The following is a 409,412-nucleotide window of genomic DNA, read 5'->3' on the forward strand; positions in this document are numbered from 1 at the left end:
ACTTCAGTGCCGAATCTAGACCATAACAAACACATTCACGGCTAAAGCCATTCCTACGAGATGCGTATCTCAGTCGTCAGATATTAGATGTCAGTTGATCTACCGGGTTGTTAGGTAACTGAGTCTCCCTCAGCAACAAACCCCGTAGGAGGCACTTCAGTGCCGAATTCAGACCTTAACAACTACATTCATAGCTAAAGCCATTCCTACGAGATGCGTATCTCAGACGTCAGATATTAGATGTCAGTTGATCTACCGGGTTGTTAGGTAACTGAGTCACCCTCAGCAACAAACCCCGTAGGAGGTACTTCAGTGCCGAATCTAGACCATAACAAACACATTCATGGCTAAAGCTATTCCTACAAGTACACTTTACCTAGAGCCTAGAGCCTAGAGCCTAGAGCCTAAAACCTAGAGCAGAGGGAGACGCAGTACAAAACAACCCCACCGCGCGGCTGATCGCTGATAGCTCTGTGTTTATGTTGGGTTTCGCTTCGCTCTACCCAACCTACGCAATATTTCCAAACTTTACTCTTGCAACTTTCCCCTTGCTAACTCGCTAACTCACCACTCCCGTTTATAACACTCATTCCCCTTGTCTTTGCTCTGCTTTGGCAAGCTGAATGTATTTTGTTTCGACTAGTTGTGACAGGGGAACAAGCTCGAAGCCTTGTTGTTGTAGTTTTGGGAGTGCTTGCTGGAGAAATGCAACAGTTTCTGGGTAGGGGTGGGCGATGGCGATTGCGTAGTTGAAGTGCTCAGCTTTGGTTTTTAGTTCTTCAAGTTGATGTTGTAGCTGGCTTTGGGTGATATTGTTATCAAGAAATACATGGCGAGATACATTAGCCACACCATAGAGGTTAGCAACGGTTTGTGCTTCACTTTGGCTCGTTGTACGGCTGTCTAAGAAGTACAAACCACGTTTCTTTAAAACTTCCATCGTCCATTTCATTGGCTCTGTAAGCTGTGTTAGCTCAGATCCCATGTGGTTATTGACTCCTTTTACTTGTGGTAAAGAGGCTAACGCATGGCCAAGGGTTGTTTGTAACTCTGACTTAGTCATGGTATCCGTAAGTGCACCAGGACCTAGCGCCTTAGTTTTATCAAGCGCTTGCATTGGTACATGTAAAAGTAATTCTTTATGAGTTTTACTGGCACGTTCAGCAAATATTTGTGAATAGGGAGTATGGGGCAAGATAGAAAAAGTCACTTGCCCTGGTAAGTTTAATATTTCAAGATCGCGCTGATGATTGCCTATATCATCGATTACTATAGCTATTTGCTTTGCTTGGCAAAATAGCGGTAGGCAACATACTGCGAGTAATAAGCCTGTTTTTAGATTCACTTTTTGTAATTATTATATCCGTTGTGAGCATTTACTTACTGCATAATAACGAGTTGCTTTGCTGTAAGTTGCTTTTTATCTTGTCTATCTAGAAGTGAGCTAAAAAGCGCCAATTCTTGGATGTTTTTTATTATAACGCCTTGGTCAATTTCTGAAAGCATTGTTTGATTAATACTCACATCGGGGGTGATCCCTTTCCCATCGATAGATTGACCCGAAGGTGTGTAATAACGTGCGGTAGTCAGTTTTAATGCAGTATTACCGTTACCTAATGGTATCAACGATTGCACTGAGCCTTTACCAAATGAGGTTTCGCCAATTAACACCGCCCGTTGATTATCTCTCAGTGCTGCTGCAAGTATTTCAGCCGCAGAGGCTGAGTTTTCGTTAATCAGAACAGCAATAGGCGCGCCACTTAGTATGTCGCCCTTGTGAGCTTGGTACTTCTGATTAGCTTCATTGAAGCGACCTTTGGTTGATACTATGGTGCCGTTATCTAAAAACAGATCGGCGACTTCAACGGCCCCTTGCAATGTACCGCCGGGGTTATCGCGTAAATCAATGATTAATCCTGAAAGAGGGAAGCTATTGGTGATTTGCATTTTCGCAATTTCGCGAGCAACATCATGCAATGTGTGATTGTTAAATGCGTTGATACTGATAAGCGCAACGCCTGTATCTGCTAAATGGCCACGCACACTTTCTAGGTTAATTTGCTGGCGCTTAATAGAGAAGTTTAACTCGGTTTCTTTCTCTCTTTTAACAGCAACATCAACAGCGCTTTGGCCGCTTTGACGAATTAATTTGGCTACTTCTTCGATGCTTTTGTCCAAAATAGGCTGTTGATTGATCGCTATGACTTCATCATTCACTTGAAGGCCTGCAAGCGCTGCCGGTGAATTATTTATAGTATTCACAATATATACACGACCCTCTTCTACTTTTACCTCTATACCGAGCCCGGTGTATCTACCATTTGTACTACTGAAAATAGCATCGAGCTCCGTTTCATCCAGATACTTTGAGTATGGGTCAAGGCGTGAAAATAACGCTTCAACTTGTAAGTTGTCCGGTTGGGTTACAAATGAGTTTTGCAACTTAAGATCATCAACATAGTAGGTGTGAATATTAAACAGGATTTCGTTTAATTGCTGATGCTGTAGTGACTTTAACGAGGGTTTTGCAATAGCTTGAAACGATTGCAGCATCAGCCATAGCAAGCCGACAAGTAATATAAAAGACAGCTGAGTGACATACTTAGCTGGGGATAAATGCGCTTTGTAAGAGTAAGTTGTGTTTAGCATCAGCTGCTCCTCATTGGGTGCAGCTATTTAATCAATTAAATGCGTCTGCACCATTTTACAGGATTTACTGCGCGTCCTTTGTGGCGTATTTCAAAGTATAGACCAGGATCGGGTTGTCCGCCGCTTTGACCGACTAAAGCTATCGTTTCGCCTTCTCTAACAAGGTCGCCAACATCGCGAAGCAGCGTTTGAGCGTGGCCATACAAGCTCATGAAGCCATCGCCATGATCAATAGCGATAACCCAACCAAAGCCATTGAGCCAGTCAGCGTAAACGACTTGGCCGTTCTGGACACTTTTAACATTACTGCCTTCTTTTGCACTGATCAGCACGCCTTTCCAATCTAGGTTGCCGTGTTTACGTTGCCCAAAACGATGGCGCAAATCACCTTTGGTTGGCCAGTCGAGTTTACCTTTACTACTTTGTAAGCCGAGTAACTCAACTTTTTCGTTTCGCTCTTGTTCAAGCTCTTCGATGGCGGTAATTAGGGTTTGCTCATTTTCTTTTAAGTAATCAATTGAGCTCTTTGTTTCTTTTAACGCTGACTGGAGTTTATTAAGGTTAGTTTTACGTTCTTGTTGTGCATTGACTAAAGCTTGCTGACGTCTATTTTGTTCGTCGTATAGGGCTAGTAGGCGTTGTTTGGTTTTCTCAAGTTCAGCTTGATTATCCGCAATTTCTTGCTGTAGTGCTTTGAGCTCTTCGATTTGTTCGATTCGCGCTTTATTGAGGTAATTGTAATAACTTAGTGTGCGCTCAATTTTGGCCGTGTCTTGCTGGCTAAGCAGCATCTTTGAGTAGTCGTGGCTACCCGCCATGTAGGCACTTTTTAGTTGTGCAGCTAATAAGGTCTGTCGCTGTGCTTGCTGCTCTTTAAGTTGTTCAGCTTTAGCTTGTTGTTCGCGTTGTTGTTGTTCGTTTTCTTTAACTGACTGTGCTGCCAAATTTAATGCTTTGGCATTTTTAGCGATGTCGAGTTCATGAGCGCGAAGATCTTTGCGCATCTGGGCAATAGACTTGCGTTGACCTTTAAGTTCAGCCTCTGTTTTTTGTAAAGCTGATTGAATATCAGATAAGTCTTTTTTGGTTTGATCTTCATTAGCAACAACTGATGTTGCTGCTAATGAAGTCAGTATTAAACCAGTTTTAATGAAGTGGTTAATACGTTTGATCATAGCTTATTTCAGCGTCATGATTGGTTTGCCAGTCATTTCACTTGGCTGCTCTAAGCCGAGTAGGTGAAGCATGGTTGGTGCTACATCACTTAACGTTTTACCATCATGCGGTGTCGCATCGCGGCCAACATAAATAAATGGCACTGGCTCACTTGTGTGTGCTGTATGTGCTTGCCCTGTAGCCGGGTTAGCCATTTGTTCGGCATTACCATGATCGGCTGTGATCAGCGCTTCACCGCCATGTTCCTCAAGTGCAGCAATCACTCGACCAATACAGTGGTCAACTGCCTCACATGCTTTCACTGCAGCTTCGAATACACCTGAGTGACCTACCATGTCTCCGTTAGGGTAGTTACAGATGATGGCATCGTATTTACCGCTAGCGATTGCTTCAACAAGTTTATCGGTTAGCATTTCTGAGTTCATTTCTGGTTGCAGATCATATGTTGCAACTTGAGGTGAAGGGATAAGTTCGCGCGTTTCACCAACAAATTCATCTTCACGTCCACCACTAAAGAAAAAGGTCACGTGTGCGTATTTTTCTGTTTCAGAAATACGTAGCTGTGTTTTACCTTGTTTCTCTAACCATTCGCCTAATACATTTGTTAGAGGTTCTGGTGCAAACGCAATCGGTGCTTTGATGTCTGCTGCATACTCAGTCATCATTACAAATGCGCTTAACTGTGGTGATTTTTTCTTATCAAAACCACTGAAGTCAGCATCAACAAAGGCACGAGTCATTTCACGTGCTCGGTCTGCTCTAAAGTTAGCAAAGATAACAGTGTCGCCGTCATTGATCTCGGCTGCTGTTTGGCCTTCTGGTATTACTGTTGTTGCAGCAACAAATTCATCATTCTCGTCACGTGCATAAGCAGCTTCTAGTGCGGTTACACCATCTGTGTAGCTATATTCAGCAATGCCACTTACCATAACGTCATAAGCAAGCTCGACACGATTCCAACGATTATCGCGGTCCATTGCATAATAACGACCAACAAGCGTTGCTAAACGGCCACAGCCAAGTTCAGCAAATACAGCTTCGATACGCTCAATTGAGGCTTTTGCACTGCGTGGTGGCGTGTCTCGACCGTCTAAGAAACCATGGAAGTAAACTTCTTTTGCACCGCGCTTAGCAGCTAGTTCGATCGTCGCAACAATGTGGTCTTCGTGACTATGAACGCCACCTGGGCTTAAAAGGCCCATGATATGCACGGCTTTGCCTGCATTTACTGCTTTGTCGATATTATCAACAAGTGCTGGGTTGCTATCGAACTCACCATCATCAATGGCTTTAGTGATACGCGTGAAATCTTGATAAACGATACGGCCAGCACCTAAATTTACGTGGCCTACTTCAGAGTTACCCATTTGTCCTGCAGGTAAACCAACATCAAGTCCCGAACCTGAAATTAATGTATGTGGACGCGTTGCCCAAAGGTTGTCGAGTACTGGGGTATTAGCAGCAAGTATGGCGTTACTTTCTGTGTCTTCACGGTATCCCCAACCGTCTAAGATCATTAATACCAATGGTTTTTTATGCTCTGTCATTATAGCTCCTGAAGATTGGCACTTATATATCACTAGCATACCGTGTTTTATGGTTTTGATCAGCTATCAATATGTCATATTAAAATATTTCACGCCCTAGCATTTTCAATTCAAGCACGTATACTTGCGTGGCAAATTTTAATTAACCCATGGCTATGCGCTGTGGTACCTAATTTCTTAGTGGAAAACGCATGGATCAATATATTGAATTTATCTCAAATCATCCGGTTCTGAGTATTATCTGGCTAGCATTAGTTGCAATGCTGATCAGCAGTTGGTTTAAAAGTAAATTTTCGGCTATTCGTCAAATCAACCCACAGCAACTTACCTTGCTAATTAATCGTGAAGATGGTCAAGTGGTTGATATGCGTGCACAAAAAGAGTTTAACTCTGGCCGTATTGCTGGTGCAACTCACTTAAATCCAGAAAAAGCAAAACAATCTGATTTTTCAAGCCTTGAAAAGTTTAAGAGTAAACCCATTATACTAGTATGTACCACGGGCATGACTGCCTCAGGTATCGCAACTGCAATGCATAAAGCAGGTTTTGAGCGTGTTTATGTATTAGCGGGCGGCATGGGTGCTTGGCAATCAGCTAGCTTACCTACAACAACCGGTCGTTAATCAACACTGCTAACAGCCCGATAGAGGAATTATTATGAGTAATGTTGTTCTTTACACAAAAGCATATTGTCCATACTGCCAACGCGCTTTGGCTTTATTAGACAGCAAAGGTGTAGACTACACGAATATCGATATTGGTGTTCACCCTGAGCGTCGTGATGAAATGATCGACAAAGCAAATGGTGGTTACACAGTTCCGCAAATTTTCATTAATGATGAACATATCGGCGGTTGTGACGACATGATGGCAATTGAAGCGCAAGGCCTTTTAGACGCAAAGCTTAACGCTTAATAAATTAAATTATAAAAACGAATACAAGTTAGGAATTACAATGAACGAAGAAATCCAAAACGCAGCAGCAGAACAACAAGCAGGCGCTCAATTCTCAATCCAACGCATTTACACTAAAGATGTTTCTTTTGAGACGCCTAATTCACCTGCTATTTTCCAAAAAGAGTGGACACCAGAAGTTAAACTTGACTTAGATACTCGTTCTAACAAATTAGAAGAAGGTGTTTTTGAAGTTGTTCTTGCGTTAACCGTAACGGCTTCAATCGGTGAAGAAACTGCATTCCTTTGTGAAATCCAACAAGCAGGTATCTTCACTATCGGTGAAGTAGAAGAAATTCAACTTGCGCACATGTTAGGTGCTTTCTGCCCGAACGTACTTTTCCCTTACGCTCGTGAAGCTGTATCAAACCTAGTTAACCGTGGTACTTTCCCACAATTAAACTTAGCGCCAGTTAACTTTGACGCACTATTTGCTCAATACATGCAACAACGTGCTGCTCAAGACCAACAGGCAACTGCAGACGCATAAGCTATGAGTACAGCACAATCAGCTGTTACAGTATTAGGGGCGGGGTCTTATGGCACCGCCCTTGCTATTTGCTTTGCCAGAAATGGCCACCCAGTTACTTTGTGGGGCCGCAATAGCGATGACGTTGCCACGCTTGCAGCTGAGCGAAAGAATCAACGTTATGTTCCTGATGTTAGCTTTCCTGATACGCTTCAACTAGAAGCTGATTTAGAAACGGCAGTTAAAGCAAGCAAGATCATTCTTGTTGTTGTGCCAAGTCATGCTTTTGCTGGCACACTTGAAAAAATTAAACCTTGGTTGTTAGAAGGCGCCGAAGTTGCGTGGGCGACAAAGGGTTTAGAACCTAATACTGGCCGTTTACTGCAAGAAGTAGCAGTGCAAGAGTTAGGGGATGATATTCCACTGGCTGTGCTTTCTGGGCCTACTTTTGCCAAAGAAATGGCAATGGGTTTACCAACCGCTATTTCAGTATCGTCGACCTCGAAAGATTTCGCTAAGCAGCTGGCTGATCTTTTACACTGTGGTCGTTCATTTAGGGTGTATAACAATGATGATTTCATTGGTATACAGCTTGGTGGTGCAGTTAAAAATGTTATTGCGATTGGCGCAGGCATGTCTGACGGTTTTGGCTTTGGCGCTAACGCTCGTACAGCGTTGATCACACGCGGTTTAGCTGAGCTGTGTCGTTTAGGTTGTGCATTGGGTGCTCGTTCAGATACCTTCATGGGTATGGCTGGCCTCGGTGACTTGATCTTAACCTGTACAGATAACCAATCTCGTAACCGTCGTTTTGGCCTTGCTCTTGGTAAAGGTGAAGGCGTAGAAGCCGCGATTGAATCTATTGGTCAGGTTGTCGAAGGCTATAGAAATACTAAAGAAGTGTATTTACTTGCTGAGCGTACTGGTATTGAAATGCCAATAACGGAGCAAATTTACAAAGTGCTTTATGAAAATAAAGATGTAAAAGAAGCTGCGATGGCACTACTTGGCCGTGAGCAAAAATCTGAATAATTTAGATTGTGCACTGTTAAATAAAAAACGCGATTTATTAATCGCGTTTTTTATTTAATGTACAGTTGCAACCACTAGCTAGACTGCTGCTTTTCTAGCGTATCATTAATAAATTCGCTGACTTGCTCAGCTTTTAGTGGTTTACAGTAATAATAACCTTGTTGAAAATGACAGCCCATAATATGCAGCATGTAGGCTTGCTCTTCAGTTTCTACTCCTTCAGCTACCACATTAATATCCAAATATTTAGCTAGCCGCACTATGGTGGCGGTGATGTTGCGATCTTGCTCATTCTTATCGATATCTTTTACGAAGGACTTGTCAATTTTTAGCGTATCGATCGGAAAACGCTTTAAGTAACTGAGTGATGAATGACCCGTACCAAAGTCATCCAGCGCGATGTGCACACCAATTGATTTAATGCGCTTCATTTGCTGCTCTGCAAATTCAGGGTTATCCATCATGGCGCTTTCTGTGATCTCAAGTTCTAAGCAATGTGCCGGCACGTCAAATTTTGCTAAGTTGTCGATGAGTGTTTCAATAAGACTACTTTGCTGAAAGTGTAAGGCTGAAATATTAATTGCGACATTACCAAACGAAATACTTTGTTTGCGCCACTGTGCCAATTGATTAAGCAGCTGCTCCATTAGTAACTGGGTCAGCGGAATAATGGCACCATTTTGTTCGGCTAGCGGAATGAACTCATCGGGGTTAATCACACTGCCATCTTCTTGAGGCCAGCGAACTAGAGCTTCAAAGCCGTATAGCTGATTATGCTGGGCATCAAACTTAGGCTGAAAATAAAGCTCAAACTCATTGTTGGTAATAGCTCTGAATAAAGCGCTTTCTTTGGTTAACTCGGTTGGGTCGAGGGTATGACGGTCTTTATCAAAAAATTGATATGTATTACGACCCATTTTTTTTGCATGATTCAAAGCACTATTTGCACTGCGCATTAAGTTTTCGCAGTTGTAGGCGTTGTCTGGGTAGATAGCAAGACCACAGCAAGCTGATAGCGAGGTCTCAAAACCATCTAACATAAAAGGGGTTTTAAACTGCTGAAGCACGATGTCAGCGGTTTTTTTGGCGAAGAACACCGTTTTGCCAGAATAAAGATAGGGCGGAACGAGTACCGCAAATTCATCTGCACCGAGTCTTGCAATGGTAAAGCCTGAATTTAGTGAGTCAGTTAAACGACAGGCCACTTCTTTTAGTAGTACATCACCAATTGTGTGACCGAGCGAATCGTTAATCTTTTTGAAATTGTCTATGTCGATAAAGATGATCAACAGGCTAGGGTAAGTGTCGTTACAGGCTTTAATTGCTTTTTCAAGTGACTCTATAAAAATAGCGCGGTTTGATAATCCCGTGACACTGTCTTTGGTGGTGAGCTTGAGCATAGTTCGCTCATTATTCTTACGTGCAGTGACATCAGAAAACATGCCAACGTAACGTACAGAGCTTTTTGCAAAGCGTGGTGTGGTTACTTTTGTTATACATAAATCAATGGCGTAAGGTTGCCCATCTTTGCGTAAATTCCAAATTTCGCCAGACCAATAACCGTCGTTACTTAGCTCTTGTTGAATGATTTCTTCAAGTTGTTTATCGCGACCAGCTTGCGTTAATGCTTTGAATTTTTTGCCAAGTACGTCGGCTTTTTTATACCCCGATATTTCACTAAATGCGTTATTGATTTCGATAATCCGAAACTGTTCATTGGTGACCCAAATACCATCTTTAGATTGAGAAAGTAGGGCATCCATCAGCGTCATCTTTTGGTTTCTTTGATAATAGATAACCGCACCAATGAGGATGACAATTGCTAAAAGGAGCAGCAGTAACAGGGGCGTTGTATTGGGGGCTTGCGAGGTAGAGGAATTCTGCACAGCAGCAGAAGCAGCACTAGAAAAGTACTGCATCAGCAAAATAATACTGTATACTCGGGCGAAAAAGCGCATTAAAATCCATCTTTAGGAACAAACTCACCTATTTAGGTTAGTCCATAAAAAATGGTCGTGCTAAACAATTAGTAAATATTTATTACAAGCGCTTTTTCAATGAGTTATTGGCCGTTCACAAACCCCAGCTGACGCCAAGATTCATAAACAAATACAGCAACTGAGTTAGATAAGTTCATACTACGGCTGTCTTTTTGCATTGGAATGCGTACACGTTGTTCTTTCGGCAACGATTGAATGAGTTCATCAGGTAAGCCACGTGTTTCAGGGCCAAACACTAAACAATCGCCGGGTTGGTATTGTGCTTGATGATGAAATTGACTGCCCTTGGTGGTGCAAGCATAGACTTTTTTCGGTTGGCATTTTTCAAGATATGCTTCAAACGAGGCATGGCGCTGTACATGGCTAAACTCATGATAATCAAGACCTGCACGTTTTACGCGTTTATCATCCCACTCAAAACCAAGTGGTTCAATTAGGTGTAACGCATAACCTGTGTTTGCGCATAAGCGAATGATATTACCCGTGTTTGGTGGAATTTCTGGTTGGTACAACACAATATCAAGCATGTGAATCTCATTTAAAAGGATTTTATCTGCTGCTGAGTATACACGAACTAGAATTAAAAGATGATATACTCAACACAGTTACTCACTAAAGGTAAGTTGTTGTGCAGCATCGTAGTTATGAGTTTTGGGTTAAAATAGCCAGCCTAGTCACCATTGTTATGGTGAGTTTAATGATTGCGGCAAAAAGCTGGGCATGGCTTGCATCTGGCTCGGCGTCAATGCTGGGTTCATTGACTGATTCGTTAATGGATATCACCGCATCGCTGATGAGTTTTTTAGTGCTTGGCTATGCACTGCGTCCTGCTGATGACGACCATCGCTTTGGTCACGGAAAAGCTGAAGCGTTAGCTGGGCTTGCACAGGCCGCTTTTATAGCAGGCTCAGGTTGTTTCTTAGCGTTTCATGGGATTGAGCGCTTATTTAATCCGGTAACCTTAAAGCATTCTGATCTTGGTATTTGGGTTAGTATCTTTGCTATTGTTTGTACGCTCGTGGTGGTCTTTGTACAAACTAAGGTGATCAACCACACCGAATCAATCGCCATTAAAGCTGACTCGATTCACTATAAAGGCGATCTAATCTTAAATTTGGCCGTACTACTGGCAATTGTGTTAGCGAAGTACGGTGTCGCTTATGCCGATCCATTGTTTGCTATAGGTGTGGCTGTTTATTTACTTTATAACAGCTGGGATATTGCCCGCGAAAGTGCTGATCACTTAATGGATAAAGAGCTTCCTGATGAAGAGAAACAACAAATACTGGCCATTGTGAATAGTCATCAAGACGTATTTGGTGCCCATGATATTCGTACTCGCCAGGGTGGTAAAATTAAGTTTATTCAGATGCATTTAGAGTTAGAAGATTCTCTATCTTTGATAAGAGCCCATCAAGTTGCAGATGAAGTAGAAGCATTAATTCAAACGCATTTTGATTGTGAAATGGATGTTCTGATGCACCTAGACCCACTTTCTGTGGTTAAGAAAACACGTCAAAGTTCTGCACAAAATTGATAAAAATCGCTGAGTACTGCTTTTCTAATTTCGTCGCGTTCACACAATAACTCGTGGCGAGCGCCCGCATAGGTTTTCAGTTGTGCTTTTTGCCTATGGCTAAGTGCAAATTGTGCAGCGTTATCGACTACAGTATCTTGCTCGGCGCTGGCGATAAATAAAGGAATATCGACTTTTTTATCGACTAAAGAAGCAATAAAATCAAATGATGCATTAAGCCAACCATAGGTTACGCCACCTAGCTGTAAATCGTGTTCTGCTGCATACAGCTCTCTAAACAATTTATAACGAATTTCACTACTGGTTAGCTCATTGGCTGCAAAGTCGACTGGTAAATAATCGCGTTGGCCAAATGCGTAGCTGCGGCCGAGACCAAGTAAGGATGCAATTTTAGCAGCCAGTTTTGCTACAGGTTTAGGTGTCCCTTTGGTATAGATATCAAACATCGGCGCTGATAAAAAAGCCCCTGCAAATTGATGTTGATAACGCGACAGGTAATCATAGGCAATGGCACTGCCCATTGAGTGACCAAGCAAAATCTGCTTTCCCTGCCAGTGCTGTTGCACCACTTTTTCTATAAATACAGCAAAGTCATCAGCGTAATCAGTAAAGCGGTTTACATAGCCCTTATGAGCGTTTTTTAAATGACGATAAGAGCGACCTTGCCCCTGGTGATCAACACTAAAAACAGCAAAGCCATTTTGATATAGCTCCCATAGCAACTCTTTGTATTTAATCAGAGACTCAATTCGGCCACTACTGATGACGATAGCCGTTTTTGCTTGCTGAGGGATCGCATAGCCGTAAAAAAGCTTACCATGAGCAGTGCTCAGAAAGTCTTGCTGTAATTGCTCAGAGAAAAACTGATTAATATTAGGTAGGTTACTGACAAGACTTACTTCGCTACTGTAAAACATTTACTCACTCTTAAAAGGTAGACGGATGTTTACGCACAATCCGCCATGTTCTTGGTTTTCAAGTGTTAGTGTACCATCATGTGCAGAGATAGCATTCTTTGCAATCGCAAGACCTAAGCCCGTGCCCCCGGTGTTTCTATCACGAGCATGCTCTTGGCGAAAAAAAGGTTCACAGAGCCTTGCAAGATTTGCCTCATCAACGCCTTTACCATCGTCACAAACGGTGATGTAAATAGCGTCTGATTCAACTAGGCCTATTGAGATTGAATGTTCAGCGTATTTAATGGCATTACGTAGTACATTCTCAAGCGCGCTGGCAATTAAGGTTTCGTCACACTTCAAATCGGCTGTTAGTGTACCATTTATAATAAGTTCTTTATTACTTTGCTTAGCTTCAAATTGAGCATCGTTGAGTACATGATCAACAATCACTTGTAAAGATTGTGTGCTTAACGCCAGAGTCTGGCTTTTGGCTTCTAAACGTGAAACTTGAAGGACATCGGCAATCATTTTATCGAGCTGATTAGCCTCTTTTTCAATACGCTCTAAATAAGCGTGTTGAGCGTCATCGGCTTGCATTTGTGCAAGGCCTGTTGCCATTTTTAAGCGCGTTAATGGTGAGCGTAGTTCATGGGAAATATCTGCTAGTAATCGTTTTTGAGCGCTAATAAGCTGCTCAAGTTGTACTGCCATAGTATTAAAGTCACGACCAAGTACACCTAACTCATCTTGACGCGTAGGAGATACATCGGCACGGGCAGTTAAGTCACCATGAGCCAGTTTTTTTGCAGTTTCTTTTAAACTATTAATGGGAGCTATTAAGTTACGACTAAAGAAGAAACTCAGCATTAATGAGGCGATTAAAGCAATAAGTAGCTTTAGCCAAATTGGCATTAGCCATAAGCTGACAAAAAACGGCTTTTTACGTTTTTCATCAATCTCATAAAGATAAAACTTACCCTCTGGCACATTCAAAACGACAGGTCCATAAGCTTGGTATTCGTCGGTAAAAATAATTTGTGGGCGCATATATTTGGTGAAGTTAAGCAAGCTTAAATCAATCTCTTTGGATACTGGTTGGCTGAGCATTTCAACGCCATGCACCTCACCATTCAAGTACAGCAACTTATGTTTAGATAAGCGTGGGTGTGACAGTACATCTTGCGTTGAGCCACCGTGTTTAGCAACAATACGCTCAATACTTTTAGCAGTGTACTCTAGGTTCTTAAGCATGGGTCCTCGCAGCTCATCATTACCCACGTTACTCGTTAGTTGGCTTAAAAATACCAATATTGTGATAGTGGCGATAACGGTGACCCAAAACCAAGCAAATATTTTTAAAAATAAATAGTGGCGGGGATGCTTCAACCAGCTTGGAGTTTGCATATTATTCGCCTTGTATTAATACATAACCACTGCCACGCATGGTTTTGATTCGTTCATTACTAACGTGTTCTGCAATCTTTTTACGGATGTTGCTGACATGCATATCGATTGAACGGTCAAAAGGGGCAAGGCGTCTACCAAGGACTTGCTCACTTATTTGTTCTTTGCTGATCACTTCACCAGCATGTTGTACTAGCATGGCAAGGATCTCATACTCAGTGCCGGTTAGACTTAGTACATTGTCTTTAACAGAAGCTTCTCGCGTGGCAAAATTAACATTGATGCTGTTGACACTCAATGAGCTGGCTTGTTGGCTCGATAAGCTATTGATATGTTCGATGCGACGGGTAATTGCTTTAACGCGAGCTAGCAGTTCTCTGTGGTTAAATGGCTTAGGAATATAATCATCTGCGCCTAGCTCTAAACCAAAGATACGATCAAAGTCTTCGCCTTTCGCGGTTAGCATGATCACTGGGGTAAGCTTATGTTGTCTTAACTGCTTTAGCACCTCAAAGCCATCCATAGAGGGTAGCATCACATCGAGCAATATAAGCTCGTAGTTATGCTTTATAGCTTGTTTTAGGCCTTCAGCGCCATCATGAACACACTCTACTGTAAAACCTTGTGCTGATAAGTACTCGCTGAGTAATTCGCACAATCCTGTATCGTCGTCGATCATTAATAGTTTCATTCTGACACCTAGCTATTTATTTCTTTAAGGTTATTTTACTCAGTAAATTGTGTAAAAGTGAATCTTTACACAACCTTTACACTGGTTTGCGTTCCTTTGCATTGAATTAGTTATAGTTAACCCATCAGTCGGAAACGACAACAGAGCACAACCCAACAAAAGGTAATGATTATGACTATTTCAAATAAGCTTTCTAAATTCGTACTTGTTTGTGGTTTAGCAGCAGCCAGTGTAGGTGCTACTTCAGCAATGGCGAAAGGTGACTTCAACCGTGGTATGAATCCACAGGCTCGTTTTTTACTTTCTGAGCGTGGTATTGATAAATTACAACTTACCGAAGATCAGCAAACGCAACTTAAAGCGATTTTTGCCGAGCAGAAAACACAATTTGAAGCACTGCGTGGCGATAAAGATGCAATGAAAGCCGCTCGTGCAGCACATAAAGAAAAGATGGATGCATTATTAACAGCGAAAACATTCGATGAAAATGCAGCATTAGAACTGATTAAAGCGCGTCAAGAAAAGGGCGAACAGTTTGCAATGCTAAAAATGAAATCTGACCATGCGATTTGGCAGGTTTTAAATGCAGAACAGCGCGAAAGTTATCAAGAGATTAAAAAGCACCTTCGTAAAAAAGGTCACAAAAAGGGCCACCATGGTCCACGTGGCGAGCAAGGAGATGAAAGCTCAGAAGGTTAAAAGCGAATTGGTATTACTATTAAAAAATGCGGCAAATGCCGCATTTTTTATTGTTCCGCTTTATTCATTTGAAGAATGAATCATCGTTTTTTGCCAGCATCGCTTCGATATCCTCAATCATATCTTGGCTCAAATCATTAGCATTGCTAATTGGGCTAGAAATTTTATTGTTTTCAAACGACCACTCGCCTAAATCTATCAGCTGGCAGCGTTTTGAGCAAAATGGACGATGCGGACTTTGCTCTGACCATTCAACTTTGGCTTTGCATGTTGGGCAGTTTACAACTGTTGGCATGGAATAACTCTCAAATAAGCACTTTTGTCAGATCTTACTGAACAGCTGGCTGATAATCCAGTCACGAATTTGTATTAGAAACTCGTTACTCGGTTTATTTCTGCCAGTGAAGTAACACCATCAGCGGCTTTCTTCAGGCCAGATAAACGCAGGTTATTAAAACCTGAACGAAGTGATACTTCAGCGATTTCGAGTGAGTTACCACCACGCATGATAATTTGTGCTATTTCAGGGGTAATCTGCATGACTTCGTAAATACCCACTCGACCTTTATAGCCTTCAGTACAGCTATCACAACCTTTTGGTGCAAACAGTTGTATCTCGCTAAGCTTGTCTTTATCAAAGCCTTGGCGAATAAGTTCTTCATCAGGTAGTTTTTCTGGCGTTTTACACTTAGGACAAAGTCGTCTTGCAAGACGCTGCGCAATAATAAGACTGATTGAACTTGCTACGTTGTAAGCAGGCACACCCATATTTAAAAGACGGGTAAGAGTTTCTGGCGCTGAGTTGGTATGCAGGGTTGATAAAACTAAGTGACCCGTTTGCGCCGCTTTAATTGCTATTTCAGCGGTTTCAAGGTCACGGATCTCACCCACCATAACCACATCAGGATCTTGTCGTAAGAAAGCCTTTAATGCATTGGCAAAGGTCATATCTGCCTTTGGATTAATTTGTACTTGGTTAATCCCTTCAAGGTTGATCTCTACTGGATCCTCGGCAGTACTGATATTACGCTCTGGCTGGTTAAGAATATTTAAACCCGTATAAAGTGATACCGTTTTACCAGAGCCCGTTGGACCGGTTACTAAGATCATGCCTTGCGGTTGATCAAGTGCATCCATGTAAAGCTTTTTCTGCTCTGGCTCATAGCCAAGTACATCGATACCAAGCATAGCACTTGATGAGTCGAGAATACGCATTACGATTTTCTCGCCCCAAAGGGTAGGCAAGGTACTTACACGGAAGTCGATACTTTTACGTTCAGTGATTTTAAGCTTAATACGGCCGTCTTGAGGTTTTCGCTTTTCTGCTATATCAAGTCGTGACATAACCTTGATACGCGCTGATAAGCGGCTCGCTAAGCTATTCGGTGGACTTGCCATTTCATGCAAAATACCATCGATACGAAAACGTACACGGTAACGATGTTCATAAGGCTCAAAGTGTAGATCTGATGCACCTTTTTTTATCGCATCCATCAAAATTTTATTGATGTAGACAATAATAGGGGCATCGTCTTTGTCTTCATCTTTGCTGGCTAAATCGCGAGGGGCTTCTGTTTCAAGCTCACCAAGTTCTTTAAACTCATCTTCACTTAAATGTAAGCCACCTGCGGCATCAAGTAATTGCTCGATTTTGTTTTCAAGTTGCGTGTAATCAACAACGACCACTTCACATGAAAGGCCCGTACTAAATTCAAAGTTTTCAAAGGCACCGTAGTCGGTTGGATCTGAGGCGGCAATGTAAAGCTTACGGCCTTTTTTAACGAGAGGTAGAATGTGGTGCTCACGAATGAGTTTGTCTTTAACAAGTTCTTCGCTAATGTTCGCAACGTCAAAGTCTTTGATGTCAAAATAAGGCACACGAAAAAGATCTGTACATTGCTCTGCGAGCTCATGTCCAGCCATTCCACATGTTTTAGAAATAAGCTCTGCAGTAGAGTTATATTCGCGCTGCTTTGATTTTACGGTCTCTGCATCAATGCGACCGAGTGTAATAAATTTTCGAAGTAGCGGTGAGTTTATATTCATTGCGCACCTAGATTGATCCTTTATTGCCACAATCTAACAGAAAAAGTAAGGCTATTACATCAGTCTTGTCTGATTTTAGGAAAATTGCAAAATAAATTCACCTAAAACTCAGTTGTTTAGAATGGGGTTTGGTACTTTTGTATTGGTTTTTATGGGTTCTAATTTATGAGAATCTATAAATAAAATCAATACCCTAGTGAGAGTGCATTAGGTACTTTTTGTGTAGCTTTTGCACATCAGCTTTTACTTCTTCAAGAGGGCGGTTGTTATCCAAAATATCACCCGCTTTTTGTTGTTTATCAGCTCTGCTCATTTGTGAGGCTATGATTTGCTTGGCTAATTCATCAGATACGTTATCTCGGGCTGTTGTTCTTGTTATTTGTACATCAACAGGAACATCAATTAGTAAGGTATGATTGCAGTATTTTTCTAAGCCGTTTTCAAAAAGTAAGGGAGCAACTAATATGACATAGTGGCTGGTGGCCAGCTTTAATTGGCTCAGCATTGTTTCTCGAATAAGTGGGTGCAATAAGTTATTAAGCCATTGCTTTTGTGATTCATCAGCAAAGATAATTGCTCTTAGTTTTGCGCGATCAAGTGTGCCGTTACTCGTGAGTATCTCATCACCAAAATGTTCAGTAATTTTTTTAAGGCCAAGTGAACCAGGCTCGACGACTTCTCTGGCGACAATATCGGCATCAACCACCTGAATGCCAAACTCTTCAAACATGGCGCTTACCGCACTTTTACCTGAACCAATACCGCCAGTTAGCCCTAAAACCCAGTTTGCCATAATTAGTAACCTAAATAGTTAAAGTAATAGCTTTGAATTTGCTCACCCCAAAGTAAGGTTAGCCATCCAGCGATGGCAAGGTAGGGCCCAAATGGGATTGGCGTAGTTTTGTCTTTACCTTGAATGATGATTTGTGCAATGCCGATGATGGCACCTACGACACTTGATAACAGCACGATAGTTAAAATATCTTGCCAGCCAAGTAGTGCACCAAATACGGCTAAAAGTTTAAAGTCGCCATAACCCATGCCTTCTTTACCCGTAGCAAGCTTAAACAACCAGTAAACACTCCATAAACTCAGGTAGCCAACCGCAGCGCCGATAATTGCATCGCTCGGCGCAATAGTAATATCCATAGTGGCCGCAATTAGCGCCAGCCAAACGAGTGGCAGGGTGAGTTGGTCGGGCAGTAACATATGATCTATATCGATAAAGGTTAAAGCGACTAAAACCCAAGTAATCAATATATAAAGAAGAGCAAGCGTTGTTGGTCCAAAAACAGCAGCGACAACTAAACTTAAAACTGCTGTAAGCATTTCAACAATAGGGTAGCGCACAGATATCGGTGTCTGACAATTTGCACAGCGACCTTTTAGCAGTAGCCAACTTATCACAGGAATATTTTGCCAAGCTTTAATCGGTGCTTTGCATTTAGGGCAAGTTGAATTAGGTTTTACTAAATTAAAGGGAGCTTGTTCTGTTTGCTGTTTTGAATTGAGCTCATCGGACAATACAATACGGCACTCAGTTTGCCATTCTCTTTTCATCATCAGTGGCAATCGATAAATCACCACATTCAAAAAGCTACCAATACACAGGCTAACTAAGCCGACGGTCAAAAAATAAAACCACTGCTGACTTTGCATCGCAGTGGTTATATCAAGAAAAAAGTTTTCCATTAAAATACCTAACTTCTGGCCATTTAAAGGCCGATTTTATTTCGCTGTGTTGAACTATTCTTATTATTTTTTTTGTGTTGAAGCTATCAATCAGCGTTTAAAGTTATACTTACAACTTACAACTTACAACTTACAACTTACAACTTACAACTTACAACTATGTTTAAATCACCGAACCTAATTGGAATATAGGCAAGTACATAGCAACAATTAAACCACCGACAAGCACACCTAAAACAGCCATAATTAGAGGCTCAAGTAAGCTAGATAAACCATCTACGGCATCATCGACTTCTTGCTCATATATCGTTGCCACTTTAGCAAGCATGCCATCAAGTGAGCCCGACTCTTCACCTATGGCCACCATTTGTACGACCATATCAGGGAAGATTTTAGCGTTTTTCATCGCCCAGTTCATTAAGTTACCTGAACTTACCTCGGCTTTTATCTCTAAAATTGCATAACGATACACTGCATTACCTGAAGCGCCCGCGGCAGAATCAAGTGCATCAACTAAGGGCACACCAGCAGCAAAAGTAGTTGATAAAGTGCGAGCATAGCGCGCAACCGCTGCTTTATTCAAAATCATACCAATAACAGGCAGTTTTAATATCGCTCTATCGTTGGCATCTCTGAGTTTTTTACTCTTAAGGAGGGCTTCTTTATATGCAAAACCAGTTGCGATAACAGTAATAAGAATTATCCACCAATATTCCTGCATAAACTCAGAAATACCAATCACCATCAAAGTAAATGCAGGTAACTCAGCACCAAAGCCATTAAAAATATCTTGAAATTGTGGTACTACAAATATAAGAAGAATAGATGTCACAATAACTGCAACAACCAAAACAGCAATCGGATAAAACATAGCTTTTTTAATTTTTGATTTTAAAGCCTCTGCTTTTTCTTTATAAAGTGCAACACGGTCAAAAATTTTATCAAGGGCACCTGACTGCTCACCTGAGGCCACTAAGTCGCAATATAAATCATCAAAATAGCGAGGGTGCTTTCTTAGGCTTTGTGATAAGGGCATGCCAGATTTAACATCATCACCAATACTTTCCATTAGTTTAGCGACACTTTTATTTTTTGCACCTGATCCGATCATTTCTATTGATTGAATTAGTGGCACACCAGCCAATAGCATAGTTGCTATTTGGCGGGTTATTAAAGCAATATCTTTAGGTGTTATTTTTTGAACTCTTGAGCCAAATAGGGGTTTCGCTTTACGTTTGACTTTAGAGGGAGTAATACCTTGCTTTCTGAGTTGTGCTTTGACTAAAGCAATGCTTTGACCTGACAGTTCACCTTCAAGCTTTTTACCTCGAGAGTTAACACCTATCCACTGAAAGGTATCTAAGCTTTGATTGTTTTGTTGTTTAGTCATTAGAAGTCCTAAAAAGAAAAATTGCAATACTCTATGGAAAACTGACCATGCGCCCAATAATTTGGCCCCAAGAAGCTATTATCTTTACATTTATAGGTTATAAAAGCAGAAGCTAAGTATATTATCAGTGTTGATGTAAGTATAATCTTCAACCAATAACTACTGGTAAAAAAAATATCACTTCTAGAACCCGCATTTTCCGAGTTACTAATCAGTACGCCAAGAAATATTAGCATAAATGTTTGTGGAATAGGCATAACAATCACACCGGAAAAAAAAGAAAGAGTGAGCATACTTAAAAGTGCAAGTAGGCAAGTTTCGTGTTCTGGCGAAATTTCACCATCTTTATTTTTTTTTATATTTTTGTAAATTACTCTTAATACAAATCCCACTATGGTAAATGCAGGAATGGCCCCTAATTCATACACCAATTGAAGAATGCTATTGTGAGGATGTCGAACACCAAAGTTATAATTTATATAGCTACCGATGCCATTACCTAAAAAAAGTTCCTTTATACTCAAGTTTCTTAATAAATTTAACCAGATTTCGATGCGAGAAGAGCTTGATGTTCTAAACGTATAACCTATTGTTTGATTTGATTCTATAAAAAGACTGTACAGGAAGAATAGTATTAATGCTGATAGTGTGGCTTTTAATATAATCTTAAAATTATCTCGGTTAATTATTTTTAGGTTAATACCTAATAAGGTTGTTATCATACAAGATATAATGGCACCTCTTGCACCTGTTATGAATAAGAATGTGATATTTAACAATAGAATGATAAAGGCTATTCTAGAAAGCTTGTTGTTGTTTAAATAATATATTAGTACAGGAAAAGATAGAACTTGGAATTGGTTGAAAAATCTAATGTTATTAAATCCATAAATAATGTCATCAGCTTTAACAGTATTATCAAAAAATGCGTATATGGATAAATTTAGAATAGAACATGAAATTATTAATAAGTTTAAAAATAATATACTTAACAAGGTTGTTTTTAAATTTTTTTTTATCTTATAACCTAAGATTATAAAGCTAAAGAGAAGGATATAATGCAATAAATATAAAAGAGTTTCAATGGTAAAATTATTAATTGATAGAATGGCGAAAGTTAAGAGAAATGTTGTAAGATAAAGGTTGTTTTTGGACAGCTTTAAAGGGCTGAAGATAAAGATTGTAGTTATGGTGAATAAAAAAAATATTTGAATAATTCGCTTAGAGTCGTACAAAGCTGGGGAATGTAACGAAAATAAGAATATACTTAAAGAAAATAATGCAGGAGTTAAACTTAACAGCTCAATAGAGTTGTCAGGGGCTTTGTGAAAGCCCCTGTATTTAAAACTAGCTACCACGGCAGTTAGAAGGTAGGTACTTAGCATCTACAGTGCCAGCGTTACAGGTCCATTTTATAGAACCAGTGCCCGCAACACTTGGTGTAAATACAACAGTTTTTCCACTTTCAACTTTATCGTTGTAAGTCACAGTGATTACTCCGTCATCAACTTCTACACTTGTAACCGCATTACCTGTGATTGTTGTAGAAACAGGCATTCCTGCAGCAGCATTATCAGCAGGCCAACCTGCTTCAGAAACATAATACTCAGTAACAGCTGCTTTTGCTGATGCACCAAGTGTAATACCTTCACTGACGTGTGCACGTTTTGTGTAGTCTTGATAAGCAGGCAGTGCTACCGCTGCCAAGATACCGATGATTGCAACTACAATCATTAATTCAATTAGGGTGAAACCCTGTTGCTTTTGTTGTGTCATTTGTTCCTCTCCTAAAGGATATGATGATTTAGTAAGTTTAGCTGTAACTTAAGCGTTGTAAAACCATTGCTTAATTTACAGGATAAATCTTACAGTTTTACTTAAAACAACTTTTATTAACGCTTAAATGTTAACAAAGTAGTAAAAACCTTACTGGTTAAGCGTGTATAAATTTACTTTAGCATCAATAAATGTTTTTGGAAGCTATTTTCCTGTTCAGTAAGCAGTTTTTCAGAACTTTCCTACCTTTGTTTGATGTAAAATAAGCTTAGTTACACATATTTGTACTATTTATAGACACCGCATCCTTGCAGGAACTTATTGAATTGATTGCAATCTTGTGTAGGTTCAGGACGTGCGTATACAAAATAGTCAAAAGCGCTAAAAAGATATTGATTTTTTGTTATCTGTTCAGGCTTTTTACGTATTTAATGCTTTTTTTATTTTCTTGTCAACGAATTAGGTAAAACATTAAATACGTATAAAAGAATTTTTAGCCGTTAAATCGCATTGAAAGATCGATTGATTGTAAATTTTTTGTAAGTGCGCCACTTGAAATAAAGTCAACACCGGCCTGTGAATAGGCTTTTAAAGTTTCAAGTGTCATGTTGCCTGATACTTCAAGCTTTGCTCGCTTATCTGTAAGCACAACTGCTTGTTGAATTTGCTCTACAGTAAAGTTATCGAGCATGATGATATCAGCTCCCGCAGTGATCGCTTGTTCAAGTTCATCAAGTGATTCTACTTCTACTTCAACTGGCTTGGCTGGGTGGTTTACTTTAGCTTGAGCGACAGCTTTATCAATACCCCCGCAGGCAGCAATGTGGTTTTCTTTAATTAGGAACGCATCAAAAAGGCCGATGCGATGATTCGCGCCGCCGCCACATTTTACAGCGTATTTTTGTAGCGCACGTAAACCTGGAATTGTTTTACGCGTGTCGAGTAGCTGCGTAGTCGTGCCCTCAAGTTCTTTTACATAATGAGCTGTTGTTGTTGCTGTACCAGAAAGGGTTTGTACAAAGTTAAGAGCTGTGCGCTCTGCAGTTAAAATAGCACGAGCTGAGCCAGATGCTGTAAAAAGTGTGCTATTTGCAGCTACTTTGTCACCGTCATTTACGACTACGTTAACTTCAACTGAAGGATCAACTTGCTTAAATACTTCTAAAATAATGTCTTTACCACAAAATACACAGTCTTCACGAGTAATTACCTTAGCATTAGCTAGCTCATTTTCTGGAATTAGTTGCGCGGTAATATCACCGTCATTTGCGCTTTGGTAATCTAAATCTTCATCGAGGGCGAGTTTTACCAGTTGGCTAATTAAAGTGTGAGGGACTGACATGTCGAAAGCTCATTGTTTATTAATAAATTGGCGAAATTTTACTATGTTTAACCCCTTAATAGAAGACAAAGATCGGTCATAGTAAAGTATCCTTACTCTTACTTTAAGTGATTGAATCAAAGCAACTAGACCCTGAGATTTTAACCCTTTACACTATTTAACTTTATTGTCATCGTTAGTTTTTAATATGTATATAAATGAATTGGGCCAATTAAACAATGTGTTACAAAGGCCCTGTACACATTACGATGAGCGCCCTGAGGGCGAGGTGTCATTACTAGTTATTCATAATATTTCATTGCCAGCAGGGCAGTTTGCAACGCCTTATGTTGATGATTTATTTATGGGGGCGATTGATTGTGCAGCGCACGAAAGCTTTACTGATTTAAAAGGCTTAAGAGTCTCTGCGCATTGCTTTATTCGTCGCACCGGTGAAGTTATTCAGTACGTGCCTTTTGAGAAACGGGCTTGGCACGCCGGTATCTCAACGTTTGAAGGCAGAGAGCGCTGTAATGATTTTAGCGTGGGCATTGAGCTAGAAGGTACCGACACCTTGGCGTATACCCAAGCCCAGTATAATGCATTACACTTAGTGACTAAGGCGTTGATGGCAAAGTACCCTGAGATAAACCGTTCGCGCATTGTTGGCCATTGTGATATCGCACCGGGCAGAAAAACTGATCCTGGAGCGAGTTTTGATTGGCAATACTATTTTGATTTAGTGTTTTAGTTAAAGGATATAGGTAAAAGCATGATCTTAATTTCAATAATTATTGCTTTGGTAATTGAGCGTTTAGGGGCTCGAGCTAACTACTGGCAAATCGGTTTTTATGCCAATACCTATCTTAAGCACTCGCAAAAACAACTCTCAGAAAAAGGCTTATTTAATTCGCCAATTGGTTTTTTGATTTGGTTAATGTTGCCTGTCGTGGCTGTTGCATTAATTTATCAACTATCCGAATTTATTATCTGGCAACTGGCTGTGAATGTTGCTGTACTGCTGGTTTGTTTTGGCTGTGCTAAGCAACGTGCTTTATATAAGTCTTACTTAAATGCGTTAACCCGCAACGACCAAGAGGCTGCAACCCTATTTGCGTTACAAATGGGCCAAAAGAAGACTGAAGATGATCCTCATGGTGAAACTTTTGGCCAAACTTTAGCTTGGTTAAATTTTCGCTTTTATTGTGCAGTTATTTTTTGGTTTGTGGTCTTAGGTGTCCCTGGCGCGGTGCTTTATGCGCTAGTTCGAACTTTTGCTGACAAAGTAAGGGATGATCACAGTGTTGCCTATGCTAAGCGTTTTAAACTAGTACATAGCTTATTGTTCTGGCTCGATTGGTTACCAGCTCGGGTTGCAAGCTTTGGTTATTTAGTGATTGGTAACTTTAATAAAGGTACCAGTTGTTGGCTGAAGTATGTGCTCGACTTTTCGGTGAGTAACCGAAAAGTAGTTACGCAAACTGCACTTGCCGCTGAGCAAATTGAGCAGCAACATTTTGGCTGTACTTATGAAGCCACCTGTATGATGAAACTTGTAAAAAGAAATGTATTGTTCTTTTTAGTGATCATCGCAGCACTTACTTTATTTGGTGGCTTGGCGTAGCTTGTAAAGTTAGCAAGTTACGAGATGTAGGACTGGCTTTAGCCGGGAATGTGTTTGAGTTAGCAAGTTACAAGAGTAAAGCTTGTTGTATAACTTTATTCATTAATCGCTCTACTAATGCACTTTCGATTGAGTTTTAATTTTTCAGCACTGAAGTGCATCCTACTTCGAATATTTTTCAGCATTCAATTCAACGATGCGGGGTAAACCCGCTGCTACAAAGCAACTCAATTCAACTAACATCTAATACCTGACCACTAAAAGCTCTGTCGTTTAATCTGGTCTGACCATTTCTTTTTTATTGTTTTTTCCTTCAGAAAAAGCCACTTTAATCCATACTGTTTAATCTTTAGTCGAATTACGTTAGGGTGTAACTAGGCGCTGAACGTAGTGAAATTGACAGAAATACGGGTTTTTGATAACGTATGCGACAAATTTGGTATGACCAATTTACCTTTTTGGTCAAAGCACAAGGCTAAATACCCGATATTTATGGGGTTAGCGCATAACAATGCGGACGTTGATAAATGTCTTTAAAGATTAAAGCAGCAAAATTATCTGATGTAATTTTACAACAACTTGAGAATATGATTCTTGAGGGGTCGTTAGCGCCAGGCGAAAAGCTGCCTCCAGAACGTGAATTAGCGAAACAATTTGAAGTATCGCGACCTTCACTGCGTGAGGCGATTCAAAAGCTAGAAGCCAAGGGGTTAGTAACGCGTCGCCAAGGAGGCGGAACGTTCGTAAAAAATCAGCTTGAAGAGGGGCTCACTGATCCGCTTTTTGATTTGATTAGTAAGCATCCAGAGTCACAATTTGATTTACTCGAATTTCGTCATGCCCTTGAAGGAATTGCAGCATATTATGCAGCTATGCGCGGCACGACGAATGATTTCAAAAAAGTAAAACAAAGCTTTGACAACATTGCGCTCGTTAATGACGACATTGTGCAAAAAGCAAAAGCAATAAATGCATTTCATTTTAGTGTGGCAGAAGCGTCTCATAACGTTGTATTGCTACATTTAGTGCGTGGTATGCAGGCCTTGCTAGAGCAAAATGTATTACAGAATTTAACTGTACTGTTAAAAAAACCACAGATCAGCCAGCAGCTCGCAGAACATAGACGACTGTTGATGGATGCGGTTATTGAAGGAAACCCAGAGCAAGCACGTCTTGCTAGTAATGCTCACTTAGCCTTTATCGAAGAAGCCTTACTTGAGGCTGGCAAAGAGCATTCGCGGATTGAACGTAGTTTAAGACGCACCAAACAACATTAAGCAAGTGATTAGCTAAGTTTAGTTAACTACTTAACTTTAAGATTTATTAAAATAATTAGTATTTTAAACATAAGGAAACCTCCATATGTCTGAAGTCAATAAAATTGACGTAGACGCGCTAGAAACACAAGAGTGGTTACAAGCCCTTGAGTCTGTTGTGCGTGAAGAAGGTGTTGAACGTGCTCAATTCTTACTTGAGCAAGTGTTAGAGCAAGCCCGTTTAGACGGTGTTGATATGCCTACTGGCACAACCACTAACTACGTTAATACCATTCCGGTAGATCAAGAACCTGCTTACCCAGGTGACGTAAACATTGAACGTCGTATTCGTTCAATCATCCGTTGGAATGCGATCATGATCGTATTACGTGCGTCGAAAAAAGATCTAGACTTAGGCGGCCATATGGCGTCTTACCAGTCTTCAGCGGCATTCTATGAAGTATGTTTTAACCACTTCTTCAAAGCACCAAACGATGTTGATGGCGGTGATTTAGTTTATTACCAAGGCCACATTTCACCAGGTATCTATGCACGTGCATTTGTTGAAGGTCGTTTAACTGCTGAGCAACTTGATAACTTCCGTCAAGAAGTTGATGGTAAAGGTCTTCCTTCATACCCACACCCTAAATTAATGCCTGAATTCTGGCAGTTCCCTACGGTATCTATGGGTCTTGGTCCAATTGCCTCAATCTACCAAGCTCGTTTCTTAAAATACCTAGACGGTCGTGGCTTAAAAGACACTAAAAACCAACGCGTGTACGCTTTCTTAGGCGACGGTGAGATGGATGAGCCAGAATCACGTGGTGCAATCTCTTTCGCTGCGCGTGAGAAGCTAGATAACCTATGTTACCTAATCAACTGTAATCTACAGCGTTTAGATGGCCCAGTAATGGGTAACGGTAAGATCATTCAAGAGCTTGAAGGCCTATTCAAAGGCGCAGGCTGGAACGTGATTAAAGTTGTATGGGGTAGTGGTTGGGATATCCTACTTGCTAAAGATACAACAGGTAAATTACTGCAGTTAATGAACGAAACGATTGACGGTGATTACCAAACTTATAAAGCAAAAGATGGTGCATACGTTCGTGAACACTTCTTTGGTCGTTACCCAGAAACAGCTGCGCTTGTTGCTGATATGACTGATGAAGAGATCTTCGCACTTAAGCGTGGTGGTCATGAGCCTTCAAAACTTTACGCTGCATTCAAAAAAGCGGAAGAAACCAAAGACCGTCCAACTGTAATCCTTGCTAAAACTGTAAAAGGTTACGGCATGGGTGAAGCGGCTGAAGGTAAAAACATTGCACACCAAGTTAAGAAAATGGACATGACTCACGTAGCACACCTACGTTCTCGTCTAGGTTTACAAGATCTTGTCTCTGATGACCAATTAGCTGATCTCCCATACTTAACGCTTGAAGAAGGTTCAGAAGAGCACAAGTACCTTCACGCTCGCCGTGAAGCACTACAAGGTTACACGCCTAAGCGTATTCCTAACTTCTCTGAAAAATTAGTATTACCAGAAGTTGACGCGTTCAAGCCGTTACTTGAAGAGCAAAAACGTGACATCTCTACAACAATGGGCTTTGTTCGTGCACTTAACGTGTTACTAAAAGACAAAGGCATTGGTAAAAACATCGTGCCTATCATCGCCGATGAAGCGCGTACATTTGGTATGGAAGGTTTATTCCGTCAAATCGGTATTTATAACCCTCATGGTCAAAACTATACGCCGCAAGACCGCGACATCGTTTCTTACTATAAAGAAGCAACTTCAGGTCAGGTATTACAAGAAGGTATCAACGAGTTAGGTGCAATGTCATCATGGGTTGCTGCTGCAACATCATACAGCACTAACGATTTACCAATGATCCCATTCTACATCTACTACTCAATGTTTGGTTTCCAACGTGTAGGTGATATGGCGTGGATGGCTGGTGACCAGCAAGCACGTGGTTTCTTACTAGGCGCTACGGCAGGTCGTACTACACTAAACGGTGAAGGTTTACAGCACGAAGATGGTCACAGCCACATTCTTGCTAACACAGTGCCTAACTGTATTTCTTATGACCCGACATTCGCTTATGAAGTAGCGGTAATCATGCAAGACGGTATTCGTCGCATGTACGGTGAAGACCAAGAAAACGTGTTCTACTACCTAACGCTAATGAACGAAAACTACCATCAACCAGCAATGCCAGAAGGCGCTGAAGACGGTATTCGTAAAGGTATCTACAAACTTGAAACTGTTGCTGGCGAGAAAGCGAAAGTACAGTTACTTGGTTCAGGTACTATCATGATGGAAGTGCGTAAAGCGGCACAAATCCTAAGCGAAGAGTATGGCATTGGTTCAGATGTATTCTCTGTAACATCATTCAACGAGTTAACACGTGACGGTCAAGATGTTGAACGTTTCAACATGCTTAACCCTGAAGCAGAGCAAAAGACTGCTTACATCACAAATGCATTAACAGATGCAGTGACTGTTGCTGCAACAGACTACATGAAGAACTACGCAGAACAAGTTCGTTCATTTGTTCCAAGCAGCAACTATAAAGTGTTGGGTACTGATGGTTATGGTCGTTCTGATAGCCGTGAAAACTTACGTCGTCACTTCGAAGTTAATGCGGGCTATGTTGTGGTTGCAACATTATCTGAGCTTGCTAAACGTGGTGAAGTTGAGAAGTCAGTGGTTGTTGAAGCAATCAAGAAATTCGACATCGACACAAACAAAGTTAACCCGCTATACGCATAAGAGGTTCCAATGAGTATTGAAATTAAAGTACCAGATATCGGTGGCGATGACGTTGAAGTAACCGAAATCCTTGTTAGCGTTGGTGATAAGGTTGAGGTTGACCAATCGTTATTAACGGTTGAAGGCGACAAAGCATCAATGGAAGTACCTGCTGCACAAGCAGGTACGGTTAAAGAAATTAAAGTAGCTGAAGGTGATACGGTAACGACGGGTTCACTTATCATGATCTTCGAAGGTGAAGAACAAGCTGCTGCGCCAGCACAAGCGAAAGAAGAAGCACCTGCTCCAGCAGCTGCATCTTCAGCTTCTGCTACACAGGAAGTGACTGTACCAGATATCGGCGATGATGAAGTTGAAGTAACTGAAATCATGGTTGCGGTAGGTGACACGGTTGAAGAAGAGCAATCTTTATTAAGCGTTGAAGGCGATAAAGCATCAATGGAAGTACCTGCACCATTTGCTGGTACTGTTAAAGAGATCAAAATCGCGACTGGCGATAAAGTGAAAACGGGCTCTTTAATCTTCGTTTTTGAAACAGCATCAAGCGGCTCTGAAGCACCTGCAACAGAAGCAGCGCCAGCTGAAGCGGCTCCGGCAGCAACGGCATCTGGTACTAAAGAAGTAAACGTGCCTGATATCGGTGGTGATGAAGTTGAAGTAACCGAAGTGATGGTTGCTGTTGGCGATAAGGTTGAAGAAGATCAATCAATCTTAAACGTTGAAGGCGATAAAGCATCAATGGAAGTACCTGCACCATTTGCCGGTACAGTTAAAGAAATCAAAGTAGCAGCTGGCGATAAAGTATCAACTGGCTCACTTATTTTTGTATTTGAAGTAGCCGGTAGTGCACCAGCTGCAGCGGCGCCAGCTCCTGCAAAAGCTGAAGCCGCGCCTGCAACAGCAGCAAAAGCGCCTGCGGCTGAAAAGCCTGCGTCAGCACCTGCAAGCAACGAAGGTTTTGCAGATAACAAAGCCTATGCACATGCATCGCCAGTTGTACGTCGTTTAGCGCGTGAATTTGGTATTAATCTAGCGAACGTAAAAGGCACGGGTCGTAAGAATCGTGTTGTGAAAGAAGACGTACAAAACTACGTGAAAGACCTTGTGAAGAAAGTTGAGTCAGGTCAACTTTCTGCAGGTAAAGGGAATGCCGGTGGCGGCGAGCTAGGTCTTATTCCTTGGCCTAAGGTTGATTTTGCTAAGTTTGGTGAAATCGAAGAGAAAAAACTTTCTCGTATTCAAAAGCTATCTGGCGCTAACTTGCACCGTAACTGGGTGCAAATCCCGCATGTTACACAGTTTGACGAAGCTGATATCACAAGCCTTGAAGTATTCCGTAAAGAGCAAAATGCGCTTGCTGAGAAGAAAAAGTTGGGTGTTAAAATCACGCCACTTGTGTTTGTGATGAAAGCAGCGGCGAAAGCACTTGCTGAATTCCCAACGTTTAACTCTTCACTGTCTGAAGATGGCGAAAGCTTAATCTTGAAGAAGTACATCAATATCGGTGTTGCTGTTGATACGCCAAACGGTTTGGTTGTTCCAGTATTCAAAGATGTAGATAAGAAAGGCATCATTGAGCTTTCTCGTGAGTTAATGGAAATTTCTGCGAAAGCACGTGACGGCAAGCTAACGTCATCAGATATGCAAGGCGGTTGTTTCACAATCTCAAGCCTTGGTGGTATCGGTGGTACAGCGTTCACGCCAATTGTGAATGCGCCTGAAGTTGCTATCTTAGGTGTATCTAAGTCAGAAATGAAACCTAAGTGGAATGGCAAAGAGTTTGAACCTAAATTAATGGTTCCATTATCAATGTCATACGACCATAGGGTTATTGACGGTGCCCTAGCAGCACGCTTTACTGTGACGCTAGCAAGCTACATGAGCGATATTCGTCAACTAGTGATGTAATCGTCTCGTAAATTATAAGAATCAAATCCCAGCAAGGTGTTTTTTGCTGGGATTTTTACCATTGGCAATGATACAATCTTTGCCATAGAACAATCTTGGTATAGATATCTGCTCTCCCTTTCTGCCTTGCAGAAACATGGCAGTTAAACATAGGGGCAGTGTCCCGTTCAAACATTTAAGGTAATAGCATGAGCAACGAATTAAAAACTCAAGTTGTTGTACTAGGCGGTGGTCCTGGTGGTTATTCTGCGGCTTTCCGTGCTGCTGACTTGGGCTTAGAAGTAACATTGGTAGAATCTCGCAACACATTGGGCGGTGTATGTCTAAATGTGGGTTGTATTCCTTCAAAAGCACTTTTACACGTAGCTAAAGTGATCGATGACGCTGCAGAAATGTCATCTCACGGCGTTACTTTTGGCAAGCCTGAAATCGACCTAGACAAAATCCGTTCTTGGAAAGAGTCTGTAATCGGTCAATTAACTGGCGGCCTAGACGGCATGGCTAAAATGCGTAAAGTGAAAGTTGTTAACGGTTACGGTAAATTCACAGGCAGCAACACAATTGCTGTTGAAGGTACTGACGGTACAACAACAATCACTTTTGACAATGCTATTATTGCAGCAGGTTCTCAACCTGTTAACTTACCTTTCATCCCTGAAGATGACCGTGTAATTGACTCAACAGGTGCACTAGAGCTTAAAGACGTTCCTGAGAAACTACTTGTTTTAGGTGGTGGTATCATCGGTCTTGAGATGGGTACTGTATACCGTGCGCTAGGTTCTGAAATTGACGTAGTTGAGTTTGCTGATCAATTAGTTCCAGCAGCTGATAAAGACGTTATCAAAATCTACCAACGTTACGTTAAAGACAAGTTCAACGTAATGCTTTCTACTAAAGTTGTTGGTGTTGAAGCGAAAGAAGACGGTCTATACGTTTCATTCGAAGGTAAAAATGCACCAGCTGACGCAGTACGTTACGACAAAGTACTTGTTGCAGTAGGTCGTACACCTAACGGTAAGCTTGTTGACGCTGATAAAGCAGGCGTTAATGTTGATGAGCGTGGTTTCATCAATGTTGATAAGCAGCTTAAAACAAACGTTGGTCACATCTTCGCTATCGGTGATATCGTTGGTCAACCAATGCTTGCACATAAAGCGGTTCACGAAGGTCATGTTGCTGCAGAAGTTATCTCTGGTCAGAAACACTTCTTCGATCCTAAGTGCATCCCTTCAATCGCATACACAGATCCAGAAATCGCATGGGTTGGTGTAACTGAGAAAGAAGCTAAAGAGCAAGGCTTAAGCATCGAAACTGCTGTATTCCCTTGGGCTGCTTCTGGTCGTGCAATCGCTTCAGCACGTACTGAAGGCCAAACTAAGCTAATCTTCGATAAAGACTCAGGTCGTGTTATCGGTGGTGCTATGGTTGGTATCAACGCAGGTGAAATGCTAGGTGAAATCGGCTTAGCAGTTGAAATGGGCGCAGACGGTGAAGACCTAGCGTTAACTATTCACGCTCACCCAACATTAAACGAATCAATCGGTCTAGCTGCTGAAATCTTCGAAGGTTCAATCACTGACCTTCCAAACAAAAAAGCAGTTAAAAAGAAGTAAGTTCTTTTGACTAATCGTTTTAAAAACCCAGCTTTGGCTGGGTTTTTTGTTTTTAACAACAAACCATCAGATTTCACTCGTTCCTTGTAGCTTGTAGCTTGTAGCTTAAAACTTAGATTAATATCTATTCCCTATATTTTTAGCTACAATACGCGCCGTTTAATTTTCTGGTAAATACAGTGGTTACTATCTCAAATAATTCCGTGTTAGTGCTTCGCACTCAACAAATGGCTGAGTCTCGTCGTGAATTTAAAGCGCGAGGAGCAAAACTAACACGTTGTGAGCGATGTTTATTAGCCGAGCACTATTGTATTTGTGAAGGCGTTGAGCAGGCAAAGTGCGATGCCGCAGTCTGTTTACTTATGTATCACAATGAGAGTTTTAAGCCGTCAAATACTGGCCGTTTAATTGCTGAAATCGTGCCAGAAAACTATGCCTTTAAATGGGATCGAACGAATCCTGATGATGCCTTACTAAGCTTGTTGGCAGATCCTCAGTATCAACCTATGGTTATTTTCCCTGCCAGCGATGTTGACGACGAAGAGCGGGTGATCACCGAGGTAACTCCTGTTGAAGGTAAGCGTCCGTTGTTTATCTTCTTAGATGGTACTTGGCGCGAAGCAAAGAAAATGATCCGTAAAAGTCCTTATCTGGATAATTTACCTGTGCTTTCAATCACACCTGAAAAACTTTCGGATTATCGATTACGTGTAGCTCCACACGAACATCAACTTGGCACCGCTGAGGTGGCTATTATGGTACTTGCGCTTGCGGGTGAGAAAGACGCTACTCAAAAGCTAGAACAGCATTTTATTAAGTTCAGAGATGCCTACCTACTAGGTAAGCGAAATAAGGGGCGACCGGAGTAATAGTACCAATCCGCAATAATACTTAATCATTTTGAGGGATTAAACCTGTCGCTACCTGCGTTAAAAATTACTGATTTAGAACAACTAAATAACGAAATTTTTGCCTTGTTATCGACGAGGTTTTATTGCCTCAAAATAGACCACTTAATTAAGCGAATTGGTATAACTCTTTACTAAATTGTAGGCAAAAGAAAAGCGCGTACTATCACTAGTCGCGCTTGCGGAATCTTCTTAATTTTTTGCATCCTGCAATTGAATCTAATCAACTCCCTAAACTTTGCCAATCCATGCGATTACACTTTACTTATTGGTTCTGTGCAATATAAGGCAATCCAGCCTTGTTTCCTTTTTAGTCCTTTACATCCTTGCTGGTAATTACTTTACCATTCCCTTACGTGCCATCCTAACACTATCCCTTTACTTGCAAATCCATTGCGATGCCCTAACGGCCTGTCCTTTATTCCACTTTTTGAACTTCCTGTATAACAACGTCCTGCTGTTATGCCATTCCACATCATCCTGATGTTGTCCGTAGGTTGTCACTCCATTGCGTTACTCTTCCTGAGCCTGTCCTTGATTCCTTATTCTCCTAATGAACCTTATTCCGCGGTTTTATGAGTAATGCTTCCTTATCCATCTACTCATTAAGCTTCTTGCTTAGTTGATGTAAGTAATTATAGAGAAATAGGAAGCGCTGAGTAGGTCAAAATCTTGTTTAAACTGCTGGTTATTTTATTGTCATTTAAACTAAGTTGTTTTATTTCAGCTGGTTATGGGTTTTTGTGCAGTGTTTGCTGGTGCTTTTTACTCAATAACTGCCATGCGGGTGAGATATTTCTTACATGTAAATTCCCAAATGGCAGCTTGGTTAGTTTATTTATGAGTTTAAACGGGTGCACTTTGCCCTAACTCTAGGTAAAATATTTTGATAATTGTTATTATTTAGGTGTAATAAAATGAAAAAAACAGCCTTTGTATTACTTAGCGCATTTTTAACTGCGCCAGCATTTGCTGCTGATGTAGTAAATATTTACTCGTTTCGCCAACCGTTCTTAATTCAACCTATTTTGGACGATTTCACCAAGCAAACAGGCATTAAAACTAATGTGGTATTTGCAAAAAAAGGGCTGATTGAGCGTGTTAAGCGCGAAGGTAAACACAGTAAGGCTGATTTAGTATTAACTTCAAATTTTAGTGCACTTATTCAACTAGAAGATTTAGGTTTAACGCAGTCAATCAATAGTGATGTGGTAAACGCGAATGTGCCAAGCACCTTTCGCGATGCAGATGGTCAGTGGATAGCACTTACTAAACGCGTACGTAATGTTTACTCTTCAAAAGAGCGCGTTGGTGCACTTGCAGAGCTAACTTACGAAGATTTAGCGGACCCAAAATACAAAGGTAAAATCTGTACTCGCTCTGGCAAACATCCATACAATTTAGGTTTAGTTGCTTCTATGGTCGCTCACCATGGCGAAGCAAAAACTAAGCAATGGCTTGAGGGGGTTAAAGCCAATTTAGCACGTAAGCCGCAAGGGAATGACAGAGCGCAAGTCAAAGCAGTAAAAGAAGGTTTATGTGATCTGGCGTTAGGTAACAGCTACTATTTTGGTAAAATGATGCAAGATGAGCAGCAAAAATCATGGGCTGAAGCGGTTTATATTAACTTTCCTAACCAAACAAACCGAGGTTCTCATATCAATGTATCGGGCGTTGTTATGACCCGTTATGCTAAAAACCCTGAAAATGCCTTGAAACTGATTGAGTATATGACCGACAATAAGGCGCAAAATATGTATGCTTCAGTGAATATGGAATACCCTGTAAAGCAAGGGGTTGCATTATCTGAGATGGTTGCATCATGGGGTGAGTTTAAAGAAGACAGTCTTCCTCTTGATGAGATAAGCAAATATCGCCCTGTGGCACTGAAGCTGATTGATGAAGTAAAGTTTGATTTATAACGAGAACATTCCTCGTTACACAATTTTATAAAAGCTGTTTTTTAACAGCTTTTATTTTATCTGGTATTAATCCACTTATGCATGTGAAGTTTTCGCTGTCGCGTTGGCAGCTTACAGCCTGGCTTATTGGCCTGTTGCTTGTTACGCCATTAGGCTTTTTGTTATTTGAATCTCTGCAAGGGGATTCAGATGTATTTCAGCACCTTTTCGATACGGTGCTGTGGGATTATACCCGTAATACGCTAATTCTCATTGCAGGGGTAGGGCTGTTAAGCTGTATAATTGCATTGCCGCTAGCTTGGTTAACTGCATACTGTGACTTTCCCGGGCGTAAGCAATTTGAATGGGCGTTAATGCTGCCTTTAGCAATGCCAACTTATCTTATCGCCTACGTGTATACCGACTTACTTGATTACGCAGGGCCTGTACAGATCGCACTCAGAGACTGGTTTGGTTGGCAATCACCAGACGATTACTGGTTTTTTGATATTCGTACATTGACTGGGGCTATTTTTATGATTGCCTTGGTACTCTATCCTTACTTATACCTAATTTTTAAAACTGCACTCAGAGAGCAGTCTTTTAAACTAGTACAAGCTAGTCAGCTGATGGGTTTATCGCCATTACAGAGTTTTTTGCGCGTTAGTCTGCCTCTTGGTCGTGGGGCGATTGTGGCAGGGGTTACATTGATCAGTATGGAAGCTATGGCTGATTTTGCTACTGTTAACTACTTTGCTGTGAGCACACTGACGACCGCTGTTTACGATACATGGCTTGGCTATTACTCATTAACTGCTGCGGCGAAAATCTCAGGTATCATGTTACTGATTTTGTTTTTAACCATCATGGTTGAACGCTTTAGTCGTCGCAATCAAGCCGTGTATGAACGTCAGTCAAGCGTAAACAGCGCAACCTTGTATCGCTTAAAAGGCGGTGCGGCGTGGGCTGCAAGCTTTGCTTGTACAGTTGTGCTGGTATTGGCTTTTATCCTACCGGTTGGGGTGTTAGTTAAATACGCCATTGTCTATGCAGATGAAGCATGGAATGGGGCATTTTTTAATTACGCTTGGCAAAGTTTTAAAGTGGCTGTTGTGGTGAGCATTGCAACTATCCTATTGAGCTTATTGGTATTGTTTTATCAGCGCATTGCTAAACAAGCTTACCCTTTGCTCCCAGGGCGTTTAGCAAGTACTGGCTACGCCTTACCTGGTACTGTGTTAGCGATTGCCGTATTACTGCCATTAACACAGCTGGATGATGCATTAAATAATTGGCTTGAGCCTTTTGGTTTATCACCGGGGTTACTTTTAAGTGGCACTTTATTTGCGATGATCTTTGCTTACGTTGTGCGTTTTTATGCGATTGCACATGGCGCACTTGAAAGCAGTTTTTTACGTATTAGCCCATCACTTGATATGGCCAGCCAATCAATGGGCAAAGGGCCCTTACAAACACTTTGGCGAGTACATTTACCGCTATTAAAACGCGGCATTCTAACAGCTGGCTTATTAGTGTTTATTGAGTGTATGAAAGAATTACCGGCCGCTTTATTACTTAGGCCTTTTAATTTTGAAACGCTGGCCACCCATGTTTTTCAATATGTTAGTGATGAGCAATTGGAGCTTGCGTCAATTTCGGCCTTGTTTATCGTGTTAGTTGGGTTAATCCCTTTGTATTTCGTTAATCGTTCGATGGAGCAAAATCACTCATGAGTCATTTGATAATTAAAGACTTAGCTTATCAGTACAATGCGACTCAGGTGTTGAGTGAACTAAACCTCAATGTTGAACAAGATGAAATCGTCTGTTTGCTTGGCGCAAGTGGCTGCGGCAAAACCACAACCTTAAAGGCAATTGCCGGGATTTTACAGCCTGAGCAAGGCTATATGAGTATTGATTCAAAAGTGGTTAACGATAGTGGGCTATTTGTTGCACCGGAAAAACGTAATATTGGCATGATGTTCCAAGACTATGCGCTATTTCCTCATTTAACGGTGAGCGACAACATTGCGTTTGGCCTTAGCAACATGAGCAAAGCACAAAAGCGAGAGCGTGTAGATGAAATGCTTAGCCTTGTTAAACTCGATGGTTGTGCACAGCGATACCCGCATCAGCTTTCAGGTGGCCAGCAGCAACGAGTGGCAATAGCCCGTGCACTTGCTTACAAACCAAGTTTATTATTACTTGATGAGCCATTTTCGAATATTGATACACAAGTACGTTTTGAGCTTATCGCCGATATACGCCGCATTATTAAAGCTCAGCAGGTTTCTGCGGTATTTGTTACCCACTCAAAGGAAGAAGCTTTCGCATTTGCTGACACGCTTGCTGTTATGCATGGTGGAAAAATCGCCCAACAGGGCTCTCCGGAGCAGTTATTTAGTCAACCTAACTCAAAGGTGGTTGCAGAGTTTCTTGGTACGGGCATATACTTAACGGCAAAAGTATTAACGCCAACTGAATACGAAACGGCGTTTGGTGTGGTTCAGTCATTGACGGCAAGCAATACTAATTGCCAGCAAGGTCAAGTGTATATAAGACCGCACCATATTCAGTTGTGTGAAGCTGCGCACAGTGACGCAAACAGTTTAACTATCTTGCAAAGACGTTTTATCGGCACGCGTTATGTGTACCGTATCAATATTGCAGGTCAAGAGTGTGAAGTTGCCGCAGAGCAAGATCGCGTGTTAGCTGTTGAGCAGCCTGTAAAAATAAAAATAATGCCGCACACAGTCAATTTTTTTCATGATTAGTGATAAATAACAATCTTGAATCCTTGGCTTTGTGCAAATAACGAGAAGCTAAGGATTCACTATGGCGCAAGCGCAATCTGGGATTTGTGCTGAAGCAAACTTACATGGTTTGCACCTGTTTTTTAATGTTTACGATGGCCATGATGAGTCATTACGTAAAAAACTAAAACGCGTCAGCGTCATTCAAGATGAGTTTGCTGATCAGTTCTCAGAAGCCATGCTGTCGTGCGTGGTTGCCCTTGGTGCTCAGTATTGGCCGCATATCTTACCCGAGTTTATTCCTAGTCAATTGCAAAGCTTTCCGAATGTAACTCACAGTGATCATGTGATTAGTGCCCAGCCATTTGATTTGTTTGTACAAATTCGCTCAGACCGCGAAGATGTCAATCATCTATTTGCTCTGCAAATCCTAAAATTATTAACACCGGATGTTGAGCTGGTGGAGCAGGTTCGTAATTTTCGATTTTTAGACGGGCGTGATTTTAACGGCTTTATCTATGCGGGTGATACGCCGCATGGTCGCCAAAAGCGTAGTACAGCACTTATCGATAAACCGGGTCACTTTGAAGACCAAGGCAGTTATATCCATGTTCAGCGCTTTGTGCATGATTTGAGTGTCTGGCAGCATTTATCGTTATCTGAGCAAGAGCAAATCATGGGGCGCACGCGTTTAGATAACACCTTGATTGTGCCTGCTGTAGAAACCAGTCATGCGGTTCGTAGTGAATTAAAAGATGATCATGGCCAGCCACTATTGCTAAACCAAAGCATGCCATTTGGTGATGTGCATAAGCAGGGAATTTTAATGGTTTCGTGTGCTGCGCAAGGGGATGCGTTTGAACAGGTATTAAAGAGTCGCTTAGGGCAGGGCGATTGCTATGATCATTGGCTCGATTTTACTCAAGCCGATATGGGTTCTGCGTTTTTCGCCCCGTCAGTAAACTTCTTAAAGCAGCTTTAAACGGTATCGAATAAAGTGCGCACGCGCTCAAGCGTCACATCGATTTCAGAAATCTTCGCAGGGGCGATAAAAATAGTGTCGTCACCTGCAATCGTACCTAGTACACCATCTGCTTTACCGAGTGAATCAAGTAAACGAGCAATTAATTGTGCTGCGCCTGGACTGGTGCGAATAATGATCATCATTTCGTTATGCATAATATCAATAACAAGTTGGCGAAGCGGGCTTTTCGCTGTTGGCACACCCATTTCAGCTGGTAAACAATACACCATTTCTTGTTTTGCATTGCGAGTACGTACCGCACCGAACTTGCTTAACATGCGAGAGACTTTACTTTGGCTAATATTATCAAAGCCTTGCTCTTTTAATGCTTCGACAATCTCACCTTGTGAGCCGAAGTTTTCTTCTTTTAATAGCGCTTTAAACGCTTTGATCAGTGCTTCTTGTTTGTCTTGTGGTTGCATGTTGCCGTTTCTTTATTCATAAAATGTAGGGTAATTCTACACAACTCTGCATATTTATGCAGTATTAGTTTACAAAGTCGTCCAAAATGCTGTGTCTTTACAGCCAAGTTTACAACTATGGTCGAAATTATACGCGAAATAAGCAGGATAAATTTGTTTTTAGTCGCTAATTTCATTATCTTTAGGGCCACAAATATTTCCTACCTCAAATTACGGAGAATTCCAATGAAAGTTGCTGTTTTAGGCGCAGCTGGCGGTATCGGCCAAGCATTGTCTTTATTATTAAAAACAAGTTTACCTGCAGGTTCTGAATTATCGTTATACGATGTTGCCCCTGTTGTTCCTGGTGTAGCGGTTGATCTTTCTCACATTCCAACAGACGTTAAAGTTGAAGGCTTTGGTGCTGACAGCCTAGACGCAGCATTAGCTGGTTGTGATATCGTTCTTATCCCAGCGGGTATGCCACGTAAGCCAGGCATGGACCGTGCGGACCTTTTCAACGTAAACGCAGGTATCATCAAAACATTAGCTGAAGGCATCGTTAGAAACTGTCCTAAAGCGTTAGTGGGTATCATCACTAACCCAGTTAACGGCACTGTGCCAATCGTTGCTGAAGTATTCAAAAAAGCAGGTACTTACGATGCAGGCCGTGTATTCGGTATCACAACACTTGACGTGATCCGTTCAGAAGCATTTGTTGCTGAACTTAAAGGTTTAAGCGCAACTGACGTTAAAGTTCCAGTGATCGGTGGTCACTCAGGTACTACAATCCTTCCTCTTCTTTCTCAAGTTGAAGGTGTTACTTTCACTGACGAAGAAGTTGCAGCATTAACTCCACGTATCCAAAACGCAGGTACTGAAGTTGTTAACGCTAAAGCGGGTGGCGGTTCAGCGACTCTTTCAATGGGTGCTGCAGCAGCACGCTTCTGTATGTCTTTAGTTAAAGGCTTACAAGGTGAAGAAGTTGTTGATTACGCATACGTTGCAGTTGAAAACGGTGATGCAGCCTACTTCGCACACCCAGTTCGTTTAGGTAAAAACGGCGTTGAAGAAATCCTTTCTTACGGTGAGTTAAGTGCATTCGAAGAGCAAGCTAAAAACGACATGCTAGCTACTCTTAACAAAGACATCCAAGAAGGTGTTGATTTCATCAACGGTTAATTCCGACAGATGATAGGCGGTTTTTTAAATCGCCGAAAACAAAAAAGCCTGCATATGCAGGCTTTTTTAATGGCTCGAATAAATAGCGTTTAATGATCGCGGGCAACGGCGATGCGTGCCAAACTCTCTAATGCTTGTTTGTACGGTGTGTCTGGTAAGAAAGCAATGCAAGCAATCGCTTTGTCAGCTTCTTGCTCAGCTTTTTGCATTGCAAACTCAAGCGCTTTAGTATCAGCTAATGCTGCTAGAATGCTCTCTAAGTGATCCATACCATTGCCAAGCTCAATAGCGTCTCTAATTAGCTTCACTTGCTCTGGGGTGCCTTTTTGCATTGCGTAGATAAGCGGTAGGGTAGGTTTACCTTCAGCTAAATCATCGCCAATGTTTTTACCAAGTTGCTCAGCATCGGCGTTGTAATCAAGTACATCATCCACTAATTGAAATGCCGTGCCAAGATGCATACCGTATAAGTTTAATGCTTCAAGGGTTTGCTCATCTTGCTCGGTAATAATTGCAGCAAGGCCAGTTGCAGCTTCGAACAATTTTGCCGTTTTGCTGTAAATAACCTGCATGTAGCTTTGTTCTGTCGTGTCTGGGTCATTACAGTTCATTAGCTGTAATACTTCGCCTTCAGCGATGACATTCGTTGCATCAGCTAGAATTTGCATAATTGGCATTTTACCTAGGCCAACCATCAACTGAAATGAACGTGTATAGATAAAGTCACCCACCAAAACGCTCGCTGCATTACCAAATTCAGCATTGGCTGTTGGTGTACCACGGCGTAAATGTGACTCGTCGACAACGTCGTCATGCAATAAGGTCGCGGTATGAATAAACTCGATGATAGTAGCAAGCGTAATATGGTCTTTGCCCTCATAACCGAGTGCTTTTGCCGCTAAAATGGCCAACATAGGTCGAACGCGCTTACCACCGCTGTTTACTATGTATAAACCGAGTTGGTTAACCAATGCGACATCTGAGCGCATTTGGGCGTGTATAAGTTGATTGACGTCATCCATTTCATTTTCGATTAACGTCTGGATAGCTTTTATATCCATTGATCTCCGAGCCAATATTTATGGGTATACGGGGCTGATTGTACAACAAAAAAAGCGCTTGCTCGATATTTTGTGATGATTCATTAAAAAAACACTGTAAAGTTTTTTATTTCAGATCAATTTTGCTGACATAAATTTATAACCTTGATTAATAAGTGATCAGCTTTTTGAATTCACAAAGTCTGTATTATTGGCGTAATTTAATTGTCATGAGATCGTAAAAACCGCTTGGCATGTGGTGTTTTTAGGATAGAATAGGGGAAAATATTGAATTGCTCTCAATGCAGCTATTTTTTATTCATTTTATCGAAAAAGAGGCTTGCTAGTTTTTGCACATTAGCGTAAACTTCGCGCCCTATTGAAGAATATTTTAGTTGCGTCGATTTGAGGGCGCACAGACGGAGTTAATTATGTACGCGGTTTTCCAAAGTGGTGGTAAACAGCACCGTGTGACTGAAGGTCAAACAATTCGTCTTGAGAAATTAGACGTTGAAACTGGTGCAGCAGTTGAATTTGATTCAGTACTTTTAGTTGCTGATGGTGAGAAAATCGAGATCGGTGTACCGTTCGTAAACGGTGGTAAAGTAACAGCTGAGGTTGTTTCACACGGTCGCGGTGAGAAAGTTAAGATCGTTAAATTTAGACGTCGTAAGCATTCTCGTAAGCAAATGGGCCATCGTCAATGGTTCACTGAAGTTAAAATCACTGGCATTAGCGCTTAATTTAGAGGTACTGAGAAATGGCACATAAAAAAGCAGCTGGTAGTACTCGTAACGGTCGCGATTCAGAAAGCAAACGCCTAGGTGTTAAGCGTTTTGGTGGCGAATCAGTTCTAGCGGGTAGCATCATTGTTCGTCAACGTGGTACTAAGTTCCACGCTGGTGCAAACGTAGGTATCGGTAAAGACCACACTATCTTCGCAAAAGCAGATGGTAAAGTTCAATTCGAACAGAAAGGTCCTTTAAACCGTAAATACGTAAATATCGTAGCTGAGTAATCATCTCGATATTTGAAAAACCCCGCCTTTGCGGGGTTTTTTGTTTTGAGGCGCATACTAATGCGCATAAATATATACCTAAGCTAAGCCTGCAATCAGAAGGGCTTAGGTATATAATAGAGTTATTAACAAGCCAATCTTAAAGTGAGTAATCATGAAGTTTGTAGATGAAGTAGAAATTCGTTGTGACGCGGGTGATGGCGGCAGCGGTGTCGTATCTTTCCGACGTGAAAAATATGTACCAGACGGCGGTCCTGATGGCGGCGATGGCGGCGATGGCGGCAGCGTTTATCTACAAGCCGATGAAAACTTAAATACCTTAATTGACTATCAATTTGAGCGTTTTCATAAAGCAGAGCGCGGTACAAATGGCCAAAGCCGTAACATGACAGGTAAAAAGGGCGCTGATTTGACGCTTAAAGTACCTGTAGGTACGCGTATCACTGACGTTGATACAGAAGAGTCACTAGGTGATTTAACTAAACATGGTCAAAAAATTGTAGTTGCGAAAGGTGGTTTCCATGGCTTGGGAAATGCACGTTTTAAATCAAGTACTAACCGTGCACCACGTCAAAAGACACTAGGTACACCTGGTGAAGTTCGCAGCTTACGCCTTGAGTTAATGCTACTTGCTGATGTTGGCTTGCTGGGTTTACCTAATGCTGGTAAATCAACATTTATCCGTAGTGTTTCGGCGGCAAAACCAAAAGTGGCTGATTACCCATTTACAACGCTTATTCCTAACCTTGGTGTAGTACGCCCTGATGCGAATAAATCATTTGTTATTGCAGATATTCCTGGTCTGATTGAAGGCGCTTCAGAAGGTGCGGGTCTGGGTATTCGCTTCTTAAAGCACTTAGAACGTTGTCGTGTATTACTGCATATTATTGATATTATGCCAGTTGATGGTACTAACCCAGTTGATAATGCCTTTGCGATTATTAACGAGCTACACCAGTACAGCCCCAAACTTGCTGAAAAGCCGCGTTGGTTAGTATTTAACAAAATCGACTTATTGCCAGAAGATGAAGCCGAAGCCCTGTGTAATGAAATTGCCGAAGAGCTAGGTGAAGAGGTTAATGTTTACCGTATTTCTGCTGCAAACAAGCAAAATACCCAAGCATTGTGTCATGACATTATGGCGCTGCTTGATAGTATGCCGAAAGAGAAATTCGCTGAAGAAGAGAAAGAAGAAGTTGAATTTAAGTGGGATACTTACCATCAGAAAGCAACATCTCAAGATGATGATGATTGGGATGACGACTGGGATGATGATGACTACGATGTAGAAGTTATCTACCAACGATAAAATTTTAAACTGAAAAGGAGCCATGCGCTCCTTTTTTATTAATAAGAAAAAAGTATTAAGGTTTAGTGTGAAAATTTCAATGATTGCTGCTATGGCAAATAACCGAGTAATAGGCCAAGACAACCAGATGCCATGGCATTTACCCGCCGATCTACAGCACTTTAAAAAAGTAACTATGGCAAAGCCTGTGATCATGGGCCGTAAGACGTTTGAATCCATTGGTCGCCCTTTACCTGGACGTCAAAATATTATTATCACGCGCAACGCTGATTACACAGCAGAAGGGATTGAGGTGGTTACTTCACCAGAGGCTGCGCTGGCATTGGTTGCTGAAGTTGAAGAAGTTATGATTATAGGTGGCGGAAATATCTACGAACAATTTCTATCTCTGGCAGATCGACTATACTTAACATTCATCGATCTTGAAGTAAGCGGTGATACGCAGTTCCCAGATTACGAAAGTGTTGCTAATTGGACAGTTGTCGAGCAAGAACAGCATCAGCCTGATAACAAAAACCCTTACTCGTATACGTTTGTAACCCTGTACAAAAATTCGTAACATTATTGCGGTAAAATTAATTAGTTGGTACAATATTACACAATCTTGGTAAGAAGAAAGTATTACATAAGGGCAAAATATGATGAAGTTACCAAATATGTTACTTGCAGCGGCTGTTGTTTCAGCGTCAGTTGCGTATACAGCACCAGCAAAAGCTGATGATCAATTAGCGGTTTCAATCTGTGAGTATATTGCAGCAGATGATAAAAACCGTTTACGTGATAAGCTTAAGAGCTCACGTGTTAAAATCCGTAACATCTTTGATGCTGTACAGTGTAATGGTAATAACATGCTTCGTCATGCAATCGAAAGCGGCGCAGCAGATACAGGTGAATACATCGTTAAGAACCTATCTAAAAGTTCTTTAGAAGACGGTGCAGACATCGCATGGGCTGAAGCAAACGGCCACGGTGGTTCACCACTAATCGCTGTTATTAAAGACCGCGCAGGTCTTTAATTTAAAAGCCAATAGAATTTAAGAAACCGCACTCGTTGCGGTTTTTTTATGCCTGAAAAACGCTTCGCTAAATTAATTCCTACTCGCTGTAATACGTAATTATTTGCTATTAAAAAATGCGCCTATTTGGGAGGGGAGGCAGGCTAATATTAAGTGTAGTCAGCTCACAAGATAGGCGAATTGATATGAATACATACAAAAAAGCCGTGTTTTTTTTCACAAACACGGCTTCTATCTTTGTTAACTCGTAACTCGTAACTCGTAACTCGTAACTCGTTTACAGCTTCTTAAACTTTAAACGCATCGACCGATAAACGTAGTTCTTCTGCTAACTTAGCAACTTCTGAACTTGAAATATTGGTTTGGTTTGCGCCCTCAGCTGTTTGCTCTGCAATTGCCACAATCGACTCTAAGCGTTCGCTAATTTCTTGTGATACTTGTTGCTGTTCGTGAGCGGCTGTTGAGATCTCTTCACTTACATTATGAGCTTGTGCAACGGCTGCAGTGATTGAATCAAGGGCTGTGTTGGCAAGGTCTGACTGCTCAACACACGACTCAGCTTGTTGCTTACCTTTCGACATCGCCGATACAGCAGCCTCAGCGCCAACCTGAAGTGATTCAATCATAGCTTGGATCTCTTGGGTCGACTCTTGAGTCTTGCTTGCTAAAGAGCGAACCTCGTCAGCTACAACAGCGAAGCCTCGGCCTTGTTCGCCAGCACGTGCAGCTTCAATTGCAGCATTAAGCGCAAGTAGGTTAGTTTGCTCTGCAATGCCACGAATAACATCTAAGATACCGCCAATTGATGCGCTGTCTTTGTGTAGTTGATTGATAACTTGTGATGCATCATCAACTTCACGGGCAAGTTGTTCAATGGTTGCTTTATTTTGTGAAGAAATACCTTTAACACGGTCTGCTTCTTTATCCGCGTTTTTAATTTCACTCAGCGCTTGTTGAGCACTGCTGCTTACCGCTTGTGATGTACTGCTCATTTCAGTGGTTGCAGTTGCAGCTTGTTCAACTTGTGCTTGTTGATTACGAATCGCCTGGCTTGACTCTTCAGTGATTGCTGAAGTTTCCTCAGAAGCCGCAGCAAGCTGTGTAGAGCGAGAAATAATACCTTGAATAAGCGTACGCAAACTTTCGATGAGTGTATTACAGCTTCGTGATAACTCACCAAACTCATCTTTAGCTGAATCATCTAGGCGTTGAGTCATGTCACCACTAGCAACAATATCAAGAATTCGATTAACTTCAGATAGAGGTTTAGTAATACGGTTAACTGTAATCGCTGCTACTGCAATAGCAATTAAAGTCGCGATAACCATGGCAATCCAAGTCCAAATAGTCGCCGTTGATACATTACCGCTTACATCTTGCTGTAAGTCAAAGGCAAGGACAGTTGCTTGATCAACCAGCTCTTTAAGTTGTTTCAGGGCTTCGGTCGTTGATTTTTCTGCATTGGCTAGTTCAGATTCAGTTTGTGCAATTGCATCAATTAGGCGTTTTTTATTTGCAGATAAACTGTTGTTGCCGCGCACGTTATTGGCAAGGCTTTCAAAATAACCATTTAGGTCATTATATAAGTCAGCATTATTATCAATGATAGCTGGGCGAATAAGGCCAAGGCTTCGTTCAACTTCTTCCAAATAGTAAACTTGCTCGTTTTTAACAATATCTAACGTGTTAAGGGTTTTAACCGTTAACATATCAGTACTATTAGTGACGACTGACTGGAAGTTGTTTTCCATGTTGTTGGCAGCTTGATAAGCACGTGAGTGGTTTTCTTCAAGGCCATCAATATCAATGATATCTAGCACAACTGAGTTAGCATCTTCGGCGCTGATCTCGATACTTTCAAGCTGCGTGCGTAGCGTTTTATTCAGTTCTAGCTGAGTTTGTTTATCTGCGAAAAGGTTATCAACAGATTTAGCAAAACGTTTATAAGTTTGTTCAACTTCTTGGCTGCTTTGTTTCAGTTTAGGATCGTTACTCACTATCTGCTGTAGCTCTTGGTAAGAGCTATCGTAACGCTTTTTCTGTTCAGTAAAATTCTTGCGAAGAGCCGCTAACTCATCTTGTGATGTGGTGTAAAAGCTGGCTTGTGCCGATTTACTCATCAAAATGAATTCAACCTGCAACTCATAACTTTTATCGAGAGCCGGTAATGACAGCTGATTAACTCGCTGCGTTGATTGATCAATGTTGGTAATTCTGATCAACGAGTTACCACCAATAAATAGCAGGAGTAACGTAATAACAATAAAGCCACCCCAAATACGCTGTCTAACGGTCAAGTTCATATGTAATTCCAGAAAATAGTACTAATCAACACTTATCGGCAAGGTTGCCAATTAGTTAAGTATTTAAATTTAATTAGCTTTAAATTAAATTAACTTTAATTGTTATAAATCTAACAGATGTTCAGCTATTTTTCAGTTTATTTAGATAAAAGAGTGGGATTTTTCGACAAAACAGCCTTTTTGGCTGAGTTCCATGAGTGTCATAGCACCTCCCCATACACAGCCGGTGTCGAGAGCGTGAATATTTTTAGCTTTAACTTTACCTTCTAAAGCAGCCCAATGACCAAATGTGATCTGTTGCTTGAGCTTACTAATATTCGGATGCTCGAACCAAGGGATTATTGAGCTATCTTCACTAATGCTGGTTTTGTTACTGAAATCGAGTTCACCAAGCAAATTAACAAAGCGCATGCGCGTGAAGTAATTAACGATATAACGAAATTTAGCCTCGTTAGGTAATGTTGATTGCCATGCTAATGGATGAGGGTCATACATATTGGCAAAGTAATGGCTTGCATCAGCACCTTGATAGCAACGCTCTGCAAAGCGAGCACGCTTTAGTGCTTTTTTTATCGACCAATTAGGGTTTAAGCCAGCATGGCTTATGAGCATGTCATAGCGTTCAAGCCATAAGGCTAATGGTTGCTGTTGCAAAAAGTGAATATATTCAGCGCGTTTTGGGCTATCAAAAACATCAGCAAGTTTATCTTTTGGGTTTGCTGGTTTATTTAGATAATGACAAGCAATAAGGTGTAAATCATGATTACCAAGGGTAATACTGACACTGCCTTGCATTGTATAAAGGTGCTCGAGGCAGGCGAGTGAATCAGGGCCTCGAGCGACAATATCGCCGACTAAGTAGAGATGATCTTGGCTTGGGTTAAAATCGACACGTTTTAAAAGCGTATCAAATTCACTATAACAGCCCTGTAAGTCACCAATTGCGTAGTCAGCCATTGTTACCTAGTGCAAAATGTTTGGACGGGCTAAACGAAACACCTCGATTGGTGCTTCAAATTCAGTACCAAACTCGTTGCGCATGGTGTAGTGGCCTTGCATTGTCCCTACAGGGGTATCAAGTACCGCACCGCTGGTGTATTTGTAACTTTCACCAGGGGCAATGGTCGGTGTTTCACCAACAACGCCTTCACCTTGTACTTCCACTTCTTTGCCATTGGCATCGGTAATTAACCAGTAACGACTCAAAAGCTTAGCACTACATAAACTGTGGTTTTTTATGGTGATTGAGTAAGCAAAAACGTATTTATCTTGTTCAGGCTCTGATTGACCTTCTACATAGAAGGTCTCAACCGACACCTTAATTGGAGAACCTAAATTACTGCTTGTTGTCATAAATCCAATTAGCTATATCAATAAATTGTTGTAAAGACAGGCTTTCTGCACGAAGAGTGATATCTATACCGATACCTGTTAGCTCTTCAGCTGTAAGCAAGTTAGCTAAGCTGTTACGCAGTGTCTTACGGCGTTGATTAAACGCTTCTAAACATACTGTATTTAAAAGTTTAGTGCTTTTAGCTGTGCGTTGCTCTGGCTTTTTCGGGATCAAGCGAATAACCGCTGAATCAACTTTAGGAGCTGGCTTAAAACACTCTGGTGGCACATCAATTACTGGCATTGCGTGGCAGTAATATTGTGTCATTACACTTAAACGGCCAAACGCTTTACTGCCTGGGCCTGCTACCATACGCTTGACCACTTCTTTTTGTAGCATAAAGTGCATATGCTCAACGTTATCTGCGAACTCAAATAAATGGAATAGCAGTGGGGTCGATACGTTATAAGGTAAGTTACCAAAAATCTTTAATTTTTCGTCAGACTTGATCAGAGTGCTAAAATCAAACTTCATTGCATCGCCTTGATGCACCGTTAATTTTGGCCCTAAGAATGGGTGGCTTGTTAAACGTTCTGCTAAGTCTTTATCTAGCTCAACAACAGTTAGGTGGCCACTTAAATCAGCGACTGGCTCAGTGATTGCACCAAGACCCGGGCCGATTTCTACTAAATTGTCTTCAGGTTTAGGATCGATAGCCGTGACGATTTTGTCGATGATCATGTCATCGTTTAAAAAGTTTTGACCAAAACGCTTACGTGCGCGGTGTCCTAAATGTACTTTATCTGTCATTGATTCTGTGCTTTTTCATGGGCGAGCTTAATTGCTTCGCGGATCGCTAATTCAAAACTACCTACATCAGCAGTACCCGTGCCGGCTAAATCGAGCGCCGTACCATGGTCTACTGAGGTGCGAATAAATGGCAGGCCAAGGGTGATGTTGACCGAATTGCCGAAACCTTTGTATTTTAGCACAGGTAATCCCTGATCGTGATACATTGCTAGCACTGCATCTGCTTGCGAAAGGTATTTATCTTGAAAAAGGGTATCAGCAGGCAATGGTCCAATTAAGTTCATGCCTTGGTTATTTAACAGCTCTAACGTTGGCGCTATGGTATCAATTTCTTCAGTGCCTAAATGACCATCTTCGCCAGCATGTGGATTGAGGCCACAGACGAGGATACGTGGTTTTTCAATACCAAACTTAGTTTGCAAGTCATGGTTTAAAATAGTGGCAACTTTACTTAAACGCTCAACGGTGATTGCGCGCGATACGTAAGCAAGCGGTATGTGCGTCGTGACAAGTGCTACGCGCAAGCCTTCGGTTGCTAACAACATCACGACATCAGCAGTATTCGATTGCTGTGCAAAATACTCAGTGTGACCGCTGAATGAGATACCTGCTTTGTTGATAATTCCTTTATGTACTGGGCCTGTAACAACTGCGGCAAAGGTACCGTCCATATTTTTTTCACTGGCGATACGCAATGTATCGAGTACATATTGACCATTGGCGTCATTTAGTACACCTACTTCAACGTCTGTGCCTAAATCTACTTGGTGTAAGTAAACACTGCCAGCAGGCGCAATACTAGGCGTTTGGCTATCATCAAAGTCAATTAAGTTAATGTCTAAGCCAAGCAACTTGGCGCGCTGTTTTAACAGCGCACCATCAGCAATCACCACCAGTTGGGCATCCCACTGGTGCTGCGCTAACTTGATAAGTAAATCAGGGCCAATACCGGCTGGCTCACCTGGGGTAATTGCAATTCTAATGGTCATAATTTTTATTCTGTTGGGAAAATGTCAACGTGTGCTTGCTCACGCATTTCTTGCTGCCAGTTGAAACTTTCTTCTTTAAATTTACGATTAAACAGTAGTTGGTGAGCGCGGTTACGCTTAGCTTGCTCTGTTTTATCTGCTACACGCTTGTCAAGTAGCTGTACAATGTGCCAACCAAACTGTGTTCTGAACGGCTCGCTGATTTCATTTTTTTCTAGCGAAAGCAGAGTATTTTTGAACTCTGGTACATAAGTACTTGGGTCTGTCCAATCGTACTCACCGCCTTTTAATGCAGAACCTGGGTCTTCAGAGTACTCTTTAGCAAGCTCAGCAAAGTCAGCTTTACCTTCTCGAAGGTCTTTTGCAAAGCCTTTAAGCATGTCACGAGCTTTTTCTTCGCTTAAAATAATTGATGGTTTAACTAAGATATGACGCGAACGAACTTCAGTAGTTTCAACTACTTGACGGCCACGAACATCTTGTACTTTAATAATGTGGAAACCAGCGCCAGAGCGAAGCGGGCCAACGATATCATCTTTTTTATGACCTTTTACCGCTTCAGCGAATAGTGATGGCATTTCGTTAATGCTCATCCAACCAAGCTGACCACCTTCAAGTGCTTTTGAACCACTAGAAGATGAAATAGCGATACGTTTAAATTCTTTGCCTTCTTTTAAAAATTCGATAACTTTGTCCGCACGCGTTTTAGCACTGGTGATTTCATCCGGTGTTGCATCACTTGGAATATCAATCAGGATGTGACCAATATCGTACTCTTCGGCACTTTTACCTTGAGTTTCCATAATTTTTAAAAGGTTATCGATTTCTTGCGGGCTGATATAGATGCGACGGTCAACGTTCGCACGCATAACTTGTTGCGTGGTGATCTCTTTACGAATTTCTTCACGGTATGCTGGGTAGCTCTCGCCTGCAGCTTCAATTGTACGGCGTAAATCAGCGATTGAACCACCTTGCTCGCGCGCCATGTTTTCTAGCGTTTGGTCTAACTGAGAATCAGAGATTTCTAAGCCCATGCGTTCAGCAAGTTGCATCATCAGAGTTTGGTTAACTAAACGTTCAATTGCTTGAATGCGAAGCGTGTCATCAGAAGGTAATTCTTGACCTTGCTCTGCAGCTTGAGTTTTTACTCGGTTGATTATGGTATCTACTTCACTTTGTAAAATAACACCTTGGTTAACTACACCAACGACTTTGTCGATTTCGACAGGTTTTGCGAAAACGCTTTGGCAAAGGCCAACTGTTAATAATGCAGATGCAAATAATTTTTTTAAATTCATACTTTTTCTAATACTCTTGCTAATAGTACTGCGGTACTAGTTATTAAGAAAATACGGTCTACGATAGCCAAAAATACCTTGTTGTAATAATTTTTGTGCATCATAACGGCTTTTACTTCCAAGCCCTTTTAATACGATATTGAAGCCAATACTGGTATCAAAGGTTGCTTGCTCTTGACCAATCGCCTGGTTTAAATCAGTTTCGATTTGACGACGGCCTGTGATTTGAAACGCCCAACAGCACGATTCATACTGAAGACCGCTGAAAACCTCAATACTACGACCACTTTCTAAATCGCGGTGATAGCTGCCAACAAACTGCCAATCTTGCGATAGCGGAATGCTGGTAAATAGACCAACTTGCTCGATTGTATTGCCTGAGACATCATTTGCATAGCGATGGTTCAATTGCACGAGCTGTTTATCGTCACCTTTATAATCTAAGGTGATATTTGATTGAATAATTTCTTTACCATCAGTGTCGTATTGAATACCACCTGATAAATACCAGCGACGGTGCCAATGTAACATGGTTTGCGCTGCGAACAAGGCATTGTAGTTAGTATCAACATTAATACCTTGTGATGTAGGTTTAGCATCATCACTTAAATAGAATATTTGGCCAGCGCTGAAATTAAATACTTCTTCGTTTTCACTGCTAAACAGGCGAGTTGTCGCACCTAACGTAAATTGGTTCGCAGTGGCAATGCGGTCGATGCTTGAGAATCGACGGTCTCTAAATAAACCAAAAAAGTCGTCTTGTAATTTTGTTGTATCGTAAAGGCCAATGTTTGATTGGTCTTTATTAGGGGTGTACAAGTACTGAATTTGTGGTTCAAGTGTTTGAATACCATCTTTAAAGAAAAACGCAGTATCACGCTCAAAATTTAATTGGCTGTATAATCGCACTTTTGGCAGGGTACGGGTGACTTTTTCGTCGTAGTCGGTACCTGTTAAATCACCATGCTGATTATATTCTGTATGCAGTAAACTGAATTCAGATAAAAACGACCAGGCATATTCTTGATAACCAAAACTTGCTTTCGGTTCTATGTGAACACGGCTTGCTTCATCAATGACGGCATCATCATTCGTGAAGTAGCTAAGCTCACCATCTAAGGTTAAATCAACGCCATAAAAGTTATAGGCATCAGTTTGCGAAAAGCTAATTTGTGGCAGCGCCGCGTATGATTCGCGGTGATCACCAAGCACTTCAAAACTTTGCAACTTGATATTAGTACGCCAAGTGTCACCTAAGTGGGTGAGTGAACCTGTGCGGTATAACTGAGTGTCTGTACGGGTCGCATAACCAGAATTTAAATCGGTTAAGTAGTTATCATCACTAACGTTAGTAATATCGATATTACCGCGCCAGTTCTCACCAAAGTAGCTTTGCTGCTGCCAATGGAATAGATAACGCGAGTCAACATTTGGCTCTTCATCATCTTTATCTAAGTATTCAACGGCAATGAGACCGTTGTTTTGCTCAGTTAAATAACGAAACTCACCAATCATTTGTAAGCCGCGCTTCGACATATAGCGAGGCGTAATGGTGGCGTCGTAATTAGGTGCAATATTCCAATAATACGGAGTGATAGTTTCAATACCGTAGCGACCAGAACTTGAGAAATTAGGTGTTAATAAACCTGATTTACGGCGGTCATCTAACGGAAACGTAAAATAGGGAATATAAAGCACGGGCGTATCAAATACTCGTAATACGGTATTGTGGGTTTCGCCCCAGCCATCTTCACTTGATAAGTCAATTTCGTCAGCTTCGATTGCCCACACCGGTGTTTCGCCGGGGCAGGTAGTAAAGCTTGCGTTCATCAGGTTTAGGCCAGACTCGTTGACTGTTAGTTTTTCTGCGCCACCATGACCAAGTTGGTCGGTGAGCTTATAATCAGCACCAAGCAAGCTTAATTCAGAATTATTTAAATCCGCATTGAGCCCAGAGCTATTAATTTGGCTTACTTTATCGCGATAAACGATAGGGCCGGTTGCATTAAGTAACCCACGTTGTTTGTCAATCAGTGCACTTTGTGCGGACAAATTCATCGTTAGGGTGTTAATATCTACATTACCGGTAAATTCTGCGCTTTGGGTACCCAATAGTTCAATATCATCGGATTTGATATCGATCATATTAAGTTCAAGGCCAGGGAGCGGTTGCCAAGCTCTGGTTTGCATTGAAGTGCCACAAAAATTGTGTGTCAGTTCAGTTTCGGCGAACGATGGTGCGCTAAGTACGCTTAGCATCATTATGCCCCAGGTTTTGCTCATTTAATGACCTTAATGCTCTTTGGTTGGATATAAGCTAGACATAATAAAGGAAAACAATGGCAAATACAGTAATTGACTTAGTGAAAAATAGATATCTTACTAAATGAATCGTTATAAAAGTTTACAGCAGTTTTTAAATCCTCACTTTAAAGAGGATGAATATCAATTAGCCGCCATCACTGGGGATGCGAGTTTTCGCCGTTATTTCCGTGTAAATACAGGTGATCAAAGCTATATTGTCATGGACTCAGATCCAGACAAACTAGATAACACACCTTATATAGAACTTAACAAAGTATTTTCTCAGCATGGGTTTAAATTACCAAAAATTCTTCAGGCAGATGAAAAGCAAGGCTTCTTCTTGCTGAGTGATTTAGGCAATACTCATTTGGCTGATTTACTGGGCGACGAAGACCGCACTTTACACTACAAACATCTAATAAAGTTAAGTGCACAGTGGGCGCAAATCCCGCCTGCCCAATATATGAAAGTATTTGATGGCGATTTTTTACAATTTGAGCTAAGCATTTTTAGAGATTGGTTAGTCGATAACTTTATTGGTGAGCAACTCTCTGCTGATGAGCAGCAAATGTGGCAACAAGCCTGTGAGTTATTAATTAATAATGCGCTTGAGCAACCAATTGTTACGGTGCACCGAGACTTCCATAGCCGCAATATTATGCGCACAGGGCAGCAATGGGCAATCATCGATTATCAAGATGCCGTACAAGGGCCGGTGTGTTATGACCTTGTTTCGTTATTAAGGGATTGCTATTTCAAGCTACCAGAGCAAGAACTCGACTACCTTTTACATTACGCTTATGACGAATTTAGCGAGCAGCAGCTATTGCAAGACACCTCATTTGCGATGTTTAAACGTTGGTTTGACTTAACCGGCGTGCAGCGTCACTTAAAAGCTGCGGGCATATTTTGCCGCTTAAAATTACGTGACGGTAAGTCTGGCTATTTGAATAATGTGCTGCCAACCCTTACATACATCAGTAATGTCAGTAAAGAATACCCAGAGTTAACAGCCCTTGGTCAGTGGATAGAGCAGACAATTATTCCACAGACCAAGCAGCGTTTAACGAAAGAGTCGAAATGAAAGCAATGATCCTAGCGGCAGGGCGTGGTAAACGCATGATGCCGCTAACCGAAACGCAACCAAAGCCGATGCTAAAGATTAACGGCAAGCCACTATTAGAGCATCACATTAATAACTTACGTCAAGCCGGGGTTACCGATATTGTTATTAACCTTGCCTGGCAGGGCGACAAAATAACAGAGTATTTCGGTGATGGTTCGCAGTTTGGTGTATCGATCACTTACAGCCAAGAGCAGGCTGGGGGGCTTGAAACCGCTGGTGGTATCATTCAAGCATTGCCGTTATTGGGTGAGCAATTTATTGTCATCAATGGTGATGTGTTTACTGATTACGATGTGACTTCGTTAATGCAGTTGCACCTGCAAGTCGGTGAGGCGCATATTGTCCTTGTTGAAAATCCTGCGCATAATCCTGATGGTGATTTTGCGCTGAGTCATCTAAGCCATGATAGTCAAAAGTATACTTTTTCCGGTATAAGTCGTTATCATGCTGATTTCTTTAAAGGTCTCAGCACTGGTGTTCGTCCACTTGGGCCTATTTTGCGAGAAAAGCTCAGTGAGCATCAGGTTTCGACTGAACTTTATTTAGGTCAATGGGATGACATTGGCACACCTGCCAGACTCGACGAAATCAATCAGCGTTTCGCTTTGTAATAACAACAGAGGTTTGCCAGATTATGTGGGGAAAAGTACTCGGTTTTTGTTTTGGCTTTATGTTTGGCAAGTTTATAGGAGCCTTACTGGGCCTATACCTAGGCCATATGTTCGATCGCAGCTTAAAACAAGATTTTGATAAAGCCGGTGGTTTCTCTGGTTTGTTTAAAGGCGATGATATTAACGAACGCCAAGCACTTTTCTTTTCTAGCTGTTTTGCAGTGATGGGGCATATTGCCAAATCAAATGGCCGTGTTAGTGAAACGCATATTCGTGCTGCCAGTGTCTTTATGGACGAAATGGGGCTCTCAGGCGATGAGCGTCGCGAAGCACAAGATGCCTTTCGAAGCGGTAAAGAAGCTGACTTTTCACTAAAAGAAACGGTTCATGACTTTAAAGAGCGCTTTGCTCGACGTCATGACCTATTGCAACTATTCCTTGAAATACAAATTCAAATGGCCTTTTCTGATGGTCACCTTGCAGAGCAAGAAAAGCAGCTTTTGCAAGAGGTGAGCAAGCAGTTAGGTATATCGCGTACTCAGTTTGCAATTTTATTAAAACGCTACCAAGCCGAATTTGCATTTCGCCAGCAACAGCAACGTTTTTATGAACAGCAGCGTCAACAAAGCCAGCAAAATCGTAGCACCCATAGAGAAGAACGTGGTCATCGTGTGCCACCTAATAATGCTATGAATCGCGCCCAAGCATTAGCGCTTTTAGGCTTAAACAGTGATGCATCGGCACGAGATATAAAAGTAGCTTATCGAAAACTCATGGCTCAACATCACCCCGATAAGCTGGTATCACAAGGTCTACCAAAACATATGATGGAAGTTGCAGTAAAGAAAAGCCAAGATATTCAAGCGGCTTACGAGTATTTAAAAAAGGCGGCGTAAAAAGCCGTCTACTTCTTTGAGCAGCCGCTGATGCTGCTCAGGCTCTGAAGGAACACCAAATAACTCTCTTTGTCGGTAGTCATATTTAGCGTGTTTTCTTACCCAGCGTTTTCTGTCTTTTACACTTTGCAGTGTGTCAGGGTTACCCTCACTATAAAAAATATCCAGTAACGGTGGGCTGATAGTCGAAAGCGTGGCATTGAGATGCTGGTTTCGAACACTGTTAGGTAAATAACTTCCTAGGCTAATAAATGCGTTTAATTCGTTATTTGGAAAGCTAGCATAATGCTCAATCAATAGCCCCGCACTGGCACCTTGAGCTACTACAATAATGTTGCCGCCTTCGTCCATTGCACTGTTATACAAGGCATTGAATCTGGCAATTAGCTTTAATTTATAATCATCAAGCACGGCTTCACTAATATTAGGTTCACCTGTAACAAAGTGAGGCGCTTGTTGTGTTTCGGCTAGTGGAGCAGGAACTGCTTGCTCATCACTTTGTGTCGTAGATTCAGTTTTAGAGCTTTCTGATGGCTTAGGCGTTGCCATATCAGCAGGGTGCCAATCAATGTCAGGCATGGTCATGGCAAGGGTTGCATAGCCAATTTCGTTTAACTGCTTACGCAAAAAGTTAATACCGGCATTATTAGTGGGTAGGTGCTGCCAATCAGGAATAATGAGCACAATCCCGCGTTGGCTTGCTGCCATCGATTGACGATATAAGCTAATGAACTCATCTTCACCGGCAAGCAGAGTACGTACTTCATCACTTGGTAAAAAGCGTTGAATATCGTTAGTAACCAAACTTGACCAAGGGGTCGGTTTAATAAAATCGGCAGCATTCACATTGCCCATCAACGCAAAACAGGCTGCGTAAGCTAAGCGATGTGCGGGTTTTAAATTCATGCCGATATTACCTGAGTCTTTAATTAAATCAGTGATTAATTAACTATCGGCAGTCTTTATTAAATATTTAGCGAATTGTCTTAAAACTCAGGAGCAGCTTCAAAAATCAGTGTTTCGCCGCTGACTGGGTGAGCTAAAGTTAGCATTTCGGCATGCAGTTGTAAGCGAGGAGCCATGGCAAATGCCTCGGGATGCGCATACAACTTATCGCCTAAAATAGGGTGACCTAATGACAGCATGTGCACACGTAGTTGGTGAGAACGCCCAGTGATAGGGGTCAGCTCGACACGAGTTGAACTCTGTTCACGCTCAAGTACTTTAAAGTGGGTCAATGACGGTTTGCCATTGTCGTGATCAACCATTTGCTTTGGGCGGTTCGGCCAATCACAAATAAGTGGCAAATCTACCGATCCTGTTTGTTGATCAAGCTTACCAAATACACGAGCAATGTAGCGTTTCGCGGTTTTTCTATCTTGAAATTGAATACTTAAATTACGATGCGCTTCTTTGTGCATGGCTAAGCAAATAATGCCAGAGGTTGCCATATCTAAGCGATGAACAATTTTCGCAGTTGGAAATACACGATTAACGCGTGAAATAAGACAATCGGCGTGTTTCGGATCTTTTCCCGGCACAGTAAGTAAACCACTTGGTTTATTCACAATAAGTAAATCATCGTCTTGATAAACAATACTTAAATAAGGTGTCATTGGGGGATTATAATTGAGTAACACAGCCAGCCTCGATGATATGCAAGGGCGCTATTTTAAAGGAGTATGAGCGCATACACAATGCTAGTGCAGGTTTTCGAGTATATGCTAACGAGTCGGACTCTCTTTATTTCGGCTTGTTGTAGTTAGCATAAAAAACGCGATGTGAAAGCACATCGCGTTTTTTGCAGACGTATAAAAATCTTAATCTTTACTACTTATGATAGCTTAAGCACGTTTCCACTTCGTTCTTCGAGCCTAAGATCACCGCAACACGTTGGTGAATTGCATCGGGTTGAATGTCCATGATGCGCTCAGTGCCTGTTGAGGCAATACCGCCAGCCTGTTCAATTAACATTGCCATTGGGTTTGCTTCGTATAGTAAACGTAATTTGTTCGGTTTATTTGGATCTTTCGTGTCGGTTGGGTAAGTAAAAATACCACCACGACATAATACACGGTGCACATCACCGACCATTGCAGCAATCCAGCGCATGTTAAAGTTACGACCACGTGGGCCTGTGTCACCAGCAATTAGGTCATTGATGTAATTTTGCATCGCTGGTTGCCAATGACGTTGGTTTGAAGCATTGATTGCAAATTCGCTCGTTTCTTCAGGTACGCTTGCAAAATCTTGCGTTAATAAGAAGGTACCGTGCGTTTTATCTAAGGTGAAAAAGCGTGTGCCTTTGCCGGTTGTTAACGCCAGCACGGTAGATGGGCCATATAATACATAACCCGCTGCAACTTGGTTTTTACCCGGTTGCATAAAAATACTAGGATCAGCCGGATCAGCCCCTTCAGGCGCCGCCATAATTGAGAAAATCGTACCAACGAGTGAGTTGATATCAGTATTTGATGAGCCATCAAGTGGGTCGAATGCAACAATGTAGTTGGCATCTGGATTACCCGCAACGGTGAAGTCTTCTTCTTCAGAGGCAATGGCTTTTACGTAGCCCGATTCTAATAAAATATCTTTTAAAAGTTGGTTAGTTAGAACATCGAGTTTTTTCTGTGTTTCACCCTGAATGTTTTCGTCTAGGGTTGAGCCTAATACGCCAGATAGGGCGCCTTGACCAACACGAAATGAAATTTCTTTACATGCCGCAAGTACCGTTCTGATCAATGAGATCAGTTCACGAGGGCAACCATCTTCTAACAATACCGGTGGGAGTCTACGCATTCTATTTTCCTGATAACGTTGTAGCCAGACATTTTTAGTGTGAGAGAGAATGTCTTAGCAAGCGCTGAATTTCGTCTTAAATAGCTGATTTTTATAAACGGTACTTTATACTGCTTAATACCTATACAGTATTTAAAACGCGAATAACAAAGATAAGATTATGCAAAAAATACCATTACTACGATATCTGCTCTTAGCTGTGCTACTTACTATGATAACTCAAGCACACGCAGCAATTAAGTCTATAAATGATTTTACTGAAAAAATGACTCATTTTTCAGGCTATTTTTCATTTTACTACGACACAGAAAACGGCAAATTGTATCTTGAGGTGGATAAACTCGAGCAACAATTTTTACTACAACAAAGCCTACCTTACGGTGTTGGTTCAAATGATATTGGCTTAGATCGCGGTCAGTTAGGTGACACACATTTAGTACAGTTTGAGCGTTTTGGCGATAAGGTGATGCTAAGAGCTATCAATACTTATTACCGCGCTAATACTAATAACCTTGCGGAACAACAAAGTATTAAAGAGGCATTCGCATCGAGTATTTTAGCGGGTTTTAGCGTTGTAGCTCAGTCAGACACTGCGGTACTCGTGGATTACACCCCTTATTTATTAAGCGATGTTCATGGTGTAAGCCGTCGTTTATTGGCAACCGGGCAGGGAGGCTTTAACTTAGATAGCAACCGCAGTGCGGTATATTTAGCGCGCTCAAAAGCGTTTGAAAAAAATACTGAATTAGAAGCCGTGCTTACTTTTCAAGGTAATAACCCAGGAGAGTATGTACGCCAAGTGAGTGCAGACCCTTACGCACTGACAGTACATATGCATCACTCATTAATTGAATTACCTGATGATAATTACACCCCGCGCAAGTTCCACCCGCAAGCAGGTTTTTGGAGCATTGAGCACAAAGATTATGCGGCAGCGCTGGGCGAGTCTATGTATGTGCGTTACATCCCGCGTCATCGTTTAGCGAAAAAAGATCCGAGCTTGCCAATCAGCGAGCCCGTTGAGCCGATTGTTTATTACTTAGATCCGGGCGTACCCGAGCCAGTTAAAACAGCGTTACTTGATGGGGCTAAATGGTGGAATGATGCCTTTAATGAAGCAGGTTATAAGAACGCATTTATCGTTAAAGTGCTCCCTGATGATGCCGACCCTATGGATATTCGCTACAACGTAATTCAATGGGTGCACCGTGCAACACGTGGTTGGTCATATGGAAGCTCAGTGATTGACCCTCGAACTGGCGAAATTATCAAAGGCCATGTGACACTGGGTTCACTTCGCGTACGTCAAGATATCCTAATTGCAGAAGCATTAGCAGCTCCCTATTTTGAAGGCAATGAAGTGGCTAAGCGTTTACAAGCCATGGCACTTGATCGTATTCGTCAATTAAGCGCTCATGAAGTAGGGCATACTTTAGGTATTTCGCATAACTTTGCAGCGTCAGTGGCAGACAGAGCCTCTGTAATGGATTATCCACACCCACTACTGAGCTTTGATGAGCAAGGTAAATTAGATGTAAGCCGAGGCTATGCTGCTGGTATGGGTGTGTGGGACACCCAAGTTATTAAATATGGTTATAGTGATTTCACTAATCAAGATGAAGCACAGCAATTGGCCGCAATTTTAGCTGAAAACAAAAGCAAAGGGCTGGAATTTATTTCAGACAGTGATGCCCGCGCTCAAGGTGGTGCTCACCCAACAGGGCATTTATGGGATAACGGCAGTTCACCAAGTGATGAGCTAATGCGTGTACTTGATGTTCGTAAACAAGCACTGACGAGCTTTGGTATCGAAAACATCAAAACAGGCACTGCTTTATCGCAATTAGAAGAAATGCTGGTGCCGCTTTATTTGTTCCATCGCTATCAAGTTGAAGCGGCGGTTAAATTAATTGCCGGTGTAAATTACGAATACGAAGTACGCGATGGCTCACAACCAAAAGGGGCGCAGGTTGTTACAAAGCAAACACAACAAGCAGCAGCCGATGCAGTGCTTGCGACACTAAAAGCTGAGAACCTTGTTTTACCTGAGTTGGTATTAGCACTTATTCCACCAAAAGCATATGGTGAATCAAAATCACGGGAGAGCATTGTTGGCCGCACAGGCCTCACGCTTGATGCGATGGCACTGCCAGAGGTTGCTGCAGCACATACCTTGAGCCTACTTTTTAATAGCCAACGCATTAACCGTTTAGCGCAGCAGCAAGCACGAAGCGATGCATTTTATGGTTTAGATGCGCTATTAGCACAAACTTATCAGCAAGTTTTCGAGCAAAAAATTGCTTCAGGTATGGCTGGTAAAATTAGTCAACGTGTGCAGCTTTTAACGGCGAAACAGTTTGCTGATTTAGTGGCAAGCAATGAGGTGGCACCCGAAGTACAAGCTCAGTTACGTTACTACTTAGCTAAACTTGCAAAGAGTTACCAGCAAGAATCAATGCTAGGCAGTGCATCCGTTGGTAACAGTGCATTTAAGCAATATTTAAGCGAGCAAATCAGTCACTTTTTAGAAAGCGGTGAATGGCCTGCAAACTTTAAAGTGTTGCCAATGCCACCGGGCTCACCAATTTAATCCACCTTTCTTTTAAGACGCCTAGCATAGCTAGGCGTTTTACTTGCATAAAATTGGATATTTGCTAATCTAGCGGCCTTCCTTTTTTGTCTTTTTGAGGTGTATATGGCGTTCTTTTCTCGCTCGTTGTTAGCAGCGGCCATTACATTCTCTAGCTTTTCCAGCTACGCAACCCTAGAAAAAAAACAATGCGATGTAGAGCTAAGCCATGGCTTGATCATCACTGATGATGTCATTCGTATTGTTGATAAAGGTCAAACTCGCGTACAGATCAACAACGATAACCAATTGTTTATACGAGGTTATTGGGTTGATTTAAGCCCTGAAGAAAGCAAAGTTGTGGAGCAGTTCAGTCGAGGCATTAGGCAAACCGTCCCTGAACTTGTTGACCTGGCGACCGATGGTGTAAACCTTGGTTTAAGTGCCATCGAGCAAGTTGTTGAGGGTATGTCAGACAAAGAGCCTGAAGTGCTAAAAACTCAGCTGCAATATGTTGAGCGTGCACTGATGGATAAATTTAAGCGTGGTGATGACTTTTTCTTTATTGCCCCGCAGTCGCTGTCGAAAATCGATGACTTTTTTACCAAAGAAATCAGCCAAAAAATTCACTCTGCAGTCCACGGTTCACTTGGCGCTATTTTAGTTTCGCTAGGCGATGCTTTTAAATCGCGCGAAGGTAACATCGAAGACCGTATCAATGATATGGGGCAGCGTATGGATATCATCTCAAAAGAAATTGATAAATCACTGCAAAAGAAAGCAGAGCAATTAGAGATGAAGGCCTCAGAGTACTGTGAGTGCTTGAACTCGTTAGATGTCACCGAATCACGATTACAACAAATGGTGCCGGGGATGGCCGATTTTGATTTGGTACAAATAAAGTCTTAATACGAATTTAAAACGAGAAAGCCCAGCAGTTGCTGGGCTTTTTCGTTTTTACTTGTTTGAATTAGCTAAACTTAGCGGTTTCAGTTTCTAAATCGCTAGTAAGGCCTTTGATCAAATCGGTTGCAGTATGAGCCTGATTAGATACATTAGCCGTTTGTGAAGCCGTGTCGGAGATAGTTACGATGCGCTTGGCGGTGTCTTCACCAGCATCAAGCTGTTCTTTTGCAGCAATGGCTATTTGATGGCTCATTTGTGCAATTGCGCTGAGTGAGCTGGCAACCCGTTTTAGTTCTTCATTGGCTTTAGTCGACTTTTCAACGGTTTGTTCGCTGGTACTAATACTAAGCGAAACAGATGATTTGGCATCTTGGGTTGCAGCCTGCAGTTTGCCAATCATATTGCGGATTTCTTCAGTGCTGGTTTGTGTGCGCTGGGCAAGCCCGCGAACTTCATCAGCGACTACAGCAAAGCCTCGTCCTTGCTCACCTGCACGGGCAGCTTCTATCGCCGCGTTAAGCGCAAGTAAGTTCGTTTGTTCGGCAATACCTTGAATAACGGTAAGTACATTTGCGATGTTATTTACTTCATCATCAAGTACTTGAATGTTATTACCAGCGCTGTCAATTTGCTGCTCTAAAAGCGCGATGGTATCAGCAGCCTCGCTGGTTAAGTGGCTAGCACTTTGACCTTGCTGCTCAGCTTCTTGCACTGAGTAAGCCGCTTGCTCAGCATGTTCTACAACGGTTTGTGCTGAGGCTGTTAACTCGGTGATAGCAGAAGCAACCATTTGTGTTTCTTCGTTTAGGCTACGAGTCAGTTTATCGAGCTCAACAGAGCGATATTCGTTATCGACACTTTGGTTTTTTAAGCTATCTGTAACACCTTTAATGCCGCCAACAACGCCACGTAAACCTTGCTGCATGTAATGCATGGCAGCAATAATGCTCTCAGGTGGAGCATCTTGGCGAATATGTGAGTTTAAGTTGCCGCGAGAGACGTTTTTAACAATACCAATTACTTCGTCAATTTCGCCGCCCAAGGCATTGGTGAGCGATGAGCCAAAGCGAGCAATGGCAAAAGTTAGCGCAATGGCTATAAGCATAGATAAGCCCAGCAACCACTTTGCAGTATTCCAATAACGTTCATCAACTTCTTTGGCGCTAATGCCTGTACCAACATACCAGCCAAACAGCGGTGTTTTTTGCACGACAGAAGTTAGATCAACGGTTTCCCCATTACGCACCGAATCCCAGTGATAGGTGATGATTTTATTGGTTGTGTTGCCTACTAGCTTTTCGACCATACGGCCGATGCTGTTGCCGCTGGCATCTTTAAAGTCGTTAAAGCTGGTGCCGTGCAGTTCAGGGTCGTGCGGCGTGGCGACAAAATCTAAGTTGTTGTCGACGACATACACATATTCTGAGTCGTGGTATTTATTTTCTCGAAGTACCTGAATAGCGAGTTTTTTTGCCTGTGCTTCTTCGAGTTGATTGTTTTTAACCATCAACTCAAATTGCTCAACAATATTAGTGGTGCTCTTCATGAGCTGGTTGATACGCGCGATGTTGTCGCTTTCGCTGGCATGGCGTAAAGATTGTAAGCCGAGTAACGCTATCGCAGATAACGCAATAAACATAGCAATAGCAAATAAGGTGATTTTTGTTTTTAAAGCTAATCCTGATAACACAGTCAGCCTCCTTTATTATTTCCCCTGTTAACTTCTACCACGTTTATCTGGTTTTATTAAGGAAAAATGACAGCGTTATCATGATTTTTACTCAAGTACCTATTTAGAGCTTCAGTTCGGCTTCTGTTAGGGCACGATATTCACCGCTTGCAAGGTTTTCATCAAGGGTGATATCAGCTATTTTTTCACGATGTAATTCAACAACTTTATTACCTACAGCCGCAAGCATTCGCTTAACTTGATGGTATTTACCTTCGCAAATTGAAAGACGTAAGCTGTAGCTTGCAAGTTTTTCAACAATCGCAGGGCGAGTGAGCTCTTTTTCGTTGTGCAATTGCACCCCTTGCTCTAACGCTGCAATCGCTTCATCATCAATAGTGTCTTGAATTTCAACTAAATATGTTTTGAATTTGTTGTGCTTTGGTGCTGTAATTTTATGTGACCAGTCGCCATCATTGGTGATGATCACTAACCCTGTGGTATCGATATCTAAGCGACCAGCAACATGAAAGTCGCTCATATTTGGTTCATCAAGTAAATCAAATACCGTTGGGTGAAGGTCATCTTTGTTGGCACATACATAGCCCGCAGGCTTATTAAGCATGTAGTAGCGCTTACCTAAAAATACCAGAGGCTCGCCTTGCCAGCGCACGTCGTCATCTTGGTTGACAGAATAGTCAAATGAGGTGATCACCTCGCCATTAACGGTGGCGTATTTACGTTTGATACCTGCTTTGGTTTTACTGCGAGGTAACTCGGCAATATGGCTGATAAATTTATCTAAACGGCATGGAAATTTCATTGGGATCACATTTTTAGTCGGCTACAATGGCGGCGAGTATAGCGGATACTAGTTACCTATGACAGTACAGCAAGGACAAATATTACAGTATTACCAAGCGCAAATAGCCAAAGGTGATTTGCAAGAAGACCATGCCCAGCGCACAGCGATTAATGCTCTTGATAAACTAGCCACCGAACTGGCTGCACCAAGCCATTGGTGGCAAAGCGCAAAGCCAGTAAAAGGGGTTTATTTATATGGCCCTGTAGGGCGTGGTAAATCCATGTTAATGGACGTGTTTTTTAAGCTTGTTAATATTGACGCTAAGCAGCGTTTGCACTTTCACCATTTTATGAAGCAAGTGCATGAGCGCTTAACTCAGCTGCAAGGGCAGAAAAACCCGCTGACGGTGATTGCTAAGGAGTGGGCAGAGCACATTCGCTTGATTTGTTTTGATGAGTTTTTTGTGTCTGATATTGGCGATGCCATGATCTTAGGTGGCTTGTTCAACGCCTTGTTTGAGCAGCAAGTAGTGTTGGTGGCGACCTCAAATTGCCAACCGGAGCAGTTGTATCGCAATGGTTTACAGCGAGCACGATTTTTACCGACAATCGATTTATTAAATGAGCATTGCCATATTTTGAGTGTCGAAGGCGACAAAGATCATCGTTTTCGCTTTGGCAAACAAACCGAACACTACTTTATTGATAACAAAGAGGCGCTAACAGAGCGCTTTTTAAAGCAAGAGCAAGCGGTACAAAAACAAACAACGATAGAAGTTTGCCATCGCGAGCTTAGCTGTATCTTGCTCGCTCAAGACGCCATTATGTTTGATTTTATGGCGCTTTGCTCAGGACCTAGGAGCACCGCGGATTATATTTATTTGGCTGAGCGTTTTCAGCGCGTTTATTTAGTCAACGTGCCGGTCATGGGGCGCGGAGCCACGGGCAAACAAATTGTGCATGGTATTGAAGATAGCTATCAGCGAGAAAAGCAGGATTTACAAGAACACTTTTTAGATGATGAAGCACGGCGCTTTATTGCTTTGGTTGATGAGTTTTATGATCGCAGCCGGTTGCTGGTGATTTCGGCTGAAATGGGTATTAGCGATTTATATCAAGGCCAAAAGCTGGCATTTGAGTATGCGCGTACCGAGTCTCGATTAGTTGAGATGCAAAACTGGTAGAATTCGAAAAGATAAAAGGCGCATTAAAAATGCGCCTTTGTTGTCAGCCTAGCTGGGGATCTTCATATGTGCTTAAAAGCTATATTGAGCACCTACATACACGTAGCGACCTGCACCACCGCCGTATGCGCTATAGTAATTACCGCGTCCTGAAGGGTAGAAATCCCCTTTATTATCGAACACGTTATTTACACCACCGAATACGCGCAGTTGGCTCTGCTCACTCAGTGACATGGTGTAAGACGCTGAAATGCTGTGTTTTAAGAACGAGCCATAATCTTGGTAGGCAAGTTTCTCTGGATTACTGATACAGGTATCTTCACCAGCCTCACAGCGGGCATCATTTTCGGCAATATACTCTTGGTAATCCTCTTCAAGACTTTGGCTTGCAATGAATGAGCCTAAGTAATTAGTGCGCCAGCGAATACGTAAGTTGTCGTTACGCCATGTTACTGACATTGAAGCTTTATCTTTGCTGCTACCGTAACCTGCGTAGTGGCTAGTCACTAAGCTGCCATCAAGCCCTTCATAGGTTTGTGAGTTTTCGATTACATGGTTGTAATCTAGTTTAAACGATAACTGACCTAGGTTATCTAAATCGAGTTTGTACTGTGCAACTATATCGTAACCGCGAGCAGTTAGCTCATCGAGGTTATATTGACGTTGTAAGATTTTAATAATATTACCTTCGCTGTTGCGGGTAATGTCATTACAAAATACGTTGTCTTCGCCCCATGCAGCTTCAGAGTTGTAGCACTCACGCATGATGTTTTCATTACTGATCTGCGAAATCGCATCAACAATGGCAATATCGTAGTAATCAACGGCAAGATTAAAGTTTTCTAAAAATGCTGGAGCGACGGTGATACCAAAGGTGTAAGTATCTGCGGTTTCCTCCTTTAGATTTTCGTTACCAGTCCCCGGTGAGTAGCTGTTGTTCTCATCGCTAAATTCAAAGTCTGGATCAGCAGCAAGTTGCGCAGCTAACGTCGGCTCTTTGCGGCAGTTATCGTGACCTGGTTTGGTTGATGTTGCCGTTAAACCGTCACAAATATCATCATAGCTGTCGTAATCGCCACGCGGTGGTGACATAAGCTCTGTGATTGTTGGCGCACGTTGAGCTCGGGCGTAGTTTGCTCTAAATGCATAGCCTTCGACTGGCTCCCAAAATACGCCTAGCTTGTAGCTGGCAACGGTATCCACATTATCCATGCTGTAATTTGCTAAACGTAATGAGGTTTCTGCGCTTAGGCTTTTTGCTAAAGGGGCATCTTTTAACAGCGGGATTGCAAGTTCTGCAAAGGCTTCATAGACTTCAACTTCACCATAAAAATTTGGTACATAGTTAAAGGTAATGCCGCCGCCTTTCATATCGTCGCTGGTTGAAAGGTCCTGACTATCTTTACGGTATTCACCACCAAATACAGCAGATACGGAGCCAGCTGGTAATTCAAATAAGTCACCTGTGATGTAGCCAACCACGCCATATTGTTTTATTTCAGTATCAATAATTGGGTTGGTGCGGATCCAAGCAGCCATTTCCTCGGTGACAGAGCCTTCACCAAATAGGTTAATTGGTACACAGCCCTCTGCGCGAGCTGCTTCATCAATACATTGAATGGTGCCATCTGCTAACTGTTCAGCTTGCAAAGCTTGATTAAGTTTTACGGTATTTAACTCATTGCTACGAACTTGGTGCTGGGTGAAACGACCATAACTTGCTGATAGATCCCAGTCCCACTCGCCGTTAAATAGGGTGCCTTGAAGACCTGCCCAGCTACGAATCGTTTTACGGGTATTATCTGTACTGATATTACCCACTTCACTGAAGCGGCGATCCCAATAAATGCGATTTTTATATGGGTTAGCATCAAGGATTTCTTGTGGCACATACGGGTTGTCGATTGGGATATAACCCGGTGCCACATCTGCAAGGGGCTCGCCAGTGGTAGGGTCGTAACGTGGTACATAGGCACCTTCGTATTCATCTTCAGGTGACTTATCGTTAAACGAACCGCTTTCACTGTATTGTACTTGTGCGTAGAACATTACATCGTCAGTTAAGTCGTAATCGATTTTCACTGCCGCTGACACGTTATCGCTTGGAACATCAAGCATCACGTATTGATTTGAATTCACACCGTAAATTTCTTCGTTGTCTTTCCAATCATCACGTAGAGTTTGACCGTCATACCAAAACTGAGTGTCGTTGTTACTATTTTCTAAGAACACACCGCCCGGAATACCGTCGCTCTTACTCACCCAATCAGCTTGTGTGATATCGCGCATACACTGATAACCATCTTTAGTCAGCATTTGGTTACACATCTGCTCATCATCATAGCGATAAGCGTCTTCTACTTGCGCGCGTTTACGGTCGTAATAGCTCATACCGAAATCACGGTCCCAGTTGGCACTGAAGTAAGCATAACCACGTTCGTCAGCAAACGAGCTGCCGTAGTTTAAATCAAGGGTAAACTCTTTACCGCCGCCATCGGTGGTTTCACCTGTGTTCGCTTTAAAATCAAAGCCTTCTTTTTTTGATTGGGTGATGATATTCACTACACCTGCTACAGCATCGGCACCATAGGTTGCAGATGCGCCACCACTGATTATTTCAACGCGCTCAACCATGCCGCTCGGAATGGTATTTAAACTTACATAGTTGCCGCTATAGCTATTAGAAACAACACGACGACCATCAATCAGTGTGAGGGTACGGTTTGCGCCTAAATCTCGAAGTTGAACCGTCGATAAACCGGTCGCTGAAACACTTGATTGGCTGGTGGTATTACCTATGCTCTCGCTAAGAGCAGGCATGTTATCAACCAAAATATCAGATAAGTTGGTTAAACCTGTATCGGCAATGGCTTCACGGTCCATTGTGACCAGCGGTGTCGGAATTGAAAAGCTATCGCGTTTAATACGTGAACCCGTTACAACGATTTTTTCCGGCTCTTCAGTTTGTTCATTGGCTGTTGGGGTGGTGTTGGCAGTGCGGGCAATCTCAGCCTCATTGGCAAATGCATGTTGGCTAAAACCACTGGCAACAGCAAGTGCAATAGCACAAGGTTTGGTTAGTAGATTTCTCACAGGCGTTCCTAGTTGTTTTATTTTTAGTTTTTGGAACCAGAGTGATGCTCTTTTAAGGGCAGTTAAAATATACAGTGAGCAGCACTCTGGTTGGTCGGTATTGACGTGAAAATATTTATAGAAATGTGAACTTAACTACAATATTAGGTGGCTCGTTTATGTCTCTATTTTACATCTATTGAATATCTATTCTTTATAAATCAGTTGTTTGCATGGTTGGTGTTGTTAACTGTTTTGCAACGTTAAAGCTGGTGAAAGGGCCATTTTTAAGATAAATTGTTAGGGCTTTATACTGCTGTACTTCTAAAATGGGGTTTTATTTAGAGTTAATGGAAACATTTAATCGCGCTTATCAGCTGGGCTCATGCATTGTTAACCCGCTCGAAAATAAACTGATCTGTAATGGCAGTGAACAGCTTTTGCAGCCTAAGTTTATTGAGCTGTTAGCTTGCTTAGTGGCGCGATACCCCGAACCAATCACCCGTGAAGAGCTCATCAATCATGTATGGGAAGGCAATTTTTACGTGGGTGAAAAAGCCCTAACAAATGCAATTTGGCATTTACGAAAAGCATTCAAAGAACTCGATCCAGAACAAACTTACATAGAGACATTACGTAAAACGGGTTATCGCGTTTTGTTAAAGCCCGAGCCAATAGACGCAGCGGATAAAGAAAACCCTATAGGCTTTAGTGTAACAGGGGCGCAAATTCGCCAGCTGTTTGTGGCTTTGTGTGTCATTAGCTTGGTGGTGATGTATTGGTTGTTCTCTTCGCCTGCTAAGCAAACAAATACAAGCTTTGTGCTACCGCTTAATAGCATCGAAAGCGTGACGGCAAGCCCCGGTCGTGAGATTTATCCTTCAATTTCTAATGACCAACACTATTTGGTGTATTCATGGCGACAGCTTGGTAAACAAAATAATCTATATTTACGGGATTTACATTTTCCTGAGCACCCAGCAAAGCAATTAACAGACTCACCGTTTACCGAAGGACGCTCAGTGTTTAGCCCCGATGCCAATACTTTGTACTATTACCGCACGGCCTCTGATGTTTGTGAAATTGTAAAACTGTCTTTGATAAACGCCACTAGTGTCGTGCTAGGGCAGTGCAGTAATAACTATGCGCCTGATCTTGATATCAGTAGTGATGGTAAAACCTTAGCCTACATTGCTGATCACACTAGCGAGTCTGGTGACTATGTCACTCGTATCAAACTGCTTGATTTACAGGCAAAACAAACAAAAGAAACCGTTATTCCTTGTAATGATGATTGCGGCACTGTATATGAGTCTGTGTCGTTTTCGCCTGATGCACAGCGAGTTGTGGTTACACGTAATGTTAAAAACAATCAAAAAGCGCTGTTTTTAATTGATGTAAAAACAGGACAAAGCCAACGCTTAACTCATGACTTTGTTGATATTCATGGTGTGGATTGGCATCCATCTAAGGAGCAACTGGCGTTTAGTGCTGTTGAGGGTGGTAAACGTTATGGTTATTTCTACGATATTAATAATCAGACCCTAATCAACACGCAAATTGCTGGCATGAGCTCACCTAATTACAGTAGCGATGGCAGTGTTTATTATCATCAGTGGGATTTAGATAAGGTGATCACGCGGCTGAAAATCGACGAACAAGTGGCCAATTCGCCGTTTTCTATGTTGTCGACCAATTTTAGCTCGCTATTCCCTGAATATAATCAGCAGCAAAATAAACTGCTGTATGTGTCGAATGAATCGGGCAGTTCACAGCTTTGGATTGTTAACCCCGATAGCAGCTCGCGAAAGCAGCTTACTGACTTTGCTCATAACACCGGGGAAATTCGTGATCCAACTTGGTCAGCCGATGGACGCTATATTTTGTTTTCATTGTATGACAATGGCAGCACCCGCTTATATTTTTATGATTTCAAAGTAGAGCAAAGCCAACAAATCAAACTGCCATTTAGTCATGCAGTTAAACCCAAATTTAGCGCGGATAGCCAGCATATTTTGGTGTCTGATGGAGACTATCTTTACCGTTATGACTTAACAGGTAAAAGCCTCGGCAAAGCAATTGAGGTGCCAGCGCAGTATGGCGTAGAAACACAAACGGGCGATTTTTTATTTACTAATTCCCGCCATGCTATTTGGATTAAACATCATGATACGGGTGTTGAAGAAATGCTGGTGAATGATATTAAATTAGCGCGCAGTTATGCCTGGTTGCTGGTGGCAAAGAACGCGTACCATGAGGGGCGTATTTATTATTATAAAGAGCGCCTAGGTGATTACCGGATTAGCTACTACGACTTAGCAAGTAAGCAGCATCATGATTTAATTGCCTTACCTGAGCGAGCTTATAGTCGCTCATCGGGTCTGACCTACATACCCAATGAGCGTTGGCTAGTTTACACTGCGTACTTATCGCCTGAGATAGAAATCAAGCGCTTACCGGCAGCCTATTTGCCAAAGTAATTAACACTTACGGTAAATATCAGCATCCATATCGTAAATATTAACGCTTAGGCTATACGAGCGGCGACAATATGTTTTTAAGCAACTTAGCAATTGCTCACTGAGCATTTGCTTTTGCTCTATGGTTCTGCCTGCCATGATTGATGCGCCGATGTGGATAAAGCCATCTTTACCTTCTCCTAATTCGTAATGCTGATAAGCAATTGCACGAGTCTTTATGGTCGAAAGTTCAAATAAGCCAGAGTCAAACGCAGCTTTATGGACTTTTTCAACTAACACTTGTGGCAGAATTGGTAAGTCTTCTGAGTGTTCTATAACAATGTGCGGCATGGGGTCTTCCTTAAAAGCGGTAACTAAAACCGATGTTTGTTTGAAATTGGTTTAACACATCACCATCAAAGTGCCATAGACATTGATTGTCTTCTGAGGTTGGCAATGTGCACGATACGTTACTTGCATTATTTACAATAGTTGCCAGCCAGCGAGTTTCAACATAAACCCGGGCTTGTTCGGTAATTAAATAATCTGCGCCGGCATAAAGGCCTGAGGTAAAAAACGTATCGGAGTCGGCAAAGTCAGTACTGACATGATTTGCGCCAATTTGGGCACCCACAAAACCAACTACACGGTCAGCTAATGGCACTTCTACAGCACTTTGAAAGAGCAGGTATTGCATCTCGACTTGATTTTTGGTTTGGTCTTTCATATCTAGTTCGGTTGCTGAATAAAAGAACCCATAGCGAGCATTATCAATGGTTCTATCTAGGCTGACTGTAAAATGGCTGTCATCCTCAAGCTCAATTTTTAGGTTTTCTTCGGTTTGCACCGAGTTAGTAAAGTTTTTGCCGAAACCAGCGCTAATAGAGTAGCCAGCGTGAGCGGTACTACTTAAGAACATTAAACACAGTAAACCAAGCGATTTTTTCATTGTTTAGGTGCTCGTTGTTGAAGATATTTTGAGATAGTATTGAAACATAGCAAGCAAATCGTTGTAAACGGACAACTATCGCTTTTTAATAAGGAACACTAGGATGAAGTTACTAAAATTAGCGGCACTTACTGCGCCATTGATTTTGTTGAGCGGTTGCTCGGATGACGCTGCTTCGGTGAGTTTAGGATTATTCACGACCAAAGATATTAAAGTGGTATCACAACAAGATCCGCTTATAAGCGGTGTTACTTGCCACATCAGCCATATTGAAGCGAATCTTGATTTTGCTGATCCATCTGATATGTCTATTGCATGTCGTCAAACTGGCCCCATTACCGCTGAACAATTACAGCAAATTGACCGTAGTAAATCGGGCGAAGTGGTTTTTAAGTCATCGAAAAGTATTTTGTTTAAATCGTTAAAAGTACGTCGTATTTATGATGCGCCAACACGTACTCTTTTATATTTGTCTTATTCAACGAAAGAGTCGAGCGGCAGCCATCATCATGCTTTATCAACTGTGCCTCTTTACAATACGGATGCATGGCAATGGGCACAATCACAAGAGTAATTTATGTTAGCGTTATTTAAGTCAGCTCCAGTTGTTGATGAGCAAGAGCAGCAGTGGTTAATCGATACCTTTTTATGGGCAGTTGAGCACTTTGATAGTGAATATTTTTTAAAACACACACAAATCATTTTACCTAACGGGCAGTTCTTTCCGGATAGGGTGTCGAGCGTCAGTGAAATGGCTGAAAAGGTATTTAGTCGGGTTGTTGAGTATGCGGGTATGCAGGCGTGGCCAATTAACTTAGTTGCGCCATCTGGGCTTACACCGCAGGTGTTTCCGCATTTTGAGTTTCAAGACAGTTTACGCGGTAGCGAGGCAAGTTTAATTGTACCGGCAAATCATCCGGTGAATATCTCGTTTAACCCGAACCAAATCAATCAACCACAAGATTTAGTGGCAAGTTTTGCTGGTACCTTAGCGACTATTTTGATTCACCATGTGGGTGTCTTACCGCCCGGCGGTAAAGAGTACTTACCGCAAGCGAGCGATGCATTGGCATGCTATTTAGGCTTTGGGGTAATGATGAGTAATACGGTGTATCAATTTAAAGGAGGCTGCGGCTGCGGTTATAACCCTTATGCCAATCGCCAAGCGGCGCTGACTGAGCCACAAACGCTATTTATGCATGCGCTAGTTACGCATTTTAAAGGGGATAATCAGTCGAAGAAGTTTTTAAAACCCCATTTACGCAGCCAATATAAAAAAGCGCAAAAGCAAATTAAAGCATTGGTGAGTGACAGTGCAAATCCGTTGTTATTGGCATTAGATGAACAAGCAGTAGGGTGATATTGAGTGCAGTATTTAGATGAGTTTTTATTGATAGCCATTGCTCACTTTTTTGCAGTAGCAAGCCCAGGCCCTGATTTTGCAATTGTACTCAAGCAAAGTATTCAACAGGGTCGTAAAAATGCGCTGTGGACCAGTGCCGGTGTTGGTGCGGCTATTCTTTTGCATATTGCTTATTGTGTATTAGGTGTGGCGTTAATTTTATCGCAGTCGCCTAGCTTATTTATGGCTTTAAAATACCTTGCAGGGGCTTATTTGGCATACTTGGGTGTGCAAGCTTTACGAAGCGCAAAACCTAGCGATAGTAAACAGCAAACCCTTGCCCCTGCTGAGCCTGAATCTGTGTATAAAGCATTTCGACGCGGTTTTTTTACCAATGCCCTTAATCCCAAAGCAACACTGTTTTTTATGTCGTTGTTTACTCTTGTAATAAGCCCTGAAACACCTGTTGTAGTGCAGGCTGGTTATGGCGTGTATATGGCAATGGCGACTTGGCTGTGGTTTTCATTTTTATCATTGGTGTTATCAAAAGCATCAGTGCGAGCATTTTTCTTAAAAAGCGGATACTGGTTTGATAGAGGCATTGGCGTGATCTTAATTGCCTTAGCTATTCGCGTTGTTGTGTGAGGTAAGTATGGCGCTATATAACTTTTCATTTGGTTCTAATATGTCATCGAGCAGATTGCTGGCAAGGTTGCCTGAAGCAAAGCGGGTAGGCACAGCTATTTTAAAAGGCTATGAGCTGACGTTTGATATGGTAAGTACCGACGGCTCTGCAAAGTGTAGCGTGCGCAAAACAGATCAGGCAGATGCCTTAGTGTATGGCGTGGTGTATCAGTTAAACGAAGCTGAAAAGTCGATTCTAGATGACATTGAAGGGCCGCGTTATGACTGTGTGGATATTACAGTTGAACTCATTGATGGCGAGCAACTTGCTGCCCATTGTTATATTGCTAACACCTTAGATGAGTCTTTACTGCCATTCGACTGGTATCTTCAGCATGTTCATCGCGGAGCGCTTGAAGCAGGTGTACCAAATCATTACAGTGAAGCAATACTCGCAAGACCAAGTTGCGATGATCCAGATAAAACCCGAGCAGCGAGAGAGTTCGCTATTCACAACAATAAAAATCACCAAGGGACATTATGACATTTCGTAAATTAGCCGTTGCCGCGGCGCTGTTATCAAGCTGTTCGTTTTACAGTTATGCTGATATCGATAGTAAGAAAATTGAAAAAGTAATCGAAACTTCAATGGCACGTTTTGATGTGCCGGGTATGGCAGTGGCGATTGTTGAAAATGATAAAGTCGTATTAGCTAAAGGCTTTGGTATCGCAAACCTTGATACGGGTAAAAAAGTAAATAAAGACACCTTATTCGGTATCGCGTCAAACACCAAAGCATTCACCGCAGCAGCGTTAGCTAAATTAATTGATGAAGGTAAGCTGAGTTGGGATGACAAAGTGATTGATCATCTACCAGAGTTTCGTCTTTATGACCCTTATGTCACGCGTGAAATGACCATTCGCGATTTACTAAGCCACCGTAGCGGTTTGGGGTTAGGACAAGGCGACTTAATGATTTGGCCTGATACTGACAAATCAATTGAGGAAATCATCGCAGGTCTAAAATACTTAAAACCAGCGAGTAGCTTTCGCAGTAAATACGCGTATAACAACTTAATGTTTGTAACAGCCGGTGAGGTAGTAGCCCGTGTTTCAGGCATGAGCTGGAATGATTACATCGAGAAGAATATTCTTCAGCCACTTGATATGAAAAACTCACGTGCAGGTTTTTCACGTATTCCTAGTAGCAATAAAAACTGGGCGACAGGTCATATTCCAATGGATGGCCAACTTCATCCATTTTTTGTGAACTACCTTGAAGATTTTCGTGGCGCTGGTGCGATTGCATCAAGCGTGAGCGACATGAGCCAATGGCTACGCACGCAGCTTGCTCATGGCAAAATGCCAAATGGCCAGCAGTTATTCACTGAAAAGCAGCAGCAACAAATGTGGCATCCGCACATTACCTCAATGGCATCAAAAAGTGCTTATGAAGCTTACCACCAACAATTTAGAGGTTATGGTTTAGGTTGGAGCATTGAAGATTTCCACGGCATTAAAAAGCTAGGCCACGGTGGTGGTATCTTAGGTATGGTGTCTCAAGTGACTTTAGTACCTGAGAAAAACCTTGGTATTGTTATTCTGAGTAACCAGCAAGCATTCAGCGCGCTCTCTGCAGTGACCTATGAAGTGCTCGAAGATGCATTAGATCTTGAAGATAAAGACTGGGTTGAAGATCTTGCTAAAAAGCACTTTGAAGGTAAAAAAGAAGCTTACGCAAACGCAAAACCAGAAACACCTGCGGATTATCAACCAAAATTGCCGAACATCAACTACACAGGCACGCTGCACGATAACTGGTATGGTGATGTGGTTATTGAAGAGTTAAATGGCCAGCTACGTATTGATTTTACACATACAAAGCGTTTGAAAGGTCAGCTTGAGCATTACACAGGCAATACGTTCATTGTTAAGTGGGATGAAAAGTTACTTGAAGCCGATGCTTACATTGAGTTTCAAATGAGCCCTGATAACCGAGTGAGTAGTGCGAAAATGCGCGCTGTCTCAACGGCGGTCACAGACTTTAGTTTTGACTTTAGAAATTTAGATTTACGCGCTAAAAAGTAAACCAAAGTCGCAAAGCCACCGTTAGGTGGCTTTGTTATACTGGGGAAAAATAATTCAAGGAGCGTATTATGAGAACGGCAGTTATCTCACATCCATTTTGTCGTAAACATAAAATGATTGAGGATCACCCCGAATGCCCCGCGCGTTTAGATGTGATCACCGACCGCTTGCTAGCAAGTGGTGTTGATGTGGCAATTACTCACTTACAAGCTCCTAAAGCCAGCCGCGACGATTTTTTACGTGCTCATGATGAATCTTTGGTTAGTCATGTAGAGCAAACAATTCCCGCTGAAGGGCTTGCTGAATTAGACGGCGACACATGGCTGTGCCCAGATTCAATGAAAGCGATTGAACGAGCCGTTGGCGCTGGATTACTCGCCGTTGATGAAATCCTTGATGATAAGCTGGATGCCGCGTTTTGTTCTGTTAGACCACCAGGACATCATGCAAACCGCAGTACCTCTGCAGGATTTTGCGTTTTTAATAACCTAGCCATTGCCGTGAAGTACGCGCAAAGCAAAGGTGTAAAACGCATCGCTATTTTGGACTTTGATGTACACCATGGCAACGGCACACAAGATATCTTTTTAGATGATGACACTGTGTTGTTTTGCTCTTTGTTTCAACACCCGTTTTACCCAAATACCGCCGTTGAAAATAACGCGACGTTAGTGAACTCACCGCTGCCAATTGCCAGTGATGGTAATGACTTAAAAGCTGTTTATCTTGAGCAGTGGTTGCCAAAACTCAATGAATTTAAACCTGAACTATTGTTTATTAGCGCCGGGTTTGATGCTCATCTTGAAGATGACATGGCAAGCTTGAAGTTTGTTGAAGACGATTACGCATGGCTAACCACACAGCTAGCAGAGTTTTGTCAGCAACAAGATTGCAAGGGGATTATCTCTTATCTTGAAGGGGGCTATGCTTTATCAGCCCTTGGTCGCAGTGCCGTTGCGCACATTAAAGCGCTGGTGGATGCCCCTTAATCTACCAGCATCGCAAAGGCTTGCGGTGGTGCAAGCCGAGTAACCTTACTTAAGCAGCACACTCCTTCTTGTGCTAGATATTCTGTCACTCTATTCGCAAGTTCAACGTCACTTAACGCTTTCACGCTTTCTCCCTGCAAGTTGACATACTGCCCTGTTGTTAAAAGCAAGATAGCTTCTTGCTGCTGCTCTTCACTCAAACCATATACAAAGCTTTCTATATCGGCTTCATCTTCTACTAATGCTATTTCATGAGCAGAAAAGATAATCTTAGGAAATGATGAGTGCATTTATTGTCCTGTGTCAAAGTTGCCAAGGTTGAAATGATTATAATTGCCAATTCATGTAAGAACTAGGAAAGTCGACTTATGAATCAACCAAGACGACATCAAAAGGTCAGTGATGTCTTTTCGCAAAAGCTGGTATCGTGTCCTGCGCATACGCCTTTGGTCGATGCGGTGAGGTTGATGCATGTTCACAATGTGACGGCGATTTTTATCAAGCATGAGCAATCCGTGGTTGGGATTTGGACGGAAGCTGATTGTTTGAAAATTGACATCAGTAGCCCGCTTTATAAAAACCTAGCCATTCACGAGGTCATGTCAGCGCCTGTTATTACGGTGCCAAATCAATGCTCAGTCAGTGATGCAACCTTGCGTTTTCAACAGCATGGCATTCGCCATTTATTGGTGATGGATAGCGAGAACCAGCCTGCAGGTATGTTAAACCTTTCAGATATTGTGCATAACCAAGGTTTGGACCACTACCTACAATTTCGGCCTATTCATGAGCAGTATCGCACTGACCTAAAGATAGTTGATGCGCAAACACCGATAGAAGAGGTTGTGCAACTGATGCGGGCAGGCCGCCTTGATAGTGTACTGGTTTATAACCAAGAGCTTGAACTGCACGGTATTATTACTCAGCGTGATATTGTTGAGCTGATCATTCAAACCGAGTGGCTAAATCCTTGTTGGCAATATGCTAGCTACCCGCTCATTGAAATTGATTGTGAAAGCAGTTTATTTGATGCGTATCGCACTATGACAGAGCGTAATGTGCGTCATTTGGTGGTCAGAGATGATGAAATTTGCGGGGTGATTTCATTTGCTGATTTGATCACTGAGATTGAATCAGCTTATTGCTGCGAACTTGAGCGGGCAATTGAGCAGCGTGATATTGCTTTGCAAAAGTCACAACGTAACTTGTTTTTGGCAAATAAAATTATTGATGCTTCACTCGATGGCATCATGCTAACCCGTAAAGACGGCACGATTATTCAAGTTAACCCTGCTTTTACTAAACTGACCGGCTTTGCCGAGCATGAAGTAATTGGTAAGCGCCCCAATATTTTAAGCTCTACAAAACATAGTCGCTCGTTTTATCAAAAAATGTGGCATGCCATTGAATACGAAGGGGTCTGGCAAGGAGAGATCTGCAATTGCAAAAAAGATGGTGAAGAGTATGTTGAGTGGCTCACCATTATTCAAATAAAAGATCCTAACTTTGATGAAGTACTTTATGCGGCAATTTTTAGCGATATTACAGAGCGCAAACGTGCAGAAGAAAAAATTGCCCAGCTCGCCTATTACGATGAGCTAACAGGCCTGCCTAATCGCCGCTTATTTCATGACAGACTCTCAATTGCTCTTAGCACCGCCAAGCGAAACCACGATCTATTAGCGGTGATGTTTATCGACTTAGACCGCTTCAAAGAGGTGAACGACAGCTTAGGGCATGACGCTGGTGATAACTTATTGCAGCAAGTGGCAGAGCGTATTTTATCAATTCTACCTGAAGGGGATACTCTTGCACGCTTAGGTGGCGATGAGTTTGTTCTTCTATGCGAAGTAAATCGGGTTGAAACACTTCTAAACTTTGCCGAGCAAGTCTTGCAGCAAGTGAGTATGCCGCTTGCTATTAACGAGCACGTGGTTGCGATTACAGCCTCTATTGGCGCGGCGGTTTACCCTGATGATGGCGTAGATAGCGCTACACTGCTTAAGCATGCTGATATTGCTATGTACCGTGCTAAGGAGGTGGGCCGTAATTCATTTCAATTATTCAAACCGGCGATGAATGCACGCTCTTTAGAGCGATTGGCTATGATGAGCCGATTACAAAGCGCCATCGAAAGCGATGAGTTTGAGCTTTATTTCCAACCTAAGCAGCAATTAAATTCAGGCAAAATTTTAGGAGTAGAGGCACTGTTACGTTGGCATGAGCCAAACCTTGGAGTGATTTCACCTGCTAAGTTTATCCCTCTTGCTGAAGAGCTAGGCCTAATTGTGAAACTTGATTTATGGGTCATCGAGCAGGCCTGTAAAGAGTTAGAAAAATGGCAGCAACAAGGCATTGAAGCAGGGCGCTTAGCAATTAATATTTCGGCTAATCACTTACGTCAGGGGCAACTAGCATCAAATGTTGAGCGCTTACTTGAGCGTTACAATGTAGACCCACACAAGCTTGAAGTAGAGCTAACTGAAAGCTGTTTTATCAGCCACTTTAGTGAGGCTAAGCAAGAGCTACTCGCGCTTAAAAAACTAGGTGTGCATATTACGTTAGATGACTTTGGAACGGGCTATTCGGCTTTAAGTTACTTAACCAAACTGCCAATTGATACGTTAAAAATAGATGCCAGCTTTATCGCAAAAGTGCCCGATGAATACGGCAATAGTGAAATTGTCACGGCGATTATTAGCCTGGCAAAAAGCTTGAGTATCCATGTTGTCGCAGAAGGGGTAGAGAAGGTAGAGCAGTTAAATTACTTACGTTCACTTAACTGCGATACCATTCAAGGCTATTACTTTTGCCGTCCAATAGCGAAGCAGCAATGGTATGACTTTTATCTTAATACCGAAACAAGTGCTTAAGCTAGGCTAATTTCGTAAGAAGTAAACTTACGAATATTAATGACGCCAGTATCAAAAATTAAGTACTGGCCCTTAATGCCTTTTAAAATACCTGATACTTCTGGTGCTTTATCAAAATTAAAAGAGCTGATTTTGCTTGGGTATTCACTTACTGGGTAGTCTAGCTCAACCACCTCTTCATCGAGCTTTTCAATGGCTGTTGCGCCAAATAGCTCTGCAAGCTCACTCAGCTTAGCATCAATTTGTGGGATCAACTCTCTGGCAGCGGCTTTTAAATCAATCGCTTCAGATTGGCCTTTTAGCATGTTTCGCCAATTGGTTTTATCAGCAATAAACTCGGCTAAGGCAACCTCAACTAAACCCGATTGAAGACGGGTTTGTACTTTGAAGATAGGTAAAGCTTGCGTCGCACCTTGGTCAATCCAGCGTGTAGGAATTTGAGTATGGCGGGTAATACCTACTTTTAGGCCTGAAGTGTTGGCTAAATACACGTAATGCGGGATCATGCAGTTTTCTTCACCCCACTGTGGCTCACGACAGGTGCCCTTATCAAAATGGCACGTTTCAGGTTTCATGATACACATGTCACAGCTAGCCAGTTTACGCATACAAACAAAACAGTGACCTTGAGAGTAGCTTTTCTTGGTTTTCTTACCACAGTTACAGCAAAAAATATTGCCGGTGAAAGTCAGCGTGAGCGGCTTACCAATATAGTCATTTAATGAAACTAGCTCATCACCGATAGGTAATTGATATTCGACAGGAGAGGTCAGTGTCGACTTTAATTTTCTGATCGTACCTTGCATCTTTACATGGCCCCTAAAGATGTTAAAAAAGGCAGTGTAACACGGCCTATTTAAATTGTGAGGCAATAAAGCTTAGATACTCATTAATCGGCACCGCTTTGCTGTAATAATAGCCTTGCCCTTGATCTGCGCCCATCTTGATCAGCATTTTTTCTGTTTCTTGGTCTTCAATGCCTTCGATGGTGATATTCATATCAAGGTTATGGGCCATATCAATGGCCGTTTTTACTACCACTTGGTTGGTGGTGTTATTCACTAAATCCAGAATAAAGCTCTTATCGACTTTAATCGTGCTAAATGAATAATTTACCAAGTAGTTTAACGACGAGTAACCAGTACCAAAATCATCGAGTACCACCTTGCTACCGAGTTTATTAAGTTCGCTGATAAAGCTAACCATTTCATCATGGTTTTTTATAAGCGCAAACTCAGTTAACTCAAACTTTAACTGACTCGCAGTAATGCCATGTTTTAAAATGGTGTTTTCGACCTTTTCGACAAGCTTAGGGATCGCGAGATTCTTGGCACTTAAATTAACGCTAATGGTATGGTCGCGATAGCCTTGTCGATTAAGCTGGGCAGCGGCTAGGCAAGCCTGATCAATCACCCATAAGCTCAACTCGTTAATTAAACCAGTACGTTCAGCCAATAAAATGAGTTGCTCAATATCCAGGTATTTCCCTGCTGTAGGCCAGCGTAACAATGCCTCTGCGCCACAGATAGCACCGCTGCGTAAATTGATAATGGGCTGTAAGTAAATGGCTAAGGTATTGCTTCGCATTGCTTGTTGTAACTCGGCGGCAAGGCTGACATCCATATCGATATGCGGTGTGTTAAAGTCGATGTTTTGCTGCTTTTGTGACAGACCTAAGTAGCCACGTTGTAGCCAAATATCAAAGCCATCATCACTCACCGGTTCGGTAATGCTATGGCGGTAGTAAAGCTGCAGGTCTAAGCCTGCCACTTTATATTGCTTAGGCAGCTGTTTGCATAAGTTGCTAAGTTCTTGGTGTAGCTCTGCTTGTGATTGAATTTTGGTAGAAATAAAAGCCAGTACACCATTGCCTAAGTCAGCTATTTTTGGACTGTTATCTAACGCCGATTCTAAATTAATAAATTGCCTATTCTTATTAATTTGGTGCTCTAGCGATTGGGCAACAGTGATAATTATTTGGCTGCTTTGGCTTGGCTTTAGAATACTCATTAGGGCATTAAATTGCTCGATTTTCACTAAGCAAAGGTTAGCAAGTCTTTGCTCCGAGGTAATTGCCATATAGGCTTGTTTGAGCATTGCTTGGTTAAGTAGCTCAGTCTGTTGAGTATGGGTTGCATGATACAGCGCTTTTTCACGTTGATAACGAACGCGGTCTGCCAGCGCCATTGCCATGAGCACAATCTCACAGAGAATGGCGACTAAAAATATGTGCCTCACGGCAAAGCTGTAGGGAATAAAGCCTGTAAGTTCTAACGGCTGAATGGCTGCGCCTACAATCAGTGGCACCCACGACATGACATAAAACTTTGCCCACCGAAAACCGCTCACCAACTTTTTGTAAATCATGCAAATACATAAAATGTATAACGGCACCATGATGGCAAAAAAGATTTTTGAAGAATGGTATTCCAGCATAAAAAAGCTGATAAGACTGAGACTAAACAGCAGGGCTAAAAAGCTGATACTGAGCTTGTATAGGCGACAATTATCTTTATGGTAGCGTAAGAACATGGTGCAGAACGCGACGGTGAAAAATGCAATCGCATAGTTACTGAAGACCACTTGCTCATTAAAAAAGATTTGCCACGATAACGGCCATAAATAAAAACCAAAGCCGAGCACTGAGCCCATAAGTAGCAGTGCTGAGATGATGTAGCCTATATAAATAAGGTAGACGCGGTCACGGATCCCTAAAAATAATACCAAGTTATACAGAGCTGCCATGATCAGCACACCAATGAAGATCCCCCAAATTCCTGATTGCGAACGTAGTAGGTCTTGAAACTCTTTTTCACCATAAATATTAATAGGTGTTTTGCTAATCCCAACTGTATCTATTTTTATAATGAGGGATGTTTGTTCATAGCCCTGCATTGTAAGCATGCTGTGCGGTGTACTGTACTGAAACAAACTAAGACCAGATACTTTATCACCCAACTCGGTTGTATCTATAAGCTGCCCCTTATCATCAACATGATAAACGCTAAGGTAATCAACCATAGGGTTATCAAAGTGAATTGCCAGCTCCACAGGTTTTGCTTGGCGGTTTTCTAAATCAAGCTTTAACCAATAATCTTGCGCCGCTAAATCCCATTCAACATCTTTAAAAGGGCGATGTTTAAGCTTGTCTGGCTCTGCTAAAAACTGCTCGAGAGTCAGCGCTTTACTGGTATCAATTCGATACGCCGTATTACTGTAGATGGGGGCTGTTTTATCTATGGTGTAGCGGGTAGGGCTGGCTAAATGTGCAGCTAGGGTAGCAATGATAAAAAACAAAATTGTCAGAATAAGAAATGAAACAAAGTTATATTTCAGTGCTTTATTATTCAAAATTAGTTCTTTATCTAGGTAAATGTTCTTAACAGTGTAGCATTAAAAAAGCGCAGATAAACTGCGCTTTTTTCAGAATTAGACTGGTTTGACCTTAATTCTGTTCGCGAGCAATAGCACGGTAAGCGATATCAGTACGATATTCCATGCCTTCCCAGCTGATTTGATCAACCAGTTTATAAGCACGTTGCTGCGCTTCAGTTACTGTGTTGCCAAGTGCCGTAGCACACAGTACACGACCGCCAGCTGTTACTACGTTGTCGCCGTCTTGCTTAGTCCCTGCGTGGAATACTTTCTCACCTTCAGGGTAAGTAACTTGCAAGCCATTGATAGTGTCACCTTTCGGGTAGCTATCTGGGTAGCCTTTAGCTGCTAATACAACACCGACTGCTGCACGTGGGTCGAACTCGATTGCTGTTTTATCTAGTTCTTCACGGTTAGCCGCTTCGATAAGTTCAACAAGATCAGACTTAAGACGAAGCATCATAGGTTGTGTTTCAGGGTCGCCAAAACGACAGTTGTATTCGATTACTTTTGGCGTGCCATCAGCGGTGATCATTAAACCTGCGTATAAGAAACCAGTGTAAGGGTGGCCTTCTTTTGCCATGCCTTCAACCGTTGGGTAGATCACTTCGTTCATAATACGTTGGTGAATTTCATCAGTCACTACTGGTGCCGGTGAGTATGCACCCATGCCGCCAGTGTTTGGACCTTGGTCACCATTGTAAGCGCGTTTGTGGTCTTGGCTGGTTGCAAATGGCAGTACGTTCTTGCCATCAACCATCACGATGAAAGAAGCTTCTTCACCTTCTAAGAACTCTTCGATAACTACACGGCTACCCGCTTCACCGAAGCTGTTGCCTGCAAGCATATCGCGGATAGCTTCTTCAGCTTCAAGCTCTGTCATCGCAACGATAACGCCTTTACCAGCTGCTAAGCCATCAGCTTTAACAACAATTGGCGCACCTTTTTCTTTTAGGTAAGCCAGTGCAGGGTCGATTTGTTCAAACGTTTGGTAATCAGCTGTTGGAATGTCGTGACGTGCTAAGAAGTCTTTAGTGAATGACTTCGAGCCTTCTAGCTGTGCAGCACCTGCTGTTGGGCCAAAGATAGCTAGACCGTTTTCACGGAATGTATCAACTACACCTAAAACAAGCGGTACTTCTGGACCAACAATGGTTAATTCAACGTTGTTTTCTTTAGCAAAAGTAACTAAACCTGCTAGGTCTTCAACATTGATAGCAACGTTTTCTAGTTTTGGCTCAAGTGCAGTACCTGCGTTACCTGGTGCGACGAAAACGGTGTTTACTTTAGTATTTTGTGCAGCCTTAAACGCAAGAGCGTGTTCGCGGCCGCCACTGCCGATGACAAGTACATTCATGGCGTATAATCCTATTTATAGCGGTTTTTTAAACTTCAGCGTCATACGATCACTTTCACCAATTGCTTTATACTTCGCGGCATCTTGCTCGCCTAAACGAAGGCTTGGTGGTAGTGTCCACACCCCTTTAGGGTGATCTGCTGTATCAAGTGGGTTTGCATTAATGTCACTGCTTGCCACCAGTTCAAAGCCAGCTTGCTTTGCAATATCAACTACATAGCTTTGCTTCATATAACCTGATGATTTCTGATCTTCATCACTGCGCGCTTCAGGTAGGCGGTGTTCAACCACACCTAAAGTGCCGCCAGGTTTAAGTGCTTTATAAAATGCTTTAAACGCACTTAACGCGCCTTCTTTATCTTTACCCATGTACCAGTTGTGTACATTTCTAAATGTTAAGACAAGATCTGCGCTACCCGCTGGTGCAATATCAAGATGCGTCACTGGCGCAAACTCAGTCAGTTTTACTTCACTGAAGCGTGCGTCATCGCTCATCTTTTTCTTAAAACCAGCTAATGAACGTTGGTAATAACCCACGTCAGAATCAGCAGGGAAATGTGCCGCGTAGTAAACACCATGGCCTTTAACAGCCGGTGCAAGGATTTCACTGTACCAACCACCGCCCGGTGCAATTTCAACAACGGTCATGCTTGGCTTGAAGCCAAAGAACTCAAGTGTCTCAACTGGATGGCGATATTGATCACGTGCGCTATTTTTAGCATCACGTTCGCTTGATTGCACGGCTTGTGTAAGCGCTGATTCATGGCCATGGCTTAAAGCCTGTGCTGATGTCAGTGCGAGGCCTGCAACAAGTAACGACTTAACGGCAAATTTCATCATCTGTTCCTTCATTATATGGGTAATTATTATTATTAATCAGAATACGTGAATTTGTGGCAAACAAAAAGGGTTAAGCTATTTGCTTAACCCTTTATGTGATTAGTGGCGGAAATGGCGCATACCTGTAAATACCATTGCCATACCAGCTTCGTCAGCTGCAGCGATAACTTCTTCATCGCGCATTGAACCACCTGGTTGAATAACAGCGGTGATGCCAGCTTCTGCAGCTGCATCAATACCGTCACGGAATGGGAAGAATGCATCCGATGCCATAACTGAACCTTTTACTTCAAGGTTTTCGTCAGCGGCTTTGATACCTGCAATTTTAGCTGAGTAAACGCGGCTCATTTGACCTGCGCCTACACCAATCGTCATACCATCACGTGCATAAACAATCGCGTTAGACTTAACGAATTTAGCTACTTTCCAGCAGAATAATAAATCTTTTAATTCTTGCTCAGTTGGTTGACGCTTAGATACAACTTTAAGGTCGCCTTGCGTTACCATGCCTAGGTCGCGGTCTTGAACTAGAATACCGCCATTAACACGCTTGATGTCGTGACCTGTTGCATTACCCGTCCATTCACCACATTCTAATAAACGAACGTTTTGCTTAGCAGATACGATTTGTGCAGCTGCTTCAGATACTTTAGGTGCAATGATAACTTCAACGAATTGACGAGAAACAATTGCTTCAGCTGTGTCTGCATCAAGCTCTTTGTTGAATGCGATGATGCCACCAAATGCTGATGTAGGGTCAGTTTTGAATGCACGATCATAGGCTTCAAGAATGTTGTCACCAATTGACACACCACAAGGGTTCGCATGTTTTACGATAACACACGCTGGTACGTCGAATTCTTTTACACACTCTAATGCTGCGTCAGTGTCAGCAATGTTGTTGTAAGAAAGAGCTTTACCTTGCAGTTGAACCGCAGTCGCAACAGATGCTTCAGTTAAGTCGTTTTCAACATAAAAAGCAGCGTCTTGGTGTGAGTTCTCACCGTAGCGCATATCTTGCTTTTTAGTGAACTGCATGTTGATAGTGCGTGGGAATTTAGTCTCTTCAGCAGCTTCTTCTGTGTAGTCAGGAACCATTTTGCCGAAGTAGTTTGCAATCATGCCATCGTACTGAGCTGTGTGCTCGTAAGCTGCGATAGCTAGATCAAAACGTGTTTTATACGTTGTTGAGCCGTTGTTGCTTTGCATTTCGCTGATTACACGGTCGTAATCTTTTGCATTTACCACGATAGTCACGTCTTTATGGTTTTTCGCCGCAGCGCGAACCATAGTTGGGCCACCGATATCAATGTTTTCAATCGCATCTTCTAGGCTGCAGTCTTCTTTCGCAACAGTGTTTGCGAAGGGGTATAAGTTAACTACAACGATATCGATAGCAGAGATGTTATTCTCGCTCATTACGTCTTCATCTTGACCGCGACGCGCTAGGATGCCGCCGTGAATTTTTGGATGAAGTGTTTTTACGCGACCATCCATGATCTCAGGGTGACCAGTATGGTCAGATACTTCAGTGACTTTGATGCCGTTATCAGCAAGTAATTTGCAAGTACCGCCAGTTGATAAAATATCCACGCCTTGTGCTTCAAGAGCGCGAGCAAATTCAACGATACCGGTTTTATCTGACACACTTAATAGTGCGCGACGAATTGGACGATGTGTATCCATTGTAGTTTTGATTACCTCAATGTTTGAGCTAGCTTAGAAAGGCGGTATTTTAACTGAATATGCTTTAAAAAACGACGTTTAAAGCGTGAGGATTTTGCATAGTTTTTAACAGCTATAAAAAAAGCACCTTAAGGTGCTTTTTTCAATAACTTATTACCAGTTACTATGAAGCTGTAAGCAATTATAACGATAGCTCGTTAGAATGATTACGGATTCAATATAACGGGTATTAGTTCATGCCGTATTTTTTAAGCTTTTTACGTAAAGTACCACGGTTGATACCTAGTAAGATTGCAGCACGAGTTTGGTTACCACGTGTGTACGTCATTACTTCTTCAAGTAATGGTGCTTCTAGCTCAGAAAGAACAAGGTCGTACACGTCTTGTACGTCTTGACCATTAAGTTGCTTTAAGTAGTGATGAACAGCTTTTTTCACTGCATCACGCAACGGCTGTGGTTTCTCGTGTGACTGTACATGAGGGTTTGTGATAAATGGAGAAGTCACGTTTTGTTCGAACATCGTTATATGTCTCTTTCTTTCTTAGTTAGCTGCTAGTGTTTTAAAGTATTCTTCTAATGCGTCGACTTGTGCCTGTGGGTTATCTAACGCATTAAATACTCGCCTAAACTGACCGTCACTGTCATGGGTTTGCAAATACCAAGATACATGCTTTCGAGCGATACGCGCTCCCATTGGCTCCCCGTAAAACTGATGAAGATTGTCTAAATGCTCCATCAAAATGCTACGCACCTCTGCAATTTCAGGTGCTGGCAAATGTTCTCCAGTTCGCAAATAGTGGTCTATCTCCCTAAAAATCCAAGGGCGACCTTGGGCGGCTCGACCAATCATAATGGCATCTGCACCCGTATAATCCAAAACCTGCTTTGCTTTTTCTGGTGAAGTAATATCACCATTGGCAACTACAGGGATAGACACTGAACGTTTTATTTCCCTAATCGTGGCGTATTCTGCTTCACCTTTATACATACATGCGCGCGTTCGCCCATGTACCGCCAGTGAGGCAATGCCATAACGTTCAGCAATTCTCGCAATCTCGACACCATTACGGTTATCCTGATCCCATCCAGTACGGATTTTTAAAGTGACAGGGACATCAACAGCGTTTACAACGGCATCGAGTATCTCTTGTACTAATTCAGGAAACTGTAATAAGGCAGAGCCTGCGAGTTTCTTATTCACTTTTTTAGCAGGGCACCCCATATTAATATCTATGATCTGTGCACCATTGCTGACATTGAATTGTGCTGCCTGCGCCATAAGGTCAGGATCGGCTCCGGCGATTTGCACCGAGCGAATTCCCGACTCACCGCTGTGATCCATACGGTTCATCGATTTTTCGGTTTTCCATACTTTCGGGTTTGACGAGAGCATTTCAGAAACAGCTAGGCCTGCACCTAAGCGACGGCAAAGTTGTCTAAATGGTCTGTCTGTAATGCCTGCCATTGGCGCGACAATTACGTTGTTCTCAAGTTGGTATGAACCGATACGCACGTTATTCAATAGGCCTCTTTTCAAGGGGCGCTAAGTTTACGGTTTTTTTTGCAAAAATCAAAGGCTATAAATTGAACAAAAGTGACTTTTTTTTGCCCTTTTTGTATTGACATTTGATAACAGTTTGACGGAAAGGTTGATTTGTTTGATATTTGAACAAAAATATTTTTGCTGTTTGAAAAGTGAGAATCTACTAACTGTAAAAATAAGGTAAAGCCTGTTAAATACTGGCTTTACCTATTAGATTAGAGTAAATACTCTTTAGCTGTTAAGCGTGCTTAGTACCACTGACTCGGGTCCATTCACCTTCAACTGCAATCTCATCAAGCGCTAAAAATGGCGCATAAACGTCGGCTACAGACTGAGCTTGTTCTTCTAAAATACCCGACATGGCAATTTTACCATTCGGTTTTAAAAGACCTAAGATCACTTCATGTAGTTCGCGAAGCGGTTGCGCAAGAATATTCGCCACGACAATATCAGCCGTAAACTCAGGCTGATCTTCTGGTAAATAGACTTCTAGTTTATCTGCAACGCCATTACGCTGCGCGTTATCTCGGCTAGCTTCAAGAGCTTGAGGATCAATATCGATACCAATCATACGCTCAGCGCCTAGTTTGATCGCTGCTATTCCTAAAATACCCGAGCCACAACCAAAGTCGACCACGGTTTTACCTGTTAAATCTTGGCTTTCGAGCCATTTTAAACAAAGTGCAGTCGTTGCATGGGTACCGGTGCCAAAAGCAAGGCCCGGATCAAGCAATACATTAACAGCATTAGGATCGGGAATATCACGCCAGCTTGGGCAGATCCATAAGCGCTCACCGAATTGAATTGGGTGGAAGTTATCCATCCATTCACGTTCCCAATCTTTATCTTCTAGCTGTTCAATTTTATAAACAAGCTGATCGGCAAGTGTTGCTTCAGCTTTAAGTGTCTCTACAACGCTGTCCATATCGTGGTTTGCGTCATAAAGGCCAATCACAGTGGTATCAGCCCATAGTTGAACAGTACCAAGCTTTGGCTCATAAATTGGGGTATCTTTGGCGTCAACATAGGTTACTGACGCACTGCCAGTGTCCATTAATAAGTCGCTGATTAATTCTGCGTTGTCAGCGTTTGCATTGATGCGAATTTGGATCCAAGCCATGAATATCTCTCGAATAGAAAAAAGGCCGCAACAGCGGCCTTTTAGTTAATAACGCGATACTAAATTACTTAGCATCTAAGAAGCTTTTCAGTAAGTCAGAACGAGAAGGGTGACGTAATTTACGTAACGCTTTCGCTTCGATTTGACGAATACGCTCACGTGTTACGTCAAACTGTTTACCTACTTCTTCTAATGTATGGTCAGTGTTCATATCGATACCGAAACGCATACGTAATACTTTAGCTTCACGGGCTGTTAAGCCTGCTAATACGTCGTTTGTAGCGCCACGTAATGATTCCATTGTTGCAGAATCAATAGGTGAGTCGATAGTGGTATCTTCAATGAAGTCACCTAAGTGCGAATCTTCATCATCACCGATTGGTGTTTCCATTGAAATTGGCTCTTTTGCGATTTTAAGTACCTTACGGATCTTGTCTTCAGGCATTAACATACGCTCAGCTAATTCTTCTGGGCTCGGCTCACGACCCATCTCTTGTAGCATTTGACGAGAGATACGGTTTAACTTGTTGATCGTCTCAATCATGTGCACAGGAATACGGATGGTACGTGCTTGGTCAGCAATCGAACGCGTGATTGCTTGACGGATCCACCATGTCGCATAAGTTGAGAACTTATAACCACGGCGGTATTCGAACTTATCAACCGCTTTCATTAGACCAATGTTACCCTCTTGGATAAGGTCTAAGAATTGTAAACCACGGTTGGTGTATTTTTTCGCAATCGAAATTACAAGACGTAAGTTCGCTTCAACCATTTCTTTTTTCGCACGACGAGCTTTCGCTTCACCGATACTCATACGACGGTTGATGTCTTTAATACGCTCGATGCTAAGACCTGTGCTTTCTTCAATTGCACATAACTTATTAATACAACGAATGATCTCTGGCTTAACTTCTTCAAGTGCTACTGAGTATTTCTCGTTTGCAGCAATTTCAAGGTCAATCCAGCTTGAATCTGTTTCGTTGTTAGCAAAATGCTTGATGAAGTTCTTTTTCGGTAACTTCGCAATTTGTACAGCTTGCTTCATGATGATACGTTCTTGAACGCGAACGCGGTCCATCATATCGCGCATGTTGTTTACCATGCGGTCAAACTGTTTTGGCACTAATTTAAATGTTTTAAATAGTTCGCCGATTTCTGCAATAGCTGCTAGTGAATCAGGGTGTGAGCGACCTTTCTCTTCGAATGTATCACGTGCTTTATTATAAAGGTTACGTAAGTTTTCAAAGTGAATGCGGGCTTCTTCAGGATCAGGGCCTGTATCGCCGTCGCCATCACCGTCACTATCATCATCGCCATCTTCATCTTCGTCTTCGTCATCAGCTTCGTCGTCTTCGTCGTCAAGCTGTTCTTCGTTTAACTCTGAACCGATATGAGTAGCAGAAATTTGTGATTCGTCTTCATTATTAGGATCAAAGAAACCTGAAATAATGTCGCTTAAGCGCATTTCTTCAGCTTCAAATTTGTCCCATTGCTCTAGTAGATAAGTGATTGCTTCTGGGTATTCAGCAACAGAAATCTGTACTTGGTTAATACCTTCCTCAATACGTTTAGCGATTACGATTTCGCCTTCACGTGTAAGAAGTTCAACAGTACCCATTTCACGCATATACATACGGACAGGGTCAGTTGTTCGACCGATCTCTTTTTCTACAGTCGCAAGTGCAGCGGCCGCGGCTTCTGCTGCGTCTTCGTCTGTCGTTGTTTCTTGCATCATTAATTCATCAGCATCAGGTGCGCTTTCGCTTACCTGGATACCCATGTCATTAATCATGCTAATGATATCTTCTACCTGATCTGAGTCGATAATGTCTTGTGGAAGGTGATCATTAACTTCTGCAAAAGTTAAATAACCTTGCTCTTTACCTTTTTGAATCAGAAGCTTTAATTGTGACTGAGGAGTTGGATCCATAGAGATTTATTCTTCCACTCTGAAAGTTGATACAACAGGCGCCAGCTCGCTTATTAATTAAGCGACACGAAAACTAACTAGACGCAGTGAATAGCACAGTATAACAGCATTATTCAATTCTGACTAGCTGTTGCTGCCTTTTAACGCTTGTGTCAGTAAGTGGCATTCTAGCCTTTCTTCGCTGCTTAAGCCTTGGGTTTTGTCTTTTATTAATAGGGTCTCTAGTCGATAATTTAAACACTGGTCTTCAATAAATTTAAAAGTATTTTTAAAAACCGTCTCTAAACGATCGTCATTTATTTGGTGCTGCCAAGTTGCTAACTTCACTAGCGCGTCATATTCAGCGCCACCCCTAAATGACTCTAAAATTTGTGCGGTGGTGACACCTTCACGCTCTAGGGCTAAATGCTGAATGCGTAAAAATAATTCAATACCCGCGATTTTCATTTCTGCTAATTCTGGCATATAGGCTATGCTGGTCGCCAAATTAGGGTGTTGCAATAAAATCCCAATGGCTTGGCGCATCGGTGTGATTTTAAATTTTCGTTCAATAGCATGTTGCTGTTTTGGCGATTTAACGCGGTTATTTAATTGCTCCCGCGTACGACCAATTAAACGGCCAAGATGTTCCAAAATATTTTCTTGGTAAAAATCACTGGGGATTTTTTCAATTAGCGGTAGGGCATCACTGAGTAGTTTTGCTTTACCTGCATCTTGAGTGAGATCAACCTCTTGGCTGAGCTTATTAAACAGCACCTTGGTAAAATCATCTGCTTCATTTAATCTTGCTTCAAAAGCGTCTTTACCTTCTTTTTGTACTAGCGAATCAGGGTCTTCACCGTCTGGTAAAAAAACGAACTTCAATGATTTACCATCTGCAAGATAAGGAAGCGCATTCTCAAGCGCTCGCCATGCTGCATCACGACCAGCGCGGTCACCATCGTAACAACAAATCACTTTATCTGTGGTTCTAAATAACGTGTGCATATGCTCTGCAGTGGTGGCTGTGCCAAGGGCTGCGACAGCATATTCAATGCCTTGCTCGGCTAGAGCAACGACATCCATGTAGCCTTCAACAATTAAAATATGGTCGAGCTTTTTGTGAGCTTGCTTTGCTTCGTATAATCCATAGAGCTCAAAGCCTTTGTGGAAGATACGGGTTTCTGGTGAGTTAAGGTACTTAGGACCTTGATCCGCCTGCATAACTCGGCCACCAAACGCAATAACTCGACCACGTTTATCGCGAATAGGGAACATGAGTCGGTCACGGAAAAAGTCAAATTGACGACCTGGCGATTTTTCAGACGCAAGCTTTAGCTCAATGAGCTGCTCTTTTTGATCTTTATTGCGGCCAAGTTGCTGGCATAGCGCTTCCCATTCGCTCGGGGCATAGCCAATCATGAACTTTTTCGCTGTTTCTCCGCTTAAGCCACGACCTTTGATATAGTCGATAACCGTTTTCGAGTTGGCATGATGCTTTAATTGATGCTGATAAAAGCGTGCTGCGTGTAACATTAAATCGTAATCAGAGCGCTTTTGTTCGGCTGTACGTTGTGGGCCTGAGCTGCCCCCTTTTTCACGAGGTACGTCTAAATTGAGCATACTCGCTAACTCTTCAATGGCATCAACGAATTCTAATTTGTCGTATTCCATAACAAATGAAATTGCATTGCCATTGGCACCACAACCAAAGCAGTGGTAAAACTGTTTATCTTGAGAAACGGTAAAAGAGGGTGACTTTTCGTTGTGGAATGGGCAACAGGCTTGGTAGTCTTTACCTGCTTTTTTTAGGCCAACTCTCGAATCAATTAACTCAACAATATCTGTGCGGGCGAGTAAATCATCAATAAACTGTCGAGGGATCTTTCCGGCCATAGCTGTTGTTTTTTCCTGCGCTATCTTTGCGTTCTAAAATAAGATTTGAACACAATTACTGTGTTTATGAAAGACTAAAAGCAAGAAACCGAGCACTAGGCTCGGTTTGCTTGAATCATACATCTGTATGTGGGGGTTAGGCAGTTAATCGTTGCTTGATTAAGCCAGAAATCTTACCTAAATCGGCACGACCTTCAGCTTTGCTTTTGATAACTCCCATTACCTTACCCATGTCTTGCATACCCGCTGCATTTGTATCAGCAATAGCCGAGTCAATAAGAGCAATGATTTCTTCTTCACTCAGTTGTTGAGGTAAGAATTCTTCAAGTGCTTTAATCTCATTGGCTTCAATTTCAGCTAAATCTTCACGACCCGCATCAATGTACTGGGTGTAAGAATCGCGACGTTGTTTTACAAGCTTCACTAGAACAGCGGTAATACCGTCATCATCAAGTGTAATTTGCTCGTCAATTTCACGTTGCTTGATTGCTGCAAGTACCATGCGGATTGGCTTAAGACGTTCTTTGTCTTTTGCCTTCATCGCATCTTTTTGCGCATCTTTTAGCGTTAATAAAAGGCTCATTTATACAAGACCAAATACTGATTAGTATAATTTAACGCGACGTGCGTTATCGCGAGAAAGCTTCTTCATGTGACGCTTTACTGCAGCAGCTTTTTTACGCTTACGCTCAGCTGTTGGTTTTTCATAGTGTTCGCGACGACGAACTTCTGAAAGGATACCTGCTTTTTCACATGAACGCTTGAAGCGACGAAGTGCTACGTCAAACGGTTCGTTCTCTCTTACTTTAATTACTGGCATTAAAAATTCACCTACCTAAATAATGAGCGTTGCTCAAGTTGATCAAATAACGATCAAGTGGTTCAAAAATGGTGCGGTATTGTAATCCGAAGCAACACCACATGTAAAGGATAATATTAACAGAAACTACGTTTGCAAAACAGTGTTAATTTACCTCTCGCTGATATAAGCGGCAAATCACTTGTCCGGCGGTTTTTTCTTTTAAAAGCATCCAGTTATCTGGAATGTCAAGGCTGTTTAATTCGCTTTCGACTTCAACATATATTAGCGCTTGGGCAGTTAACCAGTTATTTTCTTCGAGTAAAAAACAAGTTTTTTCAGCTAAGTTTTGTCGAAATGGCGGGTCAACAAAAACCAAATCAAATTGCTCGTTTTGCGCATTATTAGCTAATAGAGAAAGGCTATTATCTTGTTTAATCACTGCATTATCTAATTTAAGCGTGCTAATGTTTTCTTTTAGCTGAATAGCGGCACCTTTATCGAGCTCAAAAAAGGTAGCGCGTTGAGCAAAGCGAGATAAAGCTTCAAACCCTAAGCCGCCAGAACCGGCAAAGCAGTCAAGAACAGCTGCGCCTCGGGTATCTTGCATTAGCCAGTTAAACACCGTTTCTTTAATGCGATCTGTGGTTGGACGTAACCCTTGCACATCTTTTACAGGGAGTTTCCTACCTCGAAATTGTCCGCTAATGATACGAATAAAGCCATTTGCTGATTTATTGTTCGTTGCTTTCACTTGGCGGTTAGCTGTTGATTTTTTTCTCATTTAACTCACTAATCATTGGTAACTGACCCCTAGCTCAGATAATATTGTATGCAATAGCTAGCGTGTCATTTTTCTACTGCGCTAAAAGTGATAGTATTGCGACCTTAGCGATAGATGGTACCTGTTTATGTTTGGCTAAAATGCTGAACTGTCACCAAACTATTATTCATGTAAGTTTATCAGATTTTTATAAGTGGTTATTAGCAAGTATGGCAAAAAAAAGTAAATTCCTGTCTTGGTTTGGTTTTGGCAAATCAGATAAGCAACAAGCAGAGCAAGCAGCAAAAGAGGCTGATAACCAGAAGCAAATAGAAGAACAACAGCGAATTGAAGCCGAAAAGGCAGAAGCTGAACGTTTAGAACAAGAACGCATTGCTGCAGAAAAGTTAGAAGCAGAACGTTTAGAGCAAGAGCGTATTGCTGCAGAAAAGGCAGAAGCTGAACGTGTAGAGCAAGAGCGTATCGCTGCAGAAAAGTTAGAAGCAGAACGTTTAGAGCAAGAGCGTATCACTGCAGAAAAGGCAGAAGCTGAACGTGTAGAGCAAGAGCGTATCACTGCAGAAAAGCTAGAAGCTGAACGTTTAGAACAAGAACGTATCGCTGCAGAAAAGGCTGAGGCGGAACGTATAGAACAAGAACGCATTGCGGCAGAAAAGGCAGAAGCGGAGCGTTTAGAGCAAGAACGCATTGCTGCAGAAAAAGCAGAAGCTGAGCGTTTAGCTCAAGAGCAGCAAGCGGCAGAACAACAACGTCAAGAACAACAAGCTCGTCTTGCTGAGCAAGAAGCAGCAATGAAATTAGAGCAAGAACGTGCTGCAGCAGAACAGGCGCAGCGTGAAGCCGAGCAAATTGCTGCAGAAAAGGCAGAGGCAGAGCGTTTAGAACAAGAACGCATTGCGGCAGAAAAGGCAGAAGCTGAACGTCTAGAGCAAGAACGCATTGTTGCAGAAAAGGCAGAATCGGAACGTTTAGAGCAAGAACGTATCGCGGCAGAAAAGGCAGAAGCTGAACGTGTAGAGCAAGAGCGTATCGCGGCAGAGAAAGCACAAGCGGAACGTTTAGAGCAAGAACGCATTGCGGCAGAAAAAGCAGAAGCTGAGCGTTTAGAACAAGAGCGTATTGCGGCAGAGAAAGCAGAAGCGGAACGTTTAGAACAAGAACGCATTGCGGCAGAAAAAGCAGAAGCTGAGCGTTTAGAACAAGAGCGTATCGCTGCTGAAAAAGCAGAAGCGGAACGTTTAGAACAAGAGCGCATTGCTGCTGAAAAAGCACAAGCGGAGCGCTTAGAGCAAGAACGTATCGCGGCAGAGAAAGCAGAAGCGGAACGTTTAGAGCAAGAGCGTATCGCGGCAGAAAAAGCGGAAGCGGAACGTTTAGAGCAAGAGAAAGCTGCTCAAGCAGCTGCTGAAAAACCTAAGAAAGAAGGTTTCTTTGCACGTCTTAAAAAAGGTCTATTAAAAACTCGCGTTAATATCGGTTCTGGTTTTGCGTCTATATTTAGCGGTAAGAAAATTGACGATGAGTTATTTGAAGAACTAGAAACACAATTACTGACAGCCGATTTAGGTGTTGATACAACAATGAAGTTGATTGATAACCTAACCGATGCAGCCGATCGTAAGCAGTTAAAAGATGGCGATGCTTTATACGAGTTAATGAAGCAAGAAATGGCAAGTATGCTTAAAACCGCTGAGCAGCCGTTGGTTGTAAGCGGTGAGAAAAAGCCATTTGTTATCTTAATGGTGGGTGTAAATGGTGTAGGTAAAACCACCACGATTGGTAAATTAGCGAAGCAGTTCCAAAACGAAGGTAAGTCAGTGATGCTTGCTGCGGGTGATACCTTCCGTGCTGCAGCGGTTGAACAGCTGCAAGTATGGGGTGAGCGTAATAGCATTCCTGTGATTGCTCAACATACAGGTGCAGACAGTGCGTCAGTGGTTTTTGATGCATTTCAGGCGGCAAAAGCCCGTAATGTTGACGTGTTAATCGCCGATACAGCAGGGCGCTTGCAAAATAAAGATAACCTAATGCAAGAGCTTGAAAAAATTGCCCGTGTAATGAAGAAAATTGACCCAGATGCACCGCATGAAGTTATGTTAACTATTGATGCAGGTACAGGTCAAAACGCAATTAGCCAAGTTAAATTATTTAATGAATGTGTTGGTTTAACGGGCATTACTTTATCTAAACTAGATGGTACCGCTAAAGGTGGTGTGATTTTCGCCGTTGCAGATAAATTTAATATCCCAATTCGTTACATTGGTGTTGGTGAAGGTATTGATGATTTACGTACCTTTAATAGTAGTGACTTTATTGATGCACTATTTAGCCAAGACGAGGATGACGCATAATTAACTAAAGGGAGCTTGCTCCCTTTTTCGCTGCAAGATGATTGATAACTAAAATGATAAATTTTCAGCAAGTCAGTAAAACATACCCAGGCGGCCATCGTGCCCTTGAAAAAGTCAGCTTTCATATCAAGCCTGGCGAACTGGCCTTTTTAACCGGGCACAGTGGTGCAGGTAAAAGTACCCTATTGAAGCTTATTAGCTTGATGGAGCGCCCATCGGCAGGGCAGGTGCTTATTAATGGTGTTGATTTGAATGCGGTTAAATCACGCCAGATCCCTTATGTGCGCCGCGACATTGGTATCATCTTTCAGAATCACCGCTTACTAGAACGTTACTCTGTGTTTGATAATGTTGCCTTACCTTTAATTATTGAAGGCACGCACCACAAGCAAATAGCTAAACGTGTTCACGGTGCGCTTGATAAAGTTGGGTTACTTGATAAAGCGAAGTGTAATCCAGCAACCTTATCAGGTGGTGAGCAGCAGCGTGTTGGTATTGCTCGTGCTATCGTCAATTCACCGCCAATTCTATTAGCTGATGAGCCAACCGGTAACTTAGACCCTGAGCTTTCAATGGACATATTACGTTTATTCGAAGACTTTAATAATCATGGCACAACCGTACTGATTGCAACCCATGACATTGGCTTAATTGCGCGTATGCGTTATCGCAGCCTAACACTGAAAGATGGCCGTATGATTGACGATCCGTTAGCTGAGGGGGCACTATGAGTTTATTGTTTAAAAGCCGCAACAGCCAAAACGAACGTCAGAAAAAGTCATTTTTAGCAGCGCCTTATTTCTTCTTTATTAATCTTATTCGTCAAGGTGTGCATAGCTTAGGTGAAATGTGGCGAACACCTCTTGCTTCATTGATGACCATTGCCGTATTAGGATTAAGCTTAACGCTGCCAGCGACACTTTATTTAGTGGTTAAAAATGTCTCGCAAGTAAGCACTGGCTTTGAAGATGCTGCAGAGATTTCGTTGTTCGTAAAAGAAACTATGAGCGAGCAACAAACACAAACCTTGGTTAAGCGTTTAGCACTCTACCCTGAAGTAGATAAAGTGGAGTTTGTTTCAAAGGGCGACGCCCTCACTGAATTTAAACAAGTATCAGGATTTGGCCAAGCACTTGAATATTTAGATGCGAACCCGTTACCAGATGTTGTTATTGTTACACCGACAGCACGATACCGTCAGCCAAATACGGCAAAACAATTACTGCAAAAGCTTGAAGCCGAAAGAGAAGTTGATTTTGGTAAACTCGATATTGCTTGGCTTGAGCGATTAAATGCACTTTTAAGTTTATTAAAAGAAAGCGTGATCACCATTGCTCTACTATTATTAACCTCCGTCACCCTGATCATTGGTAATACTATCCGCTTATCAATCATGGATAAGAAAGATGAAATTCAAGTGATGAAGTTAGTAGGGGCGACAAACACCTTTATTCATGCGCCATTTTTATGGACAGGGATTTGGTACGGTATTATTGGCGGTTTGTTCTCTTTTATTTGTGTTGCATTAATGATGTGGTGGCTTGGTGCTGCTGTAAGTGATGTTGCGGGTGTTTATGAAACCAGCTTTGACTTAATTGGTTTAACACTCTCAGAGTTTGGCATTTTAGTCGCGCTTGCAACAGGCTTAGGATTTGTTGGTTCTTACCTATCAGTTAACCGCTACATAAAAGAAATTGAACCCGATAAAGTGTAATACCAATCGACTTAAGTATTTAACCAATCTAGCGAGCTAAATAAAGCGCTAACTGCGTTATAAATTTTTCATGTAGAACTACTATATGTCAAAATATATGCCTTGTTATCACTTCATTTATCTGTCGCTATAATTGGTCAGTAACTTAACACGATTGGTATGAATTTTTTGTTACACTGCTCTTTTAGCGATAAATAGTAGTCGCTGTTAATTTATCAAAATATCACTCCAAGCTAGAATTCATCGCTTATTCAGCGTGTTAGCGTAGACTAAAAATAGATACAAAAACCACTTGATTTGAACTTTAAAAAAGTTTTTAATTGAAGTTAGCACTCTCGCTTAAAGAGTGCTAAGATGGTTTCAAATGTTTATCACTGAGGTGAAAAATGAGTAAAGATTTATACGCAATGGCACTTACTGCAGGTCAACAGAGCGCAAGTATGGACGGCTACCTTCAAGCGGTTAGCACTATTCCTATGCTTGATGCAGAGAAAGAAAAGCAGTTGGCGACACGTCTTCAGGAAGAAGGTGATCTTGAAGCTGCGAAGCAACTCATTATGTCGCATCTACGCTTTGTTGCTCATATTGCGAAAAGCTATTCAGGTTATGGCTTACCGCAAGCTGATTTAATTCAGGAAGGTAACATTGGTCTGATGAAAGCGGTAAAACGTTTCGACCCAAGTGTAGGTGTTCGCTTAGTTTCATTCGCAGTACACTGGATCAAAGCCGAAATTCATGAATACGTACTTAAAAACTGGCGTATCGTGAAAGTTGCAACAACAAAAGCGCAACGTAAATTATTCTTCAACCTACGTAAAAACAAAAAGCGTTTAGGTTGGTTTAACCAAGCAGAGGTTAGCACCGTTGCTAATGAGCTAGGTGTAAGTGAAAAAGAAGTACGTGAGATGGAATCACGTATGAGTGGTCAAGATATGGGCTTTGACTTAACGGGCGACGACAATGACGACGCACCGACAAGCACATACTCGCCAGTACAGTATTTAACAGATGGCAGTGCTGACCTTGCTGATGATATCGAAGAACAGCAATGGCAAGAACAGTCTCATGCACGTTTATTCAGCGCGTTAAAAACCCTTGATGAGCGCTCACAAGACATCGTAAGTGCGCGTTGGTTAGCTGACGACAAAGCAACACTGCAAGAGCTTGCTGAAAAGTATAACGTTTCTGCAGAGCGTGTTCGCCAGCTAGAAAAAACAGCGATGAAAAAGCTGCAATCAGCAATGAGCTAATAGCAATCGCTATAGCAAACCATCTTTAGTAGACTACAAAGCCTCGCAAATGCGGGGCTTTTTGTTTTAAAGGACGCGGTATGTCACAGATTGATTATCAACAAGTATTAGATGAAATCACAAGAGAAGTTCAACCATTACTGAGCCAAGGTAAGGTTGCTGATTATATTCCTGCGCTTGCAGAGGTTGAGCCAAACCAGTTCGCTATTGCGATTCATACAGTGGATGGGCAAACCTATTGTGCGGGTGATTGTGGTGCGCGATTCACGATTCAATCTGTGTCTAAGGTAATGACCTTAACCTTAGCACTTCAACGTTATGGTGATGAGCTGTGGCAACGAGTTGGTAAAGAGCCTTCAGGCACTGCTTTTAACTCTCTTACACAGCTTGAATTTGAACAAGGCATACCACGCAACCCGTTTATCAATGCTGGTGCGATTGTTACCTGTGATGCTTTATGTAGCCGTTTATCTGCACCGATGCATTCAATGCTTGAGTCATTTCGTCAGTTATCAGGGAATGCTCAGGTTGTTATTGATAAGAAAGTGGCAAATTCTGAGTATGAGTTTCGTCATCGTAATGCCGCGATGGCGCATCTAATGAAGTCATTCGGCAACTTTAATAATGAAGTGGATGATGTGTTATGGGCCTATTTTAACTTCTGTGCTATTGAACTGAACTGTTTAGAATTAGCAAAAGCTTACAATTACCTTGCTAATCAAGGCAAAGATGCCAACGGCAATAAAGTGTTGAGTGCAAGACAAAATAAACAACTAAACTCGTTATTGTTTACCAGTGGTTTATACGATGCTGCAGGGGATTTTGGCTACCGTGTTGGCATGCCGGGTAAGTCAGGGGTGTCGGGTACCATATTAGCTGTGCTACCGAATCAATTTACTGTGGCTGTTTGGGCACCAAGACTTAACTCGTATGGTAATTCAGTGGCTGGGATAGCGGCCCTTGAGCGTTTATCCCAGAAACTGGATATTTCGATTTTTTAGTGGAGATTACTGATCCCAGTAAACTTGCTCTAAACAATCTTCACGTTCAGGTAAACCACGCGATAAACGTGGCGAATGCTGAACAAGTACTTCATAACTTGCACGGTTAGCGTATTTACTAATTTGTGCAAGCGATGAATACGTCATAGCAGGCTGCTGATGTTTCGCTGAGTTTGCCACATTAAGTTTGTGATAAACGTTTGCTGATAAGTCATGCAGTACCGCAGCTAGCGCACAGTCGCCCGCACCATTGGTATTTTTAATGCTGTCTGGACCACCCATAAACGGTGCGGTGTGGCTGTATGCACGAATTGGGTGTTGGCAGTCCTCTTTACGCATTGCGCGCGAAAATTCATAACGGTTAAAGTCAGCAATAGCGCCTGGCAAGAGCGGGTACTCTGTCTCACGTTTGAAAGATTCGTCTACGTAACCGGCCATAAACAAGCCTTTTTCGCCGGCCGTACAAATAACTAAATCAGTCCAGTCTAGTGCTTTGTCAGCAGCTAAAAGTGGATCTTCAAAGCCAGTGATAGCTAAACCTTCTTCTTCGTTCATAGCAAGAATGTCGACATGCTTTTTGACAAACTCTGCCCACCAAGTTGGGTCTTGTTCAATCAAGAACTTAGTACCGAGTGTTAAAACCACAGGCACACCCGCATCATTGGCATATTTCACTGCCTGCATGGTAGCTTCAGTCATGGTTTCATCACCTTGCGTACGCATTAAGTATGCGCTGATCACCAATGCTGAAGAGTTCTCGATGAGTTCTTTATCGATAGATTCAGGACGAAGGTGATTCATAAGTCCTGCGCTGATCGCGAAGGTACGTTCACCGGTTTCGTCAATAAGAGTAAAACAGCGACCAATTGGGCCATCGACAGGTTGAAGATAATCAAGATCAACGCGGCTAGAGGTATTACATAAAAAACGATATGCATAGCTGCCGATTTTGATATTTTCACTCATTACCCCTAACAGCACCGAGCGGTCATCAGCTAGGGTTGAGTAGTTGTGCATGGTGTTACCCACCGTACCACCGGCAAACTCATAGTCGATCATGTTGTCGAGTTTCAGTCTGTCGTATAACGCATTGGTAATATCGCTATCGATCACTTGCGACATGCCACGGCGCAATTGAAATTCATCTAGGAAAGCTTGATCAACTTTCGCTTCAATATCCACCACAATTTGGTCGATACCCGTAATATAACTACGTTGTAGTCGTTCGGTTGAGTTAAGTTGATTTGTTAGTGGATCTTTGGCTTCCACCGGAAAATAATGTTTATGCCTGCGGCGTCCAGGAAATTTCATTTGCTACCCGTGTTGTAAGCTAAATAAAAAAAGCGCGAGATTATAGCGCAATATGGGTCCATTGAGCCATGAAAAAGCCGCTAAAATTTGCGTTAATTTTTTAGTGTAGCAGTATTTATTGCCCTTTTTATTTACTAACTAGGTATAATTACTCACAGTTTTACAAGATTTGTGTGATATATGAGCGAACAATTTAGCGACGAGTATTGGATGGAAAAAGCATTAAACTACGCCAATGAAGCGGCTGCGATTAATGAAATTCCGGTTGGTGCTGTGCTGGTAAAAGACAATCAACTGATATCTTATGGCTATAACCGCTCAATTACCGATAACGATCCATCTGCTCATGCTGAAATGATGGCAATCCGCGAAGCAGGTAAAGTACTTAATAATTATCGACTAATAGATTGCACCTTATATGTAACGCTAGAGCCCTGTTCGATGTGCGCAGGCTTGTTGGTTCATAGTCGTATAAAGCGACTAGTGTTTGGTGCCAAAGATGCAAAAACGGGATCGGCAGGATCAATTATGAATTTGCTACAAGAACCCAGACTTAATCACCAAGTTGAAGTAACCAGCGATGTTATGGGGGAGCAGTGTGGGGCGGTGATATCTCAGTTTTTTAAGCGTCGTAGAGAAGAGAAAAAGGCGGCAAAGCTGGCAGCTCGCAACGCCTAGTTATACAACCGGCGTTGCAGGAATTTGAGCTTCCATTAACTGCATCGCAAATAAGCGGCGACGCCAAATAACTTTTTTATGCGTGTTACGCAGCATGATACGACGGCGTGTCGCTGTCGAGTAAATAACATTACGCTTGAACTTATGTGTCTTGCGTCTTCTTTTTAACATGTGTGCTCCTTAAGTGAGAGTAAAGCATGGCATGGTCCATTCCATTTCTACTAGAAGATAATGATCATTTGATGACAAGTAAACAGATTTCGGTGCTTGAAGTTAGTTGTTTTCTGACTTCTGTTGCTCTGTATTGCTTTGTTGAGTGTTGTCGCTTGGTTTTATTTCGCTCGCCTCTGTTGCAGGTTTTGCTTCTTCAGCGGTTTGTTGCTCGATCTCGGGATCCGCAATTGCATCATTTTCGTCAAGCCAAACCAAGGCATCGTAATAACGACGAATGTTATCAACATACTGTACAGCAACATCGCCCCGAGCATAACCATATTTGGTTTTACGGTAATAACGTTTTTTAATTAAAAGCGGTAAGCGTTTTTTTACATCAGCCCATTTGTCGGGGCTTGCCCCTTCTTGTTCGGTAATAATCCGCGCGTCATTGACGTGTCCCCAGCCGACATTGTAAGACGCTAAGGCAAACCAGGTTCGATCGGGTTGCGGAATACGGTCTGGAATGCGAGAAATTAATTGTTCTAAATACTCAGCCCCCCCTTTGATATTTTGCTCTGGAGCTAGGCGGTTGCTTACACCAACATGTTTTGCCGTTGCTTGAGTGAGCATCATTATGCCACGCACACCCGTTGGTGACTTCGCTTTTGGGTTCCACATTGATTCTTGGTAGCTCAGCGCGGCGAGTAGTCGCCAATCTATGTTACCTGCGTATTGCTCGAACCAAGGTTGGTACTTAGGTAAAGTGTCTTTTATTGCTTCGATATACGCTAGCGTATTCACATAATTGAATTGGCGAACATGACCGAAGTATTTTTCTTCTAGCACATAAAGCTGGTTGCTTTGTTTTACATCGCCAAAAAATGGCACCATTAAGGCATATAATGAGTCGTCACCATCTTTTCTAAGTAGCCAAGCGATAGGGTCATTGCGGGTAACCGAGAAACCTATACTCAAATTTGGGTGATAGCGGCGAAATAGTGATAGGGTGTGTGAATCTGCTAAGGTGTAATCAATTTCACCGTCGATGACAGCTTGTAAAAGCTCTTCTTCATCCATGTCTTCTGTTTCGTTCCAGCTAAGTTCTGGATTGAGCTGTTTTAATTGTTGTAGTGCCAGCGAGTGACTGCTTTTGGCTAGAACAGTCAGGTTGCCTGTTAAATCTGCAAACTCACGTGGTCTATTACGGCCTTGTTTATAAACTAGTTTTTGGCTAATGCTACGATAGGTGGGGCCAAACCGATAATGCTCAGCACGAATTGTATTATAGGTAAGACCCGAGGCAATAAGATCTAAATCACCACTTTCTAAACGCGCAAACATATCGGAGAGATTGAAAAAAGGCACCATTTCGAGTTCAACACCGACATAGTCAGCAAATTCTTGCGCTAACTCATATTCAAAGCCTTGCACACCTTGTGGTGCTTGATAGTAATTACTCGCGCCAGCTAATGTGCCGACTCTAATTTTGTTCTGTGCCTTGATATGTGCAAGCTGCGAAGATTGCTGTTGCATATCGCACGCACATAACATGAGCACTAAACTAAAAATAGCGAGTAACTTTTGCATAGATTATAAATGCCCCTTAAACCATTACCTTACCGTTATAGCAAAACTTCAAAGCCGCGTCACTTGGCGAATAGTTTTAGTTATCTATTTAAAAATTAATAACAATAACAGGGTTGCTGATAGATAAGTCATACAGAACAAGAACCTGCAGAGAAATAAAGAGTACTAAGTTGGTTAATTGTTGCGACCATAATAGCGGTTATGAAGATTATTTAAATAAAAGCGTAATTTTGAGTTAAATCTAGACGTTATTTGCACTATAATATGCGCCTAAAATATCGTTCAATCCCTAACCCCGGATGAAAATACCTATGTTGATCCTTCGTGGTGCACCAGCACTTTCCGATTTTAGAGTTCAGAAAATTTTAGCGCGTTGCCAACAGGCACAACTTCCAGTCACTGACGTTTACGCTGAGTTCATGCATTTTGCTGATCTTACAGCTGAGCTTTCAGCTGATGAGCAAACAAAGCTTGAAAAGCTGCTTACTTATGGTCCAACGATTGCTGAGCACACCCCTGCTGGCACGTTAATTCTTGTAACGCCGCGTCCTGGTACTATCTCGCCTTGGGCATCAAAAGCAACTGATATCGCACATAACTGTGGCTTAAGCCAAGTTCACCGTGTTGAGCGTGGTATTGCATACTACGTTGAAGGTAATCTATCAGCTGAGCAAACAGCTGAAGTTGCAGCGTTATTACATGACCGTATGACTGAAGCAACGCACGCGGATATGGCTGATGCAGCTAAATTATTCCGTCACGACGAACCACGTCCAATGTCATCAGTTGACATTTTAGGTGGTGGCCGTGAAGCGCTTGCAAAAGCAAACGTTGAGCAAGGTTTTGCCCTTGCTGAAGACGAAATTGATTACTTGGTAGAAAACTTCCAAAAGTTAGGGCGTAACCCGAACGACATCGAATTATTCATGTTTGCACAAGCAAACTCTGAGCATTGTCGTCACAAAATCTTTAACGCTGATTGGACAATTGATGGCATCGAACAGCCAAAATCATTGTTCAAAATGATCAAAAATACCTATGAGCAACACCCTGAAAACGTGTTATCTGCATATAAAGATAACGCTGCGGTAATGAAGGGTTCAGTAGCGGGTCGTTTCTTCCCGAATAGTGAAGGCGAGTACGCATACCATCAAGAGAACATCGAAATCTTGATGAAAGTTGAAACGCACAACCACCCAACAGCGATTGCGCCATTCTCAGGTGCATCAACAGGTTCTGGTGGTGAAATTCGTGATGAAGGTGCTACAGGCCGTGGTTCTAAGCCTAAAGCTGGTTTAGTTGGTTTCACTGTATCTAACCTACGAATTCCTGGTTACGAGCAACCATGGGAAACCGATTTTGGTAAGCCAGGTCGTATCGTTAATGCACTGGATATCATGACTGAAGGTCCATTAGGTGGCGCGGCATTCAATAACGAATTTGGTCGTCCTAACTTACTTGGTTACTTCCGTACATACGAAGAAAAAGTATCAAGCCATAATGGTGAAGAAGTACGTGGTTACCACAAGCCAATCATGCTTGCAGGTGGTTTAGGTAACATTCGTTCTGAGCATGTTCAAAAAGGTGAAATCCCTGTAGGTGCAAAACTTATCGCACTAGGTGGTCCAGCAATGAACATCGGTCTTGGTGGTGGTGCTGCATCTAGTATGACATCAGGCCAATCAAACGAAGAGTTAGACTTTGCATCGGTACAACGTGAAAACCCAGAAATGGAACGTCGTTGTCAGGAAGTTATCGACAAATGTTGGCAGCTAGGTGATGCAAACCCAATCGCTTTCATCCACGATGTGGGTGCAGGTGGTCTTTCAAACGCATTCCCTGAGCTTGTAGACGACGGTGGTCGTGGTGGTAAATTCCAACTTCGTGATATTCCAAACGATGAGCCGGGTATGGCACCACACGAAATTTGGTGTAACGAATCTCAAGAGCGTTACGTATTAGCGGTTGCTGCTGAAGACTTCGCGCGCTTTGAAGCAATCTGTAAACGTGAACGTGCACAATATGCGGTTATTGGTGAAGCGACAGAAGAGCGTCACTTAACGGTTGAAGATAGCCACTTCGGTAACAACCCTGTTGATCTTCCGCTTGATGTTTTACTTGGTAAAGCACCAAAAATGCACCGTGAAGTGGAATCTAAAAAAGCGCAATCACAGCCATTAGACGTTGCTAACATTGATGCGGCAGATGCTGCACAGCGTTTATTACGCTTACCAACGATTGCTGAAAAAACATTCTTAATCACCATTGGTGACCGTACGGTAACGGGTTTAGTTGCGCGTGACCAAATGGTCGGTCCTTGGCAGGTGCCAGTAGCAAACTGTGCGGTAACAGCCGCTGCGTTTGATACTTACCACGGTGAAGCAATGTCACTAGGTGAACGTACACCAGCTGCACTTTTAAACTACGGTGCTTCTGCTCGTTTAGCTGTGGCTGAGTCACTAACGAACATCGCGTGTGCGAACATCGGTGGCCTTGAAAATATCAAGCTATCTGCAAACTGGATGGCCGCAGCTGGTCACCCTGGCGAAGATGCAGGTCTTTACGAAGCTGTTAAAGCGGTGGGTGAAGAGCTTTGTCCGGCGCTTGGTTTAACTATCCCTGTCGGTAAAGACTCAATGTCGATGAAAACTCAATGGGATGAAAACGGTGAGCAAAAATCAGTTACTGCACCATTATCACTGATCATTACTGCTTTTGGTCGTGTTGAAGATGTGCGTAAAACAGTGACACCAGAACTTCGTACTGATAAAGGTGAGTCATCACTACTATTAGTTGATTTAGGTGCGGGTCAAAACCGTATGGGTGCATCAAGCCTTGCACAGGTTTATAAGCAACTAGGTGATGTGACACCTGATGTTGATAACCCAGCACTATTAAAAGGTTTCTATGAAGCAATGCAAGCGCTTGTTGCTGATAACAAGTTACTTGCTTACCATGACCGTTCTGATGGTGGTTTATTCACGACTATCGCTGAAATGGCATTTGCTGGTCACACGGGTGTAACTGTTGACCTTGCTGGCTTAACAGGTTCAGACATCGAAGCGCTTTATAATGAAGAGCTAGGTGCAGTTATCCAAGTGGCAAACGCTGACTTAGACGCAGTGAAAGCAGTTCTTGCAGATCACGGCTTAGCAGCTATCAGCCATGAAATTGGTGCACTAAACGCTGATGACCGCGTGCTATTCACTCGTGGTGATGATGTGGTTCTTAACCATACGCGTACTGAGCTTCGTACGATTTGGGCAGAAACAACTTATCAAATGCAGGCACGTCGTGATAACCCTGAGTGTGCTAAGCAAGAGTTTGACGCTAAATTTGACGCAAAAGACCCAGGTCTTAACGTAAAACTAAGCTTTGACTTAAACGAAGATGTTGCAGCGCCTTACATTGCAACTGGTGCGAAGCCGAAAATGGCGATTCTACGTGAGCAAGGCGTTAACTCTCACTTAGAAATGGCTGCGGCATTTAACCGTGCAGGCTTTGCAGCGGTTGACGTGCACATGAGCGACATTCTTGAAGGTCGTTTAACACTTGAGCAATTTAAAGGCTTAGTGGCATGTGGTGGTTTCTCTTACGGTGACGTATTAGGTGCAGGTGAAGGCTGGGCTAAGTCAATCTTATTTAATGAGATGGCGCGTGAGCAGTTCCAAAGCTTCTTCCACCGCGAAGATACATTCAGCTTAGGTGTGTGTAATGGCTGTCAAATGCTTTCAACATTGAAAGAATTGATCCCAGGCACTGAGCATTGGCCACGTTTCGTAACGAATAAGTCAGAGCGTTTTGAAGCTCGCTTTAGCCTTGTAGAAGTGCAAGAAAACCCATCGGTATTCTTTAATGGTATGGCTGGTTCACGTATGCCTATCGCTGTTTCACATGGTGAAGGTCATGCTGAGTTCGCAAACGCTGATGCAGTTAAAGCAGCGCTTGAGTCAGGTACTGTGGCAGTGAAGTTTGTTGATAACTACGGTAACCCAACAACGCAATACCCAGCTAACCCGAATGGCTCACCAGAAGGTATCACAGGTATTACTTCTACTGACGGTCGTGCAACGGTGATGATGCCGCACCCAGAGCGTGTATTCCGTACGGTTGCTAACTCATGGCACCCAGATGAGTGGCGCGAAGATAGCCCATGGATGCGTATGTTCCGCAACGCTCGTAAAAACGTTGGCTAGAACTTAGTTATGTACCTAGCTATACAAGCTAGGTTCATACAAACCGTTTAAACTAAAAAGGCTGCACTATCATGTGTGGCCTTTTTGTTTATAATGACGCTAGTTGCTAGTAAGTGTAAGTTCAAAGGCAAGGAGAGTTTTTTGAGTTTTAAGCGAGCGTGTATTGGGTTGCTAGGGATCGTGCTAAGCATGGCACTGCTGGCGTATCTGTTCAGACTGCCACTGACATCGTGGTACTTAACGCCTATGCTCAGTAAAAATGGCGTTGCGCTTCACTGTGTTGATTGGTCATTAACTCGCAAGCTTGATTTGAATATCGAGAAATTATGCTTAACCTACCAAGGACAGCAAATTGAGTTAGCTGGCATTATTGCGAATAAGCAACAGGTTAGTGTTTCTCGCGCTAACCTCATCGTTAGTGACCTTATAAATAAACAACAACCAGACGCTTCACAGACTGAATTTAAAAAGCTTGCCTTGGTATTACCCGAGCAAAGACCGCTAATAAACATTGAGCAGCTTGATGTAGTCTCACCGTTTACCGACACCCCTGTTAGGTTGGCGATACAAGAAAAACGCCTAAACCATTTTACGATTTCGCGGGATCTTAATGCAGACGTTGCAATATCTAATTATGAAGTCAAAGCCAACATCACGTTTGATGAGCAAGTGGCAGAGCGATTCGTAACATTGCCAACAAGCAGCCATTTTACCACTCAATCACAGATTACGTTTGATGGAATTACAGTTGCAATTGAAAGCTCAATCAATGCAAGTTATCAGCATGCTCTAGCGCAATGCGACTTAGGTTTTGCTAGTGAAGGGCAATTGAGTGCTAAGTATCAATTAAATCAACAGCATTTATACGCGGATTTATCAGCTTTACAAAATCAACTTAGTGCAAACCGAGACTGCTTAAACACCATCGCAGACCAGCAGCATCAATCATTTGTTGAAGCGCAGTTACCGCTTACTTGGCAGTTACACATTGAAAAACCAGTTAGTGTAGAAGGTAAGTTGCTATCAATCCCAACTGTAAAGCTGCAAGCTATAGAAGGGCAAAGTGAGGTGACAGTCAGTAATACGACCCTTTCTTTACAGGATCCGCTGGCATCACTTAATAGCCAAGTTAGCATTGATTTTAATAGTAAAGATATTGATGAGCTTAAGCTAAACGCACATTTGCATGAAGAGAACGTCAGCGCTGATTTTCAACTGTCGTTGGATTCACTCCCTGCATTTTTAGATTTTCAGGCTGATGGCGCTCTGGTTAAGGGGATTGGGGCTAAAGGAAAGCTAAATATCGATGACTTATTTACTAGCCCTACAGCTAAACTGAATACTAATATCAGTGTTAAAAATGCCCTAATATCGGGTGCACAGATAGCTGATTTTAGCAGCGTAATTGACGCTGAGCATAATGCCCAGCGGCACCTAGTTGTTAACGCTAATAGCAAAGTTAAATCATTAACTTATGATGATATGAATGCAGCAAAAATCAGCAATGAGCTTACTCTTAGTACAGATCTCAGTGTGGGGGAGTTATTTGTTGATATTGATGCCAAAACCACGGCCGCTAAATTATCAACAGCAGAGCTCACCTTAAATAAGTTGTCAGTCGTTTCAAAGGCTCTTCAAAGCCGCGCCTTGCAGGCAACGCATCATGTATTTGCAGATGGTTTTGAAGCACTTGTTAGTCATCATATGTCTGAGGTTGCGCACCCATTTGAATTGGTGATACCAGAGCAGGCAGTATCCAAGCTAAACCCGATAATTGCTCAGTTTGAGCCGCTTGCTACCGTCACTGATGGGGTTGTTTCAGGCATTATAAAAGGGGATGTAAATCTTCAACAAGCACAAGGGCGCGTGCAAATAAGTAAATTCAGTGCGCTTTATAATGATTACCTAGCGAATGATTTTGCAGTGAATTTGAACGGCACGTTTAATTCAGGGCAGCTTAATATTGCAGCGACTAAATTTACACTCAATGAACTGCGCGCAGGTGCCGTGGTCAAAAATATACAAGGTCAGTTGCAGGTAACGGCTAATCAGCCTTGCGCAGCTAATCTAACTGGTCAGGTTATGGGCGGGGCATTTGTGGTGAATAAGTACTGCCCACTCAGTGATAACCAAACAGCGACTGTTAAATTTGAAAATATTGATGCCAGCAAATTGGTCACCCTTGATGCTGAATCAGGGATTAGCTTAAGTGGGCGCTTAGCAGGCACCTTACCCGTAGTAATAAGTAAACAGGGCATTGAGGTAAAGCAAGGGCAGTTAGTTAATCAGGGTGATGGTAAATTACTGATCACCAATAATGCGGGTTTTGACGCTGTAAAAGCGCAGCAACAGGAACTGAGTACCACGCTGAGTTTACTCGAGAATTTAGATATTAAAAAACTACGTAGCAGTGTTAACCTCAAACCGGATGGATGGTTGCATTTAGGTGTTAATTTAGAGGGTTATAATGAAGCCCAGCAGCAAGCAGTGAACTTTAATTATAATCATGAAGAGAATGTATTTACTTTACTTAGAGCGCTGCGTTTAAGTGATGAAATTACTCAAAGAGTTGAGAAAGAGTATGCAAAAAAAGGAAGCAATGATGGCTAAGTGGTTAGTAATGCTGACGGCAGTAGGCATGCTGAGTGCCTGTACGCACCGTGTTGAGGTGGCAGCAAAAGAGCCGATTACAATCAACTTAAATGTAAAAGTTGACCATGAGATCCGCGTAAAAGTGGATAAAGAACTTGATACCTTATTCAGTGATGACAGCGAATTATTCTAAGGAGCACACATGCGTAAATTACAACTTAAAAAACTAAATGTGATCACCTTGATCAGTGCTGTTTGTTTATCTTTCTCTGCTTGGGCTATCAGCCTTGATGATGCAAAAAGCCAAGGCTTAGTAGGTGAAGACAGCTCAGGCTATTTAGGTTTAGTGGTTAATAACAGCGAAGCAAAAGCGGTCGTTGATGAAATTAATGCAAAGCGTAAAGAGCAATATTTAAAACTTGCGAAAAAGAACAATCTTTCGTTAGCGCAAGTTGAAGCCCTTGCAGCTGCTAAAACTATCGAAAAAACGAAGCCGGGTCACTACATTGAAGTGAACGGTGAGTGGGTAAAAAAATAACTCACTAAATTTAATCGCTATAAAAAACAAAAAGCCAGCATTGCTGGCTTTTTATCTTTATAACGCCGGTAGGTGTTAGCGCTTATCGATGCAGTTTTGCAGCAGCTGCTGCCAAAAGTCGATGCCTTTGCGTCTTGCAAGTTTAATATTGTGCTCTGGGATCGATTCAGGTTCATCGTAGTTATCTAACGCTTCGCTCATACTGGCTTCGCGGATCAGATGCAGTGTTGGGTAAGGTGCACGATTCGTATAGTTTGCAGCATCGCTGTCATCGCTATCAGCAAATACATAGTCAGGATGAAAGTTGGCTATTTGATACTTACCTTCATAGCCTTGTGCAGCTAAAAGCGCATTGGCTAAATCGACTAAATCTAAGAACTCTTCAAAATCCTTAAAGCCTTGCTCAAACATTAACAAAGTAGTTTCGCGCTCAGCTTGTTGGTCTAACGCGCTACATTGCTCAAGCATATCCATTACTGCATCATCAAGCGTAATAGACTGACTGATTTGATAATGAATGCAATTGCTTTCTACTTCTTTACGGGCAAACGGGCAGAAATTGTATTTTACGATTACGCTTGATACCCATTCGCGCATTTGTATTTCTGGGCGATTCATCGCTTGCTTTGAAGTCACATTATTTCTCTATTCTATTTTACTTTTCTATCTTACTTTTCTAAGTAATGCTCAATTAAATTAACCGTTTTACTGATGGCGCCTTGATTGTTAGTAACGCATTTCTGAGCTTGCTGACCGAGCTTAATCGTCTTTTGTACATCAGTACTCAAAGCGATAAGTGTGTCAGCAAGGTGATTTTCATCGGTAACGGTTTTAGCTCCTTGAGCACTAATCAGCTCAGGATAAATATGGTCAAAGTTATAGGTATGAGGACCTGCTAATACGCCAACAGAAAACGCTGCTGACTCTAACGGATTATGGCCGCCTCGCTCGATTAAACTACCACCAACATAGCTGATGTTTGCCACACCATATAAGCATTGTAACTCACCTAACGTGTCAGCTAACACAACTTGTTGGTTGTTATAGTTATCTTCACTGCGACGACTAAAGCTCAAATTTGAGTTTTTTAATATCTCCGCGACTTTATCAAATTGCTCTGGGTGACGTGGAGCAATAATCAAAAGTGCGTGGGGTAACGCTTTTAACAGCTTTTCATGAGCAGTTAAAATAAGCTCATGTTCAACAGGGTGAGTGGAGCCTGCAACCCAGATAAAGCGCTCGTTGTTATACTGTTTTTTTAGTGCTGCAACTTTATTTAATTGCTCTTCTGTAGGTGTGATATCAAATTTAATTGAGCCAAATACGCGTGCCTTTTCAGGCTTTAAACCAAGTTCAATAAAACGTTTGGCATCATTTTGATTATGACTAGCAAGATCGCTAATAGACTGCATTATCTCCTTAGTTAAAGGCATTACCTTTTGGTAGCCTTGCTGTGATTTAGCTGAAAGCCGGGCATTTAGAACAAGTACTTTTGTACCGGTGTTGTTGCTTTGTGCCATAAGGTTTGGCCAAAGCTCAGTTTCTAAAATACACAGTACCTTTGGCTGGATACGTTTTAAAAATCGATTCGTAGCGAAGAAAAAATCAATCGGTAAATAACAGCAGCTAACTGCATCTTTAAAGTTATTTTTTATTTGCTCGCGACCCGTTGGGGTATTACAGGTTACTAAAATAGTAAGTGTTGGATTTTCTGATTGAACGGCCTTAATAAGCGGCGTTGCTGCTAACACTTCCCCTACAGAGGCACAATGGAAAACAACATCGTGATGCGACAAATTCGAAAAGCCAAAGCGCTCAGCAAAATGCTCACGGTAACCCTTATTCTTTTTGCCACGTAAAACATACAGGTAAAAAACAACCAGTGGGCTTAGTAGGTATAAAAGTAAAGAGTATAAAATGCGCGCCATAATTTTTAATATACAGAGTTTTAGGGTAGTTTAACGTTAATCGAGCTGTTGCCAATAGTTAGTCTGCAGATAACTGTAATTATCCAGTCGATATTCATAAAAGTACGATAAACTGAACACAAAGAAATAAATCTGTGGAATAATAACATTATTACTCCTGCCAAAGTTTGTTCCAAAGAGGGATATTCATGCCTGAATTAGATTCTGTAGCAGCAAGCTACTTAGAAAGTTTGAACCGCCATCAAATGTTATTTGAAACGATGGATACTTATCACCCAGAAGTGATGCAATTACTTGAAGCATGTCACAGCGCTTTGCAAGCAGGTGGTAAGGTAATTTGGTTTGGTAATGGCGGTAGTGCGGCTGATGCACAGCATTTAGCTGCTGAGTTTGTCGTGCGTTACAAATTGGAGCGCGGTCCACTAGCTTCAATCGCATTGACAACAGATACCTCAATTTTAACCGCTCACAGTAACGACTATCATTTTGATACTGTATTTGAGCGCCAAGTGCAGGCGTTATGTAAACCTGAAGATTTAGTGATTGGCTTAACCACCTCTGGTACTAGCCCTAACATCAACTTAGCACTGGCAGCTGCAAATGAAATTGGTGCCTTTACAGTGGCATTAACAGGCCGAGATGGCGGTAAAGTAAAAGATATCGCTAAGCTACCTATTATCATTAAAAATGATGAAACAGCGCGTATCCAAGAAGCGCATATGTTCATCGGACATTGGTTATGCGAAGCCATCGATATGGTTGTAGCGGAGCAAAAGTAATGGATTTAGCGTTACTAAAAAACCTTTCAAAGGCACGTATTTTGGTTGTTGGTGATGTCATGCTAGATAGATACTGGCATGGCGATTCAGGACGTATTTCGCCTGAAGCCCCAGTACCTGTTGTCAAAGTCAGTAAATTTGAAGACAAAGCTGGTGGTGCAGCAAACGTAGCAAAAAATATTGCCCGTTTAGATGGTAAAGTAGGCTTATTAGGTTTAGTTGGTGAAGACGAAAGCGGGCAAATCCTCGAAACAATTTTAAGTTCAGAAAAAATTGATTCGCAATTAGTGAGTGTTTGCGATTTACCGACTATTTCAAAAATGCGTGTAATCAGCCGTCATCAGCAAGTTGTTCGTTTAGATCTTGAAGAGAACTTTACTGAGCAACACAGCCAATTGTTATTAAACCGTTTAGAGCTGGTTTTAGATGACTACGATTTTGTGTTGTTTTCTGATTACAACAAAGGCTCTCTGAGTTTAATTCAACAAATGATTCAGGTTGCAAAGAAAGCGGGTAAAACGGTACTTATTGATCCTAAATCATCTGATTTAAGCTTATATCGTGGTGCTGATTATATAACCCCTAACTTAAACGAATTTAAGCTTGCTGGTGGTTTGACAGACTCTGAGCAAAACTTGACTGACAGCGCTCGTAAGCTAATCAGTGAAGCGGGCATCGCTGCGATGCTATTAACGCGCTCAGAGCAGGGGATGTCGTTAATCAGCCAAGCAGAAAAACATGATTTTGCAGCCCAGCAGCTTGAGGTCAGCGATGTTACTGGCGCTGGCGATACCGTAATCGCGACGCTTGCAGTGATGCTTGGTGCGGGAATGGCTGCAAAAGATGCGGTTGAAATTGCTAACCTCGCTGCTGGTATTGCAGTGAGTAAACTGGGTGCCGCAACTGTGTCGCCAGAAGAGTTGAGCCGTAAGCTTGGTCAATACTTGCAGCAAACCGGCGAGCACTACCAAACGCCGTTTGAGGATGTGCTTCAGCATATTGAGTTTGCTAAGCAAAATGGTGAAAAAATAGTTTTCACTAATGGTTGTTTTGATATTCTTCACGCAGGCCATGTACGCTATCTTGCTCAAGCTAAAGCGCGAGGTGACAGACTTGTTGTTGGCTTAAATAATGATGAATCAATCACTCGCTTAAAAGGTCCAGAAAGACCGATTAATCCATTGGATGAACGTGCCATGGTATTAAGTGCACTGGCATCAGTTGACTGGGTTATTCCATTTGGCAGCATTGAAGAAAATGACACGCCAGCTAAGCTTATTGAGCAAATTAGCCCTGATGTACTTGTAAAAGGCGGCGATTACACTGTCGATCAAATTGCCGGTGCCGATCATGTTTTACGCCATGGCGGAAAAGTCGAAGTACTTGAGTTTCTTAATGGTTGCTCAACATCAAATGTAATTAGCAAAATTAAAAGTTAATAAAAAAGCCAACATTTGTTGGCTTTTTTGATTCTAAAAGTTCATTTCATATTTCATAAATGCGGAGGTTTCAGTGTCTGATTCCCCCAATGATTTATTTTTAGCAGCAAGAGCACCGAAAGAGATTCTTCCTTGTAATGCTAACATTCTGTAGCGCAGCTCTAATTGTGTGCTATCAATGGCATTTTTAGTGATTGTATGCCCTAAATCTGGGTTGCTAGGGTAAAGATCTACATTGTCGTTGTTGTAATCAACCTGACGCAGTTTAACTTGCCAATCGTTACCATTTCTATGTTGCCCAAGCACTGTGAGTACCAGGGATTCTGTGTCGTTATCAAATGTAGAACCAATTGTTCTCCCTTGATAGCGATAACCAGAATTGTATTTACCATGCTCGTAATAGCAGTTATAGGAGATCACAGCGCCAGGCACTGATTCATCACCAGAGCATGAAACTACAGTATCAATGTATTCAATGTTTACTTTGATATTTTGCTCTGCAAATGGAACTGTTGTCTCTACACCCGCTAAATACGCTCTGTCTGCGGGCTTAAAGTAGCTACTAGCATCTTCGCCAATCGTACTTACATAAATAGCGTACGGGTATGAATAGAGAGTATCTGACCAGCGTAAATCAATACCTGCCAGTTGGTTGCCTAATTTTGACTTCTCAGCTTCAGTACAGTCTTGCGACCCATCAGGGCAAGTACTTTTACCTGAAACCATATCAAAAAATTCTGAGATAGATTGGGGTTCACCATCCCCGCCCCATTGTGCAGACCAGCTTAGAGCAACCTCAAGTTGCTGAATTGGTCTAAAGTTCACTCGGCTACTCCAAAGTAGCGCATCAGGGACTGCTCGGGTAGATTCAAGCTTAGCCATTTGAGTTGTTAAGCTCCAAGGGCCAATCCAACTCAACCAAGCTGATTCAAAAGCAGTGGCTTTTTCACGACTAATGCTGAAAGCTTGTAAAGGTTTACTATTCGCTGTGAGAATTAGACTGTTGTCAACACCAGGTCCCCAGAATTGTTCAACTGCACCTGCACGAAAGACCCAATTGCCAATTTTATAGGCAAGGTAACTATGGTCAAAAGTAATATCATCACAATCAGTAAGCGCTTGATGATCTTCAGCTATATCTGATTGAACCATGCCCTCTAAGTAGCATTTTCGACCATCAGAACGATAATTAACTGCTAGTTTACCAGCTAAACTTTCACCTAAATAACTATAAGCGACGGTCGCTTCTGATTTTTGTGTGTTGGTAGCGCCAAAACTCGTGGCTGGTAATGTATCTGTTGATAGAAAAACTTCGCTATGGAAATTGTGCTGTTCGGTATTTTCGGCTTTATATCTGTGCTTTACACGAAGTAAAGCATCTTGAACAAAACTAGGTAATTGCTCTAATGTGGTGTCATTTAGTTCATCAATAAAGCTATTCCACATTAGTGGATATGTAGTTACAGGGGCTTTAATTACTCCTGTATCCGCTAATAATTGAATGTCGGCTCGTAAGCCATAATCGTCTGGTTTAACCCAAGGTTCAGCAGCTAGAGGTAGACTAAATGCGCTAGCAAGAGCGAGTAATAAAAGTGTTTTTTTAGGCAATGCTTAATTCTCGGTTTGTTTTTTGGGACTAGAAGTCTATCAACCCTACATGATGATTGCAGTAAATAATTCACAACGAGCAATTCGTCTAGGTATCGTAAAAGGAACTCAATTTGATGTATAATCTGGCAAATTTTATAATTTAAAGTGTAATGGAAAAAAAACGCCTTTTATTTATCCCCGTGTCATCATCTGAAGGAATAGGTGAATACATGCGTTCGTTATCATTTGCTCATTATTTAGATGAGTGTTTTCCCGATCGTTTAGACATCCACTTTTTATTAAATAAACATACAAATTACGCCCTTGATTGCCCGTTTGATACAACACTCATAGAGCAATCAGCGACAAAAGAAACACGTAAAGTTAATCAATTAATTGAAGCATTTAAGCCTAACTTGGTGGTTTTTGATTGTGCAGGTAGAGCCGCCCAAATGAAAACAGCAAAGCGTGCTGGGGCTAAAGTGGTGTTTATTTCACAGCATAATAAAAAAAGAGCGAAAGGCTTAAAGCTAAATCGTTTAAATTTAATCGATAGACATTGGGTTGCCCAACCCGATTATTGTATTGAAAAAATAAGCTTCAGTGAGCGACTAAAGCTTAAGCTTTTTCCTTTGTCACCTCCGGTAAATGTGGGTCCTTTTTTCTCTCAATCATCAAGTACCGAAACGTACCAATTGTTAGCTCAGTTAAATCTTACGAATGAAGCTTACTTTTTAGTCAATGCTGGGTCAGGTGGGCACGGTGAAAAGAACCAGTTATTTGCTGATGTTTTTTATCAAGCAGCCAAGAAAATAGCGACAGAAACAGGGCTTAAAGGTGTTGTTGTTTTTGGTTCAAACTACCCAAATAATCTACCCGAAGATGATAACCTGATCATTTTAAAAAGTTTACATGCAAGTGAATTTGTTGGTGTATTAGCAAATGCTAAATTTGCAGTGTTATCAGCAGGGGACAGTTTATTACAAGCTATTTCACTTAAAGTCCCGACGGTTGCTGCAGCAATTTCAAAAGACCAACCGAAACGTTTGCAAAACTGTGTAGACAGTAACTTAACCTTAGCTGCAGATCCAACGTTAGCCAGTTTGAGTGATGCTGTTAAGCAATTATTGGTACCAGCAACGTATCAAGCAACTAAAAACGTTTTGGCGAAAATAAAGCCTCATAATGCCAAAAAAGAAATGCTGCAAGGGGTGTCTGAGTTATTGTTTGGGGTTTCTAAATGAAGGTTGCCATAGTTATTGATTCTTTGGTTGGCGGTGGGGCTGAGAAAGTGATGCTGACGCTGGCTGGCGAGCTTTTGGCTCAACAACATGAAGTTGTCATGCTTAGTTTAGCGAACTCGATTGAATATACCTTACCATCACAACTAAATGTTGAATGTTTGTTTGACCATAAAGCAAAAAAAGTTGATAGGTTCTGGCAACTAAAAAAAAGCGTAAAACGTATCGAAAATTGGTTTGCACAATACCAATCTAAAAACGGGGAATTTGATCTCGTTTTATCAAATTTAGATCGCAGTAATAATTTGCTAATTTGCAGTACTATTAAACATGTTTTCTATGTCATTCATAACTCAATTACGGCTGAGTTAGATAGACAAAAGAAACTTGGACCATTTGCTTATCAATATTTACTGAAAAGTAAAAAGCGCTTGTCAGGACAAAACTTAATTTGTGTTTCTGAAGGTATTGAAAGTGAAATTAAGCAGCAAAAGTTGATTACTCCCCAAAGTATCACAACAATTTTTAACCCGTTTAATATTCAAAGCATAGTCAAAAAAGCGAGTGAAACTGAGTTAGGATTACCACGTGAGCCCTATATTATTCACGTAGGTCGTTTAGCAAAACAAAAAAGACATGATGTTTTATTTTCAGCATTTGCTAATTTAAATACATCCCATAAGCTTGCTTTATTATGTAATAAAGTTAATAAAGCCGCCAAACTTGGTCGCCAACATGGTATTGAAGATAGGCTTATTTTGCCTGGCTTTCAGCAAAACCCATATGCTTGGATTAAAGGTGCTGATGCTTTGGTACTGAGTTCTGATTATGAAGGATTACCTACTGTTCTCATTGAGGCGCTCATACTGGGTACGCCAGTTGTAAGCACCGATTGTACTCATGGACCAAAAGAAATCTTAACGGGTAATTTAGCCAAGTATTTAGTTCCTACAAATAACCCTGAGGCTTTAACCCAAGCTATTGAATCTGTGTTAAACGATAAGCCAGAGGTTATTGATGCAGAAATACTATCAAAAATATCAGCAACACAAGTTGCTGAAAGTTATTTAGCATTGGCCCAAAATCGATAATTAGTTCAGCAATGCTTGGTAGTCACACACCAGTGACTGCCAATCACTTTGCTGCCAATGCATCACTTCATTACGGCCTTGCTCTTTCGCAAATGAACGGGCAAGGCGCTTAATGTTCTCTGTTTGCCAGCTAGCATGTGGCTGTTTGATTTCACCGCGATCAAAGTCGATGATAAACACCTTACCTGTATCATCGAACAAGATGTTATTGATGTTTAAATCTGCGTGATAGACGCCATGATTGTGAAACTCGCTGAGGGTGACTGCAATCGCTTTGAGTTCAGATTGGTTAAGTGGACGCGTGATTAAAATATCTAACACGCTTTTTGCGCCTGTTACTGCTTCGGTGATGATATCGCCGCGATAGATTAAGCCGTGGGTGGTCACTTTTGCCGCAATGGGTGTCGGCACGTTTAGGCCAAGCTCAAGTAAGCGCATCATCAGTGTAAACTCTTTATAGACACGAGTTTGCTTTAAACCAACATATAGGTACTGATCGCTCAGTAACTTACCTACTAACCCACCGCGCCAATAGTGACGCAGAACGCCTGTAAGCTGTTGATGTTTAAAAAACCATGCTGTTGCGCGGCCTTTTTTTGCGCCAACTATTTTATCTTGTTGTTGCCAATAATTGGCATCGAACCACTGTTGCGTGAGCTCATCTTTGTAAGCTGGGTGACACAAAAGGGTGGTGTTTTGCAGATGCTGAGTTTCAAACATAACAACTTCAAGATTAAATAAAATTAGCGCTATCTTACCGTATTTTTAGCTTTTCGCATAAGTGCTTGCATTAGCATCAAGTTAATTTAAGATCGCATATTATTTGCTGTAGCTAAGGGCGCACGTGACTCAAACAACCTCCTATTCAGATATTTGTATTTTAAGGCTTTCGGCTATTGGTGATGTATGTCATGCCGTATCAGCAGTGCAAGCAATTCAAAAGGCACATCCGAAGGCAAAAATTACCTGGGTGATTGGTAAAGTTGAGGCCATGTTACTGGCCGATTTACCCGGTGTTGAGTTTGTTGTATTCGATAAAAAACAAGGCAAACAGGCTTATCAGCAACTAAAAGACACGTTCAAGGGGCGTAAATTTGATGTGCTCTTACATATGCAAGTCGCACTCAGAGCGAATCTAGCAGCCCGCTGTATTCCGGCAAAGGTCAAAGTGGGGTTTGATTGGGCTCGCTCAAAAGAGTTACATAGCTTGTTTATTAATAAGCGTATTGCCCCGCAATCTGAAGCGCATGTATTAGAAGGCTTTAAAGGCTTTGCTCAAGCAATTGGGTCGCCTGATTACAAACCTCAATGGCAAATGCCAATTACCGAGCAGCACCAACAAGCAGCCGATGCGCTATTAGGTGAAGAACGTTTAGCCGGGCGTATTTTTGTTATCTCGCCTGCGGCAAGTAAAAAAGAGCGTAATTGGTTACCTGAGCGTTATGCTGCACTTGCTGAACATGCTCATCAACAAGGCTTTTCGGTAGTTATAACTGGCGGTCCAACTCCTTTAGAAATTGAACTTGCCGAGCAAATTATCGCGCATAGTTCGACACCTGTGCTTAACTTAGTAGGGAAAACTCAACTAAAAGAACTGTTATGTGTTTTGAAGCGTGCGGCGTTAGTGTTAGCTCCAGATACAGGGCCTGCGCATATGGCTGTAACGGTTGGAACACCTGTTATTGGTTTGTATGCCCACTCAAACCCAAAACGCACAGGGCCTTATTTGTATCAAGAGTATGTTGTTGAGGTGTATCACCAAAACTTACGAGAGCAAACAGGTAAAACGGCGCAAGAGCTGCCATGGGGAACACGTGTTAAAGGGGCTGACCTAATGGCGCAAATCAGTGTTGAAAAGGTGATTTCGATGTTTGACCACGTGGTAGATAAAGAGCAATTGTAATGAGCAAAGTTTTATTTTTAGACCGTGATGGTGTGGTCAATATTGATCATGGCTATGTATACAAACCCGAAGAGTTTGAATTTGTACCCGGTGTATTTGAGGCGTGTAAAGCCTTCACTGATGCCGGTTATAAAATTGTGGTGGTAACTAACCAGTCAGGTATTGGCCGTGGTTATTATTCAGAACAAGATTTTTCCAACCTCACTGAGTGGATGAAGGGCGAATTTTTACGCCATGGCGTTACTATTCTTGATGTCTATTTTTGTCCGCATCATCCAAGCAAAGCAGAACCTGCTTATTTGCAAGAGTGCAACTGTCGCAAGCCTGCCCCGGGTATGCTTTTACAAGCCATTGATGAGCATCAAATCGATCCATCTCAAAGCATTATGGTTGGTGATAAGCTTGGCGACCTTATTGCCGCTGAAAGAGCCAACATCGCGACCCGCGTTTTAGTTCGCTCAGGGCAAAGTTATGCCGAGTCAACAGAACAACACGCCGATGTAGTTTGTGAGTCTTTAGCTGAGTTACCAGCTTTAATTTTACAGTCTTAGCAGGTAAGACCAGTTTTATTTCGCAACCCTTACGGTCTGCGACGAACTGCAAACAGTGCAATTGTTCGGCTAAGCTTTTACAATAGGCGCAAAATTTAAAGTCACGCTAATCATTTCTGGTTAGATACAAGAATATGTGGAGATTACAGATGAGAGCATCTGCGTTTTTTAATCAATTGCAGCAGCAAATTGATGAAGTGAAAGCTGAAGGCTTATACAAAAGCGAGCGTATTATCACGTCACAGCAACAAGCTCAAATTGAAGTTGCCTCTGGTGATAAGGTTATCAACTTTTGTGCTAATAACTACCTTGGCTTAGCAAATAGCCCAGAGTTAATTAAAGCTGCTCAACAAGGCCTTGACGATCACGGTTTTGGTGTTGCCTCTGTACGCTTTATTTGCGGTACTCAAGATATTCATAAAACTTTAGAACAAAAGATCTCTGAGTTCTTAGAAACAGAAGACACTATTCTTTACTCATCATGTTTTGATGCCAACGCAGGTTTATTTGAAACAATCTTAGGCCCAGATGATGCAATCATCTCTGACGCGCTAAACCACGCTTCGATCATTGATGGTGTGCGTCTTTGTAAAGCAAAGCGTTTCCGCTATGCAAATAACGACATGAGCGACCTTGAAAAGCAACTTATTGCTGCTGATGAAGCGGGCGCGAAAACTAAGCTAATCGCTACTGACGGCGTTTTCTCAATGGACGGCGTAATTTGTAATCTTGAAGCGGTTTGTGATCTAGCTGATAAATATGATGCATTAGTGATGGTTGATGACTCTCACGCTGTTGGTTTTGTTGGTGAAAATGGTAAAGGTACGCCAGAGTACTGCGGTGTACTAGACCGTGTTGATATCATCACAGGTACCCTTGGTAAAGCACTTGGTGGCGCATCAGGCGGTTACACATCAGGTAAAAAAGAAATTGTTGAGTGGTTACGTCAGCGCTCTCGTCCTTACCTTTTCTCAAACTCACTTGCACCATCAATTGTTACTGCATCAATTAAAGTACTTGAGATGCTAAGCAATGGCGGCGAGTTACGCGCTAAACTTTGGGATAACGCAAAGTATTTCCGTGAACAAATGGAAGCTGCAGGATTTACCTGTGCAGGTAAAGACCACGCTATTATCCCTGTCATGTTAGGCGATGCTAAAATTGCCTCAGCCATGGCTGACAAATTACTTGCTGAAGGTATTTACGTAACAGGTTTCTCATTCCCTGTAGTACCTAAAGGCCAAGCACGTATCCGTACGCAAATTTCTGCGGCGCATACAAAAGAGCAATTAGATACCGCTATTGCTGCCTTTACCCGTATTGGTAAAGAAATGGGTGTTATCTAATTTTATTCCCTAAACCGAAGCTTTTGCTTCGGTTTTGTTTAATTGAGTGTAAATCATGAAAGCATTATCTAAATTAAAAGCAGAACCAGGGATCTGGATGACTGATGCGCCAAAGCCTGAAGTTGGCCATAACGATCTGCTTATTAAAATCCGCAAAACAGCAATTTGTGGTACAGATGTCCATATTTATAAATGGGATGAGTGGGCACAAAATACAATTCCTACGCCAATGGTTGTTGGCCACGAATATGTAGGTGAAGTGGTTGATATGGGTCAGGAAGTACGTGGTTTCCAAGTGGGTGACCGTGTTTCTGGCGAAGGCCATATTACCTGTGGTCACTGTCGTAACTGTCGCGCTGGTCGTGTGCATTTATGTCGTAATACAACAGGTGTTGGTGTAAACCGTGAAGGTGCATTTGCTGAATACCTTGTGATCCCAGCTTTCAACGCATTTAAAATTCCAGATAACATTCCTGATGAACTAGCATCAATCTTTGACCCATTCGGTAATGCAGTACACACAGCATTGTCGTTTGACTTAGTCGGTGAAGATGTATTAATCACTGGTGCTGGCCCAATTGGTATTATGGCAGCCGCTGTTGCTAAACACGTGGGTGCACGTCATGTGGTTATCACAGACGTGAACGAATACCGCCTAGATTTAGCGCGTAAAATGGGGGCGACTCGTGCCGTCAACGTAGCGAATGAAAAGCTTGAAGATGTTATGAAAGAGCTTGGCATGACAGAAGGCTTTGATATCGGTCTTGAAATGTCAGGTGTGCCGGTTGCATTCAACAGCATGTTAAACAACATGAATCACGGCGGCAAAGTCGCTATGTTGGGTATCCCACCTTCTGATATGGCGGTTGATTGGAACCAAGTTATATTTAAAGGCTTAATCATTAAAGGGATTTACGGCCGTGAAATGTTTGAAACCTGGTACAAGATGGCGAGTCTAATTCAATCAGGCCTTGATCTGAACCCAATTATTACTCACCAGTTCTCTGTGGATGACTTCCAAGCAGGCTTTGATACAATGATTTCAGGCCAATCAGGTAAAGTAATCCTTAACTGGGATTAATACTGAGTTATTTGATAGGGCGGCTTTGGCCGCCTTTTTAGTTTAGAGAGTACTATGTCGTATAAACATATTTCAGTGAGCGAGACGTTTGCGCTGTTAGACAAAGAAGAGGTTGTGATTGCCGATATTCGCGATCCTAACTCATTTCAAACGGGGCATATCCCAGGCGCTGAGCATTTATCAAATGCCAACATCAGCGAATTTATGATGCATAAAGAGTTTGATCAGCCAATCATCATCGTTTGTTATCATGGTGTGAGCTCTCAAGGTGCTGCTAGCTATTTAGTTGAGCAGGGTTTTGAAGACGTGTACAGCATGGATGGTGGCTTTAGTGCTTGGCAGATGCAACTTCCGGAGCATATTGAACGATGATTGAGTTGGGTAGCATAAATAATCCTCGCGCCGCACAAGGCTTTATAGATTTCATCAAAAGTAAGGGCTTACATGGTGAGTTACGCTCTCAAGATGGGCAAACTGTGATTATTTGTGTTGCACCAGAGCACTTTCATCAAGCTCAACCACTTTGGCAGGAGTTTGCTGCTAACCCTCATGACGAAAAATACCAACAAGCTTCATGGCAGGTAGGCAGTACACAATCGCCTTTGTCATATCAGGGCCAGTCCCTTAATTTAAAAGCTCGTTTTAAAGCATTAAGCTGGCTAAACCGTACGGTTACTTTAGTCTCGATAGCTATATTTGTTGCTTTCTTGCTAGGTGGTTTTGAAACTATTTACAGTATGTTGCAGTTTAATCCGGCACAGCCACTAACTTGGTTTACACCTGCCATTGTGCACTTTAGCGCTATTCATCTTATTTTTAATCTGATCTGGTGGATGACACTGGGTAACGATATAGAAAAACGCAGCGGTAAATTAACCTTAGTGGGTTTATTTTTAGTGACGGCATTTATTAGCAATTGGGCACAGTTTTTACTTGTCGGGCCTAACTTTGGTGGTTTAAGCGGCGTTGTGTATGGCTTACTTGGTTTTTGTTGGATCTACAGTGCAATGAGACCTTCAGAGCCGCCATTGGTGAGTAATAGCATCGTTGGTTTTATGCTGGTTTGGCTTATTCTGGGCTTTGTAGATATGTTGCCGGTGAGTATGGCAAACTGGGCACATTTAGCGGGGTTATTGGCTGGTATGGCTTATGCTGTGTCAGACAAGCTGCTTTCACGCAAATAATCGCGTAAATAAAAATGGCGGCTTATGCCGCCATTTTACAATTAATGATATAAATACTTAGTAAATAACACCTCTCTGACAATCTCTTGTCCTGTTTCTTGTTTTAGTAGTGCTTTTAACTTTTCGGTGCAGCGTTTTCTGATTTCTTCGCGGCCGGTCAGTGATTTAATGTTTTCTTCAGGCTCTTTTGAGAGTATTTCAACAATCGCATCACGCAATAGTGGAGTGTGGTGTTCTACCACAGCAATATCAGCCATATCATTGAGCATGAGATCCACCGTAATACGAACATAGCCAAGCTTTTTATTACCTTGACCTATATAGTTAGTGATGATGTCAGGCTCAAAACCAAAGTAGCCAACATTTGATTCAGCGCGTACAGACCAACTTGTTGTAGCGCCAACAAGCAGCATGCTTATCAAGTAAATTGATAACAATGATTTTTTCATAGTTAAGAATATTCCACCCTTTCAATGATTTTTAGTCTATACCCAAATTCACTTAAGATACAGGCTGTTCTGCGTTTTTTAACCCTGCTTGAGATTAAATCATGACTTTTTCGAAACGTGCAGCAGTGATATCATTTGCACGGTTTTTAAAAATAATGAGTCGTTGTGATCACATTCCCAGTTTCATTAGCTGCAAATTGGCAGCCTGCTTCAGCATTTCCTGCTTTAACGCAGCAACAACAAGGTTGGCTGCTTGAAGCCGGGTCATTAACGGCCAAGCTTAAAAGTCACTGTCAGGCTTTTTCAGTTGAAGTTTTAAACGAAGCCCCTTTTGACTTAACCGAAGAACAACAGGCATTACTCAATACATCGCTAAGTCAGGCTTTAAACCGCGAAGTGTTACTTCTATGTGACGGCAAACCAATGGTTTATGCACAAAGTTGGTTGCCGGCAGATGATACATTAAAAAAGCAGCAGTTACTAAATATGGGAACAAGGCCGCTGGGTGATGTTATTTTTCAAGACCCAAACTTATCTCGCACAGAAATCGAGGTTGCTGAGTTTTCGCAGCAACACGCCATTCAGGCATTAACAGCTGAGCTAGGCTTACCATCTAATTCATTGTGGGGAAGACGCAGTGTATTTAGTTTATCTAATGCGCATTTTTTAGTAGCAGAAGTTTTCTTACCCGGAGCTTATATATACCTATGAAGCTAGCTGTATTACAGGTCGCACATATTCCTTACTATAAGCAATTAATGCGTACCGATAAGCCAATTGGCACTTTATTGTTATTGTGGCCTACTTACTGGGCACTATGGCTGGCTGAGCTTGGTACCCCTAGCTTATTAAACTTTGTGGTATTTAGTTTGGGCGTCTTTGTGATGCGTAGTGCTGGTTGTGTAATTAATGACTTTGCCGATCGTAAAATAGATGGCTCAGTTAAACGTACAGCCCAGCGACCGCTAGCCGCAGGGTTAGTTTCAAGTGGTGAAGCTCTAAGCTTATTTGTACTGCTTATTGTGGTGGCGTTTGGTTTAGTGTTAACGCTCGGGTGGTCAACGATATTACTGTCGTTTGGTGCTTTAGCACTGGCGTTTTGTTATCCATTTATGAAGCGTTATACCCAATTACCGCAAGTTGTGCTGGGTGCTGCATTTAGTTGGGCTATTCCGATGGCCTATATGGCATCAATTGGTTCTGTACCATTAGAAGCCTGGCTACTATTTACCGCGAATCTTGTTTGGACTGTGGCTTATGACACCATGTATGCCATGGTTGATAGAGATGACGATTTAAAAATAGGGGTTAAGTCAACGGCAATCTTGTTTGCAAGCTATGACAGACACATCATCTTTTTACTCAATGCTTTATTTATCGCAATTCTTGCTTACATTGGCATGAGTCATCAACTTGCCTTGCCTTATTGGCTGGGGTTAGTGGCAGCGGTTGGGTTTTTACTTTATCAACAAATGCTTATTCATAAACGAGAACGAGATCCTTGCTTCAAAGCATTTTTGAATAATCACTATGTGGGGTTAGTGATTTTTATTGGTTTAGCAGCATCCTTGCCACTGCCATTTTAATTATCTAGGTGGGTCGATAATACCGCTGATCGACGCATTTTTTCTGAACCAGCCCGCAATAGAGTAGCGAACATCATTTGCGGGTAATACTTCATGCATAAATCGTTCGCTTTCAAACATAACCAGCATGCCGGCTTGAGGTTTTACGACAATCTCAATATCTTTACTTTTCGGCTTGTAAATCACCAACTCACCGCCAGATTCTGGCGTATTTAAGTAACAAACCGTTGTGAAAATGCGATTCGAACGACCTTTGAAGGCATCATAGTGCTTTTTATAAAAGTCACCTTGTTGATACTTTGCATAATGGCATTCATAGTCAAACAACCCTAAATAAAAACTACGGTTTAACTGTGTTTTTATCGCTTCCATGGTCGCAAGATATGTAATTTGTGCTTGGCTTGAACTATCAAACCAGTAGGTTTTATCTTTACGAACGGTTTTATCTATTTGTTGGTCGTTCAAACGGCCAATGCCAGCAGTATGGAAATGTGGGTTAATACGATAACAATCAGCCATTAAATCAGCGATTAAGCTTTCATCAATCGCGTTTTCAACAACGGCATAGCCAGCACGTTCGATGGCATCTAAATAAGTGTCGGAAATAAGCTGCGCGGTCATTCATGTGCACAATCAAAAAAAGGTGCGTAAGTGTATATGAAAAATTGTGCAATGCACGCTTTTTATGCAGTAGATAGTGTGAAAAATAAAGGCGGATTAGCTAGCCTGATTTATTTCAGGCTAGCGGTAATTAAACGGCGCTTAGCCTTGGCTTGCTAATGCTGTTTTTTCAATGAGATCAAGTAAATGACTAACGTGAGAGTTCTCATTGATTTGTTGGTTTGTTTGGATCACAAGCTGCTCGTGTGCGATGCCTTTATTGGTTTTCAATAATAGTAATTCTGGGTCTGAAGAGACAATATTTGTGTGTTCAATACTGGCAATGGCGATGTGATTCGACTTTTTAAGGCCATCCATTACTTGTTCAATGCTACCTACTTTGATACTTGATGTTTTATCAAAAGATTCGATTGCATCGTTTAGCATAGACTGCACTTGTTTTGACTGTGAAAAGCAGCTGTACATTGGGTAGTCTGCAAAATCGCGTTTGCTAATGTCGCTCTTATTTGCAAGCGGGTGGTTTTTAGCCACGAAAATGATCAGTTGATCAGGTAAATGAATATCACTGCCAATACTGTTCATCGCTTGAGAACATACACTGATATCAATTTCACCTAATTGTAGTTTACGTACAAGCTCACTTTGCTCTTGTAACTGCATCTCAATTTTAACGTGTGGATACTGCGCTAAAAACTGACCGCAAGATACTGGTACTACCGTGCTTGCTTTGTTGGTATAGCCAATAACTAGCTTCTCGTTAGCACAGCCATTTAATGACTCGAATAAACGTTTTTTAGTTTCTTCAAGGTTGTCGAGGGTTTGTTTAGCGTACTCTAGGAAAAGTTCACCTTCTTTGGTTAACTTTACAGAGCGAGTAGAGCGGGTAACGAGTTCATAGCCAATTTCATCTTCAAGCGTTTGGATGCTGCGAGTTAACGCTGAAGTGCTAATTTGGGTTTTTTCTGCAGCTTGGCGGAAATGCCTCAGCACGCCTAGTGCTACAAATTGTTCAAGTTGTTCAAATCTCACTTTAATAGTCCCTTGTTATAAGTAAGCCCTTTACGTCCAGGCGGTATTATTATACTTCACGGTGGGCATAGTAAATTATTGTACCCTTTTTGGGAAGTGTTTGTTTTACAGAAAAGTTACAATTAATCAGGGTAACGGTCTTTAATCTCTAAGAAAAGTGGTAAATTTTCAAGTAGTAAGTCGACTAGAATTGGATCAAAATGTTTCGCGCGCTGGTCTTTTATTAATAATAGTGCCTCATCTAATGGCCACGCTTTCTTATAACAACGGTCGCTACAAAGCGCATCAAACACATCAGCAAGGGCGGTAATGCGGCCAACAATATTAATATCGTCACCAATTAAACCTTGTGGATAGCCTGAACCGTCCCACTTTTCATGGTGTTGATAAGAAATTAAAGCGCCGCATGTCAATATCTCGTTACTTGAATTTTTTAATATTTCGTAACCAATTTCGGCATGGGTTTTCATTATTTCCCATTCATCATCAGTCAGTTTGCCCGGTTTATTCAATATGCTGTCGGGAATGCTAATCTTACCAATGTCATGCAGTGGTGAAGCAAGCTTAATGATTTCACATTGAAATGGGTTAAGCTCTGAAAGCTGTGCCAGTAACTCGCTGTATAATGCAACACGCTTAACATGAGAGCCTGTTTCTTTAGAGCGCTTTTCAACCGCCTCACCAAGAATATAAGACAACTCTTTTTGCGACTCTTTCACCATTTCTCTGAGCTTTAAGTTGTCGTAGGCGAGTGCAATATTGTTGGCATAAAACTCTAACAGCTGATGCTCTGTTGGCTGTAACTTACTGCCTTTGTGAACATAGAGCATGGTTTCAAGACCCGCTTTGGTAGGGAAGTAACCAATATAATCATTACTTGTTTTCAGTGATGATTTTCGCTCGTGGGCATCTATAAATAAGTTTTTTACTTCGTCAGGAATGGTGTTTTGCTTTGGTGTAGGACCCACGCCAGAGGCGGCAAGCAATTGAAAATCTTTTGCTGGTGACGATTGTAGATTAACGGCCGCAGCACAATAAATTTGCGTGTCATTAATCCCCATCACATTAGTCACATGACTTAAAATTGTTGAAGCAAATTCATGAACACTGTCACATTTTAAAAAGTTAGCAGATGCATTAATGATCTGTTCAAGGCCATGTTTGTGGCGGTCAATAATTTGAATATCGCGGTGTGCTCTTAACGCCGAGTAGAGCAGGGTTTTAATTTTAATCGCGGTGAGCTCAGTTTTGTTTTTATAATCATTGATGTCGTAATCGCGGATAATCGCTTCTTCAGGGGCTTCACCTGGCTGACCTGTGCGTAGTATTAAGCGAATATCGTGGTTTTCTATTTCATCGCGAATGTATTGAATAAGCTCTAGACCAGCATGGTTGGTTTCCATGACTACATCAACAAGAGCGACAGAAAATGGAATGTCTTTTTTTAGAAACTCTTTTGCTTCGGCAGCAGAATAGGCGTCATAAAAGCGCAGACTTTTATTTTCAAAAGTAAACCCAGCTAATACTAGTTTCGTAACTTGGTGAATATCTTCTTCATCATCAACAACAAGAATATGCCAGTATTCAGGTTCTTCAGTTTGTACATTATTTTCTTCTAACTGTTCTTCAGAAAATAAGAAATCATCCACAAAAACACCACTTATTGTTGTATCTCATACAATAAGTATAGAGGCAGAAATTTACTCTGCCTTATCTGAAACTGGTTTTTTTTCGATATTCTTCAATTCGATTTCAATAGCATCACATGAAATGTGAATCTCATACAAAGAGGTGAGAAGCGACAAGGCTAAGCACGCGAGGCTGATACCAAATAAAATGATACCTGTGGTATTAAATTCGATGAATAATGCAAACATTGATAAGGTACACATTAAAAAAGAGGCAACACCATAAACCTGCATTACGCGAATTAATTTAATGCGTTTTCTTAAATTGGTAATTTGCGCAACAACCAATGGGCGGATACTTTCTCCTTCACGTGCATTGAGTTCTCGAATAAGCTGAGCAAGCACTAAAAAGCGATTAGTGTAAGCAAGTAACAGTAAAGAGATCGCAGGGAATAACAATCCCGGTGTTGTTAAAGTCATGTGGCTACCTTGAAATAAGCATTGCAGCGAAGTTAGTTGCTATCGTAGTTTAGGATTTAAAGATAGAAAAGTAAAAGGGAAGTGATTTGCAAAACAATAATTTAAATCAACCAGCCAAGCAGGACCCATTCGCTTGGGTGAAAGTGTTTCAGGCTGAAAACGGCTTAGAAGCAAACATTATTAAAGGGCTTTTAAAAAGCAAGGGAATTGAATCGCAACTACAAGGAGAGCTTTTGCAAGGGGCGCTTGGGGAAATCCCATTTGAACAAACAGGGGTTGATATACTTGTTTACGCATTAAAAGAGCGCCAGGCGCAAGAAATATTGCTAAACTACCGGCAATTAAAACAATCGGCTCCTGACTGGGTATGCCCAAAATGTCATGAGCTTAACGGAGCAACATTTGAAATATGTTGGTCTTGTGGGACTGTAAAGAATGACGAAAGCGAATAATTTTCAACGTATTAGAGAATTAAACTATTTGCAAAAAGCGGTGTTAGGCGGGGCATTACTTGAACGTATGCTGCCTAACTATAGCTTGTTTAGTGAAGCAACTGGGTTTGGTGATGCCGCGGTATTTCGTAGTGCACTAAATGTGTGCTGGGAAAAAATCTTACTGCCAAAAAGTAAGATTAGCCTTGAAAAGCAGATTGAGAAAATTGAACCAAATGTACCGGAGCTGAGCGACTTTGATATGTTTGGGACTTATCCAGCAATCGATACAGCAACCGCTTTATTAGGTATGTTGCATGGGTTGATTGCAAAAGATGAACAAGAGTTCTTGAGCATCAGTAAAATTTCACAGGCCTCGGTGGCACGCTTCATAGAGTACCAACTAACGGTTGATGGTGAAGTAGCAGATAACAAAGCCGTACGTGAACACCCTTTAATGCAATACGAAATTGATGTACTTGCTGAGCTTATTGATTTTGTAGAGCAAATGGGCCGAATTACCTCAGAGAACGTAAAAGAGCTTAAGCAGCTGGCGGTATCTGACGGTCAAACCAACATTGGTATTGCAATTTAATATTTAGTAATGCGTGTTTTCGCTGTAAAATGCGCGTTTGTTTTTTCTTGGCGGAGTAATTGATGCGAATTTTAGGTATTGAATCATCATGTGATGAAACAGGTATTGCCATTTATGATGATGAACAAGGCTTATTAGCACATCAACTGTATAGCCAAGTAAAAGTACATGCTGATTACGGCGGTGTGGTACCTGAACTTGCTTCACGGGATCACGTGCGTAAAACCTTACCTTTAATTGATGCCGCCTTTGCACAAGCGGGCTGTGGCCCAGAAGACTTAGATGGTATTGCTTACACCGCAGGCCCTGGACTTGTTGGGGCGCTCCTTGTGGGTACTTCTATTGGTCGCTCATTGGCCTATGGTTGGAATATTCCAGCCGTTGCTGTACATCATATGGAAGGTCACCTACTTGCGCCAATGCTTGAAGAGGACAAACCTGAGTTTCCGTTTATCGCACTATTAGTGTCAGGCGGTCATACTATGATGGTTAAAGTATCTGGCATTGGTGAATACGAAGTATTAGGTGAGTCAGTTGATGACGCCGCAGGTGAAGCATTCGATAAAACCGCGAAGTTATTAGGTCTTGATTACCCTGGCGGCCCACGTTTAGCAAAACTTGCAGAGCAAGGGTCGCCTGAGCGTTTTGTTTTCCCGCGCCCGATGACTGATAAACCAGGCTTAGATTTTAGCTTTAGTGGTTTAAAAACAGCGGCATCCCTTGCGATTCGTGATAGCGATGATGATGAACAAACTAAAGCTGATATTGCTCATGCATTCCAAACAGCAGTTATTGATACCTTAATCATTAAATGCAAACGTGCATTAAAACAAACCGGTATCAAACGTTTAGTGATTGCTGGTGGTGTGAGTGCTAACGTGCAACTGCGTGCGCAACTTGAACGAGTAATGCAAGGCATGAAAGGGCGCGTGTATTACCCGCGCACTGAGTTTTGTACAGATAACGGTGCAATGATTGCTTACGCTGGTATGCAGCGTTTGAAAGCCGGTCAATTTGCAAGCCTCGATATGAAAACTAAGCCGCGCTGGCCTATTGATTCACTCGAAGCCTTATAACTGCTCGCTATTCTTGTTCAGGGGCTTTTTTCTTAGCCCCTACTTTAGGTTCTTCCCCTGCCATCAAGCGAGTAATATTTGCTCTGTGACGGAAAATTATCAGTATGGTTAAAAAGGTAACAGGCAAGGTATACAAAGGTTTTATCCACCACGTATAAAGAGGTGCTAATGAAACCGTAACCAGAGCCGCAAGTGATGAATAACGCGTGATAGCAACAATTAAGATCCACGTTGCAATCAACATCCCACCTAGCGATAAACCAATCGGTAATAACGTGCCAAAAGCGGTCGCGACGGCTTTACCACCTTTAAAACTAAAAAACAGTGGATACATATGGCCTAAACAGGCAGCCACACCAATTAAACCTAACATTAGAGGGTCTATTTTTAAAAAGTAGGCACCCCAAACAGGAATGGTTCCTTTTAAAATATCAAAGACAAGAACTAAAACAGCGGGGACTTTACCACCAAGGCGATAAACATTTGTAGCACCCGGGTTATTCGATCCATGACTGCGTGGGTCTGGTAGTTTAAACAGCCGTGATACAAGGATAGCGGAAGAGACCGATCCCAGTATGTAAGCTAAAACTAACATTAAAACTTCTAACACGCGCTTCCTTATTTTTTAATCTGCACTTTTGGGCTATCATTGGCGGCAAAACCATCTGCCGCTCTCATCGAGTAGTATGTAAGCACCATATTGCAATGCATCTATCCGTTATTGTAGGGGTAATTTTTATATATTAAAACACTATGACAGCTTATACAGCGCATTATTGAAATCAATAAGCGTTTAGGATGAGTATTGTTTTTAATATTTATGTCACTTGGAGTATCAATGGACAAGGTATATATATCACAACTGCACGTAGACACCATCATTGGCGTGTATGATTTTGAAAAAGAAAGTAAACAAAGCCTGTATTTTGATATTGAAATGTTATGTGATATTTCAGCCGCAGCGGCAACGGATGATATTAATTTAGCCCTTGATTATGCCAAGGTGAGTGAGCGAGTGATTGAGCACACAACAGCAAAACCTGTTGAGCTGCTTGAGACTTTAGTTGAGCAATTAGCTGCATTGATCCTGGCTGAGTTTACGACCAACCAAGTGACTATTCGTGTTAGTAAACCAGCCGCAGTGCCACAAGCGCAAACTGTGGGAGTTGAGATCACCCGTCGTAAGGCAAACTAACATGGCGCAAATATTTATTAGCCTAGGCTCTAATGTCAACAAAGAGCATTATCTTCGACAAGCGCTTATTGCCTTAAAGCCTTATTTTCCTGACTTTATACACTCGTCTGTTTATGAAAGTGAAGCGGTGGGGTTTGCAGGTAACAATTTTTATAATTCAGTGGTTGCAGCAAAAACCGATATGCCATTAGCTGAACTCTGTAAACTACTGAAAAAAATTGAACTTGAGAATGGCCGTACCCGCGAGGATAAAAAGTTTAGCCCGCGCACATTAGACCTTGATTTATTGTTTTATGATGACATTATCTGTGATTCGCCTGCGCAGTTACCGCGGGATGAAATAACCAAAAATGCGTTTGTATTACAGCCTCTTGCTGAAATAGCTCCCGACTTTTTTCACCCTGTAGCTAAGCTAACTTTGGCTGAGTTATGGAATAATTATAACAACCCACAACAAAAACTATGGAAGGTGGAGTTTTCTAACCCATGAGTATTATAGAGATAATTGTTTTAGCCTTAATTCAAGGATTGACTGAGTTTTTACCTATTTCGAGCTCAGCTCATTTAATTTTACCCTCACAAGTTTTAGGTTGGCATGACCAAGGCTTAGCATTTGATGTTGCGGTACACGTAGGTACGTTAGGTGCGGTGGTACTGTATTTTCGTAAAGAAGTGGTGGATATTCTCGGCGCTTGGTTTAAATCATTTGGCTCACAAGGAGCAACCGATGATAGTCGTTTAGGCTGGTGGATTATTGTAGCGACTATACCTGCATTATTAATTGGTTACCTATTCAAAGATTTTGTTGAAAGCTACTCGCGTAATGCATGGGTTATAGCCACCTCAACCATCGTATTTGGTTTGTTACTTTGGTATGCCGACGTAAAAGCAAAGCAAGTTAAGAATATTTACCAAATAAACTTTTTTAGCGCGTTATTGTTAGGGTTTTCGCAAGTTCTCGCTATGGTTTTCCCTGGAACATCGCGTTCAGGTATTACCATTACTGTGGGTTTAATGCTGGGCTTAAACAAGCAAAGCGCTGCACGTTTTTCATTTTTAATGTCAATCCCTGTGATTGCCGCAGCAGGTTCATATTATGTGTATCAGCTTGCAACAGCGGGCGAGGCAATTGATTGGCATGCTATTTTACTAGGCGCAGGTTTATCATTTGTGTCGGCTTATGCATGTATTTTCTTTTTCTTAAAAGTGATTGAGCGCATGGGCATGATGCCATTTGTTATCTACCGCTTACTATTAGGTGTAGGTTTGTTTGCGTTCTTAATGCTGTAAAATAAGTATTCACCTTAATTCGAAAAACACCTCAGATTGAGGTGTTTTTTTATGTTGGCTATTTGGCAAAAGTCTATTGCCGTGTAGTAATGGTAAGTAAAGCTTATATTTGGCATTATAACGCCTTACTTATCTCTTATTCATTTTGCTCAGGACAGTAGATGCATATTCATATTCTTGGAATTTGTGGCACCTTTATGGGGGGAATTGCCGCAATCGCTAAATCGTTAGGTCACACCGTGACAGGCTCTGATCAAAATGTGTACCCGCCGATGAGCACGCAATTAGAAGAGCTAGGTATTACACTCACCCAAGGTTATGACGTTGCCCAACTAGAACCCGCGCCAGATATGGTCGTCATTGGTAATGCTATGAGTCGAGGCAACCCTTGCGTTGAATACGTACTAGATAAAGGCTTGCCTTATACTTCAGGCCCAGAATGGTTAAAGCATAATTTATTGCAAAACTCGTGGGTTTTAGCTGTTGCAGGTACCCATGGTAAAACGACTACAGCCAGTATGCTGGCATGGTTACTAGAATACGCAGGAATGAAACCGGGCTTTTTGATTGGCGGTATCGTACAAAACTTTGGGGTGTCAGCCCGTGTTGGCGAAACGCCATTTTTTGTTATTGAAGCGGACGAATACGACACGGCGTTTTTCGATAAACGCAGTAAATTTGTTCATTATTTACCGCGCACCTTAATTCTAAATAATCTTGAATTTGATCATGCTGATATTTTTGAAGATTTAAACGCAATAAAGAAACAATTTCACCACTTGATGCGTACATTACCCTGTAGTGGCAAAGTGATCTGGCCAAGCCAAGACGAAGCACTACAAGATGTGATTGAACGTGGCCTTTGGAGCGAGAGCGAAACACTCTCGGGTGATTGGGATTACCGTTTACTTAAAGCTGATGGTAGCGAGTTTGAAGTGCTATTAAATTCACAAGTGCAAGGTGTTGTCAGCTGGCAAGCCATGGGTGAGCACAATGTCAAAAATGCCATTATGGCCATTGCAGCAGCCAGACACGTCGGTATCGCGGTATCTGTCAGTATTGCAGGCTTAGCTGAGTTTATCTCTCCTAAGCGCCGTATGGAGCTTAAGGCCGACATTAACTCGATAAAAGTGTATGACGACTTTGCCCATCATCCAACGGCAATTAAAACAACCTTAGCAGGGCTACGTGCAAAAGTAGGCACTGATAAGATCATTGCTATTTTAGAGCCTCGTTCAAACACTATGAAAATGGGTGTGCATCAACAAACCCTAATTGATTCACTCGATGCAGCAGATGATGTGTATTTATTTGAGCCAGAAAATTTAAACTGGTCGCTTAAAGAATATGCAGACAAAGCCGGTATGCATTGCATGAAAAGCACTGAGGAAATCATTACTCAGGTTGTTGGCAACAGTGCGCCGTCACAACATATTTTAATTATGAGTAATGGTGGTTTTGAAGGTATTCATCAGCGTTTAATCTCTGCTCTTGAACAAAACTAACCAGTATACGGAGCTTAACTGTATGCAATTTAAAGATAAAATAACGTTAGCTTTTAGCGGTGCTTCAGGTGCTCCCTATGGCTTACGGTTACTAGAGGTATTACTTGAACAGCAGTTTCAGGTGTATGTACTGATCTCAAGTGCGGCAAGAGTGGTGCTTGATACTGAATCGAATATTAAACTTTCAGGCAACGAAGACAAAGCGACAGAGCAGCTTAGTACACTTTTTAACGCTGCCCCTGAGCAACTCAAAGTATTTGGTAAAGACAACTGGTTTAGTCCTGTTGCATCAGGCTCAGCTGCGCCGAAAAAAATGGTGGTTTGTCCGTGTAGTGCAGGTTCAGTGTCTGCAATTGCGGTCGGTGCGTCAGATAACTTACTTGAACGCGCTGCTGACGTGGTGATTAAAGAACGTGGGCAATTAATTTTAGTCCCGCGTGAAACGCCATTTAGCGAAATTCACCTTGAGAACATGCTGAAGCTAGCAAAGCTAGGCGTAACCATTATGCCTGCAGCTCCGGGGTTTTATCATCAACCAGAGCTGATTTCAGATCTGGTTGATTTTATGGTGGCGCGAATTTTAGATCATTTAAACATTGAACATACTTTGACGAAACGTTGGGGTTATGGAGAGGGCAAACAGTGAGCGAAAAAACGATCGCATTAAATATTGAAGGCCTAAAAAAGGTTTATAAAAATGGTGTTGAAGCCGTAAAAGGCATTGATTTACAAGTTCAGCAAGGCGATTTTTTTGCTTTACTTGGACCAAACGGTGCAGGTAAATCAACCACCATTGGTGTTATCTCATCGTTAGTGAACAAAAGTGCTGGTCGGGTTCAGGTGTTTGGTCACGACATTGATACAGACCTTGAAGCTGCTAAGTCTGAACTAGGCTTAGTGCCGCAAGAATTTAATTTTAGTCAATTTGAAACACTGAACCAAATTTTGGTTAACCAAGCGGGCTATTATGGTGTACCAAGAAAGCTGGCGCATGAGCGTGCTGAAAAGTATCTAAAGCAACTAGGTTTATTTGAGAAAAAAGATAAGCAAGCGCGTACGCTGTCAGGTGGTATGAAGCGCCGTTTAATGATTGCTCGTGCACTGATGCATGAACCTAAATTACTTATTTTAGATGAGCCAACAGCCGGTGTTGATATTGAGCTACGCCGCTCTATGTGGGATTTTCTTCGCGAGATTAATAAGCAAGGTGTGACCATCATCTTGACTACCCATTATCTAGAAGAAGCTGAGCTGTTATGTAAAAACATCGCTATTATCGACAGTGGTGTGATTGTTGAAAACACTACCATTAAAGCGCTACTTGCCAAGCTTGATAAAGAAACCTTTGTACTGGATTTAAAGCAACCTGTGCAGCCAATTAGCATCGACGGTTACAAATACACACTCACTGATGATCACACTTTAGAAGTTGAAGTGGCGAAGTCTCAGGGCTTAAACCAAGTATTTAGTGCGCTGACTGAACAAGGTAATACTGTGCTGAGTATGCGAAATAAAGCAAACCGATTAGAAGAGCTGTTTGTAGGCTTATTAGAACAAGGGCGAGGCGAATAATGTTTAGATATGGAGTAGCGCTAAAAAGTATTTGGATCAAAGAGTGTATTCGCTTTTTACGTATTTGGGTGCAAACCTTAGTTCCACCTGCAATCACGATGAGCCTGTATTTTGTGATTTTTGGTAATCTGATTGGTTCTCGTATCGGTGATATGGGTGGCTTTACTTATATGGAGTTTATTGTCCCGGGTCTGATTATGATGTCGGTGATCACCAACTCTTACTCGAATGTTGCTTCTAGTTTCTATTCGACTAAATTTCAAAAAAGCATTGAAGAGCTATTAGTTGCGCCAGTGCCCAATTACATCATTGTACTTGGCTACATGGGCGGTGGCATGACACGAGGCATGCTGGTTGGCTTAATTGTTACCTGTGTTTCTTTGTTATTTGTTGATATTCAAATTCATAATATTTTTGTGATTATGGCAACGGTTATTTTAACGTCGGCTGTGTTTGCGTTAGGCGGACTTATTAATGCAATTTATGCTAATAGCTTTGATGATATTAGTATTATCCCGACCTTTATTTTAACGCCGCTGACTTATCTCGGTGGGGTGTTTTACTCTATCACCTTGTTGCCAGAATTTTGGCAAGGCGTATCGCAAGTAAATCCAATTATTTATATGGTGAATGCATTTAGATATGGTTTCTTAGGTGTGTCTGATGTCGATTTATCGGTAGCATTTGGTGTACTTGGTTTATTTATTGTAGGTTTATTTACGTTAGCATTAACCCTTATTAAACGTGGTGTGGGGCTTAGACATTAATGACGGATGCAAATTCGAGAAGTATTGTATCGAATCAACCTGGCTTACATGAAAAGCTAGACGAAATTGTTTTAAAGCACTTAAGTGCTGAATTTAAAAAGCCGATTGCAGAGCATACGCAAGCGGCTTTTGATCAGGTTAACGAGAAGGTGCAGGCGTTTAAGGGGCCGCTCATTCTTGATTCGTGTTGTGGTGTGGGTGAAAGCACCGCTAACTTAGCAAAACGTCACCCCGATGCACTGGTGATTGGCATTGATAAATCATCACATCGTTTAGACAAGCATGATATCGAGTACAAGCAAACGGATGCAGGGCAGTACATTTTAGTACAAGCTGATTTAAACGACTTTTGGCGTTTAGCCGTGGCTGCAAACTGGCAACCTAGTCATCATTATTTGTTGTATCCAAATCCTTGGCCAAAAGCAAAGCACTTGCAAAGACGCTGGCACGGCGCTGCAATTTTTCCGTATATCGTTAAATTAGGCGGTCGCTTAGAGCTTAGAAGTAACTGGGATATATACGTTAAGGAATTTGCCCGCTCATTAGAGCTTGCAGGGCATAAGTGCGATGTTGAACTATACGAAAGCGATACTGCAATTACCCCATTCGAACGTAAATATTGGGCCAGTGGTCAACAAAGTCACCGCCTGGTGATCAACCTTTAATGAATATAGGGAGTCGGTGGTGCAAAGTGACTCCCTTGCATTAAAGTCACACCCGCGCGAGCTAGTGCGTCTGCGATTTGCTCGTTATCAACTTGCTCAGCAATCACTTCAAGTTTAAGTTGCTGAGCATATTTCACCAAGTTCTCAATAAACAGATAGTTATCGGCATTGATATGAATTTGGCTGACCAATCCTTTATCAAGCTTAAGACCATCAATTTCGAGCTTTCTGATATGGGGCAAGTTTGAAAAACCCGCGCCAAATTCATTAATAATAACCTGAGCGCCTTTATTTTTTAGGGTATTAATAAACGTTTTTACTTCACTAAAGTAAGCGATAGCATCACGCTCATAAAACTGAAAAATAATATTATGGGGCTGCGGGTAGCGCCTTAGTTGTAACTCTAAAAACTCGCTTAAACTAGGATCGAGAATATCTTGCGCAGTAATATTAATGCTCCAGCGCACATTGGTTTTTCTAAATTGCTCGATGCAACGGGTAAACATGGTACGTCTTAAAAGGCCATCCATCCGTGAGCGCTTTAGTACCATCATAAAGTAATCTGGTGCATGGATACGGCCCGTGGCACTGGCCATTCTGGCAAGGCATTGATAATGGTCAATCTGTTTGCTCTGGTTGTCATAGACAGCTTGAAAATAAGGAACAATGCGATTGTTATCGAAAGCTTCTTTTACTTCTTTGGCAAGGGTTACGTTACTTCTAAATCGCTCTTCAACTTGTTTAAAGACATTTTCATAACGCACAATACGCTGGTTATTTAGCTTTGCTTGTTGCAGCGCAACATGGGCATTTTCAATCAGCATTTGCTTATTACCGGTGGCAATACCTGCATACAAGCTCACGTAAATATAAGGCTCTTTTAGTGCTGGAATTGCATGGTTAAAGGCCGTTATTACATCATCGATATTGCGCTCATCACTATGCGTTCTTAATAGCGCAATTTTATTGGTTGCTAAACGATAAACAAACCCTTCGCCTGGCATTCGTGATTGAAAATAGCTAAGTAGGTTTTCCATTACTTTATCGCTCACTTGCGTGCCATAAAAACTGCTAATGTCTTCTAACTCATTAATGGCAATAACGGCCAGTTCCATGCGGTGTTTAGTGGTTTTTTTTATGTAGTATTCCAGCGCAACATGGTTCGCAAAGCCGGTACGGGCATCCGTAGAGAGCGAGCGTTTCAGTTGTAAAAAATACAGCCCTGCAATAAGTGCAGCGATAAAGAAAAAGAAGCAGCCGGTGATCATTGCGCGTGTAACACTATGCTGCAGCTGCTGATTCAAATCACTAATGGTTATGTCGGCACCAGTGATATAAGTGTGGCCATTATTATCGACAAAAGTCACAAAAATACTTTTAAAATAGCCCCATTGATCTTTTGAGATCTCAAAGACTGGTTCAGTCGAAAAAAAGGCTTCTTTATTAAGTTCAGTTGCTTCTGGGTAGGCATCTAGAAACTGGGTAACGCGGCCATTGTTTTGATCTTTTTGCGTGTAACTAGAGGCGCTAAAGTAGACTTTGCCGTCGCGCAGTACCATTGCGTACACATAGGCTAATTGCATTTGTTTTGCATACTCAGATAGAGCACGGCTTTTTTCTTTATAGGTTGCCGCAGAGACTGGTAACCCTGCATTCACTATATTGTGGTAGTCATCACCGAGGATATGTTTGACACTGACCGCAGCATTAAGCAATTTGCTATCGATATTTTCCATGATCTCACTGCGGGTGGTTTCATAGGTGTAATAGATATAGCCAAATAAGCTTATAAAAAATGCGGCGAAGCCATATAGCAGCCAGCTGGTTTTTTGCATTCCTTTGGGCATAGAGGTTCCCTTAGCAGTTATCATTTGATTATACTCAAAAAATGCGGGGCTGATAGTAGAAAATGCCCGCAAATTTCATTAACTGATCACTTTTTTGTCATCGAAATTAGGGCTTTTTTGCTTTATGCGAGACATTTTCGTGATATTCCAGTAAAGTTAGCCAATTTCGTAGAAACAGTGCTGCAAAAGTGCTCACCAAGGTGTCCCATCATCGGGTGCATTTTTAGCTGCTAATTATGGGTATTAGGATGGATCAAAAGCGTTGTGCCGTCGCCTCTAAAGAAAGCTTGATTCGTATTTTTACGGTGCCAGAAGCACCAGACTCGACATTAAGTAAAATCGAATCTGAAATTTCTAGCAATTTAGCTGGGTTCTTAAATGAGAACATTGCAGCGATTGAAAAGCCTTTGCACGAAATTGAAAAAGACTTTCAAACGGCCACTATTCCAGAAGAGCCAACTTTTGTTTCTGATTACGCTCAAGACATTATGGAGCAGTTAGTTGCTCATTCTGTGCATACCGCTGCGCCGAGTTTTATTGGCCATATGACCTCAGCGTTACCGCACTTTGTGTTACCGCTATCTAAGTTAATGGTCGGTCTAAACCAAAACCTAGTAAAAATTGAAACTTCAAAAGCATTCACACCACTTGAAAGACAAGTATTGGGAATGATGCATCATCTTGCTTATGGTGAAAATGACAGTTTTTACAGTAAATGGATGCACAGTGCGAAAACCTCATTAGGCGCATTTTGTTCAGGTGGCACTGTCGCTAACATTACCGCTTTATGGATTGCCCGCAACCGTTTATTAAAAGCCGATGGTGATTATAAAGGCATTGCTGCACAGGGGTTAATCGCTGGAATGCTGCACTATGGTTACAAAGGCTTAGCTGTACTTGTATCTGAGCGAGGCCATTACTCATTAGGTAAAACCGTTGATTTACTGGGCATCGGTCGCGATAACATCATTGCCATTGCTACTGGCGAAAATAATAAAGTTGATGTCGATGCGATGCGCAAAAAGGCTCATGAGCTTGAAGCGTCTGGTATTAAAGTAATGGCGCTTGTGGGTGTTGCTGGGACAACTGAAACGGGTAGTATCGATCCACTAAATGAGATGGCTGATTTGAGCGAAGAGCTTGGCTGTCATTTTCATGTCGACGCTGCATGGGGCGGTGCAACCTTACTTTCTTCAAATTACCGCCACCTTTTAAGCGGTATTGAGCGCGCTGATTCAATTACCATTGATGCACACAAGCAAATGTATGTGCCAATGGGGGCAGGTCTGGTGTTATTTAAAGACCCTGCCGCAACGGATGCTATTGAGCATCATGCGGAATATATTCTTCGTAAAGGCTCGAAGGATTTAGGGAGTCATACACTTGAGGGCAGCCGCCCTGGTATGGCAATGTTAGTACATGCTTGCTTACGTGTTATTGGCCGAAAAGGCTATGAGATGCTGATTGACCGTAGCATCGTGAAAGCACGCACTTTTGCCAACATGATCAAGCAAGATGAAGACTTTGAGTTAATTTCAGAGCCAGAGCTTTGCCTGTTAACCTACCGTTATGTTCCAAAAGAGATCCAAGCAAAGCTGAATGAGGCTGACGAAGAAACGAAATTAGATATTTACGCGTCGTTGAATCGCTTTACTGCAAGCATGCAAAAACGCCAGCGTGAAGCGGGTCGTTCTTTTGTATCCCGTACTCGTTTAACACCTGCAAAATATGACCATCAACCTACCGTGGTTTTTCGCGTTGTTTTAGCTAACCCATTAACCTCTAAAGCGATTCTAAAAGATATTTTAGCGGAGCAAAAAGAGCTGGCGAAAACCGACCCGGTATTTAAAAAATATTTAAGTAAGTATATGGAATAACAAAGGGAGCGTGATGCTCCTATTCACTAAAGCAGCTTGCTTTGATCATGTTACTGATAATCGCTTGCGAAGGTTTTATTTTTTCCATCGCCAAAAACTCATCTGGCTGGTGGGCTTGGTTAATTGAGCCCGGTCCCATAACAATGGTTTCGCAGCCAAGCTGTTGAATGAAAGGAGCTTCTGTACAATAGTTTACAGCGACAGCAGGTTGACCTGAGACTTTTTCGGCCAGCTTTACAAGTGCTGTATCAGTGCTACCACTAAATGCTGGGATAGGTTCATGCATGTCGATAACACTTACAGCATTTGGGTATTGGGCATTAATTTCTTCTGCAGCAGTTAGCAAAATCGCTTGCAGTTCTTGCACGCTTAAACCAGGTAAAGGTCGCATATCAATGTGCATTTCACAGCAGCCACAAATGCGGTTGGCATTGTCGCCACCATGAATATGACCAAGGTTCAAAGTAGGGTACGGAATTTTAAAGTGGTCAACTGAATATTTATTCTTTAATTCTTCTTTAATGATTAACAACTTTGTAATCATTTTATGCATGACTTCGATGGCGTTTAAACCACGCTCAGGATCAGAGCTATGGCCTGAGCGACCAATCACACGAATCGCTGTACTCATATGGCCTTTATGAGTAAATACTGGTGTCATATCAGTTGGTTCACCAATGATACAGCGCGCTGGTTTTAAATCTGGGTGGCGGCAAATTTGCTGTGCACCGGCCATCGTGGTTTCTTCGTCGGCTGTGGCTAGGATCAATAGTGGCTCTGTTTGCTTCGTAGCATCAAGCTCGCTAATTGCCTGCAATACAAAGGCAAAAAAGCCTTTCATATCAATACTACCTAAACCATATAGTTTATTGTCATGCTCGCTGAGTTTAAACGGATCGTAATTCCAGCGGCTATCATCAAATGGCACCGTATCGGTATGACCTGCAAGCATTAAACCGCCATCCCCTTCACCACGTTTGGCTAATAAGTTGTAACGGCCTTTGCCGTTTTCAAGCTCTGTGATTTCACAAGTAAAACCAAGGCTTTCGCACCAATTTGCGAGCAAGGTGATAACTCCTTTATTGCTCATGCACAAAGAATCTTCAATCGCACTAATTGAAGGGGCTGCAATCAGCTGCTGATACATAGATAAAAAAGAGGGTAGCGACATAAAAAATCCAAAAATAATTATTCAATCTAATTGCATAACAATATAAAAGTATTTATGATGAATATCAATTCACTTTTTAAGCATAAATATTAGTAAAGCTGTACGATGAACACGAAACGACGATAACCTGATTTCATTACTTTAGACAGTGTTTTTATTCGCAATTGTGCGAGTAATTTTAGGCGTATCGATAAACAGATTTAATAGGTAAAAGTAAGCAATGAATGTAGTGATTATTGGCGCAAGTGGTTATAGCGGCGCAGAGCTAGCAAGTTTAGTTGCTAAGCATCCAAAACTGACCCTACAAGCATGTTATGTGTCTGAAGGGAGTTTAGATAAAGATAAATTATTAAGCGATTTATACCCTGAGCACCTTGGATTGTTAGAGTATCCACTACAGCCTCTAACAGCTGAGGCTTTCCAAGATATCGAAAATAATGCTGATTATGTGTGCCTGTGTACAGACCACAAGGTCAGTGTTGATCTTGCTCCCCAATTTTTAGCCATGGGTAAAAAAGTATTCGACCTATCTGGTGGTTTCCGTTTAGCTGGGAATGAGGATTACCTAACTTATTACGGTTTCGCACATGAACATCCTGAGCTTTTAACACAAGCTGCATATGGTTTAGCTGAATGGAATAGTGATGCGATCAGTAAAGCAAACCTTGTTGCTGTAGCGGGTTGTTACCCAACCGCAGCACTTAATTCTTTAAAACCACTTAAAGAAGCTGGGCTATTAGCTGATCAAGCCATTATAGTTAATGCGGTGTCAGGTGTTACAGGCGCTGGCAGAAAGGCCAGTGTTAATACGCATTTCTGCGAAGTGTCACTTGCTCCTTATGGTTTGTTTAATCACAGACACACACCTGAGATTGAGCAGCACCTTGGTCACCCTGTTTTATTCACCCCACATTTAGGTAATTTTCCTCGCGGAATTTTAGAAACTATTTATGTGCAATTAAAACCGGGCGTAACAGCAGAGCAAGTGAGCTCGGCATATCAAGTGTTAGCTAACGAGCCGTTAATTCGCTTACTTGGTAATAAAATTCCAAGCATCAAAGGCGTCGCTAAACAACCATTTGTTGATATTGCATGGCAACAAAAAGATGAGCAACTCATCGTTATGTCAGCAATTGATAACCTTCTAAAAGGCGCGGCAGGACAAGCATTACAGTGTATTAATTTAGCCATGGGTGAACCTCACCACACTGGTTTAGTAGGAGCGCTGTAATGAAAACTTGGATCATTAAAGTCGGTGGTGCTGTGTTAAATAGCGCAGATGCAGCAAAAGCGCTTTTTGATGTTTTAGCCTCTGAACAAGATAACTTTGTCATTGTTCATGGTGGTGGTGCCTTAGTGGATGCTTGGTTACAAGACGCAGGTTTTGTAACTGCAAAACATCAAGGCTTACGTATCAGTCCAAATGAGCAAATGCCTTATATTGTTGGTGCCCTTGCAGGTTGTGCCAATAAACAATTGATGAGCCAAGCAATCAGCGCTGGCCACAAACCAGTGGGTTTAAGCCTTTATGAAGCGGGTGTATTGGTCACTGAGAAACTTAAAGTATTGGCGCAAGTAGGTCAGTGTTCAGGTAGTTGTGACAGCGTGCTACCTAGCTTACTTGAACAAGGTCGTTTACCCCTTGTGAGCTCTATTGGCTTTGGGGAAGATGGCCAATGGTACAACGTCAATGCAGATGAAGCCGCAGCGGCTATCGCTAAAGAGCTTGATGCAGAACTTATTTTTATGACTGATGTAGAAGCGGTACTAGATGCAAATAAGCAGCCACTACATCAACTTAATACGCAGCAAATCGAAACACTTATCCTTGAAGGAGTTATTCAGGGCGGGATGGAGGTCAAAGTAAAGACCAGCCTTCTTGCTGCCCAACATTTACGACGTGGTGTGTATATCTCAAGCTGGCTTAAGCCAGAGAACTTAGTCGCTTTATTAAAAGGCGAGCATGTAGGAACGAAAATTACACCATAGGTATTTCATGTTAAAGAATTTCTTAAATGGTCTTGAATTAGACCAAAAAGGCGCCCTTAAATTACTTAACTTAGCGCAAAAAATTAAAGCAAATCCAGCTGATTTTAGCCAAGCATTAGCGGGTAAATCAGTGGTTACCTTGTTCGAAAAACCCAGCTTACGTACCCGTTTATCATTCGATATTGGTATTAATAAATTAGGCGGTCATGCGGTTTATTTAGATTCACAAAATGGTGCCATGGGTGCTCGTGAATCAGTTAAAGACTTTGCTCTTAATATCTCCGCTTGGGCTGATGGCATTGTTGCTCGCGTGTATGCACACAAAACACTGACTACACTTGCTGAGTACTCATCGGTGCCTGTCGTTAATAGCCTGTGTGATTTATATCACCCATGCCAAGCGCTTGCTGACTTTTTAACGCTGCAAGAAGTGCATGGCGATGTTAGCAAACTAAAGCTTGCTTACTTAGGTGAAGGTAACAACGTCACACACTCTCTAATGTTATTAGCTGCCACTTTAGGCACTGATTTTGTTGCAGTTTGTCCTAAAGGCAGTTCGCCAGATTCACAAATTCTCAAGCAAGCAGAGCAAATTGCAGCAATGAATGGTGCGTCTGTTATGGTAAGTGACAGAATTGAGGCGGCAGTTGGCGCAAATGCAGTCTATGCTGATACCTGGGTTTCAATGGGTGATAAAACACCGCTTGAGCAGGTAAAAGCTAAATATATGCCTTATCAGCTTAACCAAGCCCTATTAGAGAAAACAGGTGCGCAGACTGTACTACACTGTCAGCCAGCGCATCGTGAGTTTGAAATTACCTCTGAGGTAATGGATGGCCCAGCATCAAAAATTATTCAACAAGCAGAGAATCGTATGCATGCGCAAAACGCTCTACTTGTCACATTATTAAATCCAAATTTTGTTTAAGGAACACCAATGAGTTCAATTAAAAAAGTCGTACTAGCCTATTCTGGTGGTCTTGATACATCGGCAATCGTGCCATGGTTAAAAGAAAACTACGGCTGTGAAGTAATCGCGTTTGTTGCTGATGTAGGCCAAGGCGCAGAAGAGCTCGAAGGCGTTGAAGCAAAAGCGATTGCTTCAGGTGCGTCAGAATGTCATATCGTAGACTTAAAAGACGAAATGGTCAGTGACTATATTTACCCAACTTTAAAAACAGGCGCTATTTACGAAGGTACTTACCTACTAGGTACGTCTATGGCACGTCCGATTATTGCTAAAGCGCAAGTTGAAATTGCCCGTAAAGTAGGTGCTGATGCGCTTTCACATGGTTGTACAGGTAAAGGTAACGACCAAGTACGTTTTGAGTCATGTTTCGCAGCCCTTGCACCGGATCTAAAAGTGATTGCGCCATGGCGTGAGTGGGACTTATCAAGCCGTGAATCATTACTTGATTACTTAGCTGAGCGAAATATTCCATGCTCTGCTTCAGCGACAAAAATTTATAGCCGTGATGCTAACGCTTGGCACATTTCTCATGAAGGTGGTGAGCTTGAAGATCCATGGTGCCAACCAAGTGATCAAGTATGGACGTGGACTAACTCGCCAGAGCAAGCGCCAAATGAAGCTGAATATGTAACATTAAACGTTGTTGAAGGTGAAGTGGTTGCAGTAAACGGTGAATCACTAACACCATATGACTGCTTAGTTAAATTAAATAACATTGCTGCGCCACATGGTGTGGGTCGTGTTGATATCGTAGAAAACCGTTTAGTTGGCATGAAGTCGCGTGGTTGTTATGAAACACCAGGGGGCACAGTGATCATGGCAGCTCTTCAAGCGGTTGATGAGCTCGTGTTAGATAAATCAAGCCGTAAGTGGAAAGAAGTGCTTGGTGGTGAGTTCTCTCACCTAGTGTATGACGGTCGTTGGTTTACGCCATTAAAAGACTCGATTCTTGCTGGTGCTGAATCTCTGTCTAAGTTAGCAACGGGTGAAGTTGTGCTTAAGCTTTATAAAGGCCAAGTCACTGCGGTACAGAAAAAATCACCGAATAGCTTATACAGCGAAGACTTTGCAACCTTCGGTGAAGATGATGTATATGACCAATCACATGCTGAAGGCTTCATTCGTTTATTCTCGCTATCAAGCAGAATCTCAGCACTAACGAAAAAGTAATTTAATTATTGCCCTGCACGAGCAGGGCAATAGCCGAATTTGGAGACAGTTCAATGGCACTATGGGGCGGACGTTTTTCTACGGGTCCAGATGAAGCGTTTAAACAATTCAACGATTCACTTCCTTTTGATTATCAACTTGCAGAGCAAGACATTATTGGTTCAGTTGCTTGGGCAGGGGCGTTAAAACAAGTAAACGTTTTAAACCAGCAAGAATACGATGATCTCGTTGCAGCACTTAATAAGCTGCTAGATGAGGTTAAAGCAAACCCACAAGCAGTCGCTGTAGCAGGGCATGAAGACATTCATTCTTATGTTGAATCAGCACTGATTGATAAAGTGGGTGACCTTGCTAAAAAGTTACACACTGGTCGTAGTCGTAATGACCAAGTTGCAACCGATTTCCGCTTATGGTGTCGTGATACTGCTGAGCATATCCTTGAGGCAATTGCAGAGCTCAAAGGTGAGTTTATTGCCTTAGCTGAGCGTGAGCTTGGTACTATTTTACCGGGTTACACACACTTACAGCGCGCACAACCTGTGTTATTTAGTCATTGGTGTATGGCCTATGTTGAAATGCTTGAGCGTGATGAAAGCCGTTTAACCGACGCCAAGAACCGTATGAATTATTGTCCACTTGGTAGTGGTGCTTTAGCTGGAACAGCGTACCCAATTGATAGGCAAATTCTTGCCGAAGGGTTAGGTTTTACCGGCGCAACACGTAATAGCCTTGACGCCGTATCTGACCGTGACTTTGTGGTTGAGCTATTAAGCTGCGCATCGATTTCGATGATTCACTTATCGCGCATGGCAGAAGACTTAATTTTTTATAATTCGGGTGAAGCGGGCTTTATTGAGCTTTCTGATGGGGTAACATCAGGCTCTTCTCTTATGCCACAAAAGAAAAACCCGGATGCTCTTGAGTTAATTCGTGGTAAAACGGGCCGTGTATTTGGTGCATTCAGTGCCATGATGATGACACTTAAAGCACTACCACTTGCTTACAATAAAGATATGCAAGAGGACAAAGAAGGCTTATTTGATGCGATGCCAACTTGGCTGGCATGTATTCATATGGCTCAGGCATGCATTAAAGGTATTAAAGTTAATGCAGAGAGAACATTAGCGGCAGCAAAAGGCGGCCACTCAAATGCGACTGAGCTTGCTGACTATTTAGTGGCTAAAGGTATTCCATTTAGAGAAGGTCATCACATTGTTGGTACGCTCGTGCAAATGGCTATTGCACAAGGGAATAACTTAGAAGATTTAAGTTTAGAGCAATTTAAGTCTGTGCATAGCATTTTCGAATCAGATGTATATCCTGTATTAGAAATAGACGCGTGTATTAAAGCAAGACAAGCGCTGGGTGGCTCGTCACTTGAGCAAGTAACAAGCGCCATTAAATACGCAAAAAAAAACAGCAAATAGCGGTACGTGACGCAACCTTAAATGATGTTGAGTCAATCGCCAAGCTTATTCAGCATTGGGCAACGGTAGGTGAAAACCTACCACGCGCTAAGAGCGACATGATTCACTCAATCAATGAGTTTGCTGTTACTGAGGTTGAAAACCAAGTTACTGGCTGTGCATCGCTTTATATTTACGACACTGGTCTTGCTGAAATTCGCTCACTTGGGGCGAACCCTGAATCGCGAATTGCCGGGCAGGGGCGTCAACTTGTTGAACATTTGCTTAAAAAAGCCAAAAGCTTGGCGCTTAGTCGGGTAATTGTTCTGACAAGAGTGCCAGAATTCTTTGCAAGCCAAGGATTTAGTTTTTGTAGCAAAGACAGTTTGCCAGAAAAAGTGATCAAAGATTGTGAGCTTTGCCTTCGTAAAGATAATTGCGATGAAGTGGCGATGGAATATATTTTAAAGCCGAGTAATAGCGCGGTGATCCCGTGTAAACACCTGGCTTAATTTTCCCTGGATAGGAAAAACGCACGGTTACCCCTGTGCGTTTTTTTATGCCTGAAATTTAGATTTGCTGAATTTCATGATCAAAAAGATCAAAAATTATAAAAGTTGGATCGTTAATTGCTTTTATTATCAGCGCGGTGGCAACGTCGCGATGAAGTATAAAAAAGCGTCAAAAAAATGAGAGCGCTTAACTCAGCTTACAAGCTATTGTAAGCTGTACTGAAAAAACAATTAACTTAAAGGAATTAACTTATGCAAATTTCAAACAATAGCCAATTGCAAATGCAAGCTTACAGCCAATTGCAACAAACAAAGCCTGCTTTGGAACAAACTACTAGTAATAAAACCCTGCAATCTGATACAGTAACTTTATCAAGTGAAGCCTTGGCTTTATCTGGCGGTGCTGAAATCCAACGCGGTGGCGGTGGTCTAGTTTTCCCAGATAAAAAAGAGACATAATTTTTGGAAAAAATAAGTTAGATGTATTTTGATTTAAGCTCGCTCGGTTTACATTTCGACACGATTATTGTTTTAGGAATGCTGATGGCGTTCTTACTTAATTTGTTTTTTTATGTAAGTGAGCTTAATCAAGATAAGTCTTTGGTAATAACTTCCTTCTTCATGGCTGTTTCGTATTTTAGTAGCAACCATTTCATTGAATTAGAAAGCTCAAATACAAATCTTTATATAGAATGGTTCGTATATGATCTTGTAACACTTATCTTCATACTTGTTTCACACCGCTTTTTGTCTAAAACATCTACTGCAGCTAAATATATCTACGCTGGATTAATTATTAATAGCGTTCTTTATGCACTAATTCACATTGACTTAATTGTACTGTGGAATCGTGAGGTTTGGTGGTTTTGGACTTTTTACTCAATCGGTGTCAACGTTGTCGATTTTCTAATGATAGTGGCTTTAATTACTAATAAAGACTTTTTATTCGTTAGTAAAATCAAGAATTATTTGTTTAAAAAGCAAAGAAAAAACAATCTTGGCTACTAGGTAGCAAAGAGCAATCCAAAAATATTTCTACGTTTTATCTATTCCTTGCCATTCATTTATTTGCTAATTGCGGTCTTAATCTAATTATGAATATTAGTAATTTAATAATAACTATTCAGCAAACATTGGGCACATATCTAGCCACATTAATTATGTGGGGCTTTTTGATGACCTTTTTATTTAATATGGTTAGTCGCTCTTCGATTGTGAATAAAGATAAAACTTTGATGTGGATCTCTTTAGCTATATTTCTCTCTTATTTGCTCACCGACCCATTAGTATCGATGGCTTTTGAAATAGAGTCGTTAAGATATGCTTCTATTTTTATTATTTGGTGCATTCTTGATTTGACTTGTTTGGGTATCATTCTGCTTATTAGTCGAAATAGTTCGATAGAAAAATTTCCAGCCAAGTTGTATGTGATAATTGGCTTGCTAACGAATAGCAGCTTGTTTTTTTGCTTATACCTAGATGTTAGTGTCTACGGGAATGAAGAAAGATGGTGGTTATGGGATTTATATACAGTCACAGTCAATGTGATGGATCTAACCATGCTGGGCGCTCTGTTAACTAATAAAGATTTTTTTAAGTTAGCAGCATTTTTAAAATTTCTTAAGACTAAATATAGCATTCAGCGAGAGTTAAATGCTTAAACTAATCCAAGACAATTTTGGAGTGTACCTCGCAGCATTTATTATGTGGGGTTTCTTGATGTCGTTTCTTTATAACATGGTAAAGAAATCATCTGCACCGAATGGTGATAAAACAGTGATGTGGATTTCACTTGCATTGTTTATCTCCTACATGATGAGCGACCCACTACTTAATGTGGCGCTTGGCTACGATATGTTAGATTCAAGCTTTGCTTATGTGATTTGGGCGCTATCTGATTTAGCAATACTACTCATTGTGTGGCTAATTGCTCGTAAGCGAAACCTTGATCAGGTTCCAGCTAAAATTTATATATACACTGGGCTTTTAGTTAACTCATCACTGTTTTTAGGCATGTATTTCGATATAAACTACGCCTATACAGGAAGCTGGTGGTTCTGGGATGTCTACAGTATCACAGTGAACCTGATGGATATCATGATGCTCATCGCACTTTTCATTAATAAAGACTTTTTAGGGCTTGTGAAGCTATACAGGAAAGTTCGAGGCCAAGCTGAACCAGCTTGACCCCAATTGGTTAGAAACGGTATTCCCAGCTAGTTCTCAGGGCTGTGTTTGTTTCTGACTCATCACCTTTTTCATCTTTTGAAATAAGCCCTGTCACTTTCCACAGACCATTAAACACAGATTGCTGATAACCAAGCTCTAACTGCAGCTGACTCGTATCTGATGCGAGCTCAGCGTGTGTGGTTTCGCTTTCAATCCAACGTAACTTCGCATGGCCACCATAACCATTTAGAGTGTGGTAATAGGCGCCAAGGATAGCCGATTTACTTTGTAGCGGTGTTGAGCTACCAATTAAGCGTGAGCGTTGTGTATAGCTGCCAGAGCCATATACGCAATCGCTAATTTGATCACAGCTTTGCTCTGTATTTGAGTATTCAAAGTAGCTTTTTAATAGACTTTCTTTCGAGCCAAAATAGCTTTCTACGCCTAGCGTATAAAATGGCTCACTCGGTGCTAAACCACTTTCATTTCGACCCATTACTTCAGCATAAAATGCCACAGGTTGCGCCGCTAAAGTGGTTGAGTACTTAACATCTAAACTCGTTAAACGGTGTGTTGATTCACTGCTTTCGAGTGTAACAGGGTTGATTTCGAGGCTAGTTAAATAATCAGAGCCTGCACTGTTAATTGCTATTTCAAGGCCTGTTAATGGCGTACTTGCAAACCGGAGTGCCCAAAAGTCACCGTCATCTGAATTATTTAGATATGGCTTTTGTTTGGCGTAAATACCCGTTAACTGCCAATTACCGATAAACGACAGCCAACTTGGGCCTACATATTGCGTATTTGCTCTGCTGAAGCGCACACCTTTCATTGGCGCCGCATTATTTGATAGAAGTAGGGCGTTATCGTTACTTGGCCCCCACCAATGACTAACTTGCTCTGCACTGATTGACCAATTACCCAGGAGTACGGCTAAATAGCTATCTTGATAAGTAACATGCTGTTTATCAAGGGCGTCATCGGCGTAATTTACACTCACTTTAGCGCTAACACGCTTCCCTGTGATTGAACCATAACTATTTACACCGCTTTCTTGCTGGTGGCGTTTACCAAAACCTTGCTGAGTGAGAGGTTCGCTGTTGTAGTTTAGGCGAATACCTGAGCTGGTTTTTTGTTTTGCATTATCAAGAGCATGTTTTACATGCTGATAAGCAAATAAGCTTTGCTCGTCAAGTTGGCTGGTATTGGTAACGTCTAGGTCGCGTGCGATACCTTGCCACATTAATGGATAGCTATTAATTGGCTGTTTAATAATGCCTTGGTTAAAGAGCATTTCGATTGAAGCGCGAAGCAATGGGTCGTCGCTTTCTATCCATGGTCCAGCAACACTTGGCGCAGAGATCATTAGTAATGCAGTTAAGCTAATGAACTTTTTTAATTTCATCCGTGAATTTTATCCTGTAAGGCTTTGGCTACGACTGGGTCAACAAACTCGCTTACATCGCCATTGTGGCGTGCGACTTCTTTGACGAGTGTCGATGAAATAAATGAATTTTTTTCTGCCGGTGTTAAAAATACACTTTCTAGATCTGGGTTTAGGCGACGATTCATATTCGCTAACTGAAATTCATAGTCAAAGTCAGACACCGCACGAATTCCACGAATAAGCACTTCGGCTTTGTGGTCGCGAGCTAAATCAGCCAATAAGCCAGAAAAACCAATCACACTCACATTATCAAGGTGCGCCAAAATCTTATTAGCAAGTTCAACGCGCTCATCAAGGGTAAAGCAAGGTTGTTTACTTGGATTATGCGCAATGGCAACAATCACTTTATCGAACATTTTTGCCGCGCGATGAATTAAGTCTGTATGGCCATTTGTAAGTGGGTCGAAAGTGCCCGGATAGATTGCAGTAACGTTCATAACATTCAGCGATTTATAAATTTGCTTGCTATATTAACAGTGTTTTCTCGACGATGCAGCTTCGAAAATACGCGTATCGGATTAGAATCCTTCACCTATATAAGGTACTAAACCGATTGAGGTTAATATTTTTCAAGGTAGTATTTAATTGCTGCGCATTTGTTTATACTGCTCGGCTGGGGACCGTAATAATCATAAAAAACAGAGTAAATAAGCTATGAGCACAAAGGACAAAATCATACACACCAGCATCGAGTTATTTAATCGCCATGGTGAGCGTGCCATAACAACTAACCATATTGCTTCGCATATGGGGATAAGCCCAGGTAACTTGTATTATCACTTTAAAAATAAAGAAGATATTATTCGTCACATATTTGCTTTGTATAGCGATCATTTACACACTCACTTTAAGCCACTGACTCCCGGTGACGACGCACTAGAAAACCTAGCGGGCTATCTTGATTCGCTATTTGAACTTATGTGGCGTTTTCAGTTTTTCTACGACAACTTAGGCGATATCTTATCTCGTGATGAAGAGCTGAAAAAAGGCTACATTGCGTTTCAAGCTGAGCTTTTAGAGCAAGTCAAAGATGTGCTATTTGCATTGCGTGAAGGCGGTATCATTTGCATTGAAGACGAAGATGTCACAGAACTTGCGCATATGCTAAAAATGACCGTGAGTTTTTGGACGCCTTATATCAAAGCTCGTCGCTTAAGTGGTGAACTTGCCAGAGCAGATATTTATAACGGTATTTTAAAGGTATTGCTGCTATTAAAAGTCCACTGCACCGAGCAACACTTAGAACAAGTAAATCAATTAAGGGCAAAGTATTTAGCCCTTGCTGAATCTGAGCAAAACGACCACTAATCCTACAAAGCAGTTTATTTCCTAGACGCTATAATTTTTGTTATAATCGCGCGCCCTTGAGGTTGCTTAACCTTGGGGCGTGTGAAATCCACAGTCTAAGAGTGAACTATGCTTAAATTTATCGTCAAATTACACCCTGAAATCGCGATCAAGAGTAAATCTGTTCGTAAGCGTTTTACCAAGTTATTAGAAAATAACATTAAGATCGTTTTGCGTCGTGTTGACGAAAAAGTTCAGGTAAGAAACAACTGGGATAATATCTCTGTTGTTAGCTTGCTAGAATCTGAGCAAGTTCGTTTAGATATTATCGATGGCTTAAAGCGTATTCCAGGTATCGTACAGTTTATTGAAGTTACTGAAACAGACTTCGATTCAATCGACGATATTTATCAAAAAGCACTTGAGCTAATTGGCCATACGATTGCGGGTAAAACATTCTGTGTACGTTGTAAACGTTCTGGTAAGCATGACTTTACATCGAGCGACGTAGAGCGCTACGTAGGTGGTGGTTTAAACCAACATGTTGAAGGTGCGCGCGTTAAATTATCTCACCCTGAAGTAACAGTACGTTTAGAAGTGCGTGACGATAAAGCATATATCGTTACTCAAACTCACCTAGGTATGGCGGGCTTCCCGTTACCAACACAAGAAGATGTATTATCGCTTATGTCGGGCGGTTTTGACTCTGGTGTTGCCAGCTATCAAATGATCCGTAAAGGTGCACGTACTCACTTCTTATTCTTTAACTTAGGTGGTGCTGCGCACGAAATCGGTGTTAAACAGGCGAGTTATTATATCTGGAAACAGTTCAGCTCTACTCACAAAGTGAAGTTCGTTACTGTTGATTTTGAACCTGTTGTTGCTGAGATTTTAGAGAACGTTGAAAACAGCCAAATGGGTGTTGTACTTAAACGTATGATGATGCGTGCCGGTAGCCAAGTTGCAGAAAAACTAGGTGTACAAGCGCTAGTAACTGGCGAAAGTATTGGTCAGGTATCAAGCCAAACGCTGGCTAATCTTAGTGTGATTGACCGTGTAACGGAAACTTTAATCATTCGCCCGTTAATCCAACACGATAAGCAAGATATTATTGATATTGCGCGTAAAATTGGTACGGCTGAGATGGCAGAAAGTATGCCTGAATACTGTGGCGTAATTTCTAAAAAGCCTACGGTTAAAGCTAAAATCAAAACTATTCTTGCCGAAGAAGCTAAGTTTGATTTCGACGTGCTAAATACAGTTGTTGAAAATGCACGTGTGATGGATATTCGCGATATCGACACCGAAGCTAAGCAAGAAGTGAAAGAAGCAGAGTCTGTATCTGATTTACCTGAAGGAGCGGTTGTTGTTGATATTCGCTCACCTGAAGAAGAAGACGCAAACCCACTTGAGCTTGAAGGTATTGAAGTTGTACATTTACCTTTCTTCCGTTTAGCGACTAAATTTGGTGACTTACCAAAAGATAAAGAATATTACTTATATTGTGCTAAAGGTGTGATGAGCCAGCTACAAGCACTGATCCTTCACGAAGAAGGCTTTAGCAACGTAAAAGTGTATCGCCCGTAAGGGATAGTGAGAAAAGCGCGACATGTTCGCGCTTTTTTAATGCCTGAAATCATTACGAGAAACTTTACTCTTTCTCCTTTCCCCTTGTAGCTTTATTCTTTACTCTTTCTCTTAGTAGCTAGCAGCCCATCAACTTTTAATTTTTATCATGCTTAGCATTGCTTGATTATAGGGGGTTTTTATCCCTAACTTAGCACCTTGCTCACACACATAGCCACAAATTGCATCAATTTCAGATTCTCGATTATGGCTGATGTCTTGTTGCATAGAAGAAAAGTTTTCAGCGGTGGCTGTCATCACAGAATAGGCTTGGTCCAACGCCTCGCTGAGTTTTACATCAACACCTTGTTTATTGGCTACCAAACACGCCTCACTAAGTAAATTAATAATGCGCGTGCTAAATTGTGGCGCGCGTAACTGGCCATTTTTAACGTTATGAATTGCCGTTAAGGGATTAATGGCAATGTTCACTAGTAGTTTTTGCCAGCGCAGCGAGTGAATATCATCGCTCACAGAAAAATGTGGTAAGTAACTAAACTGCTGCTTAAGCTCGTTGAGCCTTTCGCTTGCAGCCGCATTACATGCGCCTAGCACACTTTCACCATTTCCAGTGTGGTTTACGCTATAAGGTGTTGTTTTAAAACCAGCTAGACGCGTTGTTAAAAACGCTAATCCTTGCGTGTTCAAAAGCTGGGCATTAAGTTCATCAACATTACCCATACCATTATGAGAAATAACGATTTGGCAGTCTTCATTGAGGTAAGGTTTTATTTGCTTAAAGGCCGCTTGAACTTGAAATGCTTTAACGGTGATTAACACTAAATCAAAGGGCGCTGAATGACCAAGCTCTTTATGATTAATGAGACGGGCTTTGATAGGGTGTGATTTACCATTACTTGCTTGATAAAAACGTGTGGTCAGGGTTGGCTTGCGGGTCAGTAATGTAATGTCATGTTGTGCAGATAAAAAATGGCTAAACAATAAGCCAATTGCACCATCGCCAACTATTAAAACATTAGCCATTACGTTGCTTACTACCTAAATGAAAACCAAGTTTTATAGCAAAATAGCTGATGGCACCAATAAAGTCAGCGATAAAGTCACCAACCGAGGCTTGACGGTAAGGCAGCATATCTTGCATAAATTCAATGGCGGCTCCATACCCAGCTAACAGTAAAATTTGCACCATGAGTGGTAATTTAAAGGCTTTATCCATCACCATGGCTAATATGAAGAAAATACCAAAATGCGCCACTTTATCTACGTGTGGGAAGAGGTTGCTCACCCCTTTAATTTCTTTGGCAAACAAAATCGTAAAGCCAATAATGCTGGCTAAAAAGATAACTTGGTAAACACGCCTTGTCACAATAAACCCTAAAAATGCCGAAATTGAATGGCCAGTATATCAAACAATTTTTGCATCGCACCTGAACAAATCGGATAAAAATAGAAAGAATCGACAAATAAGCGTTATAATTGCCAACCATAAATGAATTTAAAAAAGACTATGTTAGGAGAACCCCATGCCTTCATTTGATATTGTTTCTGAAGTAGAAATGAACGAAGCGCAGAATGCAGTAGATAATGCAAAGCGTGAACTAGAGACGCGTTTTGATTTTCGTGGTGTTGATGCATCAATCGAACTAAGTGATAAAGTAATCAAGTTAAAAGCTGAAGCACCACAACAAGTAATGCAACTTTTTGACATTCTTGCTGCGAAAATTTCAAAGCGTGGCTTAGATGTATCTAGCCTAGAATTAAGAGATGAGTCGCGTAGCGGTAAATACGTAATGCGTGATGTTGCTCTTAAGCAAGGTATCGAAAAAGACGTAGCGAAGAAAATCGTTAAGTTAATCAAAGACTCAAAAATTAAAGTACAAGCCGCGATTCAAGGTGAAGAATTACGTGTAACTGGTAAAAAACGTGATGATTTACAAGAAGCAATGCAAGTTGTTCGTACTGCTGATTTAGGTCAACCATTCCAGTTCAAAAACTTCCGCGATTAATACACTGTGTTTATAGCTTTAAGCTGTCAGTTTTAAGCTATAAGCCTGCAAGTTTCTGAACTTTACAAGGAGCGTATTTTGAGACGAATATTAGGTTACAGAGAAAAAGATATCTTCTAGCTATTTTCAGCTAGAGGATATTTATGTCAGTAAAAAACAAAACAATTGACCGTAATAAACACGGTAAAATAAACAGAAAATACACAGGTCCACACAGTACTTATTTTTACCAACAAACACCAAGTTGGTGGGTGAAAATGACGATGACCAAGCCAAGAAGACGCTTAAATAAAGCTCTTTGCAAGCGTGTGCTGAATGGTGCTGACCCAGAAGGAATTGTTTTTCCGTTAGGAAACTCGAAACCTCATGAGTACTTCTGGTAATCATTGTTTTATAAAAGCCAATCACCATGCTGATTGGCTTTTTTGATCTGTCTCCACTTGCAGCTTGAAGCTTTAGACTTAAAACTTGTCTTTAGCGGTATAGCCGTCCATTGACTTTCTTCCCCAAAATCATCACAATAACGGCCTATTTTCGAGGTGTTTGCTGTATCTTCAGATACGTTTTATTTCAAAGGGTGAAATAGTCGCAAGATAATCGGGAAGTCGGTGCGTTTTCAGGGAGAAAACAATGCCAACACTGCCCCCGCAACGGTAATGTAGATGCCATGCATGTACAGAGTCCGGAGACCGGCCTTGAAGTAACTTACTATTCGCGTGTGCGGTGGGCACAGGCTAGGGGATATCATGCTAAATAAATCTGCGTTAGGCGTAGCGGTTGCTGCTGCGTTGTCTTTTTCTGTATCTGCTGACGAGCAATCAATCGAGCACATCACAGTTTCTGCCAATAAATTCGAACAATCAATTAATGATGTATTAGCCAGTGTTACTGTCATTGACCGCGCTGATATTGAAGCAAGCTATGTGCGTGACTTACCAAGCTTACTGGCAACGCAAGCAGGCTTTCAAATTAATGCCAATGGTGGTTTTGGGCAAAGCTCAGGTGTTTCATTACGTGGTGCAAGTTCTCGTCATACACTTATTTTAATTGATGGTGTACGCACAGGTTCTGCAACACTTGGCTATAAAAGTATTAGCAATATTCCTTTAAACAGTATTGAGCGTGTTGAAGTAATCAAAGGCTCACGTGCTGCAGTATATGGTTCTGACGCGCTAGCTGGTGTGATTAACATCATTACGCGTAAAGCACAAAACACGACCTTAGATGTTACTTTTGGCTCAGACTCTTACCAAGAGTATCAAGTAGCGACAGGTGGTCAGTTTGCGGGTGTTGATGTTGCTGTTAATGCCGGTTATGAAAAAACAGATGGTTTTGATGTTTTGCAAGGCTTAGCCCCTGATGAAGACGGCTACGAGAACAAAAACCTTGGTTTTAACCTTGGTTATCAAAATGAGCAGTTAGGTGAGTTTTTAGCGCAAGCACAATACTCAGAAGGCGAAGCAAAATACGATAGCGCTTATAGCCCTGCAGACAGCACCTTAGAAAAAGGCGAGTTCGAAAATTACCAAGCTTCACTAGGTTGGAAAAAGGCTTTCGAAAAACACAGCCATTCCATTGATATTGCTATATCAAGTGATAGTTCAGATGACTCACGCATTGATTACACTGGCGCAACGGTGGTTGATAAGTTTGAAACTGAGCGTGAGCAAATCGATTACAATGGCCAATACTTTTTCAATCAAGCGCTGACTCTTAGTGGCGGTTTGAATTGGTATAAAGATGAAGTGAACACTAACTCAGGTACTTATTTAAAAGACAGCCGTGAAGTATTCGCTGCGTTTGTTGGTGCTTATTATGATGACGAGCAAGTGCTGGCAAACCTAACCGTTCGCCAAGATGATGATCAGCAGTTTGGTGATGAAACAACTTACACTGCAGCTGTTGGTTATCACTTAAATGACATCGCGACATTCCGCATAAGTCAAAGCACTGGCTTTAAATCTCCAACATTTAATGACCTATATTACCCAGGCTCAGGTAACCCAGAGTTAAACCCTGAAACATCAGATAACCAAGAGCTTGGCTTATCACTCAATGTGAATGATATCAGCCTTGATATTGCGATTTTCCGCAGCGAAATCGACAACAAAATCGCTTGGGCACCAAATGCATCAGGGCAGTGGATCCCAACCAATATAAACGAAGCTCGCCACGAAGGTGTTGAGTTTAGCTTTAAAAACCAAGTGTTTGGCTTTGATCACAGCTTTAACTTTACCTACCTTTCAGCGGAAGATACTGAGACAGGTCAGTCTCTAACCTATGTGTCAAACCACAGTGTGAATTGGTCATTAAACAAAGCATGGGGTGATTTTGATGCTGGTATCGATATGCAATACCGTGGTGATCGTGATGGCAAGTTAACGCACTTACCTTCTTATACGTTATGGAATTTAGTTGGTCACTACCAAGCGACTGACAACTTAACTGTGTCACTACGTGTAGAAAACCTATTCGATAAAGAGTACAACGCCGTTGATGCCTATGGTACAGACCTAGATGGTGATTACATCAACGATGAATTTTATTACTACAACACGGCTGAGCGTCGCCTGTTTGTAGGTGCCCGTTATCAGTTCTAATAGCCATTAAGGTCAACTGAGCTGTTTGCTTAAAGCGAGTAATTGACATTAATTTGCCCGTTGATGTCATTCGTTTTTAAGTTAAAACACGCTCAGCGTTATTATTAGTTCTGCGTCTAAAAGCTCGCTACCTACTTAGCGGGCTTTTTTCATTTTAGTTTATCTGCGTAATACTGTTCGAACTTAGCAAGCTTAGGGGCAATCAGAATACTGCAATAACCTTGATTTGGGTTTTCATTGTAATAGTCTTGATGGTACTGCTCTGCAGGGTAAAAGTTTGTAAGCGGGCTCAGCTCGGTTACTATCGGCTCTCGAATTTGCTTTTGTAAACCATCAATCATGGCTTGAGATTCTGCTTTTTGCTTTTCATCATGATAATAAATAACACTTCGATACTGGGTGCCGACATCATTACCTTGGCGGTTTAACTGTGTGGCATCGTGTAAAGTGAAGAACATTTCAAGCAGGGTGTTATAGCTTACAATACTGCTGTCAAAATCAAGCTGAACCACTTCAGCGTGACCCGTTAAGCCGGTACAAATTTGTTGATAACTTGGGTTTTCAATCTCACCACCGGCATAGCCAGAGCTGACATTAAGCACGCCTTTTACGCGTCTAAATGCGGCATCAATACACCAAAAGCAGCCGCCGCCAAAAGTGGCTATTTGTATGTTGTTATCCATATTTCACTTCCTTACCGTTTTGCTGACTATAGCCGAAAAAACAAAACGCCGTAAAGACGGCGTTTTGTTAAAGCTCAAGCTCGTTTAAATTTCTTCTAACGGCTTGTCTTTTGCTTGCTGCTCTAACTTGCTCTGTAAGTACTCAGGCGACTGGGTATTTCTGGCAAGTGCGCTGTATGCAGCAGGTACGACGAATAAGGTCAGTAAGGTTGCAACAATAACACCAGTAAATACCACCACACCAATTACCATACGGCTTTCTGCACCTGGGCCACTTGCAAGTACCAGCGGTACTGAGCTCATCACGGTGGTCAATGAGGTCATAATAATTGGGCGTAAACGTTGTGTCGCAGCTTGGGTAATCGCTTCGTTAAACTCCACACCTTTATCGCGCAGTTGGTTCGCGAACTCAACAATCAAGATACCGTTTTTCGCACTCAAACCTATCAGCATTACGATACCAATTTGGCTGTAAATATTCAGAGTAAGTCCGGTGTACCACAAACCAAATAATGCACCCACTAAACCAAGTGGTACTGTAAGCATGATCACAAATGGGTGAATAAAGCTTTCAAACTGGGCTGCAAGTACTAAGAAGGTGACTGTCAGTGCCAGTATGAATACATAGGTCATCGCCGATGCACCTTCATAGAACAGCTGCGATTCACCCTTGTAGTCAATTGCACCGTCGATGTCGTTTTCTTCTGCTGCAACTTGATTTAAGAAGTTAAGTGCTTCTTCTAGGGTATAACCATCTGCTAAGTTCGCACTTAAAGTAATTGCGCGCATACGGTTATAACGGTTTAAACGCGATGCAGTGGCTTCTTCTTTTAAGCTAATTAAGCTATCTAGCGGCACTAATTCGCCACTACGTGATTTTAAATAGATATTTGAGATATCAGTTGGGTTAGCAAAGTCTTCTTTGGTGCCTTTTAAAATCACATCGTATTCTTCACCGCGGTCGATAAAGGTGGTTACGCGGCGTTGGCCTAACATGGTTTCAAGCGTGCGGCCCACATCTGATACAGAAACCCCTAAATCAGCGGCTTTGTTTTTATCAATGTTGATTAAAAACTGCGGGAATGTTTCTTTGTAATCATGATCGATTCTTACCAAGCCTGGGTTTTTCTCAGCACGCTTAATAATACGGTCTCGCCAATCGGCTAGCTGGTCGTAATCGTTACCTTGCAGTACAAATTCAATCGGACGAGATGAACCGCCGCCACCAATACCACGGCGCATAATGGCAAACGCACGCACATCAGTCACTTCAGTCATTTTACCGCTGATTTCGTCCATCACTTCCCAGGTTGAGCGCTTACGCTTATCCCAATCAGCCATACCAATGATAGCAACACCGCCTTGACCACCCCAGCCTGGCACACGAACAAGCACTCGGCTCAATTCACCAGACTCAGAGTAAGGCATTAAACGTTCTTCAATTTTAGCCATGTTTGCAGCGTTATTTTCATAACTCGCGCCCTCAGGGCCACTCATCATGATAAAGAAAGTACCGCGGTCTTCTTTTGGCGTAAGCTCTGATGGCACTTTTTGAAATAGCATAAAGCTAGCAACACCGGCCAAAATCATAGTCAGTAGTAAGCTCCACTTACGGCTCATATTTGAGGTGAGTGAGTTACGGTAGGCATTTTCGATTTTGTTAAAGCTTCTATCCATCCACTGGCTAAACTTGCTTTCTTTTTCTGATGACTTCAACACTTTTGAGCAAAGCGCTGGAGAAAGCGTTAACGCAGTAATACTAGAGAAGAACACCGCGGCGCTTACCGCCATCGCAAATTCGGTAAAGAGGGCACCGATACGGCCATCCATAAACACCAGAGGTACGAATACCGCAATCAATACGAGGGTCGTTGCTATAATCGCAAAGCCAACTTCACGGGCACCACGAAATGCAGCAAGTAGTGGTGGTTCGCCTAATTCGATACGGCGGTGAATGTTCTCGAGCATAACAATCGCATCATCCACCACTAAACCAATTGCCAGCACGAGGGCTAGAAGAGTCAGTAAGTTGATTGAATAACCCATAGCCAGCAAGAACATAAAGCTACCCACTAACGCCACAGGTACGGTTACAGCAGGCACTAGGGTTGCGCGGATATTGCCTAAAAACAGGTAAATAACTAAGACAACTAGCGCCATTGAAATAACGAGTGTGCGATAAACTTCGTCAATCGATTCTTTGATGAAAATTGAAGAGTCATAGCTGTCTTGAATGGTGGTGCCTTCTGGCAGGTTACGCTTAATTTTTTCAAGCTCTGCGCGGGCATTATCAACCACGGTTAGGGTATTAGCTTTGGCTTGTTTGACGATACCCAAACCAATCATGTTACGGCCATTACCACGGAATAAGCTTTCGTCGTCCGCGGCTTCTAAGTGCACATCAGCCACTTCACCTAAACGCACTAAATAGCCGTCTTCACCCCGTTTGATCACTAGGTTTCGAAAGTCTTGTTGATCTTTATAACTACGCGCAGTACGCACTGTAAAATCGCGGTCGATAGATTCGATTTCACCGGCAGGTAATTCAACGTTTTCAGTACGTAAAGTGGTTTCAATATCACTACTGGTAATACCGCGCGCAGCCATTGCTTTACGGTTTAACCAGATTTTCATTGCGTATTTACGCTCGCCACCCACGCGCACGTTTGAGACACCATCAACAACGGCTAATCGGTCAACAATAAAACGCTGCGCGTAATCAGATAACTGCAATGAATCCATGGTGGTACTGTTTAGTACGAACCAAGCAATTGGGCTTTCATCACTGTTTGATTTAGACACCTCTGGCGGGCGAACCTGCTCAGGTAAGCTATCAAGGGCACGGGCTACACGCTCACGTACATCGTTTGATGCGGCATCAATATCGCGGCTAATATTAAATTCAATGGTGATATTTGAGCGGCCATTTCGGCTCGATGAGTTAATACTTTTAATGCCTTCGATACCCGAAATACGGTTTTCGAGGACTTGGGTTATTTTCGTTTCAATGATCTCTGCGCTAGCACCTGTGTATTCAGTGCTAACACTAACAATCGGTGTTTCAATATCTGGGTACTCGCGCAGTGGCAGCATAGAAAATGCCACCAAGCCAAAGGTGAGTAATAATAGGTTTATTACGATCGCGAAGACCGGGCGCTTAACGCTAGTATCAGTAATTTTCATGGTTTAGCCCTTGATACTTACTTTGCTGCCAGTACGGATCTTAATGATGCCTTCAGTCACAACTTGTTGGCCATTTTCAAGGCCTTTATCAATGGCTACCCAGCCATTGTGACGACCAGCCACATGCACTTCGACTTTGTTTGCAACGCCATCTTCAATTTGGAACACATAGTGTTTGTCTTGTTGCGGGATCACGGCTTTCTCAGGCACCATAAGTGCTTGGCTTGAGCTTAACTCTAAGGCAGTGTTTAACAGCATACCAGGGCGTAATAAACCGCTCTTATTGATAAAGCTGGCAGTCACTTCAACGCTACGGGTAATTGAGTCTATGCGCGAGCTAATGTGAGTGACTTTACCGGTAAAAGTTTTTTCTGGGTAAGCATCATTTTGCGTCATCACTTTCATACCGAGTTGCAGTTGCGCTAAGTATTTTTCTGGCACTTTAAAATCAACTTTGATAATGCTGATATCATCAAGTGTCGTAATGTTGGTTGTGCTATTTACATAGGTACCAATTGAAATTTCACGCTTACCAAGCAAACCTGAAAAAGGCGCTTTAATCGTCATCTCGGCCAATTTTGTTTTTGCACTTTCAAGTTGTGCTTCGGTTGCGTCAACACGTGATAGCTGCTCTTCTAGTAACGACTTAGCAGTGGCTTGTGAGCGAGATAACTCAGTGAGGCGTTCAAGTTGGCGGCGCTCTTCTCGTAAATTGATGCTTAATTCTTTTACTGCTAATTCTTCTTCTTGCGATTGCAGTTGAACAAGCTTTTGACCTTTATTTACTAAATCGCCATCGTTGAAAAAAATATCGGTAACATAATCGTTTTGTGCACTACGCAAGTAAATCGCTTGGTTAGCACGAGCACTACCAATTGCTTCAATCAGCACTGCATTTTCTTCGGCGACAACAGTATGTGCTGTCACTTGAGTTGCGCTATTACCAAAATTGCTCTGCTCACCTTGGCTTGAAGGTAAATACAAATAAATACATAACCCTAGCAAAAGGGTAATAATAAATGGAAAAAGAGCTTTGCCAGATTGTGTAGAATACATCATTGTGTTACCAGAAAATTAGTTGAGTGTAGTGTACAAAATTAGTACGTGCACCGTATGTCAGGTATCTCATATATTTGTGCATTTAGCGTAAAAGTTAAAAGTTCGGCTAGTTTGTTCCTTTATTGTGACTAAAAAAGAGGTTTTAGTATGAGTAAAGAGCCAAAGTGTAATTATTGTTTAACGCTTAGAAAGATAGTTTTGGTCACAATTGTGATGTTTATTTTTTATTTTTCTGTTTATGGGTAAGAAATGTCCTGCACTTAGCGTGCGCGCTCAAGCATCTCGCCATGGCAGTGAGTTTTTGGTTGTAGGCGGTATTGGGCTGATCATTATTATGCTGGTTAACATATTGAGACCTGGCGAAATTAGCCTTGTTGAAATCTTTTTAGCAACAAGCTGTATTGCTGCGCTGTTTATTGGCTTTTTAAAAACGCAAGAGCCATACTTTAGCCTAACATTTACTCAGAATTTACTTATTTATCATCACAAAGTTGGGAATTGGCAGCTAAATCGTGCTAATTTTCATCATAGTGGTATACCAAAAGTGGAACAGGGCTTAGAATACCTTGAGTTAAACGCAGTTGGTATTAAACTCAATAACATAGATGAATTTTTAACACAGATTCACCCAAGAATTGCCGGACGATTACTAATAGAGCAACGTCATTTATTTATGCAAGTTATTCAAAAACATTGCAAAAATGGTGATTGCCCATCAGAATGGTTAATAGAAGAGACGGACTACACTGCCCCAAGTGGTCAGCTTTACAAAGGATTGATTGCCATGTTTGCCAATCGTACGCAGCATTTAAGGCAATTGACAGGATACGATTTATTACTGCCTGCCAATGTACTTGATGTTGATATTTGGCAATTTAGTGCTGATTTGAATCGTTGGAAACTGAATCCTAATGAGTTTATAGAGACTCGCTTGCAGAAAATGTAAGCTTTAGGTGGCAGAAAGTAGTAGGAAAAGGCTATGAGTCAAGAACGTTCTTTTATTAAAAGCGGTCGAAACACAATTATACACAAAGATAAAAAACTTGATTTAGTGATAGTGAATGGTGAAAACCATCCACGTATTAAAGTGACCCAAAATGGCCTTGAGCCTTTCAAAGAAGATCTGCCAAAAAACCGTCGTGAAGCGAAAGAGCGCTATCTAGAGATGGTTTATGTAACCAGTCCAGATGTGTTCGCAGAAGAAAAACGTTTACTGTTTATCCAAGCCCTAGATGGTCGAGAGTATAAAGTCGACTACAGTAAAATCGGCACAAAGCTTTTCGTTCGTATCCACCAAGAAAGTTATTTATAACTCCTAGTCTGGCACTTTAATTGCTTGTTATTAGCTTATTTGGCAGTCGGCCTTAACCGACTTTTCATTTTAAGGTGGTAAACATGAGATTAGTGCCTCTTGCCCTCGTTGCATTAACGACATTAACAGCCTGTGGTGGCGGTGGCGGTTCGAGTGACTCGAGCATAACCGCTGCAACCGTTAATGCGGGCACAGATCAGCAAATCATTGAAAAAAGTGAGTTTACTGTATCTGCAAAAGGCTCTCCAAGCGATGGAACCTTCACTTGGGAGCGAGTCAGTGGCCCAGCATTAGAAGGTTTTCCTGCTGAGGGTGCTGAACAAACTGTTACTGCTCCTGATATTAAGCTCGATTCAGAGCTTGTGTTGAAAGTGAATTATCAAACCGATGATGGGCAACTTGTTTCCGATCAAGTCAGTATTTTTATTACTTCCAATAACCAACTTCCTGTTGCTGTTATTACCCAAACTGCGCCAGAAGAGTTGCCATCACAATACAATGATGTGATCACATTAAGCGGCGAAGAATCTGCTGATATCGATGAAAATGGCTCGGTTGACAGTTATTTGTGGACGCAACTTGATGGCCCAGATTTAACCGCTGATAGTTATACAAATCAAACAATTAGTTTTACTCACCCATTACTTGAATCAAATACAGCAATGACATGGCGCTTGACTGTAACCGATGATGAAGGTGGCTCGGCGAGTACTGAGGCGTCGTTTACCTTAAACAAAACGGTTGAGGTTATTATTGCTGATGCAGGGGAAGACCAGCAGGTTATCGAGTTTGATACCGTAACCCTTGATGCCAGCAACAGTGAAATTGTGACAGCAACAAAATCATGTTTTTGGGAGCAGTTAACAGGCGAAACAGTGACGTTGGCAAACCAGAACCAATGTATCACGACGTTTGTAGCCCCTGATGTCGATACTGATTCAGAGCTTAGTTTTGAAGTTACCGTGACAGACAGTAAATCGCGTAGCGACACAGATACGGTAATTATCGATATAAGTCCAAAACCGTTGGGATTAATTAACGATACCGGTATGAGCGATTGCTATAACAACTCGCAAAAAATTAATTGCGGCAGCGAAGACTTCCCAAGCCAAGACGCAGACATAGGCCGTGACAGTGTCGCTAATCAACTAGATAAAGTCGGTCAGGGTGACCTGGCGTTTGATTTTACCAAAATGAATGAATATGCCGACGAACTTCCTGATGATGCGACCAGCTTTAGTTGTGTACGCGATAACGTGACGGGCCTTATTTGGGAAGTAAAAGAAGCAAGTTCAACATTACCGCCGTCAACAACCGATCGTGCAGCAACAAACCATTATACCTGGTATTTAAATGGTTCAAGTGGTGTGCAAACGGGCAGTGTTCAAGGGGCTGCGAGCTCTACTTGCCCAAGCACCAGCAACTGTGGCCTGCAAACTTACATTAATGATGTAAACAGCAGCGATTTTTGCGGTGGTACAAATTGGCGTGTGCCCACTTACACCGAATTATTAGGGTTATTAGATTATGCCAAGCAAGGTGAGTCTTCGATACTTAATAGTGACTTTTTCCCAAATCAACCGAGCGACACGCAACTAAGTACAGATGGCAGTTCGTTTATGCCTTATTGGACTTCGCAAACCGCGGCAGATGGAACAAGTTTGTCGCAAGCTTATATTATCGATATGAGTAGTGCGAATGATTTAGCGTATCCAAAAAGTAACACTGCCTTTGTGCGCTTAGTTAGAACGCCGGGAGAGTAATATGCGAAACTTATCTTTAATCACAGCACTTACCGTAATCGCTCTGCAATCGAGTTATGCCGCTGCGCAAGTATGTTATAGCGCCGTCACTGAGACGACGCCTGATAGCCGCTTTACTATCAATGAGGATGGTACAGTAAGTGACAGCGAAACGGGTCTTATGTGGCAACGTTGTACGTTTGGCCAAAGTTATGATAGTGACACGGATACTTGCGAGGGCACGAGCCAGCAGCTTACATGGGGCGAAGCTTTACGCGGGGCCGAAAACGCAACGTTTGCTGATTACACTGATTGGCATGTGCCAAATGTAAAAGAGTTAGCAAGTATCTTAGAGCATAGTTGTGTACAGCCTAGTATCAACGAAACGGCATTTTTATCGACTAAGCTGCAAAACTATTGGAGCAGTACTTCAGGGATCAGTCGTACCGATCTTGCTTGGGTGTACCAATTTGATAAAGGCATAAACAGCCTGCACGCAAAAACGTCCGATGTTTATTTGCGTTTGGTGCGCTACGAAAAGTAACTGTAAATAACTTCTAACCGCGCTTGCTCAAGCGCGGTTTTTATTTCTGCGCCTTTAATACCTTGAGCAATAAATTGCTGCGGACTAACTGCTCGTGCTTGCTTAGCTGCCTTTGTGAGCGACTCAAAACAGCTAACAGGTTGTTGCTGACTTATTTCTAACACCTTCAATACTTGCTCAAAACGCTCAGGGCGACGCCATAAATCAAGTTGATTAAAGCAAGCAAAAACAGCTTCGCTAGTCGGTTTTTCTGCACTTAACGTTGTTTGATGAGTTTGGCTAAATAGCGCTAAATCACGTACTTCATTAGGTAAGCGAATGTTGCTAGCTATCGTTTTTATCTCATCGCTTGAAAGCGATAAAGTAACTTGGCTAAATAACAACGCAGTGTCGTTAATTTGTAGTTTGTTAGCATAGTCAAAACGTGCTTGAAACGTATTGTAAAGCTCATCACACCATTTACTTTCAAGCTCAGGGCTAATCACATGCAGGCCGTTGATGCTGGCAAGTACATTTAGAAACTCGCTAAATGCGCCATCACTGAGGGATTTTTCGCATTCCAACCAAACGCGCTCAGCGGTGAGGGTACTCAGTTCACCGGCTTTAACCATCTCGGTTAATAGTGATAGGGTTTCTGGGGCGATAGTAAAGCCTAGGTAATGATAACGAGCAGCAAAACGCGCTACTCGCAATATGCGTAGAGGGTCTTCACTAAAGGCATCGGAGACATGACGTAATACACGATTTTCAAGATCTTGCTGGCCAGAAAATGGGTCAACTAAGCTGCCATCTTGGGCTTGAGCAATGGCGTTTACGGTGAGATCTCGACGAATTAAGTCTTGCTCTAAAGTGACATCAGGCGCGAAATCACAAATGAACCCCGTGTAACCTTGGCCTTGTTTTCGCTCGGTACGGGCTAGCGCATATTCTTCTTTACTTTTAGGGTGTAAAAATACCGGAAAATCTTTTCCAACTTGTTGATAGCCTTGGCTGATAAGTTGCTCGGGCGTTGCACCAACCACCACATAATCGCGCTCTTTAACGTCACGACCAAGTAGGGCATCTCTCACTGCGCCACCGACTAAATAAACCTGCATAAAACACCTAAAATTTTGCCTTTTCGCTATTTTACGTTATTTAACCAATAAAATGTAAACAAGGTTTTAAGTAGCGATGTTTTTTGCCATTATAGACCGTGATTTTAAACGCAAGGAATAACACGGTGTATTTAAGCTATTTTGGCTTGTCAGAAAAACCCTTTTCGATTGCCCCTAATCCTGAGTATTTATTTCTTAGTGAGCGCCATAAAGAGGCATTAGCACATCTTACCTACGGATTAGGTGAAGCGGGTGGCTTCGTTCTGTTAACAGGCGAAGTGGGTACAGGTAAAACAACACTAACAAGAAGTCTGCAAGAGCAGTTACCTGAAAACACCCAAGTCGCACAAATTCATAACCCAGCTTTGTCACAGCTCGAACTGCTTGCCAGTATTTGTGATGAGTTGAAAATTGAGTATGACAGCGCGAATGCGACATTAAAAACGCTTACTGATGTTATTAAAAAACATCTAGAGGCAAATAATCAAGCAGGCGGTCATACCATCTTAATTATTGATGAAGCACAATTACTCGCACCAGATGTGCTAGAGCAATTGCGCTTATTGACGAATATCGAAACGGATCACAAAAAGCTACTGCAAATTGTGTTAGTTGGGCAACCAGAGTTACAAGAGTTATTAAAACGTACTGAATTAAGACAACTAGCTCAGCGTATAACGGCACGTTATCACTTATTACCATTAACGGAAGGGCAAGTATTTGCCTATGTTAAGCATCGCTTGTTTAAAGCGGGTACAGAGCAAGCCTTGTTCTCAGGTGATGCGTTAAAAGCAATTTATCAAGTCACTCAAGGTGTACCAAGATTAATCAATTTATTGTGTGAGCGTTGTTTAGTAGGGGCTTTTTCGCAGCAAAAATTGAGTGTTGATAGTGAGCTTGTGATGCGCTCAGCTGCTGAAGCATTGCCACCCACGAGTACACCAATGGCCACAGTAGCAAATAAAGAGCCGAGTTATGTGTGGCTTTATCCCGTTTCATTTTTAGCCGTATTAGGAATGGGTATTGGTTTATCCTACCTAATATAACGAGTGTTCATTTATGTCATTATTATTAGATGCAATTAAACAGTCTGGTCAGCACGAACAAACCGCGGTTGACCACGACCAAGCAGCGCTTGCGCTCAAACAACAACAAGAACTTACACGCTATCGCCGCTTAGCTTTTTCATTTGGCTTATTATTGGCGGCCATTTTAACCTTGATGGCAGGCTTTTCAATTGGTAAATGGTTACAACAAAATAAACCATTTGCTGAGCAGCCAAAAGTTGTGAATAACAGCAATGAAGCCACAGAAAACGCTACGACTGAGGCTCAAGTAAGCCCTGAATCGCAACAACCCGCTAAGCAAGATCAAGTTGCCCAACCACACACTCAGCAAGCTGCTAATAACCCAGCTCAAGTAACCACAATGTCGCAACAAGGGCAGTTGATGCAACCAGCCATGGGGCAGCAACAAATGATGCAGCAGGTGCCAGTGCAAGGACAGCAATACCAGTGGGTGCAAGTTCCGGTAAATTCAGCACCTGTGTACGCGAATCAAGGTTATCAAGTACAGCCGCAATATCAGCAGCAAGCTGTGTATCAAAATCAGCCTGTATATCAATCGCAGCCACAATTTTCTCAACCAATGCAAATGCAGCAGATTAACCCGCAACAAATGAGCAGCAATGGCATTGATCTAAGTAAGTATAAGGTGCTGGGTAAGCCACTTGATGGTCAACCAACTCAACCCGCATCGCAATCATCAACAAATGATGAGTTAAGAGATGTGCCAGATACCTTAAAGGATGCCTTTGCTAAAGCGGTTGAAGATGTTGATAACGCACACAGTGTTGATATTACTCGAAGCACTAAAAATACCTCGTATGCTGAGCCGATTGAGCTATTACCCGATGCGCTGCAAAGCCTAATTCCTACCATTAAATATCAAGCGCATATCTATGCGTCTGAATCATCAAAGCGTTGGATTAAGTTAAACGGTAGAGAATTATACGAAGGCGATAACATTGGTGTGCTATCTGTGGTTGAAATTACCCCTGAGCAAAGCTTATTAAGCTACGATGGCTATGAGTTTACCCTAAAAGCATTACAAGACTGGCCTGAATAGCCAGTCTTTACTTTAAGGGATTAAGGTAAAATCGCGTTCTTAAAAAAGCGGATCAGATCGATATTAAATTCAGCAGGCCTGACTGCTGATTCTAAACTGTCATGACAGCGGCTGTTTGCCAAATCAATATCCTGCACTTCGGTATAACGCGCATGTTTAGCGTGATAAAACACTTTAACTTGAGGTTTTAAAGGGCTGGTTGGGTTACTGTGAGTGACCACACCTAACTTTTGACTTTCAAGTTTCACTAAGGTGCCAACCGGGTGAATACCAATACATTGAATAAACTTAGTGACTAGGTCTCCATCAAAGCTATCTGGGCAGCCTTCTTTGAGAATTTTAAATGCCTTAATTGGCTCCATGCCTGCTTTGTAGACCCGCTCAGCGGTTAGTGCATCATACACATCGACAATCGAAGCCATGCGCACATACAAGCTGATCTCTTCACCACTTTTACCAAACGGATAGCCACTACCGTCTAAGCGCTCGTGATGGAATCCTGCAATATCCACCGCAATTCCACTTAAACCTGACTGCTCTAAAATTTCTTTGCTAAAGCGAGCGTGGTCTTGAATGGTTTTATATTCGTCATCGGTTAACTTGCCTGGTTTATTAAGTATTTCATCAGGAATGTTTATTTTGCCGATATCGTGTAGTAATGCGCCGGTGGCAATTTCTTGGATTATCGATTTTTCTATTCCTAAATGTTTGGCAAAAATACTGATTAAAATCGAAACATTGATTGAATGTTCAAGCAGATAGGCATCTTTTTCGCGCATACGTGTGATACAAGCAAGCGCATCTTGGTTACGAAAAACCGAATCAATAAAACCACTTGCGAGGTCTTTAAAAGGGGCGATATCAATTTTGTTGCCATCGCGGATATCATCAAATGCTTTGCTTTGCAGTGTTCTTGCTTCGTTGTATAAGCTGTTTGCTTTGCTCATTTCTGCTGACACGCTATGGCTGGTGTGCCAAGGATTAAAGGTCTCTGAATTGGTCGCAGGTTTCGCAATATCTTGTTGCTCGACCACTTTATTATCACTGTCTAAAGTCAGTGTTTTATCCGGATCGATTGAAATTTCTAATATACCTGCCTTGATCAGTTTATCTATACTTCCCTGCGTTTTTACCCAACCTTGGTTTTTTATACGGATCTTGCCTGTTTGTTTTGTCACGCTTTGTACAAACATGCCCGGCTTAAGTTGATTGATAGGGAGTGTTTTCAAGGCCTTTACTTCTAGTCAAATACAATACTATAAAACTAGCAGAAAATTTGTACCTCGGTAAATAAGAATAATGAAAAGGTATCTTTAATACTAAAAAGCCCCCGCAAAATGCGAGGGCTTTTAATTTACTCAGGGAATGGTAACTCCCTTACTGAATACGATTATTCGTCGTCTTCAACTAAGGTCATTAGAGATGTATTACCACCTGATGCCGTTGTATCAATACTGATTGTTTTCTCAGTTAATAAACGTTTAATTAGCGTGTCGTAGTACTCTGAGCTGATCACTGGCAGAATCGCACCTTTACGTTGTGCTAGCTGCTGGCTGAAGTAGCCTAAGCGTGATGAACGTGCAGCAACAACTGCACCAGCAAGGTGAGGGTGCGCTAAAATTGCTTGTAACTGATTAGGTTTAGCAACTTGGAATACACCTTCAGCAATACCTGTAGAGATAAACTTGTCTCTGAACGCAACCGCTTCTTCGTAGAATAACTCTGATGCAACAGTAATTACGGTGTTACCTGCCGCAAGTGCTGTGATAATCGAAATTGCCCAGAAGTTAAATGACGTACTCTTATCAGCATAACAAACCACACAGCCACGAGGCTCTAAGTGAAGCGTGTTTGATTCACCCGTTGGTCCCGGTAATACAGTGTGCTTACGCATGTGTTTTTCAAGGCGGTTAAGCTGCGCACGTGCATCAGCTAGTGTTAATGCTAAGTCATCAGCTAGCTCGTCGATGATCTCTACCGTTGCTACTTTCGCAAGTAATTGACGTACAGCAGAAACACGGTCGTTTAGCGGTGTCGCACGCCAGATTTTCTCGTCGCGTAATGAATTTTCCATCAGCTTAGCAACTTGCTCAGCTGCACCAGAGAAGTTATGTGTATCTAACTCATCAGGTGTTAGGTTTGTCATTTGGACGTTATCTGGTGATGCTTTTTCTTTCACTAGACGTTGTAAGTAGTTTGGACCACCGGCTTTAGGACCAGTACCAGAAAGACCACGGCCACCGAAAGGTTGTACGCCTACAATCGCACCGATCATATTACGGTTGATGTAAACGTTACCTGCACGTGACATCTTCGCTAAGTATTCACAACGTTCTTCGATACGTGAATGAACACCCATCGTTAGACCGAAGCCAGTGCCATTTACTTGGTCAATTACGTTATCAAGCTCTGAGCCTTTGAAACGGATGATGTGTACACATGGGCCAAATACTTCGCGCTTAAGTACAGATAAATCTTTGATTTCGTATAAACGAGGCGCAAAGAAGTAAGCACCATTTTCGTTGTTATCAGGGATCGCACATTCGTAATGAAGTGTTGCGTTACCTTTTAAGTACTCAACGTGCTCGTTTAGGTTCTTCAGTGCTTTCTCGTCGATAACCGGACCGATATCCGTTGAAAGTAGTGAAGGATCGCCAACATGAAGCTCTTTTAAAGCGCCTTTGATCATATCAATGATGCCGTCTGCAACGTCTTCTTGTAAGAACAACACACGTAGCGCAGAACAACGTTGACCAGCACTTTGGAAACCTGAGCTGATCACATCGTCAACAACTTGCTCTGGTAGAGCCGTTGAGTCAACGATCATACAGTTTTGACCACCGGTTTCAGCGATAAGCGGTACTTGGATATCATTACGCGCAGCAAGCGTTTGCGAAATAACAGTACCGGTTTCAGTTGAACCTGTGAACATAACTGCTTGAATACGCTCATCAGGAACGATTGTTTTACCTACTTCGCTACCACGAGCAATAACAGGTTGTACAACGTGCTCTGGTAAGCCAACAGATAGCATAAGTTCAATCGTACGAAGGGCGATTAAACTTGTTTGCTCAGCAGGTTTTGCAATAACCGTGTTACCTGTCACGATAGCTGCAGCAACTTGGCCTAAGAAGATAGCAAGAGGGAAGTTCCATGGGCTGATACATAAGATCACACCACGCGCTTCAAAACGCTCGTCTTGTGATAATTCTTCAGCACGTGCAGCGTAGTAGCGGCAGAAATCCACAGCTTCACGTACTTCATCGATACCGTCTTGAGTTACTTTACCCGCTTCTTTGATACACAGAGCCACTAACTCATCGTGGTGACGTTCTAGGATATCAGCAACGCGGCGTAGTAAGTTTGCGCGTTCTTTAACAGGTGTTTGTGACCATGATTCAAATGCTTTTTCTGCATTTTCTAAAAGTGCAGTCATCTCTTCTGATGATTGTAACTTCACATGACCAATGATTTCTTTATGGTTTGCAGGGTTCTTAACTGGGATAGAACCTTCTGGCACTGCGCTTAATTCAATGCGGTGCTCAGCAAACCAAGTATCAAGGTTTTCTTTAAATGGTGTAATAACATTGATGTCAGTTAAGTCCATGCCTTTCGAGTTTGGACGCTCATCACCATATAAATCAATTGGCATCTTAATTTGCGTGTTGTACTTGTTACGTAAACCTTGCAGCGTTTCTACAGGGTCTGGTAATAGTGATTCAACTGGTTTAGTGGTATCAACAATCGCATTTACGAATGAAGAGTTAGCACCGTTTTCTAATAAACGACGTACTAAGTAGGCAAGTAAGTCTTCGTGTTGACCTACAGGTGCGTAAACACGACATTGAATTTTTTCTTGCTCAACGATTTGGTCGAATAATGACTCACCCATACCGTGTAGGCGTTGGAATTCGAAACCTTCATGGTCACCTTTAGCAACTTCTAAAATAGTTGCCGCAGTGTAGGCGTTGTGTGTAGCAAATTGCGGGTAAAGTACATCGCGCGCTTCAAGTAGTTTGATAGCACATGCTTTGTACGAAACGTCAGTCGTCGCTTTACGTGTAAATACCGGGTAGTGATCTAAACCATCTTGTTGAGTGGTTTTGATTTCTGTATCCCAGTATGCGCCTTTAACAAGACGAACCATTAATTTACGACCAACGCGGCGGGCAAGTTCTGCAACCCATTCAACCACAAAAATAGCGCGTTTTTGGTATGCTTGAACGGCTAAACCAAAGCCATTCCAGTTACCTAAATCGTCATCGCTGAATACCGCTTCAATGATATCTAATGAGATGTCTAAACGGTCAGCTTCTTCAGCATCAACAGTGAAGCCGATGTCGTAGCTTTTAGCTGCAAGTGCAAGCTCTTTTAGCTTAGGTACGATTTCAGCCATCACACGCTCACGATGAGTAAACTCATAACGTGGGTGAATCGCAGAAATTTTAACTGAGATACCAGGGCTCTTGATTGGGCCACGGCCATTTGCTGCTTTACCAATCGCGTGGATTGCCGTCATGTAGCTTTGAAAGTAACGCTCAGCATCTTTCATGGTGCGCGCGCCTTCACCTAGCATATCGTATGAGTATACGTAGCCTTTTTGCTCTTTATCAGCAGCACGTTCAATCGCTTCGTTAATAGTACGACCCATAACGAATTGCTTACCCATGATCTTCATTGCGAAGTTCACAGATTTACGAATAACAGGCTCACCTAGACGACCAATTGTTTTCTTCAGAACACCGAATTGCTGTTCTTTAGATTTGTCGCTGTAGTTAACCATTTTACCAGTTACTAACAGGCCCCAAGACGATGCATTTACAAATAGAGAGTCACTGCTACCTAAGTGCGAGCTCCAGTCACCTTTAGCAAGTTTGTCACGAATTAGTGAGTCTTGCGTTGCTTTGTCTGGTACACGTAGTAGTGCTTCTGCTAAACACATTAATACCACACCTTCTTCACTTGAAAGTGAGAACTCGTTTAGTAGTGCATCTACACCGCTTTGACCATCCTGATCGCGACGGATATTTAAAACCATTTGACGAGCACGTTCCCACGCTCGGCTACGCGCTTTCACGCCTACTTCAGCCAAAGGCAAAATGTGATCAATCACCGCATTTTCATCAATACGGTAGAAATCACGGATCTTTTGTCTAATTGGACATTCAGTTGTCAAATCGCCATTAAATAGCATAAGTAACCCTCTGGTATGTGGAGTCTAGAAATGAACTTATTGCATTTCTTACCATTGATATAATTCGTGCATTCTAATTAAAATCCAGCAGAATATGCTGGTTAAATTTTTCGATTTACGATAATTTACAGGGCATACCGTTAACTTAGCCGCATAAAATTCTGTTATGACCAGTCCGAATAGATTACGCATGTTAGATCGCATCGATTTAGCAATTTTAGACGCTCTGCAAAAAAATGGCAGAATATCGAACGTAAACCTCGCAAAACAGGTAAACCTGAGCCCAAGCCCGTGTCTCGATCGCGTAAAACGTTTAGAACAAGAAGGCTACATCGAAGGCTATTACGCAAAGCTTAGCGAAGCAAAACTTAACCAGAGCTTGTTAGCACATGTGCAGGTATCGTTAGTGACTTCGAATACATCAGTATTTAAAGTGTTTCGCGAATATATTTTAAATATTCCTCAAGTTGTTGAATGCGACATGGTGGCTGGTGGCTATGACTACTTATTAAAAGTACGAGTCTCAGATATGGATGAATATCGCCAAGTATTGGGTGATTTAGTGGATATTCCGGGGGTGGGGACACACCACACCTATATGGTGATCGAAAAAATTAAACAAGATACCGGATTAAGATTCGATATATAGATACAAAAAAAGCACCAACAGGTGCTTTTTTAATGACTATTTAGTAGCTTATGCCCAGCCGTCGTAACGTTTACGACGAGATAACACCACCGTTAAGATAATACCTATCAGTAAGCCTATAAATGCAATTGCACCGCCATAAGTAAGTAGCTGGCGTTTCTCTTTTGCACTTGCTGTTTGCTTAGCGTTACGCTCAGATTCAATGGTATTTTTTAGCGTTTCGATTTGCTCACTCAGGGCTGCGTTTTGCTCTGTTAGTAATTTGTTCTGTTCTTGAAGTTGTGGCAGTTCAATTTCAGCCTGACGAAGTTGCTCTTGCATTACCGTCATGTCGTTATTCAATGCCTGAAATTGTTGTTGGATACCGGCGTTTTCAGTGATGAATTTTGATTCAACCCAGCCTTCGCGATCTTTATCGTCACGAATTTTAAAGTAGCCGTTATCTTCACCTGATAACAACACAATTTGAGTACCCGCATCAACTGAACCCAAAATGCGGTAGTTTTTGCTCGGACCTGAATGCATAAAGGTGTACAGGTTATCGACTATGTAGGCGGTGTTTTGGCTGTCGCTGCTTGGCGCTTCTTCTGCGTAGCTAATAAAAGAGGTGGCCGCAAGGAGCAACCCAAAAATACACTGTTTTAACATCAATCTGCCTTGTTAATGTGATCTTGCCTAGAAGTGGCTAAATTTATAATTTCTTTATGTATAGAGATAGTAGGGATTTCAACTATTAATAGCAAGGCTGATATTGTAATCCATGGATGAGCTTGGTCGCAAAAATCAGGAAAAAATTTGCATTAAGTAGCTGCTTTGTTTATTTTGATCACTTATTTATTTTAAATGTACTCCGCAAAACGAATGGATACTGAGATAGAACTGAAGTTTTTGGTGTCAGATGCCGTTGTTCCACTGATCCCCGCATTAATTACCCAATTTGCAAAAACCGTTACCAACAAACCGTCGCGCAGCTTACAAAATGCTTATTACGATACGCCAAGCCGAGAATTACGTGCTTTAGATATTGGCTTACGTACTCGCTGTTGTGACAACCAGTGTGAGCAAACGATTAAGCTTGCTGGCGAAGTCGTTGGTGGCTTACATCAACGCCCAGAATACAACTTACCACTAACAGGTAACCGCCCAGATTTACTCGCATTTGATGCTGCTATTTGGCCTCATGGTATGCAAGTGGGTGCTATTGCAGAGAATTTATACCCAATTTTTAGCACTAACTTTATTCGCCGTACTTGGTTAATTGAAACTAATAACGGTGCAAAAATTGAAGTGGTGTTAGATAAAGGTGAAGTTGCGGCATCGGGTCAGGTTGAGCCAATTTCTGAACTTGAAATCGAACTAATCGAAGGTAGTCGTAGTGAGTTGTTTGCACTGGCTGATAAATTGGTTAGTGAAAGCCATGTTCGCTTAGGGCTTTATTCTAAAGCAGCACGGGGCTATCGCCTTGCGGATGACAAACCATTAAAAGCAAGTAAATCAATTGGTTTTGTGCCGCTAAAAAGCGATGCCACACAAGAGCAAGCGCTGGTAGAAAGTATCAACTACGCGATTCGATTTGTGCAAAAACATGAGGCCTGTTACTTCATTAAACCTAGTCTAAAAACTCTTAAGCGTGTCACAGACGGTATTCGTTTAATTCGCCATACGTTTTGGCTGTTTGATGACATTGTCAGTAAAGACGACACCGACTCATTGCGCACAGAGTTAAAGTGGTTATTGAGCGAATTAGCGTGGGTTGAAAACGCAATTCAACTAAAAACCTATACATCAAAGCGTCACGCATACTACAAAAAAATCAACAGTGCGCCTGAGCTCACGCAAGTTATTAATGACTTAAAAGAGTTACAGCCAAGCATTGAAGATATCGAAACTCTGTTCCATAGCACCCGATATAACCGCTTACTATTGCAATTAACAACGTGGTTAATTGAAAAGCAATGGCGTAAATCATGGGGGCAAGCTGAGTTTCAGGCAGCAGAAAAACCGGTTGCCGATATTGCTAAGCGTTTATTTGCCAAAGATTGGCACGACATGCATGAGCTTATCCCTGAGCAGCAAGTATTTACCGATAAAGACTATTTATCACTGCGCACTCGCTTAGAAAACTCATTGCTTAGTGGCAACTGTTTAGGTGCTTTGTTCGATAAAGAAGACAGAAACGAGTTTCGTATGCCATGGGTCGATATCTCTCATGGTATTTACGAGTTAAGTACGCTTGAGTATCTAAAGCAGTTATGCGCAGGACAAGACGATTTAGAGCTGGCAAAAATTCAAGCATGGCTTGATCAAAAGTCAGAGTTTTTAGTCAGTGCAATGGAGCAAAGCCGTCACGCTTCATTTAATACTGATCCCTATTGGCTGTAAGTAAATGCGCTTTTGCCTATGGATGGGGTTAGCTTGGTTGAGTATATCAGCCTGGGCTAACCCTATTGAATGGCAAACCTACAAACAGCAAGACGACATCACCGTAAGCTATAAAAAGCATGAAACCGGTATTATTGAAATTAAAGCTTCTGTGCTGGTGAAAAATGCCAAAGCCAGTGACTTTATGGCATTGCTCAGTGATACCGACAACGCTGCTAACTGGCTTGAGAATGTCAAAAGCGTGACGCTAATGGAGCGCTTAAGTCCCTCAGAAACCCTTGTTTATACTCATTTTAATTCACCTTGGCCGGTGTCAGACCGTGACTTGGTGAGTTATTCTTGTTATCACGCTTTAGATGAGCACAAAACCGAGTTACAAATCAAAAGTCAGCCTTATGCAAAAGCCGAAGTTGCAGGGCTTGTACGCATCAAAGATCTCACCGCTTATTGGCGCTTAGAACAGCAACAAAGTAACTTGTTAGTGAGCCATCAAGCCTATGCTGATCCAAGCGGTTCCATTCCGCATTGGTTAAGTAACAAAGTGTCGTTAAAAAGTGTTTATAAAACTCTGCAAGCACTGAGAGAACAATTAACCAACAATCAGTTTTCTAGAGCGAATACACGCAGCATTCCCGGCACGTGTCAGCCGTTAAATTAGCTCATCATCGGGTGACATCGCTTAGATTTACACATATCATCGCTGTAATTGCGATTTTGAAGGGTTACCATGAAAGAGCCAAAAATTCCCTTAGTTAATAAGCCAAATGGCATGGGCTTTGGGCGTATTTTAAAAGCAACAAAATGTTCTATTAAAGGTTTTAAAGCGGCATTTAAAGAAGAGTCTGCATTTCGTTCTGAAATTTATCTAGGCGTGTGTTTATTACCCTTATCTGTCGTACTTGCGCAGTCATTAAATCATTGGCTAGTACTGTTTATTCCTTATTTATTATTGTTAATTGTCGAGTTACTTAACTCGTCGATAGAAGCGCTGACTGACCGAGTAGGGATTGAGTACCATGTGTTATCGGGTCGTGCTAAAGATATGGCCTCTGCGGCAGTAACATTGTCACTGCTTATTCTTGCTTTGGTATGGGGTGTGGCTGTTTACGAAAAAATAGTAACCTACCTTTAAATCAGACATAAAAAAAGCGCCGAAAGGCGCTTCTTTCATTTTATCTAACCTATTACAGGCCAGCAGCTGCGCGAAGTGCGTCTGCTTTGTCTGTACGCTCCCAAGGGAACTCATCACGACCGAAGTGACCGTAAGCCGCAGTCGGTTGATAGATAGGACGCTCAAGATCAAGCATTTGGATTAAGCCGTAAGGGCGTAGGTCGAAGTGCTCACGTACTAATTCGATTAGACGTGCTTCTTCTAATTTACCAGTACCAAATGTCTCGATGCTGATAGATGTTGGCTCTGCAACACCGATAGCGTAAGAAACTTGTAGCTCACACTTGTCAGCAAGGCCAGCAGCAACCACGTTTTTAGCAACGTAACGTGCAGCGTATGCAGCTGAGCGGTCAACTTTTGATGGATCTTTACCAGAGAAAGCACCACCACCGTGACGAGCCATACCGCCGTATGTATCAACGATGATTTTACGACCTGTAAGACCACAGTCACCCATAGGACCACCGATTACGAAACGGCCAGTTGGGTTGATGAAGAACTTAGTTGCGCTAGAGATAAGCTCAGCTGGAAGAACTGGCTTAATGATCGTTTCCATTACCGCTTCAACTAAGTCGTTTTGTGAGATTGAATCACAGTGTTGAGTTGAAAGAACAACTGCATCAATACCAACAGGCTTACCATTTTCGTAAGCAAATGTTACTTGAGATTTAGCATCTGGGCGTAACCAGTTAAGCTCACCGCTCTTACGAACTTCAGCTTGACGCTGAACTAGACGGTGTGAATAAGTGATTGGTGCAGGCATTAAAACATCAGTTTCGTTACATGCATAACCGAACATTAAACCTTGGTCACCAGCGCCTTGGTCTTCTGGACGAGCACGGTCAACACCTTGGTTGATGTCTGGAGATTGTTTACCGATAGTGTTTAGGATTGCACAAGAGTCAGCATCGAAACCCATATCTGAGTGTGTGTAACCGATTTCACGTACTGTTTTACGTGTGATTTCTTCGATATCAACCCAAGCGCTAGTAGTGATTTCACCACCAACCATAACCATACCAGTCTTAACGTAAGTCTCACATGCAACACGGGCATGAGAATCTTGCTCTAAGATAGCATCTAGAACCGCGTCAGAGATTTGGTCCGCGATTTTATCCGGATGACCTTCAGAAACAGATTCAGAAGTAAATAAATGTTTTGCCATTGTATTTCTGCTCACAAATATTGCGCTTCACAAACGTCGGTAATAGCGCTAAAAAATTAAGGGGCGTATTTTATCTAAAACAAATATGTTTGCATAGTAATTTTACGCCTAGACGTCCATTTAAAATTACTAATAACGTATTGTTCTTAATAAACGCCCATAATTGGTGCATTTAATGCGGATTTTTAATTGCACTGTACCCTTACAATAAGTAAGAATGGGGCTTCATAAACAACCAGCGCAAATACATAAAGGTAGGAGAATTCATGCCATCACGCAAAGAACTTGCAAATGCTATTCGCGTCTTATCAATGGACGCAGTACAACAGGCCAAATCTGGTCACCCTGGGGCCCCTATGGGCATGGCAGATATCGCAGAAGTACTATGGCGCGATTATCTAAAGCATAATCCAACAAATCCAGAGTGGGCAGACCGAGATCGATTTATTCTTTCTAACGGCCACGGTTCAATGCTGATCTATTCTCTACTGCACTTAAGTGGCTATGACTTACCACTAGAGGAAATTAAAAACTTCCGTCAAATGCACTCAAAAACACCGGGTCACCCAGAATATGGTTATGCACCGGGTATTGAGACTACTACGGGCCCATTAGGTCAAGGGATCACAAATGCTGTGGGCATGGCAATTGCCGAAAAAGCGCTTGCTGCACAGTTTAACCGTGAAGGTCACGATATTGTTGACCACTTCACGTATGCATTCATGGGCGATGGCTGTTTAATGGAAGGTATTTCACATGAAGCCTGTTCATTAGCGGGTACATTAGGCCTAGGTAAACTAGTTGCGTTTTGGGATGACAACGGCATCTCAATTGATGGTGAAGTAGAAGGTTGGTTCAGCGATGACACGCCAGCGCGCTTTAAAGCATACGGCTGGCACGTAGTAAGCGATGTAGATGGTCATAACCCAGATGCAATTCGCGCCGCTATCGAAGAAGCGCGTAGCATCACCGATAAGCCATCATTAATCTGTTGTAAAACAATCATTGGTTACGGTTCACCTAATAAATCAGGTAGCCATGACTGTCACGGTGCACCACTAGGTGAAGACGAAATCAAAGCATCTCGTGAATTCCTAGGTTGGACTGGCGAAGCATTTGAAATTCCAGCTGAAATCTACAGCGAGTGGGATGGCAAAGAAAAAGGTAAGCAACTAGAAGCTAGCTGGGACGAAAAGTTTGCCGCTTACGCAAGTGCATACCCTGAACTTGCTGCTGAGTTTACTCGCCGTACCAATGGTGAATTACCAGCTGATTGGGCTGAAAAGTCACAAGCTTACATCGAAGAGCTACAAGCAAACCCAGCAAACCCAGCAACACGTAAAGCATCACAAAATGCATTAAATGCGTTTGGTCCGTTACTACCAGAATTCATGGGTGGCTCTGCTGACCTTGCTGGTTCTAACTTAACACTTTGGGATGGTTCAAAAGGCTTAGAAGCAAACGATGCAAGCGGTAACTACATTTTCTACGGTGTACGTGAATTTGGTATGTCAGCGATTATGAATGGTATTGCACTACATAAAGGCTTTATTCCTTACGGTGCTACATTCTTAATGTTTATGGAATACGCACGCAATGCAGTACGTATGGCCGCATTAATGAAGCAGCCAAGCATCTTTGTATACACGCACGACTCAATTGGTCTAGGTGAAGATGGTCCAACGCACCAACCGGTAGAGCAAATCGCAAGTATGCGTTTAACGCCTAACCTAGTGAACTGGCGTCCATGTGACCAAGTTGAGTCAGCGATTGCATGGCAACAAGCAATTGAGCGTAAAGATGGCCCAACGTCACTGATTTTCACTCGTCAAGGCCTTGAGCAACAAGCGCGTACTGCACAGCAGTTAGCCGATGTGAAAAAAGGTGGTTACGTACTTAGCTGTGACGGTGAGCCAGAGCTTATCCTTATTGCAACAGGTTCTGAAGTACAGCTTGCACAAGATGCCGCTGCAGAACTTCGTTCACAAGGTAAAAAAGTACGCGTGGTATCTATGCCTTCAACTGATTTATTTGATGAGCAAGACGCTGCATATAAAGAAAGCGTACTACCTGCAAGCGTAACGCGCCGCGTAGCAATCGAAGCGGGTATCGCAGACTACTGGTACAAGTATGTAGGCCTAAATGGCGCAGTAGTAGGTATGACGACCTTCGGTGAGTCTGCTCCTGCTGATGAGCTATTCAAGCACTTTGGTTTCACTGTTGAAAACATCGTAAACAAAGCAAACGCTTTGTTCTAAGCTTTAGCCGCTAAAATTTAAAAGCCCGCCCTGTAAAACCACAGCGCGGGCTTTTTTATGCCCCGTAGGTTGGGTAGAACGGAGTGAAACCCAACGGTTTTAGCTCTCAGCCGTCAGCCATCAGCTTTAAAAACCCTCACCGTAGGCGTGAAATTTATTTCGCGCGGAAATTGTGTCTAGCTATTAACTAATAGCTTTGATATTAATAGGCTATAAAACAAGCAAAAAAGCCGCGATAAAACGCCTATTTGTTTTTTACTTATATTTTCGGCTCAAGGATGGTTATGAAAAGTTATCCAAAAGTGTTGGACCCTAATAAAGTCGGCGAATATGCTGGTTTGGCAAAATCTGGTGGTGGTTACGTGTGGGATGAGGTACTAGAATATCGAGTTTGGTGCCACCCTCATAACGGTGCTCCTGATTTAGAAGAGGGGAGCGATTATTACTATGCTTTCGACACTTACGAAGAAGCACTGGAATGTAGTAATGACATACCTGGAGCTGAAGAGCCACTAGCATTAATTCTCCAGCGTGAATATATAGATGAGCCATCAACAGGCCAGTATAAGCATGTGAAAGAAGAAAGGATCACTGAATGGCCAGTACAATTTCTTGAACGGCCAAGAAGAACCGAATCGACTATTCCCAATTTTATGTCTATTGATGCACCAGAAAATAAACTGGATATCATTCGTGGTATTGCTTAAATGTAATATCCGCCAAACCTTGTATGGCTTAGGCGTACAAACAACGAATCAAGGTTAATCCCCAATAGTTAGGTTGGTGTGTTTCATCATGAAAAAATCACATAAAAGAATAATTTCTTCAATATCTTCGTTAATAGGTTTGCTTGTCGGGTTCAAGCTAATGGACTTTCTAAGAAGTGATAGATGCCTAGATTTAGGTGGCAGCTTAACAAATTGGGGGGCGTGTGATTTTGGTGATGCAAGAGCAGAAGTAATACCCCTTGGCTTGCCCTCATTGGCTTTAGTAATGACTGTAAGCATTGTTATCTACATTGTAGTAAATTATTTTATAAAGCAAGTTTTTAAATCTTTTTAAAGATCTCAATGGAAGAACCTACAATCTCAGCAATGATGGAAGCATATTCTTTAGATGCTGTTGATTACGCTAAGAGTCATTTTGATATAACACTAGACTTTACGGAGTCGAGTGTTGAAAAAGTTGAACTCATAGTGTCAAAACTATATGACAGTATACCTAGGAGTTTTTTATCTAAATTGTTCTATGACAGCCCAAGTGATGATGAAATAGAAACTATCAGTAAGGTGTTAGGTGCGTACATAGGTGAAGTTTTCATCCAAGAGCACGGTGGTGTCTGGGGTTATAACGAGCAATTGTTAACGTTAGGAATTCAAAGTGGTGATAACTGGCTTTTTCCATGTACAAAAGTATTTAAACGATTAACAAAGGGTGAAGAAGATAGCTTAATTTGTTTCTATGAAATAGCTAAAAAACAATCTTGGGGGTCTTAATTTACTTCATACGAAGATAACAAAATCTATACTTCTTAAAACAATGAGAATTGCAATTTATTACAGCTCAGAATTCGATGACTCTGCATAGATACTCTTTCTCGTAGTGTTTAACTTGACGCGCTAAAGCACGACCTACCACAATTGCACGAGCTGCTCAAAACTGACAGCTTATGGCTTACAGCTAACCCGACTTGATTATTTCTCACTCAGTCCCCCTTGAATGCTAAACCGACAACTGGCACTGTCTGTAGCTTAATAATAAAACAACAGGAGTGAGGATGTCTCAGTTTGATAATGTAAGTGTGCTGAAAAAAGCCAATGTGTATTTTGACGGTAAAGTGTCTAGCCGTACTGTGGTATTTGCTGATGGCAGCACGAAAACGTTAGGCTTTATGCAACCGGGTGAGTTTGAGTTTGCAACAAGCCAAAAAGAGTTGATGGAGCTTAACAGTGGCAGTTGGCAAGTGCTATTACCCGGTGAGAGCGAATGGCAAACGATGCAAGCAGGGGAGTCATTTACAGTTGATGCGAATGTGAGCTTTCAAGTAAAAGTGAGCGAGTTTGCAGATTACTGTTGTTCGTACAGTTAGTGAATAGTTGTTAACCTCTCTAAAAAGCCCGTGTTCTGCGGGCTTTTGCATATTTTATCCGCAACGCATGATCTAAATCATCTATGGTTACAATCAATTACTAAATATCTGCAATTTTTGCTTGTGTTAATTCAATTCGCCCCCAATACTGATTATGAGGTAACAAGAAAAAAGGATACCCTATGAAGATTAATATTTCTGGTCATCATGTTGACGTTACTGAGGCTGTTAGAGCTCATATCAACGAGAAATTCTCGAAAATTGCTAGCCATTTTCCATCATTAATATCACTTGATATTATTCTTTCAAAAGAACATCACAAACACCAAGCTGAGATCAGCACAACCTATGAAGGTGCGCGTTTATCAGTAAAAGGTGAGGACGAGGTGATGTACCCAGCAATTGCAAATGCTGCAAAAAAACTTGATGCATCACTGAAACATCGTAAAGGGCAAATGAAAGCCAAACTACACGAAAAGCCGGTCAGTACTACACCGGAAATTGCCCACGAAATCATTCAGGAAATGAACCTGACCTAATCACAGAGCGCTAGCCTAAGCGGCTAGACTTAAAACTAAATCTGAAAAAGCCAACCGTTGCGAAACGCTTGGCTTTTTTGGTTTTAATATTTAGCCGTCAGATTGAAGTTCCAAAAGTTAGCGAGTTGCTAGGGGAAAGAGTAAAGTTAATGAGTTAGAAAGAGTAAAGGGGAAAGTTTGCGAGATACGAGACGTAGGAGGCGTTTTAACGCCGAACAAACATGGAGATATCAGATATCAGTCGTTAGAAGTCAGATTTTAAAAACAACGGTTTGACACAAGTGGTAGGCAGTCTAGTGTTGCTAACTTGCTAACTTGCTAACTTGCTAACTTGCTAACTTGCTAACTTGCTAACTTGCTAACTTGCTAACTTGCTCTGCTTCCAATCTCACCTAAAACGCTGTAAGTTGCTTGTTACTAAGAATAAAACACACAAAGCATATGCAATCAGCAGTATCAAATTGGCAATCTAAATTAAATGCATTAGGGCCGGGAATTTTAATGGCCACAGCCGCCATAGGTGGCTCACATTTAGTGGCGTCAACACAAGCCGGGTCGTTATTCGGCTGGCAGCTATTTTGGCTAATCATAGTAGTTAATGTATTGAAATATCCATTCTTTCGATTCGGTATGGAGTACACCCTTGCGACCAAACAAAGTTTAGTTGAGGGCTACAAGCAAAAAGGGCCGGGGTATTTCTATAGTTTTATTGCGCTCAATATTGTCGCCGCGGTAGTAAATACTGCGGGGGTTTTATTATTAACGGCCAGCCTGCTGCACTACGCATTGCCTATCACTGTTTCTGTAACCTTATTATGTTGGCTGATTTTGGCTGTGTGTTTGCTCATTTTATTATTAGGGCACTTTAAGGCGCTCGATAATGTTTCAAAGCTCATTATGGGGCTGCTAACAGTTACCACTTTAGCTGCACTTGTTGTTGCTATTAATAATGGCCCGATGGCGCCTGTTGACTATGTGGGCCCGTCGCCGTATGAACTTGCTATGCTTGGCTTTATGGTCGCGCTCATGGGCTGGATGCCTGCGCCTATCGAAATATCAGCAATTAGCTCACTGTGGCTAAAAGAAAAGCAGCATCAACAAGTCGTGACAAAGCAACAAGGCTTGTTTGACTTTAATTTGGGCTACTGGCTTACCGCAGCACTTGCGTTAGTGTTTTTCTCATTAGGTGTGTTAGTGCAATATGGCCAAGCACAGGCAGTGCAATTAGGTGGAGTCGCCTTTGCAAAGCAATTAATTGATATGTATGCCCTTACCATGGGCGAGTGGGCAAGGCCTTTGGTTTCAGGAATCGCATTTTTATGTATGTTTGGCACCACGCTAACAGTGCTTGATGGCTACGCCAGAACATTAAATGAGTCACATAAACTGCTACCGATTAAACAATCTAAACACAGTTTAAACATGTGGTTATTACTGCAAGCATTTGCTGGCATGGCAGTGATTTTATTCTTTAAATCAGCCCTTGGCCCAATGCTTACTTTTGCTATGACCCTCGCTTTTGTAACCACTCCTGTATTTGCGTGGCTGAACTTTAGTTTAGTGCGCTCAGAACCCAGCATTCATCACTCACCTTTATTACGCACCCTAAGCTGGCTAGGCTTGGTTTATTTAGTGGGCTTTGCGCTAGTGTTTTTGGTTTGGAAACTCGCTTAGTTAGCGAGTTACAAGGGGAAAGAGTAAAGTTAGAGCTGTCAGATTGACAGTTAGCGAGTTACTAGGGGAAAGAGTAAAGTTGTCGAGCTGCTTGACTTAGATACTAGGTATTTTAGAGTTTCTAACTTTCTAACTTTCTAACTTTCTAACTTTCTAACTTTCTAACTTTCTAACTTTCTAACTCTAACTCAACTCCCTAATCGCATTACTAATCCCATCTAGGGTGAGTGGGTACATGCGGTTGTCCATTAACTGCTTTATAAAATCAATTGATTGATAATAGCGCCAGTGTTCAACGGGTTGCGGGTTGAGCCAAGCGACTTTATCAAAGTGATTGGTTATGCGGTTTAGCCAAGCGCTGCCGGGTTCTTCATTCCAATGCTCAACGCTGCCTCCAGGGTAGGCGATTTCGTAGGGACCCATGGTGGCATCGCCAACAAAGATCACCTTGTAGTCGCTGGTGAACTTGTTAATCAAGGTCATGGTATCAATGACGTTAGAGTGACGACGCTGATTATCTTGCCAAACATGCTCATACAAACAGTTATGAAAATAGTAAAACTCAAGGTGCTTAAACTCGCTGTGAGCAGCGCTAAATAGCTCTTCGCAGGTATGAATGTAATCATCCATTGAACCGCCGATATCAAATAGCATCAATACTTTTACTGCATTGTGGCGCTCAGGTGCCATTTTCACATCCAACATACCGCCTTGCTTTGCAGTTGCGCGGATGGTTTCGGTTAAATCGAGGGTATCGCTGGCGCCAGTACGGGCAAATTTACGCAGTTTTTTTAGAGCGAGTTTAATGGTGCGCGAGCCGATTTCACGGTCACTATCAAGGTTTCGGTAGCTGCGTTTATCCCACACTTTTACCGCGCGGCGATGTCGGTTACCGTCTTGACCAATACGCACACCTTCAGGGTTATACCCATAGGCGCCAAATGGTGAAGTGCCACCTGTACCCACCCACTTATTGCCCCCTGCATGGCGCTTTTGCTGCTCTTCAAGGCGTTGCTTGAGGGTTTCCATGAGTTTATCAAGGCCGCCCATGGCTTGTAGTTGCGCTTTTTCTTCTTCGCTTAAGTGCTTTTCAAACTCTTTACGCAACCAATCATCAGGCAAGGCATGTTGCTGTTTTAAGCTTTCGAGCAGATCAAGGTCGGCAACTCCACTAAAGTAATCAGCAAAGGCTTTATCAAAACGGTCGAAATGGGTTTCATCTTTAACCATGATGGTACGCGCTAAATAATAAAACGCGTCAACATCGGCAAAAATAACTCCTTGCTTGAGCGCATTGATCAAATCAAGTAGCTCTCGCAAACTTACTGGTAAGCGGTATTCGCGAAGCTTAAAGAAAAACGCAATTAACATCTTAACGGCGGCTCATAAACGCAAGTTTTTCGATTAAGCTAATGTCTTGCTCGTTCTTTAATAGTGCTCCAAACATGGGCATTAAGCCGCCTTTTTGGCTTTTATCATGCAGTGTTTTAGCATCAATATCTTCGGCCATCAGTAGCTTTAACCAGTCGAGTAATTCGCTGGTTGATGGTTTTTTCTTAATGCCGTTTACTTCACGTAGATTAAAGAACACCTCAAGTGCTTGGCGTACTAAATCTTGTTTAACATGCGGGTGATGCACATCGATAATTTGCGCCATTTCTTCACTACTTGGAAAATCAATGTAATGGAAAAAACAACGACGTAAAAAGGCATCTGGCAGCTCTTTTTCGTTATTTGACGTGATGATCACAATCGGGCGTTGCTTTGCAATAACTCGCTCGCCGGTCTCATAAACATGAAACTCCATTTTATCGAGCTCTAATAGCAAGTCGTTGGGGAATTCAATATCGGCTTTGTCAATTTCATCAATCAATAGCACAGGGCGTTTGTTATGTTGCTCACCATAGGTAAAGGCTTGCCATAATTTCCCTTTTACAATGTAGTTGCTGATATCGTGCACACGCTCATCACCTAACTGGCTGTCGCGAAGACGCGATACCGCATCATATTCATACAGGCCTTGCTGCGCTTTAGTGGTTGATTTGATGTGCCATTGAATTAGCGTGGTGTCTAAACTTTTTGCAAGTTCCTCGGCCAGCATAGTTTTACCTGTGCCGGGTTCACCTTTAATAAGCAGGGGTTTTTCGAGCAAGATCGCTGCGTTAACCGCTTGTTTTAATGAGTTACTGGCAATGTAGTTATCGGTTGAATTAAAAAGCACGATGTCACCTTATCTGGTCTGAGCAGTGATTAATAACGTCATGATGCCACAGTTAGTCGGCGTCTGAAAGGTATGCAAAACGCGGTACCGTTTTGCCCTCTACAGTGACGGTTTCTGTAAACATACTAAGCGGGCGTGCCCACATGCCAAATTCGCCGTAGAGCGCTTGATAAATTACCAGTGTCTCATTCGTTTCGCTATGAGTGGCAACATATTCAACTTTGTATTTTGGACCTTTGTAATGTTGGTAAATCCCGGGTTTGATAGTCATGTGTTTATCTCGCATCTTGGAGTCATTTGGGTATAATTGCAGTTTGCACATTTTACGCTGAAACAAACTGCCTGAACTATGAATTATATTTCGTTAGATGAATACAAAAAAGCCTGGGTTTTTCGTCATAAAGATATGCCGATAAGTAGCGAAGACGCAGCGCAAATAAAACCAATGAGTGCTGAACGCGCTGCTGTTTTATGGACTACCATGGTGAGCCGAGAGCATGATCACCCTGACTTTTTTGATAAAACAGATTGGTGCGGCAAAGACGACAGCTTTTCAGAGACCATTAACTGGGAAAACGCATGGGAAGCGGGCGACGAGCAGTTACCTGAAGAAATCCTAAACCACTTAGCGTGGGAAGCAAACACGACGGTCTATTTTTGTATGGCTCGCGACAATATCATTGAAACCAGCTTTGCCGTTTTTAAGCGTTGTTGGCAAAACTTTATGTTTTTAGCTGATGGTAGTTTGTTACTAGGTAAAAAGCGTGATGCGGTGGTGCAGTTTTTAGAATCTGGTAATGCAAAATTGGGTAAAAAAGGCGCAGTAAAGTAGCGCTCAATAAACGCTCTATGCTATAAAACAGTCAAGCAATTGTTTTATAAGAGCGCGCATTGTCTAAACCAACTTCACAGAGCGAACACTCGCAACAAGCCGAAATTTGGCAAACTGATGCCGATCGTGCTTTGTATGCGCAGTTATGCAATGCATTTTATGCTCGTGAAATCCCGCGTTTGGTAAATGAACCTGATGCTGCAAGGCTAAAGCGCTTATTAGCTAGTTTGCCTTACTATATAGAGCGTTTAGCCATGCGTATAGTTAATGGCGATGCGCCATTGCAGCTAGATTCACAAAACGGCAGTTGGCTTGAAAAACAAAAATCAACGCCACCTGTTTATAATAAAAACGACTCAAAAGACTTTTATAGTCAATATGCTAAGCGCGGGTTAATTGTTCCCGTGCTAATTAATGACGAGCAATGTACAACCGTGCGCATAGACAGCTTAGATCAAGTAAGCGACAATAAGGTACATTGCAACGAGCTTGGTTGGTTTGATACTTCCGGTGAATCGCTAGAAAACGCGCATATTCAATTGCTTAAGCCCGCAAAAGCGGTGATGGCAGCAGCGTGCTGTGGTCATCAATGGCAATTTAATAAACGCATCACACCTAAGCGTTTGTCATTACGAGAAATGCTACTAGCAAGCAATATAAATTGGCGTAATTTAAAACGCCCTTTGACTTAATTTAACCGCGAAGGAGTGTTCAATGCGGGTTTTTCAATTCGCCTTGTTATGTTTGGCTTTATTTCTGCAATATCGTTTATGGTTTGGCCATAATGGTGTGCAAGATTACACTCGTTTGAAACAAGCGGTTACCTCTCATCAAGACACCAATGCTAAATTGTTAAAGCGCAATAAAGTGCTCAAAGCCGATATTGAAGACTTAAAACTCGGTCAAGAGGGCATCGAAGAGCGGGCGCGCAATGAATTAGGAATGATTAAACCTGGCGAAACCTTTATTCGCGTATTACCAGGTCAACAGCAAAATGAACACTAAGCAAACTATCACCGCCATTGTTCCCGCTGCGGGAGTTGGGAGTCGAATGCAGCATTCGGCGCCAAAGCAGTATATTGAACTTGCGGGTAAAACTATTTTAGAACATACCCTGAGTAAACTTGCAGAACTTAACGAATTAAATACCATCAAAGTAGCAGTTAGCGATGATGACGGCTACTTTGCTGATTTACCTCATATTGATAAGCGTATTGAGCGCGTATCTGGTGGTAAAGAGCGCGCTGATTCAGTGCTCAATGCATTGTTATCACTTGCGGATAACCCGCCTGATTGGGTGCTTGTTCACGATGCGGCAAGGCCGTTAGTATGCTTGGCAGATATTCAGCGTTTAATATCTGAATGTATCGCTGCCAATGAAGGCGGTATCTTAGCATCAAAAGTAAAAGACACCATTAAACGCGGTCATACGCACAGTGAACAAACGGTGCCTCGTGATGATTTATGGCAGGCACTCACCCCTCAGTTTTTCCCCTATCAGGCGCTCACAGATGCGCTATCAAGTGCCCTTAAAAATGGTGTGACTATCACGGATGAGGCATCGGCAATTGAATGGGTTAAGCAGCCTGTTAAGCTGGTTGCTGGTCGCAGTGACAACATTAAAATCACCACCCCAGAAGATTTAGATTTAGCAGCATTTTTACTGCAAAAACAACAAAACGAGAGTACCTCATGATTCGAATTGGCCATGGCTTTGATGTACACAAATTTGGCGGCGAAGGCCCGTTGGTGATTTGTGGTGAAAAAATTGATTACCCACAAGGCTTTTTAGCACATTCAGATGGTGATGTTGCCATTCACGCATTGTGTGATGCTATTTTAGGTGCATTAGCAATGGGGGATATTGGCAAGCATTTTCCAGACACTGCGAGCGAATACGAAAATATTGATAGCCGAATTTTACTACGCCACGTGGTTGGGCTTGCTAAAGATCAAGGCTATGTACTTGGTAATGCCGATGTGACGATTGTTGCGCAAGCACCAAAAATGTTGCCGCACATTCAAGCAATGCGTGAAAACTTATGCCAAGACCTTGCAGCTGATATTTCTCAAGTGAATGTGAAAGCAACAACTACTGAGAAGCTTGGGTTTGAAGGTCGCAAAGAAGGTATTTCAAGCCACGCAGTGGTGATTATGAGCAAACAAAGCGCATGAGTGAGTTAAACTACCTTTACGGTAAACCCCTTTCTAAGGCTGACTTTAAAACTCAAGCCGAAGACTTCATGGTTGATGAAGACTTAGGTATTGAGTTTACAGGATCAGGTGAGCATGTTTGCTTGCAGGTTGTAAAAAAAGGCGAAAATACTCAGTTTATTGCTAAACGCATTGCCGAAAAAGCGGGGGTATCTCCACGTGATGTGAGTTATGCAGGCTTAAAAGACCGTCATGGCGTGTGTACACAATGGTTTAGTGTTCCCGTGCCAATTAAAAAACACATAGAATTTAGTGAGTTGAATAACGAGCAATTTTTTGTGGTATCGCAACAGCGTCATAATCGTAAGCTCAGAACTGGCTGCCACAGAGGCAATCGCTTTACCATTACGTTACGCAACGTGACTGAGCCGCTGGATATTTTGTGCCGTATCAACGCGGTGCGCGCCGGTGTGCCTAATTACTTTGGTGAGCAGCGCTTTGGGCATGGTGGTCACAACCTTGAAATGGCAAAACGCATGTTTGCCGGAGAGCGTATCCGCGATAAAAAATTGCGTGGCTTAGTTATTTCAGCTGCACGCTCTTATGTGTTTAATGAAATCGTGAGCATGCGCGTTGCAGAGCATGGCCTTGCAAAAACAATGCACCGCGAAGTGTTTATGCTCAGCGGCAGTAATGCATTTTTTGAAGACAATATTAGTGATGACAATATTGCCCGCCTAGCGTCTGGTGATATTGTGATGTCAGCTCCTATGGTTGGTAAAGGCGAAAAAGGCCTAACCGAAACTGAAAAAGAGTGGCTCGAGCCTTATCAGTCTTGGATAGAGGGTCTTAGCGAACTTGGCCTTAAGAATGAGCGTAGAATGTTACGACTGATCCCAGACTCATTAGCCGTTGAAACGATAGATGAAACGACCTTAAAGTTAAGCTTTGGTTTACCAAAAGGGTGTTTTGCTACCGCCTTGCTGCGTGAGCTGGTGGACTATCAAGATGCAAGCCCTAGAGAACAAAAACAAAAGGATGCGTAAATGAAAATCTTACTAAGCAATGATGATGGTGTGCATGCTAAAGGGATTGCGGTTTTGTATCATGCATTAACGCAAATTGCAGATGTGACCTTAGTGGCGCCAGATCGCAATTGCAGTGGCGCAAGTAATTCATTAACGTTAATGAATCCACTGCGTGCAACCACCCTTGATAATGGCTTTATTTCGATTAATGGCACGCCAACTGATTGTGTGCATTTAGGAGTTAATGAGTTAACCGAGCAGCAGCCCGATTTAGTGGTTGCAGGGATAAACCACGGTGCCAATTTAGGTGATGATACCTTGTATTCAGGTACCGTTGCCGCTGCCACTGAAGGCCGTCACTTAGGGCTACCTGCCATTGCAGTGTCGTTATGTTCTAAAGAAGGAAATCACTTTGAAACTGCCGCAGCGGTTGCGGTAAGTATCATCAAAGAGTTGGCATCGCATCCATTACCGAAAGATCAAATCATCAACTTAAACGTGCCTGATATTCCGCTTACCGAACTAAAAGGGGTCAAAGTAACCCGTTTAGGTTCGCGCCATAAAGCTGAAACCATGACTAAACAACAAGACCCATGGGGCCGCGATATTTATTGGTATGGTACCCTTGGCGCTGAAAGTGATGCAGGGGAAGGCACTGATTTTTATGCCATCAATAATGGATATGCATCAGTCACACCACTCAGTGTTGATATGACGGCGAAAGAAAGCTTACAAGCCGTTGATAGCTGGTTAGCAAATATGGAGATTAATAGTGCTGACTAATTATAATCGCAGTGCACTAGCATTAGCTGAATTATTAAAACGCGAGGGCGTAGAAGACAGTACGGTGCTTGAAGCGATTGCTTCTACACCTAGGCACATCTTTGTTGATGATGTTTTACAGCACAAAGCCTATCAAAATACCGCACTGCCAATCGGGCAAGGGCAAACGATTTCACAACCATACATAGTCGCACGCATGACAGAGCTGCTCCGCTTAGCTGGGGTGCGTGATAAAGTGCTTGAGATAGGCACAGGGTCTGGCTACCAAACGGCGATACTGGCAAAAACCTTTACTAAAGTGTGCTCGGTGGAGCGTATCAAAGCATTGCAATGGCAAGCAAAACGGCGTTTGCACAAACTTGATTTATACAATGTCACCATGAAACATGGTGATGGGTGGCAAGGCTGGCAGTCACAAGCTCCATTTGAGGGAATTATTGTCACAGCAGCAGCTGCTACTATGCCACAAGGGCTTCTTGCACAACTTGCTGATGGGGGCGTTATGATTGCACCTATTGGTGAACAAGATCAGCAATTAATGATGGTCGTTAGAAATGGCGATACATTTACAGAACATAAAGTTGCACCAGTAAGATTTGTACCTTTGGTACCTGGTGATATTGAATAGGACGTTATACTTTGAAGTTGTTTACTAAGTTATATGATATGGCGCTGGTATGGGCTAAACACCGTCATGCGGAGCGTTATTTAGCAGGGATGAGTTTTGCTGAATCAGTTTTTTTTCCGGTACCACCGGATGTTATGCTAGCCCCTATGTCGCTAGCTCAACCAGATAAAGCATGGCGTTTTGCCAGCTTTACTACAATAGCCTCTGTGATTGGTGGTATTTTAGGTTACTTACTTGGCTTTTGGTTATTCGAACCTGTGGTCGAGCCTCTTATTGCCCAAATGGGTTGGCAAGCCAAATTTGACACAGCACTAGGTTGGTTTGAAAACTACGGTGTTTGGGTAGTCTTCTTAGCGGGCTTCTCTCCTATACCTTATAAGGTTTTTACAATCGGCGCTGGTTTGATGCAAATGGCATTCTTACCGTTTTTAATTGCCTCAGCTGTCGGCCGTGGCGCGCGTTTCTTTTTAGTGTCGGCCTTGATGAAATGGGGTGGCGTTAAAATGGAGCAAAAATTACGTCAATATGTTGAAGCGCTTGGTTGGGGATTAGTTGTTTTAGTCGTGGTTGCGTACTTTTTGCTACGATAACCCGCAAAACCATTAAATTAGTACGATAAGGAGCATTTTACGATGAGCAGGCAGTTAACAGTCTATGTTACTTTGTTTCTTAGTATTTTGCTCTTTGGCTGTACTTCTCGCGAAGCACCGGCGCCGGTCAGTAGTTTAGATAATAAAGTTAAACCCGCCACACGCAAAGTAAATATCTCAGGCTCAAAATATGTAGTCAAAAAGGGTGATACTTTGTACTCAATTGCTTTTAGCGCTCAACAAGATTTTCGTACCCTTGCGAAAATAAACGATATTCCAGCACCTTACACTATCTTCCCCGGACAGAGTGTTTTGCTCACAAAATCGGCACAAAAACAAAAAAAGACGAAAAAATATACGAATTCGAGTAAAAAGTCTACTGTTTCTATACAAAAAAATAACAAAAAATTAAAAAAAGAGCTTGATCAGCCAAAACAACGAGAGTATGTTCAGAAACAAGCCAACAAAATAATTAGTGAAAAAAACAGTAATTCTAATGCAAAAGTTGTATGGAGCTGGCCGGCAAAAGGCAAGGTTACGCAACGCTTCTCTAATAAAGAGAATGGCTTTAAAGGATTACAGATTACTAATAAACAAGGGGCTTCTGTTTTAGCTGCTGCACATGGAACTGTGGTATACGCGGGCAACGCATTGAGGGGTTACGGTAATTTAATTATTTTGAAACATAATGATGATTACCTAAGTGCTTACGCGCACAATTCAAAGTTGCTTGTAAAGGAAAAACAGGAAGTAAAGGCGGGGCAGAAAATAGCAGAAATGGGCAGTTCAGACTCTTCGGTTACGGCTTTGAGATTTGAAATTCGTTATCGGGGTCAAGCAGTCAATCCTGCTAAGTATTTACCTTAGCCATTAGGGTATTGATAAAGTGATTTAGCTCAATCACATATTTGCTCGGGAGGACGCTTATGGGTCACACAGCAAAACTTGAGAAAACAACTGACGCGATTGACGATAAATTTGATGACACGGTAATTGAAGATGATTCACCAGAGTTACTAGAAGAAGTCGACAACGATGATGAAATTTTTGCAAAGGATGAAGTTGCCAAGAATCTAGATGCCACTCAGCTATACCTTGGTGAAATTGGCTTTTCTCCGCTATTAAGCGCAGAAGAAGAAGTCTATTTTGCTAGAAAAGCATTGAAAGGCTGTGAAGCCTCTCGCAAGCGAATGATTGAAAGTAACTTACGTTTAGTGGTGAAAATTGCCCGCCGCTATAACAACCGAGGTCTTGCGCTGCTTGACCTTATTGAAGAAGGTAATTTAGGCCTTATTAGAGCCGTTGAAAAATTTGACCCAGAACGAGGTTTCCGTTTTTCAACTTATGCAACGTGGTGGATACGTCAAACCATTGAACGTGCCATCATGAACCAAACACGTACGATTCGCTTACCTATTCATGTGGTTAAAGAGCTAAATGTTTATTTAAGAACAGCCCGTGAATTAACACAGAAACTTGATCATGAACCAACCGCAGAAGAAATTGCAGAGTGCTTAGATAAGCCGGTTGAAGATGTTACTAAGATGCTGCGTTTAAACGAAAAAATCACCTCGGTGGATACACCAATTGGTGGTGAAAATGACAAAGCATTATTAGATATCATCGCCGATGAAAAAGACTATGGTCCTGAAGGCGAAGTACAAAACAATGACATCAACAAGCACATTGTTGATTGGCTAGGAGAGTTAAACCCGAAACAGCGTGAAGTACTTGCTCGTCGTTTTGGTTTACTAGGCTATGAGCCATCAACCCTTGAAGATGTTGGTCGTGAAATTGGCTTAACACGTGAGCGTGTAAGACAAATTCAAGTGGAAGCATTACGTCGCTTAAAAGACATTTTGCAACACGAAGGTTTAAGTACAGATAGCCTATTCGACCAATTCACCTGATTTGACAACAATACATAGGCCTTCGGGTCTAGAACACACAAAAAAGCTGACGTTACGTCAGCTTTTTTTATATCTATGTTTATACCTACAGTAAATCTTTTAATTGATACAGTAGTTGGTGTGCTTGTCTTGGCGTTAGGCTGTCTGGATCAAGCTGTTTTAAGGTTAATTCAAGCTCAGAAGGTTCATCATCAAAACTTAATGTTTGCTGTTGCTGCTCAATGGGGGCCGTGACAGGTTGGTGGTTTTCGAGCATTTTTAGCTTTTGTTTGGCTTGTTGGATCACCGCTTTTGGAACACCGGCCAAGGCAGCAACTTGTAGGCCAAAGCTTTTGCTTGCTGCGCCTTCAAGCACAGTATGCATAAAGGCAATGGTGTCGTTATGCTCAATGGCATCAAGGTGCACATTAACCAGCCCAGGTTTTTGTTCTGCTAGCTCTGTTAGCTCAAAATAGTGGGTGGCGAATAAAGTTTTTGCGGCAATTTTTGATGCTAAATAATCAGCTGTTGCATAGGCAAGTGATAAACCATCATAGGTTGAAGTACCGCGACCAATTTCATCCATCAGCACCAGTGATTGCGCTGTGGCGTTATTTAAAATTGTTGCCGTTTCTGTCATTTCAACCATGAAGGTTGAACGCCCTGATGCTAAATCATCACTTGCGCCGATACGCGTAAAGATACGGTCAATATTACCAATTTCTGCGCTATCAGCAGGTACGTAAGAGCCAATATGGGCCATCAAAACGATAAGCGCGGTTTGGCGCATATAGGTTGATTTACCACCCATATTTGGACCTGTGATAATCAACATTTTCCGGTCGTTATTAAGCTCTACTGGGTTGGCAATAAACGGGTCTTTCATTACCTGTTCTACCACCGGATGGCGACCTTGTTTAATGCTGATATTATCGTTATCGCATAATGTTGGTTTAGCGTAATTAAGCGCTTGTGCACGTTCAGCTAAGTTGTTCAATACATCTAAATCAGCCAGTACGGCTGCCATCGTTTGCAGTTGCGCAATGTGCGGAGCTATAAACTCAAAGAGTTGCTCATAAAGCTGTTTTTCAAGCGCCAGCGCTTTTGATTGGCTACCAAGTACTTTATCTTCGTGCTCTTTAAGCTCAGGGATAATATAGCGCTCATTATTTTTTAGCGTTTGACGGCGAATATAATCGGCAGGAACCAAGTGCGAGTTAGCGCGGCTAACCTCAATAAAAAAGCCATGCACCTTGTTATAGCCAATTTTTAAGGTGCTAATGCCAGTGCGCTCACGCTCACGTTCTTCAAGCTTTTCGAGAATATCAGTTGCACCTTGGCTTAACGCACGCCATTCATCGAGCTCACTGTTATAGCCCGGGGCAATCACACCCCCATCGCGAATAAGCACCGGTGGGGTTTCGATGACAGCACGTTCTAGTAAATCTTGTAGCTCAGGTAATTGCTGTGATTGCGCAATTATTTGACTAATACGTGGATCGTTGGCGTCCAGAAGTAATTCGTGTAATGGTGCCAGAGCTTGCAGTGCACTACGTAGGCGCGTTAAATCACGTGGGCGTGCTGTGCAAAGCGCTAAACGGGCGATAACACGCTCAATGTCGCCAATTTGCTTTAATGACTCTTGTAGCTCACCACATAATTGCGCATCGATAATTGCACTGATTGCGTTTAGTCGAGAGTTGAGCTCTGTTTTGCTGCGCACAGGGGTATGAATACGGCGTTTTAATAAGCGTGAACCCATCGCAGTCGCTGTTTTATCAAGTACTTGTGCAAGCGTGTTTTCGTAGCCGCCCGATAAATTTACCGTTAGTTCAAGATTTTTACGAGTTGCAGCATCTAAAATCACCGCGTGTTCGTTTTGCTCAAGGGTAATCGCACGAATATGCGGCAGGGCAATACGTTGAGTGTCTTTTACATATTGCATTAAGCAGCCCGCAGCCACCAAAGCAGCGTGTGCTTTGTCTACACCAAAACCAACCAGATCTTTGGTGCCAAATTGGTCGCACAGTAAGTGCTGGGCTGTATCTAAATCAAACTCCCATTCTGGGCGACGACGTGCGCCTTTGATATGCTCAATTAGGTGCACATTTGTAAATGTTTCACTATAGAGCAGCTCAGCAGGGGCTAAACGCTGTAATGTTGAGCTAAATGCTTCATCAGTATTTACTTCTAACACATTGAATCTGCCAGAGTTAATATCTAAATAAGCAATACCATATAAGCCTTGTTTACTTTGCCAAACGCTGGTTAGCAAGTTGTCTTGGCGTTCTTGTAATAACGCTTCGTCAGAAATAGTGCCCGGTGTAACAATGCGCACAACTTTACGCTCAACAGGGCCTTTGCTGGTGGCAGGATCGCCAACTTGCTCACAAATAGCCACCGACTCACCCATTTGTACAAGGCGAGCTAAGTAGTTCTCTACGGCGTGATAAGGCACACCTGCCATTGGAATGGGATCGCCACCGGCTTTACCACGATGAGTCTGAGAAATATCAAGAAGTTGCGCAGCACGCTTGGCATCATCGAAGAAAAGTTCATAAAAGTCGCCCATACGATAAAACAGTAAAATATCCCGATGCTCGGCTTTTATTTTTAGATACTGCTGCATCATAGGGGTTTGTTGATTTATAGTGTGCGGTGCATAAAGATCAAACGACATGTATTTACCCAAAGGCTGAATATGGAATTACATCAAGAGATTAAAACACTTGCTGCGAAATTAGGAGCTATTTTAACGGATAAACGCTTATGGATCACTACCGCAGAATCATGCACCGGTGGTGGAGTAAGCTACGCCTTAACCGATACTCCTGGTAGCTCTAATTATATTGACCGCGCATTTGTCACTTATAGCAACCAAGCAAAACATGAACTCATTGGCGTAACAGAACAAACCTTAAATAGCTTTGGTGCGGTGAGTGAGCAAACAGTTGTTGAAATGGCATCGGGTGCAGCAAAAGCTGCAAACGCCGATATCGCAATTGCAATTTCGGGAGTCGCAGGACCCGGTGGCGGAACACTGGATAAACCTGTGGGGTTAGTTTGGTTTTGTATTCATTTTGCTGGTCAAAACTACCCAAGCAAACAGGTTTTCGCTGGTGACAGAGCTGAAGTTAGACTGCAAGCTATTGTTTATTCATTAAAAACTGTAATTGAATTGATAAAATCTGAAAATTAGCTTGATACTGTGATTTCATACAGTATACTGTCTGCATTAGCCGGATTTGGAGAACAGAATGAACGATAACAAACAAAAAGCCTTGGACGCTGCTTTATCACAAATTGAGCGTCAATTTGGTAAAGGCTCAATTATGAAACTGGGCGATAACAAAGCCCTAGACATTGAAGCAATCTCAACAGGTTCACTTGGTATCGATATCGCATTAGGTATTGGTGGTTTACCTACAGGCCGTATTGTTGAAGTGTATGGTCCTGAATCATCAGGTAAAACAACACTTACTTTACAAGTTATCGCTGAAGCTCAAAAACAAGGTAAAACGTGTGCATTCGTAGATGCTGAGCACGCTCTAGATCCTGTATACGCGCAAAAACTGGGTGTAAACATTGATGAATTACTTGTTTCTCAACCTGATACTGGTGAGCAAGCATTAGAAATCTGTGACATGTTAGTTCGTTCAAGCGCTGTTGATGTAGTTATCGTTGACTCGGTAGCAGCTTTAACACCAAAAGCTGAAATCGAAGGCGACATGGGTGACTCACACATGGGTCTACAAGCTCGCTTAATGTCGCAGGCATTGCGTAAGCTTACAGGTAACATCAAGCGTTCAAACACGCTATGTATTTTCATCAACCAAATCCGTATGAAAATTGGTGTTATGTTTGGTAACCCTGAAACAACAACGGGTGGTAACGCACTTAAATTCTACGCTTCAGTACGTATTGATATTCGTCGTATTGGTTCTGTGAAAGAAGGCGATGAGGTTGTAGGTAACGAAACTCGCGTTAAAGTTGTTAAGAACAAGGTTGCTCCACCGTTTAAACAAGCTGAATTCATCATCATGTATGGTGAAGGTATTTCTAAACAAGGCGAGTTAATTGATTTAGGTGTTAAGCATAAACTTGTTGAAAAATCAGGTGCTTGGTACAGCTACAATGGCAACAAAGTTGGCCAAGGTAAAGCAAACTCAATTAAGTTCTTAAAAGACAACCCAGAGATCGCAGATGAGATCGAAGGTAAGTTACGTGAGATGCTATTACTTCAGGCAACTGTGCAACCAGAAGATGGTGAAGATGCAGGCCTATTAGCTGAAGACGAGCTATAAACACCGCAAAAGAGTACAGTTAAGCGTGATTTGACCCGCACTTAACACAAAAAAGACCGCTACACAGTTAGCGGTTTTTTTATGGGTGAAAGCTAGCAAGGGGAAAGTTAGAAAGAGTAAAGTTAGCAAGGGGAAAGTTAGAAAGAGTAAAGTTAGCAAGGGGAAATTAGCAAGGGGAAATTAGCAAGGGTAAAGTTAGAAAGAGTAAAGTTAGCGAGAGTAAAGCGTTTTGACGCGGGGTAAACCGCCGTTACAGGAGCAGGCAGTAGTTTGTAGCAGCGATTTTATATCGCGTTTAATCACTACATTGTTGGCGGTATTCAATGGTTTCGTGTCGATTAAAGCTGTCAGAACACTCGATAGTGCCTGTAACTTTCCCCTTTCTAACTTTACTCTTGCAACTCTTTCATGAAAAAGCCGCATATGATGCGGCTTTTCATGTACTTAAAGCTTAAAACTTTCAGCTTCTAGCTCAAAGCTTACAGTTGCCAGTTGAAAGACACTGAGTAGTTACGTGGTGCGCCATAATAACCTTGTGCCCAGAAAAGGCTTTGGATGTATTTTTCGTTGGTCACGTTATTAACGTTCAAGTTAACGCTCATATTGTCATTAATATCGTAGGTTGCCATTAGGTTTAATAGGCCGTAAGCATCTTGCGTAGTAGTGATAAGTGCAGCATTTGTTGCCGCATCACGCACTTGTACGCGTTTTGTATCGTCTTGCCAACGATAGTTTAAGCCAAAGGTTAAACCATCAATCTCAGGCACTTTATGAGTGACAGCAAGTTTGAACTGGTTTTCAGGCGTGTAGTCTTTTACTAATTCATCACCATCAATGTTTAGGTTGCTGTAGCTAAAGCTCGCACTTAGCGTTTCGTTGATTTGACCACTAAGCTCTACTTCAATACCGTCGCTGTTAATGCCATCTGCGCCATAGTAACGAGTGTCATCAGGTAATGAATCAGGAATGGCAATCGCAAGGCCTACTTGTTTAGCGTCAAAATAAGCAACAGTGACAAATAAATTGTCATCAAGTAACTGCGCTTTTACACCAATTTCACTGCTTTTACCTGTGATTGGGTCTAAGTAATCGCCATTGATGTCACGCTCTGTTTGTGGAACAAAGGTTTCTGTGTAGCTTGCGTAAGTTGATAAGCTTTCATTGATATCATACACAGCACCGAAGTAAGGCACGGTTTGGTCAGTGTCTTTGTCTTTTGCTACGCCGTAAGAGGCCCCTTCAGTTTCCCAATTTACTTGGCTCACACCCGCTAAAACACTGAATGAGTCAGTTGCACGGATACGTGTTGAAATATACGCTGAGCGTTGACGGCTGGTGATATCAGCACCTGTTAAACCATCGGTAAGTGTTGGCACTGGCGCAACACCATCCCAACCACCTAGCTCTGGCATTGCAGGGAAACCATTGCCTGTAGTGTAGTCATACAATGATTTATCTTTGTTATCCATATCTGCTTGGTTTACACCAAACGACAGATCATGTTCCATACCAAATAAATCAAATTTACCCGTTGCGTAAATATCTAAAATATCGTGCTTATCTTTGTGGTCATATTCACTCGCATAACCCGTTAAGCCAAGACCTGTTTCTCTATCAGGTGTACCATAAACATAGAAAAGCTCTGAGTCTTGCTCATTTTCTAGGTGTGCGTAGCTGGCTTTTAAGAACCAAGTATTGGTAATTGCTTGCTCAATTGATAAGAACAACTGCTCAGTTGTATTATTCCAATAAGACCAATCAGACGCAGTGCTGGTTGAAGCATCAAAGTTTGTTGCTGAACCATCGCTGTAATAAAGCGGTAAGGCACCCCAAAGTGGGCTGTCAGCATCTTTCTTTTGATTTACGTAGTTTGCAGTGACTACTGTGCTGTCAGTTAGCTGACCTTCGTAGGCTAGGTAATAAATTGTTTTATCTTGCTCGTAACGGTCAAGGTATGACTCGGTTTTGTGCTTGGTGAATACAGCACGTACAGCGTGGTTTTCGTTGATAGCAGTTGAGGCGTCAAGCTCTAAACGCTTGTTGTCCCAAGAGCCATAAGATACAGATGCATTAACTTGTGTTTGGTAAGTAGGGCGCTTTAGAACCATATTCACGGTTGCTGATGGATTACCTGCACCGGTCATTAAACCATTGGCACCACGTACAATTTCAACACTATCAAAAATAGACGTATCAAGAGTACCTTGGATTGAACCGTTATCTTGTGGCATGCCCATGCCATTAACTTGGAAGTTGGTGATCTCAAACCCGCGAGCTTTAAAATAAGTACGGTCAGTTTCGATTTGCTCAACCGTCACACCCGGTGTGCTTTCTAACACAGCATTAAGGTTATCGAGTGAAAAGTCATCCATTAATGCACGTGAAACAACAGAGATTGACTGTGGTGTTTCTTTAATGGTTAGCCCTAATTTGGTCGCTGATTGTGCTTCTTCTGTGATGTAGTTTTTATGATGCTGGCCATACACGGCAATTTTTTCAATTGCTTGTTCTTCTTTTTGTTGTTCTGCAAAAGCGTGGCCACTTAAAAGTGCTGAGGTCACTAGGCTTAATTGAGATAAGCGCAAAAATGTTGTTGATGACATGCAAAGTTCCAATTAGTTCAATGAATAGTGAAATTAATGCGTAATTTAATCTAAATGAAAATAATTTGCAATTAGACTTTTCTGTTTTAGTGAATTATGGTTTGCAAAAAGCTAAAAGGGGATCACTGTAAATAAAAAGCAGAAATAAAAAAAGCGGCCGAAGCCGCTTCAGGAAGTAAAATAAGCTTAAATCTTAAAATACGTATTTTGCAGAGAACTGCAGACGATCCATATCGCCATCAGTACCACTTTCAAGCTCACGCTCCGCATGTTTAAATTCAACACCAAAGGTTAGCTTTTTAACAGGTGAGTATAAAAGGTTCGCACTGTAGCTTTGGCTCGTTTTAGTTGGGTCGCCAGATACAGCAAGTAAGTCTGTGTTATTATCAGCTGAGAAGAATGAATAAAGGAAAGTTGAACGCCATTGGCTGTTCCAGTTTTGTTGATAAGCAATGAAACCCGATGTTGAATCAATCGCGTCTAAATCATCACCGTCAAGCACAGCACCATTTGCTACGTTTAAACCAATGTAACGGCCTAGACCTGAGCCTTGGGTTAGCATGAATTTTAAGTTGTTTTGACCAAAATTAACTTTACCAGATGCACTGATACCGAACGATGATGTATCTGCATCAATGCCATTTTGTTTGTAAGTTAATTGACGAGCAAGACCGGTAAATACTAATTCACCCCAATCAGCTTTGTGCGCATAACGTGCTGTAAAGTCAGGCATTGATGCATCATCAGTGGCAACACGTGCACCGCCTACTGTAACAGTGCTCTCAGGGTTTTCTAAAGAGAATGACCAGTTACCTGTAGTGTAGCGTGCCTGTGCTTGACGCACGAACACAGTACCTTCAGCAGGACCAACGAAATCAAGTGTTTCTGGCAATGCACCAACGTTTTGGAAGTTTGACCATGCTTGACCAAATAGCCAACCATCATAAGTTACAAATGCTTGGCGAATACGTGGTGCGTAAGAGTTACTGACACGTTCGTTACCGCCTGGTGCTGAAGCAATAAAGTCGATTTCGATTTTGGTATTAATCGTTTTGCCATCATCTAGCTTAGTTGCTGTGCCAAGGCTAAAGCGAGATTGGCGTGCATGCATGTCGAATACTGCATCGCTGTCACTGTCTGCGCCTACCGGTGTTGTACCAGGGACATAGAAGTCACGGCCAATGCTACCACCAGCTGGTACGCCAGCAGAGTAATCACTCCACATGGCATCAAGTTTTACATAGCCACCATAAGAAACGTCTGTGTTGCCAATGGTTGCAGCGTTAGCGGTACCTGCAAGTGCACATAAAACAGCTGAAGCTGTCAGTGTTTTTAATGCGGTTACTTTTGTTGTTGTCATAATGTGTATTCCTGTCGAAGCTACTTGTTGATTGCATTAATGTTGTTGTATCACTGTTGTTTAAGAAATGACTTCTCTCAATTATCTATTGGTCTATTAGACTAAGGTGGTAAGTGGTTCAAAATCGCTTACCGGCGTACATTGGACTAGATTATAGAAGGCGATTTAGAAGTTTTTTGTGAAATGACAAGATATACAACTAAGGTCTAATACTTTCAGGGGCTTTGCTGAGTGATCCTTGAAGCAGGCCGTAGGCAAGTAATTAAAATGGAGACGACAACAATGTCAGAAAGTATCTATCCAGTACCAGCGCATATCAAGAATGCAGCATTAGTTGATAACGATAAATATAATACACTGTATAAGCAATCTATTGATGACCCTGAAGGATTTTGGCGAGAGCACGGTAAACGCCTTGATTGGTCAACTCCTTATAATAAAGTAAAGAACACCTCATTCGACAAAGGCCACATCAGCATTCGCTGGTATGAAGACGGCCAACTTAACGCATCTTATAACTGTATTGACCGCCACCTTGCCACTAAAGCCGATAAAACAGCCCTCATTTGGGAAGGCGATAACCCTGAACACAGCGAAAATATCAGCTACCAACAGCTTCACGACGAAGTCGCAAAATTAGCCAATGGCCTTAAAAAGTTAGGCGTATCAAAAGGTGATCGCGTTGCTATTTATATGCCTATGACACCGCAAGCTATTTACGCTATGCAAGCGTGTGCGCGTATTGGTGCGATTCACTCTGTGGTATTTGGTGGTTTCTCTCCATCAGCGATTGCTGACCGAATTAATGACTCTGGCGCTAAAGTGGTGATTACATCAGACGAAGGTCGTCGTGCTGGTAACTGCGTACCACTGAAAGCAAATGTTGATGAAGCGGTATCACAAGACTCAGTAACCACCGTTGAGCACGTTATTGTTCATCAACTAACAGGTGGTGAAATTGAATGGAATAGCCATGATATTTGGTGGCATGAGCTTGTAGCTGACTTACCAGCTGAGTGTGAGCCAGAGCCAATGAATGCAGAAGATCCGCTTTTCATTCTTTACACTTCAGGCTCAACGGGTCAACCAAAAGGGGTGGTTCATACTACTGGTGGTTACCTCGTTTATGCATCGATGACACATGAATATGTGTTTGATCTTAAAGAAGACGATATTTTCTGGTGTAGTGCCGATGTGGGCTGGATCACAGGTCACAGCTACATTGCTTACGGTCCATTAGTGAATGGCTGCACGCAAGTGGTTTTTGAAGGTGTGCCAACTTACCCAACGGCGGGCCGTATGGGTGAAGTGATTGATAAACATAACGTGACTATCCTTTATACAGCACCAACAGCTATTCGTGCATTAATGGCGAAAGGCGATGAGCCAACAGCGACTTCAACACGAAATAGTTTACGTATCATGGGTTCTGTAGGTGAGCCGATTAACCCTGAAGCGTGGGCATGGTATTACGAGCACATCGGTAATGAAAACTGTCCAATCGTAGATACGTGGTGGCAAACAGAAACTGGTGGCATCATGATCACACCATTACCAGGTGCGACAGATATGAAACCAGGTTCGGCAACTCGTCCATTCTTTGGTATTGCACCAGCCTTATTTGATGCTGAAGGTAATACACTCGAAGGCGCGGTTGACGGTAACCTTGTTATTCTAGATAGCTGGCCATCACAAGCTCGTACAGTGTATGGCGACCATGAGCGTTTTGAACAAACCTATTTCTCAGCATACCCAGGTGTGTACTTCACAGGTGATGGTTGTCGCCGTGATGAAGATGGCTACTACTGGATCACAGGCCGTGTAGATGACGTACTAAATGTATCAGGTCACCGCCTAGGTACTGCCGAAATCGAAAGTGCATTGGTTGCTCACGAAGCAGTAGCAGAAGCGGCTGTAGTGGGTTACCCGCATGATATTAAAGGTCAGGGCATCTATGTTTACATCACTCCAAATGAGGGTGTTGTAGTAAGCGATGAACTAACCAAAGAGGTCCGTAACTGGGTTCGTAAAGAGTTAAGCCCAATTGCATCACCAGATATGATCCAATGGTCTCCAGGTTTACCGAAAACTCGTTCTGGTAAGATCATGCGTCGAATTTTACGTAAAATTGCGGCAAATGAGCACCAACAGCTTGGTGATACCTCTACACTAGCCGATCCAAGCGTTGTTGATGAGCTAATCGAAAACCGATTAAATCGTTAAAATCGCGTTAAAAACTTGATTAGAAGTTGATTCTAAACGTAGTATATCGGCTGTCACTTAGAAATAGGTGTCAGCCGAATTTATTAGGAGTGAACCATGAGTCAGTTTTTAATAGCGGACGATCATCCGTTATTTCGTGAAGCACTGAAAGGGGCATTGAGTGCTAAGTTCGCTGATTTAGAAGTGTTTGAATCGGAAAACTTTGATACCACTTTGCAGGTGCTGAGCGAGCAAGAAGATCTTGATATCTTACTACTAGACCTTCACATGCCAGGCAATGGCGATTTATACGGCCTTATTCGCATTCGCGAAGACTATCCAAGCTTACCAATAGCTGTTGTTTCTGGCAGCGAAGACATCAATGTAGTTTCTAAAGTAATGGGTTATGGTGCGATGGGATTTATTCCTAAATCATCTTCATCAGATGATATTGCGCTGGCAATCAACCACATACTTGAAGGCGATGTTTGGCTTCCACTTGAACTTAAAGATAAAGTGGCTGCCGTAGATGGCGAAGACAAAGAAATTGCAGCGCAAGTGGCTTCACTGACACCGCAGCAATACAAGGTGTTGCAATACTTGCACGAAGGCTTGTTAAACAAACAGATTGCTTACGAATTACATATTTCTGAAGCAACCGTTAAAGCTCACATTACAGCAATTTTTAGAAAGCTAGGTGTGTATAACCGTACTCAAGCGGTATTAATTGCCTCTAAGTTACAATTAGAGCCTATTGAGTCGGCATAACAAAAGATAATAAAAATAATAAAGAGGCCATTCAGCCTCTTCATTTTATTGCTTAAGCAAACACCACGGTTCGATTTCCATTGATAAACAGTTTATGTTCAGATGCGAGTTGCAACGCTTTGCAGAACACTGTTTTCTCTACATCTTTACCCATTTTTGCCATCATCTCTGCGGTATCCGCATGACTGACATGCGTCACATCTTGTAAAATAATCGGCCCTTCATCAAGCTCATTATTAACAAAGTGAGCGGTCGCGCCAATAATTTTTACACCGCGCTCAAATGCCTGATGGTAAGGCTTTGCACCAATAAAGGCAGGCAAAAATGAATGGTGAATATTAATAATCTTACCTTCAAAGCGCGCCACAAATTCAGGGCTTAAAATACGCATATATTTAGCAAGACCGATAATATCAGGCTGATAGCTGGCAATTAAATCGCCTACTTGTTGATCATGCTCCGCACGGCTTAAACCTTCGTGCGATACCACATGAAATGGCACACCAAAGCCTGCAGCCAGTGGCGCTAAGTCGGCGTAGTTGGCAATCACAGCTAATACTTCGATGTTTAAGGCTTTTTCGAATTGCTTAAGTAATACCCCACCTAAACAGTGCGCTTCTTTGGTAGCAAGCAATACCACTTTCGTTTTTTCGCTGCTGTGCAGGGCAAGCTCTGCGCCATCAGGAAGTAGCTCAGCAAGGCTTGGTAAAAAGTCCTCTGATATAACGCCGCTTAACTCTGTACGCATAAAAAAGCGTTTAGCGTCTTTATCTACAAATTCGTTATTACGTGTGATATTTAAATTATGCTGATGACAAAGGCCGGTGATCTTGGCAATTAGACCAACATCATCATCGCATTGTGTGGTTAAAATCGTGTTCATAGTCCTCATTCTAATCCCGTTTGTGTGAACACCATTATTTGCTAATTTTTTTGTGCTGCATAGCGCAAATTTAACTATCTAATAATTTATCTGATTTGATTGTATAAGCGCCTAAAATGTAATCATTATTTACTTTTCGTGTAAAAGTAAGCTGCTTTCACTATAAATGTGATTTTCTGTCCATAATTATGATTAATTGAGTGCTTTTCTACATCATTTTCTACACTTTTTAACTTTATCGTAAGTAACTGTAAGTGAAGGTAATAGTTTGTAAAACATAGAATTTTTTCGCACTATTCGAGTCAGAATGGGGTATTACAAACAATAAGGAAAAAATTCCATGAAAAGCACTCTGCTTAAAACAATTGTTGCCTCAAGTTTGCTTTCGGTACTGGCTGCCTGTTCAAGCGACGACAGCAGCAGTAGCAACAGTGGCTATGTGCAACTGTACAATGGCTCTTACAACAGCCCATACACGCGTTTATTTGTTGATGACACTGAACGTTCGGGCGCAGATTTTGGTGATGTATCAACTCGTCATAACTACAGTTCGGGGGAGTATGATTTAAGTTTTGAATATGTTGATGCCAACGATAGCTATATCACTATCGATGAAGAAACCATCAAAATTAAAAATGATCAAACTCAGCTGCTAGTAATGAACGGCGACTTTGCTGAACCAACGTTTACAGAGCTCAGTGTGCCGACGTCAAGCGATGAAGATGAATTCAATGTTGGCTTTTTTAATATCGTTGGTGAAGATAACCTTTACGATGTATACGTTGCTACCGACGACGGTTTATTTGATACAGCTGAGTTATTAATGACTTCGCAATACCTCGTTGAACCAGAATTAGCGACGCTTGAGGAAGGTTATTACACTATTTATATTACCGCTAGCGGTAGCACAGATGTGATTTTTGAATCACCAACCGTGTACTTTAATGATGAAACAACGTACATGGCGATGATCCGTCCAAGTTATGCAACAGAAGAAGATGGTATTACGCTTGATGTCGTAACGGCTAGTAGCTCTGTAACACAACTGAACCACCAAGACGCGCAAGGTCAGCTGCGTTTTATCAATACTATCGATGAGTACACGCAAACCCAGTTTAAAGTAACCCGAGGCACAACGGCTACTAACACCGAAGTTGTTAGCAACGATAGTTACTCTGAATACATGAGCATGTCGCCAAATAGTTACAGCGTCGCCATGTTAGATGAAGCGGGTGACACGATTGTAGATAACTTCTTAATGACATTAGAACGTGAGCAAAGTGCGGTTGGTCTTTTCTACAATGACAAAGATTACGGCCCTCGTATGATGACCATTGAAGAAAACCTAACTCCAAGCAGCTACAGCCATGCAGTTACTGTGGTTAACTTAATTGATAGCTATGCAGGGCAAGAAATTGACGAGGTTGATGTGTACTTCACCCTCAATGGTGAAACGGTTGAAGATACTAGCAATGTTGTTGAAGGGTTAGATCAATACGACCAACAAGAGCAGGTGGTTGATAACGAAGTTTATACAACCTATGTGGTGTTTGAAGATAACGGCCAACAGATTGTGCTTTTACAACAAAGCGATATGGATTTTACTGAAGAAGGTAACTATATCTTGGTGATTGAACACGATGAAACCACTGATTCAGGTTACAAAATGACCTTAGAGCGCACGGTGACTGAACAGTCTTAACCGGCTAAAACGCAATATCGTTGTTTCTTTACTCTTGCTAAGTGTTTATTGTATAAACAATTAAGGCTTTTTGCTTTTTTGTTTAAAGCGTACACAAGGAGAGAGTATGGATGGCGGTATTGCGTTACTAGTATTACTTGCACTAGTTGTTGTAGGTGGCTCAATTGCGGGTATTTTTGCCTTTTTTCAACTTTCTAGTTTAAAGCGAGAAGTGGCAGCTCTTCGAGTAAAACTTAACGCGACATATAGTCATCATCCACAAAAAAATACTGCAAACCAGTTTGATAATTCAAACGACGATCTGACTGACATTGCAAAATCTGAACCAGAGCCTGTATTCATTAGTAAGCCAATTGAGGCAATCACTAAGAAGCCAGAGCTAACAAAACCCAAGCCTGCGACTTTAAATCCGCTAGTCAGCCAACTCGTTACACAAATCAAAGCCAATTGGCTAACTTGGGTAGGAGCAGTTGCCCTTGCCTTTGGCGGTATCTTTTTGGCCCGCTATTCACTGGAGGCAGGCTTATTATCTGAAACCATGCGACTTACGCTTGGCGCTATTTTTGGTTTGAGCTTAATTGTCGCGGCTGAGGTTTTACATCGCAAAGGTATTATTTTTGATGGGTTTAGCAACTATATTCCCGCAGCGCTGGCAAGTGGTGGTTTTATTAGTTGTTTTGCATTGACCTTGCTGGCCTATAGCCATTATGGCTTACTCCAAGCGTTACCTGCATTTAGCATTTTAACCTTAGTTTCTGTAGCAGCAAGCTGGATGGCACTGCGTTTTGGTCCAGTGCTAGCAGTCATTGGCATTATTGGCGCCTACAGCGTGCCGGTTTGGGTTAATACCGGGAGCAATGACTTTATAGCACTGCTAACTTATGTTGCGTTTGTCAGTGTATCAGCTTCGCTAGTTGCGCATTACGTAAAACGGCATTGGTTGTGGTATCTGTTATGGGCGGGTCATTTAGGCTGGTATTACCTAGTTGCGATGAGTGCAGCTAAAAACCTGCACTGGTTTATTAATCTGTATGCTCTATTTAGCATCGTATTGTTAATTGCTATTCCACGCCTTGGGCTGAGTATTAAGCAAATTGAACACCGCCCACATCGCTTCAAAACGCTACTTAAACAACTACCCGACAACCCTTTGTTGTTAGCTGTTGTCGTGCCACTTTATCTTTTACTCATGAGCAGTAACCAACTGCTTACTTGGCAGCTTAGTATGTTGTCGTTAGTGGCTTTACTGTTGTTTTTGGTATTAAAAAACAGTGCATGGGATCATTGGCTGATAATAGCTGTCGTCAGTGTGGTGTGTTTGCTCATAGGGCAACACAATGCTGTTGATTATTCTGAGCAACTTTTTGTATTTCGGCAAAACTACGGAGCAGGGCTGTTTTTTATTGCTTTGTTTGCTGGCTATGGGTTTTTATTTGGCCGTAAATACCCTAAACGCTTTGGCTTTACCTTACTCGCTTCACTTTCAGGCTTTGTGATTATTAGTTGCTTATATGTCATCACGCCCGATCATGCCTTAACGACGGCATACCCGGTTTGGTGCTTTGTATTACTGGCACTGTCTGCTTGGTTATTTAAGTTATCAATTAACAGCACGAACCCAATGCGGGTATTTAGTTACTGGCTTGGCGGCAATGCCAATATTAGTTTGGCATTAACCATGCTCCTTGAAGGCAGTAGCTTAACCTTAGCGCTTGCTGCGCAAGTATTGTTGATTAGTTTTTATGTTAATAAACATGCACTCAGCATTCCGACTTGGCCGCTTAAAGGTTTAGTTGGTGCTTTACTTGTTAGGTTAAGTTTTGCCCCTTGGTCAGCTGATTATAGTGATGCGCTGCTGCTCGGTGTGCATTGGAGTTTGGTTGTGTACCCAGTATGCGCTTGCTTATTTTACTTAGCGGCGAGGCACTGGCAGCTGCAATCTGTTCGGGTGTGGCTAGAAGGTGCGGTGCTTCATTGTATTGCTTTATTTATTACCACAGAGACGAGCTATCAGTTGGTGGGGCGCTACCCTGATTTTGAGAGCTTGTCTGTGTATGAGCATATTTTATTAACCTGTAGCTGGGGCATCTTGGGTTGTGTTTATTTACTGCGTTCACGCTTTACTGCGCAATTAGCTAAGCTCTATCAAGTAGCAGGTTTTGCGTTATTAACATTGAGTGGCTTGTTAGTGCTGAAAAGCTTTACCGCAGTAAATCCGTTTTTTGAGCCGATAAATATAGGCAGTTGGCCGATTATTAACTGGCTATTATTACTTTGGTTAGTCCCTGCCTGTATTGCAATTTGGGCAAGCCGACTAACTCAATCTCAGCACTATTTACAAAAGCTGTTTACAGCTCTTGCGGGTGTGATGAGTGTTTTATATATCAATGCGGAAATTCGCCATAACTGGCAAGGCGAGTTTATAAATATTGCTTTGCCAACCTCAGATGCCGAGCTTTACAGTTATTCTTTAGTTTGGCTTGTTATCGGTGGCTTGGTGGTTGTGGCGGGGCAGTTAAGGGCTATTACGGTATTACAAAAGCTCGGCCTTGGCTTATTGGCGCTGGTGGTGTTAAAAGTGTTTTTGATTGATATGGCAAACTTAACTGGATTACTTCGAGCTATTTCGTTTATCGGCTTAGGCTTGTCGTTAGTGGCACTTAGCTGGTTGTTCCAAAAATTTAAGGCAAAGCCTACTGCTTTGCCTTAAGTGGTATTGTTAAGCACTGTGATTAAGCAGTGCTTTGAGTTTTGCGGGCTTAACGGGTTTACTAAGGTAATGAATTTGCTCAGCTTTGGTTTGTTGTTTTAACGCTTCATCACGCACCGCTGTGATTAAAATAGCAGGCACAGGGCTTTGCCAAATTTCTCTTAGGGTTTTAATAAGCGTTATCCCATCGCAATCATGACCCAACTGATAATCCATTAAGATCACATCGGGCGCTCGGTGCTCTTTGGCATAGGCCATCACGGTTTCAACTTGATCAAAGAGTTGATAATTTGCCTGCCATTTTTGTAATAGGCTTGCCATGGCATTAAGGTTTTCAGGGTCATCATCCACCGCAATAATATTCATCGCACTGCGGTTCTCAACACCTTTTTTAGGCGCCTCTTTTTGTTGAATAAACTGGCTTTCACCATAAGGTACTTCAATACTAAAGCGGCTACCTTTGCCAGGCGTTGAGCTTACATCTAAACGTAAAGAGAGTAAGTCGGCCATTCGTTTTACAACTCCTAAGCCAAGACCCACCCCTTTGTTATCACCGGCTTCAATACGATAAAAGTCATTAAAGATTTTCGCTTGCTCTACTTCTGTAATGCCAGGGCCTGTGTCCCATACTTCAATTCGTAAATGGTGTTTGCGTTTGCGACAAGCAATTAAAACTCGGCCACTATCGGTGTATTTAACCGCATTTGACACTAAGTTTTGAATAATTCGTCGTAAGTAAGTGATATCACTGTGAACAATAATTCCTTTTGAACGCACCGTCAGTTTTAAGCCTTTTTCGCTCGACATAATGGCGTATTCATTTTTCAGCGGGGCAAGTATGTCATCAATACTAAAGTGGCGTGGAGTAGGGGTCATTGCCCCTTGCTCAAGCTTGGCAATTTCTAACAGCGCCGACATCAAATGGACTGTCGAATCTAAACTTGCGCCAAGCTTTTCAAAGTTATTTAAGTTGTTGCTCGATAGGGTTTTATCATCAATGGCTGCAAGGTACAGACGCGCCGCATTCAGCGGTTGTAAAATATCGTGGCTAGCTAAGGCTAAAAATCGTGTTTTACTGTCATTAGCTTGTTCTGCCTCTTTTTTAGCTAAAGTAAGTGCTTGCTCAGTTTGTACTCGGCTATCGATTTGTGCTTGTAAATCTTTATTGATAGTACGGATTTCTTGAGTACGCGCTTCAATACGGTTTTCAAGGTCCATGTTTACTTCTTCAAGCGCATTTTGCGTTTCGATATGCACAGTAATGTCAGAGAAACTTGTTACAAAGCCGCCATCTGGCAGTGGGTTACCAATCATTTCGAAAACTTGGCCATTACGGCGGTGGCGAATAAAGTGATGGGGCGTGCCGTTTTTAAGATGCTGTACACGCTTCTCTACATGGCGCTCAACTTCACCGGGACCACATTCACCACGCTCGGCATTGTACCTAAGCACATCTTCAATTGGTTGGCCTACTTCAAGAAAGTCATCTGGGTAGGCAAACATCTCTGCGTAGCGCTTATTCCACGCCACTAAATTAAGCTCTTTATCTACAACTGAAATACCATGACTGAGGTTTTCAAGAGATGTAAATAGTAAGTTTTGATTGAATTGCAGGGCTTGCGTGGTTTCATCAAAAAAGTTAACCACTTCTTCAAAGGCCATGCGTTTACCAGAGGCAACCGTGTGGATCAGCGCTTGTGCTGAAGAGGCACCAAGCACACCGGTTAAGGCGCGCTCACAATAAGCGATAAACTCAGGTTCAGGGTGCGCGTTGTTGTCATCTAAGTTATGCGACAACGCAAAGTGAGCCAGCACCTGTTGCGAGCGTTGTACGCCTAAGAAGGTTTGCAGCAGCACTTTAAAATCGTAAACGGTGGCTTTAACGTTTTTATTTAAACGTCTGGCGAACACGGCTTGCTCTTTTGGATTTACAAAGGCTGCAGCTTGAATTTTATCAATTAAACGCTCATCTGCACCGAGCGAAAAGCTAATGTAACAACCAATATTGGCAAACAAGGCGATTAGAGTGCCACGAGTAATAAGTGTTTGTTGTAGCTCTGCGTTTAAGGTATTGCCCGCATCTAAAATAGGCAGCATTAAGAATAAAACCCAGCAAATAAAGCCTGCTAATAATCCGGCATAAACCCCATAAGCATGGCCTTTTCGCCAATATAGGCCACCGACAATTGCAGGAAGTAATTGCGATACCAAAGAAAAGGCCACTAAACCCATACTAGCCAATGCTTTACCATGACCAAACCATTGCTGGTAGAAATACGACAAAATCAAAATGCCGGCAATTGTGAAGCGCCTTACTAACAGGATTTGCGACTTATAGCTGCTAGTGATGAGATTACGTTTAAACTTACGACGCAGCATTAGCGGCAATACTACATCGTTTGAGATCATGGTGCTGAGCGTGAGTGTGGCTACAACAATCATCGCTGTAGCCGCAGATAGACCCCCGATAAATACAAAGGTCGTTAAAAAGGCGTTTTCGTGCATCAGTGGTAGGGCTAATACAAAGCTATCTGGTGAGAAGCCACTGCCAATGCCAGGGTGTATAGCTGCCGTTGCAATAGGGAAAATCATTGCAGCAGTCAGTAATAAATACAGGGGGAATGCCCAGCGGGCAGTATAAAGATGGCGTTTATCTTGGTTATCGACCACAGTTACGTGGAACTGCCTTGGTAAACAGATAATCGCCGCTGCCGCCATTAATGACTGGCCGATAAAGTTAAAGCTAAAAAAGTCGAAGTTATGCCAGTGCTGCCAAATAGAGCCCGTAAGCTGCTCGGTTTGCACCGTACTTAAATTAAATAATGTGTATAAAGCAAGTCCAGCAACGGCCACCAATGCCAGTAATTTCACCATAGATTCAAAAGCGACAGCCAGCATGAGTCCTGAGCGATATTCAGTTACATCGACTTTACGCGTACCAAAAAATATCGCAAACATTGCCATGATAAGTGTTGCTGAAAGGGCCAGCATAGACCCCGAAATACGATCGTCGTTTTGTAATAATAAGAAGCTGCCACTCAGTGCTTTTAATTGCAGAGCGATATAAGGGATCGTCGCTAATAAAGCGATAATGGTTACCATAATCGCGGTGGTTTGCCGTTTACCATAGCGAGCTGAAATAAAGTCGGCGATAGTGGTGATATTCTGCTTTTTACTGACCAGTACTAATTTACGTAAAAACCCTTGGCCAAAGAAAAATAGCAGCGCAGGGCCAATTAAAATAGGTAAGTAATTCCAACTGCTGGTGGCTGCTGTTCCAACTGAACCGTAGTAAGTCCAAGACGTACAGTAAATCCCTAGTGAAAAAGAATAAACAAATGGGTGGTGACTAATTCTTTTTGCAAGAGGAGTGGTTTTGTCTCCCCAATTTGCCAACCAAAACAACACGCCAATATAGGCGAGTGCAACAAATAAAAGCGCAGCTGTCATGTTTAAATTCAGTAATTATTGTAATAACACTACCTTACCAGAATTATGTGCGATTTCGATGGCTAGATTTTTTGCAATAAAAATTAATAAATAGCAAGTTATTGATATTTAAAAGATAGTGGTGTTTTGTTCGCTGTTATTAGACTAATGTCGCAGATCATTCGTTTTTACTATTTTCGCTATTTCGCAAATTTATCTTTATAGATTAAGTTGTTGTTAATTATTGTTTTTTACCATTCATTAACAAATGGTGTTTTGCAGTTTACGTAAACGTAAACTGGCTGTTACGACTATGGTCTCAATTCCATAAATCAGAACCCTTGCTAACTTAGTTAATGACAACTAATACCACTCATTACTTTTTTGTAATGCATAAGGGGATAAAAAATGGCTTTTAAAGATGAAGAACAAGCAAAAGCTTATTGGGCGGAAAACCTCGCACTGCTATTTAAATTATTAGCAATTTGGTTTGTCGTGTCATTTGGCTTCGGCATTTTACTAGTAGACGTACTTAACGAGATACGTTTCTTTGGGTTTAAACTCGGCTTCTGGTTCTCCCAGCAAGGCGCTATTTACACCTTTGTTGCTTTGATTTTTGTTTACGTTTTCAAAATGAATACGTTAGATAAAAAATATGGCGTAGACGAATAGGAGCTAAGCAATGGATGTTCAAACACTCACGTTTATTATCGTTGGTTTAAGCTTCGCGCTTTATATCGGCATCGCAATCTGGGCTCGTGCTGGGTCAACTAATGAATTCTATGTTGCAGGGGGCGGTGTACCGCCGCTAGCAAATGGTATGGCAACCGCTGCTGACTGGATGAGTGCGGCATCGTTTATCTCAATGGCGGGTATTATCTCGTTTGCGGGTTATGACGGTGGTGTATATCTAATGGGTTGGACAGGTGGTTATGTACTACTTGCACTTTGTTTAGCTCCTTACCTACGTAAGTTTGGTAAGTTCACGGTGCCAGATTTCATTGGTGACCGTTATTACTCACAAGCTGCACGTGTTGTTGCAATTTTATGTGCCATCTTTATCTGTTTCACATACATCGCAGGTCAAATGCGTGGTGTAGGCGTGGTTTTCTCTCGCTTCTTAGAAGTAGATATTGAGACCGGTGTTTACATTGGTATGGTGATTGTATTCTTCTACGCTGTATTAGGTGGTATGAAGGGGATTACATATACGCAAGTAGCTCAGTACTGTGTACTCGTATTTGCTTACCTTGTTCCAGCAATCTTCATTTCAATGATGATGACAGGTCACTTCTTCCCACAAACAGGTTTTGGTGCAACCCTTAGCGATGGCTCAGGACAGTTTGTACTCGATAAACTAGATGGACTCAGTACCGAGCTTGGCTTTGCGCAATACACCGAAGGCTCGAAGAGCATGATTGATGTATTCGCAATCACAGGCGCGCTAATGGTTGGTACTGCAGGTTTACCACACGTAATCGTTCGTTTCTTCACTGTTCCTCGTGTTAAAGACACGCGTATCTCAGCTGCATGGACACTTGTTTTCATTGCAATCGTTTATACAACAGCACCTGCTGTAGCGTCATTCGCTCGTGTAAACATGATTGATACAATTAACGGTAAAGACGGTAGCGGTACAGAGTACGCTGAAGCCCCAGCATGGGTTAAAAACTGGGAAAGAACAGGCCTAATCACCTTTAACGATAAAAATGGTGACGGTAAAATGTTCTACTCAGCAGGTAAGATTGATGATCCAAACAGCGCAAACGAAGTTAAAGTTGACCGCGACATCATGGTACTTGCTAACCCTGAGATTGCAGACTTACCTGCATGGGTTGTAGCATTGGTTGCAGCAGGTGGTATTGCAGCAGCGCTATCAACTACAGCAGGCTTACTATTGGTAATCTCAACCTCGGTATCGCACGATTTATTAAAACGTACATTAAAACCAGATATTAGCGATAAACAAGAGCTACTTGCTGCGCGCTTAGCAGCGATGATAGCGATTGTGATTTCAGCTTACTTTGGTATTAACCCGCCAGGGTTCGTGGCCTCGGTTGTTGCCTTTGCCTTCGGCTTAGCAGCGGCGAGCTTCTTCCCAGCCATCATTATGGGTATCTTCTCTAAGAAGATGAATAAAGAAGGTGCGATTGCGGGTATGGTGACAGGTATTACATTTACAGCGGCTTATATTATCTACTTCAAGTTCGTAAGCCCTGAATTAAATGCACCGGCACACTGGTTATTTGGTATCTCACCTGAGGGTATCGGTCTAGTTGGTATGATTGTTAACTTTGTAGTTGCAGGTATCGTACTGAAACTAACAGCTGAAACACCAGTTGAAATCCAAGAAATGGTTGAAGGTATCCGTAACCCTAAAGGTTCGAGCGCAGCACACGCGCACTAATAAAACCATTTAATGAGAACACACTCTTGAAGTTCAAAAGCCCGACTTAAGTCGGGCTTTTTATTTATTTAAAACAGGGGTAGTGTAGATATTGTCTCTATTTTATAGCGAGAATGACCATGAATACCGAGCAACAGGAAGTCGCCCAATTTGTGATGCAACAAACGCCATTTAATCAGCTCGAAGGTGCTGCTAGTGAGTATTTTGTAAACCATCTCGATATTATTTATCTGACCCGTGAGAATCAAAATCAGTGGTTAAGTTCAGATAATCTAAGATTATTTTTAATTCGCTCTGGCGATTATGATTTGGTCGACCCAAAAGGCGATGTGATCACTAAGTTATCAAGTGGCGATTACTTTGGTTTTCCTTCACTGTTAACCGGCGAAGCAATTCAAAATAGCATTTCAGTGCAAAAGGAAGGCATTGTTTACATGCTAAACCAAGCGGCATTTGATTACTTACGCCGTGAGTATAAAGTGTTTGAGCAGTACTTTGTTCGCGCCCATAAAAACCGTTTATTGTCGTCTCATTATAAAAGTCAAAACGACAGTTGGTCGGAGAAAAAAATTTGCGAATTGATGAATCGTAAAGCCGTCACCTTGGCACCAGATGCAAGTATTCGTCAAACCGCTAAAAAAATGAAACAGCATGGTGTTTCGTCGATTATGTTAACGGAACATGATCGCCTCGTTGGGGTTGTCACCGACAGAGACTTACGCAACCGCGTATTGGCTGATGAGGTTGACCCTCAAGAGTCAGTAAGTAGCATCATGACCTGTAAGCCCAAGTTTATTTTTGAAAATAACCGCGTGTTTTCGGCGCTACACTTAATGCTTAAGCACAATATTCACCATTTACCTGTGCTTGATGAACATCACAAACCCCTAGGTATGCTCACCAGTACTGATTTGCTGCGTCAGCAAAAAAGCGACCCAGTACAATTGATTGGACGAATTTACAAAGCGCACAGCGTGGTTGATTTAAAGCGTTATTCGCAAGAGATACCTGGCTTGTTAAAAGGCTTTTCGAACAATATTGATGACATCTCCTTGATTGGTAAATTATTAAGTGGCTTAACCGATGCACTGACTTCGCGTTTGATCCGTTTGTTTCAAGAAGATAATGGCGCGGCACCAACCAGCTTTAGCTTTATTTGTTTTGGTTCACAAGCACGAGAAGAACAAACGCTGCATTCAGACCAAGATAATGGCCTGTTGCTACCTGATGATTTAACAGACGAACAACATGATTACTTTAAGCGCATGGGCGAGTATGTCTGCGAGCATTTAATTGAGTGCGGTATAAAGCGTTGCCCTGGCAATATTATGGCGAGCAATGCAGCGTGTCGAATGGGCATTAATGCTTGGACAGAAAAGTTTCATAAGTGGATCACTTCACCGACACCAGAGGCGATGCTCAATTGTAAGATATTTTTTGATTTACGGTTTATTGAAGGTTCCACTACTTTATATGCGCGCTTTTGTGAGCAGCTAAAACGCATTTCTAAAAATGACTTGTTCTATGCGGCTATGGCGAGCGACATTAAAAATACCCCAGTGCCCATTGGTTTGTTCAATCAGTTCAAATTAGAGAAAGACGAAAAGCAGCATAAATACCTCGACTTAAAAAAACGTGGTGTGGTGATCATCAACGACATAGTGCGTTTATATTCCCTCAAAGCGGGTATTCAGCGTGCTAATACGCAAGAGCGTATTGACGCGTTAATGAAGTTTTCGCTACTCAATAAAGATGACTTATATAACTTAAAAGACTGTTGGCGCTTTTTAACTCAACTGCGTTTGGGCACGCAAATTAACGAAGAGGGATTGCCTAGCAACTGTATTAACCCAAATGCGTTGAATTCATTAGAGCGACATCAATTAAAAGAAGCATTTTATTTGGTTAAACAGGCGCAACAAGCCGCCGCATTTAAGTTTGCTCGCGGTAGTTTATAGGAGAGGGTATGGTTAAACGCTGGTTAAGTCGGTATTTAGCGCGCAAGCAACTCTTGGCAGCCGATGCCTATAAAGAGCGCTACGTAGTGATAGACATGGAATTAACGGGCCTTGATCCTCGCCAGCACGAAATTGTCTCGGTGGCGTGGGTAATGATAGAAGATCAATGCATTAAGCTCAGCGGTGCACAGCACTTAATAAATAAAGACGTGCAAAGCTTAGAACAAAGTCCGATTTATCATGGTATTGCAAAACAAGACATAGATACAGGTGAAAGCCTCGAAACTATTCTTGGCAAGCTGCATCAGCATTTTGGTGAGTGCATTTTAGTGTTTCATAACGCGGCACTTGATTGGGGGTTTTTAAAACAGGCCTGCAGGACGCTTGGGTTAGATGCAAAGGCGCGATTAATTCTTGATACCTTTGTTATTGAAAAAAAACGCCTGCACCAGCAAGGCCACGAAATCGGCCACGATGATTTAACACTTAGCGAATGCCGTAAGCGCTACAACTTACCGCATTATAGCTCGCACCATGCCCTCACTGATGCGATGGCAACGGCCGAGTTATTCTTAGCACAGTGTCATCAAATTAGTCGAGGTAAGGCATTGAAAGTAGGGGAGCTGGTGTGAATCAGTTAGAATTAAAAGTGCCCCCAGTTGTGCTGCTGTTGATCATTGCGTTGATGATGTGGGGCACAGCTGACTTGTTTATGAGTTTTAGCTTCTCGTTTTTTGCATCATCTTTTGTAGCACTACTCATAGCATTTTCAGGTGTGATGTTTGCTTTATTAGGGGTTTATCAATTTCGTAAGCAAGGCACGACCGTTGATCCTCGAATTCCAGAAAAGTCAGCGAGTCTTGTTACAAGTGGTGTTTATCAAATTAGCCGTAACCCAATGTATGTTGGTATGTTACTAATGCTAGTTGGTTGGGGAATTTATCTTGGTAATATTGCGAGTTTTATTATGTTGCCGGTATTTATTCTTTATATGAACCGATTTCAAATTATGCCAGAAGAAACGTTTATGGCAGAGAAGTTTGGGTTAGCATACCTGCAATACCAAAAATCTGTTCGTCGCTGGCTATAAAGGAATAAAGAGGACAGAAGTTGCTATGGCAGTTGCATTAACTTTGCTCTCATATAAAAAAGTGTAAGGTCGATTACCAAAACTGTGTCATCGAGAGTTGTTTAAGTAGTTTTATTTACCTTGCTCTCTTATAAAAATGTGTAAGGTCGATTACCAAAACTGCGCCATCTAAAACATGCTAAGCAACTTTTATTTCACTTGACCTCTTATAATAATGTGTAAGGTCGATTACCAAAACTGCGCCATCTAAAACATACTAAGCAATTTTTATTTTGGCTGACCTCTTATAAAAACTTCAAAGGTCGATTACAATACCGCCATCTAAAAGGCAGCTGCCTTTATCTGCAAGCAAATAGAGTGGATTTTCTTCTTCATGGCAATCAAACTTGCAATTAATGGTTTTGGTCGAATCGGGCGCAACATCGTCCGTGCTCTGTATGAATCAGGGCTTGAAGATCAAATCAAAATTGTCGCTATTAACGAATTAGCCGACCCTAAGGGCATTGCCCATCTCCTTAAATACGATACATCTCACGGCCGCTTTTCATTCCCTGTTAATCTTGGCGAAGATACTTTAACGGTTGCTAATGACTCTATTGCTTTGTTTGCAGAAGAAAACCCAGCAGAACTGCCTTGGCAAACACTTGATGTTGATGTGGTTCTTGAATGTACTGGGGTGTATCACTCACGTGAACATGCTGAGCTACATTTAAACGCTGGTGCGAAAAAAGTATTGTTTTCGCAGCCTGCAGATGCAGATGTTGATGCCACAATTGTGTATGGTATTAACGATGATGAATTAAAAGCTGAACATACGATTGTTTCAAATGGTTCATGTACCACAAACTGCATTGTACCAGTGATTAAAGTGTTAGATGACGCATTTTCGATTGAATCTGGGGCCATTACGACGATTCATGCCTCGATGCATGATCAGCAAGTCATCGATGCGTATCATCATGATTTACGTCGTACTCGCGCTGCAAGCCAGTCTATTATTCCGGTAGATACAAAGCTTGCTCGTGGTATTGAGCGTATTTTGCCTAAGTTTCATAGTCGCTTTGAAGCCATTGCTGTTAGGGTACCCACTATCAACGTGACGGCGATGGATTTAAGTGTAACAGTGAATACTGATGTGAATTTAGCGACTGTCAATCAAGCACTTAAGTTAGCTGCAAAAGACCGCCTTGACGGTATTTTAAGTTACACTGAAGAGCCATTGGTATCGGTAGATTTTAATCATGACCCACATTCTTGTATCATAGATGGCACTCAGACACGTGTTAGTCATAAACGACTGATAAAGTTGTTAGTGTGGTGCGATAATGAGTGGGGCTTTGCGAATCGTATGCTCGACACTGCGCGTGCGATGATGGCTGTAAGCCAATAATTTATAAATATAATATTAGTATCGTTAACTAAGGAGAAGTCCATGTCGGTCATTAAAATGGCAGATTTAGATTTAAACGGCAAACGCGTGTTAATTCGTGAAGATTTAAATGTGCCTGTAAAAGAAGGTAAAGTGACCTCTGATGCACGTATTCGTGCAGCATTACCAACTATTAAATTAGCGTTAGAAAAAGGCGCTAAAGTAATGGTGATGTCACACCTTGGCCGCCCTACGGAAGGGGAATATGATGAAGCGTTTTCACTTGCCCCTGTGGTTAATTATTTAAATGATGCTCTTGAGCAAACAGTTCGTCTTGAAAAAGACTACCTAGAAGGCGTAGACGTTGCTGATAAAGAAGTGGTTGTTTTCGAAAACGTACGTTTTAACGTTGGCGAAAAGAAAAACGACGAAGCACTGTCTAAAAAGCTTGCTGCCCTATGTGATGTTTACGTAATGGACGCATTTGGTACGGCTCACCGTGCACAAGCATCTACTCACGGTGTGGGTTTATTTGCTGATGTTGCATGTGCAGGTCCACTACTTGCGGCAGAGCTAGACGCATTAGGTAAAGCGCTTGATAACCCAGCTCGTCCTTTAGTTGCTATCGTTGGTGGCTCTAAAGTATCAACTAAGTTAACTGTACTTGATTCACTTTCTAAAGTGGTTGACCAACTTGTAACAGGTGGTGGTATCGCGAATACCTTCATCGCAGCAGCAGGTTACCCGGTAGGTAAATCTTTATTTGAAGCTGATTTAATTGATGAAGCAAACAAATTAAGTGCTGCAGCAAAAGCTAATAACGGTGAAATTCCGGTACCGACTGATGTTGTTGTAGGTAATGAGTTCTCAGAATCTGCAGTGGCAACACTAAAAGATGTGAATGAAGTAACAGACGAAGACATGATCTTCGATATTGGTCCTGATACAGCAAACCAATTAGCAAAAATCATTGCTAATGCGGGTACCGTTGTATGGAATGGCCCAGTAGGTGTATTTGAATTTGACCAATTTGGTAACGGCACACGTGCTATTGCTGATGCGATTGCTAATTCAAGTGCATTCTCGATTGCTGGTGGCGGTGATACGCTTGCAGCGATTGATAAATACGGCATTGCCGATAAAGTTTCTTACATTTCAACAGGTGGTGGTGCTTTCCTTGAATTTTTAGAAGGGAAAAAATTACCAGCAGTTGCTATGCTTGAAGAACGCGCTAAGTAATTAGTGCGTATACCAGCGTAGTTATTAAGTAATTACGCTGGTTCAGCTGTTAATAAAATACCTCTCACCCTCGTTTTATTTACAGCTGTTACGGTAGGCGCGAGCTTTTCGTGATGCAGTGATGCATCAAAAAATAACTTATCCGTTCAAACTAGATAGTAGGAAACTACTGTCGATACAATTTGGAGAATACCAAATGGCTTTAATCAGTATGCGACAACTTCTTGATCATGCAGCTGAAAATGGTTACGGCGTACCTGCGTTTAACGTTAATAACCAAGAGCAAATGCGCGCAATTATGGAAGCGGCTGACAAAACAAACAGCCCGGTAATTGTACAAGGTTCAGCAGGCGCACGTGCCTATGCTGGTGCCCCTTTTATTCGTCATATGATTTTAGCAGCCGTTGAAGAATGGCCTCATATTCCAGTTGTAATGCACCAAGACCACGGTACTTCACCAGGTGTATGTCAGCGCTCAATCCAGTTAGGCTTTTCATCAGTAATGATGGATGGCTCATTAATGTCTGATGGTAAAACCCCTTCAAGCTACGAATATAATGTTGATGTAACACGTCAAACAGTTGAAATGGCACATGCTTGTGGTGTGTCTGTTGAAGGCGAGCTAGGTGTTTTAGGTTCACTTGAAACAGGTGAAGCAGGTGAAGAAGATGGCGTAGGTGCAGAAGGTAAATTGTCTACGGATCAAATGCTAACAGATCCTGAAGAAGCAGCTGATTTCGTTCGTAAAACTAAAGTTGATGCACTTGCTATTGCTTGTGGTACATCACATGGTGCCTACAAATTCACACGTCCACCAACAGACGATATCTTAGCGATTGATCGCATTAAAGAAATCCACGCGCGTATCCCTAACACGCACTTAGTAATGCATGGTTCGTCTTCTGTGCCACAAGAGTGGTTAGAAGTGATCAACCAATACGGTGGTGAAATCCCTGAAACGTATGGTGTACCAGTAGAGCAGATCATCGAAGGTATTAAGTACGGTGTTCGTAAAGTAAATATCGATACCGATCTTCGTTTAGCATCAACAGGTGCAATTCGTCGTCACTTAGCTTTAAACCCAGCTAACTTCGATCCACGTAAATACTTAGCAGAAGCAACGAAAGCAATGACTGAGATCTGTGTTGCTCGTTACGAAGCCTTTGGTACTGCGGGTCAAGCAGCTAAGATCAAGCCTATCTCTTTAGATGATATGCACCTTAAATATTTATCAGGTGAACTTGATCCACAAATCAAGTAATTGATAAAAAATTGAAAAAGCCGGCTTACATGCCGGTTTTTTTATACCTTGATCAAGGCGGATCAGCGATTTACTTACTCGTGCTTTCCAGGATCAGTGTTTTACTAACCTTCGCTTTCACGGATCATTATTTTACTAGTTACGCACTGATCATCGGCTTTTCTTTGCTCAGCTTTTAAACTAAATACTGATCCCCTTAACATTAAATCAACAAGTTATCTTATTCTCTAAGTAAAATACTGATCTCGGGCTGATCAACTTAGTAAAAACCTGATCCTGATCTGATTTGGTTAGTAGATCAGTGATCCGTGATTTTTGTGTGAAATATAGCCACCTTGCCTTGACCAAAAGCCCTTTATGTTCGATTTTTAAGTTACTGCTTAAATTAAGGATCGCTACCATGAACAAACCTGCCATGATGTTGTCGAGCTTTGCAATGTGCTTTATTTCTTTTCATAGTGTTGCCGAAGCCGTAGATGTGTATGGTCGGGCCCATTTAGGGATTGCCAATAGCGACACCGGGGAGGGCAGTAAAACGTCTGTTGAAAGCTACAACTCACGTATGGGTATTAAAGGTAGCGGTGAAATAAGTGATGGGTTAAAAGCCGTATATAAGTTTGAATTTGCAGTAAATGCGGCTGATCAAGATAGCGATGGGAAAACAGAAGAAAATATTACCGCGCGTAATCAATACGTTGGCTTACAAGGTAACTATGGTCAGGTGGTGCTTGGCCGTCATGATACGGCATTAAAAGTATCGCAAGGTAAAATTGATTTAATGAACGACTTTAATGGTGACATTAAAGCTTTGTTTAACGGTGAAAATCGCCTCGGCGATGTGGTTCATTATAGCTCGCCTATTGTCGGCAATATGCAATTTGTGGTCACCTATATTGCTGAAGATAACTCTAAACAAGATGAAGAAACCGGTATCTCTGCGGCCTTTATGTATGGCGATAGTAAATTTAAAAATGCGCCCTACTTTGTAAGTGTTGCCCACGACAGTAAAGTAGCCGGCTACGATACAACGCGATTTACGGCGCAAGGTAAATTAGGCGATTTGACGGTAGGCGGTATGTATCAACAAAGTGAAAAAGTCACAGGTTCTGACAAAGAAGATGGCTATTTAGTGAGTGCAACTTACAAAATAGATAAATATAAATTATTAGCGCAATATCAAGATACCGATGGTAGCTTTGGTAAGTTGAAAGATTCGGGCAGTGGTACCTCTGTTGGGGTTGAACGAAGCCTGTCAAAACAAGCACGTATGTATATGTGGTATACGCAATTTTCACTAGATAATAATACTGATGAAGATCACGTGGCAGTCACTTTAAGGTATGACTTTTAATCTAAAATTCACTATTAAAGCGTAAAAACTGGCTATTTTTGCATTGATTTTTTTGCGCTTTTTGAATTACTCGTTAGACTTTCATAAAAATGTCATACTTAGTCATAATAATGAAACCAGTTCGCTAACGAAAGAGATAAATTGGAATGTCACGTAAAGTACTAGTCGTCGATGACGAAGCGCCTATCAGAGAGATGCTGGTTTTTGTTCTAGAGCAAAATGGTTTTCAAGCAATTGAAGCAGAAGATTATGACTCTGCAATTGAAGCTATGGTAGAGCCATACCCAGATATGGTTTTATTAGATTGGATGTTACCTGGTGGTAGCGGTATTCAAATTGCTAAGAAGTTTAAGCAAAGCGAATACACTCGTCAAATTCCTATCATCATGCTGACAGCTCGCGGTGAAGAAGAAGATAAAGTGCGCGGCCTTGAAGTAGGTGCTGATGACTACGTAACAAAACCATTTTCTCCAAAAGAATTAATGGCACGTATCAAAGCGGTAATTCGCCGTGTTTCGCCAACCTCATTAGAAGAAGCCATTGAAGTACATGGTTTACGCCTTGACCCTATTTCACACCGTGTAACCTCAGAAGGGAGTGAATTAGATATGGGTCCTACAGAATTTAGATTACTGCATTTCTTCATGACTCATCCAGAACGTGTTTACAGCCGTGAACAATTACTTGATCATGTATGGGGAACAAATGTATATGTAGAAGACCGTACAGTTGATGTACATATTCGTCGTCTGCGTAAAGCGATTGCACCATTAGGACATGACCGTTTAGTACAAACAGTTCGCGGTGCTGGCTATCGTTTTTCAAGTAAATTATAAGTGTCATTGGAATGACCTTAACAAGCTAATTTACATACTTAAGGTAAAGTGAGTGTATGTATCGAGTAGTGAATAAACAGGCGTTAGCAAAACGCCTGTTTATGTATTTCTTACCCTTGTTATTAGTTGGCGTACTTGTAGGTGCGCCTTTTTTGCTTTTATTTTTAGGCTCTTTTGCACTTCTAATTTGGCATTATCATCAATTATATCGTCTCAGCGATTGGCTCCTAAATCAACGTAGTTTTAATCCACCGGAAGGTGAGGGAGCGTGGGAACAAGTCTTCGAAGGGATCTATCATTTACAACATCGCAACCGTAAAAAACGCAATGAGCTGGCTGACTTAATTCGCCGTTTTCGTGATGGTGCCGAAGCTGTGCCTGATGCGGTGGTGGTGTTACAAAAAGATCTCAGCATCATTTGGTGTAACCAACTGGCGTTAAAGGTATTAGGCTTAAAATGGCCGACTGATCATGGACAGCGCTTAGATAATCTTATTCGCGATCCTAAGTTTGCTAAGTACATGCATAAAGCCTGTTTCGATGAACCGCTCGAGCTTGATGGTGGCCACAGCTACGATCAAACGTTAGAGTTTCGTGTGATGCCCTATGCAAGTTCGCAGTTGATGATGGTGGTACGTGATGTTACTCGCTTAAAGCAACTTGAGCAGATGCGCAAAGATTTTGTGGCCAATGTTTCTCATGAGCTGAGAACACCACTTACGGTGGTGACAGGCTACTTAGAAATGCTTGATTCAGATAGCTTACCACCTCCTGCAATGTGGCAAAAAGCGCAAACAACCATGCTTGAACAATGTAAGCGTATGGACAGTTTGGTTAATCAATTACTCTCGCTATCGCGTATTGAGGGAGCACGTCGTCAAGATAACGATAAGCCGGTTAATGTGCCGCAGCTACTTACCTATATTCAAACCGAAGCACAGTCATTAAACCAAGATAAAGGTCATGAGCTTATCTTTAATGTTGATGCAAGTTTAGATATTAAAGGGGCTGAAGACGAATTACGAAGTGCCTTTTCTAATCTTGTGTTTAACGCCATCCATTACACCAAGCCTGGTGGCAAGATTGTAGTTGATTGGCAGCTTAAAAATAACCAAGCCGCGTTTAGTGTGACTGATAATGGTGATGGTATTGCTGCTGAACATATTAACCGTTTAACCGAGCGTTTTTATCGCGTTGATAAAGCGCGTAGCCGCACAACAGGTGGGTCTGGATTAGGTTTAGCGATTACAAAACATGTACTTACAAGGCATGACAGTCGTTTAGATATCAGCAGTAAATTAGGACAAGGCTCGACCTTTGCGTTCGCATTTGGTAGCGAAAAAGTCGTGCGTATAACAGATAATATTAAAAAAACGGCAAAGTCATAAAAATGTCATTTAAGGGTAATCTAACTGTCATCTAGTGTCATTAGAGTAGACCGCAGTTAGGAAATGGGACGAACAAATCGGAGTAACCCCTATGAAATTCAAAAATCTCGTTGCCGCAATGGGTGTGGCTGTAACAACATTTGTATCAGCACAAGCAGCTGCAGTTGATAAAGATATGCCTGAGTACACTAAAACAAGTGGTATCTCTGGTAATTTCTCATCTGTTGGTTCTGACACTCTTGCTAACATGATGACGTTCTGGGCAGAAGAGTACAAACGCTTCTATCCAAACGTAAACATCCAAATCCAAGCAGCGGGTTCTTCAACTGCTCCTCCAGCATTAACTGAAGGTACAGCAAACTTCGGCCCAATGAGCCGTCGTATGAAGTCAAAAGAAATCGAAGCTTTCGAAAAACGTTACGGCTACAAGCCAACTGAAGTACGCGTTGCAATCGATGCTCTAGCTGTATTCGTACATAAAGACAACCCAATCAAAGGTTTACGTATTGACCAAGTTGATGCGATTTTCTCTTCTACACGTAAATGTGGTGCTGAAGCAGAAGTTAACCGTTGGAGCGAAGTAGGTCTTGAAGGCGATTGGGCTGCAAAAGATATCCAACTTTACGGTCGTAACTCAGTATCGGGTACTTACGGTTACTTCAAGAAGAAAGCACTTTGTAAAGGTGACTTCCGTAACAACGTAAACGAACAACCTGGTTCTGCATCTGTAGTACAGTCAATCTCTTCTTCAGTGAATGCGATTGGTTACTCAGGTATCGGTTATAAAACATCAGGTGTACGTACAGTACCACTTGCTAAGAAAGGCGATAACTTTGTTGATGCGACATTAGAAAACGTAGCAACAGGTAAATACCCACTATCTCGTTTCTTATACGTTTATGTGAACAAGCACCCTAACAAGCCTCTTGCACCAATTGATGCAGAGTTCTTAAAAATGGTTCTTTCTGTAGACGGTCAAAAAATTGTTGAGAAAGATGGTTATGTGCCACTTTCAGGCAAAATGGCAACAGCTGAACTTAAAAAGCTAGGCCTTCTGTAACAACCATACAGACATAGATGAAAAAACCGCTCATTGAGCGGTTTTTTTTCGTTTAGCTTTTGGCAAATAGTTTTGCCTTAATGCGTTGCTGGGCAAGGCGTACTTGCTTACGCTTTTTACCCGAAGGTGCCTTAAAGCTTTGAATTGGCATTACCGTAGGGTATTCATTAGGCAATGCTGGCACACTAAAGTCAGCGTGCTCATCTTTAGGCAAACCAATCTCTTGTTGATGTACACGAAGTGCCGCTAAGGTATCATCGTTTTCAACTTCACTTGGGCATAAAAATAAACCCATTTTACGCATTTTAACACCTAAGCCGATGCTGCTTGAGTAGCGTACAATTGGCGCTGCTAAAATAAGGCCCACTAAAATAGGTGATAACCACCAGAAGAAGGTCGGTGTGTAATAGTAAGCAACCGAGCCCCAAATAATCGCAGTAATAGTCGAAAATAGCGTATAACCAATCGCTTCTTTCCACGGCACCATTCTGCCTTCACGAGGCTGTGCATCCCAGCTAACTTTTTTACCTAAAAATACGCACACGACAAAATAGCTATGGAATACCATCATTAGCGGCGCAATTACAATGGCAAAAACCGTTTCGATGAGTGAACCTGCAATTAGCTTCATCGTGCCACCAAAGGCTTTATTACGGTGTACTAAAGTCACAATAACACCCATTAATTTAGGCAGTAACAGCAGCACGGCAGTAATAAATAACAACGAATCAATTAAATCCGTTTTGGCAATTTGCCAGGTTGGGAAAAGCTGATAAGCATGGTTAAAGTACACGTCGCTATTTAGTGCCCGAGTCACTGCATCTAAGGTACTTAATGCCAGCATCGATAACCAAATTAACGATGAGATATACGCCGTAGCACCGAATAAAAAGTGCATTTTACTCATTAGCTTAAGGCCTGATTTAGGCAATAAACCTAAATGCTGGATATTTCCTTGCACCCAACGTCTATCACGAATCGCGTAATCGAGAATGTTACTTGGCACTTCTTCGTAGCTACCTTCAACATCGCTAAGCAGCAACACATCCCAACCACTTCGGTGTAGCAGTGAAGCTTCAACAAAGTCATGACTTAAAATTTCACCACCAAATGGGGCATTGCCTTTTAAAACCGGCAGGCCGCAGCATTTTGTGAATGCTTCAACGCGAATAATCGCATTGTGACCCCAGTAGTTTGCTTGGTTTGTTTGCCAAAAAGCAGAACCGGTTGCCAACATTGGGCTATATAAAATCGATGCAAACTGTAAAAAGCGACCAAAAAACGTGTCTTGGCGAACCGGGATCGGGATTGTTTGGATCAAGCCTGATTTTGGATTGCTGATCATGCTAGAAGTTAGCTCAAGCATACACTGACCGGTCATAATGCTATCGGCATCAAGCACAATCATGTGATCGTACTGGCTGCCCCAACGCTCACAAAAGTCGGTTAAGTTACCTACTTTACGGTGTTTGTTGTCTTCGCGGCGACGATAAAAAGTATGCGCTGCTAAATCACCTAAACGCTTAGTAAGAGCATTCCATGCTTTAAGTTCATTACGAGCAATTTCAGGGTCTTGCGTATCACTGAGCAAGTAAAAGTCGTAATGTGGCATTTGCCCTGTTTTTGCCAGCGAGCGAAGGCTAACCTCAAAACCGGCAATTACACGCTCGGTATCCTCGTTATAGATAGGCATAACAATGGCTGTTTTAGTTTGGCTTAAGGCATGCTGATCAATCTCGATTGGTTTTTGACGTTTTAAGGTCAACGGGTCAATACGAAATAATTGCAGGATGAAGCCCATACAGCCACTACAAAAGGCTGTAACAATCCACGCGAAGGTGACTGTAAATAATGCTAGTAAAGCGTACTCAAGCGGTGTCATGCCGTTAGAATTTAAAATATCGAACATGATCCACACGCCATAGGCGGTAATGGTGAGCGCTAGGCTCGAAAAAAGCCAAGCGCGGGTTTTCTTAAAAGGCATTGCTGTTGCTTCTAATGCTTTACTATTGGACGTCGTTTGGATACCAGACATAGCTCCATACCTCGCTGATTTCTTTATCACGTAGTTTTAACGATAAGCGCATATCAACTGGCTTATCTCCCTCTGGCGCCACTTTAAAGGCTACGCGCCATCCTTGATTGTTTGGTAACTGCTGTACCGTTTTATCGCTTACTTGACCTGAAGACAGGGTTAAATCGGCCATCATGGCAAAATTAGCGGATAGTTGATTAATGGTTTCACCACTAAAATCTACGGTAAATTGACGATGACTTTTCGGTGGCGGATTCTTCTCACCCGGAAGTGCAGCACTACCAATTCGGGTTCTTAACACACTCGCTTTATCTTGAGTTGCAAGCGTGGCATTGAAAGTTGAAAGCTTGTAACTAAAGCTTAAGTTGTCACCGGCTTTCATTGGCTGCTCTGGCACCCAATAGCTAACAATATTGTCGTTGGTTTCTGTATCTGTTGGGATCTCAACTAACTCAACACGTCCTTTACCCCAGTTACCCAGTGGCTCAATCCACATGCTTGGACGATTGTGATAATGGGCCTCAGTATCAAGGTAGTTATTAAAATCACGGTCTCGCTGTGCAAGACCAAAGCCTTTCGGGTTCTCGTAGCTAAATGAAGTGACACTTAGCTTCTTCGGGTTATTCAGTGCGCGCCAAACCCATTGACCTTGCTCTGATTGCATTAAAAGGCCGTCAGAGTCATGTACTTCAGGGCGGTAATCATCAAAAAACTTAGTACTATTTTCACCGTGATAGAACATACTTGTTAGCGGGGCAATGCCGAGCTTTTTGATGTCTTTGCGGGCAAAAATTTGCATTTGAGTTTTCACTTCAGTGTTGGTCGAAGGCGTTAATTCAAAACGATAGGCTCCCGACACTGATGGGCTATCTAATAATGCATAGAGCACGATAGTGGTATCTTCGGGTGCCGGTTTTACTAACCAGAACTCTTTGAACACGGGGAATTCTTCACCTGAACTGAGTGCTGTATCAACCGCAAGACCACGCGCTGACAGACCATATACTTGGTGCGGGCCAACTAAACGAAAATATGAAGCACCTTGGAACACAGCTACTTCGTCTTTGTACTGGTTGTTGTTCAGTGGAAAGTGTAAACGAAAACCTGCATGGCCAAGTTGTGTATTAGCAATAGCGGTGCTGATCTCTTGCTCTAACGGAGCAGCGGTTGCATCGTAACGATAGTAATCTGTTTTAAAAGGTAAACTTTTTACTTCAGCATTTTGTTCAAGGGTATTAATCGCCACCGGTGAGCGATATAAAAAGCCAGGGTGGAATAACTGCACTTCATACAGGCTTTGATCTTTCCAAATTGCTTGCTCAGTACGAAAACGGATTGCACGGTAGTCTTGATAACCAATGCTAGTTAATGCTTCAAGCTCTAATTCTTTAGGCGCTACATACGGCTCAGAGGCTAATTTTTTCGCACGTGCAGTGATAACTTCAAATAGCTTTTCTTGCGGAATAGTGATCATTGCAGGCTTAAGCTCAGCAGCATTTTCCTTTACTTGCTGTTTTTCATTTTCGGTTGCTTGAACCTTGACGGCTGTTTGTTCTGTTTCAGTCGCTTTTGGCTGGTCTGGATCTTCAACTGCGTAACTATGACCTGCACTCATGGCTAATAATACGCCCAAGAAGGTCTTCTTTTTAACAGCGCTGAAGAGCTTAGTTCGGGTTTCTGGTCTCATTCAATTTTCCTTTAGCCGTAAATCACATTAATTCATTCATATCTCTTAGCAATTACTGAACCCAAAATAAAAACTAATAATCTCAATGGCTTTGAGTTGGTACAGCGAAATGCGAAGAGTAAAATTTTGAAATTAGTGAGAAACAATTACACGGTTGCAGTTGTTTATTCGTCACCAATATGGAGAAGTTTAATGAACGAAAGCTTGCCCTAATATGAATAGCTTAAAGGATAAACAAAAATATGAACAAAATTACCAGAGGCTTAATTTTGCAAGCGAAATTGTAATCGAGGAGGGGAGTGTAGGCACCGAACAGGTTTTCAGTGCCTTAGAAAGGCAAGCCGTGTTATTTAACTTCACCTAACTTTTCTGCATTGGCTTTACATTGGTTGTAAGCTTCAATGCATTTGTTGCTACAGACTTTATGAACTAAACCATCAGCGGTGCTTTGCTGTTCACAGCTCGCTTCACATTGATAGTTTTGCTGAGCACATTGCTGCATTTCTGGGTTTTCAATTTTGTTTGAGCAGGCAGACAGTAATGTCATTGCAAAAAATGTTGCTGCAATTGCTGGTAATTTTTTCATGCTTATCCCTAGTTTATGTCTTTTCTTTGCAATCCATCTTACCCAGATTGTTGCTATTTAATCCAGCTCAACTTGTAAATTGTCAATTAAACGTACTGAGCCTAAATAAGCAGCAGCTAAAATAACAAGTTGTTTGTCAGTTGTTGTTGCAGGCTTTAATGTTGAGCGCTCTGCAATTGCGTAGTAGTCAGGCTTAAGACCTGCATCTTCAAGCTGTGCTTTTGCATCAGCCTCAAGTGCTGCAATGTCTTTGTTGCCTTGCTTAAGTGCTGTTGCTGTATTATTGAGAGTGGCAAACAGTACTTTTGCGGTGTCTTTTTGCTCATCAGATAAATAGCCATTGCGAGAACTCATTGCTAAACCTGAGATTTCTCGGCAAGTAGGTACGCCAACAATTTCAACTGGGATAGATAAATCACGCGTCATTGTTTTAATAACTTGCAGCTGCTGAAAATCTTTTTCACCAAAACAAGCAAAGTCAGGTTGTACTAAATTAAATAGCTTAGTAACAACGGTTGCAACGCCTTTAAAGTGACCAGGACGCGAGCCTCCACAGTAACCCATAGAAACACCCGGTACATCGACAAAGCTTTGCTCGCCTAAACCATTTGGGTAAATTGTTTCAACCGAGGGAGTAAACACGATATCAGTACCAAGTTCAGCCAAACCTTGTTTATCTTCGTTTAGTGTACGCGGATAACTATCAAGGTCTTCATTGGCACCGAATTGCATCGGGTTTACAAAGATACTCACAACAACCTTATCAGCAAGCGTCTTGGCTTTTTCAACAAGTGAAAAGTGACCTTGGTGTAAATTGCCCATGGTAGGTACTAGCGCAATGCTCAGGCCAGCTTGACGCCAAGCTTTGATTTGACTGCGTAACGATTTAATTTCAGTGATTGATTGCATTTATTTAAACTCGTGTTCGGCACTTGGGAAAGCACCACTTTTTACATCTTCACAATACTTTTGCACTGCTGCTGGCATATTGCCGGTTTCTAATAAAAAGTTCTTTGAGAACTTAGGAATATAACCTGCAGAAATACCAACTAGGTCGTGCATTACTAAGATTTGACCATCGGTTTGATTACCCGCACCAATACCAATGGTAGGAATATTCAATTCATCAGTAATACGTTTAGCAAGCTCACTTGGAATACATTCTAAAACAAGTAACTGTGCACCTGCCGCCTCAAGTGCTTTTGCATCACTGACCATTTTATCGGCTTGAGATTGCTCACGCCCTTGAATTTTAAAACCGCCAAATACATGCACTGACTGAGGTGTTAAGCCTAGGTGGCCACATACAGGAATACCTTGCTGGGTCATTGCACGAATGCTGTCGTGCAGCCATTCGCCACCTTCAAGCTTGATCATGTTTGCCCCAGCACGCATCAACTCTGCTGCATTTTTACAGGCATCAGTTGGATTGGCATAGGTCATGAAAGGTAAGTCAGCAATCACAAATAGCTCTCGGCTACCTGCACGTACGCAGCGTGTATGATAAGCAATCTCACTGTTGGTTACCGCTAATGTGTCATCACCACCTTGCAATACCATACCTAGTGAGTCACCGACTAAAATCACCTCGACGCCATTATCATGAAACAATTTAGCAAAGCTGGCGTCGTAAGCCGTTAATGCGGTGATTTTTTGTTGTTCTTGTTTCATTTTATTGAGAGTTGAAACGGTGATTTTAGACATAATTTCCTCTAAGGCTTAGCCTTGGTTGATTACTGCTGAGGGAGTTGTTGTAAATCGTTTAAAGGCAACGTTTTTGTTATATCAGCAAGTGATTGATTATTCGGTAGTACAAGCGTTGGTGCTATCTCAAATAATGGATAAACAACAAATTCTCGCTCTGTTAAGCCATAATGAGGCACAGTTAAGCGAGGGGTGTCTATCACGTCATTACCGAACAATAAAATATCTATATCAAGGGTACGAGGACCCCAGCGTTCTTCTTTTCTAACACGGCCATGTTCAAGTTCAATGGCTTGAGTTAAATCAAGCAATTGTTCAGGCTCAAGTGCAGTTTTAACACACGCGACCGCATTTACATAATCTGGTTGATCCTGCGGTCCCATGGGTTTGCTTGCGTAATCATGAGATACACAAACAAACTCAACATCTTTTAATGCTTTTATGGCAGCGACAGCGGCATGTATCTGTTTGCGTGGTGCATTTAAGTTAGCACCTAAACCTAAATAAACAGTCTGCATGCTTAGTCTACTTTTTTCTTACGAGGGCGACGACGGCGTTTTGGGCCACCTTGGTGCCCTAAATTTTTAACCATCTCTTTTTGGCCATTGATGTCTTGGCTCAAGTAAGCTGCCCACCAATCTGCAAGTTCTTTATGTTGCTCTTCACCGGCTTGTACACGCAGTAATAAAAAGTCATAGGCAGCTTTGAAGCGAGGCTGTTGAGTGAGCCTGTAAGCGCGCTGACCGCCTCGTTTATCAAGACGCTGCTGAATATGCCAAATATCGCGAGCACCCAAAGTGAAGCGTTTTGGAACCGCGACATGTTGTGCACTTTCACTAAGCACTTTATTCATTGCTTGTGCAAATGCATCGTACTCTGAAAGTTGATCGCGTTGTTGTAATTTCTTAGCAATACTGAGTAATGGGAACCACAATAAGGCTGCAAAAATAAAGGCCGGCGTGACTTTTTTATCTGCATTGATACGCTTATCGGTGTTTTTAAACATTTGCAGGATAAACGCATGCTCAAGGCCATCAGGATTGGCATCTAAGATTTTATCAAGCGCTGGGAATAATGCTTTGAATAAGCCATATTGGCGTAGCATTAGGTAGTTTTCTTCAGCTTTACCGTTTAAGAACAATTTAAGTGATTCTTCAAATAAACGAGCTGGCGGAATATGGTCAAGTAAATTAGCAAGGCCTTTAATTGGTTTTTCGGTGCCAGGCGCAATACTCATTCCCAGTTTGGTAGCAAAACGCACTGCACGTAACATACGCACAGGGTCTTCACGGTAACGAGTTTCTGGGTCGCCAATCAATTCAATTTGTTTTGCTTTTATTGCGCTAATACCATTGGCATAGTCATAAATACAAAAATCGTTTATTGAGTAATACAGTGCGTTAATTGAAAAGTCGCGGCGTTCGGCATCTTCTTCGATACTGCCGTAGACATTATCGCGCAGGAGTTGGCCGTGTTCACTTGATTGGCTAATTTGATTTTTACTTTCGTCAGCTTCGTGATGACCACGCATGGTCGCTACTTCAATAATTTCTCGACCAAATACAATATGCGCTAAACGAAAACGACGACCAATTAGGCGACAGTTACGAAATAGCTTTTTGATTTGCTCAGGCGTTGCGTTTGTTACAACGTCGAAGTCTTTTGGCTGTTGGCCTAACAATATATCTCGAATACAACCACCAACTAGGTAGGCATCAAAACCACCTTCTTTCAGGCGGTACAATACTTTGATTGCATTTGGGCTAAACTGTTTGCGTGAAATACCGTGTTCACTCCGCTCGATCACCAAAGGTAACTCGCTCGTTGGTAAAGCATCACTCGATGTCGTGGCATTTGGGCCAATAATCTGCCGACAAAATTGAAAAAGCTTGGAAATAATAATCTGTCTCCTACGACGCGGACTTTGCGACTCATCAAGTATAGCGTTTGTTTGTTACTTCGCCGATGTGAGATTGACGTGTAATCAGTGTGTTTTACTTGGCGCTAAAATAAGCTGTTGATGATTCGCACACTTTGGGTCGCTATCATATACCAGCAGGGCAGAAAAATTAAGTTACTCGGCCTTTAAAATTGGCAATTTATTTTTCAATAGTAACAAAGTCACAAAAAGGAGAGTTTGGATTTTCGCTGACCTGTATTTCTTGCACCTTTGGGATGTGTTCAAGACGGTAAGTTTCCACTGCCCAAGCTAACATTTGTTCGATATTTAACGATAAAAGAGCGCTTTCTGGCTTTAGTCCTAAAAAGCGAAAAGCATCGAACAAAGCGGGCTTAGGATCTGATTTTGCTATTGCGGGGGCGTAATTTTGCTTTGATAACTTAAAACCCGGCTTAGCAACCGCTAAAGGTAGATGAGCGTAATCGGGCGCAGGTTTATTAAGCTGCTTAAATAAACTAAGTTGTCGTGCGGTTGGCTCTAGTAAATCAGCGCCGCGCACAACATGTGTTATACCTTGTGCAATATCGTCAACCACTACAACGAGTTGGTAGGCAAATAAACCATCGCTACGCTTTATTAAGTAATCTTCTTTGGCAAGTTGGCTATCAATACGCACCTCACCTTGAATTAAATCATGGTAGTGGCTGGTCGCAAATTGCTGGGTTAAACGCAGTGCTGAGTCAGAAAGCCCATGACTTTTATCTCGGCAATGGCCTTGGTAAATGCCCCCGATAGCTTTGATTTCTTTACGAGTGCAGTGACATGCATAAACTAGGTTTTGTGAGATTAGTTCATTAACAATAGCTTGATATTGCTCATGACGCTGGGTTTGGTAAATGACGGATTCGTCCCAATGTAGGCCGTAAGCTTCTAAGGTGTGTAATATATCGTCGCTAGCACCGCTGACAACACGCGTTGTGTCGATATCTTCAATGCGTACTAACCATTTTCCTTGATTGGCTTTAGCATCAAGGAAACTACCCACAGCCGCTATAAGTGAACCAAAATGTAATGGCCCAGAAGGTGATGGCGCAAAACGGCCACGATATTCACGCGTTGGCGTGTTAACGGCTGTGGTAGACATGGGCTAATTAAAGGATATTAACCGCGTCCAGATTGTTTTTCTTTAATTTCCGCAAGCGTTTTACAGTCTACACATAAATCAGCTGTAGGACGCGCTTCTAGGCGGCGGATACCAATTTCGATACCACAAGATTCACAATAACCAAAATCGTCTTCTTTGATTAATTGAATCGTTTTCTCAATTTTCTTGATCAGTTTACGCTCACGGTCACGAGTACGAAGTTCTAATGAGAATTCTTCTTCTTGTGCTGCACGGTCTACTGGATCTGGAAAGTTAGCTGCTTCGTCTTGCATATGCGATTTAGTACGGTCTACTTCGTTACGTAAATCGTTACGCCAAGCTTCTAAAATTGTTTTAAAATGAGCACGTTGTGCATCATTCATATACTCTTCACCTGGCTGTTCTTGATATGGTTCCAACCCGGCCTGAGCCAATAACCCTAGTTTTTTTTGGTCTGGCATAACTTTCTCCTAAATCCTTAATATTTTGCCCAGCGTTAGCCGGCGGCTATAAATAGCAGAATCATTAGATTGAGGCAAATTTATTTTTAATTAATCCTCTTGACCTCGGACTAATGATTGCTCAAATAATTATGGGCGGTGTTATAAGCCCTTAACTATCCGTAAATTTTTTAAATTTGCTAAGTTATATGGGCAAAAAAAAATAATACAACTTAAATCGTGCTTTTATTGTCGTTTTAGTAAAAGAGTAGCTTAGGCGATGAATGGGCATTTTTCCTGTATTTTTATCTCATCAGCATATATTTTTGCTTTGTAAGCAATAACTTCAACGCCTTTTTCAATTGCATCAGTTAAAAGTTGTGCGTATTTAGGGTCAATATGAGTTGCCGCACTTACTTGGTTAATACCTTCATGTAAAACAGCAAATAAAAGGACCGCACGATGTCCTTGCTGCACCATTTCGACAAGCTCTCGAAGGTGCTTTTGGCCACGCTCAGTTTTTGCATCGGGAAAATACCCTTGCCCAGACTGCGGCTCTGTTTGCGACAGTAAGGTCACTGACTTGACTTCAACATAACAATGAGGTTTTTGATCATCTGTTAATAAAAAGTCGATGCGGCTGTTTTCTTGGCCGTATTTTACTTCTGCAGCAATGGTTTGGTAGTTTGCAAGTTCAGCAATCGTGCCTGCTTCGAGCGCCTCTTGCACAACATTATTTGCTATAGCCGTATTTACACATATCAATTGGTTAAATTGGTTCTGGGTTAATTGCAGCGAATGAGGATATTTGCGTTTGGCATTATCGCTTGTTGAATAGAAAGCATTAAAGCCAGGCTCTGCACAGCCTGTCATTTTGCCGGTATTAGCGCAGTGAGCTGTAAACTCTTCTCCGTCAGCCGTTTTTAAGTCAGCTAAAAAGCGCTTGTAACGCTTAATTAAGGTGGCTGATTGTAATGCGGGAGTAAATTTCATAACTTTAAATAATTCGTTTTTCTTTATTGTATGTGATTCAAGACAAGGATAGAACCAAACAGCATAACGCTATTTATCGCAAGCTGTTGGGAACTGACGAAGGCTGTAGTAAACTCAAGCAACATTTTTAGCGCAAAGAGTATTCTAACATGTCAGAAAAATTTCTAGTTCAACTTAGCGAGCAGGGCGCTGCCGCACATTGGGGCGAAAAAGCCGCTCTTTCTTTTACTGAACAAGGCGCAACTGTTCATCTAACTGAGCAAGATACACTTAAAAACGTACAAAAAGCAGCACGTACGTTAGCTAATCAAGGCTTAAAAAATATTGCGTTAGTAGGCGATGTTTGGTGCACTGAATCTCAATGGGCTTTCTATCAAGGCTTTGTTTCACCTAAGAATTTAGATGCGATTGAATTTGTTGAAAATGCAAAAACAGACAGCAAAGAATTAGCTTCTTTAAAGCAAGCAGCGACGTGGGCTCGTCAAATGATCAATGGCACAGCTGATGATATTTTCCCAGAAAGCCTAGCCGGTAAAGCGGCGGAGTTTATTCAGTCATTAGCGCCTGAGCACGTAAGCTACCAAATCATTAAAGGTGATGCTTTATTGGAGCAACAGTGGATTGGTATTCACGCGGTAGGTCGTGGTAGTGAGCGTCCACCGGTATTATTAGCATTAGATTACAACCCAACGGGTGACGAGAACGCACCTGTTGCGGCTGCTTTAGTTGGTAAAGGCATTACGTTTGACTCAGGCGGTTATTCTATCAAGCCAAGTGAAGGCATGTTAGGTATGAAGTGCGATATGGGTGGTGCTGCTACAGTAACTGCGGGCTTAGCGCTTGCTATCAGCCGTGGTATCAACAAACGCATTAAACTATTCTTATGTTGTGCAGAAAATCTTATTTCAGGTCATGCCTATAAACTTGGCGATATCCTTACTTATAAGAATGGTACAACGGTTGAAATCGTTAACACTGATGCAGAAGGCCGTTTAGTGCTTGCTGATGGCTTAATGGCTGCAGGTGAGTCTGGTGCGCCATTAATCATTGATGCAGCAACACTAACAGGCGCTGCGCTTGTTGCTGTTGGTCAAGAGTACAATGCATTGTTTGGTCTTGATAAAGAGCTTGTACGTGACGTACAAGACTTTGCAGAGCAAGAAATGGAAGCCGCTTGGCCATTACCACTTGAAAAATGGCACCAACAAAACTGCCCATCGCCATATGCAGATACTGCAAATAGCCGTCCTCAAAAAGGCGGTGGTTACGGTGGCGCTTCTAATGCGGCTGGCTTCTTATCACGCTTTGTGCCAAATGAAGGCAAAGGTTGGGTGCATATTGACCTTGCGGCTGCATTTAACATGGGCAGCACAAGCGAGTGGGCTGCTGGCGCGACAACACAAGGTATGCGTACCGTTGCAAGAACATTACTAGAAAAAGCATAAGCAATTATCTTTTTCATTAAGCCCTTTAACTTTGTCTAAGTTAAGGGGCTTTTTTGATCTAACAGGTAATTTTACAAACTGATACAAGCTTTTTTGAGTAAATTAGTATAAAATCCCGCCCCACATTTTCTCATCCTGTGGTTAGTTTTTATTAAATTAGCTACACTTGAATGATCATTCACACTGGGGTCTCTATTTATGTCAGATAAGTGCTATATCACTGCGCAGCAGCTTCTTGAAGATTCATTTCGTGTTGCGGCACAAGTTTATGAAGATGGTTTCCGTCCTGATTTCATCATTGGTATTTGGCGTGGTGGTGCTCCAATTGGTATCGCAGTTCAAGAGTATTACGATTACAAAGGTATCGAAACTGACCATATCGCAGTACGTACTTCTTCGTATTACGGTATTAACCAGCAATCTAAAGAGATCAAAGTTCACGGTTTGCATTACATCATTGAAAATGCCAATGCAGATAACTCATTACTAATCGTTGATGACGTATTCGATTCTGGTCGTAGTATTGTTGCATTAAAAGAAAAGCTTTCTGAGCTAATGCGTTTAAACCTACCACGTGATATCCGCGTTGCATGCCCATACTACAAGCCGAAAAACTCAAAGGTAGACATGGTGCCAGATTATTACATTCATGAGTCTGAAGAGTGGTTAGTGTTCCCGCATGAGCTTTCAGGCCTAACGCCAGATGAAATCATCGAAGGTAAGTCTGATTTAGCGAATATCCACGACATTTTACTGGAAAAGTAACTTCGCTCAAAATATCAAAAAAGGTTCCTAGTGAGCCTTTTTTATTGCCTGTAATTAAGAGTAGTTTAAGTTGCACAAATTTATTGATGCTTATCACTAAAGAGAAGATTGGTGTTTATGTATAGTTTTAAAAAGGCAATAAAAAACCGCGCATAAGCGCGGTTTTAAAAGCTTTATTAGCGTTGTGGACTAGCCACCGTTACCAGAACCACCAGTACCACCAGTACCACCAGTACCACCAGTGATTGGTTGTTCAACAACTTCACAAACTACAGGAATGTTTAAGCTAGCTGCAGTGGTGTTAACAGTTAGAGCTTGTGATAACCAGCCTTTGGTTAAAGGGTTTTGGTATTTTACAGTGTAAGAAATACCAGTCGCTTGCTCAAGAACTACATCGAAAGCTCCGTTTTTGTAGAAGCTTCTAACCATTTTATTGTTACGTAATAGCTTAATATTTGCAGCTGTAGGAACAGGGTCTGTACCAACATCAAAATCATCAGTATTACTACAAACAAATTGCGGTGTTAATTTCTTAGTAACAGTTGGAATCGGTGCAGATGTTAACTTAAGTGTTTGACCATTAAGCTCGCATAATTTTGCATCTAATACAGAAGCTACGCCATCATAATCCGAGGCTAAACCGTCTAGAATATTTTTTCCATCACGCATTACCTTTAGTTTTACATCAAAACCAGGCACTCGTTGGAAAGTTACTTGCGAGAAATTACCATTGAATGAACGTTCTTTTCTACGATAACCTGGAATTTCAGCTACTAAAGTAGATAACACTGTATTTGCATCATCGTTACTGTCAACGAAGTTTATAGTCGTTGATGAGCAACCATTCTGTGTAAAGTAGTCAAGATTCCAATATGATAAGTGATTAACATCAACGACTACATCGAAAGTTGAAGTCGCGCCACTATCCGAAACTAAACCATAGCTTTCAAAGCTCCACTTACCTACTTCTTCGTCATAGCTCCATACTGGGAAGATATCACCAGCAGCTACGCTGCGAGAAACTGGATTAGTTACTGTACATGTGCCAGCTGAAAAACCATTTGCTTCTGCATAAGTAGAGATAGTCTCACCATCAGGTAATGTAACTGGACAAGGGTTTGTTGTGTTTTTATCCAACTGCATTTCGACAGTTAAAGAGTTACCTTCACCAAAAGACTTAACTTTATTACCTTCATCATCTGTAAGTTCTATTGCAACAAAGCCACCAGATGTAAAAGAACCAGCAACATCAGAACCGCCTGAATTTGCAACTGAGAGTGATAGACCACCAGGGAAAGCATCTAATGACGATTCTTCTGCAGCATCTTCACTTGACTCAGTAGTATTACGGGTTGCTTCGTTAGAAAAGTAACCAACAGTTAATGAAGGTGCGCTTGTTAGGGCTACGCCGTCTTTATCTAAGAATTGCGTACCATTTTTAATCTTAACAGTTGTACCACCAACAGCCTTAGTTGCTTTGCTTGAAGGAATTGATTGAGTCATACTGATCTCATCTGCACCTTCAAGTACCAGTCCAGTGCTTGGGTCGTAACTTGCCGAAACACCATCAGAAGCTAGATCACTCAACGCCTTAGTATCAGCAACAATTGCAACATCTGAATCTTGAAGCGTACGAGGTGTTAATCGAACTTCAGTTGCTGCCACATTATCTGTTGTTGAAAGTGTAATAGTTCCTGAGTTAGATAAATAACCTTCAGCAGAAACTACAAAGCTGTAGCTAACACCTTCTGCAGGAATAGACTCCAATGAATAACCAAATGTACTACCAAGGACTGTTTTGTCCTCATCCGTTAGGGCATTACCATCTGTTGTAACTAAGCCAGACTCATCACTTGTAAAGCTGATGGTTGCTGCAACATTGTCTGGTATTTCTTCGCCAATAGCATCTACAACGCTAATTGTAAATGCACCAGCTTGAAGTTCAACAGCCGTAGGTGGAACTGCTACATCTTGTGTCGGAACTGGTGGCTCAGGCACTGTGTCGTTTTTGTCGTCATCACTCAAACAACCACTTAAGCTTAAAGTGACACCTAACGCTAGCGCTAGCTTGGTTAGTTTAAATTCATTGTTTCCCATAATCGTTACCTTTCTTTCCTTTCTCGTAAAGTAATCAGACTTTTATTAGAGCAAATAGTACCGGTTTGTGCACCGAAAAAACGCCACACATGGTTATCTGTTATTGAAGGATAAGCGTACATTATATATACGTCAAGTGAACATTATATATACTTTCATTAATAAAATAAGAAAGTTCTGTCTCATCTTTCAGGTGTAACTTGTGACAACACACCGCTTTGCAAAATTATAATACAGAGCTTTGCTGTTAAAAAGCTTAACTCTATGAATATTTATAGATTATCCAACTGAACTTATGCTGACTTTGCTTTTCAGTTTGGTAATATTATTTTAAAGCATTTAAGAAAAATTTGTAACACATTTATAACTGCGCAAAACTTTCGACGTAGTCGCTAAGCTTGTCGATATCTACTACTTGTAAACCTTGATTACTTCTTTGTACTAAGCCTTTTTCAACCAATTCTGTAACGACGCGTCTATATGCTCTTTCGGTGGTGGCAAAGCGCTCAGCTTCAGCATTTACGGTAGGGTAGGCACGCAGTAACGTTGGGTTACTGTTTTCAGCTCTTAATAAGCAATCTTTAGCTATGTTGTAGCTAAGTGGTAATAGCAGCTTATCTAAATTTATTTTTTGGTTTTCTTGGAATTTAGCGGCAATTGTTTGCGCTGTGTACAAGCTTAACTCTGGCTTTTCTAAGAGTAGTGCGCGCCAATGTTTAAGCTCAATTAGGTTATAACTTACATCGCTAAAGCACGTAACTGTGTAGATACACGGGTAGTTATTCAGTGCTTCAATTTCACCAATCAGAGTGTTGTTACAATCAAGCTGGCCTAAAAGAAGGCGTCGGCCATTACCCACGTCATAGCTGAACGACACTGTGCCACTTCTCACTAATACGAGTTTTGACAAAGGTTGATCTTGGTGGATCAGCACTTCTTTTTTAGCTTGTTGAAAACTACTGCCAGCAAATGTCAGTAATTGGTCAACAAGATAGCTTGAAAAATGATATTGAAACATTAACGCCGCTCTTCGGACAATTGTCCTATTTATTACATCTTAATGACGTTAGCATTAAGATTCTAAGAATTTACGCTAACTTGCTAGTAAGGTGATTCACGTTACTGATACCTTCATTTCCCGTGTAATGATTTTAAAGCCAAGATTATTCTTAAGCTTTACAAGGTTTTTAGTAAGTTAGCTTTTTTATTTTATTGTCAAACTAGCACAGAGTGCGTCAAAAAAAATGACAAGCTCCAATGCTAACCTAAAGCCTAGGAGAGAACAATTGAGTTGGGAATATTTAGGCTATTTAGCGTCAGCACTGTTGGTTGCTTCTTTGACAATGAGCGATGTAGTAAAACTACGCTGGCTCAACCTAGCAGGGTGTATTGCATTTACCTTCTACGGACTGGCAATAGGTGCCGTTCCGGTGGCCTTCACCAATGGTTTACTGGCGTTTGTGAATATTTTCCACATCATTAAATTAAAGCGTCAGCAAAAAGCTGACGCCGAGTAATATTATTCCTCTTTTTTATATTTTAGCTCGCCCGCAATCCAAGTTTGTGTCACGTTTATATCGTGGATCTCAGAGACTGGCGCTTTGTAATAGTCTTTATCAATCAAGATAAAGTCAGCCCATTTGCCTTGCTCTAAGCTGCCAAGCTTAAACTCTTGATGTGCAGCATAAGCACCACCTAAAGTAAACGCACGCAAAGCTTCATCACGCGATAGCAGCTCTTGTGGTCGCCAGCCACCTTCAGGAAGTTGATTATGATCCATTCGTGTAATGGCTGAATATAAGCCATCAAACGGATCAGCAAGCTCTACAGGAAAGTCAGAACCTGCTGCAATTACAGAGCCTTGCGCTAAAAAGGTTTTCCAAGCATACGCCCCTTCAAGTTGTTTTTCAGTCAGGCGCTGCTCTGCCATATGCATATCAGAGGTTGCATGAACAGGCTGCATTGAAGGAATAATTTTTAACGTTTTAAAACGAGGGATATCTTCAGGAGTCACAATTTGTGCGTGTTCAATTCGGTTACGAAGTAAAATGCCACCGGTTTTTTTAAACACATTTTCATAAGCATCGAGCACCACGTGATTGGCTTTATCACCAATTGCATGGGTGTTCGCACTAAAGCCATGAGCAAAGCTTAAGTTGAATAGCTGTTCAAGCTTTTCTTGGGTTTCAAGCATTAAGCCGTGGTGATTTTTACGATCTGCGTATTCCTCGATGAGGGCTGCGCCTCGACTGCCTAAAGCACCATCTGCATACACTTTGACACTTCGAATCGACAGCATGTCATTCATGTCTTTATATTTGCCTGCTTTGAGCATGGTTTCTAGTTGAGGATCGGCAGCACTTAGCATGGCTACGATTCTGACAGGAAGGGTATTTTGCTCAGAGCGCTGCTTGTACACTTGCCACGTGTCGTAATCGATACCGGCATCATGGGTTGATGTAATACCCAAACTTAGTAGATGTTTACCTGCATTATCTAATGCCGTATTAATGCTGGCATGGCTTGCTTTTGGTACATGTTGGGTAACAAGCGTTTCGGCTTTATCAATGAATACCCCAGAAGGTAACCCTGAATCCAGCTTTAAAATTTCACCGCCGGCAGGAGAGGGAGTTTGTTTATCAATACCTGCAAGTTCCATGGCTTTTGAGTTAACCCATACAGCATGGCCATCAACGCGAGAAAGCACTACAGGTTTGTCTTTTACATATTTGTCTAAATCAGCTGCAGTTGGAAACTCACCGCCAGGCCATTGCTCTTGATTCCAACCGCGACCAATGATCCAACCTTGTTTATCTTTGGCAAACTCAGCCAGCATTTTGCCAACCTCATCTGCCGAGTGCGTATTTCTGACATCAAGTTGTGAAAGGTTATTACCTAAACCAATTACATGGCCGTGAGCATCGACTAAGCCAGGTAACAATGTGGCTTGCTTGCCATCAATTGCGGTGGCGTCAGGGAAGCTATTTTTAATTGAGTCATTGCCTGTTTTTACGACTTTACCGTCTTTAAAAACCAGTGCAGAAAAGTGTTGGGTTTCGCCTTTGTAGGTAGGCGTGTAGCCATTTACATTATAAATAACAGTGGTGTTGGCAAAGCAGCTAAGTGAAGCTGTTGCTAGTAAGCTGATGATGAGTTTCATAATCTTCTAATAGTTTTTATTGATTTATGAAAACAGTATCAGAGTTGCAGTAAACTGCAACTCAGCAGTAAGTAAATAATTAACCGTAACGCTTTATTTGCTTGCGTAGACCTTAAATTCACTAAGCGATAATTTATTATCTTTATCGCTGTCGTAGTTTTTGAAACGTGACCACAGAGCAGGGTCTCTCGCAGACTCTGAGCGAGTCAGGTAACCATCGTCATTACGATCAAGTTGTTTAAATTTTTCACCAATACTATCTGCAGCAAAACTCACTGTGCTAGTTACACAACATAAAATTAGGCTGGCAAAGGTTAATTTTGACATTACTTTAACTCTTGTTTGTTAAATAGTGTTTAAATTCAAGGAGCGAGATTTGTTGATCTTTATCTGTATCCCACTGCGCCATGCGTTTTTGCAAGTGCGGTTGCGATGACAGTTCCTGCACAGATAAAAAGCCATTTTTATCTTTATCAAGGTGATCAAATCTTTGTTTTACATCCAATGCTAAGCTATTGAAGCTTATAGTAATTAAGGTACATGAAGCAAGCCAGAAAATTCTCATAATTACACTCCTTTATAAATAAAAGTGCTTGCCATAATTTAACTCCCAAAATTTAAATCCGTTTACACATTCCCTCTGGGATTATGGCAAGCACTTTAAGCCGTTAAGGTTTGAATTTTTCAAACTCTTGTTCAGACAGAACCTGATCGCCGTTTTCATCCAGATCGGCAAATTGCTTAAGTAGGTTATCGTGTTTGGTTGCTTCAGTTAATGAAATCTCGCCGTCGGCGTTAATATCAAACTTAGCAAATCGAACATCCATTTGTGATGCTAGAACGGTGGCGCTGATAACTAAAAACATCAGCGAGAATGCAGCTAATAGTTGTTTCATTACAATCTCCTATTGAATAAACGACTGAAACTCAGAAAATGAAATTTGGCCATCTTGGTTACTATCAATTTGCGTAAAGTTGCCATGTAATAATGCATCTTCAGATGCTTCAGCTTCACTCAAAAAACCATTACTGTCTTTATCGAGTTCGTTAAACGTTGTTTGCAAATCAAGTGCATAACTACTTAACGAGATGAGACTTATAAGCAGGGTGGCTGCCAAGGCCGTTACTTTCATTTTGTGTCCTAAATAACTAATTTGCTTAGTACTAATCAAAATCAGTGCCAATTTTAAAAGTACATAATTATCAATTGGTTATAGGTTTTATGTGGTTTTGAATGCGAAATAGTTACAGGGTGTTGTGTCTTTTTTGCAACGATTTTCAGGTGTTAAAAGTTTATCCATTTTATTTCAATGAGTTAGTTTGTTGCTAAATAGCAACTTTGTATCGGTTTTTGGGTGAAAATCAGTCCTTTTTAAGGTCGGATTCAGCGAGTGTCTAAGTTTGTTCACTAATAATCAGCATCTGCAATTATGTTGAGAGTGAATATGCAAAATAAAGTAGCGATAAAAATAAAACAGTTACTAAATTGGCGACCTAGTCTTATTGGCCAGTTCGTCTGTAGCATTTTGCTGTCTTTGCTGCCGTTATCCTTGGTGGTGATTTTATTTTTAAATGCGCTCAATAAGCAGCTTGCAGTGACTCAAGAAATCGTCGGTGACAATTACGAAATTACCAAAGCATTCAATAACCTCAAACAAGACTTAAATAGCCTTGAACGAGCAACTCGACAAAACTGGGTGCTTAAAAGTGAATCCCTCGATAGCTTAATTGCCAACAAGTGGCAATCGTCACTGCAAAGTGTCGATGAGCTCATTTTCTTAAGCCCAACCGCTGATTATGTCTCGCAGTGGCGGCAATTGGCTGAGGTATTACAGTTTGCGCATCAACATTTATTAATAGAACAAAAGCAAGATGGTGAGCTGTTTGCACCCGCTAGTAAGCTTATCAGTGAGCAAACAAATTGGCTCAAAGAGCAAAATGAATTACGCATCACAAAAAATCAGCAGCAATTAAAAGCACTTCAAGCTTCATTTATTAATTGGTTAGTTGCGTTAATTCCACTCACGTTATTGGTCGGGGGCGGGTTTCTTTGGCGGATCAGCGGACGGCTCAGGGAACTCACACATGTTATTGATAAACTTGGACAAGGCCATTGGCAGCAAAAAATTCAAGTTCGAGGCTCCTCAGAGTTAGTTGAATTAGGTAACAAACTAGAGTGGGTTCAAGCACAGCTACATATGCTTGAGCAGCAAAAAGATACATTTTTACGCCATGTGACACATGAATTAAAAACCCCCCTAGCTTCGATGGTTGAAGGCACAGACTTACTCGCAGATGAAATTGTTGGCCCAATCAATAGTGAGCAACAAGCTGTCCTTGGGCTAATAACGCAAAGTATGGTGCGACTCAGAGCCATGATTGAAAGCTTATTGAGTTACAACGCTATTCGCACGAGTAAGCAAAGCCTAAGCGAGCTTAACTTTAACTTGATGATGAATAAAATTGAGCGTCATTTTGAGCACCGATTATCAGCGCGTGACTTATCCATTGTGTGGGTGAATGAGTTACCAAATAAAGCCTTGTTTATCTCAATTGAGCTACTTGAAATGGTGCTCATTCAGCTGACTTCAAATGCGTTAAAGTTTTCGCCGGAACATGAGTCAGTGACAATAAAAGCAAGCTTAAAACAGGGACAGTTAATTTTGAGTGTCAGCGACTTAGGAGTAGGGATAGAGGATACTGAAAAAGCCGCTGTATTTGGGGCTTTTTACCAAGGAAAAAATGCAAAACAACATACTGAAATGGGCAGCGGGCTTGGTTTAACCATAGTTAAAGAAACCGTTGAACAATTAAACGGTAAGCTCTCTATTACAGATAATGAGCCACAAGGGTGTGTATTTACAGCCATTTTACCAATTCAATTAACCCAAGGAGTTAACTGATATGGGCTTAGCGAATAAAGCCAGTTTTATGCTTGTTATAGGCACACTTTTTATAACAGGGTGCACGATCACGCAAAAGCATGTTGAGCCAGAGCAAGTAGAGCCGACAACAGATGTGAAACCTCAAGGGCAACCTAATCCCAAGCCTCGGCCGAAAAGTGAGCCGTTATACCCGCCTGCAAGTACAGTCATTGCTTGGCATGCAGCCAAGTGTGGTGGCTTTAAAGCGTCTTCTGATAAAGCAAATTATGTTGGCGAAAATGAGCTAAAGCGTCTGTTTGAGTCAATTTGTTTACTCGGTGCTTCAGAGCCAGAAAAAGCCCTTAATCAGCTTGAAAAAAGTGACCATGCTTTTTATTGGCCAGATGATATTAAGCAGTATCTATGGTTACAAAAACAATATTTACAACAGAATTTAGCGGCAAAACAAGCTAAGCAAGCACTGAGTGATGAAATGGAAAAAACCTTATCGTCGCTTGCGACTATCGAACAACAACTTCTGCTACGTGAAGAAACCAAGGAGCAGTAATCATGAATGAAGTAACAAAACCACGGGTTTTATTAGTAGATGACGATGCGAGTTTATTAAAGTTACTAGCGATTAGAATTGAGTCTAAAGGCTATTTGGTTAGTACAGTTGAAAGTGGCATTGAGGCATTACAAACGCTAAAAAACCAAACCTATGATGCGGTGATCACCGACTTAAGAATGGATGAAATGGACGGTATGGCTCTACATCGTCAGTTACAAAGTCGTTATCCTTCAATGCCGGTGATTATGATGACAGCACATGGTTCGATACCTGATGCAGTGGAAGCGACGAAGCAAGGTATATTTGCATTTATTACCAAACCGGTTGATAAAGATGAGCTGTTCGACAGCCTTGCTAAAGCTATCGAGATCCATGGTGTACATGGTGATGAAACACCCACACAAACAAATATTGTCACCCGTAGCGGGGCGATGTTGCATCTACTTGAGCAAGTTAAATTGCTTGGTCCAACGCAAGTGAATGTATTGATCTCCGGTGCTAGTGGAACAGGTAAAGAACTCCTTGCACAAGCGATACATCAACACAGCCATGTTAGTGATGGGCCATTTGTGGCAATTAACTGCGGCGCTGTGCCGGGAGAGCTTTTAGAGTCTGAATTATTTGGACATAAAAAAGGTGCGTTTACAGGTGCAGTCAAAGACCATCAAGGTTTGTTTCAACAAGCACAAGGTGGTACCCTTTTTCTAGACGAAATTGGTGATATGCCGCTAAATTTACAAGTAAAACTGCTAAGGGTTTTACAAGAGAAAACCATTCGTCCTGTAGGCTTTCAAGAAGAGATCCCAATTGATGTGCGGGTGGTGTCGGCGACTCATAAGAATCTTCCTGAGGCAATCAATAATCAGCAGTTCCGTGAAGATTTATATTACCGATTAAACGTGGTGAACTTAAAATTGCCTCCGCTTTGTGAACGCCGAGAAGATATCAGTTTGCTAGCACAGCATTTTGCAGGTCTAATTGCTAAACGTATGGGGCAAGATCAAAAGCAGTTTGCCAATGATGCAATGCATGCTTTGGTTCGCTATGACTGGCCGGGTAATATCCGTCAATTACAAAATGTGATAGAGCAGGTAGTAGCCCTTACACCTGGTAAAGTGATTGCAGCTCAGTTAGTAGAGAGTGCCTTAAACAGTAATGTTAATATTGCTGAGCCACTTTCGTTAAATGATGCAAAAAAAGAATTTGAGCGAGATTATTTAATTAATACGCTGAAAATGTCAGCGGGTAATGTTGCCGAAGCCGCAAAGCTTGCGAAACGTAATCGCTCAGATTTTTATAAATTAATTAAAAAGCACAACATTAATGTTGAAAGCTTAATATAAGGAAAAACATGGCGCTTTTTTTAGTCTATCTGGGCGGTCGTATTCAAGGTTGCCACATTGAAATGCACGACGTTCGATTTGTCGTAGGTGATAACATTGAACAAACCTATTCAAAATTAAAAGCACAGTGGGTGGGTGATAAAAGCAATGTGCACATGGATAGTTACATGCAAATTCAGCACATCGATGGCTATCAGGTCGAAGTGGTTGATACTGCGCATCACCAAGCTGAAAAACTGTATTTTGTAAATTTAGGTGCTTACCGAGCTGATAGTCTTGCGGAGCAACATGATTTTGCATTGTACGTTGCGCGTAGCAGTGAAGAAGCAAAGCAACGCGCTAAAGAGTCTTTATTGGCGGGAATGACTCATCTTCATAAAGATGACTTACACGATGTAGACGATTGTTTTGCGATTGATTTGTTAGATAGCAACTTATCAATAAAATTAACGCCAAGCGGGCAAGCTCAAGCAATGAAGCCCGATTGGTTTGGCTATTACGTTCTTTGATCTAATCTTGGTTATCGTTTTTACTGGCAACTTTAAAGGCGATAATCACCAATCCAAACAAAGCAAATGGCAGTGCAGCGAGTAAATACTCAACGGTATGGCTGTCTTGATAGTTAGGCTGAAGTAGGAAGTGACCTGCAACACAAAGTAAAATAGCCACGAACAAAACGGGCAGTAAAATCAGTTCTTTTTTAGGTGAGTGTTTTTTCATTACAAGGCGTTATATTCCAAAGGTGCGCCATTGTAATGAGCTACCCTTAGCTAGGTCAAATAAGTTGCTTTATAGTTTGCTTTATATTGCGCTGTATCAACTTTTTTTGTGTCAGCTTTTACAGGCTGCTTTTTTGGAGCCGCTGGTTTATCGGTTGCTTCATTATAGCTAAATAGCCCCATAATGAACTCAATCTCTTCACGTTGTAATCCAGATCGCATGATGCCCTCCAAAGAATAATTTGCCTTTTGTATTACAAATATTACGTCCTGTAATCTGAATTATCGGTGAATACTCAGTCATTAAACTGTAATCATATGTAACGCAAATATGCTTATTTAATAGGCAACTCCACAGTAAACACAACACCTGTGCCATCATCTAAATTTTCTGCCAATACTTTACCGTGATGGTAATCGCAAATAAGCCTTACAATATAAAGACCTAAACCCAAGTGTGGCTGCTGCTGATGTTGCTGACTTCTCACCGAGACCATTGAGTCGAAAATGTGTTCAACTAAACCGTCAGGGAGCAGAGGCCCTTGGTTGCTAATTGTTAATAATGCATGGTGCTCTTGCTTGGTTAAGCTGACTGAAATTGTGCTTTGCGGGGTTTTAAACTCAAGTGCGTTGTTGATGAGCTTATCGAGTAATTGGGCAATAAATTCTGGTGCGCCACTAACATTTAACGGCTCTTTACAAAGTGACAAGGTAAATAGGCTTTCACCATAGGTTATTTGATAGCCCTGCATGCAGCCGGTGATCACCTTGGTTAGGTCAAACTCTTCTGCCTCGGCACTTTGAATACTTTGTTCAAGGCGCGTTGCTTCACTCATGGTGGTAATAATTTTACCTAACCGCTCAACCCCTTCACTGGCACGGTCGAGGTATTTTTGACTCAGTTCAGATTGCGGCTGCATTTGTAAATTTTCAAGCGATGAGCGCACAACAGCCACGGGCGTACGCAGCTCATGGGAGAGTCGTGATGACATATTTTCTAAGTAATCAGTATAACCACTTAAACGGCTAACAATGTTGGCAAAGCTGCGAGAAAGGTCGCCAATTTCGTCATTCGAATCGGCATAAGTAATTTTGCCGGTGATCCGCCCTTGGGCATCAATGGCTTGCTCGGCATTGTCACGTAAGCGGCGAATACGGCTGGAAATTCTTGAAGCAAAAAAGAATAGCGTTACAGTACCAACAAGCATCACCGCTAAAATGACATTAAAGAGCTTCTCTAACGATTTATTACGCAGGGTGCGCACGCCATTGGTGGTTTCTTCTGCGATTACTGCACCAATGACTTTGTCTTGGATCCAAATAGGGTAGGCCGCCGATAAAATAACGGCTTTGTTATCTGGAGTTAAGCGCCATGATGATGCAGGTTTCCCATTTAAAGCACTGGCTATGTGAGTACCTTGCATCGCTGCGACATCATGTAAGGTATCAATAAACTCATTTTCTGGGCGAGTTAAAATTTTATAGTAAAGTGGGTGTAAGTAATCTTGCTCAAAGCGTTGCCACCAGGTTGTTGCGGGCTCCTCTTTTAGGCCGTCTGCCCAAACGCCATCGGCATGATGAATTGAGCCTGATTGTGCAAGTACGCGATGATGGTTATCGACGACCCAAATTCGACTGCCACTGTGGCCCATACCTTTCAAAATACGGTTAATTTCTGGCGAAGGTACTAAAACAGAGCCGATATCATTAGGGTTTTGTAGGTTTGAGGTCGACATAAGCTGAGGCTCAACCTTGTCTTCATCCCAATCTTCAATAGCAAAACCAAGCTTATTACCTAGCATCGAAAGCGGAAAACGCAGTTCTATGTTGTAACCCGTGTCGGTGCTTTTAAAATAGCCTTGGATTTTAGTGATAGGCTCTTGTGTCGAAGCATCAAAGGCATTAACCCAACCATCTTGGCGGGCGGCCACCACATAACTTTTAAACTCACCTTCAGGTGTTTTTAACATGATCTGTAAGTGATCATTACGGGTAAAGCTGAGCACATTTTTAGCTCGATACACCAGTGAGCTATCAGTGACTTTAAATGCCGCATAAAGGTAGTTCTCGTACTTGCCTACCATGTGATCAAAACTTAGATCACTTTCTTGATGCTCATTGCTTAGCCCTTGTAAGTAGCGTTTGTCATAATGCCAAAATAAGCTTTGATAAGGCTGCCACTCCGACAATTTACCATCAAGTTGAATCGGGTTATTTAGATTATAGGCATATAAATCTCGGCCTTTTACAACTTGATCTAAAAAGTTGGTTTGCGAGTCAAACAAAGCAGGGCGCTCATGTAATGCCGTTGCAAGTGCGCGGGTGGTGCCCACTAAGGTTTTTTCTTGTCCTTGCCTTAAGAACTTTTCCATTTCCCAAACATATTCATAGCCAAGCCAAGGCAATAAAAATAAAAAGCAGGATAAGAAAATAAACTTAGTTCTAAGCCCCAAACGCAGCATTAAGCTTGCTCCCAGCGATAACCCATACCGTAAACGGTATCAATGCAGTCAAATGCATCATCTAAAGCAATAAACTTTTTACGTATGCGTTTTACGTGTGAGGTAATAGTACTGTCATCAACATAAATTTTCGCATCACTCATTAATTCGTTGCGGCTTTTTACATGGCCTGGACGCTGCGCAAGTGAATGTACCATCCAAAATTCTGTCACAGTTAAATCAACCAGTTGCTCTTGCCAAAAAACCTGCATGCGCTGAGTATCTAACTTTAACGGGCCGCGATGCAAAAGAGCGGTTTGATCGGCAGGTTGATCGAAGGCATCAAGGCGTCTAAACAAGGCACCAATTCGAGCAGCAAGATGCGCCATACTGATATCTTTGGTTAAGTAGTCGTCTGCTCCCATGCGCAGGCCACATACGGTATCAATTTCGCTATCACGGGCGGTTAAAAATATAATCGGTAAGGTTTTAGAAAGACTACGTAGTGTTTGGCAAAGTAAAAAACCACCATCCACTTCATGGCCAAGGCCAATATCAACAATAGCTAAATCGGGTAAAGATTGACTAAATGCCACTTCAGCACTGGCTCTGTCAGCAAAGCCTACAACCTGATAGCCCTGAGCGCTGAGCATTTCTGTGTAGTTTTCGCGGATTGCTGTTTCATCTTCAACGATTGCTATTTTCTTCATTGTTAATACTTACTTAAATTCTTTCTATAGCGAACTATACCTAATTTTTTGCCTTGCGTACTGGCAAAAACGCGATTGCCATTTTTCTGCCACAATTGCTCAGCAGTTTGCCTTTTTTGATCCCCTTTATTGCCATTTCGACTTGTTTTAATAGCTCCATACCAAGTTCGCAACACCAACCAATGTTGCCAAGCAATTAAGTAGAAAAAGGATTAAACCATGAAAAAATTAATTATTGCCGCTGTTATTACGTCTGCTGTATCTGTAGCCCCTTTTGCAGACGCTGCGAGTCAAACTAAACAAGAAACACCAAAAGAAACAGCCATTGGCTTAGGTGCAGGTGCCCTTGTTGGCGGCATAGTCGGCGGCCCAGTGGGTGCATTTATTGGCGCGTTTGCAGGTGGCTTAATTGGCGAAAAAGAAGCGGCAGACAACACCATTGATGAACAAGCTCACGCATTAGTTGTAATGAAAGAACAAACCGCAGATTACCAACAAGTGATTGCCGATAACGCAGCCCTAAGTGAGCAGCTTGAATTATTAGCTGACGAAAAAGAGCAGTTGCTACAAGCTCAATTGAACACCTTATTGGCGATGACGGTACAGTTTAAAACCGGCTCTAGCGAAATTGCCCCACACTTTGCAAATCAACTCGACAAAGTCGCGCAGTTATTGATTGCCCAGCCAAATCTGGCTATCGACTTAAATGGCTTTGCAGATCAGCGTGGTGATGAGTTGGCTAATTTAATGCTTTCAAAACAACGTGTAAATGCAGTGCAAAGCTACTTAATTAAACAAGGTGTGCCTCATACGCGCTTAACCGCAACCGCCTTTGGTGAGCAGCAAAGTGTTGCTGATTCAAATAACTACGAAGACAACGTGTTTGACCGCCGCGTAACCTTAACGACACGCCCCGTGTCACAAAGCAGCTTACGTACAGCACAAAGTAACCACTAATTCATCGGTCGATGGAGTGACATATTATGTTGAGTAACCGTACCAAAAGGCTCCTTTTTGGGAGCCTTTTTATCCTCTTATTAGGCTATGCAATTAACCCTGCATTTGCAGCCAATGCCAGTGCCGAACTGCGTTTTTATGATGATTCAAATAGCCAAGTGTCGTCGGGCTTATTAGTGAAAAACGATGTCACTATGACGCTCACTGGGCTTATTAATCATGTTGTTGTTAAACAACGTTATCAAAACCCGCACCCGTTTGCGGTTAATGCACGCTATGTGTTTCCGTTACCTGATGAAAGTGCAGTTCATGCCATGCAAATGCAAATTGGTGAGCGCATTATCACCGGTAACATTGCCCTTAAACAGCAGGCTGAACAGCAATTTGAGCAAGCTCAAAAACAGGGTAAACGCGCCGCTTTAGTTCGTCAGCAACGTGCGAATATTTTCTCTACTGATGTGGCAAACCTTGGAGCAGGGGAAGAGATTGAAATTACTTTGCAATACCAAGAGATAATCGGTTTTCGCGATGGTGTGTTTTCACTGCGTTTTCCAACCACTATTACACCGCGCTACGAACCTTTAACGGCAGAACTGCAGCAAAAAACGGATCTAGAAACAAAAGACACAGAACAACAGAACGACACAACAGCTAACACAGCGCAAGTGGCATCAGCGTGGCTAAAGCCTGTTTTTCATCGTGCACAAAGCCAAGAGTCTGATGCGAGCCTAAACCTTGCTATTTCGATGGATATTGGCCTTGAACTCAGTGATATCAACGCTAATTTAGCGGGCATGCAAATCGATAATCCAAGTTTTGGTCGGTACCAGTTATCACTTAATCGTGATGTTCCAATGGATAGAGACTTTGAGCTGACATTTAAACCCCTTGATAAAGCCCACTCTCAGGCTGCATTTTTTACCGAAACAGTTGCCGGACAAGAATATGGTTTACTGATGTTAGTACCGCCAAGCGACCACTTTATCTCGCAAGCTCGTCTGCCTCGCGAAATGGTGTTTGTTGTAGATACCTCCGGCTCAATGCATGGTCAATCTATGGAGCAGGCTAAACAAGCCTTGTTTTATGCCCTTTCGTTATTGGATGAAAATGACAGTTTTAACATCATCGGCTTTGATAACGAAGTGTCAGTGTTAAGTGACACGCCAATGATTGCCAATGACTTTAACATTCGCCGTGCAGAGCGTTTTATTTATGGTTTACAAGCTGATGGCGGCACCGAAATAGCAAAAGCACTGACTCAGGTACTTGATGGTAAACAGCATGATGGCTTTGTACGCCAAGTGGTGTTTTTAACCGATGGCAGTGTGGGTAACGAAACGCAGCTATTTAAACAAATTCAAACAGATTTGGGTGACAGCCGACTCTTTACCGTCGGTATTGGTAGCGCGCCTAATAGCTTTTTTATGACCAGAGCTGCCGATATTGGCCGTGGTACATTCACTTTTATTAGTAGTACCAACCAAGTCCAGCCCAAAATGCAGCTGCTCTTTGATAAGCTGGCGCATCCTGCAGTTACAGAGCTTGCTCTTGAAGGCGACAAAGCAGCACTTGAATATTGGCCATCGCCATTACCTGATTTGTATTTTTCTGAGCCGGTTTTGGTTGCCGTAAAGCTTGATGGCAGTCAGCACTTAACGTTAAAAGGGCAAACAAACACAGGGCCACTCACCATTAATTTAGCAACCGCCAATGCTGCACAAGGCGAAGGTATCGCTAGACTCTGGGCCAGACAAAAAATTAAATCGCTGCTGCTTTATAACGAAAAACAGGCGGTACGCGCAGAAGTCGAGACATTAGCACTTCAGCATCATTTACTTAGCCCTTTTACGGCCTTTATTGCAGTTGATAACTATGCGGATAATGAAATTGCAGAGCGTTCAATGCAAGTACGAAATAAACTTCCTAACGGCATGACGCTACCGCAAACCGACGGACAAAGCCGGGTGTTTATGCTACTTGGGTTGTTGCTGCTTACATTCTCATGGTTATGGCAATGGCGACGCTAAAAAAAGCGCTGCCATTATGCAGCGCCTTACTTGGTATCGCATTGTTTGTTAATGGCGGTTATATGCAGGCGAAAGCTTGGCTGGCACAGGCATTGATTGAATCAGCTTGGCAGCAAGCTTTGCAAAGTCCTAATGAGCAAGTGAGGCCTTGGTTTTACGCCGATGGTTATGTCACTGCACACATAAATTGGCCAAGCCAGCAGCAAGAGTTGACTGTACTTGCCGGTGCATCGGGGCGAAACCTTGCGTTTGCCCCCGGGCATTTTTTGCCAAGCGGTGAACTTGGCAGCTCAAAAGGGGTTTTAATAGCTGGCCATAATGACACCCACTTTGCATTTCTAAAACATGTCGCAGTGGGTGAGCAGTTCAGTATGCAGTTGCAAAGTGGCCAGATTGAACACTATCAAGTTCGTAGCATTGATGTTATTCATCAAAGCGAACAGGGCTTTTTAGCACAATCAGGCCTTTATTTATTAACCTGTTACCCTTTTGACTCGTTAGCTTCAGGGACAGAGTTTAGGCTATTGGTGTCGGCTGATAAATTATCGTCGTCTACTTCAACTCTGAGCTCTTGATGACGTTGGCTAACAATAACACCAGCGAATACCACCGCAATACTCACCCATTGCCAAAGTGTGAGTACTTCGCCAAGTAGAATGGCTGACAAAATTAACGCAAAAATTGGAATGAGGTTTGAGTAAGCAGCAGCGGTTAACACCGACACTTTACTGATGGCGTAATTGTACATGCCATAGCCGCCTAAAGTGACACATGAGCCTAAATATAAAATGCTCAGTAGGGCACTTAAGTCGTGCTGATTTTCGCTGGGTAGTTCGATAAAAAATAAAAAAGGCGCAAAGAATAAGCTACCGCTAAATCCTTGGATTGCTATTAAGGTCAGCGGTGAGTAACGGGCGACTAAGTGTTTTACGCTCACGGTATAAAACGCCGCGCAAACCATCGCCATCAACTCTAAAAAGTTACCAAGCAGTGGGTTAGGGGCTTGCTCAGTGCTTGGTGATAATAGCGTTAATAAAATACTGCCACCAATACACAAGGTAAAGCCAACGACGATGGCTTTACTGATGTACTCTTTTAATATTAAGAACGCCAAAATAGCGACGATAATTGGTAAACAAGAGACAATTACCCCAGCTTGCGATGCTGAAGTGTATTCAAGAGCATGCCCTTCAAATAAATAATAGAAACAAGGCTCAGCCAGTGACATACCAATTAAGTACTTCCAGTCACCTGGTTTGAACTCAAAGCGGATCACATAGCGCCATAAACATAAGCTAATCAATAATGTGGTTAGCATTCTTAAGAAAATGACTAACACAGGATCATAAACATTGATTGCATGCTTTAATGCAATGTAGGAGCTTCCCCATAAAAAGGTCGCGATAATTAAGCATAAACTGGCTGGCATAGGTGTCGCTATTGAGTAAAAAAACGAGAGCGCGATCCTAGCATGAATTTTTTTAACTTGTTCAAAAACTGTTAGCTGGTATATATAAATTCTCTATTTTAATTACAGAATATAAGAATCAAATGCAAAGGCCACACGTCGTTGTTGTAAAGCTGGGCACAAGCGTGCTGACAGGCGGTACCGACAAATTAGATAAAGCACACATGGTTGAACTTGTTCGCCAATGTTGTGAATTAAAAAAACAGGGTTATCAGGTTGTTTTAGTATCAAGCGGCGCGGTTGCTGCAGGTCGCGAGCAACTCATTACCCCCTGTGGTCGTTCTTTGATTGAAAAACAAATGCTTGCCGCAATCGGCCAAGGACAGCTTATTCATATTTGGCAGAGTCTGTTTGCTTTGTATGGTGTGAATGTTGGACAAATGCTATTGACCCGCGCCGATGTCGAGGACCGTGAACGTTACTTAAATGCCCGCGATACCTTAAATGCACTTCTAGCGCACAATGTGGTGCCAATTATTAACGAGAACGACGCTGTAGCCACCGCCGAAATTAAAGTCGGCGATAACGATAACTTATCTGCTTTAGTCGCAATATTAGCGAATGCTGAAAAGCTGTTATTGTTAACTGATCAAGAAGGCTTATTTACAGGCGATCCGCGCTCTGATGCCAATGCAACACTAATCAATGAAGTGTCACATATTAATGATGAACTCAGAGAGCTCGCTGGTGGCAGTGGCACCACCCTAGGTACCGGAGGTATGGCAACTAAACTGCAAGCGGCCGATATTGCACGTCGTGCTGGTGTTGAAGTGATTATTGCCAAAGGCGCAGGCAAGAATGTGATTTTAAATTGCATGGCTGATAAGCTTCCAGGTACGCGCTTTTTAAAACTCACTGCACCAAAAGATGGCCGTAAAAAGTGGCTACTTGCAGGGCCTAAAAGCACAGGACAATTAGTGATTGATGACGGCGCAAGCCTTGCGCTTAAAGAACGTGGCGCAAGCCTTTTGGCAAAAGGCGTAAAAAGTGTGCGAGGGCAGTTTGAGCGCGGTGATGTGATTGAAGTGGTGACAAGCCAAGGACAATGTATTGCTAAAGGTCTTGTTAATTTTAACCACCAAGAAATTGATCAAATTAAGGGCTGTCATTCGTCGCAAATTACTGAGTTGCTTGCATTTGCACCAAGCAGTGAAGTAATTCACCGAGATGATATGATTTTGTTATAGTTTTTTAGTAATTCTGATAAAGTTAACTAAACTAAAGTAATATGCGGTTTTGGGGACTTTTAAATGGCGGTTAACGCTTGCGGACATGACTGGGTTGTAGAAATCACCCAACAAGAAGAAGAGCCTGAGCTCGATCAGGCGCTTATTAATGCCGTGAGCGAATTAGATGAATTTTCTCGTTTCGCTATTTACATCAATAAGTTTTTTAAACCTGGCCTGCCTGCCAGGCTGCTAAATAAAGATTCAGTTATCGAAGAGCTCAGTGAACATGAAGTCAATGAGCTCATCGAAAAAGTAAGCCGTAATAAAATTCGCATCAGTCGCAACTACGGCTTTATTTCTACTTATGTGCCTATTTATTACATGGGCAATGTGGTTGGTGTACTGGTTATTGAATCTGAAAAAGAGCTTTCAGAGCGCTGTAGTATGCTCGCCATCTACATGCTGAACATCTATGCGAATCAACTGTCGTTACTTTATAAGTCGCAACTAGACCCTTTAACTGAGCTTTTAAACAGACAAACCTTTGATAAAAAAGTGATTGAAATTGCAGCCGATGCTGCAATAGAACACCTTGAACCTGACTCAAAGCATCGTCATTGGTACTTGGCGATGGTCGATATAGACCACTTTAAACGTGTAAACGATAACTATGGTCACGTTATTGGCGATGAAGTGATCTTGTTAGTGGCGCAGCTATTAAAAAATAACTTTCGCTTCGAAGATTATGTATTTCGCTACGGCGGCGAAGAATTTGCTGTGTTATTTCAAGCCAGTGACGAGCTCGATGCTCGTAATGCACTTAATCGCTTTCGTGGCTGCGTAGCAGAATACCCCTTCCCGCAAGTCGGTAACTTAACAGTGAGTAGCGGTTTTATGCCAATCTACGAATTTGAAATGGTTGCCAGTCTGGTCCAAAAAGCCGATAAAGCCTTATACCATTCTAAAAATATGGGCCGCAATCGCGTGACTGCCTATTCCGAGTTAGATATTCAACAAAGCCAACCTCAAGATGATTCAATAGAGCTGTTTTAAGGTGTTGCAGCGCGCTTTGCTGTGTTAAAATTGCCCACTATTTTTTAGAGCCCTATTGAGAAGGTAAGATGAAGTTTGTTCGTTGGTTGTTAGGCCGCATCATTTTGTTTTTTGATTTTGTATTCACGCCACGTAGTAAGAAGCGTCCAGCAGCAGAGCAAGCGGCGCTTGATTCAGTGACATCACAATTTAAGCTATATCAATTTAAAGCTTGTCCATTTTGTGTGAAAGTACGTCGTGCAATTAAACGCCAAGGTCTTTCAGTTGAAACTCGTGATGCCAAAGGCAACGAGCAATTTCGCCAAGAGCTTTTAGAGCAGGGCGGAAAAGTAAAAGTGCCTTGTTTACGTATTGAAGAAAACGGCCAAGTAACTTGGTTGTATGAATCAAACGATATCATTGCTTATTTAGATAAAGTCGCTGCTTAAAGCGGCTTTTCACTTCGATTATAGCCCGTGCTGTGCTAGCATTTGGGCAAATTTTTAATTGTCTTTTGAGAGATATAACCATGACAATTCGCACCCGTGTTGCTCCGTCACCGACAGGCGACCCGCACCTAGGTACTGCATACATCGCATTATTTAACTACTGTTTTGCTAAGCAGCAAGGCGGTGAGTTTGTGTTACGTATTGAAGATACAGACCAAGTTCGTAGTACGCCAGAATCAGAGCAAGCTATTATGGATAGCTTGAAATGGTTAGGCTTAAACTGGGATCACGGTCCAGATGTAGGCGGTGAGTTTGGTCCATACCGTCAGTCTGAGCGTAGCGATTTATATAAGAAATTTGCGCATCAACTTGTTGAACAAGGTAAAGCGTTTTATTGCTTTGCTACGAGCGAAGAACTAGACCAAATGCGTGAAGAGCAAATGGCCGAAGGCCTGCGCCCTAAATACGATGGTCGTGGTTTAAATCTTTCTGAAGATGAAATTAAAGCAAACCTTGAAGCGGGTAAGCCTTACGTAATCCGTATGAAGATCCCAAGCGAAGGCACGTTTAAGTTTAACGACTACCTACGTGGCGACATTGAGATCCCATGGGAAAACGTAGACATGCAAGTGCTACTTAAAGCGGATGGTTTCCCAACTTACTTCCTTGCCAACGTAGTTGATGATCACCACATGCAAATTAGCCACATTTTCCGTGGTGAAGAGTGGATCAACTCAGCGCCTAAGCTATTAAAATTATACGAAGACTTCGGTTGGGAAGCGCCGGTACTTGGTCACTTACCGCTTCTTCGTAACCCAGATAAATCAAAGTTATCGAAGCGTAAAAACCCAACATCAATCAACTACTATAAAGAAATGGGTTACTTACCAGAGGCGCTATTAAACTATTTAGGCCGTATGGGTTGGTCAATGCCAGATGAGCGTGAAAAGTTCACACTAGATGAGATGATTGAGCACTTTGATATGAAACGTGTGTCGCTAGGCGGCCCTATTTTCGATATCGATAAGCTTAGCTGGTTAAACGGTATGTGGATCCGTGAAAACTTATCTGATGCAGAATTAATGCAACGTTTTGTTGATTGGAAATTTAATACTGAGCTATTCGCTAAAGTATTGCCAGAAGCAAAAACGCGTATTAATACGCTTTCTGACATGGTTGACCTAGCGGGTCACTTTGTAGGTGGTATCCCAAGCTATGATCCTGCGCTATTAACAGCAGGTAAAGCAGGTGAAGATGCAACGCGCCAAGCGTTACAGTTCTTCATCTGGCAATTAGAAGGGTTACGCAGTTGGGAAAAACCAGCGATTTTTGCTATCGCAAAAGAAGTGGCCACTTTCCATGAATTGAAGATTAAAGACTTCCTTGAGCCAATCTTTGTGGCGATCACTGGTAAGACATCTTCAACATCAGTACTTGATGCGATGGAGATTTTAGGCTCTGACTTATCACGTGCTCGTTTACGTGTAGCATTAGCGCATATTGGTGTGTCTAAAAAGCAAGCTAAAAACATTGAGCGTGCATACCGCGATTATCCACAAGCATAATCGTGATAAAACTTCCAAAAACCGAGCTCTATGCTCGGTTTTTTGTTTATAGCTGTAGCTGTTAAAAGTGCCAGCTCTGTAATAAATAAAACGAAGTTGGCCTCAGTAACTATACGCCTTACCTTTACATACCGTGGCAACATCGCAGTTTTGGTCGTCACTGGTAAAGTCTTTACAGCTTTCTACCCAGTAGCCATTACCGCCTCTATTTACTACTTCAAGTTTTAGCTGCTCAATAGCGATACTATTTACCTCTGTAGGGTTGTAGCCACCAGATTGCACTGAGCGTTCACCAAGACAACTAAGCCCTTCAACCTCACCTAAATAATAGGCGCCGCTTTCAATAACCTGTTGTTCACTTATAAATTCTTGTAATCGCTGTTTTTCAAATTCATAGGTAAACAAATTATAGGGGCTGTTTAGTCTTATACCTATGTTGCCGCAGGCTGACAAAGTTGCAAAGGTGATGAGTAAAATTAGTAGTCTAGTCATGTTTTTCACCTCAATTTAGTTTTCTTACTTTATCGCTAAAAGTGCATATGTGTTGTAAAAAATTGTTGGCTAAAACTGAATAAATGCATTTAATCATGCACTTTAATATGACTAAAATGCGCTTGAAAATGTAACTGAATGTGCATGTTTGTTAACTTTGTCGATTAATTAGCTCTTAAATAAAACGATAAAAAGTTCACATTCTAATAGCGGCTGATAAATTTAGATTAGCGTTATGGCTTGTTTTATAAGCTTAAAATTGATTTTTTTGTTTTTTAGGTAATTTATTTGTTAACCCTAAGTACAAAATGCTACACGCATGTAGCTTTCTTTTAACCCCCTTTGTGATTGAATTGTCTATACAAGTGGTGAAATGGATATTCACAAATCTTGAATAACTATACTTACCAACTATCCAGGGGATACTAATGCAAGTTAAGACCTTATCGATTGCTGTTGCAGCAGCAATTTATAGCGCCAGTGCAGCTCATGCTGTCGGTATAGACCAACCATTTAAACAAGCAAATGTTTTAAAGCCAGCTAGTTTCACGACCGAAGAAATCGTCAAATTAACAGAAGAATTTCATACCGCAGACTCGCATAGCATGCTGCAGAATGACGGTTTAAACGTGCAAGTGAATGGCCAAAAGAGCAAATTCAACGCAGAAGGCCTTGATGGCGAGCATGTTTATATTGTGACACTTCGTGAAAATTCAGTTGCTCTAGAAGCGCGTAATTTTGAATCACCGCTTGCCCGCACAATGAAGGCACAAGGTGTTAGCAAAGTATTTGAACAAGGCCAACCAGCGATTGCTGCGGTAACTGAATATCAAAATAAGTTATTAAGCAAACAGCAAACAGTGATGAGCACTGTAACCGCTGTAACAGGCCGTACTGAGATGCGCCGTCAATTCACGAAAGCACTCAACGGTTTCTCTGTAAAAATGACTGAGCAAGAAGCTCGCCGCGTAGCCGAGCTTGGCAGTGTCGCAACGGTGATGCGTTCTAAAAATTATGACTTATTGTCTGATGAAGGTCCAAAGCATATCGGTGCTGATCAAATTTGGAATGGCAGTAGTGTACCAAGCGGTATCAAGGGTAAAGGCGAAGGTCAAATTGTCGGTATTATCGATACCGGTATTAATACAGATCACCCATCTTTTGCAGCCGTTGGCGGTGATGGCTATGAGCACCAAAATCCGTTTGGCGACGGTGTTTACGTTGGTGACTGTGTTGAAGAACCTGAAGAAATTCAATGCAATAACAAACTAATTGGTGTGCGTTCTTATGATGTGATCACTGATGTTTATGATGCCATGATCCCAGGCTGGCCAGCCATTGGTGAAGATTACGGCGGTCACGGTTCTCACGTTGCTTCAACAGCAGCGGGTAACGTAGTTAAAAACGTACCTTACATGGTAATGGGATTAGGTGAGCAATCTGACGGTGTTGTCATCAAAGAAGATGTTTTCCCAGAAATCTCAGGTGTTGCACCGCACGCAAACATCATCTCTTATCAAGTGTGTTACCCAGACAGTGCTGACTATGCGGGTTGTCCGGGTGAGGCATTGGTTGCAGGTATCGAAGATGCGATTTCTGATGGTGTTGATGTAATCAATTTCTCTATCGGTGGTTCTGATTCAAATGTGTGGGCTGATGCTGTACAACTTGCCTTCTTAGCAGCGCGAGAAGCGGGTATCAACGTTGCGGCAGCCGCAGGTAACAGTGGTCAAGCATGTGGCTCAGCTGAGTGTTTTGGCTATCTTGATAACTCATCGCCGTGGCTTGCTCAAGTCGCAGCTACAACGCATGGTCGTTCTGTTGTTGTTGAAACGGCTGTAGAATACGCTGGTTTTGCCGATGAAACGCTTGGTTCAGAAGTACCAAGTTGGTCAGAAACTGGTTTAATCGGTGGTGCGGTGAATGCCAATGAGATCACCGGTGTGGTTGTTTGGGCTAGAGACTATGAAGATGTAAATGGCTACAAAGATAGCAATGGCTATTGTACTGCTGAGTACCCAGAAAACACCTTTAATTTCTATAAAGACGGCACTGAAATCGCGGGTGCAGCGGATGGTAGCACCAATGTTATTGTTATCTGTCAGCGTCATGAACCAAGCGATCCTAATGCAAACGCACGTACTGCAAAAGTAGATAACGTAAAAGCGGGTGGTGCAGACGGTTATATCATGTTTAACCGCGATAGAGATCAAGCGACTGTAACTGAAGGTTATTCATTACCGGGTGTGCACTTTACATATGATCAATGGAATGGTGTTTACCCGAATGATGGTTTAGAAGACTGGGTTGATAGTTCTTCAGAAAAAGGTCACATGATCACCATCAAAGAGACCTTGATTGAACGCCAAGTAAATGAAGAAGATGCTGACTGGTTAGCAACATTCTCATCACGTGGTCCGTCTTATTCTAATGTTGAAATTCTTGCCCCAACACTTGCTGCCCCAGGTGTGAACATTCTTGCGGCTTACTCAGATGAGCATCCGTTTACAACGCCACACGGTCAAGATTATAACGCAATTAGTGGTACGTCTATGGCTTCACCACATGTTGCTGGTGCCATGGCGTTACTTCGTCAAATTCACCCTGATTGGTCAGCCACTGAAGTGCAGTCAGCATTAACCATGACTGCTGATAACGTGGTTAAATACCATCGCTTAAATGATAAAACTGACGTCGTTGATACTGCTGAAATTTACCGTGCTGGTGCAGGTCGTATTAATGTTGCTAAAGCTGCTAAAGTAGGCTTTGTAATGGACGAAACAGCAGAGAACTTCTTAGCTGCAGATCCATTCAATGGAGGTACTCCACATCAATTGAACTTACCTAACCTAGTTGATTTTACTTGTGCACCTGAATGTCAGTGGGTTCGTACTATCACAGCAACTGAAGATGGTACGTGGACGGTTGAGCACGGTGACGTGGTGAACTGGTCATTTGATACCAATAAACAAGCTGTTCAAAATGGTGTAAACATTGAGGTTTATCCAAAAACTTTCTCACTGAAAAAAGGCGAAACGCAAACTATCGTTGTGAAAGCATCAATCATGGATACCCAAGATTGGTTTAGTAACTCAGAAGTTGAGCTGCATTCAAACTTACACTTTAAAGCCGCTGAAGAAGTTATTTCAGACGCTCATTGGCCAATGGCATTTAAATATGACCGTGGTGATTTACCATCGCGCTTAAATAAGGTGATCCACACTGATCAAGGATCATTTACTGCACCTAACATTCAACTACCAAATGTTGATGCACCTGTTGCGCGTGTATATCAGCCTGTGAAAGCAGAAGTCGAAACGATTTCATTGCCTAAAGATAACGACAAAACTTATCCGTGGTCGATTAATCGTGTTGAAGGTTCAGTCGATGCGAGTGATGTACTGGATGAGGCAACATTCACTAAGTTCATCAGTGTACCTGCTAACAGTAAGCGTTTAACGGTTGAAATCATGGGTTCTGAATCAGAACTTGCTGGTACAAACGATGCTGGTAATGCCCTTATCTATGTAGGTAAAGACTACAACGGTGATGGTCAGATTCAAGTTCAAGACGAAATCCTATGTGTATCTAACCATAAACTTTATAACAACTTCTGTAATATCAATAACCCTGAAGAGGGTGAATATTGGGCTGTTATTTATAACTCATACAAAAATGATTACCCAGAAGGCGATATTATTGAGACATTTAGCTTCACAACAGCTGTTGTATCTGGGCAAGTATCAGAGCAGTTGAGTGCTACTTTACCGCAAAGCAATGGTGTTAACACAGTTGATATGACTATTAACTGGGATATGGAAATGGACGTTGATGGCGTTTACTACTCGCTGGTTGATGTTGGCAGTTCTGCGACAAATATGGGCGATTTAGGTTCAATTCCACTTAAACTTATTCGTGGTAAAGACCACGTCCATGTTGATTCACCAAAAGCAAAAGTGAAAGCGGGCGACTATATCCCAGTAACGTTTGAAGTATTGGCGAATAACACTGGTATCGATAGTGAATATAGCTTTGAGCTTGATATTCCACATGGTTTAGCACTGCACAAAGATAACGTACTTATCTCGAGCACAACTGATGTCAATGTTGAAGTGGCTGATGGTAAGTTAGTACTTACTGGTACGCAGCTTGATACCAGTGATGTTGCACCAGATTATATCGTGACAAATAGCATCACTGACGAAATGTGTCGCACGCCTAATTTTGGTAACTCAAATCCGGGTGGTTATGTTGACTTGAGCGAGTTTGGCATGTCACCTGTGTTATCAGGTTTTGATAGTAGTGGTTTACCAAATTATCGTCGTGGTTGGATTATTCCTGTAACTCAAGTTTGGGGTAGTCAATGGGACCGTTTAAGTCTTTACAATAACTATGATCACGTAAACTGGTATAACAACTTTTTCCAAATTAAAGGTATCGGTACTATCGATAACCTAGGTTCACCGTATTTAACGCCTGCGCATAGCCCGTTCCCATACTTCTCGTTCCCGTATGAGAATATTGCACCATTATGGCGTGGCTGGGGTAATGGAACTGGCGGTTATAACCGAGATGTTCTTTCAATGGGCTTAAGTTCATCAGAAGGTATTACTGTTGCTGGTACATCAAGTGGTTGGGCAATTATTGAGTTTGATAACGCAGCTGACTACGGTGAGTTTAACCGCAACCGTGAAACCGGTTTGTACGAAGGTGTGCGTCGCGACAATAGCTTCGATTTCCAAACTATTTTTAATGCGCAAACACGCTTTGGTAAAGGCGAGCATGAAATCTACTTTGCATACGATAATATCGACTTTGGCTCAACAGATGCACGCGGTAGTATCGGTATCGCTGGTTATAAAGGCTTTATTAACGAATACGGTCCGTTAGAAGGCTTCTTAGGTGTCGATATTGCGTACAATAACCTAGATGAAGTGATTCAAGATGACCTTGTTGTCTGTATGGACTACGTAGGTCCTGAGTCTTCACAATTTGAAGTGACTGCTTGGATGGAAGTTTTACCAAGCGGTGCAGGGCAAACAATGGAGTTTGAAGCACGTACGCAAATGTCGGGAACGATTGACAAAGTTGTGACAAATACCATTGAAGTTGCAGGTAACATCACTGTTGTAGCAATTGATGATATGGTAACTGAAGAGCAGACACCAATCAGTTTTGAAGTACATCACATCGACGAAACAAACTCTAAAAATGAAATCTCAATTATTGCTGAAAATGCAAGCTACGTTGTAGAAGGCGATACTGTGACGATTACACCAGATCAGTACTTCTATGGTGACATTGAGGTAACTGTGGTGGTATCAGATATCGAAAATCCATCTGATAAAGCGCAAACATCGTTTGTGTTAACGGTGAACTCAGATGGCGTTGAGAAACCAACAGAAGTAACGCCTGAACCAGAGGATGACTCTAAAAAAGGTTCAAGTGGTTCACTTGCATGGTTCACTGTACTACTTGCTGGTTTTGCTGGAGTAAGACGTCGTAAGCTAAAACGCGACTAATCTTTGCAAAAATGAGTGATTTAACAAAAGGGCCTCTTGGCCCTTTTTTCGTTTATTATTATTACCTTACATTGGTATGGGGGTATGTTTTTACAGCTGTAAAGTAATTTTATTGTTAATGGTGTGTACAAAACGCTACACAAATGTACACCTAAATTTAATTGTCCCTGTGGTTATATTGTAATCGCAAGCAGTGAAATGGATGTTCACAAGCTTGAATAATTATTCTAATTAACTATCCAGGGGATACTTTATGCAAGTGAAAACACTCTCGATTGCTGTTGCCGCAGCTCTCTACAGTGCTAGTGCTGCTCACGCAGTGGGTGTTGATAACAATCAAGTTAAACACCAATTAAAAGCACCAAACATCACATTTGAAGAAGTAAAAGCATTTAGCAAAGAGATTAACCAAGGTGACTCTAGCAACATGCTGCAAAACGATGGTTTGAATGTTCAGCTAAATAGCCAAGCGAATAAATTCACAGAAGAAGGTATTGATGGCGAACATATTTATATCATTCGTTTACGTGATAATTCAGTGGCACTTGAAGCCCGCGATTTAACGTCGCCATTATCACAAACACTTCAAGCACAAGGCGTTTCAAAAGTATTTGAGAAAGGTCAAGCGACAGTTTCAGCCGTGACTGATTATCAAAATAAACTACTTTCAAAACAACGTACTGTAATGCAAAGCGTGACAGCTGTGACGGGGCGCACAGAGATGCGCCGTCAATTCACTAAAGCATTAAATGGTTTCTCTGTAAAAATGACAGAGCAAGAAGCAATGCGCGTTGCAGAACTTGGTGCAGTTGTTTCTGTGATGCGTTCGAAAAACTATGATCTTCTTTCTGATGAAGGCCCTAAGCATATCGGTGCGGATCAAATTTGGGATGGCTCAAGTGTTCCAAGTGGCATCAAAGGTAAAGGTGAAGGTCAAATCGTAGGTATTATCGATACCGGTATTAACTCAGACCACCCTTCATTTGCTGCTGTAGGTGGCGATGGTTACGAACATGAAAACCCGTTTGGCGCAGGTGTTTATGTAGGTGACTGTGTTGAAGAACCAGAAGAAATTCAATGTAATAATAAATTAATCGGTGTGCGTTCTTATGATGTGATCACGGATGCATTTGATGCCATGATCCCAGGCTGGCCTGCAATTGGTGAAGATTATCAAGGTCACGGTTCGCACGTTGCTTCAACAGCTGCGGGTAACGTCGTTAAAGACGTGCCATTTATGCTAGCAAGCTACGGTGAAAATACCGATGGTAATATCTTAAAAGAAGGTTTATTCCCTGAAATTTCAGGTGTTGCACCGCATGCAAATATCATTGCATATCAAGTATGTTACCCATCAAGTGAAGAATACGCAGGCTGTCCTGGTGAAGCACTTGTTGCGGGTATCGAAGATGCAATTTCTGATGGTGTTGATGTCATCAACTTCTCAATTGGTGGAGCTGATTCAAATGTGTGGGCTGATCCTGTGCAGCTTGCTTTTTTAGCTGCGCGTGAAGCAGGTATCAATGTTGCTGCGGCAGCAGGTAACAGTGGTCAAGCATGTGGCGCAGCTGAATGCTTTGGTTATTTAGATAACTCGTCTCCTTGGCTTGCACAAGTTGCAGCAACAACGCATGGTCGTACTGTTGCTGTCGAAACTGCGGTTGAATATGCAGGTTTTGCTGACGAAACTTTGGGTTCAGAAGTACCTAGCTGGTCAGAAACCGGTCTTGTTGGTGGTTCAATCAACAGTGAAGAAATTACCGGTGTTGTTGTTTGGGCTAAAGACTATGCAGACGTAGATGGTTTTAAAGATTACAACGGTTACTGTACAGCAGATTACCCAGAAAATACCTTTAATTTCTACAAAGATGGCACCGAAATCGCAGGTGCGGCTGATGGTAGCACCAATGTGATTGTGATCTGTCAACGCCACGATCCAAACGACTCAGCAGCCAATGCCCGTACTGCAAAAGTTGATCATGTGAAAGCCGGTGGTGCAGATGGTTTCATTATGTTCAACCGTGTCCGTGACCAAGGTACTGTAGCTGAAGGTTACTCATTACCGGGTGTTCACTTTACTTATGACCAATGGAATGGTGTTTATCCAGAAGATGGCTTAGAAGACTGGGTAGATAGCTACTCAGAAAAAGGTCATATGATCACCATCAAGCCAACAGTAATTGAACGTCGCGTTGATACGGACGATGCGGATTGGTTAGCAACCTTCTCATCACGTGGTCCATCATATTCAAACATTGAAATTTTAGCACCAACGCTTGCAGCACCAGGTGTTGATATTTACGCGGCATACTCTGATGAGCATCCGTTTGTAACTCCACATGGTCAAGATTATGCAGCGATCAGCGGCACGTCGATGGCATCACCACATGTTGCCGGCTCAATGGCGTTACTACGTCAAATTCACCCAGAGTGGACGGCGGCTGAAATTCAATCTGCATTATCAATGACCTCTGAAAACGTTGTTAAATATCACCGTTTAAATAGCGAAAGTGATGTTGTAGCAGATGCGAAAATCTACCGTTCAGGTGCAGGTCGCATCAATGTTGCATTGGCTGCTAAAGCGGGTTTTGTAATGGATGAAAGCGCGGATAACTTCTTAGCTGCTGATCCATATAATGGTGGTACGCCACATAAATTAAACTTACCAAACCTAGTTAACTTCTCATGTGCACCTGAGTGTCAATGGGTTCGTACCATTAAAGCAACAGAAGATGGTACCTGGACGGTAAGCCACGAAGATGTAGAAAACTGGGCGTTTGACGTAAATACGCAAGGTAAGCAAAATGGCGTAAACATTGATATCTTCCCGAAAACCTTCTCGCTGAAAAAAGGTGAAACACAAACAATCATAGTTAAAGCATCAATCATGGATACCCAAGATTGGTTTAGTAACTCTGAAGTTGAGCTTCATACAAACCTTGTTTTCCAAGCTGAAGAAGCGGACATTCCAGATGCACATTGGCCTGTCGCGTTTAAATATGACCGTGGTAACTTACCATCATCATTAGAGACGACAGCTCACTCAAACGTAGGTACTTATGTTGCTAAAGGTATCGTCTTACCAAGTGTTGAAGCACCTGTAGCACGTGCATATCAGCCTATAAAAGCAGACATCACCACGGTGACTTTACCAAAAGATGATGACCGTACTTTCCCTTGGGCTATGAATCGCACAGACGAAGTGGATGCGGCAGATATTCTAGATGAAGCAACATTTGCTAAATTTGTAACGGTACCTGCAAATTCAAAACGCTTAATTGCAGAAACAGTGAGTGTTGAGTCTGAACTTGAAGGCACTTTAAATGTAGGTAATCCTATCATCTATGTAGGTAAAGACTACAACGGTGATGGTATTGTACAGCCACAAGACGAAATCTTGTGTGTATCAAACCATAAGATTTATAAAAACTTCTGTAATATTAATAATCCTGAAGAAGGTGAGTATTGGGTTGTTGTTTATAACACCAATAAATCGTCAGTAGATGCAGTTGAAGAAACTTTTGAAATTGCGACTGCGGTTGTGTCAGACCAAGTTGCATCAGGTATGACTGCAAGCCTGCCGGGTAGTGATGGCCAAAATACTGTTGAAATGACAGTAAACTGGGATATGGATCTTGACGCTGACAGCGTGTACTACTCACTATTAGATGTAGGTACTTCGGCTGTGAACTATGGCAACCTAGGGTCTATTCCATTTAAGCTAAACCGTGGTAACGATGTTGCTCACCTTGATGCGCCATATACAGGTGCAAAAGTAGGCGATATGGTTCCTTACACGTTTGAAGTGTTAGCGAATAACTCAGGTGCTGATCGTGAGTTCTCATTGGAACTTGCTATCCCTGCTGGTCTTGATATCAAAGCTGAAAACGTTGCGGTTTCTACAGCATCAGAAATCAATGTTGAAATTGCAGACGGTAAAGTGATTGTAACAGGTACGCAAGCAGATACCCGCGATGTTGAGCCTGATTATATCGTGACAGATAACATTACCGATGAAATGTGTCGTACGCCTGATTTTGGTAACTCAAACCCGGGTGGTTATGTTGATTTATCAGAGTTTGGTATTACGCCAATTCTATCTGGTTTCGATGAAAACAATCTTTACAACTCACGCAGTGGTTATTCGTTACCAATCGCAAGTTTATACAACGGTGCTTATGACACATTTAGCCTGTATAACAATGCTGAAAATACCAATATCCAAAACTCGATAATCCAAATTCGTGGTATGGGTACAGTGAATACCAATGGTAGCCGTTACTTCTACCCGGTACATAATCCGTTCCCTTATAACTCATTCCCATATGAGAACATGGGTCCATTATGGCGTGGTTGGGAGTTCACAGATAGTGGCTTATTACGCTCAGTAATGTCAGTTGGTTTATCGTCTAGCGAAGGTATTTCACTCGCAAGTACCGCAACAGGTTGGGGTATTGTTGAGTGGGATAACGCATCAGACTATGACGATCCAGTGTACGACCGCACAACGGGTAAATACACTTACACCAAACGTGATAACTCATTTGATTTCCAAGTGTTATTTAATGCAAATACACGCTTTGGTAAAGGTGAGCATGAAATTTACTATGCATACGATAACCTAGACTATGGGTCGACACGTCCTGCAGGTAGTATCGGTCTTCAAGGCTTCCGAGGTGCCCAGTATGAGTATGGTCCACTTGAAAATTACCGTGGTATCCAAATCGCTTATAACAATTTAGATGAAGTGATCAGCGATGGTTACGTGGTGTGTATGGACTATGTAGGTCCAGAGTCATCACAATTTGAAGTGACTGCATGGGCAGAAGTAATGCCATCAGCTGCAGGTCAAACACTTGAAATTGAAGCTAAAGCGGCAATCTCAGGTCTTAACGACATGACTTCAACGGCAACACTGGCCATTCCTGGCAACATCACTGTTGTAGCCCTTGATGACATGGTAACAACTGAAGAAACACCAATTAGCTTCGAGGTTCATCACATTGATGAGAAGAACTCGAAGAATGAAATCTCGGTAATTTCTGATGACGTAACCTATGAAGTTGATGGCGATACAGTCACGATTACACCAAATGAAAACTTCTCTGGTGAGACTGAAGTAACGGTTGTGGTGTCTGATATTGAGTATCCATCAGATGCTGCAAGCACGACCTTTATATTAACGGTTGAAGCAGTCAATGACGCACCGGTAGTGGTTGTTGAAGCAAGTGCTCAGCAAGTGACTGAAGGCAGCGTGATTACCTTAGATGCATCAGCATCACATGATTTAGATAACGATGAGTTAACTTTCTCATGGGAAGGCCCAGGTACAATCGCAAGCCCAACATCAGCAATCACTGAAGTATCAGGCTTAACGGCTGGTGAGCATCAGTTCACTGTCACAGTAAGTGATGGTGTTGAAGCGATGGAACTTGGTGTTGCTGTGACGGTAACGGCACAAGAAACAACCGTGGTTCCTGAAGAAAAAGCGAAATCATCAAGTGGTTCACTTGCATGGTTAACTGTTCTATTAGCTGGTTTTGCTGGTGTTCGTCGCCGCGTAAAACGAGGCTAAGTACTCCCTAAGTATGTTATGTGACAAAGGGCCTTCGGGCCCTTTTTTTGGTCTAGAAAATCGTGTTGTATATTTTAATAACCAAAAAGAATAACTAACAACTGAAAACCTATGTAGCAAAATGTACAAGCTATTTTATATTTTTTTCAGTGTGTTAGTTTGAATGTGGGGCGTAAATCAGCTGTCTACGCCGTTTTGTTGGTCAAAAAAATTATACAATAAAGCGCGCAAACGATATGATCGTTCCCGATTGGGTAAAGACTAAATAGTTTTTAGTAGTATAGAGTTGTCATAATAATTCTTAATTATGACATAAAGGTGAATTGCGTTAATGAAGAAATTGTTTGGCTTAGTGTGTTGTTTATCTGCATCAACTGCGTTTGCGCAGGCTGATATTAAACAGCAACAATTAATTAAAAAGTCGACAATCCATGCCAGCATCACAGTGGGTTACGGGGGCATTGAGAACCCGGTACTTGATGCCGATGATGTCACTTCGCCAATCCTGCCAAGCTTTGCTTATTATGGTGATAACTGGTATTTCGATGACTTTTCTTTAGGCTACAGCCTCTATGAAACAGAGAACTTTTACGTTGATTTACTGGGGCGCTTTAATGATGATGGCTTTTTCTTTGAGCTGGATGGGGTAGATAAACTCTATGCCACCGGTGTTGTTCGTTCGAGCTCTGGGCGACCGGCATTACCCACCGCATCACCGATTAACCTAACACCTATAGAGCGTGACCTTTCTTACATGGCGGGGCTGTCATCTGCGGTAAACGTCTTCGATGCAATGTGGTTAAGTGCAGCCTATGTCCATGATGTAACCAATGTTCATAATGGTTATGAAATCCTGCTAAACGGCTATCAAGTATTTGAACTGTTTTCTGGTACTGCTGGCATTGAGGCGGGCATTAATTACAAAAATGAAGAGCTGATCGATTATTACTACACGGTGAGTCCATCAGAAAGCAAAACCCGTTTACTAAGCTACAACTTAGAAAGTGCCACTAACTATTATTTAAAAGTAAGTTACGAATTCCCTATTAGCGATAGTTTCACGCTTGATTTCAAACTCAAACATACATGGCTTGATAGCAACTTAGCTAACTCACACATGATCAATAAAAATGGTTACTTCTCAGGTTTTACAGGTATTACTTACCACTTTTAGGCCAGCGAATGGTGATCTCTGCACCGCCTGTTTGTGAGCTGTTAGCTAAGCTAATTTTACCGCCATGCCAGCTGGCAATACGATGCACGATATAAAGTCCCAATCCATAGCCACTCGCAAGCTTATCTCCTTCACCTTGTTTAAAAGGTTCAATGAGCGCATCCGCATTAATTGGTAAGCCAGGTCCATCATCAGTAATGCTTATAAAGTAATAGCCTGCTTGTTCTGCACTGCTTATATAAATAGTGTTTTTTGCGTATTTTGTGGCGTTGATCAGTAAGTTTTGTACTGCAATAGCCATAAAGCTTGCTTCGCAATAGGCTGTCTCTACCTCAAGGGATGGCGTAAATTTAAGTTCTTTGTATAAATCAAATTTAGCAATTTCTGTGTTGATCAGTTTAGTTAAGTTAACTTTCTCTTGATTAAACACACTTTGTTGGTGCTCTAAGCGAGCGAACGATAGGTATTGCTCCAAGCGTAATTCAATCTCATCAATATCGCGTTCTATTTGGCTACTTTCTTGCGATTCCAAATCGGCAATCGATAAAGCAAAGCGCATTCGGGTAAGGGGCGTGCGAATTTCATGGGAAATAATACGAGATAGGTCGTTATGTAGCTGAACAAATTTATTGATGCGTTCAGACATATGGGTGAAGGTGCTAGCTAATGGCGCAATGGATGAGTTAGGTTTTATATCAAGCTCTATCCGTTGCGGTTTTTTGCTGAAGCGGTAAGCTGCGCGTTGTAATAGGCTTAAATCACGAAAGACCGGGCGAATGAACAACAAAATCATCGCGCCAAGTAAAAAGTAAAAGGCAAAAAATGCAAACCAGTCAGTCTTTGCTTGAGAAATCAAAGAAATGGGGCCAACTTTTTGGATGCTGCCATTACTTCCTTTTAAGTATATAAACTGCTGATTGTTTTCGGTGACGCTGATAATGCCATCTTTATCGAAACTGGCTTGTAATGAATTAGGTAATACAAGCTCATTTTGATTAAAGGAGCTGATCCTCGTTTCTTTTTGTTCTGCAATTTTCGCAAGCTCTGCGACACTGATTTGTACGCTGGGGATCTGTTCAGAAAAAAACTGATTATAAAGCTGGCCAAAAGCTAAAACTAAAGCAATTAAGCTTACTGTGATAATTAAATAGAGCTTAAAAAATTGCTGCTTCATATTTTTGAAATATCCAAGCTGTATCCTTTACCTCGTACAGACTTGATATCTAACGCTTCTTTTTGATCGCTAATGGTTTCTTTAAGCTTTTTGCGTAAACGGCTAATTTTTAAATCAATCGCTCGGTCAAGTCCGTCATACTCACGGCCAATAACATGTTTGAATAAGACTTCGCGAGAAACTGGTTGTGGGGTATTTTTAGCAAGGTAAGCAATGATTTCAAATTCACTTTCGTTGAGATTCAACGCTGTGTTATGAAAGTAGATATCGCGTTTTTTAGTATCGATACGCAAAATGTCAATTTGGTGTGAAAAGTTATCTTGGCCAACGGTGTGGGCAATAATCGTTTTTATCTTGGCGAGTAACAGTTCAGGCTTAATGGGTTTTACAAGGTAGTCGTAAGCACCTAGGTTTAAGCCCTTAATTTGTGATTGCACAGAATCCAGCGCCGTTAGAAAAATGACAGGGCAACTGTATTTTTCTTTCAATTGAGAAATTAACTCAAAACCATTGCCATCCGGTAGCATCACATCACAGATAATCAGTGATGGCATGAAGGTGATTTCACTGCTACGGTACGCCTCAGCAGTATTAAATACATCTATGGTATAGCCATGCTTTAACAAAAACGTTTGAATTAAGCTTGCTAATTTCACATCATCTTCAATTAAAAAAATATGCTGCATTATAAACTCCAGCCAAAGCGCCGTTTTATACGGTAATCTTTAGCTTCATAGCTTGCTATTGACAGTAGTTGTTGCTTAACAACTTGATTGTTCAATGGATTAATTAATTTGACCGTCAGCGGATGCTCAGTCTTAATCGTTAATTTCTCGACAATTAAACCACCTTGTTTGTAACACTGCGTATAGTGTGGACGCTGAGTTATCTCTAAACAAAGCTCTTTAAAGGGAGCAACACGAAAATGAATCTGTATATTAAATTCACAGGCTTTTTGTTTCGCGTCTGTCACACACACCGTGGGAGAGACTTTAAAAAAAGGTTGCTCGGGATTGTCATCACTTAAGCAAAGCGACGAAAAACAAAGACAAAAAAACAGTAATAGCCAACTTAATCGGTTTATCATTTAACCAAGTCTCTGTTTTTTAATAGTCTTTTTTTCAAAGTAACAATAACCATCGAAAGTTGATGTAACCCGCCCAACTCACTTTGAGTACTCATTTGTATGCCGCTTATTATAATTATTATTTATGCAGCCTATGAGTGGCGATTACACGATAAAAAAGCGGGTCTATCATACCTTATTTATCGTTATAGCTACAAATAGGTGCTATGCAAAGCCAGTATTTTCAGCCTATTGGCGTATTTTTTTATTGCTCTAAAGTTAGCTTGTTGTTTTAAAAAGAAAACTGAATTTATATTTAGTTTTAGCTAATAGTTTTTCACTATCTTTTAGTCGGGCATAAGTGTTTACTATTCTGGGTTATTTGTTAATTGTTTCGTACAAATTGATACAATTTAAATTTTCCCTATCGAAACCACTATTTTAGCTGATGTAATTTAACATTTGCTGAGTACGTGATTAATAATTAACAGATTCGACCTCTATTTTCATTTTATCTGGTAGTATAGTTAGGTTATAAGTAGTTTAAGCAGTGAACAATTATGTTAAGTCCTTATTATCAGCAACATGCTGATTACGTTTCTATCTCACGTGAACAAGGCTGTCGTTTCGCCAAGTTAGTGGCTGATGATTTCAATCCGTTACACGATAAAGATGCTAAAAAGTTTTGTGTGCCGGGCGATTTACTTTTTTCGCTGGTTTTAAACCGCTATGGCATCAGTGAAAAAATGGAATTCACGTTTGCAGGTATGGTTGATGAAAATTCAAAGCTGACTTTCCCTGAAGGTGCTGATGAATTTGCGATCACCGATGGCGAAAAAGTCATGTTAAAAGTGAAACGTGAAGGCGCTGTTAGCAAGTGCCCTGAGTTAACAAATAGCTTAATCAAAAACTATGTTGAGTTCTCTGGCACGACCTTCCCGCATGTTATCATTCCATTGATGGGTAAGCAGGATGTGATGATCAACCCAGCGCGTCCAATGGTGATTTACGAATCAATGCTGATTAACCTTGATCGCCTTGATATCAGTGCACCTGAATTACAATTTGCTGAGCCTGATTTTGAGTTTACGGGCAAACGCGGCAAAATTACGCTTCGCTTTGATCTGTTAGAAAATGGTGAGAAAGTAGGTTCAGGTGAAAAGCATATGCTTGTATCTGGCATTCGTGATTATTGCCAAGCAACGGTTGATGACTTAATTAGTTTTTATAATCAACGTAAAGAATCACTTAAACCGGTGTAGTCATTACAGATTGTATAAAGGGCGCTTATTGCGCCTTTTTTGTTGCTGATGTTCCGCGTACAATAGCGCTTTTATAGCTAAATGTACTTCAGACTATGTCAGCAGCGACCTTTTCAGAATTAAATCTTGCCCCTGCATTGCTAACAGCCTTGCAAGAAGAGAACTATCACACTCCTACAGCAATTCAAGCGCAAACAATCCCCCTTATTTTAGCGGGTGCTGATGTAATGGGTAGTGCACAAACGGGAACGGGCAAAACCGCCGCGTTTGTTTTACCACTACTACACAATTTGTTATCTGCTGAAGTACTTCCAGATGCTGTCAAAGTCCTAATTTTAACACCAACCCGAGAGCTCGCTCAGCAAGTATTTGCAAGTGTAGAGCGCTATGCTGTGCATACGGAAATAAAAGCAGCACTGGCTTATGGCGGCGCCAGTATTGGCCCACAAATTAAAGCCATAAAAGGGGCGCAGGTCGTCGTTGCAACACCTGGGCGCTTACTTGACCATGTGATCAAAGGCAGTATTAAACTTTCAAGTATCAATGCCTTGGTATTCGATGAAGCTGATCGCATGCTTGATATGGGCTTTATTGACGAAATTAAACGTATCTTGCGCCATGTGCCAAAAGAGCGTCAAACCTTACTTTTTTCAGCCACATTTGACGACAGCATCTTTAAACTCAGTAAGCAGTTATTAAATGATCCTAAACTAGTTGAAGTGAATAAACGCAATTCAGCAGCGGTTGAAGTTGAGCAGCTAGTTTATGCGGTTGATGAAGACCGTAAGCGTGAGCTGGTATCACATATGATTGGCATGAAAAATTGGCAGCAAGTACTGATATTCACTCGCACTAAGCAAACCGCTGATGTGCTTGCGAAAGAAATGTGTAAAGACGGCTTAAAAACCGAATCTATTCATGGTGATAAGAGCCAAGGTGCGCGCGATAAAGCACTGCAAAATTTTAAATCAGGTGCGACAAGAGTACTGGTTGCGACAGATGTTGCTGCGCGTGGTCTTGATATTGCCTCACTCAAGTATGTGATTAACTATGAGTTGCCTTATGTGGCTGAGGACTACGTACACCGTATTGGTCGAACAGGACGTGCTGGCGAGAAAGGGATGGCGATGTCGCTGGTTAGCATCGATGAGCAGTGGCTATTGGACGAAATAGATATCTTACTCGATACAAGACTCACGCCGCAGTGGTTACCAGGCTATGAGCCAGATTTAACCAAAGAGCCAAAGCAAGTTCGTAAAAATACGAATAAGGCACGTCGCTCTCGTGATAAAAAACGTATTTTAGGGCAAAAAAGTAGGAGACGTTCCTAAATCTGGCATATATTTATACTACCCTCCGGCTAAAGTTGAGAGTTTAGTATGTTAGAAGAGAATAAATGGACGTTCCGCCGCGCTGATAAACAGTTCTCCTTAGAAAAGTGGCAGAAAACAATTGATCTCATGACCGAGCTGTTTTCTGCTCCCGCAGGCTTCATCGTTCATAAAACAGATGATGTCTATCGCATTATCGTTTCCAGTGAGCAGCAAGAAAACCCTTACGATGCAGGGGCTGAATTAAGCGCTGACGATAATATTTTTTGCAAAAAAGTACTGCGTGATATGGCACCGCTCTATGTTGATCATGCCAGCCAAGATAGTCAATGGGATGACAGCCCGCTGGTAAAAGATGGCTTTGAGTCTTATCTTGGGGTGCCCATTAGTTGGCCAAGTGGTGATCCGTTTGGCACCTTTTGCGTTATGGATTTTAAACAAACCCATTACCAACCTAGCTTTTTAGAGTTAATCGAGCAGCTTCGCGATATGGTTGAAGATGACCTTGCACTGTTAGACAACTTTACGCAGATGCGTGAAATTGCCATGCTTGATTCACTGACCAATATTTATAATCGCCGTGCAATAGACCTGCTTTGCCAACATAAATTAAATATATCGAAACGTCTTGGTTTTGATATTAGTTGTTTATTTATCGATATAAACAGTTTTAAACCACTCAATGATACGTATGGTCATGAAGTGGGCGATCTCGCACTGATTTGTTTAGCTGACACGATGAAAGAATGCCTACGTGAAACCGATATTATCGGCCGCCTAGGGGGCGATGAGTTTATTGCGTTATTGCAAGTTCAGCCCGGTGATTGCATAGACAGCATCGCTGATAAGCTCAATACCACTTTCCAAGTGAATTTAGAGAAGCGTGGCATTCCTGTCACGAGTTTAAGTATTGGCTCAGGGGTAATAGCTCAGCCAAAAGAAAACTTTGCTGAGCTATTAAAACGAGCAGATGAAGATATGTATGAGAAAAAGCAAGCCTCTAAGGCAGCACGTTAAGCTATTTGCTTCTCAGCTAGGTTTAACTCCATGGTTGCTTTAAGTAAACGGTAAAGGTTAATTGACGCATCAATTTCTTCTTTACGGTTGGTTAAGCTCTCAATATTTAAACCTAGCGGTACATCTAAATGCGCGCAGCTTTGTAAAATTAAATCGAGATTTTCGCGGCAGATACGCACTGATTCACTCAAGGTGTTTTCCGAATCTAACATACGGTATTTAGTCGCTTCTGGTACAGAAATACCTAACCACTCCATAAATTCCAAGGTCTTTTCACCACCACACGGGGTAAACGTTAGAATAATGCGTTTTGGTGTTGTGCCTTGTGCTTTACAGCTACGCGCATAGCTCGTGATCAAATCAATCGTCGCTTGGGCATTGTAAACGGCTTGCGAGATGAAAAACTTACAACCTTGTGCTGTTTTTTCAACTAAACGCTCATGTTCATTGCGTTTGCTGGCATGACGTTCGGCGATGGTAACGCCACCTAAAAACACATCACTGTCTTGCTTTGCTAAAGCTTTATACGCATCAGGTAGGCTCAATTTGATGTCACCATCAGATGATGGACTGCCTACTAGCACTAAGTTTTTTAGTTCAAAGTCATTGCGTGTTTCATTTAACCACTCACTAAATTCAGCTTCACCACGCTGAGCTACGCTTTTATATGTGATCACATCAAGTTGCGACAAGCTGCGTAGTAACTGACTGTATTCACGAGGATCGACAGTCTCTTTAAACGGAAAAGGACGGGGCTTTGCAATACGGCTACTTTCATCTTGAATGTCGTAGATGATTACACCGTCGTATTCAATTTCATGTAAACGACCAAGTAGCTTTTGGGCAATGGTCTCAAGCTGTGCTTTATCAGTACCTGACTTTGGTGGTGTGGTACCAATTAGGTAGACGCCTTGATTGGTGTCTTCAATTTTCTCTTGTAATGATAAAGCCATAATCCTCATTCCAGCTCGTGCTAATGTCTATGACAAACAATATAGCAGCCATTTAGACGTCTAGATAGATTTTTTTCTTGAAAGTTTTTCAATCACTATGAATTTTACTCAAGTTGAATGCTGGGCGTTTCGCTAAATTGACACACCTGTTTACATAAATAATTGCGCTGACCCTCATATTTTCTGGCACTTTGATGCATAATCAAGCAGCAATGAAGATGAGAAAAATAACTAACAAGGGAACATTATGAAATTTAGATTATTAGCAACCAGTGTTGCTGTAACATTGGCGCTGAGTGGCTGCGCAAGTAATTCACAGTCAACCATGGTTAAAGAAGTCGAAATTGAGCAGCTAGTAAGCCAAGACGATAGCCGTGTATTTAGCCAAGATTACCTATTAGAAGAGCTTGAAAATGGCCTTCGCGTGATGGTAGTAAAAACTGATTACCCTGATGTCGTATCACTGCAGATTCCGGTATCGGTTGGTTCACGTAATGAAGTTGAAGCAGGTAAAACCGGTTTTGCACACTTCTTTGAGCATATGATGTTTAAAGGCTCTGAAAAATTTCCGCAAGATGTGTATTCAGATATTTTAAAGAACTCAGGTGTTGATAATCGTGCATACACAACCAATGATTACACTAACTACCACTTAAACTTTTCAAAAGAGCATTTAGATAAAGTACTTGAAATCGAAGCTGATATTTTCCAAAACCTGACTTACAGCGAAGAGCAGTTCCGCACTGAGGCGCTGACTGTAAAAGGTGAATATTTAAAGAATAATGCCAGCCCAATTCGTAAGTTACTTTCTGCCGTTCGTAACGAAGCATTCGAAAAGCATACGTATAAGCACACCACTATGGGCTTTTTTGAAGACATTGAAGCCATGCCTGATCAAATGGCGTACGGTAAAGACTTCTTCGCTAAATTTTATAAGCCTGAGTATGTATCTTTAGTCATAGTTGGTGATGTGGATCCACAAGAAACCATGGCAATGGTGAAAAAGCATTGGGGTAATTGGAAAAAAGGGAATTACCAAGCAGATATTCCTGTTGAACCTAAACAACAAGCAGCAAAATACATCCATGAGAAAAATGATGGTTTACCAGGTCACTGGTTGCTTGTGTCTTACAAAGGCACGGCATGGGATCCTACTCAAAAAGACCGTGCAGCCCTTGATTTGATCTCGCAGCTGTATTTCTCTAACAACTCGGCACTTTATCAAGAGCTTGTTGTTGATAAACAAATTGCCAGTCAAATGTTTACCTATAACCCAGATACTAAAGATCCGGGTTTATTACATGTGTTTGTAAAAGTCGAAAACGAAGCGGACCTTGCTAAAGCCCGTGATGCGATTAACCGTACTTATGCACAAGCACGTACTGAGTTAGTTGATGCACAAAAGTTAGCGGATTTAAAATCTAACTTAAAATACAGCTTCATTAATGGCTTAGATTCATCGCAGTCAATCGCTTCAACACTTGCAAGTTACATGCATTTTGAGCGCGACCCAGAGGTGATTAACCAACTGTATGCCACGGCTGATAGTATCACGCCAGAAGATATCAAAGCGGTAGCAAACAAGTACTTTGTTGATCCTAGCCGTACCACGGTGACAATGTCGGCGCTTGATAAAGTGACTGGTTTTGAGCAAGAAGTTGATTTAAATGCCTTGGTTGCCAGTATCGAGCAAGCACCTGCAGAGCGTCATTTTAAAGTACTTGATAAAACCAATAGCTCACCACTGGTTGATGTGAACTGGTTATTTAATACCGGCGCAGCGGCTGATCCACAAGGTAAAAAAGGCTTAGCGGCACTCACAGCTGCGATGCTAGCGCAAGGTGGCTCAGAAACCATGAGCTACAAAGATATTCAAAAAGCGCTATACCCACTGGCGGGAAGCTTTGGCTATCAAATCGATAAAGAGATGATTTCTTTACGTGGTCGTGTACATAAAGACAATGCTGCGAAGTGGTATGCACTAGTTAGCGATCAGATGCTAAACCCTGGCTTCAGAGAAGATGATTTTAAACGCCTGAAAAAAGAGCTTATTGATAGCATTAAAGCAGGTCTGAAAGCGTCAAATGACGAAGAGCTAGGTAAAGAAGTGCTTTATCATCAGCTTTATAAAGGCCACCCGTATGAAAGCTATAACTATGGTGATTTATCAGACCTTGAAGCACTGACGCTTGACGATGTAAAAGCGTTTTATGCTAACCAGTTTACTCAATCTAAGTTAACAGTGGGTCTAATTGGTGCGATCCCGGGTGATGTTAAATCGACTATGCTGAAAGATTTAACATCGCTTCCACAAGGTAAAGAAAGCCGCTTAACGATCCCTGATGCGCCAGAACTTAAAGGTCATCATGCAACGATTGTTGAAAAATCAGCGCAATCTACCGCTGTGTCATTTGGTTTCCCAATCGATACAATTCGTAGTAGCGATGACTGGACTGCGCTTTGGTTAGTGCGCTCTTACTTTGGTGAACACCGCAGCTCAAACAGCTTCTTGTATCAGCGTATTCGTCAAACCCGTGGTATGAACTATGGTGACTATGCATACATTGAGTACTTCCCACGTGGTATGTTCCAAACTAAACCTGATGCTAACTTAGGTCGTTCAGAGCAAATTTTCCAAGTGTGGTTACGTCCGCTTCGTTCAAATAACGACGCGCACTTTGCAACACGTACGGCATTATTCGAGCTTGATAAGCTGATTAAAAATGGCATCAGCAAAGAAGATTTTGAAGCTACTCGTAACTTCTTAATTAACTTTGTGCCACAAATGGTTGCAAGCCAAGATCGCCAGTTAGGCTATGCGCTTGATAGTGAGTTCTATAACACTGAGAGCTTTGTTGACTATGTGCGCGGCAAGCTTGAAAAGCTAACCCTTGATGATGTTAACCGTGTTATTCGCGATAACTTGCAAACAGAGAATATTCACTATGTGTTTATTACTGGTGATGGCAAAGACATGCAAACACGTCTAGCCTCAGAGCAAACATCACCTATGGTGTATAACGCTGAAAAACCAGCAGAACTTGTTGCTGAGGATAAAGTCATTGCTGACTATAAACTTGCAATACCTGCAAAAAATATCGCAGTACTTGATGTCGAAAAAGTATTTCAGTAATAACTGGATTAATAGGCTCTAATCAATGCCCCTAATTAGGGGCATTGTTCTATGTTTAATGGTTCGATGTTATCAGCAAGCACAAGTTGGTTTCGACCCGCTTCTTTTGCTTGATAAAGCGCGCTATCAGCCATTTCAATGAGTAACATGGCATCATCATTGCTACTTGGGTAAATAGTTGCTAAACCAATACTAACCGTCAAGGGATGACCGGCAAGCTCTGGTAATTGAAGCGTATTCAGCGCTGCCATAAAACGCGTCACGAGTTTTTGTGCTTGATGGCTTTGCGTATTACCGAGTACCAGTACAAATTCTTCACCGCCGTATCTAGCGCACAAGTCGCCAGGTCTGCGAGTATAATCTGGTAATAGTTTTGCCACTTCTTTTAAGCAAATATCACCCACCAGATGACCAAAGTTGTCATTAAGAGACTTAAAGTTATCAAGGTCGATCATCGCTAACGACAAGGGGTGCTTTAAACGTGCGCAGCGACTCCACTCTTGCTCATAGAAATCGTCAAAATGACGTCGGTTAGCTATTTGCGTGAGACCATCGATACGAGCAAGTTCTCGTACTTGCTGCTCGGCGATTTTACGTTCGGTAATATTTAAGTGGCTGATCACAACATAACCTGTTGTGCCAAGTTTTAAAGGCACTGCGCGCATCATGAACCAGCGGCTTTCGGTATCACTATGGCATGGGTATTCAAGGTAAAATTCGGTGAGTTGTTGATTGATAACTTGGTTTATTCCGGTGTAGGCTTTTGCACCAAATTCATCGCCATGGACTGCGGCTGATTTGCAAATAGCAAGGTAGTTTTGATCTTCCCATTGGGTGTTACACTGGCAATTATTCTCATCGCCAAAGGTCTGCCAACTACGATTTACAAACTTGATATCACCCGAATCATTAATCACCACAATATGCTCAGAGATCGTATCGAGTATTGATTTTAGAAACTCTTTTGATTCAACCACATTCGTTCCTAGCCATTGCCACTTCTTTAAGATTAGCAATAAATGCTGGGTTTTCACCGTGGTTTGTATAAATAACAATTAATAAGGTGTTGTCTTTTATTTATAGCTTGGCTATTTGAAAGTAGATATCTACAGATATTTGTAGGTGCTGATATGTAAAAACTGCCAGCACCTAGCTCAACGCTCAGTTCTGACAGTTATATTTTATTTATATGCTTGGAAATACTAAAGCATTGCGCCAATTTTAACTGCTAGCGCAAATAGCATGGTTGCTATTACAAAGCCGAACAGTGTGGCGTGGCCGCGTTGTTCTTTGGTCATCTTTCACTCCTAAAAAATAACAAATACCGTTGCCATACCAAGGGCAAAACTGACAAACGAAGAAGCGGCTACGATTGCAGCGAGATTCTGCTTACTCACAGCATGTGTTGTGCTTTGTTCTGATACTTCGTCATCGAGCTTAATGAGTTCACCTTGGCGTACTTCAAACACTGCACATAGGCTCATGGTGGTTTCTTTTGATGCCGCACCCTCTTTTTCAACTCGTTGAATGGTACGTAGGCTTACATCACAGGCATCGGCCAGTTGCTGCTGCGTCCAATCGAATTTAAGCCTAAGTGCTTTTATTGTATTGGGGTTCAGTTGCATTACTTACTTCCCAAGAAATGGTTCAATAAAAGTAACGACAGCGTAACCCGATATTGCGCCACCAAGAAAACAGCCTAAGGTAACCAAAGCCACTTGTTTTGGATTATCAGTAAGTGAGGTTTGAGTACTCTGTTTTACTAATTTACCGGCTTTATAAAACGAACATTCAACCTTGCCTGTGAGTATATTTTGCATCTCGAATTTGACTGTATAAGCATTACCTTGGTAGTTAAAGTCATGATTGCTTTTAAAGCCAAAGCTGCGCTTTTCACTCACCAATTCGTCGTTTACATATATTTTTTCTTTACCGCTCATGATGTGACCAAAGCAGGCGATTTGGTTATCACCATCTTGAAAGTAAAATTTATTGCCTAGCTTATGTGAGTTTAGTACGTCGTTTTTCATCATCGTTTCCTTGTTAAGTTGATGATGTAAATTTAATGATTATTTTTGTTTTTTACGCCGTCAGCGATATGTCAGTGCCTATTTTGGCATATGACAGACAAGATGTCATATCTGTCTTGTTATTGAAAAATAAGCACTTTAATTAAATAGCTCGCCTATCATCTTAATTTGTTACTGTCATATGAGTTTGCCTAAAAAGCGCCTATGAATCAGTAAAGAAGACGTTTGTTGTTCTGGTTATTAGATATAACCAGAACAAATAAACAACGGGTTAGTACATCTTGCTACAAATCCGTTAAACTTAAGGCTTAGCAGTTAGGTACAACTAGAAAGGCAATATTATGCGTCATGAAATTTGGCAAAAGCTTCGAGATGAAGCAAACGAAGTCGTTTCCCGTGAACCGCTTTTAGCAAGTCACGTTTATTCGTGTGTGTTGAATCATGAATGCTTAGGATCGGCGCTCAGCTTTATTGTGGCAAATAAACTTGCTGATGCAGTAGTATCGGCATTTACTATTCGAGAATTATTCGACCAAGCCTTTGTTAAATGTGACCTAATGCTGACGCATGTAGCCCATGATATAAAAGCAGTTAAAGATCGTGACCCTGCGGCCGATAGTTATTTAACTGTAATTTTGAATCTTAAAGGCTTCCATGCAATACAAGCACATCGACTCGCACACTGCTTATGGCTGCAAAACCGAAAAGAGCTTGCTCGCTTCATTCAGAGCAGAACCTCAGAAGTATTTGGCGTTGACATCCATCCTGCTTGTAAAGTTGGTCATGGTATTATGTTTGACCATGCAACTGGGATTGTAATTGGTGAAACAGCGGTTATTGAAGATAACGTATCGATTCTACAATCTGTAACCTTAGGTGGTACAGGTAATGAGCAAGGTGACCGCCACCCTAAAATTCGCGCCGGTGTTTTGATTGGCGCAGGTGCTAAAGTACTGGGTAACATCGAAGTAGGAGAGGGTGCGCGTATTGGTGCAAACTCTGTCGTGTTAAGTGCGGTTCCAGCGCACACGACAGTGGTTGGGGTACCTGCTAAAGTGGTCGGCAAACCGAGCTGTCCCTGTCCAGCAGAAAGCATGAACCAAAACTTTTTAGACGATGGTACGACTACCGCTAGTAATGCCTCTCACACCAGTGCTATGTTGTAGTTTTACACGATAAAAGAGCAATGGAATTGTCTAAATTATTCTTCGGATTAGCTGTTACAGCGTCATTTATATGTGGCGCTGTCGCTATGTCACTTTTTCAATCTACTCCACAACAGCCACACACTTATCAGCAACAATTTGTTGAAGAACAAATAGCTCAAGCACCAGAGCAGCAAGCCACTGCTATAGCGCCTGTTATTAATAAACAAGTTGTTGAAATTAATTCAGATAGTTCAGCAGCTGTTAGCAAAAGCGAGCTTGAGCAACAAGTCGCAGAGCTAAAGTTGCAAGTTCAAAACCAACAAGCGGTGATTGCCAGTTACCGTTCAAGTGCGATACCTCCACAGCAAATCGACTCACATCTAGATGAACTTTATACCTTGTTAGAAGAGCAATCTCGCGATGAGGCGTGGGCTTATCAAGTGGAAACAGCCATGAGTGATTTTTTAATCATGGCAGATTTACCTGTGCAACCACAGCTGAGTGTTTCTTCATGCAAAAGCTCGGTGTGTCAGTTTAAGCTATTACAACCAGAGGGTGTTGATGACTTGCCAAGTCATTATTGGCGCAACATGACCGATAAAATGATGGAACAAAGCTGGTGGAAGCAATTTAAATTTACCTCCACCACCTCAAGTGACGATAGTCTAACAATCATCGCAAGCACGCAGTGATATCAAAGATATCAAACAACTTTTGATTGTAGTTGACCATCAGCAAGCTCGGTGGTTATAAGCTCACCAGAGCTTACATCGTTAACTGATTTCACCACGCCACCGAGCTGGTTTTTAGTAATACTATAACCACGCGCTAACACACTGAGAGGGCTCACAGAATCTAAACGGCTCGCTTGTAATGAAAGCTGGTTTCGAGAACTTGAAAGTTGCTGCTGCATCGCTTGTGTAAGCCTTGCATGTAATTGCGCCAGTTGATGCTCGCTTTTCGCTAGATGCTTTTCGGGTGAGCGTTGCATTAAGCGTGGTGTTAGGTTGGCAAGTGCTCGCTCATATCGCTGGATTTTGCCACGCATTGCGCTGTGTAAGGCCAAACTAAGTTCATCTAGTTTTTGCGTTTGTTGGTTAAGTTGATTACGCGGATGGCAAAGCTGTAAGCGGTGCTCAAATTGAGTTGCGGTACTGCGCTTAACTGCTAAAGCGTGTTTAAAGGCGTGATTTAAGTGCCTAACTAACTGCGTAACCTTGTTATGTAGCTCTTCGGTATTTGGGCTAACAAGTTCTGCGGCTGCAGAAGGGGTTGCGGCGCGAATATCGGCGACATAATCACTAATCGTGGTATCGACCTCGTGACCAACGGCGCTAACGATGGGTAAGTGACTGGCAAAAATAGCGCGGGCTAGTTGCTCATGGTTAAAACACCATAAATCTTCAAGTGAACCACCACCGCGACCTAGTATGAGCACATCTACTTCGTTACGCTGGTTGGCGATGTTTATTTTTTCTATTAATTGGCTGTGTGCATCTGCGCCTTGCACCATTGCTGGGTAAATCACGACTTCAAGCTGCGGTGCACGGCGTTTAAGCACCGTCAGAATATCGCGAATAGCTGCTCCTGTGGCTGAGGTGATCACCCCAACACGGTTAATATTAGTTGGTAATGGTTTTTTGTGGGCTGAGCTAAATAGGCCTTCGGCAGCTAAGCGCATTTTAAGTGCATCAAATTCTTGTTTTAGTAAACCTTCACCCGCAGGGGCCATGTGTTCAACAATTAGTTGATAATCACCACGAGGTTCATACAAAGATACGCGGGCACGCACGGTTACTTGTGCACCATTGCTCGGGCGAAAAGTTTGGCCGCGATTATTGCCGCGCCACATCGCCGCTTTTACTTGAGCTCGGTCGTCTTTTAACGTGAAGTACCAGTGTCCTGATGCTGGGGCTATAAAGTTAGAAATTTCGCCATTTAAGATAAGCGATGAAAAGCCTTGTTCTAAAACATGACGAATTTCCTTATTTAGGCGCGAGACCGTATAAACAGGCTGTGTTGTGTGCGTAAAAGCCATTAAAAACCCCAGTAAAAAATTCTCTGTGTACTTTAACACAAATAAATGAATAATTTTATTTACTCGTGCTCATAACGCTGATAAAATTTGGCCGCAATTCCTTATACTCAGATCCACATGTGAGAAGTTGCACTATGCTAAGAATCGCTAAAGAAGCTCTTACCTTTGACGACGTACTACTTGTACCAGGTCATTCTACTGTTTTGCCACACACGGCAAATATTTCAACTCGCTTAACGCGTGGTATCAATCTTAACTTGCCGCTAGTTTCAGCATCTATGGATACTGTAACTGAAGCACGCTTAGCGATTGCTCTAGCGCAAGAGGGCGGTTTAGGTTTCATCCACAAAAACATGACAATTGAAGAGCAAGCTAAAAACGTACGTAAAGTTAAAACGTACGAAGCGGGTATTGTTTCTTTCCCTGTTACTGTGACTGCGGATCTTACAATTGCTGATGCTATCGCACTTTCAGAAGAAAAAGGTTTTTCAGGTTTCCCTGTAACCGACGCTGACAATAACCTTGTAGGTATTGTTACAAGCCGTGATATGCGTTTTGAAACGAAACTTGAGCAGCCTGTTTCTACAGTGATGACGAAAAAAGAATCGTTAGTAACTGTTAAAGAAGGTGCAGACCGTGATGAGATCTTAGGTCTAATGCACGAGCACCGTATCGAAAAAATTCTTGTTGTTGATGATGCATTTAAACTAAAAGGCATGATCACTGTAAAAGATTATCAAAAAGCACAAGACAAGCCTCACGCATGTAAAGATGAGCAAGGTCGTCTTCGTGTAGGTGCCGCTGTTGGTGTTGGTCCTGGTACTGACGAGCGTATCGCAGCCCTAGTTGAAGCCGGTGTTGACGTATTACTTATCGATACATCACATGGTCACTCACAAGGTGTAATCGACCGTGTTGCTCAAACACGTCAAGCATACCCAGATCTACAAATCGTAGCAGGTAACGTTGCAACAGCTGAAGGTGCGATTGCCCTTGCTGATGCGGGTGTTGACGCTGTTAAGGTAGGTATTGGCCCTGGTTCTATCTGTACTACTCGTATCGTAACAGGTTGTGGTGTACCACAAATTACAGCGATTTCTGACGCAGTTGAAGGCTTAAAAGGCCGCGATATTCCTGTTATCGCTGACGGTGGTATTCGTTTCTCAGGTGACATTGTAAAAGCACTTGTTGCCGGTGCATCATGTGTAATGGTGGGTTCAATGTTAGCGGGTACTGAAGAAGCACCAGGTGAAGTTGAGCTATACCAAGGTCGTTACTACAAGTCTTACCGTGGTATGGGTAGCCTTGGCGCTATGAACCAAAAAGAAGGTTCATCAGACCGTTACTTCCAAAAATCGAACGAAGCAGACAAGCTTGTTCCTGAAGGTATCGAAGGCCGTGTTGCTTATAAAGGTCCTATCGCGACAATCATTCACCAACAAGTGGGCGGTCTTCGCAGTGCAATGGGCTTAACAGGCTGTGCAACAATTGAAGAGTTAAATACTAAACCTCAATTTGTTCGCGTTACTTCAGCGGGTATGGGTGAGTCACACGTTCACGACGTACAGATCACTAAAGAAGCGCCAAACTACCGCTTAGGTTAATTACCTTAAGGTATTGAAATTACATGGGCTAGCTTTTGCTAGCCCTAATTTATTTATCATCTCCCTTTGGGAGAGCAGTTCCTGACTAACGAGATACTCCATGAGCAAAGACATTCACGATTCACGAATTCTCATTTTAGATTTTGGTTCGCAATACACACAGTTAATCGCACGTCGTATACGTGAGATTGGTGTTTACTGTGAGCTATGGGCATGGGATGTAACTGAAGAGCAAATCCGCGAATTTAATCCACAAGGTATTATTTTGTCGGGTGGCCCTGAGTCTACAACACTTGAAAACAGCCCTCGTGCTCCTGAGTATGTATTTAATGCAGGCGTTCCAGTACTTGGTATTTGTTACGGCATGCAAACAATGGCAATGCAACTGGGTGGTAGCGTACACAGCTCTGATAAGAAAGAGTTTGGTTATGCGCAAGTTGAGAAAGTAGGTAACTGTGCGTTATTCGATGCTATCGAAGACCACATTACTGACGGCGGTGCTGGCGTACTTGACGTTTGGATGAGCCACGGCGATAAAGTGATGGAAGTACCAGAGACTTTCAAAACAACTGCTAAAACATCAACATGTCCACATGCAGCAATGTCATGGGAAGAAAAGCGTTTCTACGGCGTACAGTTCCACCCAGAAGTAACTCACACTCATCAAGGTCAACGTTTACTTGAGCGTTTTGCAATTGATATCTGTGGCTGTGAAAAGCTATGGACACCAGCTAAAATCATCGATGATGCTATTGAGCGTATTAAGCAAACAGTGGGTGATGACGAAGTTATCCTAGGTTTATCAGGTGGTGTTGATTCATCTGTTGTAGCTATGCTTATTCACCGTGCAATCGGCGACAAGCTAACGTGTGTATTCGTTGATAACGGTCTTCTTCGTTTAAACGAAGGTCAGCAAGTTATGGACATGTTTGGCAACAAGTTTGGCCTAAACATTGTTAAGGTTGATGCTGAAGATCAATTCTTAGCTGACTTAGCTGGTAAATCAGACCCAGAAGATAAGCGTAAAGCGATTGGTCATACGTTCATTAAAGTATTCGATGAGCAAGCTAAAAAGCTGAAAAATGCTAAATGGTTAGGTCAAGGTACTATCTACCCAGACGTAATCGAATCTGCTGCATCAGCAACAGGTAAAGCACACGTAATCAAGTCTCACCACAACGTTGGTGGTTTACCAGACGACATGAAAATGGGTCTTGTTGAGCCATTACGTGAGCTATTTAAAGATGAAGTACGTAAAATTGGTCTTGAGCTTGGCCTACCTTACGACATGCTTTACCGTCACCCATTCCCGGGTCCTGGTTTAGGTGTTCGTGTACTTGGTGAAATCAAGAAAGAGTACTGTGATTTACTACGTCGCGCAGATGCAATCTTCATCGAAGAGCTACACAAAGCTGAGCTTTACCATAAAGTAAGCCAAGCATTCACTGTATTCTTACCAGTTAAATCGGTAGGTGTAATGGGTGATGCACGTAAATACGACTGGGTTGTATCACTACGTTGTGTAGAAACAATCGACTTTATGACGGCACGTTGGTCACACTTACCTTATGAATTCTTAGGTGTGGTTTCAAACCGTATCATCAACGAAATCGATGGTATCTCACGTGTTGTTTACGATATTTCAGGTAAGCCACCGGCAACAATCGAGTGGGAATAATTTTATTATTCTGACCTGAATTGGTACAAAAACGGCGAATTAGCTTGCTAATTCGCCGTTTTGTTTATTTAAGAAGCAGTTAAACTAAAAACTGTGTTTTTTTACTTTACCTTTGAAAAAAGCTCTATATAATTCGACGACATTGCAGGGGCGTAGTTCCAATTGGTAGAACAGCGGTCTCCAAAACCGACGGTTGGGAGTTCGAATCTCTCCGCCCCTGCCATTTCTTCCTTCTTTACTTTAATCGCAAATCTCCCTATATTACTTGCTCTTAATCATGATTGAGTTGTTATGAATCCAAGTTACGCTGCGATATTCTCTGTACAATCTTTAGAGTTAAATCAACACTATCGAACTGCGCCTGATATTTCTGGCGAACAGATGCCAAACACTCAACAAGAAACCCTCACGCTACCGTTACAGTTTCACCAAGATCTCGAAAAAGCGTTTGCGCCGTTAGTGATCACTCAAATCGTAAAAGCAGCAAGTATTAGTTGGCAACAGGGCTGTTTAGCTTTACCTAGCGAGAAGCTTAATAGTGAACAGAAAAAACAACTTTGGTCTTTAATCGGTGAGCAACTTGATAAGCTTTAAACCTGTAGATGCAAGCTATATTAGCCAGTTAATGGCTATTGAAAACGCCTGCCATAGTCACCCGTGGACAGAGAAAACCATGCTGTCGTGTTTAGCTGGGCGTTACTTTAACCTGGCTGCTTTTCAAGGCGATGACATGCTTGGGTTTTATATCGGTGAACAAGCGGGCCCGGATTACACCTTAATGGATATTTGTGTTGCGCCTAAGTATCAAGGGCAGGGCATTGCTAAGCGATTGTTAAATGCCTTTATTGAGCATGGCGAGCAGCACCAAGCTGAAAATCTCTTCTTAGAAGTGCGTGAATCAAATGCACCCGCTATTGGCCTGTATGAAAGCGCTGGCTTTTCACATATGTCGGTGCGTAAGAACTATTACCCAACCGCGACAGGCAACGAAGACGCTATTTTAATGGGGATGAGCTTTTCCCTTTAAGATGCCTCTTCAAGGGCATCGATAAGTGCGTTGTAACATTGTTCAACTTGCTCTGTTTGATTACTGCGTAATGCATTTTCAAGTTGGCCTGCGGTCTTATGAATTGCTTCAAAACTAAAACACCCCGCACTGCCTTTTAGACTGTGCGCCAATGAGCGGAGTGCTTCCCACTCTTTAGCACGATACAACTGCACAACTTGAGATAAGTAATCAGGTAGTTTTGAACGGTAGTTGTCGTTAATTTGTTGGAACTTTTCACTTTTTAGTAAGTTTTCCCACTTGTTTTGACTGTCTTTTTCAATGTGTAGGTAGCTTACAAGCACTTGCTCTAGAGCATCTTTGTCGATTGGTTTGGCGAGTGCTTCATCACAGCCAGCCTCTATGTAGGTATCGACATCGGTTTTCATTACATTGGCCGTAAGCGCAATGATAGGGCCATCATAGGCTGCGTGACGTAACATTTGCGTTGCTTCTAAGCCGCCCATGACAGGCATCTGCATATCCATGATGATCAGCTGATAATCATTTACCAATGCCATTTCTACTGCTTCAGCCCCATTTTTGGCAATGTCTGGCTCAAGCCCCCAAGTTTGTAACAGTAGTTTGATCAGTAACTGGTTATCTGGGTTATCTTCGGCTACCAGAATATTGGCATCAAAGCTATTCGCTGCGAATGACAGCTGAACGTCTTTACTTGGTGAGAGCTGCTCATAGCTATGAATAAAGCCCTCATTTTGTAACTGCTCGGCATTTAAATGAGCAGCAACTTGGACGGTAAAACAACTGCCGTTTCCAGGTTCGCTAATAAGTTGCACATCACCGCCTAGCAACTGGGCTAAGTTCTTCGATATACACAAGCCAAGGCCTGTACCACCGAAGCGGCGAGTGGTCGTCGCATCGGCTTGTTCAAACGGTTTGAACACCCGTTCAACCTCACGCTCTGACATACCAATACCGGTATCTTGAATCGCAAATTCTAAATGTTGTTTATTGCTGTTGTAACTTATATCGATTGAGATGCTGCCTTTCTCAGTGAACTTAACTGCGTTGCTGGCAATATTGATTAAAATTTGTTTTAAACGTGTGGTATCGCTATTAATGGTTTTGGGTACTGGCAGCTGGTAGTTAATATTAAACGCCAGTTGCTTTTCATTAGCCAGCGGGCGAATAATCGAATCAATATCATGAATAAGCTGCACCACATTGCATGGGCCGCGTTCAACAGCCAGTTTTTCAGCCTCAATTTTTGATAAATCAAGAATGTTATTAATAAGCTCAAGTAAGTGCTTAGAATTACGTAAAATAGTACTTAAATGCTGCTCATCATTCACCGCATCTTTGTTGTGCAGGAGCTGCTCTGTAAAGCCCATAATTGCGGTTAGTGGGGTGCGAATTTCATGACTCATATTCGCTAAAAAGCGGCTTTTCAGTTGGTTGGCTTGCTCAGCTTGGGCAATGGCCACTTCTAGCTTGCTATTCATTGCTTCGAGGGCTTTGGTACGGCTTTCTACTTTTTCTTCTAGGTGATGCTTATATTCCTCAAGCTCGTCTTGGTAATGACGAATTTGGTTCACCATGTGGTTAAAGTCATTGAAAAGCACGCCTACTTCATCGTTTGTATGTGCTGGCAAGTACACAGATAAATCACCATCACCCACCCGATGGCTTGCAGCCCCTAATAATTCGACTGGGGTGAGTAGTAAGTTGCGCACCACTATGTAGATCAAAATAGGCAGTGAAATCACAGAGATAATTACAATTAACGCAGTAATTAAGCTGATGGCTTTACCTGATTGATACAGCAAATCTTTGGGAGTGGTTGAGATAAAGTAATCACCGTCGGTCATTTGTACCGCGTAGATAATGCGCTCTTCTTTGTCGATACTCGATAGTTCAATACTGGCTAGTTTGCCGTAATCAGCCAACCGCTTAATTTGTTCAAGCTCATATTCACTTAAATAGCTGCCACGTAAGTCATAGTCTGAGCTAAATAAAATTTGCCCCTTAGTGGTCAAAAATAAATTTAAGGTGTTATTAAATGGCGCTTCTAAAATGCTGGCGTTTAGTATTGATGGTTCAACATGAACAACAATAAACCCTAGCTGCTGCGGCTGTTTTAAGTAGTAATCGATATTATAAATGGGGTGCACAAAGTACAGGCTAGTTGAGCCATCTTCTTTGGGGATCATAAATTGCTGTTGACGCAAATTTGATTGCAGCACTTGATCAAAAAACGGGTAGCTGTCGGGAGCTGGGGTTAATTGACTTGAATAAAACGCATCGCTTTTACCATCTGGGGCAACATAGTTGATGCTTACAATATCAGGGTAAGCTTCTGAATAGCTGGCGAATACATTCATCAACTCGCCAAGGCGCTCAATATATTGATTTTTTGATTCGGGTTCGCGGGCTAAAAAGTCTGCCAATACCGGAGAGGTCGAAAGTAACCGAGTAATCGAATGAAATGAGTCAATGTAATTGAAGATTTTTTGCTGTTGCTGCTCAACAAAGCGACTGACAATTAGCTCAGCTTGTTTTTTTGTTGAATTGGTCACATTGGTTAACGTAAAGCCACCTAAAAACAACAAAGGTAAGATCACTAATGGTGTGATATACCATAATAATCGAATACTGAGCTTACTGGTTTTCATGACCTAAATTGATATCCCTCCGTGCAATTTATCAATAGTATGCGTTACAACTTGATTACACAAGCTTAGCAAAAAAGTGAACAACGAAAATAGCAAAGCAAAGGTGAATAATTACTTACAATCGCTGCTTTTTTGGCTAAGACAAACAAGGTATAATACTCGGCAATTCTATTTTATTTTTACAGTGCGCACCGAGCTTTATAATTTATAAGGCAGTTAAGTGCGCTTTGTTATGACTAAAAGCAGCTTACATGTCTAATTTAACTACCGAAATTAATAAACGACGCACCTTTGCGATCATCTCGCACCCGGATGCGGGTAAAACCACCATTACAGAAAAAGTTCTGTTATTCGGACAAGCGATTCAAAAAGCGGGTACCGTAAAGGGTCGTGGCTCAAACCAGCACGCAAAATCAGACTGGATGGAAATGGAAAAAGAACGTGGTATCTCGGTAACTACGTCTGTTATGCAATTTCCTTACAATGAGCGTCTGGTTAACTTACTTGATACTCCTGGACACGAAGACTTCTCTGAAGATACTTACCGTACATTAACGGCGGTTGACTCGTGTCTAATGGTAATCGACGCGGCGAAAGGTGTTGAGGATCGTACTCGTAAATTAATGGAAGTAACACGCTTACGTACTACGCCTATCGTAACTTTCATGAATAAGTGTGACCGTGATATTCGTGATCCAATGGAGTTATTAGACGAAGTTGAGACTGAGCTTAACATCGCCTGTGCGCCAATCACTTGGCCGATTGGGTGTGGTAAAGAGTTTAAAGGTGTGTATCACATTCACCGTGAAGAAACGATTTTGTATAGCACAGGTCAAGGCCACACAATCCAAGAAGTGCGTGTTATTAAAGGCTTAGATAATCCTGAGCTTGATACGGCGATTGGTAGCGAACTTGCTGAGCAGTTGCGTGAAGAACTTGAGCTAGTTGTCGGTGCATCACACGAATTTGACTTAGATCTGTTTTTAGCGGGCGAGCTATCACCGGTGTATTTTGGTACGGCATTAGGTAACTTTGGTGTTGACCATGTACTTGATGGTTTAACTGAGTGGGCACCTGCGCCATTACCTCGCGAAACAGAAGACCGCCAAGTAGCAGCAACAGAAGAGAACTTCTCTGGCTTCGTATTTAAAATCCAAGCGAACATGGACCCTAAACACCGTGACCGTATTGCCTTTATGCGTATTGTATCTGGCAAATATAGCCAAGGTATGAAAATGAGCCATGTACGTATTGGTAAGCAAGTCAGTATTTCTGATGCGGTAACCTTTATGGCTGGTGATCGTGAGCGAGCGCAAGATGCGTACGCGGGTGACATCATTGGTTTACACAACCACGGTACAATTCAAATTGGTGATACCTTCACACAAGGCGAAAAAATGAAGTTTGGTGGTATTCCTAACTTCGCACCAGAATTATTCCGCCGTATTCGCTTAAAAGATCCTTTAAAACAAAAGCAATTGTTAAAAGGCTTAGTTCAGCTATCTGAAGAAGGTGCTGTGCAAGTATTTAGACCGCTTATTAATAATGACCTTATCGTTGGTGCGGTCGGTGTACTACAGTTTGATGTGGTTGTTGCGCGTTTAAAAGCAGAATACAACGTAGATGCGATTTACGAAGGTGTCAGTGTAAATACAGCACGCTGGGTACACTGTGATGATGCGAAAAAATTCGAAGAGTTTAAGCGTAAGTGCGAAAGCAACTTAGCGCTTGATGGTGGTGATAACCTTACTTATATCGCGCCAAGCCGTGTAAATCTAAACTTATCGATGGAGCGCTATCCAGATATCAAGTTTAACCACACACGCGAAAACTAATACGCTAAGTCTGCTTCAAATTTAAGTGCCCGCATAGCGGGCCATAAAGGTAAAAATTACAATGAATATTCGTACTCTTTTAATCGAAAAAGCAATTGCTGCAATGGTTGCAGCAGGATTACCAGAAGATACAAATCCAGCGGTAACGCAAAGCACACGTCCGCAGTTTGGTGATTACCAAATCAATGGTGCAATGGGCGCGGCTAAAAAATTAAAATCAAACCCGCGTGAACTAGCACAAAAAATTATCGATAACCTAGACCTTGCTGATATCGCAGAAAAAACTGAAATCGCAGGCCCAGGTTTTATCAATATTCACTTAAAGCCTGAGTTTTTATCTGCAAGCTTAAAAGCGGCAAACGAAGACGAAAAGCTGGCTGTTGCACCACATGCAACGGCGCAAAAAGTGGTTGTTGATTACTCATCACCTAACCTTGCTAAAGAAATGCACGTAGGTCACTTACGTTCAACCATCATTGGTGATGCGGTTGTTCGTGCCCTTGAGTTCCGTGGTGATGAAGTTGTTCGTCAAAACCACATGGGTGACTGGGGTACTCAGTTTGGTATGTTAATCGCGCACTTAGAAGATCAAATCAATCAAGGTGTTGATTTAGACAAAGTGGCGCTTGCTGACCTTGAAACCTTCTACCGTGATGCGAAAAAACGCTTTGATGATGAAGAAGGGTTTGCTGATAAAGCGCGTGATTACGTTGTTAAATTACAAGGTGGCGATGCACACTGTGAAAAACTGTGGAAGTTATTCATCGCGACTTCTGTAAAGCACTCTGAAGAAGTTTACAAGCGTCTAAACGTAACACTTACAGCAGATGACATCATGGCTGAAAGTGCATACAACAGTGAACTTGCAAACATCATCGCACTATTAAAAGACAAAAACATTGCTGTTGAATCTGATGGCGCACAAGTGGTGTTTTTAGATGAGCTTGCTAACAAAGACGGCGAGCCTTCAGTGTTTATCGTACAGAAATCAGGTGGTGGTTTCTTATACGCGACGACTGACTTAGCGGCCTGTGATTACCGTTCAAATAAACTAGGTGCTGATCGTATCCTAATCTTTGTAGATGCACGTCAAAGCTTACACTTCAATCAAGTTGAGCTAACAGCACGTAAAGCAGGTTTATTACGTGATGAAACAAGTTATGAATTCTGCCCATTCGGCACCATGATGGGTGAAGACGGTAAGCCATTCAAAACTCGTACTGGCGGTACGGTTAAACTTGCTGATTTACTTGAAGAATCAATCACTCGTGCAGCAGCTAAACTTGCTGAGCGTGAGTCAGATTTAAGCGACGAAGAGCGTAGCGAAATTGCCCGTAAAGTAGGTATTGGCGCAGTGAAATATGCGGATCTTTCTAAGCACCGTACTAGCGATTATATCTTCAACTGGGACACAATGCTGAGCTTTGAAGGTGCGACAGCGCCTTACTTACAATATGCATACACGCGTGTTCGCAGTATTTTCCGTAAATCAGGTATCGATGCAGCGTCATTAACAGCTGACGTTGCAATCAACGAGCCACAAGAAAAAGCGCTGGCGCTTAAACTTCTTCAGCTAGAAGAAGTACTGGATCTAATGATCAGCGAAGCGACACCGCACGTATTATGTGGATACCTATACGAACTAGCAAGCCTATACATGACGTTCTACGAAGCATGCCCAGTTCTAAAAGAAGGCGTAGAGCCAAGTGTTCGTGACAGCCGTTTAGTACTGTGTAATTTGGTTGCGAAGACATTGAAATCAGGATTGGACCTGCTAGGTATCGAAGTAATGGAGCAAATGTAATCAGCTTCGTGTATTTCGCTTTAGCTGCGTTAATGAGTTTATTTAGCCTAAGTCACATACAAAACACGTATGCTCCTTGGCATAAATAAACTCACTGCCTTGCTAGCACTCCTACACTTGCAGATGATGCGCTTTGTAGGTTGGGTAGAGCGCAGCGAAACCGAGTATAAATCGCAGGCCCTAGACTCTAGGCGCTAGGGGAGTAGCTTGTAGAACCTAGAACCTAGAACCTAGAACCTAGAACCTAGAACCTAGCTTCGTAGGTTGGGTAGAGCGCAGCGAAACCCAACAAATTGACAGTTCAACAACCTTGATTAATCTTTAGCTGATAGCTGATAGCTGATAGCTGATAGCTGATAGCTGATAGCTGATAGCTGATAGCTGATAGCTGATAGCTGATAGCTGATAGCTGATAGCTGATAGCTGATAGCTGATAGCTGATAGTAGCGATAGAGGGAATTTTATGAAACTTGAAGATATTCGCCGTGAATATTTACAGGATGGTTTATCTGAAGACATGCTTGATGCATCTCCAATCAAGCAGTTTGAAAAATGGCTTGAACAAGCTGTTGCCACTAATTTGCCTGATCCTACGGCGATGGTCGTTGCAACGGTTGATGAACATGGTCAGCCTTCGCAGCGTATCGTGCTGTTAAAGCATCTTGATGAAAATGGTTTTGTGTTTTTTACCAATACTGGCTCGCGCAAGGCGCAGGAGCTCAAAGGTAATAACAAAATCTCTCTGCACTTTCCATGGCACCATATGGAGCGACAAGTCATTGTTTATGGTGAAGCTAAACCTTTACCAACAACGGCTGTGGCTAAGTACTTTTTATCGCGTCCTAAAGAAAGCCAGTTAGCAGCATGGGCATCTCAGCAGAGTCGTCCTGTGTCATCACGTAAGGTATTAATGGAAACATTTGCGAAAATGAAGCAAAAGTTTTCTGAGGGTGAAATTCCATTGCCTGATTTTTGGGGAGGCTACTGTGTTGAGCCTACTAAAATCGAATTTTGGCAAGGCGGTGCACACCGCTTACACGACCGCTTTATGTATCAACGCCAAGCCGATGGCAGTTGGCAGTTTGGTCGCTTAAATCCGTAAATGCGTTTTATCGATTCCCACTGTCACCTTGATTTTAGCGAATTTGATGAAACTCGCACAGAGCTCATCACAGCATGCAAGCAAGAAGGGATCGAGCATTTTATTGTGCCGGGCGTGAGCTTGGCACAATCTACAAAACTATTATCGTTTGCTAAATCAGAGCCAAGTATTTCAATTGCTTTAGGCTTACATCCTTATTTTTTATCTGAACACCAAACTCATCATCTCGCTGAACTGGAGCAGTTAGCAAAAAACCATTCAGGGCAGTTTATTGCCATCGGCGAGTGCGGACTTGATCGCAGTATCGACAACCTCGATAAGCAAACACAGCTTTTTGAAGGGCAAATAGAGCTTGCCAATCAACTCGCTCTACCACTGATTGTGCATCACAGACAAAGCCATGATTTAATTGCTCGCTCATTTAAGCGCTGCAAGCCAAAGTTTGGTGGTGTAATTCATGCCTTCTCAGGCTCAGAACAACAAGCTCAGAGTTATATTAAACAAGGGTTTAAACTTGGTGTCGGTGGTGTAATAAGTTACCCGCGCGCTGCTAAAACTCGTAAAGTCATAAACGCAATTCAGCCACAGCATTTAGTGCTTGAAACCGACTCGCCATCAATGCCGTTAGCTGGCTTTCAAGGCCAAGTTAATACGCCGCTAAAGGTGCGTGATGTATTCACTTATTTATGTGAGCTTAAAGGCGCGACAGGGGATGCAAAGCAGCAATTGGCTGCTGAACTTTATGATTCTTGCTCAGCGCTTTTTTTGATGTAACGGTTGATTTGCCAGTGTTTTAAACCGCGCCCTAGCTGCCAAGTAAAAATACAGGTGATCACTAACATTAATAATACTTGGCGACCTAAATCATGAAAACTACTGTGGCTGGTTGCAATAGAAGCCTGCGTTAAATAGGTAATTGACACAAAACCAATTGGTCTTTCATCATCACTTATCACTGGCTCTACAAATGGGGTTTTGAGTTTGCTAATACCCGGCGTTGAATCGGGTAATAAACCAAAGGTGTGGTGACTTTGCCAATTATCGCTGGCAGCAATTTGGATACCTTGTTGATCGTAAATCGTTGCCGCTAACACATACTCATCTTCAGCAATATGATTACATAACGCATTTAACTCGGGTTTGTTTTTTTCTTGCAGTGGGGTTTTTGCATTCAGTGCCATAAACTTGGTTAAGCTTATCGCTGTGCTGTCAGCGCTATCATAAAGTAACTGGTGGCTTTGAAAGCTACTATTCATGGCAACCCAACTTAACAGCACAAAACAGGCCGCAGCTAAGCTTAAACGCACAACACGTTGGCGATAAGTGGCTGAAAAGGGAATTTTAAGTTGGTTATTTTTCATAGTCACCGTATACGTTACTGACAGCTTTTAAATTTGATGGTACAACATGATAACTTTAACAGCCCCTTGAGTGCGAGTAGCAAATGCACGACCAAGGACAGACATAAGTCTAATGTGGAGCCACTATGTCACAGCTTAGCTTAGCTGCTACACCTTCAGCAAATTTAGCAGAACAAATCAGCCTAAATTGCTGGTATAAAATTGAAAACAAACACCTTATTACAACAGACTTTACGCCAAAAGCAAATCAAGGCGTGTTCAGTGTTGCCTTTGGTAATGAGCTTAATGCTGAGCAATTGCTTGCGATTAGCGAATTTTTAGCAGCGCAAGGGGTTAGCAATTTATCGCTTTGTTGCTATCAGCCAATTGCCGATTTGCCAGCAGCGTGGAGCTTTCATAGCGATACAACAAGCGTACTAAGTCCGCTGGTATTAGTTGAGTTTGCTAAGCAACTGGGGATTCAACTGGTGCAATTAACGAATCCACCCACGGTGAATGAACCAGGTTTATTACTAATGGATATGGACTCAACAGCCATTACTATTGAGTGTATCGACGAAATTGCCCGCCTTGCCGATGTGTATGACGAAGTTGCCGCTGTAACCGCGCAAGCTATGGCCGGGCAGCTCGACTTTGCACAAAGCTTAAAGCAGCGTGTCGCGAAGCTTGAGGGCATCGATGTAGATTTAATTGACGGCTTAAAAGCGCGTTTACCGCTTATGCCGGGCGTGAGTGAATTATGCCAATACCTAAAAGCGCATAACTGGCATTTAGCAATCGCATCGGGTGGCTTTGTGCCTTTTGCAGAGCAAGTGCAGTCACTGCTTGATTTAGATGAAGTGCATGCGAATACTCTCGAATTTAAAGATAACCGTTTAACAGGCAAGGTGATAGGCACAATTGTTGATGCAGAAGAAAAAGCCCGTGTACTTAAACGAATCGAACAAAAGCTGACTTTAAATAACCGCCAAACTGTTGCCATGGGTGATGGTGCTAATGATTTAAAAATGATGGCTGCGGCAGGGCTTGGTGTTGCTGTGCACGGTAAACCGAAAGTGGTTGAGCAAGCACAAACTGCAATTAATGAAGGTTCATTACTGCAAGTTGCTTACTTACTCACTCTCCCGTTAGATTACTCGCTTTAACCAAGTTGCTTTGCGTTTACTCATTTCCGTGATCAGCCTTTGGTCAATATCAAAATGGGTAAGCGCTTCTTCGGTTATATCAATCAAATCACCCACACCGGCTACTGCCCATAGCGCTTCTTCTAGGTCTTTTGCTTTGTGTAATGCGTACTGACTAATATATTTCAGCTCATTCGCTAAGTAATCAATATCTGGGCGGCCAGTCCGTGACACATACAAGCGAAACACAAAGACTAAATCGTTTTTCAGCGCTTTTTTCACAAACAAAGTTTGTGGTTTGTAGTCATCTTCACTAATACAACGACTGGTAATTGCATCGCTGATCACAGCTTGGCGCGGATCAAAGCGAACAAACAGGGTAAATGGTAAGGGGGGATCTTGGCGACTGCGGTCTTTGATTAATGGGGTGATCACCTCAGAGATTTGATCCGTTGATAAGAATCCATCAATGCTGGTTGTCTCATTTAATAACGCAAAGTTTTGCAGCAATACATGAAGAGGGCTAGGGTATAAGCCTTGGCCAATAGCGCCAGCTTTAAAGTGAGCTGCTTCTTTGTGTAAATAAAACGGAAATTGGCATACGCTTTTGGTCACCATATTTCTAAGTGCGGTCGATAATCCCGGAATTTTTGGGGTTTCTTCACAAACACGTAATTTGTCTTTGTTGTTATCGATTAATACAGTAAAAAACTTAATTGCCATATGGGGTAAGTCACCAATACGATGCACTTTTAAGTTCACTGTTGTCAGTGATTTACTCACTGCCATCACTTCATAAGCCAAATTTGTTAAATCATGCTTTTTGGTAATTTTTTGCAAATCAGGCAAGTTTAACTTAATGATATCGCCTTTTTTGAACTCAACCGGATGGTCACACTCTATTTGTAAGCCCATCACAGATAAGTCACGGGTGTGGCCCGTGATAAGCTCTTCACCTTGAGTAATAGAGACTGCGGTTTTGTACAAGTAGCGTTTATGTGCCCGAAGGTTCACATATTCAAGCGCCACTGGCTCTAAATGAGGAGGCGTTTTATGTTTGCTGTGACCAAATTGCTTAAGCTGATTTACTGCATCTTTATTGTAATCAAGTTGCTGGTACGTTTGTTGCTCAAACTTAGTGCCGATCGAGGTCAATATCAGTAGGTATTTAACATCTTTGATCAGCCCTTGCACCCGTGGTGTAGGGGGCTTATTAAGTTTTTCGATATTTTTACCAGCACTACTAGGTAGAGATAACGGAATGTATGAATCTTCCGGGTGGCTTGGCATCAACTGAAGCTTAAAGCATTGCCAGCTGTCTTTTTGGCTACCAAATCCGAGGAATAAATCTCTCAGTTGTGGCTGACTCTCAAGCTCAGTTCGAGTGGCTGAATAATAATAAATCTTGCCCGCTACGGTGTGAGTGAAGGTATACAGGTATTCTTCTTTTACGGCATCGGGTGAGCTGAGTAGATGACCTAAGCGCTGCTGATTGATAATGCTATATAAGCATGACAACTTACGTTCATCACAAAAATAGCGCTGAATAAAAATATTATTCTCAGTAGTGAGCGCAAGGCTAGGGTAAAGCTTATCGCCTTGTAAGCTTAAAAAAGTGTAAAACGAGGTAACACGTGGAATGTAGTATTGCTCGTAGCCTTTCGATACAACTGCATCCAGGGTATTGTCTAAGTTCACTTTATAGCGACGTTTGTTGCCATGAATAAAGCTTTCTAAGAACTCATCAAACTTTTCATTATTTTCAATAAAAGTGCGTTTTAAGCGTACATGATTGTACTCACGAGAGACTTTTTCTACCGCAACTACTTCATATTGAATACCGTTTTTTAAGCCCAGCTCAAAGTCTTGTTCTAGGCCGACTAAGCGCAGACCAATTAATTGGCCTTTTTTAACTTGATAGCGAGGCGCTAATTTTATTTTCGCACCACTTAGGGAAATATCCGAGGTAGATGCCGCAACTTTACTGTCTTTATCAAGCTCAACGGTGATTTTAATTGAATAGTTCATCCGCTCTTCGCGGCGACTTTCATAGGATGCAAACTTAATAACCTTGGCAGATTGTTCTGGGGCTGTACTATCGTCCGTTAACGCTTGTTCTGCGGCTTTTTTTTGCATCACTCGGTGATTATTTTCGGTGTTCATTACCGCTTCGTAAACGGCAAGTGTGTAACCACCGTGGCGTTTTATAGCATCTTCAAACACTTCAATGGCGGTATCGTCCATAAAGTGTTGCTTGCCATCATATTCGTAGGGTTTGACTTGTCCGGTTACTTGACCACGTAAATCAATAAAGCGTGCCACTGGCTGAGATAAGCGCGACATTTCCATTTTGATCAGAAACTGCTCTGGCTTAGTTAAGCTAGCTGTCTTTGATTTAAACAGTTTGTCGAACTGGGGAGTGCCTAAATGTGCCTTTAGTTCTTCAACTAGGCTTTCATATTTAAGCAGTATGTCTTCAGCCATTTATAAAACCATCACCGTCTATCTAAAAAAGTAGGTATACTAACGGGCTATTTAAAGCCAAAGCAGTGTAACTACTTTTTTATTTTATTCGTTATTGTTATATGTATTCGCCAATTAAATGGCAAGCACTGTAAAGTTTTATTTGTAAGCAAAAACTGTGCCCTTAACTATTTCTTAATTAAGCACTTAGCTAAATTAAGCGTTTTTCAGGGGGTCAAGTTACAACATATTATCTTTTGTGATTATAAAAATGACTCTCACTTAATCGTCTGAGTCATAAGTTTTACTTTAGCTATTATATGCTTGAAAATACAGAAATAGTCACAAATCAGCTACAAAAATAGGTAAGGCCGAATGGCAAAATCAGCAAAAATCGAATTTGTCTGCACTGAGTGCGGCATGAACTATCAGCGTTGGCAAGGACAGTGTAAATGCGGAGCATGGAATACGCTGGCAGAATTTAAGCCTTCAGCAGGGCAATCAAAACAAGCGGCAAGCCGTGCGGTAGTGGCAGGTTATGCCGGTATCGCAGGCGGTGGCTCAAAGAAAATAAATGAAGTGGCAACCACTGAGGCCGAAAAACGCCTTACCGAAATCGGCGAGCTAGACAGAGTATTGAGCGGTGGTGTAACGACAGGTTCAGTTAACATTATCTCTGGCGACCCTGGCGCTGGTAAAACTACCTTGCTCTCAGATTTAGTTGCACGTATGTCAAAACTGATGCCGTCTTTATACTGTACAGCTGAAGAGTCTCTATCGCAGTTCAAAAACCGTGTGAATCGCCTACGTTTAGATTACAACGAAGACGAGCTTTACTTACTGTCTGAAACCAGCGTTGAAGCCATCATTGAAGAACTTGATAAAAACAAAATCAAGTTCGCGGTGATTGACTCAATTCAGGCTGTGGTAACAGAAACGGCAAATGGTAGCCCAGGCTCGCCATCGCAGGTTAAAAGTGCAGCGCAAGCTTTAACACAATATTGTAAGCAAAATGATGTAACTATGTTCATCATTGCCCATGTAAACAAAAATAACGAAATTGCAGGGCCGCAAACACTCGTGCATATCGTTGATGCTTTATTGCATATCGATACCAACGATGGGCAAATCAGAACTTTACGTGCTAATAAAAACCGTTTTGGCGATATCGACACCGTGGGTATTTTCAGAATGTGTGAGCGCGGAATGCTGAGCGTTGATAACCCAAGTGAAATCTTTTTGTCAGGCTCGAGTACTGAATCTCCGGGCTCTGCAATCACCTGTATCCGTAAAGGTAACCGTAATTTACTACTCGAAATCCAATGTTTAACCACAGAAACCGAAGCTGAATTCCCGCAGCGAGTATGTGTTGGTTTAAACATGAACCGCATCAAGATGCTGACGGGCATTTTGCGTAAGCACACAAAAACAAAAATCTTTCACGACACTTTTTTCAACATTGTCGGTGGCTTAAAAATCGATGAGTCAGAAACCTGTATCGATTTAGCATTAGTAACAGCGTTATTAAGCAGCTTGAACGAATTTGTTGTACCCCGCACCACCTGTATTATGGGCGAGCTAAGTTTAAATGGTGATGTAAGACCAATCGACAGTGGCGTACCTCGAGTCAAAGAAGCTGCTCAGCATGGTTTTACCGAGATTTTTATCCCGCATCGCAATTACCATAAATCAATGGAAGGCCTTGGGGCGAAGATCACGCCGGTGAAAACGGTGCATGAACTATTGTCGTTAATAAACTAAATACAATTTGATACACTGATAAAAAAATTACACCAATTAAAGGAAATAAAATGAAGAAGTTAATTATTGCAGCGGTTGTTGCTGCGGCTGTCGGTGGCGTGGCTTACGCAAATTACGCAGCGACACAGGAAGTGAAAAAGGTGGTTGATAAGCAAATTAGTGCGTTATCAATTCAAAGCGGTGTAGATATTAAATACAGTGATATCTCAGCAAGTATTTTTGATAGCAGCATGCAGTTATCTGATATCACTGTTTCAAATAGTTTAAGTAATGAGCCAGTTGCAACTATCGACAGCATTGATGTGTCAGGTTATGAAGTTGATGCGATACCACCGCACACAGGCTTTGTGATGACTAACTTTCGTTTTAGCGATGAGTTCTTAGCGCAGCTACCAGAAAACTCAAATAACAAGTTAGCATCAACAAGCTATAACGTAAATTCATCACTTGATTACAATAAAGACTCAGGCGACAGTGACTTTGCACTTAAAGTGACTGCGAATGAGGTGGCTGATGTGAATTTCAATCTTGGTTTAGCTAAAACCACAGCGTTAATGGAAGCATCACTTGCTGCGAGTCAAATGCAAAATGAAGCAGCGGATGGCCAGCTAACCTTAGAGCAGCAATTACAACAGCAATCAAAGATGATGGCAGCACTCACTCAGTTAGAGCCGCGCCGTATTAATCTGTCGATAGCTGATGAAGGTGAGCTTAAAGCCGTGGTCGATAGCTTCTTAACTTCGCAAGGTATGACGCATGAGCAATTTAAGCAAGTGGTAGCTATGCAATTACAGCAAGTTCCTGTGAGTGAAGAACTTGCGGCAGCGATCACTAATTTTGTGAATGGCTTATCGTCTTTCTCTGTGTCGGCAAAATTACCTGAAGGTAAAGGCATGATGGAGATTAATCAGCAAATTCAAATGCTGATGGGTCAACCAGAAGAGCTTGCGAAATTTATCAACCTGCAAGCAAGCGGCGCATAATCTCAAGCCCCTCTGTAAATCTAGCCTTAAAGTGATGGGTGATTGAGCTTACTCACTTTAAGGTTGTTTTTTATCTGCATCACACCTTGGCTATGCTCTAAAAATTTTTGTGCTAAAGCTCTTTGAAAGCCTGTTTCTGCAATGCCTTTTAGTTCAACAGTATCACCATCAACAATCACTTGTAGGTTTTCAATTCGAAAATTAGGATTGCTTGTTAATTTCTGCAGTGCCATTTGTTGTAAGCGCGGTTGAGCCGATGTACTAGTCGTTAGCACGCTAGTATTGGCGCTTACGTTCGTTGCGCATGCAAGTAAAAAAATACAGCTTAATGATGTAAGTACTACGGTTAATTTGAAGCGGCTCATACAATTCCCTCGTTAATGTAGTCTGCTGTGAACTATTGCTGAACCAGTTACAATTATTATTCCAATGTTTAACTTGTTGATTTTAATGGGTTTTATTTGCATTGATGGGGTGAGGGGGAATAAAGTGTGAACTAATTACACACTCATTAGGTAAAAAGGGTAGGGTACAAAAATGCCGAGGCAAGCTCGGCATTTTTTCAGTAAGGGTAATAAAGCTACTTTTTCTTCTTCGCTTTAGCTTTGGCTTTTTTCTTAGCCTTCATTTTTACTGGATCTTTTTTCTTTTTAGAGGGAATTTTTGCTTCTTTGTGCTGTGGCTCAAAGCCTTTAATCACTCGGCGTTTAAGCTTTTGCTCTATGTAGCGCTCAACCTTGCCTAAAATTGCCACGTCGTGTGCTTCAACAAATGAAATCGCAATACCTTTTTTACCAGCGCGGCCAGTACGGCCAATACGGTGTACGTAAACGTCTGCGGTACGAGGCATATCAAAGTTGATAACATGGCTGATATCAGCAACATCAATACCACGTGCAGCCACATCCGTTGCAACTAAGATATTATTGCGACCTGAGTGAAAATTTTCCATCGCTTTCATGCGTTTATCTTGTGGCATTTCACCGCGTAACCAAGCAACACGAAGGCCTTCGTTGTTTAATTCACCAATTAATGTTTCTAAGCGCTCACGAGTTTTAACAAACACAATCGCTTTATGAATGTCGTCACCATTTAACGTTTCAACCAACATTTTAAGTTTGTGGTCGTAGTCATCCGCAAGGTGAACCCATTGGTGGATTTTGCCTTTCTCTTTACGTGAAGATTCGGCTTCAAGGAGTGCCGGATCGTTTAAGATACGCTCCGCAAATAACTCTACGCTGTCACCTTCAAGGGTGGCTGAGAATAAGAAACATTGGCGACGGTTACGTGCTTCATCACAAATACGAAGCATTTCTTTACGAAAACCCATGTCTAACATGCGGTCAGCTTCATCAAGAATAAGCACCTCAACATTTTCAGCATGGAAGTTCTCTGTTTCAAGGTACTCCATTAAACGCCCTGGTGTGGCAATGAGAATGTCGTTATTGCTTTCGAATATTTCTCTGTGTGTCCCGTAGTTTATACCACCTGTCACAACCCCAATTTTAAGATGAGTTTGTGCTGCAAGTAATTCGCATTGCTCATGAATTTGATAAGCAAGTTCACGGGTTGGCGTCATGATCAATACGCGCGCAAAGCCAGGATCGCGACGTGGGAAATCAAGCAAGTATTGAATTGCAGGGATCAAAAACGCGGCTGTTTTACCCGTACCAGTAGGGGCAGATGCCAAAATATCACGACCTTGAAGAGCTTCAGGGATCGCTTGTTGTTGAATACTGGTTGGCGTATCAAAACCCATTTTATTAATGGCATTTAACAGCTTGTTATCGATATCAAATTCAGAAAATTGCATAGAGTGACATAAATAGAGGACAATTGAGCCTAATTATACGCGTTAACGCGGCTGTGGTGAATGAAAAGGTGAAAAAATGTCAGGCTTTGTGTTTAAACAATTTACGGTAACGCAAACACGCACGGCGATGAAAGTGTCGACCGATGGTATTTTGTTAGGTGCATGGGCTGATATAAATAAAGCTAAGCGCATTTTAGATATAGGCACAGGCACTGGATTACTGGCGCTTATGGCAAAACAAAGAGTGTCTGATGCAAGTGTGAGTGCCATTGAAATAGACACGGGTGCCTGCAGTGATGCCCGAGATAACTTTGCCGCTAGCCCTTGGCCAGAAATAAACCTTTTCGAAGGATCAGTACAGTCGTTTAGCGCAGCAGAGCCTTTTGATGCGATCATCACCAATCCACCGTATTTTAATGGGAGCCTAAAAGGTGAAAATGATGCTCGAAATACTGCCCGTCATACTGACGGCCTTAGCTTCAGCGAATTGATAGAAGCGTGTACTAGGATTAGCCACGGCAAAACGCTTTTGAATGTGATTTTGCCTTGCGTAGAGGCAAAACAATTCATTGCGGTAGCTGAGCAGGCAGGCTGGTACTTAAATCGCCATTGCTTGGTACGTACAACCGAGAAAAAACAACCAAGTCGCAGCTTGTTGCTACTCAGCCAAAACAACGGCGAATGTGATACATCATCGTTAACCATACATGCAGCTGATGGCAGCTATAGCCAAGATTATAAAGAGCTATGTAAAGCTTTTTACCTAAACATGTAATTATATCTGTGATTTTTGTATGGAAGGTGGTTGTAATTGCATGACTTCATCAAGCTGAATTTGCTGAACATATTCAAGCTCTAATAGGGCGTCTAACACGGCTTTACTGTGCGACTTTTCTATTTCGGCGCTGCAAAAATCAATAATGCTAAAGCGGCGTTTGATTAGCAGACCTTTGATGTCAGGTAAAGGCTCTGTGGTTTCAATTAGTACGCGGGTTGTTGGGCAAGGGTCGGCATAGCCTGAGCGTAATAACTTTTTTAAATTAAACAAGTTATCATCAAGCCGACCTAGTTCAATGGCGGCTTTAGCGCTATCAGGAATAAATAATGGCTCAGCAAAGCGATTTATTTTTATTTCGCCAATGGCGTTTATTGTGGCAACCTGATTACTGTCGTAACTGACAATATCACCGGTAATTAATGTGAATTGACTCATTGTGTTCCCTCGCAATGTGTTGTCTTTGTATGATCATAACAAAATGGTGTGATTAACCAAGCCCTGTTATAGTGCCAATGTCTTAAATTTTATACGAGTTTTTTATGTTACGTTTATCAATTGCTTTATCTGCCTTATTATTTTCTCAATTGAGCTTTGCCGCAATGACGCCTGTGGGTCTTTGGAAAACCATTGACGAAGAAACCAATGAAGCGAAATCTTTAGTACGTATTAGTGAGCAAAATGGTGTATTGGTTGGCAGTGTTGAAAAAATCCTTAACCCAGCTAAACAAGATGCAATCTGCGAAAAGTGTAAAGGTGATAAGAAAAATCAGCCTATTTTAGGGTTACAAATTATTGAAGGTGCTAAAGATGCTGGTGATGGTAGCTGGCAAGAGGGTGAAATTTTGGACCCAAACAATGGTAAAACCTATACCCTTAAACTAACACCACAAGAACAAGGCAAGGTGTTAGAAGTGCGCGGTTATATTGCGTTTTTCTATCGTAATCAATATTGGCAACGCGTTGAATAATCATTAAAAAAGCCAAGCAATGCTTGGCTTTTTTATTCATGATTTACAAACTTTCGCTGTACTCAGTCATGACCTGTTCAACCCAGCTTGCAATACGCTCATCGCTGAGCTCGTATTGGCTGTCTTCATCAAGGGCTAGGCCTACAAATTGTTTGCCATCTTCGCTGAGTGCTTTTGAAGCCTCAAATTCATAGCTTGCATCGTTAGGCCATTTACCAAGCAAGGTAATGCTTTGATCACAAATTTCATCGTGTAACATGCCAAGTGCATCTTGGAACCACTGACCATAACCTTGTTGATCGCCCATACCAAACAGAGCCACGGTTTTGCCGTTTAGGTTAACATCTTTAATGTCGTCCCAAATTGATTCCCAATCTTCTTGCAACTCACCAAAATCCCAAGTTGAAATGCCGAAGATAACGAAATCAAATTGCTCTGCATTTTTTAATGGTTCATCTTTGATATTGTGAAGGCTCACGATGTCGTGACCAATAATATCGCGAATTTTCTCGGCTGCTATTTCTGTGTAGCAGGTTGTAGAACCATAAAATAAACCAATCTGCATCGTATTTATCACTGTGTATTTGCCTGATATGATAGGCGTAAGTTTACCGTAAGGTATAATCAATTGATACCTTGATAAGGATGAGAGTACGCGTGGCTGATAATAATTCACAAGCCCAAAAAGGTGTAATGACACCAAATAACGCCGAACATTTAGAGTTATTTTTAGATACGCTGTATCTTGAGCAAGGAGTTAGCGAAAATACACTAGCCGCTTATCGCAGTGACCTTGAAAAGTTTTGCCAATTTTTAAAAGATAAAGACCTACTGGCTGTCCGCTCAGATGATATTGAAGCGTATTTAGCATACCGTGTTGATTTAGGACTGAAGTCGCGCAGCACAGCGCGTAGCATCAGCGCGCTGAAGCGTTTTTATCAGTATTTTGTGCGCGAAAAAGCCATTGCCGATTCGCCGATGGTCAATATTGCTCAGCCAAAAGCTGGGCAGTCATTACCAAAAACACTGTCAGAAGCAGAAGTAGAAGCACTGCTTGCAGCCCCAGATATAGAAGATGCAATGGGGCTTCGTGATAAAGCCATGCTGGAGCTGTTATATGCCACAGGGCTTCGTGTCACTGAGCTGGTGGGACTTAGAATGGAGCAAATTAATTTGCGTCAAGCGGTGGTTTTTGTAAAAGGTAAGGGTAATAAAGAGCGCTTAGTTCCCCTAGGTGAAGAAGCGATGTACTGGCTTGAGCAGTTTTTAAAAGTGGGCCGTTCGCAAATGATTAAACATGCCACTGACTTTGTGTTCCCATCTAAGCGCGGGATTGGCATGACACGACAAACTTTTTGGCATCGCATCAAACACTATGCTATTTTGGCATCAGTTGAATCGCCGTTATCACCGCATACGCTCAGACACGCGTTTGCAACGCATTTGCTTAATCATGGGGCGGACCTTAGAGTCGTGCAAATGATGTTAGGTCACAGTGACTTATCAACAACACAAATTTATACCCATGTAGCGAATGAAAGATTGAAGTCGGTACACGAGCAACATCATCCACGTGCTTAGTGCAAGATTTTTAAAGATGTACCGGTCTATATAAAAAATGATCAGGATATAGGATATTTATGAAAAAGTTAGTTTTAGCCACAGCACTACTAGGCACAAGCTTAAATGTGTTTGCCAATGGCGTATCAACAACAGACGCTGCTGATGCCCCGATTATTGCTAAGTTTGCTGAATTAGGCGTAACCGTTAAGCAAATCAATCCAAGCCCAGTGGCAGGCCTTAAAGAACTAATTACTGACAAAGGCGTGCTGTATGCAAGCCCTGACGGTCAATTTCTAATGCAAGGAACACTGATTGACCTTAATAACCGAGTCAATCTAACAGAACATGCACTGAGCGATGTACGTAAAGAAGGCATTGCTGAGTACGAAGATTCGATGATCGTTTATAAAGCGAAAAACGAAAAGCATTCAATCACGGTATTTACCGATATCAGCTGTGGTTACTGCCGTAAGTTACACCGTGAACTTGATGATTTCTTAGAAGCGGGTATCACCGTTAAATACCTTGCTTTTCCACGTGGTGGTTTACGTGGTAAAGGTTACCAAGATTTAATGAATGTATGGTGTGCTAAAGACCCTGCTGAAGCATTAACAGAAGCAAAAGCGGGTGCAGAAGTCGCTGCAGTGCCTGGTTGTAACGCACCAATTGCAGAGCACTATCAACTAGGTCAAAGCTTTGGTATGTCGGGTACTCCAGCAATTATTTTAGAAGATGGCACCATGATCCCAGGTTATCAATCAGCTGCGCAAATTAGCCAAGCGCTTGATGCCTTACCAAAAACATCTTCATAACTGATTTTTTAACGAAAAGGCCTATTTGTCGTAGGCCTTTTTTATTTGTCTTAAGCTAAGAAGTACCGTTTCCGACATGGAAAAAATAATTCAAGCTCGTCCTCGTGTTGATGATTCGCATCTACCACACCATTTACACCCTGTAATTAAGCAAATATATGCGACTCGTCAGGTGCAAAATGCCACCGAACTCGATAACAGTGCTGCCACATTACATGACTTTAAGTTGTTCAAAGATATCGACAAAGCTGTGGTGCTATTGCAACAAGCCCTCGCAGCTCAAAGTCGCGTGTTAATCGTCGGAGACTTTGATGCCGATGGCGCAACCAGCACAGCAACCTTAATGCAAGGTCTTGCTATGTTTGGCTTAAAGAATCTTGATTACTTGGTACCAGACAGATTCAGCCTAGGTTATGGCTTAAGTCCTGCGCTTGCTGAGCAAATAGTGACTATGCAACCTGAGCTGGTGATCACTGTTGATAACGGTATTTCATGTATTGATGGCATTGCCATTGTAAAGCAAGCGGGTATTAAGGTGCTGGTTACAGATCACCATTTGCAAGGTGAAGCCCTACCAGATGCCGATGCTATCGTGAATCCGAATCGCCATGATTGTCAGTTTCCATCGAAGTCGATAGCTGGCGTTGGGGTTGCTTTTTATCTGCTCATTGCTTTACGTAGCCACTTACGTGAACAAGGGTATTTTCAGCATCAGCCAATGCCAAATTTGGCTGAGTTACTTGATATTGTAGCCCTTGGTACCGTGGCCGATGTGGTCGCGCTTGATGCCAATAACCGTACCTTAGTTCATCAAGGTTTAGCACGTATTCGTAGTGGTAAAACACGCCCTGGTATTAGTGCTCTCATTGAAGTGGCAAATCGCAATGCAGCCCGTTTAAGTGCCAGTGACTTTGGCTTTTCATTGGCGCCACGCTTAAATGCAGCAGGGCGTTTAGATGATATGAGTTTAGGTATAGCCTGCTTGTTATCTAATGATATAAACCAAGCACGCCGAATTGCCGGTGAGCTCGACAGCCTCAATCATGAGCGCCGTGAAATAGAGCAGGGCATGCAAACGGAGGCACAAGCTGTGCTTGACCGTTTAGCATTTAAAACTGAGTCAGTACCTGATGCCATTTGTTTATATCAAGCTGATTGGCATCAAGGTGTCATTGGTATTTTGGCTGGCCGCTTAAAAGAAAAGTATCACCGTCCTACGATTATTTTTGCCGCTGGCGATAATGGCGAAATCAAAGGCTCTTGCCGCTCTATTGAAGGGCTGCATATGCGAGACTTACTCGAGCGAGTAAATACACTCTATCCGCATTTGATCAGTAAATTTGGTGGTCATGCTATGGCGGCCGGACTGAGTATCAATGAGCAGTGTTTTACTGAATTTAAAACCGTGTTTGAGCAAATGGTGACAGACACACTCACTGAAGAGCATAAGCAAAGTATTTTACTTACCGATGGTGAATTACCTAATGAGTGCTTTTCGATGGAATTTGCCAACTTACTAAAAAATGCCGGCCCCTGGGGACAGCAATTTCCAGAACCAGTGTTCGAACATGTATTTGAAGTAATACAGCAGCGCATTGTTGGTGAAAAACACTTAAAACTGGTTTTAAAACATCAATCTGGACGGTTAGTTGATGGCATTGCCTTTGGTGTTGATGTGCGTGCATGGCCAGATACCGAAGTGCGTTATGTGAAAGCTGCTTATCAACTCGATATAAATGAATTCCGTGGTAAATTCTCGCTACAGTTGATTATTCGAGAGCTACAAAAAGCGACATAAAAATATCGTTATAATCGACATAAAAGGCTAATAAAACGCTCGGTTTTTTGTTAAAATCGGGCGTTTTTAATATTTGTAGATAATTTACCGTATTTATTGTCGATATCGGTGCGCGGTAAATCAGCCATTTTGGAGTAATGTACATGTTTGAAGTGAATCCTGTGATTAATCAAATCAAGGAAATTCGCGAACGTACTGAACTGCTTCGGGGGTACCTTTGACTACCCTCTTAAGAAAGAGCGGTTAGAAGAAGTTAACGCAGAACTTGAAGATTCAGCAGTGTGGAATGAGCCAGAGCGAGCTCAAGCACTTGGCCGTGAAAAGTCGGCACTCGAAGCTATCGTTGAGACCATTGATAATCTAGTGTCAGGTACCGAAGATGTTGAAGGGTTAGTCGAGCTTGCTGTTGAAGCTGAAGATGAAGAAACCTTCGCTGAAGCTGAAGCTGAATTAGGCGATTTAAACGCACAGCTTGAAAAGCTAGAGTTCCGTCGTATGTTCTCAGGCGACCATGACCAAAACGATGCTTACCTTGATTTACAATCAGGTTCTGGCGGCACTGAAGCCCAAGACTGGTGTAACATGCTACTGCGTATGTATTTACGTTGGGGTGAAGCAAAAGGCTTTAAAGTTGAACTTGTTGAAGCAACTGATGGTGATGTGGCTGGTATCAAGGGCGCAACTGTGCGCTTCGTGGGCGAATATGCATACGGTTGGTTACGTACAGAAACAGGTGTTCACCGTTTAGTGCGTAAGAGCCCGTTCGACTCAAGTGGTCGTCGTCATACCTCGTTTGCATCGGCATTCGTTTACCCAGAAATCGACGATAATATCGAAATTGATATTAATCCGGCAGACTTACGTATTGACGTTTACCGTGCATCAGGCGCAGGTGGTCAGCACGTAAATACAACAGAGTCAGCGGTTCGTATTACCCATATACCAACCAATACGGTTGTACAGTGCCAAAACGAGCGTTCACAGCACAAGAATAAAGACCAAGCAATGAAGCAGTTAAAAGCGAAGTTGTTTGAACTTGAAATTCAAAAGCAAAATGCTGAGAAACAAAGCCAAGAAGATGCTAAATCTGATATTGGCTGGGGTAGTCAAATTCGTTCATACGTACTTGATGACTCGCGCATTAAAGACTTACGTACCGGCGTTGAAAACCGTAATACACAAGCGGTTCTTGACGGCGACTTAGATAAATTTATTGAAGCCAGCCTTAAATCTGGCCTATAACCACCAAGCTAAAAAAGAGCTAAAAAATGACTGATCAAATCCAAGACGAAAATAAGTTAATCGCTGAGCGTCGTGGCAAATTAGACGCAATCCGCGAAAATTGCCCAGCCAACGGTCATCCAAACCAATTCCGTCGTGAACATTACACGGCTGATTTGCAAGCTGAGTTTGGTGATAAATCGAAAGATGAATTAGTTGCTGAGCAGCACGTTGTATCAGTAGCAGGTCGTATCCTTGCTAAACGTGGTCCTTTCCTTGCGTTACAAGACATGAAAGGCCAAATTCAAGCGTACGCGTCAAAAGACGTACAAAAAGAATTAAAAGCAAAATACGGTCAACTTGATATCGGTGACATCATCGGTGTTAAAGGTGCACTAAATAAATCAGGTAAAGGCGACCTATACGTTGAAATGACAGAGTATGAGTTACTGACAAAGTCATTACGCCCGTTACCTGAAAAGTTCCACGGTTTATCTGACCAAGAAACTAAATACCGTCAACGTTATGTTGACTTAATTACTAATGAAGCGACGCGTGAAACCTTCCGTATTCGCTCAAAAGTTGTTGAAGGTATCCGTCGTTTCTTAGCAGATCGTGACTTCATGGAAGTTGAAACACCTATGCTACAAGTGATCCCAGGTGGTGCGTCTGCTCGTCCATTCGTAACACACCACAATGCACTTGATATCGACATGTACTTACGTATTGCCCCTGAGCTTTACTTAAAACGTCTAGTTGTGGGTGGCTTTGAGCGTGTATTCGAAATCAACCGTAACTTCCGTAACGAAGGTTTATCAACGCGTCATAACCCAGAATTCACAATGATCGAATTCTACCAAGCATACGCTGACTACATTGACCTGATGAACATCACTGAAGACATGCTACGTACTGTTGCGACAGACGTACTTGGTTCACCAATTGTTGTAAACACAACTAAAAACGAAAATGGTGAAGTGGTAGATTCAGTAGAGTACGATTTTGGTCAACCTTTTGCTCGTTTAACAATGAGCGAAGCTATCCTTAAGTACAACCCAGACTTTGATGCTGCAGTATTTAATGACCCTGAAAACCATTTTGAAGAGCTTAAAGCGTACGCGAAGCAAGTACACGTTAAGATCCCAGAAAACTGCGTATGGGGCCCAGGCAAGTTCTTATGTGAAATCTTCGAAGAGACTGCTGAGCATAAGTTAATTCAACCGACTTTCATTACCGCTTACCCGTGGGAAGTATCTCCACTTGCACGTCGTAACGATGAAAACCCATTTGTAACTGACCGTTTCGAATTCTTCGTAGGTGGTCGTGAATTAGCGAATGGTTTCTCTGAGCTTAACGATGCACAAGATCAAGCTGAACGTTTTGCGCGTCAAGTTGAAGAGAAAGACGCCGGTGATGATGAAGCAATGCACTACGACGAAGATTACATTCGTGCGTTAGAGTACGGCTTACCGCCAACAGCGGGTGAGGGTATTGGTATCGACCGTCTAGTGATGTTATTTACTGACTCACCAACAATTAAAGACGTGATCCTGTTCCCACACATGCGTCCTCAAGCTGATTAATCAGCTAAAAGTCTTGAAAACGCCGCTTTTTAGCGGCGTTTTTGTTATCAGAAATTTCTGATTTTTATTGCGTGTTACTTAACTACTAAAATGTAATTACCTGATCTAAAAAGGAATGCTGAATTAGTCTTCCAACAAAGTTACTAAGTTGTAAAATTTTTCTACAAATCCCAAGGCCAATAGTATTATTTTTAGCCAAAATATGACATCATTGCGCAATTCTCGTTCAATGCATAAATGGACTTAATAATAATGACAAAAAAGCCTTCGCAGTTGCCAACAGATACAAATAAAAGCGAGCATCAGCGTGAAGTTTTTTACCGTGCCTGCATCGCCGAATTCCAACAATTGGGCTATCAAGATCAATATCTCGCAGAGTTAACTGATGAATTGATCCCATTGACGGGTCTTGAGCCATTGAGTGATAAAGAAAAAACGGCGAAAGGCTAGACAAAACTGAGTTGTTTTTGTTCGTAGTGGACAATCTATAACCATCTATACGATTTTCCTTGAAAAGTGTTTGACATATTTTCTGAAATCTTTATTATACGCCCCACAAGACGGAGAGGTGGCCGAGTGGCCGAAGGCGCTCCCCTGCTAAGGGAGTATAGGGTTTGTAGCTCTATCGAGGGTTCGAATCCCTCCTTCTCCACCATTTTTCCTAAAATGGCATGTCTTGAAAGTAATATGTGTGGACGCGTAGCTCAGCTGGATAGAGTACCTGGCTACGAACCAGGCGGTCGGAGGTTCGAATCCTCCCGCGTCCGCCACTTTTTACTTTAACTCTGCATCGAGTATAAGATGTTAGTAAATTTGGTCGGAGGTTCTCTCTTTCAAGAGACGTCCCGCAACCGCCCTTTTTACTTTAACTCTTGCTAAGAGAATAAATTAGCAATATTCAAATGTGCGTGTGGACGCGTAGCTCAGCTGGATAGAGTACCTGGCTACGAACCAGGCGGTCGGAGGTTCGAATCCTCCCGCGTCCGCCATATTTGAAACTCACATCGAGTATAAAGATACAAATTTGGTCGGAGGTTCACTCTTTCAAGAGACGTCCCGCAACCGCCATATTTGAAACTCATATCGAGTATAAAGATACAAATTTGGTCGGAGGTTCACTCTTTCAAGAGACGTCCCGCAACCACCATATTTGAAAACTCACATCGAGTATAAAGATAAAATCATTGCAAGATTATAAAATGCAACTGCGGACGCGTAGCTCAGCTGGATAGAGTACCTGGCTACGAACCAGGCGGTCGGAGGTTCGAATCCTCCCGCGTCCGCCACTTTCTCTTAGAAAGTGACATAAGCCGACAAGCTGTCGGTTTTTTTGTGTCTTTAAGATACAGTCAATGCAAGACTTAAACATGCATCATCACACTGCGGACGCGTAGCTCAGCTGGATAGAGTACCTGGCTACGAACCAGGCGGTCGGAGGTTCGAATCCTCCCGCGTCCGCCACTTTCTCTTTGAAAGTGACATAAACCGACGAAAGTCGGTTTTTTTGTGCCTGCAATTCGCGTAGGTGTGGTTGTAGGAGCGACTTCAGTCGTGAATAAACATACCGTTTTATTGCACCTCAATATTCTTTGGGCGACTTTGAACCACGCAGCCGGAGGTTCACTGTTTCAAAATACGTCCCGCGTCCGCCACTTTTCTCTCAAGTAGAGTAAAAGTGACATAAACCGACGAAAGTCGGTTTTTTTGTGCCTACAATTTGCGTAGGAGCGTGAAAACACGATATAAATCTGTAGCAGCGATTTTATATCGCGTTTATTATCGCAATATTCGTAGGAGCGACTTCAGTCGTGAAAAAACATACCGTTTTATTGCACTCATTATTCTTTGGAAGACTTTGAACCACGCAGCCGGAGGTTCACTGTTTCAAAATACGTCCCGCGTCCGCCACTTTTCTCTCAAGTAGATTAAAAATGACATAAACCGACGAAAGTCGGTTTTTTTGTGCCTACAATTTGCGTAGGAGCGACTTCAGTCGCGAACATCACGCTTCCACACAATTAATTAAACCCCAACTCAAAATACAAAAAATGCACCCCGTAGGCGTGAAACGTGTTTCGCGCGTATCAAGATGCTGTCGCCATAAATGATGATCTACACCTCTCACATCTTGCTATCTATTCCAGAATAAGCATTTCTCAATGTTAGGTTCATGCTCATGCATTATTTACATTTAACCGACAAAGGGTACAATCTCGCTAATACAATAATAATTAAACCAATATCCCTTGCGTCTATTTCACTTATTCTTTTTTTATTGCATTTTGCTTGGTTCGTTTGCTGCGCAAAGCGAGCCAGTTGTATTGCAATCAACACCATTAAACCAACAACAAATCCAAGCACTCAAATTTGAATCTCCTATTAAAGCAGATTGGTTGTTTAGTACTTACCAAGAGTCCGTTTTTAATTCATCAATTTTGGTCTTAGAAGCCGGTGATAAAAAGGCGCCGCCTTTGCTGCTCGTGCATGGTTTAGGCGTATTAGGTATGCAAGATTGGTTTGGGGTTATTCCTCAACTCAGTAAACATTATCATGTTATTGCGATTGATTTACCTGGTTTTGCTCACTCAGAAAGCCCCGAAGGACGTTACTCTCCTCGCAATTATGCTGTTGTACTGGCGGAAGTGGTCGATCACTATATTGCTGAACCAACCACGGTTGTGGGTCACTCGATGGGGGGCGCGGTCAGCCTGTATTTTGCTGGCAAATACCGGGAGAAACTCAATAAATTGGTGTTAGTCGACGCGGCGGGTATCTTACATAAAGTGGCATTTATAAAGCCTATCTCCAACATACCTAAGCCTAATACTAAGCTACCTAAATTTCTCTCAACTAAGTTAGCTCAGCTCAATGATTTTACAACCGGACTCATTGAAGAAGGAGCGATAGATTCATACCTGACAGAGTTATTACAGCGTAGTGATGGTGCATGGAAGCTAGTAATGGGTGAAACACCGAATATGAATGCAGCACTGAGTTTAGTTGAGGAAGACTTTAGCGAGATTGTCAGCAATCTGAAAATAGAAACACATATTATTTGGGGTGAAGAAGATGCCGTCGCTCCATTACGAACTGCAAAAGTATTGAACAGCCAGCTAATCAATAGTGATTTAGCTACTTTGCCTGATGTGGGTCATGTGCCAATGAAGCAACAGCCCAGCCAGTTCTTAGCTTTATTAAATCGAGCGTTAACTGGGGAAGTTAAAAAACCAGCCAGTGCAGAAGTTTCAGATAAACAAATCGAGACATTTCATTGTGAAGATCAGCACAGTCGCGAGTTTTCAGGCCATTACCGTCATATGATTATTGAAGACTGTAATAATGTGTTACTTAAAAATGTGGTTGCTGAATCTATCCGTATTAAAGATTCTTTAGTGAGATTAGAAAATGTAAGCTTATCAGGGGCTAAACTCGCTTTAAATGTTAAGCGCTCTGTGGTTGAACTAACCAATGTCACTATTACGGCTCAACAAGGTGTAAAACTGAATGAAAGCCGATTTGATGGTGCTGGTGTGCAAATCAATGCATCTGAGCATGCAATAAGCGTTGTCGATGACAGCAATATTATATTCTCGTTAAGTAGAATCCATAGCCCGATATATCAAGGTTTGGCACATGATGCCATAGAAGTAGAAAAAGGAATTATTGATGACCGCTTTAAATAGCATCCCTTTTGTTAAATTAGCAACGTGCTCGCTGTTTTGTGTCGCTTTACTAAGTGGTTGCAAATCAACAAAGACTGAGCAACAACAATATGCTGATCTACAAGATAGTTTTAGTTATGAAACGTACAGGGGAGTGTCGAATACCAGTGTCGATACCATTGCTTATGGTTATAACAAACTGCAAAAAGAACAGTTAGAGCAAATAGGTGCAATTGAGCCAACACTGACTCATGCCATGATGAGCTACATTTTGAGCCTTGGTGTAAGTAAAGATTTTGCAATTGCTGAAAGCGACTTAGCGCTTGCTAAAGCGACTGATATGCGGGGTAAATATTTAGCATACAGTGCTCAGTCTTTGGCTTTTTATAACAAAGGCTGGCGTAAAATGGCTAAACAAAAAGCTGACTTCATTCGCACCGATCCTTTGTTTGCGACAGTGAGCCAGAGCTATCCAAAAGAGCAGCTTATTTCTTATCTCATTATTGGCAGTGTTGCAGTACGTGATGGTGACCTAGCGACAGCACAAAACATGTTTTATGTGATTGGTGAGCAGATTGAAAAACCCTGGCTACCAAGCTTAGCAAAAGCGTTAACGGTAACCCTAAATGGCTCAACAATAGACTCATTAATCATGCTAAAAGATATCAGCACAGACCCCTCTTTAAACGGCTATGAACGTGAGAAAATAGCCGAACTGATGGATGTTGCGCAAAGTAAGTTAAGCGATAAAAAGAAGCGTCAAAAAATCACCCATATTGCTGACGATTTCTTTCTCGACCGCATTAAGGATAAAAGCTCAACGCTATATCGAGATTTGATCACTGACTTACAAAAATACACTGAGCAAGTTCTTTAATCTCTTAAGAAGTTGAGTGTAGTTTCACACTCAACTTCACCTAAATCCTCACTGTTTCAAATCCTTTACGCATTAAAACCGAGTTAATTTGCTTCACAGTCAATTTGTGTTAGATTTAATAAAATATTCCAAAAATAATAACAAGTGGGAATTTTATTTTATGTATGAGAAAGGTGCATATCAAAACAGGCTGGCTATAAGTTGCACCCTGATACTCTTGGCAGGTTGTCAAACTAGCACAAAAACAGCCCCGTTAACCGACCAACAATACTTTGAGCAGGTGATGTTAGCGCCTGCTATTTTGCCAAACGATTTAACGAATACCGGTTGTTTATCGCTTGAGAGTGAAACTAAGCTGCAAAGCTATAAATCAGCGGCTGAGGTTAATTACCAGCAAACAGGTTGGCAAAACAGAGTGGCGGCTGATTGGCAGTATTTTTTAGCCCCAGAGCAACCGGGCAAGCTACTTCTAATCGATTATCAAGTTCAAGCAGGACAACTAGCTTACCGGTATTTAAGTGACGGCAGCCATAATGAGTTGTATGAACCTTGGAGTTCATCAAAAATTCAAGCGTTTAGCGGTGCGCTGTCAAAAGTAAGGCAAACCCATCCAGAGCTTGGTGCTGCATCTTTTGCCGGTGATACAGCACTGGCTGATTTGATCAGCAGTATTAATAGTTACGAAGCATTTGGTAAAGCCGATGGTAATTCAAATGCGATAGCCAGTTATTTTGTCAATGTAGCAGGGCGCGAATATTTACGTGGGCTTTTTAATGATGGCTGGCTAAAACTACAGGATCAGCGTTTGTTATTTAACGGCGCATATGGATCAGAGCAGTTTATGCCATCAGACGAATACTGGCATAACCCTGTCAATAATGAGCTTGATGCAAAGATAGCTCGGTTCAAAGCAAGCAGTGATGATCCTGGCTATTTAGGGTATCGTTGTGAGAGCTGTGGTTTAACGGGCAACAAAGCAATGACCACACTTGCTCAAGCGGAATGGTTAAAACGTCTGGTTAGTCATCAGCGTGAACCAAGTACGCAAATGCCTTATTTACAAGCAAGTGATGTTGATGTGCTACTTAACGGCACAGGTCATACAGATGAACATGCTCCTGTAGGCGGTATGATGGTGGGTATCAGTCATATCGTTACAAATGCATTGGCAAATGTTATTGCGCCCAATGATAGTCGCTCAGCAAAAGAAGTGCTCGATAGCGCAACGAATGGGCAGTGGCGTGTTTGGCAAAAAATTGGCTGGGGGCCAAGTGAAACGCGCTCCACCACAGAAACGGTTATGTTGGCACATGTGTGTTTAGGCAATTATCAAGGTGGCCGTGAGTTTACGTTTAGTGTGCAGCAGTCAACTTTGGGGGCCGACGAAGCCAATTTGCCAACAGTCGGTAAGCAAATGCAGCAAAAATTGCAGCATGCTTTTACAAAATTATTAGATTCACGCGTTCAATAAGAATTAAGGTACAGCTATGCGTCGTTCAATTATCGCTTTATCAATTACTTTAGGTGTTGCTTTTAGTGCACCTATGCATGCTGAGGGTTGGCAATCAGATGTAATCGGGGTCACGCAGTCACAGCTTTCGCCTAGCTACTGGCTAGCACAAGGTGCATCGGCAAAAGTGATCATGACTGAGGCGCAAATTGCAGCCTTCAACGAGAAATTAATTAAAGAAAATAAATATATAGTTGATCCTCTTTCATTTCAAAAATCACTCACTAAAGACGAGCTAACAAGCGCCATTCATTCAGCAAGTTCAATTCCAAAAAGCCCGCGCTTTTTTACCGATGGCCGACAACTCACCGCGAAAGACTTTGCTAAATATCAGGCTAATTTAAACCTTAACAAGGTCGTAGGTAATAATAAGGTACGCTTTGCTGTGGTCGTTAAGCGCACGGCATTACGTACTTTTCCAACCTGGGATCGGGTTTTAAATAGCGGCCTTGATCAAGACTTAGATCGCTTTCAAGAAAGCGGTATGTTTCCGGGCGAAGCGGTTGCTGTATTACATCAAAGCGCAGATAAGAAATGGTTGTTAGTACGTGCTTACAACTATCTAGCGTGGACGCCTGCCGAAGATCTTGCCTTTGCTGATGCAGATAAAATAAAAGCTTATCGCGAACAAGATAACTTTTTGGTGGTAACCGGTGCAAAGGTCAATACTGCTTATGTGCCAAACGATGAAGGCCTCTCAGAAGTTCAGCTCGATATGGGAGTACGCTTACCATTGGTTGATAGTGAGCAAGTACCGTATTTGCTCAACGGCCAAAACAGCTATGCTAGCCATGTTGTACAGTTACCAACCCGCGATGAGCAAGGCAAACTGGTTATTAAACCTGCAATGATAAGTAAAACTGCCGATGTAAATTTAGGCTATCTAGACTACAACGAGCAGAATCTCATTAAACAAGGCTTTAAATTTTTAGGCGAGCGTTATGGTTGGGGTCATGATTACAATGGCCGTGACTGCACTGGCTTTGTTGGTGAAATTTATAAGAGCTTTGGCCTACTAATGCCGCGTAATTCAGGGCAGCAAGGCAGTAGTGAATACGGGCAAAATAATCGTTTTGATAAAAAAACTGCGGCAGATGATAAGTTGCCGACGGTTAAAAATATGGCGATTGGCGATCTAATTTATATTCCGGGTCATGTAATGATGTACTTAGGGGAGCATCACGGTGAGCCTTATGTTATTCATGACGTTAAAGGCTTAGGTTATAACAAAGGCGATGGTAGTTTTTATAATAGTGCCTTGAATGGGGTGTCGGTCACGCCATTATTGCCACTTAGATTATCTCAAGAAACCAGCTACTTAGATCGTGTTTATAACATTAAGCGTATTCGCTAGAGGCCATTATGAAAATTAAAGCTGTTCGCTTTGCAAAGCTCAAAGTGCCATTAGTTACCCCATTTAAAACAGCACTGAGAGAAGTGAGTTTTATTGAGGATTTAGTGGTTTTAATCGACACCGAATGTGGCCAAGTTGGCTATGGCTCTGCGGCCTCAACACCGGTTATTACAGGCGATACCCATCAAGGAATGATAGCGGTCATTCAGCAGTTTATTGCCCCTAAATTAGTGGGGCAAGAAATCGAAAACATTAATCAGCTTACCCACATTATTCAATCAACGGTGGTTGGTAACAGTAGTGCAAAAGCGGCGTTAGAGTTGGCGGTTTACGACTTGTGGGGCAAGCTCTATCAAGCGCCTTTATATAAGTTACTTGGCGGTGGTAAGTCAGAGTTAAAAACCGATATCACCATTAGCGTCGATAACATAGATAAAATGCTTAGTGACTGTCAGCGAGCGGTTGAGCAAGGCTTTGATGTATTAAAAATAAAAATCGGCAATAACCTTAATCAAGATATTGAACGTGTAAAAGCAATCCATGCAGGCTTTGCCGCTAAAACGCAGCTGCGTTTAGATGTAAACCAAGGCTGGAATGCCAAACAAACTGTGTTTGCACTACAGCAACTAGAGCAAGCAGGCGTGGTATTAGAGTTGGTTGAGCAGCCAGTAAAAAGCAGTGATATTCAAGGTCTCAAATATATTACTGAGCGAGTGAATACCCCGATTATGGCCGATGAAAGCGCCTTTTCACCGAAGCAAGTGATCCAACTTTTAGAGCTTGGCGCAGTTGATATTATCAATATTAAATTAATGAAAACGGGCGGTTTAAGTCGAGCAATTGAGATTGCTAATATCACAGCCCAATACCAAGCAGAGTGTATGATAGGTTGTATGCTAGAGGGCAGTATTGCCGTAGCTGGTGCTGCACATTTAGCCTCTGCCAAAGCACAGCAAATCAGTAAAATCGATTTAGATGGCCCAGCCCTTGGTCAATATGACCCTGTGCAAGGGGGCGTTGAATTTAGCGGCCCACAAATACGCTTATCGGATGCCCCAGGTCTTGGCATTGAATCAATAACGGGGCTTGAACTAATTACAAATGGAGTATGGCCAGCATGAAAAAACTAGTCAGTCTTATTGCAGTTATGAGTTTATCGGCTTGTGCCAGCAAAGAATCACCTAAACCTATTATTGATAACAGTCATCAACAGCTCGTGGTGGTGGTAGCCAATGACAGTGATGCCATTGATGCCACCTTGTATCGCTTTGAAAAAACCGCTGGTAGCTGGCAACAACAAGGCCAGCAACACGCGGTGGTACTGGGTCGTACTGGCCTTGCGTGGGGAGTGGGGCTGCATCCTGCACAACCGGGTCAGCAAAAACAAGAAGGCGATGGTAAAGCGCCAGCAGGTATTTTTGAACTTGGTACTGCTTTTGGTTATTTAGATTCATTGCAAACGAACCTCAGTTATCAAGCAATGACAGCAAATGATTATTGTATCGATGTGCAAGGCTCACCGTTTTACAACCAATTGGTTGATAAAGCACAAGTTGGTGAAGACGCCGTAAAAGACTCTTCAGAATGGATGCGTCGTGATATATACAGCCAAGATAACCTTTATAAAAAAGGCATTGTTGTTAAGCATAACCCAAGCAATATCAATGGTGCGGGCAGTTGTATCTTTATGCATTTATGGCGTGCGCCAAGTAAGCCTACAGCAGGTTGTACAGCAATGACAGAAAGCGATATGGATGCGTTACTTGCTTGGTTAGATGAGCGTAAAAAGCCGCTATTAGTCAGCTTGACCAAAGCGCAATATCAACAAAAGCAAAGTCAGTGGCAATTACCTAACTTAGCTAAATAAAAATAATAAAATAAAAGTATTTTAATTTTGTCATAATGGTGGAATAATATATTCCATTGAGGTTTGGGTTAGGATAATAAATGAGTGCAAATTACGCTTTTCTCGATTGGCTAGTATTCGCAAGTTACGGTGCAATTTTATTGCTAAGTGGCTGGTGGTTTAATCGCAAACGCGCTAACTCAAGCCAAGATTTTTTTCTAGGCGGAAATAGCATGCCAACTTGGATGGTGGCTATTTCTGTTTTAGCGACTTCGCAATCAGCGGCAACGTTTATTGGCGGGCCAGATCAAGGCTATCAAGGTGACTTTTCTTACCTTGCGACTAATATCGGTGCGTTTATTGCGGCATTTGTGGTGTCGGCGTTTTTAATTCCAAAGTTCTACCAGCAAAAAGTGTTCACTGTATATGAACTGCTTGAAAAACGTATCGGGCCAAAGGCCAAGCGCCGTAGTGGCATGATGTATTTATTTGGCCGTGTGTTTGCCAGTGGTGCTCGTTTATACATGGCCGCTATTGCTGTGGCGATGATTCTATATGGCAATATCGATGCCGATAGTGTGGTTATCGCGACTTTAGTGCTGGCGCTGGCGGGTTTGCTTTATACCTTTTTAGGGGGTATTCGCAGCGTTATTTATTCTGATGTACTGCAAAGTATTGTTTATGTCAGTGCGGCTATTGCGGTTATTTGGTGCTTGCTGAATGTTATTCCGGCTGATTTTTCAACCATTATTGCAACGCTGAATGAGCCAAGTCCTGGTGCAGATTCAAAACTTGCGCTGTTTAAATTTGATTTCGACTTTGGCCCATCAGGGGTATTTAACATGGCCTCTGTGTTAACGGGGTTTGTGCTATTAAACATCGCCGCATTTGGTTTAGACCAAGATATGACGCAGCGTTTATTAACCTGTAAAAGTCCAAAAGAAGGCAGTAAAGCGTTATTACTATCGGTGGTGATGGTGATCCCAGTTATGGCTATTTTTATCTTTATTGGTTTGCTGCTTTATATTGTTTATCAGCAACCTGCACTAATGAATAACGAAGCTGGGCAAACGGTCGTACAAGAATTTAATGGCGAAAAAATCACTATCTTTATGTACTACGTATTAAACGAAGTACCAGCTGGGATTAAAGGCTTAGTCAGCGTGGGTATTATTGCTGCGGCTATTTCTACTTTGAACTCTGGGCTTAGTTCGATGTCTTCAGTCATCGTACAAGATATCTATCGCCCGTATTTAGAAAAACATAACAAGCAAGTAAGCGATCATCACTTTGTGAAAGCAGGTCGTGTAGGGATGGCACTGGTGAGCCTTGCCTTAGCGCTGATGGCTATTCTTTGTTATTTCTGGCAGCAATACAGTGATATGCCATTATTAAAATTTGCTCTAAGTGTCATGGTGTTCTCGTACAGCGGTTTGTTAGGTGTGTATTTTACGACCTTGTTCACCAAACGAGGCAGTGAAGGCTCAGTGTTAGCAGCGCTAATAGCGGGCTTTATGGTGACCTTACTAATGCAGCCGTACATGATTGACTGGCTACTACCTGAGTCAATGCGTTTTTACTTAGGCTTTACTTGGCAGCTGTGCATTGGCACTTTGCTTGCGACATTGGTGTGTTGCCTTGGTAAAGCGGCGCACGAGAAGAGTGCATAAATGGCCGTACGCTATGTTTTAGCCATCGATGGTGGTGGCACCAAAGTGTTAGCAGAGCTAAAAGAGCAGGCAAGTGGCGCTACTTTTCGTGCCCAAGCGGGTTCGGCATCAATTTCGAATGATCTTGATTTAGCGTTAGAAAACATTGTTAAAGTGACCCGTGATGTTTGCCAGCAAAGTGGCGCAGAGCCAAGTGAAATCGTCACCGTTATGGGTGTTGCTGGTGGCTCATCGCAGAGTCTTGCTGAGCAATTAACAGTGATGCTCAAGCTTATTTACGAAATAGAATTTGCCAGTTTGCAAATTACCAGCGATGCAATTACGTCACTATATGGTGCTAATCTTGGTGACCCATGTGTGGTTATTGCTCTTGGCACCGGTGCTGTCGGGGCACGATTAAACGCACAAAAGCAAACTAAGTTGGTGAGCGGCTGGGGTTTTACCGTTGATGATTTTGGCGGTGGAGCACGTATCGGCCTGATGGCTGTGCAGCAATTATTAAACGATATAGATATTTACGATTTACCAAAAAGCCGATTAACGATTCGTTTGAGTGAGCAGCTAGGATGCACTCGTCAAACAATTAGTAGTTGGCTTAAACAAGCAAAACCCGCGGATTATGCAGCATTTAGCCCGTTGGTGTTTAGCTTACAAAACGACTGTGAGGCGGCAAAAACGGTATTAACAGAGCACACCCAATCGGTGGTTCGGTTAATAAATAAAAGCCGAGGTAACTCGCCGTTGCCGGTGATTTTAATTGGTGGTTTGGCGAAAGTCAGCCAACCGTTATTGCCACTTGCCTTACAAAACGAATTATCTCCTTGTAAGGGAGATTCATTAACTGGTGCCGCCATTTTAGCGGCAAAGCATTACCATGACATTATTGAAAAAGGACAACCCAATGAGCCCTGAGCACGTCTTTAAGCAACAACGTGAGTTACTCGAAGAGTTAAACGGTATTGTCTCTGAAGGACAAAACCCAGACACTTTGGATATCGATCTGCTCAGCTCCACTGAGATCCTCACTAAAATCAATAATGAAGATCACAAAGTAGCGGGTGCCGTGAAACTTGTGATCCCACAAATTAGTGAAGCTGTCGATCATGTCGTTGAAGCATTTCAACAAGGTGGCAGGTTAATTTACATTGGTGCTGGCACCAGTGGTCGTTTGGGTATTTTGGATGCGGTTGAATGTGCGCCTACCTATAGCGTAAGCGATCAGCAAGTGCTTGGTATTATTGCTGGTGGTGACACCGCGGTTAAAAAAGCCGTAGAAGGCGCTGAAGATAGCACTACGTTTGCTATTGAAGACTTAAAAAATGCCAATTTAACCAGTAAAGATGTTGTGGTTGGCATTGCCGCCAGCGGTCGAACTCCTTATGTTTGCTCGGCAATTGAATACGCTAAATCACTTGGTTGTGTCACTGTGGGTGTCACTTGTAACCCTGATTCAGCGGTGATGCGTTTACCACAAATCGGCATTTGCCCCGTGGTGGGTGCAGAAGCTGTAACTGGCTCTACACGTATGAAATCGGGCACGGCACAAAAACTCGTACTGAATATGCTAAGCACAGCTAGCATGATCCGCACAGGTAAGGTGTATAAAAACCTGATGGTTGATGTAAATGCTAGTAATGAAAAGCTGCACGCTCGTGCTATTCGTATTGTGATGCAAGCAACAGAGTGTTCTCAGCAGCAAGCTGTGGATGCATTAAAGCAAGCCGAGCAAAGTGCAAAACTGGCCATTTTAATCGTGTTAACCGGAAAACCAGCTCCTGAAGCAAAACAGTTATTGTCAAAAGCGGGTGGCTTTTTACGTAAGGCGGTTGAAGAATAATGCGTTTTTTAGCTGTTTTAGTTCTTAGTTGTTTTGCGCTTTTGGGTTGCCAAGAAACACCTGCACAAGCACCTAAAAATGCACAGCCTTTACAGGTGGGCGCAGCCAATTTTCAAGCTTATGTACCTGCATTAACAGGGAAACGTGTTGGCTTGGTCGTTAATCAAACATCAGTTGTGAATGGTCAACATTTGGTTGATGCCTTACTTGATAAAGGCGTTGTCGTTAGCAAAATATTTGCCCCAGAGCATGGCTTTCGCGGCGACCATGACGCCGGTGCTCACGTTAAAAGCACAGTAGATGCTAAAACCGGCATTGATGTTGTGTCGATATATGGCAGTAATAAAAAGCCAAGCCCTGAGATGCTTGCTGATTTAGACGTCATTATTTTTGATATTCAAGATGTTGGTGTTCGTTTTTACACTTATATCAGCTCAATGCACTACGTAATGGAAGCTGCCGCTGAAAATGGTAAACAGGTTGTGGTACTCGATAGACCAAACCCAAATATAGCCTATGTGGATGGACCTATCCTTGACCCGCAATTTCGCTCATTTGTTGGCATGCACGAAATTCCTGTTTTACACGGTATGACAGTGGCTGAACTTGCTCAAATGATCAAAGGTGAAGGCTGGATAAATGACGCTGATAAGCTTGAACTAAGTGTCGTGCCTGTTGCAAATTATGACCGTACTATGGCTTATGAGCTACCAATAAAGCCAAGCCCTAACTTACCGAATGCTCAATCAATTGCGCTATATCCATCTTTGTGTTTCTTTGAAGCAACGCCTGTAACTATTGGCCGTGGTACTGATTTTCCGTTTCAAGTTGTTGGTTACTCGCCAGTTAAACTCGGCGAATTTAGCTTTACGCCTAGGGCGATTAAAGGCGCTTCAATGCACCCTAAATTCAAAGGGGTCGAAGTATTTGGTCAAGACTTACGAGATGCTGATATTCATGGCCTAGATTTAAGCTTGTTTATTTCGGCTTATCAAAAGCTAAGTGCGAATGATCAAACGTTTTTTGAACGCGCTGATTTTATGGATAAACTTGCAGGGACTGATAAATTGCGTTTAGCCATTGAAGCCGGCCAAACAGAGCAACAAATAAAGCAAAGCTGGCAAGCCGATTTAAGTGCTTATAAACGCAAGCGCTCCGCGTATTTGCTGTATCAATAATACCTAACTAGCTAACTAACAACGAGGCGCTTGCCTCGTTTTTTTATGCCTATAAAAAGCTATGCTTTATTCATGAACTTGATTTGTAAGGATATACCATGAAAGTTCATTTACTTGCCGTATTTGCATTACTTGCTGGCTGCTCATAACTCCCAAACAGTACAACAAGTAACTCAACCGATGTACTTGACCTTCGAGATGATAAAAACGCAGCAGAGCAGCTGTGGATGCTTAAACACGCAACAAAGCCCAGTTATCCTAAAGCAGCAGAAATTGCCAAACAGACGGGCTGTGCGCGCTTTTTAATTACCATAAATAAACAAGGTAATACCACCGATATCCGTTTTGTAGAGAGCTTCCCCGAAGGGCTATTTGTCGATGTGTCGCGAGAGTCGCTTAAAAATTGGCAGTGGCAGGCAAGTACAAGTAACAGTGAGTCGCGAGCGACAACCCGAACGGTACAGCTCGACTACTTTATGAAAGAAGCGACTAATATGGATGCAGCAAAAGCATTTTGTACAATTTAAGCTTTTACTGTTTTTGAGGCATAAAAAAGGGCCGCAATGGCGGCCCCCAACAGGATTGATTAACTTAGAACTTGAAGTTAAACGACAGCTGCACGCGACGTGGGCTGTAGTAGTTACGATACTCACCAAAGGTTTCTGACGAGACATAAGGGTTATTGTTATAACCTGTTTGACGGTCAAATACGTTAAAGATATCAGCGCGGAATTGTAATTCCATGTCACCTGAGAATCTAAAGTCTTGGGTGTAGTTTAAGTCAAGTTGCCAATGGCTTGGGCTACGACGACTACCTGCAGGCTCGCTGTAGCGCGTGGTGCCACTTGAGTAACCGTAGATTGAACCATCCCATGCTTCCCAAGGTTTACCCGACTGGAATACAAAGTATGCACCGATGTTCGCATCCCATGGCACAGTGTAGTAACCATACACTTTTACTTTATGCGGTTTATCACCTGATAGTGTGCCGTATTTGTAATCCCAAGGGTAACGACCGCGGCCATCACCATAGTTCGATGAACCAATGAAGGTATTAGCATCTGTTGTTGCGGTAGTGTTATCTTGGTCGAAGTTACCGTAATAATGACTCCAAACATAAGAAGCATTGATGTAGCTGTTTTCACCTAAGTATTCAGCTTCGATGCTAGCTTCCCAATATTTAGTCTCACCACCATCTACTTCAGCGATAACATAAGATGAACCACCAATTTCATTACGGATCTCATCTAGGTTATCGACATATAAACCTTTGTCTGCAATATGTTGTGGCACGCCTTCAGCATCAACACCAGAGTAGTCAGTTAAGCGCGCATTATTTGGCATATCTTCCCAGAAATGCGACGCCTTACGGTGACGTACGTGAGCACGTAACACTAAATCAGAACCCACATATTTAGTGGTACCAAGTGTAAACTCTTTGATTTGACGAGGTGTTAAGTCATCAGCAAATACTTTACCTGATGAACCTTGGCGCGGCTCTGCATAAATTACGTTACCCGCTTCATCAAATTCAACTTCAATTTCGGCACGGGTATTACGGTCCCAAGATGCAGCACGTGCAAGAGAGCTTGCTTCAGGGTTATACATTGAGAAGTTTGCAAATACTGAGTCTTGATCTGCATAATTCCAAGTTGCACCTAAACGCGGTTGGATCATATCTGACCAATCTGTTTGGTACATTTTGTACTTTTCGCCAGGTGCTAATTCATAGCCCGAGATGGTACCAGATGCCGATTTAAGACCTTGGCCATACCAAGTATCGCGGCTCACCAACACACCGATGTTGTAAGTCCAATCACCTACTTCAATGGTATCGTTGATTTCGAAGTTCAGCGTTTCCATTTCTGAGTTGATAGCAGAAACGGCGTCTTCACCAGCAACTAAGCTCATTTGTTGCACGCGAGCACGGTAAATAACTGGTGCTGAGCTGCCTTCTTCTAAGCTCTCGTCGAGGCCGCCAACATAAGAGATGCTACCCCAACCATTTGAAAGGCGAGACAGTACTTCTTTACCTTCTTTCCATTCGCCACCTACATGTAACGTGTGGTAAGTATCGCCCCAGCTAAATTCATGCTCTAGGTTTAACTCGAAGCTATCACGGTAGAAGTCGATATTATCGTATTGGTAATACGCACCAACACCACCACCGCCAAGCAATTCGCCGTTTTCAGTATAACCGTATTGTGCAATTAGAGGTGCAGCGCCTGCATTAAATGCAGCAATTTGCTCTGCTGTGTAGTTATCATCAGCATCTAATAAGCTTGGTACACTGAAGTAACCCATTTCAGCGAGATTGCTGATGTCTAGTTGACCCGTTAACGATGGCACTACAGATAACTCTGTATCTGGCGTGGTACCAGACTCAAGTTCAAATTTACTGTATTGGAATGAAAGGGTTGTTGCGTCACCTAAAATCCATGAACCATCTAATGTAAAGATATCTTGGTTGGCTATATCACCTGCAGAGACGCTGTCTGTTTCGTAAGCGCCAATTGAGCGACCTTCGATGGTTTTTTCTGAGGTACGCTGTGAAATATTAATTAAAATATCGTCTGTTGGTGCCCAAGTTAACTTACCAAAGTATTCATCACGAACACTCTTATAGTCTTTTACTTCACCATACGCGGTATCTTTATTGGTTCGAGTTTCTTCAGGACGAAAATAAGAAGTGTAGAAGTATAAAGTGTCTTCAATAAGTGGGCCGCCTAAACTCGCTGTAAGCCAGCTTTTATCAAGCTCATAGCTTTCTTGACCTGTCGGAGTCGCCACTAAACTTTTAGGTTGAACTTTGTATTCAACATTACCGTGGAATTCGTCAGTACCTGATTTTGATACGGTGTTGATTGAGAAGCCACCTGAACGGTTAAAACCAACCGCTTTTGCACCACCACGGTCCATAGTTACGTATGCAACGTCATGGGTTGATGGCTCTGATGCTAAGTTACCAAACATAGGGAGTGAAACATCAACACCATCGAAACCGTAAGAGTTATCAACACCAGAACCACCGGCTGATGGGCCAAGAGTTGCGTTTTCAGATAGTTCAACACCCGGTACTAGTTTTAATAGGTCGCGGTAATCTTGACCAACTGGCACGCTGTTGATTGCTTCTTCACCTAATGAGTTAGTGAGTGCAGATTTACCTTCACGGAATAACTTACTGCCAGTTACTGTGATTACTTCAACATTTTCTTTAGCGCCACCCATTGTGACATTTAAGCTTGATGTTTGTTCAAGTAAAACATCCACAGTCATGGTTTGAGTTACACCGTTTTTATCGGTGAAAGTCAGTTCATAAGTACCTGGTTTTAGCTGCGGTAAGTCGTAGCTACCATCTTCGCGGGTAACGACGGTACGTGCTTTTGGCATCACGCTACTTTTTGCTGTAACGGTGATCCCCGCCAGTGACTGCTGCGCTTCAGGTGATGATACTTTACCTTTGATGCTACCAGTTAGATTTGCAAAGGCTGGTGCGCTGGCGAGTGCCGCGGCCATAACAACACCGGTTAAGGCTGTTTTCTTTGCGCGAAGTGCATTGTTAGTCGCTTTGGCTATATAGCTCATTGCGAGTGTGGATGCATGTTGTTTCATTGTTTCCCGTCCTTATATTTATATGCTTTGATGGACTACTTACCCAATTGAGACTTATGAACTTTAAAATTATGTTGCCCATATATTAAACAGGTGTTATTGGGTGTGGTCAAGAATATTTTTTTATTTAAAGGTGTGTTTTTAGGAATAAAATATATAACCCATTTTAGGTAAAGTTCAGTAATGGCTTGCTTTAGCTGGGTGCTAAATTATTGGTTGGAGAATTTTGTAAGAAATTATGACTTTTTAGTCAGTCGCTTATCGCAATTATTTAAAGGCTTAGAGGGCAAAGGGACGTGGTAAACAGCATCTGAAAATTAGACACAAAAAAAGCAGCTTAAGCTGCTTTTTAAAATTTATATATCATCAACCAAGAAATTAGTTATTCTTAAATTCGCCAACAACTTCATTAGAATGTTCTAGTAACTTACGACCTTGGCGGCTCGACTGTGTTAGAGCAATAAACAAAATATCAATGACAAAATCTTGCGCCGTACGCGCTAAAATCGATGATAAACGCACAGACTCGCCTTCAGCAACCGAGTAAAGTTTTACATCAGCCGAGTCGGCAACAAGGCTGCTGCCAAATTTAGTCACTGAGATCACCGAGCTTGAATTTTTCTTAGCTTGTTTAACAACTTCGGCAATTTCGCGAGTCATACCTGACTCACTTATCGCGATGACCAAGTCACCTTTAGAAAAGGTCGCAACATACGCAAGTTGTGCATGACCATCTGGTTCTGCAATTGCAGGCATACCGAGTTTTTGTAATTTATAAGAAAAATCTTTTGCAACCAGCGCTGAGCCACCTAAACCACAAATCAGAATACGTTTTGCTGATTTTAATAGCTCTACCGCTTTTTCGACTGCCGGCGCTTCGTTGAGGTTTTTGGTTTCGGTTAACACCGCCAATTTACTGCTTAATAGTTTTTCGGCGATTTGCTCTAGCGAGTCATTCAGAGTGATCTTGCCATGTAGCTTAGGTTCGCTGCTTTCATCGTTAAGGGCATCAATTACTGCAAGTTTAAAAGCAGGGAAGCCTTTATAACCTAACTTTTGCGAAAACTTCACCACACTTGATTGGCTTACACCAACCACTTTTGCTAGTTCAACCGATGATAAATTACGAATCGCATTCGCAGAATTTAACGTAAAGTCAGCAAGCTTAGCTTCGCTGCTCGATAGAGATTGGCGTAAGGCTTTAATTTTTACAAAAGTAGACATAGGGCTCACTTTGTTTGCTTAACTTAGTCAAAACGCAAAGCGATGGTTCTATTATAAACACAGGGCTTGGGCGCATTGTTTGCTTAACACGACGACTTATTTTTGTTTTAGCAGACCTAAGTTTGGAATATTTTTCTTAATTTAGATGGAATAATATAGTTTTATTCCATAATAGATACAACACTAATTATTGAGATAGCTCTATTTTTAGTAACTTAGCGATAATGTATGCTTTTTATTCTTTAATTGTGAAATAAAATATTTTACATGTTAAGTGGGTGTTGCTACTGTATTGTTGAGAATCGTCAACGCTTAAATCATCAGGTATGAATCTGTTATGAGTTTTACCCCTTTGAAAACGTTACTTAAACAGCTGTGTTATCTCAGTAGTGCGGTATTATTAGTAAGCTGTGCCAGTAATCCATATACATACACACAATCAGCTAATTACAGCCATCGTGTTAAGTTTTTAGTGATGCATTACACCGCCATTGATTACGAAAAATCAATGCGTGCGCTCGTGGATGAAGGGGGCTTAAGTTCACATTATTTATTACCTGAATCAGGCGATCCTAGTTATCCAAAAGACGATTTAGAAATTATTCAGCTGGTTGATGAAAAAGATAGAGCATGGCACGCCGGACGCAGTTTTTGGCAAGGCCGAGAAGATTTAAATGACCATTCAATTGGTATTGAAATAGTGAATGTACCAAGCTGTCATATTCCTGAGCAAGCAAACCTTGCGATGGAAAATGACGCCAGTAAGTTATGTATTTTTCCAGACTATGATGCCAAACAAATTGAGCTACTAATCGAGCTAAGCAAAGATATTCTTGCTCGGAACCCAGATATCGGCCCAACTCAAGTTATTGGCCATTCGGATATTGCCCCAAGCCGTAAGAACGATCCAGGTCCGCGTTTTCCTTGGTTTCAACTGTATAAAGCAGGTATCGGTGCGTGGTATGAAAGCGACACCGTTGATAAGTATTGGCAGCTATTTAGTTCATCAAAGCCTTCTGTTGAGTTAATGCAAAAAGCATTGCGCAGTTACGGCTATGAGGTGATTGCAACAGGTCAGCTTGACTCGCAAACGCTCGATGCCTTAAGTGCTTTTCAAATGCACTTTTTGCCTTGGCATGTAAGTGGCAATAGTGATGCAAGAAGTGCCGCTGTGCTTTTTGCGTTATTAGATAAATACTTTCCTAAAAAGAGTGAGCGGTTATTTAAAGAATATCAGCAGCAACAGCAAGCGGTTGAGCCAGCGCCAAAAACACTGGCCAATGCACAAGTTGTAGCGCGTATTCCAGCACTTGATCCGAGTAGTCGCGCGCTTGTTAACGACAGGGGCACATTTACTGCCTATAAAGGTCGCGGTGAAATCATCATTGAAAACCAAGATGCAACCAGTGCTAATATTTTCATAAATGGTGAAAAAATTAATATTGCCTCACCATTAACAGCCGAAAAAATATATCAATACAGTTTGGCTAAACGCACCCGCGATGGCATTAACACCTATAAAGTAGAAAATGTATTGCCAGAAGGGGCAAGTTTAACCCTGCGTTTTCCTTACCCAACGCTTGATAAAAACAGCGCTCAAAAGCGTTTTAGTGCCGTTGATGAGTTAATTAATCAAGAGATTAAAGAGGGCTTTCCGGGCGCGGTACTTGCCGTTGTTAAAGATGGCAAGTTGATTAAACTAAGCCATTATGGCGCAGCTAAAAAGTACCATGCTGATGGCAGTGAGCTGAAAACCCCACAAGCTATGCAAAACGATACCTTGTTTGATATAGCCTCAAATTCAAAAATGTTTGCCACTAACTTTGCGCTGATGAAGCTTGCCAGCGAAGGGAAACTCGACGTAGAAAAGCCACTGTTTTATTACCTACCAGAATTTAGGGGCAGTGGCCGTGAGCAGCGCTTAGTAAAAGATTTACTCACCCACAGTGCAGGTTACCCAGCCGTGGTCGATTTTCATCGTAAAGACAATAAATTTGGTGAGCGTTTTTTTTCTCAAAACAGCCTACGTACTAAAAACCTGCTATTAACTGGCGTCCCTTTTGTGGCTGGTCGGAACGTAAAACACCTATATTCTGATATCGATTATATGTTGCTTGGTGTGCTGGTAGAGCGTATTAGTGGCATGGCGCTCGATACCTATGTTGAGAGCCAAATTTATCAGCCACTTGGTTTAACGCATACGGTTTATAATCCATTGCAAAAAGGCTTTTTAGCTTCACACATTGCCGCCACAGAGATTAATGGCAATACCCGAGGTGGTCGCATCGAATTTGAAAATATTCGAACCGATGTACTGCAAGGTGAAGTACATGATGAAAAAGCGTTTTATGCTTTAGGTGGCGTAGCAGGGCATGCCGGGCTTTTTAGTACTGCCGGTGATTTATCCGTGCTTATGCAGGTGTTACTCAATGGTGGTGGCTACGACAACAAGCAAATTTTTACGCCACAAGTACTTGAGCAATTTACAAACTCCCAAGCAAGTGATGAGACCTATGGTTTAGGTTGGCGACGCGCGGGGCATCAAGCACGTAAATGGCATTTCGGCCCTTATGCCAGCCCGCGGGCTTTTGGTCATACTGGCTGGACAGGCACGGTGACCGTTATTGATCCTGAGTACGACCTTGCTATTGTGCTACTAACCAACGCGCGCCATACCCCAATTGAAGGGTCGCAAGAAAATTACGAGTTTGTCGGCAAGCGTTTCGAAACGGGTAAGTATGGCTCTGTTATCTCACTGATTTATGAGAGTATATTAAATCACTAGTCGAATTAAGTTGAGTTTGGTGGCAAAGCCATTAAGCTTAGCGAGTTTTCGCATAATAAAAATAAAATGTTGTTCTTAATTTAAAAGGGTTTTTATGTCTTGGTATTCAATTTTACCACCCTTGATTGCTATCTTAATTGTGTTTTGGCGCAAAGAAGTGATCATGGCGTTATTGGTCGCGGTTGCGTCGTCTGAGTTTTTACTTGCTCTGAATGGTGAAGGTAATACCTTGTTTTTCACCTTTATTAATACTATTGAGCGAGTCATCGAAGTTGCCAGCTCTCCTGGTAATAGCCGTATCCTTATTTTTAGTATTCTAATTGGTGCCTTACTTGCCTACATTCGTGAATCTGGCGGCGTGGCTGCGACAGTTAATTTGCTGATGAACAAAGGGGTTGCTAAAAGTAAGCGCCAAGTCGGTTACTTAACCATGTTCTCAGGCATTGCGGTATTCATTGAATCGAACTTAAGTGTATTAACCTCGGGGATTTTATCACGTGGTTTATTCGATAAATTTAAAATGAGCCGAGCGCGCCTTGCTTACATTATCGATAGTACCAGCGCACCTGTGTGTATCTTAATTTTGCTAAATGGTTGGGGCGCCTACGTGCTCGGCCTACTTGGCAACTACGAAATGGAAGAGTCTGCGGTATCGGTATTGTGGGGCAGTATTGGTTATAACTTCTATGCCATTATCACCTTACTTATCGTGTTCTACACCATTACTTTTGACAAGGTACATGGCCCGCTTAAGCAAGCTGAAGAAAACCTAGAACAACAAGAAACAGAAGTAGCCGAAGAAGTAAAAGGTTCAAAAGCACGTTACATGCTTGTGCCACTTATCACCTTAATTGGTAGTATGGTTGGCTTTATGTTCTGGACTGGCGATGGCGATATTGCCAGCGGTAGTGGTTCTAAATCAGTGCTGTACGCAACTATTTTAGCTTGTGTTGTGGCTTACTTCTTAATGATTAGCTCGCGCGAATTTACACACCATAAGCTGGTTGATATTGGCTTTAAAGGTATGGGTGAGTTACTGCCATTAGTGTCTATTGTATTGCTATCACTCACTTTAGGCGCGAGCTTGAAAGACCTAGGTACAGGTGTGTTTGTAGCCGGACTAGTCGGTGATTTCTTACCTATTTACTTGGTTGTGCCAGTGCTGTTTTTAACCGGTGCGGTAATTTCATTTACCACCGGTACCTCGTGGGGCACATTCGCAATTCTTATTCCAATTGGTGTACCGCTCATTCAAGCTTTAGGGTTACCACCTTCATTGGTCATTGCTGCTATTTTAGGTGGTGGTGTGTTTGGCGATCACTGCTCGCCAATCTCAGATACCAGCGCAGTATCGGCCATTGCATCAGGCTGTGATTTATTAACTCACGTAAAAACTCAAATGCCATACGCCTTATTCGGCGGCGCATTAACCTTCATCGCTTACCTAGTGACGAGTATTATTGTGATATAAAAGCTTTAAGCTGTAAGCCTTAAGTTATAAGTAAAAAACCACAGAGAAGTCTGTGGTTTTTTATTGCTTGAATTTCGATAACTCGCACATTCAAGTTTGATAGCCGTCAGCCGTCAGCCGTCAGCCGTCAGCCGTCAGCCGTCAGCCGTCAGAAACCATCGCGCGAAATAACTTTCACGCCTAGGTTACTCCTTTACTCTTTCCCCTTGTAACTCGCTAACTTGTTTTAAATCTGATAGCTATATTTTCGGTACAACCTTATAAACACCGACACCATCAACACCAAGATATAAATCACCATTAGGGTGGGTGGCTAGGCTACGAACGCGTCCTACACCTTCAAATACCTTGCTGTGGCCTGTTACTTTGTCACCATCAAGTTTCACCAAAACAAGGTGGCCAAACTTCATCGAACCTACGGCAATTTGGCCTTGCCACTGTGGGTATTTATCGCTGGTGATAAATTCCATTCCAGAAGGAGCAATTGAAGGCACCCAATACCAATCAGGTTGTTCCATTCCTTCGCGACTAGTTTCGTCGGTAATTTTTGTACCAATGTAGTTGATCCCATAAGTGATCTCAGGCCAACCATAGTTTGCACCTGCTTTAACTATGTTGATTTCATCGCCGCCACGAGGGCCATGTTCATGGCTCCAAATAACTCCCGTCTCAGGGTGCATTGCCATACCTTGTGGGTTACGGTGTCCATACGAATAAATGCTTTTGTGAGTTGTTTTATGGTCATAAAACGGGTTTGATTTAGGGATAGAGCCATCGCTATTGATACGGTGAATTTTGCCAGCATCATAGTCTAAGCTTTGTGGGTGAACGTCTCTTTTGCCACGGTCGCCAATAGAGAAGTACAAGTAACCTTCTTTGTCGAACTCAATACGCGAACCATAGTGTTTTGTTGTTTCAATATTTGGCTCGCCATCAAACAATAATTGCTGATCAACAAGAGCCATATCTTTAAAGCGGGCACGCATAATTGAGGTATTGTAACCCTCACCATCGCCCTCATAGCCCGAGTACGAAAAGTAAATCCAACCATTGTCGGCAAAGTTCGGATCAAGTTCTATATCTAATAAGCCTCCTTGACCTTCATCATGTACTTTAGGTGTGCCTTTAACTGCTTGCTCAACGAGTTTGCCATCACGAATCAATCTAAGCTCGCCACGTCGATCAGTAACGAGTAAGTCACGCTCGTTAAGCCAAGCCATACCCCAAGGAATTTGAATTCCTTCGCTTACTAATTCTAGTTTGTAGTTATTAGCGCTGGCATCGAGAGGAATCTTTTGCTCCGGCTGAGCACACGCTTGCAAGCTCGATAAGCTAATTGAGGCAATGATTAAACTGTTAAACAAAGACCTTTTCATGGTAACTCCATAATATTTAAACACGATGTTACTAGCCTAGCTGGTTCAGCATTAAATTGTTATTAACATTAGAGCAATGTGCGATTATTGGTAGGAAAAGTGAGGTAAAGAGGTCGTTATTGTATGGGACGAAAAATTTAAGTGTGATGATTAAGGTTGAATTGAAAGCAAATGGTTTTTGTTGAACTGATTACCATATAGAAAGAAAAGCTTTGAAAAAGTAAATCATCTTTGCTTGAATCATACTTTTTCTATAGCATTAAGCATTGATTGGTAATCATTTTTAATCTGTATACTTACAGTTTTAGAAATACAAAGTGTTGGTAAAATAAAGGACTACCTAATGCAGTTTAGTGATGCAATTTCAGAGTTAACGTCAAGGGTTAAGCTTGATGATTTGTGTGATAGGCTAAGGATAGACACAGAGATTAAAGGCTCTAATAAAGTTGCACTCTGCCCTTTTCATGATGACACAAAACCTTCAATGCGTTTGTATGATGACAACCCTACAGGTGGATCCCAATTTCACTGTTTTGCGTGTAATGCTCACGGCAATATATTTGAGTTAGTAAAACAAGTTCAAGGTGTCGACTTTAAAGAGTCAGTAAAGTGGTTAGCAAACGAGTATGGAATTACTCTTTCCAGCATGCCCCGAAACAATAACTCTAAGAATGTTGATAGTTTGTTTTCAACTATTACTAATGATTGTTACTTATATGCTTTGCAGGTTTATAAAGATAAACAAAATATCGGTGAACTTACCAATTATATAGTGGGAGTTCGTAGGTTTAATCAAGATATTATCGAAAAAGCTAATCTTACACTAGTTTCAGGAAAAAACTTACTGGTAAAACATCTCTCAAATTTAGATTTAAAAGATGCAGAAAAATTAATTTTATTTGATGAGTTTGAGCGTTTAGGGCTTATAAAAAAATCACTAAACTCAGATGAGAATCACAAATTTTACCTACCACTAATCCAAGAGCTGCAGCAATCGTATTATGATCACTTTTCAGAAGGGCGTGTATTATTCCCACTTCAAAATGAAATTGGAAAAATATTAGGATTTGCAGGGGGAGTAACGAATGAAAATGTTAAAGGACCCAAGTATCTTTTTACCAAAGGGCTTAAAAAGAGACACATACTCTATCGTTCAAACTCTGCATTTGAAAATCTGCAAAAAACACGTGGCATCGAGCAATCCCTCTATATTTGTGAAGGATTGTTCGACGCTTTAAGGTTAGAATCTTTAGGTTATGCAGCGGTCGCTATTCTTGGCGCAAGCCTTTCAACTGAACAAACAAAACTCATTTGCTCACTATCTTTAAAGATGGAAGAGGTGCTGCATGTTCACCTATTTCTTGATAATGATAATGCTGGCATTACAGCAACTGCAAATGCAATTAAAAGCCTTTTAAAATCGAGTGATCCTGGCTCTTTAGAATTATCTATATTGCATGATAGCAACACTCTTTCAAAAGTTGATCCTGATTTATATTTGCAGCAAGTGGCTAATCAAGAACAAGCTAATGAAAAGCTCCTTCAGATTGATTACCCATTACCAGCAATCTATTTAGCATCAAAGTTAAAGATTACAACTAATAGTATTAGAAATAATGAATTTTTTAATGACTTACCTTATTCCAAAAAGTTTAATGCTGCTAAAACCTGGAGTGAGGTCTTTGACAATATCAATCGCGATGAGGAGCAATTTTTAAATAATTTTGAAAAAGAATACAAAACAGAATCTTGGTATGGATTTCTTGCAAGTCAGTCAAAGCATAAATTAGGCGTTGAAGATTTAGAATTTACTGATAAAGACTTCTTAACTGATATTTCAGCAAAGGTTAAGCATGCTATTAAAGTTGCACAATCGTCTGGGTTATCAAGTGCTTTGCCGAATGATATATCCGAGTGGCGGCGCTTAGATATGAGTTCAGTTGCTGTTGAGACTATATTAGAAGATCGCTTCAACTTAAACACTGATCTGCGACCACTTGAACCGTTAAATACTTTTAAAACTTCAAGAAAAATTGGTGACCCTGAAGCTCGCATTATGCACATGCATTGTGCTGAAGATTTGATTTCTCATCAGTACTTAATGAATGAACTTTTGACGCAGTCTTACGATAACTTTCCACTAAAACACACTGATAAGTCTCATCGAAGATTAAGTGATTGCATACCAGCTACACGGTATTACAGAGATGATAATTTATCTGCATCCACAGGTAATCCGGTCAGAGAAGATGTTGTCTTGAGTTTTGCATATCAAATTGACATGGAATTAATTGAAGGGGCACCGCCTAAAAAAGAAGGAATGTTTAGACCTTACTTTGATTCTTGGAAAGACTTCACAGCATCTATATCTACAGTAGCTAAAAAAATGCCTTTAGTGCATATGGTAAGGCTTGACCTTAAAAGATATTACGATGAGTTACAAAGGTATGTCGTTCGAGATGCATTAAGAAACTGCATACCTGTAAATATTTTTGATAATGATAGGTTTGCAGTCCTAATAAAGAAAGAAAACCGAACAAAAGATTTTCTAATAAACTTTATTTTAGAGCAAAGCTTTGGATATTCATTTTATGATTCCAAAACAGGAGAGGTTCAAACAAAAAGCTCACAAAAAGGTATACCTCAAGGGCCTGATTTATCGTCTTTTATCGCTAACTTAGTATTGTTCAAAGTTGATGAAGCAGCTAGATATTTTATTCAAACTTATAAAAATGAAGATACTGATTATAGCCCAGCCCATTATGCTAGGTATGTTGACGACATGGTTATTATTGCTGATAGTGCAAACCTACTCGCAAAATTTCGAAGTACGTTAGAGGGTTCAATTAAAGATTTGCAATTAGAAATAGTTGCAAAAGAGCAGCCAGCGGCTATGAAGCCTGATGATTTTTTAAGGTATTTAGGTAAGGGTAAAGCGTTAGCTGCTTCTGGGCCAACTGGCGTTGAGCAACCTATCGATTTCAATGAGCTTAAGTTTATTGATAAAATTGAGAGATATCAGGCGCTTGGCTTATTAAATGATAAGTCACTTTATGCTTCTGAAGTATCAATGATTCTTAAAAAAGTTTACATGGCTGCTAATTCTGAAGATTTAAGGCTTAATGATCTAAAAAAAGTATCAAAATGGCTATGGTATGCTGCCGCATCTAAATTTAATAGTGGAACATTAGAACCTGAGCCGGTTGAGCCGTTAATAAAAGACTATCTCGTTGAATGGTCACGTACTGTATCAAATATTAATACTCCTTTATGTAAGAATGAATGTTTCTGGGAAGATCCACTATTGATCGCTTTAGATGGACTAAAAAGTAACTTTGAGTCTTTTAGTTGGGTTGATGATGGGTTAACTAATCAAGAAAAAGAAACAAAAGACAGAGTAAGAAAAATAATATTAAAGTTAGTCTCAAGTGAAGATTTTTTTCGAAAATTGAAATTCTATGGTTCATCACTAAGTGAATATGCAATACATGGTTGGGGTGTTTCGGCTAAAGAGCTTGTTAGAACTTATTGGCAAAAGCTAACATACCTCGAATGGGAAGCTTATAAAATGCTTATGAAATCAAAGGAAGATATGCCTAAGCAAACATCTAACAAAAACTCTCCATTAGCAAAAAGTCTTAGGCGTCTGACATTTACAAATGCAGAACTTTACCAAAAAAGATACATCGGGCTACACGAATTTGAAGATAGTCTAGTTGGGGAGCTTTACCAAATTTGTATGCTACTTCAAGAGATATATCATTCATTGGGGTTAGACGAAATTGATGGATTAGCAAAAGTAAAAGGACATATTAGTAACTTAAAAAAAGACATACCTGAAAGTTGTACTTTGGAGTTGTTTTCACTGATAGCAGGGAGCGCTGCTGAATGAGTATTGACAAAAAAAGAGCGATTGAGTTTTTGTGTACGGTGACACATAAAAGTCAGTTATTAAACGTTTTGCAAGCAAGTAAGCTGCTTAAAATAGAAGGTACGCAATTAATTCCTAAAATACCTCTAGAAACTAATATAATTTATGGGCATACAGCAAAAGTTCAAGAACGCGAAGCGAAACATCGAGAAATCGAAGCTTTAAGAAAGGTTCAGTTGTTTGATAAAGAAGATGACTTGGTTGATAAGGATAATATTTTTTTATCCTCAAAAGAGCATAATGAAGTAACTAGATGGCGAGAAGTTAATACACCTATTTTAAACGAAAAAATTAAAGTATTTGAATTTCAATTAGCTCCAGGTTTTCCGGCAAAAAAAATATACACCGATGCCCCAACTCATACAGAGCCATCAGCAAAGACATTAAAATGGGTTGCTAGTACATATAGAGCATTGGTAAAAAAAGAGTCTAATGATAAAGAACGCATACCTGCTTGGTGTAATATTGCCATGTCTAACTTAATTGAGGACGGTGAAACTGAAAATACAGTATGTGTTCTAAGCCCTGCTAAAGATACTATCAATACACCGCTTCCGTTCGCTTTTATCCGTGATGGTAAAAGAGGGTTGAGAGCTCATGAAATCTATAAAAAACAGGGGTACCTGTGGAGGGCTGGAATAGCTTTAACTGATTTGTTGGGTTTTACTCAAGAATTAGATAAATATGCTGAGATTGAAGTTGATTCAAGCCAAAACTCGCCTATAGAGCAAGTTTTAAAAAGTAGTTTAAGAAAGCTAAATGGATCAGTATATTGGGCTCATAAAGTCGGTGAGTTTGATAATCAAGACTCTATCCCTCCACGAATTGAGAGAACACTAAAGTTTTTATCAAATTTTCCAGATGAAAAACGCTCAGAAAACCAGTCTGCCTTTGCTTTGCTTTCTGAGTTAGAGTCGAGCTTAATGCGAGAGCGAATGACTACTTCTTTCAGACCCGAAAATAATGGTGAGTTACCTTCTTTATACTCTAGAGGCTTAAAAACTGCTTTATTAAAAGTACCAATTTCTTGGTTTGAAAGCTTTAACAATAAGCTCCCAACTACCTATGAGGATAGAAAAGAGCCAGCTTTTTGGTCTTCTTTATTTTCTTTGTTTGAAAGCGATTTATTTGATACAGAAAACACTTTTGAGAGAGAAAGAGGAAGTGCATTGCTCGGGTGTATTTATAATTACACAGAGTCATTTTTAAAAGGAGTTGTGTTTGAACAAGAAGCCATAAACAGAATTGGTGATACTAATTACGATGAATTGGATTTAGCCGGAATTATTGGTTTTGAGGAGACGACTCTTGTACTAGGTAAAGAGTTAAATAATATAAGTAGCTTGGTCGAATATTTTAAAAACCTTATAGAGTTAAATACACCACAAACAAAATTCGACAAAATAACAACTGCTGGTTGGCTAGTACTTGCACTGATAAAAATTAAATTCATTGTTACTGATAATAGGGTATATAGCGAAAAGTTTAAAAAAATTGGGGAAGCTTTAGGAGGAAGTTCTACTTTAGTCAAACTACTAACGAAAAGCTCAGCTAACCCCCGTGAATTTTGGCCAATAGAGCATGAGCCGCAAGCACCTAGTGGTAGCCCATTAAGCTTAGATGATAAAAATGCTTTAGTTGATACTTTCAGCCAAATAAAGGCTTTCCTGAAGTTGCTAGACCCAATTTATTCTGAACAAAGCAAAGTAAGATTAGTCGATGTTGAAAGTAAGCACTTTAATTATAACAGTAGTAAAAATGAGTACTTAGAGCGGTGGGATATTAATAAATGGCAAGTAAATATAGCAGGTGGTGACAAGCCCTCTACAAAATCAGTTAATGGAGAGCTATTAAGTGACTGGGTAGAAACTACCAAAGACGACAAGCGGCCAATTTATATCTCTATTTTAGGTTCTAGGTATGGTTTAATTGAAAATACTTTGAGCTTTAATAAAACGTGCTCAAGTTCGGAGCCTGCCTCAGAGGAAAAGTCAGATATTTCAGTTGACTCTCCTCAACAAAATACTATTGATAATGTTAAAACGCCTCATAATAACAACGAAAATCAAAATGTGCCTCTTCGTGAGATGGAGCATGATAATTGTGAGAGGAAAGAGTCAGAGTTTGAAAATAAGAGACAAGAAAATACAAAAAGCAATGTAAATGATGGATTCAACTTTAATAGATCTAGTTTCTATGAAAGCCAAATTATGGGATGGAACCGTCGCGGTAATACAAAGTCGCCAAGCCATATAAGAGCGGCATTTTTACAGCTAAGACTCAATGATAAGTTGGGTTGTGGTTATGAATTTCCAAACTTTGATGACATAGAGAAAGATGAAAAGGGTATATACGAAAAAGAGGAACGCAGAAGACAGGCTATTTTGCAGAGAGTTATAGAAACATGTGCTCAACTTAAGGTTGAGTATCTGGTTTTGCCAGAATATTCTGTTCAGCAAGATACAATAATATGGCTAAAATCAAAGTTAAAAAAATATAAAATCTCAGTTTTGGCTGGAACATATAGGTATTCACCGAATATATATCCAAATAGAGAGCATGAGCTAAGAATAGGATGTTCAAGTAAGAGTGAAAAGTCTTTATTTATAAATAATTATGAAGCCGTTTTAACATTGTTAATACCCTATGATGGCGATGTTGTTCTATTAAACCGCTCAAAAAAGTATGCTTCGCCAGCTTCAAATGAATTAATCAAACCGTCGAGTGCACTACTAAAGCCTTTATTTACTTTTGCTAGTTTTAATGACGAAGTTGTAGCAAGTGATAAAAGATTAATAAAAGTAAAAAGTAGCTTAAAAAAATTGGATTCATTAAATGAAGTTGAAGATGTTAATTATGAGATATCGTTAATTAACGATTACATAGACTCAAAAAAAGATTTGTCATTAAATGAGTTAAAGAAGTTATGGAATGAGGGTCACATTAGGCCATTAAACTTCATTCAAGAGCTTATTTGTGCTGAGTTGTTCTTATTAACAAACCCAACCAATTATAATGACTTAAACTCGGAGTGGATAAAATTAGGAAACCATTTTGATACTAAAAGAACAGAAACAGATGATGAAGAGAGTAATGCAACACTTGGTGACCTTAAAAATATTTCAAACTATTTGACTCGGCAAGATCAAGATAAAGACCCTTACCGAAGAAGTATTATATCTATACCTGCAATGACAACTAGAACTGAAGACTACTGGTTGTTTGGGCAAAGTGCGATGTTAGCAAATGGCTTTAGTACGATTTTTTGTAATGCTGTTTCTAAAGGTCATGGCAGGGGGGGGAGCTGTTTTATAGGGTTAGATAGTTGGCTGGAAAATAAATCTTCTAATGATTTTATAACTCCTTATCATGGATGGGGTAAAGGGATTTATTATGGCAAATCAAGTGAGGCTCTAGGAGAAGAGAGTGCTTTAGTTATTGCAGATATAGATCCATTAATGATGTCACAAGGTAAACCTCGTCCTCAAGCAACTCCTGTTCCCATGAGACTTGTAGGTTATTTACCAATAATAGAGTATAAGTCTAAAAATAAAAAACACTTGGAAAACATTGAGAATGCACTTGTTAGATTAAATGATTCAATCAGTACCCTTTCTTATAAAAACTTATCTTTAGATGATTGCAATGAGTTAAAGAAAGCAGTAGAGAGTTTTCTATCGACTGACGAACACTCTAAAAAAGCTACAAAGGAAAGGATAGAACATTGGGAAAAGAATTTACATAAACATCCGATGTCAGGTTTGCCAGGAGCTCTTACAGATTGGATTGCGGTAGAAGTTGAAGATGAATAAAAAAACTATCTTAGCGCTTTTTATTTTTGTTAGTCTAAATTTACTTGTTACATATTTTTCGATCATACCTTTGAGCAGTGAAACTGAAATTTGGACTGCTTTAAATGCCTTGGCGACTATGAATATAGCTATTTTAACTGCTTTTTTAGCGTTTTATGGTTTACAACAGTTACATTCAATTAAGAAACAAACAGATGTTACTAAGGAGCATAATCAATCATTAATAGCGCATTCGGCATATAGTGAATATTTAAAATTAGCTATGGAATACCCCCAATTTGCGCACCCTAACATTGCTAAATTAGATGAAAATTATGAGCTAAAAAATCACTATAAATGGTTTGTTGCAAATATGTTATATCACTTCGAAACAGTTGTTGAAGCTATGAAAGGTGATGATGACTGGGAAGTTACACTTATTCCTCAAATAAAAAAGCATGGTTGGTATATTTATCAAAATGATCGTTACAAAAAGGATGGTTGGAGTAGTGAGTTAAAGGAGCTTATTAAAAAAGCTGAAAAATCTTACACTCGTACACAAAGACAGAAAAATAACGATACTATTATTAAGAGTAAAGCTGAGGAGCAATATCAAAGGTACTTAAACCTATTAGCAAAGAACCATAACTTGTTAGCAGAGCCAAGCTCGAATGAAAAGTTCATCCAAAATTCACATGAATATAAAGTGTTTTATAAACAGATATTTTTTATTCTGGGAGGGTTGGCTGAAATTGTTGAGGAAAATCCTAACTGGAAAAAAACAATAACAAATGAGCTCAAAAGCTTAGATTGGTTCTTCTGTGAAAAGTACATGAATCTAAGTGGGGATAGTTATTTTGTGAATGGTCTACAAAAAGAATTACTCTTGAAGTTAAACCATGCTTTGAGAAAGCTCTTTAGTTAATTTTTTATTAAGGGTTGTTATGAAAGGTTTAGAGGTTAGTTGCGGACTATTTATAGATTTAGTCCCTGTCTTTAGTTTAATTTTAGCTGTTTTTGCTCTATGTGTTGCGTACTGGCAAGTTCAAGTGGGACGAAGCTCAACAGCATCTGCACAGGCACATAGTATTTACCAGCAATATTTACTTATGTGCATGGAGAATCCAGTGCTTGCAAGTGGTAAATATGAACCACGAACTGATAATGATGAGCAATATGCAAAATATACATGGTTTTTTTCTAGTATGTTATTTGCGTTTGAACAAGTCTTAGAAGCCAAGCCAAAAGATGAGCAATGGAAAGAGACAATTAAAGCACAGCTATCTATACATAAAAAGCATTTAATTAGATCAAGTACGGCAGCTAGCAATCAATGGTATATAGGATTACAAAAGTTGATTGGTGAAGTAAAAAATTCAGATTGATACTTGTTTATCAGCTTTTTAGCCACAAGGTTGAACCTTCAACTTAAAGCTATTGGTTTTAAATCTGAAAGCTGACGTCAATAGCAGATGGCTTTCGAAACTATCTACGCGGGGTAAACCCGCTGCTACCTAAAAGCTTGCGACTTTACTCTTGTAGCCTGATAACTTTTTAAATCTGAGAGCTGACGGCTCGTTGAACCATCGCGCGAAATAAATTTCACGCCTACGGTAATCCTTTACTCTTTCCCCTTGTAACTCGCAAACTTTTTTAAATCTGAAAGCTCTGAGTGTGTTGGGTTTCGCTACGCTCTACCCAGCCTACGAACTCCTTTACTCTTTCCCCTTGTAGCTCGCTAACTTTTTTAAATCTGACAGCTCTGAGTGTGTTGGGTTTCGCTACGCTCTACCCAACCTACGAGCTCGCTAACTCGTACAATTTTTCGCCTCATGGGTTAGCTGTTTGAGTGCGATGATTTGGCCTTGTTTGTTTTGGTCTAGGGCGAGTAGGTCACCTTGGTGAATATGAGTATCTAGGGTGCCGTGTTTTTGTAGCTCTTCAAGGAGTGATTGCTTTATTTGTACTATGACATTTTGCTCGCAGTCGGCGATATACCAGTCGTTATCAACACTGACGAGACGGCCGGTGAAGCTGGTACGGGCTTGGTGATTGGCTAATGCTTGTTGGTAGTTCGCATCTAGGTTTTGTTTTTGTTGTTTAAGATTACTCACATAGCTGCCTTTAGCGTCGAGTTCGTGTACTTCAAGCCATTGATAATCAGATAAATCTACTGCATAAACATCGGTTAACTCGCGGTTGTTGTATTGCAGCATGACAAAACCAAGAATCGCTAAAGCAGCAAAAACACCGGTCATTTGTAAGCCTAAAAAGCGCTGTGGCCTTGGCGTTGCTGACTGTGGTTTTTGCATGTCTGAAAGCTTGTCGCTGCTTAAGCTGTGCTCTGCCTTACGTTTTTGAAAATGTGCTTTTAAATCAGCATCGAATTGCTCGTCGTTACGCTTCATGATGGCCTCCTAGTTGTTGTTTCAGGTTTTGACGGGCATATCGCAGCCGAGTTTTAATGGTCTCTGGGTTACTTTGTGTGATTGCAACAATGTCTTCGAGACTAAAGCCTTCTTGTTGTAAGGTCAGCGCTTCACGTTGTACAAAGCTAAGCGCCATAAGTGCTTTATCAAAGGCTTCATAGTCGTAGTGATAACTTGCATCCTGAGATTCAGAAAATAGTTGGTTGTCTTCTAATTCAACGAACTTTTGCTGCTTACGAAATTCATCAATTAATAAATTACGAGCTAATCGAAAAAGCCACGCTTTTGGGTTGTTTTGATCATTGTAAAAGTCGCGTTTATCAATGACTTTTAACCAGGTTTGCTGGCATATATCAAGGGCAAGATCTTTATCACTTTGGGTAACTAGATAGTGATAAAGATCGTTCCCGTATTGAGCAACGAGTTGGTTAAGGTAACGGTTGTCGCCCGTTTTGGCATACTGCGCCAAACAATCTGTGTTTGGCTTGTCAAATAACCATGTCTTGATGCTCATTAGCATAGGCAGTTATCCATCTATTTTAAAATCAAGTTGAACGCTTTGGTTTGTTTGTAATTGTGCCACACCTTCAACAACTTTAGGGCGATATTTCCAACGTTTAATCGCGCGAATTGCTTCACGGTCAAATACCCGTTTAGGCTCAGCATCAATAATAACAGGGTCAATCACTTCGCCTGTCGGTGAAATACTAAAGCTAATTTGCACCCAGCCTTCAATGCCATCGCGAGCTGCTACCGGAGGGTATTTAGGGTTTATACGTACAATAGGTGTCGCATCTCCCGTTGGTTGATTAATGCTTTTGCTAAGCGTGTCGCCAATGTTATCGAATGTCATCGTTGGTGTTAAATCCGCAACTATAACAGTGTCGGTCGTATCAATGGTTGGGCGCGGTGGTACTTTTGGTGGCATTTTAGCAACTGGCGGTGGCGGCAGTGTTTGCTTTACTTGCACTTTTGAGTCTTCTGGTACTTCATAAATTTCAACCGTGATATCAGGGCCTGTTTTTACATCGGCTCTTTGCTCAGCAGAAATTAAGTACTGCATAAATGCAAATGCTGCAAAGGTCATGACACCGCCGCCAATAATTGCTGCGGTTGTCTTTAAAGCAGCATTGCTGTTATTCAAGCTTGCTGAGTTTAGTGGTAAAGTATGCATAGCCGTTCCTCTTAGGATAATTGCTTTCATAGCTAAAACGGCTGGCAAATAAAAAAGGGGTGAAATTTTTTTCACTTTTTATTTTTCACAAGTTTTTTAGGTTGTTATGAAACTTATTCAAATAGATAAAGCCCGTTACCGCAAACATTTAAATCAAGTGATTATTGCTTGTGTAATTGGTCTAGCCGTTGGTAGTTTAGCCATTTCACAAACGTTAATAGCGTTATTTCCTGACCCAAGCGGTAGCCATTTTCATTGGAACCTACTAGGTGTTGTTGTATGTAGTTTGCTGGTGGGCTTTGTGCTTAATAAATACCGCAATCATGATTACATGACTGAAATTGTCTATGTGTGGGAGCTTAAAAAAGCACTTAATAAAATCACCCGTAAAATGCCAAAGTTAAAAGCAGCAGGGCGTGAGGGCAATGCAGATGCTTTATTAGCAATTCATTACAGCTATGCGGGATCACGTTTGTTATGGCAACTTGATGACAACACTATTACCATGGATGAGTTGGCAATTAAGCAGGCAGAGCTTGATAGTGTTGCAGATAAATACAATCTCTCGCTTGATGCAGAACGTTATGATGAGTCAATCTTAAAGCAATTTTAAGGACGAATAATGAAAAAGGTTTTGATTGTATGCTTAGGCAATATCTGCCGCTCACCTACCGCTGAGGCGGTACTTCGTAGCCGTGCCAAGGCATTGGGTGTCAATGTTAAAGTTGATTCTGCTGGCACCATTGGCTATCACCAAGGTAATCCACCAGATTCACGTTCAAAAGCAGCAGCCGAAAAGCGCGGTTATAGCTTTAAAGGAATTTATTCACGACCTGTGACTCAAGCTGATTTTTATGAGTTTGACTTAATTCTCGCAGCCGACAAGCAAAATCTTGCTGATTTACAAGCCCAGTGCCCAGAGCACTTACAATATAAGTTGTCGCTGTTTTTAAGTCATGGTGATGCAGGGGAGAGCGAGATCCCCGATCCCTATTATGGTGGCGATCAAGGTTTCGAAAAGGTACTCGATTTAATTGAGGACGCAGCCGATAACCTGCTTAAAAAGCTATAAAAAGGGTCGCATTGCGACCCTGTTATTTATCTTTTTATTTTAAAGTCTAATTGCACCCGAGAAGTTGCAGCAATGGCTTGACCATTTTCAAACTTAGGCGCATAACGCCATTTTTTCATTGCTTTTACTGCTTCTCTTTCAAATGCAGTACCACCTTCAGAGTCAACCACAGTTATGTTGTCTACAAAGCCTGACGGGGTTACTTCAAATTCCATCACGACAATGCCGTCTTCCATACGTTGTGCTTTTGACATTGGATATTTTGGCGGCACACGGTACAACGGCTCTTGTTCTTGGCTTTCTTTCCAAGGCACCATTTTCGCAATTGCTAAACAATGTTTGGTTGCTTCGTCGCTTTTACCTGTTTTTTCGTATAAGTGAACCAACTTCGAATGGGCGTTTAATTCGGTTTGATGATCAAAGTCTAGCTCTTGATCAAATACGCTAACTACGTGATTCAACCGCTCAATAGCGGTGCTGTATTTACGTTGGTTTTCTGCGAATGCGGCAACTAAAAAGTCAGCGCTAATACGATCGACAGCGTTATTCGGTAAGTTTTCTTGGTAGTACTTATCGGCTTCTTCAAGATATTTCTTTGCTGTGTAATAGCGCTCGCCAGTTCCTTTGTAAGCAAGGATACGAGCAGCGGTCATTTTTGCATCAGCAACAAGCTTGTCTGAGTTTTGTTTTTCAGCAATAGCAATGACATCATCAAGATACGTATCAGCGCGCTTAGCAGAGGCAGTTGATTCTGCCATGCCGATTAATGAATCATACACTTGCACACTTAGCTTGCCGTGGTTTTTTTCGAGTATTTCGTAGGCTGTGCGATATAACTCAAAGCTTTGTTCTTGTTCACTTTTAGCAAGGCTGTTTGCATAGTTAATAGCCAGGTTGGCAGTGTTGTCAGCGTTTTCACCATAAATCTCTTTGCCAAGCTCAAACGCTTTTTTGGCAAATTCACTGCTGTCTTGCTTATTTTCTACAGCGGCGACATAAGCGCGGTAGGTGTCGTTAAATTCTTGGGTGGTCGTTTCATTGGCAATGCTTTGCTGACTTAATAGTAGTGTAATGCATAAGGCAAGTGAGCTCTTTTTCATAATATTCCTTATTATTTTGCCCAGAGAAGAGGAGATTAATACTTGTTGATGATAATTATTATCATCATTAGGTGCAAGGTATCAAATTGCATGCGATGAGTCACTGTTAAACTTTAAGGTACGTAGTGTGATTCATTGTACTTTTGATTGGCAGAACTGGGTTGGCTTTGTAGCAGGGCGCTGCAAATTAGCACGAAGGCTTTTTTCATAATATTCCCTATTATTATTGTTGTTTTTATTAACGGTTTGAAAAAGGTTTACTGCTTTATTTAGATTAAACTAATCTATTTTATCGAATCGATTAAATGCTCATTTGTAGCAATTTGTTGCAATTCAATAAGCTAGGTACAAAGTGAGGGCGTTTATCGTGTTTGCTGAGCGCAGTTTATGCGTGGCGCAAAGCTCGTATCTTGGGGTGGTTTGAGTGTATAATACTTGAATTGCTGGTAACTGCCTCAATATTAGTTATCACTCGTCGTATGTTGCATCCTTACAACCTTCAAGCTGTTGTAATCACATTTGCAGTATCGCATTTATTTTTAAATTTGGATTTGTCGTGGCGCAAGTAAGAGCAAGAGTCCAGCTAAATGTTGGCAAAAACAGTGATATCCCTGCAGAAATCGTATCTTTCAGTGGCTTAAATGATGGCCAAGAGCATGTTGCTTTAGTGTTTAATCAAGCTGACACTGAGCAAGACGTACCTTTAATTCGAATGCATTCAGAGTGTTTAACGGGTGATGTATTTCACTCATCACGTTGTGATTGTGGTGAACAGTTAAATGAGTGTATCGAGATGATGCACCAACAAGGCGGTATTTTACTGTATTTACGCCAAGAGGGCCGTGGCATTGGTTTATACAATAAAATTGATGCTTACGTATTGCAGTCGCAAGGCATGAATACCTACGAAGCAAATAACCACTTGGGCTTTGCTGATGATTTACGTGACTTTTCAGACGCGGTATTAATGTTAGAAGCACTCAATCAAAAGCATGTTAAGTTAATGACTAACAACCCAAATAAGCTTAAAGCACTGCGTGATGCGGGTATTGAAGTTGATTCAGTGGTTGGCACTCATGCACACATTAAAGCGGGTGTGGTAGGTAACCGAGCTTACCTCGAAACAAAAATCAAACATGGCTCGCACATGCTTGATATTAAAAAAATTAAAAAGCCTGAATAAATTTCACAACAGGTGACTATAAACCAGCGACGCACCCAGTTATACTCGGTGCGTTTTGTCGTTATTGAATGAGAAACTATGTCGATCGAAGTTCGTGTTTTTAAAGCCAATGCAGGCGTAAAGTGGTTCAAAGCTGGCTGGGAAATCTTTAAGCTGCAACCCTTCACTTTTATTTTAATGCATCTGTTAATTGGTATTATTGGCTTTTTGTCTTTATTGCTACCTGTATTACAAGTGGTGGGTGCATTTGTTGCTCCTTTTTTGATGGCTGGTTTTTATCAAGCCGTATTAACAAAACAGCAAGGCGGAACTATCAGCCAAGCTGATATTTTTAAGCCATTTAGTAACAAAGGAAATCGTATTGGTTTAGTACGTGTGGCTGTGTACCAGATGGCGGCAGGTATTTTATTAGCCTTACTTTCTAATTTTATTTTTGCTGATGCCTATGCGGTTATTTCGAGCCAAACATTTGATCCGCAAAATCAAACCCATATTGCCGATTTATTAGCAACCATCTCAATGGGCCAAGTGGCAGTATTTTTATTGGCAATCAGCATTTATTTAACCGCGTTTGCTTATGCAATTCCGCTGGTTTATTTTCAAAAGCAGAGCAACATGTTGCAGGTTTTAAAAACGTCGTTCATGGTGTTTTATCATAATATGGCGCCATTGAGTGTTTATGGCTTAATTTGCGCGATTTTAATGGTGATCTGTATTCCTTTATCGTTTATTCCTCTATTGGTTTTAATGCCAATTTGTTACATTAGCTTCTTTGTGTCTTTTCAGGCTATTTTTATGCCGGTTGTGCCAAAAGGTGATGACCAAACAAAAGCACCTGAAGCGCAGTCACAATCAGGACGCTTTGACGCGTAATGGATGATAAAGAACAAAAGTTAAAGAATTACGTACTTTGGTTATTGTCTCGACAAGATTATTCGCGTCGAGATTTAACGCGAAAGTTACAGCAAAAAGAGGCGACACCTGAGTTTACAGAGCGCTTGTTAGATTGGTGTGAATCACACAACTTTATTAACGAACAGCGTTACTGCGAAGGGTTTGTACGCCGCCATTTAGCTAAGTATCATGGTGCGAAACGCATTCAAAGCGAAGCAATGGCAAAAGGGATAGACCGAGCATTATTAGATAAGACGCTCGAAGAGTTCGAAATCGATTGGTTTGAACTCGCAAAGGACGCATATTTAAAGAAGTTTTCAAATTCAGGTAAAGAACTCGACCAGAAAGAAAAAGCGAAACGTGTACGCTACTTGATGTATCGAGGCTTTAATTACGAACAAATTGATTTTGCAATGCAAGCACAGCAATAAACGGGTGAGATTTTCACATGCAGCATATGACTACCGCACAGATCAGGCAACAGTTCTTAGACTTTTTTGCCTCTAAACAACACCAAATTGTTCCTTCAAGCTCGCTGATCCCGGGTAACGATGCCACGTTATTATTCAATAACGCCGGTATGGTGCAATTTAAAGATGTATTTTTAGGTGCGGAAAGCCGCCCTTACTCGCGTGCAACCAGTTCACAACGTTGTGTACGTGCAGGCGGTAAACATAACGACCTTGAAAACGTAGGTTACACAGCGCGTCACCATACATTCTTCGAAATGTTAGGTAACTTCAGCTTTGGTGATTACTTCAAGCAAGACGCAATTAAATTTGCGTGGGAATTTTTAACTGAAGTAGTGAAACTACCGCAAGAAAAGCTACTGGTAACCATTTACCATGATGACGAAGATGCCTTCAACATTTGGCATAAAGAAGTGGGTCTAAGTGAAGACCGCATTATTCGCATTGCAACTAGCGATAACTTCTGGTCAATGGGTGATACAGGTCCGTGTGGTCCATGTTCTGAAATCTTTTACGATCACGGTGAGCACATTTGGGGTGGTCCTCCAGGTTCACCAGAAGAAGACGGTGATCGTTTCATCGAGATCTGGAACTTAGTATTCATGCAGTTTAACCGCCATGCTGACGGTACAATGGAGCCGCTTCCTAAGCAGTCTGTTGATACAGGTATGGGTCTTGAGCGTATCTCTGCAATTTTACAAGGCGTTCACTCAAACTACGAAATCGATTTATTCCAAGCACTTATTGCTGCTGCGGCTAAAGTAACGAATGCACAAGATTTAGATGATAAATCGTTACGCGTTGTGGCTGACCACATTCGTTCGTGTGCGTTCTTAGTGTCTGACGGCGTCATGCCATCAAACGAAGGCCGTGGTTATGTACTACGTCGTATTATTCGTCGTGCAGTTCGTCACGGTAACAAGCTAGGCGCGAAAGGTGCATTCTTCTATAAGCTAGTTGCTGCGCTAATTGAGCAAATGGGTCAAGCGTACCCAGAGCTTGCTAAGCAACAAGAAATTATCGAAAAAGTACTGCGTATTGAAGAAGAGCAGTTTGGTAAAACACTTGAGCGTGGTCTGGCTATTTTAGAAGAAAGCCTAACTGACATCGAAGGCGATGTGATCCCAGGTGACTTAGTATTTAAACTTTACGACACTTACGGTTTCCCAGCTGACTTAACGGCAGACGTGGCGCGTGAGCGTTTCATGACGATTGATGAGCATGGCTTTCAAGAGTGTATGGCTGTTCAGCGTAAGCAAGCACAGCAAGCGGGTAAGTTTGGTGCAGATTACAACCAACAACTTAAGTCTGAAAAACACACAGACTTTAAAGGTTACGATGCAGAGCATTACACAGGTACTGTTGTTGAGCTTTTCTCAGAAGGTCAATCGGTTTCTGTACTTGAAGATGGTCAAGAAGGTATCGCAATCTTAGACCGCACACCGTTCTATGCTGAATCTGGTGGTCAAGTTGGTGACACAGGTGTGTTAAAAGTCGCTGGTGGTGAGTTTGTAGTGACTAACACTACTAAGCTTGGTAATGCATTTGCACACCATGGTCGTGTTCAAGGTCGCATTGGTACAAACGACAAAGCAGAGGCAACAATTGATGCAGCACGTCGCGATAGCATCAAGAAAAACCACACTGCAACGCATATCTTGCATGAAACATTACGCCAAATTTTAGGTGAGCACGTAAGTCAAAAAGGCTCACTAGTTGACCCTGAACGTTTACGTTTTGACTTCTCACACTTTGAAGCGGTAACAAAAGACGAATTACGTCAAATCGAGCGCGCGGTAAACGATGAAATCCGTCGTAACTTTGCGCTTGAAACTGAGCTAATGGCTATCGAAGATGCAAAAGCAAAAGGTGCGATGGCATTATTCGGTGAAAAATACGACGACGAAGTGCGCGTAGTAACCATTGGTGATTACTCAATCGAGCTATGTGGTGGTACTCACGTTAAGCGTGCTGGTGATATCGGTTTATTTAAAATCGTATCAGAAAGCGGTATCGCTGCCGGTATCCGCCGTATTGAAGCGGTAACGGGTGCTGAAGCAGTTGCTTATGTAAGTGAGCAAGAGCAACAGTTAAATGATGTTGCAGCGCTAGTTAAAGGTGATAGCAGCACAGTGCTTGAAAAAGTAACTGCGTTACTTGAGAAATCAAAAGGCCTTGAGAAGCAAATTGCACAGCTTAACGACAAGCTAGCAAGTGCGGCAGGTGCATCGTTACTTGACTCTGTTGTTGAAGTGAACGGTATTAAACTGCTGGTTGCTGATGTTGCAGGTACTGAGTCTAAAGCACTACGTGGCATGGTTGATGACCTGAAAACGAAGATTGGTTCAGGTGTTATTGCCCTTGGTGTAGCTAATGGCGATAAAGTAAGCCTAATTGCAGGTGTAACTAAAGACCTAACAGGTAAAGTGAAAGCCGGTGAGCTTGTAAATCACATGGCTGCACAAGTAGGCGGTAAGGGCGGTGGTCGTCCTGATATGGCGCAAGCAGGTGGTACTCAGCCAGAGAACCTTGCAGCAGCCTTAGAAAGTGTAACTGGTTGGTTAACTGAGCGTTCTTAATCACTAGTGGCACTTATCGTCCAAAAATTCGGTGGCACCTCAGTTGGCTCAATAGAGCGAATTGAGGCCGTCGCCGACCTTGTTGTAAAAACCAAGCAGCAAGGCCATCAAGTTGTGGTGGTGCTCTCGGCGATGTCGGGAGAGACTAACCGTCTAATTGAACTCGCTAAACAAATCGATTCTCGACCTAGTGCTCGTGAGCTTGATGTGTTGCTAACCACCGGTGAGCAAGTGTCAGTCTCTTTACTCGCAATGGCTATTATTAAACGTGGTCACTCAGCGGTAAGCTTACTTGCTGATCAGGTCAACATTCGCACCGATAATATGTTTGGCAAAGCACGTATTGAAGAGATTGCTGCGACTCGCCTTAAGCATGAACTTGAGCATAACCGGATTGCTATTATAGCGGGCTTTCAGGGCCGCGATATTGAAGGCAATATCACTACGCTTGGTCGCGGTGGTACAGATACTTCTGCGGTTGAGATTGCAGGTGCTATCAATGCGGATGAATGTCAGATTTACACCGATGTTGATGGGGTATACACGACCGACCCGCGTATTGAACCAAATGCGCGACGTATGAGCCATGTCACTTTCGAAGAAATGCTCGAAATGGCCAGTCTTGGGGCTAAGGTTCTGCATATTCGTAGTGTTGAAGCCGCAGGAAAATATAATATACCGCTCAGAGTGTTATCGAGTTTTAACCCGGATCAAGGGACCTTGATCAGTTTTGAGGAGCCGGATGTGCAAGCAAACATTGTGTCGGGTATCGCCTTTAATCGTGACGAAAGTTTGATTTACGTCAATGGCGTGCACCAAGGAACGGAAAACCTTGCAAAAATTTTGAAACTTTTTGCAGAATTCGGCATCGAAATAGATATGATTAATCAAGTTAATCATAACTTTGAAAAAATAGACTATGCTTTTACTGTGCACACGAATGATTTTGAGCAAGCGCTTGAAATTTTGACCAGTAACCAAGATGGTATCAGCGCAGAATCTATTAAAGGGATAAGCAATGTTGCCAAGGTGTCTGCAGTAGGTGTAGGGATGAAATCTCACTCTGGTGTGGCAAGTTTATTTTTTAATGCCCTTGCCGATGAAAACATCAAAGTGATGCTTGTATCGACATCAGAAATAAAGATATCAGTTTTAATTGACGAAAAGTATTTAGAACTGGCTGTACGTGCGCTACACAAAGTTTTTTTAACTGAAAATGAATAAGATCTAGAGTTTTTACTTACTTTTAAGTCTAGATTTCATTAGAATGTTTTTGACGCGGAATCTTTTAATTTTTTGGAACATGGGAGCAATAGAATGCTAATACTAACTCGTAGAGTAGGTGAAACCCTTATGATCGGTGACGAAGTAACAGTTACTGTTCTTGGTGTTAAAGGAAATCAAGTTCGCATTGGTGTAAATGCACCGAAAGATGTATCAGTACATCGTGAAGAAATCTACATGCGAATCCAAGCAGAGAAATCTAACCCAAATCCGGGCAACGTTTAATCAGCGACAGATATTTTTAAGAGCCACTCACTGAGTGGCTCTTTTATTTAGTTCAGCTGTAATTTCATCATTTAGCGCTTGTTTAGAAATATATTGCATACCGCGCTGCGCTTTTAAAATAAAACCTCGCTCAGTTTCAATAATCTCACTAATCTGTTGCCAGCTTAATTGGTAACTTTTATGCGGGTTTTCGGCCTTCACCCCTTCATCATCAAACACGATAGTCACTTCGCTACCTGATGCTCGACTCATCATTTGTCTTGCGACCCACCATGGCCGCTTGTAATAAAACGATAAGCACTCAACGACAGCAAGCATAATCATAAAGCTGCCCAGATAATGATTCTCTAATTGATAAAAAGCTAATAAGCCTAAGGTTATTAACAATACCAACAGCGGGTATTTAGGCTTAGCTTGTGATGAATAAGGTAGAGACTCATCAAAGCATTCGTAATAATACGGTTTATCTAATGTGTAAGTTGTACTTAATGTCATTCGGGGACTCACTTAATCGACTGGCAGCAGTTTAACATTGATAGAAAAAAACTGCCGCAGTTGGTTTTCATTTAGTTGTCATTATGAGAGCTTAAGGTATCTGTATTTTTTAGGTGTAAGTTGTATGTTTGTTAGTTCAATGTCATTAGCACTAGCAATGACCACAAATACTTTTTTAGTTATGGGCGATATGCCATACACCCCGATTGATGAAATTAATCTCGCCAAAGATGGAAAAATTACTAAAGCAATCGCAGCAACACCCCATGGCTTTTTAATGCACCTTGGTGATATGAAATCGGGAGCACTTGCTTGCACCAATAAGCTTTTGCAAACCAATAAAGCGTTATTAACATCGCTGACTACAGAGCCTTTTATTTACACCCCAGGTGATAATGAATGGACCGATTGCGATCGAGAAAAGCTATCGGTGCGTTTTGATGAGCTTGAACGGCTAAGCTTTGTTAAAGGCTTGATGTTCGACGATGCTTATACAAAAAATGCACAGCAACTACAGGGTTATGCCACACAGGCTGAAATGCTAGAAAATGCTCGTTGGCAGTTTGATGACATTGAATTTCGTACTTTGCATATACCGGGCACTTTTAACGGCCGCTCGCAAATTTTAAAAAGTGACAAAAACGCAGCACTTGATGCCGCTGACAAACGTGATAAGTACAACTTAACTTGGTTAAAGCAAGCACTTGTTCATCAGGATGCTAAGGCCTATGTGTTTGGCTTTCAAGCTGACATTTACCATCCAACCAGTAAACCCGCTTGCAGCGAATCACAGCGCAGCGATTGTGATGCCTTTAAAGTGTACCGTGATGCTATCAGCGACTTCGCAAAGCACACCACAAAGCCTGTGCTCGTGATGCATGGCGATACCGGCCCATATTGTCAGCAGCAGCTAGCGAGTAACTTAACGCGCTTAAATGTCCCCGGTGATTTTGCCGTTAGCGATGTAGCTAAGGTGAGTTTTAATGACGGCCAGTGGCATATAGCGAGTGTAACGACAAACGAGCCCCTCACTAAGGTTTGTGAGTAATAACGTAGGTTAGAGCGGAGCGAAACCCAACAAGTTAGCGAGTTTCTAGGGGAAAGAGTAAAGTTGCGAGCTTCTAGGGAGAGGAGCTATTAGCTTTCAGCCGTCAGCTATCAGATAAAACAAATAAGTTAGCGAGTTTCAAGGGGAAAGAGTAAAGTTAGCGAGCTTGAGGTAGCAGCGGTTTAGGTTTAACCACGCGTAGGCGTGAAATTTATTTCGCGCGATGTTTCTTAAATCTACGTGACGTAGGGTAGAGCGGAGCGAAACCCAACAAGTTAGCGAGTTTCTAGGGGAAAGGGTAAAGTTAGCAAGCTACTTGACACAAGCAGCTTGCAGCCTAAAGTCGCTAACTCGCTAACTCGCTAACTCGCTAACTCGCTAACTCGCTAACTCGCTAACTCGCATACACAAAAAAGCGGCACTTTGCCGCTTTTCTTAATTAAGGTGTGTTATTAGCAGTTAGTTTCTTTTGCGTTAACACCTTCTTTTACTTCTTCACATGCATCTTCAACTGCATTTTGTGTATCAGTAATTGCTTCGTCAATACGTTCGCCAGCTTCTTCAGCGGTGTTGTCTTCACAACCCATAATAAATAAACCTGAAAATAGGGCGATAGTTGCGGCTTTTAAAGTTGAATTTTTCATAATGAAATTCCTTGTAAATTTAAAATAAAGTAAGTGGTTATCTGCTTTTAACTACTTAGGGACACTGCCTCTAAGTGCTCCTGATACCAGCGAAATAACAAGTAATACTAAAAATATAAAAAAGATAATCTTAGCGATGCCTGCAGCGGCTCCTGCGATACCGCCAAAACCTAACACTGCTGCGATTAACGCGATAACTAAAAAAGTAATTGTCCAGCGTAACATAGTGGTCTCCTTGGCTATTTAAATTTTCTTAAGTTCGATGTAACTAAAGCGAGTTCTGTGCCAGAAGGTTTATTTCTTAAATTTCAGTTGCTTATGTGTTTTTGTTGTAATTGGCAGGGTTCATCATTTGGTAACTTTTACGAGTAAGCATGTAACTTATTCATAGTGATATTTTTTCATATTGAGCTGCATGAGAAAAATGAAAGAAAGCACTAAAAATGGTAAGACCAATTTAACTTTGTTTTGTGTGGTTAGCTCTAACGCCTTGTTGTGTGTGGTTTTTAGTCATTTTGTTGCTATTAATTAATAGTTCAGCATATAACGCTTGGCTATATTGACTATTTATATCATCTATAACGGGGCTTTAAATGCGTGAATAGTGGGGTGTTAATTATATGTGTGTCATGTTATTTTAAATTTAATTGGTTTTACCAATTTACAATAGTGCTATGCAAATTGATTTTCTTTGTTATCATTGGTGCATAATTATTTAACAAAAATGACTTTTTATTATAAGTAAGCGAGGGGAGTCGTATGGATATAGGTGGATTACTCACCACTGCGGCCAGTTTGATGGTGACAGGCATGGTTGGCGTGTTTGTTTTTCTGAGCATTTTGATTTCTGCGGTGATCTTAATGTCGAAAGTCGTGGGTCGATTCGACGATCCTGCAACTGCAGAACCTACGCGAACAGCAAAAATTCAACCTCAACAGGGTGTGCCACAGGCACATATTGCAGCTATCAGCGCTGCAATTGCTCAATTTCGAAATAAACAAAAATAACGGGGCAGCTCAAACATGGCTAAATTAAAACTAACCGAATTAGTATTGCGTGACGCACACCAGTCTCTTTTGGCAACGCGTATGCGCTTAGACGACATGTTACCCATGGCAGAAAAACTCGATAATGCGGGTTATTGGTCTATTGAATCATGGGGTGGTGCAACGTTTGACTCGTGTATCCGTTATTTAGGTGAAGATCCTTGGCAACGTATTCGCGAGCTAAAAGCTGCAATGCCAAACACTAAGCAGCAAATGTTACTGCGCGGGCAAAACCTTTTAGGCTACCGCCATTATGCTGATGATGTAGTCGAAAAGTTTGTTGAGCGAGCTCATAAAAACGGTGTTGATGTATTCCGTATTTTCGATGCGATGAACGATGTACGTAACCTTGAAACCGCGATTAAAGCAGCGGTAAAAGTAGGTGCACACGCTCAAGGTACAATTTCATACACAGTAAGCCCAGTGCATACACTTGATATGTGGCTGAAACTTGCTAAGCAACTAGAAGATCTTGGTTGCCATTCAATTTGTATCAAAGATATGGCGGGTTTACTTAAGCCATACGATTGTGAGCAGTTGATCAAAGGCTTAAAAGAAACCGTGTCTATTCCTATTGCGATGCAATGCCATGCGACCACAGGTTTAAGCACTGCAACATACCAAAAAGCAATCGATGCGGGTATCGATATGCTTGATACAGCTATTTCGTCAATGAGTATGACTTATGGTCATAGCGCCACAGAAACCATAGTTTCAATTGTTGAAGGCACAGAGCGAGATACTGGTCTTGATTTAAACCAATTGGAAGAAATTGCTGCTTATTTCCGTGATGTTCGTAAAAAGTATGCCGCTTTTGAAGGTAGCCTTAAAGGCGTTGATGGTCGTATCTTATTAGCGCAAGTACCGGGCGGCATGTTAACTAACATGGAAAACCAGCTTAAAGAGCAAGGTGCAGCTGATAAGCTTGACCAAGTGTTACTTGAGATCCCACGTGTTCGTGAAGATTTAGGTTATATCCCACTTGTTACACCGACCTCACAGATTGTCGGTACTCAAGCAGTACTAAATGTACTAACTGGCGAGCGTTACAAAACCATCACAAAAGAAACAGCGGGTGTGCTGAAAGGTGAATATGGTGCAACACCAGCGCCTATGAATAAAGAGTTGCAAGAGCGAGTACTTGAGGGCGCTGAAGCAATTACGTGCCGCCCTGCTGATAAGCTAGAGCCTGAGCTTGAGAAGCTAGAAGCAGAGTTATTAAGCGAAGCTAAAGAGCAAGGCTTAGAGCTTGCTGATGATGTGATTGATGATGTACTTACTTATGCATTGTTCCCACAAATTGGCCTTAAATTTATTAAAAACCGCAACAACCCAGATGCATTTGAAGCAATTCCAACGGGTGAAGTTGCTAAACCTGAAGCAACTCCTGCTGCTTCAAGCCCTGTAAAAGCAGAGCAGTACAGCGTTAAAGTTGATGGTAAAGTTTACGATGTCGTCGTAGCGCAAGGTGGTGAGCTTAAAGAAGTAACCCTAAAAGACAGTGAGTTAATTCCTCAGTCGGCGTCAGCGTCAGCGGGCGAAACACTCAATGCACCGTTGGCAGGTAATATTTTCAAAGTGAAAGTGAAACCAGGTCAAACCGTTAACGAAGGTGATGTGGTTATCATTATGGAAGCGATGAAAATGGAAACTGAAATTCGCGCCGCACACTCAGGTACAGTTGCAGAAGTATTAGTGGCAGAGGGCGACTCTGTTGCCACTGGCGATGCGCTAATCGCGCTGGCATAGGAGACAGAGGATGGATGGTGTTTTAAACCTCTGGCATGCCACGGGTATTGCTAACTTTACTTTTCCGGCATTGATCATGATTGCGGTTGGTTGCTTGCTGCTCTATTTAGCAATCGCCCGTAACTTTGAGCCACTGTTGTTATTACCGATTGGTTTTGGAGCTATTTTAACTAATATTCCAGTAGCTGGGTTATCTGAGCCGGGCGGCCTTTTGTATTACGTGTACCATATTGGGATCGACTCTGGGGTATTCCCACTTTTGATCTTTATGGGAGTAGGGGCGCTGACTGACTTTAGTGCCTTAATCGCTAATCCGCGTATGTTGCTGTTAGGTGCGGCTGCGCAATTTGGTATTTTCGCAACTTTATTTGGTGCAATACTGCTTAACTATATTCCTGGCTTTGAATTTACACTACAAGACGCATCGGCAATTGCCATTATTGGTGGGGCAGATGGTCCAACAGCTATTTTCTTAGCATCTAAGCTAGCACCTGATTTACTGGGGGCGATTGCTGTAGCAGCTTATTCTTATATGGCGCTAGTGCCAATTATTCAGCCGCCAATTATGCGTGCACTAACAACGCAAGAAGAGCGCGAAATTCAAATGCCGCAACTTCGTGCCGTATCGAAAAAAGAGAAAATTGTTTTTCCGTTAATGGTGCTTAGTTTAACCATCTTGTTTTTACCTGCAGCAACACCGCTGGTCGGTATGTTCTGCTTAGGTAACTTGATGCGTGAATCGGGCGTGGTTGATCGTTTAAGCAATAGTGCACAAAACGAAATCATCAACATTACCACTATTTTCTTAGGCTTAGCGGTAGGCTCAAAGCTTGCGGCAGATAAGTTCTTAACCGTAGAAACGATTGGTATTTTGGTATTAGGTGCTCTGGCCTTTGCAATTGGTACAGCATCAGGGGTGTTTATGGCGAAGGGCCTAAATAAATTCTCTAAATCGCCAATCAACCCATTAGTAGGTGCAGCGGGTGTATCAGCGGTACCAATGGCCGCACGGGTGGTTAATAAGGTAGGCCTTGAGAGCAACCCGCATAACTTCTTGTTGATGCATGCCATGGGACCAAATGTAGCAGGGGTATTAGGAAGTGCAGTTGCAGCAGGTATTCTGTTAGCAATTGTTGGCTAAGTCGTTTTACTTCCAACCGACTGGCGCAGTAATTTTACTGCGCTTTTTTTTGCCTTCAATTTAGGTATAGTGAACCTTAATATTTTACAAGAAAGGAAGCCTAGTGAATGTATTTGTGATTTTGCTGTGTTTGTTTGTGGCGTTAGTGATTTTGGTGCCACTGCTTGAAAAGTACAGCGCTAGAACGGGGCTTGATAAAGCAACTAAATACGCCAAGTATGTTTGGCCCTTGGTGATGATTTCGTTAGTTATACAGCTTATCTATGTACTGCTTTGGAAGTAGTAAAATTAAAGATATTAAAAAAGCCGCTGCAGTTTCCTGGAGCGGCTTTTTTGATATTAGAAGCTTACTTATTTAACGCTAATTGCAATTCGCGGTTGCGTTGTAATTGCGCTAAGAAGTTATCAGCAATCGGTTTAAACTTAGCTAATTCATCGCGCGGAAGTGGCTCTGATTTAGGAAGTTTGACCGTTTTCGGGTTACGGTGTACACCGTTTACTAAGAATTCATAGTGTAAGTGTGGGCCAGTTACGCGACCTGTCGCACCAACAGTACCAATCTTCTGACCTTGTTTTACTTTCTGGCCAGTTTTAACCATTTTCTTATCTAAGTGTAAGTACTTAGTCACATACTGAGTGCCATGGCTAATAAATACATAGTTACCATTGTATTTGCTGTAACCTGCTTTAATTACTTTACCGTTACCCGATGACACAACAGGCGTACCTGTACGCGCTGCGTAATCGATACCGTTGTGAGGTTTTACTGTTTTAGTAACTGGGTGCAAACGGCGAGGGTTAAAGCTCGAACTAATATACTTAAAGTTAACTGGCGCACGTAAGAAAGCTTTTTTCATGCTGCGGCCTTCAGGCGTATAGAAATTACCATCGGTATGACGAATAGCAGTGTAACGCTCACCCTGGTTAATAAACTCTGCGGCAATAATTTTACCATCGCCAATGTATTCACCATCAACATAGTGAGCTTCGTAAATAAGACCAAATTGGTCACCTTTACGAATGTCATTAGCAAAGTCGACATCCCAACCAAAGATGTCAGCAAAATTCATAATTTGACGCTCGCTTAAACCTGCGGCAATACCCGAAGTCCAAAAGCTATTTGTGATCTCACCACCGGCAGATTTGCTCAGTGTTTCAATCTCTTTGCTATCGATAGAGGTGTCGTAGTTACCTTCGTCATTTAAGGTAACGTATAAGGTATCTGTTTTTGAAATCACATAACGAAGCTGCGCTAAAGAGCCATCTTCAGCGGTTGCAAAGCTTAAAATTTCGCCTGGGTGAATTTTTGTTAACTTACGTGTTTCAGCGTTGGTATTAACTAGTTTGTGTAATGTTTGCGCTGAGAAACCCGCACGTTTAAAGATAAGTGCTAAATTATCGCCATTACGTACTTCATGGTCGATAAGCTCGTATTCTGGAAGTTTTGCTGCTGCTTGCTCCGAATTCAGCTCAGTTAGTTTTTCGTTATCATCAACTTTAACTTGCAATTCGTAGCGTTTGCCAATTTCAAGTGCGTTAGCACTGTTATCCTTTGATGCGGTGGCTTTTTCAGAAGGCAATAATGCCAAGCCGACAATAGCAGAAACCAAACCGAGAATGAGCAGTTTGTGTTTTTTGGGAAGTTTGTGCACTACGTGAACCATATCGTGCCTTTTCTGCTGTCAAGAAATTTAAATACTAATATCGCAGGATATACCTAAAATAGAGCAAATACCAGTGTTTTGTAGATTTAAACTGGCGTAAATTTACGCTAGAATTGGCCTGCGCGTTAAACTTTTTTGGTTAAAATTGCAACAGATGCATTGGCTTAAACTAAATCAACATTAGTTAACTAAAGTACCTTCATTAAATTGCAATAACGCGGTATAAAGAACAATCATGCGCGCTGCCTTCAGGGCTGTTTCTTAAACTATTTAAGTTAGGCTTTTTTCTAGTGTCGCTTTTTGGTGCTAACTAGCTAAATTTTAAAGTTTTTAGCTCTATTTTTATAACCCTGACAGGCCACCACGCCCCGGTAGCTGAATTTTTGGAGTAATACACAGTGGATTTACAAACCGCTCTAGCTGAGATAAAACGCGGTGCAGAAGAGATATTAATTGAAGACGAATTAGTCGAAAAGCTAAAGTCTGGTAAGAAACTTAAGATCAAAGCGGGTTTCGATCCAACTGCGCCTGATCTGCATTTAGGCCACACAGTTCTTATCAACAAAATGAAGACCTTCCAAGACCTAGGTCATGAAGTGATTTTCTTAATCGGTGATTTCACCGGTATGATTGGTGATCCAACGGGTAAAAACGTTACACGTAAGCCATTAACTCGTGAAGATGTATTAGCTAACGCTGAAACATATAAAGAGCAAGTATTTAAAATTCTTGATCCTGCAAAAACGACTGTTGCATTCAACTCTACGTGGATGGAGAACTTAGGTGCAGCAGGTATGATTAAACTGGCTGCGCGTCAAACAGTAGCACGTATGCTAGAACGTGATGACTTTAAAAAGCGTTATGCCGGCGGTCAATCAATTGCGATCCACGAATTTTTATATCCACTGGTACAAGGTTGGGACTCAGTTGCATTAGAAGCTGATGTTGAGCTTGGCGGTACAGACCAACGCTTTAACCTATTAATGGGTCGTGAATTACAAAAAGACGAAGGCCAAAAGCCACAAACAGTACTCATGATGCCACTGCTTGAAGGTACTGACGGCGTTCAAAAAATGTCTAAGTCATTAGGTAACTACATTGGTATTACTGATGAGCCAAACGACATGTTTGGTAAAGTTATGTCTATCAGCGATGAGCTAATGTGGCGTTACTACGATTTATTAAGTGCATTATCAATCGAAGAGATTGCTGCACTTAAACAACGTGTTGCTGATGGTGCAAACCCGCGCGACATTAAAATTGAATTAGCAAAAGAACTGATTGCACGTTTCCACAGTGAAGACGCTGCTGAAGGTGCACATCAAGATTTCATCAAGCGTTTCCAAAAAAATGCATTGCCAGATGAGATCCCAGAAGTAACAGTAACTATTGCTGAAGACACTGTGTTCATCACTAATTTATTAAAAGAAGCTAACCTTGTAGCAAGTACATCAGAAGCTATGCGTATGATTAAACAAGGCGCTGTAAAGATTAATGGTGAAGAAAAAGTAACGGATACTAAGCTTGAAGTTGCTAAAGGCACAACACAGATTTACCAAGTTGGTAAACGTAAGTTTGCTAAAATCACCTTAGCTTAATTAAGTAAGTTAATTAGTATAAAAAAACCAGCTGCGGCTGGTTTTTTTGTGCTTTTTCTCAGCTAATAAACAGCGTAGCGACTTCAATGGCGATGATAAGCAGTAACCAAAATGCTTTCGCTTGATTTAAACGATTCACTAAAGCGGGAATATCTTCGGCATTTGGTAGGCGGTCAGTACCGACGCGCATTTTATTAAAGCGCTCACCTTGGTATAGGGCTGGGCCGCCTAACTGCACTTGCAAGGCAGCCGATGTAACACTTAACAGCCACCCTGTATTGGTTTGATAAAAGTGTCTGCCATAGTGCTTAATATAATGAATGCTCTGCTTGCTGGCATTGGTTGCCGCAATAGTTAATGCAACTAACCGAATGGGTAACCACTCCAATACAAATAGTAACTTAGCAATGGTCGTTAAAAACGGGTTGTTTGGCTTACGATTCTTACGCCATGCTTGATGCATTAATGTGAGTAAGCGATAAACCAAAGCAAGGATAGCGCCGCCAAGCAGATAAAAGAATATAACGGCAAAATAATGCCGCGCACTTTGCAAAACGAGCGATTCCATGGTTGCTTTACAAATGCCTGGGGCAGATAAACGTGATACATCACGGGCAACAAGGCTAGCTACTAGCTCTCTGGCGGTGGCTTTTTGATTGAGCTTAAGTAGCCTTGCAATACGTAATGACTTCTTCTCTTGAGCGCGGCTACTGAGTAACAAATATAAAATTAAGCCATTTAATAACTCGGGGTAAAAGGCAAACTCTAAAAAAAGTACAACCAAGGTGACTATAACTAAAACAGTGAAGCTAAAAGCCAAAGTTGAGGCTAAATATTGATAACTTTTGGGGTTCGCGGGGCTGTATAAACGCTCGCCGAGGGCAGAGAAAATAACGCTTAAAAAGGTATTCGGATGATACCAACTTACCAAAGGAAAAAAGCGCTCAGCAAAGAGCGCTACAAAAAATACAATAATGTCCAAATGGTTTTGAACAATATTTGCAATCACCTTATAAACTCACCGACGTCAGTTTCTCTAAAAGAGCAACAACCATTTTAGATGAGTTGATAGATGCAGTTTCGATATACTCTTCAAATGATTGCGGCGACTCTTTGCCAGCAATGTCAGACATTGAACGAATAACAACAAATGGTGTTTCTAGCACGTGACAAGCCTGTGCAATTGCTGCGCCTTCCATTTCTACTGCAAGCATTGTTGGGAATTCAGCGCGTGTTTTTTCAATTCGTACTGGGTCACACATGAATGAATCACCAGTACAAATAAGGCCAATCATGGTTTTAACATCACTGATTTGGCTAACACTTTGCTCTGCTGCTTCAATTAGTTTAGGGTGTGCAGCAAAGCCAGCTGGCATTTGTGGTACTTGGCCGATTTCGTAACCGAATGCAGTAACGTCTACGTCATGGTGGCGTACTTCTGAAGAAATAACGACATCGCCCACATTTAATGATGGCTCAAAACCACCTGCAGAACCTGTGTTGATCACACAATCAGGGCTGAAGTTATCGATTAGCAGTGTAGTTGCAACAGCAGAGGCTACTTTACCAATACCAGATTGAACTAAAGTAACTTTGTTACCTGCTAATTCACCCGTGTAAAATGTAAAACCAGCTTTAGTCATGATGCTTGGGTTTGCCATCGCTTCGCGTAAGATTTTTACTTCTGGCTCCATCGCGCCAATAATACCAACGTGCATAATATTTGATTCCTTAGGTTGAATAGGGGGATTATACCTAAAAATGTCTAAAACAAACAAAAAAGCAGACCTTAAAGTCTGCTTTTGCCAAATTTATGACGGGCTATATTTCAGCAAGCGCCGTTGAGTGTGCTTTTGCTTGAGATGGTGATAATACAGCAGGTTTTGTTACGCGGTTACGCGAAGGTCTAATTGGTGCTGCTGCAGGTTTACCAAGTTTAAACATGATAGCGTCACGCACTTCTCTTGGTTGATAGCCAGATTTTACTTTCATACGAATATGCGGAATACCGGCAGCTTCTAATGCGCCACTTACAAACCAATCACGCTGTGCCTTGTGGCCGTCGCGGTTGGTGTTATTTACTAAATCAACAGCAGCAACAATGGTGAGTTTGTCTTTGTCGATGAGTACATAGTCGAGCTGTTTATTTTTGGCTTTTGCCATTGCTGCGCGCTTAGCTTTAACAGATAAGCCTTGCTTACAGTCAATTAAATCAATGAGTTTAACGCGGCTAACAATTTTATATTGATCACCAACAGCGCGTTCAAGAAGATGTAAAAATGCACTCTCCACTTGCGTAAAAACAGTTTGTTTACGAGTGAAAGGGTAAGGGTTTCCGCCTTCATCGGTAAACTTTGACGCAACAACAGAGGCTACTACGACTAAAACTAAAATTGATAATAAAGCGAATTCCATACGGTAACTCCACAACAACAAATTGACACTGAAAATAAATAGCAATTAGCGTGCCTAAGTGTGGAGTTACCCGAAATTTTTAAGCTGTGTATCCGCCTGCGATACCTTTAACAGCGATTGCCACGGCATCATGGGCATGAAGTGATTCGTAGTGGTTTATTTGCAGCCAGTAATCTGCGTAGTTTTGCTCTTCAAGTAAGCCTTTAATTTTACGCGCAGCATCTTCACAGAACATGAGGTTTTGACCATTTAAGCGGGCAAACTCTTGCTCATCTTCACGTTTAACAGCCGCTTGAACAGGCGTCTTTAGCTCAGCTTCTAAAGCATCAATTAAGCCAACCACATCAAAACTGTCAATTTGGCTGTCGAGTTTTACTTTCACGTTTGCAATTGAACGCTGTGAATGTGGTGTAGCAACAATCCCATCCGTTGTGCCTAGCCATTCTAGAACAGTTTGCTTATCAACATGTTGCTCTGCAAATTTTTCACTAAATGCATTTTGAATTAACTGACGAGCAAGGGCCGCTGAGCATGGGCAAGTTGATGAGTAGGTTACATCAACCATTAGCTCAAAGCTTAAAACGCCTTGATTGATTTTAGCTATAAGATGAATAGGGTAGTTTTTCCAGCCTACTTTGCCGCTTAATAACGATTTACGACGTAATGGCAGCTCAAATTTAAATTCAATTTGCGCTTGGTCACTTAAATCATCATGGCTACTAATAAAGGTATCAAGTGCTTGCGCAAGTGTTTGCGGATTCACTTGCTGCTCGGTTGATAAAGTATCCAGCGCTAAAAACAAACGCGACATATGAATGCCTTTCGCGTCTTCTTTATGTAAGTTCACAAAAGCGCGTGCTTTGGCAATCACATTTACAGGGGCAATATTGCGAGATTCAAAAATGAAAGGAAGTTCAATTTCGCCCATGCCAACCCAGTCTAATTTACCTGTTCGTAAGGCGGGAGCCGTATCAGCAATATCTGGCATTGTGGTTTGCATGGTAATACTCATTCTTTGCAATTATTAAAGCGCGGTATTTTACATGAAAAAATATAAAAAAGCGGCGTTGATGAAAAAATTCTATGTTTATCGCACAATATGAATATTTCTAAAGGAATAGTGATAAAATTAGCTATGCTGTTTTTTTTCGATTATGTGCCTAAGCTTTAATATATGATTGATTCTTCTTTGAGTCCGTGGGCTCGCACACTCTCAAGCTTTATTTCTAAATACGGTGAGTTTAAAACTGCCGCTGCCTGTTACGCCTTATTATTGGTCATGTCGCTGATCTTATCGTGCATGTTTTATTATGTAGCGGTTGGTACGGTGACTTTAGTTGATGTTTTGGCGGTGATGTTTTTTACCGCAGTAGTATCACCGATTTTAATTACTGTGCTGCTTAATTCGATTCGTCAGTTAGAAGCCTCTTACAGTTATTTAGATAGCGCAACCAAACAAGAAAAACTGCTTAACCAAACACTAAAAGACAATATCAGTCGCTTAAACGAAGAGATTGATGAGCGTAAAATGGCGTTTCATGCTAAGCATAGAGCGATTGAAGAACTCAGACGCGAAATCGCCGAGCGTAAGAAAACCCAACAAGAGCTTGCACAACAGGGCATGTTATTACGCTCTATTGTCGACTCGTCTCCCGATTTATTTTATTACCGCGATAACAACGGCGTGTTTGCTGGCTGTAATAAAATGTTTGAACAAGTGATCGGAAAAACCAGTGATGAGCTAATTGGCAAGAGTGTCGAAGACATCTACCCAAGCGATTATTTGCCAGAAGTGCTGCGCACCGATAAAAAAGTATCTCAAACCCATCAAGCCTTGACGCTCGACGTTGAATACCCCGTTGATGGTGAAAAGCGCTGGTTTGAAATGCGTAAGCTACCCTTCATTAATGAAAAAGGTGAGTACATTGGTTTGCTTGCCTTTGGCCGTGATATCACCAGTCGTAAAGAGGCGGCTCAAGCCCTTGAAGCAGCTTATAAAGACAAAGGTAAGTTCATTGCAACCTTGAGCCACGAATTAAGAACACCGCTTAACGGTATTGTGGGTCTAACTCGCATGCTACTTGATACAGAACTTGATAAACAACAACGAAGCTGGTGTAACACGGTATTTTCAAGCGCCGAAACCCTTGGCAATATTTTTAACGATATTATCGACTTGGATAAAATTGACCGTGAGCAGCTCGATATTGTTGCTGACTCAGTCAATGTGGCCGACTTCATTAATGATGTAGTGAACTTCGCTGGCTTAATTGCAGAACAAAAGGGACTAGAGTTCAATATTAAACGTAAGGGCACGCTAGATGTGTATGCGTCCCTTGATCCGACTCGTTTACGTCAGGTTGTTTGGAACCTGATTAACAATGCCGTTAAGTTCACTCAGCAAGGTCATGTAGAACTTGAGTGTCGTCGTGAGAATCGTCCTGATGGTCCATGGTTAGTGATGCGTGTTAGCGACACGGGCCAAGGTATTCCTCAAGAGCAGCTACATCGTATCTTTGACATGTACTACAAAGCGCCAGACATCAACGGCACCAATGCTATTGGCTCTGGTATCGGCCTTGCGGTAACAAAAGCGCTTGTTAGTGCTATGAAAGGTGAAATCCATGTTAGTAGTACGGAAGGTGAGGGCAGTGTTTTTGTTGTTGAAATACCGCTTAAGCTTTGTATTGCGCCAACAGAGCAAAATTATGCAGTGCGCAGCTTAAACATACTGTTAGTTGAAGATGTGCCGCTAAATGCCGAAATTGCTACTAACCTACTTGAGCAGCGTGGTCATGAAGTTATTTGGGCTGAAACCGGTGAAGATGCGCTGTCGTTTGTCTACACAGAAGATGACTTAGACCTCGTTCTGCTTGATATGCAGTTACCTGATATCAATGGTGATGAAGTGGCTCGTCAAATTCGTGACGATGAGCATTTTGATAACCTGCCAATTGTTGCTTTGACTGCCAACGTGCGTAGTGCCGAAGAAGAGCTTGCAGGTATTAATATTCAAGGTGCACTCGCTAAGCCCATCAACACCACTAAACTCGATAAAATGCTCGGCGAGCTATTCGATATTAAACAGCAGAAAAACTGTCAGCCAGATCCAATAAAAGCGGTAGCTGAAAAAGATTTATCGGGTATTCGTGTTGAGTTACTTGATATTGAAACTATCGAAGATTTTGTAGGCTCAATGGGGCTGGTGATCTTTAATCGTAGTTGTGAGTTATTTAGCAAGTTAAACCCTCAGTATCAAACTGAGCTTGCAGATGCCTTAGCGGCAGATGATAGAGAAGAGTACAAATCGGTGGCACACAAATTAAAAGGTGCAGCTGGCTCTGTAGGTTTAAACGATGTGCAATTACATGCTAAGAAGATGGAACACGGCGCGCTTGAAGAAAGTAGTGAAGAGTTACAGCAGTGGCTTGATGAATTAGCAGTGAAAATAAATGAAGGGCGTGACGCCCTCCAATTATTCTTACAGCAGTTAGAAGATTAATTCTAATTAGCTGTCGATTTTACCAATGAAGCGGTAGCCTTCACCATGGATGGTGCTGATCAGCTCAGATGTGCTGTTATCGCTTTCAAAGTGTTTTCTGATACGACGAATTGTTACGTCTACAGTACGGTCGTTAGCGCGAAGCTCACGGCCAGTCATGTGCTTGATTAATTGTTCACGGCTGAAAATACGGCCCGGTGAGTCAAGCATTAAGCGTAGCGCACGGTATTCACCTTTAGGTAAACGTTTAGCGTCGCCACTTGGAGATGTTAAACAACGGCTGTTTTCATCAAGTTCCCAACCGTTAAATGTAATAACACCATTTGTTTCGATATTCGCTTCTTCGCCACCAAGGGCTGTGCGCGAAATAAGGTTACGAGCACGAATAGTTAATTCGCGAGGGTTGAATGGTTTAGTGATGTAATCATCAGCACCAATTTCAAGACCTAAAATGCGATCAACGTCGTTGTCACGACCTGTTAAGAATATTAAACCAACGTTACGTTTTTGACGTAATTCACGTGCTAAGATTAGCCCGTTTTTACCTGGTAGATTGATGTCCATAACTACAAGGTTCACATCATCATTATTTGTAAGCTTGTCATGCATATCATCGCCATCAATGGCTTCAATAACTTTGTAACCTTCAGCTTCAAATAAACTAACGAGGTTTAGTCGAGTTACGTCTTCATCCTCTACGATCAGAATGACTGGCGTTTGCATTGTATATTAACCTTTTCGGAAATTTTATTTACAAAAATTCGGTATTATCAAGCAAAACCGAATACTAGAGATTATAGGATTAGATCCAATTGTTAACAAGTAAAATCAATTTGGATAAAACTTAGCCATAGCTAACAATCGAGATTGCACTTTAAAGTTATGCTGCAATACGTGCTGCTTATTGATATACAGTCGGATTTTATTTCCTTCTTGAACCAGTGAGGCTATACCGCCATTTTCTAAAAAGCTGATACTTTCACCTATTGTTAAAGTATCCAATGAAATTGTATCGGTCCAAAGTGGAAGTATATCATTTTCTAATGTTTCATCAATGTATGTGATATCACAAACTTGAGAAAGTTCAGAAATTTGCTGGGTTTTTTTCACTAATTTAACGTGAATAGGTTTTTTGTTAATTTGCAGTTCATTTCTATCTTTAAGGAAGGCGCCTGGACCTTTTTCTATATCATAAAAACAAAACGTAATAGCAGGTGGATCCAGTTGATCATTAAACTTTGTGAACTTCGCTATTTGATATAAAAACGCCGACTTAACTTGGTCTGGTGATTTGGCAAATGCAGGGCAAACGACAAGTAAGGCTAATAAGATACAACATACAAATCTCATTACGCTGCACCTTCTTGCAATGGCAGAGTAATAATAAAATGTGCGCCTTGTTGAGCCAGCTCATCAAATATGATGCTACCGCCAAGTGCTTGGGTCACTAAGTTATAAACGAGGTGCATGCCCAAACCACTGCCACCTTCACCCCGTTTGGTGGTCACGAATGGATCGAAAATTCGTTTGCGGATCGATTTGTCTACACCACTGCCGTTATCGAAGTAGTGAATGATTAAACTGCTTTCGTTGCGCTCAACATTGAAGGTGATTTCGTTATCTTGATCATCGCTAAATGCGTGGATCACAGAGTTACTTAACAGCTGCTGTAACACTTGTTGTAACGGTCCAGATTTGGTTTCAATACTGACATCATTGTTGCAGTTAATCGTGACCTTAGGATTACGGTATTGAATTTCTGAACGCATCGACATCACTACATCACTTAATAAGTTATGTAAGTTGATTTTGGTGGAGATCTCGACATCTTGATTAACGGCTACTTTCTTAAAGCTAGATACCAGCTCTGCGGCACGATTAAGGTTGCGATAGATTAGGTCGAGGTTTTCGATACCATCCGTTATAAAGCGTTTTAAGTGCGTCGATGTTAAGGTCTTCTGTTCAAATTGTGCGTGTATTTCTGCCAGCTTGTCACGTAACAGTGTTGAGCCTGTAATTCCAAGCCCAATAGGCGTGTTAACCTCATGAGCAACACCCGCAACCATTTGGCCTAATGATGCCATCTTTTCGTTCTCGACGATTTGGTTTTGGTATTGGTGCATTCGCTCAAGGGTATTAAGTAGCTCTTGGTTTGCTTCCCGTAAGGCGATAGTGCGCTGGTTTACTTTTTCTTCAAGGCTTTGGTTGAGCTGTTTAATTTCTTGTTTGTCTTTTTCGTGACGCTGAATTTGATTTTGAGTACGTGCAAGCATGATGTTTAAGCTGCTAGCAAGCTGGTTTATTTCATCGATATTGGTTTTTTGCGCGCGGGTTTCATAGTTATGGTTTTTCGACACGTCTTGCAGCAAGTTACTTAATTCATCAATAGGGTTTGCAATACGTTTTTGAATACGTCGAGCAACAAAGTACACCAACACTAAAACGAAAAGGGTAAGTAAAATATCGATGATAATTTTACGATTAATATATTGATTGAGTCTGTCTAAGCCACCGCGAACATACACATAACCAATGGTGTTGCCTTCGTAGACAATTGGGGTGATAAGCTCAATATCTTTATCTTTAAAGCGTGGCTCTAATAAATTATCAATACTGCTAACTTTGATAGGCACAGGCGGGGTTCTATTGGCATTAAAGCTACTAAAAAACACCGGCTCGTTTGATAACTCATCGATTGAATAGATGTGGATATTTTTAATTAGCGGCACAGATTCGAATGACTTTAAGCGCTCGGATTCGGTTTCGTTATCGTCAAACAACACGGTGATTTGGGCGTTGTAGGCGATTATTTTCGATAGGATAGAGATTTTATCGACAATCAGCGCTTTTTGCTCTTTTACATCGAGGTAAGTCGATATAGAAATAGACAAAGACAAGCATAACGCAGTGACTAGCATTACCGCGTTAGTCAACGCTTTACGAATACTTGTTTGTGTCGAGAATATTGACATGCGCTATAGTAGGCCAGAATTTTTGTTATTAGTAAGAGTTTAGTCTAGCAAAGACATTAAAAAGTAACTAAATATTTTAAAAAATATTTTTGCAACGAATAAGCTATTTACTCAGCTTTTACTTAGCTGAGTAAACGGCAAATTTAGTGTTTTTAAAGTCGGTGCTGTACTGACCAAATTGCGCTTCTAAAATGGGTGGGTATTTCAAGAAGCTATTTGCGACTATGGTTAACTTGCCTTGCTTGCTTAAATGCTGTTTTGCTGAGCTAAGAAATGCTTCGGCAATGGTGTAATCTGTGGCGATCCCTGTATGGAACGGTGGGTTACTGATAATTAAATCAAACTTACCACTAATATCTGCTAAACCATCACTTAATACCGCTTCGCCTTTAAGCTTATTGAGCGCAAGGGTTTGCTCAGTGGCGTAAGTTGCAAGTGCACTTACATCGCTACACACAAATTCAAGTTCAGGTGCTTTTAAACCTAAGTAAGTAGCAATAATGCCTGCACCACATGCAAAGTCGAGCACTTTACCCTGGCTAATCCTCGGCGCATTATTAAGTAGTACTGCAGTGCCCACATCAAGCGCACCATGGTTAAATACGCCTGGTACACTGATAGCAGTAAATTCAATATCACCGGCTTTCACTTGGAATTGTTTGTGGTAGCGGCTGATAGCAAAGTTATCGTTTAGCGTAAGCTCAGAGAATAAATACAGAATACAGTGCTTGGCACTATCGATTTTGTTACTAAAGCCACAGTGCTCTTTTAGTTGTTTCTCTGCTGATTTAACACCACTTTTATTTTCACCTACCACAAAAAGTTGCGCATCTTGATGACAAACAGCACGAATGTTATCAAGGCACATCAGTGCTTCTGGCTTTGCTTTTGGATAATAGTAGATTACTAAATCGTAGTTACCATGGGGGATAGTGTGATCAACCACAGCATGTACGCCAGCAATTTTGCTAGCATACATGGCATTTGCGTGGTTATAACTGAACGCAGTAATGTTTGCGTCAGGGTTTAGCGCTTTAAGTTCACGTAAAAAGCCATCTTGCTCAAAGTTAACCACTAAAATTGATTTTCCAACAAGTTCGTCTTCATTTCGAAGTAATAATAAACTTGGGTTGGTTAACTTACTCATGCTGCTTTTACCTTATCTTACTTTGTACGCTCAAACATTAAATCCCACACGCCGTGACCTAAACGGTGACCGCGTTGCTCAAATTTCGTCAATGGACGTGAATCTGGGCGAGGAACGTAATCGTTAGTTTCTGACTGGTTTTGGTAACCTTCAGCAACTTGCATTACTTCTAGCATATGCTCTGCGTAGTTTTCCCAGTCAGTCGCCATATGGAAAACACCGCCAATTTTTAATTTGCTACGTAATTTTTGTGCAAACTCAGGCTGCACAATACGACGCTTGTGGTGACGCTTTTTATGCCATGGATCAGGGAAGAATAATTGCAGTTTAGATAAGCTTTCATCAGCAATACAGTCAGCAAGTACTTCAATAGCATCGTGCTCGAACACACGTAGGTTAGTAATACCTGCTTCATCGGCGTCCATTAAACAAGCACCTACACCTGGGCGATGAACTTCAATACCAATAAAGTTAAGTTCAGGTGCGTTTTTAGCCATTTCGACTAGCGACTTACCCATACCAAAGCCGATTTCTAGTACGATATCGTTATCGTTACCAAACACTTGTGCTAGGTCGAGCAAGCCATTTTTGTGCTCAAGGCCCATTGTTGGCCAACACTTTTCGATGGCAGCTGCTTGGCCTTTTGTTAGGCGACCTTCGCGCTTAACGAAACTACGAATAGTGCGGATATATTTACCCTCTAGCTTTGCTTGCTCGAGGTTTGGGTTACTTGAGTCACTCATATAATTTGGCCTGATAAAAAACACTGACTATAGAAAAAGGTTGCGTATTATCCCTGACCAGCGCCTTGAGTACAATAGTAGGGTTTATCTTTCTAGCTTAATTGTGCGCCAGTGCGTTGGCTATTTGGGCATGGCAAAGCCCGTTCGACTTGCTTGGCCTAACTAACTGCAATAGACTTGGCCGCAATGAGCTTCAGTAAGTAAAGATGTTATTTTGAATTTAAGTAATAAGGAGTCAACCTGGTTTGCGAACCAAGTTGTTGACTGGTATCACCTTCACGGCCGTAAAACGCTGCCATGGCAGTTAAATAAAACCCCTTATAAGGTATGGATCTCTGAAGTCATGCTACAGCAGACTCAAGTCGTTACTGTTATTCCTTACTTCGAAAAGTTTATGCAAAGCTTTCCTGACATTATTGCGCTCGCCAATGCGGATGAAGATCAGGTATTGCATCACTGGACTGGCCTTGGCTACTACGCCCGGGCGCGTAACTTACATAAAACGGCAAAAATAGTCCGTGATAAATACCAAGGTGAGTTTCCAACCTCGCTTGAAGAGGTGATGGACTTGCCGGGTATTGGTCGTTCAACGGCAGGGGCTATCTTGTCTTTGTCACTTGGCCAACACCATCCAATTTTAGACGGTAATGTTAAACGCGTATTAGCACGTTTTTTTATGGTTGAAGGCTGGTATGGCGTGAAAAAGGTCGAAAATCAGCTTTGGTCATTATCATCGCAATTAACGCCTAAAGAGTCGGTCACTGAGTTTAATCAGGCAATGATGGATTTAGGTGCAAGCCTTTGTTCACGTAGTAAATTTGACTGTGAGCCTTGTCCATTAAATAGCAAATGCCTTGCTTATAACGAAGGTAAAGTGAAAGAGTTTCCGCATTCAAAGCCGAAAAAGGCAGTGCCGAAAAAGTCATGTCATCAGCTTATTCTGGCTTGCGATAATAAAGTACTTATGGAAAAGCGCCCAAGCTCAGGGATATGGGGTGGTTTATTTGGCTTTTTTGAGTTTAGCGAGTTAACTGAGCTCGAATCATTTTTAGCTCAGCATGGTTTATCAAACAATACGCAGGCACTGGAAGCCTTTACCCATGTGTTTTCGCATTTTGAGCTGACTATCAACCCCCATGTTTTAACCTTGCCGAGTATTCCAGATCTTATTAATGAACGGCAACTAGTTTGGTATCCGCTTGATGAGTCTATTGAGGTAGGTCTTGCAGCGCCAACGAAAAAGCTGGTTAAACAATTAAGCGCAATAGATTACAATAGCATCACGCAATAAGAGTAGAGAGCAATTATGGCACGCACAGTATTTTGTCAAAAGTTACAAAAAGAAGCTGAAGGCTTAGGCTTCCAACTATACCCAGGTGAGCTTGGTGAAAAGATTTTCAACAACATCAGTAAAGAAGCATGGGGCCAATGGCAACATAAGCAAACGATGTTGATCAACGAAAAGCATCTAAACATGATGGACCCAGAGCACCGAGCTTTTTTAGAAGAGCAAATGGTGGGTTTCTTATTTGAAGGTAAAGAGGTAGAAATCGAAGGCTACCGTCCACCAGAAAAATAAACCAAGATATTATATGTAAAAAGGGCCAATTGGCCCTTTTTTAATTTGTTGTTTCTTGTTCGGCTTTTTGAATTTGCTCTTTTAAGAACTGTGCCACTTTAGAGTATTCAATTTCGTAGCTGTCTCTTAGCGCAATTAATTCATCACTTGTAGGTGGTTGTTCTTTATCTTTACAACGCCCTTCAAACTCAGCAGCAAGCTCTGCTACTTTCATCGCCCCAATCGTTTTTGAAATAGATTTGAGCTGATGGCAGGCTGATTTAATGGCCTCTAAGTCTTGTTCAATAACACCGCTGTTAATTTCTTTGCTCAGTTGATTGCTTTGCTCTAAGTACATTTTGAAAAAGCGTAGTTTCTTAGCTTCATCATTGTTTACATAGTTAGCCAGCATGGTCATATCAATAGGGGCTGCGGGTCTTTTAACTTCGAGCTTGGTAGCCTCTGGATTTGTTTTGTAAGCACATTTATGTAACGTTGCTTCCAGCACATTTAGTTCTACAGGTTTGGTAATGTAATCGTTCATACCTATGTTTAAACAGCGTTCTTTTTCACCTTTAAGGGCGTTGGCTGTGATAGCAATCACATATGGTTGAGCATTAATATCTTCAAGTTGAGATGCTTCATGACGAATCTTTTCAACCATATCGTAGCCTGACATTTTCGGCATGTGTAAGTCAGTTAGAATAATTGAGTGCCTGCCTTCTCGCCATGCTTCGAGACCTTTTTCACCATTTTCAGCCATTTCGACGCCATAACCCAACAGATGAAGCTGATCGGTCAACACTTGCTGGTTTAATACGTTATCTTCGACAAGCAATACAAGTTTGTTTTCTTCGCGGGCTTTATCAACACTCAGGTAGTCGTTAAACGACTTAGCAGAAGCAATTTGTTTTGGTTTATGTAAACCTGCTGCCACAAGTAACGACATCATAAAGTTAGATTTACATAGCGGTGCAGCGTTTAAGTAAAAGATATTTTTATGATTAACAGCTGCTTCATCGAGTTTGCTTAACACAATAACTTGCTGTTTATTATCTTCCAGGGTGTATAGTAGGCGGCGTAAGATATAGTTAATATCTTCCATGGTTTCAATACCATCGAGGATCCAAATAATATCTTTTTTATCTTGCTCAGCTTCGATTTTATCACTGCTGTCTGCAATGACAGGCGTAGCCCCCATAAATGATAAATAGCGGGTAAGTAGTTTTTTACGACCATCATGGTTGGTTACAACGACAACGCGTTGGTCTTTCATTACTTGTTTGTGTGCGTACTCAACTTTGCCTTGAGTACTAAATGGAAGTTCAACAACAAACTCACTGCCGATACCTAAATCACTGGTAACAGAAATCGTTCCTAGCATTAGCTCTGTTAAGCTCTTACAAATCGATAAGCCTAAACCCGTCCCACCGTATTCGCGGGTAATTGAGCCCTCAGCTTGAATAAACGGGTTAAAGATTTCGCGAAGCTGCGCTTGGGTCATACCTTTACCGTTATCTAATACGCTAAAACGAAGGGTATAGTGATCAGTGGTGTTTTGGGCTACCTCTACCGAGATTTTCACATGGCCTTTGTGTTTTTCGTCGGTACTGGTGAACTTAATTGCATTACTACATAGGTTATAAAGTACTTGGCGAACACGCACCGTATCACCAATCAAATTGGTCGGAATATCCGGGGCAATAGCCAACTCTAGTTCAAGGTCACGCTTTTTGGCCACTGATGACAAAACACGTGCGACTTCTTCAATGGTGTCTGATACTGAAAAAGGAATGTTATCAATATTCAATTTACCCGCTTCGATTTTCGAGAAATCAAGAATGTCATCTAATATCCCTAATAACGAAAATGCAGAGTCGCGAATAATTGTACTTAATCTATGTTGCGCCCCATCAAGCTCTGTTTGGCGAAGTAAATCAATTGTGCCAATAACACCATTCATTGGGGTACGAATTTCATGGCTCATGGTTGCCAAGAAAGTCGTTTTGGTTTCGTTTGCTTGTTCTGCTTTTAAAGTTGCTTGCTCAAGTGCCAACGTTCTATTTTGTACTTCGGTCTCTAAGCCACTTTGTAATGCTTGCAAATCGGCTTGTGCCGCTTTGTTTTCTGTTATGGCTGATTGCACTTTATTTAGCAGCAAGTTGATATTTTTTGCTACTGAGTCCAAACCAAAATCTAGGCCTTCGGTCACTTGAGCTTGGTAGTCAGCATTGTCAGTGATAGCCATCAGTTCTGTGCTTAATGACTCACTGCTTTTCGTAAAACGTTTATTAATAAAAATACTTAACGCAAAAGACAAAATAGCCAGTGCGACTAAAGTCAATGCGGCTAAACCATATGCAAGACCTGCCGACTGCGCAATGGGCTCTACAATCGGGTGTTGTTTAATGATTAGTTCACCAACAGGTTGATCATTAAACTCTAACACCGTATGAATAAGGGTGTTTTGCTCTAGTTTTTGATTAACTTTACTGGCTTCAATTAGCTCTTTATTACTGGCGTATACAAGTGATACATCGCCGTTAAATTCATAGCGATATAAATAGTAATCAAAGCCATCATTAAGTAGCTGACTTAAATCGAGCACTTCTTTTACTTTGTCTTGGCCAGGCATAGTTAACGCACTAATTAGAGGTGCGGAAAGCTGATTCGATAATTGCTGTGTTGTGATGGTTGGTTTGCTAACCTGTTGAGACGATTCACTCGTTGGATAAAAAGAATAAGCAACAACCGCAAGTAGGGTGATGACAAGATTCGTGATTATAAAAAGCGGTAATAGGCCTTTTACAGGTGAATTCGATTTACTTGGCATGGCTTTAGTCCAACAAATTATACAGCAACAGTAAGCATATTCTTGATTATTAGACAATCCTACCATCTATGAAGAAAAATTCACCACGTTTTTAACATAGGTAACTCTTTTATGATGAGGGTCAACCAAAAAGTACAAAATTTGTAGATTAAATAAGCTAAAAACTATTAAAAACAGCAATCTTGATTGAAAACTGTGCAAACAGTTAGAATCCTCAAAAAAAAGTTGACTTGAGAGGGCAAAACCCGTTTAATACGCCGCACGCCCAGACAGCGACAACCAAATTTGTTGCTCATAAGTGCGTTTAAAATTTGCCCAGATAGCTCCAGTCGATAGAGCCATTGGGAATTGCATTGAAAATCCTTGTGGATATTCTGCATAAAAATTTAATATTGCCCAGATAGCTCAGTCGGTAGAGCAGAGGATTGAAAATCCTCGTGTCGGTGGTTCGATTCCGCCTCTGGGCACCATTATTTAATATATTGGTGTTTAATTTATGCTTTAAACATCAGTATCGTGCCAAGCACACAGATTTAGTGTGCCGACTTAGCTCAGTTGGTAGAGCAACTGACTTGTAATCAGTAGGTCATCCGTTCAACTCGGATAGTCGGCACCATTTATTTTTAAACGAAAGTTTAAAATGCCCAGATAGCTCAGGCGGTAGAGCCATCGGGAATTGCATTGAAAATCCTTATGGATATTCTGCATAAAACTAAATATTGCCCAGATAGCTCAGTCGGTAGAGCAGAGGATTGAAAATCCTCGTGTCGGTGGTTCGATTCCGCCTCTGGGCACCATTATTTGATAATCTCTTTTAAAGTGATTATAGTGCACAACGCACACGATTTTAGTGTGCCGACTTAGCTCAGTTGGTAGAGCAACTGACTTGTAATCAGTAGGTCATCCGTTCAACTCGGATAGTCGGCACCATTTATTTAAACATCAAGCTTCTAGCTTTTTGTTATGCCCAGATAGCTCAGTCGGTAGAGCAGAGGATTGAAAATCCTCGTGTCGGTGGTTCGATTCCGCCTCTGGGCACCATTATTTATAATCACAATGTGATTAAGTGCTAAACGCACACAGGTTTAGTGTGCCGACTTAGCTCAGTTGGTAGAGCAACTGACTTGTAATCAGTAGGTCATCCGTTCAACTCGGATAGTCGGCACCATTTATTTAATAGTTAGCATTTAGCTAATTGTTATGCCCAGATAGCTCAGTCGGTAGAGCAGAGGATTGAAAATCCTCGTGTCGGTGGTTCGATTCCGCCTCTGGGCACCATTAATTCAAAGCCTCGCAATCGCGAGGCTTTTTTGTTTCTGTCCCCTCTAAATCACGATTTTACTTCCCGTAGGCGTGAAATTCAAAGAGCTATCAGCTTTCAGCCGTCAGCTATCAGATTGAAAAGTTAGCGAGTTAGAAAGGGGAAAGAGTAAAGGGTAAAGGTACGAGTTTCGAGGCCCGAGATACGAGTTGTAGGAGGCGTTTTAACGCCGAAAAAATGGAGTTATTAGATATCAGTGGTTAGAAGTTAGATTAAAACAAAAAAACTAGAAGCTTTTAGCTGTAAGTTTTAAGACGATCGTGCGGGGCTTTTAGTTGTAGGAGGCGCTTAAACGCCGAACAAAAAATTCGATTTGTTAGGGTGACCCCTTAACGAATCCAAAACCAACACCAACACTATGCTGTTAGCACCTAGCACCTAGCACCTAGCACCTAGCACCTAGCACCTAGCACCTAGCACCTAGCACCTAGCACCTAGCTAAATTCCTACGCGATATAAAATCGCTGCTACAATTTTGAAAACTCGCAACTCGCAACTCGCAACTCGCAACTCGCAACTCGCAACTCGCAACTTGTAACTTATCTCCATTTTCCTACCATTCATCGTCCCCAAATGTCAGGCAGTGTAATGTTATGTAAAGTCAGTTGAGCAAAACTTAACGTGGTGCTTGAATTACACTCATAAATAGATGTTTTTCAGGTTTTTAGAATGAATTGGCAATATAAGCCGAGTTTATTGGCTTTAAGTGTAATTTTGCTAAGTGCATGTGCGAGCCAGCCGACTCACAATGAACGAGTTGCTGAACTTGAGACAGTACCGGGTGCATGGCAGCAACTCCCTTCGGGCGACAAAGCGCTTGCTGTTGAAGATAACTGGTTGCAGCAATTACACGATCCTCAAGTTTTTACTTTAGTTGAGCAAGCATTAGCCCATAACCAAGCGATTTTACAAGCGGGTTACGATGTCGCGATTAAAGAGCAGCAGCTTATTGCTGCTGGGGCAGATTTATGGCCAAGCCTTGATTTATCAACACGTGCGAGTCGTAGTAAAGATAACCGCCCCGTTAGTTATAACAACGCCAGCTCAGCGTCATTAGAATTAAGCTACGAAGTTGATTTATGGGGTAAATTATCAGCTTCAGAACGACAAGCTAATCTTGAATACCTAGCTGAAAAAGCCACCTTTGCACAAAGCAAACAACAATTAGTCGCTGATGTGGTAGCAGGTTGGTTTGATGTTATTACGAACCACAAATTACTTGAGCTATATAAGCAGCGTGAGCAAAACGCTGAGAAAAATTTAGATATCATTGAGTCAGGTTATCGCCAAGGCTTAAATGAAGCGCTTGATGTTTACCTTGCTCGTAATGAGCTAAACACTGAGCGCTCGAACATTGCGGCGCAGCAAGCAACGTTAACTAAGTCGATTCGCGATTTAGAGCGTTTAACAGGCCAATACCCAACTGGCGCGTTAAGCGTTAGCGCAGATTTACCACTACTCGATAGTGCCATTCCGCTTGGTTTACCTTCAGAGCTTATTACTCGCAAACCTGAGTTAATGGCAAGCTGGTATCAATTACTTAGCACCGATGCTGGTCTTGCTTATGCGCATAAACAGCGTTTTCCGAGCTTGAATCTTTCTGCATCAATGAGTGATAGCACAGATAGAGTGAGCGACTTATTTTCGCCTTCAAGCTTAGCGTGGTCGTTGATTGGTAGTATTTCGATGCCGCTTTTTGAAGGTGGCCGCTTAAAAGCTAATGAAGAACAAGCAAGGCTAAACGTTAAGCGCCAAGAGCAGGCTTATCTTGCCACACTTTATGATGCCTTTAACGATGTTGAAACAGCCATCAGCCAAGAGCAAGCGCTTAAAGTACGCTACGAAAAAACCTTAGAAGCGCAAGAAAATGCCATTACCGCAGAGGCATTAGCGTTTGAACAATATCAAAGTGGTTTGGTTACCTACACCACGGTACTCGATGCACAAGACCGTTCGTTTAATGCGCAAAGCTCGGTAATCGAGATTAAAAACCAATTAATTATCAACAGAATCAACTTACATATTGCCCTTGGTGGTGATTTTAGTGAAGCAAACAGCGAAGTAGCAGAGCAATAATCATGAATAGCAAGACACGTAAAATTTTAATTCCATTGGTAGTGATCGTTGTGACGGTACTGCTTATCATGTTTATAAAAGGCAATCCGCCTCAAGCAAACCGCTTTTCTTCACCGCCAAAAGCAAAAGTGAATGTGGCTGTTAAAACCCTAACACCAGAAACCTACCAGGTGATGATTGATAGCTTTGGCACCGTAAAGCCGCGTACGCAAAGTATGCTAGTTGCGCAAGCTTCAGGGCAAATTATCGAAATTAGTGAGCAATTTCGTGAAGGTGGCTTTTTTGAAAAAGGCGATGTGTTGTTGCAACTAGATGATAGAGATCACCGCGCTGAAGTAAAATCAGCACAAGCGGCTTTATTAACCGCTGAGCAAAGCCTACTCGAAGAGCAAGCTCGTGGTCGCCAAGCAGTTACCGATTGGGAGCGCTTAGGCAAGGGCGAACAAGCAAGTAGCCTGGTATTGCGTAAGCCACAACTTGCAGCAGCCGAAGCAAGTGTATTGTCTGCCCAAGCGACGCTTGAAAAAGCGAAACTTGATTTAGAGCGTACAAAAATCACGGCACCATACGCGGGGCGAGTTTTAAGTCGCAGCGTAGACTTAGGGCAAGTGGTGAGTAATAACATGGAACTTGCCAGCATTTATGCCATTGATCGCGTTGAAATACGCTTACCAATCAAAAATAAAGATCTGCCGTTCATTAACTTACCAGAACAATTTCGTGATGGTGCTAAAAATAGCGCTGGTTCACTCGTTAAATTTAGCTCAGATCTCGTTGGTAAACAGCAATGGCAAGGTCAAGTTATTCGCACCGAAGGCGCCATTGATGAAAGCGCTCAGCAGCTTTACGTGGTTGCACAAATTAATGACCCTTACAAAGCCACTTCTGCGAATCAATACCCAATTAAAATTGGTCAGTACATCAAAGCGCAAATTACTGGCAAGGCGGTTGAAAATGCCATTGTGATCCCAAACAGCGCAATTTACCAAGGCACTTATGTGTATGTTGAAGAGCAAGGTGTGTTGCGCCGTAAAAATATCTCACTAGCTTGGCAAAACGCTAATCATGCCATGGTAGCCGAAGGCTTATCAGCAGGGGATCACTTAGTGATTACACCGCTTGGACAAGTTAGCTCAGGTACCCAAGTGACGGTAATGGGAAGCGAAGCGTATCAAGCTACACGTGGTAAAGCACAGCGTCCAAGCCGTGAAGAGCTTGAAAAGCAAGCAAAAGAGCAAGGTATTACAGTTGAAAAACTAATTGAACAACGCCGCGCTGCTCGTGAGCAAGGAGCGCAATAATGATAGCTTGGTTTACAAAGAATCATGTTGCAGCAAACTTATTGCTGATCAGCATTTTATTAGCGGGGCTATTTAGCGTATCGACGCAAATACCACTCGAAGTGTTCCCGTCATTTGAAGCAGATCGCATTAGTGTAAGTGTTACCCTACGTGGCTCAACACCTGAAGATGTTGAAAAAGGTGTCGCTATCCGTATTGAAGAAGCGGTGCAAGATCTCGAAGGGATCAAGCGTATCACTAGCCGCTCATCAGAAGGTTCTGCCTCTGTATCAATTGAAGTCGATACCGGCTATGACCCACGGGAGCTATTAGCCGATATTAAAAGCCGGGTTGATGCCATCAATACTTTTCCGGTTGACGCCGAAAAACCAGTTGTGGCACTCGCGCAGCGCACTCGTGAGGTAATAGCGGTTACTGTGTCGAGTGAATACGGCGAAAAAGAAACCTTAGAATATGCCGAACATGTACGGGATGACTTATTACGCTTACCAGAAATCACTCAGGTAGAGCTAAGTGGGGTGCGAGATTACGAAATTGCCATTGAAGTAAGCCAAGATACATTGCGCCAATACGATTTACGCTTATCGGACATTTCTTCAGCAATTAGTAATTCAAGTACCGATGTTTCAGCAGGTAACTTAAAAACGGAAGGGGGTGATGTACTCATTCGCTCAAAAGGCCAAGCCTATCGTAAAGATGAGTTTGCCCAAGTTGTGGTTAAATACCAAGCTGATGGTACCATTATTCGCCTAGGCGACATTGCCCGTATTACCGATGATTTCGAAGAAACCCCAGTTCGTACTCGCTTCAATGGTAAGCAAGCGGCGTTTATTGATGTGTACCGTATTGGTCCGCAAAGTGCGATTGAAGTTGCTGATGCAGTAAAAAATTACATTACCGAGCATCAAAGCCAGCTGCCTGAAGGGTTTGAGTTAAGCTTTTGGGATGACGACTCTGAAATCGTGAAAAGCCGTATTGCGACGCTAACAACCAATGCTATTCAAGGTGGTATTTTAGTTCTTGCATTACTTACCTTGTTCTTGCGTCCTGCCATTGCGTTTTGGGTGTTTATTGGTATCCCTGTGTCATTCATGGGCGCGTTTTTAGCGATGCCAATTTTTGGTATTACGCTTAATGTAATGAGTTTATTCGGCTTTATTTTGGTACTCGGTATTGTTGTTGATGATGCCATTGTGACCGGTGAAAACGTCTACACCCACCTAAAAACAGCCGAAAATGGTGAACAAGCTGCTATTCGTGGTACGCAAGAAGTTGCGACACCCGTTACCTTTGGTGTACTAACAACGGTTGCCGCATTTTTACCATTAGCTTTTATCGAAGGTAACCGTGGTGCCTTATTTGCGCAAATTCCTGTTGTTGTTATTCCGGTATTACTGTTCTCTTTAATTGAGTCTAAATTTGTTCTGCCGGCTCACTTAAAGTACTTAAAACTACGTAGTGAAAAAGCAAATCCGTCAAAACTGCAGCAGTTTCAGCAGCGTTTTGCCGATGGCTTTGAACACGCCATAATGAAGTACTATCAGCCGCTACTAAATGTTGCGCTAAAGAATAAATTAGCAACGGTCAGCTTGTTCGTCGGTATTTTCTTTATCATTTTGACCCTGATCACCAGTGGCTGGACAAAGTTTATATTCTTCCCGCGTATTCCAAGTGAAACTGTTCGCGCAGAGCTAACATTCCCTGCTGGAACACCGTTTGAAGTGACCAACAAGTACATCATCGATATGTCAGATAAGGCCAAAGAGCTACAAGAGAAGTATCGTGATGAAGATGGCCAAAGCGTGATTTTAAATATTTTGGCAACCACGGGTGGCCGAGGTGGTTCGTCAAATACAGGTAGTGTGCGCTTTGAAATCACACCAGCCGAAAAACGTGAATCAGATATTGGCTCTCGAGAGCTCGCCAGTGAATGGCGTGACCTTATCGGTATTATACCGGGCGCAGAGAGTGTGACTTTCCGTGCTGAATTTGGTCGCAGTTCAGACCCTATTGATGTACAGCTAAGCGGCAGCTCAATCGACACCCTTGAAGCTGTGGCAGAAAAGGTAAAAGAGCGTTTAGCAACTTACCCAACTGTGTACGAAATTGCTGATAGCATGTCAGATGGTAAAGACGAGCTGCAAATTGAGCTAACAGAGCAAGGTTTGGCACTTGGTTTAAACCGTGTTGATGTATCGCAGCAAGTGCGTAATTCGTTCTTTGGTGCGCAAGTTCAACGTATTCAACGTGGTCGTGATGATGTGCGTGTAATGGTGCGTTTGCCAATTGAAGAGCGTCGTTCAGTTGCTGATTTAACTGATATTTTAATTAAAACCCCAACGGGGGGCACCGTGCCATTGTCGCATGTGGCGACCTTAGTACCGGGGCAAAGTCCATCGTCTATTTATCGTATTGATCGCTATCGCACATTGAACGTAACAGCCGATGTTGAAAAATCAAATACCAATATGACGGTACTGCAAGCAGACTTAAAAACTTACTTAGATGAGCTAATGGTGCAATACCCAGGCGTTGATTACTCGCTCGAAGGTGAAGCCAAAGAGCAGCGTGAATCATTTGGTTCACTCGCTTGGGGTCTGGTGTTTGTATTCTTTATTATTTATGCGTTATTAGCGATACCGTTTAAATCATATATGCAGCCATTAATTGTGATGAGTGTTATTCCGTTTGGCATGATAGGTGCGGTAATGGGTCACTGGGTAATGGGCATGGAGTTAACCATTATGAGCCTACTTGGCATGCTAGCCTTAATAGGTGTTGTAGTGAATGACTCATTGGTATTGGTCGATTTTATCAATAAGAAGCGTGAAGAGGGCGGCGATTTACTTGAAACCGTTAAGCTTGCCGGTGCGGCACGTTTTCGCCCAGTAATGCTAACCAGTTTAACCACCTTTATTGGTTTAATGCCGCTGTTATTTGAAAAAGCAACGCAAGCACAATTCCTTATTCCAATGGCCGTAAGCCTTGGCTTTGGGATTATCTTCGCAACGCTTATCACCTTACTATTAGTGCCTGTTAATTACCTATTAATGGAGCGCTTTCAGGGATTGTTTAAGTAGGGGGCGATAGGTTGAAAATATGTGTGTTGGGTAGAGTGAAATGAAACCCAACGCATAGGAGCTATCAGCTTTCAGCTATCAGAACAAAAAAGTTAGCGAGTTAGAAAGGGGAAAGAGTAAAGTTAGATTGTGCCAGCACATTGCTATGGCTAAACCCGATGCTGTAGGCGTGAAATTTATTTCGCGCGATATTTCTTAAATAACGGGGGAGTCGTAGGTCGGGCTTTAGCCCGTCAATGTTAGCGATTATGTGGCCATAAATGACGACCTACAGTGCTTGACTCATTAGCTCGTAGGTTAGTTAGAGCAGAGCGAAACCCAACGTTTGAAGCCGTCAGCTATCAGATAAAACAAATAAGTTAGCGAGTTAGCGAGGGGAAAGAGTAAAGTTAGATTGTGCCCGCACATTGCTATGGCTAAACCCGGTACTGTAGGCGTGAAATTTATTTCGCGCGAATAAGAGTAATAAGCTCTTGTATAAAAGAAAAACTACATGGAAGATTTTCGATAGCTGATTGATCTGACTCCATAAAAGTAGACACCTTTTTGGAGCCAGTAACCATGAAAGTAAAACCATATCGCAAACATTCGCTCGAATTTAAAATAAAAGTCGTTCAAGAGTCGTTAGACACCACAGATACAGTTAAGATGGTCGCGAATAAATACGGAATTCATCCTGACATGCTATCAAGTTGGAGAAGTCATATGACCTCGAAGAAGAAAACAGCAAAGCCATTAAAGAACCAAGGCCCAGACAAGTCATACACAGATTTAGAACGCCAAATTCGCAAGCTTGAGAAGCAACTCGAAGATGCTCAGTTGGAGAATGACGTTTTAAAAAAGGCGAAGGTCTACTTCGACAGCCTAAAAGAATAAGGTTCGAATATATCCACAAGGTCACAGATGCCAAACGCACAGTGAAGAAGTTGTGCAGTTGGTTATCTGTGTCGCCAGCTGGGTATTATAAATGGTTAAAGCAATTACCTAGCACACGCCATAAAGAGAACAGTTCGTTACTTAAGTTTCTAAAGCATATTAGCGACCAGGAGCACTGTATCCCTGGCTATAGAAAACTATGGGAGGCAGCGGTAGCACATGGTTTTGATTGCAGTAAAGGGCGTGTGCAGAGACTATTACAAAGCGTTGGCTATCGTTCAAAATCAGGTAAGAGACGCTATACAAGCCGCGCGAAGAAAGAAGGTACAATCAAAGCGAGTAACTTACTACGACGTCAGTTTAATGTGAAGACAGCAAATACTGTGTGGGTATCAGACATCACACAAGTACGCTGTAAAGATGGTTGGCAGTATTTATGCGTCATCCTTGATTTGTATTCTCGTAAGGTTGTTGGCTGGGTAACAAGCCGGATAAACAACGCCGAGTTAGTTATTAAAACACTGAAAAAGGCATGGTCAGCACGCAAACCTGATGGTTCGAACTTGCTCTTTCATTCAGATCAAGGAGCTCAGTATGTCGCAAAGGAAACAGTGAAGTGGTTAACTAATAGAGGTGTCACAGTGAGTATGTCTAGAAAAGGGAACTGCTGGGATAACGCATGCTCAGAAAGCTTCTTCGCGCAGTATAAAAAGGAGTGGATAAAGAACTTAAATGAACTGAGTCGTAGTGAAATGACAACACAAACGTATTTTTATATTGAAAAATACTACAACTCAGTAAGAAGGCATGGCACCCTAGGGTATAAAAGTCCCATGCAGTACGAACAATTTAATTAAACCCCGTGTCTACTTTATCGGGGTCAGATCAGA

Annotated in this window: 352 protein-coding genes, 13 tRNA genes, 1 pseudogene and 1 riboswitch; of the genes and pseudogenes, 224 read left to right on the top strand and 142 right to left on the bottom strand. The window is 41.8% G+C overall.

Annotated elements, in window-relative coordinates; all coding sequences use genetic code 11:
• Positions 1-586: 586 nt before the first annotated feature.
• Genes NH153_RS08665 through gpmM form a run of 4 tightly spaced genes read right to left on the bottom strand, consistent with a single transcriptional unit; the run spans position 587 to position 5,372 of the window.
• Positions 587-1,345, bottom strand: a complete 759-nt coding sequence (locus NH153_RS08665) for a divergent polysaccharide deacetylase family protein (RefSeq protein WP_063702898.1) — start codon at positions 1,343-1,345, stop codon at positions 587-589.
• Positions 1,346-1,380: 35 nt separating this feature from the next.
• On the bottom strand, positions 1,381-2,649 hold the full coding sequence (locus NH153_RS08670; RefSeq protein ID WP_082874025.1) for a S41 family peptidase: 1,269 nt from the start codon (positions 2,647-2,649) through the stop codon (positions 1,381-1,383).
• Between the two features lie 35 nt (positions 2,650-2,684).
• Entirely contained in the window at positions 2,685-3,824 is a 1,140-nt protein-coding gene (locus NH153_RS08675) for a murein hydrolase activator EnvC family protein (RefSeq protein WP_063702900.1), read from the bottom strand.
• Between the two features lie 3 nt (positions 3,825-3,827).
• Entirely contained in the window at positions 3,828-5,372 is a 1,545-nt protein-coding gene (gpmM, locus tag NH153_RS08680) for a 2,3-bisphosphoglycerate-independent phosphoglycerate mutase (protein WP_063702902.1), read from the bottom strand.
• Between the two features lie 191 nt (positions 5,373-5,563).
• Between gpmM and NH153_RS08685 the strand changes: the two genes are divergently transcribed.
• The 4 genes from NH153_RS08685 to gpsA are packed head-to-tail and all read left to right on the top strand — an operon-like array spanning position 5,564 to position 7,827.
• Complete coding sequence (locus NH153_RS08685) at positions 5,564-5,995, top strand: rhodanese-like domain-containing protein (protein WP_063702904.1); 432 nt, start codon at positions 5,564-5,566, stop codon at positions 5,993-5,995.
• 34 nt (positions 5,996-6,029) lie between these two features.
• Positions 6,030-6,287, top strand: coding sequence for a glutaredoxin 3 (gene grxC, locus NH153_RS08690; RefSeq protein ID WP_063702906.1), 258 nt, complete (start codon positions 6,030-6,032; stop codon positions 6,285-6,287).
• Between the two features lie 40 nt (positions 6,288-6,327).
• Positions 6,328-6,816: a protein-export chaperone SecB gene (gene secB / locus NH153_RS08695; RefSeq protein WP_063702908.1), complete on the top strand. Its 489-nt coding sequence runs from the start codon at positions 6,328-6,330 to the stop codon at positions 6,814-6,816.
• A 3-nt stretch (positions 6,817-6,819) separates the two neighbouring features.
• Positions 6,820-7,827 carry an NAD(P)H-dependent glycerol-3-phosphate dehydrogenase gene (gene gpsA, locus NH153_RS08700; RefSeq protein ID WP_063702911.1) on the top strand — a complete coding sequence of 336 codons (1,008 nt, stop codon included), beginning with the start codon at positions 6,820-6,822 and terminating at the stop codon, positions 7,825-7,827.
• A gap of 74 nt (positions 7,828-7,901) precedes the next feature.
• On the opposite strand, the gene NH153_RS08705 is transcribed toward gpsA, so the two are convergent.
• Together NH153_RS08705 and trmL are read right to left on the bottom strand one after the other, a co-directional pair.
• Positions 7,902-9,785 carry a sensor domain-containing protein gene (locus NH153_RS08705; RefSeq protein ID WP_063702913.1) on the bottom strand — a complete coding sequence of 628 codons (1,884 nt, stop codon included), beginning with the start codon at positions 9,783-9,785 and terminating at the stop codon, positions 7,902-7,904.
• Between the two features lie 104 nt (positions 9,786-9,889).
• Positions 9,890-10,354 (bottom strand): tRNA (uridine(34)/cytosine(34)/5-carboxymethylaminomethyluridine(34)-2'-O)-methyltransferase TrmL, encoded by a 465-nt coding sequence (gene trmL, locus NH153_RS08710; protein ID WP_054550977.1) that lies wholly within the window; start codon positions 10,352-10,354, stop codon positions 9,890-9,892.
• Positions 10,355-10,455: 101 nt separating this feature from the next.
• On the opposite strand from trmL, the gene NH153_RS08715 reads away from it, so the two are divergent.
• On the top strand, positions 10,456-11,364 hold the full coding sequence (locus NH153_RS08715; RefSeq protein WP_082874026.1) for a cation diffusion facilitator family transporter: 909 nt from the start codon (positions 10,456-10,458) through the stop codon (positions 11,362-11,364).
• Here NH153_RS08715 and NH153_RS08720 read toward each other — a convergent pair.
• The 3 genes from NH153_RS08720 to NH153_RS08730 are packed head-to-tail and all read right to left on the bottom strand — an operon-like array spanning position 11,343 to position 14,358.
• Positions 11,343-12,281, bottom strand: a complete 939-nt coding sequence (locus NH153_RS08720; protein WP_063702915.1) for an alpha/beta fold hydrolase — start codon at positions 12,279-12,281, stop codon at positions 11,343-11,345. The two genes, NH153_RS08715 and NH153_RS08720, sit on opposite strands and share 22 nt — an antisense overlap.
• A complete protein-coding gene (locus tag NH153_RS08725; RefSeq protein WP_082874027.1) occupies positions 12,282-13,667 on the bottom strand; it encodes an ATP-binding protein in 1,386 nt (461 codons plus the stop codon).
• Position 13,668: 1 nt separating this feature from the next.
• Entirely contained in the window at positions 13,669-14,358 is a 690-nt protein-coding gene (locus NH153_RS08730) for a response regulator (RefSeq protein ID WP_054550979.1), read from the bottom strand.
• Positions 14,359-14,529: 171 nt separating this feature from the next.
• On the opposite strand from NH153_RS08730, the gene NH153_RS08735 reads away from it, so the two are divergent.
• On the top strand, positions 14,530-15,057 hold the full coding sequence (locus NH153_RS08735; protein ID WP_063702917.1) for a Spy/CpxP family protein refolding chaperone: 528 nt from the start codon (positions 14,530-14,532) through the stop codon (positions 15,055-15,057).
• A gap of 64 nt (positions 15,058-15,121) precedes the next feature.
• Here the strand turns inward: NH153_RS08735 and yacG are convergent, their stop codons facing one another.
• The 8 genes from yacG to nadC form a co-directional block, all read right to left on the bottom strand.
• A complete protein-coding gene (gene yacG / locus NH153_RS08740; RefSeq protein ID WP_063702920.1) occupies positions 15,122-15,352 on the bottom strand; it encodes a DNA gyrase inhibitor YacG in 231 nt (76 codons plus the stop codon).
• 74 nt (positions 15,353-15,426) lie between these two features.
• The gene (gene pilB / locus NH153_RS08745; protein WP_063702922.1) at positions 15,427-17,103 is read right to left on the bottom strand and encodes a type IV-A pilus assembly ATPase PilB; all 1,677 of its coding nucleotides are present in this window, start codon (positions 17,101-17,103) and stop codon (positions 15,427-15,429) included.
• 193 nt (positions 17,104-17,296) lie between these two features.
• Positions 17,297-17,896, bottom strand: coding sequence for a dephospho-CoA kinase (gene coaE / locus NH153_RS08750; RefSeq protein ID WP_063702925.1), 600 nt, complete (start codon positions 17,894-17,896; stop codon positions 17,297-17,299).
• Positions 17,897-17,898: 2 nt separating this feature from the next.
• Positions 17,899-18,795 carry a prepilin peptidase gene (locus NH153_RS08755; RefSeq protein WP_063702927.1) on the bottom strand — a complete coding sequence of 299 codons (897 nt, stop codon included), beginning with the start codon at positions 18,793-18,795 and terminating at the stop codon, positions 17,899-17,901.
• Positions 18,796-18,958: 163 nt separating this feature from the next.
• Positions 18,959-20,185 carry a type II secretion system F family protein gene (locus NH153_RS08760; RefSeq protein WP_063702929.1) on the bottom strand — a complete coding sequence of 409 codons (1,227 nt, stop codon included), beginning with the start codon at positions 20,183-20,185 and terminating at the stop codon, positions 18,959-18,961.
• A gap of 8 nt (positions 20,186-20,193) precedes the next feature.
• Positions 20,194-21,570 carry an O-antigen ligase family protein gene (locus NH153_RS08765; RefSeq protein ID WP_063702931.1) on the bottom strand — a complete coding sequence of 459 codons (1,377 nt, stop codon included), beginning with the start codon at positions 21,568-21,570 and terminating at the stop codon, positions 20,194-20,196.
• Positions 21,533-21,961: a pilin gene (locus NH153_RS08770; protein ID WP_063702933.1), complete on the bottom strand. Its 429-nt coding sequence runs from the start codon at positions 21,959-21,961 to the stop codon at positions 21,533-21,535. Before NH153_RS08770 ends, NH153_RS08765 begins: the two co-directional genes overlap by 38 nt.
• A 493-nt stretch (positions 21,962-22,454) precedes the next feature.
• Positions 22,455-23,303, bottom strand: coding sequence for a carboxylating nicotinate-nucleotide diphosphorylase (gene nadC, locus NH153_RS08775; RefSeq protein ID WP_063702935.1), 849 nt, complete (start codon positions 23,301-23,303; stop codon positions 22,455-22,457).
• Between the two features lie 187 nt (positions 23,304-23,490).
• On the opposite strand from nadC, the gene ampD reads away from it, so the two are divergent.
• The 11 genes from ampD (at position 23,491) to NH153_RS08830 (ending at position 38,999) form a co-directional block, all read left to right on the top strand.
• Positions 23,491-24,033, top strand: coding sequence for a 1,6-anhydro-N-acetylmuramyl-L-alanine amidase AmpD (gene ampD, locus NH153_RS08780; RefSeq protein WP_063702937.1), 543 nt, complete (start codon positions 23,491-23,493; stop codon positions 24,031-24,033).
• A 21-nt stretch (positions 24,034-24,054) separates the two neighbouring features.
• Positions 24,055-24,906, top strand: coding sequence for a beta-lactamase regulator AmpE (gene ampE / locus NH153_RS08785; RefSeq protein ID WP_063702940.1), 852 nt, complete (start codon positions 24,055-24,057; stop codon positions 24,904-24,906).
• A 527-nt stretch (positions 24,907-25,433) separates the two neighbouring features.
• A complete protein-coding gene (gene pdhR / locus NH153_RS08790) occupies positions 25,434-26,183 on the top strand; it encodes a pyruvate dehydrogenase complex transcriptional repressor PdhR (RefSeq protein ID WP_036965924.1) in 750 nt (249 codons plus the stop codon).
• A gap of 85 nt (positions 26,184-26,268) precedes the next feature.
• Positions 26,269-28,935, top strand: coding sequence for a pyruvate dehydrogenase (acetyl-transferring), homodimeric type (gene aceE / locus NH153_RS08795; protein WP_063702942.1), 2,667 nt, complete (start codon positions 26,269-26,271; stop codon positions 28,933-28,935).
• Positions 28,936-28,944: 9 nt separating this feature from the next.
• Positions 28,945-30,843: a pyruvate dehydrogenase complex dihydrolipoyllysine-residue acetyltransferase gene (aceF, locus tag NH153_RS08800; RefSeq protein ID WP_063702944.1), complete on the top strand. Its 1,899-nt coding sequence runs from the start codon at positions 28,945-28,947 to the stop codon at positions 30,841-30,843.
• A 188-nt stretch (positions 30,844-31,031) separates the two neighbouring features.
• Positions 31,032-32,456, top strand: coding sequence for a dihydrolipoyl dehydrogenase (gene lpdA / locus NH153_RS08805; protein WP_063702946.1), 1,425 nt, complete (start codon positions 31,032-31,034; stop codon positions 32,454-32,456).
• A 227-nt stretch (positions 32,457-32,683) separates the two neighbouring features.
• On the top strand, positions 32,684-33,325 hold the full coding sequence (locus NH153_RS08810; RefSeq protein ID WP_063703519.1) for a tRNA-uridine aminocarboxypropyltransferase: 642 nt from the start codon (positions 32,684-32,686) through the stop codon (positions 33,323-33,325).
• Between the two features lie 956 nt (positions 33,326-34,281).
• Complete coding sequence (locus NH153_RS08815; RefSeq protein ID WP_063702948.1) at positions 34,282-35,286, top strand: Fe(3+) ABC transporter substrate-binding protein; 1,005 nt, start codon at positions 34,282-34,284, stop codon at positions 35,284-35,286.
• 77 nt (positions 35,287-35,363) lie between these two features.
• The gene (locus NH153_RS08820) at positions 35,364-36,998 is read left to right on the top strand and encodes an ABC transporter permease (protein WP_063702950.1); all 1,635 of its coding nucleotides are present in this window, start codon (positions 35,364-35,366) and stop codon (positions 36,996-36,998) included.
• On the top strand, positions 36,995-38,038 hold the full coding sequence (locus tag NH153_RS08825) for an ABC transporter ATP-binding protein (protein ID WP_063702952.1): 1,044 nt from the start codon (positions 36,995-36,997) through the stop codon (positions 38,036-38,038). Before NH153_RS08820 ends, NH153_RS08825 begins: the two co-directional genes overlap by 4 nt.
• Positions 38,039-38,099: 61 nt before the next feature.
• Positions 38,100-38,999 carry a Dyp-type peroxidase gene (locus tag NH153_RS08830; protein ID WP_063702955.1) on the top strand — a complete coding sequence of 300 codons (900 nt, stop codon included), beginning with the start codon at positions 38,100-38,102 and terminating at the stop codon, positions 38,997-38,999.
• Here the strand turns inward: NH153_RS08830 and argR are convergent.
• Complete coding sequence (argR, locus tag NH153_RS08835; RefSeq protein ID WP_063702957.1) at positions 38,996-39,463, bottom strand: transcriptional regulator ArgR; 468 nt, start codon at positions 39,461-39,463, stop codon at positions 38,996-38,998. The genes NH153_RS08830 and argR overlap by 4 nt on opposite strands.
• A gap of 225 nt (positions 39,464-39,688) precedes the next feature.
• Here argR and mdh point away from each other — a divergent pair, with 225 nt between their 5' ends.
• Positions 39,689-40,624 carry a malate dehydrogenase gene (mdh, locus tag NH153_RS08840; protein WP_063702960.1) on the top strand — a complete coding sequence of 312 codons (936 nt, stop codon included), beginning with the start codon at positions 39,689-39,691 and terminating at the stop codon, positions 40,622-40,624.
• Between the two features lie 89 nt (positions 40,625-40,713).
• Here mdh and ispB read toward each other — a convergent pair whose 3' ends face one another.
• Positions 40,714-41,685 (bottom strand): octaprenyl diphosphate synthase, encoded by a 972-nt coding sequence (gene ispB, locus NH153_RS08845; RefSeq protein WP_063702963.1) that lies wholly within the window; start codon positions 41,683-41,685, stop codon positions 40,714-40,716.
• Between the two features lie 410 nt (positions 41,686-42,095).
• On the opposite strand from ispB, the gene rplU reads away from it, so the two are divergent.
• The 5 genes from rplU to NH153_RS08870 all read left to right on the top strand — a co-directional run bounded on the left by rplU (position 42,096) and on the right by NH153_RS08870 (position 45,007).
• Positions 42,096-42,407, top strand: coding sequence for a 50S ribosomal protein L21 (gene rplU, locus NH153_RS08850; protein WP_036965957.1), 312 nt, complete (start codon positions 42,096-42,098; stop codon positions 42,405-42,407).
• Between the two features lie 17 nt (positions 42,408-42,424).
• Entirely contained in the window at positions 42,425-42,682 is a 258-nt protein-coding gene (gene rpmA / locus NH153_RS08855; protein WP_036965960.1) for a 50S ribosomal protein L27, read from the top strand.
• Between the two features lie 154 nt (positions 42,683-42,836).
• Entirely contained in the window at positions 42,837-43,991 is a 1,155-nt protein-coding gene (cgtA, locus tag NH153_RS08860) for an Obg family GTPase CgtA (protein WP_063702966.1), read from the top strand.
• Between the two features lie 79 nt (positions 43,992-44,070).
• Positions 44,071-44,550, top strand: a complete 480-nt coding sequence (folA, locus tag NH153_RS08865; RefSeq protein WP_082874031.1) for a type 3 dihydrofolate reductase — start codon at positions 44,071-44,073, stop codon at positions 44,548-44,550.
• 79 nt (positions 44,551-44,629) lie between these two features.
• Complete coding sequence (locus NH153_RS08870) at positions 44,630-45,007, top strand: DUF3718 domain-containing protein (protein ID WP_063702967.1); 378 nt, start codon at positions 44,630-44,632, stop codon at positions 45,005-45,007.
• A 287-nt stretch (positions 45,008-45,294) separates the two neighbouring features.
• On the opposite strand, the gene NH153_RS08875 is transcribed toward NH153_RS08870, so the two are convergent.
• From NH153_RS08875 to lptD, 7 genes are all read right to left on the bottom strand, one after another.
• Positions 45,295-47,310, bottom strand: a complete 2,016-nt coding sequence (locus NH153_RS08875; protein ID WP_063702969.1) for a methyl-accepting chemotaxis protein — start codon at positions 47,308-47,310, stop codon at positions 45,295-45,297.
• Between the two features lie 141 nt (positions 47,311-47,451).
• Positions 47,452-48,267, bottom strand: a complete 816-nt coding sequence (locus tag NH153_RS08880) for a symmetrical bis(5'-nucleosyl)-tetraphosphatase (RefSeq protein ID WP_063702971.1) — start codon at positions 48,265-48,267, stop codon at positions 47,452-47,454.
• 6 nt (positions 48,268-48,273) lie between these two features.
• Entirely contained in the window at positions 48,274-48,663 is a 390-nt protein-coding gene (apaG, locus tag NH153_RS08885; protein ID WP_054550996.1) for a Co2+/Mg2+ efflux facilitator ApaG/CorD, read from the bottom strand.
• The gene (gene rsmA, locus NH153_RS08890; protein WP_063702973.1) at positions 48,647-49,453 is read right to left on the bottom strand and encodes a 16S rRNA (adenine(1518)-N(6)/adenine(1519)-N(6))-dimethyltransferase RsmA; all 807 of its coding nucleotides are present in this window, start codon (positions 49,451-49,453) and stop codon (positions 48,647-48,649) included. Before rsmA ends, apaG begins: the two co-directional genes overlap by 17 nt.
• Positions 49,450-50,442, bottom strand: a complete 993-nt coding sequence (pdxA, locus tag NH153_RS08895; protein WP_063702974.1) for a 4-hydroxythreonine-4-phosphate dehydrogenase PdxA — start codon at positions 50,440-50,442, stop codon at positions 49,450-49,452. The genes rsmA and pdxA overlap by 4 nt, the downstream gene beginning before the upstream one ends.
• Positions 50,443-50,447: 5 nt before the next feature.
• Positions 50,448-51,740, bottom strand: a complete 1,293-nt coding sequence (gene surA, locus NH153_RS08900) for a peptidylprolyl isomerase SurA (RefSeq protein WP_063702976.1) — start codon at positions 51,738-51,740, stop codon at positions 50,448-50,450.
• Between the two features lie 36 nt (positions 51,741-51,776).
• Complete coding sequence (gene lptD, locus NH153_RS08905) at positions 51,777-54,023, bottom strand: LPS assembly protein LptD (RefSeq protein ID WP_063702978.1); 2,247 nt, start codon at positions 54,021-54,023, stop codon at positions 51,777-51,779.
• Positions 54,024-54,126: 103 nt separating this feature from the next.
• Here lptD and NH153_RS08910 point away from each other — a divergent pair, with 103 nt between their 5' ends.
• The 3 genes from NH153_RS08910 to djlA are packed head-to-tail and all read left to right on the top strand — an operon-like array spanning position 54,127 to position 56,677.
• Positions 54,127-55,128: an aminoglycoside phosphotransferase family protein gene (locus tag NH153_RS08910; protein ID WP_063702980.1), complete on the top strand. Its 1,002-nt coding sequence runs from the start codon at positions 54,127-54,129 to the stop codon at positions 55,126-55,128.
• Complete coding sequence (gene murU / locus NH153_RS08915) at positions 55,125-55,781, top strand: N-acetylmuramate alpha-1-phosphate uridylyltransferase MurU (RefSeq protein WP_063702982.1); 657 nt, start codon at positions 55,125-55,127, stop codon at positions 55,779-55,781. The genes NH153_RS08910 and murU overlap by 4 nt, the downstream gene beginning before the upstream one ends.
• Positions 55,782-55,804: 23 nt before the next feature.
• Complete coding sequence (gene djlA / locus NH153_RS08920; RefSeq protein WP_063702984.1) at positions 55,805-56,677, top strand: co-chaperone DjlA; 873 nt, start codon at positions 55,805-55,807, stop codon at positions 56,675-56,677.
• On the opposite strand, the gene NH153_RS08925 is transcribed toward djlA, so the two are convergent.
• The 3 genes from NH153_RS08925 to NH153_RS08935 form a co-directional block, all read right to left on the bottom strand.
• On the bottom strand, positions 56,660-57,583 hold the full coding sequence (locus NH153_RS08925) for a DUF3530 family protein (protein ID WP_063702986.1): 924 nt from the start codon (positions 57,581-57,583) through the stop codon (positions 56,660-56,662). The genes djlA and NH153_RS08925 overlap by 18 nt on opposite strands.
• Positions 57,584-57,663: 80 nt before the next feature.
• On the bottom strand, positions 57,664-58,317 hold the full coding sequence (gene rluA, locus NH153_RS08930) for a bifunctional tRNA pseudouridine(32) synthase/23S rRNA pseudouridine(746) synthase RluA (protein ID WP_082874028.1): 654 nt from the start codon (positions 58,315-58,317) through the stop codon (positions 57,664-57,666).
• A 190-nt stretch (positions 58,318-58,507) separates the two neighbouring features.
• Entirely contained in the window at positions 58,508-59,476 is a 969-nt protein-coding gene (locus tag NH153_RS08935) for a class 1 fructose-bisphosphatase (RefSeq protein WP_063702990.1), read from the bottom strand.
• 160 nt (positions 59,477-59,636) lie between these two features.
• Between NH153_RS08935 and NH153_RS08940 the strand changes: the two genes are divergently transcribed.
• Together NH153_RS08940 and NH153_RS08945 are read left to right on the top strand one after the other, a co-directional pair.
• Positions 59,637-62,066, top strand: coding sequence for a zinc-dependent metalloprotease (locus tag NH153_RS08940; protein WP_063702992.1), 2,430 nt, complete (start codon positions 59,637-59,639; stop codon positions 62,064-62,066).
• A 105-nt stretch (positions 62,067-62,171) separates the two neighbouring features.
• The gene (locus NH153_RS08945) at positions 62,172-62,954 is read left to right on the top strand and encodes a YggN family protein (protein WP_063702994.1); all 783 of its coding nucleotides are present in this window, start codon (positions 62,172-62,174) and stop codon (positions 62,952-62,954) included.
• A gap of 61 nt (positions 62,955-63,015) precedes the next feature.
• Here the strand turns inward: NH153_RS08945 and NH153_RS08950 are convergent, their stop codons facing one another.
• Both NH153_RS08950 and rsuA read right to left on the bottom strand, forming a co-directional pair.
• The gene (locus tag NH153_RS08950) at positions 63,016-64,590 is read right to left on the bottom strand and encodes a methyl-accepting chemotaxis protein (protein WP_063703524.1); all 1,575 of its coding nucleotides are present in this window, start codon (positions 64,588-64,590) and stop codon (positions 63,016-63,018) included.
• Between the two features lie 154 nt (positions 64,591-64,744).
• The gene (gene rsuA / locus NH153_RS08955) at positions 64,745-65,443 is read right to left on the bottom strand and encodes a 16S rRNA pseudouridine(516) synthase RsuA (RefSeq protein ID WP_063702996.1); all 699 of its coding nucleotides are present in this window, start codon (positions 65,441-65,443) and stop codon (positions 64,745-64,747) included.
• Positions 65,444-65,501: 58 nt separating this feature from the next.
• Here rsuA and zapE point away from each other — a divergent pair, with 58 nt between their 5' ends.
• Entirely contained in the window at positions 65,502-66,608 is a 1,107-nt protein-coding gene (gene zapE, locus NH153_RS08960) for a cell division protein ZapE (protein ID WP_063702998.1), read from the top strand.
• A 72-nt stretch (positions 66,609-66,680) separates the two neighbouring features.
• Here zapE and NH153_RS08965 read toward each other — a convergent pair whose 3' ends face one another.
• Positions 66,681-69,701: a TonB-dependent receptor plug domain-containing protein gene (locus tag NH153_RS08965; protein WP_063703000.1), complete on the bottom strand. Its 3,021-nt coding sequence runs from the start codon at positions 69,699-69,701 to the stop codon at positions 66,681-66,683.
• A 329-nt stretch (positions 69,702-70,030) separates the two neighbouring features.
• Between NH153_RS08965 and NH153_RS08970 the strand changes: the two genes are divergently transcribed.
• Positions 70,031-72,160, top strand: coding sequence for a winged helix-turn-helix domain-containing protein (locus NH153_RS08970; protein WP_063703002.1), 2,130 nt, complete (start codon positions 70,031-70,033; stop codon positions 72,158-72,160).
• On the opposite strand, the gene NH153_RS08975 is transcribed toward NH153_RS08970, so the two are convergent.
• Both NH153_RS08975 and NH153_RS08980 read right to left on the bottom strand, forming a co-directional pair.
• Complete coding sequence (locus NH153_RS08975) at positions 72,161-72,490, bottom strand: 5-carboxymethyl-2-hydroxymuconate Delta-isomerase (RefSeq protein WP_063703004.1); 330 nt, start codon at positions 72,488-72,490, stop codon at positions 72,161-72,163. It abuts the gene before it with no gap.
• A 10-nt stretch (positions 72,491-72,500) separates the two neighbouring features.
• Positions 72,501-73,088, bottom strand: coding sequence for an outer membrane beta-barrel protein (locus NH153_RS08980; protein ID WP_063703006.1), 588 nt, complete (start codon positions 73,086-73,088; stop codon positions 72,501-72,503).
• Between the two features lie 103 nt (positions 73,089-73,191).
• On the opposite strand from NH153_RS08980, the gene NH153_RS08985 reads away from it, so the two are divergent.
• From NH153_RS08985 to NH153_RS09010, 6 genes are all read left to right on the top strand, one after another.
• Positions 73,192-73,662 carry a CreA family protein gene (locus tag NH153_RS08985; protein ID WP_054551027.1) on the top strand — a complete coding sequence of 157 codons (471 nt, stop codon included), beginning with the start codon at positions 73,192-73,194 and terminating at the stop codon, positions 73,660-73,662.
• Between the two features lie 3 nt (positions 73,663-73,665).
• Positions 73,666-74,448, top strand: a complete 783-nt coding sequence (locus tag NH153_RS08990; protein ID WP_063703008.1) for a hypothetical protein — start codon at positions 73,666-73,668, stop codon at positions 74,446-74,448.
• Between the two features lie 6 nt (positions 74,449-74,454).
• Positions 74,455-75,075, top strand: coding sequence for a LysE family translocator (locus NH153_RS08995; protein ID WP_054560994.1), 621 nt, complete (start codon positions 74,455-74,457; stop codon positions 75,073-75,075).
• Positions 75,076-75,082: 7 nt separating this feature from the next.
• On the top strand, positions 75,083-75,598 hold the full coding sequence (locus NH153_RS09000; RefSeq protein WP_063703010.1) for a gamma-glutamylcyclotransferase family protein: 516 nt from the start codon (positions 75,083-75,085) through the stop codon (positions 75,596-75,598).
• The gene (locus NH153_RS09005; protein WP_063703012.1) at positions 75,595-77,142 is read left to right on the top strand and encodes a serine hydrolase; all 1,548 of its coding nucleotides are present in this window, start codon (positions 75,595-75,597) and stop codon (positions 77,140-77,142) included. The genes NH153_RS09000 and NH153_RS09005 overlap by 4 nt, the downstream gene beginning before the upstream one ends.
• A gap of 68 nt (positions 77,143-77,210) precedes the next feature.
• The gene (locus NH153_RS09010; RefSeq protein WP_063703013.1) at positions 77,211-78,131 is read left to right on the top strand and encodes a histone deacetylase family protein; all 921 of its coding nucleotides are present in this window, start codon (positions 77,211-77,213) and stop codon (positions 78,129-78,131) included.
• Here NH153_RS09010 and NH153_RS09015 read toward each other — a convergent pair.
• Positions 78,128-78,421 carry a hypothetical protein gene (locus NH153_RS09015; protein ID WP_063703015.1) on the bottom strand — a complete coding sequence of 98 codons (294 nt, stop codon included), beginning with the start codon at positions 78,419-78,421 and terminating at the stop codon, positions 78,128-78,130. The two genes, NH153_RS09010 and NH153_RS09015, sit on opposite strands and share 4 nt — an antisense overlap.
• A 78-nt stretch (positions 78,422-78,499) precedes the next feature.
• On the opposite strand from NH153_RS09015, the gene NH153_RS09020 reads away from it, so the two are divergent.
• Positions 78,500-81,004 (top strand): EAL domain-containing protein, encoded by a 2,505-nt coding sequence (locus tag NH153_RS09020; protein WP_063703017.1) that lies wholly within the window; start codon positions 78,500-78,502, stop codon positions 81,002-81,004.
• On the opposite strand, the gene NH153_RS09025 is transcribed toward NH153_RS09020, so the two are convergent.
• The 13 genes from NH153_RS09025 to rsmD form a co-directional block, all read right to left on the bottom strand.
• Positions 81,001-81,810, bottom strand: a complete 810-nt coding sequence (locus tag NH153_RS09025) for a DUF2797 domain-containing protein (RefSeq protein ID WP_063703019.1) — start codon at positions 81,808-81,810, stop codon at positions 81,001-81,003. The two genes, NH153_RS09020 and NH153_RS09025, sit on opposite strands and share 4 nt — an antisense overlap.
• 46 nt (positions 81,811-81,856) lie before the next feature.
• Positions 81,857-84,355: an EAL domain-containing protein gene (locus NH153_RS09030; protein WP_063703021.1), complete on the bottom strand. Its 2,499-nt coding sequence runs from the start codon at positions 84,353-84,355 to the stop codon at positions 81,857-81,859.
• 94 nt (positions 84,356-84,449) lie between these two features.
• Complete coding sequence (purD, locus tag NH153_RS09035; RefSeq protein ID WP_063703023.1) at positions 84,450-85,736, bottom strand: phosphoribosylamine--glycine ligase; 1,287 nt, start codon at positions 85,734-85,736, stop codon at positions 84,450-84,452.
• A gap of 15 nt (positions 85,737-85,751) precedes the next feature.
• Positions 85,752-86,573, bottom strand: a complete 822-nt coding sequence (locus NH153_RS09040) for a class I SAM-dependent methyltransferase (RefSeq protein ID WP_063703025.1) — start codon at positions 86,571-86,573, stop codon at positions 85,752-85,754.
• 102 nt (positions 86,574-86,675) lie between these two features.
• Complete coding sequence (gene purH, locus NH153_RS09045; RefSeq protein ID WP_063703027.1) at positions 86,676-88,262, bottom strand: bifunctional phosphoribosylaminoimidazolecarboxamide formyltransferase/IMP cyclohydrolase; 1,587 nt, start codon at positions 88,260-88,262, stop codon at positions 86,676-86,678.
• Positions 88,263-88,491: 229 nt separating this feature from the next.
• A complete protein-coding gene (fis, locus tag NH153_RS09050; RefSeq protein WP_002957804.1) occupies positions 88,492-88,782 on the bottom strand; it encodes a DNA-binding transcriptional regulator Fis in 291 nt (96 codons plus the stop codon).
• A 21-nt stretch (positions 88,783-88,803) separates the two neighbouring features.
• Positions 88,804-89,775 carry a tRNA dihydrouridine synthase DusB gene (gene dusB / locus NH153_RS09055; protein WP_205630229.1) on the bottom strand — a complete coding sequence of 324 codons (972 nt, stop codon included), beginning with the start codon at positions 89,773-89,775 and terminating at the stop codon, positions 88,804-88,806.
• A 268-nt stretch (positions 89,776-90,043) separates the two neighbouring features.
• Positions 90,044-90,925, bottom strand: coding sequence for a 50S ribosomal protein L11 methyltransferase (gene prmA, locus NH153_RS09060; protein WP_063703032.1), 882 nt, complete (start codon positions 90,923-90,925; stop codon positions 90,044-90,046).
• Positions 90,926-90,989: 64 nt separating this feature from the next.
• Positions 90,990-92,858 (bottom strand): RNA polymerase sigma factor RpoD, encoded by a 1,869-nt coding sequence (rpoD, locus tag NH153_RS09065; RefSeq protein WP_063703034.1) that lies wholly within the window; start codon positions 92,856-92,858, stop codon positions 90,990-90,992.
• Between the two features lie 123 nt (positions 92,859-92,981).
• Entirely contained in the window at positions 92,982-94,733 is a 1,752-nt protein-coding gene (gene dnaG, locus NH153_RS09070; protein ID WP_063703036.1) for a DNA primase, read from the bottom strand.
• A 136-nt stretch (positions 94,734-94,869) separates the two neighbouring features.
• Entirely contained in the window at positions 94,870-95,316 is a 447-nt protein-coding gene (locus tag NH153_RS09075; protein ID WP_062568695.1) for a GatB/YqeY domain-containing protein, read from the bottom strand.
• A gap of 21 nt (positions 95,317-95,337) precedes the next feature.
• The gene (rpsU, locus tag NH153_RS09080) at positions 95,338-95,553 is read right to left on the bottom strand and encodes a 30S ribosomal protein S21 (protein WP_002957797.1); all 216 of its coding nucleotides are present in this window, start codon (positions 95,551-95,553) and stop codon (positions 95,338-95,340) included.
• A 145-nt stretch (positions 95,554-95,698) separates the two neighbouring features.
• A complete protein-coding gene (rsmD, locus tag NH153_RS09085) occupies positions 95,699-96,316 on the bottom strand; it encodes a 16S rRNA (guanine(966)-N(2))-methyltransferase RsmD (RefSeq protein WP_063703038.1) in 618 nt (205 codons plus the stop codon).
• Positions 96,317-96,525: 209 nt separating this feature from the next.
• Between rsmD and ftsY the strand changes: the two genes are divergently transcribed.
• The 5 genes from ftsY to glsB all read left to right on the top strand — a co-directional run bounded on the left by ftsY (position 96,526) and on the right by glsB (position 102,632).
• The gene (gene ftsY, locus NH153_RS09090; RefSeq protein ID WP_082874032.1) at positions 96,526-98,667 is read left to right on the top strand and encodes a signal recognition particle-docking protein FtsY; all 2,142 of its coding nucleotides are present in this window, start codon (positions 96,526-96,528) and stop codon (positions 98,665-98,667) included.
• Positions 98,668-98,720: 53 nt separating this feature from the next.
• Complete coding sequence (gene ftsE, locus NH153_RS09095) at positions 98,721-99,398, top strand: cell division ATP-binding protein FtsE (RefSeq protein WP_054560978.1); 678 nt, start codon at positions 98,721-98,723, stop codon at positions 99,396-99,398.
• The gene (gene ftsX, locus NH153_RS09100) at positions 99,395-100,381 is read left to right on the top strand and encodes a permease-like cell division protein FtsX (protein ID WP_063703040.1); all 987 of its coding nucleotides are present in this window, start codon (positions 99,395-99,397) and stop codon (positions 100,379-100,381) included. Before ftsE ends, ftsX begins: the two co-directional genes overlap by 4 nt.
• 386 nt (positions 100,382-100,767) lie before the next feature.
• The gene (gene rpoH / locus NH153_RS09105; protein WP_054551048.1) at positions 100,768-101,631 is read left to right on the top strand and encodes an RNA polymerase sigma factor RpoH; all 864 of its coding nucleotides are present in this window, start codon (positions 100,768-100,770) and stop codon (positions 101,629-101,631) included.
• A gap of 80 nt (positions 101,632-101,711) precedes the next feature.
• A complete protein-coding gene (glsB, locus tag NH153_RS09110) occupies positions 101,712-102,632 on the top strand; it encodes a glutaminase B (RefSeq protein ID WP_063703042.1) in 921 nt (306 codons plus the stop codon).
• A 6-nt stretch (positions 102,633-102,638) separates the two neighbouring features.
• On the opposite strand, the gene NH153_RS09115 is transcribed toward glsB, so the two are convergent.
• Positions 102,639-103,943 (bottom strand): inosine/guanosine kinase, encoded by a 1,305-nt coding sequence (locus NH153_RS09115; protein WP_063703044.1) that lies wholly within the window; start codon positions 103,941-103,943, stop codon positions 102,639-102,641.
• A 180-nt stretch (positions 103,944-104,123) separates the two neighbouring features.
• On the opposite strand from NH153_RS09115, the gene tadA reads away from it, so the two are divergent.
• A complete protein-coding gene (gene tadA, locus NH153_RS09120; RefSeq protein WP_063703046.1) occupies positions 104,124-104,621 on the top strand; it encodes a tRNA adenosine(34) deaminase TadA in 498 nt (165 codons plus the stop codon).
• On the opposite strand, the gene NH153_RS21845 is transcribed toward tadA, so the two are convergent.
• The gene (locus NH153_RS21845) at positions 104,622-104,792 is read right to left on the bottom strand and encodes a hypothetical protein (RefSeq protein ID WP_167350237.1); all 171 of its coding nucleotides are present in this window, start codon (positions 104,790-104,792) and stop codon (positions 104,622-104,624) included.
• A 102-nt stretch (positions 104,793-104,894) separates the two neighbouring features.
• A complete protein-coding gene (gene mltF / locus NH153_RS09125) occupies positions 104,895-106,364 on the bottom strand; it encodes a membrane-bound lytic murein transglycosylase MltF (protein ID WP_063703048.1) in 1,470 nt (489 codons plus the stop codon).
• A gap of 311 nt (positions 106,365-106,675) precedes the next feature.
• Here mltF and purL point away from each other — a divergent pair, with 311 nt between their 5' ends.
• The 4 genes from purL (at position 106,676) to NH153_RS09145 (ending at position 113,690) form a co-directional block, all read left to right on the top strand.
• A complete protein-coding gene (gene purL / locus NH153_RS09130; protein WP_063703050.1) occupies positions 106,676-110,560 on the top strand; it encodes a phosphoribosylformylglycinamidine synthase in 3,885 nt (1,294 codons plus the stop codon).
• Between the two features lie 141 nt (positions 110,561-110,701).
• Positions 110,702-113,170: an intermembrane phospholipid transport YdbH family protein gene (locus NH153_RS09135; RefSeq protein WP_167350238.1), complete on the top strand. Its 2,469-nt coding sequence runs from the start codon at positions 110,702-110,704 to the stop codon at positions 113,168-113,170.
• Positions 113,163-113,345: a YnbE family lipoprotein gene (locus NH153_RS09140; protein ID WP_054551055.1), complete on the top strand. Its 183-nt coding sequence runs from the start codon at positions 113,163-113,165 to the stop codon at positions 113,343-113,345. The genes NH153_RS09135 and NH153_RS09140 overlap by 8 nt, the downstream gene beginning before the upstream one ends.
• A 9-nt stretch (positions 113,346-113,354) precedes the next feature.
• Positions 113,355-113,690, top strand: coding sequence for a YdbL family probable chaperone protein (locus tag NH153_RS09145; RefSeq protein WP_054551056.1), 336 nt, complete (start codon positions 113,355-113,357; stop codon positions 113,688-113,690).
• Between the two features lie 75 nt (positions 113,691-113,765).
• On the opposite strand, the gene NH153_RS09150 is transcribed toward NH153_RS09145, so the two are convergent.
• Both NH153_RS09150 and waaA read right to left on the bottom strand, forming a co-directional pair.
• Positions 113,766-114,308, bottom strand: coding sequence for a DUF1415 domain-containing protein (locus NH153_RS09150; protein ID WP_063703529.1), 543 nt, complete (start codon positions 114,306-114,308; stop codon positions 113,766-113,768).
• A gap of 50 nt (positions 114,309-114,358) precedes the next feature.
• A complete protein-coding gene (waaA, locus tag NH153_RS09155; protein WP_063703056.1) occupies positions 114,359-115,618 on the bottom strand; it encodes a lipid IV(A) 3-deoxy-D-manno-octulosonic acid transferase in 1,260 nt (419 codons plus the stop codon).
• 188 nt (positions 115,619-115,806) lie between these two features.
• Between waaA and NH153_RS09160 the strand changes: the two genes are divergently transcribed.
• Positions 115,807-116,397: a D-sedoheptulose-7-phosphate isomerase gene (locus tag NH153_RS09160; protein ID WP_063703058.1), complete on the top strand. Its 591-nt coding sequence runs from the start codon at positions 115,807-115,809 to the stop codon at positions 116,395-116,397.
• On the top strand, positions 116,397-117,836 hold the full coding sequence (hldE, locus tag NH153_RS09165) for a bifunctional D-glycero-beta-D-manno-heptose-7-phosphate kinase/D-glycero-beta-D-manno-heptose 1-phosphate adenylyltransferase HldE (protein WP_063703060.1): 1,440 nt from the start codon (positions 116,397-116,399) through the stop codon (positions 117,834-117,836). The genes NH153_RS09160 and hldE overlap by 1 nt, the downstream gene beginning before the upstream one ends.
• 33 nt (positions 117,837-117,869) lie before the next feature.
• Here the strand turns inward: hldE and NH153_RS09170 are convergent, their stop codons facing one another.
• Entirely contained in the window at positions 117,870-119,444 is a 1,575-nt protein-coding gene (locus tag NH153_RS09170; protein ID WP_063703062.1) for a capsule assembly Wzi family protein, read from the bottom strand.
• A 212-nt stretch (positions 119,445-119,656) separates the two neighbouring features.
• On the opposite strand from NH153_RS09170, the gene NH153_RS09175 reads away from it, so the two are divergent.
• The gene (locus NH153_RS09175) at positions 119,657-120,670 is read left to right on the top strand and encodes a glycosyltransferase family 1 protein (RefSeq protein WP_240494364.1); all 1,014 of its coding nucleotides are present in this window, start codon (positions 119,657-119,659) and stop codon (positions 120,668-120,670) included.
• Entirely contained in the window at positions 120,667-121,758 is a 1,092-nt protein-coding gene (locus NH153_RS09180; RefSeq protein WP_063703066.1) for a glycosyltransferase, read from the top strand. The genes NH153_RS09175 and NH153_RS09180 overlap by 4 nt, the downstream gene beginning before the upstream one ends.
• Here the strand turns inward: NH153_RS09180 and NH153_RS09185 are convergent, their stop codons facing one another.
• Positions 121,759-122,478 (bottom strand): 3-deoxy-D-manno-octulosonic acid kinase, encoded by a 720-nt coding sequence (locus NH153_RS09185; protein ID WP_063703068.1) that lies wholly within the window; start codon positions 122,476-122,478, stop codon positions 121,759-121,761.
• A gap of 124 nt (positions 122,479-122,602) precedes the next feature.
• Here NH153_RS09185 and NH153_RS09190 point away from each other — a divergent pair, with 124 nt between their 5' ends.
• The 6 genes from NH153_RS09190 to glpG all read left to right on the top strand — a co-directional run bounded on the left by NH153_RS09190 (position 122,603) and on the right by glpG (position 127,823).
• On the top strand, positions 122,603-123,661 hold the full coding sequence (locus tag NH153_RS09190; RefSeq protein ID WP_063703070.1) for a glycosyltransferase family 9 protein: 1,059 nt from the start codon (positions 122,603-122,605) through the stop codon (positions 123,659-123,661).
• A complete protein-coding gene (gene gmhB / locus NH153_RS09195; RefSeq protein WP_063703072.1) occupies positions 123,661-124,212 on the top strand; it encodes a D-glycero-beta-D-manno-heptose 1,7-bisphosphate 7-phosphatase in 552 nt (183 codons plus the stop codon). The genes NH153_RS09190 and gmhB overlap by 1 nt, the downstream gene beginning before the upstream one ends.
• A 149-nt stretch (positions 124,213-124,361) precedes the next feature.
• Positions 124,362-125,558, top strand: coding sequence for a glycine C-acetyltransferase (locus NH153_RS09200; RefSeq protein ID WP_063703074.1), 1,197 nt, complete (start codon positions 124,362-124,364; stop codon positions 125,556-125,558).
• Between the two features lie 55 nt (positions 125,559-125,613).
• Positions 125,614-126,639, top strand: coding sequence for an L-threonine 3-dehydrogenase (tdh, locus tag NH153_RS09205; RefSeq protein WP_063703076.1), 1,026 nt, complete (start codon positions 125,614-125,616; stop codon positions 126,637-126,639).
• Between the two features lie 54 nt (positions 126,640-126,693).
• Positions 126,694-127,011: a thiosulfate sulfurtransferase GlpE gene (gene glpE, locus NH153_RS09210; RefSeq protein ID WP_063703079.1), complete on the top strand. Its 318-nt coding sequence runs from the start codon at positions 126,694-126,696 to the stop codon at positions 127,009-127,011.
• Positions 127,008-127,823, top strand: coding sequence for a rhomboid family intramembrane serine protease GlpG (gene glpG, locus NH153_RS09215; RefSeq protein WP_063703081.1), 816 nt, complete (start codon positions 127,008-127,010; stop codon positions 127,821-127,823). The genes glpE and glpG overlap by 4 nt, the downstream gene beginning before the upstream one ends.
• Before the next feature lie 41 nt (positions 127,824-127,864).
• Here glpG and NH153_RS09220 read toward each other — a convergent pair whose 3' ends face one another.
• The gene (locus tag NH153_RS09220; protein ID WP_370626054.1) at positions 127,865-128,236 is read right to left on the bottom strand and encodes a flagellar basal body-associated protein FliL; all 372 of its coding nucleotides are present in this window, start codon (positions 128,234-128,236) and stop codon (positions 127,865-127,867) included.
• A gap of 201 nt (positions 128,237-128,437) precedes the next feature.
• Between NH153_RS09220 and NH153_RS09225 the strand changes: the two genes are divergently transcribed.
• Together NH153_RS09225 and ubiA are read left to right on the top strand one after the other, a co-directional pair.
• Entirely contained in the window at positions 128,438-128,983 is a 546-nt protein-coding gene (locus NH153_RS09225; protein WP_063703086.1) for a chorismate--pyruvate lyase family protein, read from the top strand.
• Positions 128,980-129,858: a 4-hydroxybenzoate octaprenyltransferase gene (gene ubiA, locus NH153_RS09230; RefSeq protein WP_063703088.1), complete on the top strand. Its 879-nt coding sequence runs from the start codon at positions 128,980-128,982 to the stop codon at positions 129,856-129,858. The genes NH153_RS09225 and ubiA overlap by 4 nt, the downstream gene beginning before the upstream one ends.
• On the opposite strand, the gene NH153_RS09235 is transcribed toward ubiA, so the two are convergent.
• The 4 genes from NH153_RS09235 to NH153_RS09250 all read right to left on the bottom strand — a co-directional run bounded on the left by NH153_RS09235 (position 129,859) and on the right by NH153_RS09250 (position 133,616).
• On the bottom strand, positions 129,859-130,479 hold the full coding sequence (locus NH153_RS09235) for a 2OG-Fe(II) oxygenase (protein ID WP_063703090.1): 621 nt from the start codon (positions 130,477-130,479) through the stop codon (positions 129,859-129,861).
• 141 nt (positions 130,480-130,620) lie between these two features.
• Complete coding sequence (locus NH153_RS09240; protein ID WP_063703094.1) at positions 130,621-131,508, bottom strand: LysR family transcriptional regulator; 888 nt, start codon at positions 131,506-131,508, stop codon at positions 130,621-130,623.
• Between the two features lie 122 nt (positions 131,509-131,630).
• The gene (locus NH153_RS09245) at positions 131,631-133,157 is read right to left on the bottom strand and encodes a response regulator (RefSeq protein WP_063703096.1); all 1,527 of its coding nucleotides are present in this window, start codon (positions 133,155-133,157) and stop codon (positions 131,631-131,633) included.
• A 51-nt stretch (positions 133,158-133,208) separates the two neighbouring features.
• Complete coding sequence (locus tag NH153_RS09250) at positions 133,209-133,616, bottom strand: DUF2721 domain-containing protein (protein ID WP_054560956.1); 408 nt, start codon at positions 133,614-133,616, stop codon at positions 133,209-133,211.
• Positions 133,617-133,702: 86 nt separating this feature from the next.
• Here NH153_RS09250 and NH153_RS09255 point away from each other — a divergent pair, with 86 nt between their 5' ends.
• The 3 genes from NH153_RS09255 to tsaD all read left to right on the top strand — a co-directional run bounded on the left by NH153_RS09255 (position 133,703) and on the right by tsaD (position 135,718).
• Positions 133,703-134,068 carry a putative signal transducing protein gene (locus tag NH153_RS09255; protein ID WP_054560955.1) on the top strand — a complete coding sequence of 122 codons (366 nt, stop codon included), beginning with the start codon at positions 133,703-133,705 and terminating at the stop codon, positions 134,066-134,068.
• A complete protein-coding gene (locus NH153_RS09260; protein WP_063703099.1) occupies positions 134,052-134,642 on the top strand; it encodes a YjaG family protein in 591 nt (196 codons plus the stop codon). Before NH153_RS09255 ends, NH153_RS09260 begins: the two co-directional genes overlap by 17 nt.
• Before the next feature lie 62 nt (positions 134,643-134,704).
• The gene (gene tsaD, locus NH153_RS09265; RefSeq protein ID WP_063703101.1) at positions 134,705-135,718 is read left to right on the top strand and encodes a tRNA (adenosine(37)-N6)-threonylcarbamoyltransferase complex transferase subunit TsaD; all 1,014 of its coding nucleotides are present in this window, start codon (positions 134,705-134,707) and stop codon (positions 135,716-135,718) included.
• A 7-nt stretch (positions 135,719-135,725) separates the two neighbouring features.
• Here the strand turns inward: tsaD and plsY are convergent, their stop codons facing one another.
• Entirely contained in the window at positions 135,726-136,328 is a 603-nt protein-coding gene (plsY, locus tag NH153_RS09270) for a glycerol-3-phosphate 1-O-acyltransferase PlsY (protein WP_063703103.1), read from the bottom strand.
• Between the two features lie 228 nt (positions 136,329-136,556).
• Here plsY and folB point away from each other — a divergent pair, with 228 nt between their 5' ends.
• From folB to trmB (NH153_RS09310), 8 genes are all read left to right on the top strand, one after another.
• On the top strand, positions 136,557-136,913 hold the full coding sequence (gene folB / locus NH153_RS09275; RefSeq protein WP_063703105.1) for a dihydroneopterin aldolase: 357 nt from the start codon (positions 136,557-136,559) through the stop codon (positions 136,911-136,913).
• 1 nt (position 136,914) lies between these two features.
• A complete protein-coding gene (gene folK / locus NH153_RS09280) occupies positions 136,915-137,403 on the top strand; it encodes a 2-amino-4-hydroxy-6-hydroxymethyldihydropteridine diphosphokinase (RefSeq protein ID WP_063703107.1) in 489 nt (162 codons plus the stop codon).
• Positions 137,400-138,203 carry an undecaprenyl-diphosphate phosphatase gene (locus NH153_RS09285; RefSeq protein ID WP_063703109.1) on the top strand — a complete coding sequence of 268 codons (804 nt, stop codon included), beginning with the start codon at positions 137,400-137,402 and terminating at the stop codon, positions 138,201-138,203. Before folK (NH153_RS09280) ends, NH153_RS09285 begins: the two co-directional genes overlap by 4 nt.
• Before the next feature lie 161 nt (positions 138,204-138,364).
• The gene (gene mpl, locus NH153_RS09290; protein WP_063703111.1) at positions 138,365-139,708 is read left to right on the top strand and encodes a UDP-N-acetylmuramate:L-alanyl-gamma-D-glutamyl-meso-diaminopimelate ligase; all 1,344 of its coding nucleotides are present in this window, start codon (positions 138,365-138,367) and stop codon (positions 139,706-139,708) included.
• A gap of 22 nt (positions 139,709-139,730) precedes the next feature.
• On the top strand, positions 139,731-140,354 hold the full coding sequence (locus NH153_RS09295) for a flavin prenyltransferase UbiX (protein WP_063703113.1): 624 nt from the start codon (positions 139,731-139,733) through the stop codon (positions 140,352-140,354).
• Positions 140,351-141,280 (top strand): ABC transporter ATP-binding protein, encoded by a 930-nt coding sequence (locus NH153_RS09300; RefSeq protein ID WP_063703115.1) that lies wholly within the window; start codon positions 140,351-140,353, stop codon positions 141,278-141,280. Before NH153_RS09295 ends, NH153_RS09300 begins: the two co-directional genes overlap by 4 nt.
• On the top strand, positions 141,280-142,047 hold the full coding sequence (locus NH153_RS09305; RefSeq protein WP_063703120.1) for an ABC transporter permease: 768 nt from the start codon (positions 141,280-141,282) through the stop codon (positions 142,045-142,047). Before NH153_RS09300 ends, NH153_RS09305 begins: the two co-directional genes overlap by 1 nt.
• Complete coding sequence (trmB, locus tag NH153_RS09310; protein WP_063703125.1) at positions 142,047-142,712, top strand: tRNA (guanine(46)-N(7))-methyltransferase TrmB; 666 nt, start codon at positions 142,047-142,049, stop codon at positions 142,710-142,712. The genes NH153_RS09305 and trmB (NH153_RS09310) overlap by 1 nt, the downstream gene beginning before the upstream one ends.
• On the opposite strand, the gene NH153_RS09315 is transcribed toward trmB (NH153_RS09310), so the two are convergent.
• Complete coding sequence (locus tag NH153_RS09315; protein ID WP_063703129.1) at positions 142,709-144,559, bottom strand: bifunctional diguanylate cyclase/phosphodiesterase; 1,851 nt, start codon at positions 144,557-144,559, stop codon at positions 142,709-142,711. The genes trmB (NH153_RS09310) and NH153_RS09315 overlap by 4 nt on opposite strands.
• A 248-nt stretch (positions 144,560-144,807) precedes the next feature.
• On the opposite strand from NH153_RS09315, the gene panP reads away from it, so the two are divergent.
• Positions 144,808-146,436: a pyridoxal-dependent aspartate 1-decarboxylase PanP gene (gene panP, locus NH153_RS09320; protein WP_063703134.1), complete on the top strand. Its 1,629-nt coding sequence runs from the start codon at positions 144,808-144,810 to the stop codon at positions 146,434-146,436.
• A 19-nt stretch (positions 146,437-146,455) separates the two neighbouring features.
• Here the strand turns inward: panP and argE are convergent, their stop codons facing one another.
• Positions 146,456-147,607: an acetylornithine deacetylase gene (argE, locus tag NH153_RS09325; protein WP_063703137.1), complete on the bottom strand. Its 1,152-nt coding sequence runs from the start codon at positions 147,605-147,607 to the stop codon at positions 146,456-146,458.
• A gap of 220 nt (positions 147,608-147,827) precedes the next feature.
• On the opposite strand from argE, the gene argC reads away from it, so the two are divergent.
• The 9 genes and pseudogenes from argC (at position 147,828) to NH153_RS09375 (ending at position 155,841) form a co-directional block, all read left to right on the top strand.
• Positions 147,828-148,838, top strand: coding sequence for an N-acetyl-gamma-glutamyl-phosphate reductase (gene argC / locus NH153_RS09330; protein ID WP_063703140.1), 1,011 nt, complete (start codon positions 147,828-147,830; stop codon positions 148,836-148,838).
• The gene (argB, locus tag NH153_RS09335; protein ID WP_063703143.1) at positions 148,838-149,596 is read left to right on the top strand and encodes an acetylglutamate kinase; all 759 of its coding nucleotides are present in this window, start codon (positions 148,838-148,840) and stop codon (positions 149,594-149,596) included. Before argC ends, argB begins: the two co-directional genes overlap by 1 nt.
• Positions 149,597-149,603: 7 nt before the next feature.
• The gene (locus NH153_RS09340; protein WP_063703145.1) at positions 149,604-150,524 is read left to right on the top strand and encodes an ornithine carbamoyltransferase; all 921 of its coding nucleotides are present in this window, start codon (positions 149,604-149,606) and stop codon (positions 150,522-150,524) included.
• A 9-nt stretch (positions 150,525-150,533) separates the two neighbouring features.
• Positions 150,534-151,736, top strand: coding sequence for an argininosuccinate synthase (locus NH153_RS09345; RefSeq protein ID WP_063703147.1), 1,203 nt, complete (start codon positions 150,534-150,536; stop codon positions 151,734-151,736).
• Between the two features lie 53 nt (positions 151,737-151,789).
• A pseudogene (gene argH / locus NH153_RS09350) lies at positions 151,790-153,654 on the top strand (argininosuccinate lyase).
• 252 nt (positions 153,655-153,906) lie between these two features.
• Positions 153,907-154,113, top strand: a complete 207-nt coding sequence (locus NH153_RS09360; RefSeq protein ID WP_063703152.1) for a hypothetical protein — start codon at positions 153,907-153,909, stop codon at positions 154,111-154,113.
• A gap of 84 nt (positions 154,114-154,197) precedes the next feature.
• On the top strand, positions 154,198-154,662 hold the full coding sequence (locus NH153_RS09365) for a hypothetical protein (protein ID WP_063703154.1): 465 nt from the start codon (positions 154,198-154,200) through the stop codon (positions 154,660-154,662).
• An 86-nt stretch (positions 154,663-154,748) separates the two neighbouring features.
• Positions 154,749-155,315, top strand: a complete 567-nt coding sequence (locus tag NH153_RS09370; RefSeq protein WP_156503622.1) for a hypothetical protein — start codon at positions 154,749-154,751, stop codon at positions 155,313-155,315.
• Positions 155,308-155,841 (top strand): hypothetical protein, encoded by a 534-nt coding sequence (locus tag NH153_RS09375; protein ID WP_063703158.1) that lies wholly within the window; start codon positions 155,308-155,310, stop codon positions 155,839-155,841. Before NH153_RS09370 ends, NH153_RS09375 begins: the two co-directional genes overlap by 8 nt.
• A gap of 10 nt (positions 155,842-155,851) precedes the next feature.
• Here the strand turns inward: NH153_RS09375 and NH153_RS09380 are convergent, their stop codons facing one another.
• Positions 155,852-157,228, bottom strand: a complete 1,377-nt coding sequence (locus tag NH153_RS09380; RefSeq protein WP_063703160.1) for a capsule assembly Wzi family protein — start codon at positions 157,226-157,228, stop codon at positions 155,852-155,854.
• Positions 157,225-157,707: a pantetheine-phosphate adenylyltransferase gene (coaD, locus tag NH153_RS09385; RefSeq protein WP_063703162.1), complete on the bottom strand. Its 483-nt coding sequence runs from the start codon at positions 157,705-157,707 to the stop codon at positions 157,225-157,227. The genes NH153_RS09380 and coaD overlap by 4 nt, the downstream gene beginning before the upstream one ends.
• A 217-nt stretch (positions 157,708-157,924) precedes the next feature.
• On the opposite strand from coaD, the gene NH153_RS09390 reads away from it, so the two are divergent.
• On the top strand, positions 157,925-158,578 hold the full coding sequence (locus tag NH153_RS09390) for a TetR/AcrR family transcriptional regulator (protein WP_063703164.1): 654 nt from the start codon (positions 157,925-157,927) through the stop codon (positions 158,576-158,578).
• Between the two features lie 108 nt (positions 158,579-158,686).
• Positions 158,687-160,144, top strand: a complete 1,458-nt coding sequence (gene thiI, locus NH153_RS09395) for a tRNA uracil 4-sulfurtransferase ThiI (protein WP_063703169.1) — start codon at positions 158,687-158,689, stop codon at positions 160,142-160,144.
• Between the two features lie 129 nt (positions 160,145-160,273).
• Here thiI and NH153_RS09400 read toward each other — a convergent pair whose 3' ends face one another.
• Together NH153_RS09400 and NH153_RS09405 are read right to left on the bottom strand one after the other, a co-directional pair.
• The gene (locus NH153_RS09400; protein WP_063703172.1) at positions 160,274-161,167 is read right to left on the bottom strand and encodes a ketopantoate reductase family protein; all 894 of its coding nucleotides are present in this window, start codon (positions 161,165-161,167) and stop codon (positions 160,274-160,276) included.
• Complete coding sequence (locus tag NH153_RS09405) at positions 161,160-161,510, bottom strand: VanZ family protein (protein WP_063703175.1); 351 nt, start codon at positions 161,508-161,510, stop codon at positions 161,160-161,162. The genes NH153_RS09400 and NH153_RS09405 overlap by 8 nt, the downstream gene beginning before the upstream one ends.
• A 157-nt stretch (positions 161,511-161,667) precedes the next feature.
• On the opposite strand from NH153_RS09405, the gene NH153_RS09410 reads away from it, so the two are divergent.
• The 3 genes from NH153_RS09410 to NH153_RS09420 all read left to right on the top strand — a co-directional run bounded on the left by NH153_RS09410 (position 161,668) and on the right by NH153_RS09420 (position 164,750).
• Complete coding sequence (locus tag NH153_RS09410; RefSeq protein ID WP_063703177.1) at positions 161,668-162,150, top strand: YajQ family cyclic di-GMP-binding protein; 483 nt, start codon at positions 161,668-161,670, stop codon at positions 162,148-162,150.
• Between the two features lie 143 nt (positions 162,151-162,293).
• Entirely contained in the window at positions 162,294-162,533 is a 240-nt protein-coding gene (locus NH153_RS09415; RefSeq protein WP_063703179.1) for a hypothetical protein, read from the top strand.
• A 173-nt stretch (positions 162,534-162,706) separates the two neighbouring features.
• Positions 162,707-162,862: riboswitch (cobalamin riboswitch) on the top strand.
• A gap of 34 nt (positions 162,863-162,896) precedes the next feature.
• Positions 162,897-164,750 (top strand): TonB-dependent receptor domain-containing protein, encoded by a 1,854-nt coding sequence (locus tag NH153_RS09420; RefSeq protein WP_063703180.1) that lies wholly within the window; start codon positions 162,897-162,899, stop codon positions 164,748-164,750.
• A gap of 149 nt (positions 164,751-164,899) precedes the next feature.
• Here the strand turns inward: NH153_RS09420 and msrA are convergent, their stop codons facing one another.
• The 3 genes from msrA to NH153_RS09435 all read right to left on the bottom strand — a co-directional run bounded on the left by msrA (position 164,900) and on the right by NH153_RS09435 (position 169,672).
• Complete coding sequence (gene msrA, locus NH153_RS09425; protein WP_063703182.1) at positions 164,900-165,433, bottom strand: peptide-methionine (S)-S-oxide reductase MsrA; 534 nt, start codon at positions 165,431-165,433, stop codon at positions 164,900-164,902.
• Between the two features lie 84 nt (positions 165,434-165,517).
• The gene (locus NH153_RS09430; protein ID WP_063703184.1) at positions 165,518-168,616 is read right to left on the bottom strand and encodes an efflux RND transporter permease subunit; all 3,099 of its coding nucleotides are present in this window, start codon (positions 168,614-168,616) and stop codon (positions 165,518-165,520) included.
• Positions 168,617-168,619: 3 nt separating this feature from the next.
• Positions 168,620-169,672 (bottom strand): efflux RND transporter periplasmic adaptor subunit, encoded by a 1,053-nt coding sequence (locus NH153_RS09435; protein WP_063703532.1) that lies wholly within the window; start codon positions 169,670-169,672, stop codon positions 168,620-168,622.
• 241 nt (positions 169,673-169,913) lie between these two features.
• On the opposite strand from NH153_RS09435, the gene NH153_RS09440 reads away from it, so the two are divergent.
• From NH153_RS09440 to NH153_RS09455, 4 genes are all read left to right on the top strand, one after another.
• Complete coding sequence (locus tag NH153_RS09440; RefSeq protein WP_063703186.1) at positions 169,914-170,621, top strand: DUF2982 domain-containing protein; 708 nt, start codon at positions 169,914-169,916, stop codon at positions 170,619-170,621.
• Positions 170,622-170,654: 33 nt separating this feature from the next.
• Positions 170,655-170,987 (top strand): hypothetical protein, encoded by a 333-nt coding sequence (locus NH153_RS09445; protein WP_063703190.1) that lies wholly within the window; start codon positions 170,655-170,657, stop codon positions 170,985-170,987.
• Positions 170,988-171,070: 83 nt separating this feature from the next.
• Positions 171,071-172,750, top strand: coding sequence for an Lcl C-terminal domain-containing protein (locus tag NH153_RS09450; protein WP_063703192.1), 1,680 nt, complete (start codon positions 171,071-171,073; stop codon positions 172,748-172,750).
• 1 nt (position 172,751) lies between these two features.
• The gene (locus NH153_RS09455) at positions 172,752-173,273 is read left to right on the top strand and encodes an Lcl C-terminal domain-containing protein (protein WP_063703194.1); all 522 of its coding nucleotides are present in this window, start codon (positions 172,752-172,754) and stop codon (positions 173,271-173,273) included.
• Here NH153_RS09455 and NH153_RS09460 read toward each other — a convergent pair.
• Entirely contained in the window at positions 173,261-174,370 is a 1,110-nt protein-coding gene (locus NH153_RS09460) for a tRNA nucleotidyltransferase/poly(A) polymerase-related protein (RefSeq protein ID WP_063703197.1), read from the bottom strand. The genes NH153_RS09455 and NH153_RS09460 overlap by 13 nt on opposite strands.
• Before the next feature lie 125 nt (positions 174,371-174,495).
• On the opposite strand from NH153_RS09460, the gene NH153_RS09465 reads away from it, so the two are divergent.
• On the top strand, positions 174,496-175,416 hold the full coding sequence (locus NH153_RS09465; protein WP_063703198.1) for an ExeA family protein: 921 nt from the start codon (positions 174,496-174,498) through the stop codon (positions 175,414-175,416).
• 13 nt (positions 175,417-175,429) lie between these two features.
• The gene (locus NH153_RS09470; protein WP_063703199.1) at positions 175,430-176,497 is read left to right on the top strand and encodes a general secretion pathway protein GspB; all 1,068 of its coding nucleotides are present in this window, start codon (positions 175,430-175,432) and stop codon (positions 176,495-176,497) included.
• Positions 176,498-176,517: 20 nt separating this feature from the next.
• Here NH153_RS09470 and NH153_RS09475 read toward each other — a convergent pair whose 3' ends face one another.
• Entirely contained in the window at positions 176,518-177,726 is a 1,209-nt protein-coding gene (locus tag NH153_RS09475; RefSeq protein WP_063703201.1) for a cyclic di-GMP phosphodiesterase, read from the bottom strand.
• A gap of 161 nt (positions 177,727-177,887) precedes the next feature.
• A complete protein-coding gene (putA, locus tag NH153_RS09480; RefSeq protein WP_063703204.1) occupies positions 177,888-181,691 on the bottom strand; it encodes a bifunctional proline dehydrogenase/L-glutamate gamma-semialdehyde dehydrogenase PutA in 3,804 nt (1,267 codons plus the stop codon).
• A 166-nt stretch (positions 181,692-181,857) separates the two neighbouring features.
• Here putA and NH153_RS09485 point away from each other — a divergent pair, with 166 nt between their 5' ends.
• Positions 181,858-182,340: a winged helix-turn-helix transcriptional regulator gene (locus NH153_RS09485; protein ID WP_054551119.1), complete on the top strand. Its 483-nt coding sequence runs from the start codon at positions 181,858-181,860 to the stop codon at positions 182,338-182,340.
• Positions 182,341-182,388: 48 nt separating this feature from the next.
• Here the strand turns inward: NH153_RS09485 and NH153_RS09490 are convergent, their stop codons facing one another.
• Positions 182,389-182,988, bottom strand: coding sequence for a TIGR04211 family SH3 domain-containing protein (locus NH153_RS09490; protein ID WP_063703206.1), 600 nt, complete (start codon positions 182,986-182,988; stop codon positions 182,389-182,391).
• A gap of 213 nt (positions 182,989-183,201) precedes the next feature.
• Between NH153_RS09490 and NH153_RS09495 the strand changes: the two genes are divergently transcribed.
• From NH153_RS09495 to NH153_RS09505, 3 genes are all read left to right on the top strand, one after another.
• Entirely contained in the window at positions 183,202-184,722 is a 1,521-nt protein-coding gene (locus NH153_RS09495; protein ID WP_063703208.1) for a CYTH and CHAD domain-containing protein, read from the top strand.
• Between the two features lie 37 nt (positions 184,723-184,759).
• Entirely contained in the window at positions 184,760-185,380 is a 621-nt protein-coding gene (locus NH153_RS09500) for an START domain-containing protein (RefSeq protein ID WP_158679722.1), read from the top strand.
• A gap of 69 nt (positions 185,381-185,449) precedes the next feature.
• Positions 185,450-185,854, top strand: coding sequence for a diacylglycerol kinase (locus NH153_RS09505; RefSeq protein WP_063703212.1), 405 nt, complete (start codon positions 185,450-185,452; stop codon positions 185,852-185,854).
• A 52-nt stretch (positions 185,855-185,906) separates the two neighbouring features.
• Here the strand turns inward: NH153_RS09505 and metK are convergent, their stop codons facing one another.
• On the bottom strand, positions 185,907-187,058 hold the full coding sequence (metK, locus tag NH153_RS09510) for a methionine adenosyltransferase (protein WP_063703215.1): 1,152 nt from the start codon (positions 187,056-187,058) through the stop codon (positions 185,907-185,909).
• A gap of 266 nt (positions 187,059-187,324) precedes the next feature.
• Between metK and tkt the strand changes: the two genes are divergently transcribed.
• From tkt to NH153_RS09545, 7 genes are all read left to right on the top strand, one after another.
• A complete protein-coding gene (gene tkt / locus NH153_RS09515; RefSeq protein WP_063703217.1) occupies positions 187,325-189,316 on the top strand; it encodes a transketolase in 1,992 nt (663 codons plus the stop codon).
• 284 nt (positions 189,317-189,600) lie between these two features.
• Positions 189,601-190,023, top strand: coding sequence for a hypothetical protein (locus tag NH153_RS09520; RefSeq protein ID WP_063703219.1), 423 nt, complete (start codon positions 189,601-189,603; stop codon positions 190,021-190,023).
• An 88-nt stretch (positions 190,024-190,111) separates the two neighbouring features.
• On the top strand, positions 190,112-190,378 hold the full coding sequence (locus NH153_RS09525; RefSeq protein ID WP_063703221.1) for a hypothetical protein: 267 nt from the start codon (positions 190,112-190,114) through the stop codon (positions 190,376-190,378).
• 8 nt (positions 190,379-190,386) lie between these two features.
• Positions 190,387-190,812, top strand: a complete 426-nt coding sequence (locus NH153_RS09530) for a hypothetical protein (protein ID WP_063703223.1) — start codon at positions 190,387-190,389, stop codon at positions 190,810-190,812.
• A gap of 281 nt (positions 190,813-191,093) precedes the next feature.
• A complete protein-coding gene (gene ppnP / locus NH153_RS09535) occupies positions 191,094-191,405 on the top strand; it encodes a pyrimidine/purine nucleoside phosphorylase (RefSeq protein ID WP_063703225.1) in 312 nt (103 codons plus the stop codon).
• Positions 191,406-191,587: 182 nt separating this feature from the next.
• Positions 191,588-191,944, top strand: a complete 357-nt coding sequence (gene hpf / locus NH153_RS09540; RefSeq protein ID WP_063703227.1) for a ribosome hibernation-promoting factor, HPF/YfiA family — start codon at positions 191,588-191,590, stop codon at positions 191,942-191,944.
• Between the two features lie 441 nt (positions 191,945-192,385).
• Entirely contained in the window at positions 192,386-193,618 is a 1,233-nt protein-coding gene (locus NH153_RS09545; RefSeq protein ID WP_063703229.1) for an NRAMP family divalent metal transporter, read from the top strand.
• A 183-nt stretch (positions 193,619-193,801) separates the two neighbouring features.
• Here NH153_RS09545 and NH153_RS09550 read toward each other — a convergent pair whose 3' ends face one another.
• The 3 genes from NH153_RS09550 to NH153_RS09560 are packed head-to-tail and all read right to left on the bottom strand — an operon-like array spanning position 193,802 to position 196,110.
• Positions 193,802-194,989, bottom strand: a complete 1,188-nt coding sequence (locus NH153_RS09550) for a vWA domain-containing protein (protein ID WP_063703231.1) — start codon at positions 194,987-194,989, stop codon at positions 193,802-193,804.
• Position 194,990: 1 nt separating this feature from the next.
• Entirely contained in the window at positions 194,991-195,839 is an 849-nt protein-coding gene (locus tag NH153_RS09555) for an AAA family ATPase (RefSeq protein ID WP_063703233.1), read from the bottom strand.
• Positions 195,840-195,891: 52 nt separating this feature from the next.
• Positions 195,892-196,110 carry a DUF1653 domain-containing protein gene (locus tag NH153_RS09560; protein WP_063703235.1) on the bottom strand — a complete coding sequence of 73 codons (219 nt, stop codon included), beginning with the start codon at positions 196,108-196,110 and terminating at the stop codon, positions 195,892-195,894.
• 78 nt (positions 196,111-196,188) lie between these two features.
• Here NH153_RS09560 and NH153_RS09565 point away from each other — a divergent pair, with 78 nt between their 5' ends.
• Genes NH153_RS09565 through rpoS form a run of 11 tightly spaced genes read left to right on the top strand, consistent with a single transcriptional unit; the run spans position 196,189 to position 203,764 of the window.
• Positions 196,189-196,671 carry a DUF2947 domain-containing protein gene (locus tag NH153_RS09565; protein ID WP_063703236.1) on the top strand — a complete coding sequence of 161 codons (483 nt, stop codon included), beginning with the start codon at positions 196,189-196,191 and terminating at the stop codon, positions 196,669-196,671.
• 59 nt (positions 196,672-196,730) lie between these two features.
• Entirely contained in the window at positions 196,731-197,363 is a 633-nt protein-coding gene (locus NH153_RS09570) for a hypothetical protein (protein WP_063703237.1), read from the top strand.
• 22 nt (positions 197,364-197,385) lie between these two features.
• Positions 197,386-197,676, top strand: coding sequence for a cell division protein FtsB (ftsB, locus tag NH153_RS09575; protein WP_063703238.1), 291 nt, complete (start codon positions 197,386-197,388; stop codon positions 197,674-197,676).
• Entirely contained in the window at positions 197,666-198,367 is a 702-nt protein-coding gene (ispD, locus tag NH153_RS09580; RefSeq protein WP_063703239.1) for a 2-C-methyl-D-erythritol 4-phosphate cytidylyltransferase, read from the top strand. The genes ftsB and ispD overlap by 11 nt, the downstream gene beginning before the upstream one ends.
• Entirely contained in the window at positions 198,364-198,846 is a 483-nt protein-coding gene (ispF, locus tag NH153_RS09585; RefSeq protein ID WP_063703240.1) for a 2-C-methyl-D-erythritol 2,4-cyclodiphosphate synthase, read from the top strand. Before ispD ends, ispF begins: the two co-directional genes overlap by 4 nt.
• Positions 198,843-199,871, top strand: coding sequence for a tRNA pseudouridine(13) synthase TruD (gene truD, locus NH153_RS09590; RefSeq protein ID WP_063703241.1), 1,029 nt, complete (start codon positions 198,843-198,845; stop codon positions 199,869-199,871). The genes ispF and truD overlap by 4 nt, the downstream gene beginning before the upstream one ends.
• The gene (surE, locus tag NH153_RS09595; protein WP_054551143.1) at positions 199,872-200,636 is read left to right on the top strand and encodes a 5'/3'-nucleotidase SurE; all 765 of its coding nucleotides are present in this window, start codon (positions 199,872-199,874) and stop codon (positions 200,634-200,636) included.
• The gene (locus NH153_RS09600; protein WP_063703242.1) at positions 200,626-201,264 is read left to right on the top strand and encodes a protein-L-isoaspartate(D-aspartate) O-methyltransferase; all 639 of its coding nucleotides are present in this window, start codon (positions 200,626-200,628) and stop codon (positions 201,262-201,264) included. The genes surE and NH153_RS09600 overlap by 11 nt, the downstream gene beginning before the upstream one ends.
• 11 nt (positions 201,265-201,275) lie before the next feature.
• On the top strand, positions 201,276-201,854 hold the full coding sequence (locus tag NH153_RS09605) for a YqaA family protein (RefSeq protein WP_063703243.1): 579 nt from the start codon (positions 201,276-201,278) through the stop codon (positions 201,852-201,854).
• Positions 201,855-201,896: 42 nt separating this feature from the next.
• Positions 201,897-202,721: a peptidoglycan DD-metalloendopeptidase family protein gene (locus tag NH153_RS09610; RefSeq protein WP_063703244.1), complete on the top strand. Its 825-nt coding sequence runs from the start codon at positions 201,897-201,899 to the stop codon at positions 202,719-202,721.
• 59 nt (positions 202,722-202,780) lie between these two features.
• The gene (gene rpoS / locus NH153_RS09615; RefSeq protein WP_063703245.1) at positions 202,781-203,764 is read left to right on the top strand and encodes an RNA polymerase sigma factor RpoS; all 984 of its coding nucleotides are present in this window, start codon (positions 202,781-202,783) and stop codon (positions 203,762-203,764) included.
• An 85-nt stretch (positions 203,765-203,849) separates the two neighbouring features.
• On the opposite strand, the gene mutS is transcribed toward rpoS, so the two are convergent.
• Entirely contained in the window at positions 203,850-206,423 is a 2,574-nt protein-coding gene (gene mutS / locus NH153_RS09620; protein ID WP_063703246.1) for a DNA mismatch repair protein MutS, read from the bottom strand.
• Between the two features lie 21 nt (positions 206,424-206,444).
• On the opposite strand from mutS, the gene NH153_RS09625 reads away from it, so the two are divergent.
• Together NH153_RS09625 and recA are read left to right on the top strand one after the other, a co-directional pair.
• Positions 206,445-206,942, top strand: a complete 498-nt coding sequence (locus tag NH153_RS09625; RefSeq protein WP_063703247.1) for a nicotinamide-nucleotide amidohydrolase family protein — start codon at positions 206,445-206,447, stop codon at positions 206,940-206,942.
• Positions 206,943-207,000: 58 nt separating this feature from the next.
• Positions 207,001-208,047 carry a recombinase RecA gene (recA, locus tag NH153_RS09630; RefSeq protein WP_063703248.1) on the top strand — a complete coding sequence of 349 codons (1,047 nt, stop codon included), beginning with the start codon at positions 207,001-207,003 and terminating at the stop codon, positions 208,045-208,047.
• Positions 208,048-208,526: 479 nt separating this feature from the next.
• Here the strand turns inward: recA and NH153_RS09635 are convergent, their stop codons facing one another.
• The gene (locus tag NH153_RS09635) at positions 208,527-210,650 is read right to left on the bottom strand and encodes a TonB-dependent siderophore receptor (RefSeq protein WP_063703249.1); all 2,124 of its coding nucleotides are present in this window, start codon (positions 210,648-210,650) and stop codon (positions 208,527-208,529) included.
• 193 nt (positions 210,651-210,843) lie between these two features.
• Entirely contained in the window at positions 210,844-212,010 is a 1,167-nt protein-coding gene (locus NH153_RS09640) for a DcaP family trimeric outer membrane transporter (protein ID WP_063703250.1), read from the bottom strand.
• A gap of 282 nt (positions 212,011-212,292) precedes the next feature.
• On the opposite strand from NH153_RS09640, the gene acs reads away from it, so the two are divergent.
• Positions 212,293-214,233, top strand: a complete 1,941-nt coding sequence (acs, locus tag NH153_RS09645; RefSeq protein WP_063703251.1) for an acetate--CoA ligase — start codon at positions 212,293-212,295, stop codon at positions 214,231-214,233.
• A gap of 96 nt (positions 214,234-214,329) precedes the next feature.
• Positions 214,330-214,980 (top strand): response regulator transcription factor, encoded by a 651-nt coding sequence (locus tag NH153_RS09650; RefSeq protein WP_054551155.1) that lies wholly within the window; start codon positions 214,330-214,332, stop codon positions 214,978-214,980.
• Positions 214,981-215,032: 52 nt separating this feature from the next.
• On the opposite strand, the gene purU is transcribed toward NH153_RS09650, so the two are convergent.
• A complete protein-coding gene (purU, locus tag NH153_RS09655) occupies positions 215,033-215,863 on the bottom strand; it encodes a formyltetrahydrofolate deformylase (RefSeq protein WP_063703252.1) in 831 nt (276 codons plus the stop codon).
• Between the two features lie 340 nt (positions 215,864-216,203).
• Here purU and NH153_RS09660 point away from each other — a divergent pair, with 340 nt between their 5' ends.
• Both NH153_RS09660 and NH153_RS09665 read left to right on the top strand, forming a co-directional pair.
• On the top strand, positions 216,204-217,565 hold the full coding sequence (locus NH153_RS09660; protein WP_063703253.1) for a hypothetical protein: 1,362 nt from the start codon (positions 216,204-216,206) through the stop codon (positions 217,563-217,565).
• Positions 217,566-217,671: 106 nt separating this feature from the next.
• On the top strand, positions 217,672-220,275 hold the full coding sequence (locus NH153_RS09665) for a DUF2339 domain-containing protein (protein WP_063703254.1): 2,604 nt from the start codon (positions 217,672-217,674) through the stop codon (positions 220,273-220,275).
• A gap of 9 nt (positions 220,276-220,284) precedes the next feature.
• On the opposite strand, the gene NH153_RS09670 is transcribed toward NH153_RS09665, so the two are convergent.
• Entirely contained in the window at positions 220,285-223,725 is a 3,441-nt protein-coding gene (locus NH153_RS09670; protein ID WP_063703255.1) for a PAS domain-containing hybrid sensor histidine kinase/response regulator, read from the bottom strand.
• 387 nt (positions 223,726-224,112) lie between these two features.
• On the opposite strand from NH153_RS09670, the gene NH153_RS09675 reads away from it, so the two are divergent.
• From NH153_RS09675 to NH153_RS09735, 12 genes are all read left to right on the top strand, one after another.
• On the top strand, positions 224,113-224,376 hold the full coding sequence (locus NH153_RS09675) for a DUF4212 domain-containing protein (protein ID WP_054551160.1): 264 nt from the start codon (positions 224,113-224,115) through the stop codon (positions 224,374-224,376).
• 10 nt (positions 224,377-224,386) lie between these two features.
• Complete coding sequence (locus tag NH153_RS09680) at positions 224,387-226,111, top strand: sodium:solute symporter family protein (protein WP_063703256.1); 1,725 nt, start codon at positions 224,387-224,389, stop codon at positions 226,109-226,111.
• A 119-nt stretch (positions 226,112-226,230) separates the two neighbouring features.
• Entirely contained in the window at positions 226,231-228,069 is a 1,839-nt protein-coding gene (locus tag NH153_RS09685) for a DUF294 nucleotidyltransferase-like domain-containing protein (protein WP_063703533.1), read from the top strand.
• A gap of 8 nt (positions 228,070-228,077) precedes the next feature.
• Entirely contained in the window at positions 228,078-228,701 is a 624-nt protein-coding gene (locus tag NH153_RS09690; RefSeq protein ID WP_054560884.1) for a 3'-5' exonuclease, read from the top strand.
• Positions 228,698-229,159: a methyltransferase family protein gene (locus tag NH153_RS09695; protein WP_063703257.1), complete on the top strand. Its 462-nt coding sequence runs from the start codon at positions 228,698-228,700 to the stop codon at positions 229,157-229,159. Before NH153_RS09690 ends, NH153_RS09695 begins: the two co-directional genes overlap by 4 nt.
• A gap of 373 nt (positions 229,160-229,532) precedes the next feature.
• Positions 229,533-230,549, top strand: coding sequence for an erythrose-4-phosphate dehydrogenase (gene epd / locus NH153_RS09700; RefSeq protein ID WP_063703258.1), 1,017 nt, complete (start codon positions 229,533-229,535; stop codon positions 230,547-230,549).
• Positions 230,550-230,591: 42 nt separating this feature from the next.
• Positions 230,592-231,767, top strand: a complete 1,176-nt coding sequence (locus tag NH153_RS09705) for a phosphoglycerate kinase (protein WP_063703259.1) — start codon at positions 230,592-230,594, stop codon at positions 231,765-231,767.
• 196 nt (positions 231,768-231,963) lie between these two features.
• On the top strand, positions 231,964-233,028 hold the full coding sequence (gene fba / locus NH153_RS09710; protein WP_063703260.1) for a class II fructose-bisphosphate aldolase: 1,065 nt from the start codon (positions 231,964-231,966) through the stop codon (positions 233,026-233,028).
• A 400-nt stretch (positions 233,029-233,428) separates the two neighbouring features.
• Positions 233,429-234,379 carry a porin gene (locus tag NH153_RS09720; RefSeq protein ID WP_063703262.1) on the top strand — a complete coding sequence of 317 codons (951 nt, stop codon included), beginning with the start codon at positions 233,429-233,431 and terminating at the stop codon, positions 234,377-234,379.
• A gap of 146 nt (positions 234,380-234,525) precedes the next feature.
• Positions 234,526-235,215 (top strand): phosphate regulon transcriptional regulator PhoB, encoded by a 690-nt coding sequence (gene phoB, locus NH153_RS09725; protein WP_036970740.1) that lies wholly within the window; start codon positions 234,526-234,528, stop codon positions 235,213-235,215.
• A 56-nt stretch (positions 235,216-235,271) separates the two neighbouring features.
• Positions 235,272-236,603, top strand: coding sequence for a phosphate regulon sensor histidine kinase PhoR (phoR, locus tag NH153_RS09730; RefSeq protein ID WP_063703263.1), 1,332 nt, complete (start codon positions 235,272-235,274; stop codon positions 236,601-236,603).
• A 91-nt stretch (positions 236,604-236,694) separates the two neighbouring features.
• A complete protein-coding gene (locus tag NH153_RS09735; protein ID WP_063703264.1) occupies positions 236,695-237,663 on the top strand; it encodes a PstS family phosphate ABC transporter substrate-binding protein in 969 nt (322 codons plus the stop codon).
• 52 nt (positions 237,664-237,715) lie between these two features.
• On the opposite strand, the gene mdoH is transcribed toward NH153_RS09735, so the two are convergent.
• The 10 genes from mdoH to sfsA form a co-directional block, all read right to left on the bottom strand.
• Complete coding sequence (mdoH, locus tag NH153_RS09740; RefSeq protein ID WP_063703265.1) at positions 237,716-239,698, bottom strand: glucans biosynthesis glucosyltransferase MdoH; 1,983 nt, start codon at positions 239,696-239,698, stop codon at positions 237,716-237,718.
• Positions 239,670-241,385, bottom strand: a complete 1,716-nt coding sequence (locus NH153_RS09745; protein ID WP_063703266.1) for an OpgD/OpgG family glucan biosynthesis protein — start codon at positions 241,383-241,385, stop codon at positions 239,670-239,672. Before NH153_RS09745 ends, mdoH begins: the two co-directional genes overlap by 29 nt.
• A gap of 346 nt (positions 241,386-241,731) precedes the next feature.
• Complete coding sequence (locus tag NH153_RS09750; protein WP_370625252.1) at positions 241,732-241,932, bottom strand: hypothetical protein; 201 nt, start codon at positions 241,930-241,932, stop codon at positions 241,732-241,734.
• 96 nt (positions 241,933-242,028) lie between these two features.
• Positions 242,029-242,880 (bottom strand): pantoate--beta-alanine ligase, encoded by an 852-nt coding sequence (gene panC, locus NH153_RS09755; protein ID WP_063703268.1) that lies wholly within the window; start codon positions 242,878-242,880, stop codon positions 242,029-242,031.
• Positions 242,881-243,675, bottom strand: a complete 795-nt coding sequence (panB, locus tag NH153_RS09760) for a 3-methyl-2-oxobutanoate hydroxymethyltransferase (protein WP_063703269.1) — start codon at positions 243,673-243,675, stop codon at positions 242,881-242,883. It abuts the gene before it with no gap.
• 29 nt (positions 243,676-243,704) lie between these two features.
• Positions 243,705-244,193 (bottom strand): 2-amino-4-hydroxy-6-hydroxymethyldihydropteridine diphosphokinase, encoded by a 489-nt coding sequence (gene folK, locus NH153_RS09765; RefSeq protein WP_063703270.1) that lies wholly within the window; start codon positions 244,191-244,193, stop codon positions 243,705-243,707.
• A gap of 2 nt (positions 244,194-244,195) precedes the next feature.
• Complete coding sequence (gene pcnB / locus NH153_RS09770) at positions 244,196-245,482, bottom strand: polynucleotide adenylyltransferase PcnB (protein WP_167350239.1); 1,287 nt, start codon at positions 245,480-245,482, stop codon at positions 244,196-244,198.
• 292 nt (positions 245,483-245,774) lie between these two features.
• Positions 245,775-246,719, bottom strand: coding sequence for a tRNA glutamyl-Q(34) synthetase GluQRS (gluQRS, locus tag NH153_RS09775; RefSeq protein WP_063703273.1), 945 nt, complete (start codon positions 246,717-246,719; stop codon positions 245,775-245,777).
• 17 nt (positions 246,720-246,736) lie between these two features.
• Entirely contained in the window at positions 246,737-247,180 is a 444-nt protein-coding gene (dksA, locus tag NH153_RS09780) for an RNA polymerase-binding protein DksA (protein ID WP_063703275.1), read from the bottom strand.
• Between the two features lie 252 nt (positions 247,181-247,432).
• The gene (gene sfsA, locus NH153_RS09785) at positions 247,433-248,152 is read right to left on the bottom strand and encodes a DNA/RNA nuclease SfsA (protein ID WP_063703277.1); all 720 of its coding nucleotides are present in this window, start codon (positions 248,150-248,152) and stop codon (positions 247,433-247,435) included.
• A 149-nt stretch (positions 248,153-248,301) separates the two neighbouring features.
• Between sfsA and pepB the strand changes: the two genes are divergently transcribed.
• Positions 248,302-249,597, top strand: a complete 1,296-nt coding sequence (pepB, locus tag NH153_RS09790; protein ID WP_063703280.1) for an aminopeptidase PepB — start codon at positions 248,302-248,304, stop codon at positions 249,595-249,597.
• A 198-nt stretch (positions 249,598-249,795) separates the two neighbouring features.
• Positions 249,796-250,362, top strand: coding sequence for a phosphoribosyltransferase (locus tag NH153_RS09795; protein WP_063703281.1), 567 nt, complete (start codon positions 249,796-249,798; stop codon positions 250,360-250,362).
• A 189-nt stretch (positions 250,363-250,551) separates the two neighbouring features.
• Here the strand turns inward: NH153_RS09795 and NH153_RS09800 are convergent, their stop codons facing one another.
• Positions 250,552-252,459: a hypothetical protein gene (locus NH153_RS09800; protein ID WP_063703283.1), complete on the bottom strand. Its 1,908-nt coding sequence runs from the start codon at positions 252,457-252,459 to the stop codon at positions 250,552-250,554.
• Between the two features lie 361 nt (positions 252,460-252,820).
• Complete coding sequence (locus NH153_RS09805) at positions 252,821-253,477, bottom strand: Crp/Fnr family transcriptional regulator (protein WP_054560870.1); 657 nt, start codon at positions 253,475-253,477, stop codon at positions 252,821-252,823.
• 268 nt (positions 253,478-253,745) lie between these two features.
• On the opposite strand from NH153_RS09805, the gene NH153_RS09810 reads away from it, so the two are divergent.
• The gene (locus NH153_RS09810; RefSeq protein WP_063529621.1) at positions 253,746-253,976 is read left to right on the top strand and encodes a YgjV family protein; all 231 of its coding nucleotides are present in this window, start codon (positions 253,746-253,748) and stop codon (positions 253,974-253,976) included.
• A gap of 2 nt (positions 253,977-253,978) precedes the next feature.
• Here the strand turns inward: NH153_RS09810 and NH153_RS09815 are convergent, their stop codons facing one another.
• The 5 genes from NH153_RS09815 to NH153_RS09835 all read right to left on the bottom strand — a co-directional run bounded on the left by NH153_RS09815 (position 253,979) and on the right by NH153_RS09835 (position 256,752).
• Positions 253,979-255,619 (bottom strand): amidohydrolase, encoded by a 1,641-nt coding sequence (locus NH153_RS09815; protein WP_063703286.1) that lies wholly within the window; start codon positions 255,617-255,619, stop codon positions 253,979-253,981.
• Between the two features lie 93 nt (positions 255,620-255,712).
• Positions 255,713-255,946, bottom strand: a complete 234-nt coding sequence (locus NH153_RS09820) for an EF-hand domain-containing protein (RefSeq protein WP_063703288.1) — start codon at positions 255,944-255,946, stop codon at positions 255,713-255,715.
• Positions 255,947-255,950: 4 nt separating this feature from the next.
• The gene (locus NH153_RS09825) at positions 255,951-256,184 is read right to left on the bottom strand and encodes an EF-hand domain-containing protein (RefSeq protein WP_063703291.1); all 234 of its coding nucleotides are present in this window, start codon (positions 256,182-256,184) and stop codon (positions 255,951-255,953) included.
• Positions 256,185-256,287: 103 nt separating this feature from the next.
• On the bottom strand, positions 256,288-256,515 hold the full coding sequence (locus NH153_RS09830) for a PLC family EF-hand domain-containing protein (protein ID WP_063703293.1): 228 nt from the start codon (positions 256,513-256,515) through the stop codon (positions 256,288-256,290).
• Between the two features lie 9 nt (positions 256,516-256,524).
• Entirely contained in the window at positions 256,525-256,752 is a 228-nt protein-coding gene (locus tag NH153_RS09835) for an EF-hand domain-containing protein (protein WP_062564862.1), read from the bottom strand.
• A 312-nt stretch (positions 256,753-257,064) separates the two neighbouring features.
• Between NH153_RS09835 and NH153_RS09840 the strand changes: the two genes are divergently transcribed.
• The 4 genes from NH153_RS09840 to NH153_RS09855 are packed head-to-tail and all read left to right on the top strand — an operon-like array spanning position 257,065 to position 260,906.
• A complete protein-coding gene (locus tag NH153_RS09840; protein WP_063703295.1) occupies positions 257,065-258,522 on the top strand; it encodes a HAMP domain-containing sensor histidine kinase in 1,458 nt (485 codons plus the stop codon).
• 1 nt (position 258,523) lies between these two features.
• Positions 258,524-259,051 carry a hypothetical protein gene (locus NH153_RS09845; protein WP_063703297.1) on the top strand — a complete coding sequence of 176 codons (528 nt, stop codon included), beginning with the start codon at positions 258,524-258,526 and terminating at the stop codon, positions 259,049-259,051.
• A gap of 2 nt (positions 259,052-259,053) precedes the next feature.
• On the top strand, positions 259,054-260,397 hold the full coding sequence (locus tag NH153_RS09850; RefSeq protein WP_063703299.1) for a sigma 54-interacting transcriptional regulator: 1,344 nt from the start codon (positions 259,054-259,056) through the stop codon (positions 260,395-260,397).
• Positions 260,398-260,405: 8 nt separating this feature from the next.
• Complete coding sequence (locus NH153_RS09855) at positions 260,406-260,906, top strand: DUF1543 domain-containing protein (protein ID WP_054560861.1); 501 nt, start codon at positions 260,406-260,408, stop codon at positions 260,904-260,906.
• A gap of 1 nt (position 260,907) precedes the next feature.
• On the opposite strand, the gene NH153_RS09860 is transcribed toward NH153_RS09855, so the two are convergent.
• The 4 genes from NH153_RS09860 to pdsR form a co-directional block, all read right to left on the bottom strand.
• Positions 260,908-261,117, bottom strand: a complete 210-nt coding sequence (locus NH153_RS09860) for a hypothetical protein (RefSeq protein WP_054560860.1) — start codon at positions 261,115-261,117, stop codon at positions 260,908-260,910.
• 50 nt (positions 261,118-261,167) lie between these two features.
• A complete protein-coding gene (locus NH153_RS21720; RefSeq protein ID WP_156426462.1) occupies positions 261,168-261,338 on the bottom strand; it encodes a hypothetical protein in 171 nt (56 codons plus the stop codon).
• 113 nt (positions 261,339-261,451) lie between these two features.
• Positions 261,452-263,578 carry a proteobacterial dedicated sortase system histidine kinase gene (gene pdsS / locus NH153_RS09865; RefSeq protein ID WP_063703301.1) on the bottom strand — a complete coding sequence of 709 codons (2,127 nt, stop codon included), beginning with the start codon at positions 263,576-263,578 and terminating at the stop codon, positions 261,452-261,454.
• A complete protein-coding gene (gene pdsR / locus NH153_RS09870; RefSeq protein ID WP_063703303.1) occupies positions 263,578-264,267 on the bottom strand; it encodes a proteobacterial dedicated sortase system response regulator in 690 nt (229 codons plus the stop codon). Before pdsR ends, pdsS begins: the two co-directional genes overlap by 1 nt.
• A 219-nt stretch (positions 264,268-264,486) precedes the next feature.
• Here pdsR and pdsO point away from each other — a divergent pair, with 219 nt between their 5' ends.
• From pdsO to NH153_RS09885, 3 genes are read left to right on the top strand one after another with little or no spacing between them, the layout of a single operon-like run.
• Complete coding sequence (gene pdsO / locus NH153_RS09875; RefSeq protein WP_063703305.1) at positions 264,487-265,224, top strand: sortase-associated OmpA-like protein PdsO; 738 nt, start codon at positions 264,487-264,489, stop codon at positions 265,222-265,224.
• Positions 265,225-265,250: 26 nt separating this feature from the next.
• Positions 265,251-267,251: a marine proteobacterial sortase target protein gene (locus tag NH153_RS09880; protein ID WP_063703307.1), complete on the top strand. Its 2,001-nt coding sequence runs from the start codon at positions 265,251-265,253 to the stop codon at positions 267,249-267,251.
• Complete coding sequence (locus NH153_RS09885) at positions 267,239-267,826, top strand: class GN sortase (protein WP_063703309.1); 588 nt, start codon at positions 267,239-267,241, stop codon at positions 267,824-267,826. The genes NH153_RS09880 and NH153_RS09885 overlap by 13 nt, the downstream gene beginning before the upstream one ends.
• Here NH153_RS09885 and NH153_RS09890 read toward each other — a convergent pair.
• The gene (locus NH153_RS09890) at positions 267,733-268,680 is read right to left on the bottom strand and encodes a DMT family transporter (RefSeq protein WP_063703311.1); all 948 of its coding nucleotides are present in this window, start codon (positions 268,678-268,680) and stop codon (positions 267,733-267,735) included. The genes NH153_RS09885 and NH153_RS09890 overlap by 94 nt on opposite strands.
• 122 nt (positions 268,681-268,802) lie before the next feature.
• On the opposite strand from NH153_RS09890, the gene proB reads away from it, so the two are divergent.
• The 4 genes from proB to gltX all read left to right on the top strand — a co-directional run bounded on the left by proB (position 268,803) and on the right by gltX (position 272,934).
• Positions 268,803-269,906 carry a glutamate 5-kinase gene (gene proB / locus NH153_RS09895; protein WP_063703313.1) on the top strand — a complete coding sequence of 368 codons (1,104 nt, stop codon included), beginning with the start codon at positions 268,803-268,805 and terminating at the stop codon, positions 269,904-269,906.
• 63 nt (positions 269,907-269,969) lie between these two features.
• Positions 269,970-270,941 (top strand): GGDEF domain-containing protein, encoded by a 972-nt coding sequence (locus NH153_RS09900; RefSeq protein WP_063703315.1) that lies wholly within the window; start codon positions 269,970-269,972, stop codon positions 270,939-270,941.
• A gap of 68 nt (positions 270,942-271,009) precedes the next feature.
• On the top strand, positions 271,010-271,369 hold the full coding sequence (locus tag NH153_RS09905) for a glutathione S-transferase N-terminal domain-containing protein (RefSeq protein WP_054560852.1): 360 nt from the start codon (positions 271,010-271,012) through the stop codon (positions 271,367-271,369).
• 80 nt (positions 271,370-271,449) lie between these two features.
• Positions 271,450-272,934 carry a glutamate--tRNA ligase gene (gene gltX / locus NH153_RS09910; RefSeq protein WP_063703318.1) on the top strand — a complete coding sequence of 495 codons (1,485 nt, stop codon included), beginning with the start codon at positions 271,450-271,452 and terminating at the stop codon, positions 272,932-272,934.
• 102 nt (positions 272,935-273,036) lie between these two features.
• On the opposite strand, the gene NH153_RS09915 is transcribed toward gltX, so the two are convergent.
• A complete protein-coding gene (locus NH153_RS09915) occupies positions 273,037-273,426 on the bottom strand; it encodes a hypothetical protein (protein WP_063703320.1) in 390 nt (129 codons plus the stop codon).
• A gap of 428 nt (positions 273,427-273,854) precedes the next feature.
• Between NH153_RS09915 and NH153_RS22005 the strand changes: the two genes are divergently transcribed.
• From NH153_RS22005 to NH153_RS09930, 3 genes are all read left to right on the top strand, one after another.
• A complete protein-coding gene (locus NH153_RS22005) occupies positions 273,855-278,948 on the top strand; it encodes a S8 family serine peptidase (protein WP_063703322.1) in 5,094 nt (1,697 codons plus the stop codon).
• A gap of 253 nt (positions 278,949-279,201) precedes the next feature.
• A complete protein-coding gene (locus tag NH153_RS22010) occupies positions 279,202-284,523 on the top strand; it encodes a S8 family serine peptidase (protein ID WP_063703323.1) in 5,322 nt (1,773 codons plus the stop codon).
• A gap of 331 nt (positions 284,524-284,854) precedes the next feature.
• Positions 284,855-285,697: a MipA/OmpV family protein gene (locus tag NH153_RS09930; protein WP_063703325.1), complete on the top strand. Its 843-nt coding sequence runs from the start codon at positions 284,855-284,857 to the stop codon at positions 285,695-285,697.
• Here NH153_RS09930 and NH153_RS09935 read toward each other — a convergent pair.
• Genes NH153_RS09935 through NH153_RS09945 form a run of 3 tightly spaced genes read right to left on the bottom strand, consistent with a single transcriptional unit; the run spans position 285,681 to position 287,958 of the window.
• A complete protein-coding gene (locus tag NH153_RS09935) occupies positions 285,681-286,871 on the bottom strand; it encodes an ATP-binding protein (RefSeq protein ID WP_063703326.1) in 1,191 nt (396 codons plus the stop codon). The genes NH153_RS09930 and NH153_RS09935 overlap by 17 nt on opposite strands.
• Complete coding sequence (locus NH153_RS09940) at positions 286,868-287,557, bottom strand: response regulator transcription factor (protein ID WP_063703328.1); 690 nt, start codon at positions 287,555-287,557, stop codon at positions 286,868-286,870. The genes NH153_RS09935 and NH153_RS09940 overlap by 4 nt, the downstream gene beginning before the upstream one ends.
• The gene (locus NH153_RS09945) at positions 287,557-287,958 is read right to left on the bottom strand and encodes a DUF3019 domain-containing protein (protein WP_138625483.1); all 402 of its coding nucleotides are present in this window, start codon (positions 287,956-287,958) and stop codon (positions 287,557-287,559) included. The genes NH153_RS09940 and NH153_RS09945 overlap by 1 nt, the downstream gene beginning before the upstream one ends.
• Before the next feature lie 539 nt (positions 287,959-288,497).
• Here NH153_RS09945 and NH153_RS09950 point away from each other — a divergent pair.
• The 3 genes from NH153_RS09950 to NH153_RS09960 all read left to right on the top strand — a co-directional run bounded on the left by NH153_RS09950 (position 288,498) and on the right by NH153_RS09960 (position 291,547).
• Entirely contained in the window at positions 288,498-289,199 is a 702-nt protein-coding gene (locus NH153_RS09950; RefSeq protein WP_063703332.1) for a DUF3581 domain-containing protein, read from the top strand.
• 95 nt (positions 289,200-289,294) lie between these two features.
• Positions 289,295-290,530: a DEAD/DEAH box helicase gene (locus tag NH153_RS09955; RefSeq protein WP_063703334.1), complete on the top strand. Its 1,236-nt coding sequence runs from the start codon at positions 289,295-289,297 to the stop codon at positions 290,528-290,530.
• Between the two features lie 48 nt (positions 290,531-290,578).
• Positions 290,579-291,547, top strand: coding sequence for a sensor domain-containing diguanylate cyclase (locus tag NH153_RS09960; RefSeq protein ID WP_063703337.1), 969 nt, complete (start codon positions 290,579-290,581; stop codon positions 291,545-291,547).
• On the opposite strand, the gene NH153_RS09965 is transcribed toward NH153_RS09960, so the two are convergent.
• Positions 291,544-292,500 carry a methylenetetrahydrofolate reductase gene (locus NH153_RS09965; RefSeq protein WP_063703339.1) on the bottom strand — a complete coding sequence of 319 codons (957 nt, stop codon included), beginning with the start codon at positions 292,498-292,500 and terminating at the stop codon, positions 291,544-291,546. The two genes, NH153_RS09960 and NH153_RS09965, sit on opposite strands and share 4 nt — an antisense overlap.
• Positions 292,501-292,747: 247 nt before the next feature.
• On the opposite strand from NH153_RS09965, the gene NH153_RS09970 reads away from it, so the two are divergent.
• Positions 292,748-295,633, top strand: a complete 2,886-nt coding sequence (locus NH153_RS09970) for a M16 family metallopeptidase (RefSeq protein ID WP_063703342.1) — start codon at positions 292,748-292,750, stop codon at positions 295,631-295,633.
• A 35-nt stretch (positions 295,634-295,668) separates the two neighbouring features.
• Here NH153_RS09970 and NH153_RS09975 read toward each other — a convergent pair whose 3' ends face one another.
• The 3 genes from NH153_RS09975 to NH153_RS09985 all read right to left on the bottom strand — a co-directional run bounded on the left by NH153_RS09975 (position 295,669) and on the right by NH153_RS09985 (position 297,666).
• On the bottom strand, positions 295,669-296,610 hold the full coding sequence (locus tag NH153_RS09975; protein WP_063703344.1) for a sensor domain-containing diguanylate cyclase: 942 nt from the start codon (positions 296,608-296,610) through the stop codon (positions 295,669-295,671).
• A 330-nt stretch (positions 296,611-296,940) separates the two neighbouring features.
• Entirely contained in the window at positions 296,941-297,258 is a 318-nt protein-coding gene (locus tag NH153_RS09980) for a helix-turn-helix transcriptional regulator (RefSeq protein WP_063527559.1), read from the bottom strand.
• Between the two features lie 3 nt (positions 297,259-297,261).
• Positions 297,262-297,666 (bottom strand): hypothetical protein, encoded by a 405-nt coding sequence (locus tag NH153_RS09985; protein WP_063703346.1) that lies wholly within the window; start codon positions 297,664-297,666, stop codon positions 297,262-297,264.
• A 338-nt stretch (positions 297,667-298,004) separates the two neighbouring features.
• Here NH153_RS09985 and cysE point away from each other — a divergent pair, with 338 nt between their 5' ends.
• Positions 298,005-298,829 carry a serine O-acetyltransferase gene (gene cysE / locus NH153_RS09990; RefSeq protein WP_063703348.1) on the top strand — a complete coding sequence of 275 codons (825 nt, stop codon included), beginning with the start codon at positions 298,005-298,007 and terminating at the stop codon, positions 298,827-298,829.
• Positions 298,830-298,849: 20 nt separating this feature from the next.
• Positions 298,850-299,503 carry a hypothetical protein gene (locus tag NH153_RS09995; protein ID WP_138625482.1) on the top strand — a complete coding sequence of 218 codons (654 nt, stop codon included), beginning with the start codon at positions 298,850-298,852 and terminating at the stop codon, positions 299,501-299,503.
• Between the two features lie 11 nt (positions 299,504-299,514).
• On the opposite strand, the gene xseA is transcribed toward NH153_RS09995, so the two are convergent.
• Positions 299,515-300,849, bottom strand: coding sequence for an exodeoxyribonuclease VII large subunit (xseA, locus tag NH153_RS10000; protein WP_063703352.1), 1,335 nt, complete (start codon positions 300,847-300,849; stop codon positions 299,515-299,517).
• A gap of 134 nt (positions 300,850-300,983) precedes the next feature.
• On the opposite strand from xseA, the gene guaB reads away from it, so the two are divergent.
• The 5 genes from guaB (at position 300,984) to rimI (ending at position 305,158) form a co-directional block, all read left to right on the top strand.
• Positions 300,984-302,453 (top strand): IMP dehydrogenase, encoded by a 1,470-nt coding sequence (guaB, locus tag NH153_RS10005; RefSeq protein ID WP_063703355.1) that lies wholly within the window; start codon positions 300,984-300,986, stop codon positions 302,451-302,453.
• Positions 302,454-302,553: 100 nt separating this feature from the next.
• The gene (gene guaA / locus NH153_RS10010) at positions 302,554-304,131 is read left to right on the top strand and encodes a glutamine-hydrolyzing GMP synthase (protein WP_063703357.1); all 1,578 of its coding nucleotides are present in this window, start codon (positions 302,554-302,556) and stop codon (positions 304,129-304,131) included.
• Positions 304,132-304,277: 146 nt separating this feature from the next.
• Positions 304,278-304,354, top strand: a tRNA-Trp gene (locus tag NH153_RS10015).
• 68 nt (positions 304,355-304,422) lie between these two features.
• Positions 304,423-304,725, top strand: coding sequence for a hypothetical protein (locus NH153_RS10020; protein WP_063703359.1), 303 nt, complete (start codon positions 304,423-304,425; stop codon positions 304,723-304,725).
• Positions 304,712-305,158, top strand: coding sequence for a ribosomal protein S18-alanine N-acetyltransferase (rimI, locus tag NH153_RS10025; RefSeq protein WP_063703361.1), 447 nt, complete (start codon positions 304,712-304,714; stop codon positions 305,156-305,158). Before NH153_RS10020 ends, rimI begins: the two co-directional genes overlap by 14 nt.
• On the opposite strand, the gene NH153_RS10030 is transcribed toward rimI, so the two are convergent.
• Complete coding sequence (locus NH153_RS10030; RefSeq protein ID WP_063703363.1) at positions 305,155-307,809, bottom strand: hybrid sensor histidine kinase/response regulator; 2,655 nt, start codon at positions 307,807-307,809, stop codon at positions 305,155-305,157. The genes rimI and NH153_RS10030 overlap by 4 nt on opposite strands.
• 251 nt (positions 307,810-308,060) lie before the next feature.
• Between NH153_RS10030 and prfC the strand changes: the two genes are divergently transcribed.
• The 4 genes from prfC (at position 308,061) to NH153_RS10050 (ending at position 313,324) form a co-directional block, all read left to right on the top strand.
• Positions 308,061-309,644: a peptide chain release factor 3 gene (gene prfC / locus NH153_RS10035; protein ID WP_063703365.1), complete on the top strand. Its 1,584-nt coding sequence runs from the start codon at positions 308,061-308,063 to the stop codon at positions 309,642-309,644.
• Between the two features lie 61 nt (positions 309,645-309,705).
• On the top strand, positions 309,706-311,448 hold the full coding sequence (argS, locus tag NH153_RS10040; RefSeq protein ID WP_063703367.1) for an arginine--tRNA ligase: 1,743 nt from the start codon (positions 309,706-309,708) through the stop codon (positions 311,446-311,448).
• Between the two features lie 463 nt (positions 311,449-311,911).
• Positions 311,912-312,550: a pyridoxamine 5'-phosphate oxidase gene (gene pdxH, locus NH153_RS10045; protein WP_055020972.1), complete on the top strand. Its 639-nt coding sequence runs from the start codon at positions 311,912-311,914 to the stop codon at positions 312,548-312,550.
• A complete protein-coding gene (locus tag NH153_RS10050; protein ID WP_063703369.1) occupies positions 312,551-313,324 on the top strand; it encodes a TatD family hydrolase in 774 nt (257 codons plus the stop codon).
• Here NH153_RS10050 and NH153_RS10055 read toward each other — a convergent pair.
• On the bottom strand, positions 313,291-313,911 hold the full coding sequence (locus NH153_RS10055) for an AhpA/YtjB family protein (RefSeq protein WP_054560826.1): 621 nt from the start codon (positions 313,909-313,911) through the stop codon (positions 313,291-313,293). The genes NH153_RS10050 and NH153_RS10055 overlap by 34 nt on opposite strands.
• Positions 313,912-314,036: 125 nt before the next feature.
• On the opposite strand from NH153_RS10055, the gene serB reads away from it, so the two are divergent.
• Positions 314,037-315,056 (top strand): phosphoserine phosphatase SerB, encoded by a 1,020-nt coding sequence (serB, locus tag NH153_RS10060; protein WP_063703371.1) that lies wholly within the window; start codon positions 314,037-314,039, stop codon positions 315,054-315,056.
• Here the strand turns inward: serB and NH153_RS10065 are convergent.
• Positions 315,039-317,519, bottom strand: a complete 2,481-nt coding sequence (locus tag NH153_RS10065; RefSeq protein ID WP_063703374.1) for a PilZ domain-containing protein — start codon at positions 317,517-317,519, stop codon at positions 315,039-315,041. The genes serB and NH153_RS10065 overlap by 18 nt on opposite strands.
• A gap of 354 nt (positions 317,520-317,873) precedes the next feature.
• On the opposite strand from NH153_RS10065, the gene radA reads away from it, so the two are divergent.
• Positions 317,874-319,259 carry a DNA repair protein RadA gene (gene radA / locus NH153_RS10070; RefSeq protein WP_063703376.1) on the top strand — a complete coding sequence of 462 codons (1,386 nt, stop codon included), beginning with the start codon at positions 317,874-317,876 and terminating at the stop codon, positions 319,257-319,259.
• Positions 319,260-319,309: 50 nt separating this feature from the next.
• Entirely contained in the window at positions 319,310-320,242 is a 933-nt protein-coding gene (locus tag NH153_RS10075) for an aq_1923 C-terminal domain (RefSeq protein WP_063703378.1), read from the top strand.
• A gap of 26 nt (positions 320,243-320,268) precedes the next feature.
• On the opposite strand, the gene NH153_RS10080 is transcribed toward NH153_RS10075, so the two are convergent.
• Both NH153_RS10080 and srmB read right to left on the bottom strand, forming a co-directional pair.
• Complete coding sequence (locus NH153_RS10080; RefSeq protein ID WP_063703380.1) at positions 320,269-320,607, bottom strand: BON domain-containing protein; 339 nt, start codon at positions 320,605-320,607, stop codon at positions 320,269-320,271.
• A 215-nt stretch (positions 320,608-320,822) separates the two neighbouring features.
• Positions 320,823-322,055 carry an ATP-dependent RNA helicase SrmB gene (gene srmB / locus NH153_RS10085; RefSeq protein ID WP_063703382.1) on the bottom strand — a complete coding sequence of 411 codons (1,233 nt, stop codon included), beginning with the start codon at positions 322,053-322,055 and terminating at the stop codon, positions 320,823-320,825.
• A gap of 76 nt (positions 322,056-322,131) precedes the next feature.
• On the opposite strand from srmB, the gene NH153_RS10090 reads away from it, so the two are divergent.
• Entirely contained in the window at positions 322,132-322,830 is a 699-nt protein-coding gene (locus tag NH153_RS10090) for a tRNA1(Val) (adenine(37)-N6)-methyltransferase (RefSeq protein WP_063703385.1), read from the top strand.
• Here the strand turns inward: NH153_RS10090 and NH153_RS10095 are convergent, their stop codons facing one another.
• The gene (locus NH153_RS10095; RefSeq protein WP_063703387.1) at positions 322,831-323,268 is read right to left on the bottom strand and encodes a hypothetical protein; all 438 of its coding nucleotides are present in this window, start codon (positions 323,266-323,268) and stop codon (positions 322,831-322,833) included.
• 104 nt (positions 323,269-323,372) lie between these two features.
• Here NH153_RS10095 and NH153_RS10100 point away from each other — a divergent pair, with 104 nt between their 5' ends.
• Positions 323,373-323,801, top strand: coding sequence for a DUF2147 domain-containing protein (locus tag NH153_RS10100; protein ID WP_063703389.1), 429 nt, complete (start codon positions 323,373-323,375; stop codon positions 323,799-323,801).
• Between the two features lie 43 nt (positions 323,802-323,844).
• Here NH153_RS10100 and fldB read toward each other — a convergent pair whose 3' ends face one another.
• Entirely contained in the window at positions 323,845-324,366 is a 522-nt protein-coding gene (gene fldB / locus NH153_RS10105) for a flavodoxin FldB (RefSeq protein WP_063703534.1), read from the bottom strand.
• A 128-nt stretch (positions 324,367-324,494) separates the two neighbouring features.
• On the opposite strand from fldB, the gene xerD reads away from it, so the two are divergent.
• The 22 genes from xerD (at position 324,495) to NH153_RS10215 (ending at position 345,239) form a co-directional block, all read left to right on the top strand.
• The gene (xerD, locus tag NH153_RS10110; RefSeq protein WP_156503623.1) at positions 324,495-325,382 is read left to right on the top strand and encodes a site-specific tyrosine recombinase XerD; all 888 of its coding nucleotides are present in this window, start codon (positions 324,495-324,497) and stop codon (positions 325,380-325,382) included.
• A 59-nt stretch (positions 325,383-325,441) separates the two neighbouring features.
• Positions 325,442-326,176 carry a bifunctional protein-disulfide isomerase/oxidoreductase DsbC gene (gene dsbC / locus NH153_RS10115; protein ID WP_063703393.1) on the top strand — a complete coding sequence of 245 codons (735 nt, stop codon included), beginning with the start codon at positions 325,442-325,444 and terminating at the stop codon, positions 326,174-326,176.
• A 76-nt stretch (positions 326,177-326,252) separates the two neighbouring features.
• Positions 326,253-327,974, top strand: a complete 1,722-nt coding sequence (recJ, locus tag NH153_RS10120; RefSeq protein ID WP_063703395.1) for a single-stranded-DNA-specific exonuclease RecJ — start codon at positions 326,253-326,255, stop codon at positions 327,972-327,974.
• Between the two features lie 143 nt (positions 327,975-328,117).
• Positions 328,118-329,216, top strand: a protein-coding gene (prfB, locus tag NH153_RS10125) for a peptide chain release factor 2 (RefSeq protein ID WP_105181232.1) whose coding sequence is annotated in 2 segments (ribosomal slippage) — positions 328,118-328,192 and positions 328,194-329,216 — 1,098 coding nt in all. Because the reading frame shifts where the segments join, the coding sequence is not laid out codon by codon here.
• A 26-nt stretch (positions 329,217-329,242) separates the two neighbouring features.
• A complete protein-coding gene (lysS, locus tag NH153_RS10130; protein ID WP_063703397.1) occupies positions 329,243-330,778 on the top strand; it encodes a lysine--tRNA ligase in 1,536 nt (511 codons plus the stop codon).
• A 252-nt stretch (positions 330,779-331,030) separates the two neighbouring features.
• The gene (locus NH153_RS10135; RefSeq protein ID WP_063703399.1) at positions 331,031-331,228 is read left to right on the top strand and encodes a hypothetical protein; all 198 of its coding nucleotides are present in this window, start codon (positions 331,031-331,033) and stop codon (positions 331,226-331,228) included.
• Between the two features lie 112 nt (positions 331,229-331,340).
• Positions 331,341-331,433: transfer RNA gene (locus NH153_RS10140), tRNA-Ser, on the top strand.
• Positions 331,434-331,471: 38 nt separating this feature from the next.
• Positions 331,472-331,548, top strand: a tRNA-Arg gene (locus tag NH153_RS10145).
• A gap of 142 nt (positions 331,549-331,690) precedes the next feature.
• A tRNA-Arg gene (locus NH153_RS10150) sits at positions 331,691-331,767 on the top strand.
• A gap of 220 nt (positions 331,768-331,987) precedes the next feature.
• Positions 331,988-332,064, top strand: a tRNA-Arg gene (locus NH153_RS10155).
• 98 nt (positions 332,065-332,162) lie between these two features.
• Positions 332,163-332,239, top strand: a tRNA-Arg gene (locus NH153_RS10160).
• A 785-nt stretch (positions 332,240-333,024) separates the two neighbouring features.
• Entirely contained in the window at positions 333,025-334,461 is a 1,437-nt protein-coding gene (locus NH153_RS10165; RefSeq protein WP_063703402.1) for an alpha/beta fold hydrolase, read from the top strand.
• Entirely contained in the window at positions 334,445-335,317 is an 873-nt protein-coding gene (locus tag NH153_RS10170) for a hypothetical protein (protein WP_063703404.1), read from the top strand. The genes NH153_RS10165 and NH153_RS10170 overlap by 17 nt, the downstream gene beginning before the upstream one ends.
• A 160-nt stretch (positions 335,318-335,477) precedes the next feature.
• A complete protein-coding gene (locus tag NH153_RS10175) occupies positions 335,478-336,788 on the top strand; it encodes a peptide deformylase (protein ID WP_063703406.1) in 1,311 nt (436 codons plus the stop codon).
• Positions 336,789-336,804: 16 nt separating this feature from the next.
• Positions 336,805-338,181, top strand: coding sequence for an SH3 domain-containing protein (locus NH153_RS10180; RefSeq protein WP_063703409.1), 1,377 nt, complete (start codon positions 336,805-336,807; stop codon positions 338,179-338,181).
• 8 nt (positions 338,182-338,189) lie between these two features.
• A complete protein-coding gene (locus NH153_RS10185) occupies positions 338,190-339,302 on the top strand; it encodes a dipeptide epimerase (RefSeq protein ID WP_063703411.1) in 1,113 nt (370 codons plus the stop codon).
• Entirely contained in the window at positions 339,299-340,048 is a 750-nt protein-coding gene (locus tag NH153_RS10190) for a L,D-transpeptidase family protein (protein ID WP_082874030.1), read from the top strand. The genes NH153_RS10185 and NH153_RS10190 overlap by 4 nt, the downstream gene beginning before the upstream one ends.
• An 80-nt stretch (positions 340,049-340,128) precedes the next feature.
• The gene (locus tag NH153_RS10195) at positions 340,129-341,697 is read left to right on the top strand and encodes a sodium:solute symporter (protein WP_063703415.1); all 1,569 of its coding nucleotides are present in this window, start codon (positions 340,129-340,131) and stop codon (positions 341,695-341,697) included.
• Positions 341,698-342,609, top strand: a complete 912-nt coding sequence (locus NH153_RS10200) for a glucosamine kinase nucleotide-binding domain-containing protein (RefSeq protein WP_063703416.1) — start codon at positions 341,698-341,700, stop codon at positions 342,607-342,609. It begins immediately after the preceding gene.
• Positions 342,599-343,534, top strand: a complete 936-nt coding sequence (murQ, locus tag NH153_RS10205) for an N-acetylmuramic acid 6-phosphate etherase (RefSeq protein WP_054560801.1) — start codon at positions 342,599-342,601, stop codon at positions 343,532-343,534. Before NH153_RS10200 ends, murQ begins: the two co-directional genes overlap by 11 nt.
• Entirely contained in the window at positions 343,534-344,712 is a 1,179-nt protein-coding gene (locus NH153_RS10210) for an exo-beta-N-acetylmuramidase NamZ family protein (RefSeq protein WP_063703419.1), read from the top strand. Before murQ ends, NH153_RS10210 begins: the two co-directional genes overlap by 1 nt.
• Positions 344,713-344,939: 227 nt before the next feature.
• Complete coding sequence (locus tag NH153_RS10215; protein ID WP_063703421.1) at positions 344,940-345,239, top strand: energy transducer TonB; 300 nt, start codon at positions 344,940-344,942, stop codon at positions 345,237-345,239.
• A gap of 64 nt (positions 345,240-345,303) precedes the next feature.
• On the opposite strand, the gene NH153_RS10220 is transcribed toward NH153_RS10215, so the two are convergent.
• Together NH153_RS10220 and NH153_RS10225 are read right to left on the bottom strand one after the other, a co-directional pair.
• The gene (locus NH153_RS10220) at positions 345,304-348,324 is read right to left on the bottom strand and encodes a carboxypeptidase regulatory-like domain-containing protein (protein WP_063703424.1); all 3,021 of its coding nucleotides are present in this window, start codon (positions 348,322-348,324) and stop codon (positions 345,304-345,306) included.
• 378 nt (positions 348,325-348,702) lie between these two features.
• The gene (locus tag NH153_RS10225; protein WP_054560797.1) at positions 348,703-349,548 is read right to left on the bottom strand and encodes a MurR/RpiR family transcriptional regulator; all 846 of its coding nucleotides are present in this window, start codon (positions 349,546-349,548) and stop codon (positions 348,703-348,705) included.
• Positions 349,549-349,885: 337 nt separating this feature from the next.
• Between NH153_RS10225 and pbp4b the strand changes: the two genes are divergently transcribed.
• A complete protein-coding gene (pbp4b, locus tag NH153_RS10230) occupies positions 349,886-352,333 on the top strand; it encodes a penicillin binding protein PBP4B (protein WP_063703427.1) in 2,448 nt (815 codons plus the stop codon).
• A 94-nt stretch (positions 352,334-352,427) separates the two neighbouring features.
• A complete protein-coding gene (locus NH153_RS10235; protein ID WP_063703429.1) occupies positions 352,428-353,804 on the top strand; it encodes a Na+/H+ antiporter NhaC family protein in 1,377 nt (458 codons plus the stop codon).
• Positions 353,805-354,043: 239 nt separating this feature from the next.
• Here NH153_RS10235 and NH153_RS10240 read toward each other — a convergent pair whose 3' ends face one another.
• Positions 354,044-355,180, bottom strand: a complete 1,137-nt coding sequence (locus tag NH153_RS10240; RefSeq protein ID WP_063703431.1) for a PQQ-dependent sugar dehydrogenase — start codon at positions 355,178-355,180, stop codon at positions 354,044-354,046.
• A 343-nt stretch (positions 355,181-355,523) separates the two neighbouring features.
• On the opposite strand from NH153_RS10240, the gene NH153_RS10245 reads away from it, so the two are divergent.
• From NH153_RS10245 to NH153_RS10260, 4 genes are read left to right on the top strand one after another with little or no spacing between them, the layout of a single operon-like run.
• Positions 355,524-359,072 carry a CHC2 zinc finger domain-containing protein gene (locus tag NH153_RS10245; protein ID WP_063703433.1) on the top strand — a complete coding sequence of 1,183 codons (3,549 nt, stop codon included), beginning with the start codon at positions 355,524-355,526 and terminating at the stop codon, positions 359,070-359,072.
• Positions 359,069-362,923 (top strand): hypothetical protein, encoded by a 3,855-nt coding sequence (locus tag NH153_RS10250; protein ID WP_063703435.1) that lies wholly within the window; start codon positions 359,069-359,071, stop codon positions 362,921-362,923. The genes NH153_RS10245 and NH153_RS10250 overlap by 4 nt, the downstream gene beginning before the upstream one ends.
• Positions 362,916-363,827 (top strand): hypothetical protein, encoded by a 912-nt coding sequence (locus tag NH153_RS10255; protein WP_063703437.1) that lies wholly within the window; start codon positions 362,916-362,918, stop codon positions 363,825-363,827. Before NH153_RS10250 ends, NH153_RS10255 begins: the two co-directional genes overlap by 8 nt.
• A 19-nt stretch (positions 363,828-363,846) precedes the next feature.
• Positions 363,847-364,287, top strand: coding sequence for a hypothetical protein (locus tag NH153_RS10260; RefSeq protein ID WP_063703439.1), 441 nt, complete (start codon positions 363,847-363,849; stop codon positions 364,285-364,287).
• A gap of 423 nt (positions 364,288-364,710) precedes the next feature.
• Here the strand turns inward: NH153_RS10260 and NH153_RS10265 are convergent, their stop codons facing one another.
• Genes NH153_RS10265 through NH153_RS10275 form a run of 3 tightly spaced genes read right to left on the bottom strand, consistent with a single transcriptional unit; the run spans position 364,711 to position 366,505 of the window.
• Positions 364,711-365,310, bottom strand: a complete 600-nt coding sequence (locus NH153_RS10265; protein WP_063703441.1) for a hypothetical protein — start codon at positions 365,308-365,310, stop codon at positions 364,711-364,713.
• Positions 365,300-365,851 carry an RNA polymerase sigma factor gene (locus NH153_RS10270; RefSeq protein ID WP_063703443.1) on the bottom strand — a complete coding sequence of 184 codons (552 nt, stop codon included), beginning with the start codon at positions 365,849-365,851 and terminating at the stop codon, positions 365,300-365,302. Before NH153_RS10270 ends, NH153_RS10265 begins: the two co-directional genes overlap by 11 nt.
• A gap of 6 nt (positions 365,852-365,857) precedes the next feature.
• Positions 365,858-366,505, bottom strand: a complete 648-nt coding sequence (locus NH153_RS10275) for an energy transducer TonB (protein ID WP_063703445.1) — start codon at positions 366,503-366,505, stop codon at positions 365,858-365,860.
• A 106-nt stretch (positions 366,506-366,611) separates the two neighbouring features.
• On the opposite strand from NH153_RS10275, the gene NH153_RS10280 reads away from it, so the two are divergent.
• Both NH153_RS10280 and NH153_RS10285 read left to right on the top strand, forming a co-directional pair.
• Positions 366,612-367,118 (top strand): DUF3087 domain-containing protein, encoded by a 507-nt coding sequence (locus tag NH153_RS10280; RefSeq protein ID WP_063703447.1) that lies wholly within the window; start codon positions 366,612-366,614, stop codon positions 367,116-367,118.
• Between the two features lie 9 nt (positions 367,119-367,127).
• The gene (locus tag NH153_RS10285) at positions 367,128-367,577 is read left to right on the top strand and encodes a low molecular weight protein-tyrosine-phosphatase (protein WP_063703449.1); all 450 of its coding nucleotides are present in this window, start codon (positions 367,128-367,130) and stop codon (positions 367,575-367,577) included.
• Positions 367,578-367,603: 26 nt separating this feature from the next.
• Here NH153_RS10285 and NH153_RS10290 read toward each other — a convergent pair whose 3' ends face one another.
• Entirely contained in the window at positions 367,604-368,677 is a 1,074-nt protein-coding gene (locus NH153_RS10290) for a TonB family protein (protein ID WP_063703451.1), read from the bottom strand.
• 556 nt (positions 368,678-369,233) lie between these two features.
• Here NH153_RS10290 and NH153_RS10295 point away from each other — a divergent pair.
• The 6 genes from NH153_RS10295 to csrA all read left to right on the top strand — a co-directional run bounded on the left by NH153_RS10295 (position 369,234) and on the right by csrA (position 375,312).
• Positions 369,234-369,860 carry a GTP cyclohydrolase II gene (locus NH153_RS10295; protein WP_054551277.1) on the top strand — a complete coding sequence of 209 codons (627 nt, stop codon included), beginning with the start codon at positions 369,234-369,236 and terminating at the stop codon, positions 369,858-369,860.
• A gap of 78 nt (positions 369,861-369,938) precedes the next feature.
• On the top strand, positions 369,939-370,733 hold the full coding sequence (locus NH153_RS10300; RefSeq protein ID WP_063703454.1) for a BPSS1780 family membrane protein: 795 nt from the start codon (positions 369,939-369,941) through the stop codon (positions 370,731-370,733).
• Positions 370,733-371,185: a regulatory protein RecX gene (locus NH153_RS10305; RefSeq protein WP_063703456.1), complete on the top strand. Its 453-nt coding sequence runs from the start codon at positions 370,733-370,735 to the stop codon at positions 371,183-371,185. The genes NH153_RS10300 and NH153_RS10305 overlap by 1 nt, the downstream gene beginning before the upstream one ends.
• A gap of 17 nt (positions 371,186-371,202) precedes the next feature.
• On the top strand, positions 371,203-373,803 hold the full coding sequence (gene alaS, locus NH153_RS10310) for an alanine--tRNA ligase (RefSeq protein ID WP_063703458.1): 2,601 nt from the start codon (positions 371,203-371,205) through the stop codon (positions 373,801-373,803).
• Positions 373,804-373,809: 6 nt separating this feature from the next.
• Complete coding sequence (locus NH153_RS10315) at positions 373,810-375,027, top strand: aspartate kinase (RefSeq protein ID WP_054551281.1); 1,218 nt, start codon at positions 373,810-373,812, stop codon at positions 375,025-375,027.
• 93 nt (positions 375,028-375,120) lie between these two features.
• On the top strand, positions 375,121-375,312 hold the full coding sequence (gene csrA / locus NH153_RS10320; protein ID WP_036970495.1) for a carbon storage regulator CsrA: 192 nt from the start codon (positions 375,121-375,123) through the stop codon (positions 375,310-375,312).
• A 27-nt stretch (positions 375,313-375,339) separates the two neighbouring features.
• On the opposite strand, the gene NH153_RS10325 is transcribed toward csrA, so the two are convergent.
• The gene (locus NH153_RS10325; protein ID WP_063703460.1) at positions 375,340-375,807 is read right to left on the bottom strand and encodes a YcxB family protein; all 468 of its coding nucleotides are present in this window, start codon (positions 375,805-375,807) and stop codon (positions 375,340-375,342) included.
• Between the two features lie 124 nt (positions 375,808-375,931).
• On the opposite strand from NH153_RS10325, the gene NH153_RS10330 reads away from it, so the two are divergent.
• A complete protein-coding gene (locus NH153_RS10330) occupies positions 375,932-376,855 on the top strand; it encodes a hypothetical protein (protein WP_063703462.1) in 924 nt (307 codons plus the stop codon).
• Positions 376,856-377,307: 452 nt separating this feature from the next.
• Here NH153_RS10330 and NH153_RS10335 read toward each other — a convergent pair whose 3' ends face one another.
• Together NH153_RS10335 and NH153_RS21510 are read right to left on the bottom strand one after the other, a co-directional pair.
• Positions 377,308-377,499, bottom strand: a complete 192-nt coding sequence (locus NH153_RS10335) for a hypothetical protein (RefSeq protein WP_063703464.1) — start codon at positions 377,497-377,499, stop codon at positions 377,308-377,310.
• Positions 377,500-377,550: 51 nt separating this feature from the next.
• Positions 377,551-377,724, bottom strand: coding sequence for a DUF1328 domain-containing protein (locus NH153_RS21510; RefSeq protein ID WP_064971747.1), 174 nt, complete (start codon positions 377,722-377,724; stop codon positions 377,551-377,553).
• A 534-nt stretch (positions 377,725-378,258) separates the two neighbouring features.
• On the opposite strand from NH153_RS21510, the gene NH153_RS10340 reads away from it, so the two are divergent.
• The 4 genes from NH153_RS10340 (at position 378,259) to NH153_RS10355 (ending at position 381,719) form a co-directional block, all read left to right on the top strand.
• Positions 378,259-378,507, top strand: coding sequence for an OadG family protein (locus NH153_RS10340; protein ID WP_063703466.1), 249 nt, complete (start codon positions 378,259-378,261; stop codon positions 378,505-378,507).
• 15 nt (positions 378,508-378,522) lie between these two features.
• The gene (gene oadA, locus NH153_RS10345) at positions 378,523-380,295 is read left to right on the top strand and encodes a sodium-extruding oxaloacetate decarboxylase subunit alpha (protein ID WP_063703468.1); all 1,773 of its coding nucleotides are present in this window, start codon (positions 378,523-378,525) and stop codon (positions 380,293-380,295) included.
• Between the two features lie 10 nt (positions 380,296-380,305).
• Positions 380,306-381,436, top strand: a complete 1,131-nt coding sequence (locus NH153_RS10350) for a sodium ion-translocating decarboxylase subunit beta (RefSeq protein ID WP_063703471.1) — start codon at positions 380,306-380,308, stop codon at positions 381,434-381,436.
• A gap of 103 nt (positions 381,437-381,539) precedes the next feature.
• Positions 381,540-381,719, top strand: coding sequence for a hypothetical protein (locus NH153_RS10355; RefSeq protein ID WP_063703473.1), 180 nt, complete (start codon positions 381,540-381,542; stop codon positions 381,717-381,719).
• Between the two features lie 64 nt (positions 381,720-381,783).
• Here the strand turns inward: NH153_RS10355 and NH153_RS10360 are convergent, their stop codons facing one another.
• Complete coding sequence (locus NH153_RS10360) at positions 381,784-383,100, bottom strand: peptidoglycan DD-metalloendopeptidase family protein (protein WP_063703475.1); 1,317 nt, start codon at positions 383,098-383,100, stop codon at positions 381,784-381,786.
• A 398-nt stretch (positions 383,101-383,498) separates the two neighbouring features.
• Between NH153_RS10360 and tyrS the strand changes: the two genes are divergently transcribed.
• Positions 383,499-384,698, top strand: a complete 1,200-nt coding sequence (tyrS, locus tag NH153_RS10365) for a tyrosine--tRNA ligase (RefSeq protein WP_063703477.1) — start codon at positions 383,499-383,501, stop codon at positions 384,696-384,698.
• 58 nt (positions 384,699-384,756) lie between these two features.
• Here the strand turns inward: tyrS and NH153_RS10370 are convergent, their stop codons facing one another.
• The 4 genes from NH153_RS10370 to folE2 form a co-directional block, all read right to left on the bottom strand.
• Complete coding sequence (locus NH153_RS10370; protein WP_063703479.1) at positions 384,757-385,707, bottom strand: cobalamin biosynthesis protein CobD/CbiB; 951 nt, start codon at positions 385,705-385,707, stop codon at positions 384,757-384,759.
• Position 385,708: 1 nt separating this feature from the next.
• The gene (gene mtnN / locus NH153_RS10375) at positions 385,709-386,416 is read right to left on the bottom strand and encodes a 5'-methylthioadenosine/S-adenosylhomocysteine nucleosidase (RefSeq protein WP_063703481.1); all 708 of its coding nucleotides are present in this window, start codon (positions 386,414-386,416) and stop codon (positions 385,709-385,711) included.
• A gap of 103 nt (positions 386,417-386,519) precedes the next feature.
• Positions 386,520-387,113, bottom strand: a complete 594-nt coding sequence (locus NH153_RS10380) for a DUF2726 domain-containing protein (RefSeq protein WP_063703483.1) — start codon at positions 387,111-387,113, stop codon at positions 386,520-386,522.
• A 79-nt stretch (positions 387,114-387,192) separates the two neighbouring features.
• Entirely contained in the window at positions 387,193-388,113 is a 921-nt protein-coding gene (folE2, locus tag NH153_RS10385) for a GTP cyclohydrolase FolE2 (protein WP_063703485.1), read from the bottom strand.
• Positions 388,114-388,287: 174 nt separating this feature from the next.
• On the opposite strand from folE2, the gene arcB reads away from it, so the two are divergent.
• Positions 388,288-390,615 carry an aerobic respiration two-component sensor histidine kinase ArcB gene (arcB, locus tag NH153_RS10390; protein WP_063703487.1) on the top strand — a complete coding sequence of 776 codons (2,328 nt, stop codon included), beginning with the start codon at positions 388,288-388,290 and terminating at the stop codon, positions 390,613-390,615.
• Positions 390,616-390,621: 6 nt separating this feature from the next.
• Here arcB and arcA read toward each other — a convergent pair whose 3' ends face one another.
• From arcA to trmB (NH153_RS10415), 5 genes are all read right to left on the bottom strand, one after another.
• Positions 390,622-391,338 (bottom strand): two-component system response regulator ArcA, encoded by a 717-nt coding sequence (gene arcA, locus NH153_RS10395; protein ID WP_054551295.1) that lies wholly within the window; start codon positions 391,336-391,338, stop codon positions 390,622-390,624.
• Between the two features lie 105 nt (positions 391,339-391,443).
• Positions 391,444-391,965, bottom strand: coding sequence for a YfiR family protein (locus NH153_RS10400; protein ID WP_063703489.1), 522 nt, complete (start codon positions 391,963-391,965; stop codon positions 391,444-391,446).
• Positions 391,965-393,587 carry an ATP-binding protein gene (locus NH153_RS10405; protein WP_063703491.1) on the bottom strand — a complete coding sequence of 541 codons (1,623 nt, stop codon included), beginning with the start codon at positions 393,585-393,587 and terminating at the stop codon, positions 391,965-391,967. Before NH153_RS10405 ends, NH153_RS10400 begins: the two co-directional genes overlap by 1 nt.
• A 118-nt stretch (positions 393,588-393,705) precedes the next feature.
• A complete protein-coding gene (locus NH153_RS10410; protein ID WP_063703493.1) occupies positions 393,706-394,734 on the bottom strand; it encodes a methyltransferase in 1,029 nt (342 codons plus the stop codon).
• A 17-nt stretch (positions 394,735-394,751) separates the two neighbouring features.
• Positions 394,752-395,477, bottom strand: a complete 726-nt coding sequence (gene trmB, locus NH153_RS10415; protein WP_063703496.1) for a tRNA (guanosine(46)-N7)-methyltransferase TrmB — start codon at positions 395,475-395,477, stop codon at positions 394,752-394,754.
• 214 nt (positions 395,478-395,691) lie between these two features.
• On the opposite strand from trmB (NH153_RS10415), the gene mutY reads away from it, so the two are divergent.
• Both mutY and NH153_RS10425 read left to right on the top strand, forming a co-directional pair.
• Positions 395,692-396,768, top strand: a complete 1,077-nt coding sequence (mutY, locus tag NH153_RS10420; protein WP_420820057.1) for an A/G-specific adenine glycosylase — start codon at positions 395,692-395,694, stop codon at positions 396,766-396,768.
• Between the two features lie 15 nt (positions 396,769-396,783).
• Complete coding sequence (locus NH153_RS10425; RefSeq protein WP_063703501.1) at positions 396,784-397,056, top strand: oxidative damage protection protein; 273 nt, start codon at positions 396,784-396,786, stop codon at positions 397,054-397,056.
• 40 nt (positions 397,057-397,096) lie between these two features.
• Here NH153_RS10425 and NH153_RS10430 read toward each other — a convergent pair whose 3' ends face one another.
• Positions 397,097-399,868, bottom strand: coding sequence for a hybrid sensor histidine kinase/response regulator (locus NH153_RS10430; protein ID WP_063703504.1), 2,772 nt, complete (start codon positions 399,866-399,868; stop codon positions 397,097-397,099).
• Between the two features lie 394 nt (positions 399,869-400,262).
• On the opposite strand from NH153_RS10430, the gene NH153_RS10435 reads away from it, so the two are divergent.
• The 11 genes from NH153_RS10435 (at position 400,263) to NH153_RS10490 (ending at position 409,379) form a co-directional block, all read left to right on the top strand.
• Positions 400,263-400,338, top strand: a tRNA-Phe gene (locus NH153_RS10435).
• A gap of 70 nt (positions 400,339-400,408) precedes the next feature.
• A tRNA-Thr gene (locus NH153_RS10440) sits at positions 400,409-400,484 on the top strand.
• Positions 400,485-400,589: 105 nt separating this feature from the next.
• Positions 400,590-400,665, top strand: a tRNA-Phe gene (locus tag NH153_RS10445).
• A gap of 57 nt (positions 400,666-400,722) precedes the next feature.
• Positions 400,723-400,798: transfer RNA gene (locus tag NH153_RS10450), tRNA-Thr, on the top strand.
• A 35-nt stretch (positions 400,799-400,833) separates the two neighbouring features.
• Positions 400,834-400,909, top strand: a tRNA-Phe gene (locus NH153_RS10455).
• Between the two features lie 51 nt (positions 400,910-400,960).
• A tRNA-Thr gene (locus NH153_RS10460) sits at positions 400,961-401,036 on the top strand.
• 34 nt (positions 401,037-401,070) lie between these two features.
• Positions 401,071-401,146, top strand: a tRNA-Phe gene (locus NH153_RS10465).
• 712 nt (positions 401,147-401,858) lie between these two features.
• Entirely contained in the window at positions 401,859-403,265 is a 1,407-nt protein-coding gene (locus NH153_RS10470) for an efflux transporter outer membrane subunit (protein WP_063703506.1), read from the top strand.
• 2 nt (positions 403,266-403,267) lie between these two features.
• The gene (locus tag NH153_RS10475) at positions 403,268-404,566 is read left to right on the top strand and encodes an efflux RND transporter periplasmic adaptor subunit (protein WP_063703509.1); all 1,299 of its coding nucleotides are present in this window, start codon (positions 403,268-403,270) and stop codon (positions 404,564-404,566) included.
• Positions 404,566-407,646, top strand: a complete 3,081-nt coding sequence (locus NH153_RS10480) for an efflux RND transporter permease subunit (RefSeq protein WP_063703511.1) — start codon at positions 404,566-404,568, stop codon at positions 407,644-407,646. Before NH153_RS10475 ends, NH153_RS10480 begins: the two co-directional genes overlap by 1 nt.
• A gap of 561 nt (positions 407,647-408,207) precedes the next feature.
• Positions 408,208-409,379 (top strand): IS3 family transposase gene (locus NH153_RS10490; RefSeq protein ID WP_105180735.1). Its coding sequence is split into 2 segments (ribosomal slippage): positions 408,208-408,481 and positions 408,481-409,379, totalling 1,173 coding nucleotides; the frame shifts between segments, so codons are not numbered across the junction.
• Positions 409,380-409,412: the final 33 nt, after the last annotated feature.

This window comes from Pseudoalteromonas gelatinilytica, assembly GCF_001641615.1.
Classification (GTDB): domain Bacteria; phylum Pseudomonadota; class Gammaproteobacteria; order Enterobacterales; family Alteromonadaceae; genus Pseudoalteromonas; species Pseudoalteromonas gelatinilytica.

Coding starts and splice junctions, on each gene's coding strand:
- NH153_RS10200 (WP_063703416.1), top strand. CDS start 341,698: ATGGCCGTACGCTATGTTTTAGCCATCGATGGTGGTGGCACCAAAGTG.
- NH153_RS09175 (WP_240494364.1), top strand. CDS start 119,657: ATGCGTTCGTTATCATTTGCTCATTATTTAGATGAGTGTTTTCCCGAT.
- mdoH (WP_063703265.1), bottom strand. CDS start 239,698: ATGTCTGGTATCCAAACGACGTCCAATAGTAAAGCATTAGAAGCAACA.
- NH153_RS09640 (WP_063703250.1), bottom strand. CDS start 212,010: ATGACAACAACAAAAGTAACCGCATTAAAAACACTGACAGCTTCAGCT.
- NH153_RS09495 (WP_063703208.1), top strand. CDS start 183,202: ATGGATACTGAGATAGAACTGAAGTTTTTGGTGTCAGATGCCGTTGTT.
- NH153_RS09005 (WP_063703012.1), top strand. CDS start 75,595: ATGACATTTCGTAAATTAGCCGTTGCCGCGGCGCTGTTATCAAGCTGT.
- NH153_RS08985 (WP_054551027.1), top strand. CDS start 73,192: ATGAAGTTACTAAAATTAGCGGCACTTACTGCGCCATTGATTTTGTTG.
- ispD (WP_063703239.1), top strand. CDS start 197,666: ATGAACACTAAGCAAACTATCACCGCCATTGTTCCCGCTGCGGGAGTT.
- NH153_RS09985 (WP_063703346.1), bottom strand. CDS start 297,666: ATGATGAAAAACGACGTACTAAACTCACATAAGCTAGGCAATAAATTT.
- NH153_RS09970 (WP_063703342.1), top strand. CDS start 292,748: ATGAAATTTAGATTATTAGCAACCAGTGTTGCTGTAACATTGGCGCTG.
- gluQRS (WP_063703273.1), bottom strand. CDS start 246,719: ATGTCTACCACAGCCGTTAACACGCCAACGCGTGAATATCGTGGCCGT.
- NH153_RS10335 (WP_063703464.1), bottom strand. CDS start 377,499: ATGAAAAATTCAACTTTAAAAGCCGCAACTATCGCCCTATTTTCAGGT.
- mdh (WP_063702960.1), top strand. CDS start 39,689: ATGAAAGTTGCTGTTTTAGGCGCAGCTGGCGGTATCGGCCAAGCATTG.
- NH153_RS09020 (WP_063703017.1), top strand. CDS start 78,500: ATGAATCAACCAAGACGACATCAAAAGGTCAGTGATGTCTTTTCGCAA.
- NH153_RS08685 (WP_063702904.1), top strand. CDS start 5,564: ATGGATCAATATATTGAATTTATCTCAAATCATCCGGTTCTGAGTATT.
- NH153_RS10240 (WP_063703431.1), bottom strand. CDS start 355,180: ATGAAAAGGTCTTTGTTTAACAGTTTAATCATTGCCTCAATTAGCTTA.
- mutS (WP_063703246.1), bottom strand. CDS start 206,423: ATGTCGTTTGATCTTTATGCACCGCACACTATAAATCAACAAACCCCT.
- ppnP (WP_063703225.1), top strand. CDS start 191,094: ATGTCTCAGTTTGATAATGTAAGTGTGCTGAAAAAAGCCAATGTGTAT.
- xerD (WP_156503623.1), top strand. CDS start 324,495: ATGACACCAAATAACGCCGAACATTTAGAGTTATTTTTAGATACGCTG.
- NH153_RS09305 (WP_063703120.1), top strand. CDS start 141,280: ATGTTTAGATATGGAGTAGCGCTAAAAAGTATTTGGATCAAAGAGTGT.
- NH153_RS09450 (WP_063703192.1), top strand. CDS start 171,071: ATGAGATTAGTGCCTCTTGCCCTCGTTGCATTAACGACATTAACAGCC.
- fis (WP_002957804.1), bottom strand. CDS start 88,782: ATGTTCGAACAAAACGTGACTTCTCCATTTATCACAAACCCTCATGTA.
- NH153_RS10170 (WP_063703404.1), top strand. CDS start 334,445: ATGACCGCTTTAAATAGCATCCCTTTTGTTAAATTAGCAACGTGCTCG.
- pepB (WP_063703280.1), top strand. CDS start 248,302: ATGTCAGAAAAATTTCTAGTTCAACTTAGCGAGCAGGGCGCTGCCGCA.
- NH153_RS09650 (WP_054551155.1), top strand. CDS start 214,330: ATGAGTCAGTTTTTAATAGCGGACGATCATCCGTTATTTCGTGAAGCA.
- hpf (WP_063703227.1), top strand. CDS start 191,588: ATGAAGATTAATATTTCTGGTCATCATGTTGACGTTACTGAGGCTGTT.
- NH153_RS10050 (WP_063703369.1), top strand. CDS start 312,551: ATGCGTTTTATCGATTCCCACTGTCACCTTGATTTTAGCGAATTTGAT.
- NH153_RS08670 (WP_082874025.1), bottom strand. CDS start 2,649: ATGCTAAACACAACTTACTCTTACAAAGCGCATTTATCCCCAGCTAAG.
- pdsR (WP_063703303.1), bottom strand. CDS start 264,267: ATGAAGAAAATAGCAATCGTTGAAGATGAAACAGCAATCCGCGAAAAC.
- NH153_RS09000 (WP_063703010.1), top strand. CDS start 75,083: ATGGCGCTATATAACTTTTCATTTGGTTCTAATATGTCATCGAGCAGA.
- phoB (WP_036970740.1), top strand. CDS start 234,526: ATGTCACGTAAAGTACTAGTCGTCGATGACGAAGCGCCTATCAGAGAG.
- NH153_RS09945 (WP_138625483.1), bottom strand. CDS start 287,958: ATGATAAACCGATTAAGTTGGCTATTACTGTTTTTTTGTCTTTGTTTT.
- lptD (WP_063702978.1), bottom strand. CDS start 54,023: ATGAGCAAAACCTGGGGCATAATGATGCTAAGCGTACTTAGCGCACCA.
- NH153_RS08875 (WP_063702969.1), bottom strand. CDS start 47,310: ATGAACTTGACCGTTAGACAGCGTATTTGGGGTGGCTTTATTGTTATT.
- NH153_RS10430 (WP_063703504.1), bottom strand. CDS start 399,868: ATGCCAAGTAAATCGAATTCACCTGTAAAAGGCCTATTACCGCTTTTT.
- NH153_RS09685 (WP_063703533.1), top strand. CDS start 226,231: ATGAATACCGAGCAACAGGAAGTCGCCCAATTTGTGATGCAACAAACG.
- NH153_RS09720 (WP_063703262.1), top strand. CDS start 233,429: ATGAACAAACCTGCCATGATGTTGTCGAGCTTTGCAATGTGCTTTATT.
- fldB (WP_063703534.1), bottom strand. CDS start 324,366: ATGCAGATTGGTTTATTTTATGGTTCTACAACCTGCTACACAGAAATA.
- epd (WP_063703258.1), top strand. CDS start 229,533: ATGGCAATCAAACTTGCAATTAATGGTTTTGGTCGAATCGGGCGCAAC.
- ftsE (WP_054560978.1), top strand. CDS start 98,721: ATGATAAATTTTCAGCAAGTCAGTAAAACATACCCAGGCGGCCATCGT.
- NH153_RS10260 (WP_063703439.1), top strand. CDS start 363,847: ATGAAAGGTTTAGAGGTTAGTTGCGGACTATTTATAGATTTAGTCCCT.
- NH153_RS10265 (WP_063703441.1), bottom strand. CDS start 365,310: ATGAAGCGTAACGACGAGCAATTCGATGCTGATTTAAAAGCACATTTT.
- NH153_RS10330 (WP_063703462.1), top strand. CDS start 375,932: ATGTTTGTTAGTTCAATGTCATTAGCACTAGCAATGACCACAAATACT.
- NH153_RS22005 (WP_063703322.1), top strand. CDS start 273,855: ATGCAAGTTAAGACCTTATCGATTGCTGTTGCAGCAGCAATTTATAGC.
- pdhR (WP_036965924.1), top strand. CDS start 25,434: ATGTCTTTAAAGATTAAAGCAGCAAAATTATCTGATGTAATTTTACAA.
- NH153_RS09490 (WP_063703206.1), bottom strand. CDS start 182,988: ATGTTAAAACAGTGTATTTTTGGGTTGCTCCTTGCGGCCACCTCTTTT.
- NH153_RS09565 (WP_063703236.1), top strand. CDS start 196,189: ATGAATTATATTTCGTTAGATGAATACAAAAAAGCCTGGGTTTTTCGT.
- NH153_RS10350 (WP_063703471.1), top strand. CDS start 380,306: ATGGATGGTGTTTTAAACCTCTGGCATGCCACGGGTATTGCTAACTTT.
- NH153_RS09805 (WP_054560870.1), bottom strand. CDS start 253,477: ATGTTTCAATATCATTTTTCAAGCTATCTTGTTGACCAATTACTGACA.
- folB (WP_063703105.1), top strand. CDS start 136,557: ATGGACAAGGTATATATATCACAACTGCACGTAGACACCATCATTGGC.
- NH153_RS09860 (WP_054560860.1), bottom strand. CDS start 261,117: ATGAAAAAACACTCACCTAAAAAAGAACTGATTTTACTGCCCGTTTTG.
- NH153_RS09930 (WP_063703325.1), top strand. CDS start 284,855: ATGAAGAAATTGTTTGGCTTAGTGTGTTGTTTATCTGCATCAACTGCG.
- NH153_RS10285 (WP_063703449.1), top strand. CDS start 367,128: ATGAAAAAGGTTTTGATTGTATGCTTAGGCAATATCTGCCGCTCACCT.
- hldE (WP_063703060.1), top strand. CDS start 116,397: ATGGATTTAGCGTTACTAAAAAACCTTTCAAAGGCACGTATTTTGGTT.
- zapE (WP_063702998.1), top strand. CDS start 65,502: ATGACAGTACAGCAAGGACAAATATTACAGTATTACCAAGCGCAAATA.
- dsbC (WP_063703393.1), top strand. CDS start 325,442: ATGAAAAAGTTAGTTTTAGCCACAGCACTACTAGGCACAAGCTTAAAT.
- NH153_RS09680 (WP_063703256.1), top strand. CDS start 224,387: ATGGATGTTCAAACACTCACGTTTATTATCGTTGGTTTAAGCTTCGCG.
- lpdA (WP_063702946.1), top strand. CDS start 31,032: ATGAGCAACGAATTAAAAACTCAAGTTGTTGTACTAGGCGGTGGTCCT.
- NH153_RS10055 (WP_054560826.1), bottom strand. CDS start 313,911: ATGAAAAATAACCAACTTAAAATTCCCTTTTCAGCCACTTATCGCCAA.
- NH153_RS09890 (WP_063703311.1), bottom strand. CDS start 268,680: ATGCCAGCCAGTTTATGCTTAATTATCGCGACCTTTTTATGGGGAAGC.
- dnaG (WP_063703036.1), bottom strand. CDS start 94,733: ATGGCCGGAAAGATCCCTCGACAGTTTATTGATGATTTACTCGCCCGC.
- NH153_RS09010 (WP_063703013.1), top strand. CDS start 77,211: ATGAGAACGGCAGTTATCTCACATCCATTTTGTCGTAAACATAAAATG.
- NH153_RS09960 (WP_063703337.1), top strand. CDS start 290,579: ATGTTAGAAGAGAATAAATGGACGTTCCGCCGCGCTGATAAACAGTTC.
- NH153_RS10175 (WP_063703406.1), top strand. CDS start 335,478: ATGTATGAGAAAGGTGCATATCAAAACAGGCTGGCTATAAGTTGCACC.
- NH153_RS09560 (WP_063703235.1), bottom strand. CDS start 196,110: ATGACTATCAAACCCGGGATTTACCAACATTACAAAGGTCCAAAATAC.
- guaB (WP_063703355.1), top strand. CDS start 300,984: ATGCTAAGAATCGCTAAAGAAGCTCTTACCTTTGACGACGTACTACTT.
- NH153_RS09675 (WP_054551160.1), top strand. CDS start 224,113: ATGGCTTTTAAAGATGAAGAACAAGCAAAAGCTTATTGGGCGGAAAAC.
- NH153_RS09610 (WP_063703244.1), top strand. CDS start 201,897: ATGAGCAGGCAGTTAACAGTCTATGTTACTTTGTTTCTTAGTATTTTG.
- radA (WP_063703376.1), top strand. CDS start 317,874: ATGGCAAAATCAGCAAAAATCGAATTTGTCTGCACTGAGTGCGGCATG.
- NH153_RS08810 (WP_063703519.1), top strand. CDS start 32,684: ATGGCTGAGTCTCGTCGTGAATTTAAAGCGCGAGGAGCAAAACTAACA.
- NH153_RS10290 (WP_063703451.1), bottom strand. CDS start 368,677: ATGAAAAAGAGCTCACTTGCCTTATGCATTACACTACTATTAAGTCAG.
- NH153_RS08770 (WP_063702933.1), bottom strand. CDS start 21,961: ATGACACAACAAAAGCAACAGGGTTTCACCCTAATTGAATTAATGATT.
- panC (WP_063703268.1), bottom strand. CDS start 242,880: ATGCAATCAATCACTGAAATTAAATCGTTACGCAGTCAAATCAAAGCT.
- prmA (WP_063703032.1), bottom strand. CDS start 90,925: ATGGCTTGGATCCAAATTCGCATCAATGCAAACGCTGACAACGCAGAA.
- NH153_RS09915 (WP_063703320.1), bottom strand. CDS start 273,426: ATGACTAGACTACTAATTTTACTCATCACCTTTGCAACTTTGTCAGCC.
- NH153_RS08830 (WP_063702955.1), top strand. CDS start 38,100: ATGGCGCAAGCGCAATCTGGGATTTGTGCTGAAGCAAACTTACATGGT.
- cgtA (WP_063702966.1), top strand. CDS start 42,837: ATGAAGTTTGTAGATGAAGTAGAAATTCGTTGTGACGCGGGTGATGGC.
- NH153_RS08755 (WP_063702927.1), bottom strand. CDS start 18,795: ATGGAAAACTTTTTTCTTGATATAACCACTGCGATGCAAAGTCAGCAG.
- NH153_RS10380 (WP_063703483.1), bottom strand. CDS start 387,113: ATGGAATTCGCTTTATTATCAATTTTAGTTTTAGTCGTAGTAGCCTCT.
- NH153_RS09115 (WP_063703044.1), bottom strand. CDS start 103,943: ATGAAATTTCCTGGACGCCGCAGGCATAAACATTATTTTCCGGTGGAA.
- proB (WP_063703313.1), top strand. CDS start 268,803: ATGCAAAGGCCACACGTCGTTGTTGTAAAGCTGGGCACAAGCGTGCTG.
- NH153_RS10215 (WP_063703421.1), top strand. CDS start 344,940: ATGCTTAAACACGCAACAAAGCCCAGTTATCCTAAAGCAGCAGAAATT.
- NH153_RS21510 (WP_064971747.1), bottom strand. CDS start 377,724: ATGTTACGCTGGACAATTACTTTTTTAGTTATCGCGTTAATCGCAGCA.
- NH153_RS10425 (WP_063703501.1), top strand. CDS start 396,784: ATGGCACGCACAGTATTTTGTCAAAAGTTACAAAAAGAAGCTGAAGGC.
- NH153_RS09940 (WP_063703328.1), bottom strand. CDS start 287,557: ATGCAGCATATTTTTTTAATTGAAGATGATGTGAAATTAGCAAGCTTA.
- NH153_RS09370 (WP_156503622.1), top strand. CDS start 154,749: ATGAATATTAGTAATTTAATAATAACTATTCAGCAAACATTGGGCACA.
- NH153_RS09145 (WP_054551056.1), top strand. CDS start 113,355: ATGCGTAAATTACAACTTAAAAAACTAAATGTGATCACCTTGATCAGT.
- NH153_RS08765 (WP_063702931.1), bottom strand. CDS start 21,570: ATGCTAAGTACCTACCTTCTAACTGCCGTGGTAGCTAGTTTTAAATAC.
- ubiA (WP_063703088.1), top strand. CDS start 128,980: ATGAAGCTAGCTGTATTACAGGTCGCACATATTCCTTACTATAAGCAA.
- NH153_RS08950 (WP_063703524.1), bottom strand. CDS start 64,590: ATGTTTATTGCGTTATCTGCGATAGCGTTACTCGGCTTACAATCTTTA.
- folA (WP_082874031.1), top strand. CDS start 44,071: ATGATTGCTGCTATGGCAAATAACCGAGTAATAGGCCAAGACAACCAG.
- tdh (WP_063703076.1), top strand. CDS start 125,614: ATGAAAGCATTATCTAAATTAAAAGCAGAACCAGGGATCTGGATGACT.
- NH153_RS08975 (WP_063703004.1), bottom strand. CDS start 72,490: ATGCCGCACATTGTTATAGAACACTCAGAAGACTTACCAATTCTGCCA.
- pilB (WP_063702922.1), bottom strand. CDS start 17,103: ATGAATATAAACTCACCGCTACTTCGAAAATTTATTACACTCGGTCGC.
- NH153_RS08730 (WP_054550979.1), bottom strand. CDS start 14,358: ATGAAACTATTAATGATCGACGACGATACAGGATTGTGCGAATTACTC.
- NH153_RS08675 (WP_063702900.1), bottom strand. CDS start 3,824: ATGATCAAACGTATTAACCACTTCATTAAAACTGGTTTAATACTGACT.
- NH153_RS10020 (WP_063703359.1), top strand. CDS start 304,423: ATGAATCCAAGTTACGCTGCGATATTCTCTGTACAATCTTTAGAGTTA.
- NH153_RS08910 (WP_063702980.1), top strand. CDS start 54,127: ATGAATCGTTATAAAAGTTTACAGCAGTTTTTAAATCCTCACTTTAAA.
- coaE (WP_063702925.1), bottom strand. CDS start 17,896: ATGGCAAACTGGGTTTTAGGGCTAACTGGCGGTATTGGTTCAGGTAAA.
- NH153_RS08945 (WP_063702994.1), top strand. CDS start 62,172: ATGGCGTTCTTTTCTCGCTCGTTGTTAGCAGCGGCCATTACATTCTCT.
- glpE (WP_063703079.1), top strand. CDS start 126,694: ATGTCGTATAAACATATTTCAGTGAGCGAGACGTTTGCGCTGTTAGAC.
- NH153_RS08935 (WP_063702990.1), bottom strand. CDS start 59,476: ATGCGTAGACTCCCACCGGTATTGTTAGAAGATGGTTGCCCTCGTGAA.
- argS (WP_063703367.1), top strand. CDS start 309,706: ATGAATATTCGTACTCTTTTAATCGAAAAAGCAATTGCTGCAATGGTT.
- NH153_RS08760 (WP_063702929.1), bottom strand. CDS start 20,185: ATGACTAAACAACAAAACAATCAAAGCTTAGATACCTTTCAGTGGATA.
- djlA (WP_063702984.1), top strand. CDS start 55,805: ATGTGGGGAAAAGTACTCGGTTTTTGTTTTGGCTTTATGTTTGGCAAG.
- NH153_RS08725 (WP_082874027.1), bottom strand. CDS start 13,667: ATGCAAACTCCAAGCTGGTTGAAGCATCCCCGCCACTATTTATTTTTA.
- NH153_RS10300 (WP_063703454.1), top strand. CDS start 369,939: ATGTCGATCGAAGTTCGTGTTTTTAAAGCCAATGCAGGCGTAAAGTGG.
- NH153_RS09015 (WP_063703015.1), bottom strand. CDS start 78,421: ATGCACTCATCATTTCCTAAGATTATCTTTTCTGCTCATGAAATAGCA.
- NH153_RS10405 (WP_063703491.1), bottom strand. CDS start 393,587: ATGTCAATATTCTCGACACAAACAAGTATTCGTAAAGCGTTGACTAAC.
- pdsS (WP_063703301.1), bottom strand. CDS start 263,578: ATGCTGCGTTTGGGGCTTAGAACTAAGTTTATTTTCTTATCCTGCTTT.
- csrA (WP_036970495.1), top strand. CDS start 375,121: ATGCTAATACTAACTCGTAGAGTAGGTGAAACCCTTATGATCGGTGAC.
- argC (WP_063703140.1), top strand. CDS start 147,828: ATGAATGTAGTGATTATTGGCGCAAGTGGTTATAGCGGCGCAGAGCTA.
- NH153_RS09220 (WP_370626054.1), bottom strand. CDS start 128,236: ATGCTGCTTGTTGGCGCTACAACAAGTTGGTCTGTACGCGCTGAATCA.
- gpsA (WP_063702911.1), top strand. CDS start 6,820: ATGAGTACAGCACAATCAGCTGTTACAGTATTAGGGGCGGGGTCTTAT.
- recJ (WP_063703395.1), top strand. CDS start 326,253: ATGGAAAAAATAATTCAAGCTCGTCCTCGTGTTGATGATTCGCATCTA.
- NH153_RS10185 (WP_063703411.1), top strand. CDS start 338,190: ATGAAAATTAAAGCTGTTCGCTTTGCAAAGCTCAAAGTGCCATTAGTT.
- NH153_RS09550 (WP_063703231.1), bottom strand. CDS start 194,989: ATGTTAATTGCGTTTTTCTTTAAGCTTCGCGAATACCGCTTACCAGTA.
- purL (WP_063703050.1), top strand. CDS start 106,676: ATGTTGATCCTTCGTGGTGCACCAGCACTTTCCGATTTTAGAGTTCAG.
- NH153_RS09665 (WP_063703254.1), top strand. CDS start 217,672: ATGGATGGCGGTATTGCGTTACTAGTATTACTTGCACTAGTTGTTGTA.
- NH153_RS10280 (WP_063703447.1), top strand. CDS start 366,612: ATGAAACTTATTCAAATAGATAAAGCCCGTTACCGCAAACATTTAAAT.
- NH153_RS09345 (WP_063703147.1), top strand. CDS start 150,534: ATGAGTTCAATTAAAAAAGTCGTACTAGCCTATTCTGGTGGTCTTGAT.
- oadA (WP_063703468.1), top strand. CDS start 378,523: ATGGCTAAATTAAAACTAACCGAATTAGTATTGCGTGACGCACACCAG.
- NH153_RS08720 (WP_063702915.1), bottom strand. CDS start 12,281: ATGTTTTACAGTAGCGAAGTAAGTCTTGTCAGTAACCTACCTAATATT.
- rpoH (WP_054551048.1), top strand. CDS start 100,768: ATGAGTAAAGATTTATACGCAATGGCACTTACTGCAGGTCAACAGAGC.
- NH153_RS10225 (WP_054560797.1), bottom strand. CDS start 349,548: ATGTCTACTTTTGTAAAAATTAAAGCCTTACGCCAATCTCTATCGAGC.
- NH153_RS09625 (WP_063703247.1), top strand. CDS start 206,445: ATGGAATTACATCAAGAGATTAAAACACTTGCTGCGAAATTAGGAGCT.
- NH153_RS09735 (WP_063703264.1), top strand. CDS start 236,695: ATGAAATTCAAAAATCTCGTTGCCGCAATGGGTGTGGCTGTAACAACA.
- putA (WP_063703204.1), bottom strand. CDS start 181,691: ATGCTATTTAATGGCGATTTGACAACTGAATGTCCAATTAGACAAAAG.
- aceE (WP_063702942.1), top strand. CDS start 26,269: ATGTCTGAAGTCAATAAAATTGACGTAGACGCGCTAGAAACACAAGAG.
- NH153_RS10245 (WP_063703433.1), top strand. CDS start 355,524: ATGCAGTTTAGTGATGCAATTTCAGAGTTAACGTCAAGGGTTAAGCTT.
- NH153_RS09025 (WP_063703019.1), bottom strand. CDS start 81,810: ATGCAAGGTACGATCAGAAAATTAAAGTCGACACTGACCTCTCCTGTC.
- glsB (WP_063703042.1), top strand. CDS start 101,712: ATGTCACAGATTGATTATCAACAAGTATTAGATGAAATCACAAGAGAA.
- secB (WP_063702908.1), top strand. CDS start 6,328: ATGAACGAAGAAATCCAAAACGCAGCAGCAGAACAACAAGCAGGCGCT.
- lysS (WP_063703397.1), top strand. CDS start 329,243: ATGACTGATCAAATCCAAGACGAAAATAAGTTAATCGCTGAGCGTCGT.
- pdxA (WP_063702974.1), bottom strand. CDS start 50,442: ATGACCATTAGAATTGCAATTACCCCAGGTGAGCCAGCCGGTATTGGC.
- NH153_RS09520 (WP_063703219.1), top strand. CDS start 189,601: ATGAAAAGTTATCCAAAAGTGTTGGACCCTAATAAAGTCGGCGAATAT.
- NH153_RS09900 (WP_063703315.1), top strand. CDS start 269,970: ATGGCGGTTAACGCTTGCGGACATGACTGGGTTGTAGAAATCACCCAA.
- truD (WP_063703241.1), top strand. CDS start 198,843: ATGAGTGAGTTAAACTACCTTTACGGTAAACCCCTTTCTAAGGCTGAC.
- pbp4b (WP_063703427.1), top strand. CDS start 349,886: ATGAGTTTTACCCCTTTGAAAACGTTACTTAAACAGCTGTGTTATCTC.
- NH153_RS09980 (WP_063527559.1), bottom strand. CDS start 297,258: ATGCAACTGAACCCCAATACAATAAAAGCACTTAGGCTTAAATTCGAT.
- dksA (WP_063703275.1), bottom strand. CDS start 247,180: ATGCCAGACCAAAAAAAACTAGGGTTATTGGCTCAGGCCGGGTTGGAA.
- purH (WP_063703027.1), bottom strand. CDS start 88,262: ATGGATACACATCGTCCAATTCGTCGCGCACTATTAAGTGTGTCAGAT.
- ftsX (WP_063703040.1), top strand. CDS start 99,395: ATGAGTTTATTGTTTAAAAGCCGCAACAGCCAAAACGAACGTCAGAAA.
- NH153_RS10065 (WP_063703374.1), bottom strand. CDS start 317,519: ATGGCTGAAGACATACTGCTTAAATATGAAAGCCTAGTTGAAGAACTA.
- NH153_RS10030 (WP_063703363.1), bottom strand. CDS start 307,809: ATGAAAACCAGTAAGCTCAGTATTCGATTATTATGGTATATCACACCA.
- NH153_RS09690 (WP_054560884.1), top strand. CDS start 228,078: ATGGTTAAACGCTGGTTAAGTCGGTATTTAGCGCGCAAGCAACTCTTG.
- NH153_RS09140 (WP_054551055.1), top strand. CDS start 113,163: ATGGCTAAGTGGTTAGTAATGCTGACGGCAGTAGGCATGCTGAGTGCC.
- NH153_RS09415 (WP_063703179.1), top strand. CDS start 162,294: ATGTCAGTAAAAAACAAAACAATTGACCGTAATAAACACGGTAAAATA.
- NH153_RS09750 (WP_370625252.1), bottom strand. CDS start 241,932: ATGACATTACTGTCTGCCTGCTCAAACAAAATTGAAAACCCAGAAATG.
- NH153_RS09855 (WP_054560861.1), top strand. CDS start 260,406: ATGGCGCTTTTTTTAGTCTATCTGGGCGGTCGTATTCAAGGTTGCCAC.
- NH153_RS09505 (WP_063703212.1), top strand. CDS start 185,450: ATGAAAGAGCCAAAAATTCCCTTAGTTAATAAGCCAAATGGCATGGGC.
- thiI (WP_063703169.1), top strand. CDS start 158,687: ATGCTTAAATTTATCGTCAAATTACACCCTGAAATCGCGATCAAGAGT.
- ftsY (WP_082874032.1), top strand. CDS start 96,526: ATGGCAAAAAAAAGTAAATTCCTGTCTTGGTTTGGTTTTGGCAAATCA.
- NH153_RS08815 (WP_063702948.1), top strand. CDS start 34,282: ATGAAAAAAACAGCCTTTGTATTACTTAGCGCATTTTTAACTGCGCCA.
- NH153_RS22010 (WP_063703323.1), top strand. CDS start 279,202: ATGCAAGTGAAAACACTCTCGATTGCTGTTGCCGCAGCTCTCTACAGT.
- NH153_RS09850 (WP_063703299.1), top strand. CDS start 259,054: ATGAATGAAGTAACAAAACCACGGGTTTTATTAGTAGATGACGATGCG.
- surE (WP_054551143.1), top strand. CDS start 199,872: ATGAAAATCTTACTAAGCAATGATGATGGTGTGCATGCTAAAGGGATT.
- sfsA (WP_063703277.1), bottom strand. CDS start 248,152: ATGAAATTTACTCCCGCATTACAATCAGCCACCTTAATTAAGCGTTAC.
- NH153_RS21845 (WP_167350237.1), bottom strand. CDS start 104,792: ATGTTAAAAAGAAGACGCAAGACACATAAGTTCAAGCGTAATGTTATT.
- purD (WP_063703023.1), bottom strand. CDS start 85,736: ATGAATGTACTTGTCATCGGCAGTGGCGGCCGCGAACACGCTCTTGCG.
- NH153_RS08705 (WP_063702913.1), bottom strand. CDS start 9,785: ATGCGCTTTTTCGCCCGAGTATACAGTATTATTTTGCTGATGCAGTAC.
- NH153_RS09660 (WP_063703253.1), top strand. CDS start 216,204: ATGAAAAGCACTCTGCTTAAAACAATTGTTGCCTCAAGTTTGCTTTCG.
- folK (WP_063703270.1), bottom strand. CDS start 244,193: ATGCAGACTGTTTATTTAGGTTTAGGTGCTAACTTAAATGCACCACGC.
- NH153_RS09470 (WP_063703199.1), top strand. CDS start 175,430: ATGTCATTATTATTAGATGCAATTAAACAGTCTGGTCAGCACGAACAA.
- purU (WP_063703252.1), bottom strand. CDS start 215,863: ATGAACACGATTTTAACCACACAATGCGATGATGATGTTGGTCTAATT.
- NH153_RS09380 (WP_063703160.1), bottom strand. CDS start 157,228: ATGAAATTAAAAAAGTTCATTAGCTTAACTGCATTACTAATGATCTCT.
- NH153_RS09360 (WP_063703152.1), top strand. CDS start 153,907: ATGCAAATTTCAAACAATAGCCAATTGCAAATGCAAGCTTACAGCCAA.
- tadA (WP_063703046.1), top strand. CDS start 104,124: ATGAGCGAACAATTTAGCGACGAGTATTGGATGGAAAAAGCATTAAAC.
- argE (WP_063703137.1), bottom strand. CDS start 147,607: ATGTCGCTACCCTCTTTTTTATCTATGTATCAGCAGCTGATTGCAGCC.
- waaA (WP_063703056.1), bottom strand. CDS start 115,618: ATGGCGCGCATTTTATACTCTTTACTTTTATACCTACTAAGCCCACTG.
- NH153_RS10255 (WP_063703437.1), top strand. CDS start 362,916: ATGAATAAAAAAACTATCTTAGCGCTTTTTATTTTTGTTAGTCTAAAT.
- mtnN (WP_063703481.1), bottom strand. CDS start 386,416: ATGCACGTTGGTATTATTGGCGCGATGGAGCCAGAAGTAAAAATCTTA.
- NH153_RS09445 (WP_063703190.1), top strand. CDS start 170,655: ATGAGTCAAGAACGTTCTTTTATTAAAAGCGGTCGAAACACAATTATA.
- NH153_RS09260 (WP_063703099.1), top strand. CDS start 134,052: ATGACGAAAGCGAATAATTTTCAACGTATTAGAGAATTAAACTATTTG.
- NH153_RS09410 (WP_063703177.1), top strand. CDS start 161,668: ATGCCTTCATTTGATATTGTTTCTGAAGTAGAAATGAACGAAGCGCAG.
- NH153_RS10095 (WP_063703387.1), bottom strand. CDS start 323,268: ATGAGTCAATTCACATTAATTACCGGTGATATTGTCAGTTACGACAGT.
- NH153_RS09390 (WP_063703164.1), top strand. CDS start 157,925: ATGAGCACAAAGGACAAAATCATACACACCAGCATCGAGTTATTTAAT.
- yacG (WP_063702920.1), bottom strand. CDS start 15,352: ATGCCAACAGTTGTAAACTGCCCAACATGCAAAGCCAAAGTTGAATGG.
- ampE (WP_063702940.1), top strand. CDS start 24,055: ATGATCTTAATTTCAATAATTATTGCTTTGGTAATTGAGCGTTTAGGG.
- NH153_RS09340 (WP_063703145.1), top strand. CDS start 149,604: ATGTTAAAGAATTTCTTAAATGGTCTTGAATTAGACCAAAAAGGCGCC.
- NH153_RS09670 (WP_063703255.1), bottom strand. CDS start 223,725: ATGACAGCTGCGCTTTTATTTGTTGCACTCGCCTATATTGGCGTGTTG.
- rplU (WP_036965957.1), top strand. CDS start 42,096: ATGTACGCGGTTTTCCAAAGTGGTGGTAAACAGCACCGTGTGACTGAA.
- NH153_RS09885 (WP_063703309.1), top strand. CDS start 267,239: ATGGCGACGCTAAAAAAAGCGCTGCCATTATGCAGCGCCTTACTTGGT.
- NH153_RS08735 (WP_063702917.1), top strand. CDS start 14,530: ATGACTATTTCAAATAAGCTTTCTAAATTCGTACTTGTTTGTGGTTTA.
- trmB (WP_063703125.1), top strand. CDS start 142,047: ATGACGGATGCAAATTCGAGAAGTATTGTATCGAATCAACCTGGCTTA.
- pdxH (WP_055020972.1), top strand. CDS start 311,912: ATGAAACTTGAAGATATTCGCCGTGAATATTTACAGGATGGTTTATCT.
- NH153_RS09485 (WP_054551119.1), top strand. CDS start 181,858: ATGACCAGTCCGAATAGATTACGCATGTTAGATCGCATCGATTTAGCA.
- NH153_RS10270 (WP_063703443.1), bottom strand. CDS start 365,851: ATGCTAATGAGCATCAAGACATGGTTATTTGACAAGCCAAACACAGAT.
- acs (WP_063703251.1), top strand. CDS start 212,293: ATGTCAGAAAGTATCTATCCAGTACCAGCGCATATCAAGAATGCAGCA.
- NH153_RS09435 (WP_063703532.1), bottom strand. CDS start 169,672: ATGTATTCTACACAATCTGGCAAAGCTCTTTTTCCATTTATTATTACC.
- tsaD (WP_063703101.1), top strand. CDS start 134,705: ATGCGAATTTTAGGTATTGAATCATCATGTGATGAAACAGGTATTGCC.
- NH153_RS09995 (WP_138625482.1), top strand. CDS start 298,850: ATGGAATTGTCTAAATTATTCTTCGGATTAGCTGTTACAGCGTCATTT.
- cysE (WP_063703348.1), top strand. CDS start 298,005: ATGCGTCATGAAATTTGGCAAAAGCTTCGAGATGAAGCAAACGAAGTC.
- NH153_RS09525 (WP_063703221.1), top strand. CDS start 190,112: ATGAAAAAATCACATAAAAGAATAATTTCTTCAATATCTTCGTTAATA.
- rsmD (WP_063703038.1), bottom strand. CDS start 96,316: ATGAGAAAAAAATCAACAGCTAACCGCCAAGTGAAAGCAACGAACAAT.
- NH153_RS08870 (WP_063702967.1), top strand. CDS start 44,630: ATGATGAAGTTACCAAATATGTTACTTGCAGCGGCTGTTGTTTCAGCG.
- NH153_RS09365 (WP_063703154.1), top strand. CDS start 154,198: ATGGCGTTCTTACTTAATTTGTTTTTTTATGTAAGTGAGCTTAATCAA.
- NH153_RS10250 (WP_063703435.1), top strand. CDS start 359,069: ATGAGTATTGACAAAAAAAGAGCGATTGAGTTTTTGTGTACGGTGACA.
- NH153_RS08990 (WP_063703008.1), top strand. CDS start 73,666: ATGTTAGCGTTATTTAAGTCAGCTCCAGTTGTTGATGAGCAAGAGCAG.
- NH153_RS10090 (WP_063703385.1), top strand. CDS start 322,132: ATGTCAGGCTTTGTGTTTAAACAATTTACGGTAACGCAAACACGCACG.
- NH153_RS10410 (WP_063703493.1), bottom strand. CDS start 394,734: ATGAGTAAGTTAACCAACCCAAGTTTATTATTACTTCGAAATGAAGAC.
- NH153_RS09040 (WP_063703025.1), bottom strand. CDS start 86,573: ATGAAATTTGCCGTTAAGTCGTTACTTGTTGCAGGCCTCGCACTGACA.
- NH153_RS09820 (WP_063703288.1), bottom strand. CDS start 255,946: ATGTCAAAATTAACCTTTGCCAGCCTAATTTTATGTTGTGTAACTAGC.
- murQ (WP_054560801.1), top strand. CDS start 342,599: ATGAGCCCTGAGCACGTCTTTAAGCAACAACGTGAGTTACTCGAAGAG.
- NH153_RS10275 (WP_063703445.1), bottom strand. CDS start 366,505: ATGCATACTTTACCACTAAACTCAGCAAGCTTGAATAACAGCAATGCT.
- NH153_RS09075 (WP_062568695.1), bottom strand. CDS start 95,316: ATGAGCCTTTTATTAACGCTAAAAGATGCGCAAAAAGATGCGATGAAG.
- folK (WP_063703107.1), top strand. CDS start 136,915: ATGGCGCAAATATTTATTAGCCTAGGCTCTAATGTCAACAAAGAGCAT.
- panB (WP_063703269.1), bottom strand. CDS start 243,675: ATGTCTAAAATCACCGTTTCAACTCTCAATAAAATGAAACAAGAACAA.
- NH153_RS10305 (WP_063703456.1), top strand. CDS start 370,733: ATGGATGATAAAGAACAAAAGTTAAAGAATTACGTACTTTGGTTATTG.
- surA (WP_063702976.1), bottom strand. CDS start 51,740: ATGAATTTAAAAAAATTATTTGCATCTGCATTATTAACAGTTGGCCTT.
- NH153_RS09235 (WP_063703090.1), bottom strand. CDS start 130,479: ATGACCGCGCAGCTTATTTCCGACACTTATTTAGATGCCATCGAACGT.
- NH153_RS09250 (WP_054560956.1), bottom strand. CDS start 133,616: ATGACTTTAACAACACCGGGATTGTTATTCCCTGCGATCTCTTTACTG.
- NH153_RS10220 (WP_063703424.1), bottom strand. CDS start 348,324: ATGAAACAACATGCATCCACACTCGCAATGAGCTATATAGCCAAAGCG.
- murU (WP_063702982.1), top strand. CDS start 55,125: ATGAAAGCAATGATCCTAGCGGCAGGGCGTGGTAAACGCATGATGCCG.
- ispF (WP_063703240.1), top strand. CDS start 198,364: ATGATTCGAATTGGCCATGGCTTTGATGTACACAAATTTGGCGGCGAA.
- NH153_RS10235 (WP_063703429.1), top strand. CDS start 352,428: ATGTCTTGGTATTCAATTTTACCACCCTTGATTGCTATCTTAATTGTG.
- NH153_RS10180 (WP_063703409.1), top strand. CDS start 336,805: ATGCGTCGTTCAATTATCGCTTTATCAATTACTTTAGGTGTTGCTTTT.
- NH153_RS09180 (WP_063703066.1), top strand. CDS start 120,667: ATGAAGGTTGCCATAGTTATTGATTCTTTGGTTGGCGGTGGGGCTGAG.
- phoR (WP_063703263.1), top strand. CDS start 235,272: ATGTATCGAGTAGTGAATAAACAGGCGTTAGCAAAACGCCTGTTTATG.
- arcB (WP_063703487.1), top strand. CDS start 388,288: ATGATTGATTCTTCTTTGAGTCCGTGGGCTCGCACACTCTCAAGCTTT.
- coaD (WP_063703162.1), bottom strand. CDS start 157,707: ATGAACGTTACTGCAATCTATCCGGGCACTTTCGACCCACTTACAAAT.
- NH153_RS09840 (WP_063703295.1), top strand. CDS start 257,065: ATGCAAAATAAAGTAGCGATAAAAATAAAACAGTTACTAAATTGGCGA.
- NH153_RS08980 (WP_063703006.1), bottom strand. CDS start 73,088: ATGAAAAAATCGCTTGGTTTACTGTGTTTAATGTTCTTAAGTAGTACC.
- NH153_RS09150 (WP_063703529.1), bottom strand. CDS start 114,308: ATGAATCGCCCAGAAATACAAATGCGCGAATGGGTATCAAGCGTAATC.
- ispB (WP_063702963.1), bottom strand. CDS start 41,685: ATGGATATAAAAGCTATCCAGACGTTAATCGAAAATGAAATGGATGAC.
- nadC (WP_063702935.1), bottom strand. CDS start 23,303: ATGTCAGTCCCTCACACTTTAATTAGCCAACTGGTAAAACTCGCCCTC.
- argB (WP_063703143.1), top strand. CDS start 148,838: ATGAAAACTTGGATCATTAAAGTCGGTGGTGCTGTGTTAAATAGCGCA.
- NH153_RS09795 (WP_063703281.1), top strand. CDS start 249,796: ATGTCAGATAAGTGCTATATCACTGCGCAGCAGCTTCTTGAAGATTCA.
- NH153_RS09160 (WP_063703058.1), top strand. CDS start 115,807: ATGCCTGAATTAGATTCTGTAGCAGCAAGCTACTTAGAAAGTTTGAAC.
- NH153_RS08825 (WP_063702952.1), top strand. CDS start 36,995: ATGAGTCATTTGATAATTAAAGACTTAGCTTATCAGTACAATGCGACT.
- gpmM (WP_063702902.1), bottom strand. CDS start 5,372: ATGACAGAGCATAAAAAACCATTGGTATTAATGATCTTAGACGGTTGG.
- NH153_RS08880 (WP_063702971.1), bottom strand. CDS start 48,267: ATGGCTGACTACGCAATTGGTGACTTACAGGGCTGTTATAGTGAATTT.
- NH153_RS09835 (WP_062564862.1), bottom strand. CDS start 256,752: ATGAAAGTAACGGCCTTGGCAGCCACCCTGCTTATAAGTCTCATCTCG.
- gltX (WP_063703318.1), top strand. CDS start 271,450: ATGACAATTCGCACCCGTGTTGCTCCGTCACCGACAGGCGACCCGCAC.
- pdsO (WP_063703305.1), top strand. CDS start 264,487: ATGAAAAAATTAATTATTGCCGCTGTTATTACGTCTGCTGTATCTGTA.
- NH153_RS09400 (WP_063703172.1), bottom strand. CDS start 161,167: ATGGCTAATGTTTTAATAGTTGGCGATGGTGCAATTGGCTTATTGTTT.
- NH153_RS21720 (WP_156426462.1), bottom strand. CDS start 261,338: ATGCGATCTGGATTACAACGTGAAGAGATTGAGTTCATTATGGGGCTA.
- NH153_RS09440 (WP_063703186.1), top strand. CDS start 169,914: ATGGGTAAGAAATGTCCTGCACTTAGCGTGCGCGCTCAAGCATCTCGC.
- rsmA (WP_063702973.1), bottom strand. CDS start 49,453: ATGACAGATAAAGTACATTTAGGACACCGCGCACGTAAGCGTTTTGGT.
- NH153_RS10480 (WP_063703511.1), top strand. CDS start 404,566: ATGATAGCTTGGTTTACAAAGAATCATGTTGCAGCAAACTTATTGCTG.
- ftsB (WP_063703238.1), top strand. CDS start 197,386: ATGCGGGTTTTTCAATTCGCCTTGTTATGTTTGGCTTTATTTCTGCAA.
- NH153_RS09745 (WP_063703266.1), bottom strand. CDS start 241,385: ATGAGACCAGAAACCCGAACTAAGCTCTTCAGCGCTGTTAAAAAGAAG.
- recA (WP_063703248.1), top strand. CDS start 207,001: ATGAACGATAACAAACAAAAAGCCTTGGACGCTGCTTTATCACAAATT.
- ampD (WP_063702937.1), top strand. CDS start 23,491: ATGTATATAAATGAATTGGGCCAATTAAACAATGTGTTACAAAGGCCC.
- NH153_RS09460 (WP_063703197.1), bottom strand. CDS start 174,370: ATGCAGGTTTATTTAGTCGGTGGCGCAGTGAGAGATGCCCTACTTGGT.
- NH153_RS09880 (WP_063703307.1), top strand. CDS start 265,251: ATGTTGAGTAACCGTACCAAAAGGCTCCTTTTTGGGAGCCTTTTTATC.
- NH153_RS09950 (WP_063703332.1), top strand. CDS start 288,498: ATGTTAAGTCCTTATTATCAGCAACATGCTGATTACGTTTCTATCTCA.
- NH153_RS09200 (WP_063703074.1), top strand. CDS start 124,362: ATGAGAGCATCTGCGTTTTTTAATCAATTGCAGCAGCAAATTGATGAA.
- NH153_RS09815 (WP_063703286.1), bottom strand. CDS start 255,619: ATGAAACTCATCATCAGCTTACTAGCAACAGCTTCACTTAGCTGCTTT.
- NH153_RS10210 (WP_063703419.1), top strand. CDS start 343,534: ATGCGTTTTTTAGCTGTTTTAGTTCTTAGTTGTTTTGCGCTTTTGGGT.
- rpsU (WP_002957797.1), bottom strand. CDS start 95,553: ATGCCAGTAATTAAAGTAAGAGAGAACGAACCGTTTGACGTAGCACTT.
- NH153_RS10100 (WP_063703389.1), top strand. CDS start 323,373: ATGTTACGTTTATCAATTGCTTTATCTGCCTTATTATTTTCTCAATTG.
- fba (WP_063703260.1), top strand. CDS start 231,964: ATGGCTTTAATCAGTATGCGACAACTTCTTGATCATGCAGCTGAAAAT.
- NH153_RS08820 (WP_063702950.1), top strand. CDS start 35,364: ATGCATGTGAAGTTTTCGCTGTCGCGTTGGCAGCTTACAGCCTGGCTT.
- trmB (WP_063703496.1), bottom strand. CDS start 395,477: ATGAGTGACTCAAGTAACCCAAACCTCGAGCAAGCAAAGCTAGAGGGT.
- NH153_RS10080 (WP_063703380.1), bottom strand. CDS start 320,607: ATGAGCCGCTTCAAATTAACCGTAGTACTTACATCATTAAGCTGTATT.
- rpoS (WP_063703245.1), top strand. CDS start 202,781: ATGGGTCACACAGCAAAACTTGAGAAAACAACTGACGCGATTGACGAT.
- glpG (WP_063703081.1), top strand. CDS start 127,008: ATGATTGAGTTGGGTAGCATAAATAATCCTCGCGCCGCACAAGGCTTT.
- NH153_RS09315 (WP_063703129.1), bottom strand. CDS start 144,559: ATGCCCAAAGGAATGCAAAAAACCAGCTGGCTGCTATATGGCTTCGCC.
- NH153_RS10075 (WP_063703378.1), top strand. CDS start 319,310: ATGAAGAAGTTAATTATTGCAGCGGTTGTTGCTGCGGCTGTCGGTGGC.
- NH153_RS09935 (WP_063703326.1), bottom strand. CDS start 286,871: ATGAAGCAGCAATTTTTTAAGCTCTATTTAATTATCACAGTAAGCTTA.
- NH153_RS09530 (WP_063703223.1), top strand. CDS start 190,387: ATGGAAGAACCTACAATCTCAGCAATGATGGAAGCATATTCTTTAGAT.
- NH153_RS09545 (WP_063703229.1), top strand. CDS start 192,386: ATGCAATCAGCAGTATCAAATTGGCAATCTAAATTAAATGCATTAGGG.
- NH153_RS09705 (WP_063703259.1), top strand. CDS start 230,592: ATGTCGGTCATTAAAATGGCAGATTTAGATTTAAACGGCAAACGCGTG.
- NH153_RS10400 (WP_063703489.1), bottom strand. CDS start 391,965: ATGAGATTTGTATGTTGTATCTTATTAGCCTTACTTGTCGTTTGCCCT.
- mltF (WP_063703048.1), bottom strand. CDS start 106,364: ATGCAAAAGTTACTCGCTATTTTTAGTTTAGTGCTCATGTTATGTGCG.
- NH153_RS08970 (WP_063703002.1), top strand. CDS start 70,031: ATGGAAACATTTAATCGCGCTTATCAGCTGGGCTCATGCATTGTTAAC.
- NH153_RS10190 (WP_082874030.1), top strand. CDS start 339,299: ATGAAAAAACTAGTCAGTCTTATTGCAGTTATGAGTTTATCGGCTTGT.
- NH153_RS09825 (WP_063703291.1), bottom strand. CDS start 256,184: ATGAGAATTTTCTGGCTTGCTTCATGTACCTTAATTACTATAAGCTTC.
- apaG (WP_054550996.1), bottom strand. CDS start 48,663: ATGACAACAAGCAGTAATTTAGGTTCTCCAATTAAGGTGTCGGTTGAG.
- grxC (WP_063702906.1), top strand. CDS start 6,030: ATGAGTAATGTTGTTCTTTACACAAAAGCATATTGTCCATACTGCCAA.
- NH153_RS09955 (WP_063703334.1), top strand. CDS start 289,295: ATGTCAGCAGCGACCTTTTCAGAATTAAATCTTGCCCCTGCATTGCTA.
- msrA (WP_063703182.1), bottom strand. CDS start 165,433: ATGGATAACAACATACAAATAGCCACTTTTGGCGGCGGCTGCTTTTGG.
- xseA (WP_063703352.1), bottom strand. CDS start 300,849: ATGGCTTTTACGCACACAACACAGCCTGTTTATACGGTCTCGCGCCTA.
- NH153_RS10195 (WP_063703415.1), top strand. CDS start 340,129: ATGAGTGCAAATTACGCTTTTCTCGATTGGCTAGTATTCGCAAGTTAC.
- NH153_RS09635 (WP_063703249.1), bottom strand. CDS start 210,650: ATGTCATCAACAACATTTTTGCGCTTATCTCAATTAAGCCTAGTGACC.
- NH153_RS09420 (WP_063703180.1), top strand. CDS start 162,897: ATGCTAAATAAATCTGCGTTAGGCGTAGCGGTTGCTGCTGCGTTGTCT.
- NH153_RS10340 (WP_063703466.1), top strand. CDS start 378,259: ATGGATATAGGTGGATTACTCACCACTGCGGCCAGTTTGATGGTGACA.
- panP (WP_063703134.1), top strand. CDS start 144,808: ATGGATCAAAAGCGTTGTGCCGTCGCCTCTAAAGAAAGCTTGATTCGT.
- prfC (WP_063703365.1), top strand. CDS start 308,061: ATGTCTAATTTAACTACCGAAATTAATAAACGACGCACCTTTGCGATC.
- mpl (WP_063703111.1), top strand. CDS start 138,365: ATGCATATTCATATTCTTGGAATTTGTGGCACCTTTATGGGGGGAATT.
- NH153_RS09800 (WP_063703283.1), bottom strand. CDS start 252,459: ATGGGAAACAATGAATTTAAACTAACCAAGCTAGCGCTAGCGTTAGGT.
- NH153_RS10360 (WP_063703475.1), bottom strand. CDS start 383,100: ATGGTTCACGTAGTGCACAAACTTCCCAAAAAACACAAACTGCTCATT.
- arcA (WP_054551295.1), bottom strand. CDS start 391,338: ATGCAAACGCCAGTCATTCTGATCGTAGAGGATGAAGACGTAACTCGA.
- NH153_RS09375 (WP_063703158.1), top strand. CDS start 155,308: ATGCTTAAACTAATCCAAGACAATTTTGGAGTGTACCTCGCAGCATTT.
- NH153_RS10325 (WP_063703460.1), bottom strand. CDS start 375,807: ATGACATTAAGTACAACTTACACATTAGATAAACCGTATTATTACGAA.
- NH153_RS09185 (WP_063703068.1), bottom strand. CDS start 122,478: ATGTTTGAAACTCAGCATCTGCAAAACACCACCCTTTTGTGTCACCCA.
- srmB (WP_063703382.1), bottom strand. CDS start 322,055: ATGCAATTTTCTGAATTTGATATCGATAACAAGCTGTTAAATGCCATT.
- NH153_RS09965 (WP_063703339.1), bottom strand. CDS start 292,500: ATGGCTTTATCATTACAAGAGAAAATTGAAGACACCAATCAAGGCGTC.
- NH153_RS08925 (WP_063702986.1), bottom strand. CDS start 57,583: ATGAATTTAAAACCCGCACATCGCTTAGCTTACGCAGCCTGTTTTGCG.
- NH153_RS09285 (WP_063703109.1), top strand. CDS start 137,400: ATGAGTATTATAGAGATAATTGTTTTAGCCTTAATTCAAGGATTGACT.
- NH153_RS10135 (WP_063703399.1), top strand. CDS start 331,031: ATGACAAAAAAGCCTTCGCAGTTGCCAACAGATACAAATAAAAGCGAG.
- NH153_RS10470 (WP_063703506.1), top strand. CDS start 401,859: ATGAATTGGCAATATAAGCCGAGTTTATTGGCTTTAAGTGTAATTTTG.
- rsuA (WP_063702996.1), bottom strand. CDS start 65,443: ATGAAATTTCCATGCCGTTTAGATAAATTTATCAGCCATATTGCCGAG.
- NH153_RS09845 (WP_063703297.1), top strand. CDS start 258,524: ATGGGCTTAGCGAATAAAGCCAGTTTTATGCTTGTTATAGGCACACTT.
- metK (WP_063703215.1), bottom strand. CDS start 187,058: ATGGCAAAACATTTATTTACTTCTGAATCTGTTTCTGAAGGTCATCCG.
- trmL (WP_054550977.1), bottom strand. CDS start 10,354: ATGCTTGATATTGTGTTGTACCAACCAGAAATTCCACCAAACACGGGT.
- rpmA (WP_036965960.1), top strand. CDS start 42,425: ATGGCACATAAAAAAGCAGCTGGTAGTACTCGTAACGGTCGCGATTCA.
- NH153_RS09830 (WP_063703293.1), bottom strand. CDS start 256,515: ATGAAACAACTATTAGCTGCATTCTCGCTGATGTTTTTAGTTATCAGC.
- NH153_RS10475 (WP_063703509.1), top strand. CDS start 403,268: ATGAATAGCAAGACACGTAAAATTTTAATTCCATTGGTAGTGATCGTT.
- serB (WP_063703371.1), top strand. CDS start 314,037: ATGTCACAGCTTAGCTTAGCTGCTACACCTTCAGCAAATTTAGCAGAA.
- NH153_RS08940 (WP_063702992.1), top strand. CDS start 59,637: ATGCAAAAAATACCATTACTACGATATCTGCTCTTAGCTGTGCTACTT.
- NH153_RS09430 (WP_063703184.1), bottom strand. CDS start 168,616: ATGAAAATTACTGATACTAGCGTTAAGCGCCCGGTCTTCGCGATCGTA.
- NH153_RS09295 (WP_063703113.1), top strand. CDS start 139,731: ATGCAATTTAAAGATAAAATAACGTTAGCTTTTAGCGGTGCTTCAGGT.
- NH153_RS09455 (WP_063703194.1), top strand. CDS start 172,752: ATGCGAAACTTATCTTTAATCACAGCACTTACCGTAATCGCTCTGCAA.
- folE2 (WP_063703485.1), bottom strand. CDS start 388,113: ATGCAAACCACAATGCCAGATATTGCTGATACGGCTCCCGCCTTACGA.
- rpoD (WP_063703034.1), bottom strand. CDS start 92,858: ATGGATCCAACTCCTCAGTCACAATTAAAGCTTCTGATTCAAAAAGGT.
- aceF (WP_063702944.1), top strand. CDS start 28,945: ATGAGTATTGAAATTAAAGTACCAGATATCGGTGGCGATGACGTTGAA.
- argR (WP_063702957.1), bottom strand. CDS start 39,463: ATGCAACCACAAGACAAACAAGAAGCACTGATCAAAGCGTTTAAAGCG.
- tkt (WP_063703217.1), top strand. CDS start 187,325: ATGCCATCACGCAAAGAACTTGCAAATGCTATTCGCGTCTTATCAATG.
- guaA (WP_063703357.1), top strand. CDS start 302,554: ATGAGCAAAGACATTCACGATTCACGAATTCTCATTTTAGATTTTGGT.
- gmhB (WP_063703072.1), top strand. CDS start 123,661: ATGAGCAAAGTTTTATTTTTAGACCGTGATGGTGTGGTCAATATTGAT.
- NH153_RS09905 (WP_054560852.1), top strand. CDS start 271,010: ATGAAGTTTGTTCGTTGGTTGTTAGGCCGCATCATTTTGTTTTTTGAT.
- alaS (WP_063703458.1), top strand. CDS start 371,203: ATGCAGCATATGACTACCGCACAGATCAGGCAACAGTTCTTAGACTTT.